Below are 461373 nucleotides of genomic sequence, written 5' to 3'. Positions count from 1 at the left end.
ACCCACGCCGGGCAGCCGCCTGTTCGACGAGGGCCTGTACGGTCCGGCCACCGAAACTGTGCCGGCTTTCGTCGAGGGTCTGCTGGCGGACTGATCCCACACCCGCTCATCCCGGCGAAAGTCGGGATGAGCGGATGAAAGGCTAGCCTTCCCCCGCCGCCTTCTCCGCCGCCAGCTTCGCCAGCACCCGGCCCCGCCCCTTCGACAGCGCCGTGATCACCCCCCGGAAGGTCGCGACCTCCTGTTCCGAGAACGCCGACCGCCCCAGCATCACCCGCAGGTTCTGCACCATCGACGGCCGCTTCTCCGGCGGATGGAAGAAGCCGCCGTCGTCCAGCTCCCGCTCCAGATGCTCGTACATCCCCAGCATCAGCGCCCCCGACGCCGGCGGATCGCCCTCGCGGAAGCGCGGCGGCGGCGCATCCAGCACGGTGGTGCGCCACTCATAGGCGTTGATCGCCACCGCCTGGGCCAGGTTCAGCGAATGGTGCCGCGGATCGATCGGAATGGTGACGATGCCCTGGGTCAGGGCGATGTCGCTGGTTTCCAGCCCGGCCCGCTCACCGCCGAACAGCAGGCCGATGTTCAGGCCCGAGGCGCGGTCGTCGAACAGGATGCGGGCGGTCTCGCGCGGCGTGCGCACGGCCATGCGCGTCTCGCGCGGCCGGGCCGTGGCGGCGAAGACGGTGTTCAGGTCGGCCACCGCATCGGCCACGCTGTCGAACACCTTCACCCCCTCCAGCACCCAGTCGGCGCCCGAGGCCGTGGCCCAGGCCCGCGCCTGCGGCCAGCCGTCGCGCGGCGCCACGAGGCGCAGCTCCGACAGGCCGAAATTGGCCATCACCCGCGCCACCGCGCCGATGTTCTCGGCCATCTGGGACTTGTCGAGGATGACGACCGGCGGTGTGGGTTCGTCGGCCAATCAGTCCTCGCCGTACATGGCCAGCCACGGATCGGCGGTCCCGGCCTCGACCTCGGCCACCTTGACCACCGGCCAGCCGATCGAGTCATCGGCCGAGTCACGCCAGGCCAGGACGTAAAGGTCGCGCAGCTCCGACGCCCCCGCCGCAAGCCGCGCCGTCACGAAGGCCGCGCCGCGGGCATCGCTTTCGGCAAACCCACCGGCCTTCTCCAGCCCATAGAAGGGCCGCACCTCGGCCAGCGTGGTCTTCAGATAGGCCGGCACCCGCGCGCGCAGGTCGAACCCGTCCAGCGCCGGCGCCGCCATGGCCGCCTCGATCGCGTCCAGCCGCGCCACCCGACCCGTGAAGGCGTTCTCGAACGCTCCATGGGTCTGGCGCGAGGTCGTGAAACCCTCGGGATTGGGCACGCTCTGCGACCAGCCATTGTAGTGGATCGTCGTGTGGTGCGGCTGCGAGCCGTCGCCGACATAGTGGCCCAGATAGCCCATGTCGCGCAGGATCAGGGCCTCGCGGCGCAGCCGGTCCTCGCGGTACCAGGCGCGCTTGCCCGGATCGCGCTCGCGCCCCTCGGCGGCGTTCAGCACCCGCCAGGTGGCGAAGTCGCGCACCAGCTGCTGATAGCCGTCCATGATGGCGTAGGGCAGATAGCCGGCGTCATCGACCTCGATCCCCGCCGCCAGAAGCGCCGCGTCATACTCCGACTTCAGCCGGGGCAAGGCGTCGATGGACAGGCCCTGCGCGTTCATGATCCGGCCGTCGTCGGTCATGTCGACGAAGTGAGCGGTGTCGCGCTCGCGGTCGTGCGGCTGCCCCCCGCCCTTGGTCCGATCCGGCTCGCGCGCCAGCTCGCCGACCTCGGCCGCCGCCCCGGGCGTGCGCAGGAAGGCCGGCATCTCGTCGGTTAGCCCGCGCACCGCCGCGACGCCGATCAGCCGGTGGCCGGTGTTGCCCCAGGCGTCGGCCTGCAGCGCCACGCCGCCGGCGGCGACGAGGACAAGGGCGGCGAGGGCGAGACGCTTCATGGCAGGCTCCGACGAATGACCGGACCGCCTTAGCGTATCCCGAAGGCGTCCTCCACCCGCGCGATCCATGCGACGATGGCGGGATAGGCCGAGAGGTCGAAATCCCCCTCGTGCGCCACCCGCGTATAGGCGACCAGCGCCAGGTCGGCCAGGGTCGGGCCCGCTCCGACCAGCCAGTCCGCCTGCGACAGCGCCGCCTCCATCCGGGCGAGGGCCGCATGGCCGCGCTCGACCAGCCGGGGCTCGATCTCGTCGGGCCGCTTGCCGGCCAGCAGCCGCTGGAACCGGACCACGGCGATATAGGGCTCGTGGCTGTACTGCTCCCAGAACAGCCATTCGTACATCCGGGCGCGATCATAGGCGTCGGCCGGGATGAAGGCCGTGCCCTCGCCGAAATAGCCGATGATGGCGTTGGACTGGGCCAGGACCCGGCCATCCTCCAGCACCACGGTCGGCGTCTGTCCGGCGGGATTGAGGGCGAGGAATTCCGGGCTGCGCGTCACGCCGGACATGACGTCGGTTTCGATCCACCGATAATCAAGCCCCAGCCGGTCGAGCAACCACTTGACCTTCAAACAGTTGCCGGACCGAATATCTCCATGGACAGTAAGCATCGGCCCTCAGCAAAGTGATGTTGATCTGCGAATACTGCTTACAGGTTTCGCGCGGTTGGCCAAACGAGATTCCACGTGACCGTGACAAGCTCCACTTATCCACCGGAGAACCGGGCGCGATGTCGCACCGCAGCGTGAATGTCGGGTTTTCGCCACATTTGGGAAGGACAAGCCGCCCACCGGACGCGTATGGGGCCGGCGTTTCCGTGAGTCCGCAACATGCTCGGCAAAGCCGCTGCGTTCGCCATTGTGATGGCGATGGCCCTTCCCGCCCAGGTTCAGGCGACAGGCGATCCGGTGTCCTACCAGGCTGCGACGAGCGCGGGCTGGGGTGCTGAATCAACCGTCCCGGCCACGGAAGGTTCCACGGACAGCGGCGTCGAGCGCGAGCTCACCCCCGACCAGCAGGACCTGATGCAGGGCGACGCCAACTGGAGCGCCCGCGCCAATCTCTACCATGCCGGCGGCGGCGGAGCGACGGGCAACGACAGCCTCGGCTGCCGTCCGATCGCCATGCGCACGGTCGCCACCGACCCCCGCTACATCCCCCGCCGCACCCGCCTGTTCATCCGCGAGACGGTGGGCATGCGCATGTCGGACGGTTCGATCCACGACGGCTACTGGTACGCCTCCGACACCGGCGGCGCGATCAAGGGCCAGAAGATCGACCTCTACACCGGCCACGGCCGCGGCTCGATGTCCCCGGCCATGCGCTTCAACCAGCGCCGCCTGACCATCGTCGACGCCGGCCGCTTCGAGGGCTGCCCCCCGTCGTGGGAGCGCCAGCCCAGCCAGGCCGCGATGATGGCCTCGGCCGCGACCCCCGCCGGGGCGAACTGACGGTTTCACCGACCGGCGTATTGCGAAGCTGATCGGGCCGGCGCAGTCTCTCCAGGCATCACTGGAGGGGACCATGAAGACCATCGTCGCCATCGCCGCCCTGTGCCTGGCGTCCGCCGCCGCCGCCCAGGACGCCGGCGCGCCGTTCAGGGACCGCACCGAGCGGGTGCAGCTGCAGGGCCGTCGCGGCCCCAGCCTGTTCCGCCCCGGCTTCGGCATCGCGGAATACGTCGGCTCGGCCAGCGCCCGGTCGTCGGGCATGGCCCTGCCCTTCCGGCGCAGCGCCCATGCGAAAACCTCGTTCAGCCTGACGATCCCCTCGCTCGCCGAAGAGGTGCGCGGCGAATGCGAGGGCGGCCAGGCCCGGGCGCAGTTCCTCTGGATCACCTTCGAGCGCGAGCCCCTGTCCTACAACTGCGTCTTCGCCGGCGCCGCCCCGCCGGACGCCGCCTTCACCCTGGCCCTCAGCCGCCACGGCAGCTGGCTGAACCGGCTGCAACAGCCGCAGAGGGCGGGCGAGCTGACCTGGAACGGGACGGTCTACCGCGCCGAGACCCGCTACGTCGAAGGCCTGCCGTGGAGCAGCGGCGGCGTGCTCGGCTATGTCTTCAGCCGCGACGGCGTTGACATCGGCGGCGTGGCCCTGAACGGCATGGCGCCGACCTTCTACCTGCCCCCCGCCGGCTCGCCCGACCGCGACGCCGCCGCCCTGCTGGGGGCCATACTGTTCACCTTCCAGGACCCCGGCCGGCCGCCGCTGTAGTCAGAATCTGCGCCGGCCGCTGACCGTCTCGAAGAACATCCGCCAGTCGCCCATCAGGCTCCACAGCGGGTACTTGAACGTCGCCGGCCGGTTCTTCTCGAAGAAGACATGCCCGACCCAGGCGAAGCCGTAGCCGACCAGCGGCGCCGCCACGAACCACCAGGCGCTGACCGTCAGCCCCAGCACCAGCGCCACGATCACCAGCGCCGTCCCCACCACATGGATCCGCCGGCACGTCCGGTTGGAGTGCTCGTGGATATAATACGGATAGAACTGGCTGAACGACCGATAGCGTTCGCCGGGCGCGGGCTGGCTGCTCATGGCGCCAGCCTCTCCCCGCGCCGCCCCACGGTCAAGCCGCCCCCGTTCACCATCCCCGTCAGCGATCGGGTAAGGCCGCCGGGCCCAGGGTCGGCCGTCGCCCCCGGAGTCCGTCCCATGCAGGCCACCGCCATCGCCGCCGCCGGCCTCGCCGACGCCGCCGCCCGTTTCGAGGCCAGCGCCGTCCGCACCGCCCGCGCCCCGCTGGACGATCTCGCGGGCGAGACCGTCGAACGGATGACCGCCGGCGTCGCCTTCAAGGCCAATGTCGCCGTGCTGAAGACCGCCGACGAGATGTACGGCGCCCTGCTCGACATCCTCGCCTGATCACGCCTCCGCCGCCGGCGAGCGGTGAAGGACGAGGGACGAGGACGCCGGAGACGGCCGTCGCCTGTTGCCTGCCGCCCCCCTTCGGGTGTTCCCTGCCCCCTCGTCTCTCGCCCCTCGCCCCCCTTCAAGCGGAGCGTCCGCCATGCCCTTCCTCGACATCACCGTCATCCCCGTGCGCACCGCCGACAAGGCGGCGTATCTGGCGCATTCCCGCAGGATGACGCCCCTCTTCCGGGAGGCCGGCGCCCTCGGCGTCACCGAGACCTGGGGCGAGGACGTCCCCGACGGCAAGGTCACCGACTTCAAGCGCGCCGTGGCCCGTCAGGACGGCGAGACCGTCGCCGTCGGCTGATCACCTGGCCCGACCGCGCGACCCGCGACAAGGCGTGGGAGGCGCTGATGCAGGACGACCGCATGATGGGCGGCGACGCGCCCCCCTTCGACGGCAAGCGCATGATCTTCGCCGGCTTCGAGGTGGTGCTGGAAGGCTGACCGCCCTTCTCCCGGACGCCGCAACAGCGGCGATCCGGGACGCTCGCCCTCCCCGAATCCCTCCACCCGCAAGCGGCGCAGCCGCTGTCCGGGAGACGGGCAGGCCAGGCGCGGCGGTCGCCTGTCCCCCGGACAATCGCGCCGCGATTTCCCGGGAGGCCCGGGCCGGCGGGCCCATGCCGTCCCGGATCGCCGCTGCGCGGCGTCCGGGATGACAAGGCCCCCTCCCCCTCACATCTCCCCCTCCCCCCGCTCCTTCAGCGCCCCGCTCTCGTCCCAGTACCGCGCCGCCCAGCCCTCCGCCTCCGCGGCCCGCCGGTCCGCCTCCGCCGCCTCCGTGCCATAGGTCTGGGCCCGCCAGCGCAGGGCGAAGCCGCCCCAGCGGACGCCGGGGCGGACGCCCTCGGCCAGCATCTGATGGGCCAGTTCGACGGCGCGGGCCTCGACGACGACGCCGATCTTGCAGCGCACCGCCTCGAAATCCTCTTCCGTCGGCTCCGGCGTCGCCCAGGCCTCGGCCGCGCCCAGCCGGGTCAGGGCCTCCGCCGCCTTGAGCTGGACCAGGGCCTCGGCCGCCCGGCCGTCGGCCAGAAGGGCGGCGGCGCGGTCGAGGGCGCGGCGGCGGATGACGGGGGCGGGGAGCGGATCGACCGCGCCCGTGTCCGCGCCCGGGTCCGCGCCGGAGACGGGGCCGGCGGCGGGCGGCGGCAGGTCGCGGTCGGACCGCTCGGCCTGATGCCGCCGCGACCAGCCCTCCAGCCGGCATTTCTTCCTCAGATTGGCCAGGCCGATGTCGAACCGCAACGCCACCGACGGCCCGCTCTCGCCGGCCTCATAGGCCTTGCGCACCCGCGCCCACACCTCGGGGCCGCGATATTTTCTCAGACGGAAATGGTCCATGCGGCGCAGCTGACCACGCCCCTGCGTCAAAAACGGACGCAGGCGTATCCGCGATCTTCCAAATCGCGCCGAACGTCTTCGAAGTCGCGCTCTTTACGTCGTCGAATTCCCACCCGGCCAAAGCCTGCCGACGCGAAGCGTCATTCCAGCCGACCGCGCCTTGGCGGCGCCCTGCCGAGGTTCTTCACAAAGGACACCAAGGGATCACGAAGAACACGAAGTCCGCACCGGCCCCGTCGTGTCCTTTGTGAGTCCTTTGTGCCCTTGGTGATGAACCTGCGCGCGCTGACGCGCCCGCCTCCGCCCGCCACTCCCCGCCCTACCGGCAGAATCGCGTATCCGTCGCCTCCAGATGCAGGTGGTCGGCGTGGACGGCGTTGTAGTCGGGGCTCAGGGTGGTGCCGAAGATGCGGCAGGCGTCGTCGCGGATCCGGCGCAGGAAGCGCGCCTCCGGCCCCTCTCCCGCCCAGTCGGCCGCCACGCTGATCCCCCGCCCGTCACGCAGCCGCACCCCGGCGAAATCCAGCGCCGCCGCCTGGGCATGGGCGCTGATGCGGCCGCTGACCCCGCCGTTGTTCACATTGCGGCAGGCGTAGGCGCCCATGTGATCGATCTGGACCACGTCCGATCCCAGGATTTCCCGCGCCGCCGGCTCCAGCGACTGCCGCCGCCAGACGCTCAGGGCCAGGGCCGTCCGGCAGGTCATCTCCACGTCTCCCGGCGACATCCGCGCCGTCGTGCCCAGATCGGGGCCCAGAACACCGCCGGCGGTCAGGCCGCACGTCTGCGTCGTCGACCGGTCGGGCACAGGGCGAAAGGTCACGCGCGCGGCCGTCAGCTGGGCCATGCATTGCTGCAGATCCGCGCTCTCGCGCAGCACCGCCGCCCGCGTGCCGCCGTCGACCGTCTGGTCGATCAACGCCCCCACCAGCGGCGCCTCGGTGCGCGACGGTACGGGATAGCGCGCCGGGCCGGGCCGCTCGGGCAGCATCGGGCTGCAACCGGCGAGCACCGCCAGCAACAGGACCGTGGCGAAGACCCGGGGACGCAGGCGGAGCGTGGTCATGGCGCGGACGCTAGCTGATTCCTGTCCGCGAGGTCCCGGCGAAAGCAGGTTCATCACCCGCTCGCCGGCGCCAGAAAAGAGGGCGGCCCTTTCGAGCCGCCCCTTGTTCGTATCAGCTGTCCAGGAAGCTCCGCAGCTTCCGCGACCGGCTCGGATGCTTGAGCTTGCGCAGCGCCTTGGCCTCGATCTGGCGGATGCGTTCGCGGGTGACCGAGAACTGCTGGCCGACCTCTTCCAGGGTGTGGTCGGTGTTCATGCCGATGCCGAAGCGCATGCGCAGCACCCGCTCCTCGCGCGGCGTCAGCGACGCCAGCACGCGGGTGGTGGTCTCGCGCAGGTTGGACTGGATGGCCGCGTCGATCGGCAGGATGGCGTTCTTGTCCTCGATGAAGTCGCCCAGGTGGGAGTCCTCCTCGTCGCCGATCGGGGTTTCCAGGGAGATGGGCTCCTTGGCGATCTTGAGGACCTTGCGGACCTTCTCCAGCGGCATGGCCAGTTTTTCGGCCAGTTCTTCCGGGGTCGGTTCGCGGCCGATCTCGTGCAGCATCTGGCGGCTGGTGCGGACGATCTTGTTGATCGTCTCGATCATGTGCACCGGGATGCGGATGGTGCGGGCCTGGTCGGCGATCGAGCGGGTGATGGCCTGACGGATCCACCAGGTCGCGTAGGTGCTGAATTTGTAGCCGCGGCGGTACTCGAACTTGTCGACCGCCTTCATCAGGCCGATGTTGCCTTCCTGAATGAGATCAAGGAATTGCAGCCCGCGGTTGGTGTATTTCTTGGCGATGGAGATGACCAGGCGCAGGTTGGCCTCGACCATTTCCTTCTTGGCCTGACGGGCCTCGCGCTCGCCCTTCTGCACCGTCTGGACGATGCGGCGGTAGTCGTCGATCGGCAGGCCGGCCTCGGTCGCTACGGCGGCGACGTCGCCGCGGATCTGGGCGATCTGGGCCTGTTCGTTGTCGCTGAACTTGGTCCAGCGGACGCCCATCTCCTTGACCCGGTCGGCCCAGGTCGGGTCCAGCTCGGCGCCGAAATACGACTTGAGGAATTCCGGGCGCGAGATGCCGTAGCTGTCGGCCAGGCGCAGCAGCCGGCCCTCGAGGCCCATCAGCCGCTTGTTGATGGCGTAGAGCTGCTCGACCAGCGCCTCGATGCGGTGGTTGTTGAGCTTCATCGTCTTCAGCCGGCCCGAGATGGCGGCCGTCAGCGTGTCATAGGCCTTCTGGTCCTTGGCGCTGAGCGTCTCTCCCTTCAGCCGGCTCTCCACCAGCTTGTCCTGCAGCTTGCGGAACGCCCCGAAGTCGCCCGCCACCGCGTCCAGCACCTCCATCACCCCGTCCCGCAGCTCCGCCTCCAGCGCCGAGATCGACATCCCGCCGCCATCATCAAAGTCCTCGTCCTCCTCATCCTCCTCCGTCTTCGGCTCAGCGCCTTCCTCGGGGGGGGCGGGCTCGACCACCGTGCCGGCGGGCGGCTGGTTGTGTGGCAGGGACGAGGGGTTCAGCACTCCGTACGTGGCATCCAGATCGATCACCTCGCGCAGCAGGATGCGGTTGTTGGCCAACTCGTCGCGCCACACCATGATGGCCTCGAACGTCAGGGCGCTCTCGCACAGCCCCGAGATCATGGCGTCGCGGCCGGCTTCGATCCGCTTCGCGATCGCGATCTCGCCTTCGCGGCTGAGAAGCTCGACCGAGCCCATCTCGCGCAGATACATCCGCACAGGATCGTCGGTGCGATCATAGGCGGCCTTGGCCGGCGCCTCTGCGACATTCGTCTCGGCGCGCTCGACGACCTCGCCGCCCTCCTTCTCGGTGGTCTCGGCCGCGTCTTCCTCGGCCTCCACGACGTTGACGCCCATCTCGGACAGCATCGCCAGCGTGTCCTCGATCGCGTCGGGGGTCACCTCTTCGGACGGCAGGACCTTGTTCAGGTCCTCCATGGTCACATAGCCCCGCGCCTTGGCCTGTTTGATGAATTTCTTCACCCCGGCGTCGGTGAGGTCGAGCAGCGGACCGTCACTCTGGGCTTCGGTTTCCTGCGTCTCGGTCTGGGCGCTCATACAGTCTCTTCTCCGGGCGGAGCGGCTGATCAGGCCGTCCGCCAATACAACGTGTGGCGGGGTCGTTGGTTACGAGCCCGCGCTGTCTTCCCAAATCTCTCCGGTTTTGATCGCGCGACGCAAAGCATCCCGCTCGGCTTTCAGCCGGCGAAACGCCTCGTCCTGCCCCGGCACGCCACGCGCCGAAGTCAGGGCATCCTCCAGCGCCGCCACGCGAATAAGCGCGTCGAACGCCTGCGACCATCGGATCCGCGCCTCGCCGAGGGGCTTGTCTGTGGCCAGGAAGGGCGCGCCGGACTTTGCCGCCGCCTTCTCGACCTCGTGCATTAAGACGCCGTGACCCGATTGCGCCAGATGGCGTCGGAGGGCGGCTGAGTCAAGGTCCTGACCCGAGAAGCGAAGCCGAACCATCTCCTGCGCCAGGCCGTCCAGGGCCCGATCGCCGAACCCATGGGCCGCAATGGCCTCGAGATGATCGTCCATCCGCTCGGGATCGTCGATCGCGCCGTGGGCCAGGGCCGCCGCAACCGGCTCGATCGACCGGGACAGCGACTGCATTGCCTGCGCTCCCTCGGCCGTCTGACCGAGCTTGGGCGGCGGGCCCGGACGCCACCGGCCGCCGGGACCGGCGGCGGGCGGGTTCGTGGACGCGCGGCGCGCCGGGAACAGGGCGTCGAAACGGTCGAACAGTTCGCGGCGATACTGTTCGGCCAGATCCTTGTCCTGAATGGCGGAGGCGGCCTGACGCAGACGGCCTTTCAGGCCCGCCCGGCGCTCGGGCGAATCCAGCGGCTCGACCTCGGCCTCCTTCTGGAACAGCACCTCGGCGAAGGGACGGGTCGCGGCCATGGCCTGACGCAGGGCCGGGGCCCCCTTGTCGCGCAGGATGTCGTCCGGGTCCTGCCCCCCCTCCAGCAATGCGAAGCGGAACGAGCGGCCCGACTTCAGCTGCGGCAGGGCCCTGTCGATGGCCCGATACGCCGCCCGGCGGCCGGCGGCGTCGCCGTCGAAGCACAGCACCGGCTCATGCGAGACCCGCCAGAGCCGCTCCATCTGCTCCTCGGTCAGGGCGGTGCCCATGGACGCGACGGCGGGGATGCCGGCGCGGTGGCAGGCGATCACGTCCATATAGCCCTCAACGACGACGATGGCCTGGTCGCTCCTGGACTCGGCGCCGAGGATGCGTCGCGCCTCGGGCAGGCCGTACAGGGTCGCGCCCTTGTGGAAGAGCGGGCTCTCCGGGCCGTTCAGATATTTTGCCCGGTCATCCGGATTCATGGCCCGGCCGCCGAAGCTGACGATCCGGCCCCGCGCGTCGAGGATGGGGAACATCAGCCGGTCGCGGAACCGGTCATAAGGCGCACCCCCTCCCTCCGGAGCGATCAGCATGCCCGCCTCGACCAGATCGCCGGGACGGGCCCCGCGCTGGACCAGGGCGTTCTTCAGCCCCTCGCGGTCATTGGGCGCATAGCCGAGACCGAACCGCTCCCAATGATCCTCGGGCAGGCCACGCTTCTCGAGGTACTCCCGCGCCGCCTTGCCGGGCGAACGGCGCAGGTTGGCCGCGAACCATTTCTGGGCCAGATCCATCCAGTCGGTCAGCCCCTGCTTCTTCGCCTCGCGCTCTGCCGCCTGCGGGTCTTCGGCCGGCAGGGCCATGCCCGCCTCCCCGGCCAGGCGCTGCACCGCCTCGACGAAACTCAGCCGCTCCGTCTCCTGCAGGAAGGAGATGACGTCGCCGTGCTTGCCGGACGAGAAGTCGTGGAAGAAGCCCTTGTCGTCATTGACGAAGAAGGACGGCGACTTCTCCTTGGTGAAGGGCGACAGGCCGACGTACTCGCGTCCCTGACGCTTGAGTTTCACCGTCCGTCCGATGATGTCGGACGGCCGAAGGCGGGCCTTCAGTTCTTCAAGGAAGCGGTCGTCGAAGCGCACCTGCGCCTTATAGCGCGCGACTCAACGCTTTGGGGCCCTTTACCTTTTGTTAACCAGAAAGGCCAAAGCGCGACCATAACCGCCTGAATATGCGCGCATTTTCCTGACCCTATCGGAACGATCCACAGACCTGTGGATTAACCATGGGACTGTCCGTGAAGAAGGATGGGCCTGGACGGGGTTGCGGCGAAGATCGCGGCCCGCCCGAGAATGAGAGAGACTATCCATGTTCCTGAGCATCGCCCGCCCGGCGGTCGAGCCCCAGGGTCCCGACCCCGTCGCCGTCCCCGGTTCGCCCGCCATCACCGACCTGTCTCCCCGCGCTCTTCACGCTCGCTTGCTGGAGAATGCGGCCCTGCGGCGCATGCGCGGCGCCGAGCGGCTGCGCTCGAACCGGTTGGAGGACGCCGACTACTGGCTGCACGCGGCCCCTGTGGCGGTGCGCAAGGCCAGCGCCCTGCGCGAAGAGAAGAGCTTCGCGCCTCTCCCCTGATCTCGGGTGACCGTCGCCGGCCCGTCGCGAACCCAACCGGTCACGGCGCGCCAGATTTCGGATTCAGCGGCGCATCGAATCCGCGAACCGCTGGAACAGATAGAGACTGTCGGTCGGGCCCGGCGAGGCCTCTGGATGGTGCTGGACGCTGAACACGGGCCGGTCCCTCATGGCGATGCCGCAGTTGGTGCCGTCGAACAGGCTGACATGGGTCTCGGTGACCGCGTCCGGCAGGCTGTCGCGATCGACGGTGAAGCCGTGGTTCATGGATACGATCTCGACCTTGCCGGTGGTCAGATCCTTGACAGGGTGGTTGGCCCCGTGGTGGCCCTGATCCATCTTGATGGTCTTGGCGCCCAGGGCCAGGGCCAGCATCTGATGGCCGAGGCAGATGCCGAACAGGGGCGTGCCGCTGTCGACCAGCTTCTTGATCTCGGGCACAGCATAGACGCCTGTCGCCGCCGGATCGCCCGGCCCGTTGGACAGGACCACGCCATCGGGCTTGCGCGCCAGAATCTCTTCGGCCGTCGTCGTGGCCGGCACCACGGTGATCCTCGCGCCGGTCGAGGCAAGGGCCCGCAGAATGTTGCGCTTCACCCCGTAGTCGACGACCACCACCGACCTGTCGACGGCGTCCACGCGGGGATGACCCTCGGGCCATTCCCACAGCCCCTCGTCCCATTCGAACGCCTGCAGCGTCGAGGCGGGCTTGGCGAGATCGAGGCCGACGAGACCGTTCCACGCCTTCGCTTCGGCCACCAGCGCCTCAAGATCGAACTTGCCGTCCGGATCATGGGCGATCACCGCATGGGGCGCGCCACCGTCGCGGATCAGGGCGGTCAGGGCCCGGGTGTCGACCCCGGCCAGGCCGACCACGCCCCGGCGCTTCATCCAGTCGTCGAACGAACTGTCGGCCCGCCAGTTGGCCGGATCGGTCGGCATGTCGCGGAAAACGGCCCCCCGCGCCGAGGTGTCTGACCCGCCGCCGATCTGCTCCAGATCCTCGACGTTGGTCCCGGTGTTGCCGACGTGCGGGAAGGTGAAGGCGAGGATCTGGCTCATGTAGGACGGATCGGTCAGGATTTCCTGATAGCCCGTCATGGCCGTGTTGAAGACGACCTCGCCGAGGGCCGATCCGGTCGCGCCGCAACCGAGGCCCTGCAGGATGGTACCGTCCGCGAGCGCGAGCACGCCGGTGACGCCGGGAAGAAGCTGGGTGGTCATGACAGGCTCCCTAGCACCGAATCCCGGCGAGCAAACGGCGGCGTTGCTAAAGAGGCGCCGCCCCGGGGTCAACGGGGGCCGAGGACTTGCGCATGAAGGCAAACCACACCCCCGTCGTCACCAGGAAAAAGATGGCCGTCGGAAGGACATAGCCGGGGGCCGCCGCGACAACCGCCGCCGATGTGAACAGCAGGCCCAGCGCCGCCACGCCGCGCGCCCGTGTCCAGCGCGCCAGCCGGAACAGCGAGGCTGAGCACAGACCGTAGACGACGAGACTGAGCACCGAGGTCACTCCGATCAGCATGCCGAACTGCCCCCCGAGGGTGGGCTGGCCGGAAATTACCGCCACCACGCTCATGATCGCGCCACCGAGCAGGGGGTTGGCGATCGGCGTGCGTTCGCCCGCCCCGAATCCTGCGGGCAGATACCCGCGCCGTGCCGCCGCCCGCGCCGTCTCGCCGCCCAGCATGACCCAGCCGCTCAGGGTGCCGACCGCCTTGACCACGGCCGCCGCCGCCACCGCCGCCCCGATCGAGGCCCCGAACACGCGCGCCGTCAGATCGGCATAGGGGCTGGAGGACTGGGCCAGCACCCCGGCAGGTATGACGCCGAACACCGCCACGCTGGCCGCGACATAGACGAGCGACGCCAGCAACACGCCGGCGATCGAGGCCCGGCCGACGTCGCGCGCGGGATGCCGGACCCTCGCCGAGAGCACCGCCGCGCTTTCGACCCCCAGGAAGGCCCAGAAGATGACCGCCAGCGAGGCGGGAACGCTTTCCGCCAGACTGTTTCCCGACGGACTCCAGGAGGCGGTGAAGGTCTCGCCGCTGAAGGCTGTAACCCCGGCGGCCACCGCGATGACGATGGGAACCAGGCCGATGGCCAGCGCCAGGGCCGCAAAACGCGAGGCGGTTCGCGCGCCGAGGATATAGGCGCCGGTCGTCAGCCAGATCAGGCCCAGATTGCAGAAGGTCGCCGCCACCGGCTCCTTCAGCACCGGGAAGAAAAAGCCCAGATAGCCGGTGGCCGCGACCGCGATGGCGACATTGCCGACGAGGCAGGCGGTCCAGAAGGCCAGCGCCGTCTGGAAGCCGAAGAAGCGCCCTAGGCCCCGCTCGGCGAAGCCCGAAAGGCCGTCGGCGTCCGGCTGCAAGCGTCCCAGCGCGGCGAACACCAGCGCCAGGGTGACCGCGCCCGCGCCGGCGACCAGCCAGCCCACGACGCTCGACGAGCCGACGGGGGCCAGGGTCGCGGGGAGCAGATAGACCCCTGAACCAATCATGTTTCCGGCCACGACCAGGGCTGCGAGGCCCCAGCCCAGCTTCTGCCGGTCCTCGATCGGCGTGTCGGTCATGGGTGAACCTCTGCGATACGGGCCTGGAACCAGGCCACGGCGGCCTCGTGGCGCGGACTCAGGACGCCGCGGTCATAAGCCCCGGCCGACAGATTGGCCTGCACCGCCTCACAGATGGCCGCGTCCTCCGCCGTCAGGCGATCGGAGGCCTCGAGCGCGTCGCCCAGCGCCGCCTCGCCGCCGTCGTTCAGGAATAGATAGTCCAGCCTTGTCCGCCCCGGGCCAACCGGGGTCATCCGCTCGATCATGGCGCCGTCCCTATAGACGTTGATCCCCAGGTTCGGCCACAGCCAGCCCCACACCCCCGCCTGCGGTCCGTCGTTGACGCCCACAGCCTCCTGGACGACCAGGTCGCCTTCGACCCGGATACGGTATTCGGCCGGCCCCAGCTCCTCCGCCAGCACGGGGTGGACAGTGCCGATGTGGTAACCCTCGAGATAGTTCTCGGCATAGGTCTTCCAGTCGCAGGCCAGGTCGTGGCTGCGGCGAAGGGCTGGCGCGGCTATGGCGAGGCCGCGCTCGGCCAGCAGGGCCTCCAGCGGCGCGACCAGATCCGCAAGCGCCGCGGCGTCCGGGTCGAGATTAGCGAAGACCAGCCCGCGCCAGGTCTCGAGCCGCAGGGCCAACAGGCCGAACTCGCGGGGGTCGAACCCGTCCGTCGCGCCAAAGCCGGCCGCGGACCGCAACCGCCCGTCCAGGGCGTAGCGCCAGCCGTGATAGGCGCACACCAGTTCGCCTTCGCAATGGCCCTGCCGCCCCGTCACAAGCGGTCCGGCACGGTGGCGACAGACATTGTGGAAGGCGCGCAGGACGCCGTCCTTGCCGCGCAGGGCCAGCAGACGATGGCCGGCCACGTCGGACGCGATCCAGTCGCCGGGCGAGGCCGCCTCGGCCTCATGACCCAGGAGCAGCCAGGCGCGCCCGAACACGGCGGATCGCTCGCGCGCCCATGCGTCGGGACAGCCGTAGAGTCGGGCGGGAAGCGTGGCCTGCATGACCGGGATCAAGGCCCCGGGGCGAAGGCGGCGTCAACTGGTTAGACAGTGATCGCTTCCATGCCTGCGAACACGGCATGGGTGGCGCCGGCGGCCTGGGCCGCAAGGCCGCGGTCGGGCCGCAGGTTCAGCAGCAGAACCTGGTTGCAGGTCTGGCGCGCGGCGGCGATCAGGTCCTGGGCCGACTGCCACTCGCGCGGTCCGTCGTGGGCGACGCCGGCGAAGTCGATCGCCAGGCAGCGGGCGCGGACCCCGGCCAGCCGACGCACCAGGCCAGGGTCGGGCGCGACGTGCAGGACCACGCCAAGCGCCGCCGTCTCGAAATGGCCGATGGACTCGTCGATCATTTCGGGCGGCGCCTGTTCGAGACCGCCCATGACTTCGACCAGCAGGTTGCCGGGAACAGAGCCGTGAAGCTCGCTGCAGAGCAGCGCGAACCGCCCGCGGCTGGACGCCACGGTCCGCCAGAAGGCGGGCAGCACGCCCGTGTCCTGCGGACCCAGATGCAGCAGGTCCAGGCCGTGATTCAGGGTCTGAAGGTCGATACGTTTGAGATCGACCGGTTCCAGCGTGCGCCGGCCCAGGGCCGCCAGGGCGGATTCTCCGCCGCGGTGCCGGACGCTCCGGCGAATCCGTCGACTCACCGGCGTCGACCGGTCCAGATCGAAGACGGGCTGGGCGGCCAGGGTCACGGTCAGTTCACGCCCGGCGCGGGTCACCAGGCCGAAGGTCAGGCTTTCGTAGGGCGCGGCGTAGGCGCGGCGCTCGCCGAGGCGTGAGTACGAGCCTTCGCCCGCGGGAGTCCCCCCGGGATCACCGACTGTCGGGTACGCTGGAACTTGTGTCATGACCGCCCCCTTTGGCTGGCCGGTGAAGTTCCCCCAGAGTCGTCAGGATAACCGTGAACCCAAGAACGTAACCCTGACAAACGTAGTCAAGAACTGTTGACCATAGCGACATCATCCGAGCGGTCCGCCCCCTCCCCCGCGCCCGGTTGCAGTGTTAGGGAGCGGCATGAACATCACCACGGTCGGCCTCGATGCCGACGATACGCTCTGGCACAATGAAACCATCTTCCGGCTGACGCACGACCGGTTCGTCGCCCTGCTGGCCGATCACGCCGACCGCCCGACGCTGGAAGCGCGGCTGGCCGAAACCGAGACGCGGAACCTTCGACTTTACGGCTATGGCGTGAAGGGTTTCACCCTGTCGATGATCGAGACGGCCATGGAACTGACGGGGGGCGAGGCTCCGGCGTCGGTGGTGCGCGAAATCCTCGCCGCGGGGCGCGAAATGCTGGCCCATCCGGTCGAGACCCTGCCCGGCGTCGACGAGGCGCTGGCCGCGCTGTCGGAATCGTATCGCCTGGTGCTGGTCACCAAGGGCGACCTGCTGGACCAGGAGCGCAAGCTCGCCGCCTCCGGGCTGGGCGACCTGTTCGCCGCGGTCGAGATCGTGTCCGAAAAGGACCGTCGGACCTACGACCGCGTCTTCGCCCGTCATGGCACCGGGGCCGATGAAGCCGTGATGGCCGGCAATTCGATGAAGTCGGATGTCTTGCCTGCACTGGCCGCAGGGGCGTGGGCGGTACACATTCCGTACGCCGTCACCTGGGCCCACGAAATCGCCGAAGCTCCCGAAGGTCACCCCCGCTACGGAGGACTGGTCAGCATCAGCGAACTGCCAGCCTGGATCGACTCCAACTGCTAACCCCGCTCCAATAACGATGTATTCTTAGCTTTCAGCACCGCCTTGATCTCTATGTGTCGGATTCGGAACATTTATATCAATAACGGCGGAATATAAGCATTTCTATTACAGCCCAGCTTGACCCGGATATATGTGTGGTGAGTTTGTGGCCGCCGTCGCGACAGGGAAGCCTGCGCCCGTCTTCTTAAACTCACCCCCCGAGAGTTCATATATGACTGTTATTCGTAATCGCCTGCTGGCGTCCACGGTGCTCGCCGGCGTCATGGCGATGTCCGCCGCCCCGGTCTGGGCGCAGACCGCGCCCGCCACGCCTCAGGACGCCAGCCCCCTGCCGGGCGTCACCGTGACCGAGGCGCAGGATGATGCGTCGACCCAACTCGATGAAGTCGTCGTCACCGGCTCGCGCATCCGTCGCGACCCTGTCAACGCCCCGACCCCGCTGATCCAGGTCACGCGCGAAGAACTGCTGACGACCGGCCAGTCGACGGTCATCGACTATCTCGCCACAATTCCCGCGCTGGCGAACTCGCAGGTTCCGTCCGACACCACGGGTGTCCTGGGCATCGGCGGCCTGTCCTTCGCCAACCTGCGCTCCCTCGGAGCGGGCCGCACCCTGACCCTGGTCGACGGTCGTCGCCACGTTGGCTCGCAGGGCGGTTCGCTGGCGGTTGACGTCGACACCATCCCGCGCCTCCTGATCCAGGACGTCGAGATCATCACCGGCGGCGCCTCGTCGGTCTACGGCGCCGACGCCGTTTCGGGCGTGCTGAACTTCGTGCTGCGCAAGGATTTCGAAGGTCTCGAGATCGACGCCAACTACGGCATGATCAACCAGGACGGCGAAGCATCGAAGCGTATCTCCGCCCTGCTTGGCCACAACTTCTTCGACGATCGTCTGAACCTGTACGCCTTCGCCGAGTACGAGCAGCTCGACCCCGTCAACTCGATGGACATCGACTGGCTTCGCGACTCGGCCGGCCTGATCGGCGTCGACGCGGATCCCGCGGCGGCTCGTATGGACGGTGTCCTGGATAACCAGATCTTCCGCAACTACGTCACGCTGCAGCGCCCGCGCTGGGGTCAGACGACGCTGGGCAACAATCAGCAGGCCAGCCCGCTGAACGATCCGGACGTGCCGTACCAGACCTGCAACATCGCTGGCTTCGTGACCAGCACGGTCTGCTATTCGGTCCAGCCGGGCAAAACCTTCGTGTTCGACGGCACGACCGCGCGTGCGGCCGACTTCGGCCAGCGCATCGGCGCGACCGGGGCGAACCGCCCGAACAACATCGGCGGCGACGGCGACAACCCCGCCGAGTTCAGCACCATCACCCGCGTGCCGGAGTCGGAGTCCCAGCGCTACCAGGTCGGCGCCAACTTCCGCCTGACCGAGAACGTCCGGGCCTTCGCCGAAGCCAAATATGTGAACGAAGACACCGTCTTCGCGTCGCAGCCTGACTTCTACGACTTCATCATCCGCGACGGCATCGTCGGCCCGAACGAAGTCCAGCCTGCTTATGGCTTCAACATCTTCGGCGTCAGCCTGGCGGACAACGCCTTCCTGCCCGCCAACCTGCGGACGGCGATCCAGACCAACACGATCACCATCTATGGCACGCCGACCGCCACCACGCCCGGCGCGGTCCTGGGAGTCGCCCCGGCGCCCTTCGCCCGTCACACCCTGTTCGGCGAAGATCGCAGCCAGATCAGCAACCGCGAACTGCAGCGCTACGTGGTCGGCCTCGAAGGCGATTTCGAACAGATCGGGTTCATCAAGAACATCGACTGGAGCCTGTCCTACACCTACGGCCAGGTCGATGTGACGGAGACGGAAACCGGCACCGACGTAGTGCGCGTGCAGCTGGCGTCCGACGCCGTGCGCGACACCGCCGGCCTTCTGGGCACTCCGGGCGCCATCGTCTGCCGCTCGCGCCTCATCGCCGCCACCCCCGGCGGCGTGGTCGACGACTACTGGTTCGGCAACGCCGATCTGCGCGACGGGGCGGTGGGCGCTGAAGCGGTCGCCGAATGCCGGCCGCTCAACATCTTCGGCCGCGGCAATCAGAGCCAGGAGGCGCGCGACTACATCAACGCCTCGATCACCTACACCGAGCGCAACGAGCAGGAAGACGCCATCGCGACCGTCGCCGGTCAGCTGTGGGACTTCTGGGGCGCAGGCCCGATCGGCGTCGCGCTGGGCCTTGAGCACCGCCGCGAATACACCGAGGCCATCGGCCGCGACGCCGGCGCCGCCGGTCGCGTCCTGTTCCTCAACGGCGGTCCGGACTTCCCGGGCGCCGAGTACAAGAGCGACGAAGGCTTCGCTGAACTGTCGCTGCCGCTGTTCCGCGACAGCTGGCTGGGCGAGTACGCCGAGCTGAGCGGCTCCTACCGGTACTTCGATTACACGACGGCCGGCCATGGCGACGTCTACGGCGTGAACCTGATCTACCGTCCGATCCAGGACATCACGTTCAAGACCAGCTTCAACACCTCGTTCCGCGCGCCGGACCTGGGCGAGAATTTCTCGCCCCTGGGCGAGACGTTCGCGAACGGCTTCGTTGATCCCTGCGCCACGGCGAACATCATCCTGCAGCCGGCCGACATCCGGGCCAACCGGGTCGCCAACTGCACGGCCCTCGCCGCCCAGCAGGGCCGGACGTTCGACTTCAACGGCAACACCGCGACCAACACCGACGACTTCAACCCGATCTATTCGGGCGGCGTCTCGGGCGTGACCGGCGGCAACCCGTTCCTGACGCCGGAACAGTCGGAATCGTTCACCTTCTCGACGGTGCTGCAGCCCCGGTTCATTCCGAACTTCAGCCTGGTGCTCGACTACTACGAGATCGAGATCACCGACGTGATCGCCTTCATCTCGGCCCAGACCGCGGCGAACAACTGCGTCAACGGAGCGGCGCTGAACGCCTCGGCCTGCTCGGTCATCTTCCGCAACAACCCGGGCATCCCGTTCGGTCTGGGCGCTCCGGCGAACGACCCGATCGGCGGCTTCATCGAGGGCGCCGGCAACTACGCCGCCCTGACCACCCGTGGTCTGGACTTCACCGCCCGCTACCGCCTCGATCTCGAAGAGATGACGGGCCGCGACTGGGGCCGTCTGGACTACAAGATCGCCGGCTCGTGGCTGATCGAGCAGGAGAACTTCCTCGACCCGGCCAACCCGAACGCCTTCACCAGCAGCCGCGGCAACCTGTTCTATCCGAACGTCCGCTTCACCTCCTCGCTGACCTACACGCCGAACGACGTGTGGAGCGTGAACTGGACCGCGGACTGGCAGTCGGCCAACAACATCGCGCGCAACCGCGATCAGGTGGTCAACATCGAGAACCGTGAGAGCCAGTACTACGACACCGGCAACTTCACCCGTCACGACTTCACGCTCCGCTATAACGTCAACGACACCCTGTCGATGCGTGCGGGCGTCGTGAACGCCTTCGATGCGGAACAGTCCCCGGCCCTGGGCCAGACGCTGTATTCCAACTTCGACCCCTATGGCCGTCGCTTCTTCATCGGCCTGAACTACCGCCCGTTCTAAAGACGGTCCGGAACAAGACGAAGGGGGCGGCTCGCGAGGGCCGCCCCCTTTTTCATGCCGGCGACGGCCCCGCGGCCTTGCCACCGCCTCCCCCCGTCTTTAGACGGGCCGCTTGACCGACAACCCGACCGACCCGCGCCGGCGCCCCGCCGCCGCCTGAGGCCGCGCGCGCAAGGAGCCCGCCCCCCGTGTCAGACTCCGCCGTCCCCCACGAAGACCGCGACGCCATGGTGCGCGCCTCGCTGGCGGCCCATGGCGACAGCGGGATCACGCCGCGGCACACGCTGTTTTACTTCTACGGCGAAGGGGACCACGACGATCTGAACGAGGTCGCGCGGCGGGCCGGCTTTCTGACCCGGGGTCAGGACGACGCCACCATCCTCGAGACGACGATGGCCGTGGACGAGGCGTCCTTCGCCCCGGTCTCGGCCATGATGCAATCCTGGGCCGCGGCCTTCCAGCTGGATTACGACGGCTGGGAGTGCGCGGTCGTGACGAACTGAACGGAGGCTGAGATGCCCAAACGTACGGACATCCAGTCGATCCTCATTATCGGCGCCGGGCCGATCGTGATCGGTCAGGCGTGCGAGTTCGACTATTCCGGCGTCCAGGCGTGCAAGGCGCTGAAGGCCGAGGGCTACCGGGTCATCCTGGTCAACTCCAACCCCGCCACCATCATGACCGACCCGGAGGTGGCCGACGCCACCTATATCGAGCCGATCACGCCGGAGTTCGTCGAGCGCATCATCGCCAAGGAGCGGCCCGACGCCCTGCTGCCGACCATGGGCGGCCAGACGGCGCTGAACACGGCGCTGGCGCTGGACGCCTCGGGCGCGCTGAAGAAATGGGGCGTGGAGATGATCGGGGCGAAAGCCGACGTCATCGACAAGGCCGAGGACCGCCAGAAATTCCGCGACGCCATGGACAAGCTGGGTCTCGAAAGCCCCCGTTCCAAGGCCATCCACCACATCGACGAAGCCGAGGACGCCCTGGCCTTCGTCGGCCTGCCAGCCATCGTCCGCCCGTCCTTCACCCTGGCCGGCACCGGCGGCGGCATCGCCTACAATGTCGAGGAATACCGCGAGATCGTCGAGCGCGGTCTGGACCTGTCGCCGACCACCGAGGTGCTGGTCGAGGAAAGCGTGCTGGGCTGGAAGGAGTATGAGATGGAGGTCGTCCGCGACAAGGCGGACAACTGCATCATCATCTGCTCCATCGAGAACATCGACCCGATGGGGGTGCACACCGGCGACTCCATCACCGTCGCCCCCGCCCTGACGCTGACCGATAAAGAGTACCAGCGCATGCGCACGGGCTCGATCAACGTCCTGCGCGAGATCGGCGTCGAGACGGGCGGATCGAACGTCCAGTGGGCGATCAATCCCGCGGACGGCCGCATGGTCGTGATCGAGATGAACCCGCGCGTGTCGCGGTCCTCGGCGCTGGCGTCCAAGGCCACCGGCTTCCCGATCGCCAAGGTCGCGGCCCGTCTGGCCGTCGGCTACACGCTCGACGAACTGACCAACGACATCACCATGGTCACGCCGGCGTCGTTCGAGCCGAGCATCGACTATGTCGTCACCAAGATCCCGCGCTTCGCCTTCGAGAAATACCCCGGCGCCGAGGCGACCCTGTCGACCTCGATGAAGTCGGTCGGCGAGGTCATGGCCATCGGCCGGACCTTCCAGGAGTCGATGCAGAAGGCCTTGCGCGGGCTCGAGACCGGCCTGACCGGCTTCAACGAGATCGAGATCGACGGCGTCGTCGACGTCGACGACGAGGCCTCGGCCCGCGCCGCCGTGGTGCGGGCGCTGGGCCAGCCGACGCCGGACCGCATTCTCGTCATCGCCCAGGCCTTCCGCCACGGCCTGTCGGTCGAGGAGGTCAACGCCGCCTGCTCGTACGAGCCCTGGTTCCTGCGCCAGATCGCCGACATCGTGCGGGAAGAAGGGCATATTCGGGTCAAGGGGTTGCCGACTGAACCCACCGACTTCCGCAAGCTGAAGTCCAAGGGCTTCTCGGACGCCCGCCTGGCCCAGCTGACGGATACGACCGAGGCCGCCGTGCGCAAGGCTCGCCGCGGCCTCAACGTCCGCCCGGTGTTCAAGCGCATCGACACCTGCGCGGCCGAGTTCGCCAGCGCCACCGCCTATATGTATTCGACCTATGAGACCGGCGCCCTGGGTCAGGTCCCGCAGTGCGAGTCCCATCCGACCGACCGCAAGAAGGCCATCATCCTCGGCGGCGGGCCGAACCGCATCGGGCAAGGCATCGAGTTCGATTACTGCTGCTGTCACGCGGCGTTCGCCTTCGCCGACATCGGCGTCGAGTCGATCATGGTCAACTGCAACCCCGAGACGGTCTCGACCGACTACGACACCTCGGACCGGCTGTATTTCGAGCCCCTGACGGCCGAGGACGTGCTGGAGCTGATCGAGGTCGAGCGCTCGACCGGAAACCTGATCGGCGTCGTCGTCCAGTTCGGCGGCCAGACGCCGCTGAAGCTGGCCCATGCGCTGCACGAGGACGGGGTGCCGATCCTCGGCACCAGCCTCGACTCCATCGACCTGGCCGAGGACCGCGAGCGGTTCCAGGTCATGCTGCACGACATCGGCCTGATGCAGCCGCCCAACGGCCTCGCCCGCTCGGCCCAGGAGGCCGCCGACAAGGCGGACGAGGTCGGCTACCCCGTCGTGCTGCGCCCCTCATACGTGCTGGGCGGGCGCGGCATGGTCATCGTCCACGACCGCGAACAGCTGGACCGCTACGTCGGCGAGGCCATGCGGGTGTCGGGCGACGATCCGGTGCTGATCGACCACTATCTCAACCGCGCCACCGAGGTCGACGTCGACGCCCTGTGCGACGACGAGACGGTCTTCGTCGCCGGGGTGCTGGAGCACATCGAGGAAGCCGGCGTCCACTCGGGCGACAGCGCCTGCTCCATGCCGCCCTTTTCCCTGTCGGCGGAGATCGTCGCCGAGCTGAAGCGCCAGACCGAGGCCATGGCCCGCGCCCTGAAGGTGCGCGGCCTGATGAACGTCCAGTTCGCCATCGAGGAGCCGCACAGCGCTAACCCGCGCATCTTCGTGCTGGAGGTGAACCCCCGCGCCAGCCGCACGGCGCCCTTCGTGGCCAAGACCATCGGCCAGCCCATCGCCGCCATCGCCGCCAAGGTCATGGCCGGCGTGCCGCTGAAATCCTTCGGTCTGAAGGACGTCCCGTACGACCATATCGCGGTCAAGGAAGCCGTCTTCCCGTTCGCCCGCTTCGCCGGGGTCGACACCATCCTGGGCCCCGAGATGCGCTCGACCGGCGAGGTCATGGGTCTGGACTGGAAGCGCGACGGCGAGGCCGACATGGCCCCCGCCTTCGCCCGCGCCTTCGCCAAGAGCCAGATCGGCGGCGGCACCACCCTGCCCACGGCCGGCTGCGCCTTCGTCAGCGTCAAGGACGGCGACAAGCCCTTCATCGTCGAGGCGGTGAAGACGCTGCTGGCCGAGGGCTTCAGCATCGTCGCCACCGGCGGGACGCATGCGTATCTGACCGAACAGGGCCTGCCCGTCGGTCATGTGAAGAAGGTGCTGGAGGGCCGTCCCAACATCGTCGACGCGATGAAGAACGGCGAGGTCCAGCTGGTCTTCAACACCACCGAGGGCAAGCAGGCGCTGCTGGACAGCTTCAGCCTGCGGCGCACGGCCCTGATGATGAAGATGCCCTATTACACGACGACGGCGGGGGCGCTGGCGGCGGCCCAGGCCATCGGGGCGATCAAGGCCGGCGAGCTGGATGTGCGGCCGATCCAGGACTACGCCCACTGAACGGCGTGACCGGCGTCTCGCTGATCCTGCTGGCCGCTGAACTGGTGGCCTTCGGCCTGTTCTGGTTCGACAAGACCCGGGCCCGCGACCATGGCTGCGGGTTCGGGAGAGCACCCTTTTGCTGGTCGCCCTGTTCGGCGGCGTGGGCGCGTGGGCGGGGCAGCATCTCCTGCGTCACAAGACGCGCAAGGAGCCGTTCCGGACCCTTCTGGGCGCCGTGATCGTCGCGCATCTGTTCGGCGTCGCAGCCGTGTTCTGGCTGCTTCTGCCCTAGATCCCCGACGCCGCCTCCGGATCTGCGATCGCGTCCCGGCCCTCGACGATCCGCGCCGCCGTGAGGTCGGCGGTGACGTTGCCGATGGTGCGGAAGATGTCGGGCACGACCTCGACCGCAAGCAGCAGGGGCAGGACATCCAGCGGCAGGCCCATGGCCAGGGCGATGGGGGCGATGGAGGCGAAGAAGGAAACCTGGCCCGGCAGGCCCACGGTGCCGACGCTGATCGCCAGGGCCGCGACGGCGCCCGCGAACAGCACGCCGGGGGTCAGGGCGATGCCGTACAGGTGGGCGACGTAGATGCAGACGGCCAGATTGGCGACCGTCGAGGTGATGCGGAACACCGCAACCGCCAGCGGCAGAACCAGACCGGCCGTCGCCGCGGAGACGCCGAGCCGGTCGATCGCCCGCTCGACCATCACCGGCAGACAGGCCAGCGACGACTGGGTCGAGAAGGCCACGACCTGGGCCGGCGCGGCCGCGCGGGCGAAGCGGCCGAGCGTGACCCGGCCGAAGACGACGGCCACCACATAGGTCAGCAGGATCAGGCCGATCAGGGCCAGCGACACGATGGCGATGTAGTGGCCCAGCACCCCGGCGGCCCCCAGTCCCGCCCTCAGGCCCACGCCCAGCGACAGGGCGAAGACCCCGAACGGGGCGGCGCGCAGCACCCAGTGGACGATGACGATCATCGTCTCCGAGACGGCCTCGAAGAAGACGGTCAGCGGCTGGCGCAGGCGCGCGCTCAGCCGGGTGGTGGCGAAGCCGAAGACGATGGCGAACACCACGATGCCGAGGATGGCGTCGTCGGCGGCCGCGCGGATCGGATTGGCCGGAGCCAGGCTGGTCAGGAAGGCGGAAAACCCGCCGCCGCCGAGGTTCTGGCGCACGGCCTCGTCGCCTACGGCGCCCGCCAGCAGCAGCCGGCCGCCCTCGGGATCGATCGGCCAGATCGCGTGCAGGCCCAGGGAGGCGAGGACGCCGTAGACCGTCGCGCCCAGCAGCAGCAGGGCGAAGACGATCATGGTCCTGAGCGCCAGCCGCCCGGTCGCGGCCGCGTCGGCGATGGAGGCGATCCCGGTCACCAGCAGGCTGAAGACCAGGGGTATGATGGTCATCCGCAGGGCGTTGAGCCACAGCTGGCCCAGGCCCTCGACGAGGGCGACCGTGCCGGTTCCACCGGGAATGCCGTACGTCTGGGCGGCGGCGCCGGCGGCCAGTCCCCCGACAAGGGCGGCCAGCACCCACAGGCTCAGCGAGGAGAAGAGGGCGGCGGTGCGCGAACGGGTCATCCGGAGAAGCTAGGGCGGCCCGCGTCAGGCGTCGAGGGCCGTCATGATGCGCCGCGCCGTATCCGCCAGTCCGTCCGGCGTCAGATCCGTCATCGCGATCCGTTCCAGCACCGCCCGGTTCCGGGTCTGCGTCGTGCGCTGATAGGCGGGATCGTAGTGGGCCTCGATCAGGGCCGCAGCCAGTTCGTCGATCTCGCCACGCGCCGCCATCCCGCGCCATTCCGCGATCGCCGCTTTCGCGTGGTGGCGAGGCAGGCGGGTCAGGGCCTGGTCGAGGGCGGCGGGATCGGCGGCGATGCCGGCGTAGTGTTCGACGATGTGGGCGATGCGCGCGGACAGGGGCGCGGCCAGTTCGAAGACGGGGGCGGGGGACATCGCGGCCCATAGCGACGGCGGAATGACGCGCGCGCCGATCTTGCTGCTCTCGGCCTCGGCGACGACCGGTCGGGCGGGATCGAGGCGATCGAGGGCGTCGTGCAGCCGGGTCTCGAAGGCCTTCTGCGACGGCTGGCCGCCGGGCATGGCGCCGAACAGCGAGCCCCGGTGGGCGGCGAGGGCCTCCAGATCCAGGGTTTGCGCGCCCCGTTCGGCCAGCGCCGTCAGCAGCGCCGTCTTGCCCGAGCCGGTGGGGCCGTCCAGCAGCACCAGCCGATGCGGGACGGGCTGGTCGTACAGGGCCGCCGTCACCTGCCGCCGCCAGGCCTGATAGCCGTCGTGCACGACCGCGACCGGCCAGCCGACCTGATCCATCACCGTGGCCATGGCGTGGGACCTCTGCCCGCCGCGCCAGCAGTAGACCAGCGGCTGGAAGCTTCCGGTGCGGTCGGCCAGCGCGCCCTCAAGATGCGCGGCGATGTTGCGGGCCACCATGGCCGCGCCGGCGCGGCGGGCGAGGAATTTGGAGCCTTGGACGTATTCCGTGCCGACCGCGGCGCGCTGTTCGTCGTCCAGCACCGGCAGGTTGATGGCCCCGGGGATGTGGTCGAGGGCGAACTCGGCCGGGCTGCGCACGTCGATGATGGCGTCGAAGGCGTCGCGCGACCGGTGACACAGCTCGACGGTGCGCCGGATCATGCGACGACCTGCACCCGGGCCGGGCCGTCGACGACGCGGCCGACAGGGAGGGCGCCGCAGCCGTTTATCCGGGCGAGGGCCTGCAGGGCGGAAACCTCAGCCTCGGCGACGGCGATCAGCAGGCCGCCCGAGGTTTGCGGATCGGTCAGGAGGTCGCGGACCACGCCGGCTTCGAGCCCGTCGACCTCGTGGCCGTAGGCGGCCCAGTTGCGGGCCGAGGCTCCGGTGCGCACGCCCTCCTCCAGCAGCCGTAGCGCGTCGCCGAGGACAGGCGGGCGGGACGTCAGCTCGACCGTCGCCCCCGCGCCGCGCGCCATCTCGAGCGCATGGCCGAGCAGGCCGAAGCCGGTGACGTCGGTGACCGCGTGAACCCCGGCGCGCCCGGCGAGCTCGGCGCCGAAGCTGTTCAGCCGGGTGGTCGTCTCCTTGAGGAGGCGATAGCCCTCCTTGTCCAGCCGGTCCTGTTTGAAGGCGGCGCTGAGGACCCCGACACCGAGGGATTTGGTCAGCAGCAGGACGTCGCCGGGACGCGCGCCGCGGTTGGTCAGGACCTGATCGGGGCGGACGAGGCCGATGACCGCCAGTCCGTAGATCGGCTCGACGCTGTCGATCGAGTGGCCGCCGGCGACGGGAATGCCCGCCGCGGCGCAGGCGGCGGCGCCGCCCTGGAGCACGCGGCCGATGGTCCGGGGCGACAGCACATTCACCGGCATGCCGAGGATGGCCAGGGCGAGGATCGGACGCCCGCCCATGGCGTAGACGTCGGACAGGGCGTTGGTCGCGGCGATCTGCCCGAAGTGGAACGGGTCGTCGACCATGGGCATGAAGAAGTCGGTGGTGGCGACCAGAGCCTGATCGTCGTTCAGCCGCCAGACGGCCGCGTCGTCGCTGGTCTCGTTCCCGACCATCAGGTCGGCGAAGGGGGCCGTCTGAGGGACGCCCTTGAGGATATCCTGCAGCACCGTCGGAGCCAGCTTGCAGCCGCAGCCGCCTCCGTGGGCCAGAGAGGTCAGGCGGGGCTCGGGCGTGTCCATGCGTCGGGTTTGGGCGAAACCGCTGGCGAACTCAACAGTCGCGCGGCGGCGCGCCCGCCCCTTTTGCGTTGCCAACCTCCGATGCGCGGACCAAGCTCCGGTCGTTCATGACGGGGCAAATGATGCGACTTCCTGCAACAACGGCCGCGCTGGCCCTGCTGGCGTTCGGCCCGGCCCATGCGCAACAGGACGACGACCTCCGGCTGGCCGTGGCGCGCGACTATGACGCCAACCTCGGCGCCCTGTTCGACGACTTCCACCGCAATCCCGAACTGTCGGGGATGGAGGTCCGCACCTCCGGCATCATGGCCGCCCAGCTGACCGCGCTCGGCTATGACGTCACCACCGGCGTCGGCGGCACGGGCGTGGTCGCGGTGCTGCGCAACGGCGACGGCCCCACGGTCATGATCCGCGCCGACATGGACGGCCTGCCGCTGAGCGAACAGTCGGGCCTGGCCAACGCCTCCACCGTCAAACAGGTCGACAGCGACGGCGTCGAGAAGCCGGTCATGCACGCCTGCGGCCACGATGTTCACATCACCGCCCTGATCGGCACGGCCCGCCAGATGATGGCGCGGCGCGCGGACTGGTCCGGCACCCTGGTCCTGATCGCCCAGCCGGCCGAGGAACGCATCTTCGGCGCCCGGGCCATGGTCCAGGACGGCCTCTATTCCCGTTTCCCCAAGCCCGATTACGCCCTGGCCTTCCACGTGTCGGCGGATCTGGCCAACGGCCTGATCGACCTGCCGCTGGGCATCACCTCGTCAAGCTCGGACAGCGTCGACATCGCCGTCCACGGGGTGGGCACGCACGGGGCCTATCCGCACATGGGGATCGACCCGATCGTGGTGGCCTCGGCCATCGTGATGAACCTGCAGACCCTGCCCAGCCGCAGCATCAACCCTCTGGAAGGCGCGATCGTCACCGTCGGGGCCATCCACGGCGGCATCAAGCACAACATCATCTCCGACCGGGTCGACATGCAGCTGACCGTCCGCGCCGACAATCCGGAGACGCGCCTGGCCCTGCTGGACGGGATCGACCGCGTCGCGCGCGGCACGGCCCTGGCGCTGGGCGTGCCCGAGGACAGGCTCCCCACCGTGGTTCGCTCGACCACCGAAACCACGCCCGCGACCATCAACGACGCCGCCACCGCCGCCCGCCTGCGAGCCGCCGTCGGCGCGGCCATGGGGGCCGACCGCGTGGTGGATGTCGACCGCACCGGCATGGGGGCCGAGGATTTCGCCTGGTTCGTCACCCCCGAAACTGGCGTGAAGGGGGTGTATTTCAGCGTCGGCGGCACGCCCGCCGATCAGGTGGACGCCGCGCCGGGCCATCACTCGCCCCTGTTCCGCATCGATCCCCGCCCGTCGGTCACGACCGGAGTCGAGGCCATGGTGGTCTCGGCCCGGGCCCTGATGCCGAAAGGCTGAGCCGGGCCTGAACCGTTCCCGACGCTGTCCGTTTCACCTCCGAACCGGAGAGCCTCATGCCCATTCCCAAGCTCGCGACCCTGATCGGCGGCCTGCTGCTCAGCAAGGGCGGACGGCGCATGGCTGGCCGCCACGCCGGCAAGCTGGCCCTCGCCACACTGGCCTTCCAGCTGTGGGAACAGCGGCAGGCGGGGAAACATCCGGAGCGTCCGCAGGCCGGAAAGGCCCACCCTCGCCAGCGCTGGAGCGGTCGGCGCGTCTGAATCCGCTGGACCGACGCGGCGTCAACCGCGTTCACTGCGCCGGCCAAACGGAGCCGACGCCATGATCACCGTCCATCACCTCAACGATTCCCGGTCCCAGCGCGTGCTGTGGCTGCTGGAGGAGCTGGGCCTTCCCTATGAGGTCAAGCGGTACCAGCGCGACCCGAAGACCATGCTGGCCCCGCCGGAGCTGAAGGCCATCCACCCCTTGGGCAAGTCGCCGGTGCTGGACGACGGCGACGCCCGCTTGGCCGAAACCGGGGCGATCATCGAATATCTGCTGGAGACCCATCCCGAGTCCGGCCTGCGCCCGGCGCCCGGTACGGAGGCCGCGCGGCGCTTCACCTACTGGCTGCACTATGCCGAGGGCTCGGCGATGACACCCCTGCTGCTGAAGCTGATTTTCAGCGCCATTCCGAAACGCGCGCCCTTCCTGGCGCGCGGCGTGGCCCGGGGGATCAGCAAGGCCATGAACGCCAATATGATCGACCCGCAGCTGGCGGCGCACACCGCGTACTGGGAGGCCGAGCTGACGCGGTCAGCCTGGTTCGCGGGCGACGCCTTCTCGGCGGCCGACATCATGATGAGCTTCCCGGTCGAAGCGGCGGGGTCGCGAATGGGCTACGGCGCCGACAAGCCCCGGCTGAAGGCCTTCCTCCAAGCCATCCACGCGCGGCCGGCGTACCAGCGGGCGCTCGAACGGGGCGGGCCGTACAGCTACACGTGAGACGATGGCATGGGCGCCACAACCGCTCCTGAACCGGGCGGGAGGCTGGAAAGGGCGCAACCCTCGTTCCGCACAAACGTTAATCGCTCCATGCGCCCGAGAACCGTTCAAGTCATCGCCGCCCTTGTGGCCGCCGTCGCCTTCATCCTCGCCTTCATGGCGGCGGGCGTCGTTCTGCTGTCCAGCCTGTTCATGGCCCTGGGCCTGGCCGCCGTCGCCTGGCTGGCCTGGAGCCTCGTCGGCAGGGTGAAACTGTGGGGCAGCATCCAGCAGATTCGCGAGCGTCGCCGCAAGGCTGTCACATAACGACAATCTGTCGGAAACGTCTTGCCTCTTGAACCTTGAGGCCGGGCGCCCTACCCTCTTGGGCCGGTCGCGAGCGCCCAGCGACCCTTGGCGTCACCAACCTCTAGTCGGGCGATAGCTCAGAAATTCACGACATATGGAAAAAGTGCCGATGACGGCCGAGGGCTACCGTGTCCTCGACGATCAGCTGAAGCAATTGAAGTCCGTGGAGCGGCCGAGCGTGATCTCGGCCATCTCGGAAGCGCGCGAGCATGGCGATCTGTCTGAAAACGCCGAGTATCATGCGGCCAAGGAGCGGCAGGGCTGGATCGAAGGCCAGATCGCCGACATCGAGGACAAGATCAGCCGCGCCCAGGTCATCGACGTCTCCAAGCTGAACGGCGACCAGGTCATGTTCGGCGCCACGGTCACCGTGGTCGACGAGGACACCGAGGAGGAGAGCCGCTACCAGATCGTCGGCGAGCACGAAGCCGATGTGAAGGCGGGCAAGGTTTCCGTCGCCTCGCCGATCGCCCGTTCGCTGATCTCCAAGGAAGTCGGCGACGTGGTCGAGGTGAACACCCCCGGCGGCGTCAAGGCCTACGAAATCCTCAAGGTCGAGTGGAAGTAGGGGCAGACCAGCCCCCGCTCTCCGTCTGGGTCGTCTCCGACGGCCGCGCCGGCATGGAAAATCAGGCGCTGGGTCTGGCGGAAGCCGTCCAGCGCCTTTTTCCATCCGACATCACCGTCAAACGCATCCGCTGGCGGGCCGCTTTCGACAAGCTGCCCTCGGCCATGAAGACGTCGTGGATGCTGGACCTGTCCTCCGATCCCACGGAACCGGCCGCGGGCGAGGCCTGGCCTGACCTGTGGATCGCCACCGGGCGCGCCACCCTGCCGATATCCGCCCGCGTCCGGGCGGCCTCGGGAGGGCGGACCTTCGTGGTCCAGACCCAGGACCCCCGCTGGCGCAACGCCGCCTATGACCTGATCGTCGCCCCCGCCCATGACCCGGTCGAAGGCCCGAACGTGCTGTCGATCACCGGATCGCCGCATCGCGTCACGCCCGACCGGCTCGCCGAGGGCTCGGCCACCTTCGCGGACCAGCTGGCCGCCCTGCCCCATCCCCGTGTCGCGGCGCTGATCGGGGGGCGTTCCAGGGCCTTCGACCTCACCGACGCCCATGCCGCCGATCTCGCCGACCGGATCGCCAGGGCGGTCGAGGCGACGGACGGCTCATTGATGCTGACCTTCTCGCGCCGCACCCCCGGGACGGCGAAGGCGGCGATGATGGAACGGCTGGCCCGTCTGCCGGGCCTGATCTGGGACGGCGCGGGCGCGAACCCCTATTTCGCCTTCCTCGACCAGGCCGACCATGTGCTGGTCACAGAGGACAGCGCCAATATGGCGGCCGAGGCGGCCTCGACCGGCAAGCCGGTGCACATCCTGCCGATGATCCCGCTGAAGCCGGCGGACAAGTTCGCTCGCCTGCACGCCGACCTGCATGCGCACGGCGCGGCTCGGCCGTTCGACGGGACGCTGGAAGCCTGGACCTATGCGCCGTTGGACGAGACCGCGCGCGCGGCGCGAACCGTGCTCGAGCGGATGAAGCGCGCCTAGTCGCCTCCCCCGCCGCCGTCTCCGCCGCCCCCGTCCGAGCCGCCGTCGGAGCCGTTCCCGTCCGAACCGTCATCCTTGCTGCGCCCGCCGTCCGAGCCATAGACACCGGCGTTCGAGCCGTCATTCCGGCGATCGCGCTCCGCGCCCCCGGCCTTCTTCTGCTGGGCGGCGTCCAGGGCCACGCCCAGCCCCATCCCGATGGCCACGCCCATACCGATGCCGATCGCCAGATTGTCCATGGCTATGCCGATGGCTGTGCCCACGGCGATGCCGATCGCCAATCCCACCCCGATGAAACTGCGGCCTTCCATATCGTCCCCTCCATCACACCTGTGAACAGTCGGAACCTACCATCGCGCGAGACGGAATCAGCGCCTAAATAGGGGCATGAGCACCTTGAGAACCGTCCGCGTCGCCATCATCGGCTCCGGCCCCGCCGGCTGGACCGCGGCCATCTACGCCGCGCGCGCCATGCTGAAGCCCGTCGTCATCGCCGGCCTGCAGCCCGGCGGGCAGCTGACCATCACGACCGATGTCGAAAACTATCCCGGCTTCGCCGACGTCATCCAGGGCCCCTGGCTGATGGAGCAGATGCGCGCCCAGGCCGAACACGTCGGGACCGAGATCATCGAGGACATCGTGGTCAAGGCGGACCTGTCGCAACGGCCCTTCCGCCTGACGCTGGATTCCGGGACGGAGATGCTGGCCGAAACGGTGATCATCTCCACCGGCGCCCAGGCCAAATGGCTGGGGCTGGAGAGCGAGGCCAGATACCAGGGCTTCGGCGTCTCCGCCTGCGCCACCTGCGACGGCTTCTTCTACCGCGGCAAGGACGTGATCGTGGTCGGCGGCGGCAACACCGCGGTCGAGGAGGCGCTGTTCCTGACCAATTTCGCCTCGAAGGTCACCGTCGTGCACCGCCGCGACGAGTTCCGGGCCGAGCGCATCCTGCAGGACCGGCTGTTCTCGAACCCGAAGGTCGAGGTCGTCTGGGACAACGCCATCGACGAGATTCTGGGCGAGACCAACGCCATGGGCGGGGTCAACGTCACCGGGGCCCGGCTCAAGAACGTCAGGACGGGGGAAACCCGCGACCTGTCGGCGGACGGGGTCTTCATCGCCATCGGTCATGCGCCGTCGTCGGAACTGTTCGCCGGCCAGCTGGAAACCAAGCAGGGCGGCTATCTGGTAGTGAAACCTGGCACGACGGCCACGGCCATCGAAGGCGTCTGGGCCGCGGGCGACGTGACCGACGACATCTACCGCCAGGCCGTCACCGCCGCCGGCATGGGATGCATGGCGGCTCTGGAAGCCGTCCGCTTCCTCGCCGAGGAAGACCACGCGAAGGCGCACCAGCCCATTTCGCACAAACAGGCGGAAAAGATCGGCGTCTGGTAGCCGGCGTCAGCCGAACAACTGCAGTTCAGGCGGCGCGTATTCGACCGGCCGTCCGGCCCGGCGGCGCAGGGCGTAGTCGACCGCCGTCTGCACGGCGCGCTCGTCGGTCGGCTTGGACAGCACGCCGATCGTGCCGGCCACGCCGCTGCGCACCATGCCGGGGTTGGCGGTCATGAACAGAACGGTCACGCCCAATTTCTGTCCGAGCTCGCGACCCAGTTCGATTCCGGTCGGACCGTCGGACAGATGGATGTCAACGAGGGCGAGATCGACGTCAGTCTCGTGAACCAGGCGGAGCGCGGTCTGCGCGTCGGCCGCGGTCCCGACCACTTCATGGCCGAGATCTTCCAGGACGAAGCGCAGCTCCATGGCCACCAAGGCTTCGTCTTCAATGACAAGGATACGCGCACTCATCGGTGTTCAGACGTTTCAATCTCGTTCGGCCGTCCGTAACCGTACGGACTAACTGGTTAAATCAACGCGACCCGCCGATGGCGGTTGCGACGAATCGCGGTTATGCGACAATTTGTGCAGCGCGGCGTCGTGACAGGGCGGTGGCCGGCAGGTCGGCGGTCACGCGCAGTCCCTCCGGCGCCCATACGCGTTCCAGACGCCCGCCGAGCTGGTTTTCGACCGACAGGGTGGCCAGCGAGGAGCCGAACCCCACCCGCGTCGGCTCGCCCCCGACCGGCGGCCCGCCCCGCTCTTCCCACACCAGGATGAACCGGTCCCCCTCGGTGCGCGTGTCCAGGGTGACCGTCCCGTCCTCGGCGGACAGGGCCCCGTATTTCGCGGCGTTGGTGGCCAGTTCGTGGAACAGCAGGGCCACCGAGGTGGCGGCCTGGTCGTCGAACACGGCGTCGTTGCCGGTCACCGACACCCGCATCCGGCCATCAAGCGCCGCATAGGGCTTGAACAGGTCGTTGAGGAAGGCATGCAGCGTCATCGTCCCCACGGTGGGACGCGAGGCGTCCGTATGCGGCCGGACGAACTCATGCGCCCGGGCGAGGGCGTTGATGCGCGTCCGCACCGCCGCCGCGAACGCCTTCGCCTCGGGGAACTGGCGCGCGGACAGGGCGATCAGGGCCGAGACGACGGCGAAGATGTTCTTGATGCGATGGCTCAGCTCCTGGCTCAGCAGGTCCTTGGAATCGACCATCCGCTTGAGATCCTCGATGTCCGTGCAGGTGCCGAACCAGCGCGTGATCTCGCCCTTGTCGTTGCGGATCGGCGAGGCGCGGCCCAGCGTCCAGCGATAGACGCCGTCGGCGCGCCGCAACCGGTATTCGATCTCGTAAGGTTCGCCGGTTTCCAGCGAATGGCTCCACCGGGCCCAGGCCCGCGCCTGATCGTCGGGATGGAACATGCCGTTCCAGCCCTCGCCGTCAGTCGATCCCGCGGGCACGCCGGTGAATTCGTACCAGCGCGCATTGTAGTAGTCGTGGAAGCCGTCCGGCTGCGTTGACCAGACCATCTGCGGCATGGAGTCGGCGATGGCGCGGAACCGGGCCTCGCTTTCCGCGAGGGCGGCGGCGGTCGTCACCAGATCCGCGTCGGCGCGACGGCCCGCCGCCAGCGCCTTGCGCAGGTTCAGCAGATTCATCACCTGGCGGGCCAGCACCTCCAGCGCCTCGGTCTGGAGCGGCGTCAACCCCTCGGGCCGTGGCCGGGCGTCCAGCACGCACAGCGTGCCGAGCGGCAGGCCGGACTCGTCCTTCAGCAGGACGCCGGCGTAGAATTTCAGGCCCTGGGGCGCCGTCACCAAGGGATTGCAGGCGAACCGCGGGTCCTGCGTCGCGTCCGGGACGACCAGCCGGTCCTGTTCCAACAGGGCGTGGCGACAGAAGGAGGTTTCCAGCGGCGTCTCGCGCACGCCCAGGCCGACCTCGGACTTGAACCATTGCCGGTCGGCGTCGATCAGGTTGACCACGGCGATCGGGGCGTCGCACAGCCGGGCCACCAGGGCCGTGATGTCGTCAAACGCGGGCTCACGTTCTGAATCGAGGATGTCATAGGATTTGAGGGCCGCTAGGCGATCCGTCTCGGTCCAGGCGGTCGTGGTCATCCGCAGGTAATGCCCAAATGCCGTCGCCGTTGCAAAGCTTGAAGGCGTGGCGGACGTCAGGCGCCCGGGCGACCGACTTCCTCGACCGCCATGGGCGTCACGCCTGGAGCAACCGCACCCGGCGTCTCGGGTGAGGGTGCGGCCGGGGCTTCGAAGGCTGCCAGCCGCTCGTTGATGGCCGCGATGTCGGACGCCGAGGCCTGACGGCGTCCGCCCAGGGAGGCGACGCCGACGACGCGGGTCTGGCCGTCGATCTCGACGGTCCGCATCGCGGTTTCCCCATTGGCGGCGGCCTCGGCCAGCGCCTTTTCGGCTTCCGCGGCGGTGGCGAGCTGGATGCGCGGCCGCGAGAAGCGGGCTTCGTCGATCAGGGGCTCGCGGCCGGAATAACGCTGGCTGAAGGCGGCGGGTTCTCCGTAGACGCCCTTCCAGCGGTAGAAGATGTGCGCGCCGATCTGGGTCAGCTTGTTCAGCGTCGGCGACCACCACGGATGCACATAGTCGGCGTGATAGTGGGTCGCCGTGCCGACCGCGGCCGACACATGACCGGCCAGGGCCTGTTCCGCGACCCGTTTCGCGCGCTGCCACGCCCAGCCGACCGGGGCCTGGCCCAGGGCGCCGTCGCAGGTGAAGCTGAACTGACAACCCGTCGTCCGCTCAGCCCCCTCGAACACCACGCCGCAGATGGTGTTGGCGTAGTTCGGGTCACGCACGCGGTTCAGGATGACCTGGGCCACGGCCTCCTGGCCCGCGGTGGGTTCCAGCGCCGCCTCGTAATAGACGCCCTGGGTCAGGCAGCGCAGGGCCCGGCGGCGATCCTCGGCCGTGGCGGGCTTGAAGATGAAGGGGGCGGCCACGCGCAGATACTGCGAGGCGTTCGGCGTCGCGGCGTTCAGCTTCATGGCGTCCAGGCCCGTGGCGCCGAACTCCAGCGTCGGCCGGCCCGCCAGGGTCAGGCTTTCCCAGCCCGGCGTCAGGCCGTACAGCGCGGGCTGGCGCTCACCCGGATCGTGACGCAGCGCCACGGCCAGTTGCGACGGATCCATGCGGCCCGTGATGGCCGCCATGCCGTGGGCCCCCAGGTCGCCCCTTGTCAGGGCCCGGACGACCTCGGCGCGGCGGTCGATTTCGGGTCGGGGAGTCGAGCTGGCGGCCATGGCCACGCCGAAGGCGGCCACCACCACGGGCGCGCCGGCGGCCAGCCGTCGCGTGCCTTTCAGCATCGATCTCCAGTCGATTGCGGCCAAATCCAGCTCCAGAGGCGGCCTGGGCCACCCAATGTCTTCCATGCCCGGCAAGCGGGGCGCTTTTCAGGCGGAAAAGCGCCGTTAGGTCAAGCCTCAACGTCCCCCGAGGGTGGACCGCAGCATCCAGGCGAACTTCTCATGCGCCGCCAGCCGCTGCGTCATCAGGTCGGCCGACGCCTCGTCGCCGGCTTCGTCGGCGACCTCAAGCGCCTTGCGCGTGGTGGCGATCAGGGTTTCGTGGTCCTGCATCAGCTCCTTGAGCATGGCGGTCGCCTCCTTCTCGGGGTCTCCATCCTTGATCGAGGTCAGGTTGCCGAATCCCGAAAAGCTTTGCGGCGCCAGGACGCCCAAGGCGCGGATGCGTTCGGCGAGGTCGTCGAGCGCGGCCCAGATGTCGCGGTACTGCTGCTCCAGCAGATTGTGGAAGCTGAAGAACTCGGGCCCGCGGACGTTCCAGTGATAGCCGTGGGTCTTCAGATAGACGGCGAAACTGTCGGCCAGCACCTTGGTCAGTTCCTGGGCGACGTCGGCGCGCTCGGTCTTTGTCAGGCCGGTGTCGATCGTGGCGGTCATGCGGGCTCCTCGGGGGATTGAAACGGTCAGTACGCAGGTGGGCATGGCGGGGGCATTCGCCAAGACCGGGCGTTCGTGCGACAGCGGGGCGAATGGCGACGCTTGAGGGAACGTGATGCTTCCCAATACGTTGCAGCGGATCGCGCAGGGCGCGAGCGGGGGCTGTTGAGTGAGCGGGGCCGGGTTTCCCAAACATTTGTCGAGTGCTGACGCCGCCCTGAGCGGACTGGCGCGGATTCCGCCCCGGCCGTGGTGGATCAACATCCTGATCGGCCTGGCCTTCGCGGCCCTGGTTCTGGCGCTGCGCTGGGCGCTGTCCGGCTTCTATGGCCAGATAAGCGGCTTCATCATTCTTCTGCCCGGCGTGGTTCTGGCGGCTCTGGCGGCGGGCCGGCTGGCGGGCGCGACCACGGTCGTCGCCGCGCTGCTCGGCGGCTGGGCGATCGCGGGGCCGGGCGCCCAGGGTGTGGGCATCTCGACGCCGATGGGCGTGATCGCGACGACGAATTTCATCGTCGTAGGGCTGTTCGTCGCCGTCGTCGCCGCCTCCCTGCGCAAGACGGTGGCGCAGCTGAACCAGTCGGTCGCCGAGCTGTCCGCCGCGGACGTCCGCGTCGGCGAGAGCGACGCCCGCTTCCGCCTGATGGCCGATACGGCGCCCTCTCCGGTGTGGATGACCAATGCGAACGCCGAGGTCGAATTCGTCAACACGGCCCTGGTGGAATATTACGGCCGGCCCGCCGAAGAGATACTGGGCCACGTCTGGAAACAGACCGTCCATCCGGACGATCAGGCCGCGGTCGAGGCGGTGATGGCGGCCCATCGGCCGCAGCATCTGCCCTATGGCTTCGAGGCCCGGTTCCAGCACGCGAACGGCAAGTGGCGCTGGATGCGCGTCTCCGTCAATCCGCGGTTCGGCTCCGACGGGACCTTCCTCGGCTATGTCGGCATGGCCTTCGACGTCAGCGAGACACGCGAGGCGCTGGATACGCTGGCGGCGCTGGAACGGCGCCAGAGCTTCCTGCTGGAGTTGGCCGACAGGCTGCGCGACCTCGTTTCCCCCGAAGAGATCATGGTCGAGGTCGGGCGAGCGGTGGGCGCCGAACTGGGCGCCGACCGCGTCGGCTACGGCGAGGTGGATGAGGAACGCGGCGTGGTCTCCATGACCCGCGACTGGACCGCGGGCGTCGTCAGCGCCCAAGGGAAATTCCGCCTCGAGGATCTCGGCGGGGACCTGATCGCGGACCTTGCCGAAGGCCGGCTGATTCGCATTCCCGACGTTCAGATGGATGAGCGGACGAGGGACGCCCTGGACGTCTTCCGGCGGCTGGAAACGCGGGCTCTGCTGCGTGCGCCGGTTATTCGGGCTGGACGCCTGCGGGCCTTCATGTACGCCCACCATGCCAGCGTGCGCGAATGGAGCGAGGCGGAAGCCAGCCTTCTGCAGGAGGTCGCGGTCCGCACCTGGACCGAGATCGAACGGGCCCGCGCCGAGGCCGAGGTCCGCGAAAGCGAGGCGCGTTTTCGCGCCATCGCCGACACCGCGCCCGTTCTCATCTGGGTCACCCAGCAGGACCGCACGCGCGCCTTCGTCAACCAGGCCTATGTCGCCTTCAATGGCGGGACCTATGAGGAGGCGCGGCTGGCCGACTGGCGCAGCATCGTCCATCCCGACGACCAGGACCGGATCATCGCCGAGTCGCTCGCCGGCGAGTCGACGGGTCAGCCCTTTTCGATGGAAGCGCGCTACCTGCGTCACGACGGCCAGTATCGCTGGCTGAAGTCCTTCTCCAGACCGCGGCTGGGCGCGGGGGGCGCGGTTCTCGGCTTCGTCGGCGTCGCGTTCGACGTGACGGACATCCGGGAAACCAGCGACCGGCTGGTGGAGTCCGAGACCCGGTTCCGCACCGTGGCCGACAGCGCGCCCGCCCTGATCTGGATGCTCGACGCCGAGGGCAAGCCCAGCTTCATCAACCGCCGCTACCGCACCTTCTTCGGCATCGAGTCGGAACTGGACGTCGCCGAGGGCTGGCGCCGTCTCGTTCACCCCGACGATATCGAAGCCTTCACCGCCGCCTTCGCCGACGCGGTCGACCGGCACGACCGCTTCGAGAGCCTGATCCGCACGCAACACCCGGTCATGGGCGAACGCTGGCTGCGCTGCGAGGCCCTGCCCCGGTTCGACGGCGCCGGAAAATTCCAGGGGTATGTCGGCGCCAACGTGGACGTCACCGAAGCCAAGCGCGCCGAGGACGATCTGAAGCGCATCAACGAACTGCTGGAGGAGCGGGTCGGCGAGGCGATGGCGGAGAAGGCCAAGGCCGAGGCCGACCTGATGCACGCCCAGCGCATGGAGGCCGTGGGCCGCCTGACCGGAGGCGTGGCGCACGACTTCAACAACCTGCTGACGGTCGTCATCGGGGCGCTGGACATCATGTTGCGCTCGCCCAACGACGCCGCCAAGCGCCAGAAGCTCGGCGAGGCCGCCCTGGCCGCCGCCCGACGCGGCGAGGGCCTGACCCACCAGCTGCTCGCCTTCTCGCGCCGGCAGGCCCTGCGTCCCGAGCCCGTCGACCTGAACGCCCAGATTCGCGAGAGCGAGCCGCTGCTGCGCCGGGCCGTCGGCGAGGCGGTCGAGTTCAAGCTCAAGCTGCGCCGCGGCGGGGCCCGGGTCAGCGTCGACCCGTCCCAGTTCGAGGCCGCCCTGCTGAACCTGGTCGTCAACGCCCGCGACGCGGTCGGGGACAAGGGCCGGATCACGGTCCGGACCATGTCCTGCCCCGTTGCGGCCGGGGAGGTCGCCGACCTCCCTCCGGGCGACTATGTCTGCGTGACCGTGTCGGACAACGGGACCGGCATGCCGCCCGACGTCATCGCCCGGGTGTTCGAACCCTTCTTCACCACCAAGGCGGTGGGCAAGGGCACCGGCCTGGGTCTGAGCCAGGTCTACGGCTTCGCCCGCCAGAGCGGCGGGGCCGCCCACATCGCCTCGACCGTCGGGCGCGGAACCGAAATCAAGCTGTATCTGCCGCCGCTGGCGGACGGCGCGACGCCGGCGATCGAACCCGGGCCCGCCGCCGCCCAGGCGATGACGGCGGGGCGCCGTCTCCTGCTGGTCGAGGACGACGTCAGCGTCGCCGTGGTCGTGCTCGAACTGCTGGAGGGGCTGGGACTGGAGGTCCGCGCCGTCGAAACCGCGCCCCAGGCGCTGGATCTGCTCAAGCGCGAACGGTTCGACATCATGCTGAGCGATGTGGTCATGCCCGGCGGCATGACCGGGATCGAACTGGCGCGCCGGTGCGAGCGCGACTATCCGGGCATGCGCATCGTCCTGACGTCCGGCTACGCGGGAGACGACGTCGACGCGGCTCTGTCGAACGCACCCTGGCCGTTCCTGCGCAAGCCCTATTCGGGTGAACAGCTGGCGCACATCCTGGGCGATCTCGCTCCCGGGGATGCGCCGGCCGGCGAATAAATCAGCGGGTGCGGGCCTTGCGGGCGGCGTACCGCGCGTCGCGGGCGGCCTTTTGTTCTTCCTTGGTGAGCGCCTTACGCTCCTTGCGGGCGGCGCGCTTCTCGGCCTCGATGGCTTCCTGGGCCTCGGCGTCGGCCGCCATGCGCGCGGCTTCCTTGTCGGCCTTTTCGCGACGGGCTTCCGCCTTGGCCAATTCGTGCTGCTGGCGCAGGGCTTCCTTCTCGGCGGCGCGCTTCAGCGCCAGCTTCTCGAATTCGGGGTCGGGAGCGGCGGGCTTGGCCTTGAAGCGGGCGAGCAGGGCCTTCTTGGCCTCCTGCTGGGTGGTGAGGCGGTCGGCGAAGCCGGTTTGTTTCAGATCTCTCATGCGGAGGTCGTCGATGTCCTTGATCGGTTGTCGGAGTACGCGGAACGGCCTCGGGGCGAGCATCACCCGGCCCCGGGCCGTCGGCTAACCCTATATAGGCGGCGAAATCAAGGTTGCGAGGCGGGATCCGACCCGCCTCGCTCACTCGACGAGGAAGTGTGTCAGTTCGGCTTCTCGGCCTGGCCGACGGCCGCGCCCGCCGCTCCGCCCACTGCGGCGCCGACGGGACCGGCGACCAGTGCGCCGGCGATCGCGCCTGTGGCGGCCTTCTGTTCAATGGTCTGCCCGCAGGCGGCGGCGGAGACCGCGGCGAGGGCGAGGACGAGGGTGACAGCCATGCGTTTCATACGAAATTCTCCCGGTAGTGCAGGCGGAACGCGGTTGCCGCTCCGCCGGTTCCGGCTCCGAGAGCAAAGTTAAAATCGTCAACGAAACCATAACGACGACAATAGATGCTAGTCCTGTTAATCGTCATTATGCAGATTCATCGGATGATCATGTTGTTTCTGTGTTCCGCAATACAGATCACGTGAGATAGATTATCAACCTCATACATAGCCAGCTCATCAGAAACACTGGACGTTGCACATTGCGTCCCTCGCGATGTTGCGTCGCACGCGAATCTTGCGAATCAACCACATTGGCGCCACAAACGGCTGGCTTAAGGCGCGTCCTCGACGGCCGGCCCCATTCGCCGACCGCCGATTTACCGCAAACGGATCGCGACGCCGATCTCCACGAGATTGGAGAGGGTCGCCCGGTTGCGAGACTACCCGGGGGCGGCATTGCGCCCTGCCGAACAGGACTGAGCCCTTGCCGAACGCCCCGCACACGTGCGCGAAGACCCCTGTCGAACGTCTGGCCCGTATCCGGCCCGGCTCGGCGGCTGCGGCTTTCGGCGTTGTGATGGGGCTGGCCGTGGGCTGCGCCTACCTGGGCGGCACGGCGGCGAAGGCCACAACCGTGCGGAATCAGGCGGAACGGATCGAGGGCGCCACGGCGGCCGGATTTACCGAGGAAGCCTTGGCCGCGGCGGCCGGCGGTCTCGACGAAAGCGCCCTGGCCATCGCCCGGCGCCACGATCCCTACACCGTCGCCGGCGGCGCCCAGCGCGACCGCCAGGCCGAACTGATGACCGCGCGCCTCGAACAGCTGCGCGCCCAGCCCGGCAACGCCGCCCTGCGCCAGGTCAGCCTGACCGGCCCCGTCGCGGCCCAGCCCTTCCGCCTCGGCGGCGCCCTGGACGCCTCGCGCGATCTCGAGTGCCTGACCCAGGCCGCCTATTACGAAGCCCGCGGCGAGGGCCGCGATGGCATGCGCGCCGTGACCCAGGTGGTCCTGAACCGCGTCCGTCACCCCGCCTTTCCCAAGAGCGTCTGCGGCGTCGTCTTCCAAGGCGCCGGCCGCCGCACGGGTTGCCAGTTCAGCTTCACCTGCGACGGCTCGATGCGCGGCGCCGTCAATCGCGCCGCTTGGAACCGGGCCCGCGAGGTCGCCTCCAGCGCCCTGTCGGGCGGCGTCTTCGCGCCCGTCGGCAACGCCACCTTCTTCCACACCACCGGCGTCTCGCCCGGCTGGCGTCATGCCATGGTGCGGGTCAACCAGGTCGGCGACCACCTGTTCTACCGCTTCGGCGGCCGGACGGGCTCGCGCGGAGCCTTCACCTACGCCGCCCGTCCCTCAGCCCCCGTCGAAGGTCCGCGCCTGATCCAGGCCAGCATGGACCCGACCGGCACGGTCCGCGAGGCCGGCGCCGTGGCCTACAATCTGCTGGTGTCGCAGGACAGCCGCAGCGCCCCGGCCGAGGCGCCGCCCGCCCCCACGTCGTCCCCGGCCCCCGCTCCGGCCGAATCCGCGGTCGTCACGGTCGAAGCCGCCGCACCTTCGTCTCCCGCCTGATCCGTCAGGCGTCCCGGTCGCCCTTCGACGAGCGATGCGCGTCGTCGTGACTGTGTTTCAAATCCCGCTCGCCGCCGCCGCCGGAGACCTTGCTGTTGCGCGGATTGGTAGGACCGCCCTGTCGCGGGTCGCTGAACGTCGGCGGCTCCCTGTCGGCGTTCTGATGGCTTGAGCCGGGACCGCCCCAGCGCTTTTCATCGACCGGTTCGGGTGTGTGCTGGTTGTTGGCCATGATCAGCGATCCTGCACCTTCCACTGGTTGGTCAGGTTCTGCTTCAGATTGCCGAACCGTCCCTGCTCATCGAGATTGACGTCCGAGTCGCCGGGCTGGCCCGTCTGGATTTCGGTCTCGAGATCGCGGCGGTCGCTGTCGCCGGCGTCCGGGGCCGCATTGGCGCCCTTGTCGGCGTAGCTGCGCTGTTCCTTGGGAATTCGGGGGGCGTGGGTCATCGAAGTCTCCTTCTGTCCCCGGATAAACCCCGTGCCGAACGCGCCGTTCCGTAGCGGCGTTCGCCGTCCGGTCAGATGTCCAGACCGATATCCAGCGACGGGGCCGAATGGGTCAGGGCGCCGACCGAGATCACGTCCACGCCCGTCTCCGCGATTCCGCGCACCGTTTCCAGATTGACCCCCCCCGACGCCTCAAGCACCGGCCGGCCGAAGGGCGAGACCTTGGCCCGCTCCACGGCCTCGCGCAGCATGGGCAGGGTGAAATTGTCCAGCATGATCACGTCGGGCCGCTCAGCCAGCGCCTCGTCCAGCTGATCCAGCCCGTCGACCTCGATCTCGACCTTCATCAGATGGCCCGCCGCGGCCCGGGCCCGGCGGATCGCCTCGCCGACGCCGCCGCAGACCGCGACGTGGTTGTCCTTGATCAGGATCGCGTCATCCAGGCCGAAGCGGTGGTTGACGCCGCCGCCGCACAGGACGGCGTGCTTCTCCAGCGCGCGCAGGCCGGGCGTGGTCTTGCGCGTATCGGCGATGCGCGCCTTCGTCCCCGCCACGGCCTCGACATAGGCCCGCGTCAGGGTGGCCACCCCGCACAGACGTCCCAGAAGATTCAACGCTGTCCGCTCGGCGGCGAGGAAGGCCCGCGCGTTGGCCTCGACTTCGGCCAGCACGGCCCCTGCCTCGAAGGCGTCGCCGTCCCGACGTTTCAGCTCGATCGTCGCCTCGGGATCCATGGCCAGCACGGTCAGGCGGACGCAGTCGATCCCGGCCAGAACGCCCGGCTTGCGCGCGACGAAGGCCGCCCGCATGTCGGCGCCTTCCGGGATACAGGCCTGGGCCGTCACATCGCCGGCGCGGCCCAGATCCTCGGTCAGGGACATCAGGATCACCGGCTCGATCAGCAGGTCGGGCAGTTGTCGGATCATGGCTCTATCCTGCGGCGGCCAGAACGCCGGACTCCACAGCGGAGTCGGGCGCGTGAGTCAGGCGGGTATGCCGCGCCGCCGCGACCGGCGCCGGATGGTCGCGGCGGAAATGCCCGCCCCGGCTTTCGCGCCTGGCCAGCGCCGCCCCGGCGATCAACCGCGCCGTGACCAGAGGCAGGGCGGGCCCCGCGATCCGCTCAAGGTCGGCGATGAGCCTCAGCGCCCGCGTCAGCCCGGCCGCATCGCGCACCACGCCGACGTCGGCGCTCATGGCCGCGCGCAGACGCTGCAAGCCGGATTCGGACAGGTCAGGCGCCGGCGCGACCGCAATCGGCGCGCCGGCTGCGCCATGTTCAGCCGCCGCGGCCCGGCCGGTGCGCCGGCCGAAGGCCGCCGCCTCCAGCAGCGAGTTGGACGCCAGACGGTTGGCCCCGTGCACACCCGTCGCGGCGCATTCGCCGACCGCGAACAGCCCGGGCAGCGTCGTACGGCCGTCCGGCCCGGCGACGATTCCGCCCATGTGATAGTGGGCCGCCGCCGCCACCGGAATCGGCGTCTCGCGCGGGTCCAGCCCGGCGCGCATGCAGGCGGCGAAAACGCCCGGGAAGGCTTCGGGGAATTCGTGGCCGACGGCTGTACGGGCATCGAGGAAGGCGCCGCGGCCCTCGGCGCAGGCCGCGTGGACGGCCCGGGCCACGATGTCGCGCGGCTGCAGGTCGGCGTCCGCCGCCGGGCCCAGCAGGAAGCGGCCCTCGCGGTCGATCAGCCGCGCCCCCTCGCCGCGGAGGGCCTCGGTCGCCAGCGGCATGGGGTCCAGCCCAACATCGATGGCCGTTGGGTGGAATTGCACGAACTCGGGATCGAGAATCTCGGCGCCTGCCGCCCAGGCCAGGGCCATGCCTTCGCCCAGCAGGGCCGCCGGGGTGGTGGTCTGCGCATACAGACCGCCCGCTCCGCCGGTGGCCAGCACCACGGCGGGGGCCGTGACCTCGACCATGCGACCGGCCCGCCGTTCGATCAGGGCGCCGCAGACCCGGCCCGAGGCGTCCTGGATCAGGCCGCGCAGGCGCGCGTCTTCCCACACCTCGATGTGCGGCGCGGCGCGCACCGCCGTCACCAGCGCCGACAATATGGCCCGCCCTGCCCCGTCGCCGCCGACGCGGGCGACCCGGGCCTGGGAATGAGCCGCTTCCAGACTGACGGCGAAACCACCGGCGGCGTCGCGGTCGAAGGGCGCGCCAAGCGCGGCCAGCCATTCCACCGTCTCGCGCCCGTCGCCGGTCAGGGCGCGCGTGGCCTCGATCTCGACCAGGCCGGCGCCGGCCGCTGCGGTGTCGGCCGCATGCAGGGCCGGCGCGTCGTCCGCCGACAGGGCCGCCGCCACTCCGCCCTGGGCCCAGGCCGAGGAACAGGCCTCAAGCAACGGCGCGGGCGTGACCAGCAGCACCTTGCGCGGCGCCGCTTCCAGCGCCGCCGACAGGCCCGCCAGACCGCCGCCGATGATCAGCGGTCCGTCATGACGGATGCGGTTCACCGGCCGAACTCGAAATAGCTGGCGCCCAGCGCCAGCGCCTGCTGCAACGATCCGGCGCCCGGCATCAGCCCGGCCAGGGCGACGCCGGCGCAGGCCGCGGCGACCAGCAGGAACAGGCCCACGCTGCGCCCCGCCTCGGGCCAGGTCAGCGGACGCCCGTCGGGACGCCATGCCCCACGCCGCAGATGGCCGATCAGGGCCAGGGCCAGGAAGGCCGCGAAGATATAGCTGCCGTTGGTCACGCCCCAGATCACCACCACCGCGCCGACGACGACCATCGCCGCCTTCTCGACCATGGGATGGATGAGCGCCAGCACGGGTCCCAGCGCCTTGGAGCCATCAAGCGGCGGCGCGGGCGCGAGGTTCACCAGATTGATGATGGCGATGATGAACACCCCTTGCAGCCACAGCCCCTGTCCCGTCGCGATGTACAGGCCGAAGAAGGGAATGGCGGCCAGCAGGCCGAACGCGGGACCGGCCAGCGAGACCAGCACGCCGTGCCATTCGCTGACCGGCAGGCGCTGGCTCTTCGCCACGCCGCCGAGGAACGGGATGATGTAGATTTTCGCGGGGCCCATGCCGAGCGCGTTCATCGCCAGCACATGGCCGTACTCATGCACCAGCAGGCCCCAGATCGCCGCGACGGCGATGACCCAGCTGCCCGAGACCCACCAGATGAAGCCGCCCAGAAGCAGGGTCGAAACCACCGCCCAGACGGGATGCTGACCCTTGTCCAGAGGCGGTTCGCCAGCCTGCGGACGCGCGATTTCCCGCTCGGCCGGCGCGGCCGGGGGCAGGTTTTCCCAGGGACCGGGGCGGCGCGTCTGATCCGAATCTGTCATCGCGAAGACGTGGCCTTCTCCGTCCTCAGCCACAAGGCCAGGAGGGCGAGAAGCCGCAGGCTCTTCGGATCGACATTGGCGACCATCCGCACGGGCGCGACGTAGTGCATCAGATCAGCTCCACCGCGACGTGGTGTTTCGCCTTGAACAGGTCGTAGCGGGCCGGGACCGCCGGCGGCGGCAGGTCGATCATCCGCTGCACGGCCAGACGCGCGCGCTCGGCCATCTCTTCCGGCACGGTCACCTCGAACTTCATGTCCCGCAGACAGTCGCGGATGTTCTCCAGCGTGATCCGCTTCATGTAGGGGCACAGGTTGCACGGGCCGATGAAGCTGACCTCGGGCACGTCGCCCTGGATGTTGGCGGCCATCGAGCATTCGGTGAGCAGCACCACCTGCTTCGGCTTGTGACGGGTGATGTAGTCCGTCAACGCCGCGGTCGAGCCGGCGAAATCGGCGGCCGACAGAACCTCCTCGGGACATTCCGGGTGGGCCAGGATTTCCGCGCCCGGATAGGCCTCGCGCATCTCGGCGATGTCCGCGGCGGTGAACCGCTCGTGGACGATGCAGCGGCCCTTCCAGGCGATGATGCCGACATTGGTCTGGGCCGCCACATTGCGCGCCAGGAACTCGTCGGGGATCAGGATGACCCGGTCGACGCCCCATTCCTTCGCCGCCCATTCCACCACCTGGACCGCGTTGGCGGATGTGCAGCAGATGTCGGTCTCGGCCTTCACATCGGCCGTGGTGTTCACATAGGTCACCACCGGCAGGCCGGGATAGCGCTGCTTGATCAGCCGCACGTCCGCGCCAGTGATCGACTCGGCCAGCGAACAACCGGCCTTCAGGTCGGGGATCAGCACCGTCTTGTCGGGCGATAGGATCTTCGAGGTCTCGGCCATGAAATGCACGCCGGCCTGGACGATCACCTTCGCCGGCGACCGCGCCGCCTCCTTGGCCAGGCCCAGGCTGTCGCCGACATAGTCGCCGACGCCATGGAAGATTTCCGGCGTCATGTAGTTGTGGGCCAGGATGACGGCGTCACGCGACTTCTTCAGCGCGTTGATCTCGCTGATCAGCGCGGCCTGCGCCGGCCACTCCATCGGGGTGACGTGATCCTTGACCTTGGCCCAGACCGGCGCGGTCTCCCGCTCCAGTTCCTTCGACAAGCCAAACATGCCGTCCGCCATCGCTCGTTTCCTCCACTTATGCTCAAAGTTAGCATAAGTCGGGATGAATGTAGGCGGCTGGCCGGAAAACGCAAGCGCGATGCCGGGTATGCCGATTATGGGAAACGCGATCTTAACCGGAACCGGCTGCAAGGGATGAAACTGCCTGAGAAACCCCCATGCGCCTGATCCCCGTCGTCGCCGTCGTCCTGCTTCTGTCCGCCGGATCGGCGATGGCGCAATCGTCCGAGCCCGGCATCGCGGTCGGGGCCACGGCGGGAACCACCGGTCTCGGCGTCGAGGTCCAGGTCAAGGTCGGTCCCATCTTCACGCTTCGCGGATCCATCGACCGCCTCACCCACAGCGCCGACGAAAGCTATGACGGGGTCGACTACAACGCCGACCTGGCCTTCGACACCATCGGCGGCTTCATCGACATGCACCCGATGGCCAACGGCCTGCTGATCTCGGGCGGCGCCTATATGGGCGACCGCGACATCGACCTGGCCGCGACACCGACCGGGCCTGTGGAGATCGGGGGCCAGACCTATACGCCGTCCCAGGTCGGAACCCTGAACGGCGCGGTCAAGCTGCGCGACGTCGCCCCCTTCGTCGGCATCGGCTGGGACGACACCTTCTACCGCCGCGGCCGCTGGGGCTTCCGCGCCGTCGCCGGCGTCGCCTGGAGCGACGAGCCCGAGGTCGCCCTGACCTCGACCGGCGGCAGCCTGTCCAACGACGCGGCCTTCCAGGCCCGGCTGCGCGACGAAAGCCAGCGCATCACCGAGGAAACCGAAGGCTACGGCCTGTTCCCGGTCGTCCAGGTCGGCCTGAACTACAAATTCTAGACGGCGGCGCGGGCGCTGGCCCGCTCGTGCTCCAGCAGCCAGCGCTTGCGCTCGATTCCGCCGGCATAGCCGGTCAGCGTTCCGTTGGCCCCGATCACCCGGTGGCAGGGGACGATCACCGCGACGGGGTTCTGGCCGTTGGCCAGGCCCGCAGCCCGCACCGCCTTCGGCGAGCCGATCGCCGCCGCAAGCTGGCCGTAGGTCCGCGTCTCGCCCGCCGGAATGGCGCGCAGGGCGTCCCAGACGGCGCGCTGGAAAACGGTGCCGCCGGTCTTGACCGCCAGTCGGTCCAGGGCGGTCAGATCGCCGCCGAAATACGCCTCGACCGCCGCCCGCACCCTCGCCGGCGCCCGGCCCTCAACCAGCGCCGCCTCGCCCCAGTGGCGGCGCAGCAGCCGCATCATCCGCTCCTCGTAGCCGGCGAAGTCCAGCGCCCTCACGACGCCCTCCGCATCGGTGACCAGCAGCACCTCTCCGGTCGGCGTGGCGACCCGGTCGAGCGTCAGGGTTTCAGGCTGCGCGTTTCGCATCGTCTCTCTCCATCAACTGGGCGCCGTTGATCCCCGCCATCGCGAGATACAGCGCGCCATAGGCCCGCCACGGACGCCAGGCTTCGGCGCGGGCGGTCAAGGTTTCGTCCTTCAACCGGTCGCTCGGCGCCTCGACTCCGTCATCGATCCACTGGCCCGGCAGCCTCAGCCCCGGCCGCGCCTCGACCAGCGGCTTCAGCACCGCATCGGCGGACAGGTCGCGGGCGATGGCCTCCGGGTCGGCCGACAGGTCGAACACCCGCCGCACCCGCGCCAGCACCCCCGGCAAGGCCTTCAGATCGGTCGCCTCGATACAGATCGAGACCTTGCCGGCCTCGGCCGGTTCGACCGTGACCGAGCCGTCGGCTCCCTCCCCATCGAGCGTCAGCCGCCGCGACCAGCGCGTCCCCGCGACCATGTCGCCGCGCCCGGTCAGGGCCGCGAACATGGCGTCCCAGTCATAGGGCGGGCGGTAGGACAGGCTCAGCTTGACCCCGCCCTCATGCACCCGCTCGCCGCGCCGGCGCAGGGCCGAGGGCGGGCGGTCGTAGAGGGCCTGGAACGTCTCGTTGAACCGCCGTACGCTGCCGAAGCCCGAGGCCAGGGCCACCTGCGCCATGCTCAGGTCCGTCTGGTGGATCAGCGCCTTGGCCAGCAGCACCCGCCGCGTCTGGGCCACGCTGACCGGCGCGGCGCCCAGATGCTGGCGGAACAACCGCCGCAGGTGCCGCTCGCCCACCCCCAACCGCGCGGCCAGACCGTCGACGTCGCCCTCATCCAGCGCCCCCGCCTCGATCAGGGCCAGGGCCCGGCTGACCGTGTTCGAGGTTCCCCGCCAGGCCCCCATGTCGGGCGCCGTCTCGGGCCGGCAGCGCAGGCAGGCGCGGAAGCCCGCCTCCTCGGCCGCCGCGGCGGTGACGACGAAAAACATGTTCTCCCGGTTGGGCGTCCGCGCCGGGCAGACCGGGCGGCAGTAGATGCCCGTGGTCTTGACGCAGCCGAAGAAGCGCCCGTCGAACCGCGCGTCCCGCGTCAGCACCGCGCGGTAACAGGCCTCCTGATCGAGCTCGCCAGCGTTTTCCATGCCCGCAGAATGAGCCCGAGCAGGCCGGATGTCTCGCGGTTTTCGGACATTTGAGTGGGATCACCCCCGCGCCAGCCGCCACAGATTGGCGAAGAGGCTGAAGATCAGGCTGATCGCCGAGAAGGCCAGGGCCCAGACCATCACCACCGAAAGGGTGTCCGCCACCCCGGCCAGATCGCGGGCGCCGTCGCCCAGCGTTCTCAGGCGCTCCGCGTCCAGCATGCCCCAGTCGCCGGCCACGCGCGCGGTCTCGCCGTCGTCGGCGGTCAGGGTGAACCAGTGTCCGGCCTGCAGGATCATCCACGTCAGCCACAGGCCGCCGGCCGCGATCCCCAGTCGCGCCGCGGCCCGCAGCCGCACCGCATGGGGACGGAACAGGCTGTTCAGGTCGACCGTCATCTGCATCAGGGCGTAGATCAGGATCGGCGCGAACAGGGTGGTCCAGACCGGCGCGGGCGTCACGGTCGCATCGGCGCCGAGCAGTTCGACATGCACCAGGCCCGGGAAGTGCAGCAGACCGACCCACCACAGGCAGAACATGCCCACGGCGATGAACGAGAAGGCGTATTCCGCGCCAGGCCAGGCCTTGGCGGGCCGGAGCCTCCACGTCTGTTTCGCCGTCTCGGTCCCCGCCACCGAAGCGCCCCAGGCGGCCGGATCCGACAGACCGAAGGCCCCCAGATCCTTGACCCGCCACTGCGTCATCCATTTCGGCCGGATATCGTAGTGTTCGAACACCGCGGCGGCGACCGTCGCCACGCCGATCAGGGTCAGGCCCGAGCCGAAGAAGCCGTGGAAGGCCTGCGCGATCGCCTGACCCGAATCCGCCGTCCCGCTGATCAGATGGATGAACAGGCCGATCGCCTGCACCGCCAGCAACACCAGCAGTCCCGCCTTCACTCCGAACAGCCAGTAGGGAAACAGTTCGGGCCCCACCAGATGGTCCGGCCCCTTGCGATATCGCGCCGCCACGACCAGCGGATGGCCGATCTCCCTCAGGATGGCCTCCTGCTCGTCCTCGGTCAGCGGCCGGCCCAGTTCCTCCTCCTTCGCCTCGAAGCGGCTCAGGATCAGATCGCGCAGCTCGGCGACGATGTCGGCCCGTTCGTCCTGCGGCAGTTGCGCGGCGACGGCGTTCAGATAGCGGTCGATCATGTCCATGGCTTTTCCCCTTCAGCCCGGTTTCAGAGAATCTTGTCGAGCGAGGCGTTGATGCCCCGCCATTCGTCGGTCAGGGCGGCCAGCATCGAGACGCCGCCCGGCGACAGGACGTAGAAGCGCTTCTTCCGCTTCTCCTCCTCGCGCCATTCGCTGTTCAGCAGGCCTTGGCTCTCGAGCCTTCGCAGCAGCGGATAGAGGGTCGATTCCTCCATCTCCAGCCCGTCGGCGGCCAGGGCCTGACGCAGGGTGTAGCCGTACCGCTCGGTCCTGAGGCAGGCGAGCACCGCCAGCACCAGCGACCCGCGCCGCAGCTCCAGCCGCATGGATTCATAAAGGTCCGGATCGAGGCTCATGCCGATTCCCTGCATCTCACATAGTGTGTCACGCACAGTGTATGCCGCATACTGTGTGAGCGAGTCAAGAGCTCCCGCTGTCCGTTATCCTCGGGCTTGACCCGAGGATGACGGCCGGACCCGCACCTCACTCGGGAATGCGCGCGCCGTCCCAGGCGAAGACGCCGCCGCTGTCGGCGGCCGTCAAACCGTCGATCACCGCCAGCAACCGCTCCGCGGAATAGTCCGCGGTGAACAGCGTCTCCGGCTTGACGCCGCGCTGGAACGGCTGGCTCAGCGCCGTGTCCACCGTCCCCGGATGCAGCCCCGCGACCACCGCCTGCGGATGGGTGCGCCCCAGCTCGACCGCCAGATTGCGCAGCACCATGTTCAGCGCCGCCTTTGACGCGCGATAGCTGTGCCACCCGCCCAGCCGGTTGTCCCCGATCGACCCGACCCGCGCCGACAGGGCCGCAAACACCGCCCGCCGGTCGCGCGGCAGCAGCGGAAGGAAATGTCTGGCGACCAGCGCCGGCCCCACCGTGTTGATGCGATAGTCGCGCATCATGTGGTCCGCCGTCAGGGCACGATAGCCGCGTTCGGGCTCGAATCCGTGGTGAAGCACGCCGGTGGCGACAAAGACCAGGGTCGGCGGCGCCCCCTCCGCGACCCGCCCGGCGGCCTCCGCGATCGACGCCTCGGCCTCCAGGTCGAGGCCGGTCTCCGATCGCGACAGGGCGTGCACGACGGCGAACCGCCCGGACGCCCGCAGCAACCCGGCGACGGCCGCGCCGATGCCGCCCGAGGCGCCGATGACCACCGCCGCCTGATCCTGTGTATCCGTCATGGCGCGATCAGCGACCCGCACCGCCGAATGGTCAAGCGGCGCAGGACGGCGAGGCGTTATGCCGCCTTCGTCTTCGCAGCGGGCTTCTTCGCCGCCGCCTTCTTCGCCGGGGCGGCCTTGCCTCCCGCCGAGCCCTTCAGGCTGGCCCGCAGCGCCGCCATCAGGTCCACCACATTGGTGTCGTCGGGCTCCGGCGCCTCGACCAGGCCCTTGCCGCCCTTCTGCTTGGCCTTGATCATCTCCTTCAGGGCGTCGTCGTAGCGGTCGGTGAATTTCGACGGATCGAACGCCGCCTCCTTCTGGCCGATGATCCGGGTGGCGATCTCGACCATGTCCTGATCGGCCTTCACCGCCGGGATGTCGTCGAAATACTCGCCGGCGTCGCGCACCTCGTCGTGGGGCCGCAGGCTGTAGGCGACCAGTCCCTTGCCTCGCACCTCCAGCGCGATCTGCCGTTCGCGACCGCGCAGCACCAGACAGCCGATGGCGATCTTGCCGGCGGCCTTCATGGCGTCGCGGATGACGGCGAAGGCCTCGGCCCCCACCCCCTTCTCGGGCACCACATAGAAGGGGTCGTCCCAGTACAGCCGGTCGATCTCGTCCTCGTCGACGAACTGGTTGATGTCGATGGTGCGGGTCGACTCCAGCTTGACCTTGTCGAAGTCGGCGTCGTCGAACAGGACGTATTCGTCCTTGGACACCTCGAACCCCTTGACCAGGTCCGAGCGCTCGACCGGCCCGGTCTCGGGATCGGTCGGCACCATGCGGATGCGGTTGTTGGTGTCGGGGTTGATCAGGTGGAAGCTGACGTGGCTGGCGCTCGACGTCGCTGTGTAGAGGGCGACCGGACAGGTCACCAGCGACAGCTTCAGATGTCCCTGCCAGGTGGGTCGGGCGGCCATGGTGCAGACTCCGTGTTGCGGCGGCAGAACGCAGGTGGGCGGGAGGGGTTCAGCGGGCTCGTCTCCTCACTGTCGGCGAAGCCGATGGGGAGGGGGACCGCGAAGCGGTGGAAGGGTAGAAGCAGGAACGCGGTTGGCGCCCCTCCACCCCTCCCCATTCGCTGCGCGAACAGGGAGGAGACAACCTCAAGCCCTCTGGACAGCGAGTCGCAACAGGTGTGTCCTGCAGAGTCCGGCCCAAGAAAAACAACAAGCCGGCATCGAGTGAGGAACCATGTCCAACCGACCGAGCCACATCCGGCTCAACTCCCACCCCGGCGCGGGGACCGTCAGCCGCTTTCCCCTGAACTGGGGCGCGGCGACCGCGAAGGAACGCGGGCCCGTCATCGGCACCGTCAACTCGGGCAGCGACCGCAACGCCATCGGCGCCCACGGCGGGGCCTATTCGGTCTACCGCGCGCTCGCCGTCTCTTCGGGCGCCATGAGCGCTGACAACCGGCCCGACCTGACCAATACCTCGCCGACCACGCCCATGGGCCCGTTCCCACAGTGGACCGACGCGTCGAAGATCGTCTCGCTCGACCCCTGGGGCGCCCGCGTCGCCGAGGATTTCGCCGACGAAATTCGCGACGGCGTCGACATCCGCCCCACCATCGCCGTCACCCGCGCCCGCCTGCAGCTTGGTGAGATCGGCGAGGCCCTCGCCGCCGGCCGGCTCAAGGCCGACGGCCAGATCGTGCATGAGAGCGGCGACGTCGCCGTCACCAAGGCCGCCATCGACCCCGTCTGGTACCTGCCCGGCATCGCCGAACGCTTCGGCGTCACCGAGACCGCCCTGCGCCGCACCCTGTTCGAACAGACCGGCGGCATGTACGCCGACCTCGTCACCCGGCCCGACATCAAGGTCTTCCTGCCCCCGATCGGCGGCATCACCCTCTACGTCTTCGGCGACCCAGCCGCGATCGCCGACCCGCACCGCCGCCTGACCTGCCGCGTCCATGACGAGTGCAACGGTTCGGACGTCTTCGGCTCGGACATCTGCACCTGCCGCCCCTATCTGACCCACGGGATCGAGGAGTGCATCCGCGAGGCCCAGGACGGCGGCGCCGGCCTGATCGCCTATAACCGCAAGGAGGGCCGCGCCCTCGGGGAAGTGACCAAATTCCTCGTCTACAACGCCCGCAAGCGCCAGCCGGGCGGCGACCAGGCCGCCACCTATTTCGAGCGCACCGAATGCGTCGCCGGGGTGCAGGACGCGCGCTTCCAGCAACTGATGCCCGACATCCTGCACTGGCTGGGGATCACCCGGATCGACCGCTTCGTCTCCATGTCCAACATGAAGCACGACGCCCTGACCGCCTCGGGCATCGAGATCGGCGAGCGGGTGCCGATCCCCGACTATCTGGTGCCGCCCGACGCCTCGGTGGAGATGGAGGCCAAGAAGGCGGCCGGCTATTTCACCCCCGACGCGCCGCCCTCGGCCGAGGACCTGACCCGCGTGGTGGGCCGCGACCTTGAGCAGTTCTGAAACCGCGCAGGCGCACAGCCTGCTCAGCGCCGCCGCCGTCCGCGAACGGGCGCACGAGATGCTGGAGATCGGGGTCGCCGGCGGCCTCGATCACTGGACCGTCGACCTCGACCGCCTGCCCGAGGTCGCCCGCTACGTCGCCGCCGTGATCCGCGACCAGTATCCGACCCTGGCCGTCCCCTTCCACGCCCGCTGGCGGCATTTCGCCGTGGACGGCGTCGATCTCTGGGGGCCGGCGGCCGAGGCCCGCGACTGGCTCGACCCGGCCTCGCGCGCCCGGGCCGAGTTCGACCTGGCCATTGTCTCGGTCCTGCTCGACGCGGGCTCCGGCCCGGACTGGTCGTACAAGGACAAGCAGACCGGCCGCGTCCTGACCCGGTCAGAGGGTCTGGCCATCGCCTCCCTGCGCATGTTCGAGGCCGGCGCCTTCTCCATCACCGAGGGCGATCCCTGGCGCGTCGACGCCGTGGCCCTGACCTTCCTCACCGCCGCCGATCTGGCGAAGGGTTTTCAGGTCACGGCCGACAATCCGCTGGTCGGCCTCGAGGGCCGCGCCGCGCTGCTGCGCCGCCTCGGTCAGGCCTGCCTCGCCGAGCCCGACCTGTTCGCGCTCGAGGACGAGCCCCGTCCCGGCGGCCTGTTCGACGCCATGGTCGACCGGGCCGACGATCAGGACCGCCTGCCCGCCCCCGTCATTCTCGAGGTCCTGCTGGAAGCCCTCGGCCCCGTCTGGCGCGACCGCCTGACGCTCGGCGGCGTCGACCTCGGCGACTGCTGGGCGCATCCGGCCCTGAAGCGCGGCGACGCCACCGACGCCCTCGTGCCGATCCACAAACTGTCGCAGTGGCTCAGCTATTCGCTGGTCGAGCCGCTGCAGACGGCGGGCGTCCAGGTCACCGACCTCAACGGCCTGACCGGACTGGCCGAATACCGCAACGGCGGCCTGTTCATGGACCTCGGCGTGCTGACGTTGAAGGACCCCGCCGACGCCGCGAAACCGTGGCCCGTGTCCGATCCGCTGGTGGTCGGCTGGCGCGCCATGACCGTGGCCTTGCTGGACAAGCTCGCGCCTCTGGTTCGCGCCGAGCTCGGCGTCGGCGTCCCGGCCATGCCGCTGGCCAGCGTGCTGGAGGGCGGCACCTGGGCCGCCGGCCGCCGCGCCGCCGCCGAACGCAGACCGGGCGGCGGACCGCCCCTGATCATCCTCTCCGACGGGACCGTATTCTGATGCCGGGCAAGACCTTCAAGATGGACGGCGTCACCGTCGTCGCCCACCCGCTGGTGGCCCACAAGCTCAGCATCATGCGTTCGAAGGACACCTCCACCGCCCGTTTCCGCCAGCTGCTGCGCGAGATCTCGACCCTGCTCTGCTACGAGGTCACCCGCGATCTGCCGCTGGAAGATTACCCCGTCGAGACCCCGGTCGGCCCGACCACCGGCCAGCGCATCGCCGGCAAGAAGATGGTCTTCGTCCCCATCCTGCGCGCCGGCCTCGGCCTGGTCGACGGCATGCTGGAGCTGGTCCCCTCGGCCCGGGTCGGTCACATCGGCCTGTACCGCGAGCCGGTGACGCTCGACGCCGTCGAATACTATTTCCGCGCGCCCGACGACGTGGCCGAGCGCCTGTGCGTGGTCATCGACCCGATGCTGGCCACCGGCAACACCGCCGTCGCCGCCCTTGAACGGCTCAAGGAGCGCGGCGTCACCAACCTGCGCTTCGTCTGCCTGGTCGCCTCTCCCGAAGGCCTGGAACGGCTGCGCGGCTGGCACCCGGACGTGCCGATCTGGACCGCCGCGGTCGATGAACGCCTGAACGAGCACGGCTACATCGTGCCCGGCCTCGGCGACGCCGGCGACCGGCTGTTCGGGACCCGCTAGATCAGCCGGCCAGCCGTTCGCGCGGCGCGGCCTCCGCGGTCTCCGTCGCACATGCGGTCGCTTCGGCGATGACGGTCAGCAGGACCGCCGGCGATATCGGCTTGGTCAGGTGCCGGTCCGCGCCGGCCGCCCGCCCCGCCGCCACATGCTCGGGCCCGGCGTTGGCGGTCAGCATGATGATCGGCGTCCGGCGCCCGCCCGCGGCGGCTTCGGCGGCGCGGATCGTCGCCACGGCCGTCAAGCCGTCCATCACGGGCATCTGCATGTCCATCAGGATCAGGTCAAAGGTATGCAGGGCATGGGCCTCCACCGCCTGGAGGCCATCCGTCACGGCGGTCACCGCCACCCCGCTCTGGGCCAGGATGATCTCCACGACCTTCAGATTGGTCGGGTGATCGTCGGCGACCAGCAGGTTGAGCTGATCCGTTTGCGCCGGTTCCGGGACCACCTCGGCAGGGGCCGCCGCGGCCGGCTCGGCCGCGCCGCTCCGGGGCAGTGGCAGATCGAACCAGAATCGGGATCCGAGGCCGGGCGTGCTGTCACAATCCAGCGATCCGCCCATCATCTCCACCAGACTGCGCGAAATCGCGAGACCCAGACCGCTGCCGCCGAACCGGCGCGTGATCGATCCGTCCGCCTGTTCGAAACGTTCGAACAGGCGCGCCTTCATCACCGGATCAAACCCGACCCCGGTGTCCGAAACGGTGAAACGCAGGGTCCCGCCCGGATTGACCCCCAGCCGGACGCGAACCTCGCCCCGGCTGGTGAATTTCACCGCATTGGCCAGCAGGTTGCTCAGCACCTGCCGGACTCGCACGGTGTCGCCCAGATAGTGACCCTCGGCGGCGGGGTCGATTTCGACATTCATGTCGACCTGATTTTCTTCGGCCCGCGTCCGGCACAAGGCCACGACGCTGCGGGTCAGATCGGCCGCGTCGAAGGGCGCGGCCTCGATGGCCATCTGGCCCGCTTCGACCTTGGCGAGGTCGAGCACGTCGGACAACAGCCGCTCCAGCATCTCCCCCGATGCGCAGATGACGCCGGCGGCCTCCTTTTCCCTGGGCGGCAGGTCGGCGCGGTACAGCACATGGGCCATGGCGAGGACCCCGTTCAGCGGGGTGCGGATCTCGTGGCTCATATTGGCCAGGAACTCGCTCTTGGCGACGCTGGCCGCTTCGGCCTCCTGCTGCTTCTGGACCAGGGCCAGGGTCGTCAGCTGCAGCCGGCGGTAGCCGCGCCAGGCGTTGACGCCGGAACTGACGGCGTAGGTCACCAGCAGCGCAAGCGCGGTGAAAAGACCGATCTTGGCCGTGGTCACGCCGCCGACGAACGGAAGGGTGACAAGGGCGATGACCGGAGGCAGGCCCGAGACCAGCATCTGGGCCAACGACCGGTGGCACCCTCTCACGACGTACAACAGCACGCCCGCGATCAGCCCGACCCCGGCCGCCTTGGCGTAGTCCCCGGGCGACATCCACCACAGCGCGCCGATGGTGACCCACGCGCACGTCGAGAGCAGGGTCGCGGCCAGTCTCAGCGTCCGGAAAAGCAGCGGCCGCCGCAACTGGTTCGCCGGATTCGTCGCGATCCACAGGGTCAGATCGCCGGTGACATACATGGCCGCCCAGATCAGCAGGGCGGACAGGGGAATGGCCGTCAGCCCCGACAGGAACACAGCCACCCCGATGGCGGCGCGGGCGCCAGCCTGACTCCGCGTCTCGACCGCCGTGCGGTCGAACGCTTCGTCAAAGCCCAGCAAATCCTGACGCATGGCCTACGCCCCCTCAGGCGCAGCAAACGCCACAAGCCATGAAGTCAACGTTAAGCTGCGGATCCCGGGCCAGACAAGCGGGGCGTCAACCCGCCTGTTCCACTGCCCGCAGATTGTCGTCCGAGTTGCGGTCGATCCACTTGTTGTAGGGATCGACGCCGCCGAAGCTGGGCGCCCGCGTCGTCACGAACCTCAGCGTCTGAACGCCCGACCGGATCGGCCGCCGCTCCAGGAGCACGACGTTGCGCGCGTTGAACGCGCCCTTGCCGGGCTCTGCGGTGAACAGGCCGATGTCGAAGGTCTCGTTCAGCGGAGCTTCGGTCTCGACCCCCTTGCCGTCGACATAGAGCTTGCGCGCATCGACGGTGACCGTGACGTCCCACCGGCCGTCGGCCCTTTTCGTCGAGGTCATCCCCGTCGTCTTGACGTCATACACGGTGATCTTCTCGAACAGATCGGTGATCAGGGCCTGCTTGTCCGCCGGCGCCTCGGCGCGGATGGCCGCCACCAGATCCAGCGACCGCGGATAGGGCGCGCCCTTGAAGGCGTACTGCGCCAGCACCCGGCGCAGGGCGCGGTTGACGGCGTCCTCGCCGATCTGGTCGCGCAGCAGATACATGACCAGCCCGCCCTTCTGGTAGTGGATATACTGCTGGTTCTCGACCCGCATCAGGGGCAGTTCCTCCAGCCGTTCGGTCCCGCGCGATCGGAGATAGCGGTCCAGCTCCTGTTTCAGGAAGCGACGGATCTGGTCCTTGCCGTACGTCTTCTCCATGACCATCAGGGCCGAGTACTGGGCCAGCGTCTCGGACAGGGACGTGGCGCCCTGCTGGTTCGAGCCGACGATCTGGTGCGCCCACCATTGGTGAGCGAATTCGTGCGCGGCGACATAGGTGACGTAGTCGATCTTCTCCGGATCGCGCAGGTCGGCGATGAAGCCGAGCCCTTCCGACCAGGCGAAGGTGTTGGGATAGGACTGGGCGAAACTGGCGTAGTCCGGGAATTCGACGATCCGCGCCTGGGTGAACTGGTACGGGCTGAAGTTGGCCTGGAAATAGTCCAGCGAGGCCGACAGGGCGTCCAGCATCCGCGGCACGTTGCGATCGTGGCCGGGGTCGTGGAAGACCACCAGCTCGACGCCATTGTGCATGCGCCGGGTCTGCTCGTAACGAGCGGACTGGATCGAGAAGAAGTTCAGCACCGGGGACTCGGTGACGAACCGGCTGGTGCGGCGGCCGTCGCGCACCACGTCCGACACCATCCGGCCGGGCGCGACCAGGGTCTGGTCGGCGTCGGTCGAGACGGTGATGTCGGCGGTGACCCAGTCGGCGCCGATGTAGTTGCGCGCCTGGGCCGCGGTGTCTTCCAGCTTCGCCGGACGCAGTTCAGCCGGCAGTCCCGCCTTGCGGCGTTTGGTGCGGTCGGTCAGCAGGCCCTGGCGGTCCATGCCGATCATCGGTGCGAACTCCATGTTGTTCACGAAGCTTCCGTTGTCGACCAGCCGGGTGGTGTTGCCACGGGCCTTGAAGCCCCGCTGTTCCAGCACCGTCTCGAAGGTTACGTTGCGCCGCTCGCCCGGCTGCATCGGCGTGGCGAAGCGGTAGATGCGGTACTCGAAATCCTCCCACTCGCGGGCCACCGAGGCGCCCTCGACGGTCAGACCGACCATGTCCAGATCGTCCTGCCAGCGCAGGTGAACCTCGGTCAGCGGCGCATCGGTGTTGTTCACCAGCACATAGGCGCCGCGCGTCGTCAGCTTCGGCTGATGCGGCCGCAGGTCCATGACCAGCCGCACGTCGGCGACCGAAGGCTGGGGCGTGGCCTCATAGCGCAGCAGCGCCTTCTCATAGGCCGCCTGTTCCTTCTCCTGCGCGCTCTGCGTGCGATACTCGTTCCAGACGTTGGTGTTGGTGTAGATGAAGACCCCCAGGCCGATGAAGACCGCCAGGGCCGCGCCGCCGATGACGCCCGCGGGCCCCATCAGTCGATGCGGCAGCCGCTTCAGGCGGGGCCATAGCCGCTGCTCGGTTCCCCGACGCCACAGGCCGTAGGCAAGGACCAGCAGGATGATGGCGAAGGCGGTCCAGTAGGCGTCGAGCCAGCCCGAGAAGACGACAAAATCGCCCTGGCCGTTCATGTCGGACAACGGCACGCCGATGCCCGCGCCATAGCGGTACAGGACGTGGTCAAAGCCCAGGTTCGACAGCACGATGGTCGAGATCAGATAGACCACCATGATGGCCCAGCCGATGAATTTGTTGGGCGACAGGGCTTGGATGAAAATGGCCAGCACGGCCAGAAGCCCGAAGCTGACGGCCTGCGGGAAGACGTACCAGAGCAGGTATTTCTCCAGCTCATAGTCGGTGTAGCCCTTGATCGTCTGGGTCACGACGCCGGCCAGCACCCCGGCGAGGGCGGTCGAGACCAGCACAAGGGCCAGGGCCAGGGTCTTGGGCACGAGGAAGGTCCAGTCCGGCGTCGCCGAGGCGTCGACGATCTCGTGCACCTTGCGGTCGCGGTCGCGCCAGACCAGTTCGCCGGCGTAGTAGATGGCGATGACGATGGAGATCAGGCCGAAGGCGCCGGTCAGGCCCGTGATCACCACCCGGGTCACCAGCAGGATCGGGGCTCCATAGATTTCCCCGGTGAAGAACAGCGTCGCCATGGCGAAGGCGAAGCCCAGCAGGATCAGCACGACATAGGCCGGGCTCTTGAAGATCAGGACCGTCTCGAAGACGGTGCGCGACCACAGCTGGGTGAGGGCGCTCGACAGACCATAGGTCGGGCGCGGCAGGGCGCCGACGGGCGTGACGGCGACGTCCTTCTCGACCAGCGCCTTGAGCCGCTCCTGCTTCCTCAATTTCGCGCCGCGCGGGGACGGCCGGTACAGCACGTAGGACGCGGCCAGCAGCAAGGCGCCGACGGCGGTCCAGATGACCCGGTTCCACAGCAGCACGCCTTCCAACGGCGCGTTCAGCGTGTTTCGCTCGGCTGCGGTCCAGTATTTGGTGACCAGGGCGTAGGCGCCGGAACCGAAGGGCTCGGCCCAGGCCATGGCGGTCTCGAACTCGGGCCGCTGGCCGAGCACGCCGGTCGAGGCCAGGTAGGCGATCAGCACGGCGACGACGCCGATATAGGTGGCCATCATCGACCGGGTGACGGTCGCCAGCATGAAGAACAGGGCCGAGGTCAGGAACAGACCCGTCAGGCCGAAGACGCCATAGGCATAGGCGTAGTCGCCGACGCGCAGCGGCCCGATGGTCTCCGGATCGACCCACGGCATGAAGGTGCCGATCAGTGTGCCCAGCGCGATGCTGAGATAGCAGAGCGCCACCGCGGCGAAGGCGCCGAAGAAGCGGCCGTAGAGGTAGGCCCCCTTGGTGATCCGCGTCGACAGGATCATCGGCCCGAACCCGGTCTGGGTGTCGCGGGCCACGACGTTGGCGACGATCGCGGTCGTGGCCAGCATGAAGAACACGTTGAAGACGATGTGGGCCCCGGCCAGGGCGTAGGGCGCGTTCTTGAGGACGTTGCCCCCCGAGCCCAGCGAGACGTTGTCGCTGGCCACGGCGCCGAAGGCCAGCAGGCCGAAGACGATGGCGATGACCCAGAAGGCCGGCTGGCGCAGCTGGTAGCGGAATTCGAAACTGGCGATCTTGGCGAACATGATCCGTCCCTCAGGCCGCGCGGCGCGAGGCGTTGACGGTCGCCAGATAGACATCTTCCAGACCGCCCGGCGCCCGCTCGAACCCGTCGCCGGGGTTGGCGTCGGACAGGACGTGAATCACGGTCCGGCCCGCGAACAGGCGGGTCGAGATGACATTGTAGCGCGTCTGGTGGTCGGCCAGCTCGGCCTTGTCGATGGTCTTGCGCCACACCCGGCCTTCGAGCGCATGGGTCAGTTCGAGAGGCGAGCCCTCCAGCTGGATCTTGCCGCCGGCCAGCACCGCCATGCGGGGGCACAGGTCGGTGACGTCCTCGACGATATGGGTCGACAGGATGACGACGACATTCTCGCCCACCTCGGCCAGCAGGTTCAGGAAGCGGTTGCGTTCTTCCGGATCGAGGCCCGCTGTCGGCTCGTCGACGATGATCAGTTCGGGGTTGCCGATCAGCGCCTGGGCGATGCCGAAGCGCTGGCGCATGCCGCCCGAGAAGCCGGCCAGCGCCTTGCCGCGCACCGGCCACAGATTGACCTGGTTCAGCAGGGCCTCGACCGTCTGCTTGCGGTCCCTGCCGTTGGAGACGCCCTTCAGCACCGCCATGTGGTCCAGCATGTCGTAGGCCGAGACGCGCGGATAGACGCCGAAGTCCTGGGGCAGGTAGCCCAGCACGCGGCGCAGCTGCTCGGGGTCCTTGATCACGTCGATGTCGCCGAAGCGGATCGAGCCCGAGGTCGGCGTCTGCAGGGTGGCGATCGAGCGCATCAGGGTCGACTTGCCCGCGCCGTTCGGACCCAGCAGGCCGAACATGCCCTTCGGGATCGTCAGACTGACGTTGTCCAGGGCTCGCACGCCGTTGCCATAGACATGGGTCAGGTTTTCGATCGTCAGCATGGAAGCCCCCTCGTGAAGTAAAGGAACCTTGTCATCGCGGCCTGCCACCCGCAAGTTACGGTTCTGTCAGGTTGGCGTCCGGCCCGATCAGCCGGCGTCCTTGGCCATCCGCCGGAACTGATGAAGCAGCGGCTCGGTGTAGCCGTTCGGCTGGGCGACGCCGTCGAACACCAGGGCTCTCGCGGCGCGGAAGGCCAGACTGCCCGCGGGGTCCGGCGCCATCGGGCGGTACAGCGGATCGCCCGCGTTCTGGGCGTCGACCTTCGCCGCCATCCGCAGCAGCGCCGCATCGACCTGTTCGGCGGTGCAGACGCCGTGCAGCAGCCAGTTGGCCATGTGCTGGGACGAGATGCGCAGGGTCGCCCGATCCTCCATCAAGCCGACATCGTGGATGTCCGGCACCTTGGAACAGCCGACGCCCTGATCGATCCAGCGCACGACATAGCCGAGCAGCCCCTGGGCGTTGTTGTCCAGCTCCTCGGCGATCTCGGCCTCCGACCAGTTGCGGCCCGCGGCCAGCGAGGGGGTCAGCAGGTCCTCCAGACCCGGGATCGGGCGCGCGGCGATCGCGTCCCTCAGGGCGAAGACGTCGGTCTGGTGATAGTGCAGGGCGTGCAGGGTCGCCGCCGTCGGACTGGGAACCCAGGCGGTGTTGGCGCCGGTCTTCGGGTGCGCCGCCTTCTGCTCCAGCATCCCGGCCATCCGGTCCGGCGCGGCCCACATGCCCTTGCCGATCTGGGCCCGGCCCGACAGACCGCACTTCAACCCGATGGCGACGTTGCGGGCCTCATAGGCGGCGATCCAGGCGGACGACTTGATCTCGCCCTTGCGCACCACCGGCCCGGCCTGCATGGCGGTGTGGATCTCGTCGCCGGTGCGGTCGAGGAAGCCGGTGTTGATGAAGACGATCCGGTCCTTCACCGCACGGATGCAGGCCGCCAGATTGGCCGAGGTGCGGCGCTCCTCGTCCATCACCCCGACCTTGATCGTATGGCGGGCCAGTCCCAGCAGGTCCTCGACCGCGTCGAACAGGGCGTCCGTGAAGGCGCACTCCTCGGGTCCATGCATCTTGGGTTTGACGATATAGATCGAGCCGGCCCTGCTGTTGCGGAACCGCCCCTGCCCCTTCAGATCGTGCATGGCGATCAACGAGGTGACGATGGCGTCCAGCACGCCCTCGGGCGCGTCCGACCCGTCGGCCAGCCGAACCGCCGGCGTGGTCATCAGATGGCCGACGTTGCGCACGAACAGCAGCGACCGCCCCGGCAGGGTCACCGTTGATCCGTCCGGCGCGGTGAACGCCCGATCGGGCGCCAGGGCCCGCGTCATCGACCGCCCGCCCTTGTCGAAGGTCTCTCTGAGATCGCCCTTCATCAGGCCCAGCCAGTTGCGATACGCCGCCGTCTTGTCGGCGGCGTCCACCGCCGCAACCGAATCCTCCAGATCGACGATGGTGCTCAACGCCGACTCCAGCACGACGTCCGAGATGCCCGCCGGGTCGGTCGCGCCGATCGGATGGTCCGGATCGAACACGACCTCGATATGCAGTCCGTTGTGCCGGAACAGCCGCGACCGTTCGCTGCGGCCCACATACTGACCGGGGTCGCGGATCGCGATGCCTCGGTGCGGATCGGTCAGGTCGGCCCAGCGGCCCTCGGCCAGCGGAACAGCCTCGTCGAGTAAGGCCTTGGCCCGCGCCACCACCCTGGCCCCGCGCGCCGGGTCGAACCGCCCGGGCGGCGGCAGGTCGCCCAGCGCATCCGTCCCGTAGAGGGCGTCATACAGACTGCCCCATCGCGCGTTGGCGGCGTTGAGCACGAAGCGGGCGTTCAGGCTCGGCACGACCAACTGCGGCCCGGCCAAGGTCGCCACCTCTGCGTCGACGTTGCGCGTGCCGATGGCGAAGTCGCCGGGCTCGTCGGCCAGATAGCCGATCTCCCGCAGGAAGGCGGTCGCGGCGGGAAGGTCATAGGGCTGGCCGCGGCGCTGAACATGCCAGGCGTCGATCCGCGCCTGCAGGTCGTCGCGAACCGCCAGCAGCCTTCTGTTCTCTGGCGCGAACCGGGCGAAGACGGCGGCGACGCCGGTCCAGAAAGCCTCCGGCTCGACGCCGGTCCCGGGCAGCGCCTCGGCTTCGATGAAGGCGGCCAGTTCGTCAGCGACCCGCAATCCGGCGCGCGGCGTCATCGCCATGGAGCACTCCCTCGGAACAAGCCTGAAACATTCCGTGATGACCCGGGGGAAGTCGAGCGCTTTTCGCAGGCGCGAAGAACACGACGCTTGCCGAGGCCGGGAACAGGCGCAACATCGCCCCATGAAAGCATACGCCTGGCTGCGCCTGCACTAGCCGCTGATCCTCCTCCTGCTTATCGCCCTGTCGAGTCTGGCCTGGCCCATCGGCGGCGGCGGGCTGTCGCGGCTGGCGCTGGGCTGGGACGTGGGCGTCGGCCTGTTTCTGGTCGAGTGCGTCTTCAAGCTGATGCGCGAGCGATCCGCCGACGACATCCGCCAGCGCGCGGCGGCGCTGGACGAGGCTGGCGGAGCCGTCCTGCCGCTGGCGCTGCTGGCTGCCCTCGCCAGCATCGCCGTCGTCGTGGGCGAGGCCGTCCAGGTCGCCGGCGACAGGGATCGGGCGGGCCGCGCGGCCGTTCTGGCCCTGGCGACCGTGGCCCTGTCCTGGACCTTCGTCCACGCCATCTTCGCCTTCCACTACGCCCACATATTCTATGCGCCGGCTGCCGCCGGCGGCAGCCGCGCCAGGGGCGCGACGCGGGATCGGGGCGGCCTGATCTTCCCCGGCGGCGAAGCGCCGGACTACTGGGACTTCGTCCACTTCTCCCTGATCATCGGCGTCGCCCAGCAGACCGCGGACATCCAGATTTCGGACAAGGGGCTGCGCCGCACCGCGACGGTTCACAGCGTCACGGCCTTCCTCTTCAACACCGTGATCGTGGCCCTGACGGTGAACATGGCGGTCAGCCTGCTGGGCGGCGGTTAACCTCCGCGCCTTGACTTGGCCGCATTGGAAGCCCATTTGCGCTGCGTCGCACAATTGCGATGTCCGGCGCCTCCAGCGCGTGTGGGTCTTGTCCAACGACGAAGACCTGACTGTAGCAGTCGCCGGCTCCTCAAGATTCATTCGCTGCCCGGACACGCGGGGCGGCGCCCGATCCACCCCGTCGCGGCTCCCTTTCCGGAGCCAAATCGGGACTGGCGGTGCGCGGCCTTATCGGCGTTGAGCCATGGCTGATGCGCGTCGCCGCATACGCGAAAGACATCCGCTCCCATGAGCAAGACATTCGACTCCTTCGGCCTGAACCCGGCCCTGCTGCAGGCGCTGGCCTCCGAAGGCTACACCACCCCGACCCCGATCCAGGCCCAGGCCATCCCTGACGTCATGGCCGGCAAGGACCTGCTGGGCATCGCCCAGACCGGCACCGGCAAGACGGCGGCCTTCGCCCTGCCGATCCTGCACCGCCTGGCCGCCAACCGCATTCCGCCCGTGCCCCGCACCACGCGCGTGCTCATCCTGTCGCCGACCCGCGAACTGGCCAGCCAGATCGCCGAGAGCTTCAAGAGCTACGGCAAACACCTCGGCTTCCGCGTCGCGGTGATCTTCGGCGGCGTGAAGTACGGGCCGCAGGAACGCGCCCTGCAACAGGGCCTCGACGTCCTGGTCGCCACCCCGGGCCGCCTGCTGGACCACATGCAGCAGAAGACGCTGGACCTGAGCCAGACGGAAATCTTCGTCCTCGACGAGGCCGACCAGATGCTGGACCTCGGCTTCGTCAAGCCGATCCGCCAGATCGTCAGCCGCATCCCGGCCAAACGCCAGAACCTGTTCTTCTCGGCCACCATGCCGACCGAGATCGGCAAGCTCGCCGGCGAACTGCTCAAGGATCCGGTCAAGGTGTCGGTGACGCCCCAGGCCACCACGGTCCAGCGCATCAGCCAGTCGATCATCCACATCGAACAGGGCCGCAAGCGCGCCCTGCTGACCGAGATGTTCGCCGATCCGCACTACACTCGCTGCCTGGTCTTCACCAAGACCAAACACGGCGCCGACAAGGTCGCGGCCTATCTGGAAGCGGGCGGCGTCGAAGCCGGCGCCATCCACGGCAACAAGAGCCAGCCCCAGCGTGAACGCACCTTGGCCGCCTTCAAGGCCGGCAAGCTGCGCGTTCTGGTCGCCACCGACATCGCCGCCCGCGGCATCGACGTCGACGGCGTCTCGCACGTCCTGAACTTCGAGCTGCCCTATGTGCCGGAAGCCTATGTGCACCGCATCGGCCGCACGGCCCGCGCGGGCGCCGACGGCACCGCCATCAGCTTCGTCGCCGGCGACGAGATGAAACTGCTGCGCGACATCGAAAAGGTCACGCGCCAGAAGATCCCGTCGACCGACCGCCGCAACGACAAGTCGCTGGCCCTGCTGGACCAGTCGATCATGGCCTCGGGGGTCAAGTCCAAGGCGACGATGCCGGACGACGGTCGCGGCGACCGCCAGCAGCAGCGCGGCCCGCGCAACCCGCGCCGCGACGGCGTCAAGCTGGAAGGCGGCGGGCAACCGCACCGCGTCCGCAAGCCCGGTCCGGGCCGCGACGCGCGTCCGATGCCGGAACGCGCCTTCGACCCGCTGGCGCGCGAGCGTCCGCGGACCAGCAACAACGACCCGCGCCACAGCTCGGCCCCGGCCGAAGCCAAGCCGGCCGGCGAGATCAAGCGCCGTCCCCGCAGCCGCCGCCCGTCCAACGGCGGCAAGGGCTACGTCGCCAAGGGCTGAGCCTCCGCTGACGTGAATACAGAAGCGCCCGCCGGAGCGATCCGGCGGGCGTTGTCGTGTTCCTGGATCGGAGCGAGGGTCCGCTTCCCACCCATTGCGGACAATGCCGGGCCGCAGCACTTCTAACGGTCTAACCGATGCCCAAGGCCTGATTACGCAATGCTCCGAGCCGCTCTTGTCTCTACGCTGGCCATTCTGTTTTCCGCCTGCTCGCCGGCACCAAAATCCGATGTGCTTCCTGCAAGCGCAGATGTTTCCGCCGTGGAAAGCTGTGCTTGCAAGGAGCGAGGAAACTGCATCCAGCTTGAGCAGGTCGCCGGCCGGGTGGAGGTTCGCGCTCTCAGATGTGAATGGCAGCGGACGGGCTATCGGGCGACTTGCCGGTTCGAGACGCGGTTCATCACCACCTATCCCGATTTCTAAGAAGAAATTGGACCGTGGTCGGACCAGCGGCTGATTTTGCGTCCATCCTCCGAGGGCGGCTGGTGTTCAATTGGCAGGCCCGAGGCGCGATAAGGCGTTCTCTCCGAAAGGTAGCGCGGCCAGCAAGCACCCCCCGATTGACGCGAGCGCGGTCACGAGCAGTCCACGCGAAATCTCTTGGACAGCATTAATCCCCATTGTCGGACAGTCTCATCCTGATCTTGGCCCAGCAAGGGCAGTCCCTTCGTTCCGGATCGTCCCCTGTGCTGGAGGGCCGCTTCCCACCAATAGCGGACATTCGCGATCTCGAGCGACCGCTCCCGCAGGTGAGCCAAGGCGCTAGGTATCTCAGACTAAACTGGGCGTTAGGTTCTCGCTGGTATCCTGTCTCCGGTTAGGCATCTCGCCGGCTCCGCCAACGTTGGATGCGACTTGCCGCCTCCAGAGGGGCTGGGCGCGAGGGGGCAAGTGACTGGAGAGACGAGCTTGACCGCTGACTCGGCTGGGAGCGTGCGGACGTCCAAGGCTCGGCGGCCCATCGCTCGCCGCGTGGTCTTCTATCTGCTGTTTGCGCTCGTGACGGCCATCACCATGAGTCGGGAGGCCTTCACTCTCGGCCTTTATCTACTGGTCATTCCCGCCTTGGCCATGGTCGCGATCCAGTGGGCGTTCTTGGTCCTGCCGCTTGTTGATTGGCCGCTGACGGCTTGGCGACGGACGCGGAGTCCAAAGTGGGTCGGAGCCTGGTTCGGGGCGGCCCTGGTCTGGCCGTTGGGCTTTCCGACCGCCGCCAACCTATGGCAGGAAGCTCGCGCTGCCGCCGGCAGAGTTGGGGATCAGCCCCCCGCCCGGCTCGCCGCGTTCGACGGGCCCATACTTATCTCGGGAGATTGCGGCGCCGAGTGCACGCGCCTCGTGACCGGCGGAACGGTGGAGCGGGTGTTGCGTGCCGAGCACTACGGCATGGGTGAACGCTATAACTACGACTGGCGTGACGGCAGCCATCCAAGCGCGCGGCTCAGCTACGCCTCGACCTATTGCGACGAGGACCGGCGGGAGAAGCTCTCCGCGCTGCCAGACCAGCCAGGCTGGTGCCTGGTGGAGCGCGTGATCGAGGCGCCTGTCTTCGGTGCGGTGATCCACTTCGAGGGCTACTACGGCACTGGCCGCAATCATGGGCGCAGGCGGATCGAGGTATGGAAGTGCGAGCCGCAATGTCACCTGGTGGCCCGCCAGACCGAGTTCAAGCTGCGCCGCTTCGCCGTGCCTCTGCGCATCGCCTATTCGGGCGATGGGATGTACATCGATCCGGATTTTGAACGTGTCCCTATCCGGCGCGGCGACGCCGATCCGGCGCGCGTCGTTGCAGGGGCGCTGGGACTGCACCAGCGGCAAGGACCGCCACGGCTCGGCGAGGATCCGGTCGTGGCGGCGCGCGAGGAGGCCGCTTTTCGGACGGCGGAGGCGAACCGAAAGGCGCGGGAGGAGGTCGAACGGCTGGCGCGGCTCGCGCAGTCTAACCGCGAGCGTGCGGCCGAGTTGGCCAGAATGGCTCGCGAACGGGAGAGCCTTCAGCAGAGCCGCGCCTCTCGCCGCGGCGACTGCGTGATGACAGAGGACGCCGGCATCTTCAGCACAGCTTGCAAGATGCCCTAATTGGGCGGAGCCGACGGAGAGTCGCGTACGGGAAGGTCTCCGACGAATGCGAACGGGACGAGCACAGCGGCAAGTTCGCCGCGGGCTCCCTGACTGAACTGCTTGGCGATGTCCGCTTCCCACCTTAGGCGACCATCCGCTCCCGACCCGTTGCGAACGCCAGCGCTCGATGCGACGACATGGTATCTCGAAAGCGAGTGAGGAGATCAGGGGCATGATGATCCGGCTGGCTCTCACAGTGCTTGCGCTCGGCTTGGCGTGCGCGGGGTGCGCAGACAATACCGGCTACGTGATCACGCCGAGCCTGCCCTCGCCGGGATGCGCAGATGGCCGAACACCTGGCCCTGCCGGAGAGTGCCTCTCGGCAGCAGCAGTCAGCGAGCTGAAAGAGGCGAAGCTCGTTCCCGCGGTAGAGGATGTGCCCCGCTTGTATCTGGACTTTATCGCGCGGGAGCGGTGCCCTGATCAGGCCTACTGCGGAGTGCCGCCTGTGCGAACTGTGAGCCGTGTGTCGTGTCAGCGTTCTGATGAGGAGCTCCCCGCTGAGGCTCAGTGCGCCTTCCGCGTCGAGATCAGTTATCGGCGCATCCGCGGCTTGGCGCTGACGGGCCAGGAATACGATTGCATAGGGCTGTTCGCTCAGCACCCGGAGGGCTGGCGCATGTATGGGTTCGCCGACGCGTGCCGAGAGTCTCATCGCGGTACACCAGCGCTCTATCCCGAGGGCCATCGACAGGACTATCGCGGCAGCCGAAGCCGAAGCCGAAGCCAAGGCCGCCTGCGGCGGGCCGGTCGCACTGGACGTTGCGCGGATAGACGGCGACCCTGCGAATTATGGGTCCGATCCATTGGACTATGAGTGCCTGCCCCGCTGAATGTCTGCTTTCCCCCCCGTAGCGGACGTCGCAAACGGCTGCTCTCGGCAAGCGACCACGAAAAAGCCCGCCGGAGCGAACCGGCGGGCTTTTCATATTCGTTTGTCGGTCGATCAGGCCGCGGCGCTGACCGGGGCGGGAGCGGCGGTTTCCGACGGGTCGCGCAGCACATAGCCGCGGCCCCAGACGGTCTCGATGTAATGCTTGCCGCCCGCCGCCGTCGCCAGCTTCTTGCGCAGCTTGCAGATGAAGACGTCGATGATCTTCAGCTCGGGCTCGTCCATGCCGCCGTACAGGTGGTTCAGGAACATTTCCTTGGTCAGGGTGGTGCCCTTGCGGAGCGAGAGCAGCTCCAGCATCTGGTATTCCTTGCCCGTCAGATGGACGCGGTGGCCGTGCACCTCGACCGTCTTGCCGTCCAGGTTCACGGCGATCTCGCCGGTGTGGATGATGGCCTGGGCGTGGCCCTTCGAACGGCGGACCACGGCGTGGGTGCGCGCGATCAGCTCGTCCTTGTGGAAGGGCTTGGTCATGTAGTCGTCGGCGCCGCCGCCGAAGGTCTTGACCTTGGTCTCGATTTCCGAGGTTCCGGACAGGATCATCACCGGGGTGTTGACCTTGCCGACGCGCAGCTGACGCAGAACCTCAAGGCCGTTCATGTCGGGCAGATTGAGGTCGAGCAGGATCAGGTCGTAGTCATAGATCTTGCCGAGATCGATGCCCTCTTCGCCGAGGTCGGTCGTGTAGACGTTGAAGCCTTCCGACTTCAGCATCAACTCGATGCTCTGCGCGGTCGCGTGATCGTCTTCGATAAGCAGAACGCGCATTGATGCCCCTCCAGGCAAAGCTTGACAGTAGTTCCCGACATCCACTGCCGGGTAACCTTGTTCGAGAGTTAACCGAGTAAAAACTTAAGAAAGGTTAACGCCATCCCATTGAGGCGAATCGTAGGCTGATTTGCGAATCGGCGTCGAGAGTCCTGAGTCAAGCGGACGCATTTTCCTCCGGAACGGGCGATCTTCGCCTCCCTTTCCCTGTACGTCCGGATTCGACGCAGGTCCGGATTATATTCCTATCCGACGCGGCATGCCTTTGAACCGCGGACGTCATGGATGATGGGAGATTTCGGATGAATGAGACGTATCGCGTGCCCGTCGCGGACGGGGACCGTATTCGCGCGGGTCTGGCGATCCAGCTCGTGGCCGCCGCGACGGGGGTGACGGCCGAGCGGATGCGGGCCCAGGTCCGCCTGGGCGGGACGGAGTGCCGTGCGCGCTGGCTGGCGATGTACCTGGCCTATATCGCCTTCGGCTGGCCCCTGGAACGGGTTGGCCACGCCTTCGGATTGAATCGGGCGACGGCGGCGGCGGCCTGCCGATGGGCCGAGGAGGAGCGCGACCGTCCGACCCTCGACGCCATGCTGGACCGGCTGGAGCGCTGCGTGCGCGACGTCCTGGACGCGCCGGTGTGCGAGGTGCCGGCGTGACCCCCGCGGGGCGGGATGCGCCCGCCGGGACCGCGGGACAGGCCCGTCGCCTGCTGGCGCGGCGCGGCGGCTGGATCGAGACCGCGCCCGGCGGCTACGCCCTGAGGGTGGGCCGTGACCGGCGAACCCGCATCCTTCTGGCGGTCGACGAGAGGGTCTTTCGGGAGCTGGCGGAGGAGCCGGGACTGAAAACCCGGCCAGGGGGAGGCTGGGTGGCGCGCCCCGGCGCGACGAGGACTGTGACCGCGCCGGAGGCCGGCCGGCCCGGCGTGATCGAGGGGGTCCGCGCGCTGGCGGAAGGCGACGGCCGGATCACCACGCGTCGCGCCAACCTGGGCCAGTCGGCGATCGCCTGGCTGGCGCGCCGCACGGACGCGAACGGGCGCGCCTGGTTGGCCCCGGCCGAGATCGCCGCCGCCGATCGCCTTGCCCGGGACGCGGAGGCGGCCTTGCGCGGGCCGTCGCTCACCATGCGGTGGGACGCGCTGCCGCGGTCCGGCGCCGGCGGCGGCCTGTCGGGGCGGGACGGACCCGGCGCCGCGGCCCTGGCCGCGGCCCGTCGGGTCGAGACGGCGCTCGCGGCCTGCGGACCCGCGCGCGGAATCGTCGAGGCTATCTGTATCCGCGCCTCGGCGCTGCAGGCGGCCGAACGCGACCTCGGCCTTGGCCGCCGGCGCGGCAAGGCCTTGCTGAAAACAGGACTGGCCGCCCTGGCGGCCCAATACCGCATCGGCTGACCGACGGAGCCGGCCCCGGCTGACGTTACAGGCTCGTAACTGTCGCCGCGGGGCCTTCAGCCCTAGAGTGAACGGCCGCGCATCAGCGCGCGGCGTCTCAAATAGCTCAGCGGACTGCGTTCAACAGTCGGCGAACGGGGATCACCTTGAAGTTTGTTGTTTGTGTCGCGGCGGCGAGTCTGTGCCTGATCAACGCCCCGGCCGTCGCACAGGACCTGTTGGTGGCTCGCATGCTGACAGACGTTTGCCTGCCCTACGCCGCCCGGGCCCGGAGTTTCGAGAAGGCGATCAAGGCGGCTCGGGACCTGAACTTCCGGCGGCCCATCGACGACGTCCAACCCCTGGATGAATGGGCGGCGGAGATCGATCTGGTTTCGGACGACGGCAACTGGCGGCTCCGGATCGAGGAGGGCACGCTCGAACACGGCGACGCCCAGGTCTATGCGGCGAGTTGCACCATCTCGTCGCGGCACGCCAGCGCGCGGGAACTGGCTGACCTGGGCCGCCGCGCCTTCGGCGACCCCGAGCGCTGGACCACTTCGCCGGACCATCCCCGGCGCTGGGAACGCCGGACGCGTCGTCCCGCGGAGCATCGCCTCGCCGTCGAAGTCGCCGAGCCGGCGGAACGACGGCCGACGATGACGGTGACGGGCTACTACTTCTAGGCGGCGGCCTTCGCGGCGTCGCGAATTCGCCCGACCATCGCATTCAGGCCGTTGGCGCGCTGGCGCGTCAGGGCGGACGGCAGGCCGAGACGGTCGAGGGCCGCGCGGGCGTCGAAGGCCAGGATTTCCTCGGGCCGGCGATCCGAATAGAGCTTGAGCAGCAGGGCGATATTGCCCTTCGACAGCGCGCTGTCGCTGTCGGCGAGGAAGCTCAGACGGTCCCCCCGGGGACGGACGGCCAGCCAGACCTGGGCGGCGCAGCCCGGCACCTTGTTGGCCTCGATCCGGTCCGCGTCCGGCAGGGCCGCCAACCCCTTGCCCAGTTCGATGACGTATTCGATCCGGCCCTCCCAGTCGCCCAGCAGGTCGAACTCGTCCACCAGCTCGGCCAGGGCGTCGTCAATGGAGGGATCAGCGGTCATGCGGGCCAGATAGGCCGGGCCGGCGTTAACGACAACCTCTCGACCTGTCCCCGGAAAAGCGCCGACCCGGGCTGCGGCCAGTCGCCTGGAACGCGTGCGTGCTTTGGACGACTCATCCGCAAGGCTAGGCTGGACGGCCGCCGGCGTCCCCGGCTTCTCGCGTCGCGCCCTTGATCCAGTCCGCCCGCCCCGATCCCGGACCTGCCGCGCCCCCTGACCCGGGCGATCGCCCCGCGCTGGCCGCGTGGCATGCCGGCTGGGCCGTGGCCGCCGCCCTGCTCGCGCTGGGCGGACGATGGATCGGCGGGGTCGACGGCCCGGTCTTCTACGGCGTGCTCGCCATGGTGATACCCGGCCTGACGGGCCTGGGCCTGCTGCGGCGCGACGGCGCGGGCGAACGGATGATGCTGCTGGGCGTATGGGGGCTGGCGGCCTTCCTGTCGGCCGCCCTGTCCGGCGGCCTGACCGGCCCCCTGACCGGCTTTGTCTTCCTGCCGCTGGCGGCGGGCATCGCCCTGGGAGGTCCCCGGCCGGTCCAGGCCGGCGCGCTGGCCGTCGGCCTCGCCGCCGTGGCCGGATTGCTGTCGGCCTGGTGGGGCGGACCGGGCCCTCATCTGCCCGCGCTGGCGGCCATTTCGGCCCTGCTGACGGCGGGCGCCGCGGCGCTGGCCGTGCGCCTGTCCTGGCGGCAGCGCGAGCGACGGCTGGAGACGGCCGAGGCCGACGCCGCCCGGATCGAAACCCTGCTGGCGGCCCAGCCCGGCCTGATGCTGATCCTCGAGCCGTCGGGCCGGGTCGTCGCCGCCTATGGCGCGCCGCCCGTCTATCTGCCGGTGGATCCGCTGTTCGAGAGCGGCCTGGTCGCGGCGGTGCACGCGCCCGATCGCCCCCGCCTGCTCGGGGCCATGGAACGGGCCATGGGCGGGCAGGAGGGCGTGGTCGTGTTCGCGCCTCGTCTGGCCCTTGATCGCCGCGCGCAGATGATCGTCCGCCGGCTCGACGACGCCGCGGGCGCGCGGCTCGTGGCCCAGGTGTTCGACGCCACCGCCCAGTACGCCCGTGAACTGGGTCTGGAGACCGCCCGTAACGAGGCCGAGGCGCGCGAGGCCGGCAAGACCCGCTTCCTGGCCAATATGAGCCACGAACTGCGCACGCCGCTGAACGCCGTGCTGGGCTTCTCGGACATCATGCGCCAGCGCATCTTCGGTCCCCTGCCCGACCGCTACGGGGAGTACGCCGACAATATCCACCAGGCCGGCGGTCACCTGCTGGACCTGATCAACGACCTGCTGGACGTCGCCAAGATCGAGGCCGAACGCTACACCCTGACGCTGGAGCGGTTCGACGCCCGCGAGACGGTGTCCGCGGCCATGGCCCTGGTCCGGGTCAATGCCGACGACAAGGGCGTCAGCCTGTCCAGCGTCCTGCCCGGCGATCCTGTCGAGGTCTCGGCCGACCGGCGGGCGCTGAAACAGATCACGCTGAACCTGCTGTCCAATGCGGTGAAATTCACCCCTCCAGGCGGGACGATCACGGTCACGGTCGAGGCCATCGGCCCCTATCTCGAGGTCGTGGTGGCCGACACGGGCGTGGGCATCGCGCCCGAGGACGTGCGCCGTCTGGGCCGCCCGTTCGAACAGGCCGGCGAGATCGAGCAGCGCCGTCAGGGCACCGGCCTGGGTCTGGCGCTGGTCCGCGCCTTCGCCGAACTGCACGGCGGTCGGATGAGCATCGACAGCACCCTGGGCGAAGGCACGGCGGTGACGGTCCGTTTGCCTGTGGCGCTTGTCGCCCGCGCACCCGCTCCGGAAGGCGGGGCCGAGATCATCCCGATGCCGATGAAAAACGGGGTGTGACCCTAGATCAGACCCATCGCCAGAAAGGCCCGGCCGGCGGCGAAATCGCCGGCCTCGAATTTCGCCGTCGCGACGCTGCCGTCCCGGAAGTGGAATTCAATGGCGAACGTCTCGCGGGGATCCAGCCGTTCCAGTGCGGCGGCGGTCGAGGCGGGGAAGCGCCAGACCTCGCCGGCGCGGCGGCCTTCAGCCAGCAGTTCGCGCTCGGCCGGCGCGACGCCCGCCGCCCACAGGCTGGCGCGTGAGGACGCAGGGACAAGCCCCTCTCCGGCCAGCCAGGCGCGCGGAACCCTCGTCGGGTCGCGCAGCACGATCCGCGCGGCGTTGGGGCGTGAGCGACCGACGAAGCTGACCACGGCGACCATATCCTGGGCGTCCCCCTGCCCGGCATAGCCGAAGGCGACGGGAGAGGCGCCGACCACCGAGGTCTGTTTCAGTCGCCAGCCGGGGCCGGCGGAACGCATTCGGTTGGCGGTCCAGTCGCCACGCTCACCGGGGAAGCTCATGCGCGGCGTCCGAAGCCAGCCCGAGAAGGCGTCGTCGACGCGGCTCCGCGCCGTCGCCAGTTGCGGGTCCTGACAGGATACGGCGTGGGCCCGTGACCGGGCGCGGGCCGCGGTGGCGCTGAGGTCGGCCTCGGCCGCGCCCGACCGCAGGGCCGCGCCCCGGGCCTGGGCCGCCGCAGCCCCGAGCGCGGCGTCGATGCGCGCCTCGAAGAGGCCGCAGCGCTGGTCGGCGGCGACCATGAAGGCCCGTTCGTAATAGGTGTCGGCCGGTCCCGCCCGCGCCGGGTCGGGCAGGCACAGGACGGCCGCCGCGAGCAGGGCGGCTTTGGTCTTCAGGGCGGTCTGGCCTATCCTCATGAGGCGCAGTCTACGCGCCATGCGTTCCGGTACGGTTTCCGGGCACGGTTATCAAAATGCTTCTGTCCAGCGACCTGTGGGTGTCCGCCCTGATCCGCCGCGCCGAACTGGCGGGGGCCTTCGCCACGGTCGCGCGCAAGGGCGACGCGCGGGCGGGGACGGTCATCGTCAAGGCGTTCGACACCTCCACCCGCCGCGCCAGACTCTATAGTGAGGCTTTCGGCCCCGACGGCGAACGTCTGTGGATGCAGCCGGTGGAGAGCGAGTTCGAAAGCGAGCTCGACGCCTACATCCAGCGCCAGGCCGGCTACGATCCCGACATCTGGGTGGTCGAGATCGAGGACCGCGAGGGGCGCCACTTCATCACCGAGAAGGTGGCGGTCTGATCCGGACGTCGGCATGGAAACCGCGAGGTTAACGCCGCCGCCGCCGGTGCGAAATACTTAACCGCGTTCGGGAACGGAACCGCAAGCGCCCTGGCCTAGGGTCATCTTCAACGGGCCGGGAAACGAGCCCGGCGATGGTGGGTGTTGTCGATGCTCTTTCTTCTCAACGACGTCGTGTTCGATCTGGACGAGGCCTCCCCGGTCACGCCCGGCGACGCGCGCCGGTTCGAGAACCTGGGTCTGGACTATGTTCTGGAGCTGGGCTGCGAACTGTTCGCCGAGGATCCTCTGATGCATCAGAACGATCCGCAGCGCGCCCGCCGTCTGGCCTGGCTGATCCACGACCGGTCGCCCGAGGTCAACGCCGCCCTGTTCGCGGCGCCGGCCGCCGGTTGTGATCCCGCGCTGGTCGAGCCGCAGTTCTGCGCCCTGCCCGCCGCCATCATGCGCCAGCTCAAGACACGCGCCTCGAAGGGCAAGCTGGACGCCGTCGCCGCCGACAAGGCCGTGTGGATGCGCCTCGCCGCCTGATCGAGAATTATCCCCGCACAACCTTGGACAGCATCGGCGGGGCTGGATAGTGTGACCGTTCCAGTCGGGGAGTCGGCATGCGCTTCATGAATCGGGTCGGGGCGATGGTCCTGGCCGCCTTTGCACTGACTCTGATCGGCGTCTCGCCGGCCCGGGCCGAATGGCTGAAGGCCGAGAGCGAGCGCTTCATCGTCTATGGCGACGGCAACCCGCGCCAGTTGATCGCCTATACCGAAAAGCTGGAGACGTTCGACCGGCTGCTGCGCTGGAAGATGGGTCTGCCCATCGACGACGTTCCGCCGCGCAAGCTGCCGATCTATCTGGTCGATTCCGCCGGCCTGCGTCGGGTGTCGCCCGCGATCGGCGACACGGTCGCGGGCTTCTACGCCGCGCGCGAAGAGGACATCTTCGCCGTGGCCCTCCGCGGCGGCATGGGCGACGACGTGCTGCTGCACGAGTACGCGCACCATTTCATGATGCAGAACGTGCCGTTCGCCTATCCGGCGTGGTTCATCGAAGGTTTCGCGGAATATTTCATGACCGCGGACATCAACGAGACGCGGATCCTGATCGGAAAACCCAACGCGGCCCGCGGATCGTGGCTTCGGGGCGCCACCTGGATCTCGATGAACGACCTGCTGGCCAAGCGCTCCGGCGAGGTCCGGCGGCGGAACGCGACCTACTATCCGCTCGCCTGGCTGATGACCCACTGGTTCATGGGCAATGACGCGCGCTTCAATCAGCTGCGGGCCTATCTTCTGGACGTCGGCGCCGGCGGAAACGCGATCGAGGCCATGCCCCGGGCGACCGGCATGACAAACGCCGAGCTGCGTAGGGAACTGCGCGACTACATGGGTCGGATACCCTACGTCGAAATCCAGAACTTCTTTCCGCGCGCCCAGGTGACGGTGACTCCGCTTCCGGCCTCGTCGGGCGATTTTCTGCTCATGACCCAACGACTGACCGGCGTGCCGACGTCGCACAGCGACTCGACCCTTGCCGAGGTTCGCCGTCTGTCGGCGCGTCATCCCGGCGACGCCGCCGCCATGCTGGCCCTCGGGCACGCCGAAATGCATCTGGGCGACCGCGACGCCGGCGAAGCGGTGCTCAGGCGGCTGATCGCCGCCCACCCCGACCACGTCGAGGGTCACCAGTATCTGGCCAGGTCGCTGCTCGAACGCGCCGCCCAGGACGGGGCGGAGGTCCGCCCCCTGAAGGCCGAGGCGCAGAGATTGCTGGGCCGGGCGTTCGAACTGGACGACGCCGACTACCGCACCTTCATGCTGCTGGCCGAGACGCGCGAAGGCAGCCCCGGCTACCCCAGCGAAAACGACATCCTGACCCGCGAATTGGCGCTGCAGCTGGCCCCCCAGCTGGACAAGGCGCGCATCGACATGGCCCGCACCTATCTGGCCGCCGGACGCCGGGAGGACGCCATCCGGACCATCGAGGTCCTGGCCAACGACCCGCACGGGGGCGATGACGCCAAGGCGGCCCAGACGTTGCTGAACGAGGCGCGCGGCCTCAGCGAGGCCGAAGCCCGGGCGGAAGACGCGGCGGCGGATTCGGTCGATGAGGACCCTGCGCCGCAAGGCAGTTGAGACGACGCGCCTGCCGTCAGACCAGCACGTTGAAGACGATGTGCACGAGGGTCGCGCCCAGGACGATCACGCCGAAGCCGACAATCAGTGAAAGGGCGGGATGCGGTCCGTCGTGGTGCGGCGGCGGATCCACGGAGGGGTTCGGGGCCATGGCCGTTCCTTCGTTTCCAAAGGCGGCGCCCGATTGCGTGACCGGGTCGTCTCGCCGGAACGGACGATGACTCCAAAAGCCCTGTCCGGCGAGGGGTTATTCGCCGGCGAGTGACTTTCGGCCCGGTCCGCGCTACGTCCCGCCGCCCAACGGATCGAACATGTCGAAACTCCCTCTCGAACAGGAGGCCCTGCGCCGCAGGACCTTCGCCATCATCGCGCACCCCGACGCCGGCAAGACCACGCTGACCGAGCACATCCTGCTGGCCGGCGGGGCCATCCGCGCGGCCGGGGCCGTGCGCGCGCGCGGCGAGAACCGGCGCACCCAGTCCGACTGGATGAAGATCGAGAAGGAACGCGGCATCTCCGTCTCGGCCTCGGTCATGACGTTCGAGCACGACGGCAAGATGTTCAACCTGCTCGATACGCCCGGGCACGAGGACTTCTCGGAAGACACCTACCGCACCCTGACTGCGGCCGACTGCGCCATCATGGTGCTGGACGCCGCCAAGGGCATCGAGCCGCAGACGCTGAAGCTGTTCGAGGTCTGCCGCCTGCGCGACATCCCGATCATCACCTTCATCAACAAGCTGGACCGGGAGGCCCAGGACCCGATGGCCCTGCTGGACGAGATCGCCTCGCGCCTGCAACTCGATCCGGCGCCGATCTGGTGGCCGGCGCAGAGCGGAAACCGCCTGCGCGGCATGGTCGAGATGGGCACCGGAAAGTTCCAGCCCTACGCCCGCAAGCCCGCCGGCTCGGCTGAGGACGTGCCCCACCCAGACGCCCTGCCGCTGGCCGAAGCCGCGCAATATTTCGAGGCTGGCGAGCATGAGGCCCTGCTGGAGGCGCAGGAGCTGGTCGAGGGCGGCTATCCGGCCTTCGACCGCCAGTCCTTCCTCGAAGGGCATATGACGCCGGTGCTGTGGGGCTCGGCCCTGCGCCATTTCGGCATCGACGAACTGCTGGCCGCCATCGGCGAATGGGCCCCGCCGCCCAAGGTGATGAAGGCGCACAAGGCCGCCCCGGCCGGAACCCGCAACGCCGCCGAACCGGTCCCCCTGACGGTCGCGCCCGGCGAGCCCGAGGTCACCGGCTTCGTCTTCAAGGTCCAGGCCAACATGGACCCCAACCACCGCGACCGCATCGCCATGTTCCGCATGGCCTCGGGCAGGTTCCAGCGCGGCATGAAGCTGAAGGTCCAGAACACCGGCAAGCAGCTGAGCGTGAACGCCCCCATCATGTTCTTCGCCTCGGACCGCGAGCTGGCCGAGGACGCCTATGCCGGCGACGTCATCGGCATCCCCAACCACGGCGTCCTGCGCGTCGGCGACAGCCTGTCCGAGAGCGGCCTGATCCGCTTCGCCGGCCTGCCGAACTTCGCCCCCGAAATCCTCCAGCGCGTGCGGGTCAAGGATCCGCTCAAGGCCAAACACCTGAAGAAGGCGCTGGACGGCCTGGCCGAGGAGGGCGTGACCCAGCTGTTCCGGCCCGAGATGGGCTCCGACTTCATCGTCGGCGCCGTCGGCCAGCTGCAGTTCGAGGTCATGGCCGACCGGCTGGGCGAGGAATACGGGCTCGAAGTCATCTTCGAGCCCTCGCCCTGGGCCGAGGCCCGCTGGATCGGCGGGACCAAGGCCGACGTCGAGGACTTCATGGGCAAATACCGCGGCCAGATGGCCCGCGACATCGACGACGACCCGGTCTTCCTGGCCAAGTCGAGCTGGGAGACCGGCTACGTCATGGAACGCTTCCCCGTCGTGGCCTTCACCAAGACGAAGGAACGCGGCTAGGCCCGCAGGCTCACGCGCCTGTGGGTTCAGTCAAGCTGAGGCTGGACCGCATGCCCCAAAACAGGCTTGGGTGACGGACGTTCCGGGGGGAGTTCCGTTTTGCGTCCAGTTGTCCGTTGCCTTCTGCTCGCCCTGTCGCTGAGCGCCCTGGCGCCGACGACCGCCCTCGCCGAATGGCGTCGCGCCCAAAGCGAGCATTTCGTCGTCTACAGCGACGGCTCGGAACGGTCGCTGCGCGACTACACGGCCAGGCTCGAGCGGTTCGATGCGCTCCTGACGGCCCGCTTCGGCGCCGGGCGCGCGACCGAGGCTCGCAGGCTGCCGGTCTATCTGGTGGGCGACGGCCGGGCGCTTCGCGTGGCCGTTCCGGGCCTTCCGCCCGGGATCGCCGGCTACTATTCCTCCAGCGACATCGACGTCTTCGCCGTGCTGGTGCGCGGCGAAAGCGACGACATCCTGCTCCACGAATACAGCCATCACGTCATGGCGAGGGCCGGCGACGCCCGGTATCCGGGATGGTTCCGCGAGGGCTTCGCCGAGTATTTCGCCACCGCGACGGTCACCGAGGGCGGCGAGGCGTCCTTCGGCCTGCCTGACCGGGGGCGGCTGTACGCCCTGCAGCAGAACCGCTGGCTGCCGATGGACGCCGTGCTGCGGGCCGACAGCCCTCTCGCGATCGACAGCCAGACGGGCATGAACATGTACTACGCCCAGTCCTGGGCCCTGACCCACTGGCTGCTGTCCGACACGGGGCGGATACGAAACCTCTCCGCCTATGTCGCCGCGGTGAACGGCGGCCGGGACCCCGTCGAGGCCTGGCAGGCGATCTACGCCATGACGCCCGAGCAGCTGACGGCCCAGCTTCGGGCCCATGTGCGCGGGCGTCTTTCCTACACAAAGCTGGACATCCCCCCGATCAGTCCCGTCATCACGGTGACGACCCTGTCGCCCGCGGCCGATGCGGTCATTCTGCCGGCGATCAACGCCCGCTCGTGGGATCCCGAACAGCTCGACGGCCCCGCGCTTCTGGGAACACTCCAGGCGGCCGCGGCCCGTTTCCCTGACGATCCCCTGGCCCTGGTCGCCCTGGGCCGCGCGGAAAAGCGCTGGGGAGACGAGGCCGCCGCCGAAACAGCCCTGACTCGCGCGCTCGAACGCCAGGCGGACAACGTCGAGGGCCTTCTCCTGATGGCGGATCTCGCCACGGAGCGCGGGGAGGCCGCGGCGAACGAGGCCGAGCGGACGCGGCAGCGGGATCTGGCGCGGGATTTCCTGCGCCGCGCGTTGGAGGCCGACCCCACCGACCATCGGGTCTACACGGCCCAGGCGCGGTTCCGCCGGTATGGGCGCGACTGACCAGCGGTCAGCCCGGCCACCGGTCCGGGAGGCATGGCTTGATCGGGCAGATCGAACAGACGGCGACCGTTCGGACAGACTTTCAGCGCACGGTCGAACTCCCGGCGCGGCGCTGCGTTTGCACCCTGCAGCCCCGGGACGCCTGTTTGGTCCCGAAGCGGGACGACGGAGCGTCTGAACCCATGTTCGAATTCGGCCGGGATTTGAGAAAGCTGTTCGAAAATGCGCGCGAGAGCGACGACCTCGGCTGGCTGGAGCTGATCGGCGCGGACCTGGTCGAGGCCGAGGCCCGACGCGAGACCATCGACGCCGGCCGGGTCTCCAGCGCCCGTCCCTTCGCCGGCTGGATGCGCGCCTCGGCCCTGTGGCGCGAGCACGCGCGCCGCACCGGTCGCAAGAGCAGCCTCGACCGCGCGGCCTCCGCCGCTTCCGACGCCGCACGGCATACGACGACGCCGGACCAGACGGCGGCCGCGGCCGTCGAATCGGGCGAAATTCACCTGTTGCGCTTCGACCTGTTCGGCGGGCCGGAGAAGCTGACGGCGGCGCTGGCGGATGTTCAGTCCCTGGCCGCGGAACGCCCCGCCACCCAATCGGCGGCGGCCGCGCTGCACGCCCGTCTGACCGCGCGCCGGGCGCGGCTGTCGGGACAGCCCTCGGTCATGCTGGACGCCGCGGCCCTGCTGGACGCCGCGGTGCACGGCTCCCGCGGGCTGCCCCGGACCATGGGCGACGAACTGAGGCTGGAGCGCGCGGCGCTGTCGCTGGAGGCCGGGGTGGCGCGACGCGACGGCCGGTTGCTGGATCAGGCCGGCCGCGACCTGCGGGTGCTGGTCGAGACCGCCTCGCCTGACTACCGCCCCCTGACCCGCGCCCGCGCCCTGGCGCTCGCCGGCGCCGGCCTGATGGCCCTGGCCCGGCTGGCCCGCAACGACGCCGCGGTCGAGCAGGGCCAGGCCCTGTTCCGGGCCGCCGCGGACCAGTTCACGCCGGACCACAGTCCGCTGGACTGGGTCGCCGTACAGCTGGTTCAGAGCCCGGGCGACACCCCGCTGCTGCCGCTCACACAGGCCGAGACCCTGACTCGCGAACCGGGTCTGGTCCTGGGCGCCCTGGCGCGCGAGCGACGGCTGGCGGCGGCGACCAACATGGCCGAGGACGCCGGCGACGTCGCCGCCCTGTTCGGGCTGGAGACGATCGTCCGCCAGCGCCTCGCCGCCCGGGAGTCTCAACCTCTCGACTGGGCCGCCGACCAGATCGGCATGGCGCGGCTGGCCATGGCCCGGGGCCGCCTGATGGGCGTCGAGCCGCGCGCGGTCGGCCTGATGCTGGCCGAGGCCATGGAGACGGCCCGCGAATGGGGCGCGCCGGCGCTGGTCGAGCGGGCCCTGCTGGCCGTGCCGGAGACGGTCGGTCTCTAGTTCGGCCTAGCCGCCGAGGGCCACGAACCCGCCGTTTGCAAAGCGGGGCTTGCCATAGCGCAGCGGCTGGCCGTCCTCGGCCATGACCCGGCCGCCGGCCGCTTCCAGCACCGCCTGCCCCGCCGCCGTGTCCCATTCCGAGGTCGGCCCGGTGCGCGGATAGGCGTCGAACCGCCCCTCGGCGATCAGGCAGAATTTCAGCGACGAATCCGTGCCCTGCCAATGGACGCAGCCGTGGCGCGAAGCGAGGCGCTGGGCCTCCGCGTCGGTCATGCTGTGGCTCATCACCGCCATGGGCGAGGCGGGCCGGTTGCGCACCTTGATGGCCTGCCAGCCCTCGCCGAAACGGCGGCGGAAGGCGCCCCCGCCCGGCGCGCCGCTGCGCCAGGTCGTGGCCGTGGCCGGCGCCGTCACCACGCCCGCGACCGGCGCGCCCTTGTGGATCAGGGCGATGTTGACGGTGAAGCTCTCGCGCCCCTCGACGAAGCCCCGCGTGCCGTCCAGCGGATCGATCAGCCAGAACCAGTCCGCGGCGTGGTCGGGGGCTCCGTGGACCTCGACGGCCTCTTCGGCGACGGTCTGGACGCCGGGATACAGCGCCTCGAGCCGGGCGAGGATCAGGGCCTCGGCCTCGCGATCGGCCCCGGTGACGGGGCTGTCGTCGGCCTTGGCGTCGGCCACCACGCCGTTGCGCCACCAGGGCAGGATGACGCGCGCCGCGTCCTCGGCGATGTCGGCCAGGGACTCGGCCAGGGCGCCGGACGCGAGGTCGGCGGTCAGTCGTTTGATCATGGCGCGGGATTAGAGCATCGGACCGGTTTCGCGAACCGGCAAATCAGGTCAGCGTCCGGCCTGTTGTCCGACTGTTGCTCCGGGGCCCTATGACCGACACCTCCACCGCCCGGCCCGACGGCCCGGCCCTTCCCGACGGCCAGGCCTTGGCCGCGCTGATCGCCGGCAAGCTGTGCCATGACTTCATCAGTCCGGCGGGCGCGATCAGCTCCGGCCTGGACCTGCTCAAGGATCCCTCGGCCCAGGATATGCGCGACGACGCCATGAGCCTGATCGAGGCCAGCGCGAAGAAGATGGTCGCCCTCGTTTCGTTCGCCCGGGTGGCCTTCGGCGCCGCGACATCGGCCGAGCGGTTCTCGGCCGCCGAGCTGGGCGATCTGGTGGCCGGCCTGACCGAAGGCGGCCGCGCGACTCTCGACTGGAAGGTCGGGGACGGCAGCTATTCCAAGGCCCAGTCGCGGGCGCTGGTGAATCTGGCGTATCTGACCATGGCGGCCCTGCCGTCCGGCGGAAACGCCGTCATCGTCACCCGGCGGGACGGGGACGACCTGATCGTCGAGGGGCTGGCCGAGGGAAACCGCGCCCGCCTGAAGGCCGAGGCCGTCGCGGGTCTGGCGGGACAGGCCCTGGGCGAGGGCCTGCCGGGCCAGTGGATACAACCCTACTGGCTGTGGCTGACCGCGCACGACGCCGGCGGCTCGCTCGACGTCCAGTGCGAGGAAGGCCGCGTCGTCCTCTCCGCCCGCATGCCTAACTGAGACTTAAGCCGGTTTCCCAAGGACTCATTAACCGGCTCGGGGCGACTATGGAGATGTCGCACACCGGGCGTTGTGAGACGCAGTATTGGAACACGGACCTTGACCCCCAGAACCTGTCTGATCGTCGACGACAGCCGGATCATCCGCAAGGTCGCCCGGCGCATCGTCGAAGGACTCGGCTTCGAGGTCGATGAAGCCGCCGACGGCGCCGAGGCCCTGGCCTTCTGCGTCGGCGTGATCCCCGAGGTCGTTCTGCTGGACTGGTCGATGCCCGTCATGGACGGCATGACCTTCCTGCGCCGCCTGCGCGCCCTGCCCGGCGGCCTCGCCCCCAAGGTTCTGTTCTGCACCATCGAGACCCGCGCCGAGCGGATCGCCGAGGCCCTGTCCGCCGGCGCCGACGACTATGTGATGAAGCCGTTCGACGGCGAGATCCTGACCTCGAAATTCGCCGAAGTGGGGGCCGTCTGACCCCATGACGCCGGACGATTTCGATCGCCTCCAGAACCTGATGGCCTCGCGCGCGGGGTTCAGGCTGACGCGCGACCGGATGAAGCTGGCCGAACATCGTCTGGGCCCCGTGGCCCGGCGCGAGGGGTTCGAGACGGTCGACGCCATGCTGGCCTCGCTGTGGGCCAAACCCGTCGCCTCCCTGGGCTGGGCGGTGATCGAGGCCCTGCTGAATCCCGAAACCTGGTTCCGCCGCGACCGCACGAGTTTCGACACCCTGGCCGGGGAGCTCCTGCCGGCGCTGGGCAAGGCGCGGGGCGGTCAACCGGTCAGGATCTGGTCCGCCGGCTGCTCGACCGGCCAGGAAGCCTGGTCCCTGGCCATCGCGGCCCAGGAAGCCGGCGTCGCCGTCGAGATCGTCGCCACCGACCTGTCGCAACGCGCGCTCGAAAAGGCCCGGTCCGGCGCCTACACCGGGTTCGAAATCCAGCGCGGGCTCAAGGCCGAAACCATGCTGCGCTGGTTCGATCAGGCCGAGGACGCCTGGATCGCCAGGGCCGAGCTGCGCGCCATGGTCCATTTCGCCCGCGCCAATCTGACCGACGCCCCGACGGACGATCACCGTTTCGACGTCATCTTCTGCCGCCACGTGCTGGGCGACGCCGATCCCGCGCGCCGGCGCGACATGTTCGACAATCTGGAACGCCGCCTCGTCGATGACGGCTGCCTGTTCCTCGGCCCCGACGAACAGCCGGACGGCGACAGCATCGCCTTCCGCGCGGTCGCCGGCCGCAAGGGCCTGTTCGTGAAATCGACGGCGGCGCTGCGCCGCGCGGCCTGACGCAGCGGACATTCGCCATTCGGCGATGCCTGTACCGGGTGCGGATATAGCGGCCGTCACGCCTCCGGTGTCGCGCATGTGTCGTCAGAAATGTCCCGGCGGCGGCATCGCATTTTGTGTCTGGGCCGGGCGGAGTGTCCCCTTTGGAGGACAGCGGCGCCTTGGCGGGGCCATCGCCTCCGGACGGCGGATTTGGGGCCAGCCCCTCATGTTGCGCCTGCCGAATTTCGCGCGTATTTCTATTTCGCCAACCGCGGCTATTCCGCCGCCCCAACAGAAACGGTCGATCATCATTTCCCCAGCCTGAGGCGTTAAAATGCCGGACTATCGCATCTACCTGCACGACGGACCCGACACTCCGCCTGCCGCCGAGATCGTGACGGCGAACGACCATGTAGAGGCGCTTGTTCTTGGGGAGATTCGATTGCTGTTGAGCTCGGCGTTCACCCATGCCGTCGTCTCGCTTGACGGCCAGATGGTTGGCTCTCTCAAGCGCGACAGCCAGCCGAGCCTGGACGAGTTGGCGGCGGGCTCGGCCAGACCGGAACCACCCGTCCTGCCGTTGTAGCCGTGGAAATCGCGTCGCGATCCCGTCCCGGCGTCTGCTTCAATCTCCGCAACGGGTCGGAACCCGTCCTCGCTCCGGCTGCCGAAGGATGACGAACCCGACATAGCCCGCTAGCGTGGCCGTTCATCGGGGAGGATGGGTCATGCGGCTGCTCTGGCTGGTCGGATCATTGGCGCTGGGGTTGCTGATCGCGGCGCTGACCCTGCAGAGTCCCCGCCCCGTCCCGGCCAGCGCACCCGCGACGGCCTTCTCCGCCGGACGGGCCATGGCGGACGTGCGCGAGATCGCGCGACGCCCCCATCCCGTCGGCTCGACGGACCACATCCGGGTCCAGACCCTGCTGTTGCAGCGCATGGCCGCCCTCGGCCTGCAGACCTCGACCCAGACCGGCCCCCTCTCGCCCGAGGCGGTGCAGCGGATCGAGCGCGACGGACGGTCGGCCTCCGGTCTCGAGCTGACCAATCTGATCGGCGTCCTGCCCGGACGCGACCCGCGCCTACCCGCCGTCGCCCTGATGGCGCACTACGACACCGTGCCGGACTCCGCCGGCGCCGCGGACGACACGGCGGGCGTCGCCGCCATTCTCGAGACCGTCCGCGCCCTCCGCGCCCGCGGCGCCGCCGACCGCACCCTCGTCGTTCTGCTGACCGACGGCGAGGAGCTGAACCTCGACGGCGCGCGCGTCTTCTGGGGCGGACATCCCCTGCGCGACCGCATCGGCGCGGTGGTCAATCTCGAGGCGCGCGGTGGCGGCGGCCGGGCCATGATGTTCGAGACGGGCCGTGGCAACGCCCCGACCATCGCCCTGTTCGCCCGCGCGGCCGTCAAGGCGACCGGCGGCGTCTCGTCCAATTCTCTGGCGGTGTTCGTCTATGAGCTGATGCCCAACGGCACCGACTTCACCATCCCCAAGGACCGCGGCGTCCAGGGGATCAACCTCGCCTTCATCGGCCGCCCCGCCCAGTATCACGCCGACGCCTCGACGCCGGACGCGCTCGACCAGGGCAGCGTCCAGCACATCGGCTCCCAGGCGCTGGAGACCGCGGACGCCCTGTTGCGCGCGCCCGCCCTGCCCGCCGCGACGCAGAACCTCGTCTACGCCGACCTGTTCGGACGCTTGATCGTCGGCCACGCGCCGGCGACCGGCTGGCTGCTGCTGGGCCTGGCCTTCCTCGCTCTGGGCGCCGCGATGTGGCGGGCGCGGTCGCGCGCCGGCCTGACCTTCGCCGACCTCGGGCGTGGCATGGTCGACGGCCTGTGGTTCCTGTCGACGGGTCTGGTCCTGACCCAGGCCGTGCGGCTGCTGGCCGGACCGCTGTCGGCCCGCGCCGACAGCGCCGAGGCCTACTACACCCTGCTGGCCCGCCTGCCGTGGATGGAGGCCGGAGTCGCGCTGACGGTCCTCGCCCTCGCGCTCGCCCTACTGGGCGGGCGGACCCGGCCCGACCGCCGCGTCGTCGCTGTGGGGGTCGCCGCCTCCGCCTTGCTTGCGGTGGCGCTGGGCGGATTGAACCTCATCGTCATCGGCGCCGCCGTCGTCGCCGTCGGACTGTCCCTCACGCCGACCCTCGCGGCCCGCACGACCTGGGGCGGATGGACAGGATCGATCGGCCTGATCCTGATCGTCGCGGCAGCCGCCCAGGCCTCCGCGCCCGAGGCCGCCTTCCTGTTCGTCTGGACCGGCCTGCTCGCCGCCCTGACCGCCGCGCTCGCCGCCTTCCTCGATCCGGGCCTGACCGGCGCGCGGTCGCTGGCCCCCATCGCGGCCGCCGCCGTCCTGGGCGCCGGCTGGATCGCCGGACTGGCCCACACCGTCTTCCTCGGCATCGGCATGGACCTGCCCGGCGTGCTGGTCCTGCTCGGCTTGCTGGTCCTGATGTTCGTCCGGCCGCTGAGCCCGGAGCGGGCCATGGCGCGGCCCCTGCTGATGACGGCCCTGGCCGTTCTGTTGCTGGGCGCCGCCCTGTCCGGCACGGCCCGGTTCGCCGAGCCCCGGCCGGCCCCCGCGACGGTCGCCTCGGCATGACCGCGCCGACGCCCCTGTATCTGGAAGACCTCCACGTCGGCCAGACCTTCGTCACCCCCTCGGTCACGGTCACGACCGAGGACATCAAGGCCTTCGCCCGCCAGTTCGACCCCCAGCCCTTCCACCTCGACGAGGATGCCGCGCAAGACAGCCTGTTCGCCGGCCTGGCCGCCAGCGGCTGGCACACGGCGGCGCTGAGCATGCGGCTGCTGGTCGACGGCCTGCCCATCGCCGGCGGCCTGATCGGCGTCGGCGGCGAGACCACCTGGCCCCGCCCCACCCGGCCGGGGGATACGCTGACGGTTCACGTCGAGGTGCTGGAGATCACCCCCTCGAAGTCGCGTCCCGACCGCGGCATGGTCCGCACCCGCAACGAGACCCGCAACCAGCACGGCGAGCCGGTGCAGATCTCCCGCCTCGGCATCGTCGCCTGGCGCCGCCCCGCCTAGTGACGGCGGAGGCCGGCAGGTTCTTCACCAAGGGCACGAAGGAAGGCACGAAGGGCACAACGGGACCGGGGATTGCGTCAAGCGAGCGCTTTCTTCCGCCGGTCATGAGATCGCGGGTTCGCCGCATTCAATTATCTGCGGCGAACCCGGCCCCATCCTTCACCCCGGCCGCTTCGTGTCCTTCGTGACCCTTCGTGCCCCTGGTGATGAACCAGCTACCGCGCGAGCAAGGGCCCAAGCCGCCTCAGCCTCCGTCGGTCCACACCGTCTTGTACAGGTCGAACCGCCGGTCGCGCAGATTGCGCACCGTCCCCTGCGACTTGGCCCAGGCCAGGTCCGACAGATCCAGGTCCGCCACCGTCACCGTCTCGACGTTCTCCGACGCCTCCGCCGCCACCCCGTCCCGCGCGAACGGGAAGTCGCACGGCGTCAGGATGCACGATTGCGCATACTGGACATCCATGTTCTCGACGTTGGGCAGATTGCCGACATTGCCCGACAGGATGACGTAGCACTGGTTCTCGATGGCCCGCGCCTGCGAGCAGTAGCGCACCCGCAGATAGCCCTGCCGGTTGTCGGTGCAGAACGGCACGAACAGCAGCCGCGCCCCCTCGTCGACCAGCCGCCGCGCCAGTTCCGGAAACTCGGAGTCGTAGCAGATCAGCACCCCGATCGGGCCGCAGTCGGTGGGGATGGCGTGCACCCGGTCGCCGCCCTTGATGTTCCACCAGTGGCGCTCGTTCGGCGTCGGGTGGATCTTCTCCTGCTCGTGCACCGAGCCGTCCCTCAGGAAGACATAGGCCACGTTCTGGATGTCGCCGTCGTCGGTCTGCGTCGGGTGCGAGCCGCCGATGATGTTGATATTGTACTCGACCGCCATCTTGCGCATCGCCTCGACGAAGCGCGGCGTGTAGCGGGTCAGGGCCTCTATCGATTCCACCGGCGTCAGCTTCTTCTTCTCCAGCGACAGCAGTTGCAGGGTGAACAGCTCGGGGAAGACCACGAAGTCCGAGCGATAGTCCGAGGTCACGTCGACGAAATATTCGATGTTGGCGATGAACTCCTCGAAGCTGGCGACCTTGCGGGCCTGCAGCTGCACCGTCGCCACCCGCACCGTCTCCTTGACCGCGAAGGCCGCGCCCCGGCCGTGCGTCTCGGTGTAATAGGGATTGCGCCACACCATGTGCGCGGCATGGCCCATCGAGGCCGTGTCCGAGGTCAGATAGTTCTCCAGCACCCCGATCGGCTCGAAGCCCGAACGCATGTGGAAGCCGATCACCGGATCGTTGAGCTTCCTGGCCGTGACCGCGTCCAGATATTCGCGCGCGTCCGGATAGGCCGCCTTGCGCCGCGCCAGCCCCGGCATCCGCCCGCCGAAGACGATGCCGCGCAGGTTCTCGGCCTCGCACAGGTCGCGCCGCGCGTCATACAGCCGCTGGCCGATGCGCAGCCGCCGCCGGTCGGGATCGACGCACACCTCCATGCCGTAGAACCAGTCCCCGACCGGATCATGCCGCGCCGCATAGCCGCCGCCGGTGATCTGGGTCCAGGTGTGCGGCGACATCGCCGTCTTCTCGTCGATGCGGAAGCCGGCGGCGTAGCCGACGATCTCGTCGGCGTATTCGACCACGAACTGACCATCCGGAAAGGCGGCGATCTGCCCCCGCAGCATCCCCGGCGTATAGGCCGGCATGTCCTTGTAGACCTTGGCCACCAGCGCCGAGATGGCCCCGACATCGGCCAGCTTGGCGTTGCGGATGGAAAGGACGGCGGGCTTGGAGGGTTTTGTCATCCGCCCTGAACGCATGGCGAAGCTTGGAGATCAATCCCTGGGGGGGGAGAGGCAGCACGAATGCAGCCTGTGACTCCTCGCAAACCTGAAGGGGTCCGCTGTGCGGGTCAGCAATCGCGCGCGTCCACACAGGACGTTTCACCGTTGGCAGTCGTCCCGTGATGACCGACTGCCAGCCCGGTCTCACAGGCCGCCGATCACCTGTTTCAGGATCTCAGCCGCCGGCCGGTCACGCGGCGAAGGCGGAGCCTGGGCGTCCTGGACCAGCGACAGCACCAGCGGCAGCCAGCCGTCCCGGAGATCGGCGTTCAGGAGCGCCAGCGACGGCCGGGCCTCAAGGACCACCTTCTCGATCCCCGGAGCCAGGGCGGCGCACAGGTCCGGCGGCGAGGTGACCAGATATTCGCGGCATGACAGCGGACGGTCGGCGTGGATCGAACACGCCTCGTCCTCCAGGAAGGGACAGGCGACGCCGGCGGCGAAATAGTCCCGCGCGATCACCTGGCGGTCATCGTGGTTCTGATCGAGGCGCTCCATCAGGCCCAGCGGCTCCAGGGTGTCGAGGGCCGCGTCGAAACGGCGGCGCACCCGTTCGCGCCGGGGTTCGGGCATGGCCTCGACCAGCCGGGCCAGGGCGCGGGCCTCGGCGGGGGCGACCGGCACCAGTTGGCGGCAGCAGGCGCCGCAGCCGGCGCGGCAGGAAATCTCGCGCCCATCCGCTTCGGCCCGCGCCGTCGCCCGCGTCGCGAACAGGCTGCTGAGGCCATGCAGGATCGGCAGCACGTCCTCGACCGCGACGGAGCCGGCGGGCACGGTCATCTCGACCGGAATCCGCTCTCCCCCTACCTCCAGCACCACCCGGCCGGTCGCGGTCGTCCCCCCGTCGCACGGAGCCGCCGACAGGCGCACGACCGCGTCTTCGTCCGGCTCGACCCGTTGCGGCGGCGTCCTCGCGGCGTACGCCGGCGCGCCTGGAACGCGTTTCATCGGCCACTATCGCCGGCGGGGACTCGCACCGCTGTTTCCGGGTTCGGCCGGCAGGGCGCACTGCTGAACGCCATCCCGTGTGACGACCTCGCCCCGCCGGGCGATGCAGGCGCGAGCCGTGTAGTCGATGTCGATCTTCGTAAAGTTCAACGCGACACCCTGTTTGTGGATGTCGAGGTCACCCGGCGCCGGCAGGCGGCACTGCTGGACGCCTTCATGCCTGACGACCTCGCCGCGCCGGGCCGTGCAGGCCTGGACGCTGTTCACCCGGTCGATCTTGAGGAACATGTCGACGGATCTCGTCTGACCGGCAGGGCCCGATGACTCCGGCGGGGCGGCCCGACATGCGCTCAGTGGGGCCTCCGGAATATGTTTGCCGGTGGCGCAGGCCGTGAGCTGGGCGTCCTGATCGATGTGATCCCGGTTCGAGGTCGTTCCGGGCGCCGTGCCGACGGTCCCTGGAGACGGACGCAGGCCTTCCTGGGCCTGGACCGATACGACGACGAGGCCGAGGTCGAATATGGCCGCGCCGGCCAGGATGATCGCTGCTTTCCTCATGGTGTTCAGTTCCTTGTTACGGTCATTGGGACGGGCGAACCGTCGGCGGGGCTCGGTCGTGTCTATCGCGTGGTCGACACTGCCCCCAGGGCCGAACCGCCCTCCTCGCGGCGGGCCGTCGCCGGCAGGCGGCACTGCAGGACGCCCTCATGCATGACGACAACCCCCCGTCGCGCCGTGCATGCCTGGGCTGGATTCACCCGATCGATCCGCCCCCATGACCACGACTCGATGTCGATGGGTCCGCCGGATGGGTTGGCGGTCGCCCGCGCGTCTTCGGTCTCTGAACCCGATTGGCCGCCGGTTGATAGGCTGGTGACGATGGTGCGCGGGTCGGCCTCTGTGACGGTGACGCGGACGCGACCGCCGCCGCGGGCAACCACGGTCATCAGCCGACGGCCTGCAGGATCGACGGCGTAGACCCTCCCCCGGCCGGGCCTGATCGGCGCGGAGGTCATCGACGGCGCGTCATTGACGGGCGTGACGGTCACGACCGCCGGCGCCGTGGGATTGGTCAGGAAGACTGAATAGCGGCCGGGTCCGACGGAGAAGATGACCTCACCCCGGGCGTCGGTCTGGACGGGGGCGGCGAGCCACTCGGGCTCGCCCTCTAGGCCGATGGGTATGCCCTGGATCGGCGTGCCCGGCGTGGCTTGCCCGAACCCCGCGAGGAACAGGCCGATGGCGGCGATGGCGACAGGTCTGACGGTCATGGTCATCTCTCGAGGCTGTTAATCCGCTTTCAGCACGTCGCCGCGGATCGGCGGCTCGCCATCGACGACGCTGGCGGTCGACAGTCGGGGGCGCACTGTCTCGACCCGAACCCGTCCGATGCGGGCCATTTCGACGTCCAGCACCTCGCCGGTGCCGGGATCGGTCAGGGTGCGGCCAGGTCGCCAGACGCTCAGCGTCAGGCCGGACTGGACGTTGCGGTCGGCGCCGGCGTTCAGATAGACGCCGTTCTCGGCGGCATCGACCACCAGCGCCGACCATTCCACATCGCGCATTCCCCCGGCGATCTGATCCACGGCCTTCATGATGGCGTCCTGGCCCGCCTGGCCGATGGGGGTGGCGCGGAAGATCTCGCCGCCCAGGCGCGCGCCGCCCCAGTTGTCGACCAATCCAGCCTCCGAGGTGCGCGACGAGGCGCGGCCCTGGGCGCTGGAGGTCGAGACGACCTGGCCCGTGGCGGCGTCGATCAGGCGCAGCGCGATCTCCATCACCGCGGTCTGGCTGCGGGTGCTCGCCCGGCCGCCCAGCAGGCCGCCCAACGGGCCGCCGCTGATGCTCATGCCGCCGCCGCCCGCCGCCGCTTCATACTTGGTCACGGTCGCACGCACGATGGCGCTTGGCGCGATCCCCTCGCCGGACCCCTCCACCACCAGGAAACGCCCGTCCTCGACCAGGGCCTGGGTCAGCATGGCGGTCATGCCGACGGCGGTGACCGAACCGCCGACGGACTCTGTGGCCTGAAACAGGTCGACCGCGATGGTCTTTCTCAACCCGTCAAAGGTCGCGCGGTTCTGGGACCGGGCCTCCACCGGAGCGGCGGCGCCGGCGACCAGGACCAGGGTCGCGCTTGTCAGCATCCGTCGGCGGTTCAGGGTCAGGTCGGTCATGCTCATCGCACCAGGCGGATCGAGCCGGTGATGGCCACGGTCGGGAGGGGGGCGGCGCGCGCCGGGGCCGCCCGGGCGTCCGGCGGCGGAATCCGCGGATCGACCCGGCGGTCCGGGCGGCCGTCGCCGTTCATATCGCCGGGCTCCACGTGAACCCCGGCGCGCGCGCTGTCGACCGGACCGGCGGTGTAGGGGAAGCACAGGTCGCGAGCGGCCGGCGACGGGCCGCGGCCCCCGTCCCGTCCCGGCCCCGGGGCGGCGCCGCCAAGAGTCAGTTGTCGCTCAGCCTGTGCGGTCTGGACCGCCGGCAGCAGCAGTCCGATCAGGACCCCGATGATGTGATTCTCATCCTGACCGCCGCCAGAGCGGCCGATCGCCGACCTGAGGCCGGGTCCGTCGAGACAGATGTCGTAGTCGCCCGCGGGCATTTCGAACCGGAAGCCGCCCTGCCCGTCGGTGCGGGTGGTGGCGACTGTGCGCCCCCCGCGCATGGAGGAAATCACGATGTCCGTGAAGATATAGCCGCCGGCGCCTCGCGTCGTTTGAGCGCTGGCGGATGTCGACAACGCCAGGCCCACCAGACTGGCCAGCCCGATCAGACCCACTCGCGATGTCATGATGGCAGTTCCGACAGCCGCTTGAATATCGGCGGTTTCTCAGGCTGGTCACGGTTGAGCTTGGCTGTCAATGCGACTTGAATTTGTCAGGACCCGGAGCACGGTTTCAGCGACAGTCGTCGTCTGGAGATCCGGGCGGAACGCTGATCCAGGCCTGGGGACGGCGCTCGTCGAGTCTGACCTGAAGGCCCGCCGGCTCAGGGAGCTCGCGCATGGATCACAGGCCGCATTGACAGCGAGGCCTCTCGGTGACCAGCGTTGTCTGACCGCGAACGGCGGCCGACATGGCCTTGCGGGAAACCCGGCATGACATCGAAACTCAGACTTGTCGCCCTCATCGGCCTCGCCTTGGCGACCTCGGGGGCGGCGATCAACCCGGGCGAACCGATCGACGGAGTCGATGTCAAACTGGGGAAGAATCCCGGTGGCTCGGCATCGGTGGTCGCGACCACGGATCGTGAAGGCCGTTTCTCGGCGCGGGTGAGGGTCGAGCGGGGTGAATACACGGTTTCGACAGCCTGCTCTCCCCGACAGACCTGCCCGCCAGACAGGCAGTTGACGCTCGCTGTTGATGGGCGGCGTGTCAGGCCCGACGCCCGAGGCGTCTATCTGTTTCCGGTCGGCGCGAGCCTGGGCACGGTGATGCTCCGCGGACGAGTTGAGATCTTCGACAGATGGGGACGTCAGAACGAGACCCGCCGGTAGAACGTCGTGGTTCCGGCCAGCCAAGCGAATATGACCGGGCGCACCGTCAGGCCCGCCCCGATACGTCAAATTTGGACGTACCTCTCCGCCATTCCAAAAAGAACATATTGGCAACCGGAACAAACCGTGCACATATTGCCGCTCACAGGGAGTGGGTCACGGTCATCGGACCGAAGGCGGGCCTCTCCCCCGGGTACCAGTTGGGAATCATGGCAAGGGAGAGCGGCAAGGTGGCGGCACAGGCGAATCTGAAATTGGTGACCCGGGACGACGGCGACAAGCAAAGGGCCCTGGAGGCGGCGATCGCCCAGATCGACCGCGCCTTCGGCAAGGGCTCGGTGATGAAGCTCGGCAAGGGCGGGGTGGTGGCGGAGATTCCGTCCGTCTCGACCGGCTCGCTGGGCCTCGACATGGCGTTGGGCATCGGCGGCCTGCCGCGCGGCCGGGTGATCGAGGTGTTCGGGCCGGAAAGCTCGGGCAAGACGACGCTCGCCCTGCACACCGTGGCCGAGATCCAGAAGGCCGGCGGCACCGCCGCCTTCGTCGACGCCGAACACGCGCTCGATCCGGGCTACGCCCAGAAGCTGGGCGTCAATCTCGACGACCTGCTGGTGTCCCAGCCCGACACCGGCGAACAGGCGCTCGAGATCGTCGACACCCTGGTGCGCTCGGGCGCCGTGGACATCGTGGTCGTCGACTCCGTCGCCGCCCTGACCCCGCGCGCAGAGATCGAGGGCGAGATGGGCGACAGCCTGCCCGGCCTGCAGGCCCGTCTGATGAGCCAGGCGCTGCGCAAGCTGACCGCCTCGATCAACAAGTCGCAGTGCATCGTCCTGTTCATCAACCAGATCCGCCACAAGATCGGCGTCATGTACGGCTCGCCGGAGACGACGACGGGCGGCAATGCGCTGAAATTCTACGCCTCGGTACGCCTCGACATCCGCCGCACCGGCGCGATCAAGGACCGCGACGAGGTCGTCGGCAACACCACCCGGGTGAAGGTGGTCAAGAACAAGGTCGCCCCGCCGTTCCGCGAGGTCATCTTCGACATCATGTACGGCGAGGGCATCTCCAAGCTGGGCGAGATCATCGACCTGGGCGTCAAGGCCGGGATCGTCGAGAAGTCGGGCAGCTGGTTCTCCTACGACAGCCAGCGCATCGGCCAGGGCCGCGAGAATGTGCGCGCCTTCCTCAAGGCCAATCCCGACATCGCCGACTCGATCGAAAAGGCCGTGCGCGCCTCGACCACCAAGATCGCCGAGGAGCTGCTGGGCACGCCCGAACCCGACGAGGGCCAGGACCTCGAGGGCTGATCCTGGCGAGACTCATGAGACTCATGAGACGCCTTTTTTTTGAAGTCCATGGAGTCTCATCCGAACCTTCTCCGGCCGGGTCCGCCGACCCGCCACCGACCCCGCCGGGCCGGGCCGGACGGAGCGGCCGCTCGACCCCCACCCGGGTCGGGCGGCCTTTTTTCTTGCGGGCCCGCCGGCCAGGCGTAACCATACGCGCCGGGAGGACCGCGCATCATGACCACCAGACCGGGTGCCCTGGCGCGCGCCGTCCTCCTTGCCGGCTTGGCCGGCGGCGCGGCCGACATCCTGACGGCCTTCGTCATCTACCGCCCCGCCCCGCCGATGCGGATCCTGCAGTCGGTGGCCAGCGGCCTGCTCGGCGCGGAGGCCTTCAGCGGGGGCCGGACCACCGCGGCCATCGGCCTCGCCGCCCACTTCGTCCTCGCCGTCATCTTCGCCGCCATCTTCGTCGCCGCCGCCCTCCAGGCCCCGGTGGCCCTGCGCCGGCCCGTGCTGTCAGGCCTGCTGTTCGGCGTGACCGTCTACGGGGTGATGGATGCCATCGTCGTGCCCCTGTCGCTGTCGCCCCCGCGCCCGGCCCCGCCGCCCGCCGACATCATCGCCCTCGGCCTGATGGCGCACGCCTTCTTCGGCGTGGCCATGTCGCTCACGGCCGCCCGGCTGCTGCGCGGCCCGCCGGCCTGAGCAGGCCTCGCGCGTGGTCACGCGCGGGTGATGCATTGGGGCCGAAACCCCTATATGACGCGCCTTCCCTCCGCCTCCCCGATTGACCGCGCACGCCCATGACCCGTTCGTCCAGCCTCAACCAGATCCGCTCGACCTTCCTCGACTATTTCGCGGCCGACGGTCACGAGAAGGTCGCCTCCGCGCCCCTGGTGCCGCAGAACGACCCGACCCTGCTGTTCGTCAACGCGGGCATGGTGCCGTTCAAGGACTTCTTCACCGGCGCGGCCACGCCCCCGTACAAGCGCGCCGCCAGCTCGCAGAAATGCGTTCGCGCCGGCGGCAAGCACAACGATCTGGACAACGTCGGCTACACCGCCCGCCACCACACCTTCTTCGAAATGCTGGGGAATTTCTCCTTCGGCGACTATTTCAAGGAACACGCCATCGAGATGGCGTGGAACCTGTGCACGAAGGAATTCGGCCTCGACGCCGACCGCCTGATGGTCACCGTCTACATCGACGACGACGAGGCCTTCGACCTGTGGAAGAAGATCGCCGGCCTGCCGGAATCGAAGATCGTCCGCATCGCCGGCTCCGACAATTTCTGGTCCATGGGCGACACCGGCCCCTGCGGCCCCTGCACCGAAATCTTCTGGGACCACGGCGACCACATCCCCGGCGGCCCTCCCGGCTCGCCGGACGAGGACGGGGACCGGTTCGTCGAGATCTGGAACAACGTCTTCATGCAGTTCGAACAGGCCGCCGACGGCAGCCGCACCCTGCTGCCCAAGCCGTCCATCGACACCGGCATGGGCCTCGAGCGCATCGCCGCCGTGCTGCAGGGCGTCCATTCCAACTACGAGACCGACCTGTTCCGCACCCTGATCGCGGCTTCCGAAGATGCCACCAACACCCGGGCCGAGGGCGACCGCACCCCCAGCCACCGCGTCATCGCCGACCACCTGCGCAGCTCGTCCTTCCTGATCGCCGACGGCGTCACGCCCTCGAACGAGGGCCGCGGCTACGTCCTGCGCCGGATCATGCGCCGCGCCATGCGCCACGCCCACCTGCTGGGCGCCGCCGATCCCCTGATGCACCGCCTCGTGCCGACCCTCGTCGCCGAGATGGGCGAGGCCTATCCCGAGCTGCGCCGAGCCGAGGCCTTCATCACCGACACCCTGAAGCAGGAAGAGATCCGCTTCCGCACCACCCTGGGCCGCGGCATGGGCCTGCTGGAGGACGCGTCGCGCGACCTCGGCGAGGGCGGCGTCCTGTCGGGCCAGACGGCCTTCACCCTGTACGACACCTACGGCTTTCCGCTCGACCTGACCCAGGACGAGGCGCGCCGCCGCGGCTTCACCGTCGACACCGACGCCTTCGACGCGGCCATGAACGAGCAGCGCAGCCGCTCGCGCGAACACTGGACCGGCTCGGGCCAGACCGCCTCGACCGGCGAATGGCTGGCCCTGCGCGATCGCCTCGGGCCCACCGTCTTCACCGGCTATGACGCCGTCGAGGGTTCGGGCGAGGTCCTGGCCATCGTGCGCGACGGCGCCTCGGTCGACGAACTGGCGGCCGGCGAAACCGCCGAGGTCCTGTTCGACCAGACCCCCTTCTATGGCGAGGGCGGCGGCCAGGCCGGCGATCGTGGCGAGATCGAATGGACCGACGCCCACGGCCAGCAGGCCTCGGCCACGGTGCTGGACGTCCAGAAGCACGCCGGCGACCTGTTCGCCCACCGCATCGAGGTGACCTCCGGCACGCTGGCCGTCGGCGCCCGGGCCCGGCTCCGCGCCGCGCCGGACGCCCGCCTGACCACCCGCGCCAACCACTCGGCCGCCCACCTGCTGCACAAGGCCCTGGCCAATGTTCTGGGCGGCCACGTGGCCCAGAAGGGCCAGATGGTCGATGCCGAACGCCTGCGCTTCGACTTCAGCCACAACGCCCCGGTCACCGAGGACGAGCTGGCCCGGATGGAGGATGAGGTGAACGCGGTCATCCGCCAGAACCTGCCCGCCGAAACGAAGATGATGGGTCCGCAGGAAGCCATCGCCGCCGGCGCGGTGGCCCTGTTCGGCGAGAAATACGGCGACGAGGTCCGCGTCCTGACCCTCGGCCGCGACCTTGTCGAGGCTGACAAACCGTATTCGGTCGAGCTGTGCGGCGGCACCCACGTGGCCCGCACCGGCGATATCGCCCTGTTCAAGATCACCTCCGAGACCGGCATCGCCGCCGGCGTGCGCCGCATCGAGGCCCTGACCGGCGAGGCCGCCCGCCAGTATCTGCTGGGCCAGGCCGGCGTCGCGAAGTCGCTCGCCCAGTCGTTCAAGGTCCAGGTCGCCGACGTCCCGGCCCGGGTCGAGGCCCTGACCGCCGACCGCCGCGCTCTGGAGAAGCAGGTCGCGGACCTGAAGAAGCAGCTGGCCCTCGGCGGCGGCGGCGCCGCCGCCAACGCCGCGCCGGAAGAGATCAACGGCGTCAAGCTGATCGCCCGGGTCCTGGACGGCGTCGATGGCAAGGGTCTGCGCGGCGTGGCCGAGGACTTCCGCAAACAGGTGGGTTCGGGCGTCGTCGCACTGATCGGGCTCACCGACGGCAAGGCGGCGGTCACCGTCGCCGTGACCTCGGACATGACGGGCACGGTCAACGCCGCCGATCTGGCGCGGGCCGCGGTCATCGCCATGGGAGGACAGGGCGCGGGCGGAAAGGCCGACTTCGCCCAGGGCGGCGCGCCCGACGGATCGAAGGCCGAGGCCGGCCTGGCGGCGGTGCGGGCGGCGCTGGCCCCCTAGGCCGGCGCGCTCTGCAGGTCCACCGCGGCCAGCTTCCAGTCGAACAGGCCGCGCCGCTGCAGGATCAGCGCCAGATGGTCGTCGGGCCGGTCGCGGTCGGTCAGGGTGACGGCGAATTCATTCAGGCTGCGATAGCCCCAGGACTGGTGGATGTCGTTGCCATCCCGCTCGTCGGCGGGGTTCGGGTCGCCCGGCTTCGTCGGATCGGGCGCCTCGGCCGTCATGACCATGTCCGCCACCACCTCGGGCGTGACCAGGGTGTCCACCGCGCCTGACAGCAGCATGGGCGCCAGCATCATGCCCAGCCCGCCCAGCCCGCTTTCCACCACCCGCGGGTCGCGTCGCATGCGCGCGATCAGCTCATCGTTCAGCTCATCCTTCAGGCTGGCGCGCAGCGAGGGGAAGTCGACCAGTTGTTCGATCTTGCGCGAGTCTCCGGCCTTGGCCGCATTGATCAGGGCCTTGGCCGCCAGAATGGGCGACGCGGCCCAGGCGAGCACGAATGCGCAGAGGGCCGCCACGGCGACGCCGACGATGATCTTTCTGGTCATGCTTCCCTCTGGCGCCGAAACGCCTTCCCGCCGTCACGGTACCCGGGAATCGGCCGGCGGCGCCAGCCCGCGATCAGCCGCCCTTGCCGCCGCTGTGGCCCACGGTCGGGGGCGCCGGGCCCGGAGCGGGGGCCACCCCCTCGGGCAGGCCGATGTGAACCAGCTTCCATTCGAACGGGCCGCGGCGCTCGAAGGTGAAGATGGTCCGGGACCCGCCCTCGTCGGTCACCGCCATCCGGGCGCGGTTGATGCTCCAGAACACCGGGCCGGGCATGGGATTGGTGCGTTCGGTCTCGGGCGCCGCGCCGGTGCGCTGCGAGGCGTAACGACCCTCGCCGCGCGTCAGGGCCCCGAGTGCGGCGGGCGTCAGATAGACATCGACGTCGGGCGCCGCGGCGGGTGAGGCCTGCTCCAGCTGACGCCGCACCGCGCCGATCGGGTCTTCCATGAAGGACGGCGCGGGGGCCATGGCCGCCGGATTGCCGCTCAGTTGCGGCCGCAGCGACTGTCGCACCGCCGCGAAGTCGATCAGGCGGGACAGGCCCGCCACGTCGTTCGCGTCGGCCGCCGAGCGGATGGCGAAGAAGCCCACGGCCGGGGCCAGAAAGAAGCTGACCACGCCGGCGATGACGGCCAGCAGCAGCAGATTGCCGAAAAGCTTCTTCATCGCAGCCCCCGAAGTTCGCCATCACAATGCATGAACGCCGGTTCCGCTCAAACGAAAGGCTCGCCGGACGCGAGTCCGGCGAGCCTTGGTTGGTCTGACGCGGTCCCAACTCAAGCAGCGAGCGACCGCGTCGCGAGCGATAGCGCCCCTTCTAGGAAGCCTTCGCCGTGGTCAGGTTCTCGGCCACCTTGTCGAGGAAGCCCTCGGTGGTCAGCCAGCCCTGCTGGTCGCCGACCAGCAGCGCCAGATCCTTGGTCATGTGGCCGGCCTCGACGGTCTCGACGACGACGCGCTCCAGCGTGTCGGCGAAGGTCGCCAGTTCGGCGTTGCCGTCCAGCTTGGCCCGGTGCGAGAAGCCGCGGGTCCAGGCGTAGATCGAGGCGATCGAGTTGGTCGAGGTGGCCTCGCCCTTCTGGTGCTGGCGATAGTGGCGCGTGACGGTGCCGTGGGCGGCTTCCGATTCCAGGATCTTGCCGTCCGGTGTCATCAGCACCGAGGTCATCAGGCCCAGCGAACCGAAGCCCTGCGCCACCACGTCGGACTGCACGTCGCCGTCGTAGTTCTTGCAGGCCCAGACGAAGCCGCCCGACCATTTGATGGCCGCGGCCACCATGTCGTCGATCAGGCGGTGCTCATAGGTCAGGCCCTTGGCCTTGAAGTCGGCGGCGAATTCCTCGTCGAACACCTTCTGGAAGATGTCCTTGAAGCGGCCGTCGTAGGCTTTCAGGATCGTGTTCTTGGTCGACAGATAGACCGGGAAGTTGCGGCCCAGACCGAAGGCGAAGCTGGCGCGGGCGAACTCCGTGATCGAGTCATCGAGGTTGTACATGCCCATGGCGATGCCGGCCGAGGGGAAGTCGAACACCTCGTGCTCGATCTCCTGCCCGTCGTTGCCCACGAATTTGATCGTCAGCTTGCCGGGGCCCGGGATCAGGAAGTCGGTGGCCTTGTACTGGTCGCCGAAGGCGTGACGGCCGACGACGATCGGCTGGGTCCAGCCGGGCACCAGACGCGGCACGTTCGAGCAGATGATCGGCTCGCGGAAGACCACGCCGCCGAGGATGTTGCGGATGGTGCCGTTGGGCGACTTCCACATCTTCTTCAGGCCGAACTCCTTCACCCGCGCCTCGTCGGGGGTGATGGTGGCGCATTTCACGCCCACGCCGTGCTTCTGGATGGCCTTGGCGGCGTCGATCGTCACCTGATCGTCGGTGGCGTCGCGGTTCTCCATGCCGAGGTCGTAGTAGTCGAGCTCGAGGTCCAGGAAGGGGAAGACCAGCTTGTCCTTGATCATCTGCCAGATGATCCGGGTCATCTCGTCGCCGTCGATGTCCACGATGGGGTTGGCGACCTTGATCTTGGCCATGCGGGTGTTCGCCTTTGACTGGGGATGGGGGAGTGAGCGCGCGGTATAGCGGCGCGCGCGGGCCGGTGCAAAGGGCGCGGACGGACATGACTTCCGCGACGAAAAATGATCGTCGCACCGGGACTCGATAAAGAGGAGACCTCACTCGCGGATTCCGGTTATCGTTCCGAAAGGCGCAGGGCCTGGCGAGACGGGGGATGAATGATGCGGCATCTTGGGGGAGCTTGCCTGGCGGCCATGGCGCTGGCGGCGTGTGGGCCGGCGGATGAGACGGCGGCGGCCTCTGCGCCCTCGCAGACGGCGTCCGCCGAGAACGCCGCGGCGGCCTCGGGCGCGCGCAGCGAGAGCCGCAAATTCCGCGACTGGCTGGCCGTCTGCGACAACACCAATGACTGCGTCGCCTTCGGGCCTGCCAGCGAGGGCACAGGCTGGGTGCGGGTCGGCTCGGCGCCGGGTCCGAATGGCGCGCGCACCGTTTCGGTCGGCTTCTGGCCTACCAGCGGCGAGGGGTTGACCGGCCCGATGACCCTCACCCTCGACGGTAGGAACCATGTCGCGGCGCCCGTCGCCGGGGATCACGAACCCGTCGGCGTGGCGCAGGTTCGCGCGGCCGACGCGGCCGCCGTCGCTTCCGGTCTGGCGGCTGGCGAGACCCTGACGCTGGCGGCGGGCGGCGAGACCGTTACGATGTCCCTGTCGGGAGCATCGGCGGCCATGCTCTGGATCGACGAACGTCAGGGACGGCTGAACACCCCCGCCGCCCTCGTCCGCAAGGGAACGGGCGCGCCGTCGCCCGTCCCCGGCCCGGAGTCCGCGCCGCATGTGATCGCCGCTCCGCCGATCGCCCAGACCGGTTTCGGCGACAGCGGCCAGACCCTTCCCCCGGCGCTGGAGGCCGTGGCCGCGGTCAAGGCCTGCCGGGCCGAGACCGCGGACACTGCGGTAAGCAACGAGGTCATGTCCGCGCGGCTCGACGCCTCGACCGAACTCTGGGCCGTGCCCTGCTTCGCCGGGGCCTACAACGTCGGTCACGACTGGTATCTGACCGGGCCGGGCGGGCGGGACCCGCGCGCCGTCAGCCTGGCGTCGGCGGGGGGCGAAACCGGCGCGGGCACCATCAACGGCGGCTATGATGCCGGAACCCGGACCCTGTCCGCCTTCTCCAAGGGGCGAGGCATCGGCGATTGCGGCACAGCCTCGACCTGGACATGGACGGGCCGGAGTTTCGTCCTGAGTGCGGAGTCCGAAATGACGGAATGCTGGGGCGTCCCGGCCGATTTCTGGCCGACGACCTGGCGCACGCGGTGAACGAAGCCGAGGTCCTGATCGTCGGCGCCGGTCCGGCGGGCCTCACCGCGGCCACCTATCTGGCGCGGTTCCGGCGGCGCGTGCTTGTGGCTGACGGGGGCGCGCCGCGCGCCTGCTGGATACCGCTCAGCCACAACATGCCGGGCTTTCCCAGCGGCATCACCGGCGACGCCATCCTGAGACGGATGACCGAACAGGCCGGGGAATACGGCGCCGTCATCGAGGCCGGACGCGTCGAGCATCTGGCGCGCGACGGCGACGGCTTCGTCGCCCGCCTGAACGGACGTAACCTCCGCGTCCGCGCGGTGCTGCTGGCCACCGGCGTGGTCGATCATCATCCCGACCTGCCCGGCGTCGAGCGCGCCATCGAACGGGCCCTGGTCCGCATCTGCCCGATCTGCGACGGCTATGAAGCCATCGACAAGGCGGTGGCGGTGATCGGCGACGACGACAAGGGCGTGCGCGAGGCGGCCTTCCTGCGCACCTATTCCGATCGGGTGACGCTGATCCATGTCGGGCCCGCCGAGGCCCTGACCGAGCATGGAGAAATGGCGCGCATGGGGATCGAACTGATCCGCGCCCCGATCGACAACGTCCGGCTGGAGGGCGATCGGGTCACCGCCCTGAGCTGGGGCGGGACCTTCCGCAGCTTCGACCTCGTCTATTCAGCGCTGGGGACCTCGCCCAATGCGAACCTTGCCGAAGGGCTGGGGGCGCGGGTCGGCGAGGACGGCCGCCTGTTCGTCGATGCCCACCAGGCCACCAGCGTGAAGGGCCTCTATGCCGCGGGCGACGTCGTCCGCGGCCTGAACCAGATCGCGGTCGCGGGGGCCGAGGCCGCCGTCGCCGCCACCGCCATCCACAACGCCCTGCGCGAGGCCGACGGCTGGACGGTGCGCGACTAGGTTCACAAGCCTGCATCCAAAAACGACGCAGGCGCATGCTTTGCTGATCCAGACCCGTCGGGTCGACCGAGCCGCCGGAATATTGAGGCCCGGACACGGCTCGGCCCGGACCCCGGGAGCAGGAGACTCCAGGATCCGGGCCTCGACCCATCAATCGGGCCGACGGTCATGCGTGGGAGAAGGGAAGTTCGCCTGCGGCAGACCGGATCGGAAAACCTGCCTCAGCGGCTCCAGGGCGTGACGATACGGTCCGGGGTCCGCAGGCGCTGACGGGTCCGGCTGCGGCGCCAGTCCTGCAGGACGGTGACCCAGCCCCATGCAGGCTCCTTATGGGTGTGATGCATCTCTTCCATCGTGGCCTCCTCTGGCCTTGCCTTGCTGATATGACCAAGATGGGCTTGACAGCAGAGCCTTTCAAACCAGATTGTGGCTGCCTCACATAAGGTTCGCTTATGGCCGATCCCCTTGCCGGCATCCCCCTCGCCTCGATCCGCGTGTTCGAGGCCGCCGCCCGCCTGAAGAGCTTCACCCGCGCCGCCGAGGAACTGGGCATGACCCAGGCCGCCGTCAGCTGGCAGATCAAGGCCCTGGAAGGCCGGCTGGGACAGAGCCTGTTCCGTCGCCTGCCGCGCGAGGTCCAGCCGACCGAGGGCGGCGAGCGGCTGTCCCGCGCCGCGACCGAGGCCATGACCCTGCTGCGCCGCGCGGTCAGCGACCTGACCGAGGCCGACGAGCACATCCTGTCGATCACCACCCTGGCCTCGCTGGCGGCCCAGTGGCTTGCCCCGCGGCTGGGGGCCTTCCAGGTCGCCAACCCCGGGCTGGCGGTGCGGCTGGACACCAATCCCAACCTGCTCGACCTGTCGCGCGAAGGGTTCGACGTCGGCATCCGGTCCGGCTCCGGCGACTGGCCGGGCATGGAGAGCCAGTTGCTGATGCCCAGCGTGTTCACGCCGGTTTGCAGCCCGGCCATGGCGGAGCGGCTGAAGCTGACCGACCCCGCCGACCTGCTGAACGCGCCGCGCATAGGCATGGAGAAGGAGTGGGCCGCCTGGTTCGCCGCGGCGGGGATCAGCGGCGGCGCCCAGCCCATGAGCCGACTGACCGCCGACTATCAGGTTCTGGAAGTCGCCGCCGCGCTGGGCGACCAGGGGGTGGCCCTCGCCTCCCCGATCCTGTTCGCGCGCGAGCTGCTCAACGGCCTGCTGGTGCGGCCCTTCGCCCAGACGGTGTCGTTCCACACCGGCTACTATCTGGTCTGGCCCGAAGGCCGCAGGCGCTCGCCCAAGATCGCCCGCTTCCGCGAATGGCTGGCCGTCCAGGCCGACGCCGATCCGACGATCGTCGCGGCCCGGGAAGCGCTCGGCGGGACCGCCTAGGCCCGCATCAGCCCTTCCAGCACCGCCAGCGGCACCGAGCCGTTCAGCAGCACCCGGTCGTGGAACGCCTTCAGATCGAAGCCCGGACGGGCCTCGGCCTCGGCGCGCAGACGCGCGATGACCGTCTGGCCGAGCTTGTAGGAGCAGGCCTGGCCGATGGAGACGCAGTAGCGGTCGATCTCCTTCTCGGCCGACTCGGGCGGCTCGCCGCATTCGTCGATCATGTAGCGTATGGCCTGATCCCGGCTCCACCGCTTGTGGTGCAGACCGGTGTCGACGACCAGACGCACGGCGCGGAACAGGTAGGACTGCAGGTATCCCACCCGGCCCAGCGGATTGCCGGCGTAGACGTCGAGGTCGTCGGCGGCGACCCGCTCAGCGTACAGGGCCCAGCCTTCATTATAGGCCGAGTTGCCGGCGACGCGGCGATAGATGGGCAGACTGCCCGCCTCCCGCGCGACGGTGATCTGGAAATGGTGGCCCGGCGAAGCCTCGTGATAGGTCAGGGTCGGCAGGCCCCATTTGGGCCAGTTCGCCGTATTCGACAGGTTGATGTAGTAGGCGCCCGGCCGCGAGCCATCCAGCGATGCGGCCTGATAGTAGCCGCCCGGCGCGCCGAGCTCGATGGCCGGCGGCACGCGCCGGATCTCGACGGCGGCCGTGGGCAGGGTGTTGAACACGCGCGGCAGCAGCGGCGCCAGCGCCGCCATCTGCTCGTTCAGCGAACCGATCAGCTCGACCTTGGCCTCGTCCGTGTTGGGCCACAGGTGTTGCGGATCCTCGCTGAGCGTCTTGATCCGCTCGCCGACCGAGCCCTCGGCCATGCCCATGCCCTTCAGGATCGTGTCGATCTCGGCCTGGATGGAGGCGACCTGTTCGAGGCCGATGTCGTGGATGGCCTGGGCGTCGTAGTCGGTGGTGGTGTAGGCGCGCAGGGCCAGGGCGTAAGCCTTGTCGCCCTGCGGCAGCTTCCAGGCGCCCGCATCGTCCGTGGCGCTGGGGCGCAGGGCCTCGAAGACCGAGATCTGGCGAGCGAGGGCCGGCTTGATTTCGGTCTCGACCACGCTGGCCGCCTGGGCGCCCCAGTCGCCGATCATGTCGCGCTCGTCCGTCTTGCGGATCAGCGCCTGGACCATGGCCATGTCGTAGGCCGGGGTTTCCCGCAGCGTCCGAAGCTGGGTCAGGGTCTTGTCCATCAGGAAGCCGGGCAACATCACGCCCAGGGCCGCGTCGGCCGTGATCCGCTCGCTCTCCTGATCCAGGACCCGGGCAAAGGCGGACAGACGGGAGATGAAGGCCTCGGCGTCCGCTTCGGTCTCTAGCCGGTGCTGGTTGGCCATGAAGTCCGGAACCGAGAAATAGGCCCCCGACCGCTGGGTCACGACATACGGACCGATGCCCCCGCCATAGGGAATGTCAGCCGCCCGGGCCGCCCCCTCGGCTGTGAAGCGATAGACGGCCAGCGACACCTTCGCCTGGTCCGACAGGCCTTCCTCCGACACCGTCTGGATCTCGGCCCAGCGGGCGCGGGCGCGAACGCGGTCGGCCTCGGCGTCGGCCAGACCGACCTGCCGAAGCTTCCCTGACAGGGGCGCGCGGGCGTCGCGGTCGAGGCCCAGGTTGGTGGCATATTCCGGCGCCAGGTCGACGTTCTCGTTGAACCAGCGGGTCAGCATGGCGTCCAGCCGCGCGTCGGCTTCGGACAGGGCCGGGGCTTGGGCGGCGGCGGGCAGGGCCGCCATCAGGCCGAGGCCGGCGGTGGACAGCAGCAGGCGGCGGCGGTCGATCATGGGGAGTCCTCAGGCGAAAGGGGCCATCGATCCGGGCCGCCGTGGCGCGCCCGGATCGACGCTTGTCAGGGTCAGGCGCGCCGGGCGGCGATCCAGTCGCTCATGATCTTGTCCAGCACCGTCAGCGGCACGCCGCCGGCGTTCATTCCCGCGTCGTGGAAGGCGCGGATGTCGAAGCGGTCGCCAAGCGCGGCCTGGGCCCGGGCGCGCAGCTCGACCCACTTGTTGTGGCCGACCTTGTAGCTGGAGGCCTGACCCGGCCAGACGCAGTAGCGCTCGACCTCGGTGGTGACCGCCGTCTCGGAATCGCCGAGGGTCTCGACCATGTAGCGGATGGTCTGTTCGCGGCTCCAGCGCTTGTGGTGCAGGCCGGAATCCGCGACCAGCCGGGTGGCGCGGAACAGCAGCGACTGCAGATAGCCGATCTTGCCGATGGGGTTGTCGGCATAGACCCCCATCTCGTCGGCCAGCTGTTCGGAATAGAGCGCCCAGCCCTCCGAATAGGCCGAGAAGCCCAGCACCTTCATCAGCAACGGCCGGTCGGCCTGTTCCTGCTGCAGGGCGATCTGGTGGTGATGTCCCGGGGACGCCTCGTGATAGGTCAGGGTCGGCAGCTGCATGCGCGGCCATTCCGACGTGTCGCGCAGGTTGATGTAGTAGGCGCCGGGCCGGGAGCCGTCGAGCGCCGGCGAGTTGTAGTAGCCGCCGGGCGCGCCCGCTTCGATGAAGGTCGGGACGCGGCGGATCTCGACCGCCGCGGCGGGGATGCGGCCGAAATACTCGGGCAGGCGTTTGGCCATGTCGACCATCTGGGCGTTGAGGTCGGCCAGCAGCTGGGCCTTGCCCGCGTCGGTGTTGGGATAGAGCTGGGCCGGGTCCTTGCCGAGGGCGGAGATGCGTTCGCCCACCGAGCCCTGGGTCAGGCCCTGGGCCTTGAGCAGCACGTCGGCGCGGGCTGAAAGCTCGGCCACCTGTTCCAGGCCGAGGGCGTGGATCTCGGCGCCCGACAAGGTCGAGGTGGTGTAGCTGCGGATGCCCCAGTCGTAATAGGCCTCGCCGTCGGGCAGGCGCCAGACGCCGGCGTCATGGACGGCGTCGGCGCGGCGGGCGCGCATGGCGTCGGCTTGGCGGCGCAGGGCCGGATAGACCTCGCCCTCGACGATCCGCCGGGCGCGGTCGCCCCAGTCGCCGGCGAGGTTCTTCTCGCCGGTCCGGCGCACGACGGATGTGGTCAGGACCGACTGGTCGGGCGGGGTGTCATAGAGGTTGGCGAGCTGGAGCAGGGTCTTGTCGATGACGAAGTCCGGCGGCACGGCGCCGGCGGCGAAATCAGCCTGCATCCGCGCCGTCTCCTGATCCAGGGCGGTCGGGAAGGCGGCGACGCGCGCCAGATAGGCCTCGGCGTCCTCGGCGGTCTCGATCGCGTGCTGGGTGTCGAGGAAGTCCGGCAGGTTCTGATACGAGCCGGTCAGCTGGGAGACGGTGTAGGGCGCCGGGCCGAAGCCGCCGCCGCCATAGGGGAAGCGGTCGCCCATCATCTGGGTCTCGCCGAAGAAGGTCAGGGTGTCGTGATAGACGCCTTCGGTTTCGGGCAGGGCCGAGCGGTCGATGGCCTTGAGCTGGTTCATCTGGCCCCTGAACACCACCCGGTCGGCGTCGATCTTGGCCTGGGACCGGTCGTCGAGCCGGGACTTCATCGCCGCCATCGGCCCCTTGTCCATGCCCAGCGAGGTCAGGGTCTCGGGCGACTGCAGCAGGAAGGTCTGGACGATCCCGTCCATCAGGGCGCTCAGCGCCGCCGAGGCCGAGGCGGCGGCGGCGGGCGTCTGGGCCAGGACCTGGCCGCAGGCGGCGAGGCCCGCACCGGCGGCGGCGGTGAACAGCAGGCGGCGGCGATCGATCATCATGGCGGGGGGGCTCCGTGGCGCGAGGCGCCAGAGGATGGCGCCGGACGAAGATTGGCAAGTTACCGATGGTTCAGCCGGCGTGCAGTTCCTGCTTCACGCGTTCGGCCAGGGTCTTGATGTCCAGCGGCTTGGGCAGGAAGGAGACGCCGACCTCGTCCTGCAGCAGGTCCGAGAAGTCGCTTTCGGCATAGCCCGAGATGAACAGGACCGGCGCGTCGCCCAGGAACGGCCGCGCCTTCTTCAGCAGGGCGGGGCCGTCGAGGCCGGGCATGATGACGTCCGAGATCATCATGTCGATGGTCCCGGCGTGCTGCTCGGCCAGCTCGAGGGCCTCCTCGCCGTCGGCGGCCTCGATGACCTCATAGCCGCGCTGGCGCAGCAGGCGGGCGGCGATGCCGCGCACCGCGGCCTCGTCCTCGACGAACAGGATGCGGCCGGCGCCCGACAGGTCGCGCGGCGTCTTCATCTTGATCTCGACCGGCGCTATCTCGGCCAGTTCGGCCTCGGCCGCCTCCGGCAGGAAGATGCGGAACACCGCCCCGCCTGCCGCCGCGTTCGACACATTGATGTGGCCGCCGGCCTGTTCGACGATGCCATAGACCGTGGCCAGGCCCATGCCCGTGCCCTCGTTCACCGCCTTGGTGGTGAAGAAGGGTTCGAAGATCTTGTCGAGGATTTCGGGCGGGACGCCGGGACCGCTGTCCGCCACCTCGATCAGGGCGACGGCGTCGGTGGCGGGGCTGGTCCAGCCGAGCGCGCGCGCCTCGTCGGCGGTCAGGCGGGCGGTGCGGATGGTGACCACGCCCGCGCCGGGCTCGACCACGCCGCGCATGGCGTCGCGGGCGTTGACGGCGAGGTTCATGACGGCGGTTTCGAGCTGGCTCTTGTCGGCGAGGACGACCGGCAGGTCGCGGCCGTAGTCGGTTTCCAAGCGCACGTCCTCGCGCAGCAGGCGGCGCAGCAGGACGGCGAACTCGCCGACCAGTTCGCCGAGGTCGAGGCGCTCGCGGCGGACGGTCGACTTGCGCGAGAAGGCCAGCAGCTTGCGCACCAGGTCGGCGGCGCGGATGGCGGTCTGGCGGATTTCGTTGAGGCCCTCGTAGGAGGGGTCGCCGACGGGATGGCGCTCCAGCAGGCCGGACAGTTGCAGCTGGATGGCGGTCAGCAGGTTGTTGAAGTCATGGGCCACGCCCCCGGCCAGCTGGCCCACGGCCTGCATCTTCTGGGCCTGCGACAGCTGCAGCTCCATCGACTTCTGGGCCGAGACGTCGAACAGCCAGATGCGCCGCTTGTCGCCCTCGGGGGCGACGTAGAGGTGCAGCATCTTGTCGGGGAAGGCGCGGGCGATCAGCTCGATGGGGCCCGAGGAGCCGTCGTCGAGCCGGGCGCGGGCCTCGGTGACAAGGGCGGGGTCGAACAGGTGGCCGAAGGCGGCGTCGCGCGCGGCGGCGGGGCCGGTCAGGACGGACAGGGCGGCGTTGGCCTCCTCGACCTTGCCGGCGAACAGGTCTTCGGCGGCGATGACGGCCGAGCCGAACGGCGCGCCGGCGGCCATGGCGCGGCTCTCGATCGCGTTCGAGATGGTCGCCGGCCGGTGGCTGGCCATGGCGCCGACCGGCAGCACGGACTCGGGCGCGGCGCGGACGAGGAAGCGGCCTTCGCCGGCGGCCCCGATCAGGACTTCCTGCTCACGGTCGCCGATGACGACGATGGCGCGGCCCTGTTCGCCGGCGCGGGCCTGGGCGAAGGCCATGTAGAGGGCCGAGGCCGACTTGCCCTTGGGCAGGGACGTGGTCGCGCCGTTGGCCTCGGCCCAGGCGCCGTTGAAGGCCAGCACCTGGCCGGTCGCCCAGACCAGGGCGGCGGGTTCGGCCATGGCGTCCAGCAGATCGACGGCGGCGTCGCCCATCGGCTGGCGCTTCTCGCCGCGGGTGTGGGAGAACAGGCCGATCAGGGCCACGGCCCCGACGGTGAAGATCAGCACCAGGCCGGGGGCGCTCATCGGGTCCGAGCGGAAGGCGGGATAGGCCAGCGCCCCGACGGCCACGACAAAGCCGACCGCCATCAGGAGCAGCAGCGGGTCGAAGGCCCGGGTCGGCGGTGCGGTCCTGGAGGTTGCGGTCATGGCGCCTCGGCCCGAATCAGAAGGGCGGTTCCGGCGATAGTGGTCCGTATGCCCCCGGCGCGCGAATCCGGGGGCGCCGAAGCCAAAAACACCGTCTCATGAGTCTCATGAGTCTCATGAGCGCACGTCGACCGGCCGGGGCGGCGGCGATCCCCGCAGATTAGGCGACCGGTACGTCAGATCGGGACGTAGGCCGGCCCGTCAGCCTGGAATCGCCATCGGGGCGCCCCGGCCTTCACCGGGGCGCCCCGATGGAGCAGGGCTAGGCCGCCTTGCGCTGCTCGGCCTTTTCGTCGCGGGCGGTGTTGATGCGCGCCTCGGCGATGGCGTCGGCGATCTCGTGGGTCGGGCGCTTCTCGACGGCCGAGCGGTCCAGGACCTCTTCCAGCGTGTCCATCAGGCGCGACAGCTTGGTCTCGACCCAGGCCGGATCGTAGGCGCCGCCGCTCTGGCGGGCGCGCAGTTCCGAGGCGACGTTGATGATGCCGCCGCCGTTGACGACATAGTCGGGGGCGTAGAGCACGCCGCGCTCGAACAGGGTCTGGCCGATGTCAGGCGTGGCCAGCTGGTTGTTGGCGGCGCCGACGACGGCCTTGACCGTCAGGCGGTCCAGCGTCTGCGGGTTCAGCGTCGCGCCCAGGGCGCAGGGCGCATAGATGTCGGCCTTGACGTCATAGATGGCGTCGGGAGCCACGATCTCGGCGTTGGTGCGCGCGGCGACCTCGGCCAGCAGGGCCGTGTTGACGTCGGTCATGATCAGCTTCGCGCCGGCGGCGTACAGTTTGTCGGCCAGATAGCCGCCGACATGGCCGATGCCCTGGACCGAGACGGTCAGGCCGCTCAGGTCGTCCTGGTTCCACAGGCGTTTCGCGGCCAGCAGGGTGGAGCGGTAGACGCCCTCGGCGGTGACGGGGCTGGGATCGCCCGAGGCCTCGGGACCGTCGCTCAGGCCCAGCACATAGGGGGTGACCTTGCGGGCTTCGGCGATGTCGGCGACCGACACGCCGACGTCTTCCGCCGCATAGTAGATGCCGCCGAGGGTGTGGACCGCCCGTCCGAAGGCGCGGAACAGCTCGGGGGATTTCTGGGTCTTGCTGTCGCCGATGATGACCGACTTGCCGCCGCCCATCTCCAGATCCGCGACGGCGTTCTTGTAGCTCATGCCGCGCGAGAGACGCAGGACGTCCTCGAGCGCCTCGGCGCTGGAGGCGTAGTTCCACATCCGGGTCCCGCCGACGGCCGGGCCGCGCGCGGTTGAGTGAACAGCGATAATGGCGCGCAGGCCGGTCTTTTCGTCAAAGACCGCGTGAACGCCCTCGTGGTTCGCGAAGGACGGGGAATCAAACAGCGTCATGCTCACTTGAGCGTCTCCCGGGGTGTTTTTTTGTTGGCGGGCGTTTACGCCTCGACGGGTAATACCGCAAGCATGGCGGTTTCACGTCAGCGTGGGCGGGCCATATCCGTGAGCGCCGGCAGGACCGGCCCCGCCCCGGACGGCAGCGGCGCGGACGCGTCCCTGAGCCAGGCCTCGACATCGCGGTACACGGTCTCGGCCTGGAGGTCGCGGTTCAGGATGTGCCAGCCGTCAGGATAGAAGCAGGTGCGGAAACCCGGCCTCTCGCCCGCCCGCTCCAGCGCCCGCCGCATCGGGTCCCTCTGGATGACGTTGTCGTGGGCGCCGTAGAGCAGCAGGGTCGGGGCGCGCACGTCGCCGAGCCGCACCGAGGCGGTCTCCATCAGGTCGACGAGGCCGTAAAGGGTGTCGAACCGCGTCGGCAGGATGCTGTTCGGATCGCGGCCGTTGCGGATCAGCTCCAACCGGTTGTCCGAGGCGGGCAGGTCCCGCACCGCCCATTCGGGAGCGCCGACGGCGCGGTCGCCCATGGCGCGGGCCGCGATCCACAGCCCGATGGCGTTGACCGGCCCCTGCGCCGTCCAGCCCCAGACCGCCGGGGCGAGAAGGATGACGCGATCCGCCGCGGGCGGGTGGTTCGAACCGAAGGCGGCGACGGCGACCGCGCCGCCCATGCTCTCGCCGGCGACGGCGATCAGCGCGCGCGGATGACGGGCCCGGGCCAGGGCGACGGCGGTGCGCAGGTCCTCGCTCATCCGCGCCTCGCCGGCCCAGACGCCGCGGCCGGGCGCACGGCCGAAGCCACGCTGGTCGAAGGCCCAGGTCTCGATTCCGCGCTCGGCCCACCACGGCCCGGCGAGACGGAAGGCGGCCCGGCTGTCGTTCATCCCGTGCAGGGCGACGATGACGGCCCAGGGCTCGCCCCCCTCCGGCGTCCAGCGGGCCAGCGGCAGGCGCGCGCCGTCGTCCATGACCAGCGTCCGGGATTCGATTGCGGGTCCTGCGAAACCGGGCGGCGGAGTCAGGGGCGGCTGGACCGCGGGCGTAGCGCAGGCGGAGAGGGTGAGTGACAGCGCCAACGGCAAGACGCGGCGGGTGCGCCCTTCTCCCCTCGGGGGATAAGGTGGGCGGCGAAGGCGGTCGGATGAGGGGGCTTTGTCTCCTCGCACATCGGTCGGGAGCCAGCCCGCGGCCAAGAGCCCCCTCATCCGTCTCGCTGCGCGAGCCACCTTCTCCCCCGAGGGGAGAAGGATGCGGGATAACGGCGAGGAGCGGGAGCGCATCAGGCGAGAATAGTCGCGACCCGTCCCCTTAGGTAGGGCAGCACCTCATCCTCGAACCACGGGTTCTTCCGCAGCCAGGCGGTGTTTCGCCACGACGGATGCGGCAGGGGCAGGATGGCGGGCGCGTAGTCGCGCCACGCCCGCACGGTTTCGGTCATGTTGACCTTCGCCCGGTCGCCGAGGGCCCAGACCTGGGCGTAGCCGCCGACCAGCAGGGTCAGTTCGACGTCCGGCAGTTCGGCCAGCAATCGCGGCCGCCACAGTTCGGCGCAGCGGCGCGGCGGCGGATAGTCGCCGCCCTTCGGGGCCGTGCCGGGATAGCAGAAGGCCTGGGCCGCCACGCCCAGCCGGCGATCGGCGTAGAAGGTCCCGTAGTCGACGCCCAGCCACTGGCGCAGCCGGTCGCCCGACGGGTCGGTGAACGGCAGGCCGCTCTCATGCACCCGCCGCCCCGGCGCCTGGCCGCAGATCAGCAGACGGGTTTCGGGAAAGACGCGGACCACCGGACGCGGCGTATGGGGAAGCTGGCCGAGACAGGCCCGGCAGGCGCGGATGTCGGTGAGGAGGGTGTCGAGGGTCATGACCGGCGTTCTCCCTCCCCCTTGTGGGGAGGGTGGCCGCGAAGCGGACGGGTGGGGAACCGCCGCAAGGGCGGGCGCCGCCCTGCCGTACCCCACCCTGTCGTCGCTACGCGCCGACATCCCTCCCCATGAAGGGGAGGGAGAACGGAATGATCAGCCGAAGTCGTCATCGTCCTCGACGACGGGCGGCAACGCCGCGAGGGCCGCGGCGGTCTCGGCCTCGGTCGGCAGGCGCAGGCGGATCACGCCCTTGAAGGCGTTCGGATCGATGGCCTTGCCCTTCTTGGTGATGGTCAGCCTGCCCTGACGCATCAGGCCGAGGGCGCAATGCCGCACCTTGGGCAGCATCCGCTGCCACTGTTCGGGCTGCAGGTCCTTGGCCACATCGGCCGGTTCAATGCTCTTGCCGCCGACGCCCTTGGGGTCGGCCTTCGCCAGTTTTTCGAAGATGGCGGTTTCGATGGGGTCGCTCATCGCGCCTATATGCTGCATTGCGAGAGCGATAGTAAGGCGGAGCGCGAACGATGGTTCAGAAGGTCACGGTGACGGAGGGCGAGTTCGCCGGCTGGCAGATGTACGACCTGCACGGCACCTTCGATCAGGTGGTGGGCCCCTTCTACTTCCGGCCGGACCCCGACGGCGGCATGCGCTGCGCCTTCAGGGCCGAGCCCAAGCACATGAACGCCGGCGACCGGATGCACGGCGGCTGCCTGATGACCTTCGCCGACATCGCCCTGTTCCAGATGGCCTACCAGGAGATGGAGGGCGCCTCGGGCGTCACCGTGTCGCTGGATTCTACCTTCATCGACGGCGCCTATGTCGGCGAACTGGTCGAGGCGACGGGCGAGGTGGTGCGCGCCGGCAAGAGCCTGATCTTCGTGCGCGGGCAGATCACCTCGGGCGCGCGGGTGCTGATGACCTTCTCGGGCGTGATCCGGAAATTCCGGCCCCGCGACTGAACCGTCAGCCGTCGACGATGTCCTGCAGGATCGCGGCCATGCGGTCGCGCATCTGGGCGCACTGTTCCGGCGTCAGGCCGAAGCCGCCGGTGATCTCGCGGCTGACCGCCATGCCCATGATGAAGGCTGCGGCCAGCCGGGCGCGGACGGCGCCGTCCGGACCGCCGACCCATTCGGCGAAGGGGTTGAAGAAGCGCTCGTTGCCGGTGCGCTGGACCAGCTCCATGGCCTTGGTCGAACCGACCGAGCGCAGCAGGACCAGCAGGCCCTTCAGCTTGCTTTCGCTCTTGCCCTCGTAGATCGCCTCATGCGCGATGCGGCGGCCGAAGCCGGCGCGATCGCCTTCCATCAGTTCGGCGCCGTTCTCGCAGCTGTCGAGCACAGCGACGAACAGGTCTTCCTTGGAGCCGAAATAGCGGGACACCAGGGCGGCGTCGACGCCGACGTCCCCGGCGATGTCGCGCATGCCGACGTCGTCATAGCTTTCACGCGCGAAGCGTTCGCGAGCAGCGGTCAGGATGGCGGCGCGTGTCGCCTCGGCGTTCCGGGGCCGGGGCGCGACATGGCAAAACAATTCGTGATCTCCGCAAAGCCCCAAAATCCATATGGCTTTGTCATCCGGCGTTGACAAGCGAAACCACGATCACCATTAAGTCACCGGGCGTTGACTACCGGCTTCCTCCCCGTTCGCCGCGTCGACAGAGACAGGGATCTACCTCTCATGCGAACCGCGAAGATCGTGGCCGCGGCCGTCCTGATGACGACCGTGCTCCATGGCTGCTCCCAGCGAAGCGAAGCCCAGGCGCCGCCGGCGCCGAGCGTGACCGTCGCCACGCCGCTGGTGCGCGCCGTGCAGGACTGGGATGAATTCACCGGCCGGTTCGAGGCGACCCAGTCGGTCGAGGTGCGCGCCCGTGTCGGCGGCTATGTCTCGGGCGTCCATTTCCGCGACGGCGACTATGTGCGGCGCGGCCAGCTGCTGTTCAGCCTCGACCCGCGCCCGGCCCAGGCGGCCCTGGCCTCGGCCCGCGCGCAACTGTCGCAGGCCCAGGCGCAGCTGGCGCTGGCCACGAGCGAGCTGGCGCGGTCCGAAACCCTGCTGGAGTCGCAGGCCGTGTCCCAGGCCGAGGTCGACACCCGGCGCGGCGCCCTGCAGACCGCCCGGGCGGCCATCGCCGCGGCCAACGCCAATGTCCGCGCCCGCCAGCTGGACCTTGAATTCACCCGCGTCACCGCCCCGATCTCGGGCCGGGTGTCCGATCGTCGCGTCGATGCGGGCAACCTCGTCGCGGGCGGGTCGTCGGCCGCCGACGTCCTGACCACGGTGGTGTCCAGCGCGCCGATCCATTTCGTCTTCGACGGCTCCGAGGCCGTGCTGCTGAAATACCAGCGTCAGGCCCGCCGCGGCGCCGCCCCGATCCAGGTGCGGCTGCAGGACGAGACCGACTTCACCCGCGCGGGCACGCTCGATTTCACCGACAATGCGGTGGACACGTCTTCGGGCGTGATCCGGCTGCGGTCCCTGATCCCCAACGCCGACGGCTTCCTGAAGCCCGGCATGTTCGGCCAGGCCCGGCTGGCGGGAGCGGGCACCTACAACGCCATGCTGGTGCCCGACGCCGCCATCGCCACCGATCAGGCCCGGCGCATCGTCTATGTCGTCGCCCGCGACGGCTCGGTGGCGCCGCGTCCGGTGCAGCCGGGGCCGCTGGTCGATGGTCTGAGGGTTATCCGCTCGGGCCTGCAGCCCACCGACCGCGTCATCATCAACGGGGTCCAGCGCATCCAGCAGCCCGGCATGAAGGTCCAGGCCAGACTGGGCCAGATCCGGCCCGCCGCGGCGCAGGCCTCGCAGGCCCCGGTGACGCAGGCGGCGCCCGCCTCAAGCGCCACCTTCGCCAACAGCCTGTCGTCGGTCGACTGATCCGGTCATGAACATTTCCCGCTTCTTCATCGACCGGCCGATCTTCGCGGCCGTGATCTCGGTGTTCATCACCCTTCTGGGCGTGTTCGCCTATCCGCTGCTGCCGCTGTCGCAGTATCCGGAGATCGCGCCGCCGACGATCGCGGTCACCGCCGTCTATCCGGGCGCCTCGGCCGAGACCATGGCCGAAACCGTGGCCGCGCCGATCGAGCAGGAGATCAACGGCGTCGAGCGCATGCTCTACATCTCGTCGTCCTCGACCTCGGACGGGGTGGCGACGATCACCGTCACCTTCGAGCCGGGCACCGACCTGGACGCGGCCCAGGTGCTGGTCCAGAACCGCGTCTCCCTGGCCGAGCCGCGCCTGCCCGAGCCCGTGCGCCAGATCGGCGTGACGGTGAACAAGCAGCAGCAGGACTTCCTGCTGATCATCGGCCTGACATCGCCCGACCGCAGCCTGGCCAACGACTATATCGGCAACTACGCCAACTCGGTCATCCGCGACCGGATGCTGCGTCTCGACGGCGTCGGCGCGGTGCAGGTGTTCGGCGGCGGCAACTATTCGATGCGGGTCTGGATCGACCCGGGCAAGGCCGCCGCGCGCAATCTGACGGCCCAGGAAATCGTCGGCGCCCTGCGCGGCCAGAACAGCTCGGCCGCCGCCGGAGCCATCGGCCAGCCGCCCTTCCCGACCAACGCCGCGGCCTTCCAGCTGCCGGTGCAGGTGCAGTCGCGCCTGAGCGATCCGGACGAGTTCGGCGACATCGTCATCAAGACGGACGCCGAGGGCCGCACCACGCGCGTGCGCGACGTGGCCCGGGTCGAGCTGGGGTCGCAGGACTACGGCATCCGCGGCTATTTCGACGGCCAGCCGGGCGTCGCCCTGGCGATCCAGCAGCAGCCCGGCGCCAATGCGCTGGAAACCGCCGAGCTGGTCCAGGCCGAGATCGAGGCCGTGCGCGCCGAACTCCCCCAGGGCATGGCGATCTCCGTCCCCTACAATCCGACCGAATTCGTCGCCGAATCCGTCGAGGCGGTGCAGCACACGGTGTTCGAGGCCATGCTGCTGGTGGTGCTGGTGGTGATCGTCTTCCTGCAGACGTGGCGGGCGGCGATCATCCCGATCGTGGCCATTCCCGTGTCGCTGGTGGGCACCTTCGCCGTGCTTCTGGCGCTGGGCTATTCGATCAACTCGCTGTCGCTGTTCGGCCTGGTGCTGGCCATCGGCATCGTCGTCGACGACGCCATCGTCGTGGTCGAGAACGTCGAGCGATACATCCGCATGGGTTTGACGCCCAAGGAGGCCGCCTACCGGTCGATGAAGGAAGTGTCCGGGGCCCTGATCGCCATCGGCCTGGTGCTGGTCGCGGTGTTCGTGCCCACCGCCTTCGTGCCCGGCATCCCCGGCATCTTCTACCAGCAGTTCGCCGTGACCATCGCCTCGGCCTCGGTCATCTCGCTGCTGGTGTCCCTGACGCTGTCCCCGGCCATGGCGGCGGTGCTGCTGAAGCCGCACGACATGCACGGCGAACCCGCGCGCAAGCCGGGCCTTCTCGGGACCGCCACCTACTATGGCGGCTGGGCCGGACGGCGCTTCAACGAGGGCTTCGACTGGCTGTCCGACAAATACGGCCGCCTGACCGCGCGGCTGGTGCGGACGGTGGGCGTGGTGCTGGCCGTCTATGTCGGCCTGCTGGCCCTGACCGCCTGGCGCGTCGTGGACACGCCCACGGGCTTCATCCCCGACCAGGACCAGGGCTATCTAATCGGCGTCATCCAGCTGCCCCCCGGCTCGTCGCTGGAACGCACCGAGGCGGTGATGAGCCAGGCCCGGAACATCATCGAAAAGACCGAGGGCGTGGACGGCACGGTGGCCTTCGCCGGCCTCGACGGCGCCAGCTTCTCGTTCGGCTCCAACGCCGCGACCATCTTCGTGCGGCTGGACGAGTTCGACCACCGCAACGCCGAGCAGTCGGCGGTCGCCCTGGCCGGCGCCATCACCGGCGCCACCTTCGGCATCGAGGACGCCAACATCTTCGTCATCGCCCCGCCCGCGGTCCAGGGTCTGGGCAACGGCAACGGCTTCCAGATGATGGTCCAGGACCGCGGCGGCGCCGGCTATCGCGGACTGGAGGGCGCGACCTTCGCCATGATGGGCGCGGCGGCCCAGGCGCCGACGCAGGTGCAGCAGGTGTTCTCGACCTACAACACCGGCTCGCCCCGCATCTCGGCCGACATCGACCGCGACAAGACCCTGATGATGGGAATCCAGCCGGCCGATGTGTTCGAGACGCTCGGCATCTATCTGGGCTCGTCCTACATCAACGACTTCAACTTCCTCGGCCGCACCTTCCGGGTGACGGCGCAGGCGGAGCCGACCTCGCGCGACGACGTCGCCGACATCGCCAATCTGAAGGTTCGAACCGCCTCGGGGGCGATGGCGCCGATCGGCTCGGTGGCGACGCTGAGGGACGACTCCGGCCCGGCGCGGGTGGTGCGCTACAACCTGTTCCCGGCCTCCGAGCTTCAGGGACAGGCCGCGCCGGGCGTGTCGTCCGGCCAGGCGCTGGACGCCATGGAAGGCCTGGCCGCCCAGGCCCTGCCGGCCGGCTTCTCGTACGAATGGACCGGCCTGGCGCTGCAGGAGAAGTCGTCCTCGGGCGGGACCACCCTGGTCTTCCTGATGGCCGTGGTCTTCGTCTTCCTGGTGCTGGCGGCCCAGTACGAGGCCTTCACCCTGCCCATGGCCGTGGTGCTGATCGTGCCGATGTGCGTTCTGGCGGCCATGGTTGGCATCGGCCTGCGGGGGCTGGACAACAACATCCTGGTCCAGATCGGGCTGGTGGTGCTGATCGCGCTCGCGGCCAAGAACGCCATCCTGATCGTGGAGTTCGCCAAACAGGCCGAGGAGGACGAGGGGCTGAGCCGCTGGGACGCGGCCATCAAGGCGGCGCGGATTCGTCTGCGTCCCATCCTGATGACCTCGTTCGCCTTCATCTTCGGCGTCGTGCCGCTGATGCTGGCGACGGGTCCGGGGGCCGAGATGCGTCAGTCGCTCGGCACCGCCGTCTTCTCCGGCATGCTCGGCGTGACCCTGTTCGGCCTGGTCTTCACCCCGGTCTTCTATGTGGTCAGCCGCTGGGCCGCCTCGAAGATCCCGCAGCGGCCCGAAAAGCCGCGAAATGCGCCCACCACCCATGGCCTGCCGCCGCACGACGCCGATCCGGCGCCGGCGACGCTCCGGCCGGGAGACGCCTGATGACGACCCGACTTCCCCTTCGGTTCCTGACCGCAACCGCCTTCGCCAGTCTTGCGCTGGCGTCGTGCGCGGTCGGGCCGGGGGTGCCCGACGCGACCCTTCCCCCCTCCGCGTCGGGCGCCTTCGTCGGCGCCGCTACGCCCGCCGTGACCGCCGTGACCGCCGTGACCGCCGAGGCGGTGCGCGACGACTGGTGGCGGCTTTATGACGACCCGACCCTGGACAGCCTGATCCGTCAGGCCCTGAGCGAGAACAACGAGCTGGAGGCCGCGGCGGCCAATCTGCGCCGCGTCCGCGCGGCCTTGGGCGAGGCGCGGGTCGGACGGCTGCCGTCCACCACCGTCGGGGCCAGCGGCCAGTACGGCCGCGCCTCGGCCGCCACGGTCCCCGGCGGCAACGGGGGCCAGCCGCTGGATGAGGGCGAGCAATACGACGTCGGCCTGGACGTCTCCTACGAGATCGACCTGTTCGGCCGTGTCGGCAGCGCGATCCGGGCGGCGCGGGCCGACGCCGATGCCGCGGCCGCCGCGCTCGACGTGGCGCGGGTTTCGGTCGCCGCCGAGACCGCCCGGGCCTATGCCGACGCCTGTTCCGCCAACGCACAGATCGCCGTCGCCGAACGGACCATCGAGCTGCAGTCGAACACCGCCGACCTGACCCAGCGCCTGCTGGCCGGCGGCGCCGGCAACGGGCTCGACACCGCCCGCGCCCGCGCCGCCCTGGAAAGCACCCGCGCCACCCTGCCGCCGCTGCGCGCCCAGCGCGACGGCGCCCTGTTCCGGCTGGCGACCCTGACCGGACGCACGCCCGCCGAGGCTTCGGAAGCGGCCCGCGCCTGCGCCCGTCCGCCGCAGCTGACCCGGCCCATTCCGGTCGGCGACGGCGCCCGACTGCTGGCGCGCCGGCCCGACGTGCGCCGGGCCGAGCGCGCTCTCGCGGCCGCCGCGGCGCGCGTGAACGTAGCGACCGCCGACCTCTATCCCCGGATCAGTCTCGGCGGATCGGTCGGATCGACGGCGCTCGACGCGGGCGATCTGTCCAGAGACTCCGGTTTCCGGTTCGGCGTGGGGCCGCTGATCAGTTGGTCCTTCCCCAATGTCTTCGCCGCCCGGGCGCGGATCGAGCAGGCCAGCGCCGGCTCCGACGCCGCCCTGGCGACCTTCGACCAGACCGTGCTGGTGGCCCTGCAGGAAACCGAGACGGCGCTGGCCAACTACGCCAACGAGCTGGACCGCCGTGCGGCCCTGCAGGCGGCGAGGGGTCAGGCCGCCACCGCCGCCCGCCTGTCGCGCCTGCGCTTCGACGCCGGCGCCGACAGCTTCCTGACCGTGCTGGACGCCGAGCGAACCCTGGCCTCTGCCGACGCCCAGCTGGCGGCCTCGGAAGCCCTGGTCACCACCTACCAGATCGCCCTGTTCAAGGCGCTGGCGGGGGGCTGGAGCGAGGCGACAACCTAGTCCGTGCATTCCCGCCAAGGCGGGGACCGGGGCTTTGTCCCTCGGCCGGTGCTGGATTGAGCGCCGGTTCGTTCAACAGTTTCGCTGTCGTTCAAACCCGGGTCCTCGGCTTGGCGGGGACGCACGGATATCTGGCTCGACTCCGCCGGTTTCGCCGTTCAGGCTCCCCGCACCCTGGGGAGGCCGCATGACCGACGACGCCGAACACACCGTCGACCGCAACGACCGCCTGGTTATTCTCGCCTCGTCGGTCGGGACGGTGATCGAATGGTACGACTTCTATCTGTACGGGTCGCTGGCGGCGATCATCACCAGCCAGTTCTTCTCGGGGGTCAACGAGACCACCGGCTATATCTTCGCCCTGATGGCCTTCGCGGCGGGGTTCGCGGTGCGGCCGTTCGGGGCCGTCTTCTTCGGTCGGCTGGGCGACCTGTGGGGGCGCAAGAACACCTTTCTGGTCACCATGCTGCTGATGGGACTGTCGACCTTCGTCGTCGGCCTTCTGCCGTCCTATGCGGCCATCGGCGTCGCGGCTCCGGCCATCCTGATCGCCATGCGGCTGGTGCAGGGCCTTGCCCTGGGCGGCGAGTACGGCGGGGCGGCCACCTATGTCGCCGAGCACGCGCCGCCCGGGAAGCGCGGCTTCTACACCTCCTTCATCCAGATCACCGCCACCGCAGGGTTGCTGCTGAGCCTGCTGGTCATCCTCGGCGTGCGCACCGCCCTCGGCGAGGAGACCTTCAAGGCGTGGGGCTGGCGCATCCCCTTCCTCGTCTCGATCCTGCTTCTGGGCGTGTCGCTGTGGATCCGGCTGAAGCTGGCCGAGAGCCCGGCCTTCGCCCGCATGAAGGCCGAGGGGCGCGGATCGCGCACTCCGCTGAAGGACAGCTTCGCCCGCTGGCCGAACCTGAAGCTGGTGCTGCTGGCGCTGGTCGGCCTGACGGCGGGTCAGGCCGTGGTCTGGTACACGGGCCAGTTCTACGCCCTGTTCTTCCTCGAGAAGACGCTGAAGCTCGACGGCCCGCTGGCCAATATTCTCGTGGCGATCGCCCTGCTGCTGGCCACGCCCTTCTTCGTCTTCTGGGGCTGGCTGTCGGACAAGGTCGGCCGCAAGCCGATCATCCTGACCGGCTGCCTGCTGGCGGCCCTGACCTATTTCCCGCTGTTCCACGCCCTGACCCAGGCGGCCAATCCGCAGCTGGCCGCGGCCACGGCCACGGCGCCCGTCAGCGTATACGCCGACCCCGCCGATTGCGCCCTGCAGTTCGATCCGGTCGGCAAGACCGTGTTCGACAGCTCCTGCGACCTGGCCAAGTCGTATCTGGCCAAGGCCGGCGTCACCTATGTCAACGTCGCCGCGCCCGCGGGCTCGACGGCCGAGGTCCGCATCGGCGAAGTCAGGGTTCCCAGCTTCGACGGCGCCGCCCTGCCTCGCCCGGACTTCGCCGTCCGCAAGACGGAATGGGAAGCCGGCCTCGGCGCCGCCCTGACCGTCGCCGGCTATCCGGCCAAGGCCGACAGCGGCCTGGTGAACAGGCCGATGGTCGTCGGCATCCTGTTCCTGCTCGTCCTCTATGTGACCATGGTCTACGGGCCGATCGCGGCGGCCCTGGTGGAGATGTTCCCGACCAGCATCCGCTACACCTCCATGTCCCTGCCCTATCATATCGGCAACGGCTGGTTCGGCGGCTTCCTGCCGACCACGGCCTTCGCCATGGTCGCGGCCACGGGCAACATCTACTACGGCCTGTGGTACCCGGTGGTCGTGGCGCTGGTCACCGTCGTGGTCGGCTTCCTGTTCGTCCGCGACCGGAAGGACGTCGATCTGCATGCGTGAAGGCCCGTCGCTCATGACGCCGACGGCCGTACATCTCGCTCGTTGACAGCCACCCCGTCCCAGCACCCAATAGTCCCGGCCGTGGCCGCCAGCGAGAGAGTCGACATTCATGGGCGCCGTCAGATTTATCCGCCGGCACTTTGGCCTTCTTGTGCTTGTCGCCGCCTGTCTTTCATTCGGCGCTGCGGCCGGCGGATACGTGGCGGCCGGCTTGCTCAGCGCTCGGGCGCAGGCCGAAGCTCGGGAACAGAGGCGAAACCCCCGTCAGACGTATCCCGTAAACCGGGCGAAAGTGCAGGCAGCCATGAATCGCGCACGCGACAACGGGCCCGCCCTGCGCCAGGCGATGATCGACGAAATCGTCCTGAAGAACGTCCAGGTCCAGCGGACGGAAGAAGGCTTTCTGGCGAGCTACTACGGGTTTCGGGTCAGAGGATTGCTCTCCCCCGGCGGTGGACGCTGTCTTGTCGTGTACGTGCAGGGCCACACCGGCAGTCCGAACGATTTTGACTACTACCGCGAGATCGCGCGTGCCGCACATGCTCGCGGTTGCGACGTCCTGGGTTTTTCACTCGTGGGAATCGGTCTGAATGCGGGCCCGGTCAGTTTCCCGTCCGCGCGATTGGGGCAGACGGTTCATCTGTCGGCATCCGAAGCGGCCAACCATGAGACTTACCGGCTGTTTGCGGACGAATTGCACCCACAAGCGACGCCGCTAAGCCTGTTTCTCTCGGGCCACTACGCCATTCTCCGCGAAGCGGTAAGGGGCTATGAAGACGTGTCGATCATCGGGATTTCCGGGGGAGGTTGGGCGACGACAATGCTTGCGGCGATGACGCCGGAGATCGACCGCTCGATTTCATGGGCAGGAAGCCTGCCAAGGGAATACCGGTTGTTCGGCCTCGATATCGGAGATTTCGAGCAGGACGGGCCGTTCTTCGACCGCTTCGATTACTGGACCCTCTACATGATGGGCGAGATTGACGCCGCTGGCCGTTCAACCCGCTCGGTTGTGCTTGTCTACAATGACCAAGACGATTGCTGCTTTGCTGACCCCGCAGCCTCAGCTTTCCGACAGGACATGCTCGGATTCGGCTGGCCGAACGTGATAGTCGTCAAATCCACCAGCCATGTGATCGAGCCCGAACTGGCCAAGCAACTGCTGTTTCCTCGCTCCTGACCGAACCCGCCGGCCCCACTCTCTGGCGCCGAGTAAGGGAACTTCCGGCACGGTTGGCAAAGTCCTCTTCACGGCGACCTGCCGAGGGTCCGGTCTCCGGGAGATTGTAGGGACGGCCTCAGCGACGAGCGTCGTCCTGCCTCGGTCACAGCCCTCCGACCCGGCTGGGCACACTGAAGATCGGAGGCTGATGGAGACGCGATCGCTCCGTTTCATGGCAAGGTCGGCGGATCCCCGTCTCGGACGTCCAGGGTCGCAGTCCCGTAAAACACCGCGCGAGGGAGCAGACCGGCCTGCGATCGAGCGCTTGCCAAAATGGCCGTGGCCAAGGCGGCGCCTGCTCGTTATCCCGGGGCCCTGTTAAACGGAGACTTCCATGCGCGTGGCGATGATCGGTACCGGCTATGTGGGGCTGGTTTCAGGGGCGTGTTTCGCGGACTTCGGCCACGARGTCGTGTGTGTGGACAAGGACCGCTCCAAGATCGAGCGGCTGAAGCGCGGCGAGATCCCGATCTTCGAGCCCGGCCTGGACGATCTGGTCGCGGCCAATGTGCGCAGCGGGCGACTGTCGTTCGCCCTGGACGGCGCCGACGCGATCCGGGCGGCGGACGCGGTCTTCATCGCCGTGGGSACGCCGTCGCGACGCGGAGACGGCCACGCCGACCTTTCCTATGTATACGCCGCGGCCGAGGAGATCGCCGGCCTGATCGAGGGCTTCACCGTGGTGGTGACCAAGTCCACCGTGCCGGTGGGCACGGGCGACGAGATCGAACGCATCATCCGCGCGCGTCGGCCGGACGCCGACTTCGCGGTCGTGTCCAACCCGGAGTTCCTGCGCGTGATCAAATACGCGGCCAACGCCTTCCTGGCGATGAAGATCACCTTCATCAACGAAATGGCGGACCTGTGCGAGGCGGTCGGGGCGGACGTGCAGCAGGTGGCGCGCGGCATCGGACTGGACAAGCGGATCGGCGCGAAATTCCTTCACGCCGGGCCCGGCTATGGCGGATCGTGCTTCCCCAAGGACACCCTGGCCCTGGTGCGGACGGCCACCGACGCCGGCGCCCCGGTCCGGCTGATCGAGACGACGGTCCAGATCAACGACGCGCGCAAGAAGGCCATGGCCGGAAAGGTGGCGGCGGCGATGGGCGGCGACCTGAAGGGCAAGACGGTGGCCCTGCTGGGCCTGACCTTCAAGCCGAACACCGACGACATGCGCGACGCGCCGTCGCTGGACGTCGCCCCCGCCCTGATCGCCATGGGCGCGACGGTTCAGGCCTTCGATCCCGAGGGCATGGACGAGGCCGCCAGACTGCTGGACGGGGTGGTGTTCAAGGACGGGCCCTACGACGCCGTGGAAGGGGCCCATGCGGTCGTCATCCTGACCGAATGGGACCAGTTCCGCGCCCTCGACCTGGACCGGGTCAAGCTGCTGCTGCGCGAACCCGTCATGGTCGACCTGAGNCCATGCGGTCGTCATCCTGACCGAATGGGACCAGTTCCGCGCCCTCGACCTGGACCGGGTCAAGCTGCTGCTGCGCGAACCCGTCATGGTCGACCTGAGRAACGTCTACCGGCCCGAGGACATGCGCGCCCGCGGCTTCCGCTACGTCTCGATCGGACGAAACTAGCTACTCGCCAGGCTGCCGAGAGTGCATCATGCCCATGTTCCCGAGTGAGGAAGCATGACTGATTCCCACCTCTATCCCGTCCCCACCGGCTGGGCCGAGCGCGCCCATATGGATGCCCCGGCCCATGCGGCGGCCCGGATCGCCGCCCGCGAGGAGCCGGACGCCTACTGGGGCGAGTGCGCGCGTCGGCTCGACTGGATCACCCCGCCGACCGTGATCAAGGACGTGTCCTTCAACAAGGCCGATTTCCGCATCCGCTGGTTCGGGGACGGGGTCCTCAACGTCGCCTGGAACTGCCTCGACCGGCACCTGGCCGAGCGCGGCGACCAGACGGCCATCATCTGGGAGGGCGACGAACCGACCCGGTCCGGCGGTCTGACGTACCGCGAACTGCACGCCGAAGTCTGCCGCATGGCCAATGTGCTGAAGGGCCTCGGCGTGGCGAAGGGCGACCGGGTGACCCTCTACATGCCGATGATCCCGGCCGCGGCGGTCGCCATGCTGGCCTGCGCCCGCATCGGCGCGGTGCACTCGGTCGTCTTCGGCGGCTTCTCGCCCGACAGCCTGGCCGGCCGGATCGAGGACTGCGGCTCGAAGGTCGTCATCACCGCCGACGAGGGCCTGCGCGGCGGCAAGCGGGTGCCGCTGAAGGCCAATGTCGACGCGGCCCTGGAGAAGCTTCCGCCGGGAAGCGAGGTCCAGCACGTCCTGATCGTCTCGCACACCAACGCCGCCATCCCGATCGTCGCCGGCCGCGACGTCCGCTATGGCGAGGCCGGGCGCGGCGTCTCCGACGACTGCCCGTGCGAGCCGATGAACGCCGAGGACCCGCTGTTCATCCTCTACACCTCGGGTTCGACCGGAAAGCCCAAGGGGGTGCTGCACACCACCGGCGGCTATCTGTTCTGGGCGGCGTGGACGCATGAGCTGGTGTTCGACTACCGCCCCGGCGAGGTCTTCTGGTGCACCGCCGACGTCGGCTGGGTCACCGGCCACAGCTATTGCGTCTACGGCCCGCTGGCCAATGGCGCCACGACCCTGATGTTCGAGGGCGTGCCCAACTATCCCGACTACAGCCGCTTCTGGCAGGTGATCGACAAGCACCAGGTCGAGATCTTCTACACCGCCCCCACGGCGCTGCGGGCCCTCATGCGCGAGGGCGACGGACCGGTGAAGGCGACCAGCCGCAAATCGCTGCGCCTGCTCGGCAGCGTCGGCGAGCCGATCAATCCCGAGGCCTGGCGCTGGTATCACGAGGTCGTCGGCGACGGCCGCTGCCCGATCGTCGACACCTGGTGGCAGACCGAGACCGGCGGAATTCTGGTCTCGCCCCTGCCCGGCGCCACCGATCTCAAGCCGGGCTCGGCGACCAAACCCCTGCCGGGGGTCGAGCTGGAGCTGGTCGATGCCGAGGGCCGGGTGCTGGAGGGCCCCGCCTCGGGCAACCTGTGCATCACCGACAGCTGGCCCGGCCAGATGCGCACCGTCTGGGGCGACCACCAGCGCTTCTTCGACACCTATTTCAGCGCCTATCCGGGCAAGTATTTCACCGGCGACGGCTGCCGTCGGGACGAGGACGGCTACTACTGGATCACCGGCCGGGTCGACGACGTGATCAACGTCTCGGGCCACCGCATGGGCACGGCCGAGGTCGAGAGCGCCCTGGTCCTGCACGACGACGTGGCCGAGGCGGCGGTGGTCGGCTTCCCCCACGACATCAAGGGTCAGGGCATCTACGCCTATGTAACGCTGAACGCGGGGGTGGAGCCGACCGACGACCTCAAGAAGGCGCTGGTCGTCCATGTGAGGAAGGAGATCGGGCCGATCGCGGCGCCCGACGTGATCCACTGGGCGCCGGGGTTGCCCAAGACCCGGTCGGGCAAGATCATGCGGCGGATCTTGCGGAAGATCGCCGAGGGGGACGTGGGGAACCTGGGCGATACGTCGACGCTGGCCGATCCGGGGGTGGTGGGGGAACTGCTGCGCGACGCACCCTCGTGAGGCTCCCAGGCGCGACGCTGCCCGGTGGGTGATCATCCTGCGGTATCAGTCTGTCCTGAGGCGAAGCGCCGGAGGCCGCTTCCGATCCTCCTCGGTCTCCCGCCGCGGCGACGTTATGGGCCCGCCGGGATCGGGGGTCGGGTCGCGGAGTTATATGGCAGCCCGAACGATCATCAGTGAAATTTGTGTCCCGGCAGGAGGACTTACATGGCCCATACCGACGGCGATCGGCTGAACCGGCGAACCCTCGTCTCTCTGGGCGCGGCCGGCCTCGCAGGGGCGCTTACAAGCTCCGCGGACGCGAAACCAACCGCGCCGGACACCCTGGCGAAGGACGGGCGCCAGACCGTCACCCCCGCCTTGCCGGCGCCCAACGTTTCCGATCTGTCCCGGAAGGTCGATCGAACCGCGAATCTCTCGGATCTGGCGGACAGCGAGGAAGCGTTTGGGAACCTGGGCTTCGTTCAATCGGGAGCCGGCGCCGTCCGCCGCACGGCCAGGGCAAAGGCTCAGGAACTCGTCAGCGTGGCAGACTTCGGGGCGACGGGCGAGGGAACCGGAGATGACACGGCAGCCTTTGTCGCGGCGGCGGCGGCGCATCCCGGCAAGATTATCCATGTACCCGCGGGAACCTACCGACTCGGCCAGGTCGGCAATCTGAACGAGGCCGGCACGAGCTTCCGGGGGGCCGGCCGCTATGCTTCGATCATAAAACCGGCTGCATCCATGCGGTCAGGCCAAGCGATATTCTACAATGGATCGGCGACCGAGGGGACCTCCGCCTATGGGCTGATCGAGGACATCGGGTTCGACCTGTCGGGCCAGGACTGCATTTGCATCGACCTGTCCTCATGCAACAATTTCAACGTCAACCGTTGCCATTTTCGAGGTGGGAGCAACCGGAGATCTGCACTCGGAACCGGCGTCCGATTCGGATCCCCCAGAAACCAGGGGGCCTACACCAACACCGTCACCAACTGTTCCGGGCACGCTCTCTCCAAGGGGCTTGAGTTTGGCAGGGGCGCCAACTCCTGCATGGTCGTCGGGGGTGAATACCTGAACTGCACGGTGGGGGCCGATGCGGGCCCGGACGACTATCTGGACACACCCCGCATTATCGGGACGCGCTTCGAGGGTTGCGGCGTCTCGGTCAGGATCAGGGCCTTGGGGGCCCAGCTCCACGCTGTCCGCTTCGAGGACAGCGCTGTAGCTGACGTGGAATTCCTGAAGGGGTCCGATCGCTGTGAGATCATGGGTGGCTATTCGGCGTCGTCCCGGGTCACCCTGCTGGCGCCGGAAAACTGTACAAACCTTGTCTGCATCGCCGGCGATCTGGGTTGGTTCGAGACCCACGACGGCGCGAAATACATGCAGGGCGTACATGTTTTCTCCGGAGTAGGTCAGGCCGCAGCGCCCGCCTTGCCGGCTGGAGTGAACGCGACGGCCTTCTTCACGCAGACAGCCGTGCTGTTCAACGACGTTAGCCTGGAGGCTGTGAATACCAGCAACGACGACACCCTTCTCATGCTCCGAGGGAACACGAGCAACGAACTCGAGATTCTGGGGTTCGACAGAAAACTTCGAGCCTATCGCGACGTCAACATCGGAGGGGGAGAATCGATCAATCCGCTGGGAACCGGCGTAACGAGTCTGGGCAAGGACTCGCGAAGATTCAGGACGGCGAACCTCAGCGAAGGCGTTCGGGTGGCAGGCAAGCAGGTGGTGGGAGCGCAACATCCTGCCATCGACGACGCGACAGACGCCGCCAGCACGGTCAGGCAGCTGAATGCTGTTCTTGAATGCCTGCGCGCGCACGGCCTAATCGCGAAGTGACTGCGGTCATGCCGACACGCCCCGCGCGCCACAAGCCGTTGATGTTTCTTAGCCAGCTGGAAATATAGAGCCGTTTCCACGTAGGTAACGGCAGGCGCTTGTTGATGAACAGAACGTCCTTATTGTTGGGCGTGAACCGTATCATATGGAAACCGATGTCCTTGAGACGTTGCTTGGCTTCCTCAGTTCGATCCCTGAGTTCGGGATACCAGAAATCGTGAAATTCGACGGTGATCTGATCGATACTCCGCAAGGTGTCCGCGTTTGCTTCCAGAATCATATCGAGTTCCGCGCCTTCGATATCCACTTTCAGCAGACTAACCGGGCCGGTCCTCTTGAGGATCGACTCCAGCGACGCCGCTGCGACCATGGTTGTGGTTCTTGAGCCGGTAGCTTCAAGGAGACCGCCCACCACGGCGAGATCCATCACCGAACCTGTCAACTCCTTGTCCATGTCGTAGGTAAGGGCGACTTCGCCGTCGTAGGCCGTGATCGCGGCCTGGATAACATCGATGCCGCGCGCCTCGAGGTCTCGGGCGAGCTGGGGAACCGGCTCCACCGCGGTCACCAGACAGCCATAGCGAAGCGCCATCGGAACAGTGAACTCGCCCCGGTTGCCGCCAAGGTCCAGCACTCGGGCACCCGCCGGGAGAAATTCCGGCAAGAAGCTGTGCTGGCTTATGCGTTCGAGTGTCTTCGTCATATCTGCTCCCCTGCGGGTCATACCGCAGGTCCGGCACAGGGACCACACTGAGCCCGGCCTAATGTTGCGTTCATCGATTGGGATCTGGTGCCTCTGGATTCGGGGCCTGGCCGAGCCAGCTAGGTATGAAGAAATCGCTCGAGAATACGGAGGCCCAGAGGTCCGCTCTTCTCGGGATGGCATTGAAATGCCGTGATGTTGTCCTGTTGGACAGCCGCGCAAACGGGATAGTTGGCGTAGTCGACATTCGCCAGGCGTCGATCATCATCCTCCGGGATGCAGCTATAGGAGTGCACGAAATAGGCGGAGGAGGCCCCGGGCTCAACGCCGTCAAGAAGGGTGCCGTCCCAGGTCCGCGTCTCTGGCTTCAGGAGCGGGCTCCAGCCGATATGAGGAACCTTTCGCACCCCCGCCTGGTCCGCCGGCGGAATGGGCGCGACGTGCCCGGCGACCAGTCCCAACCCCTCGTGCCGTCCGAACTCGAGACTGTAGTCGAACAGCAGCTGCATGCCCACGCAGATGCCGAGGAACGGTCTCCCGCTCGCGGCGAACGCCCGAACCTCGTCGGTCAGCCCGCTGTCTGAGAGCGTGCGGATACAGGGTTCGAAGGCTCCGACTCCGGGCAGGACAAGCCGGTCAGCAGCCCTTATCCCGGCCGCTGATGACACCAGACGAGCCTCCCCGCCAGCGCGCTCGATGGCGCGCGCCACGCTGTAAAGATTGCCGATTCCATAATCGACTACATGGACAATCGCCGTCACGGCCGAACCTCCGCATCGCGCCGGACGCGCAGGCCCGCCGCGACCGCCGCCTCCCGGATGTCGGACAGGTTTGACCGGTTGTAGTGAAGGATGTCCGCCATTGCGACCGCGTCGGCGCCATGGGCGACAGCGCTGATCATATGGGCCGCCGATCCCATCCCGCCGCTGGCGATTACCGGGATCGGCACAACGCGCGTAACCGCCTCGATCAATTCAGTGTCGAACCCCTTGCGCGTTCCTTCCTGATCGACAGACGTCAGAAGAATTTCGCCAGCGCCCCGCTCGTAGCCGAGCCGACACCAATCGACCACATCGACACCCGTGGATTCTCGGCCGTTGTCCGTGAACGCCTCCCACCGGCCGGGGCCGCTCCGCTTGGCCTCGATTCCCAGAACCATGCATTGGGAACCGAACCGTTGAGCGATCTCGGTCACCAGTTCGGGGCGACGAAGAGCCGCTGTGTTTATCGCCACCTTGTCGGCGCCGGCCCTGAGCATGGCGCGGACATCATCGATAGAACGCAGTCCGCCCCCCACCGTCAGTGGCACGAAGACATCCCGTGCGGTCCGCGAGACGATGTCGCCCAAGCTGTTGCGACCGTAAAGACTGGCCACGATGTCGATGTAGATCAGTTCGTCGGCGCCCTGCTCATAGTATCGCCGGGCATAGTCCTGCGGATCGCCGATGACCCGCAGCCCTTCGAGATGGATCCCCTTGATGAGATTGGGACCTTTGACGTCCAGCCTTGCGATCAACCGGGTATTTCTCATGCACGCTGATCCGTTCGCCCCCAGGGCGTGTGGCGCAACTTCCATTCCCCGTCCTGCACGGACCAGAGATGAGGGGAACGGAACCGGTCGCAGACGGCAAGAAACTCCTCGCGCGACATTCCGATGTAATCGAGGAACTCGGCCTCATAACGAGCAGGGTATTCGCCCTCATATCGCTCCATCAGCGAGAGGCCTTCTTCGCGCGTGATATGGTGGTTACGAATTTCCTGTGCGGAATCCATCATGGCGCGCCCGACGCCGAATTTGATCCAGCGAGTAAAGTAGAAGAACCCGTCAACCTTGTCATCCAGGCTATTGTACTTCGAATAGGTCCCCTCGGTACGCACCGGATTGGCCTCAAACCCGGTGTGTTCAACGGCGTAGTAATAGGCCTCTTGGGGCACCCACTTCTTGTAATAACCCAGATACTTCCAGTCGATGCCCTTCTGTGTGAGCACATCCGGATCCAGAGGTAGATAGCTCTTGAGATCAACAAGAGCGACACCTTCATCGAGATATTCCCCGATCGGTTTTCCACCCAGCAATATATCTCTCAGATCACGATCACCGAAATAATCGAGCTTGAAGCCCTCGCTTTCGGCTTTTTCGCCGGCGGCCGCATAACTGGACGTCTTGTGACTGATCTGTTCCCCATACTCGCCAGGCATTTCACCATAGAATATCAACGGGATATTCATCTGGGCGGCCATTTTGGCCACGAATGTTTTCTGGCCGAGAATGAACGGTTGGAAGGGATGCAAAAGATTGATTGTTGCATTCCGCGTCAACAATCGATGGATCTTTCCGTTTGGCGTGTAGAGATAGTTGTCAAACCCTCCCACGTGCAGCCACTGCTGGAAGTTCTTCCACCCAATGTCAGTGTAGAGATGCGGTGACCAGGTCACCGTGAGCGGGTTCATTCCGTATTTGTATTTGAGCAGGTGCGACTGCATGGCGCTGTCCTTGCCTCCGCTCCCGCCCACGATGCAGTCGTAGCCGCCGTCGGTACGACGATATTTGTTGCAGAGCTCGATCAGTTCGCGCTCGCGCTCGTCCCAGTCGATTTCGCCATCGTCCTTCATCGCATTGAAGCGACATGCGTGACATACGCCGTCTTCGTCGAAGCTGATCGTCGTCTTGGTTGAGCCGTGCCCGTGCGTGTATTCGTTCGCTGACATCGGCTGCTGATTGGACATGTTGCATTGCACGCAGAAGCGGACTTCACGCGGCAGGCCGTAATAGACCTCCAGCTCCGGCTCTGGCCGGTTGAAGCGCGAGATATCGACGCTGGGACTGGGACCGATCTTCATGGCGAGGCCTTCTCAGAACTTGGTGAACGGCGCCTTCAGGCGTCCGTATGGGCGGTGCGCGCCTGCTCGAGGTCAGTCGGTCGACCAACATCGAGCCAAGGTTCGTGCATGGGGTAGACAATAGTGCGCCGTCCGGCCGCCTGCAGGCGCTCGAAAAGGGCGGGCATGTCGCAGTGCTTGTTGTATTCCAGACAGTCGAGCGCGTCCGGATTGAGAGCGTAAACACCTGCGTTCACATGGCTCTTGAATATGGGCTTTTCCTCAAATCCGACAATGTCGACTCCCTCCGTACGGACGACGCCGAAAGGGTGCTGCCATTCATGCGACTGCACCGCCATCGTTGCTGCGGCGGCGTTCCGGTCATGGAAGCTGAGGATATCGCTGTACCGCACGTCAGTCAGGACGTCGCCGTTGGTCACCAGGAACGGACTGTCCGGCCGCTCCAGCAAGCTCAGCGCCCCTCCCGTGCCGAGTGGCGTATCCTCGCGCACGTAGTCGATGTGGACATTCCAGGCGGAGCCGTCACCGAAATGGTCCTCGATCATATGGCCGAGGTAATGTACCGCGATCACGAACCGGTCGAAGCCGTCCGCCGACGCGCGCTCGATGATATGCTCCAGCATCGGCTTGCCTCCGACGGCCAGCAAGGGCTTGGGGCAGTTCTCGGTATGCGGGCGCAGCCGCACGCCCCGCCCACCGGCCATGACCACCATGAGATTGGGCCGCTTCGCCAAGGCGATCAGCGTGTCCCAAACGTGGAGCCCGATGACGCGGTTGGTCTCGTCGACCACCGGCAGCTGATGCACCTTGTTGGCGTACATGATCTTGTTGATCGCGTCGGCCGACAGGCCAGGCGGCGCCACCAGGGGCGAGGTGTTCAGGATGAGGGAGGCCGGACTATCCAGCCCGAGACCGCGCAACAGCCCGCGACGAATGTCACCGTCAGTGATAGTTCCGACCAGCCGTTCCCTTTCGTCAACCGCGATGACGATCTGCAAGCCGGCAACATCCAGCTGCTGGATCGCCTGCTGCAGGGTCGACCCCGCGGGCAGCAGGCAAGCGCGCCACTGATTGGAAACCATCGACCTATTCCCTGACGCCATTCCCGACGTGCGGGAAGGCGCCGTACACCGCTACGTCGCGGAAGCGCTTTTTTAAAAGCCCCCGAAGCGGATGCTCTTGCAGGACCCGCACGATGGCCTCCGAAGCCCCCCCTTCGCCGTAAGGATTGGCGGCGGTCGCCGTCTGCTTCCGGAATTCTGGAGAGTGAGCACGGGCCAAGGCAGCCTCTATCGCGTCTCGTTGCGGCGCACAATCGATTACGCTGGCCGCCTTCAACCGTCCAGCCTGACGGTCTCCGATGTTGACTGTGGGGATGCCGAACGACGGCGCCTCCAGCAGGGCGCTGGAGGAGTTGCCGACCACCGCGTCCACCTGGGCCATGCAGGAAAGATAACGCAGCTGCCCGAGCGACGGATAGGCCACGGCGTTCGGACGCGCGGCGGCGTAGTCTTCGATCTGCCGCGCCAGGGCGCGACCGCCCGTGTCGGCGTTCGGCAAGGTGAATATCAGTCCGGTGTCCGGCCCCATAGAGTCCAAGGCATCGAACAAGGCCTGCACCTGCGCATCGGCGTCATCGTCGTCCAGCGTAACTGGGTGGAAGGTGATCAGCAGATTCCGGGATCGGAACCGGACGCCGGGATCGGCCTCCAGCGCCGATCGATCCATCAACGTCAGCCGATTGATGGCGTCCACGCCCAGACCGCCGACGAGAAACACCCGGTCAGGATCCTCCCCCAGCTGAATGACGCGATCACGGTACGGGGCCGCTGCAACAAAGTGCAGGTGAGACATCTTCGTAATTGAATGGCGGATCGATTCATCGAACGCGCCCTCCGTTGTTTCCCCGCCGTGAATGTGGGCGAGCGGCACGCCGGCCACCATCGCAGCCGCGGCTGCGGCGAAGATTTCGAACCTGTCGCCCAGCACCACGACGACGTCGGGCTTGAGCCGCGCGAACACGTCGCTGAAGCCGATCAGTCCCAGCCCCATGGCCTTGCCGACGCCGACCGCGGTGTCGGAGCTCAGCAGCATTTCGACGCGATCGTCGATGACGACGCCATCGGCCTCGATCTCACCCACCGTCATGCCGAACTCGGGGGACAGGTGCGTGCCGGTGACCACGGTCTGCAGGATCAGGTCCGGAGCCTCGGCTACCCCTTCAACCACGCCTCTCAGCAAGCCATATTCGGCGCGCGTGCCCGTGACGATGCAAACCCTCCGGCTCATAGGACGATGAGTTCATCAGCCGCGAAGTCGCGCGACGCCGTGCGGCCCATGACCTCGTCCCACCGCATCGGGGAGATGCCGGTGCCGGGCCTCTTGGCGGTCACGTTGCCGGCCGTGAACTGTTCACCCGCGCTGATGGGCGTCTGGGCGACCAGAGATTTGCGAGCGATATCGCGGTTCTTGATCTCGCTCGGACTGGGCCGCTTGACGCCGTCGCCCTCCATGGCCTTTTCGATGTTGCGAATGGCCGAAACCATAGCCTTCAATTCAGCCGGCTCCAGGCTGGCGCGATGATCTGGGCCGGCGCGGTTTCGGTCCAGGGTGAAATGCTTCTCGATCACGGTCGCCCCCAAGGCCACAGCCGCAACCGGCAACTCAATGCCAAGCGTATGATCAGAATAGCCCACGGCGATGTTGAAGGCCGACGCGATGTTGCCCATCGCGCGCAGGTTCACATCCCCCATCGGCGTCGGGTATTCGGTGTTGCAGTGGAGCACAGTCAAATCGGAGCGCCGCACTCCACCCTCCTCCATGACCATGATCGCGTCCTCAATTTCCCCCAAGGTCGCCATGCCTGTCGAGAGGATGACAGGAACTCCCTTGGTGGCCACGTGGCGCAGGTATGGAAGATTTGTCAGTTCGCCGGATGGCACCTTGATGCGGTCGATCCCGAGTTCGATCAGCATGTCGAGGCTTTCGAGATCAAACCCGGTTGAAAAGAACCGGACTCCGAGCTTCTCGCATTCCCTGATCAAGGCCTCGTGATCGGAACGCGACAGTTCCAACCGGCTGATCATCTCCCGCTGACTTTCGGCAGCATCGGTCGTGGCGACCTGATAGCCGGCCTTTGGCGCGTGATGCGCGACCATTCGATCGGCCACGAAAGTCTGGAACTTGACCATGTCGACGCCCGCATCCGCCGCGACCCGGACAAGTTGCAGCGCGACATCCAGATCGCCGTCGTGGTTCACGCCCGCCTCGGCGATAATGAGGGTGTTCATCTTATTCTTCTCGCTGGAACGCCTGCATATACTGCATCAGCCTGACAGTCCCGGATCACGACTGCTCCAGCGCCAATCACGGTGTTGTCTCCAATGGAAAGGGGGCGATCCGCCGTGCCGTTGCTCACGACGGCCCCGACACCGATCCAGACGCCAGCCCCCATGTGCACGGAGCCGGCCACAGAGGCTCCGGGAGAAAGAGTGCTGAAAGCGCCGATCCTGCAATCATGGGAAACGGTGGCGTTCAGATTGAAATTACAGAAGTCGCCGACCGCGACGTTGGTTGTTATTCGCACACCGGCCTGAACGACGACCCCCCGGCAAGCGCTCAGGAATTCCCGTTGGCCCAAGCCGAAACTGGCGTCCGGGTGCAACAGGGATGGAAAGGTCAGACGGTCCTGGTATCGAGCCGCGACACGGGCGCGGGCGATATTGTCCCCGATGCCGATTGCGAATGCGGAACCGTCGAGAAGGACCGCCTCCGCCTCTTCGATAACTTCCAGGTCCGACGTTATCGACGGAGCCTTGTCTGCCGATTGCGACAGCAGAACCGGCACATAGCCCAGAGCAGCGGCTACACCCGCCAACTCCCGGGCCTGCCCTCCCACACCGAAGATGAACAGTCGTTCCAAGCCAACCTCTCAGGCGCTGCGGGTCATCAGCAGAATTTCGGCGAGCCGCAGATCGAAGGGGGTGTCGATATCCAGCGAGCGATCGTCCGGCATGACATATCCCAACGTGCCGGACCCCGTGAGCGCACGGTGAGACATCAGCCAATCCCGCTGCGCGTAATACATCGCCCCGTTCAGGACGTAGAGCGGCTCGAGATCCTGCCGCCGCGCCGCCGACGGACTCTCCAGAAACGGCGTCAGACGGCCTTCCATGGAGCGCGCGAACATCCATGCAGGATGCTCCGCCACCGCACATACCGATACGACGCTCTCCGACTTCGTCGCTTCGACCATCGCCAACAGACCCTCGATATCCGAGGTCCCGCGAAGCGGCGAGGTCGGCTGCAACAGGAGCAGGCTCGTCGCATCCGGCAACATTTCCAGCGCGTGCATGACAGGAGCGATCCCGGGCGCCCCGTCGGTGGCCAGATTCCCGGGCCGCAGGAACGGAACTTCCGCGCCCGCAGCGCGTGCAATCTCCGCAATCTCCTCGTCGTCGGTCGTGACCACCACCGAGTCGATCCCACGCGCTGCAAGCGCCGCTTCAATCGTCCAGACGATCAGGGGTTTTCCCGCGAGATCGCGGATGTTCTTGCGCGGTATGCCCTTCGACTGACCCCGGGCGGGAATGAGGGCGAGCACCCCGCTCATGACCCGGCCCGGTTCACCAGGCGAGGGCTGCTGGGCACGTTAATCACCCGTGTCGCCATGTCCTCGGCCACCGTCAGGTCCGCCCGCGGACAGGCCGCGTACATCGGAAGCCGGTGCATGAGCGTCCACACGGGTCGGGACATGTAACCTGCGGCGTTCAACCCCTCCAGCACGTGTTCCTGCGCGGCTGCCTCCCCCGGGGCCAGGACGATCGTGTTGAGCCAATAGTTGCTGGTGGACCCCTCAGGTTCCGCCAGAAAGTCCGCGCTGACGATCGGCCGGAACGCTTCGGCATAACGGGCGGCCAGCGCCCGCTTGCGAACCAGCATGTCCGGAAGTTGTTCGAGCTGAGCGCAACCCAGGGCGGCGTTCAGGTTGGGCATCCTGTAATTGTATCCCACCTCGTCATGCACAAAGTTCCAGCGATCATGGACCCGAGCAGTGGTCGACAGGTGCTTGGCGCGGCGCGCCAGCCCTGCATCGTTGGTCAGGACGGCTCCGCCCCCACCCGTCGTCAGCACCTTGTTTCCGTTAAAACTCAGAGCAGAAACGGCGCCGACATTGCCCGTGTGGACGCCGCGATGAAGTGAACCGAGCGACTCCGCCGCATCCTCGATCAAGACCAGCTTCCAGCGCTCCGCGAGGGCGGACAGCGCGTCAAGATCACAGGGATGGCCAAAGGCGTGCATCACGACCAGGGCCCGGATCGTCGCCCCGGTCGAGCGGTTGACGCATCGTTCACCTTCGACACGCGCCGTGGAGGCCAGATGGTCCTCAAGGCGATCAGCATCGACGCCCAGGGTCCGGCTCTCCGAATCGACGAAATGGGGGATCGCTCCAGCGTAGGACACCGCGTTGGCGGTGGCCACAAAGGTCAAGGCGGGCACCAGCACCTCGTCCCCGGGCTCGACGCCGGCGACCAGCAGACAGATGTGCAGGGCTGCCGTACCGTTCGCTGTCACGACAGCGTGCGAGATCCCCGTATAGGCCGCCAGGTCGCGCTCGAGCCGATCGACGTAGGCGCCGACCGACGACACCCAGCCCGTATCAAGACAGTCCTTCACGAAGGCCCACTCGTTGCCGGCGAATTCCGGCTCGTGGAGCGGTATCTGGGCCTGGGTCTCGCCGAGAACGGACCGCACGGCCAGCAGGATTTCCGTCGTCACCGTCGCGGGGGGAGCCAGCCTTCGAGCAAGCACGTCGTTCTCCTCAGATATTGTACACATCGGCCTTGTAGCGACGCAGGTTGGCCGGGTCGGTGAACCAGGCGATGGTTTCGTCGAGGCCGCGTCTAAAGCCGTCCCGGCCGGCGTAGTCGGGTGTCCACCCGGTCAGGCGGGCGGCTTTCTCATTGTCCGCCCAGAGCCGCTCCACCTCGCTCCCGGTGGGCCGCATACGCTGATCGTCCGCAACGATCGAAACTTCCCGGCCCATGCGTTCAGCGATGAGCGACGCCGTGTCGCCAATCGAGATTTCAAAGTTGCTGCCGATATTCACAACCTCGCCCACAGCGGCGTCGGCCTCCGCGACGGCGACGAAACCGCGCACAGTATCTCTCACATGGTTGAAATCCCGGGTCGGATGAACGGCGCCGAGCTGAATCTTCTCGGCTCCGCCTGCGATCTGGGTAATGATCGTCGGGATGACGGCACGGGCGGACTGTCGCGGACCATAGGTATTGAATGGCCGGATGGTCGCCACAGGCGTCTCGAACGACAGGAAGAAGCTTTGCGCGATCTGGTCAGCGCCGATCTTGCTGGCCGAATAGGGCGACTGGCCCTGCAGGGGATGTTCCTCGGTGATCGGCACGAAACGAGCCGTTCCGTAGACCTCGCTGGTGGAGGTGTGAACGACGCGCTCGACCCCGAGGTCGCGCGCCGCCTGCACGACGTTGAGCGTCCCCTTGACGTTTGTGTCAACGTAGGTGTCAGGGGAATGATAGGAATAAGGGATGGCGATCAGGGCCGCCAGATGCAGGACCACATCGCATCCCTTCATCGCGGTCCGGACGCCATTGGGATCGCGGATGTCCCCCGCGAACACCTCGAAACGATCACGATGCTGAGCATCGACATCATCCAGCCAGCCCCATGAGTTGAAGCTGTTGTAGTAGACGAACGCCCGAACGTCCGCGCCGATGTCAACAAGGTGTTCGGTCAGATGAGACCCGATAAAACCGTCGGCACCGGTAACCAGAACCCGTTTTCCGGCAAGCTTCACGGCCAATCCCCTTATATCCAGTCCCGACGCCGGCGGAGACGCTTCTCAAGCCGCGGCCAGCATCATTTCGCTATTGGCGATGTCCAGTCGCGCCGGTGGTCTGTAACGGCAAGGGGCACGCGAGCGCAACGGTAGATGGCGCATGTTGCGTCCAGGGCCTCATTGTGCCGCTCCGTTGTGTCCGGTAAAGCCCCGCATCCGCCATGGAGCGCGCTGAATGACCATCCTCGTGACCGGCGCCGCCGGCTTTGTCGGAATGCATGTCGCGGAGCGTTTGGCCCGCCGGGGCGAGACAGTCATTGGTCTGGACAACTTCAACGCCTACTACGATCCGCGCTTGAAGATCGCGCGGGAGCAACGGCTGGCTGCCCTACCCGGCTTCACGATGGTGCGCGGCGATATCGCCGAGGAAGGGCTTGTGACGGATATCGTCAGGCAGCGAGGGGTGCGGCGTGTGGTTCACCTCGCCGCGCAGGCCGGGGTTCGCTACTCGCTCGAGAACCCCTTTGCCTATGAACGCTCGAATCTGGCCGGCCACCTTGCGGTGCTTGAGGCCTGTCGCCATGGCCAGGTGGAAAAACTGGTCTACGCATCGTCCAGTTCCGTCTACGGCGACCGACCGATCGGCAATCAGGGGTTTCGTGAAGATGAGCCGTCGGTGCAGCCTGTTTCGCTCTATGCGGCGACCAAGCGCTCGTGCGAACTCATGAGCCACTGCTACTCCAGCCTGTACGGCATACCCCAGGCGGGATTGCGCTTCTTTACCGTGTATGGTCCATGGGGTCGGCCGGACATGGCCTATTTCAGCTTCACCCGGAAAATCGAGCGCGGCGAACCCATCGAAGTGTTCGCAGAGGGCCGCATGGCCCGGGACCTCACCTACATTGACGATATCGTCGACGGCGTGATCGGGGTGCTGGACGCACCGGCGGGGCCGGGATTGCACGAAGTCTACAACATCGGTGACAGCAGTCCCGTGGGCCTCATGGACATGATCCGCTCGCTGGAGCGGGTGCTCGGCCGTGAAGCGGTGAAGATCATGCGCCCGCCGCAAGCCGGCGATGTCACCTCCACCTTCGCCGATATCTCCAAGATCAAGGCGTTGACGGGATACTCTCCGCGGATCGGGTTTGACGAGGGCGCACAGCGCTTTGTCGACTGGTGGCGCCAGGAGGGTCGCGCCATCCTCCAATAATGAAGGCCCGGGGTTGTGATTTGTCTGGCGCCCTCTGATCCTATCCGACATTGACGTTGGGCGCCTGCCACACTCCGACGCCAGTCTGGCGCAACAACTCACCTGCAAAGTCGCACCCGTGATACTCACCGCCGCTTCGATCGCCATTTCGCTCCTGGCGCTGCTCGCCAGCCTGATTCGCACGCCACGTTTCGAGTTCGTGCGGCACTGGCTGGTGTTCTTTGCCCTTGGCGCCGGCAACATCCACATTGCCGTGGTGTCCCTGGCGGTGCTGCTGTTTGTGAACAGCGGCTACCGGCTACCGATACGTCGGCTGGGGCGAACTGAACTGATCGTCCTCGGGATGGTGGGATTGATCGCCCTGATCTCCCTGTTCTCGCCGATAACCGGGCGGACGATCACCAAGCTCCTTCACCTCGGACTCTTCGTGTTCATCGCCTTCCAGCTCATGCACGAATTCGCATCAGCCGAACGGATCCGCTTCTATCTCCGCTGCATGGTGTACGGCGCCACCGCCATGGCGCTCTTGGCCATCGCCCTCTCGTTCGTGGGTCTGACCGAGACCCCGCACATCTATCTGGCGCGAGGGTCGAACGAAGGCTCGATCTTTGTGACCTTCATGGGAGTGCTGCCGGCGTTGACCCTGATGCTCTGGGAGCGTCGTCCGCACTATTTGGCCCTCGCCGCCATGCTGGCGATCGCCCCGCTGCTCGCGGTCAGCCGAAGCAACACCGCCGTGTCCGCGGTCATGCTCGCCGGCACTTTCTACTTCCTGTTCAACCGACCGCTCATTAAGGCCACAATGCTGGTCGCCGCGGGCGCCATCATCTACCACAGCCGCGACCTGCTCAGTCTCCAGATCGGCGGTCAGATCAACTACTCTGCGCTGCAACGCATCGAACTGACCCGATATGGCTGGGATTTGTGGACAGAACGGCCCTTGACCGGATGGGGGTGGGGATCGACCAGCAATCTGGTGCCGCAGGCAATGCTGGTGGACATCGAGTACCCGCATTTTCACAATACTTGGGTCCAGATCCTGGCTGAAACAGGCGCGGTTGGGTGGTTGATAATCGCTCTGTTCGCATGGTTCGGCATACGTTGCGTCTGGATCAGCATCGTTCGTCTGCGGAGCCCCGCCATTTCAGCATACGTCTGCTTCGCCTTGGTCGGAATCGTCTGGCTCGGCTTTTTCGAGGCGTTGACCTTTGGCGCAGACCGGATGGTTCAGCTGGTGCTGATGCTGCCGATCATGGGCAACATGATCTCCCTCGGCCTGGAGGCTCAACGTGAAGCGCGAGCCGTCAGCGCCACGGCTGCCCGGGATGTCTCGACAAATTATTCGGGTTCGACGGCGGCGCCGTAGCGGGCGGCGCCAGGACCGGCGATCGTGGCGGTCGTCACACGCCTGATCGCCGCAGCACCTTTCCCACGGTTCCCACCACGGCGTGAATATAGGCTCTGAAGGTGGGATCACGCAGCCAAAGGCGCTCCAGACGGGTACGTTCGTCAAGACTTGAAACATTGTACAACTGGGCTGGCCCGGTGATGCCCGGACGCAGACTATGGCGTTCGATCCAGTAGGCTGGCGCATAGTCGGCCTCTTGGGCAGGGGTGTCGGGCCGCACTCCGACAACCGACATATGTCCCGCGAGCACGTTGATCACCTGGGGCAACTCGTCCAGATGCATGGCCCTCAGAGGGCCGCCGATCCGTGTGATGCGGGGGTCGTTGGCGGTGGTGGTCTGAAATCGGCTGCGGGCCTCCGCCAACGCGGCTGGTCCGCTGCCCTCGACCCGTCCCGAACCGCTCACCGGGTTCACCCGCATGGTTCGAAACTTGAGGATTTCAAACGCCCTGCCGCCCTTGCCGACCCGGCGCTGGACGAACAGCGCCGGGCCCCGATCCTCGGCCCGGATCATCAGGGCGATGACCCCCATGGGAATGGCCAGAACAATCAGGAGGCCCAATGCGAACAGCAGGTCGACGGACCGGATCAACAGGGGGTCGAGACGTCTCATGGTCTGGGACATTTGTTCGATTCACGGAGGACGGGACAGGCTTGCCGCGATGTAGCCTAATGAGATCGAGTATTGTAGGGACCTTGGTCTCACCCGGCTGCCCCCCCCTGTAAGCATGAGGCCCCGTGCTCGATTGTATCGACGCTGACCAGCGGACAGACGTCGGACCGGCTTTCGTCCCGAGTACCGACCTCGAGTGTTTGCAGCAAGCCGGAGGTCCCCCTCTCGGAGAGCCGTTGGGCACGGTGACCGAGCGCGTTCAAAGTTGCAGCAAGGCTTCAATCTGATGTGTGGCATTTTCGGAACCTTCCATTTCGGGCGGGGCGCAACAGATCGCGCCACGCTCGATGCGATGGCTCGATCAATCGGCCACCGTGGCCCCGACGCCACCGGCTGCTTCTCCAATGACGACACCGCCTTGGGCAACTGTCGGCTTTCAATTCTCGACCTCAGCGAGGCGAGCAATCAGCCGCTGCTGTCCGACGACGGCGAAGTGGTCATCGTCCAGAACGGCGAAATCTATAACTTCATCGAACTGCGTGAGGAGCTTCAACAGACGGGAGCCCGGTTCAATACGTCCGGTGACACGGAAGTCTTGCTGCGCGCCTACGAGCACTGGGGTCCGGAGTTCGTCAGACGCCTGAACGGGATGTTCGCCATTGCGGTTTACGACGGGCGACAAAGGACCTTGCGCCTGTATCGAGACCGCTTGGGCGTGAAGCCGCTGTATCTGGCGGGTGGAGACGGTGACCGTCTCTGGTTCGCTTCGGAGATCAAGGCGATCCTCACGACGGGGTATGAGGTCAGGCCCGATCTCGCAGCGTTCGCTCAATACTTTGCCCTGAACTACGTCCCTCAGCCGCGCACGGTCTTCGAGGGCATCAGGCATCTCCCGCCGGGCTGCATGGCCGAGATCAGCGCCCTGGGCGGCCTGAAGATCAGCCGCTACTGGGACCTCGCGACCATCCAGCCCCGAGCCGGCATGTCGGAAGGCGAGGCGAAAGAGGGGATCCTGGCGCTGTTGGACGACGCCACCCGGATTCGCATGCGCTCGGATGCTCCCTTCGGAGCCTTCCTGTCCGGCGGGCTCGACAGCAGTACGGTCGTGGGCTTCATGAGCCGACACGCGCGTGAACCCGTGCGAAGCTATTCCATCGGCTTCGACGATCCGCGGTTCGACGAAACCGAGTACGCAGTCGAGGCCGCCCGTCTTTTTGGCGCCGATCACCGGACCGAGCAGATGTCGAACGACGGCGTCGATCGGTGGCCCCGCTTTATCTGGCACTGCGACCAGCCTCACGGCGACGTGTCATTCATTCCGACCGACCAGGTCTCCAGCCTTGCCGCGCGGGACGTGAAGATGGTCCTGACCGGCGATGGCGGCGACGAGCTGTTCGCTGGCTATGAGAAGTATCTCAACATCTTCCCGAACGGACAGACAGACCACCTCGGCCCTGGGTGGGAGGAGGGTTTTGCGCGCGATTCGGGTCTTCTACTGCCTGGTCAGGATGAGGGGCTGCTGATCGGCGCATTGCACGAAGCCTTCCGGGATACCCGTCCTCATCAGGCTTTGACCGATGAGATTCGTCGCGCCGACCATCAGGATCCGATCAATCGTGTGTTGATGGCGGAAACGCTGACCCTGCTGCCAGGCAACAACCTGGTGAAGCCCGACCGGATGGCGATGGCCAACTCGCTGGAGGTCAGATCCCCGTTCCTTGACTACCGGCTGGCCGAGTTCGCCTTCTCCATTCCCGGCCACATGAAGTTGGCGGGGGGCCAGACGAAGGCGATCCTGAAGGACGCTGTGGAGCCTATGTTGGGTCGCGCCCTCACCCGCCGCTCCAAACAGATGTTCACGGTGCCGGTGGGCGAGTGGTTCCGCCAGAAGCTCGCCGGATACTGCAGGGAAATGCTGTTGGACGGGCGGTTGGGAGCACGGGGCCTCGTCGCAGAGAGCGCGGTTCACGACATGCTGAATGCGCATCTTTCAGGCGTCGCCAACCATACCCGGCAGTTGCGGGCGCTGATTTCCCTCGAGATCTGGTTCCGCCTGTTCGTCGATCGCGATCCCCAATCGCTCGCGCAGGCGACCGCGACCCCGCCAGGGGGGGCGACGTGACCCGCACGAGCTCGAAGCCGGAGCCCGGGCCGCTTCAATTTCTGATGATCGTGAACGACCCGGACATCGCGCGCTACGTCTTCGGGCATGGCGTGACGCGCCTGTTCATCGACCTTGAGCATCTGGGGAAAGACCAGAGACAGGGTCACCTGGACACCTGGAAGAGTCGCCAGACCCCCAATGATCTCAGTCGAATTCGGGATGCCGCGCCTGACGCTCATCTGTTGGTCCGTATCAACCCGCTGAACGCCGGCAGCCGCGCAGAGATCGATGACGTCCTGGCGCGCGGGGCGGACAGCGTCATGCTGCCCATGTTTCGAAGTCGGGACGAACTGGCGCGATTCGTGGACTTGCTTGCGGGCCGGGTCGAAGCCCTGCCGCTGGTCGAGACGGCCGGGGCGCTGTCGGCGGTCCCCGAAATTCTGCGGACCGTTCCACTCACCGCACTGCACATCGGCCTCAATGACCTTCACCTCGATCTCGGCATGGACTTCATGTTCGAACCGCTGGCCCAGGGCCTCCTTGAGGAGCCGTGCGCGGCGCTGCGTCAGGCCGGCGTGCCATTTGGGCTGGGTGGGATCGCCCGCGCCGGGGAGGGCCTGGTTCCGCCAGAACAGATCTTGGGTGAGCATGTTCGTCTTGGCTCGACGGCGACGATCCTGTCGCGCGGCTTCCATAACGGCGCCGCCAATCTGGCGGAACTGCTCGCGGCGAACTTCGATTCCGAGGTCGCCAAGCTGCAGGCGATCTATGCCGGGTTCAACACAGCAAGCGCCGCTGAGCTGGAGCGGAACCGGGTCGATTCGGCCAGGGCGATAGAAGCGGTGGCGGCCGAGCGGCGGCATCGCCGGTCGGCGTCGTGACCGTTCGACCGCCGCGCATCCTTATGGCCGCCTATGGTGGGGGGCATGCGGCGATGATCGCGCCCGTCGCCAGGGGCCTTCGAGCGCTCGGCGCGGATGTCGATCTGGTCGGATTCACAACCGCGCGCGCCGCCTTTGAACGCGCCGATCTTGAAGCGGGGTCGGTAATCAAAATGCTCGACCCGGATCCTGCCGCCGACGCACCCTACCGGGAAGCGGCGCTGACGCTTCTGACAGGCGACGGCCACGCCGATGTCACGCGTGAAGAAACCGAGGCCTATTTCACGATCGGCCTGAGAGACCTGGCCGAACAACTGGGTCTCGACGAGGCTATGCGCCGGGTGCGGATAGAAGGTCGCAAGGCCTTTTTGCCTGTCTCGGCGATGGAACGCTATCTTCTGCAAACGAAGCCCGATCTGGTGATCTCGACCACCAGTCCGCGGTTCGAACTCGCTCTCCTCCGGGCCGCTCGCCGCCAGGGCATCCCTTCTGTAGCGATGGGGGACCTTTTCCTGGTCGATGAGCGCGAGTGGATCCTGTCAGGCGATTACGCCGACCACCTGACGGTGATCAGTCCGGTCGTTGCGGAAGAGCTGGCGCGCGACGGCCTGGTCGGAACCCAAACCCACGTAACCGGAAATCCGGCGTTCGACACAATGAGGCCGCGACCGGACGACGGCGCGCGCCGCGACGCGCTTCGTCTTCGGCTGGGACTGTCGGATCGCACTGTCATTCTCTGGCCCGCTGCGCAGCTGGGAGCAGTGGCGAGCGATCAGCGCCCCTACGCCCGGCCCGACGAGGTCGTTGCCGCGATGGAGCGCATCTGCGAGCGGGATCCGGGTTTCGCCTACCTGCTGCGACCCCACCCGAATGCACCGTTTGAAATGCCGGAAGGGGCCCGGAACGGGGTGCTGGACCTTGGAATTCTGACCCCGGAGGAAGCCTTGCTGACGGCAGACCTTGTCTGCGTCGAGGTCAGCACGATGGGACTTCAGGCCGCTCTCCTCGGAAAACCTGTTGTCTGCGTCACCTTCGCCCACGAAGCGGGTTTTCCGCGGTATGGCCTGGCGCAAGTCGTCGAGTCGCTCGATGGGGCCGTAGACCTGATCGCCGGGCGGCGCTTTGCATTGCCCTCGAAGGACTTTTCAATGCCGCCGTTAGGCTCCGCGACCTCGAACGTCATCCGGTTGCTGCAGCGCCTTGCAGCCTCGATCGACGGCCTCCACTAGCATCAGAGGACTATCATGCACATTCTCGTCATCCGGTCGAACCTGCCGGATATGGGGCCAGGCACCCAGGCCCTGACCGTGGCCAAACAGATGCGCGCCAGAGGCCACACGGTGTCGTTCGCGACCAGCGGCGGCGTTCTCATGCCGCTGGTGATCGAGGCCGGCTTTGCCGTACACGTCATCCCCGAGCTGGCTCATGACCGGCATGATCCGGTGAGCGTGGCCAAGGGCATCGCAGCCTTGGCCCGAATCATCCACCGGGAACGACCAGACGTGATTCATGGTCACAACGCCGCAGCAACCATCTGCGGTTGGCTCGCGGGATTGACTGTGGGGACCAGACTACCCTGTGTGACGAGCGTGCGCGGCGTGGAGGAGCGAGCGTCACACAACTGGCGGAACCAGGTCTGGCAGCGGGTTCCCGGCATCCTCCTGGGCGTCTGTGAGAAGACCCGTCAACGGCTCATCAGTTTCGGAGTGCCATCCGAGAAGATCGTGGTCACCTACAATGGGGTGGACACCACTCGTTTCGTGCCCAGTACGCGGCAACGCGCCGATCAGCGAAAGTCGCTCGGCCTGACCGACGAGGTGGTCGTGGGGTCGGTCGGCGCAATGGTCGCCTTCCCTGGGGAGGAAGGGGCGGGCAAGGGTCAACACCTGCTGGTACGCGCGGCGGCAAAGCTCAAGGACAAGCACCCCCGCCTTCGGGTTCTCCTCGTCGGCGACGGCAGCGGACGCCCTTCGGTCGAGGCCGTTACGCGGGAAGTCGGGATGGAGGATCGGGTGATCTTCGTCGGGCAACGCTTCGACACGCCCCAGCTGCTCGACGCCATGGACATCTATGCGTTGGCCTCCACGCAGGGAGAGTTCTTTCCGAACTCCATCGTAGAAGCCATGTGCATGAGCCTTCCGTGGATCGGCAGCGACATAGCCGGCCTCGGCGAGCTTACTGCGGAAGGGGAAGCCGGGTGGGTGACCCCGATCGGCGACGTCGATGCCCTCGCCGTCAATCTGGACAGGCTGGTCTCCGATCCCGAGCTACGGCGCTCAAGGGGAGAGCGAGCACGACGCGAAGTCATGGAACGACTAACGATCGAGAAGGTCACAGACCGAATTCTGGGTGCGTTCCGGGCGGCAGGAGCCAAGCCGGAGGTCGTCGGCGGCTGACGCAGTCAGATGGCCTATTTCAACCCGTGACGGTCCATCCAGGTGTGCAGCGCCAGAAGGCTCCATATCTGGCTGGAGTGTTCGGCGGCGCCCGACATGTGCTGGTCGACCAGGCGCTGCACGGCGGACACGGGCAACAGTCCCGCTGCGGGGCGATCTGTTGACAGCAACCGTTCGTGAACCAGGCTCGAGAGCTCGCCCCGAAACCAGCTTGTGAGGGGAACACGGAACCCGTGCTTGGGTCGCTCGGCGATACTTGCGGGCAGGCGCCGGCCCAACAGTTCGCGGAGCGGCAGCTTGCCCCGAGCTCCTCGCCGCTTCTGCGAGAGCGACATGGCCCTGGCGATCGAGACGACCTCAAGGTCGAGCAGAGGCACCCTGCATTCCAGGCTGGCCGACATGGAAACGTGATCGGTTTTCGGCAACATTTGCCCGACCAACTCTCCCGCGAAGTCCGCCTCCAGCATCTTGTCGCCGTCGTAAGCGACGTTACGGGCCCAGTCCGGCAACTCAGGTTGCGGATCGAGCTCTCGCCCCCGCAATCCCGAAAACGGCCCCGAGAAGTAGTTTTCGTCATCGATCAGATCGAAACCCACTCGCGCCCGGCGAAGAAATTCCGCAACGCCGCTGGCGGGGGCCTGCGGCAGAAACGCCGAAGCCGCTCGCAACGGGCTACGGATTGCGCCCGGCAATCCTCTCCATTGCTGCTTCCAGCCGGTCCACTGATGCCTCGGATAGCCGGCGAACAGTTCGTCACCCCCGTCTCCTGACAGGCAAACAGTCACTTGCTCGCGGGCGAAACGCGATAACAGCAGCAGGGGAAGGCAGGCCGGGTCGGCGATCGGCTGGTCCATTGCCGACAGGGCGTCGTCCAGGCTCTCCGTCAGCACCGTGCCGGTGACTTCGCACTCGTGATGTCGTGTCGAGAAATGAGAGGCGACGGCACGCGCGACATCGGCTTCATTCGCGGCCGCGACGCCATGACCCTCGCCAGAAAAACGAACGGTGAAGGTCAACGGCTCGAGACCCATCTCGGCAGCCAGCGCCACCAGCAAACTCGAGTCCACGCCTCCTGACAGGAAGAAGCCGAGCGGTACATCGGAGATCATCTGGCGCCGGACGGCCGCCCGAAGCGCGGCCTCGAGGTCTTCGACCGTCGCCGACTCCGCCTTCGCGGGCAGTGGCTGGGGCTCGAGAACATCGATTGCGCCGGTTGCCGAATGTATCCGCAATCGCCCGCCGCGAGGAATCTTGCGCACGCCCCTGAGCAGGGTGCGCGGCGCGGGGGTCCAGCCCAGGGCCAGATACTGGGCAACAGCCTGCTCATCCAGTTCGGGGGTTTCGCCAAGTGTCTCAAGCGCCGCGATTATGCCCCGGAGTTCCGACGCGAACACGATGGCCGACCCGGTTTCAGCTACGTAAAGCGGCTTGATCCCTATGGGGTCGATCGCCAGGGTCACGACCTCGGACCCGCCTGTCTGTTCCAGACGGGCATAGGCATACATTCCGTTAAGACGCCGGTCCGCCGCGTCACCCTCCAGCACATGGCCGGCCAACACGACCTCGGTGTCAGACCGGGTCTGGAAGTTCCAGCCTCGCGCTGCCAGATCGGGCCTGAGATCCTGAAAGTTGTAGATTTCGCCGTTGAATATCAACGTCGTCCGGCCATCCGGAGCCGACATCGGCTGAGCGCCGCTTTCGACGTCAATGACCGCCAGCCGAAGGTGGCCCAAGGCGACGCGCTGGCCGAGGTGCACACCCTCCCCGTCGGGGCCACGATGCTTCATGGCTGCCATCATTACCCGCGTGACACGTTCCGACGCGCCGGCTTCGATCTTCTGATCCGGCCGCCACACGACGCCGCATATCCCGCACATCAGTGTCTTCCCAGAAGCTTCGCCAGCCGGGACCGCCAACCGGCGGACGACAACAGGCTCCTAACAGCGCCGGAATAGGCGAAACTGAGCCCGACGCCCACCGCAATGTTCAACAATGCGATCCCCCCCCATGCCATGACGACGAGCACCGGGTGTGTCAGACCGAGCGCGGCCACGCTCCCCGCGGCAATGAATACCGCCGCGAACACGGCGATCAATCGAAGCGTCCTCGGCGTCACGCCGGAGACGCTGAACCCAAGCCCGGACCGGACGAGGATCACGGCATAGGCGGCGACCTGCAATGTCAGCCCGCCGATCGTCGCCCAGGCCAGGCCGTTCAGCCCGAAACGGGGGGCCAGCACCATGCTGAAACCGATCTTGATCGGAAGCACGGCCAGACTGGTCCAGACGATCCAGCGGGTCTGTCTGTGAAGAACGAGAATACGTGCGAGTATTAAGGCGGCGCTGATGGTGAGGACAGAAAAGCCATAGATCTGGGTCAGTTGGTTAAGCGCTGCTGCATCCGCCGGAGCCATCGAGCCGGTTCGGTAAATGAGGGCGGTGGCTTGAGGCGCGAAGAAGACCAGGACCGCCACCGGTGCGGCAAGCAGGCTCAGCAAGGCCGCGGCGTCAGGGGCGACCGCCTTGCGCCATGCGCCGGACCCATCCTCGGCCAAGGCGCGCGCCCAGCGGGGTTCGAGAATGATGAATGCTGACGAAACGAGCAGCATGTTGGTCAGATTGGCCAATCGGCTCGCATAGCTGATCAAACCGATTCCGCCCGGGCGGACCGTCGAAGCGAAGTAGAAATCTATGTAAACGTACAACTCCCCGACCAGGACTGACAGGACCAGCGCCAGGACTGCGCCCCAGTAGGCCTTTCCGTGGGGCAGGGTGATCGGCCTTGAAGCCTTCCCCTTGAGAAATCTCCACAAGCTCGAGACCGCATCGCGCGGCATGACCGAAACTTGCAGCCCCACCACTGCCATCGCGCCGACCGACAGGCCCGCGATCATTCCTTGCGCCGCTCCGGTGGGGCCGTGCCAACGGAATCCCAGAACCAGGCCCGCCAAAGCCGTCAGATTAGTGACCAGCTGGGGCACCGAATACCACACGCCGTTTCCAGTCAGCCTGTTCACCAGGCTGGAAAATTCTGAAAGCGTCAAAAACAGGGGGGCAACCACACTGAGGGCGAGGAGATCCCGAAACAGCTGCCGGGCCTGACTGTCGAAGCCTGGCGCGGCGAGGGCGATGATCTGATCGGCGAACAGCCACAATCCCACCCCGTATGCAGCTGTCGCGGACGTGGCCCACAGGGCAGCATGCAGAAACAGGCGGGCAGCCGCCTCGGCCGTTTCCTCTGACTCCACCCGATAGATTCGCGCCACCAGCGCCGGGACGACGGCCCCGGCGACCAACACCGTTTCCAGCAGCCATATCAGTTGGAAGGTCAGCAGCAGGGCGTCGGCGTAGATGGTAGCGCCGAGCAGAGCCGCGATCTGCTGGACCCGAACGAAGCCCAGCAGCTTTGCCACCAGCGAGACAACAAGGGTCAGCACCACCAGGACGCGGGTACGATCGGTGCCCGGGCGGATGAAGAGGGATGCATCAGACATCGGTCCCCCTTCAAGCCAAGGGCGGAGAGGCGAGCGCTGTTCCGTGGGCGGAGCCGGTCAGGACCGGCTTGCCCGGGTATCGGGAACAATGCTCATCGGGCGAGGTTTTCTGGGCCGCCTGACATCGACACCGCGGATGGCCTCAATGGCGCCGGCGATCGCTTCGCGAGTGCGAGGCTCGTCGCGACGCTTGGCCACCGCTATCAGATCCCTGACGTCGGCTTCGGTCAGATCGGGGGCGCTGGCAGTGCGAATCTCCATGATGCCTGGAACGCACTCCGTTACGCTTTCTCCTTCATCAAAAAGGATCTCCGACAACTTTTCGCCCGGCTTGAGACCGGTGAACTCGATCTCGATGTCGATGTCGGGCACCTTGCCGCTCAGTTCAATCATCTGCCGCGCGAGGTCCGCAATCTTCACGGGCTGTCCCATCTCGAGCAGGAATTTGCTTGGCTCACGCCCGGATTGACTGGCCTTGATCGCACTGCTGTGCAGCACCAGTTGGACGGCTTCCGGAATGGTCATAAAGTAGCGGTCGACATCGGGATGGGTCACGGTGACCGGACCGCCGCGCGCGATCTGGTCACGGAAGATCGGCACGACCGACCCGGCTGATCCGAGGACGTTGCCGAAGCGGACAGCCGACAATCGGGTCTTCCCCGATGCGGTTAGGTCAAGAAGTGTTTCCGCAATACGTTTGGTCGCGCCCATCGTGTTGCTGGGGGCCACGGCCTTGTCGGTCGAGATCAGCACAAACTGGGCAGCCCCGGCCTTGATCGCCGTCGTCATCACGTTCGAGGTGCCCAGCACATTGGTCAGTACGCCCTCGGCGGGATTGCCCTCAACAAGGGCGACATGTTTGAGGGCGGCGGCGTGAAACACAATGTCCGGCCGTTCCTGGTGCATGATTTCGGTAACTCGATCCTCGTCCCGCACGTTTGCAAGAAGGGCGCGCCGCGAGCCGGAAGGATAACGCTCGGCCAACTCGCGATTGATCTCGAAAAGCAGAAACTCCGAATGATCAACCAGACTGAGATGAGCGCAGCGTAACGCCGTCAGCTGACGCGCCAGTTCCGAACCAATGCTTCCGCCCGCCCCGGTCACCATCACGCGGCGGTTCTCGATGAGTGCGGTGATGGGCCCTGGGTCCAGACGAACGGGCTCGCGCGGGAGAAATTCCTCGAGGGAAATTTCCCGCAACCTGTTTGATCCGCCGCCGTCCACCTCATTCAGGCCGATCAGCGATTGCGGACGCAGCAACGCGTGCCCGGCGGCCCGGAGACGGCCGATCCGTTCAGCGGTGAACCCCATCTCTGCGACCGGTTCCGCGAGAAAGAGAATAGAGGGCGGGCGCTGGGATTCCTTCCCGCGCATAGCCAGGACCTTTTCGAGATTCGCGTACCCCGCGACACAGGGTACGTCGTGCAGCTTCAGACCCTGCTCCTGGAGGTTCGGCGTCAGAACGATCTCGGGCCAGTAGCCCCGGTCCGCGTCAGATCTCAAATGTCGAACATGTCTTTCGGCTGCGGCGAGCGGTCCTACGATCACAAGGGCCTTGCCATGCGGAGCCTTGCCCCGCCACCAGGACGGCAGGATGTTTGCGGCCAGGTTTCGGTCGTACACGAGCCGCCAGGACAAGCGCAGTCCGACGAGAAATGCGAAGCTCAATCCCCAGGCCAACGGCAGCACGGATCGAGGCAGATCCACCCCTCGATCGAGGATGAAAATCAGAAGAACAAACACCAGCGCCGTGACGATGGTGTTCCGTAGCAGAACGACTACCTCCCGCGCCGAGGCAAAACGCCAGGCTCCGCGCTCGGTTTGGGAAACCAGCTCAATAGCGCCCGCGATGAGGGCGTAGAGAGCCGCCCAGCCGATGACACGCTGTGCGTCGTCGTTCGTCAGCCACCAGTCAAGATCAAGCGCGCGCCGCATTTGATACGCAAGCAGAAAGGCGCCCATCACCACAAGAAGATGGGTGGTGAACTTCAAAACTCGAAACATCGCGGCCTCTCTTCTGAAACCCCGGTTTGGCTGTGACCGGCTTTCGGAACCAGCGGTCACTACATGTTGAATGTTCTGACCGCCACCCCTCGAGGCCTGACGGGTCATCAGATCGGTCGCCAGCGCAATCGAGCGTGACTGGACAGCCCGAAGCCGCCGCGGACGCATCACCCGCCATAACGCTGAACCAGCCTTTGCCTTCAGAGCGTCCGTGTCGTAGACCGCTGGGGTCGTCGGTGAGACCGGTGGCTATCATATTGTAACCCCTCAGTCTCAAGCTGGATTATCTTGATGCGTCTTCCCTTCATGGCTCTTTTGGCGGTGCTGGTTGTCGGTTGCGCTGGCGCGCCCCGCCAGGCTTCGCCCGAGGTGGCGACGACGGTGAACGCCGACGCGCTGCAGGTCAGCGCCGCAACGGCCTCGGACCCGGAATACCGTATCGGACCGTCGGACAAACTGAATGTCGCGGTGTTCCAGATTGAGGACCTCAGCTTCGAGGAAATCTTTGTAGACGCCTCCGGCAACCTGCAGATGCCGATGATCGGAACGATAAAGGCTGCCGGACTCACGCCTGAGGACCTGTCCCGCGAGATGGAGCGACTCCTCCGGGAACGCTATCTGCGGAATCCCCAAGTGAGCGTCACGGTCATAGAAGCGGCCAACCAGAAGGTGACGATCGACGGAGCGGTGACCAAGCCCGGCGTCTATCAGATGCGGGGCCGCACAACCCTGCTGCAGGCCGTCGCAATGGCGGAGGGACCTACCCGCGTCGCAAATCTTTCCAGCGTCGCGGTTTTCCGGACTGTAGAGGGACGGCGAATGGTCGCCTTGTTTGATCTTGGCCAGATCCGGGGTGGTCAGATGACAGATCCCTATCTTCAGGGCGACGATATCGTCATTGTCGATACCTCCCGTCTCAGCGTCACCCTGCGAGAGATTCTCGCAGCGCTTCCGGGGCTGGCTGTCTTCAGCTATCTGTAGGGTCAGCGGAATGGCGGCGAGGCTGCCAACGTGACGCGTGTTCATCGGGCCGGCGGGAAAACTCGCGCTCACTACGTCCATACGCTAGAGGCGTGTAGGGCATCGTATCCAAGTCAAAACTAGGTAATCAAGAATGTTCGGCGAAGGCGACGCTGCGAAACAGGGCGGAATTTTCAGGGGTGCCGCTGCCCCCGGGCCGTTTGGCCCGGTCGATACACACCGCGCCCCGATGTTCGGCGGAAACGAGGCGACATTCGATATCGCGGAGTATTGGCGACTCGCGGTCAAGCACCGCTTCCTGATCCTCGGCTCCCTGATCGCGGCCCTGGTTCTGGGCGCGGTGGCGACACTCCTCATGACGCCAATCTACCGGGCGTCGGCGACACTGCAGATCGATCGGGAATCGGCGCGGGTCCTGAATGTCGACGAAGTGCAGCCCCGGGAATCCATGGTCCAGGGCGAAGAGTTCTTTCAGACACAATACGGCTTGTTGCGCAGTCGTTCGCTCGCCGAGCGTGTGGTCGATTCTCTGGGCCTGGCGAACTCGGACGCCTTTCTGGAGCAGATGAAGGTCGAGCCGCCGGCCGAAGAGGGCACGGCGGCCGCCCGGGCGGCCCTTCGCCGTGAGGTAGTGGTCCAGACCCTGCTCGGCAATCTCGACGTGGCGCCTGTGAGGGGGTCGCGGCTGGTCGTCGTCTCGTTCGAAAGCGCCGACCCCCGTCTGGCCGCTCGTGTAGCGAACGCATATGGCGAGAATTTCATCCAGGCCAATCTCGATCGCCGGTACGAATCCTCGGCCTACGCCCGCACTTTCCTGGAAGACCTGATCGCCCAGACAAAGACGAAACTCGAAGCCGCTGAACGGCAATTGGTCGCCTACGCCGCCGCCCAGCAAATCATCAACGTCCGCGAAGCGGATAGCGCCACCGGCGCCGAATCCCAGTCCCTGGCCTCGGCGAACCTTTCCAGCCTCAACAACGCCCTCGGCGTTGCCCGGGCAGCGCGCCTTGCGGCCGAAGCAAAATGGCGGCAGGCATCCGGCGCGCCCTTGATGAGCCTCCCCGAGGTGCTTCAGAATCCGGCCATCCAGCGTCTGGCGGAAGAGCGGGCGAAAGTGGACGCCGAGTATCAGCAAAAGCTGCAAGTCTATCAGCCTGCCTGGCCGGAAATGGTCCAGCTCAACGCGCGGCGCGAAGAGCTGGATAGCCAGATCAATACGATTGCCGGGTCGATCCGGAACTCCATCCGCGGTCAGTATGTCGTGGCTGTCGGCGAGGAGCGCGGCCTGCAGAACCAGGTGGAGGGGCTGAAAGGCCAGGTTCTCGACCTGCGGGACCGAAGCGTTCAGTACAACATCCTTCAGCGCGAACTGGACACCAGCCGGACGCTCTATGACGGGCTTCTGCAGCGATACAAGGAAGTCGGCGTGACCGGCGGCATCGCTTCCAACAACATTTCGATCATCGATCAGGCAGAAATTCCGGGAAGTCCTTCCGAGCCCCGTCTGTTGCTCAACCTCCTCCTCGCGGCCCTGTTCGGCATGGGGCTTGGCGTCGCCGCCGCCTTCATTCTGGAAGCACTGGACGAGACGTTGGCGTCGCCCGACGACGTGGAATCCAAGTTGGGCCTCCCCACCCTCGGCGTCATCCCGCTGCTGGACCGAGGCGAGACTCCGGCCACGGCCCTGAACGACGTAAGGTCCAATTTCTCCGAGGCCTATTATTCGTTGAGAACTGCATTGCAGTTCTCAACGCCGAACGGCGCGCCTTCGACAATACTGGTCACCAGTTCCAAACCCGCTGAAGGCAAGTCCACCACCGCCTACGCCATGGCGGTCAATCTGGCTCGTCTCGGCCGGCGCGTGCTGCTTGCCGACGGGGATCTCCGGAACCCGTCTATGCACCGCGTGATGGGCGTCGAGAACGACGTGGGGATGAGCAATCTGCTGTCGGGCTCTGCCGACCTGCAGACGCTCGCCAAGCCCACTTCCCAGCCGAACCTGGACTTCATCCCCTGCGGCCCGCTCCCGCCAAACCCCGCGGAACTGTGGGGCGGGGATCGCTTGAAGCTGGTGCTCGCGGAGGCCGAAGGCGTCTACGACCACATCGTAATCGATGGTCCGCCCGTCCTGGGTTTCGCAGATGCGCCGCTGCTCTCTTCGGCCGTCAGAGGAACGCTGTTCGTTCTGGAATCCAAAGGCACCCGACGGGCCCAGGCTCGCGGCGCCCTTCGCCGGCTGTCGATCGGGGGCGGTCGGATTCTCGGGGCCGTTCTGACCAAGTTCAATACCAAAACGGTCCAGTACGGCGGCTATGAGTACGCCTACGACTATAATTACGGCCCTGGCTCCGAAGGGAAGGACAAGAGCCGTAAGGCCAAAAAGCGGTGATTAAGGAGGTCGCCAACCGCCGGGGGCCGGGGAGGTTCCCGGGCGAGAGGCTGCTTTGGTATGGCTGCGTGGTTGCCGCCGTGTGGCTGGGCTGGGAGATCGTCAAGGTTCCGGTTGCAGACCGTGCGGCGCCAGCTCTGGCGGTGAGGCTTTCGCCCGCCTCCCCCGAAGTTCTTCGCAAGGCGGCCGAGAGCGAGTTCGCCCAGAAGCGCTTTGAAAACGCCAAGGCGCTGGCGGACGAATCCCTGTCGCGAGCGCCCTTCAACGCCCGCGCCTTGCGGGTCAGGGGTTTGGTCGAAGCTCAAGACGCTGGTGAACAGCGCGCCGATGATATCCTCACCTTGGCGGGAAACTGGAGCTTGCGCGACGATCCCGCACACGCCTGGTTGATGGAAAACCGCCTGCGCCGGGGGGACTATGGTTCGTCCTTCGCGCACGCCGATACCTTGGTCAGGCGCAGGGAAGACCTGCAACCGCAGGTGTTTAACCTGTTCACGACGGCCGCCCTGTCGGATCCCCGGTCGACGCCGCACCTTACCCGCCTTCTGGCGGCCGGCCCGTCCTGGCGTCCCGCGTACCTGAACTCCCTTCATGCGCGAGAGGACGGCGATCCGGTCCTCGCGTCGCTGGCGATCGCCCTTCAGCCCTCCGCCCGGCCCTTTACCGATTCCGAGCTGGGCCATCTTTATCGAATGTGGGCCTCGGAAGGCCGTTATCCGGGCATTCGTTTCCTGCGGGGTCAACTCAACCGTCCTGCGGTGGGACAGGCATTGCAGAACGGCGACTTTAGCCAGGAAGCAATTCCCGATTTTCTGCCATTCGGATGGCGCCTGGGAACCGCGGCGGGGATTTCGGTCCAGATTACCGAGGACGACGTGCGACAGGACGATAATGCTCTCCGCGTGGAGTATGACGGGCGCCGCAACGATGTCTTCGCCGAGCAACTCCTGGTTCTGGACGCCGGCCCGCACGTCCTGACCGGACAACTTCGCGTGGAGACGGCGACCCAGGACGTTCGCATGCAATGGCGAGTGCTGTGTGCAGAATCCAGCGTGGTAATCGGAGAAGCCGGCGTGGATGCCTCGCGGGCCGTCGGTGGAACCTGGCGAGCCTTCAGTATCCCTATCGCCGTGCCGGGCGAGAATTGCTCAGCCCAATGGCTGCGCCTTGAGGCCGTTCCGGGTGACCGCCGGACACAAAGCGTTGTGTGGTTTGATCGTTTGCGGATCAGCGCCGGTCGCCGGCCCTGATCCCGCCTGACCGGGAACAGAACCGCCCGAACCAACCTTTTAGTGGCGGACGGGCACTTTTCCGCCTTGCCGCTCCGATTGATTGAACATATAGAATACAGCCGAATGATTGGCTCCAGGGCCAAATTCACCACAGAAGGGGATTGAGATGCGTAAGACTATTGCTGCCGTTACGGCGGGTCTGTTGCTCGTTGCCGGCCAGGCCGCCGCGGCTGGTTCCAGCGATGTTGGCGCTCGCGTTGGCGATCGCGTCGGCGCCTCGGCCGGAGAAGCAAGTGAATTTGCCGGCATTCCGCTGCCGGTTCTGCTGATCGGCACTGCCGTTCTGATCGCCACGATCGTGGTCGCGACCGACGACGACAGCGAAAGCGACTAAGACTGTTCTGGACGCATAGAAAAGCCTGTAACTTTTCGTGCGCTACAGATTGAGGTTAAAGGACCAGCAAAGTCTCGCCGCTATCGCGGCGATGGTTTTGCTGGTTTTTGCTGTGCTGTTTGGCGGAGCCAGCCGGGCTCACGAGCTCCGTCTGGCGCTTGTTGAACTGGCCTCCTTACCGCTTCTCGTTTTTGCTTTTGGCCAAATGTCCCAATCGGATGGATGGCGCATCCATCGATTCAGCCTGGCTCTTCTGGGTGGTCTGGCGGCCCTTCCCCTGATCCAGATCCTGCCCTTGCCACCGGGCCTGTGGACCTCGCTCCCGAACCGCGAGCAATTGGTCCTGGCGCTCGATCTCGCGGGCCTCCCTGCTGGATGGTCTCCTTGGTCTCTGACCCCGGACAAGACTTGGCGGTCCTTCCTGGCGCTCCTTCCGCCCGTCAGCATGTTCCTCGGCGTCCTTGTCGTGACGGCGGAGTCCCGACGTCGGCTCGTCTATGCGATACTGGCGGCTACGACGGCGGCGATCATGCTCGGTACGGCGCAACTCGCCAGCGGGGGGGAGCAACTCTATCCCTGGCGCACGACCGACGCGGGAGCCGTCGTGGGCTTCTTCGCGAACCGCAATCATCTGGCCACCCTCTGTCTCATCGCACTGCCCTTCGCGGCGGTTCTCGGAGCGCGGGTCATGCGGCGCGGCCGCGGCTCCAACCCCTGGGCTCTCTGGCTATCCTTGTTGCTGATGGGCCTGATCGTTGTTGCGCTCGGGGTCATCCGGTCGCGGACGGGGATTCTGTTGCTGGCCCCGGTACTCATCGCCAGCCTGCTCGCCGCATGGACCGCCGCAGGCCGTGGACGGCCTCACGCGTTTCTATGGGGCGCAGCGGGCGTTTCCGCCGCGGCAATCACGGCCGTTGGCGTTCTCGCCCTGGGACCGATCCTGGACCGCTTTGACCGTTTGAGCGCAACGGAAGGGCGGCTGGAGAACTGGCCAATCGTCACCGCCGCTGCGGAGGCGCATCTGCCGTTTGGCTCGGGCATCGGATCGTTTGACGCGGTGTTCCGCTCGGTTGAGCCGCTCGCCCAACTTGATCCGACCTTCTTTAACCAGGCGCACAACGACTATTTGGAGACATGGCTCGAAACCGGCTGGTTCGGACTCGCGTTGATGGTCGGTTTTCTTGCATGGTTTGCACGACGGGCCTTCAGTGCGTGGCGGGGCGAAGTCGGAACCGATCGGGACCTGCAGCGCGCTTCGACCATCGCCATAGTCGCGGTGCTGGCTCACTCCGTGGTCGATTATCCCCTGCGGACCGTGACAATCGCCACCATCTTCGCCGTGTGTTGCGCGATTCTTGAGCTGGCCGGGCGAACGGACGGGGACGGAGCTGCACGCCGGACCGAGCGGGGGCGGGTCTGACTCCGCCGGTCTTGTCTGCAGCCGGCGTCAGACGGCGCTGAGGCACGAACCGTTTACCGAGACCGAGTCTCCTTCCGGGTCTTTCGTGGCCTGGATCAGCCAACGACTTTCGCCGGAGAAACGAACTGCGGACAGGACGCCAGAAGCGTAGGCCTTGGTGTCGAGTCCTATTCTTCTGTGGTCCGAGTGAACGAACCGCGTTGGCGTATGCCCGTGAACGACGACGCGCTCGAAGGCCGTTTCGCTGTCGAGAAATGAATTCCTGATCCACATGAGGTCCCGGGAGGTTTGGCGGTCCAGGGGCTGTCCCGGCCGAGCGCCCGCGTGAACGAAGAAGTAGTCCCCCACCGTGATGGAGAGTTCGAGGCTCTCGAGAAAATGGCGTTCAGGCTCGGCAAGCATGTGATCCAGGTCGGCGCTGACGCGTGCCCAAGCCTCGGGCTTGTGTCTGAGGTGAGGCAGTTTCAGGCCATAGGAGGCCAGGGTCGCTTCTCCGCCAAACTCGCACCACTGGACGCCGACGGATGGGTCCTGCAGAAAATCCAGCATCGTCCTCTCATGGTTCCCCATCAGAAAACGCCACTCGATCCCCTCCCCCCCGTCCAGCTCGGTCAGAAACCGGATCACGCCGCGGGAGTCTGGCCCGCGGTCGATATAGTCGCCCAGGAAAATTACCATTTTGCGACCGCGCGCCGCGCGCGCCTCGTCACGGATCGCGCTCACGAGAGCATCCAGGAGATCCAGCCGACCATGGACGTCGCCGATTGCCCATATGGTCTCGCCAGCCGGGACCGCCGGCCTGGTGGGGGAACCTGACGGGACTTTACGCTTCAGAAATCGTGAGATCATGCTTCACAAAAGCTCGCGCTCGGCGCGTGTCCGGTAGCATACGTCATGGGACCAGCTCTTATCGCCTTCTTGTGTCGGTAACGTGGTCCGCCGCCAGCCACGGATAGACGCCGGGGCCCCGCATGTCCATTGTGTCTTGAACGTCTGCAAGACGTCGGCCATGACGGGCAAATGGGTTTCGCGCTCTCTTCTGCTGAGCAATACCGTCGGTCCTCCAAGCGGATGCTTGTGATCGCGATGGCGGCCGTTGCGGCGGCCTGCAGTCCTGCGCGCGTGGGGGAAGCCCTGGACTCCCGGCCTGGCGACAATGGTCCCCAGGCCCGGCTGATGGCGTTGACGGGGCTTGACCAGAGGGTTGCTGATGCTGCGTGGCGACTGAGTCTGGCTAATGCGGCCTTGTGCCCACTGACGCGCCAGTCTGCGGGGTGGATGCTGCATTCCGCCAACCAGTACAGCCGGGAACTTAGACCTTTTGCCGAAGCCACGTTCGGCCTGACCGGCGACTTGCCGGGCATTCTCGCCGTGCCCGATGGTTCCCCCGCAGCGGCTGCGGGGCTCGGCGTCGGCGATCTGATCATGGCCGTAAACGGCCGTAGCCTCGGCCAGGGCGTGATTGGCGGCGGGCCCTCCATCACCGGTCTCGATCATCACCAACAGCAAATCGACCGGGCTTTGGCAGAGGGGCCCGTGGTGCTCTCCGTCAGCAGGGACGGCGAGAGCCGGATAGTCAGGCTCGAGCCTCGGACCGCATGTGGCTACGACGTTCAGGTCAATCCATCGGACGAACTGAACGCTCGCGCCGACGGTCGGCGATTGTACATAACCAGCGCCATGGCAGCCTATGCGGCCAGCAGGGAGGACCTGGCCCTGGTGCTCGGTCACGAGCTTGCCCATCACGTGCTCGGGCACCGCGTGTGGCACGAAGCGGGGGAGTACGGACGTCAGACCGGCCGCCCAAGCATCACCAGCGAAGGTGGCTCGGAACGCGCCGCCGACCGGGCGGGGCTGTATCTGATGGCACGCGCGGGCTTTGATACTTCGGGCGCTGCGGCTTTCTGGCGTGCCTTCGGGCGGGCGAACTGGCGTGTCCGGTTTCCACAGCTGAATCATCCGACGGCTGAAACTCGTGCATCGGCGCTGGAGGCCGTTCACCGCGAGATCGAACTCAAGCGGGCGACTGGCGGCGAACTCCAGCCCTGACTCTGCCGCACCGCTGAACAGACTCACGCCGGCATGGACAGCCCGGATTCGGGCAGAACCCCCGCCGACGCCCTCGCCTGCTCCCACGCGACCATGATGTGGTACAGTGAACTGGCCGGTGCGGGCTCGTCGACGAAGCCGCCGTCGGCCCGCATCTTGTCGCGCCACAGGCCCGACGGCTCGAGATAGCGCTGCAGCCCCGCCATCGCCTTGCGCGCGTCGTCCAGCAGCAGAATCCGGCGACCGCCTTCGGCCGTCTCCGCCAGGATCAGCGCCGCCTTCAGCCGCTCGGTCTGTGGCCACAGCCGAGCCTGATCCGAGCGCACCGAAAGGTCGTCGTTCAGGGCGTCCATGGCCACGCCGCGCCCCTGATCCACGCCGCGCGCGCCGATGTCGTAAAGTCGAACCGCCGCCTCCCGAGCCCATGTGTCGCCGCGCAGCCGGCTCCAGCGCGTCAGCAGCCAGGCCCACTCGAACTGATGCCCCGGCTCGATCAGCCGGCCGTCGTCGGCCGGCGCCGGCCGCCATTCGGCGTCGAAGAACTCGCGCAGGAAGCCGGCCTTCGCGTCGATGAAGGCGCGCCGGGCCAGGGCGACGATCTCGTCGGCCATCTCCCCCCATCCGCCCTCGGGCTCGATCGCCTCCCACGCCAGACAGGCTTCGAGCAAGTGCATGTGGGCGTTGGCCTGATACGGATGATCGCCCGTCTCACGCCATCCACCCGCGGGAGCCCGCAGGGCCGCGAGGGCGTCGCGCAGGGCCTCGGCCCGCTCGGCCATCATGTCGGCAGCGATGCCCGCCCTGGCCGCGGCGGCGAAGGCGAACAGGGCGAAGGCCTGGTCATAGAGGGTGGCGCTGTCGTCCAGCACCGCGCCGTCCGCCGACACCCTGGTCCGGTACAGACCGTCGGCGCGCCGGTTGGTCGCCTCGAACCGTTCGAGGCCCCGGGTCACCAGCGTCCGCCATGGCCCCGCCCAGCCGGCCGCGCCCGCGACCGCATAGACATAGGCCTGGCGCCCCTGCACCCGCGCCCTGCGGAAGTCGCCGACGGGCTGGCCGGAAAGGTCGATCGCCTCCCGGAAGCCGCCGTCCTCGTCCACGCCCAGGGCCGCCCAGACCGGCAGGGCGTTCAACCGCATCCAGCTGTCGAAATAGCGTGCGCGCTCCGCCAGCGTCCCGCCCGCCTCCCACCGGCCGTGCGCATGCGCCGGAGACACCTCGCGGAGCCGCTCGACCAGCGCCTTCACCTCCTGCGCCCGGTCCAGGCTGCAGACCAGGACGGCGTCGCGCTCGGCGATGATGGCCAGGTTGGTCGCGCCGACGGTGGCGACGACCATGCCTTCCGCCGCGCGCACCAGGCCGCTGTCGCCGTCCGCCGCGATCCAGACGCCGCGGCCGCCCGAGCCGGCCTGCGCGACCGCGTCCCAAGCCCCCAGGTCAGACCAGCGATAATCGACCGGCAGAACCGAGATCCGGCGGCTGTGCTCCATGACCGCATAGTCGATGGAGATCTTCGGCGCGGTCCGGAAGGCCGGCGACAGCAGGACGACACGGCCCGCGTCCCGGGGAACCGCCACGCGGGCGACACGGGCGACCTCGGGCGCGAAGGCGTCCAGCTCGTCGAGCAGGTCCGCGGCGCGCACCATGAAGTTGCCGCTGTTCCACAGATAGCCGTCGCGAACATGGCTTTCCGCCAGCGTCCGGTCCGGCTTCTCGACGAAGGCGGCCACGGGCGAGAGGCCGGGCCGCTCCGGCCGGATATAGCCATAGGCCGACGACGGCCCGGTCGGCCGGATGCCGAAGGTGACGATCCGCCCCGCCTCGGCCGTCGGCAGCGCCTCAAGCACCGCCCGCCGGAAGGCTTCGGCGTCGGGAATGTGATGATCCGACGCCACGAACAGCGCCACGCCGTCCGGCGCCTCGCGCGCGATCCAGGCGGCCGCGGCGGCCATGGCCGGGGCCGACTCCCGGCCCTCGGGCTCCAGCAGCACGGTGGCGTCCAGCCCGAGCGCCGCCAACTGATCATCGACGAAACCGCGGTGGGCCTGGCCCGATACGACCAGCAGCCGCCCGCCCCCTTGCGTCAGGGGCGCGGTCCGTCGGGCGGTTTCCTGAAACAGCGACAGGTCGCTGGCCAGGTCGATGAACTGCTTCGGCCGGGCCGGACGCGACGCGGGCCACAGCCGCGTGCCCGCTCCGCCGCACAGGATGACTGGAAATATCGCCACGCTCGCCCCCTCTCAGGAGCCATAGACGCGGGATTGGCCGACGGCAAACCCGCCCCGGCCCGCCGACCCGCGCCCTAGAACGTCTTCCCCCAGCTTCCCATCAGCGTCCAGGTCGTCGGCGACGACCGGACGTTCTGATCGTCCCGGGTGACCAGCGCCCGCAGATTCAGGGCCGACCCGTCGCCGAGCCGATGCACGCTGCCCAGCGACATGTCGATCTGGCGTCCGCTCGGCGTCGCCGAGAAGGTCCGTTCCGAGAAGGCCGGCGTATCGAAATAGCTCGCCGGCGCATCGGCCAGATAGGCGCTGAAGACCCCGCTTTCGGTGCGCAGCGGCTGGGCGATGGACCAGGTAAGGCTTTCGCAGGCGAAGCCGAGCCGGTGGCAGAAGGTGGTCAGGCCGAGCGCCCAGGTCGAACTCAGCGCCGTCTCGGACAGGCTCAGGAACCGGCCCTCCAGATCGGTGCGCGCCCAGCCCATCTCGGCGTTCAGGAACAGGTTGGAGCGCAGGGCGAACTGGCCCGACACCGAGCCGAAGGTGGTGTTGCTGGGCAGGGCGAAACCCGAGTCCAGCGGCGCATAGGAGCCCAGCGGCCCCATCTTCTCGTCCAGCCCGCCGACGGCGAAGCGCAGGCGGCTGGTCGGCGAGGCCTGCCAGTCGGCCACGAACCGCGCATAGCGGGAGACGTCCTCCTCGCGGGTCTGGAACGGCATGGCCCGGTCGCCGACGCCGGTGTCCGCGGTCAGCGTCACGGCGCCCAGCCGCACCGCGCCCAGCCAGGCCCGGTCGACCTGGGCCAGGGAGGCGAAATTGTCCGCCGCGCCGAGGGAGAAGGGCGAGCGCGCGCCGTTGCGGCCCTGCCAGACGGCGACCAGTCCGGGGCCGGCCGAGAACTCCATCATCACGTCCTCGCGCCGGCGTTCGTCCAGCCACGGGGTGATGACGCCGGTCGAGGTGACGAGGTCGTAGGCGCTGTCCTCGACGGCGGCGCTGGTCGTCAGCGACAGCGTCGATCCCATCGGGCCGGCGGTGGTCAGACGCGCCTGCTCGCGCGGCGCCTGGGGCAGCATGTTGGCGACGCCGCGCGGGGCGAGGCCGTAGCTGGCCGCCAGATTGACCCGGAACAGGCGGTCGAAGTCGTCGTGGCCCACGGTCTGCAGGCCCGGAGCGGAGCGGATCGCGTCGCCGAAGGCCCCGCCCGTGTAGGCGTAGCGTTGCGAGGTGACCGAGACGGTCTCGCCGCTCCTCATCGCCACCGCGGTCGAACCGATCGGCTGGAAGGCGCGCGCCAGATCCAGCAGGCCGCGCCCGTAGATCGGATCGACGCCGGCGTCGCCCGTGTCGCGCGCCGAGGTCAGCAGAATCTGGAGCGCCTGACGGCCCGTCAGGTTGGGGAAGGCGTCCAGCAGCAGGGCCAGGGCCCCCGCGACGGCGGGCGCGGAGAAGGAGGTGCCGTTGATCCGGTAGCAGACGGTCCCGTCGCAGTTGGTGATGACGTCCACGCCCGGCGCGCTGATGAATTCGTTGGCCGAGACGCCGGCCCGGTTCGAGAACCCGGCGATCTGGTTGGCGCTGTCGTGCGCGCCGACGACGATGATGTTGCCGAGGAACCGCGGATCGGTGGCGTAGCGGCCCGGCCATTCGGGGCTGGGGCCGGATTCGTTGCCGGCCGCGATGGCGAAGACCAGCCCGGCGTTCACCGCCCGCTGCATCGCCGCCTCGAACACGCCCCCGAGCGGTGTGTCGCCGCCCAGCGACATGTTGATGATGCGGACGTTGTTGGCGATCGCATAGTCGATGGCGCGCGCCAGGTCGGAAGACCGGAAACAGACCGTATCGTCCGGATCGGTGCAGTCGCTGATGTCCGAACGGATGGAAATGACGGTGGCCTCATAGGCCACGCCGATGGTGCCGAAGCCGTTGAAATTGGAGGCGACCACGCCGGACACCATCGTGCCGTGGGCAGGTGCTCCGTTGGTTCCGACCGTCCCCGTGGGGGTGTTGCGGCCGGGAACAACGTCGGTCGACAGAGGCGATATCCTTCCCACGAGATCGGCCTGATTAAAGTCGATCCCCGAGTCGATGACCCCCACATTTATGCCCAGACCGGTCGCGCCCGTGTCCCAGGCGGCGATCGCATTGATGTTTGCGACCCCATAGTTCCGCAGATATTCCGCCGAAGTCGCGGACGGTCCCGGCGCGGGCGGCGGCGGAGGGGGCGGCGGCGGCGGAGGGGGAGGAGGCGGCGGGGGGGGCGGAGGAGGCGGCGTAACGATTCCGCCCCCTCCGCCGCCGCCGCCCCCGCCGCCACAGGCGGCGAGCGGCGTCAGAACCGCGGCGAGGAAGAGGGCCCGGGACACCAGTCCCACTGCAAATCGGTTGCGCATTGAAATACCCGACCAGGCCCCACCGCGACCCTGGACCGGGGTCGCCGTTTAGGCAATGGCTACAATGGCTTTGGTCCCGGTAAACAAATCGCGAACCCGCGGGCCGCTCTTGGAACGCCGGCGTGACTGGGGCACATCTGGAGCAGACGGGGAGCCCATCATGTCCGAACCCATCCGCTCCATTCTGATCGTCGGCGGCGGCACGGCGGGCTGGATGGCGGCGGCCGCCCTGCAGCGCACCCTGGGGCCGCACGCGAAGGTGTCGCTGGTCGAATCCGACGACATCGGCATCGTCGGCGTCGGCGAGGCCACCGTGCCGCCCATCCGCGACTTCAACGCCCTGATCGGCCTCGACGAGGCCGAGTTCATGCGCGAGACCAGGGCCACGCTGAAGGTCGCCATCGTCTTCAAGGACTGGGGCCATATCGGAAATCGCTACGTTCACCCGTTCGGCACCTTCGGCCGCGGGCCGACCCTGGCCGATTTCCAGCAGACGTATTTCTCGCTCAAGGCCCGCGGCCTGGCCGGCGACCTGGGCGACTATTCCGTGTGCTGGCGCGCCGCCGACGCCGGCAAGGTCGGAGATCGCGATCCCGATCCGCGCTCGCCGAGGAACAGCCTGTTCAGCGCCTATCATTTCGACGCCGGCCTCTACGCCAGATACCTGCGCAAGGTCTGCGAGGGCCGCGGCGTCGAGCGGATCGAAGGCAAGATCGTCGACGTCGTCCAGCGCGGCGAGGACGGCTTCATCGACGGCGTCACCCTGGAAGACGGCCGGGTCCTGAAGGCCGACCTGTTCATCGACTGCACCGGTTTCCGCGCCCTGCTGATCGAGGGCGCGCTCAAGGCCGGCTACGAGGACTGGTCCCACTGGCTGCCGGTCGACCGCGCCGTGGCCGTGCCCTGCGCCGGCGTGAAACCCCTCACGCCCTACACCCTGTCGACCGCGCGCGAGGCGGGATGGCAGTGGCGCATCGCCCTGCAGCACCGCACCGGCAACGGCTATGTCTATTGCTCGGACCATCTGTCCGACGACGCGGCGCGCGAGACCTTGCTGGCCAATCTCGACGGCGAGCCGCTGGCCGAACCGCGGCTGCTTCGCTTCGCCACCGGTCGGCGCAGGAAATACTGGGACCGCAACGTCGTCAGCCTGGGCCTGTCCAGCGGCTTCATCGAGCCTCTGGAATCGACCAGCATCCACCTGGTCCAGGCGGGCATCTACCGCCTGCTGCAGCATTTCCCGGACATGGACTTCAGCCCGGTCAACATCGACGGCTACAACCGCCGCCTCGGCCGCGAGGTCGAACTGATCCGCGATTTCGTCATCCTGCACTACCACGCCAGCCGGAGGGACGATTCTCCGTTCTGGCGCCAGGTAGCCGTCATGCCGATCCCCGACAGCCTTTCCGAACGGGTCGAGGCCTTTCGCGACCGGGCCCTGCTGTATCAGGTCTGGGCCGACGAGTATTTCAGCCAGGGGTCGTGGCTGGCGGTCATGTACGGCCAGGGGATCACCCCGCGCGGGCCCAGCCCGCTCTATGCGTACCAGGACGCCGACAAGGCCGCCGCCGGCCTGCGCAACATCTCCGAGGTGCTGGCGCGGACGGTCGACGGCCTGCCGGAACACGAGGCCTATCTGAGGGCCAACGCCATGTGGGCGGAGGACGCCTAGGGCGCGGGATCGGCGATCGCGCCGGGACTGTCGGCCGCGACGACAACCGGCGTCTCGCGCCATGCCGCGGCGGGGTTCAGGGCCGCCGTCGCCTCCAGGAAGGTCCCCGGCTTCATCGACGGCTCCTTCGCCGTCTGCAGCCCGGCGACCCGCGCGAGGTCGGCGATGAAGCTGATGCAGTTGCGGCGCCGCAGATCGTACAGCGATCCCTCCGGCCCGTGCCACCAGTCGGCGCGGGCCCGGACCGCGCGATAGACCGAGTCGCTGACCGTCATCCGCAGATAGGGCTTGCCCTCCCCCACATAGCGGGCCTCGGGCGTGGCGACGACGCCGGGGCCCGTGGCCAGAAGCAGGTGCGGACCGGGATATTTCGCCGTGAAACCCGCCGCCCAGTCGACCGCGTCGCCGGTGTCGTCCAGCGTTCCCGAGGCATGGACATAGGCGTGGGGGAACAGCAGATCGCCGCCGCGGATGCGCGCGCCGGGATGGGCGTAGAAGGTCAGGGTCACCGCGGCCCAGGCCGGGGCGGCGATCAGGGCCAGCGCCAGCCCCAGGAGTCCGGCGCGTCTCATCATGGCGATCATTCAACTCTCCGCGCCCCGCCCTATCCTGGGCGACAGGGAGCCAAACGCGCAAGGGCCGCCGACGATGCCGTCGGCGGCCCTGCCGTTTGGTCCGGTGGATCAGTGCGGCGCGGGAGCCGCCGCGCCGTCGCCGTTGCGCACCCGCGTCCGCGCCGCCGCGATGGCGAACACCGTCAGGGCGGCATAGCCCAGCATCGGCACATAGAAGGCCGGGGTCAGCACCCCGCCTGCGGCGTCGGCGATCTGCCCCGCGATCAGCGGCAGGATGGCGCCGCCGATGATGCCGAACACCAGCAGGCCCGACGTCGCCGCGGCCGGTGCGCTGGACCGCTCCAGCGTCAGGGTGAAGATGGTCGGGAACATGATCGAGTTGAATAGCCCGATCGACAGGGCCGCATAGGCCGCCGTCGTTCCACCCGTCTGGGTCACGACCGCACAGAGCAGGCCGGCGCAGACCGTGCAGACCGCCAGCAGGACCCCGGCGGGCACCCGCGTCAGCAGGGCGCTGCCCGCGAACCGGCCGATCATGGCGCCGCCCCAGTAGAAGGCGACCATCTTTCCGGCCTCTTCCAGCGGGATGTTCAGGATGCCCTCGCTGTTCAGGAAGTTGGTCAGCATCGAGCCGATGGCCACTTCGGAACCGACGTAGATGAAGATCGCCAGGGCGCCGAACAGGGCCCAGGGCGAACCGAAGGCCGCCAGGGGCGAGGCGCCCGCCACGGCGGCCGGGGCGGCGGCGTTGATCTTCTTGCGCGCCGTGAAGATGAAGGCGGCGAGCAGGGCGAAGAAGGCGCCCATGGCCAGGAAGCCGGTGTCGATGCTGCGCAGGGACTCGTTGCGCGTCGCCACGGTGACCACCGCCCCGGCGGCGAAGACGCCGCCGGTCAGCAGCACATGCGACCCCAGCCAGGGCCCGATCGTCGTGCCCAGGGAATTGAAGGCCTGCGAGAAGTTGAGCCGGAAATGCGAGCTCTTCCGGGCGCCCAGTTCGGCCACCAGCGGATTGGCCGCGACCTGCAGCAGGGTGACGCCCGAGGCGATGACGAACAGGGCCAGCAGCACGCCGGCGTACTGATCCATCATCGTCGCCACCGGCACGATCAGGCACCCCAGCACCATGGTCGCGAGGGCGGCGATGATCGCCCGGCTGTAGCCCAGCCGCGCCAGCACATAGGAGGCCGGGATCGACGCCACGCCATAGGCGATGAACCAGGCCGAGGTGGTGAAGAAGGCCTCGGTGTAGCTGAGGTCGAAGACGCGCCGCACCGCCGCGATCAGCGGGTCGATCAGCGAGGTGGCGAAGCCCCATGCGAAGAACAGGGTCGTCACATAGGCGAAGGCCACGCCGGTCTTCTGGGTGGCCGGAACTTGGGTGTCGGTCATTTCACTCCCCTGATCGCCGCGGCGTCCCCACGCGCGGCTGTTGGCGTCTTTGGTTTCATCCGTGGGCGGTTGCGTCCAGCGCTTTGAGGGAAATCGTAACCAAAAGTGGCCGGACGCCGCCGCCGGAAACGAAAAGGCCGCCCCGGTTTCCCGCGGCGGCCCCTTCCTGACCGGGTTGGGACGGTCAGTAGCGGTAGTTCAGTCCGAACAGGAAGGTCCGGCCGTAGGACTGGTAGTCGATGATCCGGCGCTCGTCGCCGCCCTCGTAGGTGTAGAATGGTTCGTCGGTCAGATTGTTGACCTGGAACAGGGCCGACAGGCCTTCCAGCGGTCCGGCCTGGAATTCGTAGCCGATCTGGGCGTCCACGATGTTCTCGGCGGCGACCCGGCGGAAGGTGCGGCCGTTGCCGAAGCCGGCGACCTCCCCCACAAACTCGGACCGGTAGCGGTTCGAGACGCGGGCCTGAACGCCGTCCTTCTCGTAGTAGAGCGTCAGGTTGGCGACCGTTTCCGACAGACCGGGGATCGGCTCGGCGGGATTCCCCAGGTCCGGCTGGATCTTGCTTTCGGTCTGCGAAACCGACAGCTGACCCCCGAACCCTTCCAGCCAGGGAGAGATGAAGTCGAACGGGGTCGAGACCGCAAGCTCGATGCCGTAGATCTCGCCGCCCTCGCCGTTCTCCGGCTGGGTGTAGGTGCCCTGGCGGTAGACCCCGGTCGCCGGCGGGAAGCCGGTGTAGTCGAAGGGCGTCGTCCGGTCGTAGACGTAGGTCTCGAGGTCCTTGTAGTAGGCCGCGACCGAGAAGTAGGCCGAGCGGCCGAAATACTGCTCGAACGAGATGTCGAAGACGTTGGCGATCCAGGGACGAAGCTGCGGGTTGCCGCCGCCGCCGGTGAAGGGCGGGTTCAGCGGATCGTAGGCCGGGAGGTTCGCGCCGGGCGCGGCGGGGTCGTCGCGGCTGGCGTTGTAGCTGAAGGTCCGGCTGGCGCGCATCTGGTCCATGCGGGCGCGCGACAGGGTCCGGGCGGCCGCCAGGCGCAGGAAGCGCGACTCCGCCAGTTCGAAGATCAGGTTGGCGCTCGGCAGGATCTCCCAGTAGTCGTCGCCGCCGGAAATCGCGATGGATTCAGACACGCCGGTGCCGATCTGACGCGCGGCGAAGCCGTCGGAACTCTGCTCGGTATACTGCCCCTGGATGCCGAAATTGCCGGTCAGGGGGAAGGGCCCCACCGTCGTGTTGATGTCGAACTTGACGAACGGGGTGGTGACCCGCTCCTCCACGAACCAGTTGCCCGCGCGCACATCGGCGTTGGGGTTGCGGATCATGTTGTAGAAGCCGCTCCGCACCAGGCCGAGGGCGTCGTAGCTGATCATCCGGGGAATGCCGAGATAGGCCAGCGACGTCGGATCGAGGCGGAAGGCCGTCGGTACGACGGCCGAGGCGCCCCCGGGGACGCCGAGGTAGAACTGGTCGTTGATGAATTCCTTCTCGCGCTTCGACGCATAGACGCCGACCTCGACGCCGCTGATGAAGGACCAGTCGACATCGCCTTCCAGCGAGAAGCGGGCGCCGGTCAGTTCGTCATTGACGGTCGGCGAATTCAGATAGCCGTCCTGGCCGCCGGGGATCACGTCCCCGCCCCAGCCCTGCGGACTGGTCAGGCGGATCAGGTTGAAATCGCCGTAATCTAGGCCCGCCGAGAAACGGGTGATGTCGTCGCTGGTCCGGAAGCCGATCGTGTCGGTCGCGCCCACGGGGCCCCGGCCGGTGCCCGCATAGGTTTCCAGGATCTGGTCGGTGCGCTCGACCGACGAGTAGTTGACGTCGGCGTTCAGCGACCAGACGTCATTGAGCCGGAACTCGCCATTCCAGCCCAGCGAGGTCAGGGTGCTCTCACGCTCGTTGACGTCGTTGCGGACCACGCCCTTGACGCCGGTGTAGGTGCCGGCGACCACCAGCCCGTCCTCGACGGTGAAGCCCGGCTGCAGCTGGGCCGCCGACCAGAACAGCGGCAGTTCGATGCCGCGCAGGATCTGGGTGTTGTCGAACTCGGAATAGAAGGCGTCGAACGTCATGTGGACGCGATCGTTCGGCTTCAGCTCCAGCACGCCGATGTAGCCGTTCCGCTCCAGGTTGGCGGACATGACATAGGGTTTGGAGCCGCCGATCACCCGCGGCCCGCCGCCGGTGACCTCGGGATAGCCCCAGGCGTTGAAGCGTTCGGACTGATAGGGGCTTTCGATGTGCGCATAGCCCAGCACGACGCCGATCGTGTCGTCGGCGAACTGGTCGATGTAGGACACGCTGTAGCGCCAGCCGCTGTCGTCGCTCCCCGCGTTCAGGGCGCCGATGTCGTTGAGCTCGTAGCGCAGGTTCGCCGCGATGGCCTGACGGCCGTACTCCAGCGGGCGAATGACGCGCAGATCGGCGGTGCCGGCCAGGCCCTGGCCGATCAGGGCGGCGTCAGGCGTCTTGTAGACGACGACGCTGCCCAGCAGTTCGGACGGATACTGGTCGAACTCGACGCCGCGGTTGTCGCTGGTCGTCACCTGCTCGCGCCCGTTCAGCAGGGCCGTGGTGAAGTCGGGACCCAGGCCGCGGATCGAGATGTTCTGGCCCCGGCCGTCCAGGCGCTGCAGCGCCAGACCCGGGAGGCGGCCCAGCGATTCGGCGATCGACACGTCCGGCAGCTTGCCAATGTCCTCGGCGGTGACGACCTCGACGATCGAGGTCTCATTGCGCTTGGCCGCGATCGAATTCTGGATCGAGGCCCGGATGCCGGTGACGATGACCTCGTCGATCTCGGTCGCATCGGGGTCCTGGACGGGCTCCTGCGCCGCGGCGGATCCCGCAACGGCCATGAAGCCGACGGCGCCGATCGCGGCGCCCGCAAGCAGACGGGCGCGTCGCGTGATGGGGGTTCTCATCGTCATTCTCTCCCTGGCGCCGGCGCATTTCTGACGAAGCGTCCGGTCTGTCATCGCAAAGTTATGCAAACTTATGGGAACGTTGCAAGCCGGTAATCTTCGGGACAGGCATGGACGTGGCCGAAATGTGACGCGCGGCGACGCCATATTGCACTGCACAAGGCGACTTTCCCTTGCAGCGCCGCATTTCGGACGCCAAGGCTGGACGGATTGACAGACGGCTCCGACGCTGCAAAATCTTGCAAACCGATCCGCCGGGCCACGACGTCCACGGACATTGAGGAACGCCAGACATGACAGGACACGCCAGCCGGTGGACTCGCGCCTGCGTCGCCGCCCTGGCGGCCGGCATCGCCTCGACCGCCTGGGCCCAGCCCTCTCCCGACAGTCTCGAGGCGCTGCGCCAGCGCCCGGCCGAGGACGAGGTGGTCTATTTCCTGCTGCCCGACCGGTTCGAGAACGGCGATCCCGCCAACGACCGCGGCGGCGCCCGCGGCGACCGCCTGGCCACCGGCCATGATCCGGCCGATCCCGGCTTCTATCACGGCGGCGACCTCAAGGGCCTGACCGCGCGGCTCGACTATATCCAGGGCATGGGCGCCACCGCCCTGTGGATCGCGCCGCCCTTCGTCAACAAGCCGGTCCAGGGTCCCCCGGGCCAGGAAAGCGCCGCCTACCACGGCTACTGGATCACCGACTTCACCCGGATCGATCCGCATTTCGGGACCAACGCCGACTTCCGCGTCCTGGTCGACGCCGCCCATGCGCGGGGGATGAAGGTCTATCTCGACATCGTCATCAACCACACCGCCGACGTCATCCGCTACCGGGAATGCCCGGCCAACGACTGCGGCTACCGCTGGAAGGGCGACTATCCGTACCAGCGTCGCGGCGGCCTGACGGGCGAACCGATCAACCCCGGCTTCACGGGCGCCCCGGGCGGCGACTTCTCGAGCCTGACCCGGCCCGACTATGCGTACACCCCGTACGTCCCCGCGGGCGAGGAGACGGTCAAGGTCCCGGCCTGGCTCAACGACGTCGGCCTCTATCACAACCGCGGCAACAGCGCCTGGTACAGCGAAGCCCGCATGGACGGCGACTTCTCCGGCCTCGACGATCTGTTCACGGAACATCCGCGCGTCGTCGAGGGCTTCATCGACGTCTACGGCGGCTGGATCGACGACTACGGCGTCGACGGCTTCCGCATCGACACGGCCCGTCATGTGAACCCCGAGTTCTGGCGGGCCTTCGTCCCCGCCATCCTCGAACGCGCCCGCGCCAGGGGCATCCCGAACTTCCACATCTTCGGCGAGACCTACGACTTCCAGTCCGGCACGGCGGCCATGCACACCGTGGTCGACGGCCTGCCGACGGTGCTGGACTTCGCCTATCAGCGCGTCGTCCAGAACATGGTCACCGGCGTCCAGCACCCCGACGCCATGGGCTATCTGCTGATGGAGGACGCCATCTACGCCGGCGGGGCGGAGACGGCGCTGCGCCTGCCGACCTTCACCGGCAACCATGACATGGGCCGGATCGGCCATCTGATCCTGACCGCGAAGCCCGACATCTCCGACGCCGAGCTGCTGGACCGGTCGGCCCTCGCCCATGCCCTGGTGCTGCTGGGCCGCGGCGTGCCGGTCATCTACTACGGCGACGAACAGGGCTTCACCGGCGACGGCGACGACCGCCGGTCGCGTCAGGACATGTTCGAGACCCGCGTCCCCTCCTATGCCGACGACCGCCGCATCGGCGCGGCCGTCGGCCCGTTCGACGCGGACGCCGACATGTACCGCCGTATCGCCGAAATGACCCGCGCCCGGGCCGCCGACGTCCGCCTGCGCCGCGGGCGCGTCGTGGTCCGCACCGCCGACCAGACCCCGGGCGTTCTCGCCCTCTCCCGTCTCGATGATGACGGCGAGACGCTGGTGGTGTTCAACACCTCGACGGAAGCGCGCGAGGTCAATGTCGCGGTCGAGACGGGGTCCGCCGACTGGCGCGCCCTGATCGGCTCCTGCCCCGCCCGCAGCGCCGCTCCGGGCGCCGTCTCTGTTTCCGTGCCCGCCCTGGGCTATCTTGTCTGCGTATCCGAAAGACCAGCGTGACCGCCCAGATTCTCGAACATCCGACCGCCCTGCCCGACGCCGCCGAATGGTGGCGCGGCGCTGTCATCTATCAGGTCTATCCGCGCAGTTTCGCCGACACCAACGGCGACGGCGTCGGCGATCTGGCCGGTGTCGCCGAACACCTCGACCACATCGCCTCCCTGGGCGTGGACGGGGTCTGGCTCAGCCCCTTCTTCACCTCGCCGATGAAGGATTTCGGCTATGACGTCGCCGACTATTGCGATGTCGATCCGATCTTCGGAAGCCTGGCCGACTTCGACCGCCTGATCGAGAAGGCGCACCGCCTCGGCTTGAAGATCATCACCGACCTCGTCTTCGCCCACACCTCGGACCAGCACGCCTGGTTCGGGGAAAGCCGCCAGTCGCGCACCAATCCGAAGGCGGACTGGTTCGTCTGGGCCGACGCCAGACCCGACGGCTCGCCGCCGTCCAACTGGCAGTCGGTGTTCGGCGGCCCGGCCTGGACCTGGGACGCGCGGCGCGGCCAGTACTACATGCACAATTTCCTGCCGGAGCAGCCGCAGCTGAACCTGCACAATCCCGACGTCCAGGACGCCCTGCTGGACGCCGCCCGCTTCTGGCTCGACCGGGGCGTCGACGGCTTCCGCTTCGACGCCATCAACTTCTCGATGCACGACCCGAAGCTGACCGACAATCCGCCCCTGCCGCCCGGCGGCAAGCGCACCCGGCCGTTCGACTTCCAGGACAAGGTCCACAACCAGTCCCAGCCCGGCATCGTCGACTTCCTCGCCCGCATCCGCGCCCTGACCGACAGCTACGGCGGTCGCTTCAGCGTGGCCGAGGTCGGCGGCGATCACGCCGAACGCGAGATGCAGGCCTTCACCCAGGGCGACGACCATCTGAACAGCGCTTATGGCTTCCTCTACCTCTACGCCCCGACGCTCGGAGCGGCGCTGGTGCGCGAGGGGGCCGAGGCCTGGCACGGCCGCGACGGTCAGGGCTGGCCGTCCTGGACCTTCTCCAACCACGACGCCCCGCGCGCCATCTCCCGCTGGGCCGGGGACCGCGATCTGCGGGCCTACGCCGAGATGGCGATGCTGCTGCTGATGACCCTGCGCGGCAACGTCTTCATCTACCAGGGCGAGGAACTGGCCCTGCCCCAGGCCGAGGTCCCGTTCGACCGGCTGGTCGATCCCGAGGCCATCGCCAACTGGCCCCAGACTCTCGGCCGGGACGGCGCCCGCACCCCCATTCCGTGGACCGCCGACAAGCCGCAGGCCGGCTTCTCGACCGTCGAGCCGTGGCTGCCGGTCGATCCGCGCCATGTGCCCCTGTCCGTCGACCGCCAGGAACGCGATCCCTCATCCATGCTGCACGCCACGCGTCGGCTGGTCGCCTTCCGCAAGGCGCATCCCGCCCTGACGCTGGGCGAGATGACCCTGCTGGAGTCCGGCGACGACCTTCTGGCGTTCGAACGCGTCCATGGCGGCGAGCGACTGGTCTGCGTCTTCAACCTCGGCCGTCAGCCGGCGGTCTGGACCCTGCCGGCAGGCCATCGGATCATCGAGGCCGTCAATCTGGATTCACCGCCGACGGGGACCCTGCCCCCCATGGCGGGACTGGTTCTGGCGGCCGGATGACCTCAGCCGCCGCAACTCTCGCGCACGATCAGGTCGGTGGGGATTCGTTCCGACCGGCCGACGGAGTCGCCGGGGTTGTCGAGCAGCTTGGACACCAGCAGCCGGCCCGCCTTCATCGTGTCCTGGGCGATGGTCGACAGGGCCGGGCGGGCGTAGCGGCTGAACGGCACATTGTCGAAGCCGATCACGGACACGTCCTCGGGCACGCGCAGGTTGGCGTGCAGCAGGGCCCGCACGGCGCCCAGGGCGATCTGGTCCGAGGCGCAGACGACGCCGTCGAACTTCACCCCGCGCCGGATCAGGCTGTCGACCGAGGCCTCGGCCGACTCGACCTCGAAATGGGCCTCCATGATCAGGTCGGGATCGACCTCGATCCCCGACCTGGCCAGGGCTTCCAGATAGCCGCGGTGGCGCTGCATGGCCTCGGGCGGCTCGAGATCGCCCAGGAAGACGATGCGTTTGCGCCCCAGCCGCGCCAGATGCAGGGTCGCGCGCCGGCCGCCCGCGAGATTGTCCGACCCGACCGAGCAATAGGCCTGGTCCGGCATCTGGGCGCCCCAGACCACGAAACGGCCCTCGGTCTCGGCCAGCCGGTTCAGGCTCTGGTGCAGGGCGCTTTGGCCGAGGAAGATCACGCCGTCGGCCCGGCTGGTGTTCATCGCCGCCGACAGGTCGTCGTAACTGGTGGGCGAGAAATGGCTCATGATCACGTCGCAGCCGCGCTCCCGCGCCGCCTCGCCGACGCCGGCCAGAAGCTCGAGGAAGAAGGGGTCGCTCAGCCGGCCCTCGCGGCCCTGCGGCCGGGGCGTCACCAGGGCGATGACGCCGTCGGCGCCGATCGGCCCGGCGGGCATGTAGCGGCGGAACGGATAGTCGTGCTCGCGCGCCAGCTTCCAGATCAGCTGTTTGGTGCGCGCATTGACCGCCGGGCTGTCGTTCAGCGCCCGCGACGCCGTGGAGATCGACACGCCCGCCAGCTTGGCCAGGTCTTCCAGACGGGTGTTGCGGCGGCTCAAGCGCGGACTCCGGTCGATATCATGTCTGCAAATTTTGCTGCAAACCTTGCTTGTTCTGCGCCGTTACGGCCGCGCTTGGCAAGTGCCCTCACCTGGAGCGCCCCTGCATGCTGACCCGCCGGTTCCTGATCTCGACCACCGCCCTTCTGGCGACCCTGCCCGCCGCCGCGAAGGCGCAGGAGCCTGCGACGGCGGTCGGGGCCGCATCGCCCGAGGGCGTCCTGTCCGTGTCGGTGACGGTCACCGGCGAGGGCCGTCCGGAATACAGCGTCAGCCGCCTGGGCCGCCCCGTCATCGCCCCCTCCCGCCTCGGTTTCCTGTTGACCGACGCGGCCAAGCTGGAGCGCAATTTCGCCGTCACGGCCGACGCCCCGACGTCCCACGACGACACCTGGGAGCAGCCGTGGGGCGAGCGCCGTTTCATCCGCAACCGCTACACCCAGCTGCGCGTCCATCTGACCGAGAAGGGGGGCCTGGAGCGGCGGATCGACGTGGTCTTCCGCCTGTATGACGACGGCCTCGGCTTCCGCTACGAATTCCCCGACCAGCCCAATCTGAAGACCGTCAGCATCGGCGACGAGCTGACCGAGTTCGCCGTCGTCGATTCCGGCACGGCCTGGTGGATTCCCGCCTTCGAGTGGAACCGCGAGGAATATCTCTACAACCGCACCCGCATCGACTCGGTCGGCGTGGCCCAGACCCCGCTCACCCTCCGCACCGACGACGGCCTGCACGTCTCCATCCACGAGGCCGCCCTGATCGACTATTCCGGCATGAACCTGCGCCGGGTCGAGGGCGGGCGGTTCAAGGCGGCCCTGACGCCGGGCCTGACCAATGCGGCGGTCGAGCTGACCACCCCCTTCACCACCCCCTGGCGCACCCTGCAGATCGCCGACCGCGCCGGCGACCTGGTCGAATCCAGCCTGATCCTGAACCTGAACGAGGCGAACAGGCTCGGCGACGTCAGCTGGTTCAAGCCGATGAAATACGTCGGCATCTGGTGGGAAATGCACCTCGACCTGAAGACCTGGAACTCGGGTCCGAAGCACGGCGCCACCACCGAAAACGCCATCAAGCATATCGACTTCGCGGCCGAGCACGGCTTCGGCGGCGTCCTGATCGAGGGCTGGAACGTCGGCTGGGACGGCGAATGGTTCGGCACGGGCTGGAACTACAGCTTCACCCAGAGCTATCCCGATTTCGACATCGAACGCGTCGCCGCCTACGCCCGCGCCAGGGGCGTCGAGATCATCGGCCACCACGAAACCGGCGGCAACGCCTTCCACTACGAGCAACAGCTCGACGCCGCCTTCGCCCAGATGCAGCGGTTCGGCTGGCACTCGGTCAAGACCGGCTATGTCGCCGACGCCGCCGGCGCCCGGGTGCGCGGCCCCGACGGCCAGCCCCGGCTGGCCTGGCACGAAAGCCAGCCGATGGCGCAGCACCATCTCCGCGTCGTCCAGACCGCCGCCAAATACCAGGTCGCCGTCAACGCCCACGAGCCCTTCAAGGACACGGGCCTGCGCCGGACATATCCCAACATGATCTCCCGCGAGGGCGCCCGCGGCACGGAGTTCAGCGCCTGGGGCCAGCCCGGCAATCCGCCCGAGCACGAGGTGAACCTGGTCTTCACCCGCCTGCTGGCCGGGCCCATGGACTACACCCCGGGCGTCTTCGGCATGCAGACCCGCGCGCCCGACGGCATCGCCACCACCTGGGCCAAACAGCTGGCCCTGTATGTGACCATCTACAGCCCGATCCAGATGGCCGCCGACCTGCTGGCGAACTACGAGGCCAACCCCGGCCCGTTCCAGTTCATCAAGGACGTCGCCGTCGACTGGTCCGACACCCGCGTGCTGAACGGCGAGATCGGGGACTTCGTCACCATCGCCCGCAAGGACCGCAACTCCGACCAGTGGTTCCTCGGCGCCATCACCGACGAGCATCCGCGCGCGCTGGACGCGTCCCTGTCCTTCCTCGACCCGGGCCGCCGCTACCGCGCCGAAATCTACCGCGACGCCCCCGACGCCCACTGGCGAACCAACCGCGAAGCCATCGTCATCGAGCAGCGCGAGGTCACCGGCGCCGACACCCTCAGCCTGCGCCTCGCCCCCGGCGGCGGCCAGGCCATCCGCTTCGTTCCGCTGGGCCGGGGACGCCGCGCATGACCGCCGCCGACCACGTCTGGCGGACGCGGCCGCGCCTCAGCCAGCTCGCCATCTGGAACATGTGCGTCGGCTTCTTCGGCATCCAGATCGGCTTCGCCCTGCAGAACGGCAACGCCAGCCGCATCTTCCAGACCCTGGGCGCCGAGGTCGACAACCTCGCCATCCTGTGGATCGCCGCGCCCCTGACCGGCCTGCTGGTCCAGCCGATCATCGGCCATTTCAGCGACAGGACCTGGGGCCCTCTCGGCCGCCGCCGGCCCTATTTCCTGGTGGGGGCGATCCTGACCTCGGCGGCCATGATCTACATGCCCAACGCCCCGAGCCTGTGGCTGGCGGCGGCGACCCTGTGGGTCATGGACGCGGCCATCAATGTCACCATGGAGCCGTTCCGCGCCTTCGTCGGCGACAACCTGCCGGACGAGCAGCGCACCCGCGGCTACGCCATGCAGACCTTCTTCATCGGCGCCGGGGCCGTGCTGGCCTCCTGCCTGCCCTGGCTCCTGACCAACGTCTTCCACGTGGTCTCGACCGCGCCCGAGGGGGTGACGCCGGACTCGGTCAAACTGTCCTTCTACATCGGCGCCGCCGGCCTGCTTCTGGCCGTGCTCTGGACCGTCGTCTCGACGCGCGAATACAGCCCCGAACAGATCGACGCCTTCGAGACCGCCCGCACCGCACGGGGTCCCGACGACCGTCAGGCCCCCGCCCGCTCGCACCGCGCATATTACATCGGCGGCGTCGTCTGGGGCTTCATCGGCGCCGTCGGCATCGGCGTGGTGTCATGGGCCGGGCTCGAGAAGGAGCTCTACGTCCTGTTCGGCTTCCTCGTCGGCTTCGGCCTGCTCCAGCTGGCCGTCGGCGCCCTGCACGCCGCCCGCCGCTCGAACAGCCTGACCGAGATCATCGACGACGTCTTCCGCATGCCGAAGACGATGCGCGGCCTTGCCGTAGTCCAGTTTTTCAGCTGGTTCGCCCTGTTCGCCATGTGGATCTACACCACCGCCGCCGTCACCGCCGTCCACTACGGGACCAGCGACCCCACCTCGACGGCGTACAATGAGGGGGCCAACTGGGTCGGCGTCCTGTTCGGCGTCTACAACGGCGTCGCCGCCCTGACCGCCTTCGCCATCCCGGTCGTCGCCCGCCGCACGGGCCGCAAGGCCGCCCACGCCATCAATCTCGCCCTCGGCGGCCTCGGCCTGGTCGGCGTCTTCCTGATCCGCGATCCCCAGCTGCTGTGGCTGCCCATGATCGGCGTCGGCGTCGCCTGGGCCTCGATCCTGTCCATGCCCTACGCCATCCTCGCGGGCGCCGTCCCGGGCCGGAAAATGGGCGTCTACATGGGCATCTTCAACATTTTCATCGTCGTGCCCCAGCTGCTTGCCGCCACCATCCTGGGCCTGATCCTCAAGGGCCTGTTCGACGGCCAGGCCATCTGGGCCCTCGTCCTCGGCGGCGTCAGCTTCTTCATCGCCGCCGCCTGCAGCCTCAAGGTCACCGAGCCGAAGACGGAGACCGCGGCGTGATCGGGCGCCGCACGCTTCTGACCGGCCTCGCCGCCCTTCCCATGGCGGCGCACGCGTCCCGCGCCCGCGCCGACGCCCCGACCGAAGGCCGCCTCTTCGAACACCAGCAGATGGCCTCGGCCCACGTCCAGCCGCGCGACGTCACCGTCTGGCTGCCCCCGGGCTACGACGGCTCGGAAGCCCGCTACCCCGTCCTCTACATGCACGACGGCCAGAACCTGTTCGACGGCGCGCGGGCGTCCTACGGCAAGGAATGGGGCGTCGACGAGCACGTCGCCCGCCTGTCCGCCAACGGCCAGATCCGCACGCCCATCGTCGTCGGCATCGGCAACACGCCGCTGCGGCTGCGCGAATACATCCCCGCCGACCTGATCCGCGCCCTGCCCGACGACATGCGCGCCGACATCCAGTCCATCTACGGCGGCGAGCCCCTGTCCGACGGCTATCTGCGCTTCATGGTCGAGGAGCTGAAACCCTTCATCGACCGCACATACCGGACCCGCGCGGGCCGCGACGACACCGTGGTCATGGGCTCCAGCATGGGCGGGCTGATCTCGCTCTACGCCCTGATGAAATACCCCGGCGTCTTCGGCGCCGCCGGCTGCGTCTCGACCCACTGGCCCCTCCGCATCGAACAGATCACGGACGAGGCGGCGCTGGCGGCCTGGCGCGAACGGCTGGTCTCGGCCTGGACCCGCGTCGTCCTCGACGGCCTGCCGAACCGGCGCAATCACCGCCTCTATTTCGATCGCGGCGACGAGACCCTGGACGCCTTCTACGCCGTCTTCCAGTCGCGCATCGACCAGACCATCCGCGACGAAGGCTGGGGCCCCGACCGCTTCCGCAGCCTCGTCTTCCCCGGGGCCGAACACAACGAAGCCTCGTGGAACCAGCGCCTCGACGTGCCCCTCGCCTTCCTGCTTCCCCCTGCCTGACGAGTCCTCCCATGCGCATCATCTCCCGCCTCGCATCCGGCGTCGCCCTTGCCGCCCTCGCCGGCTGCGCCACCTTGGACGCCGCCCCGGTCGCGGACGCGCCCGCGCCTGTCATTTCCGCCGTCGCCCCCGGCGCGCCGGGTGACCGCCCCACCTGGTCCAACGCCGCCAAGACCGGCGCGGGCGCCTCGTACGAAGCCTATGTCGACGGCCAGTACCGCGACGGCGGCCGCACCGGCGACGTCAGCCGCGTCTGGTTCTCCCTCGCCGACGGCGTCCTGACCGAGACCATGTACGGCCTGATCCACCAAGCCCAGATCAAGCAGCTGCGCTTCGCCGTCGTCACCGACACCGGCCTGTCGGTCGAGGGGACCGACACCACCAGCCGCACCGAATATCTGCACACGGACGATCACGGCCGCCCGCTGTCGCCGGCCTACCGGGTCATCACCACGGACAAGCAGGGCCGGTACGAGATCGAGAAGCGGATCTTCACCGATCCGGACAATCAGGCGCTCGTGGTCCGCGCGACGATCCGGGCCCTGAAGGGCCAGGTCACACCCTATGTCCTGCTCGAACCCCACATGGCCAATACCGGCGTCGGTGATTCCGGCGAGGCCCAGCGCGGCGCGCTCCATGCCTCGGAAGGCGATGTCCATCTGACGTTCCGGCCGACCTTGCCATTCGAGACCGCCAGCGTCGGCTTCGTCGGCGCGTCGGACGGCCTGACCGATCTGGCCGACGGTCGCCTGGACAACGTCCATGAGACCACCGGAAACCAGCCGGGCGCCATCATGCTGACGGGCGGCTTGCCGCGGCTCGGGCCGAATCAGTCGTTGAGCCGCGACTTCGTCATCGGCTTCGGCTCGACCCGGACGGCCGCCAGCAGCGCCGCGAACCGGACCGTTGCGACCGGCCTCGACGAGGTCCTCGCCCGCTTCAACGGCGAGGGCGACCGCGTCGGCTGGGAGGACTACATCGCCTCCCTGACCGACCTCCCCCGCATCGCCGAACAGTCCACCGACGGCGGCAAACTCGCCTGGGCCTCGGCCCTGATGCTGAAGGTGCAGGAGGACCGCACCTACGCCGGGGCCCTGATCGCGTCGCTGTCCAACCCGTGGGGCGACACCGTCGACGCCACCGAATCCTCGACCGGCTACAAGGCCGTCTGGCCGCGCGACTTCTATCAGGTCGCCATGGCCCTGATGGCCCTGGGGGACGCCGAGACGCCCGTCGCCGCCTTCCGCTACCTGCCCCGGGTCCAGGTTCGCGCCGACACGCCCGGCAATACCGGCGCGACCGGCTGGTTCCTGCAGAAGACCCACGTCGACGGCGAGATCGAATGGGTCGGGGTCCAGCTCGACCAGACCGCCATGCCCATCATGCTGGGCTGGAAGCTGTGGAAGGCGGGCCGCATCGGCGACGCCGAACTGGCCGCCATCTACGCCCGGATGATCAAGCCGGCCGCCGACTTCCTCGTCGACGGCGGCACGGCCGGCATCCTGTGGAACGACCGCCGGATCACCCCGCCCTGGACCCAGCAGGAACGGTGGGAGGAGCAGGAGGGCTATTCTCCTTCCACCACCGCCGCCGTCATCACCGGCCTGACCGTCGCCGCCGACATCGCCCGCGCCTCGGGCGATCCCGCCTCGGCCGCCCGCTATCTGGCCGCCGCCGACGACTATGCCTCCAAGGTCGAGGCGCGCATGTTCACCACCGCCGGCGAATACGGCGACGGCCGCTACTTCCTGCGCCTCAGCCGCAATGAAAACCCCAACGACAAGCTGCCGCTGGGCGAGAACAACGGCCAGCCCGCCATGCCCGAGGACCGCATCATCGACGGCGGCTTCCTCGAGCTGGTCCGCTACGGCGTGCGCGCCGCCGACGCCCCCTCGATCGTCGCCAGCCTGCCCGAATATGACGACCAGACGCGCGAGGCCCGCTTCCGCGTCCGCTACGACCTGAACGGCGTCCCGGGCTTCCGCCGCTACGGCAACGACGGCTATGGCGAGAACGCCGACACCGGCGGAAACTACGGCGTCGGCGGCATGACCCCGGGCCAGCGCGGCCGGGTCTGGCCCATCTTCACCGGCGAACGCGGCCACTACGAACTGGCCGCCCTGCTGGCCAACCCGTCCGCCGATCAGGACTGGAACCGGGCGCAGCTGAACCTCATCCGCCAGACTTACGTGCGCGGCATGGAGTCCTTCGGCAACGACGGTCTGCTGCTGCCGGAACAGGTCTGGGACGGCGTCGGCGACGCCACGCCGCACGGCTACCGGCCCGGCCAGGGCACCAACTCCGCCACCCCCCTGGCCTGGACCCACGCCGAATACATCAAGCTGCTGCGCTCCCTCGCCGACCGGGCGGTCTGGGATCGCTATGCGCCGGTGGAGGCGCGATACGCCCGATAGGCCATGTCCCCAGGCGGCCCAGGGACGTGAAAAGGCGGGACCGTCGCCGGTCCCGCCTTCCCCGTCGTCCGACGCCCGGCCCCTACTGGACCGGACGGCCGTGGATATCGACCACCTGGACGTCGGCGAAACCGAGCGCCCGGATCTTCGGCTCGATCGAGGCCCGGTCGCCGACCACCACCCAGGTCGTCGGCCCGGAGCCGACCACGGCCTGCGCCGCCACGGCGGCCTGGGCCGCGGTCATGGACCCCACCCTCTGGGCATAGGTGTCATAGTAGTTTTCCGGCACGCCCCAGACGACCATGTTCTGCAGTTCGCCGGCGATGGCCGCATTGGTCTCCCAGTTGCCGGCCAGACCCTGGACCATATTGGCGCGAGCGGCCTGGATTTCCGCATCGGTCAGCGGACGCGATCCGACGACCTCGGTCAGTTCGCGGCGCAGTTCGGCCAGGCTCTCGGCCGTCTTGTCCGACTGCACCCCGGCGCTGACCGAATAGATCCGGTCGCCGCGGCCGAACGGCACGCCGCCGCCGGCGCCGTAGGACCAGCCCTTGTCCTCGCGCAGGTTCATGTTGATCCGGCTGGTGAAGGCGCCGCCCAGGGCGGTGTTCATGGTCTCGATGGACGCCTCGGTCGCGGGGTCGAAGGCCGGGGCGACGCGGCCGGCCAGGATGGTCGACTGCGGCCCGGCGCGGTCCACGATCAGGATGCGCGGCTGGCCCGAAGGCTCGGGCGCGTCCGCCGGACCCGGTCGCGCCGGCATGGGCGTCGAGGGCGCCCGCCATTCGGCGAAGGCCCGCTCCAGCTTCGGCGTCAGCTCGGCCAGGGTGGTGTCGCCGACCACGACCAGGGTCGCGTTGTCGGGCCGGAACCAGGTCTGGTGCCAGGCCTCGGCGTCGGCCGGGGTCAGGCTCGCCACCGTCTGCTCGGTGCCCGAACCGGGACGGCCGTAGGGGCTTTCCGGACCGTACATCTCGCGGCTCAGAACCCGCGAGGCGATGGCGCCGGGGTTGCGGTTCGATTGCTGGATGCCCGCGATCTGAAGCGTGCGCGTGCGCTGGAAATCCTCCTGCCGGAAGGCCGGATTCAGGACCACGTCGGCGAACAGATCCAGTGACGGCTCGAGCCGGGCCGACAGGGCCGTCATCGTCACATTGGTCGAGTTCGTCCCCGAACCCGCGCCCAGGGTCGCGCCCAGCAGCTGCAGCCGGTCGCTGATCTCGATCGCCGTCAGGTCGTCAGTGCCGTTGGTCATCACCTGCGGCGTCAGCTGGGCCAGGCCCGCCTTGTCGTCGCTATCGACCACGGCCCCTGCGTCGAGGATCAGGTTCATGCTGACGGTCGGCACGCTCTCGCGCCGCACGAACATGACCTTCATCCCGTTGGACAGCTGGGCGCGTTCGATGGTCGGGAACACCGCTTCCGGAGCCGGACCGACCGCCGGCACGCCGGCCGTACGGTCCACGCCCGCCGAGACCGAATAGTCGGGGAAGGGCAGGACCTCCAGCGAATAGCTGCCGTCGGACAGCCAGCGGCGGCCCGCTTCGGTGAGGTTGTCGGGTCGGGCCTCCACGATCCGCTGATAGCTGGTCCGCCATGCCGCCGGATCACCGAAGAAGACCTCGGACTGGGCCAGCAGATCGGACTTGCCGCCGAACCCGCCGATCCGCTCCAGTCCGCGAATGGTGGCGGCCGCCGTCTGCGTGCGGACGCGTTCCAGCTCCTCGGAGGTCGGCCCGTCGCGCAACAGCCGAGCCATTTCCTCGTCGACGATGGCCTCGATGCGGTTCAGGTCGCCGCCAGCCTTGGCCGTGGCCGTGACGATGAACTGGCCGGCGATCTGCCGCCCCCCGGCCCCGGCCGAGACCGCCGTCGCCAGCTGCTCGTCGATCACCAGCCGCTTGTACAGCCTCGACGACCGGCCCGAGGCCAGAACCTGGCCCACCATGGCCAGATAGTCGGTGTCGGCCTCGCCCTGCGGCGTGGTGTTCCAGACCTTGTAGAGGCGCGGCTGGCCGACGCGGTCATACATGACCTCCCGCTGCGCCCCGACCAGCGGCGCGACCATGCGGCGCGGCTGGGTCACCGGCGGGCCCGAGGGGATATCGCCGAAATAGCGCTCGACCTTCTCGCGCGCCTCTTCGGGGCTGATGTCGCCGGCCAGGACGATGACGGCGTTGGCCGCGCCATAGTAGTCGCGGAACCACTGCTGCACCGTCGGCAGGTCGGCGGCGTTCAGGTCGTCCATCGAGCCGATGACGGTGTGGCCATAAGGGTGTTCGTCGGGCCAGGTCGCGGCCGTGATGGCGTTGAAGACCCGGCCATAGGGCTGGTTCTCGCCCTGGCGCTTCTCGTTCTGCACCACGCCGCGCTGCTCATCCAGGCGCGCCTGGTCGATGGCGCCCAGCAGATGGCCCATGCGGTCGCTCTCGAGCCACAGCATGGCGTCCAGCGCCGAGGTCGGCACGTTCTGGAAATAGTTGGTGCGATCCGTGTTGGTGGTGCCGTTCTGGTCCGTGGCGCCCAGCAGCTCGGTGCCCTTGAAGAAGTCGGTGTTGTAGTTCTCCGATCCGTTGAACATCAGGTGTTCGAACAGATGGGCGAAGCCGGACCGGCCCTCGGGCTCGTTCTTGGAGCCGACGCCGTACCAGATGTTGACCGCCACGATCGGGGCCTTGCGGTCCTCGTGCACGATCAGGGTCAGGCCGTTGTTGAGGACGAATTTGGTGAAGGGGATGTCCACCGCCGGCAGGGGCGCCAGGCGTTCCTGGGCGGCCGCGGCCGCGGCGGCGACGGGCGGCCGGGGCGCGGCGACGCTTTCGGCATGGGCGGAAGCGGCGATGAGCAGGGTCGTGGCGACCCCTCCGAGCAAGGCGAGACGACGGGCGGTATGCATGGAATTCCCCCTGGAACTGCGTCAGCGGCGGTTGGCCTGGCCGAAGTGACACCCGGACAGCCCCCGCGCGCAATATGTGAATCATTGCAACGCTGTAATGAATGTGCGGACGCGAGACCCGGCGGTGACTTCGTGCCGTACGGCAGTGTGCATGTCTGAATCTCGCAGCTTCACCGCGCAATATTGCACCGCACACGAAATGAATTGCCTTGTGCGCTGCAATGCCGTCCAATCCGTTTCCGCGGCGTCGAACGCGGTTCGGGCCGAGCCATACAGACCTCCGGACCGGACCCGCGCATGACCGTTCGCCTTCCCGCCTTCATCCCCGCGGCGCTTGCGGCCCTCGGCGCCGCGCCGGCCCTCGCCGCCGCGCCCCGGCCCGCGCTGCTGGAGCATCAGACGTCGCTGGTGCTGAACGAGGCCTCGACCGCCTGGATCCTGACCTCGACCGCCCTCGTCCTGCTGATGACCCTGCCGGGGCTGGCCCTGTTCTACGGCGGCATGGTGCGGCGCAAGAACGTCATCGCCACCATCGCCCATTCCACCGCCGCCCTGGCCATCGTCACCGTGCTGTGGTTCGCCGTCGGCTACAGCCTGTCGTTCGGCTCCAGCGGCGGGGCTGCCAACGGCTTCATCGGCGGCTTCCAGGCCGCCTTCCTCGACGGCGTCACCCCGGCCACCGCCCACAGCCTCGCCCCCGGCCTGCCCGAATTCCTGTGGATCGCCTACCAGCTGACCTTCGCCATCATCACCCCCGCCCTGATCGCCGGCGCCTTCGCCGAGCGGATCAAATTCCCGGCCGCGATCCTGTTCTTCTTCCTCTGGCACCTGATCGTCTACGTCCCGATCTGCCATCAGGTCTGGGGCGGCGGATGGATGGGGTCGCTGGGCGTGCTCGACTTCGCCGGCGGCTCGGTGGTCCATGTCAATGCGGGCGTCGCGGGCCTCGTCTGCGCCCTGGTGCTGGGGCCGCGCCACGGCCACGGGCGGGACAATATGGCCCCGCACAACCTCGCCTTCACCGCCATGGGCACGGGCCTGCTGCTGGTCGGCTGGCTGGGCTTCAACGCCGGCTCGGCCTGGGCCGCCGACGGCATAGCCGCCGTGGCCGCCTTCAACACCATCCTGGCCGCCGCCGCCGCCGCCATCGGCTGGACCGCCGTCGAGTGGATCGACCACAGGCGCCCGACCCTGCTGGGCCTGCTGTCCGGCATTGTCGCCGGCCTCGTCGGCGTCACCCCCGCCGCCGGCCTCGTCGACCCGAAGGGCGCCTTCATCATCGGCATTCTCTCGGGCCCCGCCTGCTACGCCGGCGCCGTCTGGCTCAAGCGCGCCTTCCGATATGACGACAGCCTCGACGCCTTCGGCGTCCACGGCGTCGGCGGCGTCGTCGGCGCCCTGCTGACCGGCGTCCTCGCGACCGCCGCCATCAACCCCGCCGGCGAGAACGCCAACCTCCTCAACCAGGCCATCGGCCTCGCCGCCGTCATCGCCTGGAGCGGGATCGGCACCTTCGTCATCCTGATGATCTGCCAATTCACCACCGGCCTGCGCGTCGACAGGGAGTCCGAGATCGAGGGCCTCGACTACACGCAGCACGGGGAGACGATCCACCCGTAGGGCGAGGCAGCGGGGGTCAGGCAGCAGGCAGCAGGGTCGACGGAGTCCCGGCCCCGCCTGCGTTCCTCGTGCTGCCTGCTGCCTGCTGCCTCCCCCGCAACGCTCCCCGCCGACCCGCGTTCACCCCCCATGGCAGCCCAGGGCGAACTCAGGACCTACAAGGCGAAACGCAATTTCGCCGACACGCCCGAGCCGTCCGGCCGCAAGGGCAAGGCGAAGACCACCGCCCTCACCTATCTGATCCAGCGCCACGCCGCGACGCGCCTGCACTACGACTTCCGCATCGAGGTCGACGGCGTGCTCAAGTCCTGGGCCGTGACCAAGGCTCCGTCGCGCGACACCCTGGTCAAACGCCTGGCCGTCGAGGTCGAGGACCACCCGCTCGACTACGGCTCGTTCGAGGGGACCATCCCCGCCGGCAACTACGGCGCCGGCACGGTGCAGATGTGGGACCGCGGCACATGGGAGCCGCAGGAGCCCGACCTCGATGCGGCGTTCAAAAAGGGTCAGATCAAGATGGTCCTGCACGGCGAACGGCTGAAGGGAAAATGGTCCCTGATCCGGCTGCGCGCCGATCGCGGCAAGCCCTCCAAACGCAACAACTGGCTGCTGATCAAGGAGCGCGACGAATACACCGTCGAGGGCGAGGGCGACGCCAATATGGAGATCGACGCCTCCATCGTCTCGGGCCGGACCCTCGCCGAGATCGCGGGCGGTTCGAAGGAATGGAAATCCTTGAAGGCGACCACCCGCAAGGCCCCGCCCAAACCCCAACCCACGAAGGCGGCCGCGAGCACATCGAAAAAACCGCCCGCCTTCGTCCCAATCCAGCTGTGCAAGATCGCCGACTACCCCCCGCGCGGCGCCGGCTGGGCCCATGAAATCAAGTTCGACGGCTACCGCATCCAGATCGGCGTCGGCGGCGGCAAGGCGACGCTGCGCACCCGCAAGGGCCTCGACTGGTCGGCCAAATTCCAGGCCCACGCCGACGACGCGGCGCACTGGCCCGACGGCGTCGTCGACGGCGAGCTCTGCGCCCTGGCCGAAGACCACATGCCCGACTTCTCGGCGCTTCAGGCCGCCATCTCGGACGGCGACACCGGCGACCTGATCTATTTCGCCTTCGACCTTCTGTTCGAGGGCGACGAGGATCTGCGCGGCCTGCCCCTGTCGCACCGCAAGGCGCGGCTGCAGGCGTACATCGACCGCATCCCCAAGACGGCCCGAAAGCGCATCCGCTACGTCGACCATTTCGCCACCACGGGTCAGGCGGTGCTGGACAGCGCCTGCCGCATGGATCTGGAAGGCGTCATCTCCAAGTCGCTCGACGCCCCCTACACCCCCGGCCGCTCGACCACCTGGCTGAAATCCAAATGCCGCGGCCGCGACGAGGTCGTCATCGGCGGCTGGACCTCGGAGGGCGACCGCTTCCGCTCCCTGATCGTCGGGGTGCAAGACGTCGATGCGAAGGACGGAAAGGGCCTGCGCCACCTCGGCCGCGTCGGCACCGGCTACGCTCAACCATTGCTCAAGACCCTGCTGCCCGCCCTGAAGAAGGCGAAGACCGACCACAGTCCCTTCGTCGGCAAGGGTGCCCCGCGCCGCTCATCGGCCGCCGGCCAGACCATCCACTGGGTCACGCCCACCCTCGTCGCCGAGATCGAACACGGCGGCTACACCGACACCGGCTCCCTGCGGCAGGCGTCGTTCAAGGGCCTGCGCGAGGACAAGACCGCGCCCGAAGTGACCGAGAAACCGCAGGCCCCGTCGAAGCCGTCAAAGGAGACCGGCAAGGTCTCCGCCCCGCCCCAGCTGTCCATTCCCGGCGAGCCGCGCGGCAAGTCGAAGCTGGTCGTCGCCGGCGTGACCATCTCCAGTCCCGACAGGATCCTGTGGCCCGCCGCCGACGGCAAACCGGCCCTGACCAAGGCCGACCTCGTCCGCTATTACGAAATGGCGGCCGAACGCATCCTGCCCCACGTCGCCGACCGCCCCGTCTCCATCATCCGCGCGCCCGAGGGCATCGGCGGCGAGAGATTCTTCCAGCGTCACGCCATGCCCGGCTCCAATCCGCGGCTGAAGCTGATCGATGTGAAGGAGCGCAAACCCTACATCGGCGTCGTCGACGTCGGCGGTCTGGTGGCCATCGGCCAGTCGGGCGGGCTGGAACTCCACCCCTGGGGCTGCAAGCCGAACGATCCCGAGACGCCCGACCAGATCACCTTCGACCTCGACCCGGACGAGGGTCTGAATTTCGCCGACGTCATCGCCGCCGCGAAGACGGTGAAAAAGGAGCTTGAGAGCCTCGGCCTCAACCCCTTCGTCAAGACCACCGGCGGCAAGGGCCTGCACGTCGTCGTGCCCATCCTCGCCGACGCCCGCAGCCGCATCGAATGGGACCAGTGCAAGGCGTTCGCCAAGGCCGTCAGCGAACGCGTCCGCGTCGCCGACCCCGACCATTTCACCACCACCCTGGCCAAGAAGGCGCGCGGCGGAAAGATCTTCCTCGACTATCTGCGCAACGGCCGCATGGCCACCGCCGTCGCCCCCTGGTCCCCCCGCGCCCGCCCGGGCGCCGGTCTCGCCTTCCCCCTGTCATGGACCCAGGTGAAGACCGGCCTCGACCCCCGCGCCTTCACCCTCCACGACGCCCGCGCCCTGCTGAAGAAGCCCGACCCCTGGAAGGATTTCCGCGCCGGCGCGGTCAACCTGCGGCCGGTGCTGAAGACGGTGCTGTGACTCCCGTCTCCTCCTTGTCGCCGAAGGCGATGGGGAGGAGACAATCCCCTATCCGTGCATCCCCGCGAAGGCGGGGACCGCCCCTCCAACCGTGCGATCGCGTGACGCTGCTCGCCGGATATATAGTCGGGTTGGCGGGAAAATATCCCGCCTGTTCAACACCTTCCGCTTTTCTCAAACTCTATTGTCAGCACGGGGTCCCGGCAGCCGTATGCTTTTGCCATCCCGTCGCGGGGGAGGGCGTCTGGCGCCAGGGCCAACCACGTGCGGCGGGGTGTGATCGTTGCGGGACGTCGCGCGTCGCCTTTTCGGCCATCCCGTCGCGGGGGAGGGCGTCTGGCGCCAGGGCCAACCACGTGCGGCGGGGTGTGATCGTTGCGGGACGTCGCGCGTCGCCTTTTCGGCGGCGGGCGGCGGAACCGGACCATCCTGGAGGACGGGTTGCTCCCCCCTCCGGCGTGCGAAGGGACTGTCCTCCGGTTTGAAACGGAGGAGCCCGGGAGCCTGGCCGCTCCCGCCCGTCCGGGCTTCGTTTCGAAAGGGCCTAAATGGCGAGAGGTCGGGGGCCGAAAACAGGCAAACCCCGGCNGAAACGGAGGAGCCCGGGAGCCTGGCCGCTCCCGCCCGTCCGGGCTTCGTTTCGAAAGGGCCTAAATGGCGAGAGGTCGGGGGCCGAAAACAGGCAAACCCCGGCYGGCCATGCGATGCCCGCCCCGAAGCGCTCGGAAGCCGCGATCACGCGGAGCACAGGCGGCGACGCCGAAAACACATCSGGTCCCCGTAACGCGAAAGCAGGGGGCCACATATCGGTTCCGGGCTAGCCGCCCGCGCTCCGCGACCTCCCCGTCCCTTTCCGGCGGAAACGCCGGCGAGCGCTTCAGCCTGCCCGNGCGAAAGCAGGGGGCCACATATCGGTTCCGGGCTAGCCGCCCGCGCTCCGCGACCTCCCCGTCCCTTTCCGGCGGAAACGCCGGCGAGCGCTTCAGCCTGCCCGGTCTTTGAAAATGGCGATGGATTCCGTGCATCCCGGCGAAAGCCGGGACCCGGTTCTTTCGCGGCGCACGCTGCATGGGACTGGCGGACGAAGATCACCGGAGCCGCCGGATCACCCAAAGCACTGGGTCCCGGCTTTCGCCGGGATGAGCGGACTGGAAGCTGGCCCGCCGACATCCCCCACTTCGGGGGAGGACACCGAACCCTTCTCCCCCCTCCTCCGACAGGCTATCTCCAACCGATGATCTCCGCCCCGCTTCCCGACGCCGGTTCGAACTGGGTGGACCGCCACGCGCCGGAGCCCCTCAAACCGTGGCTCAAGCTCGGCCGCTTCGACCGCCCCGTCGGCATCTGGCTGCTGCTCATTCCCGGCTGGCAGGGCATCGCCCTTGGGCTGGCGTCGAACCCGGAGCTTTTCGCGACCCCGCGCATGGCGGTCGAACACGCCCTTGTCCTCGCCGTCCTGTTCGGTCTCGGCGCCTGCCTGATGCGCGCCGCCGGCTGCGCCTTCAACGACATCATCGATCGCAAGATCGACCGGCAGGTGGCCCGCACCGCATCCCGCCCCGTCGCCTCCGGCCAGATCAGCGCCAGCCACGCCGGCATCTTCGTCGTCGTCTGCAGCTTCATCAGCCTGCAGATCCTGCTGGCGATGAACTGGACCACCGTCATGCTCGGGATCGGGTCGCTGGCCCTGGTGGCCGCCTACCCCTTCATGAAGCGCATCACCTGGTGGCCCCAGGCCTGGCTCGGCCTGACCTTCAACTGGGGCGCCCTGATGGGCTTCGCCGCCTTCACCAGCGCCTTCCCCTGGTCCGGCATGCCCGCCTTCTGGCGCACCGGCGTCGCGGTGTTCCACGCCCACGCCGGCCTGCCTGGTCACCTGACCTGGGCCGCCCTCCTGCTCTACCTCGGCGGAGTCTTCTGGACCCTCGGCTACGACACCATCTACGCCCTGCAGGACATCGAGGACGACGCCATGGTCGGGGTGAAATCCTCGGCCCGCCGCCTCGGTGAGAAGGTGCCGCGCGGCGTCGCCGTCTTCTACGCCCTCGCCGTCGCCTGCGCCGCCGCCGCCGGCTGGATGGCCCACCTCGGCCCGCTGTTCTGGCTTGGCCTCGCCGGCTACGCCCTGCATCTCGCCCGGCAGGCCCGCCGGGTCCGCACCGACGACCCCGCCCTCGCCCTGCGCCTGTTCAAGTCCAACCGCGACGCCGGCCTGATCCTGCTGGCCGCCATCGGTCTCGGAGCCCTGACCCTGTGACCGCCCCGTCCGCTCTTCCCCGCATCCTGATGGCGGCGGTGTGGCTGCTGGCCACCGCCTGCGCCTCCGCACCCCAGACCGCGAGCCCCGAACCCCAGCCCGTCGCCTACAGGCTGCAGGACGGGCGAATGACCACCGCCCTCACCCTCGACCCGGCCCTGCGCGCCCATCCCGAACTCCGGGCCCGCCTTTACGACGACGGCATGACCGCCATCCGCGAGTTTGAGGCCGAGGTCCGCGACGCTCGCGTCGAGCAAGGCGGCGAGCTCGACGCCAACATGGACCTGACCCTGCGCTGGGACGCGCCGGTCGAGACCGCCCGGCTGGTCAGCTCGGACGGACTGTTCTGGTCCTTCACCGGCGGCGCCCACGGCAATCCGGGCTTCCACGCCATCCTTTGGGACCGCGCCGCCCTTCGCGAGGTCGCCCCCGCCGACCTGTTCCGCGCCGACGCCGATCTTTCGAAACTCGACCACGCCCTGTGCGATGCGATCAACGCCGCCAAGGCCGCGCGCGGCGGCGACCAGGCCTGGGACCCCGCGCCGTATCGCGGCGAACAGGGCGAAGACCTCTGGGCCTGCCCGGCGGCGCTGGAGACACCCTTCTCCCTCGCCCCCGGCGACACGGCGGGCAAGGCCGGGGGCCTGGTCTTCCTGATCGGCCCCTACATCGTCGGCCCCTATGCCGAAGGCGTCTACACCGCCGTGGTGCCGGCGGCCGCCTTCTCCGCCCTGCTCTCGCCCGAATGGGCCGATCAGTTCGGGGGCGCGCCGGCGCCGGAATTCCTTGACCGGCTTCGCGCCGAAACAGCACGATGACCGCGACGCATCAGGAGACGCCCATGCCCTCGATCGCCCCGCCTTGCCTTCGCGCCCTGCTCCTGACCGCCGTCGCCGCCGCGGCCCTGTCCGCCTGTAACCGCGACCGCGAACCGGCCGCGCCCGAGCCGGCCGCCCCCGGCGCCGCCGCCGTCGTGACTCCGGCCGACGCCGCCGCGCCCATGAGCTTCGAGAGCAAGACCCCCTGGGCCGACGTCCGCCTGACCCTGCCCGACGGCCTCAAGGCCCAGACCGACCTGCACGCCCGTCTCTACGCCGAGGAGGTGCGCCGCCTGCGCCAGTTCACCGAGGGCGCACAGGGCGAACTGACCGAGGCCGGGGCCGACACCGACCGGCCCAAATACGAAAAGACCATCGCCATCACCGTCGCCGCCGAGACCGCCAAACTGCTCAGCCTCAAGCGCGTCGATTTCGACTATTCCGGCGGCGCCCACCCCAACACCCTCACCGACGGCCTGCTGTGGGACAAGGCCTTGAAGCGCCGGGTCGGGATCGCCGACCTGTTCGGCAAGGGCGTGGACCTGACGATCCTGGACCAGGCCCTGTGCTCCGCGGTCAACGCCGCCAAACGCGCCCGCGTGCCCGACGGCGCCAGCGTCACCCTCGGCGGCAAGGACTTCTCCTGTCCCCGCGCCGTCGACACGCCTTTCATCCTGACGCCGGGCGACACGCCGGGCAAGGCGGCGGGCCTGACCTTCCTGATCGGGCCGTATCAGGTCGGACCCTACGCCGAGGGCGCCTATGAGATCGCCGTCCCGGCCGCGGTCTTCCGCTCCCTGCTGGCCGTCGCCTACAGCGGCGAGTTCGGGGGCCGGCTGGTGAAGGTCGGAGATGTCACGCCGGCGGCTGCGCCTGCGGCGGTGGCGCAGTGACCCGGACATTCGCAACCCTGTTCGCCGCCGGCGTGGTGCTGGCTTCTCCGGCTGCGGCCCAGGAGGGTAACACCGGCGATCCGGGCGACTCCACCATCCACGCGCCGGGAGATATCGGCGCCGTGGCCGTGACGCCCAGCCGTCTCGAGCGCTCGCGGATCGAGATGAACCGTGGCCGGCCTCCGCTCGGCGCTTCGGCGAGTCCGGGCCGGAGCGCCGCCCTCGGCCGCGCCGCCTCCCTCGTCGCCCGGGCGGGCCTCGTCTGCGACGTGATCGACGCCGCCGTGGTCGGCCGGAGCCGGACCGGCGAGGCGGTCATCGAGATCGACTGCGTCCAGGGCGGCGGCGTCATCGCCGTCGAGGGCGACCCGGTCCAGGTGACGGACTGTCTCGACCTCGCGCCGGACACCGGCCAGGGCGGGCGCGGCCGCCGGGTCATCGCCGGCTGCGCCCTGCCCGGCAACACGGGCCTGTCTCAGTCCGCCCGGGCCAGGAACTGATCGACGATCCCGGCCAGCCGCTCCGGCTGGTCGGCCATGATGAAGTGGCGGCTGTCGTCGATCCGGATCAGCCGCGCGCCCGGCAGGGCCGCGTACTCGCGCGTCCACAGGGCGTCGGCCATCGCCGGCGGCGTCCCGCCGTTCGGATCGGCCGCATAGACGGCGGTCACGGGGATGCTCATGCCCGCCAGGCCGGGCCGGGCGTCGGTCAGCATCACGTCGCGGAACGCCGCCGCCGTTCCGCGACGGTCCGAGGCGACCGACCAGGCGACGATGGCCGCCTGCACCTCGGGCGAGCGGGTCGAGGCCGAAGCGATCTGGGCCTGTCCGGCGGCGAAGGCGGCGTCGTCCATGGCCGCCATGGCCGCGGCGGCCTGCTCGGCCATCGGACGCACGCTCTCCGCCGTCGTCGTCGGCCCGTACAGCACGCTGAAGAACGGCAGGCTGTCGACGCTCAGCAACCGGCCGACGGACCCCGGCCGGTCCTGCGCCAGCTTCAGACCGACCAACGCGCCCATCGAGTGGCCGATCACCGCCGGACGGTCCAGCCCGGTCTCGGCGATATAGCGGCCCAGCGCCTCGACCGCCGGGGCCACGAAGGGCCCGTCGCCATGGCTCCAGGGCTCGCCGGCGAATCCGGCCAGCTGCACCAGATGCACCCGGTGCGTCGCCGCCAGCCGCTCCGCCAGCGGCCGCCACACTTCGCGGGACGACAGCAGGCCGGGGATCAGAATGACGTCGGGGCCGGACCCGATCACCTCGACCGACAGCCGGTCGGAGGCGAACCCGGCCTGGACGGCGGCGGGGACCGGCTCCGCCCGGACGTCGAAGGCGACCGCTCCGGCCCCCAGGGCGACGGCGGAGGCGATGGCGAAGGCGCGCAGCCGGCGGCCGCCGCCGTGGCGGGACATGAACATCATGGCGATCTTCCTGTAAGGTTCGTCTGACTTTGTCAGGCGTGGGGGTTGTCGAAAATCTCTTCCACGGGCCGGGCGAACAGCACGGCGATACGATAGGCCAGGTCCAGCGAGGGGTCGTGCTTCTCGGTCTCCAGGGCATTGACCGCCTGGCGCGACACGCCCAGCGCCTGCCCCAGCCGCTCCTGGGTCCAGCCGCGCTCGACGCGCAGGAGTTTGAGGCGGTTCTTCATCAGTTCGAGGACTTCACGAACGGCGCGATCAGGCCGAGGGCGCCCCAGAACAGCGGATAGATCAGCCAGCCTTCGGCATGGGGCGCATCAGCGAAGGATTCGGCGAATCCCCAGCCGGTGAAAAGGGCCATGGCCACCCCTGCGGCGAGGATGAACTGCTTGGCCATCACCGCCCGCACGAACTCGTCCGAGTCCCGCATCACCGCCAGGGTGGTCCAGATCTGCCCGACGACGGGGGCCGTGACCGCCGCCGCCAGCAGCCAGGCCGCAGGCCTCCCCTGGATGTCGTCGAAGGCGCCGAAGATCACCGCCATCATGATGGCCGCGTAGCCGCCCATGAAGGCCACCGTCCGGAGCACGTATTTTCGCTGCGCCGCTGTCGTCGGCCGGCCGATGATGAGCATGGGTTTCTCCCTGTTTGTAAGGCGAACCTTACAGAATCATTTTGTCATGTCAACCTGACTTTAAGTCAGGAGCGCCTGACGAGGTCGAAGACCGTCGGCATTCGCGTCGCGGCCCGTGAGGCGCTATAGTGCCGCCATGCCCGCCGCGCCCCGCATCCGGCCCTCAGACCTGTTCACGCCCGAGGCCTGGGCTCCCTTCCAGTCGCGCTCGCGCTGGCCCGGCCCGCTGCTCGTGCTGCACTGCTGGGCCGTCATCGCCGCCGCCGTGGCGGCGGGTGTCCTCTGGCCCATCCTGATCCCGCTCAGCGTCGCCGTCATCGGCACGCGGCAGCTGGGTCTGGCCATACTGATGCACGAGGCGGCGCACGGCGGCCTGTCACCGGATCGCCGGCTGAACGATTTTCTCGGCCACTGGCTGTGCGCGGTTCCGGTCGGCGCGTCGCTGACCGCTTACCGTCCCTACCACCTGGCCCACCACAAATACGCCCAGCAGGGCGAGGACCCCGATCTCGTCCTGTCCGCGCCCTTCCCGGTCACCCGCGCCTCCCTGCGCCGCAAGATCGTCCGTGACCTGACCGGCCAGACCTTCTTCAAGCAGCGCGTGCTCTTCCTGTTCAGGTCGTTCGCCAGTCACCGCGACGAGGACATCGCCGAGGGCGCGGTTGTCACCGGCCGCTCGGTCGTCCCCTTCCTGCTGCTCAACGCCGCCCTGCTGTTGGGCCTGACGCTGGCCGGCGTCTGGTGGGCCTGGTTCGTCCTGTGGCTGCTGCCGATGGCGACCTGGTTCCCCATGGTCACCCGCCTGCGCAACATCGCCGAGCACGCCTGCGTCGAGGGATCGGCGGTCGATCCGTTCCGGGCCGCCCGCACCACGCGCGCTTCCTGGTGGGAGCGCGCCTTCATCGCCCCCTACTGGGTCAATTTCCACGCCGAGCACCACCTGTTCATGCATGTCCCCTGCTGGAAATTGCCCGCTCTGCACCGCGCGGTGCACGCACGGCCGCAGGGCGAGGGGATGGAGCTGGCCGGGGGCTACCTGGAGGTGCTCAGGACGGCCAGCGCCAGGAACGCCGCATGACCGGTCGAACGCAGGCTTCGTCCTGACCCGCATCGCCGATCCGGCCGCCTTCATCGCCGCCAATACACGCCTGCAGTCCGTGCCGCACGCGCCGGAAATCTCGCTTTGGCTGGCGGACGAGGTCACGCCCATCTGGCGCCTGACCGAGGAGGAACTGGGCGAACTGGGCCTGCCCCCGCCATTCTGGGCCTTCGCCTGGGCCGGCGGTCAGGGGCTGGCGCGCTGGCTGCTGGATCATCCGGCCGAGGTCGTCGGCAAGCGGGTGCTGGATTTCGCCGCCGGCTCAGGCCTGGTCGGCGTCGCGGCGATGAAGGCGGGCGCGGCCTCGACCCTGTGCGCCGACATCGATCCGTTCTGCGGCGCGGCGGTCGCGCGGAACGCCGCCGCCAACGGCGTGAGCCTGGACTTCAGCGCGGTCGACCTGCTGGATGCCCCGGCGCCCGCCGTCGAGGTCATCTGCGCCGGCGACGTCTTCTACGAACAACCGATGTCCGGGCGGGTTCTGGCGTGGCTGCAAGCCGCCGCGAACCGCGGAACGCGCGTCCTCGTCGGCGATCCCCTGCGCACCTATTTCCCGAAGGAGGGCTTCGATCTGCTGGCCGAATACGCCGTGCCCACCACCCGGGAGCTCGAGGACGCCTGCGTCAAACGCACCCGCGTCTGGGCCCTCTCCGCCACGGCTTGAGCGAACCGCTCAAGGCCACGCTTGGCCAGGCGCGCGTCCGGCGCCATCATCCTTGCATGATCGCCCTTCGCGCCCTCGCCGCCGTCCTGCTGCTCGTGGCCGCCCCGGTCCACGCCCAGGTTCCGCAGACGTGGCAGCCGCGCCCGGGTGCGCCCGCCTTCGACCAGAACCGCTATCAGGCCGATCAGCACCGGCTTGAAATGGAGCGGCTGCGCCTACAGGCCGACCAGCGCGAAGCCTTCGCCCGCCAGCAGGAAACGGAATCCCGCCTCGCCCGCCTGCGTCTCGAGGCCGCGCGCCAGCCCGAACCCCTCCAGCCCTCTTCGCCCCGGGCCCTGCGCGCCCCGGAGGCGGAACGGGCGCTGCGCCGCTCGGCGGAACAGCGCCGGCGCGCCCTGGTGAGCGGGGTCGGCCAGATCGACGCCTGGCTGGACGGCCCGGTCAACTAGCGTCACGGCCGCTGCATCCCTTCCCCTCCGTCCGCGTTCCGGCCAGGGTTGGATCAGGACGGGAGAACGATATGCGGTGGCAGGGCGGACGGCGCGGCGGAAATATCGAGGATCGGCGCGGCATGGGCGGCGGCGCCATCGCGGGCGGGGGCGTCGGCGCCCTGGTTCTCGCGGCCATTGGCTATTTCGTCTTCGGCATCGACCCGTCCACCACGACGCAACTGGCCAGCCAGTTCGGCGGCGTTGGCGCGTCCGAGCAGGGCAAGCAGGGCAGCCCGACCGACCAGGCCGGAGCCTTCGTCGACGTGATCGGCTCCAATGTCGACGACGTCTGGAAGACGAAACTCCAGGGCTACCAGCCGCCGACCGTCACCCTTTACGACCAGGGTACTTCGACCGGCTGCGGCTTCGGCCAGTCGGCCATGGGGCCCTTCTACTGCCCCAACGATCGCAAGGTGTATCTGGACCTCTCGTTCTGGCAGCAGCTGGAGACCCAGTTGGGCGCCTCCAGCGCCGACTTCGCCCGGGCCTATGTGATCGCCCATGAATATGGCCACCACGTCCAGACCCTGACCGGCGCCTCGCAGCAGGTGCAGCAGGCCCAGCAACGCGCCTCGGGACAGGCGGAGGCCAACCGCTATTCGGTGGCGCTGGAGCTTCAGGCCGACTGCTACGCCGGGGTCTGGGCCGCCAACGCCGCCAGCGTGTCGAACGGCGAGGTGGCGCTGGACGCCGGCGATCTGGAAGCCGGCATGCAGACCGCCTCGGCCATCGGCGACGACACCCTGCAGCGCCGCCAGGGCGGGCGGGTCCAGCCCGACGGCTTCACCCACGGCTCGTCGGCCCAGCGGGTCGAGTGGCTGCGCCGCGGCTATGAATCGGGCGATCCTGCCGCCTGCGACACCTTCGCGTCGCTCTAGCCCACCGTCAGGTCCAGCGGCCGGGACACATGCAGCGTCCCGGCCCCCAGATCCATCGCCACCCGACGGCCGGCGAAGGCCTCCATACCGACCAGCCCGCCCGGGAAGTTGGGCAGGGGCGGCTGGTCGAACACGCCGACCGGCACGCGGCGGTACAGATGATCGGCGAAGGTCACCGTCCGCGCCTCGACGATGGCCGTGCGGGTTGCGCCGCCCAGCACCAGGTTCACCCCGCTGCTCTGGGGGCGTCCGTCCAACAGGCCCGCCGCGGTCGCTGTCTCGCGGTTCAATCCGAGCAGGGACGAGGCGCCGGTATCAACCACAGCCTCGACCAGCGCGCCCTCGATCGTGACCTGGGCGGTCAGGGCCCGGCCGGCGCGCCGCACCGGAACCTCGGCCAGGTCGGGCGGGCGCAGGAAGGCGTCGCGCGAGACCAGCCGCGTGTGCCGCCGCCCCGGATCCAGCGCCAGCACGGCCTCGCCCAGCAGATCCTGGCCGAGGATCAACGGCGTCCTCAGGCCCTGAACGGACGCCAGCGGCCCCAGATCGAGGATCGCGGCTCTCAGCCCGCCGACCTTCAGGCCCGCGAGTTCGATATCCAGCGCCGTGCCTCGCCCCACCTGGGCTCCGCCGCCCACGCCATAGGCGACCAGCGGCATGTCGAACAGCGACCGGCCCGAGTCTGGCAGTGCGGCGAACAGGGCGCGGTCGATGACAGAATACTGGGCCCCGCTGTCAATCAGGGCGACGACCTGCCGTCCACCCAGCCGCACCGCGACGGTCGGCGCCGGACCCGGCCGCGCATAGGGCATCCACGGCGTCGCCCCGCCGCTCGCAAAGGCAAGCGTCGGCCTGGGCCACAACAGATGGTCGCGGGCCCACCACGCGCCGCCGAGGACGGACGCCAGACCGGCCGTGCGGATCAGGAGGGAGCGGCGGTTCATACCCGTTGAAGATGGCGTGCGGTCCGCCCGGACGCCAGCGGCGCCGTTGTCGCGGCGGTGGGAGACGGCCCGGCCCACGCCCCCCGACGCAGACCGGACCGCCACCGCGCGCCCATCCCCCAAGGACGCGGTGCTGGCGGGGTCCGAAAGGACGCGCCCGCTCGCTGACCGCATCTGGCCTTCGGATTTCACCGGTGTCGATACGGTTCCCCGCCCGCGCGAAACGAAGGCCGGCTACCTGTGGCCGAAGGGAACCACCTTGTTCTCGCGGTCGTGACCGATGTCGGCGGGGCCCAGATACGGAATTCCCGACCGTTGGCACCAGTAGCGGACGATCTCCTCGGGGGTCAGGCCGAAGTCCGGATCGTTGGCGACGATGTCCGAAATCCGCCCCAGCCGGATGCCCGCCACGCGCCGGATCGAGGCCTGGCTGGTCAGGTGGAACATCATCCGGTCGACCCGGTAGAGGGGTTCGGATACGTCCTCCAGCATCAGGACATGGCCGGTCAGGTCGGGTTCCAGCGCGGTGCCGACCAGGGCGTCCAATATGCTGAGATTGAAGGCCGCGGCCGGGCGCGGGTCGTCCGCCAGCGAGGGCTCCCACGACGCCGGATCGCCCGACTTCAGCCAGTTGATCGCCCGCCATGCCGTGGCGTCGTTGCGCACCGCGTCGGAGGCCATCGGCCCGTGCGCCAGATGCGGGAAGCCGGCCTTGTACAGCAGGGCCAGAATGCTGCCGGCGTCGGAATAGCCCAGATACCGCTTCTTGCGCGCGACCGGCTCCAGCCGCGGCAGCACCGCCTCGGCGATGCGGCACGAGCCGTAGCCGCCGCGCGCGAACCACACCGCGTCCAGCCGCGGATCATTGGCGTATTCGACGAAGGCCGCCGCCCGGCTGGCGTCGTCGCCGCCGAAATGGCCATGTTTGCCGAAGCTGGCGGGGTGGAACGCCACCTTGACCGAGCCGTCGGGGATGTTGGCGGCGAACCATGCCTCCACGGCGTCGGCGCGGGCGCGGTTGAAGCGCGAACTGGCGTTGACGATGCCGATCTTCATGGACGTGTCTGGCCTCAGGCGTCGCCCGTGCTAGTCAGGCCGCCGGACATTCCCCGGTTTCGCCCTCATGAATCAAGACGACTATTTCTTCTGCGGCATCGGCGGGTCCGGAATGCTGCCCCTGGCCCTGATCGTCCAGGCGCAAGGCAGGCGAATCGAGGGCTCCGACCGGTCCCGCGACCAGGGCCGAACGCCCGAGAAATTCGCCTGGCTGGAAGCGCATGGCGTCGCGCTGCATCCGCAGGACGGCTCCGGCGTCACCCGCGCCGAGCAGATCGTAGTCGCCACCGGCGCGATCGAGGAGTCGGTGCCCGACATCGGCGCGGCCCGGCGCGCCGGCGCCCGCATCGTCACCCGGCCCGAACTGCTGTCGCAGTTGTTCAACGCCGCCCCGGCCTCGATCGGCGTCGCCGGGACCAGCGGCAAGTCGACCATCACCGGCATGATCGCCTGGATCCTGCACAGCGCCGGCCGGGCGCCCACGGTCATGAACGGCGCGGTGATGAAGAATTTCGCCGACGCCGACCATCCCTTCGCCAGCGCCCTGATCGGCGGCCCCGACCTGTTCGTGTCCGAGGTCGACGAGTCCGACGGCTCCATCGCCCGTTATGACCCCACGGTCGCCGTGGTCTCCAACATCTCGCTGGACCACAAGTCGATGGAGGAGCTGCGCGAGCTGTTCGGCGGCTTCACCGGCCGGGCGGCCAAGGCCGTGCTGAACCTCGACAATGTCGAGACCCAGGCCCTGGCCCAGCGGCTCCCGTCGGACAAGGTCATCACCTTCGCCCTGGGTGAAGAACCCGCGACTCTCAACGCCCACGACCTCGAACCGCTGCCGACGGGCATGCGCTTTGGCGTCACGGAATCGGGCGGGGAAATGCGCCTGCTTGAACTGCAAGTGCCCGGCGCACACAACGCCGCCAACGCACTTGCCGCCATCGGCGCTGTCCGCGCCATCGGCGTGCCGCTGACCGAGGCGATCGCCGCGCTCGAATCCTTCACCGGCATCCGCCGCCGCATGGAAGTGGTCGGGACCGCGAACGGCGTCACCGTCATCGACGACTTCGCCCACAACCCGGACAAGATCGCCGCCACGCTCAAGACCCTTCACGCCTTCGACGGCCGCCTGCTGATCCTGTTCCAGCCGCACGGCTTCGGCCCGCTGCGGCTGATGAAGAACGAGTTCATCGATGGTTTCGCCGGTCTGCTGCGCGCCGAGGACGTCCTGCTGATGCCCGAGCCCGTCTATTTCGGCGGAACCACCGACCGCAGCGTGGGCTCCGAGGACATCGCCTCGGGCGTCCGCGCCGCAGGCCGCGAGGCCCAGGCCCTGCCGACCCGCGAGGCCTGCGGCGACCGGTTGGTGGAACTGGCTCGCCCCGGCGACCGCATCATCATCATGGGCGCCCGGGACGACACTCTGTCGACCTTCGCCGCAGCCCTCCTCGACCGCCTGGGTCATCAGGTTACTGATTGATTTTCAAGACAATCTCGCAAAACATTCACATACGGCAAAGCTCGCGTTAAGGGCTGCCCCCTAATCCATCCGGCCAGGCAGGAGTTGCATATGGCCCGGATCGGAGACTTCGCGAGCGCCCCGGACCCCATAGGTCCGGACACGCCCGGCGCCGCCGTTTTCGACCGTTTCCAGCGCGAGCCCGACACCCTCGTCATCGCCGTCGTCGACGCCGACCGGCGCCCGGTCGGGCTGATCGAGCGCAACACCTTCACCCTGCGGATGGCCGCGGAGTTTGGCCGCGCCCTCTACGCCAAACGGCCGGCGGCGACCTTCATGGATGCGGCGCCACGCGTGCTGGACGCCGACGCGGACGCCGACATCCTGTTCCACAGCATGGACGCCGCCAATCTGGGCGCCCTGCTGAACGGCTTCGTCGTCACCTCGGGCGGGCGCTATGTCGGCGTCGGCGCAGGCGTGCACGTGCTGCAGGCCGGCAGCGCCATTCACCGCCGCCGCGCCGAGGAGATGGGCGCCCTGATCCGCGACCTGGCCCGGGCCGAGGCCGAGGCCCGCGCCTCCAGCCGGGCCAAGTCCGAATTCCTCGCGGTGATGAGCCACGAAATCCGCACGCCGCTGAACGGTGTGCTGGGGGTCGCCGCCCTGATGGAGCGCGAACTGACCCAGAAGGCGATGAAGCCTTATGTCCGCACCATCCTGGACTCGGGCCGGAACCTGCTGCGGTTGCTCACCGACGCGCTCGACATGTCACGCGCCGAGGCCGGGCAGATGGGGCTGGAGCCCGCCCCCGTCCATCTGGATACGCTCGCCGCCGACCTGGTGGCTCTCTGGAGCCCCCGCGCCCAGGAGAAGGCCCTCGACCTGACCGTTGTGCACCAGTCCGACGGCGCCGACTGGGTCGTGGCCGACGAGATGCGGCTCAAGCAGTTGCTCAACAACCTGATCGGCAATGCACTGAAATTCACCCCCTCCGGCGGGGTGAGCGTCGTGATCTCCAGCCGCTGGCAGGACGGCGCCGTCGCCGTCACGGGCAGGGTCGACGACAGCGGTCCGGGCATAGCCGAAGACGTCGCCGAGGCCGTTTTCCAGCCGTTCAACACCGGCCGTCCGGGCCGCGAGGGCGCCGGCGCCGGCCTGGGTCTGGCGATCTGCCGTCAGATCGTCGAGAGAATGGACGGAGACATCGGCGTCGAGCGTTCCCCCAGGGGCGGGGCCCGGTTCCAGTTCACCCTCTGCCTGCCCGGCGCCGGGCCCGAAGTGCTCGCGGCCTCGGCCAGGGCGGCCGAACCTACGCCGCACGAGACCCTGCATGTCCTGATCGTCGACGACAATGCGACCAACCGCTTCGTCGCGGGGCGGGTCCTGACGCTGTTCGGCTGCACCTCCGACACCGCCGAAAACGGGCTCGAGGCGGTGCGCAAGGTCCAGGCCAAGCCGTACGACCTGGTGCTGATGGACATCAAGATGCCGGTGATGGACGGGCTCGAGGCGACCCGGGCGATTCGGGCCTTGCAGGGCTCCGTCAGCCGTATTCCGATCCTGGCCCTGACCGCCAACGCCGATCCCAGGGACGAGATCGAATATCTCGCCGCCGGCATGGACGGCGTGTCGCAAAAGCCGATCCAGCCCGACGCCCTTCTCAACGCCATCCGTCTGGTGTTCAGCGATGTCGCGGCTCGGGCCCTGGTGTCGGAAGCCGCTTGAACCCGGTCGAGCCGTCTGGCCTAGGTGAAGGTCGATGCAGATTCCCCCGCCGTCCCCGCTTCCCGATATCGTCGTCACCGGCGCCCGCCTGCCTCGGGCGGCCGGAGAGGCGGCCTTTTCGGTCATCCGCCTCGACGCCGATGACCTGCGGCGCCAGCGGAGGCTGGACGAGGCCCTGGCCGCCGTGCCGGCGGTTTCCCTGTTCCGCCGCAACTCCAGCCTGGCGGCGAATCCGACGACCCAGGGGATCAGCCTGCGCGCCATCGCCCCTTCGGGCGCGGGCCGCACCCTGGTCACGCTCGACGGCGCGCCGCTGAACGATCCGTTCGGCGGCTGGGTGATCTGGTCCCAGGTCCCCACCGAAAGCCTGTCGGGCCTCGACATCGTCCGGGGCTCGGGCGCGGGTCCCTACGGCGCCGGCGCCCTGACGGGCGTGATCGCCCTGCGCGAGCGGGATGCGGGCGCGGTGCTGGACGCCTCGGTCGCGGAGCGGGGCGGCGCCCGCGTCGCCGGCTCCGGCGCGACGGCGCTGGGCCCGGTGCGAATCGTCGCCTCGGGCCTGTACGAGACCAGCGACGGCTACGTCCCCGTGCGCGGTTCCGCGGCCGGCGCGGCCGATACGCCGCTGGACCTTGAGGTCCGCAGCGCCGCCCTGCGCGCCGACCTGCCTCTCGCGGAGGCCGTGGTCTCCCTTCGCGCCGCCGCCTTCGAGGAGGACCGCGGCTCCGGTCTTGGTGGCGCCCGCGCCACCGCCAGCGGGAACAGCCTGTCGGCCACCGCCGCCCTGCGGCCCCGCGCCGACCGCCCCGGCTGGCGGCTTCAGGCCTGGCGGCGCGAAAGCGATCTGGCCAACACCTCCGTCGCCGTCTCCGCCGATCGCACATCGACCACGCCCGCCAACGACCAGTATGAGACGCCCGCCGCCGGGTGGGGCGTCAACGCCGCCCTGCGCCGCATCGCCGTCAGCGGCGTGGCCCGGGTCGAATGGGAGCTGGGCGCCGACGCCCGGTTCAACGAGGGCGAGACGCGGGAGCGCTTCCGCTACATGGCCGGCGCCTTCACCCGCGACCGGGTCGCGGGCGGCGAGACCTCGGTCGCCGGCGTCTATGCCGAGGGCTCGTGGGACAGCGGCCCGTGGCTGGCCGCCGGCGGTCTGCGCTATGACGGCTGGCGCAACGAGAACGGCCGGCGCCTCGAGCGCGACCTCGCCACCGGCCTGCCGACGCTGGACGAAGGCGATCCCGACCGTTCCGGCGAGGTGGTCAGCGCCCGTCTCGCCGTGCGCAGGGACATGGGAGGCGGACAGTCTGTCCGTCTCGCGGGCTACACAGGCTTCCGTCCCGCCACCCTGAACGAGCTGCACCGCCCCTTCCGGGTCGGCAACGACCTGACCGAGGCCAACGCCGCGCTGGCGCCCGAACGGCTAACCGGCGTCGAAACGGGCTGGGCCTGGGCCGGCGAGCGCGTCTCCCTCACCGCCACCGCCTTCTGGACGCGGATCGAGGACGCCATCGTCAACGTCACCATCGGCGCCGGCCCCGGGACCTTCCCCCGCGCCGGCTTCGTGCCGGCGGGCGGGGTCCTGCGCCAGCGCCGGAACGCGGGAACGATCGAGGCGACCGGCGTCGAACTGGACGGCCGCTTCGAGCTGAGCGACGCCCTGTCCCTGCACGCCGCCCTGTCCGCCACCGACGCCCGCCTCGACGGCGGCGCCCCGGCGCCTCAACTGACCGGCCTGCGTCCGGCCCAGGCCCCGATCTGGAGCGCCGTCGCCGCCCTCGACTGGCGGCCCGTCGAACAGCTGACCCTCGCCGCCGACCTGCGCTGGGAAAGCCGCCGGTTCGAGGATGACCTGAACAGCCGCGTCCTCGACGCCGCCGTCACGGTGAACATGCGCGCCGAATGGGGGGTTTCACCGTCGGCCACCCTCTGGCTCGCCGCCGACAACCTGTTGGACGCCGACGTCGAGACCGGCGAAACCGGAACCGGCGTCAGCAGCTTCGGGCCGCCGCGCACCCTCTCCGTCGGCGTCAGACTGTCGCGCTGAACCGTTCGGCCGGAGCCATTGCAAATCGTTCGCAACTTCGGCACAAGCCACGGGTGACCGAACCCGCCGCCCCTGCCAAGCCAAAGCCGGCCCTGAACGCCAGGCGCTCGTTCTGGCTGAAACAACTGCACCAGTGGCACTGGATCTCGGCGGCTCTCAGCCTGATCGGCCTGCTGCTGTTCGCGATCACGGGCGTCACCCTGAATCACGCGGCCCAGATTCCCGCGACGCCGGCCACGGTCGAGCAGACGGGCCAGCTGCCCGCCCCCCTGCTGGCCCGCCTGTCCGCCCTGCCAGAGGACACCACCGACCCCGTGCCCGAGGCCGTCGCGCGCTGGGCCTCGGAGACCTTCAAGGTCCAGATCGCCGACCGTCCCACCGAAACCACGGCCGACGAGGTCTATGTCGCCCTGCCCGAGCCCGGCGGAGACGGCTGGCTGACCATCGACCGCGCCACCGGCGAAGCCCTGCGCGAACGCACCACGCGCGGCGCGATCGCGTGGCTGAACGATCTGCACAAGGGGCGGAACACGGGCGTGGTCTGGTACTGGTTCATCGATGTCTTCGCCGCCGCCTGCATCGTCTTCGCCATCACCGGTTTCGGCCTGACCTTCCTGCACGCCCGCCAGCGCCCTTCGACCTGGCCGCTGGTCGGCCTCGGTCTGCTGATCCCCGCCGTCATCGCCCTTCTGTTCATTCACTGAGTTCTCCGATGCGCCAGCTTCCCCTGATCCTGACCACCGCCGCGGCGGCCGCCGTCGCCGGCCCCGCCCTGGCGGGCGACATCACCGTATCGGTCGAGATTCCGCGCCTGTCCGTGGCCGCCTATCACCGCCCCTATGTCTCGGTCTGGATCGAGCGCCCCGACAACACGGCCGTGCGCACGCTGGCCGTCTGGTACGAGGTCTCCAACGTCGCCGAGGGCAGGGACTGGCTCAAGGACATGCGCACCTGGTGGCGCCGCGGCGGCCGCTCCCTGACCCTGCCCATGGATGGCGTTTCCAGCGCCACCAAGGCGCCCGGTCGTCACGCCGTCAGCGTGCCGGGCGCCCGCCTGCGCGACATGCCCGCCGGCGACTACGTGATGGTCGTCGAGGCCGCCCGCGAACTGGGGGGACGCGAAGCCGTCCGCGTGCCCTTCCGCTGGGGCGCCGCCAACACCGCCCGCGCCTCGGGCACCACAGAACTGGGCGCCGTCAGCGTCACCGTCACCCGCTAAGGAACCTGCACCATGAAGAAGCGCATCGCCCTCCTCGCCGCTCTCGCCGCCTTCGCCCTGCCGATGTCCGCCCAGGCCCACCGCGCCTGGCTGGCCCCGACCTCCACCGTCCTGTCGGGCGCCGAGGCCTGGGTCGGCTTTGACGCCGGCATGTCGAACGGCGTCTTCATCGCCGACCACGCCGCGATGAACATGGCCGGCCTGGTCATCACCGCCCCTGACGGCTCGACCGCATCTCCCGTCAACGCCATGACCGGCAAATACCGTTCGACCTTCGACCTGCACCTGACCCAGGCCGGGACTTACCGGATCGCCAATGTCTCGGGCGGCGTCATGGTCACCTACAAGCAGGGCGGCGAGGCGAAGCGCTGGCGCGGCGCCGAGGCTGACATGGCCGCCGCCATTCCGGCCGACGCGACCGAGGTGGTCGCGACCCGTTCGAACAGCCGCACCGAAACCTTCGTCACCTTGGGCGAGCCCTCGGCCATCACCCCGACCGGTGAAGGCGTCGAACTGGTCCCCGTCACCCACCCCAATGACCTCGTCGCAGGCGAGCCGGCCACCTTCAAGCTGGTCCGGGACGGCCGGCCGGCCGCCGACCTGGACGTGACCATCGCCCGCGGCGGAACCCGCTATCGCAACAGTCCCGAAGAGATGACGGTCCGCACCGGGGCCGATGGATCCTTCACCGTCACCTGGCCCGAAGCGGGGATGTACTGGATGAACGCCTCGATCCGCACGCCCGCCTCGGGTTCGCAGATGGCCTACAACGCCGCTTACAACGGCGTCGTGGAAGTCCTGCCCTGACCGGAGCTCCTCCGCGCCCGCACGGCGCGCCGCCGCCGATCACCCTCGGCGAGCCGGCGGCGCAGCCGGAGAACCGCGTCCTGATTCCGACCCATGGCCGGACGCCGGCGCTGCCGACCTCCGACCGGATCTGGGACTTCGCGGGCGAGACCATGGGCACGACCTGGGCGGTGCGGCTGGTCCCGCCCGCGGGTCTGGACCGCGCCGGCTTCCAGACCGCGATCGAGGAGGAGCTGGCGGCGATCATCGCCCTGTTCAGCCACTGGGACGCGACGTCTGAACTGGCCCGGTTCAATGCCGCGCCGCCCGGATTCTGGGCCGTGTCCGAACCCTTCTGGGACCTTCTGAACCGCGCGCTGGACCTGGCGGACGACACCAACGGCTCGGTCGATCCAACCCTGGGGGCCCTGGTCGACCTGTGGGGCTTCGGCCCTCAGGGCCCGCGCCCGGACGTTCCGTCAGACGATGAGATTACGGCGGCCCTGTCCGTCAGCGGCTGGGGCGCCCTGCGTCTCAACCGCGAGGCCCGCGCCGTCCAGCAGCCGGGCGGCCTCAAACTGGACCTGTCCGGCATCGCCAAGGGCCACGCCGTCGACCGCGTCTCCGAACGCCTGACCGCCCTGGGCGCCGTCCAGCATCTGGTGGAGATCGGCGGCGAGCTGCGCGGCGCCGGCGTCAAGCCGGGCGGCCATCCGTGGTGGGTCGAGCTGCAGCAGGCGCCGGGAACGCCGGCCCCGCGCACCGCCGCCGCCCTGTTCGACATGGCGGTCGCCACCTCGGGCGACTGGGTCCGCCGGTTCGAAAGCGGCGGCCGGATCTACAGCCACACCATCGACGGCGGCACGGGCCGACCGGTCGACAACGGCGTCGCCTCGGTGACTGTCCTGGCCGAGACCGCCCTGTACGCCGACGCCATGGCCACGGCCCTGACCGTCATGGGGCGTTATGACGGCCCGGCCTACGCGGACGCGCTGAACATCGCCGCCGCCTTCGTGGTGCGGACGGAAACCGGGCTGATCGAGATCGTCTCGCCGGCCTTCGCCGCCATGGCCGCCGAGGGCGCGTGACCGGCGATCCGGTTCGCTGGCTGTGGACGGCCGTCGCTGTCGGCCTCTGGCTGCTGGTCGTCGCCGCCGTCGCCTGGAGCCGCGCCCGCACCCGCCGGGCCGCCGCCGCCCGTACGCACGCGCTCGCCTCGGGCGGCGACGCCGTCACCGTCGCCTTCGCCAGCCAGACCGGCCTCGCCGAGGAATTGGCGTGGATGACGGCCCGCAGCCTGTCTGAGGCCGGGACAAGCGCCCGCGTCACGCCTCTGGGCGAGATGAACGCCGCCGCGCTCAGGGCCGCGACCCGGTTGCTGATCGTCGCCTCCACCACCGGCGAGGGCGACGCCCCGGACGGCGTGTCGCGCTTCGTGCGCCAGACCATGGATGCTCCCGTCGACCTGTCCGGCCTCGCTTACGGCCTCCTGGCGCTCGGCGACCGCACCTATGCCGACTTCTGCGGCTTCGGCCGCGCCCTGGACGGCTGGCTGCAGCGGTCCGGGGCCGAACCCCTGTTCGACCGCGTCGAGGTCGACGACGGCGACGCGGGCGCCGTTCGGCACTGGCAACATCAGTTGGGCCTGCTGACCGGAGCCACGATCCACCCCGACTGGACGCCGCCCGCCTACGACCGCTGGACCCTGGTCGAGCGCCGCCACCTCAATCCCGGCAGCCCGGGCGGCGAAGCCTGGTTGCTGGCTTTCGCCCCCGACGGGCACACGCCGGCCTGGGTCGCGGGCGACATCGCCGAAATCGGCCTGCCCGCCCGCGCCGACGGAACCGACCCCGGCAGCCGTGAATACTCCGTCGCCTCCCTGCCGGACGACGGCCGGGCGGAATTCATCGTCCGGCGGATGATCCGCCCCGACGGCTCCCCGGGCCTCGCCTCGGGATGGCTGACGCATGATCTCGCGGTGGGCGATGCCGTCGACATGCGCATCCGCCCCAACCGGAGCTTCCACGGCCCCGCGCCGGGGACTCCCCTGATCCTGATCGGCAACGGCACGGGTCTGGCGGGTCTGCGCGCCCACTGGAAGGCCCGCGGGGGTCAGCCGCACGGCGGCGTCTGGCTGCTCTTCGGCGAGCGCACCCGCGCCCATGACGCCTTCCTAGACGAGGAGCTTCAGGCGGCCGTCATGGCCGGCGACCTGACCCGCCTCGACCGCGCCTTTTCGCGCGACGCCGGGGATGGCCGCTATGTCCAGGCGCTGATCGCCGAGCATGGCGACACGCTCAGGGACTGGGTGGACCGCGGCGCGGCCATCCATGTCTGCGGCAGCCTCGAAGGCATGTCGAAAGGGGTGCAGACCGCGCTCGCGGACGTCCTCGGCGCCGGGCGGCTAACCGAACTGACCGAAGCCGGGCGTTACCGCCGCGACGTCTACTGAGGCTCAGGCCTCGGCCCAGCGTCGCAGCAGGTTGTGATAGACGGCCGTCAGTTCCAGCACCGCCGGGTCCTGCGGCCCCCTGTCAGTGCTGACCCGCTGGATGGCCACATCCAGCCGGAACAGGGTCTCGCGGTCCGCATCGTCGCGCACCAGACTCTGGATCCAGAAGAAGCTGGAAACACGCGCGCCTCGCGTCACCGGCGTGACCTCATGCAGGCTCTTCGACGGATACAGCACCAGATCGCCCGCCGGCAGTTTGACGCTCTGCGGGCCATACATCTCCTCGATCACCAGTTCGCCGCCGTCGTAGTCGTCCGGCTCCGACAGGAACAGGGTCGCCGACAGGTCGCTGCGGATGCGGATCGCGCCCCGCTGGCGGATGGCGTTGTCGACATGCAGGCCGAACCGCTCTCCGCCCTCATAGCGGTTGAACAGCGGCGGGAAGACCGTGTGCGGCAAGGCGGCCGAGACGAACATCGGATTGGCGTTCAGCGCCTGCTGGATCACCGCCCCGACCTCGCGCGCCTCGGCGCTGTCCTCGGGCAGTTGCCGGTTGACCTTGGCCCCCGCCGACTGGTGGCCCGAGGTGACGTTGCCGTCTACCCACGGCCCGGCGTCGAGGCGCGACCGCAGGGTCGCGACCTCGTCCCTGGTGAAGACGCCGGGGATGTGGAGCAGCATGGTTCGTTCAGTACCTCAGATTCAGCGTCAGGATAGCCTGCCGCGCCGGCGCCACGTCGGCGTGGTGCACGCCGTTGGTGCGCAGGATGTACGCTTCATCGGTCGCGTTCTGGACGTTGAGCTGCAGCGAGGCTGCGTCGGTCAGGTCGTATGAAGCGAACAGGTCGAACCGGGCGTAGGCCGGCGCATGGATGCGATTGGCGCCGCCGCCGGCCCCGCCCTGGTTGCCGCCGAAGCTGTCCGACACATAGTAGGCGCCGCCGCCCAGGCTGAGCGCAGGAGTCACCCGCCAGGTCGTGAACAGGCTGAAGGCATGCTCCGGGGTATTGGCCAGCGGGTCGCCGACATTGACGTTGTTGTAGGCGCCGGAGACCAGTTCGCTGTCCATCCAGGTGTAGCCGCCGAACACCTGCCACTGGCGGGTGATATTGCCCGAGACGCCGAGCTCGATCCCCTTCACCTCGGCCTCGCCCGCCTGTTCGAACACACCGGGCGACACCTGGATCTGGGCGTTTTCGCGCTTCAGCATGAAGGCCGCCGCCGACACCGCCAGACGGTCGTTGAACAGATTGGCCTTGGCGCCGACTTCGAAATTGGTCGTTTCTTCCGGCTCCAGAACGGTGCTCAGCAGGTTGCCCGTTCCCGTGCCGCCCGAGGCGTTCTGGTCGCCGGCCGAGATCGTCGGCGGCGTCGAGGCGGTGGCCCAGGACACATAGACGCTGGAGTTCGCGCTCGGCTTGAACACCAGCCCGACCTGGTAGTTGACGAAGTCCCACGCCCGTTCCGGCAGGACCACGATCCCCGGCGTCGCCGCATTCTGCGCGTTCAGGGTCCAGACGCCGTTCGCCTGGGTCCCGGTCAGATTGGCGCCGTTGACGGTGTACTGGTCCCAGCGCACGCCAAGGTTCAGGATCAGAGTCGAGGTCAGGCTGACGCTGTCCAGCGCATAGACGCCGACGGTGTCGGTCGTGTTCCGGCTGATCGGGCCGCGGTTGATCACGCCGGCCCAGGCGTCGTCCGTGTTCGGCGCATACACCCGCGTGCAGTCGCCGGCGCCCAGATTGGCCAGGTTGGCGGCCGACATCACAAAACCGGTCGGGCAGGCCGAACCCGCGGTGGTGAAGGTCGAATACGACGCGTTTCGGTTTCTCTCGGTGGCCAGTTCCAGCCCCAGGTCGAACTCATGACCGACGCCGCCGGTCCGGAATGACCCGCGCAGGTCGGTGACATTGGCCACCGTGGTCACCGGATTCCAGCGCGACTTGGTCGCGCGCTTCATCCAGTACTCGCCGTTGATCCGCTGGGCCGGACCGCCGTCGCCGGGGTTGGTGACGATGTAGTCGTTCAGCGTCTCGGAGTAGCGGCTGACGTTCCGGAGGGTCAGATTGTCGTTGAACGCGTGCTCGAAATCGAAGGTGAAGGTGTCGACCGTATTGGTCAGATAGTCCCGGTCGTCGAGCCCGTAGAAGCTGCTGTAGGGCACATCCAGAATGCCGCTGTCGGTCGTCCGCACGCCGATCTTTGTGAACAGCGGGATGCCGTAGTCGGGCATCTGGTGCGCGGTCAGGTGATAGTAGCTGAACGTCCCGGTCGTGGCCGTTCCCAGACCCGCCGCCACCGACAGTCCGAGGCCCCATTTGTCATAGTCGACCGTATCGCGGCCCGGCACGTCGCCCTGCGACCCCATCAGGTTGATCCGCAGGCCGGCCGTTTCGCCGAGGCTCCAGTTCTGGTCGATGGTCGCCCGCACATAGCCGTCCGTCCCGACGCCGAGTCCCAGACGGGTGAAGTCGGTCAGCCGCGGGGCCTTGGAGCCCAGGTTGATGCTGCCGCCGCCCGAGCCGCGCCCCGCATAGACCGAGTCCGGCCCCTTGATGACCTCGACCTGTTCGAGGTTGAACACCTCCCGCTGCTGGCCGCCGCTGTCGCGGATGCCGTCGACGAAGACGTTGTTGCCCGACGACTGGCCGCGGATGAAGGGCCGGTCCGCCAGCGGCTGGCCCCCTTCGCCCGCGCCGAAGGTGATGCCCGGCGAGGTGCGCAGGATGTCCTGCAGCGAGGTGGCCGCGGTCTGTTCGATGATCTGTTGCGGAATGATGGTGATGGAGCGCGGGGTGTCGACCAGGGGGGCCACGAATTCAGAGCCTGTCGGCTCACGCTTCACCGGTTGGCCGTCGACCGTGATGGTCTCCAGGGTCGTCGCCTCCTGGGGTTCCCCTTCGGGGTCCGGGCCGGCCAGCGCGGGACCCGCCATCAGCATCCCGGCGGCGCTGGAGGCGAACAGAAGGGCGCGAAGGGCGTCGGCGCGGGAGGTCATGGGGCGTTCCGGAAGGCTTAAATGCGATCCGCTCGCATTATCAGCTTCACTGACCCGCGCAATGAGAATTGCGAATAAGTCGCAATATTGTTGATTCTCCCGGAGGCTCGAACGTCTTCCTGACCGGTTCGCAATCTTCGGGTGCTCGCCCTCGGTCGTTCACCTCGCCCGGCGGTGATTTACCTCGGTTTCATCTTGATTTCCTACAAGCGTGAGGATGCGTGTCCCGCTCGCCCTTTCAGTTGCGTCCGTATACGCCCGTCCGACGGCCGCCGGAGGCCCCGCCGCGAGACCGCGCCGCATGATGTCCGGCGATGTCCGGGCAGCGGCGCCCGCGCCATGACGCTGTCCGGAGCGACCCACGGCCGTCTGACCTTCCGCAATCTGCGGACCCGTCTGACCGTGCTCTACATGGGTTTGTTCGGTCTCGCCCTGAGCCTCAGCGCTGTCGCGGTGGTCACCGCCGTGACCAGCAGCGCGCGTCATACGGCACGTGAGGAAATGGCCGCCGCCGGCGCGGTCTATGGCCGGCTGTGGGACAATCGCTCGGACCTGCTCCGTCAAGCCGCGGACGGGCTGGCCGGGGACGACGGCTTCCGCCAAGCCGTCGCCGCCGCCGACACGCGGGCGGTGCGTCAGGCCCTGGAAGACCTGCGGGCCCGCCAGGGCGTCGACGGGGTCCTGGTCCTGGGGGCCGACGGCCATGTCGTCACAGCCGGAATTCATCCCGACGCCGCCGCTCTCGACGCCCTGTTCAGGGGCCTGGAGTCGGGGACGATCGAGACAGGCGTCCTGACCATCGGCGGCGCGCCGTTCCAGGTCGTCGCCGCGCCCGTCGATACGGCGGCGCCGAACGGCTGGATCGTGTCCGCGGAGCGGCTGGATGCGGCTCAGATGCGCAATCTCGAACGCCTCTCCGCCATCGCGCTCTCGGCCGCCGTCGTCGTGACGCCGGCGCGGTCCGCTCCGGAGGGACAGCCGGCGAGGGTCCAGACCGGCGAAGGGCCTTCCCTGCAACTGGCCCACCCCCTGCCCGGCTTCGATCCCGGGGCGAGGGCGGCCCTCCTGCTGACCTATCCCCTGCATCGGGTCATGGAGCCCTATGAATCGCTGTTCCTCTGGCTGTTGTGCATCGGCAGCGCCGGCCTGGCCCTGCTCATGGGCGGCGCCTGGGCCCTGTCGCGCGGACTGACCCGGCCGATCACGGCGCTGGACGAGGCCGTCCATCGCCTGCAGCAGGGCGAATACGTCGAGGCGCCGGTCACCTCCGACGACGAAATCGGCCGTCTGGCCGCCAGCTTCAACGCCATGATCGGCGATCTGAAGGACCGGGAGGCCCGGCTGACCCACATGGCCCTGCATGATCAGGAGACGGGTCTTCCCAACCGCCTGTCCCTCGAACGTCAGGCCGGCGCCCATGCCGACGCCTGGGTGATCCTGTTCGGGGTCGACCGGTTCGAGGTCGTCCGCAACGCCATTGGCTACGACTCAATGGCGCGGCTTCTGGCCGCCCTCGGCGCGCGGCTTTCGGCCCTGGCCGACGGAGCGCCCATGGCCCGCGTCGGCGCCGGCGCGCTGGGCCTGATTGTCGTCGCGACGGGCAAGGTGCAGGCGCTGGAGATGGCCGAGCGTCTGGCAGGCGCGGCCCAGGCTCCGATCAACGTCAATGGCGCGCCGGTCGATATCGCCCTGACCGCCGGCGTCGCCGGGCACGGCGCGGCCGGTTCCGACCTGATCTCGCCCGTCGATCGCGCCGCCATCGCCCTGGACCAGGCCCGCGCGGCCCGGCGCACGGCCGCGGCCTTCGACGAGGCCGCCTATGGCGATCCGGGCGGCAACCTGTCGCTGATCTCCGAACTGATGACCGCGCTCAGCGACGGCGAGGTCGCCCTCGCCTATCAGCCGAAATACGATTTCCGCGCCGAGGACGTCACCGGCGTCGAGGCCCTGATGCGCTGGACCCACCCGCGCCGCGGCGTCGTCTCGCCCGACCTGTTCATCGGCATGGCCGAGGAGACGGGCCACATCCGCCCCCTCACCGAATGGGCCATCCGCCGCGCCATCGAGGACCAGAAGATCCTGGCCGCGTCCGGCCATGTCCTGACCGTCTCGGTCAACATCTCGGGCCGCCTGCTCTCGGACGAGAATTTCGCGGACTTCGCCGTCAACGAGGTGGCGGCCTCGGGCGCCGACCTCTGTTTCGAGATCACCGAGACGGCGGTCATGGACAACCCCGAAATGGCCCTGCGCATCGTCGACCGGTTCGCCGACGCGGGCATCTCGGTCTCGCTGGACGACTATGGCTCGGGCCTGTCGTCCCTGACCTATCTGAAGCGCATCCGCGCCGACGAACTGAAGATCGACAAGAGCTTCATCCTCGGACTCGACGAGTCGGCGCGCGACGGCCTGCTGGTCAAGTCGACCATCGACCTGGCGCACGGCCTCGGCCTGAAGGTGACCGCCGAGGGGGTCGAGACGCCGACCGCCCTGGCCCTGTTGCGCGGCATGGGCTGCGACATGGCCCAGGGCTATCTTATCGGCCGCCCCGTGCCGATGGGCGCCCTTCTGGACCGCTTGGCGGCCTCGGCCGAGGGGGCCCGGGCCGCCGTCCGCTAGTCCGCCGCCACCGACTTCATCGACACCGAGGGATCGGCCAGCTTCGCCGCGTCGACGGGCGTCGCCTTGCCGATCATCATCCGCCCGGCCATGAATTCGGCCGGCGCATTGACGGCCTCGACGCACAGGATCCGGTCGCCCGCGAGGTGGAAGACGGCGAACGACGCCCCCGCTCCGGTCACGCCCGGATCGCCGCGGACGATCTGTCGATCGGCCCCGTCGGGCAGGCCTGCGATCTGAAGCTTGAGGTCGTACTGGTCCGACCAGAACCACGGAACCTCCGGCGTCGGCCCTGGCCGGCCGACGATGGCCGAGGCCGCCTGTTTGGCCTGCTCCAGGGCGTTCGGCACGCTCTCCAGACGATGCCGCCGGCCGCCGTGCACCGGAACGGGCCGGAAGGTCATGTCGCCGACGGCCCAGATGGCCGGGTCCGACGTTCGCGCCTGCTCATCCACCACGACGCCGTTGTCGCAGGCCAGACCCGCCGCGCGGGCCAGCGCGTCGCGGGCCAGGGCGCCGACCCCGACCAGCACCGCATCGGCCTCGATCAGCCGCCCGTCCGCCAGTCGAACGCCCCCGTCCTCGAAGGCCGTGACCTCCGCCCCGGTCAGGATCCCGACGCCCTCCGCGCGATGGCGGGCGGTGAAGAAGGCCGACAGGGTCGCCGACGCCACCCGCGCCAGCACCCGGTCCAGCAGTTCGATCACCACGGCCTCGGCTCCCAGCGCCCGCGCCGAGGCCGCGGCCTCGAGCCCGACATAGCCGCCGCCGACGATGGCCAGCCGCCGTCCGGGTCCCAGCGCCGCCTTCAGCCGTTCCGCATCGGCGAGGGTCCGCAGCTCCAGCAGGTCAGGCCGGTCCGCGCCCGGAATCGCCAGCCGCCGCGCCGTCGATCCGGTGGCCAGGATCAGGGCGTCATACGGTTCGACGGTCCCGTCGGCGAAACTGACGGTCCGCGCCGCCGGATCGATCGCCGTCGCGGTCACGCCGGTCCGCAGCTCGATCCCGTGTTCCGCATAGAAGACTTCGGGCCTCAGCAGCAGCGCCTCGAGATCGGCCTCGCCCTTCAGCCACGCCTTGGACAGCGGCGGCCGCTGATACGGCGCCGCCGGCTCCTCGCCCGCCAGGACGATGGGACCCTCGTGACCATACTGACGCAGCAGCGCCGCCGCCGTCCCGCCCGCGTGTCCCGCGCCGATGATGAGCACCCTGTTCGCCATTCAGGTCCTGTAGCCGGTTTTCCGGGCGGGCCGCAGCCGCCTCGCTGACCGGGTTAGGGGAAACCCGCGCGCCGGAAAACCCCGACTCTCCGGGAAACCAACAGGCGGGTCCGCTGTTATGATCGGTACCCGACAGATCGGGCAGTATTCAGTTCAGTTCCGATGAAGATCCCTCCCGAGTCCCCCTCATTTTCCAGCGAAGAGATGGAGGCCGCGGCCGAAGCCCTGAAATGGCAGGCCGCCTCCGCCCGCGCGGCCGGCGCCAAGCACCGGGCCCGCCTTGTCGATCAGCTCACGTCCCAGGCGCTCGACACCGCCTCGGACGACGACGTCCAGACGCCCGCCTGAGCCGCTTGACTGTTCCACTGTTACAGCTTAGTGGAACGCAATGAACGACAAACCCTCCAGCCAGGCGCTCGACGCGGCCGCCGACGATCGCATCGCCCTTTATGACGCCCTGCTGTCCCTGCGTTCGCGGGAAGAGCTGGACGCGTTTCTGGCCGATCTCTGCACCCCGTCGGAACTGCGCGCCTTCGCCGAGCGCTGGGCCGTCGCGCGCCTGCTCGACGCCGGCGGCAAATCCTATCGCGAGATCGCCGCAGAGGCCCAGGCCAGCCCCACCACCGTCGTCCGGGTCGCCCGGTTCCTGAAAGAGATGCCGCACCAGGGCTATCGCCTCGTCCTCGACCGCATCAAAGCCTGAGTAGAAAACCATGAGCACCGTCCAGGGCCGGCTTCGCATCGCCGTCCAGAAATCCGGCCGCCTGTCCGACCGCAGTCTCGACCTCGTCCGCGACGCGGGCCTGCGCGTGGTCAAGGGCAACAACGACCTTCTGTACCGGGTCGAGAACTATCCCATCGACCTGCTGCGCGTCCGTGACGACGACATCCCGACCTTTGTCGCGGACGGCGTCTGCGATCTCGGCATCGTCGGAGAGAATGTGCTGGAGGAGGTCCGCAACGGCGGCCCGGTCGCCGAGGTCCTGATGCCGCTCGGCTTCGGCCGCTGCACCCTGAAGATCGCCACGCCCCCGACCCTGGCCTACGACGGCCCGGCGTCGCTGGACGGCCTGCGCATCGCCACCTCCTATCCGAAGATCCTGCGCCGCTGGCTCGACGCCCGGGGGGTCCAGGCCGACATCGTCACCATGCGCGGCGCCGTCGAGGTCGCCCCGCGGCTGAAACTGGCCTCGGCTATCTGCGATCTCGTCTCCACCGGCGCGACGCTCGAGGCCAACGGCCTCTCGGCAAAGGAAACGGTGCTGGACAGCCAGGCGGTCCTGATCAAATCGCCGGTCGCCCCCGAACCCGGCCTGCAGCACCTGCTGGACAGCATCGTCGAGCGCATGGCCGGCGTGGTCTCCTCCCAGGGCGCCAAATACGTGATGCTGAACGCGCCCCGCTCGGCCCTCGACGAGATCACCGCCATCCTGCCGGGGGCGGGCGCTCCCACCGTCATGCCCCTTTCCGGCCGCGACGACGCCGTGGCCGTGCATGCGGTCTGTCAGGAGGCCGTCTTCTGGGAAACCCTGGAACGGCTGAAGGCCGCCGGGGCCTCGGCCATCCTCGTCCTCCCCATCGAGAAGATGATGTGATGAAGCGTTTCGACTGGAATGCGCTCGACGCCGCCGGCCGCGCCGCCGCCCTGGCCCGCCCGCAGCAACGCGCCGAGGCTCGCGTCGTCGACACGGTGCGCGAGATCCTCGAGGATGTCGCCGCGCGCGGCGGTCAGGCCGTCACCGACTGGAGCGTCAGGCTGGACGGCGCCCCGCCCCGCCGCATCGCCCTGACGTCCGACGTCGTCGCAGCCGCGCGCGACCGGCTGCGCCCCGCCGACACCCGTTCCATCCGCATCGCCGCCGAGAACGTCCGCATCTTCCACGAGGCCACGCGCCCGGAGGACTCGAACTGGGTCGAGATCACCCCCGGCGTCCGCTCGCGTCTGGTCTGGCGGCCGCTGCAATCGGCCGGCCTCTATGTGCCCGGCGGTTCGGCTCCCCTGTTCTCGTCCCTGCTGATGATGGCCATCCCCGCCGTCGTCGCCGGTGTCGGCCGCCGCGTTGTGGTGACCCCGCCGTCGAAGTCCGGCGAGCCGCACCCGGCCATGATCTACGCCGCCGCCGAGGCCGGTCTGGATTCGCTCTGGCTGATCGGCGGGGCCCAGGCCATCGCCGCCCTGACCTTCGGCGCCGAACTGGAAGACGGAACCATCGAACCCTGCGACAAGCTGTTCGGCCCCGGCAACGCCTGGGTGGCCGAGGCCAAGAAACAGGCGGCCTCCCGCCCCGGCGGCCCCGCCGTCGACATGCCCGCCGGCCCCTCCGAACTGCTGGTCATCGCCGACCGCCGCGCCGATCCGGTCCTCGCCGCCGCCGACCTGCTCAGCCAGGCCGAGCACGACGCCGACGCCCAGGTGGTTCTGGTCTGCGACAGCGAGCGGATGATCGACGAAATCCTCGCCGAGGTGGAAGAACAGCTGCCGTCCCTGCCGCGCGCCGACATCGCCCGCGCCTCCCTCGCCGAGGGCCGGGCCATCCGCGTCGCCGACCTCGACACGGCCTGCGCCGTCGCCAACGCCTACGCCCCCGAACACCTCGCCCTCCAGACCGAGGACGCCGACCACCGCGTGGCGCAGATCACCGCCGCCGGCGCCGTCTTCCTCGGCGCCTGGGCGGCCGAGACCCTGGGCGACTACGCCGCCGGTCCCAGCCACGTCCTGCCCACCGACGGCGCCGCTCGCACCCTCGGCGGCCTGACGACCGCCAGCTTCATGACCTCCATGTCGGTACAGAGCGTCACCGAGGCCGGGGCCGCCGAGCTGGCTCCGATCGCCGCCCGGCTGGCCCGGCTGGAGGGTCTCGAGGCCCACGCCCGCGCCGCCGATCTGAGGACCGGCGAATGAACAACCTCCCCGCTCCCTTCGCCCCTCTGGTCGCCGGCGGCGACGGCCTCGACCGCTATCCGGCCGAACCCCGCGCCCTCGCCGCGCGCATGGCCGAGGTCTATGGCGTCCCCGCCGACAGCGTCCTGCCCGTGCGCGGCCTGACCCACGGCCTCGAACTGGTCTTCCGCCTCGCCGCCCGCGACGATCAGGCGGTCGAAGCCCCCGACGCCGAGCCGTACCGCACCCTCTCCGGCCTGTACGCCGCGCCGCCCGCGAGCGCGCCCGTAGCCGCCGTCATCGTGCGCGCCCTCGGCTCGCCCGAGGCCGTGGCCGAAATGGCTGAACGCGTCGCCCCCGCCCTGCTGGTGGTCGACGAAGGTCTGGCGGAGTTCGCGGACGCCGCCTCCGCCGCGACCGTCGTCGCCGACCACGCCAACCTGATCGTCCTGCGCAGCCTGTCGCTGGCCTACGGTCTCGCCGGCGCCCGCGTCGGCGCCGCCCTGGCCCAGCCCGAAACTCTCGCCCGCCTCGCGTCTGTGCTGGAACCCTGGGCCGTGCCCGAGGTCTCGGTGCGCCTCGCCCTTCAGGCCCTCGACCCGTCGCGGATGATGGAGAGCGGCGAACGCCTCGCCGCCGTCCGCCGCGAGCGCGAGCGGCTGGTCAAGACGCTGGGCCGCGAGATGGCCGTCGAGCCCGGCTTCGGTCCCGTCATCATGGCGCGGCCCGCCGACCCTGACGCCGTCGTCGCCGCCCTCGCCCGGCTGGGCGTCGCCGCCGACAGGGCCGGCGAGCGCGTCCGCCTGCCGGTTTCCGCCAGGGTCGAGATCAACGACCGGCTTCTGACCGCCCTGGGTCTCGGCGCCGTCTCCGGTCGCCCGCACCGCACCGGCCAGGCCGTGCGCGACACGAAGGAGACCCGCATCGTCTGCGCCGTCGATCTCGACGCGACGGCCCCCATCTCCATCGCGACCGGCGTCGGCTTCTTCGATCACATGCTGGAACAGGTGGCGACCCACGGCGGCTTCTCCCTGCGCCTCGCCTGCGAGGGTGATCTGCACACCGATCCCCACCACACCATCGAGGACTCCGCCATCGCCCTGGGGCAGGCGTTGAAACAGGCGCTGGGCGATCGCCGGGGCATCGCCCGCTACGGATTCACCGTGCCGATGGACGAGGCCAACGCCTCGGTCTCCATCGACCTGTCGGGGCGGCCCTATCCGGTGTTCGAAGGGACGTTCTCGACGCCCTTCATCGGCGACTACCGCACCGACCTGACCGCCCACGTCTTCCGCTCGCTCGCCGAGGCCATGGGGGCGGCGGTCCACGTCTCGGTCACCGGCGTCGACGACCACCACAAGACCGAGGCCGTCTACAAGGCCTTCGGCCGCGCCCTGCGCCAGGCCATCCGCATCGAGGGCGACGCCGTGCCCTCGACCAAGGGCGTGCTGTGAGCGAAGTCGCCATTCTCGCCTATGGCGCGGGCAACGTCGCCTCGGTGCAGTTCGCGCTGGAGCGTCTGGGCGCGACCGTGCGCCTGACCGCGGACCCCGCCGCCGTCGCGGACGCCGAACGGCTCATCCTGCCCGGCGTCGGCGCCGCCGGCTACGCCATGTCCCGGCTCCGAGACCTGTCGCTGATCGAGCCGATACGGGCGTTTCCCCGGCCTCTGCTGGGCGTCTGCCTCGGTCAGCAACTGCTCTTCGAAACAAGCGACGAAGGCGGTTCGGTGGATCTGCTCGGCCTCATCCCGGGTCAGGTCCGGCCCCTGACCCCCGGCCGTGGTCTACCTGTCCCACATATGGGATGGTCGCGACTGTCCCGGCTCAGGGACGACCCGCTTCTGGACGGCGTCGAGGACGGCGCCTGGGCCTATTTCGTGCACGGTTTCGTTTGCCCGGACGGGCCGGCGACTCTCGCCCGCGCCGACTACGGCGGCCCGGTTCCGGCGGTGGTCCGCGCCGGGAACCGCTGGGGCTGCCAGTTCCACCCCGAGCGCTCGGCGGCGGCCGGAGCCCGCATCCTGAACAATTTCCTGGAGCTTCCCGCGTGATCGTCTACCCCGCCATCGACCTGCGTGAAGGCGTCTGCGTCCGGCTGATGCACGGGCGGTTTGACGCCGTAACCCGCTATGACGACGCCCCGGCGGCGCGCCTCGCCGGCTTCGCCGCCTCGGGCGCGCGGTGGGCGCACATCGTCGACCTCGACGGCGCCGAGGCCGGCCGCGCCATGCAGCACGCCCTGATCGGCGAGCTGGCCGGCGCGGTCGATATCCGCATCCAGTCGGGCGGCGGCGTCCGCTCCGCCGACGATGTCCAGGCCCTGCTGGACGCGGGGGTCGCCCGGGTGGTGGTCGGGTCGCTGGCGGTGTCGCAGCCCTGGACCGTCGCCGACTGGCTGACCCGGTTCGGCCCGGACCGCATCACCCTGGCCATCGATGTGAAGGCGGACGGCGACCGCTGGGCGCCCGCGCTCAAGGGCTGGACCGAGGCTGCGGAGGTGGACCTGTGGGCCGCCCTGGACCGCTACCCTCCCGGTCTGTCGCGTCACCTTCTGGTCACCGACGTCGGCCGCGACGGCGCCCTGACCGGTCCCAATATCGATCTGCTGGGCGAGATCGCCCGCCGCCGGCCGGACCTGAAGGTCCAGGCCTCGGGCGGGGTGTCGCAACTCTCCGACCTGGCCGCCGCCCGCAACGCCGGCTGCGACGGCGTCATCGTCGGCCGCGCCCTCTACGAAGGGCGCTTCACGGTCTCCGAGGCCGTGGCGGCGACGGCATGACAGCTCGCCGCATCATTCCCTGTCTCGACGTCAAGGACGGGCGCGTGGTCAAGGGCGTCCGCTTCCACGGCCACACGGACATGGGCGACGCCGCCGAACTCGCCGCCCGCTACCGCGACCAGGGAGCCGACGAACTGGTCTTCTACGACATCACCGCCAGCCCCGAGGGCCGCACCCTCGACTACGGCTGGGTCCGCGACATCGCCCGCCTGCTGGACATCCCCTTCAGCGTCGCCGGCGGCATCCGCTCGGTCGATCAGGCCGCCCGCTGCCTCGACCACGGCGCCGACAAGGTCTCGATCAACTCCCCCGCCCTCGAACGCCCGGAGCTGATCGGCGAGATGGCCCAACGGCTGGGCGGCCAGTGCGTCGTCGTCGGCGTGGATTCGAAGCGCGCCGGCGACGACTGGTTCGTACATCAGTACACCGGCGACCCCGAGGCCAGCCGCGGCGCCGGTCGCCGCACCCTGGACTGGATCGTCGAGGCCCAGACCCTCGGCGCCGGCGAGATCGTCCTCAACTGCATGGACGAGGACGGCGTCCGCCGCGGCTACGACATCCCCCAGCTGGCCGCCGCTCGCGCCTGTCTGACCGTTCCGCTGGTCGCATCCGGCGGCGCCGGCGCCCCGGTCCATTTCCTCGACGTGTTCGAACAGGCCGACGTCTCCGGCGCCCTCGCCGCCAGCGTCTTCCACACCGGGACCCTGGCCATTCCCGACCTCAAGGCGTTCCTCTCGGACGCCGGGCAGGAGATAAGACTGTGATCGACCCTGCGACCCTCGATTTCGACAAGTCCGGCGGCCTGATCCCCGTCGTCGTCCAGGACGCCGCCACCCTGCAGGTGCTGACGCTCGCCTGGATGGACCGCGCCGCCCTCGAGGAAACCCTCGCCTCCGGCGAAGCGACCTTCTTCTCCCGCTCGCGCGGCGGCCGCTGGCGCAAGGGCGAGACCTCGGGCGACCGGCTGCACGTCGTGTCGATCACGCCCGACTGCGACGCGGACTCCCTGGTCCTCAAGGTCCGCCCCGTGGGCAACGCCTGCCACCTGAACCGCATCAGCTGCTTCGGCGACGAGGACGCGCCCGGTCTCGGCCGCATCGCCCGGCTCGAGGCGACCATCGCCGCCCGCGCCGCGGCCGACCCCGCCGAAAGCTGGACCGCCCGCCTGCTGTCCGAAGGTCCCAGGCGCGCCGCGCAGAAGGTCGGCGAGGAGGGCGTCGAGACCGCCCTGGCCGGCGCCGCCGGGCCGGATTCGGAACTCGCATCCGAGGCCGCGGATTTGGTCTATCACCTGCTGGTGCTTCTTCGCGCCCGTAACATGGTGTTTCAGGACGTCCTCGACGTCTTGGCTCAACGGGCGGAAGCGGCCAGACAAAAGCCCGGTCCAGCCGGGACCTGAACGAAGGAGAGCGCATGGCGGCCCTGGTGCTGTTCGGCGGCGGCGGCGACCTCGCCATGCGGATGCTGCTGCCCTCGCTCTATTTCCTCGAGCACGACGGGCTGCTGCCCGACGGCCTGAAGATCATCGGCGCGGCCCGTTCGGACGAAAGCCGTGACGAATACGTCGCCAGGGTCCGGGCCGCGGTCGAGGGCAAGGCCCAGGCCGACGACGCCTGGTCGGACGCGGCCTGGACGCGCATGGAGGCCCGCCTCGACTATCTGGCCGTCGACGCCACCAGCGCGGAAAGCCTGAAGCCGCTCAAGGACAAGGTCGGCGACGGCGCCTGCACCAGCTTCCTCGCCGTCTCGCCCTCGCTCTACGCCCGCATCGTCACCGCCATGCGCGCCGCCGGCCTGGCCGAATCCGACGACCGGGTGGTTCTGGAAAAGCCGGTGGGCCACGACCTCGAGAGTTTCCGCGAGATCGACGACGCGGTGGCCGACGCCTTCTCGGAACAGCAGGTGTTCCGCATCGACCACTATCTCGGCAAGGAGACGGTCCAGAACCTCATCGCCCTGCGCTTCGGCAACACCATCTTCGAGCCGCTGTGGAACAACCTCTCGATCGACCATGTCCAGATCACGGTCGGCGAGACCGTCGGCGTCGGCGACCGCTGGCCCTATTACGACGAGTACGGAGCATTGCGCGACATGCTCCAGAACCACATGCTCCAGCTGCTCTGCCTCGTGGCCATGGAGCCGCCTTCCGACCTCGACCCGGACTCGGTGCGCAACGAGAAGGTCAAGGTTCTGCGCTCGCTGCGCCGGATCAGTCCCGAGGAGGCCGAGCGCGTCACCGTGCGCGGCCAGTACGTCGCCGGAACCGTCGAGGGCAACCCGGTCAAGGGCTATGACGAGGAACGCGGCGCGGCCTCCGACACCGAGACCTTCGTCGCCATCCGCGCCGACATCGACAACTGGCGCTGGGCCGGCGTCCCCTTCTTCATGCGCACCGGCAAGCGCCTGCCCGAGAAGCGCACCGAGATCGTCATCCAGTTCAAGCCGCTGCCGCATTCGATCTTCGACAACGACCGCGGCCAGGTGCAGGCCAACCGCCTCGTCATCGCCCTGCAGCCCGAGGAAGACATCTCCCTGTCGGTGATGAACAAGAAGCCCGGACTGGATCAGCGCATGCAGCTGCAGCCGATCCAGATGTCCCTGTCCTGGGGGCAGAACGACAAGGACGCCAGGCCGCCGCGCCGCCGCATCGCCTATGAGCGGCTGCTCCTCGACGCCCTGAACGGCGACTCCACCCTGTTCGTCCGCCGCGACGAGGCCGAGCAGGCCTGGAAATGGGTCGACGAGGTCTCCGAGGCCTGGCAGGGCGCGGCCTTCAAGCCGAAGGACTATGCGGCTGGAACCTGGGGCCCTCAGGAGGCGGAGTATCTCCTCTCCCGCACGGGCCGCCAGTGGAACACGGGCGATGCGTGACGTTTTCCTTTTTTGTCCGTCATGCTCGGGCCTGGCCCGAGGATCAGAGGCGACGGCGAGAGCGTTGTCTGCCGGTCAGGCGCGGAGCGACGGATCATCCGATCCTCGGCTCAAGCCCGCGGATGACGGCTTTAGAAGCGACGCGCGATGACGGCTCCCACGATCCAGACCTTCCCTGACGGTTCGAGCTGGGCCGCCGCCTGCGCCGCACGCCTGACCGACACCCTCGCCGCCGCCCTCGCCGAAACCGGCAAGGCGGTGTTCGCCGGCGCGGGCGGTTCGACTCCCGCGCCGATCTATCGCCGCATGGCGCAGGCGAATCTCGACTGGTCCCGCGTCGCCGTCACCCTGGTCGACGAGCGCTACGTCCCCGAGACCTCGCCCGAGTCCAACGCCGCCCTGATCAAACAGGCCCTGCTGACCGGCCTGGCCGAGGCCGCCCGGTTCGTGCCGCTGTACCATTCCGAGGTCACCGTCGACCGCGCCGCAGCCTTCGCCGCCCACGCCCTCGCCGCCGAGGGGGGACGTCTCGACGCGGTCCTTCTCGGCATGGGGGAGGATGGCCATATCTGCTCCATGTTCCCGAACAGCCCGACCCTGAAGACCCTGCTCTCCCCCACCCTGCCGCCGACCGTTCTGGGCGTGCCCCCGGGGCGCGACGGCGCGGCGCCCAGCCTCGAGCGGCTGTCGATCAACCTGCCCTATCTCATGGGCGCCCGCTGCGTCGTGCTGGCCCTGACCGGCGCCGCCAAGCGCGCCGTGTTCCAGCGCGAGGCCGCCGGCGACCCCCGCGTCCAGCCCATCGCCGCGCTTGTCGCGGCAAACGTCCCGCTCGACGTTCTGTGGACGGAGAAAGCGTGATGCCGAAACTGCACCCCGTCGTGGCCGAGGTCACCGCCCGCATCGTGGAGCGTTCGAGGTCGACCCGCGCCGACTACCTGCGCCGCATGGACGCAGCCCGCGACTCCGGCGCCGGCCGCGCCAAGCTTTCCTGCGCCAACTGGGCCCACGCCTTCGCCGGCGCCCCGGTCAGGGACAAGCTCACCGCCATGTCGGGGACCCAGCCCAACGTCGGCGTCATCACGGCGTACAACGACATGCTGTCGGCGCATCAGCCGTTCGAGCGCTTCCCGCAGATCATCCGCGACGCCGTGCGCGCGGTGAACGCCACCGCCCAGGTCGCCGGCGCCACGCCCGCCATGTGCGACGGCGTCACCCAGGGGCGGCCGGGCATGGAGCTGTCGCTGTTCAGCCGTGACGTCATCGCCATGTCGACCGGCGTCGGCCTGACCCACGACGCCTTCGACGCCGTCGTCGCCCTGGGCGTATGCGACAAGATCGTGCCCGGCCTGTTCATGGGGTCGCTGGCCTTCGGCCACCTGCCGGTGGTCTTCGCCCCGGCCGGCCCCATGCCCTCGGGCATCGCCAATGCCGAAAAGGCCCGCGTCCGCGCCCTCTACGCCCAGAACAAGGTGAGCCGGTCCGAGCTGCTGGAAAGCGAGATCGGCAGCTACCATTCACCGGGCACCTGCACCTTCTACGGCACCGCCAACTCCAACCAGATGATGATGGAGCTGGGCGGCCTGCACCTGCCCTCGACCGCCTTCGTCCACCCCGAGACCGGCCTGCGCGACGCCCTGACGGCGGCGGCGGCGAAACGGGCCGTCGAGCTGGCCCGCAGCGGCCAGGGCCGGATGGCCGACGTCATCTCCGAGAAGTCGATCGTCAACATGATCGTCGCCCTGCTGGCCACCGGCGGCTCGACCAACCACGCCATCCACCTGGTCGCCATGGCCCGGTCGGCCGGGGTGCTGATCGACTGGACCGACATGGACCAGCTCAGTTCGGTCACCCCGCTTCTGGCCCGGGTCTATCCCAACGGCTCCGCCGACGTGAACGCCTTCCAGGCCGCCGGGGGCGTCGCCTTCGTGACGCGCGAACTGGCTGAAGCCGGCCACATCCACTCCGACGTCACGACCGTCATGGGCGAGGGCATCCATCCCTATTTCCGGGAGCCGGTCATGATCGACGGCGAGCTGGTGTGGAAGGACGGCATCACGGAAAGTCTGGACACGGACATTCTTCGCCCCGCCTCCAACCCGTTCGACACCGAGGGCGGCCTGCGGCTCGTCCAGGGCGACCTCGGCCGGGCCGTGATCAAGGTCTCGGCGGTCAAGCCCGAAAACCGCATCGTCGAGGCCCCCGCCGCCGTGTTCGAGACCCAGGAGGACGCGCTCCAGGCCTTCAAGGACGGGAAGCTGGATCGCGACGTCGTGGTGGTCCTGCGCTTCCAGGGCCCGAAGGCCAACGGCATGCCCGAACTGCACAGCCTGTCGCCCGCCCTGTCCGTGCTTCAGGACAAGGGCTTCAAGGTCGCCTTCGTCACCGACGGCCGCATGTCCGGCGCCTCGGGCAAGACGCCCGCCGCCATCCACGTCTCGCCCGAAGCCCTCGCCGGCGGACCGCTGGCCCATGTCCGGGACGGCGACATCATCCGCCTCGACGCCGACGCGGGCGTGCTGACCACCATCGGCGCGCCCGACCTGACCGCCCGACCGCCCGTCCCCCGCTCGACGGTTCACGCCGAGGGTTCGGGCTGGGGCTATGGCCGCGAACTCTTCGCCGCCTTCCGCCACGTCGTCTCGACCGCGGAAGAGGGCGCCTCGGTCTGTTTCGCCCCGCCCGTCGGCGCCCCGGCCCAGATCGACACGCCGCCCGACAACAACCTCGTCGACCGCGCGGTCGACGCATGACCCGCCCTCAAACAGAGAGCCGCCGCGCGGCGAACGATAGGGACCAAGGATGACCATCGCCTGGGACAAGACCCTGCTCGTCGGCGACGTCGGCGGCACCAACGCCCGCTTCGCCCTCGCCCATATGGTCGAGGGAAGGCCGGTGCTCGAACACCACCAAAGCTTCCCCGCCGAGACCTATCCCACCTTCCTCAAGGGGGTGGCCGCCTTCATCGAGGGCTGCGAGATCAAGCCGACCGGCGGCGTCATCGCCGTGGCCGGGCCGGTCACCGACGGCGAGATCGACCTGACCAACTCGCCATGGCGCGTGTCCGAGTCCGAGCTCCAGACGCTGGGCCTGAATCCTGTCCGGCTGATCAACGACTTCGAGGCCCTCGCCTGGGGCGCGCCGGTGGTGCCCGACGACATGCTGGCCTCGCTGGGCGGCCCCGCCGAGGGAGAGCCCCACGCCGCCATCGCCGTGCTCGGCCCCGGCACCGGCTTCGGCGTGTCCGCCCTGGTGCGCGACGGTCGGGGCGGCGAGATGGCCATGCCGTCCGAGGGCGGACACGCCTGTTTCGCGCCGGGCGACGCGGTCGAGGACGAGATCCTGCGCATCCTGCGCCGCCGCTACGACCGCGTCTCGATCGAGCGGCTGATCTGCGGTCCCGGCCTGCTGAACATGCACCGGGCCCTGGCCGAGATCGACGGGCGCGAGAGCCATATCGACGACCCCGCCCAGATCACCACCGAGGCGCTGGAGAACGCCGACAGTCCGTGCGGCGCCACCCTCGCCCGCTTCTGCGCCATCCTCGGGGCCGTGGCCGGCGACATCGCCCTTACCACGGGGGCGCGCGGCGGCGTCTACATCGCCGGCGGCATCGCCCCGCGCATCCTGCCCTTCCTCAAGGCCAGCCCCTTCCGCGAGCGGTTCGAGCGCAAGGGCCGGTTCCAGGACTATATGGCGGCCATCCCGACGAAGGTGATCCTGCACAAGCACGCCGCCCTGCTGGGGGCCGCCCGCGTGGCCTTCGCCGAAGAAAATTGACGTTCCAACACTTTTTTCTCACGGGACCGTGAACCGAAGCGTCGCGGCTGAGTTATCCGGTTTCCACTCTGGAAGGATATCCTCATGCGTAAACTGATCATCGCCTCCGCCGCCATCTTCGCCCTGGCCGGCGTCGCCGCCTGCGAAAGCCAGGCCGACAAGACCGCCGAAGTCCAGGCCGACGCCCTGGAAGAACAAGCTGCTGCGGCTCCGACCGAAGCCGCTGAAACGGCCCTGAACGAAAAAGCCGACATGATCGAGCAACAGGCCGGCAACGCTGACGGCGGCGCCACCACCGCCAACACGCCGAACACCTCGCCGTCGACGGCGAACCCGGGCCAGTAAGACCCGGACAGCCGGGGCCTTCATGACCCCCGGTTTTTTCTTCGGAAAGTCAGCCCCCGTCGCGCAAGCGGCGGGGGTTTTTCGTTTGGGAGAGGGCGGTGAGACAAGCTCCAGGCGGAGCGCGCTACATCAGGCGTTCGTAGGTCACCACAATCAGGGGCTGGCCCTCCGCGTTCGGATAATAGACCCGGCCCTCATTCGCGGTCGCGCCGACCTGTTCGAGTTTCATCTCGCTCAAGAAGCGAAGTCGCCGCTCGGCCTCCGTCGTGGAACCCGCAAGCGTGTGGTCAAAACGACAGTCGGACAATCCCCCTTCACGGACCACGCAGCTGAGATCGGCAGGCGCGGGCGGCGGGGGCGCGGGAGGTGCTGTGTCGCGACCTCGCGCTCCACCGCTAACACTGCGGCTACGCCTTTGTCGCCGCGGCCCGCGCGCAATCTCCTCGGCATTGTCAACCTGCCACTGGCTCTTCAGATCGTCGCCGGCCCGGGGAAGCAGGTCTCGTTCGTCGCTCGCCGCGTATCCACATGCGGTCAGCACCCGATCGAGATTCCCGTTCTGGGTCGGCAGGTCGAAGATTGCATGAACCGGAGCGGCGCTCCCGGCCCGCGACCTCAGCTCAAATACGCCCCCTCCCCGCAGGAAACGAGCGTCGCGCCCGCTCACCGAAGCGGTGAAGGCCGTTGTTCCGGGCTCCGCGAACCATGTCTGGGTATCTTGCCGCCCATCAGCTCGCGACGCCGCCAGGATGCGGGTTCGTTCCGTTGACGCCGGCAGACCCACAAGGACCACCCGCAAGCCGGCCGGCGCGCACTGGACCACGACTGCTTGGCCGTCCTCATAGCGCACGGTGGCCGCCGACAGGTTTCGTGCGGCATCGGCGGCGAACTCCCAGTCGTCGTCCTGCGGCATAACCGGGTTCGTCGCGAGACCGGTCGGCGCCAGCATCGACAAGGCCGACCACAGTCCGGCCCAGATCAATCCATTCATTCGAGGTCCCCGCTCCCAGTGAACGAGAACACACATCTTGGCCGGAGCGGTCAAGCAAGCGACAGTTCAGGCGCCCCGCTTTTCGACAGACCGTGGCCAGGCCAGGGGCTGGTGCGGAATGGCGGTCAAACCTTCTTCGGCGGCCACGGAATGAAGGCGCTGGTGCGCCGCACATAATCCTCGTAGCCGGGCTTCGACTTCGCCGTCGCCTTCTCGGTGATGCCGATGCCGGACCAGCGCGTCAGGGTGAAGGTCAGGAAGATCGGGCCGGCGATCGCCCAGACCCCCGGCCCCGTCTCGGCCGCGATCAGATACAGTCCCCACCAGACGCAGGCGTCGCCGAAATAGTTGGGATGCCGGGTCCAGCGCCACAGGCCCGTGTCCAGCACCTTGCCCCTGTTCGTCGGGTCCTTCTTGAACGCCGCCAGCTGGGCGTCGCCGATGCTCTCGAAGCCGATGCCGATGACCGCCAGCACCGCCCCCGTCCAGCCGATCCAGCCGACCGTCGGCGCATAGGCCACCTGCCCCAGCTGCACCGGCAGCGATGTCAGCCAGGCCAGCACCGCCTGCGGCAGGAAGACGAACAACAGGGCCGTCTTGCCGAAGGCCCAGCCCCTGGTCTTCTCCTGGGTCTCGACCAGTTCGACATAGCGTGCGTCCGCGCCGTTGCGCCGCCACCGACTCAAAAGGTGCCAGCCCAGCCGGATCGCCCACACCCCGACCAGCCAGACCAGCAGCCATTTGCGCGTCGGATCGCCATCGGTGCGCGGAAAGGTGGCCAGCGCCAGCATCAGCATGCCGAGCGGCCAGACGCCGTCGATGAAGCTGACGTCCTTCAGCCGCAGGGCGACCCGCCACAGCCCCAGCATCACCGCGACGATCAGGGCCAGGTTCAGGCCCAGCAGGGCGGCGATCTCGATCAGGCTCATGGCTCAGGAACGGCGCCGCGAGAGGTTCGGATGCACGGTCAGTCGACGCACAGGGTGGCCTCGGCCTTGCCGTCCTCGACGCGGGTGAAACAGCCGAAGCGGTTGCTGTCGGCCTGACAGATACCCGCCACCGCCGCGCCTTCCGCCGGACGCGCCGCGACGTCCGCGACGCGGCACTCGCCCGCGCACTGGTCGCTGTCGGTGCAGCGTTTGCCGGCGTCGGCGTAACGCACCACGCACTGCATCGTCTGCATCCGGCCGACCGGCTGCATCCGCCCGCCGCGCGCCAGACAGTCCGCCGCCGCCGCGCTCTCCGGGACGGCCACCGGCGCCGGCTCGTTGCCGAAGCCGAGGTCGCCCTTCTCCGGAACCGGCTGGCAGGCGGCCAGCAGAACGGCCGCGATCATGGCAAGGCGCTTCATTCCACTTGTCCCTTCTGGAACCCGGTCCAGACGTCGTCGTAGTCCAGCTGCATCGTCGGGCTGGTTTGCGCCCATTCCGTGGTCCGGATCGGCAGCCGTGTCTCGAACATGAAGGCCAGGGTGTCGGCGATCTTCACCGGCTTCAGATCCGCGGCCACCGCCTTGTCATAGGACGCCTGATCCGGCCCGTGCCCGCTCATGCAATTGTGCAGCGAGGCCCCGCCGGGGGCGAAGCCGCCCTCCTTGGCGTCGTATTCGCCGGTCACCAGCCCCATGAACTCGCTCATGACGTTGCGGTGGAACCACGGCGGACGGAAGGTGTCCTCGGCCACCATCCAGCGCGGCGGGAAGATGACGAAGTCGCAATTGGCCGTTCCCGGCGTATCGCTGGGCGAGGTCAGGACCGTGAAGATCGACGGATCCGGATGGTCGAAACTGACGGTGCCGATCGTATTGAACCGTGCGGTGTCGTATTTGTAGGGCGCCAGGTTGCCGTGCCAGGCGACGACATCCATCGGGCTGTGGTCGAAGGTCGTGACGTACAGCCGGCCGCCGAACTTCTGTATGCACTCGGTCGGGCGATCGACATCCTCGAAGGCCGCGACGGGCGTCAGGAAATCGCGCGGATTGGCCAGGCCGTTCGAACCGATCGGCCCCAGGTCCGGCAGGCGGAAGGCGGCGCCGTAATTCTCGCAGACATAGCCCCGGATCGCTCCCGAACACTCCACCCGGAACCGCACCCCGCGGGGAATGACCACGACCTCGCCGGGCCTCGCGTCGATCCGCCCCATCTCGGTGACGAAGGCCTGGTCGCCCAGTTGCGGCACGATCAAAAGCTCGCCGTCGGCGCAGTAGAAGACCCGGTCCGTCATCGACCGGTTGGCGGCGTACAGGTGGATGCCGATCCCCGACAGCGCCTCGGGATCGCCGGTCCCGCCATAGGTCGTCAGCCCCTCGACCCAGTCGGTCGGCTCTGTCGGCATCGGCAGCGGGTCCCAACGCATCCGGTTGGGCGACGGCGGCGCCTCATGGAACGGCCCCGACCGCACACGCGCCTGCGGAAACGGCTGATAGGCCGGATGCTGGGCGCTGGGCCGCAGCCGGTACAGCCACGACCGCCGGTTCTCGCTGCGCGGCGCGGTGAAGGCCGTCCCCGACAGCTGTTCGGCGTACAGCCCCATCGGCGCCCGTTGCGGTGAATTCCGCCCTTCGGGCAGGGCGCCGGCCACGGCCTCCGTGGCGAAATGATTGCCGAAGCCGGTCAGGTATCGAGGCGCGTTGGTTCGCGTCGTCATGGCGAGTGTCTCCCTGTCCATCGATCTAGGACAGGCCGGACCGATTGGCCACTCCGGCGTGATCCGGAGGCGCGGGCGCCGACTAGAACCCCTGGCTTCGCGCCATCCGCTCCTGATGGAATCCGGCGTCGCCGAGCAGTTCGTTGAGCACACGCACCCGTTTCATGAACAGGCCGACGTCGAATTCGTCGGTCATGCCGACGCCGCCGTGCATCTGCACCGCTTCCTGCACCGCCAGTTCGGCCACCCGCCCGGCCTTGGCCTTGGCCACGGACACCACCAGTCCCGCGTCCTCGCGCCCGACGTCCAGCGCGTTGAGCGCCCCCGCCGTCGCCGCCCGGGCGATCTCGATCTCCGAAAACAGATGCGCCGCCCGATGCTGCAGGGCCTGGAATTCGCCGATCAGCTTGCCGAACTGTTTGCGCGTCCGCAGATAGGCCATCGTCGTCTGGAAGGCTTGGTCCCCCGCCCCGTTCAGCGACGCCGCCGCGCACGCCCGGCCCAGATTCAGCGCGCCCTCCAGCAGGGCCTCGCCGCCGTCGACCGCGCCGATCACGGCGTCCGCATCGACCTCGACATCGGTCAGGGTCACCCGCGCCGCATTGTGCGCATCGACCATGACGGTGCGCTCGATCTCCACGCCCGCCGTCGTCGGATCGACCAGGAACAGCGTCAGCCCCGCATCCGTCCGCGCCGCCACGATCACGGCGTCGGCCACATGGCCGTCGAGCACGAAGCCCTTGGCCCCGTTCAGCCTGAATCCGTTGCCCGACCGCTGGGCCGTCGTCGCGATCCGCGCCGGCGCATGCTTGGGGCCTTCGTCCACGGCCAGCGACACGATCGCCTCGCCCGCCGCGATCCGGGGCAGCCACGCCGCCTGCTGCTCCGCCGATCCGCCCTTGAGCACCGTCGCCGACAGCACGCCGGTCCCCAGGAAGGGCGACGGCGTCAGCGTCCGCCCCAGGGCCTCGGCCAGCACCCCGGCCTCGACCGCGCCCAGCCCCGAACCGCCGTGGTCCTCCGAAATGAGAACCCCTGCGAACCCCATCTCCCCGAACGCCCGCCACAGGTCGCGCGACACGCCGTCCGCGTCCCTGCTGTCACGCAGCTTGCGCAGATGGGCGATCGGCGCGTGCTCGTTGAGGAAGCCGTCGGCCGCCGCCTTCAGCATCGCCTGCTCTTCGGTCAGGATCAGGGGCATTTTCGGCCGCGTCTTTCTCGTCGTCATCCTCGGGCTTGACCCGAGGATCAGATGTTCCGTCGCTCGTTCATGAGGGATGGTCCGACGGTCCCGTCCGCCCCTCAGCCACTCGTCGCCCCGACGTCTGGCCCTCGGGTCAAGCCCGGGGGTGACGGCGGCATGGGGCGCTACGCCCCCGGCAGTTGCAGCAGGTGTTTGGCGATGATGTTGAGCTGGATCTCGCTCGTCCCGCCCTCGATGGAATTGGCCTTGGTGCGCAGCCAGTCGCGCGCCGCCGCCCCGTGGCGCGAGCGCTCGCCCTCCCATTCCAGCGCGTCCGACCCGCCCGCCGCCATCAGCAGCTCATGCCGTCGCTTGTTCAGCTCGGACCCATAGTATTTCAGCATCGAGGCGATCGCCGGGTGCGCCTGCCCCGCCTTCACCTGATCGCCCGTCCGCTCCATGGCCAGACGGAAGGCGGCGGCGTCCACTTCCAGCTCGGCGATCCGCGCCCGGAGCATAGGCGCGTCCAGCCGCCCGTCGTCGTCCAGGCCGATCGATCCGGTCGCCACCTGACCGAGCGGCCGCCCGCCGCCGACCTCGCCCATGGCCCCGATCATGGTCCGCTCATGCGCCAGCAGGTGCTTGGCCACGTCCCAGCCGCGGTTCAGCGTGCCGACGAGGTTCGCCTTCTCCACCCGCACGTCGTCGAAGAAGGTCTCGCAGAACGGGCTCTTGCCGCTGATCAGGGTGATCGGCCGCGTGCTTACGCCCTTCGTCGCCATGTCGAACAGGACGAAGGAGATGCCCAGATGCTTGGGCGCCTCCGCATCGGTCCGCACCAGGCAGAAGATCCAGTCCGCCTTGTCGGCGTAGGAGGTCCAGACCTTCTGGCCGTTGACGATCCAGTGGTCTCCCCGGTCCTCCGCCCGGGTCTGGATCGCCGCCAGATCGGACCCGGCCCCCGGCTCGGAATAGCCCTGGCACCAGCGGATTTCGCCGCGCACGATCTCGGGCAGGAAACGCTGCTTCTGTTCCTCGGTCCCGAAGGCCAGCAGCGCCGGCCCCAGCATCCAGACCCCGAAACTGGCCAGCGGCGCCTGGGCGTCGATGCGGCGCATCTCCGACGCCAGAACCTTGGCCTGTTCCCGGCTCAGCCCGCCGCCCCCGTATTCGGCCGGCCATTCCGGCGCGGTCCAGCCGCGCGCGCCCATCCGCTCCAGCCAGGTCCTGTGCGCCGGCGTCGGGAAGACGGCGTTGCGCCCGCCCCAGACCCGGTCGTCGTCGCTCTCCACCGGCCCGCGGCACTCCGCGGGACAGTTGGCCTCGAGCCAGGCGCGGGTCTCCGCGCGGAACGCATCAAGATCGGTCATGCTGAACCCTTGTCATCCCGGCGAAAGCCGGAACATTAGCAGCGATTCACGAGTGACGTAGCGTCAGCCCCCGCCCGGCAGGAAGGGCGAGAAGGTGATGACCGTGAAGGTGTCGCGGATATTGGCCCGCGTCTGCACCGACTTGGTCACGAAGGTGCCGATGTCCATCTCCTTCGGCAGCTGGAATTTGGCCAGCAGGTCATACTGGCCCGACGTCGAATAGACCTCCGAGACGAATTCGACATTGTCCACCATGTCGGCGGCCACGTCGTTGGCGTGACCCAGCTCGCATTTGATGAAGACGAAGATGGCGGTCATCATGGCGGCGGTCCTCCGGTGCGTGGAGGTTCATCTAGCGGATGGTTGCGTGACGGGTAAGAGCGAAGCGGTCATCGACCTCGAGGCCGAATACAACAACCGCGCCCGCGTGCCCGACCATCCCGCCGTCATGGCCATGTGGCGCGAAACCGCCGAAGCGGCCCGCACCGCCCATCCGCCCGTCGAGATCGCCTACGGCAAGGGCGAACGCGAGGTCATGGACCTGTTCGAGGCCGACCCGGACGCCCCGGTCGCCGTCTTTCTGCACGGCGGCTACTGGCAGGCGCTGGACAAGGGCTGGTTCAGCGGCCTCGCCCCCGCCTTCCTCGCCCACGGCGTCAGCCTCGCCGTCCCCTCCTATGACCTGGCCCCTGCCGTCCGCCTCGGCCGCATCCTCGGTCAGGCGCGCGAGGCGGTGGCGATTATCCGCGCCCGCACGGGGACCCGCCCCGTGGTGTTCGGCCACTCCGCCGGCGGGCATATGGCGGCCTGCATGCTGTCCGAGGGCCGCGCCTCGGCCGCCGTCGCCATCAGCGGCGTCTTCGACCTGCGCCGGCTCGTCCCCACCTCCCTGAACAAGGCGCTCGATCTGGATGAGCGCGAGGCCGCCGCCCTGTCGCCCCTCTTCTGGCCCGTGCCCAACGGTTCGACGCCCGGGGGCACGATCCTGGACTGCGTCGTGGGCGGGGAAGAGAGCCCGGAGTTCCTGCGCCAGTCGCGGCTGATGGCCGACCACTGGGCCGCCAACGGCGTCGAGACCCGCTACGAGGCCCTGCCCGGCCTGAACCATTTCACCGTGCTGGACCCGCTGTTCGACGCGGACAGCCCGCTGGTGAAGCGGATCGTCGGCCTGGCGAAGGCCGCCTGATCCGCTTCCTGTCGGCTTAACGGCGCGTCGCGTCGCCCGCGACCTGCCCCACCGTGCCGACGGTGTTATCGACCACACCGCCCGGCTGCAGGGTCGTATTGGCCACGCCGCCGACCGTGTTGACCGTATTGTCCACCGTGGTGAGCAGCCGCTCGAGGATTTCCGGATTCCGGTCGATGGTCGTCAGGGTTCGGTCGATGATGGCCTGGACATTGTCCAGCCGCACCTTCAGCAGCACCTGGGCGCTGACGCCCTTGATGCTTATCTTGACGTTGTCGACCGAGACGTCGGCGCCGGCGCTCAGGTGCAGCAGATTGGCCAGCCGCGCTTCCAGAGCGATCTTGGCCTGGAGGTTTTCCACCTCGATCGTGATCTCCTCGACCGACAGGTTCGGGATATCCAGCAGCACATCCGGCTCGGCCGAGGGGCTGGAGGGCGGCGTCGCGCTCTGCGCGGACAGGGGCTGAACCGGCTGGACCTGCATGCCTCCGGCCGGGGACTGGGCCGCGGCGTGGCCTGCGGCGGCCAGAAGAATTACGGCTGCGCCGCTCGCCAGTAGATGCTTCATCGAGGGTCTCCTTGGGGTGGGTCAGGCGCGTCGCTCGGACGCACATCGGCTTGGGGGGACGCCGGGGCGGCGTCGGGGACGGCGATCGTCGCGGCCGCTGTCAGGTTCCACTGGACGTTCCGGAATGTCCTTTGACCGGGAATCGGTCGCGGCAGGCCGGTCGACAGGTTTTCCTCGATCACGGATCCCGACGGCTCGGCCCAGGCCCGGACTCTCACCGTCCCGACCTGCCGCCATCGAATCTGGTCGGCATGGGCCGATATCGACAGGCTTATATCCGGCTCAGCGGCAGACGGCGGCGGGATTGCGACCGGCGACGCCTGCCCTGCGGCGGCGAGAAAAAATGACGAGAATGCGGCGATCATGGGATGGAAAAGTCGTCAGCGGGATTCCGGTTCCGGCATCCTGGCCGGGGCTGCGGAGCCCAGGGCTCTATCGGCCTGCGCTCCTCGATTCATCGCTTGACCGAAGCGAAGAATGGTCGTGTCTGCGCGCGGTCGGCCGCCTCTCCTCGCGGTCGGTTGCGTACTCGGGGATTCATGTTTCGCCTTCTTCGAAAGTTCCTCCGCCGCCTTCGCTGCCGACGCCATCGCTGGCGTCCGGACCGCCGCGTCTCGGGGCGTGAGTTCTGCGACCTCTGCGGCGCCAGGCGACGGGTGAACTGAGCGTCCGGACCGGGTTTCGAAACACAAAGTTCCCCGCTCCCCGCGCCGGCGCTTTCCCGCGATGCGGCGGGTGGGATAAGCATGGCGCATCGCCGGACCGATCGGCGGGGGAAGAACCATGCGCCACGACCGCCTCTCCGTCCTGACCGCCCTCGAGTCCCAGGGCGTGGCCCCGGTCTTCTATCATCCGGATCCGCAGGTCTGCCTGAACGTGATCCGCGCCTGCGCCCGCGGCGGGGCGCCCGTGATCGAATTCACCAACCGCGGCGACTTCGCCTGCGACCTGTTCGGCGACATCGCCCGCGAACTGCAGAAGACCGACCCGGACATCATCCTCGGCATCGGCTCGGTGGTCGATGCGGGCACGGCGAGCCTCTACCTCAACCGCGGCGCCCGTTTCGTGGTCAGCCCCTGCCTGGTCCCGGATGTCGCCCGCGTCTGCAACCGGCGCATGACGGCCTATTTCCCGGGCTGCGGCTCAGTCACCGAGATCGGCCAGGCGCATGAACTGGGCTGCGAGATCGTCAAGCTGTTCCCGGGCGCCAGCGTCGGCGGCCCGGACTTCGTCAAGGCGGTGCTGGGCCCCATGCCCTGGACGAAGATCATGCCGACGGGCGGCGTCGACCCCGACGAGGCCAGCATCGCCAGATGGTTCGGCAGCGGCATCGTCGCCGCCGGCATGGGTTCGAAACTGATCACCGACGCGGCGGTCAAGGCCGGCGACTGGGCCGGCGTCGAGGCGAATGTGCGCAGGACGGTGGACGCGATCGCGAGCTTCCGGGGACGCTGAACCGTCTCCTCCCTGTCGCGCAGCGATGGGGAGGAGACGGAGCTCCCCTACAGCCCCAGCGTCGCGCTGTTCAGATCCAGCTCCGCCGCCGGGATCACCACCACGTCGGGATGGGCCGCCCGCAGGGCGTCGATGAACATCGCCGACTGGCCCACGACCACGACATAGGCCTGATCCGACCCGACCCCTTGCGCCGCCGCCATCACGCCCTCGGGCGTGGTGGCGTTGATCCTGGCGGGATAGGTCTCGACCTCGGTCAGCGGCAGGCCATAGGTGACCAGGTCCGCCAGCACCCCGCCCAGACCGCCCGTGGTCTCGACCGCGCGCGAGAAGCCGCCGGTGATGAAGGCCTCGCGGTCGGTCACGGCCTGGTCGGTCACCGCCTCGGTCTTCAGCCGGTCGAACTCGGCCAGCACCAGGGCGACGACCTCGGCGGCGCTTTCGTTCTTGGTCTGGGTCGCGGCGGACAGCAGGCCGCCGTCCACCCGCGCGCCCAGGGTCGAGCTGGCGCCGTAGGACAGGCCGCGTTTGGCCCGCACCTCCTGGAACAGGTGACCGTTCTGGCCGCCGCCGATGACGCTGTTGACCACCGCCAGCGGATAGAAGGCTTCGTCCGACCGGCGCGGTCCACGCACGGCCGCCGCGACCGCCGCCTGTCCGGCGCCGGGCAGGTCGACCACGACGATGCGCGGCGCCGGTCGTCCACCCGCCCGGTTCGGGACGGTCGGAACCGGGTCCGACGGCCGTTCCCAGCCGCCCAGGGTGCGCTCGGCGAAGGCGAAGGCCTGCTCCGGCTCCATGCCGCCCGTGATGATCAGGGCCGCGTTGTCGGGCCGCCACCAGCGGTCATGGAAGTCGACGACCTGGTCGCGCGTCAGGGTCGCGACCGAGGTCGGCGTCCCCGCGGCCGGCGCTCCATAGGCCGCGCCCCCGAAGGCCAGCCGGTTCAGCACCTGCGACGCCAGGTTTCCAGGATCGCGCAGGGCGACGGTCAGGCCCGTGACCGTCTGGGTCCGGCTGCGCTCCAGCTCCGCCGCGGCGAAGGTCGGCCGCATCACCACGTCGGCGAACACCGATCCCGCCTGGTCCGCGGACGCAATGGGAGCGGACAGGGACACCGAGCTGGAATCCGCGCCCGCGCCGCTGTTCAGGTCGGCGCCCAGCGCCTCCAGCGCCCGCGCGATCTCGGGGGCCGACCGTTCGCCCGCGCCCCGCGTCGCCAGATTGGCGGTCATCGAGGCCAGACCCGGCTGGCCGGCGGGATCCCCGGCCGCGCCTCCCGCCATCCTCAGCTGGACGTTCATGATCGGCAGGTTGGTCGACTTGGCCGCGATGACGCGCAGGCCGTTGGACAGGGTCCGCTCCACCACGCGCGGCGTGGCCATGGCCCGGACCGGCCCCGGCGCCGGCGGGGCCATCCGCTGGCCCTCGGGCAGCAGTTCATTGGCCGGCAGGATGGCCGGCGGCACGGTCAGATAGGTCGGCACGGGCGCCGGATTGCGCCAGCTGTCCTCGGGCGCGCCGGCGGGCCGGGCGCTCTCGTCCTGATAGCGCACCGCCACCCGGGCCTGGTCGTCGAGATACGTCCGCGCCACCCGCTGCACGTCCGCCGCGGTCACGGCCTGCACCGCGGCCAGCCGTGCGTCGGGCGCCCCGGGATCATTCTCCGAAACGATGGCCTGACCGAGGATGAAGGCCCGGCCCGAGGCCGTCTCGCGCTGGCGCAGCTCGGCGGCGATGATCTCTGTCTTGGCCTCGGCCAGTTCGGCCGCGGTCACCGGCTCGTCGCGCACCCGCGCCAGTTCGATGTCCAGCGCCGCCTCGAGGTCGGTCATCGACTTGCCGCGCGCCACCGTGCTGGTCACGCCGATCGAGCCGTCCTCCTCCATGCTGTTGGCGCCGAAATTGGCGGTCGAGGCCAGCTGCTTGCCGTAGACGAGGGCCTGATACAGGCGCGAGCTGTCACCGCGCGACATGATGGCCTGCAGCACGTCCAGGGCGGCGGCGTCGGGGTGGTTCGCCGCAATGCCGGGATAGAGGACGCCCACCGCCGGCATCGGCACATTGGGGGCATAGGCCTCGACCCTGCGCGGCGCGGTGCGCGGCGTTTCGACGGGCCGCTGGAACACCGGCACGGGACGTTCCGGGTTCGGAATGCCGGCGAAATACTGGTCGACCCAGCGGTCCAGCTGCGCCGGATCGAAATTGCCCGACACGATCATCGTCGCCGTGGCGGGGCGGTAGTAGGCCTCGTGGAAGGCCCGGGCGTCGTCGATGACGGCTGAATCCAGTTCCTCGATCGAGCCGATCACGCTGCGGCGGTAGATGCTTTCGTCGAAGCTGTTGTCGCCGATCACGAACCGCTGGAAGCGGCCATAGGGCGGGGCCAGCACCCGCTGGCGCAGCTCTTCCTTGACGATCGAACGCTCTGCCTGGAACACGGCGTCATCGACCACCGGCCGCGCCATCCGCTCGGCGTGGGTCCACAGCATCGTCTCCAGGTACTGCGGCGGCACGGTCTCGTAATAGTTGGTGAAATCCTGCCCCGTGGAGGCGTTGCGCGAGCCGCCCGCGTTTTCGACCAGGGTCGAGATCTGGCCATAGGGCAGGTTGACCGTCTTGCGGCTCAGGATGTGTTCGAACAGGTGGGCGAAGCCGCTGCGGCCCTGCGGATCGTCCTTGCCGCCGACGTCGTACCAGAGGGTCACCGTCACCGTGCCGGCCGTGGCGTCCGGCATGGCGTAGACGTCGAGCCCGTTGGCCAGCTCGCGGTGGGTGTATTCCAGCGGCGGCACGCTGATCGGCGCGGGCGCTGTCTGGGCGAAACCCGGTCCGGCGGCGAGCGTAGAAAGCGTCAGGAGCGAAGCCCCCAGAAGGGCGGCGGTGCGTGTCATGTCGGCGATCCCCGGAGCGGCGTCTGAACGGATGCGGGACCCTATCAGCCGATCTCGCGGGCCATAGTTACGTCGCGGTAATGATCGCCTCGACCTCGGCCCGCGTCGGCAGCGAGGGCTGCGCCCCGGCCCGCGTCGCCGCCACCGCCCCCGCCGCGCAGGCGAACCGCAACGCCGGCTCGGCCGCCATCCCCTCCAGCAGGGCCACGCAGATCGCCCCGACGAAGGCGTCGCCCGCCCCGGTCGCGTCCAGCGGCCGGATCCTGGGCGGCGTCGCCCGGGCGACCTCGGCCCCGCGCTGGTACATGACCGCGCCCCGCGCCCCGAGCGTCACCACCACCCGACCGCCGCCGTGATGCAGCAGGTCGCCGTAGAATTCGGCCTCGGTCTCATTGACCACCAGCAGGTCGGCGCGGCGCAGCAGCTGGTCCGACACCGGCGCCGCCGGGGCCAGGTTGACGCAGACGAACTCGGTCGCCCGCCCCACCGCCGCCTCGACCGTCTCGACCGGCAGCTCCAGCTGCAGGATCAGCGGGGTTTCGATCCGCGCCGGCAGCTGTTCGGGCATGACGCTGTGATTGGCCCCCGCCGCGACCACGATCTGGTTCTCGCCCTGGGGATCGACGGCGATCAGGGCCACGCCCGTCGGCGCCGCGGCGTCCGTGATCACCCCGGCGACATCGACGTCCTCGGCCAGCAGCAGGCCCATGGCCTCCTCGGCCATGCCGTCGCGCCCCACCCGGCCGATCAGACAGACCTCGGCGCCGAGCCGCTGCGCCGCCAGCGCCTGGTTGGCGCCCTTGCCGCCCGGATGCCGCGCCAGGGTCGCCCCGGTCACGGTCTCGCCCGCGCGCGGCAGACGCGGCGCCGAGGCGACGAAATCCAGATTGATCGAACCGATGACGGTCAGCCTCACCTCACCGCCTCCGCGATCAGGTCGAAGACCCCGTCCGCGTCCGCCGCCGCCGCCCAGCGGTGCGGCAGCGGTCCCGCCACCGCCTCGCGGAACTCGACCGCCGTATGGCCGCGCGTCAGGTCGCTGTGCGTCTCCACCGCGATCCGGCAGGCCTTCAGCTCGAACAGCCCGGGCCGCAGCAGCCAGGCCACCGGACACGGATCATGCACCGGCGGCGCGTCCCAGCCGACGATCCTGCGCTCGACCCTCTGCGAGAACCGCATCATCGCCGCCGCCGCATCCGCCATGGGAGTCCCGACCGCCTCCAGCGCCGCGATCCGCGCGTCGGTCGCCCGCACCTGATGCGTCGCGTCCAGCCCGAACATCACCAGGTCGCAGCCGGTCGCCAGCACCTCGGCCGCCGCCTCGGGATCGGCCCAGATGTTGAACTCGGCCGAGGCGGTGATGTTGCCGCCCTCGGATCTCGCCCCGCCCATGACCGCCACCGTCCCCAACCGGTCCGCCAGCCCGGGCGCCTTGCGCAGGGCCAGGGCCAGATTGGTCATCGGCCCCAGCACCGCCATCGCGACCGACTTCTCCGGCCGGCCCATGACCAGGTCGATGATGGCGTCCGCCGCATGGCCATCCGCGCACGGAGCATCCGGCTCGAACGGCGTCAGGTCGCCCAGCCCCTCGGCGCCGTGGAACTCGCCCGCCCCGGCCGGCTCGCGCCGCAACGGCCGCTCCGCCCCCATGAAGACGGGCACGTCCTCGCGCCGGGCGATCTGGCGCAGGATGCGGGCGTTTCGCGCCGTCTTCTCCACCGGCACATTGCCGCCCACGGCGGTGACGGCCAGCAGCTCCAGCTCGCCCGACCCGAAGGCGAGCATCAGCGCCACGGCGTCGTCCACGCCGGGATCGCAATCGATGATGAGGGACAGGGTTTTCACCGGATCAGGTTTGAAGCGGGTCGCCCCGATAGGCAACTCTCAGCCGGTCACTTGCACCGGTTCACGCACGCCTGCGCCAGCACCTCGGCCGAATCCACCAGCGGCACGGACACGTCCTCGCTCCCCAGCAGCAGCGGCACCTCGGTGCATCCCGCGATCACCGCCTCGGCCCCGGCCGCGACCAGGGTCGCCGCCAGACGCCGCATCTCGGCGCGCGGCGCCTCGCCCAGGTCGCCGCGCTTGACCGCATAGACGCAGGCCATGAAGGCCTCGCGCGCGGGGCCGCTCAGGCGCACGATCTTCACGCCCTTGCCCTGCAGGGCGCGCGCGTACAGGGCCTCGCCGCCGGGCGTGGCCAGGACGCCGATCTTCTTCGCCCCGCCCGCCGCCGCGGCCTCGGTCGTTTCGGCGATCATGTCGACGAAGGGCAGGCCGACCTTCTTGATCCCCGCCGCCTGGGCGTGGGCGGTGTTGCACGGCATGCACAGGACCTGGGCCCCGGCGTCGCGCAGCCGCATCGCCATCTGCCCCAGGGTCGCCTCGGCGGCGTCGGACTGGCGGTTGCGGTCCGGCACCTGCGGGTTGATGTCGGCGATGATGCGGATGTGATCCTGATCGCCCTGCGCCGGCGTCAGCGCCTGCACCCGCGCCAGAAACGCCACCGTCGCCGCCGGCCCCATGCCGCCCAGCACTCCAAGAACCTTGCCCATCAGAGCGAACCCTCAATCTCGGCCTGGTACCCGAACAGGCCTTGCGCCCCTCCGGTGTGCAGGAAAACCACCGTCTCGTTCTCGAACCGGCCCGCCTTCGCCAGGGCGATCAGCCCCTTCATCGCCTTGCCGGTATAGACCGGATCCAGCACGATCGCGTCGGTCCGGGCCGCCAGTTTCAGCGCCTCGATCACGGCGCCGTCGATGAGGCCGTATCCCTCGCCCACATAGTCGCAGTCGGCGACCACCATCCGGTCCTCGACCGCGTCCGGCCGTCCCAGCAGGGCCGCCGTCTCGCGCGCCAGCTTGAGCACATTCTCTTCCTGCCTGGCCTTCGGCGCCCGCACCCCGATGCCCAGCACCGGAATGTCGGCCCCCATGACCGCCAGCCCGGCCACCAGGCCGGCGTGGGTCCCGGCGCTGCCCGTCGCCGTCACGATCCGGTCGATCTGCATATCCAGCTCGTCCGCCTGGACCACGATCTCGCGGGCGCAGTCGACATAGCCCAGGGCTCCGACCGGGTTCGAGCCGCCGCCGGGGATGATGTAGGGCTTGCCGCCCCGGGCCCGGACCTCGGCCGCCGTCTTCTCCAGTTCGGCCGGCATGTCGCTGCCGCCGGCCACGGTGCGGATGCCCGCCCCGAACAGCCGGTCCATCAGCACATTGCCGTTGCGGGTGTAGTCGATGGCTTTCGACCCCGTCCGCTCTTCCAGGATGACCTCGCAGGCGAAGCCGTGCGCCGCCGCCGCCGCCGCCGTCTGGCGCACATGGTTCGACTGCACCGCGCCCTGGGTGACCAGGGTGTCGGCCCCCTGCTCCATCGCGTCGCCCAGCAGGAATTCCAGCTTGCGGGTCTTGTTGCCGCCCCCGGCGAGGCCGGTGCAGTCGTCGCGCTTGATCCAGATCTCGACGCCCAGCGCCTCGCTCAGCCGCGGCAGCGGCTCCAGCGGGGTCGGCAGATGGGCGAGACGGACGCGGGGAAAGCGGGCGAGATGCATGGTGGAGCTCCGATGTGGGCCCCTTCTAGACGCCTCCGCCCGATTTGCCGAACCGCTTCGCCGTTGTCCCGGGCTGAGGGCCCGCCAGCCCCGGCGCGCCGTGGGTCCGGATGGGATCCGCGGCTGTCGCCGGCTGATCAGGCCGGCGCGGAGGCTCTGGCCGCGTCGGCCTTTTGCAGCGCGTCCAGCAGAATCGCGACCACCTCGCGCGGCGTCAGCTCGTCATGGTCGGTCAGACTGTCCAGGGCCGCGCCGTGAACCGGCGTGATCCGCGCGTTGGCCATGGACCAGCGGCTGAACAGCCGCTCGGAGATCGGCTCGCGACCGATCAGGGTGACGTCGCGGTGACGGGGGTCGTTTTCCAGCCGCCGCAGCAGGGCGTCCAGCGCCTGCCCGGATCCCTCGACGACCTGGATATAGCGGTCCCGGTGCGCGGCCAGCACGCCCGTCAGGCCGTCCCGGTCGTTGTTGCGCTGCGACTCGGCCAGAATGACCGCCAGGTTGCCAAACGAGGCGGTGGTGCCCGTCGCGGTGCTTTCATAGACCAGCCGTTCCAGACCCAGACTCATGTTCACCCTCTTTGCGTCGAGCCTTAATGCGGGGCCGCCGTCCCGGTTGCAGGCCGCTAAAGATTTGCCCCTGAACGGAAATGTCCGTTTCCCGACATCCGCTCGTCCGGCGCGCCGGCGCGAGCCCGGGAAAATTTTTAACCGGCGCGGAACGGTTTTTGAAGACCGCAGTTTCCCCATCGGACCTTGCGGCGATGCGCGCTCGACAGAGTCCTCCGCGGCCCGGTCTTTGCCACGCCCCCCGACGCAGACCGGGCCGCATCTTCCTCTTAACCCGGCCCCGCTTGCCGACTCAGGTCGCGCGGACCGATGCTGTGCGCATGGCCGAATCGCCCGCCCCCGTCCTCGCGAGACTGCGTGACCGAAACGCCACCGAGACCGCCATCGTCGCGGCCGGCGAGCGCATCCTGTTGCGCGACGGCTTTCCCGGCCTGAACGTCCAGACCCTGGCCGCCGAAGCGGGCTGCGATCGCAAGCTGGTGTACCGCTATTTCGACGGCGCCGACGGGGTGGTGACGCGCATCGCCGACCGCGCCCACGCGGCCCTCGCCGCCAGCCTCGCCTCCATTCCGCAGGTCGAAACCGCCTCCTTGCGGACCTTCGCCCGCATCAGCCTGCTGACCTGGCTGGCCGCCCTGCGCGCCAGCCCCCTGAGCCTGCGGTTGATGGCCTGGGCCCTGGTCGAGGATTCCGACCGCTTGCGCCGGATAGAGGCGGACCGCGCCGCCGTGCTGCAAAACTGGATGCGCGAGCGGCGTCCCCGTCTGCGCGTCCCGCCCGAGGGTGATCCGACCGCCCTGAACGCCGTCCTCCTGGCCGCCGTCCAGCACCTGGCCCTTTCGGCCGAACGCCGCGGCGGCGTCGCCGGTCTGGCCCTCGACGCGGAAGGCTGGCCCCGCGCCGAGGCCGCGCTGGACCGCCTGTTGCTCGCCTTCCCGGACTGATCGGGAGCTTCGGCGCTCCGGAGGCGTTGGGGACCCGATGATCGCCAGGCTCGCCATCAACCCCGGCCGGGAGCGCACCTATGCCGCGGGCCTGGGGCGCGCCTTCGGCGGAGCCCTGATCTTCGCCTTCCCCCTGTTGATGACGATGGAGATGTGGGCGTTCGGCGTCGCCATCCCGCCCGCACGCCTGATCGCCCTCGTCCTGCTCGGTCTGCCGCTGCTGTACGGCCTGTCCGACTACGCCGGCTTCGACGCCCGGCGCGGCTGGCGCAACGACCTGTTCAACACCCTGTCCGCCCTGGCCGTCGGCTTCGCCACCGCTGCGGCCTTCCTCGCCCTGTTCGGCCTGCTGGGTCCCGACGTCACGGCGGCGGAGGCCATGGGCCGGATAACCCTGCAGGGCGTGCCCGCCGCCATCGGCGCGACCCTCGCCCGCCGCCAGCTCAGCGCCGGCGCCGAGGAGGGCGCCGAGGACACCGCGCCCTATTATGGCGAGCTCTTCCTGATGGCCGCCGGCGCCCTGGTGCTGGCCTTCAATGTCGCCCCGACGGAAGAGGTCATACTGATCGCCTGGCAGATGGCCGGCTGGCAGATCCTGCTGCTGGCCCTGCTCTCGATCGTCCTGCTGCACCTGCTGGTGTTTTCGGTGGGCTTCGCGGGTCAGGAGTCCGCCAGCCACCCCGGCGCGGCCCTGTTCCTTTTCACCATCGTCGGCTACGCCATCGCCCTGCTGGTCAGCCTGTTCGTGCTGTGGGTGTTCGGGCGGCTGGACGGCCAGGCGCCGGCGATGATCGTCTCAACCACCGCGGTGCTCGCCTTCCCCGCCGCCCTCGGAGCCGCCGTCGCGCGGCTGCTGGTCTGATCCCATGGCCCGAAAGCCCGCCTCCGCCCGCCCGTCCCCCGCCGGCAGGCCCCCTGCGTCGCGGCCCCTGCTCGAATGGGCCGTCGCCGGCCTCGGCCTGGTCGTGACCGTCGGGGTGCTGATCGTGCTGGCCCTCGCCGCCCTGGCGCCCGCCTCGCCGCCGGAGCTTTCGGCGCGCGCGGCCTCGGTCACCCCGGTCGCCGCCGGCTTCCGGGTCGAGGTCGAGGTCAGCAACAGCGGCCGCGAGACCGCCGCCGCCGTCGAGGTCGAGGGCGTCCTGACCCCGCCCGCCGGCGCCCCCGAGACCGCATCCGCCACCCTCGACTACGCCCCCGGGGGCGGCAGCGAGACCCTGACCCTGCTGTTCCGCGAGGACCCGCATCAGGGCCGGCTCGAGCTGACGGTGCGCGGCTGGTCCGAGCCCTGAGCCTTGCCGATTGAAGCGCGCGCCGGTCGGGCGTAGGGTCGCGCCGTTCTCCGGGGGGTCGCATCCGAGCGGCTGAGATTGGCGTGATCGCCTGACCCGTCGAACCTGATCCGGGTCATGCCGGCGAAGGGATGGGAAACGCTCGGTCCACACGACAGGACCACCATGCCGACGTCGGCGCCCTCAACACCGAGGCCGCCATGAACATCGCCGTCACCCCGCCCGTCACGCCCGCCGAGCCCAATGTGGATCTGGCCCTCAAGGACGCCCGCGAGGCGGTGATGAAGGAGACCGGCACCATCCCGACCGGCGAACGCGCCGGGTCGCGCAAGGTCTATGTCGCCGGCGAACTCTATCCCGACATCCGCGTCCCCTTCCGCGAGGTCGCCGTCCACCCCAGCGCCAATGAGCCGCCGGTGACCATCTATGACTCCTCGGGCCCCTATACCGACCCGACCGTGACCATCGACATCAAGCGCGGCCTGCCGCTGGTGAAGTCGTCGTGGCAGCTCGACCGCGGCGACATCGCCCCGGTCCTCAACCCCCGCGAGGTCAGGCCCGAGGACAACGGCCACGCCTCGGGCAAGAACCTCGCCCCCCGTTTCGACACCTCGAACCACAAGGTCTTCAAGGGCGTCGAGGGCCGCCCGGTGACCCAGTACGAATACGCCAAGGCGGGGATCATCACCCCCGAGATGGAATACGTCGCCATCCGCGAGAACCTGCGCCGCGAACAGTCCGCCCCCTGCATCCGCGACGGCGAGGACTTCGGCGCCAGCATCCCCGACTTCGTCACGCCGGAGTTCGTGCGTCAGGAGATCGCCCGCGGCCGCGCCATCATCCCGCACAACATCAACCACCCCGAGGTCGAGCCGATGATCATCGGCCGCAACTTCCTGGTGAAGATCAACGCCAACATCGGCAACTCGGCCGTCCTCTCCAGCGTCGACGACGAGGTCGACAAGCTGGTCTGGGCCACCCGCTGGGGCGCCGACAACGTCATGGACCTGTCGACCGGCCGCAACATCCACAACATCCGCGACTGGATCATCCGCAACTCCAGCGTCCCCATCGGCACCGTGCCGATCTACCAGGCGCTGGAGAAGGTCAACGGCGTCGCCGAGGACCTGACCTGGGAGGTCTATCGCGACACCCTGATCGAACAGGCCGAACAGGGCGTCGACTATTTCACCATCCACGCCGGCGTCCGCCTGCCCTTCGTGCCGATGACCGCCAGACGCGTCACCGGCATCGTCTCACGCGGCGGCTCCATCATGGCGAAATGGTGCCTGTCGCATCACCGCGAGAGCTTCCTCTACGAGCATTTCGAGGACATCTGCGACATCATGCGGGCCTATGACGTCTCGTTCAGCCTCGGCGACGGCCTGCGCCCCGGCTCCATCGCCGACGCCAATGACGAGGCCCAGTTCGCCGAGCTGCGCACCCTCGGCGAACTGACCAAGATCGCCTGGGCCAGGGGCTGCCAGGTCATGATCGAGGGCCCCGGCCATGTGCCGATGCACAAGATCAAGGCCAATATGGATGAGCAGCTGAAGCACTGCCACGAGGCGCCCTTCTACACGCTCGGGCCCCTGACCACCGACATCGCCCCCGGCTACGACCACATCACCAGCGCCATCGGCGCGGCCATGATCGGCTGGTTCGGCACGGCCATGCTCTGCTACGTCACGCCCAAGGAGCACCTCGGCCTGCCCGACCGTCAGGACGTCAAGGACGGCGTCATCACCTACAAGATCGCCGCCCACGCCGCCGACCTGGCCAAGGGCCACCCGGCCGCGAGGCTGCACGACGACGCCCTCAGCCGCGCCCGGTTCGAGTTCCGCTGGGAAGACCAGTTCAACCTCGGCCTCGACCCCGAGACGGCCCGCAAATACCACGACGCCACCCTCCCGAAAGAGGCCCACAAGACCGCCCATTTCTGCAGCATGTGCGGCCCGAAATTCTGCTCGATGAAGATCAGCCAGGACATCCGGCGGGATGCGGCGGCGCAGAACGACGCGGGCGGCTCGCTGGCCGAGGCGGAGGCCGGGATGGCGGAGATGAGCGCGAAATTCAGGGCCGGCGGCGGGGTGGTGGAGGTGAAGGTGTGAGGCCCGCCTTACTCTGTGGTTTTGTGATCCAAAAGGGTGCCGGCAACGTGGTCCTCATTTCTGGCCGCAGCCAAATGTCTTCCCAACCTTCAGTTATTCGGTTGAGATGAAGCAGACCGCCGCCCCTTGGACGTTGGGCTTTGAAGGTTGCGGACCGAGGAGCGGTAATGAACGGCGATAAGCTAAACCAGATCGCGAAAACCCTTAAAGGCAAGGGTGAGGCTCCGGTCGTTTCCACCCGCCAATTTCTCTGGTGGTTCGGTGCTCAGCGTCGAGGATATGTCGTCGTTTGGAAGATTCGGAAGGCGTTGAAAGATGCGGGATTGGTTACGGTCCCGGATTTTGAGTCAGCCTATATAGATGCGCTCATCTCCTTCGAACTACACGATTACAATAAGAAGAAGCCCATCGATGCCGCCGCCACCGAGCTTCCGCCAGCCGAGCCTTCGGGGGCGGTTTCAGCAGAGAACGAACTGGTCCGCCAAGACCCGACCTATCGCGTCAGCAAGCTCGCTGCGGCTAACCAAGGGGTTATAAGCGTCAAGCCAGACTCGACTATTGAGCAAGTCGTGACCGTTATGCTCGAACGTGATTTCTCCCAAATCCCGGTTATGACTAGCGAACGCGAAGTTAAGGGTATAATTTCGTGGGGCTCGATAGGTGCCAAAATTGCTTTATCTACCAAAGCGCCGTTTGCTCGCGACTACATGGAGAAGGCCTACGAGGTTCGGCACTCTGATTCCATGTTTGATGTTATACAGACTATAGTTGCTCGAGACTGCGTGCTTGTCCGCTCTGAAGAGAACCGTATTTCTGGCATCATCACAGCTAGTGATTTAAGCGTTCAGTTTCGGCAACTATCGGAACCATTTCTACTGCTTAGTGAGATCGAGAATCTCCTACGTATAATGATCGATCGCCGTTTTGACGTTGAAGAGCTCCGCGGATGTGTCGATGAAGAGGACGCAGAGCGACAAGTGATCGGTGTCGCGGATCTAACCTTCGGAGAATATATTCGCCTCTTAGAGAACCCAGAGCGGTGGGCGAAATTTGGAATTGCAATCGACAGAACGATATTCTGCAAGGGCCTTGATGACGTCCGCCGGATAAGAAACGACGTTATGCATTTCGACCCTGACGGGGTGCCACCGTCTGATTTGGAGCGCCTTCGCGACTACACAAGATTTCTTAGCCGGCTCCAGCTTCTAGTCGGGTAAGTACGCCTCAACCTCGACCACATCATAGCCTTCGCCTATGAGCCAGACGGTGGGCGGCACCAACTAGGTGCCGCCCACCCGCTCCTTATTCCCTATCGGGGAATAAGAATCGGCCACGCCCTAAGACCGAAGTCCTTGGCGTAGAGCACGTCCCCAGTCGACCGGCACTTCCGCGAAGCGCGGAAGATGTACCGGTAACCGGGGGGCGCCGGAGGGAGCTTGCGCGCCATCCTGTGCCCTCCCGGGGCGCTGTGAACCTTGAATTTACCGCCGTCGTGGCATAAGAAGAACTTGCGACAGACCTTCTTTGGTGCATCCAAGGCTTCCTTACCGGCGAGCCCCGTTGTGCCCGATAAGGAAATGGATCAGCCCGGGTGTCCGCCCGGGCTTTTCTAATTCTACGGCATGGCCATGGCCCTCACGATGGCGGCGATCTTCTCGGCCTCGGCGGTCGTAAGGTCGAACGGCATGCCGTGGATGCGGACAACCACATCGGGACGGATGGGGATCGGGAATACGTTCGTCGGAGAGACGTGGGTCGTGTCGAAACGCGGCACCGGGTCCTGAACCTTGGTCTGAACATGCGCCTTCGGCGGAGAAGGCTTCTTGCCTCCCTCTGATTTCGGCTTCTTGCTGGAACCACCAGGCTTGAAGGCGGCCGGATTGTCCAGATAGGCCACAAAGTCATTAATCGAGGCATTCACCCGGCTCCGATAAACGGTCAGGCTATCCGGCGTGTAGTTCTTGCCCTCAAGGTTCACGAACCGCGTCATGACCTGGTCGAGGTTCAGGGCGGTCACGTCCCCGGTCTCTTCCGGATCAAGGACACCAAGCATCTTCGACACCGCAGCGCGGCGCCCCCCGACCGTGTTCCGGGGCATCAGGCCTTTAGAGCCGAGGTATTCCAAGAAACTCAGCAGGGCGGAAAGAGAGCGATCAGACATGGGAATTCTCCGTCATGCTCACATTATGCATGAACGAGATCGTCTTGTCAATCCAATAAACATAAACAGGCTTCGCCGTATGGGGCGGAATCACCACTCCCCCGCCATCCCCCTCAACGCCTCCTCGAACACCCCCGCCGGCTGCCCGCCCGAGATCAGTCCCTTCCCCTCCACCACCACGGCGGGCACCCCGTTGATCCCGCGCGAGACCCACAGCGCCTCCGCCGCCCGCACCTCACCGGTCCCTTGTCATCCCGGAAGCCGCGCAGCGGCTATCCGGGACGGCACAGCATCCACCCCCCGCCCGCCCGGAAGGCGCACCGCGCCTGTCCGGGCGACAGGTCAGGGCCGCGCCGCATGGCTCCCGGCTCAGCCCTGACGGGCTGTCCGGGAGGGCGGACGGGGAAACCCCCGTCGTCCCGGCTCTGCGCCGCTGCGCGGCTGGGCCGGGATGACAAGGCAGGCGCTGGCCCGCCCCCGTCCAAATCTGACGTACCCCGGGTCTATCCTCCCTCCTGATCACAAGGGAGGACCCCATGCCCGACGGCGCCCCCGCCACATCCACCAACGGCCATCGCAGCGCGCCCGATGAGGTCTGGGCCCAGGTGCGCCAGGACTATCTGGCCGGGATTTCCGCCCCCGAATGCTGCCGGCGTCACGGAGTCGGGCTGACCGCGTTGCGCAAGCGGGCGGCCGGCGAGGGCTGGCGGCGGGCCGACCAGCCGTGGACGCCGCCGGTCCGGCTGGACCCGTGGGACGAGGGCGTGCTGCTGGAGGACCGGGTCGCCGGCGACCTCGACAAGGTCGAACTGCACGAACTCGAATGGATCGCCGACCGGCGGATGATGCGGGCCGTCCTGCGCGGCGACGCCGTCGAGGCCCTGCGCTGGCGCCGGGTACGCGCCGTGATCGAGTCCGACGCCCGGGAGCTGGCGCGGCGGATCCACGCCGACGAGGTCCTGCGCTGCGCCTTCGAGGAGAGCGGCCCCCCGCGCGAGGCGCACGATGTGAACGATGTGAACGGTGTGAACGATGTTTCCGGACCCGGCGCGTGAGCGCCGACTCAGCCCCCGGCGGCCATCTGTCTGAGGGCCTCCTCGAACACCCCCGCCGGCTGCCCGCCCGAGATCAGCCACTTCCCCTCCACCACCACGGCGGGCACGCCGGTGATCCCGCGCGAGACCCACAGCGCCTCCGCCGCCCGCACCTCGGCCGCATAGAGGTCGTCGGCCAGCACCTCGACCGCCTTGTCCCGGTCCAGCCCCGCCGCCGCCGCCGCTTCGGCGAGCACCACCGCGTCCGTCATCGTCCGGCCCTCGGTGAAATGGGCCGTGAACAGCGCCGCCTTCAGCGCCCTCTGTTCCGCCATCCCCACCGTCCCCGCCCAGTGCAGCAGCCGGTGGGCGTCGAAGGTGTTCCAGATGCGCCCAGCCGGCCCCATCCGCATCTCGAACCCCGGCCAGGCTTCCGCCGCCCGCTGGGTGATCATGGCCCGGTTGGCCGCCGACTGTTCGGGGGTCGAGCCGTATTTGCGGCCGATGTGGTCGACGATGTTCTCGCCCTCGGGCGGCATCTGCGGGTTCAGCTCGAACGGCTGGAAATGCACCTCCGCCTCGATCCCCTCGGCCTTCAGCGTCGCCAGCGCCGTCTCCAGCCCGCCCAGCCCCACCACGCACCAGGGGCAGACGATGTCGGAGACGAAGTCGATGTGGAGGGTCTTGGGCATGGGGCGGTCTCCGTGTCCGCCGCATATGGCCCTTCCCCCATTTCGGGGGAAGGTGGCAGGCGAAGCCTGACGGATGGGGGCTGTCGGCGGCGAACGCTGCTCGCTGACGGCGAACCGGACAGAGCCCCCATCCGAGCCGCTGCGCGGCCCACCTTCCCCCGAAATGGGGGAAGGACGACGACCTCCAATCCGCAAATCCGGCCTCATGACCGACCCTGTCCCGCCTTGCTCAAATACCGCTGATCGCCTACCCATTGAGGACCATCCCGGGGAGGATCCCATGTTCAAACGCGTCCTGGCTATCGCAACGCTCGCCCTGGCGCTCGCGGGCTGTGTGCCGGCCGGCGGCATTCCCGGCGCCGGCTTCCTCGGCACCTTCGGCCAGCCGGCGGGCGATCACCCCTCGCAGGTCGACGCCGTCATCACCCGGGTCGAGGCCGGCGCCGGCGCGGCCCAGGCCGCCGGCTGCAGCGCCGCCCCGACCGGCGTCTGCGGCGGCTGCACCGCCGTCTGCCCCGCCGGACAACCGGCCCGGTGCGCCACCGGCGTGACCCGCTACGCCGCCCCGGGGTCCGGCCGCGCCTCGACCTGCGTCCGGGAGGCCGTCTGCGCCTGCGGCTAGGCCACGTCGGCTCCACCCTCGCCGAACTCCGCGCCGCCTGCCCCGCGCCGCCTGCCCCCGGAGGCCTGTCCGCCCGCGCTTCGTGAACGCACGCCCGCCGCCGTTCGCGAACGGCCGCCTGCAAATCCCGCAATCCTGAGGACGGGGGCCCCGGCCCCGCCCCAGGGTCGGTCCATCGAAACGGCCCGGTCGTCGGGCCCCGTTCAAGGACCGCCCCATGCTCTTCCTCGCCGCCGCCCTGCTGCTCCTGACCACCCAGGCCGCCCCCGCCGACTCCAGCGTCGTCGTCACCTTCGAGACCGGGGCCCGCACCGGCTCGGTCATGGTCGCCCTCTATGACTCCGAGGCCGCGTACAACGGCGGCCCCGCCGTCGCCCGCCTGGCCGTCCCCGCCGACGGCCCCGTCGTCGCCCGCTTCGACCACCTGCCCGCCGGCGACTACGCCGTGAAGGCGTTCCACGACGTCAACGGCGACGGCCGGATGAACGCCAACCCCTTCGGCATCCCGATCGAGCCCTACGCCTTCTCCAACAACGCCGTGGGCAATATGGGCCCCGCCCGCTGGGCCGCCGCCCGCTTCCCCGTCTCGGGCCAAACCGCCCAGACGATCAGCATCCGCTAGGGGCCCCCTGATGCAAGCCTCCCGCCGGAACTTCCTCATGGGCGCCGCCGCCCTCTCCGCCGCCGTGGTGACGCCGGAAACGGTCCGCGCCATGGCCGCCATGCAGGCCTCGGCCGACTGGGCCCTGGCCACCGCCGACCTCGAGGCCGACGTCGCGCCGCGGGTCCTGCGCCTCGTCCACGGCCGCGCCCCGGCGGGCCTGACGGGGACGCTGTTCCGCAACGGCCCGGGCAAGTTCCGCCGCCCCGGCGGCTCGGCCACCCACTGGTTCGACGGCGACGGCCTGATGCGGGCCTTCCGCATCAACGACGGCCAGGTGACCCTCGACGCCCGCTTCGCCGACACCCCCAAGCGGCGCTGGGAGAGCGAGATCGGGGCCGTGGTCTCGCCCGGCTTCGGCACCGCCGGCGACGCCCGCGCCCGGGTCGGCTCCAACGACGACGTCAACGCCGCCAACACCGCCGTCATGCTGGCCGGCGACGAGGTCTGGGCCCTATGGGAAGGCGGCTCGCCCCTGGCCATGTCCGCCGCTGACCTGTCGACCCGGCGCTTCGTCAGCCTGCGCGACGACCTCAAGGGCATGCCCTTCCAGGCCCACCCGCGCTACGACCCCGACGGCACGATCTGGAACATCGGCCTGAACGGCGACAAGGCCATCGTCTGGCGCCTCAACGCCGACCGCAGCCTTAACACGGCCCAGCTGATCGACCTGCCGCGCGCCAGCTTCATGCATGACTTCACCGCCACGGCCCGCCACCTGATCCTGGTGCTCCAGCCCTGGGTCTTCGACCACCGCGGCATGCCCTACGCCAGCCAGTTCGCCTGGAAGCCCGAGCTGGGCACCCAGATCCTCGTCGTCGACAAGGCCGACCTGTCGCGCCGCCGCCTCTTCGACCTGCCCGCCTTCAGCTATTTCCATCTCGGCGACGCCTGGGAGGATAGGTCCGGCACGATCCGCTTCGACGTCGCCGCCGGCAAGGACGTCGCCTTCGCCATCGACGGCGCCCGCGTCCTGGTCGAGCAGCGCGGCTCGGTCCCCGGCGAGCATGCGGTGCTCAAGCTGGTCACCCTCCACGCCGACGGCCGCGCCGAACTGGCTTCCTCGGGCGTCACCGCCGAGTTCCCGAAGAACGACCCGCGCCGCGCCGGCCTGCCCCGCCGCCTGACCGTCCACGTCGCCGGCGAGCGCCCCGACCGCCCCCTGCCCACCGGTCTGGCGACCTGGAACTGGGACAGCGGCGTATCCGACTACTTCAACTTCGGGGTCACCCAGATCGTCGAGGAGGCCGTCTTCGTCCCCCGCGGCCCGGACGAAACCGACGCCTGGCTGATCGCCCCGTCGATCAATCTGCGCGAGGGGGTCACCGAGCTGCACGCCTTCGACGCCGCCTGCGTCGCCGACGGCCCGGTCGCCACCTGGCGCGCCGACGTCGCCCTGCCGGCCGGCTTCCATGGCGTCTGGGCGGGGTAGGAAATGGCCTCAGGCAGCGCGAGGCGCGGCAGGCCAGGGAAGGAGCTCAGTACCAGCCGGCCTCGCGCAGGGCCCTGGCGTAGCGGCGGCTCACCGGCGCCTCGAGCCCGCCCTCGAGCGTCAGGGTGGCCCGGCCGTCGCGCCGGCTCACCCCGCGCACCGCGTCCTTCGCCACCCACCAGCTGCGGTGCGTCTGGGCGCCCTCCAGCCCCTCCAGCTCGGCCAGGGCGTCGGACAGCCGCATCAGGATCAGGTCCGAACCGCGGTCGGTATGGAGGCGCAGATAATGGTCCTCGGACTGGACCGCCCGGATGACCGCGCCCCTCAGCCTGAACGGCACCCGGTCGAGGAACCGCGCCGGCTTCGCCCCCGCCGCCGCCGCATGCGTCTGGACCGGCGTCCGCCCCAGAAAGACGTTCAGGGCGCTCAGCGTCCCGGTCACCACCAGCACCGGCCCGAGGAAGTCCGGCAGCCGCGCCAGCGTCACCGACCGGTCGTCGTCGAAGAACCAGCCCGTGACGGCCCAGACCATCACCGCCAGCGGCCCGGAGATGACCACCGTCAGGGCCGCCACCGCCAGCCATGGCCGCGCGTCGATGTCCACGCGCCGCTCGACCAGCCGCGAGCACAGATGCCCCCACAGGGCCCCCATCAGCATCACCGGCAGCCAGTATGTCAGCCGGAACCCCAGCGACACGTCGTGCATGCCGAAGGCCCCGGTCAGGGCCAGCAGCACGCCGCCGGCCAGGGCCACGGCGATCCCGCGCAACAGCCGCCTGTCGATGGCGATGCGCACGACATCCGGCCCGGTCTCGCTCGCGCTCATGCTGGACGGCCTCCTCCAGGCGTGGTCTGTGGATCCGCCCTTGAGACCACGAAACGGACCCGGAATGAAGCGCGCATCGCTGTTCGCCGCCGCCCTTGTGCTGGCCGCCGCCCCGGCCGCGGCGGCCGAGCTGACGCTGGCCCTGTCGACCCGCGCGTCCGGGGGGCGGATCGCCATCGCGGTCTACCGCGACGCCGACGCAATGCGCCGCGGCGAGGGCGCCGTGCGCACCGCCCTGATCCCCCGCACCGGCCGGGTGACGACGACCACGCTCGCCGGCCTGACGCCCGGCCGTTACGCCGTCGCCGCCTTCCATGACACCGACGGAAACGGCCGCCTCAGCACCTGGCCGATCGGCCTGCCGAAGGAGGCCTACGGCTTTTCCCGCAACGCCCGCGGCCGCTTCGGTCCGCCGGCCTTCGACGCCGCCGCCTTCGACCTGCCCGCCGCCGGCGCCCGCCAGGAGATCAGTCTTCGCTAGGCAGGCACACCGCCCGGAACCCCGCCGCCGCGAACCGCACCATATAGTCGCAGGCGCTCTCCAGATCGCCCGAGCGGCACAGGCCGCCCGACAGCCGGTCCAGCCTCCCCGTCTCGCCCAGGGTCAGGGTGAGGGCCCCGGACAGGTTGTGATAGGCCCAGTACAGATCGACCTCCCGCGCCTCGGGCATGATCTGTTTGATCAGCTCGATCAGCCGCCGGATCGCCGGATCGAAATAGCGGGCCATGGTCTCGCCGCCGAAGGTCGGGTTGGCGTTGGTCTGGGCCACCAGGGCGGAATAGTGCTTCCACCCGGGGCCGCCCTTCAGCGACCACTGGAACGGCGGGCGCAGGAAGGCCTCCAGCAGCCCCTCCAGCGTCATCCCGCCCGGCCCGGCCTCGCGGGCATAGCGGTTGACCGCATCGACCCGCTCGTTGTTCCAGACCTCGGCCCGGCGCAGGAAGACGGCGTCGAACAGCCCCCGCTTGGCCCCGAAATAATAGTGCACCAGCGCCGTATCGACCCCGGCCTCGCGCGCTACCTCCCGGATCGTGACCCCATAGAAGCCGTGCTTCGAGAACAGGTCCTCCGCCGCGTCCAGGATCAGGTCGCGAGTGTCGGCCGAACCGGCCGCCTTGGCTTTCGGGGGACGTCCGCGTCTGGCGGCCGGCGCATCGAGCTTGGTCATGAGCCAAGCTAGGCTGCATTCCCCCGGCTGTGCAACGGCGCCACAGGTCGGGACGCTGCTGACTTCGGGGAAGCTGCGCTGTTTGACAGGCGGCCGAAAACGATTACGTTCCGCGAAAATCATTGAACGCTGAATAAAAGCGTCTCGGGCTGGAAATCATTGGATTGGGGCTACACATGAATCGCTACGTAAAGACCGCCTTGCTTGCGGGGGCCGCCTGGAGCGCGCTCTCGACCTTCGCCGTGGCCCAGAATGTCGGACCGCAGGACCAGGCGTCCGCGCTGGACGACGTGGTCGTCACCGCCCGCCGCCGCGACGAACTGCTGAAGGACGTGCCGATTTCGGTTTCGGCCCTCGGCGAGGAGCGGCTGGAGCAGACCGGCGCTTCCGACATCACCGCCCTGCAGCAGCAGACGCCGAACGCGACCGTACAGGTCGCCCGCGGCTCCAACTCCACCCTGATCTCCTTCATCCGCGGCGTCGGCCAGCAGGATCCCCTGTGGGGCTTCGAGCCCGGCGTGGGCCTCTACGTCGACGACGTCTACGTCGCCCGCCCGCAGGGCGCCGTGCTGGACATCTACGACGTCCAGCGCATAGAGGTGCTGCGCGGTCCGCAAGGCTCACTCTACGGGCGCAACACGGTCGGCGGCGCGATCAAATACGTCACCAACCGCCTGTCGCATGACCCCGAACTGACGCTGCGCGGCGCCTACGGCAGCTATAACCAGGTCGACCTGATGGCCTCGGGCAGCCTGCCGCTGGCCGACACTTTCCGCGTCGGCGCCGCCATCGCCAGCTATCAGCGCGACGGCTACGGCGAGAACATCAACACCGGCGCCGAGCACTATAACAAGGACGTTCTGGCCGGCCGCCTGAGCGCCGAATGGGAACCCCGCGAGGAGATGTCGATCCGCCTGGCCTATGACCGGGTCCAGGACGACTCCAACCCCCGCCACGGCCACCGTCTGGTCGCCGGCGCCACCCCGGCCGGCGCGGTTCTGCCCAGCGTCTATGACACCAACGCCGGCCTCGGCGACGACAACTCGGTGATGAGCCAGGGCGCTTCCGCCACCGTCCAGATCGACCTGAACGACCACTGGACCTTCAAGTCGATCACGGCCTGGCGCGAAGGCGAAACCACGACGGTGATCGACTTCGACAACACCCCGGCGGCGACGCTGGACATCCCGGGCTTCTATGCCGACGATCAGCTGACGCAGGAGTTCCAGTTCCTGTTCGACTACGACCGGATCCAGGGCGTGGCCGGCTTCTTCTATCTGGATGGCCATGCGGAGGGCGCTTTCGACACCGTCCTGGGCAATGCGGGCTTCGTTATCGGCACCAACGGCCAGGTGAACACCGAGAGCTGGGCGGGCTTCGCCGACGTCAACCTCGACCTGACCGACCGCCTGCACCTTGGCCTTGGCCTCCGCTATACGCTGGACGACAAGGAGGGAACCGTGTTCCGCGCCAACTACGCCACGGCCACCCGCAGCCCGTTGCTCGGCGGCACGCCGCGCGCGCCGACCCTGCTCCGGACCAGCTACACCCGCTCCAAGGACTTCAGCCAGTTTACACCGCGCATCGCCCTGTCCTTCGATCTGACGGACGACATGACGACCTACGCCTCGTACTCACAGGGCTTCAAGTCGGGCGGTTTCGACATGCGGGGCGACGCGATCCTCACGCCCAACACCGTCAACGGCTATGATCCCGAAACGGTCAACTCCTATGAGATGGGCCTGAAGGGCGCGCTCGACCGCCTGACGTTCGCCGCCTCGATCTTCTACAACGAATACAAGGACCAGCAGGTCACCACCCAGGTTCCGGCTGTCGCCGGCATCGCCAGCTTCGTCGACAACGTCGGGTCCTCGACCTTCTACGGCGCCGAGTTCGAAGGCCAGCTGCGTATCCTCGACAGCCTGTCGGCCAACTTCGCGGTCGGCTATCTGAACTCCGATTTCGAGGAGTTCCTGCGCTACAACCTGACCACCCTGGCGTTCGAGGACATCTCGGATCAGGTCGTGCTGCAGAACGCCCCGGAGTGGACCGGCTACCTCGGCCTGACCTGGATCGGCGACGTGGCCGGCGGCAGCCTGGCGGTCACACCCTCGGTCAGCTACCGCGGCGACTCCAGCATGTTCGAGTTCCCGAACCCGATCCTCGATCAGCAGGCCTACACCCTGGTCGATCTGGCGATCGTCTGGACCGACCCGAGCGACCGCTACACCCTCGGCCTCTACGGCAAGAACCTGACCGACGAGGAGTACCGCGTCGGCGGCTACAACTTCCCGGGCGCGCTCTTCGACAACTCGATCATCGGCTACTACGGCCCGCCGCAGACGGTCACCGCCTCGCTGCAGGTCAAGTTCTGATCACCACGACTCCTGAAACCTGATCCATCTGATCATGGGCGGCGGTTCTCCTGAGCCGCCGCCCTTTTTCTTTGGCGCTGCTGAAAAGCGCCGCTACCGTTCGGCCCAACCAGAAGACCAAATCGAGGGAAACGCCATGACCGCCACGGACGCCGCCGCGCCCGCCGTTCGGCCCGGATATCGCTTCTACGTCCTGGCGATCCTGATCCTCGTCTATATGCTGAACTTCCTGGATCGGCAGATCATCGGCATCCTGGCGGCGCCGCTGAAAGCGGAGTTCGGCCTGTCCGACAGCCAGTTCGGCCTGCTGGGCGGGATCGCCTTCGCCTCGGTCTATTCGACCCTCGCCATTCCCCTGGCCTGGCTGGCCGACCGTTACAGCCGCGTCTGGATCATGACCGGCGCCCTGGCGGTGTGGAGCGGCTTCACCGCCCTGTGCGGCGTGGCCGGATCCTTCACCCAGCTGTTCCTGTTCCGCATGGGCGTTGGCGTCGGCGAGGCGGGGGGCGTGGCCCCGGCCTATTCCCTCGTCGCCGACTATTTCCCGCCGCATCAGCGGGCGCGGGCCCTGGCGGCCTTCGCCTTCGGCATTCCGCTGGGCACGGCGGCAGGGACGCTCGTCGGCGGCCTGCTGGCCGCGACCTACGGCTGGCGCACGGCCTTCATCGCCGTCGGCCTGCTCGGCGTGGTGCTGGCGCCGGTGCTTCTGTTCACGGTGCGCAATCCCACGCGCGGCGGAACCGACACGGCCAAGACCGAGGCCGAGCTGGCGGTCATCGCCGCCGCGCCGGTGGTCGGCTCCGGCCGGGCGGGCGCGATCGCGGCCCTGATCATGCTGGGCATCGGAGCCGGCGCCCTGACCCTCGCGGCCCTGATCCATTTCGCCGGCCTGGCCCTCGGCAATCCGCTGGTGTTCGCCTTCGGCGGGCTGCTGGCCATGGTGATCGGCATCTCCCTGACCATCGCGCGCCGCACCGCCTCGGCGGTCATTCCCAAGCCGAGCTTCTGGCTTCTGGCCCTGGGCGCGGCCTCGTCCTCGGTGTGCGGCTACGGCGTCGCCGGCTGGCTGCCGCTGTTCTTCATGCGCAGCTTCGGCCTGACCCTGTCTCAGACCAGCTGGTACTACGCCGGCATCGCCCTGATCGGCGGGACCCTGGGAATCTGGGCCGGCGGCGCCATCGCCGACAAGCTGTCGAAGCGCGGCAAGGGGGCCTATCCCCTGACCCCCGCCATCGCCTTCCTGATCTCGGCGCCCATGTTCATCCTGGCCATGAACTCGCCGTGGCTGATCGGCCTGGTGATCCCGGGCGGCGGCACCAACGCCCAGCAGCTGATCCTGGCCTTCCTGATCTTCATCATCCCGACCGGATTGAACCTGGCCTGGCTGGGGCCGATCACCGCCTCGATCCAGCACCTGGTTCCGGCGCCGATGCGCTCGACCGCCTCGGCCCTGTTCCTGCTGATCAACAATCTGCTCGGGATCGCCGTCGGCTTCTACTATTTCGGCTGGATGAGCGACCTGCTGGCGCCCCGCTTCGGCGAGGAGAGCCTGCGCTGGGCCATCTACACCGGCATGGGCTTCTATCTGCTGGCGGCGGTGCTGCTGATCGGCGCCTCGCGGACGCTGAAGAGGGACTGGGTCGACTAGAAGGTTCCAGGTTTTAGGTTCCAGGTTCCAGGGATCAGGTTTTGGCGCTGCGACCGCGGCGGAGCTCCGATCCTCCCTGGCCCCTATCCCCTGGAACCTGTTCCCTCGCCTGTTGCGCCTGCGAAGGCGCAGCCCCTATAAGCGCCGCAACTCCTCCCAGCAGTCCGGCGGCGCCTCCCCATGAACATTCACGAATACCAGGCCAAACAGGTCCTGAAGGGCTTCGGCGCACCGGTCGCGGCCGGCGTGGCCATCACCTCGGCCGACCAGGCCGAGGCCGCCGCGCGACAGCTGCCCGGCCCGCTCTATGTGGTGAAGTCGCAGATCCACGCGGGCGGCCGCGGCAAGGGCAGGTTCAAGGAACTGGGGCCCGACGCCAAGGGCGGCGTGCGCCTGGCCTTCTCGATCGAGGACGTGGTCAAGAATGCGAAAGAGATGCTGGGCAATACGCTCGTCACCGCCCAGACCGGCCCGGCCGGGAAACAGGTCAACCGCCTCTATATCGAGGACGGCGCCGACATCGACCGCGAACTGTACTGCTCCCTGCTGGTCGACCGCTCGACCGGGCGGGTGTCCTTCGTGGTCTCGACCGAGGGCGGCATGGACATCGAGGCGGTCGCCCACGACACGCCCGAGAAGATCCTCACCATCGACATCGATCCGGAAGCCGGCGTGACCCCTGCCAATGTCGCCGAGATCAACACCGCCTACGGCCTGACGGGCGCGGCGGCCGAGGACGGCAAGACCCTGTTCCCGATCCTCTACAAGGCCTTCGTCGACAAGGACATGGCCATGCTGGAGGTCAATCCGCTGATCGTCATGAAGGACGGCCGTCTGCGGGTGCTGGACGCCAAGGTCAGCTTTGACGGCAACGCCCTGTTCCGCCACGAGGACATGAAGGCGCTGCGCGACGAGACCGAGGAAGACGCCAAGGAGATCGAGGCCTCGAAGTGGGACCTCGCCTATATCTCGCTGGACGGCAACATCGGCTGCATGGTCAACGGCGCCGGCCTGGCCATGGCGACGATGGACATCATCAAGCTGTACGGGGCCGAGCCCGCCAACTTCTGCGACGTCGGCGGCGGCGCCGGCAAGGAGAAGGTCGCGGCGGCCTTCAAGATCATCACCGCCGACCCGGCCGTGAAGGGCATCCTGGTCAACATCTTCGGCGGCATCATGAAGTGCGACGTCATCGCCGAGGGCGTGGTCGCCGCGGTCAAGGAAGTGGGGCTGAAGGTGCCGCTGGTCGTCCGCCTCGAAGGCACCAACGCCGAGCTGGGCAAGAAAATCCTCAAGGAGTCGGGCCTCGACATCACCCCCGCCGACGACCTCGACGACGCCGCCCAGAAGATCGTCGCGGCGGTCGGCTGAAGCTTCGGCTTCGCCACCGACCGTCCCGCTGACCGAATAATCAGAGAATATCCATGTCCATCCTCGTCGACCGCAACACCAGGATCATCGTCCAGGGCCTGACCGGCAAGACCGGCGGCTTCCACACCGAACAGGCGCTGGCCTATCACGGCACCAGGATGGTCGGCGGCGTGCACCCGACCAAGGGCGGCCAGACCTGGACCGGCTCGGGCGGCGAGACCCTGCCGATCTACGCCTCGGTGGCCGAGGCGCGAGACGCCACCGGCGCCGACGCCTCGGTCATCTATGTCCCGCCGGCGGGCGCCGCCGACGCCATCATCGAGGCCATCGAGGCCGAGATCCCCTTCATCACCTGCATCACCGAGGGCATCCCGGTGCTGGACATGGTGCGGGTCAAGGCGCGGCTGGATCGGTCGAAGTCCCGCCTGCTTGGCCCCAACTGCCCCGGCATCCTGACCCCGGACGAGTGCAAGATCGGCATCATGCCGGGCTCGATCTTCAAGAAGGGCAACGTCGGCATCGTCTCGCGCTCGGGCACCCTGACCTATGAGGCGGTGTTCCAGACCACCAACGAGGGCCTCGGCCAGACCACGGCCGTCGGCATCGGCGGGGACCCGGTCAAGGGCACCGAATTCATCGACGTGCTGGAGCTGTTCCTGGCCGACGACGAGACGCAATCCATCGTCATGATCGGCGAGATCGGCGGCGGGGCCGAGGAGGACGCGGCCCAGTTCCTGATCGACGAGGCGAAGAAGGGCCGCAAGAAGCCGATGGTCGGCTTCATCGCCGGCCGCACCGCGCCCAAGGGCCGCACCATGGGCCACGCCGGGGCCGTCGTCTCGGGCGGCAAGGGCGACGCGGAGTCCAAGATCGCGGCCATGGAGGCGGCAGGCATCCGCGTCTCGCCGTCGCCCGCGCGTCTCGGCACGACGCTGGTGGAAGTCCTCAAGGGCTAGGCGCACCGCCTCCCTTCCCGACCGTGATCCTCGGGCTTGACCCGAGGATCACGGTCTGAGAGTGCAGCCCGACTTGTCCCGGCGCCGGGACAAGAGACGTACGAATTTCACCCGAATTAGGCGAATTTCGACCCTTTGGCCCCCATTCGGTCATGACCGATAAGGAAACAGCGCCTATATCAGCGGCGCCGGTTGTACGCAGGCGTGCGCGCACCGATCCAAGGGACGTGACGATACGATGGCGGACGATGCCGGTCGGCTGAACCAGGTCTTTGCCGAGACCAGCTTCCTGTATGGCTCGAACGCCTCGTTCATCGAGGACCTGCACGGGAAATGGGCCGCCGATCCGGCCTCGGTCTCGGCCGAGTGGCGCGCCTTCTTCGACCAGCTGCGCGACACCGCCGACACCGTGCGCGCCTCGGGCGCCGCGGGCGCGTGGGGCCGTTCGGCCGCTGATGAGCCGACCGAAGCCGCCGCTGTGTTCGACGGCCGCTGGCCCGCTCCGAAACCTGACCCGAAGAAGCCCGCCGCCGCCGCTGCTGCGCCCGCGGCGACGCCGGCCGTTTCCGCCGAGGCCGTCCGCGCCGCCGCCCATGACTCGATCCGCGCCCTGATGCTGATCCGCAGCTACCGCGTGCGCGGCCACCTGCAGGCGACGCTGGACCCGCTGGGCATAGAACAGGCCACCCACAACCCTGAACTGACCCCCGAATTCTACGGCTTCACCGAGGCCGACCTCGACCGACCCATCTATCTGGACGGCGTGCTGGGGCTGCAGACCGGCAGCATCCGCGAGGTGCTGGCCATCCTCAAGCGCACCTACTGCGGCCATATCGGCATCCAGTTCATGCACATCGCCGAGCCGGAGGAGAAATCCTGGCTGCAGGCGCGCTTCGAAGGCCCGGACAAGTTCGAGCAGAACGCCTTCACCAGGGAAGGCAAGCTGGCCATCCTCAACAAGCTGATCGAGGCCGAGGGCTTCGAACGCTTCCTGCACAAACGCTTCCCCGGCACCAAGCGGTTCGGTCTGGACGGCGGCGAGGCCATGGTCCCGGCGCTGGAGCAGATCATCAAGCGCGGCGGCGCCCTCGGCGTCGACGAGGTCGTCTTCGGCATGGCCCACCGGGGCCGCCTGAACACCCTGGCCGCCGTGATGGGCAAGCCCTATCGCGCCATCTTCCACGAGTTCCAGGGCGGCTCGACCGTGCCTTCGGACATCGAGGGCTCCGGCGACGTCAAATATCACATGGGCGCATCGTCGGACCGCGAGTTCGACGGCAACACCGTCCACCTGTCCCTGACCGCCAATCCGTCGCACCTCGAGATCGTCAATCCCGTGGTGCTGGGCAAGGCGCGGGCGAAACAGGCGTTCGACATCCGCGAGGCCAATGCCGCGCGGTCTGGGGACCCCGACGAGCAACTCGCGCTGGACCGCTCCAGGGTCATGCCCCTGCTGATCCACGGCGACGCGGCCTTCGCCGGCCAGGGCGTGGTGGCCGAATGCTTCGCCCTGATGGGGCTGAAGGGCTACCGCACCGGCGGGACGATGCATTTCGTCGTCAACAACCAGATCGGCTTCACGACGAGCCCGCGCAACTCGCGCAGTTCGCCCTATCCGTCCGACGTGGCCCTGATGGTCCAGGCGCCGATCTTCCACGTCAACGGCGACGATCCGGAAGCCGTGGTCTTCGCCGCCAAGGTGGCGACCGAGTTCCGGCAGAAATTCCACAAGGACGTGGTGGTGGACATGTTCTGCTACCGCCGCTTCGGCCACAACGAGGGCGACGATCCGACCTTCACCCAGCCGCTGATGTATTCGAAGATCCGCGCCCTGCCCTCGACGCGCGAGATCTACGCCGAGCGCCTGATCAAGGAAGGCGTCATCAGCCAGGCCGATGTCGACGCCGAGGTCGCTCGCTTCGAGGCCTTCCTCGACGCCGAGTTCGAGGCCGGCAAGGCGTTCGAGGCCAAGAAGGCCGACTGGATGGACGGCCAGTGGCAGGGCATCGGCCTGCCCGAGGGCGACGAGCGCCGCGGCGAGACCTCGGTCCCGGCGGCGAAACTGGCCGATCTCGGACACCGGCTGACGGCCATCCCCAACGACGTCGACATGCACAAGACGCTGAAACGCGTCATGGACGGCCGGCGCGAGATGATCACCTCGGGCCAGAACATCGACTGGGCCACGGCCGAGAGCCTGGCCTTCGGCTCGCTGCTGGACGAGGGCTTCCCCGTCCGCCTGTCGGGCCAGGATTCGGTGCGCGGCACCTTCTCCCAGCGCCACTCGGGCATCGTGGACCAGACCACCGAGGCCCGCTACGTTCCGCTCAACAACCTGCGCGAGGGCCAGGCCGAGTTCGAGGTCATCGATTCGGCCCTGTCGGAGGAAGCCGTCCTCGGCTTCGAATACGGCTACGCCCTGACCGACCCGAACACCCTCGTCATGTGGGAAGCCCAGTTCGGCGACTTCGTGAACGGGGCCCAGGTGGTGATCGACCAGTTCATCACCTCGGGCGAACGCAAATGGCTGCGCATGTGCGGCCTGACGATGCTGCTGCCGCACGGCTACGAGGGCCAGGGGCCCGAGCACTCCTCGGCCCGTCTCGAACGCTTCCTGCAGCAGTGCGCCGAGGACAATATCCAGGTCGCCAACTGCTCGACCCCGGCCAACTATTTCCACATCCTGCGCCGCCAGATGCACCGGCCCTTCCGCAAGCCGCTGATCATCATGACGCCCAAGAGCCTGCTGCGGCACAAGAAGGCGGTCTCGACCCTCGCCGACATGGCCGAGGGATCAAGCTTCCATCGCGTGCTGCACGACGACGCCCAGACGCGGCCCGAGGTCGCGGGGATCAAAATCAAGGCCGACAAGGACATCCGTCGCGTCGTCCTGTGCTCGGGCAAGGTCTATTACGACCTGCTGGAGCGGCGCGAACGCGACCAGATCGACGACGTCTATCTGATGCGGCTGGAGCAATTCTATCCGTGGCCGATGAAGTCCCTGCTGACCGAACTGGGCCGCTTCCCCAACGCCGAGCTGGTCTGGTGCCAGGAAGAGCCCAAGAACATGGGCGGCTGGACCTTCGTCGATCCATGGATCGAACTGACGCTGGAGAAGCTGTCCGTGAAGTCGAAGCGCGCGCGCTATGTGGGCCGCCCGGCCTCGGCCTCGACCGCCGCCGGATTGATGAGCCGGCACCTGAAAGAACTCGACGCCTTCCTGACCGACGCCTTCGCCTGATCCCGTCCCGGACAACGGCTGGGCCGTTTCCGGGATGACAAACGAACGAACCTGAGAGAGCCCGTCCCATGGCCGACATCCTGACCCCCGCCCTCGGCGAATCCGTCACCGAAGCCACCATCGGCAAGTGGACGAAGAAGGCCGGCGACGCCGTGAAGAAGGACGAGGTCCTGGTCGAGCTGGAAACCGACAAGGTGTCGCTGGAAGTCGTGTCGCCCGCCGACGGCGTCCTGTCCGAGATCAAGGCGCCCGACGGCGAGACCGTGACCCCCGGCGCCGTCCTGGGCGTGGTCACCGAGGGCGCCGCCGCCGCGCCGTCCGCCGAAGCGCCGAAGGCCGAGGCGAAAGCTGCTCCGGCGCCGAAGGCTGAGGCCGCTCCGGCCCCCGCCGCCGCGGCACCTGCCCCCGCGCCCGCCGCCGCCTCGGGCGGCTCGGTCGCCATCATGACCCCGACCATGGGCGAGAGCGTCGCCGAGGGCACGATGGGAACCTGGCTGAAGAAGGCCGGCGATGTCGTCGCCAAGGACGAAATGCTGGTCGAGATCGAGACCGACAAGGTCGCGGTCGAGGTGTCGGCTCCCGCCGCCGGGGTCCTGACCATCGCCGCCGAGGCCGGTTCGACGGTCACGCCCGGCCAGCAGATCGGTTCGATCGCCGCCTCCGGTGAAGGCGCGGCGCCCGCCGCAGCCGCGCCGGCTCCGGCCGCCGCCAGCCCGGCCAGGGCCGCAGGCGGGGACGCCCCGCACCTGTCGCCCGCCGTCCAGCGCGTGGTCACCGAGAACAACCTTGATCCGAAGGCGCTGGCCGCCACCGGGCCCAAGGGCAACATCACCAAGGCGGACGCCATCGCGGCCATTGGCGCCGCCGCTCCGGCTCCGGCCGCCGCGGCTCCAGCAGCCCCCGCCGCGCCGCGCGCCGACCAGCCGCGCGAGGAGCGGGTCAAGATGACCCGGCTGCGCCAGACCATCGCGCGCCGCCTCAAGGAATCGCAGAACACCGCCGCCCAGCTGACCACCTTCAACGAGGTGGACATGACCAACGTCATGGCCCTGCGGACGCAGTACAAGGAGGTGTTCGAGAAGCGCCACGGCGTGAAGCTGGGCTTCATGTCCTTCTTCACCAAGGCAGTGGTCGCCGCCCTGAAGGAGATTCCGGCGGTCAACGCCGAGATCGACGGCACGGACATCATCTACAAGAACCACTATGACATCGGCGTCGCCGTCGGCACCGAGAAGGGGCTGGTCGTGCCGGTCCTGCGCGACGCGGATGCGCTGTCGCTGGCGGGCATCGAGAAGGGCATCGCGGCCCTCGGCAAGGCGGCCCGCGACGGCGCCCTGACCCTCGATCAACTGCAGGGCGGCACCTTCACCATCACCAACGGCGGCACCTACGGCTCGCTGATGTCGACGCCGATCCTGAACGCGCCGCAGTCGGGCATCCTGGGCATGCACAACATCGTCCAGCGCCCCATGGCGGTGAACGGCGAGGTAGTGATCCGGCCGATGATGTACCTGGCCCTGAGCTACGATCACCGCATCGTCGACGGCAAGGAGGCCGTGACCTTCCTCGTCCGGGTCAAGGAACTGCTGGAAGACCCGGCCCGGGCGCTGCTGGACCTGTGATGGGCGGCTGGGGGGCGCCGCTTCGGCCGGGCGTCGGCGCGGCCCCGCCGCCCTTTGCTCGGTGGTTGGTGATCCTGTGGCTCGCGGCGAGCGTCCTTGGCCTGTTGTTCCTTGGCGGCAGCCTTGTCTGGCTCGGCTGGTTCGACCGGCCGGTCTCGCAGCCTCCATTCGATCTGCCGCTCCCGTGGCTGCCGATCCTTGATGTCCCCATACTCGTTGCGATCGGCGGATACGGAGTGGCCGCGGTCGCTTGCTGGCGCCGCCGCCCGGCGCTTCAGCCCTGGCTGATCGGCGCTGCGGGCCATTTCGTCTTCTTGCTCGCCGGCGCCCTGGTCTCGGGCGGGATCGACCCGGCGGCGATGATCTCGTTTGACGTCCTAGTCGACTGGGTCCGGTTTTTCCTGCCGGGCATGCTCATCCTGACCCTGGACCGGGCGCTGCTTGAGGCCCTGCCACAGCCGTTCCGCTCGGCCTGAAGTCCCGCAGGGGCAGTCGGGCGAGCAATCGTCCGGTTCGTGACTACCTGAGACGCATGACGATGATCGAGATCGCCCGGTTCGCCGACGTCTACGAAGCCGAGATCGCTGCGTCGCGCCTGCGGGCCGACGGCTATGACGCCGTGCTGGGCGGAGCCGAGCATGTGAAGGTCAATCCGCTGGTCCTCCAGGCCCTGGGCGGCGTGAACCTGTCGGTGCCGAATGCTCAGGCGATCGCCGCGCGGACGCTGCTTGAAAGCCTTCGGGGCGGCGCCGAGCGGCTTGAGGACGCGGACCCCGTCACCGCCGATCCCGTGCGCAAGGCAGGTCCGCTGGCGCTCCTCGCGGCGATCGGACCTGGATTTCTGGTCGGCTCGTGAACGGCTACGTCCAGATTTGACGCATGCGCATGCTGTGATGGCTGAAAACCCCGCAGGGTCTGGTCTTTGACAACTGAGTTCGGCGTGGTCGCGCGAGACCCCGGGTGGACGGAGTGGACTCTTCGGACGCTTCGGACGGTGTTTTTCAGGGGACGGATGAGACTCATGAGACTCATGAGACTCATGAGACTGCGTTTTCCGCCCGTCTCGAGAGGGGTCGGCTTCAGGTCCCGAGGCTGCCCAGCACCTCTTGCGTATCCGCGCCCAGCGCGGGCGGCGCCCGGTCATAGGCGACCGGCGTCAGCGACATCCGGATCGGCGAGGCCACCGTCCGCACCGTCCCCGACAGGTCCGCCCGCGACTGCGTCACCTCCAGCCCACGGTGCTTCGCCTGCGGCTCGGCGAAGACCTGGTCGATCGTGTTGACCGGCCCGCAGGGCACGCCCGCCGCCTCCAGCGCCGCCATCAGCCCGTGCATGGTCTGCCACGCCGTCAGGGCCGACAGCTCGGCCGTCAGGACCGCGCGGTGCTCGATGCGCAGGGCGTTGGTCAGGAAGCGCGGATCGGCGCCCATCCCCTCCGCCCCCAGCGCCCCGCACAGGGCCCGGAACTGGCCGTCATTACCCACGGCGATCACTACCATGCCGTCGGTGCAGGGGAAGGGCTGGTAGGGGGCCAGATTGGGATGCGCATTGCCCATCCGCGTCGGCGCCTTGCCCGAGACGAAGAAGTTCGTCGCCTGATTGGCCAGCATGGCCGCCTGGACGTCGAACAGGGCGATATCGACATGCTGCCCCTGCCCTGTCGCCCGCGCATGCATCAGGGCCGCCAGGATGGCGTTCGAGGCGTAGAGGCCGGTGAACAGGTCCACGACCGCCACCCCGACCTTCATCGGCTCGGCCCCGGCTGAGCCGTCGGGCTGGCCGGTGATCGACATCAGCCCACCCATGGCCTGGATCATGTAGTCGTAGCCGGCGCGGTGGGCGTCCGGCCCGTCCTGGCCGAAGCCGGTGATCGAGCAATAGACCAGTTTCGGATTGATCGCCGACAGGGCCACGTGGTCGAGGCCGTACTTCTTCAGCCCGCCGGTCTTGAAATTCTCGACCACGACATCGCAGGTCTTCGCCAGCTCGCGGATGACCGCCGCCCCCTCGGGCGTGGCGAGGTCCAGCTCGACCGACTTCTTGCCCCGGTTGGCGCACAGGAAATAGGCGGCGTCGCCCTTCGACCCGTCCGTCTTCATCGTAAAGGGCGGACCCCAGTGTCGGGTGTCGTCGCCGACGCCGGGCCGCTCGATCTTGATCACCTCGGCCCCGAGGTCGGCCAGCATCTGCGTCGCCCACGGCCCCGCCAGCACGCGGCTGAGGTCGAGGACGCGAACGCCGGAGAGCGGGCCTTTCGGAGTGACTGTCAGAGCCCCGGATCCCACACGCCGGCGTCGCGCATACGGCATTCGCGGGCCTCGCGCGCCCGGCCGTCCATCTCCTCGGCCATGCAGCAGACGGCCCTGGACACCGTGGCCTTGTGAACCCCGGGCACCAGGGCGTGGGTGAAGGCGCAGGCCGCCAGCTTGAGCAGGCGCAGGCCGAACCGTGACGAGGCGGCCATATGTTCGAAATAGCCCTCTTCGACCTGGCGCGGGTGTTCGACGAAGAGTCGATGGAAGGTGCGGATCATGGCGACAGCCTAGCCTGCGTCGGGCCGTCCCTCTACCCGACCGATGTATTTTGGCCTAAACCGCGCGCCAGAACAGGGGGAGGCCGGATCGCGGGACGATTCCGCCGCGCGCCCCCGACACGCTCAGGAAAGACCCCCATGGCCGACGGCGCCCCCGCTTCCCACAAGACCTTCCGCTGGGACGACCCGCTGGACCTGTCGGGCCGGCTGACCGACGACGAGCGGATGATCCAGGACGCGGCCCGGTCCTACGCCCGCGAGAAGCTGCTGCCCCGCGTGGTCGAGGCCTTCCGCGACGAGACCTTCGACCGCGCCATCATGACCGAACTGGGCGAGATGGGCTTCCTCGGCGCCATGCTGCCGGAACAGTACGGCGGCTCCTCGGTCAGCCACGTCGCCTACGGCCTTATCGCGCGCGAGATCGAGGCGGTCGACAGCGGCTATCGCTCGGCCATGTCGGTCCAGTCGTCCCTGGCCATGTACCCCATCTACGCCTTCGGCTCCGAAGAGCAGAAGATGCGCTTCCTGCCGCGCATGGCCGCCGGCGAACTGGTCGGCTGCTTCGGCCTGACCGAGGCCGACGGCGGCTCCGACCCGGCCTCCATGAAGACCAAGGCCGTCGCCGTCGACGGCGGCTACAGGCTCAACGGCGCCAAATACTGGATCACCAATTCGCCGATCAGCGACCTGGCCGTCGTCTGGGCCAAGCTGGACGACGTGATCCGCGGCTTCATCGTCGAGCGCGGCATGGACGGCTTCACCACCGACAAGATCGGCGACAAGCTGTCCCTGCGGGCCTCCATCACCGGCGACATCGGCCTCAACGACGTGTTCGTGCCGGAAGAGAACCTGCTGCCCGGCGTCAAGGGCCTGCGCGGTCCCTTCTCCTGCCTCAACAAGGCCCGCTACGGCATCGCCTGGGGGGCCATGGGCGCCGCCGAGGCCTGTTTCCACCTGACCCGCGACTATGTCGGCGAGCGCATGCTGTTCGGCCGCCCCCTGTCCTCGCGCCAGCTGGTGCAGAAGAAGCTGGCCGACATGCAGACCGAGATCTTCCTCGGCTTCGAGGGTGCCCTGGCGCTGGGCCGGCTGCTGGATCAGGGGGCCTGGGTCCCCGAGGCCATCTCGATGATGAAGCGCAACAACTGCGGCAAGGCCCTGGCCATCGCCCGCGAGGCCCGCGACATGCACGGCGGCGCCGGCATCACCGGCGAGATGCACGTCATGCGCCACGCCATGAACCTCGAGACGGTCAACACCTATGAGGGCGCCCACGACGTCCACGCCCTGATCCTGGGCCGGGCCATCACCGGGGAAAGCGCCTTCTAGGCCTCGCTTCATCACCCTGTCGTCATCGCCGCTTTCCCGCGCTAGGGTCAGCGTGATCACGGGGGGACCAGCGATGCGGCGTTTCAATCTTCGGGCCGGCGGCCTTTCCCTGCTGGCGCTCGCTGCGGCGGTTCCGCTGCTGGCGGCCGGGCCTGTCGCGGCCCAGCAGTCGCCGGTGCCGTTCGACGCCCAGCGCGGAGTGTTCACCTTCGCCACCGGACTGGAGCGTGCCCTGCCGGCCGTCGTCCAGGTCACGACCCTGGGCCAGTCCGAGGGTCCCAGCTCCGGCGAGAACGAGCCGCGCCCGATCTCCAGCGGCTCGGGCGCCATTATCGACGCCCGCGAGGGCATCGTCGTGACCAACAACCACGTGGTTGAGGGGGGGCGGAAATTCACCGTCGACCTGACCGACGGCCGTATCTTCGACGCCGTCCTGATCGGCACCGACAAGGCCACGGACCTGGCCGTGCTGAAAATCGAGGCGGCCTCCTCGACGGGTCTCGGCCTGTCGCAGATCGAGGTCGTCAATTCCGATTCCCTGCGGACCGGCGACCTTGCCTTCGCCGTCGGTTATCCGCTGGGACTGGACCAGACCCTGACCATGGGCGTGATCTCGGGCCTGGGCCGGTCCGGCATGGGCGACCGGATCGAGGACTATATCCAGACCGACGCGGCCGTGAACTCGGGCAATTCAGGCGGCCCGCTGCTGGACAGCCGCGGTCGGCTGATCGGGGTCAACACCTCCATCCTGTCCGGCGGCGGCGGCGGCAATGACGGCATCGCCTTCGCCGTGCCCAGCCGGATCATGATGTATGTCGTGGCCCAGCTGCGCGAGACCGGCCAGGTCAAGCGCGGGACGACGGGCGTCATCCTAGGATCGCTGAACGCCGAGCGGTCCCGCACCTTCGGCCTCGGCATCGTTCGCGGCGCGGTGGTCGAGGACGTGGCGCCGGGCTCCTCGGCCGAGGCGGGCGGCCTGCGCCGGGGCGACGTCATCACCCGAATCCAGAACCGCCCGGTGTCGAACGCCGGCACGGTCGCCGCGACCGTCGGCATCGCCGCGCCGGGAACCGAGGTCGCCGTGGTCTATCTGCGCGAGGGACACGAGGCCCGCACCACCCTGACCGTGGAGGCGCCGAGCGACCGCCCGGTCATCTCCGGGGCGGACGCGGTGATCGCGCGCGGGGCGGCGGTGCGTCTGGCCAGCGACGGCCTGCAGGTCTTCGCTGTCGAAGGCGGATCACCCGCCGCCGCCGCCGGACTGCAGGCCGGCGACATGATTCGCTCGGTCGATGGTCAGGCGACGGTGGACCTCGCGGGCCTCACGCGGGCGCTGGACAAGACCGGGGAGGCGGCGCTGTCGGTTACGCGAGGCGAAGCGACGGTGGATATCCGCCTGCCCTGACCCCTGTCGACGCCAGACAGCAAAACGCCCGCTCTGCCGGAGGGGGGAGGGTGGCGGAGCGGGCGTCTCGCTTTGGAGGAAGCATCGGCCCGTCGGAGCCCTTGGTGGAGAAATCCAGGAGGGGCTGGGGGGGCTGTTCAGATCCGGAACTGCTCCGAACTCCAGCGGGCCGATACCGAGACTTCACCCCGTAACGCGGCGGGCGATGGGCCGAAGCGAGGCGATTTCATGTTCGGCGCGATTTTCGCGGGGAGCTGTTCTTGCCGACACAGTGTTCGGTGGAGACGCTCCTGGAGACGGCGCGGGAGCGCTGGCGTTTCGCGAATGTCGGCGTAACCTGATGCTGATGAGCGACGCCGCCGATCTGCAGTCACAGCCCGGTCCGGTCTTTTTCGACCGCAAGGAGCTGGACCTGATTCTCAGGGTCTACGGACGGATGGTCGCCGCCGCCGAATGGCGCGACTACGCCATGGTCGGGCACAGGGACGTCGCCGAATTCGCCGTCTTCCGCCGTTCGGGCGACGCGCCCCTGTACCGGATCGAGAAACGCCCCGCCCTGCGCCTGAAGCAGGGCCAGTGGGCCGTCATCGGCGAAGGCGGCCATGTGCTGCGCCGGGGCCGCGAACTGGCCCAGGTGCTGCGGGTGTTCGACAGCCGCCGGTTCTCCATTGTCGAATAAAAAGCCCCGGCGTTTCCGCCGGGGCCTTTCCGATCTTGAGTTGCCGGCCCGCCTAGTCCCGGCTGCCGCCCATGAACATCAGCAGGAACTGGAACAGGTTCACGAAATTGATGAACAGCGACAGAGCGCCGAAACCGGTCGCCACGCCCATGGCCGCCTTGTCGCCGCCCAGGGCGTAATAGGTCATCTTCAGCCGCTGGGTGTCGAAGGCGATCAGGCCCGAGAAGATCAGCACGCCGAGGCCGCTGATGATCAGGGCCAGCATGCCGGACTGCAGGAACATGTTGACCACCATGGCGATGATCAGGCCGATCACGCCCATGATCAGGAAGCTGCCCATCGCGGTCAGGTCCTTCTTGGTCGTATAGCCGAACAGGCTGAGCCCCCCGAACGCGGCGGCCGTGACGAAGAAGGTCGAGGCGACCGATTCGCCCGTGTAGCGCAGGAACACGATGCCCAGCCCGGCGCCGATGGTCGCGACCACGGCCCAGTAGAGGAGGTTCACGCCGCCCGCCGTCGGGTTCTTCATAAAGAACATGGAGCCGAACAGCATCACCAGCGGCGAGAACTGGACGATCATGCCGAGCATGGTCAGGCCGATGCGGCCGTCCGGTCCCACCGCAAACAGCAGCTGCTGCACGGCGGGGACGTTGCCGGTCAGGTAGGCCAGGGCGCCGGCGACCACCAGGCCCAGGGCCAGCTTGTTGTAGACGCCCAGCATGAAGCTGCGCAGGCCCGCGTCCGTCGACATATCGGCCGTCGCAGGCGCGGTGTTGTAGCCGTTTCTGAAATCGCTCATGGCGAGATCGGTCCTCCATTGGGCCGGCAGTCCCGGCCTTTGCACAAATATCGGGCCGCTTGGCCCCTTCCGCAAGGAAAACCGGACTTGGGCCCGCCGTTCCCAACCGCTACCAAGGGTCGCATGGTCCGGCTCTTCACCGCCCTGTCCGTTCCCGACGACGTGGCCGAAACGCTGGCGCGCCGCCAGACCGGCCTGCCCGGCGCGAAATGGCGCAACCGGGACCAGTTGCACATCACCCTGACCTTCTATGGCGAGGTCGACGGACGCCGCGCCGACGATCTGGCCGTTGAACTGGAGCGGGCGGCGGCGGGCGGGCCATTCGAGGTCGCCCTGACGGGCGTCGGTTCGTTCGGCGACGACCACCAATCGCGGACCCTGTGGGCCGGGGTCGAGCCGAGCGAGCGGCTGTCGGTCCTGGCCGGCCGCTGTCGCAGCGCCGCCGATCGGGCCGGGATTGCGGTAGAACGCCGCGACTACCGCCCGCACCTGACGCTGGCCTATCTCAAGCCGCACGCCAATCCGGATCGGATCGGCGCCTGGATCGCCGGCCACAACCTGCTGCATTCGCCGCCGATACGGATTGACCGCTTCGGCCTCTTTTCCAGCGTCCTGACCCACGACGGCAGCCATTACGAACTCGAGCGGGAGTATCTGCTTTGACCGGACCGGTCCTTCAAACCGAACGCCTGATCCTTCGCCCCATCGCGATCGAGGACTTCCCCCGCTGGGCGGAGATGATGGGCGATCCCGAGGCGGCGAAATTCCTTGGCGGCGCCCAGCCGGCGGCGGTGGCCTGGCGCGGCTTCATGACCATGGCCGGGGCCTGGAGCCTGACCGGGATTTCCATGTTCTCGCTGATCGAGCGCGAGACCGGCCAGTGGCTGGGCCGGATCGGGCCATGGCGGCCCGAGGGCTGGCCGGGAACCGAGGTCGGCTGGGGCCTGCACCCCGACGCCCAGGGCAGGGGCTACGGCGTCGAGGCCGCCACCGCGGCGATCGACTACGCATTCGACACCCTGGGCTGGACCGAGGTCATCCACTGCATCGATCCGGACAATGTCCCGTCGCAGCGGCTGGCCGAGCGGATCGGCTCACGCAATCTGGGACCGACCCGCCTTCCCCCGCCGTTCCACGAGCTCACGATTGACCGCTGGGGTCAGAGCCGGGACGAGTGGCGGGCGCGCAGGCCGGGCTGAGCCCGACCGGTCGTTTCGCGCGTTACAAGGTCAAGCTTTGACCCCGCGTCGCCATCCGGTACGCAAGGTCGGCGCAAATCACGAAGGATGGTCGGATGCGGGTTCTTGTTCTGGGCGGCGACGGTTTCTGCGGCTGGCCGACAGCCCTGCATCTGTCGGCGCGGGGCTGGGACGTCTGCGTCGTCGACAATCTGAGCCGCCGCAACATCGACAATGAGCTGGAGGTCCAGTCCCTGACCCCGATCCGGACCATGGGCGAGCGCATCGCCGCCTGGAAGGACGTCAGCGGCCGGACCATCGACTTCGTCAACATGACGGTCGGCAAGGAGTTCGACCGGCTGGTCGCCCTGATCCGCGAGTGGAAGCCCGACAGTGTCGTGCATTTCGCCGAGCAGCGGGCCGCGCCCTATTCGATGAAGTCGGCGCGGCACAAATTGTACACGGTCGACAACAACCTTAATGCGACGAACCACCTGCTGGCGGCCATCGTCGAGAGCGGGCTGGACGTACACCTGGCGCACCTGGGCACCATGGGTGTCTATGGCTACACCACGGCGGGCCTGCGCATCCCGGAAGGCTATCTGAAGGTCACGGTCGACACCGACTTCGGCCCGGCCGAGCAGGAGATCCTGTTCCCGCCGAACCCCGGCTCGATCTATCACATGACCAAGACGCAGGACGCCCTGCTGTTCCAGTTCTACGCCCGCAACGACGGCCTGCGGATCACCGACCTGCACCAGGGCATCGTCTGGGGCACCCAGACCGAAGAAACGCGCCGGGACGAGCGGCTGATCAACCGCTTCGACTACGACGGCGACTACGGCACGGTGCTGAACCGGTTTCTGATGCAGGCGGCGGTGGGCTATCCGCTCACGGTGCACGGCACGGGCGGCCAGACGCGCGCCTTCATCCACATTCAGGACACGGTGCGCTGTGTCGAACTGGCGCTCGCCAATCCGCCGAAGTCCGGCGAGCGGGTCAAGATCCTGAACCAGATGACCGAGAGCCGCCGGGTCCGCGATCTGGCCGCCATGATCTCCGACATGACGGGCGCCGAAGTGCACAATGTGCCGAACCCCCGCCAGGAAGCCGACGAGAACGAACTGATCGTGGCCAATGACCAGTTCCGCGACCTGGGCCTGAAGCCGATCACCCTGGCCCAGGGCCTGCTGGACGAGGTCACCGACATCGCCCGCCATTACGCCGGCCGGGCCGATCTGTCGAAGGTGCCTTGCGTCTCGACCTGGAACAGCAAGCGGGCGCTGGCGGTGCAGACCGAGCCCACATTGACCGCGCCGCCGAAGACTCCGGTCCACGCGCGATCGGCCTGAGACACCTGCGTGCCGGACGCTCCCGCATCCCTGCTGGTCTTCGGCGGCGGCTGGCTGGGCCGTGCCGCCGCCCGAGAGGCGATTCGGCGCGGCGGCCGGGCCGTCCTGACCAGTCGTGACGCCGGACGGCGCGCCGCCCTGGCCGCGGACGGTTTCGTCGCCGTCGATCCAGCGGACCCGGCAGCGCTGGCGGCTGCGGTCGCCGACGCCTCCGCCATCCTGATCACCGCGCCCCCGGAGGCGACCGGCTGTCCCGGCGTGAAGGCGTTGCTGCCCGCGATCACGGCGTCGGGATCCTGGCCCGACTGGATCGGCTACGTCTCGTCCACGGCCGTCTATGGCGACCGCGCCGGCGGCTGGGCGCTCGAGGACAGCGAGCTGAACGCCGCCAGCCTCGAGGGGGCGCGGCGCGTCAGGGCGGAACGCGACTGGCTGGACGCGGGACAGGGCATGGGACTGACCGTGCAGCTGTTCCGGCTTCCCGCCCTCTACGGTCCCGGCCGCTCGCCTCTGGACCGTCTGCGCGACGGCACGGCGCGGCTGGTCAGGAAGCCGGGCCAGGTTTTCAATCGCGTCCACGTCGACGACGCGGTGTCGGGCCTTTTCGCCTCCATGGCGCGGCCGCGGCCCGGCGCGGCCTACATCCTGTGCGACGACGAGCCCGCGCCCGCCGATGTGGTGATGGAAGGCGCGGCCCGGCGGCTGGGCCTGCCCCTGCCGCCCGAAGTCGACTGGCGCGACCCCTCGGTCAGCGAGGCGATGCGGCGCTTCTATCTCGACTCCAAACGCCTCTCGAACGCCCGCGCCAAGGCCGAGCTCGGCTGGCGGCCGACCTATCCGACCTGGCGCGACGGGCTGGAGGCGATGGTCCGGGACACCGCGACATAGGCCACATCGGTACAGGACAATCGGGCGACGACATCCGCGACATCGCGGGCGCGACATCATCGATATCCGGCACAAGGACGACAACCACCTCGCCGCCATCATACCCGGGACGAGTCCGGGATGACGGATGGAAGGTGAAGCCGTTCTAGAACGGCAGCAGGTTGCGCTGACGGCTGTAGGCCATGGTGCCGACGTTGGCGCCCAACCGCAGGCCGACGCCGGTGCGGATCGGGGCCAGGACGATGCCGTCGGCGCGCTGGTAGTTCACGCCCAGACCGCCGACCAGATAGGCCGAGCCCTCCACGCCGGGGTAGCGGCGGTAGATCATGTCGGGGTGGAACAGGCCGTAGACCAGGGTGAAGACCCGGCTGGCGTTGCCGCCGACGTCCCAGCCGATGGAAATGCCCTGCCAGAACACCTCCTGCGAGGCGGACAGGTCCTTCATGTGCAGCGCGCCGCGGCCGTAGCGCAGGCCGATGCCGGCCGCGCCCGAGCCCTCCTCGCCGGCGATGTAGGCCGTCGGGCGGTCTCCCTGTTCAGCGAAGATGCGCTCGATGGCGCCGCCGATGGCCTCGGCGGCGATGCCCAGCTCGCGCGAGCCGGCGGCGACCAGTTCGTCGGCCGTATAGGCCTGGGCCTGCTGATCGGAGGCGATCGGATAGTTGGGATCGCCGGCCTGGCCGTTGGTCGCGCAGGCGGACAGGCCCGCGGCGCCGGCGGTGGCGGCGAGACCGGACAGGATCAGTTGGCGACGGTGCATGGCGAATCTCTCAGCGCGGACGGGACAAGGCAAGGTCGCCGTCTTTTGCGTCAGCCTTGCGGCGGCAAGGTTAACGGAACCTTGCCGAAAAGGCCGTTCAGCCCCGCAGGGCCGCGCCCAGCTTGCCCGCCGCGGCGACGATTTTCGCCGACAACGTCTCGATCTCCGCCTCGGTCAGGGTCGCCTCGACGGGCTGGATCACGACCTCCAGCGCCACCGACTTCATGCCCTCGGCCACGCCCGCGCCGCGATAGACGTCGAACACCCGCACGTCGGCGATCAGGGCCTTGTCGGCCCCGGCCACAGCGCGCGTCAGGTCACCGACCGCCTTGCCGTCCTCGACCACGAAGGCGAAGTCCCGGGTCAACGGCATGAGATTGGCCAGATTGGCCGCGCCCCGCGCCTTGGATTTTGCCCCGCGTGGCTCGGGAACCGCGTCCAGCACGATTTCGAACCCGAGCATCGGCCCGTCTGCGTCCAGCGCCCTGAGCACCCGGGGGTGCAAGGATCCGAACTCGACCATGACGGTCTTCGGACCCAGCTGCAGGCGGGCCGAGCGGCCCGGATGCCACCAGTCCCGGTTCTGGCCCTGGACCAGTTGCAGCGAACCCACGGGCGCGCCCAGTTCCTCCAGCAGCGCCATCAGGTCGCCCTTGAGGCCGAACAGGGCGTCCTCGGCCGCTCCGCCCCAGTGCCGCGCCGAGCGCGGCGCGATCAGGCCGGCGACGACGGTGCGCTGGCCGGTCGGGCTGTCGTCCAGATAGATGGGCCCGATCTCGAACAGGGCGGCGTCGGCGTGACCGCGCGCGGCGTTGCGGGCGGCGGCCTGGATCAGGTTCGGCAGGACCGAGGGCCGCATGCAGTCCAGATCGACCGCGATGGGGTTCTCGACCAGCAGACGTTCGTCGCCGCCGCCAAAGAGCGCCGCGGTCGACTGCCTGGTGAAGGACCAGGTGACGGCCTCGGCATAGCCCATGGCCGCCAGAGCCCGGCGCGCGCGGCGGACGCGAGCCTGACGCGGGTTCAGCACGCCGCGCGACGGCGCGCCCTGGTCGGGCAACGGGGTCGACGGCAGGGCGGCGTAGCCCTCGATGCGAGCGACCTCTTCCACCAGATCGGCGGGCCCCTCAACGTCGCGGCGCCAGGATGGCGGCGTCACCGTCCATGGCGCGCCCCGGGCGACCTCGAAACCGAGGCGGGTCAGGATTTCGGCGATCCTGTCGTCGTCCAGAGACAGGCCCGTCAGCTGACCGACGCGGGCCGGATCGAAGGCGAAGGGCGCGGGATCGGCCAGGGCCTGCCCCGCCAGGACGACCTCGGACGGCTCGCCGCCGCACAGGTCGAGGATCAGACGTGTCGCCAGCTCAAGACCCGGCGCCATGAAGGCCGGATCGACGCCGCGCGCGAACCGGTACTGGGCGTCGGAACTGATCCCCAGCGCCCGGCCCGTCTGGGCCGTCACCAGGGGGTCGAACCAGGCGCTCTCGAGAAAGACGTCCACGGTCTCGTCCGAACAGCCGGTCGACTCGCCCCCCATCACCCCGCCGAGGCCGATGGGACGCTCGCCGGCGGCGTCGGATATGACGCAGATGCTCGGGTCGACGGCGTAGGTCTTGCCGTCCAGGGCGATGAGGTGCTCGGGCTGGCCGCCCTCGTGGCCCGGCGTGGCGGAAGCGATCTGCCCGCCACGTACGACGATCTCGGTCCCGACCAGCTTGGCCGCGTCATAGACGTGCAGGGGGCGGCAGCGGTCATAGGCGACCAGATTGGTCACATCGACCAGCCGGTTGATCGGGCGCAGGCCGATGGCGATCAGCCGGTGCTGCAGCCAGTCCGGCGACGGACCATTGCTGACCCCCCGGATAAGGCGACCGGCGAACGCCGCACACATCTCCGGCGCCTCGATCCGTACCGTGATGGGCGACGCAAAGGCGCCCGCCACCGGCTCCACGGACGGGGTCGTCAACTGGCCGAGACCCGCCGCCGCGAGGTCGCGCGCGACGCCCGCCACGCCCAGCCAGTCGGGCCGGTTCGGAGTGACCTCGAAATCGATCACCGGCTCGGCCCCGAACACGCCCGCCGCCGGGGTCCCGACCGTCAGGTCGTCGGGCAGGTCGAGGATGCCGTCGCTTTCGCCGGCGAGCTGCAGTTCCGCCGCCGAGCACAGCATGCCGTGCGAGACCACGCCGCGCACCGGCTTCTCGACCAGGGTGACGTCCAGTCCGGGCACATAGGCGCCGATCGGCGCATAGATGGTGGTCAGCCCCGCGCGGGCGTTGGGCGCGCCGCAGACGATCTCCTTGCGGCCATCGACGGTGTCGACCTGGCAGACCTGCAGCCGGTCGGCGTTGGGATGGCGTTCGGCCGAGACGATCCGGGCCACCGTGAACGGCGCGAGCGCCGCGATCGGGTCGTGGACATCCTCGACCTCCAGCCCCGCCATCGTCATGGCGTCGGCCACGGCCGCCGCTTCGGCGTCCGTGTCGAGATGTTCCTTCAGCCAGGAGAGGGTGAATTTCACGCGAGGGTTCCGGAAGGTGTCGCGACGTCGGACATGGATTTGACGCCGCCCCGAAGCTGTTCCAGCAGATCGTCCGATCCGGTGAAGCCCACCTGCGCGAACCGGCAGCGGACAAAACGGCAGTTCGACATGCCGACGACCCCGGCCAGCTTGGTGGTGCTGAGGGGCCGGTACAGAAGATTGCGGACATCCGACGTCGTGCCCATGGCGCAGTTGTCGAACGTCGTCCCGTTCATGACGGCCACCACCGCCGGCCCCTCGATCACGCAGTCGGTGAAGGTCTTGCCGTCGATCGCCATCTGGCCGGCGTTCCAGTGCTGAACGGCCAGGGACGGAAGCCAGACGGCCTCCTTCTCGAAACTGGTGCGCGCCACCAGGGCGCGGCCGGCGGCCTCTTCCGGGGACAGGGTCGGGATCTGGTCGGTCATGCCTGGGGTCTCTCGATTTCGGTTCTGGCCATCAGCCGACGGGGACCTGTTCGATCAGCATCTTGAGCAGGGTTTCGTTGCCGGTGATCCCAAGGGTCTGGAACTGACACCGCGTGAAGGTGCAGTTGTGCACCGGAATGGCGCCGATCCCCATACTGCCCATAGGCTGGAACAGCATGTTGCGCAGGTCGCCGCTGGTCGGGCCGAAATGGGTGCTCTCGAAGTGGACGCCGTCGAGGACCAGCATCAGCGCCGGCCCCTCGATGACGCAATCCGTGAAGCTCCGGCCCTCGATCATCACCCCGCCGCCCGCCTGGACGCTGGCGCGGTAGAGGTCGAACAGGCAGAAGCTCGCGCCGGTGAACTCCCTGGCGAGCGGGTCCAGGGTGCGGGACGGCGCCGTGGGGGAGAAGGGCTGGTCGGTCATCAGGACAGTCCGCTTGCGGGATTGGGGGCGGCGAAGGGCGAGAAGCCGTAGTGGGCCAGCCATCGGGTGTCGGCCTCGAACATCGGGCGCAGGTCGGGAATGCCGTACTTCAGCATCGCCAGCCGATCCACGCCCATGCCGAAGGCGAAGCCCTGGTATTCATCCGGGTCGATGCCGCAGTTTCGCAGCACATTGGGATGCACCATCCCGCAGCCCAGAATCTCCATCCAGCTGTCGCCGGTGTTGAGCTTCAGCTCGCCGCCGGAGCGGTCGCAGCGGATGTCCATCTCGGCCGACGGCTCGGTGAAGGGGAAATGGTGCGGGCGGAAGCGGGCGTCGACGCCGTCCACCTCGAAGAAGCGGGCGACGAAGGTCTCCAGGGTCCACTTCAGGTGGCCCATGTGGATGCCGCGGTCGATGACCAGCCCCTCGACCTGATGGAACATCGGCGTGTGGGTGGCGTCGCTGTCCTTACGGAAGGTCCGGCCGGGCGCGATGATCCGGATCGGCGGCTTCTGCGTCATCATGGTGCGCACCTGCACCGGGCTGGTGTGGGTGCGCAGGACCTTGCGGTCGCCGGTTTCGGGGTCAGGCCTGAGGAAGAAGGTGTCGTGCATCTCCCGCGCCGGATGTTTCGGCGGAAAGTTCAGGGCCGTGAAATTGTGGAAGTCGTCCTCGATGTCGGGGCCTTCGGCGACCGCGAAGCCCATGTCGGCGAACAGGGCGATCATCTCATCCATCACCTGCATGGTGGGATGGACCGAACCCTTGCGGCGCGGGCGCGCCGGCAGGGTCAGATCGACATGTTCGGCCCGCAGCCGCGCGTCGAGCTCGGCGCCCTCCAGCTCGGCCTTGCGGGTCGCCAGGGCGGACGACACCCGGTCGCGCAGGCCGTTGATCATCGGCCCCTGTTCGCGGCGCTCGTCCGGCGACAGGGCGCCCATGCCCTTGAGCAGGCCGGAGATCGAGCCGGACTTGCCGAGGGCGGCGACGCGCAGCGCCTCGACCGCCGCGGCGGTCTCCGCCGCGCCGATGGCGTTGATCAGGTCGAGTTCGAGTTGGGCGAGATCGGTCATTGCGACCGTCGTCTAGCGGGCGCGGACGGTTTCGTCACCCCGCCCGCCGGACGGAAGCGCGGCGGGTCAGTCCTCGAGGACGAAGGAGACCTTCATATTGACGCGGTATTCGACGATCTCGCCGCCCTTGACCACGACCTTCTGCTCCTGGACCCAGGCGCCCGCGACATTGTTGAGGGTCTTGTCGGCCCGGGCGATGCCGCGTTTCAGCGCGTCCTCGAAGCTGACGGTGGACGAGGCGGTGACTTCGGTGACCTTGGCGATGGACATGGGATTCCCCGGGATTGAAGGCGCGCCGGATCGTGCGGCGCTGTCGTCTCAACGGGACGGGGCGGCGGGGGTTGCGTGGGAGCCCCTCACGACGACGCCCGCCCCGGAGACCGGAGCGGGCGTTCATCAGTCCTGCGGTTCAGCCTAGGCCTTCAGCGCGTCGCGGACCTTGTCGGCCACGGCCTTGAAGGCGGCCTCGTCGGCGGCCATCGCGGCCAGGACCTTGCGGTCCAGCTCGATGCCGGCCTCGCCGAGGCCGTGCATGAACTGCGAATAGGTGAAGCCTTCCAGACGCGCGGCGGCGTTGATGCGCTGGATCCACAGGGCGCGGAACGAGCGCTTCTTGTTGCGGCGGTCGCGGTAGGCGTATTGCCCGGCGCGGTCGACCGCGGCCTTGGCGGTGCGGATGGTGTTCTTGCGGCGGCCGTAGAAACCCTTGGCCTGCTTGAGAACCTTCTTGTGTCTGGCGTGGGAAACTACGCCGCGTTTGACGCGAGCCATGTCGCTATCCTTTCAAATTCTGTGTGGAGATCAGGTCGGGATGTCGCGCGCCGATCAGGCGTACGGCATGTAGGACTTGATCTTCTTGGCGTCGGCGTCGGCCATGACCGAGGTGCCGCGGTTCTGGCGGATGTATTTGCTGTTGTGGCTGATCAAGCGGTGCCGCTTGCCTGCCACGCCGGCTTTCACCTTGCCCGTCGCCGTGAATTTGAAGCGCTTCTTGGCGCCAGACTTCGTCTTCAGTTTCGGCATTTTCACTCTCTCTAAGTGGGCCTGCGCCGCCCGGACCAAAGTCCGGACGAGAGGCCTGATGAAAACCGCCCAGGCATGCCTGTTAGCCCGGCGGTTCGTACGCGAAGGCGCGGCTTCTAGTCCACGCGGCGCATAAAGGCAAGGTGCAGGCTCAACGCGGCGGGTTGTGTTGCTCCAGGAACCGGACGGTTTCGGCAAGCATCCACTGCCGGGTGGCGGCGCGGGACAGCCAGTGGTCCTCGCTGGGCAGCTCGACCAGTTCGAACGGCTTGCCCGCCCGGCGAAGGGCCTCGGCGAGAATCCGGCTCTGTTCGAACGGCACCACCGTGTCGTCGCGGCCATGCAGCATCAGGATGGGCGCGTCGGCGCGCGCGGCCTGGGCCGCCGGCGATATCTGGTCCAGGTCGCGGTCGCCCAGCCGGTCGGCGCCCATGAAGCGGTTCCAGTAGCGCACCACCGGCGAGTCGCGCCGTCCGCCCTGGTCCGCCTCCCACAGCACCATCTGCCGCGGGTCCGAGACGCCGGAGACGGCAACGGCGCAGCGGTAGACGCCGGGATCGAGCGTCGGCCCGGCCATCGCCGCATAGCCGCCATAGCTGGCGCCGACGATGCACACCCGGGCCGGATCGATGAGTCCCTCCGACGCCAGCCAGCGCACGCCGTCCGAGAGATCGGTCTGCATCTTGCGGCCCCACTCGCCATAGCCGGCCTCCAGATGCGCCGTGCCGAGGCCGTCGGAGCCACGGAAATTCGGTTGCAGCACCGCATATCCGCGCGAGGCCATCGCCTGGGCCCACCAGTCAAACGTCTTGTAGTCCCGGGCGGCCGGCCCTCCGTGCGGGAACACCACCAGCGGCAGACCCTTCGGATCGGTGACGCCGGGCGGCAGCGTCAGATAGCCCGGGATGCGCATCCCGTCGGCGGCCAGGTAGCTGATCGACCGCACCTCGCCGACGCGGGCGCCGGTGATGGTCGGGTAGGCCTCGCCCACGATCTCGGCCAGGCCGCGGTCCAGATCCACCAGTTGATAGGTGCCGGCGTCGCCCGTCCCCTGGGTGAAGACGATGATCTGGCGCATATCCTCCGACCAGGAGGTCAGGCTCACCTGCTTGCCCCGGAACGCCGCCTGCACCGACCGCCAGGCCCGGTCGGCGTCGGGATCGAGGAACCGCCACCTCACCTGGTCGTCTTCGCCGACGGTCCGCGCGCCGATCAGCAGCCTGGTCTTCGGATGGTGGATCAGACTGGTGGGCCGGCCTTCGAACGGCAGATCGGAAATGGCTCCGGTTGCGAGATCGAGGGCGTAGAATCCCTCATCACGGCCATCGATCCGACCGTGCAGGACGACGCTGTCTGTGGTCTGTCCGAATCCGGCCAGCCCGGGCGTGTCGATCTTCGCGTCCGTCTGCCACATCGTGCGCCAGAAGCCCCCGCGCCGGGCCTGGACCTCCCAGGTCTCGCCGTCATAGGTGACCCGCGCGACGGGCTCGCCATTGACGTCCAGCAGGGACGGCGGGCCTTTCCGGTCCGGCTCGACATGCTCCTCGCCCCTGCCGGTCGAAAGGTCGATGCGAAACAGGCCCCCGCCCTCGCGTCCCTGGCCGACCACGATCAGCGAAGGCTCGCCGTCGATCGTGCGCACGATCGGCGAACCGAACACCTTGGCGAAGACGCCGGGCGTGTGATTCAGCGCCAGCGCCACCCGTCGCGTGGGGATTTCGTAGATCGACGCATCGGCCAGCTCGGATCGCCTCAGGCCGATGGAGGCTCCGACCTGGGTGGCGGTGCTGTAGACATAGACGTGGTCTTCACCCACCCAGCCGATGTCACGAACCTTGACCGGCCCGGCGCGGACGCCGCCGATCAGGCTCATGTCGTTCAGGTCGTGGATGACCAGCGCGCGCTCCTCGCCAACGACCGTGACATAGGCGAGGCGGTCGCCGCTCGGCGAGACCTCGACCAGTTCATGCGCGGGCAGGGCGCCATAGGCGTCGAGCGGCGCGACGTCCTGGGCCCGGACTGCACCGGCCGTCAGGATCACGCCCGCTGCGGCAAGCGCAGACGCTGTGTATCGGATAGTCATACGCGGCCCCCGCCCCTTTGTGTCCGCGACCATAAGAGCGGGGGCGACGCGGCTGCAAGCGACGCCTTATTCAGCCGGCGCGGCGACCACCCCGGCCTGCCGTTTGCGAAACGCGCGTCCGGCATTGATGGCCATGACAGCCGCCGGAACGGTCAGGGCGGCGCCGATCAGGAAGGGCCAGTCATGGCCGAGGCCCGAGAACAGGGCGCCGGCCGCGATCGGGCCGAAGATGCGGGCGCTGGAGCTGGCTGCCATGTTCAGTCCCAGCATCGCGCCCTGGCGGTCCGGATCGACCGAGCGCGAGATCAGGGCCGAGATGTTGGGCATGGTCATCGCCATGCCGAAGGCTCCTGCGGCCATGATCACCGGGACCAGGGCCTCGGCGTCCGGCAGGAGGCGGCTGGCGGCCACCTGCCCCACCAGGCCGGCTCCGAAGATGAGACAGCCGACCGCCAGAACCCGCGCCTCGCCGAAGCGCCGGGCCAAGCGCCCGGCGATCAGGCCCTGGCAGATGGTCGAGACGATGCCGACCGCCATGAAGCTGAGCCCCACTTCGCGCGCGCCCCAGCCGTAGCGGGCCTCGGTCCAGAAGCCGAAGGTCGACTCCATGCCGGAGAAGCCCGCCATGTAGATCAGGGTGACCAGCAACACCCGGGACACCACCGGATTGGCGACGGCGTCGTGCACCCCGCTGAGGAACGGCGCACGCGGGGCGGCGGGATCGACCCTGGCTCGACTCTCCTTCAGCAGCACCGCAATGCCCACTGCGGCCAGCACGCACAGGCCGGCGGCGACGAAGATCGGCAGTTGATATCCGAGTGTCCCCATATCCGGGCGGGTCAGAAGGCCGCCCAGCCCCGGACCGACGATGAAGCCGAGACCGAAGGCCGCGCCGATCAGGCCCATGCGGCCGGCTCTCCGCTCCGGGGGCGTGACGTCGGCGACATAGCCCTGGACGGTCGAGATATTGCCGGCTCCCAAGCCGGTGAACAGCCGAATGCCGATGGCCAGCCAGATGTTGGGGGCGAAAGCCAGCATCAGATAGCCAAGGGCGTTGGCGATCACGGTGATCAGCAGCACGGGCTTGCGCCCGATCCGGTCCGACAGCCGGCCCCAGAATGGCTCGGCGAAGAACTGGCCAAGCGAATAGGCCGAGAACATCAGCGCCACCTGCCACGGCGGCGCGTCCAGCGTCTGGCCGTAGAAGGGCAACAGCGGCACGACGATGCCGAAGCCGACCAGATTGATGAAGACCACGCCGAAGAGGACGAACAGGGCGGAGCGGGAGGCGGCGGGGGCCGGGCCGGGTGCTGTCATGGCCCGACCATATCCCGCGCCTCGCGGCCGACAAACGAAAACGCCCCGGCCGTTTCCGGCCGGGGCGTTCTGCATCCTGAAAACCCTTCGGCCTATTTCGGCGCGAGGATCATGATCATCTGACGGCCTTCCATACGCGGCGCGTATTCGACCTTGGCGATCTCGTCGAAATCGGCCTGGACCTTGTTCAGCAGCTTCATGCCGAGCTCGGGGTGGGCCATCTCGCGGCCGCGGAAGCGCAGGGTCACCTTGACCTTGTCGCCCTCGTCGAAGAAGCGGTGCATGGCCTTGGCCTTCACCTCGTAGTCGTGGACGTCGATGTTGGGGCGGAGCTTGATCTCTTTCAGCTCGACGACCTTCTGGCGCTTGCGCGCCTCGGCCTTCTTCTTCTGCTCCTGGAAGCGGAATTTGCCGTAGTCGAGGATCTTGCAGACCGGCGGCTCCGACGTCGAGACGATCTGAACCAGGTCCATGCCGGCCTCTTCGGCGGCTTCCAGCGCGGCGGACGTCGGCATGACGCCTTGTTTCTCGCCGTTCTGATCAATCAACAGAACGCGCGGCGCGCGGATATCCTGGTTCATGGGGGGCCCGTCCTTGACGGGCGGCTGGTTCATCGGACGGCGAATGAGCGTCGGTTCCTTGCGTGGAAGAAGAAGTAGAGTTCTGACAGGCCGGAGCGCGCGACGGTTCGCCGCGTTCCCCTCCAGCGGCCTATATGACCGCGAACGCCCGTCTCTTCAAGGTTTGGCGGGGCCGCCCCCGCCGATGAACGCAGTATGCAGGTCGATCACGGCGTCGAAGACACGCTCCGTGGTCAGCGCCTCGATGGGGGCGAACGCGCCGCGGGTCTCGTTGGAAGCCGCAGTGCGGGTCTTTGGCCCCCAGGGCCCGTACAGCCACCATTCGGTCGGACCGAACAGTCCCAGCGTCGGCCGGCCCGCGGCGGCCGCCACGTGCATCAGCCCGGAATCATTGCCGACGAACAGGGCGGCGCGGTCGATCGCGGCCGCGGAGGCCAGGATGTCGCCCTTGCCGACAAAGTCGATCCCCCGAAGGCCCGCCGCCGCCAGGGCCGGCGCCGCCGGAGGATGGTCGCCCGGGCCGCCGACCAGCATGAAACGCCAGCCGTCGAACCGGGCATCGGCCTTCAGTCTCTCGACAAGCCCGCCCCAGCGATCCGCCGGCCAGCTCTTGCCGGGCTGGTGCGCGATGGGGGCAAGGGCGATGATCGGCCCCGGAGCGGTCGCCAGCTGGGGGTCGATGACGGCGGCGGCTTCGGTCCGCGCCTGATCGTCGAGAAAGATTTCCGGGTCCAGCGGCGCCGCGGCGCCCATCAGGCGCGACACCATCTCCACCTTGCGGACTCCGGTCTCCCACGACCGGTTGTAGACCACGCGCCGTTTCGCCGGGACCAGATAGCTGAGGGCCGAACCCCGGATGTCGATCACGAGGTCCCAGCGGACGCCGACCGCCTGCTTCCACAGGTCGACCCAGTGTCCGGCGAACTTCTTCTTGTCGAGGATGACGACCCGCTCGACGCCGGGCGCCGCGCGGAACAGCGGCGCGGGCGGGCGGCCGCTGGCGACGGTGATCCGCGCGCCCGGAAGCTGACGCCCGATCTCGCGGATCACGCCCGACGAGATGACGCAGTCGCCGATGCGGTTGGAGGTGACGAACAGAACCTTCGGGGCGGTCTGGGGATCGGGCACGCGCTTTGGCCTTCGCTTCATTACGCGGGGTTCGCTATCAGTCCGCGACGGTTTTCGCGAGAGGCGGCTCATGAGCGACGGCATTCAGCGGCTGCGGCGGCCGGACGGCGAGACCCTCGCCTTCCGGCGGATCGAGGGCGACGGTCCGACCGTCGTCTGGATCGGCGGTTTCCGCTCCGACATGGAAGGGACAAAGGCCCTGGTGCTGGACGCGGCGGCCCGCGAGCGGGGCTGGAACTATGTCCGCTACGATCATTTCGCCCACGGCCAGTCGACCGGGGACTGGCGCCAGGCCACCGTCGGCCGCTGGCGCGAGGACGCCATCGGCCTGATCGACAGTCTGGACGGGCCGGTCATTCCGGTCGGGTCGTCGATGGGGGGATGGGTGGCCCTGTTGCTGGCGCTGGCGCGGCCGGACCGAATGGCGGGGCTCGCGCTGGTCAATCCCGCCCACGACTTCACCGAGCGGCTGATGTGGCCCGGCCTTGCCGATCACGAGCGGCAGGCCATCCTGCGCGATGGAGAGACGCTGATCACCGAGGAAGGGCTCGGCGAATATGTCCTGACCCTCGCCATGTTCGAAGAGGCCCGTGACTGGTTGATGCTGGACGCGGCCATTCCGGTCGCCGCGCCCGTGCATATCCTGCAGGGGCGGGCCGACGACGTGGTGCCCTGGGGCCATGCGGTCCGTCTGGTCGAGCGCCTGACCGGAGGCGACATCCGGCTGGACCTGATCGAGGGCGGCGACCATCGCCTGTCCAGCCCGGCGGACCTGGAGCGCCTGATCGAGGCGATTGAACGGATGCGTCGTTGAGCGCTTAAATACAGACCGCATCGCAAGGAGATTCCCTCATGCGCGTCCTGACTTTCGCCCCCGCCCTGCTTCTGCTGGCCGCCGCCGGCTGCGCCCCGACCGCCGGCGTCGACCGCTACGCCTCCGAGCTTCAGCGTCTGTCTGACGACTGCGCCGCCCGGGGCGGCATTCTGTCCCCGACCGGCCAGCAATCGGGCCGACCCCAGACCGACAACGTCTGCAGGATCACCGGCGGCGCCTCGCGGCTGACCAGCGGCGGTTGAGCCTCGTCAGAGCAGGGCGGTGATCGCCGCCCTTGCCGCCTCGCCCAGGTCGGGACGTTTCAGCGCCAGGGCCACATTCGCCCTCAGCAGCCCGATCTTGTCGCCGCAGTCGTGGGTGACGCCCTCATACTCGACGGCCGTGAAGGTCTGTTCCTTCATCAGCCGGGCCATGCCGTCGGTCAGCTGGATCTCGCCGCCCGCGCCGCGCGGCTGATTTTGCAGAATGTCGAAGACTTCCGGCTGCAGGATATAGCGTCCCGAGATCGACAGGTTCGACGGCGCCTCGCCCCGGGGCGGCTTTTCGATCATCCCCTTCATGCGGATGTGGCGGCCGTCCCGATTCTCTGGATCGACGATGCCGTATTTGTGGGTTTCGCTCTCGGGCACAGCCTCCACGCCGATGACGTTGCCGCCGACCTGGGCGTAGACATCGGCCAGCTGTTTCAGCGCACCCGGCTGGGAGTCCACGATGACGTCGGGTAGCAGGACGGCGAACGGTTCATTGCCGATGATATCGCGGGCGCACCAGACGGCGTGGCCGAGGCCCAGCGGCTGCATCTGCCGTGTGAAACTCATTTCGCCGGCCGTCGCCAGTTCGGCGATCATGGCGTCGAGGATGTCGGTCTTGCCCTTGGCCAGAAGCTGGGCCTCGAGTTCGATCTGGTGATCGAAATAGTCCTCGATCGCGCCCTTTGACCGACCGGTGACGAAGACGATGTGCTCGATCCCGGCCTCGCGCGCCTCTTCCACGATGTAGCTGAGGATCGGCCGGTCGACGACGTTCAGCAGTTCCTTGGGCGTGGTCTTGGTGCCGGGCAGAACCCGCGTGCCGAGGCCGGCGACGGGCAGGACGGCCTTGCGAAGGCGGCGGCTGTGAGCGGTCATGCGGAATCCTGAACGGCGGGGTCGGACAGCCTAAACGCATCCGCGCCCGGATGCGATCACTCGACGGTGACGGACTTGGCCAGATTGCGGGGCTGGTCGACGTCCGTGCCCTTCTGGACGGCGGTGTAATAGGCCAGCAGCTGCACCGGGATGGCGTAGACCAGCGGCGCGATCAGCGAGTGGCACGCGGGCGCGTCGACGCGGCGGATGCCGGCGCCGTGCGGATCAGGCGCGGATTTCGGCGCGATCATGATCACCGGCCCGCCGCGCGCGGCCACCTCCTGCAGGTTGGAGGCGGTCTTCTCGAACACTTCGTCCAGCGGGGCGAGGGCGATGATCGGGGTGAATTCGTCGACCAGGGCGATGGGGCCGTGTTTCAACTCGCCGGCGGCATATCCCTCGGCGTGGATATAGCTGATCTCCTTCAGCTTCAGCGCGCCCTCCATGGCCAGGGGGAACATCGCCCCACGACCGAGGAACAGGACGTCTGTGGCCTTGGCGATGTCTTGGGCGACGGCCTTCAGGTCGTCCTCCATCGCCATGGCCTCGGCGATCAGGCGCGGCGCCTCGAACAGGGCCTTGACCAGTGCGACCTCGCGCAAGGGGTCGATATGGCCGCGCTGGACGCCGGCCGCGACGGCGAGCGCCAGCAGGGCGGCGACCTGGGCCGTGAAGGCCTTGGTCGAGGCGACGCCGATCTCGGGGCCCGCGTGGGTGGGCCACAGGTGGCCCGCCTCACGCGCCATCGAGGACGAGTGGACATTGACCAGGGCGGCGGTCTTCAGCCCCTTGGCCTTGCACCAGGACAGGCTGGCCAGGGTGTCGGCGGTTTCACCCGACTGGCTGACCGCGACGGCCAGCGTTCCGGGCGTCAGGGCCGGTTGACGATAACGGAATTCCGAGGCGATCTCGACGTCGCAGGGAAGACCCGCCAGCTTCTCGAACGCATAGCGACCGATCTGGCCGGCGTAGAAGGCGGTGCCGCAAGCCACGATCTGGATCCGGTCGATGGCGGCGAAGTCTGCGGAGTCTGTCTTGGCCTTGCCGTTCACGAAATCGAGGTAGTGCGACAGGGTGTGCTGAACGCTGTCGGGCTGCTCATGGATCTCCTTCTCCATGAAATGCCGGTACTCGCCCTTTTCGACCAGGGCCGACGAGGCCGAGACCTGCACGATCGGCCGCTCGACCGCGGCGCCGTCCACGTCGAACATGCGCGCGCCGTTCCGGTCGACGCCGACATAGTCGCCCTCTTCCAGATAGGAGATCTTCTGGGTGAAGGGGCCGACCGCCAGGGCGTCGGAGCCCAGGTACATCTCGCCCTCTCCCCAGCCGACCACCAGCGGACTGCCGCGTCGGGCGCCCATGATCAACCCGTCCTCGCCCTCGACCAGCACCGCCAGGGCATAGGCCCCGGTCAGCCGGTCCAGCACGGTCTTGAAGGCGACCAGCGGATCGTTGTCGGTCCCCAGCGCACGGTCGATCAAATGGGCCACGACCTCGGTGTCGGTCTGGCTTTCGAAGACATGGCCCTCGGCGGCCAGCTCGGCCTTCAGCTCGGCGAAATTCTCGATGATGCCGTTGTGGACCAGCACCACCCGCCCCGCATGGTGGGGGTGGGCGTTGGCCGTGGTCGGGGCGCCGTGCGTGGCCCAACGGGTGTGGCCGATGCCGATGGTGGCGTTCAGGGGTTCGGCGAGCAGGACCGCTTCCAGCTCGCGGATCTTGCCCTTGGCGCGACGGCGTTCGATGCGGCCATCGACCAGGGCCGCGACGCCGGCGGAGTCATAGCCCCGGTATTCCAGCCGCTTCAGACTGTCGATCAAACGGGGAACCGCCGGGCCGACGCCCGTCACGCCAATGATGCCGCACATAGATAAATCCCTCGGAAATCTGCCTTTCCGTGCTTTGCGCACGGACGGGTAACGGTCTAAGCCGAGCCCGGCTGTCTGGCGCCGATGTAGGCGACAGGCGCCCCGGTTTGCACCTAAAAAGCGGTTTCGCAAGGTTTCTGCGACCGCGACGAGAGGAAGACGACGCTTGGGCGAGAGACGCTATTTCGGCACGGACGGCATCCGCGGACGCGCCAATACCCATCCGATGACTCCCGAGGTGGCGCTGCGGGTCGGGCTGGCGGCCGGGCGGCTGTTCATGTCGTCCGACGACCGTCGCCATCTGGTGGTGATCGGCAAGGACACGCGGTTGTCCGGCTACATGATCGAGCCGGCGCTGGTCGCGGGCTTCGCCTCGGCGGGCATGGACGTTCTGACCTTCGGGCCCCTGCCGACCCCCGGCGTGGCGATGATGACCCGCTCGATGCGGGCCGACATCGGGGTGATGATCTCCGCTTCGCACAACGCCTATCTGGACAATGGCATCAAGCTGTTCGGGCCCGACGGCTACAAGCTGTCGGATGAAGTCGAGTTGAAGATCGAGTCCATGATGGACCAGGCCCTCGACGCGGGCCTCGCGCCCCCGGACAAGCTGGGACGGGTCAAGCGCGTCGACGACGCCCAGGCCCGCTATATCGAGATCGCCAAGGCCAGCTTCCCCAAGGGTCGGAGCCTTCAGGGCCTGCGGATCGCCGTCGATTGCGCCAACGGGGCCGGCTACAAGGTCGCGCCCACGACGCTGTACGAACTCGGCGCCGAGGTCTTCCCGATCGGCGTCGATCCCAACGGGCTGAACATCAACGCGAACTGCGGTTCGACCTATCCCCAGGCCCTGGCCGAGGCGGTCAAGGCCCATCGCGCCGACATCGGCATCGCCCTGGACGGGGATGCGGACCGCGTCATCATCTGCGATGAGAAAGGTCAGGTCGTCGACGGCGATCAGATCATGGCCATGGTGGCCCTGGACTGGGCCAGGCGAGGTCTGCTGGTCGGCGGCGGCGTGGTGGCGACCGTCATGTCCAACCTCGGGATGGAGCGCGCGCTGAACGCGGCCGGACTGACGCTGGAGCGGACCCAGGTCGGCGACCGCTATGTCATGGAGCGGATGCGCCAGGGCGGCTTCAACATGGGCGGCGAACAGTCCGGCCACATCATCCTGCACGACTACGCCACCACCGGCGACGGCCTGCTGTCGGCCCTGCAGGTGCTGGCGGTGATGGTCGAAAGCGGCCGCGCCATGAGCGACCTCGCCCGCCAGTTCGAACCGGTGCCGCAACTGCTCGAGAACGTCCGCTTCACGGCGGGCAAGCCGCTGCAGGACGCCGCGGTCAAGGCGGCCATCGCCGCCGCCGAAGCGCGTCTGGCCGGAGTCGGGCGCCTGCTGGTCCGGCCCTCGGGCACCGAGAAACTGATCCGTGTCATGGCCGAGGGCGATGACGCGGCGCTGGTGAAATCGGTCGTGGCCGACGTGGTCGCGGCGGTGAAGGCGGCGGGGTAGCGGCTCCGAACTGAACGGTGGATCACGACGCCTCCCCGGCGCAGTCTCGCATGATGATTCCCGCACGCCTTCGGGGCGCCCTGTCCTTGATACCAGGCGTGATCGCCTGCGCGGCGGTCACCCTGGCGGCCGTTGGCGCCCAGGCGCTTGAGCTGCGGCTCCTCGGCCGGGGATGGATCGAGGCCATTGTGCTGGCCATTCTGATCGGGGCCGCCGTGCGATCCGTGTGGACTCCGCCCGCCGGCCTGCGGCCCGGGATCGAGTTCAGCGCCCGAACCCTGCTGGAGATCGCGGTGGTGCTGCTGGGCGCCTCGATCAGCGCCGCCACGGTCATGGCCATCGGTCCCGGACTGCTGGCGGGGACCGTCCTGATCGTCGTGCTCGCCCTCGCCGTCAGCTATGGGCTCGGGCGGTTGTTGCATCTGCCGCACCGGATGGCGGTGCTGATCGCGTGCGGCAACGCCATCTGCGGCAACTCGGCCATAGCCGCGGTGGCCCCGGTGATCGACGCCGACGCCGAGGACGTATCCGCCGCCATCGCCTTCACCGCCGTCCTCGGAGTCGGCGTGGTGCTCGTCCTCCCGCTGCTCGGCGTGGCGTTGGGGATGACGGACCTGAACTACGGCGTCCTCGCCGGCCTGACCGTCTATGCCGTGCCCCAGGTGCTGGCCGCCACCATGCCCACGGGCGCGGTGGCGACCCAGGCCGGGACGCTGATCAAGCTGGTCCGCGTGCTGATGCTGGGTCCGGTCTGCCTGTTCCTGGCCGTCGCCACCGCCCTCGGCCGCAGGTCCGACCGCGACGTTCCCGTCCAGGGCGATATGGGAGCGGCCCGGCCGCGCCGGATCTCGGTCGGCCAGCTGGTTCCGTGGTTCATCGTCGGCTTCCTGCTGATGATGGCGGCGCGGTCGCTCGACCTGATCCCCGCCCCTGCCCTGCCGGTGATGGCCGAGGTCGCCACCGCCCTGACACTGATCTCGATGGCCGGCCTGGGGCTGAGCACCGACGCCCGCGCCGTCGCCCGCTCGGGCGTCCGCATCGCCGCCGTCGTCACCCTGTCGCTGCTGTCGCTGATCGGCCTGGCCCTCGGCCTGATCGGGTTGCTCGGGGTCTTCTGAGGTTCGGCGCGGTCGCTGGATTCAGAGCCGCGCACCCGCCAGCGTTCCGACCAGGCCTTCGATCCGCTTGCGGATATCAGGCACGGCGACGGTCTCCCAGAAGGCCGCGCGAGCCGGCGGACCCAGGACGAACAGCGAGCGGTCGGGCGCGCCCGTCGCATCGAGGACCCGGCCCTCCGCATCGAGATCCAGCCCGAGTCCCAGGGGGTCCAGCCGGGCCCGGCCCGATCCGATCAGCGGACCCGTCAGGGGCGCGGTCGCGGGATCGTGCCCCGGCCCGGTGCAGTCGATCAGCCAGCGGCCCGTCAGCGGGGCGGGCGACCCGCCCCGCCGCGGCGTCCACGCCAGCGTGATCCCTTCGCCGGTCTGTTCGGCGCGGCGGACGCGACCGGCGAGGATGACCAGCCGGCCGTCGGCTTCCAGCCTCTCCATCGTGCCCGCGACGCTGTCGGCGATGCGGTGCCGGTGAACGTCCCACCAAGGGCGCAGGTGACGGAGGAAGCGGGCGCGGGTCGCGGGGTCGGCGGCGACCCACACGGCGGCTGTGATCGGGCGCAGCCCCTCCATGACGCCGCGCCAGTCGTCCCCGGCCGAAAGCCGCCGGGCCTCGGCCACCCGTCGCGAAAGGGGCCCCGATGTCAGCGCGTCGCCCGGCGAGACCGGAGGGTCGTGGCGCCCTCCGTGGGCGCGGGGCGTCAGCCCGCGTCGCGACAGCGCCGTCGCCCGGCCGCGCCAGCCGCGAGCCTGCAGCCACAGCATGATATCGACCATGGTCAGGCCGGTGCCGAGAATGATCACATCGTCCTCCGGACCGATAATATCCAGGGCGTCGGGCCGCCACGGATCGCCGATCACCTGGTCCGGGCCGTCCGCGCGGAGCGTATCCGCGGTTCCCGGGGCCGGGTTGCCGGTGGCCAGGACCACGGCGTCGGCCTCGATCCGCCGTCCGTCCGAGAGGCGCACGGCCGTTCCCGCAACGGCGACGGCCTCGCCGACGACCCGCGTGATCAGGCCCGGTTGGGCGGCCTCGGCCCGCGCGAGCCGGTCCTCGACATAGAGGCCGTACAGCCGGCGCGGCGTGAAGCCTTCCGGATCGGCGTGGTCGGGATGGTGCGCCTCCAGCCAGCGCACGAAGTCGTCGGGCCGTCCCTCGACCGCGCTCATCCGGTTCGAGCGCACATTCAGCACATGGCCGTCGAACCCGGTCGAATAGGCGACGCCCGGACCGAAGACGCCGGTCCGGTCGATCAGGACCGAGGCGACGCTCCGCTCGGCCAGCCGCGCGGCCAGCATGGCGCCGGAGAAGCCGCCGCCGACGATGGCGACGCGCTGGATGGTTCCAGCCTCGCGCGCCGGGGCGGTCATCGCCGGTTCAGTCCCGCTCGATGCACATGGCCACGCCCATGCCGCCGCCGATGCACAGCGTCGCCAGACCCTTCTTCGCATCGCGCCGCTTCATCTCGTGCAGCAGGGTGGTCAGGATGCGGGCGCCGGAGGCGCCGATGGGGTGGCCGATGGCGATGGCGCCGCCGTTGACGTTGACCTTGTCAGGATCGAGCCCGAGTTCGCGCAGGACGCACAGGCTCTGGGCGGCGAAGGCCTCGTTGGACTCGACCAGGTCGAGATCGGCGACGGTCCAGCCCGCCTTCTCCAGCGCCTTCCTCGAGGCCGGGATCGGGCCCGTGCCCATGACCGCCGGATCGACGCCGGCCGTGGCGGAGGAGACGATCCGGGCGAGGACTTCAAGGCCGCGCGCCTTCGCCTCGTCGGCGCTCATCAGCACCAGGGCGGCGGCGCCGTCGTTGAGGCCCGAGGCGTTGGCGGCGGTGACCGAGCCTTCCTTGGTGAAGGCCGGGCGCAGCTTCTCCATGGCTTCAAGGGTTGCGCCGTGGCGAATGAACTCGTCCTTGTCGACGACCACGTCGCCCTTCCTCGAGGCGATGGTCACGGGGACGATCTCGTCGTCGAAGCGGCCGGCCTTCTGGGCCGCCTCGGCCTTGTGCTGGCTGGCGACGGCGAAGGCGTCCTGGTCGGCGCGGCTGATCCGGAACTGTTCGGCGACGTTCTCGGCCGTCTGGCCCATGTGATAGCCGTTGAAGGCGTCCCACAGCCCGTCCCGGATCATGGTGTCGATCAGCGACAGGTCGCCCATCTTCTGGCCGGTGCGCAGGTGCTGGGCGTGGGGCGCCTGGCTCATGCTCTCCTGGCCGCCGGCGACGACGATCCTGGCGTCGCCGAGGGCGATCTGCTGCGCGCCGATGGCGACGGCGCGCAGGCCCGAGCCGCAGATCTGGTTCAGACTCCAGGCCGCCGTCTCCTTCGGGATGCCCGCGCCCATGGCCGCCTGCCGCGCCGGTCCCTGACCCGCCGCCGCCTGAAGCACGTGGCCGAGGATGACCTCGTCCACGTCGGCCGCATCCACTCCGGCCCGCTCCAGCGCGGCGCGGATGGCGATCTCGCCCAGTTTCGACGCCGGCAGGCTGGACAGGCCGCCGAGGAAGGCGCCGACCGGCGTGCGGGCGGCGGAGACGATGACGACGTCGATGGACATGCAGCAACCTCGGAACGGGGCCGCGGGGCGGGGGAGCGCCGGGCCATGGAAAACGAAACCTCTACGCCCGTCGGGGGCGTTAGGTCGCGGGAAACAAGTCGTGGCGTTTCTGCCGCATCGCAACGCCTTCGTCACGCCTGACAGCGCCGTTCACCGCATGGTCACCGGGTCCGCTCCATGTTCGCGGGAACGAATAGAGCGACAAAGGCTTGATGGTGGCCATGCTCACGCGATTGAAGAATGTGTTCGTCCAGGTCTGCGTGCCGGACGAACTGGATATGGTCGAGCACTACCGCTCGCCCGCCGAAAAGACGGCCGACCTCGTCGTGCACGTCGTCGGCCTGACGCTGGCCGCCGTGGGCGGGATCGTGCTGGCGGTGCTGGCCGCCCTCTACGTCGGCCTCGGCGCCGTCGCCGCCACGGCCATCTATGCGCTGTGCCTGATCGCCATGCTGGCCGCCTCGACCGTCTACAACCAGACGCGTCCCTGCGCCGCGCGGCCGATCCTGCGCCGCATGGACGAGGCGGCGATCTTTCTGATGATCGCCGGCAGCTACACCCCCTTCACCACCCAGCGCTTCGAGGGCGCCTGGTCGATCGGCTTCACCCTGCTGGTCTGGGCCATCGCCATCGCCGGGGTCGGGGCCAAGCTGGTCGCGCCGCGGATTTCCGACGCCTTCTGGGCCGGGGTCTACGCCCTGTTCGGCTGGCTGGCCGTGATCGCCCTGAAGCCCATGATCGACACCGTTCACCCGATCGCGCTCGGCCTGCTGGTGCTGGGGGGGTTGATCTACACCGCCGGCGTGTTCGTCTTCATCAGCCCGAGGGTGAAATTCCGCCGCGCCATCTGGCACGGCTTCGTCGTCACCGGCGCGACCGTCCACTGGGCCGCGGTGCTGGTCGGCGTCGTCCTGGCCCCCGCCGCCGCCGGCGTCGGCTAGACATTCCCGTGCGCAGCGCAGCATAGTGCGGCGTTGCAACAGGAACGAGGATCGCGCGTGGCTGACAGGAAGTCCGGAGCCGGCGAAACCGTCGTCATCAAGAAATACGCCAACCGCCGCCTCTACAATACGGCGACCTCGGCCTATGTGACGCTGGAAGATCTGGCGAAAATGGTGCGCGAGGGGACGGAATTCGTCGTCTATGACGCCAAGACCAACGACGACCTGACGCGCCAGATCCTGACCCAGATCATCTTCGAGGAAGAGAGCCGGGGCGAGGCCCTGCTGCCGGTGCAGTTCCTGCGCCAGCTGATCGGCTTCTACGGCGGCCAGATGCAGGGCGTCCTGCCCAGCTATCTGGAGATGTCGCTCGACAATTTCAGCCGCCAGCAGGAGCAGATCCGCGGCCAGTTCTCCAAGGCCTTCGGCGCCGCGCCGGGGGCGGGTCTGATCGACGAGGCGGTCAAGCGCAACATGGCCATGTTCAGCGACGCCATGAAGATGTGGCCGGGCTTCGGCGCCCTGACGCCCGGCGCGATGGCGGCGGCCTCGGCCGCGACCGAGCCCAGGGCCGCGCCGGCCGCCGATCCGCTGGAGGAGATGCGCCGCCAGATGGACGAGATGCGCAGCCAGCTGGACAAACTGGCCAAGCCTCCCGGCAAGGGCGACTGACATGGGCGACGAGATCCGCGCCGTGGGTCCCGTCGAACGCCGCGACGAGCGCCGCTCGGCCGAACGGCGCGCAGCCGAACGCCGGGCCGCGGCCGGGTCGCGCGCCCTGACCGTCGCCGAATTCGTCGCCGAGCCCGCCCCGCCCCCGGCAAGACCTGCCCCGGCCCCGGCGTCCGACGCCTCGGCGGCCGCCTTCGCCGCCCAGATGATCGGACAGACCGGACAACGGCGCGGCCTCAAGGGCGGCCCGCCCGTGCTCGACGCGGCCCGCTCCGCCTACCTCGGGACCGAACACTCCGGCGCCAACGAGCGGCGTCCCCGGCCCGGCAAGGCGGAAGACACCGACATCTGAGCCCGCGGCACGGTCCTTGCTGAACGACGGGTGTTCAAGCCTCGTTCGGGACCGCCGCCATGCTGACCTTCATCGCCCGCACCGTCGACGTCGCCGTCGTCGCCCTGATTTTCGTGGCGTTTTCGTAAGGCCGGATCGGCGAGCTCCAGGAGCTTGATCTTCAAATTCATCGTCCTCGGGCTTGTCCCGAGGACCACCGCGCAGGGTGAAGCGCTCGCCGGCATCGCTGCCGGAAAGTGCGGGGAGGTCGCGGAGCGCGGGCGGCTAGCCCGGAACCGGAGATGGCCCCCTGCTTTCGCTTTGCGGGGACCGGGATGTGTTTTCGGCGTCGCCGCCTTCGCTCCGCGCGACCGGTTCACACAGGCAGGACGCTGAGGGCTTCTGCACGGCCTGCCGGGGGTCTTCAGTCCCCTGCGCTTTTCACCGTTTACTCCCTGGACGTCCCGAGGCCCGCGACGGGCGGAGAGCGGCCAGGCTCCCCGGGCTCCGCGGTTTCGGTTTCCCCCGCAGACAGTCCCGCACCCTCCCGTGGGCCGGAGCCGGAGCCCCCACCTCGATACGGATGCGGTTTCCCGCTCGATCGCACCCCGCCGCACGTTGATGGCCCTGGCGCCAGACGCCCTCCCCCGCGACGGGATGCAGATATTATGGGGTCGCCGGGGGGCGGTGCTGACAATAGAGTTTGGGAAAATCGTAAGGTGTTGAGAAGGCAGGATGTTTTCCCGCCAACCCGACTATATATCCGGCCGGCAGCGTCACGCCTTCGCGCTCCCCATCACCGTGCATCCCCGCCTCGCGGGGGCGCACGGGTCATGTGTCGGGCGGTCACCGCCGGGATGGGCGGATCAAGGGCGCTCAGCCGCCGCTGGCGAAGTCGAGGTCCTTGCGGGCGGAGATGATGGTGACGATGAAGCCGGCGAGGACGTCCAGCATGACCATCGTCACGATCAGGAAGAAGGTCGAGGTGGCGAAGCCCTTGATCAGCAGGAATTCGACCAGGCAGATCACGAACAGGATCATCGACAGGGCGTGATTGACGATCGCGACCTTCTGGCTGGAGGTCGACTTCAGCAGTTCGAAGAACAGCAGGATCAGCGACAGGAACAGGATCATGTCGCCCACGCCGACATTCCAGACCGAGCCTGAGGTCATGGGGATGGAGAACAGAACGTCCCGGAGACTGCCGTCCGCCGCCACGGCGCCGGCGCCGCCGACCGCGCCGGTCAGGACGACGATGTTGTACAGGATCACCGGGATCATCAGCAGCGGGATGGCGATCAGCATGGCGGGCTCCATCATCGGTCAGCGCGCATAACGGCCGCGCTTGTTAACCCTGCATACCCCGGTTCGATCCGTTCAGCCATGCCGGTTCGCCGCGCCCGGAGAGCCGCTCAGAACTCGCTGATCGCGCCGGGCCGCCGCGACCGGGTTTTCAGCCACATGACGCCCATCAGATCCGACAGCGACGCCATCAGCCGCCCCCAGTTGGTGTATTTCGACTGGCCCGTCTCGCGATGGCGGTGATCGACGTCGAGATAGAGGTTCTGATAGCCCTCGCGGATCATCAGGGCCGGCAGGTAGCGGTGGATGTGATCGAAATAGGGCAGGCGCAGGAAGGCGTCGCGCCGGAAGGCCTTGAGCCCGCAGCCGGTGTCGTCGGCGTCGTCGCCCAGCAGCGTCTTGCGGATGCGGTTGGCCCAGATCGAGGCCTGACGCTTGGCCGCGGAATCCTGCCGTTTGGCCCGGCGACCGCCGACAAGAGCCACCGACGACGGCGACGAGGCGAGCAGATCGGCGAGCTTCGGCGCGTCCGCCGGCGGGTTCTGGCCGTCGCCGTCGAGGGTCACCACGATCGGCGCCCGGGCGGCCAGGACGCCAGTGCGCACGGCCCGGCTCTGGCCCGCATTCGATCCGTGGCTGAGCACCCGCAGGGCCGGCAGTTCGGCCATCAGGCCGCGCAGTTCGGCCAGGGTGGCGTCCCGCGAGGCGTCGTCCACGAACACCATCTCGTACGAGCGTCCGGCGAAGGCCTCGGCGATCTCGCGGGCCAGGGGACCGGCGGCGCCCTCCTCGTTATGGACCGGGACGACGACGGAGATGTCGGGGATGGCTGCGTTCATCCTGGCTCTCTAGCCGGTTTCGGCGGGATGCGGGAGATGGCGCCCGCCTCCGCATCCGCGGCCGGCGCTCTAACAATGTGACGGGCGGAAAGGCCGTGATAGGAAGATGGGCATGATCGCCTCCGACCTTGACCGATACATCGCCGGCTGGCGCGGGCCCCTGCTCGCGGCCCTGATCGCCCTGTTCGCGGGTCTGCCGGTGCTGATGCTGCTGCCGCCGCTGGACCGCGACGAGAGCCGCTACGCCCAGGCCACCTCGCAGATGCTGGAGAGCGGCGACTTCATCGACATCCGCTACCAGGACGAGCCGCGCTGGAAGAAGCCGGTCGGCATCTACTGGATGCAGGCCGTGGCGGTGGCGATGACCTCGAAGGTCGAGAACCGCGACATCGCCCCCTATCGCATCCCGTCGCTGCTGGGGGCCATGCTGGCCGCCGCCGCCTGCGCCTGGGCCGGCGCGGCCATGTTCGGCCAGAGGGCCGGCTTCCTCGCCGGCGCGATTCTCGGGGCCAGTTTCCTGCTATCGACCGAGGCGGGCATCGCCAAGACCGACGCCATGCTGTGCGGCGCGGTGACCCTGGCCATGGCGGGGCTGGCGCGCATCTATCTGGCGGCGCGGGCGGGCGAGGCGCCGCGAAGGCCGTGGAAGCTGGCCTTCTGGCTCGGGCTGGGCCTGTCCATCCTCATCAAGGGTCCGATCGGCCTGCTGGTCATCGCGCCCGCCATACTGGCCCTGTCGATCTGGGACCGGGACGGCTCGTGGCTGAGGCGGCTGGGCTGGGGCTGGGGCCTGCCGCTGGTGGCCCTGATCGTCGGACCGTGGGCCATCGCCATCACCATCGCCACCGACGGCGGCTTCTGGCGCGAGGCCATCGGCGGCGATCTGGCGCCCAAGGTGGCGGGCGGCGATGAGGGCCACGGCGTCCTGCCCGGCTTCTATCTGCTGATCGCCCCGCTGCTGTTCTTCCCGGCCACCCTGCTGCTGCCCGCCGCCGTCTCGACCGGCTGGAGCCGGCGGGCCGAGCCGGCGGTCCGCTTCCTGGTCTGCTGGGTGGTTCCGGCCTGGCTGATCTTCGAGCTGACCCCGACCAAACTGGCCCACTACACCCTGCCGACCTTCGGCGGACTGGCCCTGCTGGCCGCCGCCGCCGTGATGCGGCCGGTCGGACGGATATCGCGCTACGCCGGGGTGGGGCTGACCCTGTTCGTGGGCGGCCTGCTCGTCGTCGGCGCGGTCTGGCTGCTGACCGAGTATGGCAAGTCCACCGCCCAGACCTGGGCGACCCTGACCATCGTCTTCGCCATCCTGGCCAGTCTGGTCGGGGCCTTTCTGATGCTGCACCGGGCGGCGGTGACGGCCCTGCTGGTGTCGCTGACCCTCGGCCTTCTCGCCCACGCCGCCCTGGCCGGGACCCTGCGCCAGCTGCGCCCCCTGGCGGTGGCGCCGCAGCTCGAGAAGGTGCTCGAACGGGCCGACCTGCATCCGCGCCAGGGCCGCGCCGGGCCGGTGGCGATCACCAGCTTCCATGAACCCAGCTTCGTCTTCCTGATCGGCAAGGACACTGAACTGACCGACGCCGAAGGGGCCGCCCGCGCCCTGGCCGAGGGACGGCCCGCCATCGTCGAGGAAGGCGACGCCGACGCCTTCCGCGACGCCGCCGCCCGGCTGGGGGTGACCGGCCGCGCCGTGGGCGTGGTCGACGGCCACAACTATTCCAAGGGCGATGACGTCAGCCTGACCGTCTACGCCCCGCCCGGGATCGCGCCTGCGTCGGCGCCGGCCCCATGAGCCGCCCGATCACCATCGTCGAGGTCGGTCCGCGCGACGGCCTGCAGAACGAAAAGGCGATCCTCGAACCCGCCGTCCGCGCCGATCTGGTCCGGCGACTGGAGGCGGCGGGGGCGCGGCGGATCGAGGCGGTCAGCTTCGTCCATCCCAAATACGTGCCGCAGATGGCCGGGGCCGAAGAGGTCATGGCCGCCCTGCCGCAGGAGGCGGGACGCAGCCGCATCGGCCTGGTGCTGAACGGCAAGGGCTATGACCGGGCCCTGGGCACGGCGGTGGACGAGGTCAATGTGGCGATGTCGGTCACCGACGGCTTCGGGCTGAAGAACCAGGGTCTGACGGTGGACCAGCAGGTCGGGATGCTGGCCGACATCGTCGCCGGACGACAGAACGCGGAAGGGGCGCCGGGGGCGACGCCCTCGCTGTCGGCCACCCTGTCCTGCGTCTGGGGCTGTCCGTTCGACGGCGAGGTGTCGACGGACCGGGTCGCCGATCTGGTCGGACGGATCGCGGCCCTGGGCGTGGCTGAGATCGCCCTGGCCGACACCATCGGCGTCGGCGATCCGTGGAGCGTGACGAAGACGGTCGAGGCCGCCCGCAAGGCCGCGCCCGAGGCGACCCTGCGGCTGCATTTCCACGACACGCGCAACACCGGCCTGGCCAACGCCTATGCCGGCGTCGAGGCCGGGGTGGACGTGCTGGACGCCTCGGTCGGGGGCATCGGCGGCTGTCCGTTCGCGCCGGGCGCCACGGGCAATATCGCCACCGAGGACCTGGTCTATATGCTGGAGCGGGCGGGGTTCGACACCGGCTACGATCTCGACGCCCTGATCGGCACCGCCCGCTGGATCGGCGGGAAGATCGGTCGGCCGGCGCCGAGCGCGCTGAGCCGGGCGGGCGGCTGGCCGAAGGGCTGACGGCCGCTTTTCAGCAACTGCTCAGATTTCGCTCATGCCGCTCAGGCGGGACTCCGGCATCGTCCCGTCATCGGTAACCGAGGGACGGCGACATGAACGTGACCAACCAGGATCTGGACCAGCTGTGGAAGGCCCTGCGGATGTTGGGCTGGGGGGCGGTGGCCCTGATCATGACGGCGCCTCTGGTCGCCATGCAGTTCACCAGCGAGGTCAACTGGACCCTCAGCGACTTCGTCTTCGCCGGCGTGCTGCTGATCGGCGGCGGGGCCGTGATCGAGCTGGTCGCCTGGCGTGTCCGCAATCCGGTCATCCGGATCGGGTTCTCGCTGTTCGTCATCGCCATCGTCGCCCTGGTCTGGATCGAGGGCGCGGTGGGGATTTTCCACTAGGGGTCAGAGGTTCAGCAGCGCCGGGTCGCCGCCCTGGGCGGAGATGTTGTTGCTGATGGCCTTCTCCGACGCATAGCGGATCAGGCTGTAGGGGCCGCCGGCCTTGGGTCCCGTGCCGGACAGGCCCTCGCCGCCGAAGGGCTGGACGCCGACCACCGCGCCGATGATCGAGCGGTTGATGTAGACGTTGCCGGCCGGGACCAGGCGGGTGACCTCCTCGGCGAAGGCCTCGATGCGGCTGTGAACGCCGAGGGTCAGGCCGTAGCCGCGTTGGGCCAGTTTCGAGGCCGTCTGCTTCAGTTCGGACGGGTGATAGCGGCAGACGTGCAGGATGGGGCCGAAGACCTCGCGCTCCAGATAGTCGGGGGTCGGGATCTCGGCGATGGTCGGGGCGAACAGGTGTCCCTTGTCCGAGCCCGCCGGCAGTTCGGCGCGGGCGACGATCTTCGCGTCGCCTTCGAGACGCTTGAGGTGGGCGTCGAGCATGCCCTTCGCATCCGCGTCGATGACGGGGCCGATGTCGGTGGCGGGGTCGGCGGGGTCGCCCACAACCTGGGCGGCCAGGGCGCCCTTGAGGCCCTCGATCAGGGCGTCGGCGGCGTCGTGCGGGACATAGAGCAGACGCAGGGCCGAGCAGCGCTGGCCCGAGGAGCCGAAGGCCGACAGGATGACGTCGTCGATGACCTGTTCCTTCAGCGCCGTGGTGTCGACGAACATGCCGTTCAGGCCGCCGGTCTCGGCGATGAAGGGGATGATGGCGCCGGGGCGGGCGGCGATGGACTTGTTGATCAGCGTCGCCGTGTCGGTGCCGCCGGTGAAGGCGACGCCGTCGATGCCGGGGTGCGAAACCAGCGCCGCGCCGACGGTCTCGCCGCGTCCGGGGACGAGGGCCAGCAGGTTCGGGTCCAGACCGGCCCTGACGTAGAGGCGCACGGCCTCGGCGGCGATCAACGGTGTCTGTTCGGCGGGCTTGGCCAGCACGGCGTTGCCGGCGGCCAGGGCGGCGACGATCTGGCCGGTGAAGATGGCCAGGGGGAAGTTCCACGGGCTGATGCAGGCGAAGACGCCGCGGCCGTGCAGGACCAGCTGGTTGATCTCGCCGACCGGGCCCTTCAGCTCGGTGCGGCCGCCGAAGTCGCGTTCGGCCAGCATGGCGTAGTAGCGGCAGAAGTCGGCGGCCTCGCGAATCTCGGCGACGGCGTCGTTCAGCGTCTTGCCCGCTTCGCGCGACAGCAGGGCGACCAGACGATCCATGTCGGCCTCCAGCGCGTCGGCCATGGCGCGCAGGACGGGGGCGCGGCCCGCGCCGCCCTTGCGGTCCCAGGCGACCTGGGCCTTGGCCGCGGCGTTCACGGCCGTGTCAATGTCGGCCGTGCTCGCTTCCGAGACGTGGCCCAGCACCTGGGTCGTGTCGAACGGATTGGTCACGGGCTGGGGGTTGGTCCCGGCCTTCAGCTTGCCGCCGATGATCGGGCCCGAGGTCAGCTTCTCGGCGTCGACCTTTTCGAGGGCGGCGGCGTGCCGGTCGCGGTCGGCGGCCTGGGAATAGTCGCGGCCCAGCGAGTTCTGGCGGTCCATGTACATGTCCTTGGGGGTCGGAATCTTGGCGTGGCGGTCGGGGTGGGCCTCGACGGCGGAGATGGGGTCGGCGGCGACGGCGGCGGCGGGCACCCGCTCGTCCAGCAGGGCGTGGACGAAGGAGGAGTTGGCCCCGTTCTCGAGCAGGCGGCGGACCAGATAGGGCAGCAGGTCCTCATGCCCGCCGACGGGCGCATAGGCGCGCACCGTGACGGGGCCGAAGGCGTCGCGGGCGGCGTCGTAGAGCGCCTCGCCCATGCCGTGCAGGCGCTGGAATTCGATCTTCACGCCGCGCTCGGACGCCATCTGGCGGACGGCGGCCAGCGAGTGGGCGTTGTGGGTGGCGAACTGGCTGTAGATGTGGGGCGCGGCCTCGATCATCGCCTTGGCGCAGACGAGGTAATTCAGGTCGGTCGCGGCCTTGGTGGTGAAGACCGGATAGTCGGTGCGGCCGAAGACCTGGGCGCGCTTGATCTCGGTGTCCCAGTAGGCGCCCTTGACCAGACGGACCATCAGGCGGCGGCCCGAGGTCCGCGCCAGGTCGGCGACGCGGCGGATCACCTCGGGGCAACGCTTCTGATAGGCCTGGACCGCGAGGCCGAGGCCGGTCCAGCCGCCGAGGTCCGGTTCGCGGGCGAGGCGGTCCAGCAACTTCAGCGACAGGGCGAGGCGGTCGGCCTCTTCCGCGTCCATGGTGAAGTTGATGTCGTGCTTCGCGGCGATGCGGGCCAGCCGCAGGATGCGCGGATAGAGTTCGTCCCAGACGCGCGCCTCGTGCGTGGCCTCGTAGCGCGGCGACAGGGCCGAGAGCTTGACCGAGACGCCGTGGCCGGCCTCGGGGCCCTGGCCTTTCGCGGTCTTGCCGACGGCCTCGATGGCGTCGGCGTAGATCTTTTCATAGCGCTCGGCGTCGTGGGCGGTGCGGGCGCCCTCGCCCAGCATGTCGAAGCTGCACAGCCAGCCCTCGCGGTTGGCGCGTTTCAGGGCGGCCTCGATGGTGCGGCCGACGACGAACTGCTCGCCCATGATGCGCACCGCGGCGGCGACGGCCTCGCGGATCACCGGCTCCCCCAGACGGCCGACGATGCGCTTGAGGAAGCCGGGCAGGTCGGTGCGGGCCTCCTCGTCGACGTCGACCAGCTTGCCGGTCAGCATCAGGCCCCAGGTCGAGGCGTTGACGAACAGGCTGTCGGACTGGCCGAGGTGGGACGACCAGTCGGCCGAGCCGATCTTTTCGGCGATCAGGCGATCGCGGGTGTCCTCGTCGGGGGTGCGCAACAGGGCCTCGGCCAGACACATCAGGGCCAGGCCTTCGCGGGTGCCGAGCGAGAATTCCTGCAGGAAGCTTTCGACCACCCCCTGCTTCTTGACGCTGCGGCGGGCGTGTTCGACCAGGCCGACGGCGGCGGACAGGACGGCGGCGCGCTCGGCCCCGTCGAGCGGCATATTGGCCAGCAGGCCCCGCACCGTGGCGGTTTCGTCGGCGAACTTGCCCTGATCCAGCGTATCCCAGTCCTGGGAGAGGGCGACCGGCGGCGAGACGTGTGCGTTCATGGCGGGCGTCCTAGACGCTTTTGCGACGGAACGGGAGGGGGATGCGGCGTCTCGCCAACGGCCGCATCAGGCGCTAGAGGTTGCGACCGATCAACGGCGGAGCCACCCGGCCCATATGCGCATCGTTCTGGCCACCGACGCCTGGGAGCCCCAGGTCAACGGCGTCGTCCGCACCCTGACCCGCACCGTGGCGGAATGCCGGGGCATGGACCATGAGGTCGACGTCATCGAACCCAGCCAGTTCAAGACCATCCCCTGCCCCACCTATCCGGAAATCCGGCTGGCCCTGGGGGCCGAGGAAGAGATTCGCGAACGGCTGCGCGCCTTCGAGCCCGAGGCCGTGCACATCGCCACCGAAGGCCCGATCGGCATCGCCACGCGTCGCATCTGCGTGGAGTGGAAGCTGCCCTTCACGACCAGCTATCACACCAAATTCCCCGAATATGTCTCGGCGCGGTTCCCGATCCCGGTGCAGGTCGGCTACGCCTATATGAAGTGGTTCCACAAGCCGTCGGGCCGGCTGATGGTGGCCACGCCGACGCTGCGCGACGAGCTGGTGGCGCACGGATTCAAGAACGTCTCGCCGTGGACGCGCGGCGTCGACACCGAACAGTTCAACCCCGACCTGCCGCGCATCTACGAGGAGCTGGGCGGCAAGGACTGGCCGCGTCCCTTCTTCCTCAATGTCGGCCGCGTGGCCGTCGAGAAGAATATCGAGGCCTTCCTCGAGACCGACCTGCCGGGGACCAAGATCGTCGTCGGCGACGGGCCGGCGCGGGCCGAGCTGGAAGAGAAATATCCGGAGGCGAAATTCCTCGGCGCCCGCTTCGGCGAGGCGCTGGCGCGGTGTTTCCGCGACGCCGACGTCTTCGTCTTCCCCAGCTGGACCGACACCTTCGGCCTGGTGATCCTCGAAGCCATGGCCACGGGCACGCCGGTCGCGGCCTATCCGGCGCATGGGCCGATCGACATCATCCCGGGCTCCAACGCGGGGGCCATCGACAAGGACCTGCGCACGGCCTGTCTGAAGGCGCTGGAATGCGACCGCGCCGCCGTGCGCGCCTATGCCGAAAAATTCAGCTGGCGCGCCTCGGCGGAGGAGTTCGTCGAGAACCTGCAGCCCTATCCGGAGCCCGAGCGCGGCCGCTTCTGGCGACGTCTGCGCCGGATCGCGCGGTTGCGGCGGAAGGCGGCGGCCTAAACGCGCCTCTCCCTCCCCTTCATGGGGAGGGTGGTCGCGCAGCGACCGGGTGGGGAATTCCAGACGCACCCCCACCCTGTCGCCGCTTCGCGTCGACATCCCTCCCCATGAAGGGGAGGGAGAGGCGAATGCCTACTTCGCCGGCGCGGTCATCGGCGTCATGGCCGCGGCCACGGCGCGCTGGGCGGCCAGTTGGTCGGCGGGCAGCGGCACCAGGCCGCGGTCCTGCAGATAGCCGCCGCGGCCGGCCGAGGCCTCGGACATGAATTCGGCGACGAACTGCTCCAGCCCCGGGGTCACGCCGACGTGCTGCTTCTTGACGTAGATGTAGAGGCTGCGGGCCAGCGGATAGGTGCCGTCGGCGATGGTTTCGGCCGTCGGGGCGACGCCGTCGATGGTCTCGGGCTTCACCGTGTCGAGGTTCTGCTCGAGGAAGGAGAAGCCGAACACGCCCAGCGAGCCGGGAGTGCGGCTGAGGGTCTGGACGATGGCGTTGTCGTTCTCGCCCGAGTCGATCCAGGCGTTGTCCTCGCGCAGGGTGTGGGCGAGGGTCTCGAAGCGGTCCTTGTCAGCGTCCTTGATCGCCTTCAGGGCCGGGATCAATTCGGCGCCCGGGGCCATGCCGAGTTCGAGGAAGGCGTCGCGGGTGCCCGAGGTGGGGGGCGGGCCGTAGACCTGGATGCGCTGGTTCGGCAGAGCCGGATTGACCTGGTTCCAGCTCGTGGCCGGGTTGGCGACAAAGGCGCCGCCGGCGCCCGGAACTTCCTTGGCCAGACCGGTGTAGAGGTCCTGCAGACGGAAGTTGAAGCTGTTCCCCGTGCGGGCCGTGGCGATGACGATGCCGTCGAAGCCGATCTTGATCTCGACGATGTCGGTGACGCCGTTTGTCCGGCACAGCTCGAACTCGGACGCCTTCATCGGCCGCGAGGCGTTGGCGATGTCAGGCGTGTTCGGGCCGACGCCCTGGCAGAAGGCCTGGATGCCGCCGCCGGTGCCCAGCGATTCGACGCGCGGCGCGGCGCCGCCCGAGGTGCGGGCGAAATTCTCGGCCACGCGGGTGGCGAAGGGGAAGACAGTCGAGGAGCCGGCGGCCCAGATGCCGGCGCGGGCGGTCTGGTCGCCCGCGGACTGGTCGTTGCTGCAGGCGCCGAGGGCGAGCAGGGCGATCGTCGAGGCGGCGGCGAGAAGGGTGCGGGTCATCGTCAGTCTCCGGACAAAGGCGGTGTCGAGCCGCTTGGAGCACAGGTTTGTGACGGTCGGGTGGATGCTAACGTGACGGTTCGGCGACGGGAGACGCCCGCGTCGGCGAGGCCGGACCGGTCGCGCCGCGGGCGGGAATGCGCCAGTCGTCGACGACATAACCCTCTTCCGCCAGACAGGTGGTCATCGCGGTCTTGATCTCGCGCTCCTTGTTGGCGCGCTGGACGTACGACACGCCGACGATCGCCAGCGGGGCGAAGACCACCAGGCCGATGGCCAGTCCGGCCCCCGCGGCCGCACCGGCCATCATCCCGGCCCCGGAGGCCGCAGAGGCCCCCGTGGCGAGGGCGGCCGCGCCGCCGATGGCCATGCCGCCCGCCGCCGAGCCGCCGCGGCCCGAGCGGAAGCTGTCCCGGCGGCCCGCCGCGACCTCGGCGCTGCAGACGTTGAAGGCCGTCTCGAAGGCCGCCTGATCCGCCGGGGCGATCGCCATCACCGGCGAGAAGCCGCGCGGGTGGGAGGCGCAGCCGGTCAGGCTGGCGGCCGCGACCACTGCGACGATACGTGTGGATGCCTTCATTGTCCCCTCCCCAGTGGATGACAGGAGAATACCCAGATCACGAACAATGTCGAACCCGGTTATATGTGGATGGCGTGCCCCAGGGCCCGGAGCGACGCTTCGTGGAAGGCCTCGCCGAGGGTCGGGTGGACGTGGATCACGCCCGCGACATCCTCCAGCACCGCGCCCATCTCCAGCATCTGGGCGAAGCTGTTGGACATTTCGGCGACGTGCTGGCCGACGGCCTGGACGCCGAGCAGGCGGTGGTCGCCCTTCGACGCCAGCACGCGGACGAAGCCGCCGTCCTCGCCCGCCTCGATGGCCAGGGCGCGGCCGATGGCGGCGAGGGGGAAGACGGCGGTGATGACGTCGTCGCGGCCCTCGACGTCCAGCGGACCGAGGCCGGCGGATACGATCTCGGGCTCGGTGAAACAGACGGCGGCGATGGTCACGGGGTCGAAGCGGCGGTCATGGCCGGCGATGATCTCGGCGACGACCTCGCCCTGGGCCGAGCCCTTGTGGGCCAGCATGGGTTCGCCGGTCAGGTCGCCGACAGCCCAGACGTTCTTCATCGAGGTGGCGCAGCGGTCGTCGATCTTCACGAACGGGCCGGCCATGGCGACGCCCATGTTCTCCAGACCCCAGCCCTGGGTGCGTGGACGGCGGCCGACGGTGACGAGGACCTTGTCGGCCTTGAGCTGGATAGCGGCGCCGTCCCTGGTGGTGACGTTGAGCTGGCCCTTTTCGAACGAGCCGGCCCTGGCGCCGAGATGCAGTTCGACGCCGTGCTTCTCCAGCCATTTGGCGACCGGATCGGTCAGGGCCTTGTCGTAGAGCGGCAGCAGGCGGTCGGCCATTTCGACGATGGCGACCTCGGCCCCCAGCTTGCGGAAGGCGATGCCCAGCTCCAGCCCGATATAGCCGCCGCCGACCACGACCAGCTTGTTCGGCACCGCCGAAAGGGACAGGGCCTCGGTCGAGGAGATGACGTCGCCGCCGAATTTCAGGAACGGCAGTTCGACCGGCTCCGAGCCGGTGGCGAGGATGACGTGTTCAGCGCTGATGACGATGTCGCCCTCGGCGGTATTCACCGTGCAGGTCTTGGCGTCGGAGAAGGTCGCCCAGCCCTTGATGACCTTGACCTTCGACTTCTTCAGCAGGGCGGCGACGCCGGCGTTCAGCTTTTTGACGATGCCGTCCTTCCACGCCACCGTCTGCGACAGGTCGATGGCGGGTTTGGCGGCGGTGATGCCCAGGGTGCCGCCGTCGGCGGCCTTGGACACCGTCTCAAATTTCGAGGCGGCGTGGATGATGGCCTTGGAGGGGATGCAGCCGACGTTGAGGCAGGTGCCGCCGAGGCCGTCTCCGCCGTCCACCAGCACGGTGTCGAGCCCCAGCTGGCCGCAGCGGATGCCCGCGACATAACCGCCGGTGCCGGCGCCGATGATCAGGACCTTGGTTTTGATGGATTCAGCCATGGTTCTCAGTTCATCCAGAGGGTCGCGGGGTGCTCCAGCAGGCCCTTGATGCGCTGGACGAAGACCGCCGCGTCGTGGCCGTCGACGATGCGGTGATCGAAGCTGGAGGACAGGTTCATCATCTTGCGCACGACCATCTGGCCGTCCTTGACCACCACGCGTTCGGCGATCTTGTTGGGGCCGACGATGGCCACCTCGGGGTGGTTGATGATCGGGGTGTGGACGACGCCGCCGAGGGTGCCCAGCGAGGTGATGGTGATGGTCGAGCCGCTGAGTTCATCGCGTTTGGCCGAGCCGTCCTTGGCCGCGCCCGAGACGCGGGCGATTTCCAGGGCGGTGTCCCAGGGATCGCGCGCCTCGGCGTTGCGGACCACTGGGACCATCAGGCCGTTCGGGGTCTGAGCGGCGATGCCCAGATGGACGGCGTTGTGGGTGGTCAGGACGCCGGCCTCGTCGTCGTAGTGCGAGTTGATGGTCGGCTGGTCGCGCAGGGCCACGACGATGGCGCGGGCGATGAAGGGCAGGACGTTGAGCTTGGGCTGGTCCTTCTTCTTCGTCGCGTTCAGGTGGGCGCGGAGCTCCTCGAGGGCGGTGACGTCGATCTCCTCCACATAGGTGATGTGGGGGATGCGGCGGACGCTCTCGGCCATCTTCTCCGCGATCTTGCGGCGCAGGCCGATGATGCGGGTTTCGGTGGTTCCTTCGGCCCTGGCGTAGGTCGAGGATGCCGATGCTCCGGGTGCGGACGATCCGCGACCGCCCGAGGCGACATAGCCGTCGAGGTCGGAATGTTCGATGCGGCCGGCGGGGCCCGAGCCGGGCACGAACTGGAGCTCGATCCCGAGATCGCGGGCGCGGTTGCGCACGGCGGGCGAGGCCAGCGGGCGCTGGCCGGCGGCGCGGGTGGTGAAGGCTTCGGCGACGGCCTTCACGGGCGCTGTCGTCGAAGTCTTCGAAGCCGTCTTCGAAGTCTCCGCCTTCACAGGCGCAGGCGTAGCCGAAATCTCGGTCGCTTTCGCGGGGGCCGGCGCGCGCGCGGACGCCTGATTGCCCTTGCCCTCGACATTGAACGACACCAGCGGGCCGCCGACGGCGAGTTGCTGGCCCGCTTCGCCATGCAGGGCGACCACGGTCCCGGCGACCGGCGAGGTCAGTTCGACCGTAGCCTTGTCCGTCATGACCTCGGCCAGCAACTGGTCCTCGGCGACGGTGTCGCCGACCTTGACGTGCCAGCCGACCAGCTCGGCCTCGGCCGTGCCTTCGCCCACGTCGGGCAGTTTGAAGACGAAGTTGCCGCCGGCGGCGGCCGGGGCGACCGGCGCGGCCTCAACCTTGGGCGCTTCAGCTTTCGGAGCGGGAGCCGGTTCAGCCTTGGCAGGAGCCGGGGCGGCCTCGGCCGACGCATTTCCCGCGCCCTCGACCTCGAACTCCACCAGCGGCGAGCCCACGGCCAGCTGCTGGCCGGGTTCGCCGTGGGCGGCCAGGACCTTGCCGGCGACCGGCGAGGTCAGTTCGACCGTGGCCTTGTCGGTCATGATGTCGGCGATGATCTGGTCCTCGGCGACGGTGTCGCCGACCGTGACGTGCCAGGCGACCAGTTCGGCCTCGGCGGTGCCTTCGCCCACGTCGGGCAGTTTGAAGACGTAGCGGCCCATCCTAGCGCCCTCCGGTCATGACGGCCTTCAGGGCCAGGGCGACCCGCTCGGGTCCCGGGAAATATTCCCACTCGAAGGCGTGCGGATAGGGGGTGTCCCAGCCGGTCACCCGCGCGATCGGCGCCTCCAGATGATAGAAGCAGCGCTCCTGCACCAGGGCCGACAGCTCGCCGCCGAAGCCCGAGGTTTTCGGGGCCTCGTGGACGATGACGCAGCGGCCCGTCTTCTTCACGCTGGCCTCGATGGTCTCGATGTCCAGCGGCACGAGGGTGCGCAGGTCGATGACCTCGGCGTCGACGCCGGCGTGTTCGGCGCCCGCGAGGCTGACCCAGACCATGGTGCCGTAGCAGAGGATGGTGACGTCGGCGCCCTCGCGCATGATGCGCGCCTTGCCGATCGGCTCGACGTATTTGCCGGTCGGGACCTGGGCCAGCTCCTGGGCCTTCCACGGCGAGACCGGCTTCTGGTGCCAGCCGTCGAAGGGCCCATTGTAGAGGCGTTTGGGCTCGAAGAAGATGACCGGATCGTCGTCCTCGATGGCCGCGGTCAGCAGGCCCTTGGCGTCATAGGGGTTGGACGGGATGACGACCTTCAGCCCCGCGATGTGGGTGAACAGGCTCTCGGGGCTCTGTGAGTGCGTCTGGCCGCCGAAGATGCCCCCGCCGTAGGGCGAGCGCACGGTGATCGGGCTGGTGAACTGGCCGCCCGAGCGGTAGCGCAGCTTGGCCGCTTCCGAGACGATCTGGTCGTAGGCCGGATAGATGTAGTCGGCGAACTGGATCTCGACGACCGGGCGCAGGCCGTAGGCGCCCATGCCGATGGCGGCGGCGACGATGCCGCATTCGCTGATCGGGGCGTCGAAGCTGCGGGTGAGGCCGTGCTTCTTCTGCAGATGGTCGGTGACGCGGAAGACGCCGCCGAAATAGCCGGCGTCCTCGCCGAAGCTGAGGACGTTCGGATCCTCGGTCATCTTGATGTCGATGGCCGAGTTCAGGGCCTGGATCATGTTCATCGGCTGGACGCCGTTACCGGGCGCCTCCGACTTCGGGGCGTGGTTCTGGTCGACCATGTCCGGCTCGATGCCGTCCTGGCGGTCTGCGTCGGTGAAGGTGGTTTGCTCGCTCATGATCAGACCCCCACCTCGCGGCGCTGTTCGGTGATGCGCCAGTCCTCGGTGGCATAGACCTCTTCGAACATGGTCTTCACCGAGGGGCGCGACTGGCCGAGCGTGCCGATGGCCTCGGACTCCTTGCCGGCGGCGCGGACCTGTTCGACGGCCTCGGCCTCGGCGGCCGTCTGCTGGTCGTCGGACCATTCGCCGAGGGCGATGAGGTGCTGCTTCAGGCGGGCGATCGGGTCGCCGAGCGGCCATTTGTCGTGCTCGTCGGCGGGGCGGTAGCGGCTGGGGTCGTCCGAGGTCGAGTGCGGGGCGCCGCGGTAGGTGAACAGCTCGATGACGGTCGCGCCCTGGTTCGAGCGGGCGCGTTCCTCGGCCCACTGGGTCGCGGCCCAGACGGCGAGGAAGTCGTTGCCGTCGACGCGAAGGGCCGGAAGGCCGTAGCCGATAGCCTTGGAGGCGAAGGTGGTCTCCAGCCCGCCGGCGATGCCCTGGAAGGAGCTGATGGCCCACTGGTTGTTGACGATGTTGAGGATGACCGGGGCGCGGTAGACGCTGGCGAAGGTCAGGGCGTTGTGGAAGTCCCCCTCGGCCGTGGCGCCGTCGCCGATCCAGCTGATGGCGATCTTGTCGTCGCCCTTGTAGGCGCTGGCCATGGCCCAGCCGACGGCCTGCGGCACCTGGGTGCCGAGGTTGCCGCTGATGGTGAAGAACCCATAGTCCTTGGCCGAATACATGATCGGCAGCTGGCGGCCCTTGATCGGGTCTTCAGCGTTCGAATAGATCTGGTTCATCATGGTCGCGAGCGGATAGCCGCGCGCGATCAGCAGGCCCTGCTGGCGGTAGGTGGGGAAGCCCATGTCCTCGCGGGACAGGATCATGCCCTGGGCCACCGCGATGGCCTCCTCGCCCGTGCATTTCATGTAGAAGCTGGTCTTGCCCTGGCGGTGGGCGCGATGCATCCGGTCGTCGAAGGCGCGCGTCAGGATCATGGCCTTGAGGCCGCGCCGCATCGTCTCGGCGTCGAGCTTCGGATTCCACGGCCCGACGGCCTTGCCGTCGTCGTCGAGCACACGGATCAGCCGGAAGGCGTGGTCGCGCATGTCGAACGGCGTGGTCGAGACCTCGGGGCGCTCGACGACGCCCGCCGGGTCCATCAGCAGATGGCTGAAGTCCGTGGGGTCGCCCGGCCGGCCCGAAGGCTCCGGCACGCGCAAAGACAAGGCTTGGCTATTGGGCTTCTTCATTCCGTCCTGCCGTCCGGTTGATCCGACCGCGTTTCCTGCGGCGCAATTAGCACGAGGCGCCAGACAAGGCTCGCTCGATTTCGACCTTGCCTTAGCGGGTTTAGCGGTATTTTATTGCGCGAGAACACACTCAGGAGAAACGCCTTGGCTGACGATCTGGATCCCGTCGACGCCCGAATTCTGGACATCCTGCAGCAGGACGCCGGACTGTCGGTGGCCGAGGTGGCGGACCGGGTCGGCCTGTCGGCCTCGCCGTGCTGGCGCCGGATCAAGAGACTGGAGGATACGGGCTTCATCCGCAAGCGGGTGACCCTGCTCGACGCGACCAAGCTGGGCCTGGATTTCGAGGTCTACGCCATCGTCAAGCTCAGCCTGCCCTCGACCGAAAACCTCGACGTCTTCGAGGCCGCCGTGGCCGCCTGGCCCGAGGTGGTGCAGTGCGCCACCATCACCGGGCGCGAGGACTATGTGCTGCGGATCATCACCTCGGACATGCACGCCTTCGACCAGTTCCTGCGCCACAAGCTGCTGAGCCTCGGCATCGTCTCGGACTGCGAGAGCCACATCGTCACCCGAGGGGTGAAGAATGTGACCGCCCTGCCCCTTGGCATCATCACCCCGCACGTCGGATAGTCCGGTTCGGCGCCCGGGCGGAGGCCTGGGCCGGAGGACAAGACATGATCGAGATGGTGATCGACGCCCGCCGCAAGGACCTCGGCGGATTCGAGGTCGGGCGGGTGCTGCCCTTCCATGCGCGGCGGATGGTCGGACCCTTCATCTTCCTCGACCAGATGGGCCCGGCCGAGTTCGCGCCGGGGGCGGAGGCGATCAATGTCCGTCCGCATCCGCACATCGGCCTGTCGACCCTCAGCTATCTGTTCGAGGGCGAGATCATGCACCGGGACAACACCGGCGCGACCCAGGCCATCCGCCCCGGGGAGGTCAACTGGATGACAGCCGGCAAGGGCATCGTCCACTCCGAGCGCACCGACCCGCTGAAGCGGTCCACGGGCGGCCCGATGCACGGCATGCAGGCCTGGATCGCCCTGCCCGAAGAGGCCGAGGAGACCGACCCGCGCTTCCATCATCATGGCGAGGCCGACCAGCCGGCCTATGAAAACGGCGGCCTGTTCGCGCGGCTGGTGGCGGGCGAGGCCTATGGCGCCAGGGCCGCCGTGCCGGTGTCGTCGCCGCTGTTCTACGTTCACTGGGAGCTGGCCGAGGGGGTGCGCACCGCGCCGCCCCCGGGACGGGGGGCGGGCGGCTATTCCGAACGCGCCCTGTATGTGGCGAAGGGCGAGATCGAGGTCGGCGACCGGGCCTTCCACGAGGGCCAGATGATCGTGCTGGAGCCGACGGCCGAGCCGACCATCAAGGCGCTGAAGCCCTCGACCGTGATGGTTCTGGGCGGCGAGCCGGTCGGGCCGCGCATCATCTGGTGGAATTTCGTCCATTCGAAACAGGAGCGGATCGACCAGGCCAAGGCCGACTGGAAGGCGGGGCGGATGGCCCTGCCGAGCGAGGATTCGGTCGAGTTCATCCCCCTGCCGGACGTGCCGTCGACGCCGGAGCCGGCGCCCGTCAAGCCGGAACCGACGCACCCGGTCTGAAGGCCTACTGCGGCGGCAGACCCGAACGCGACGCCACCCAGTCGACGACCGTCCTCAGGGCCTCGGGAGCGATGGTTTCCTCGATCGTTCCGTATTCGGAAGGCGCGCCGGTTCGGGCGGTCTGCATGAGATGGTTCAGGTCCGGCAGGACGACGATCTCGGCCGCCGGCAGAATCCGGGCCAGGGCCGGCGCGTTCTGGTCGGCGGGCACCTGAAGGTCCTTGCCGCCGTAGACCGCCAGCAGGGGCATGCGCACCGCGGCGAGGGCCGGGGCCGGATCGTGGGCGACGAACCAGCGGTACCAGGCCGAGACGATGGGGCGCACCGCCTCCTTCGCCTGGGCCTCCGTCATGCCCTCCGCCGTCAGAAGCGCCACCGTCTCCCGTTCCACGGCCGCGCCGTCGTCCTTGTTGCGGGCCACGGCGTCCATCAGGGCGCGTTGGCGGGCATTGCCGCTCTCGACCTGGGCCGGGGACGCGCCGGCCGCCGTGGCCAGCCGCCGCTGCTGTTCCACCAGGATGTCGCCGCCGGTCACCGAGGTTCCGGCCAGCATGACGATCCAGGCCGGCTCGCCGCCGTTCTGCGCCACCAGGGGGGCGATCAGGCCGCCCTCGCTGTGGCCGATCAGGCCGATCCGGTCGCCGTCGATCCCGGGGCGGGTCCTGAGGTAGCTCATGGCCGCCGCCGCGTCGGTGGCGAAGTCGGCGGTGGTTTCCGCGGGCGTGCCGCCGCCCGAGCCGCCGACGCCCCGGTCGTCATAGCGCAGGACGGCGACGCCGCGCCGGGTCAGGGCGTCGGCCCAGACCAGGAAGGGCTTGTGATTGAAGATGGTTTCGTCGCGGTCCTGGGCGCCCGAACCGGTGATCAGGATCGCCGCGGGGAAGGGCCCGTCGCCCGGCGGCAGCGTCAGGGTTCCCGCGAGGGTGATCCCGGCCCCGGCGTTGGGGAAGGTGACGTCCTCGCTGCGATAGGGGAAAGGCGCGACCGGCGTCTGCGGCCGCGAGGGCCCGGCGATCGAGACGGCGTCGGCGGTGCGGGTCAGGACCACGGGTATGGCCGCCGCGCCCTGGGTCAGGGCCCCGGTGATGGTTCGTCCGTCGCCGGACAGGGCGCCCTCGAAGGCGGCGTGCACGGCCGGGACCGAGAAGCGGACCACGCCGCCCTCGAGGGTCGGACCGACCGCGGGAATGCCGCTGGCGCCCTGATCCGGGCTGTCGACGACGGCGGCGCCCGCGGCGTCGACGCGCAAAACGATGCGCAGGCTCTGTCCGCCGACGGAGAGCAGGCCGTCCCATTGTCCGGCCAGTTGGGGCGCGGCTGTCGCCTGCAACGCCGCCACGGCGATCATCGATGCCAGGATCATGGTCAGGGCCCTCCGCCTTCAGAATAGGCCGGGCGAGAGGACGGGCCAAGCAGGTGGGTCTTGAATCGCAACCTGCGAACCCGATCTAGCGGGCATGACCGCATTCTCCGTTCTCGACCTGTCGCCCATCGTCGAGGGCGGCGACGCCCGCCGCGCCCTGCTGGAGACCACGGCCTTCGCCCAGGCCGCCGACCGGCTGGGGTTCAAACGATTCTGGGTCGCCGAGCATCACAACATGCCGGGCATCGCCAGCGCCGCGACCGCCGTGGTGATCGGCCAGATCGCCGGGGCGACGGAGCGTATCCGCGTCGGCTCCGGCGGGGTCATGCTGCCCAACCACGCGCCGCTGGTGATCGCCGAGCAGTTCGGGACGCTGGAGGCGTTGTATCCGGGCCGGATCGATCTGGGCCTCGGCCGGGCGCCCGGCACCGACGGCGAGACGGCCCGGGCCCTGCGCCGCTATTTCGAGGCCGCCGACCAGTTCCCGCGCGACGTGATGGAGCTTCAGCGTTTCCTCGACGATCCGGTCGAGGGGCAGCGGGTCACGGCCTGGCCCGGGGCGGGGGCGAAGGTGCCGATCTGGCTGCTGGGCTCCAGTCTGTTCAGCGCCGAACTGGCCGCGCATCTGGGCCTGCCCTTCGCCTTCGCCAGCCATTTCGCGCCCGAGTTGCTGATGCAGGCGCTGCAGACCTATCGCGCCGGTTTCCGGCCGTCCCAGGCGTTGGCCGGACCCTATGCGATGGCGGCGATCAATGTCTTCGCGGCGGAGACGGACGGGGCGGCGCAGCGGCTGTCGACCTCCATGCAGCAGGCCTTCGCCGCGGTGGTGACCGGCAAGCCGGGCAAGGTGAAGCCGCCGGTGGACGACATCACGGCCGTGCTGGATGCGCGCCAGCTGGCGGCGGTGCAGAGCCGTCTGACCTATGCCGCCATCGGCGGGCGCGAGACGGTGCGCGCCAAGCTGGCGGCCTTCGCGGAGCAGACGGGGGTCGACGAGGTCATGGTCACGGGCATGGTGTTCGACATCGACGACCGCATCCGCAGCCTCGAGATCACGGCGGAAGCGGTGGCGGGACTGTAATTTCCATCGCGGGGATGAGCGGAATCAGGAGATCGGAACAAGCCCCGCCAGAAACGCGACCAACAGCCGGTTCACCTCGTCGGCCCGCTCCTGCTGGATCCAGTGGCCGGCGCCCGGGACCACGACCTGCAGGCGCAGGTCCGGGATCCACGCCTTCAACCCCGCCTCATGCTGCCCCGCATAGTGGCGCACAGGATCGCGCTCGCCGACCACGAAGGCGGCGGGCACGGTGATGCGGGCGTCCTGCAGATGCGCTGTCAGCGACCAGTTGCGGTCGAGGTTGCGATACCAGTCGAGCGGTCCCTTAAACCCCCCGCCTGAGAAGGCGTCGACGTATTCGGCGAAATGCTCCGGACTCATCCACGGCGGCAGGGTCGCGTCGTCGGGGACGGTCGAGATGAAGCTCTGTCCCTCGGGGATGAAGCCGGTCGACCGCCGGCCGTCGGGGGTCGCGCCGTCGTAGGCGAAGAACATCTTGCGCAGGGCTGTCGCCGGATCGGCGTCGAACACCGCATGGGCGTCGTCAGCCTGGAAGCGGCTGATGTACAGGTCGCCGAGGCCGAGGCGTTTGGAGATCGCCGCCATGGCCGCGGTCGGCGGACCCTTCGACCGACGCGGCTGGAATGGCACAGACAGGCCGAAGACGGCGCGGAACAGGTCGGGCCGGGTCAGGGCGCAGTGCCAGGCGACCGGCGCGCCCCAGTCGTGGCCGACGACGACGCATGGCGTCTCGCCCAGGGCCCGGACCAGATCGACCATGTCGCCGACGAGATGGAGGATGGAATAGTCCGTGGCGTCGGCCGGCTTGTCCGTCCCGCCGTAGCCGCGCATGTCCGGGGCGACGGCGTGGAAGCCGGCGGCGGCGAGGGCCTGGACCTGGGCCCGCCAGCTGATCCCGAGTTCGGGAAAGCCGTGGATCAGCAGGACGAGCGGGCCTGAGCCGGCTTCGAGGATCTGCTGCTTCAGGCCGTCGGTCTGGATCAGGCGTTGACGCATGGCTCAACCCTCGCTCGCCCGGCGAATGCCGGAAGGTTCTTCGCAAAGAACACGAAGGAATCACGAAGGCCACCAAGGGGGATCGATCGCCGCTCCCTTAGTGTTCCTTGCGATTCCTTTGCGGCCTTGGTGATGAACCAGCCTTCCTTGAATTCGCCTTCGGCGCGCTTCGTGGATTGGCGCCTAAAGCGTCACGCCCGTGGTGCGCATGATCTCGGCGCGGAGCCCGGGCATGCCGTCGCCCTTTTCGGCCGAGGTGACGATCACCGCCGGATAGGCGGCGCCGCGTTTGGACACGGCCTTCAGCGTTGCGGCCTGGACCTTCTCGGCCTCGCCCTTCTTGAGCTTGTCGGCCTTGGTCAGGATGATCTGATAGCTGACGGCGGCGAGGTCCAGCGCGTCCAGCGCCTCGTCATCGACCTTCTTGAGGCCGTGGCGGGCGTCGATCAGCAGATAGACCCGCTTCAACGTCACCCGCCCGCGCAGATAGTCGCGGCCCAGGTCCTGGAATTTCTTCACCGTCGACTTCGACGCCTTGGCCCAGCCGTAGCCGGGCAGGTCGACGAGCCGCATCTTGCCGTCGAGGTCGAAGAAATTGACCTCGCGCGTGCGGCCCGGCTCGTTCGAGGCGCGGGCCAGTTTGTGCATACCGACGAGGCCGTTGATCAGGCTGGACTTGCCGACGTTCGACCGGCCCGCGAAGGCGACCTCCGGCAGGTCCGGATCAGGCAGCTGCTCGATCTTGGCGCACCCCATGACGAAGGTGGCGGGACGCGCGAACAGGATGCGGCCCTGCTCCAGTTCTTCCTCGGTGAAATCGTCCAACTCAGGCCTTCTTGAATCTGAGCAGGAAGGTGTCGATCGGGTTCTCGGCCTTCAGGCGGTGCATGATCACATACTGCTGGATGATGGTCAGGATGTTGGACCAGGCCCAGTAGATCAGCAGGCCGGCCGGGAAGGTGGCCATGATGAAGGTGAAGACGATCGGCATGAACTGGAAGATGCGGCGCTGCATCGGGTCCGGCGCCGGCGGGCTCATCGCCATCTGCAGCCACATGGTCAGGCCGTAGAAGATGGCCAGGATGCTGAGCGCGAAGGTCCCGCCCAGATAGGCGCCGATCAGCGGGGCCGACGACGGGTCCCACGGGATCAGGCCGAACAGGTTCCAGATGGTCGAGGGGTCGGCCGCCGACAGGTCGCGGATCCAGCCAAAGAACGGCGCGTGCCGCATCTCGATGGTCACGAACAGCATCTTGTAGACGGCGTAGAAGACCGGGATCTGCAGCAGCAGGGGCAGACAGCCCGCCAGCGGATTGATCTTTTCCTTCTGATACAGCGCCATCAGCTCCTTCTGCTGGGCGGCCGGATCGTCGGGGTGCTTCTTCTTCAGCTCCTCCATCTTCGGCTGGAGGGTCCGCATCTTGGACATGCTCTCGTAGGACTTGTTGGCCAGCGGGAACATGATCAGGCGCACGGTCAGGGTCAGACCGAGGATGGCCAGGCCGAAGTTTCCGAACCAGCCGTAGAACAGCTCGACCAGCAGGAAGATCGGCCGCGTGAGGAAGAACAGGAAGCCCCAGTCGATCGCATAGATGAAGCGCGGAAGGTTCAGCTGCTTCTCGTAGGCGGAGAGGATTTCGTTGCGCTTGGCGCCGGCGAACAGGCGCTGGGTCTCGGTGATCTGGCGGCCCGGGGCGATGGTGTGCGTTTCGCCCAGCATGGTGGCCGAGTGGATGTCGGCGTGCGCCGCGTCGGTGACGCGGAAGGCGGCCTGGATGCGCTCGTCCTGCTGCGGGATCAGGGCGGCCAGCCAGTATTTGTCGGTGATGCCCATCCAGCCGCCGGTCGAAGTGTGCTCCTGCACCGGCTTCTTGGCCCAGGCCTTGTACTTCAGCTGCTGGGTGGCGTAGTCGCCCGGCGTGCCGAAGGTGCCGATGCCGCCCTCGTGCAGGACCTGCTGGCGGCCCAGTTCGTCGGGCACGCCCTGCCGTTCGATCCGGCCCCAGGGCGCGATGGCGATCGGCTGGGCGCTGAAGTTGGCGACGGTGTCGGTGATGGTGAACAGATACTGGTCGTCAACGGCGATGCGGCGGGTGAAGCGCAGACCGGCGCCGTTGTCCCAGGTCAGGGTGACCGGCGTGGCCGTCGTCAGGGTCGCGCCCTCGGTCAGGCGCCACGGCGTCTGCGGACCGGGCACGCCGCCGGGCACATTGGGGCCGTTCCAGCCGAACTGGGCCTGATAGGCGTGACGCATGCCCTCGGGACGGAACAGTTCGACGGCGGGCGAGCCCTCTTCGATCGTCTCCTGGTATTTGGTCAGGAACAGGTCGTCGATCCGCGCGCCGCGCAGGGACAGCGAGCCTGTGACCGTGCCGGTCTGGATCGGCACGCGCGCCCCGCCACGCCCCAGGGCGACCGTGCGGTCCTCGGTGAAGACGACGACGCCCGGCGACGGTGCGGCGGTCGCGGCGGCCGTGGTCTGCTCGGCGGCGGCCTGCTGCGCGGCCTTCCGGCGCTCGGCCTGGGGCGCCATCACGAAGACGTTGTAGGCGAGCAGCATGATGACCGCGATCACGACGAAGATGATCGTGTTTCGGCTGTTGTCTTGAGGAGGCATGGAGATCAGGAATCCTGGCCGGCGGTTGCGGGCGTCGTGGGCGCCGTCTTTGGCGCCGGCCGCGGGGTCGCGAGCCTTGTAAGCGCCGATTTCACATCGTCAAGCAAACGGTCCCAGGGACGGTCGGCCGTGCCCGCGCGGGCGATGAAGACATAGTCGCTGCCGGGGACCGCCAACAGGGGCGCCATGGCGCGGGCGGCTTCCCTCAGGCGGCGTTTGGCGCGGTTGCGGATGACGGCGTTGCCGACCTTGCGCGTGGCGGTGAAACCCAGCCGCACGACGGGCCGTTCGTCGCCGCGGTCCAGCCGCTGCACGACCACGGCGCCGCGGGCCTCTGAAACGCCCTTCGCGGCCGCCAGGAACTGGGGCCGCGAAGTCATGCGTTCGATTTTGAAGAGTTCGGCCATGCGCCCGAGCACAGGCGCCGGACGACTTAGGCCGTCAGGCGCTTGCGGCCCTTGGCGCGACGACGCGCAACGATCTTCTGTCCGTTCTTGGTGGCCATCCGCGAACGGAAGCCGTGACGGCGCTTGCGCACGAGTCGCGACGGCTGATAGGTCCGCTTCACGTTCGGCTCCTGGGACTGAATACAGAGGGGCGACGGAAAGACGTCCGTCGCGGGAAGGGCGGGCGTATAAGCGGCAGGGCCTGAACTGTCAACGCCAACAGCCCTTCGGCGGAGAGAGAATGAACCGGTTCAAACGCTTTGCGCCTCTGATCGTACTGGCCGGCGTCATCGCCCTGATCTTCGCCATGGGCTGGAACCGCTATCTGTCCCTCGACACCATACGCGACCACGGGGCCGGGTTTCACGCCTTCAAGGACGCCAACTACATCCTGAGCCTGCTGATCCTGATGGCCGTGTTCGCCGTCCTGACGGCCAGCGTGGTGCCCGGCGTCTTCTTCGTCACCATCACGGCCGGTTATCTGTTCGGCCCCTGGGTCGGCGGCGTCTCCACCTCCATCGCCGCCACCGTCGGCGCCCTGATCGTCTATGCCGTGGCCCGGTCGGCGCTGGGCGAGGCGCTGAGGAAGAAGGCCGAACGCGACAGGGGCCTGATGCAGAAAGTCTGCGACGCCATCGACCGGGACACCTTCTGGTACGTCCTGGCCTCGCGCCTGGCCGTGGTGGTGCCGTTTCACATGATCAATGTCGCCGCTGGGATCATGGCCGTGCGGCTGACCCCCTATACCGTCGCCACGGTCGTCGGCCTGCTGCCGGCCCACATCATCTACTGCTGGATCGGATCGCGGCTGAACGAGCTGTTGATGACCAACCCGGACCCGGACTTCCAGGCCCTGTTCGGCCAGTTCTGGGCCCCGATGGCGGGCGTCTTCGTGCTGGCGGTGGTCCTTCCGTTCGGTCTCAAGGGACTGCAGAGGGCCCTGGGCCGGAAGGCGGCGACATGAACGGCGCAGCTTTTGGCCCGAGCTTTGCGTTAAGCGGCGCATGAACCGCTTCCGGCCCCTGCTGAGCGACCTGCGGCGGACCCTGCGCGTGCCCGCCGACTGGCGCGAGCGGCTGAAGTTTCACGCGCCGGACGCCCTGGCCTGGCGGCTGCTGCTGCTGACCTTCGTCTTCACCGTGGTCGTGGAGATCCTGATCATCGCCCCCAGCGCCGCGAGCTTCCATGAGCGCTGGCTGCTGGACCGGCTGCAGTCGGCCGAACTGGCCTCGGTCGGGGTCGAGGCCCTGCCCTATTCGGCGGTCGAGGACGAGACGGCGGAACAGCTGCTGGCCATCGGCGGGGTGCAGGCCGTGGTCGTCGGCGACCAGGGCGTGCGGCGGCTGTTGCTGCAGGCGCCCAATCTGCCGCGCACGCCCGACCTGATCGATCTGCGCCAGAGCCGGCCCGTGGCCCGCACCCTGGACCCGTGGCGCACCCTGTTCGGCCATCCGGACCGGTCCATTCGTGTTCAGGCCCGGCCGCGATACCGCTCGGGCGACTTCATCGAGATCCTGGCCCCGGCCCAGCCGCTGAAGCAGGAACTGCGGGCCTTCCTGCTGAACAGCCTGCTGATGTCGCTGCTGATCTCGCTGGTGGCGGGCGGGCTGCTGTACGGCGGCCTGGCCTTCCTGGTGCTGCAGCCGCTGCGGCGGGTGACCCGCTCCATCGAGCATTTCGCTCTCGATCCGGAGGCGGAAGGCGATCCGCCCAGCGACCGGCACGACGAGATCGGGCGGGTCGAGCGCGAACTGGCGCGGATGCAGGAGGAGGTGCGCGTCTCCCTGCGCTCCCGCGCGCGGCTGGTGGCGCTGGGCGAGGCTGTGGCCAAGATCAATCACGACCTGCGCAACATGCTGACCTCGGCCCAGCTCGCCTCCGAGAGACTGGCCGATTCTCCCGATCCCGAAGTCGCGAAGGTCCTGCCCCGGCTGGAGCGCGCCCTGGGACGCGCCGCCGCCCTGTCGCGCAATGTGCTGGAGTACGGCAAGAGCGAGGAGCCCGCGCCCCAGCGGGTCCGCATCCCCCTCGGCGCCGCCATCGCCGCCGCCGCGGAAGACGCGGGCCTGACGCCGGAGGGCGTGCGCCTGACCCGGGCCATTCCCGCCCGCTTCGCCGTCCAGGCGGATCCCGATCAGCTGCACCGCATCCTCGTCAACCTGATGCGCAACGCGCGGCAGGCGATCGAGGGCGACGCCACCCGGCGCACCGGCCGCAAGGGCGCGGTCCGGGTCACCGTCTCGGGCGACGACGGCGACTGCATCATCCGCATCGCCGACGACGGACCGGGGATTCCGCCGCGCCTGTCCGGAAGCCTGTTCGAGCCCTTCGTCAGCGGCCGCGCCTCGGACGGGGCCGGCCTGGGTCTGGCCATTTCGCGCGAACTGGCGGCCAGTCACGGCGGAGCGCTGACGCTGGTCGAGACCGGACCGGCGGGCACCACCTTTGAATTGCGCCTTCCGCACTGACGCCCGGGCCGGCTCCAAATCGCTTGAACGGCGTTATGGCTGGCGGACCGCCGCGAAACCGCCCAGCTTCACGGCGACGCTTTTTCGCCTGAAGGAGGCTTTCATGATCCGCTTCACCCTCGCCGCCGGCGCCGCGCTCGTGCTGGCCGCCACGCCTGTGCTGGCCCAGACCACTCCGCCGCAGGCGACCGTCTCGGGCAAGCCCGGGCCCGTGAACACGGCGCCCGGCTCGGAGGAATGGCTGCGCCAGCGCGGCGAGAGCTACAGATCGGCGCCGGACGCCGAGCAGAACCCGGCCGAGGTCGCCGAGACTATCCGGCTGAACGCGGAGATCGCGGCCCGGAACGCCGCCGCCGAACGGGCCGAGGCCGAGGCCGCCGCGACGTTCGAGCGCCAGAGCGCCCGGTGGCGCGAAGAGACCGCCCGGCTGGAAACACAGCGCGCCCAGTATGAAGCGGACCTCGCGGCTTCCAACTCTGCCCGCGCGGCCTATGAGCGGGCCCGCGCCGCCTGGGAAGCCGAGGTCGCCGCCTGCGAGCGCGAGCGCCGCGTCTGCGTGACGACCCCGCCCGCAAAATACTGACGTCGGCCGGTAACCTTTCGGCCCGCTTCGTCGTAGCTTCGACGCAGGCGTCGATCTGCGCCGGAGCGACCATGACCGACACCGCCGCGGACCCGCCTGTGGACGACGCTGAAAGCCGCCGCGCCGGGCGCTCCGGCCGGCGCGCTGACCGTTCTCTGCGGGGCGGCCGGACGGATACCTATCGCCATCCGCCGCCGGTGCGGATCGGCCACTGGCTGAACGCTGTCGCCGTCGTGGTGCTGATCATGAGCGGGCTGAACATCCTGCTGGCCCATCCCCACCTCTACTGGGGCGTTCGCTCGACCTTCGCCGATCCGTGGGTCAGCATCCCCCCGCTGCCGAACTGGCTGCTGATCCCGCAGGGCCGCAACCTTGCGGAGGCGCGGAATTATCACTTCCTGTTCGCCTGGATCTTCGTGGCCAACGGGCTGGTCTATCTGGCGTACAGCGTCCTGACAGGGCGGCTCGGCCGCCGCATCTGGCCGACCGCGACGGAGCTGAAGGGGTTGGGCGCATCGATGGCGGAACACGCCCGCTTTCACTTTCCGACCGACGATCACGCCCGCGCCTATAATGTGATCCAGAAGCTGGCCTATGCGGCGATGATCCTGATCATCCTGCCGATGATGCTGATCACGGGCCTGTCGATGTCGCCCGGCTTCAACGCCGTGGGCGGTGTGCTGCTGGAGATCATGGGCGGGCGGCAGTCGGCGCGGACGCTGCATTTCATCTCGGCCGGCCTGATCGTCGGCTTCATCGTCATCCACGTCGGCCTGGTGATCTGGACGGGCCCGTTAAACAACATGCGGTCGATGATCACCGGCTGGTTCGTGATCCAGCCGCCCGGCTCGACCGCCGGGCCGAAGCTCCGGCGCCGGGTCGATGAGGGAGACGGATCATGAACCGCCGCCGCTGGCTGACCGGCGCTGTCGCCACCGCCGCGACCGCCCTGCTGTCCGCCTGCGGGCAGGCGGGGACCAGTCTGGCGGAGCAGGCGCGGCGCATGGGCGAGGGACTGACGCGGCGGGCGCAACGCCTGCTGATCCCGCGCGACGCCCTGGCCCCGACCTACAGCCGGGCCGAGATTTCACCGGACTTCCGGACCAATGGCTCGATCGATCCGGCGGCCGCCGACTATGCGGCGCTCAAGGCCGGCGGCTTCGCCGACTACCGGCTGATCATCGACGGTCTGGTGGAGCGGCCGCTGTCGCTGAGCCTGGCCGAACTGCGCGCCCGTCCGGCGCAGAGCCAGATCACCAAGCACGACTGCGTCGAGGGCTGGACCTCGATCGGCGAATGGACCGGCGTGCGGCTGGAGACCCTGCTGGACGAGGCGGGCCTGAAGCCCGAGGCCCGCTACATCGTCTTCCACTGTTTCGACGCCCTGGATCAGCGCGAGGACGGCGAGCGGTACTATGAGAGCATCGACCTGATCGACGCCCGGCACCCCCAGACCATCTTGGCGTACGGCATGAACGGCGAGACCCTGCCGGTCCCGCACGGCGCCCCGCTGCGGCTGAGGGTCGAGCGGCAGATCGGCTACAAGCACGCCAAATACATCCGGCGCATCGAGGCGGTGGAGCGCTTCGACCACATCGGCGGCGGCAAGGGCGGCTATTGGGAAGACCGTGGCTACGAGTGGTTCGCCGGGATCTGAATTCCGCCGTTCAGGCCTCCGCGCCCTCGGCCCGCTTCTTCATCATGGCGTCGAAGCTGCCCCAGACGCCCTCGGCGCCGTGCCAGGCGCCGGTGGTGGCGGCCTTGGAGTATTCGGTGGCGCGGGCCTCGAAGAAGTTGGCGTGCTCGACGCCGGACAACATCGACTGCAGCCACGGCAGCGGGTTCTCCTTGACCCCGAACACTTCCGGCAGATGCAGCTGGCGCAGGCGCCAGTCGGCGATGAAGCGGATGTACTGCTTGATGTCCTCGGGGACCATGCCGTTGACCGGCCCCATCTCGAAGGCCAGGTCGATGAAGCGGTCCTCCATCTCGACCACCGTCCTGCAGCATTCGACGATGTCGGCGGCCACGGCCGGGGTGACCGCGCCGGTCTCCTTGTTGAAGGCGTGGTACAGCTTGATGATGCCCTCGCAGTGCAGGCTCTCGTCGCGCACCGACCAGCTGACGATCTGGCCCATGCCCTTCATCTTGTTCTGGCGCGGGAAATTCATCAGCATCGCGAAGGAAGCGAACAGCTGCAGTCCCTCGGAGAAACCGCCGAACATGGCCAGGGTGCGGGCGATGTCGCCGTTGGTCTCGACCCCGAACCTGCCCATGAAGTCATGCTTGTCGCGCATGGCCTCGTATTCCATGAAGGCGCCGAACTCGCTCTCGGGCATGCCGATGGTCTCGAGCAGCAGGGCGTAGGCGGCGATGTGGATGGTCTCCATGTTGGCGAAGCTCGCCAGCATCATCTTGACCTCGGTCGGTTTGAACACCCGGCCGTAGCGCTCCATGTAGTTGTCCTGGACCTCGATGTCGGCCTGGGTGAAGAAGCGGAAGATCTGGGTCAGCAGGTTGCGTTCCGACGGCGTCAGATTGGCCGCCCAGTCCTTGCAGTCCTCGCCCAGCGGCACCTCTTCAGGCATCCAGTGGACCTGCTGCTGTTTCTTCCACATGTCGAAGGCCCACGGGTAGCGGAACGGCTTGTAGGCCGCAGACGGGGTCAGCAGGCCGGCGGTCGGGGGGGTGATCGAGACGTGCGCGTTCATCGGGGTACTGGCTCTGTCGGCGAATCCGAGGGTGGGTTCACCATGCGGTCGGACAGGCCCGGCGCCAAGCCGAAATGCGGCTATATTGCGATCACTTTTTCCGCGACCGCTACATATGGTGTCCCGATGCCGGACAACTGGGGACGCGGCTGGGGACAAGCCCAAGCCTGGCCTATGGCGGGGGCGGGAACTCTCGGGCGCGCCGGGGGCCCCCCGCGTCTACCTTGGGTGATCGAAGGAGAGTCCCGATGACCTACACCGTCTATGGCGCGGCCGGTTCCGGCTCGGTCCCGGTCGAGGCCGCCCTGACCCTGATCGGCGCGCCCTATCGCGTGGTCGAGGCCGTGACCTGGGAGGGCGACGCGGAGCGCGACAAGGTCGCGGTCGTCAATCCGATGCGGCAGATCCCGGCGCTGATCACGCCGGCCGGCGAAACGATCACCGAAAGCGCGGCGATCCTGATCTGGCTGGCCGAACAGCATCCGGAGGCGGCGCTGGGGCCCGAGCCCTGCGATCCGCGGAGGGCGCAGTTCCTGCGCTGGATGTGTTTCGTCCCGGCCGCCGTCTACTCGATGTACTGGGTTCGCGACGATCCGGCCCGGCTGGCCGGCGCCGATCCGGCCGCCCAGGCGCTGATCAGGACCCGCACCGCCGAACGGATCGCGGACTGCTGGGCGAAGATGGAGAGCCAGATCGTCCCCGACCGGTTCCTGCTCGGCCCCGAGCCGACGGTGCTGGACCTCTATGTCGCCGTGGCCAGCCGCTGGACCCCGCACCGCAGGCGCTTTCACGAGGTCGCGCCGCGGATGGGCGCGGTCATGCGGCGCGTCGACGCCCTGCCGGAGCTCGAGGCCTTCTGGGCCGAACGCTTCCCGTTGACGGGAAGGTACGGGGGCTAGGCGGCCTCGGCGGCGGGAGTGACCCGGGCCTCCGGAAGCTCGCCGGCCAGGGCCCGGTTGACCACGGCCAGAAGGCCGGCCTGGTTTATGGGCTTGGCCATGTGGGCGTTCATGCCCGAGGCCAGGCACCGGACCACGTCCTCGGGCATGGCGTCGGCGGTCATGGCCACGATCGCGAGGCCGCTCTCGGGCCCCGGCAGGGCGCGGATGCGGCGCGTCGCCTCCAGCCCGTCCATGTGGGGCATGCGCACATCCATCAGCACCAGATCGAACGGCTGGCCGGCGACGGCGTCGATCGCCTGCTGGCCGTCGCAGACCTCGACCACGTCGCAGCCGAAGGCTTCCAGCATGATGCGGGCGACCTCGCGGTTGACCGGATGGTCGTCGACCACCAGCACGCGCGGCGTGCGGTCGCCAGCGTCCTCGCCCGCATCCTCGCCGCCGGCTTCAGGCTCGGGGCGGGCGGGCTCCGCCATGGCGTCTGGCGCACGCGGCAGGGGCAGGTTGATGATGAAGGTCGCTCCCTCGCCCGGCCGGCTGTCGACGTCGATGCTTCCGTTCAGACGGCGGACATGCCGGGCGACCAGCGCAAGACCCAGACCCATGCCGCAGTGGCTTCGGCGAATCGAGGCGTCGCCCTGGGCGAAGGCCTCGAACAGTTCCGGCAACAGCGCGGGCTCGATGCCCGCGCCTGTGTCCGAAACGCGGATGCAGACGCCGTCCGGCGACCGGTCCAGACGGACCGTGACCTCGCCCCGTTCGGTGAATTTGACCGCATTGGCGACCATGGGGTGCAGCGCCTGGCGCAGCGCTCGCCGGTCGCACATGAAGCGCGCGTTTTCGGGCAGACGGTCGTCGATGGTCAGAGCCAGTCCCCGGGCTTCGGCCGCGGTCCGGCTGGGAGCGACGGCCTCGCGCGCCACGGTGGCCAGGTCCAGGGCCTCCGGGGAGACGGTGTCGTCGCCGCGCGCGAAGTCCAGAATATCCTCGACCAGCATCAGCAGGCCGTCGCTGGATTCGCGGATCTGGCGGGCCTGGCGCAAGGCCGTGGCGTCAAGGCCGGGCCGGCTGGCCAGCACGTCGGCGAAACCGGCGACGCCGTTCAGCGGCGTGCGCATCTCGTGGCTCATCATGGCCAGGAAACGGGAACGGGCGGCGGCGGCGTCCTCGGCCTTGCGGCGGGCCTCCTGGGCGGCGACCGTCCGGGCGCGCAAGCGGGACTCGAGCCGACGGCGCTCGGTCATGACGGTCGAGACCGGCAGCACGGTGATCACCATGGCGAGGAGATAAAGGTTGTAGACGCCGAGCCGGCGCAGCATCGGGCTCACGCCCTCCAGCCCCGGAATGTCCAGCAGCCGGGTCAGGTGCACCGGGCCGTGGCCGGTCAGGGTCAGAACCCCGCTGACGGTCGCAAGGCCGATCAGGGCGATCGCCGCCGTCGTCGGCGACAGCCGCAGGGCGATCAGCAGCATGGGCGGGAAGCACAGGAAGGCCAGCGGGGCGTCGTCCTGCCAGAAGACGACGCCGGTGACGGCCAGCATCAGCGCCAGCAGGGCGGTCGCCTCGGGCCAGCGGGCCCGCGTCGTGCCGTGGAAACGATGCGCCCGCGCCATCAGCAGCAGCACCGGCGTCACCAGCAGGAGGCCGAGCAGTTCGACGATGACGAAGGAATAGATGCCGAAAACGCCGGCCACGGTGAGCGGCGTGTGGCGGATCAGCATGGTCAGGCCGAAACCCGCGAGAGCCGTCGCGGCCACCGCGGGCGCCGCGGCGAGCAGGCCGAAGGCGAACAGCCGGCGCGGCCGTCGCATGTCCAGCGCGGCGCCGCAGAACCGCCGGGCCAGCAGGGCCGCAAGGACGGCCTCGCCGACGTTCATCACCGCGTTGAGCCACATCAGCATGCCCGGGTCGCCCCGGACGGCGTTGCTGAGGAGGTTGATCAGGAAGCTGACGCACAGGACGCCAATCGCCGGCCGGCGATGCAACTGCAGCAGCGCCGCAGCCATGATGCCGTTGGAAAGCCAGATCAGGACCGTGCCGTAGGTGGCCACGTTCCAGTGGCCGATCAGCTGCGAGGCCGCGAACAGCAGCACATAGGCCCAGGCCGGCGGGCCCGCCGCGCGGCCCGCTTCATGCCTGAACAGACGCCAACGACCCTTCAACCCGAGCCTCCCCGGCCCACACTGCACAATCAGAGCGATAGGGCGAATACGTAAACAAATCCGTCACATCCGTGACCGCGATCATGGCCGCAGGAACCCTCGTCCGACCGCAACCGTTTTCAGGCCCGCGCCGTCACCGGCCGGGAATGGAGAGCCGGACAATGTCAGACACCGTCGCCGACCCCAGCTTCCATCCGCCCGCAGAGGCCGTCGCCTTCTACCAGGAATCGCTGCGGCTTCTGAAGGAGAGCGGCATCCCCTTCCTGCTGTCCGGCACCTATGCGGTCACCGCCTATACCGGCATCCGCCGCCCCACCAAGGATCTGGATATCTTCTGCAAGCCCGGGGACTATCCCCGCATCCTCGCCTTCTTCCAGGCGCGCGGCTATCGCACCGACGTCGAGGACGAGCGCTGGATCGCCAAGGTGTGGAAGGACGACCACTATTTCTTCGACGTGATCTTCGCCATGTCGAACGGCACGATCGCGGTGAACGACGCCTGGTTCGGACCGGACACGATCGAGGTCTATGGCCACACGGTTTCGATCACCCCGCCGACGGCCCTGATCCTGTCCAAGGTCTTCATCCAGGACCGGTACCGGTACGACGGGGCCGATGTGAATCACATCATCCTCAAACAGTCCGACGCCATCGACTGGAAGAGCCTGCTGGACCAGATGGACCTGTATTGGGAGGTGCTGATGTCGCACCTGCTGAACTTCCGGTTCGCCTATCCGACCGAACGGGACAACATCCCTGCCTGGCTGATGCACGAACTGACCGAGCGGCTTCGGGCCCAGGTCGATCTGCCGGCGCCGCGGGTCAAGGTGTGCCGCGGCCGGCTGTTCAGCGCCCGCGACTATATCTCGGACATCTCGGAATGGGGCTTCGGAGACATCGTCGGCAAGGGCCTGGAGGAACGTCATGACCCCATCCACTGATCCCGCGACGGCCGTGGGCGCCAGCGCCGAAGGCGACCCGCAAACGCCGCAGCCGGGGATGGAGGCGGGGCCGACGAGGAAGCTGCGCGTGGCGGCCGTGGGCGACCTGCACGTCGGCGAGACCCACGACCGACCGCATCGCGAGCTGTTCGACCGGGTGCACGAGGACGCCGACGTCCTGTGCCTGTGCGGGGACCTGACCAATTTCGGCAAGACCCGCGAGGTGGAGATCCTGCTCGAGGACCTGCGTGGCTGCCAGATTCCCATGGTCGGCGTGCTGGGCAATCACGAGCATGAGTGCGGCCAGCCCGATCATGTGACGAAGCTGCTGTGCGACGCCGGGGTCATGATGCTGACCGGCCAGGCCTATGAGATCGAGGGCGTCGGCTTCGCCGGCGGCAAGGGCTTCATCGGCGGCTTCGGGCGCTACATGCTCAGCCCGTTCGGCGAGGCCTCGATCAAGGCCTTCGTGCAGGAGGCGGTGGAGGACGCCAATCACATCGAGAATTCGATCCGCATGCTGCGCACCGAGCGCAGCGTGGTGTTGCTGCACTATTCACCCGTGGTCGACACCGTGATGGGCGAACCGCCCGAAATCCACGCCTTCCTCGGCTCGTCGCGGCTGGGCGAGACCATCGACCGCTACGACAACATCAGCCTGGTGGTGCATGGCCACGCCCACCGCGGCCAGCCCGAGGGCCGGACCACCAAGGGGGTGCCGGTCTACAATGTCGCCCTGCCCGTGCTGCGGACGCTGGGCGAGACGCCCTACCGGGTGTTCGAGGTCTGAAACGCCGTTCGCGGCTCGAACCGCCGCCAGACCGCCCACATCAGCAGGGCCGTTAGTATGCCCAGGCCGTCTGCGAGCAGATCGCCCCAGCTGGCGTCGCGGCCGACCATACCCTGTATCAGCTCGACCGCGCCGCCCAGCGCGAGCGCGGACAGCGCCGCCAGGGTGCGCGGCAGGCGGCGGAACAGCACGCCGATGCTCCACAGGATCAGGCCAAAGGCGATGAAGTGGAGCGCCTTGTCCCAGAGGTTGGCGGCGGCCTCGACGTTCTGGAAAGGGCCGACCATGGAACCGATGATAACGACCAGCAGGACGAGCGCCGTGAGACGCGTGGGGAACTTCATCTGGGCGACACTCGGCGACGGGAGGAAGGGCTTCTATCAGCGCGCGAGCAGAACCCACACCCCGGTCGCGGCGAAACCTAGCGCCGCGGCGAGGCGAATCCACGTCAGCGGCAGCTTGCGCGCGGCCGCCTCGCCCAGCAGCACCGCCGGCCCGTTGACCAGCATCATGCCCAGGGTCGAGCCCGCGACGACCGGCAGCAGATCCTGAAACCGGGCCGCCAGCATGGCGGTGGCGACCTGGGTCTTGTCGCCCATCTCGATCAGGAAGAAGGCCGCGGTGGTGGTCCAGAACACGCCGGCGAAGGTCTTCTCGGTCATGTCGGGCTTCTCGTCGAACCGGTCGGGGACGAGGGCCCAGGCGGCGAAGCCGAGGAAGGCCAGGCCCACGCCCCAGCGCAGCCACTCTCCGTCCATGAAGCGCGCCAGCAGGGAGCCCGCCAGGGCCGCGAAGGCGTGGTTGGCGACCGTGGCCGCCAGGATGCCGAGGATGATCGGCAGCGGACGCCGCCAGGTCGCCGCCAGCATGATGGCCAGCAGCATGGTCTTGTCCCCGATCTCCGCGATGGAGACGAGGCCGGTCGATATCAGGAAGGCTTCCAACTCAACGTCATGCGCGGGGGTTCGGCGGACAGACCAGTGGCATCCGCAGCCGGCCCCCGCGTGGAAGCACCCTGCGAAGCCAGCGGTCTTGCCAGGGCCCTGACGGGCCAGAACGCGCCATCCTCTCCGGGCGAGAGGAAGTGTGTTGACGCGAACCCCGCTGATCGGCGCGGGCGGCTACTCCCCGATGACGGCGGGCGGTGTATCCGTCACGGGCTCCGGGGGCAAGACCTCGTCGTGCAGACCCTTGTCGCGAACGGCCTGCCGGCGCCCGATGGCGTAGGCGACCAGCCAGAGCGCCATGGCCCAGGCGGCGCCGGCGCACCAGCCGGCGAAAACGTCCGAAGCCCAGTGAGCGCCCAGATAGACCCGGGTCAGTCCGATCAGCAGGGCGATCAGGATGGAGGCGCCCAGGACGAAGGCCTTCAGGTGCGCGCGCGGAAAGGCCCGGGTCAGCATCACCCCGAGGGTCAGATAAAAGACGGTCGCCAGCAGGGCGTGGCCCGAGGGGAAGCTGGCGTTCAGCGTGTCGACGGCCTGAAAGTCCGACGGGGGGCGCTGACGGCCGAACAGCTCCTTGAGGCCTTCGCTCAGGGCGACGCCGCCGGCGAGACCCAGCACCAGCAGCAGGGCCGACAGTCGCTTTTTCTGAATCAGCAGGAAGGCGATGGCGATGACGGCGAACAGGGCCAGTACGGATATGCCGCCCAGGGAGGTCAGGTCGGCGGCCGCCTCCTTGAGCCACCACGGCCCGCGGGGGTCTCCGGCGGCCGGCTGCATCCAGGTCAGCACAGCCTGATCGAAGGCCTGGCCGTCGGTCTCGGTCATGTCGTCGGCGACCTCGACGAAGGTCATGATGCCGAGGGCGACGACGAACAGGGCGGAGACCGCCGCGATTTCGGTCCGTGCGATGCGCAGCATTCGGCGCAAAAAGGTGAGGGTATGCTGCGATGTCATCGGCTGCTAACGGTCCCGCTTGTGGGACCGTTCCACTCACGCGTTCGTGATCGAATACGGCAAGGCTCGTCACGCCCTCGTCGCGGCCTGTCCACAGGCTCATCCCCCGCCATGATGCCGATTCGGGCAGAAAGTGATCGTCAACCCCGTTGACGGTTGGTTAGCCATCTGCGCCCCATATGTGGGCTTGGGGAGCGCTTCAGCCACTAGGTCTTGTGGTTTGGAGCGCGGGGACACCCATTCGATTTTGTTCAGGGCGGCGAATACCATGGCTGGCGGCGAAGCGTTGAAGACGGTTGATTTCGTGTCCCCGACGGACGGTGATGCGACGGCGCGTCCCCATCTGTCCGTGGTGAAATCCCTGCAGCTCGACCGGTCCCGCGACGACCTGCTGACCGACTTCGGCAAGAAGACGCTGGAGGACCGCTATCTGCTGCCCGGCGAGAGCTATCAGGACATGTTTGCGCGCGTCGCCACCGCCTATGCCGACGACCACGACCACGCCCAGCGCGTCTATGACTATATGTCCAAGCTGTGGTTCATGCCCTCGACGCCGGTGCTGTCGAACGGCGGCGCCGACCGCGGCCTGCCGATCAGCTGCTTCCTCAACGCCGTGGCCGACAGCCTGGACGGCATCCAGTCGGTTTGGAACGAGAATGTCGCCCTGGCCTCGAACGGCGGCGGCATCGGCACCTACTGGGGCGGGGTCCGGTCGATCGGCGAGAAGGTCAAGGGCGCGGGCCAGACCTCGGGCATCATCCCCTTCATCCGCGTGATGGACTCCCTGACCCTGGCGATCAGCCAGGGTTCGCTGCGCCGCGGTTCGGCCGCCGTCTATCTGGACGTCCACCACCCCGAGATCGAGGAGTTCCTCGAGATCCGCAAACCCTCGGGCGACTTCAACCGCAAGTCCCTGAACCTGCACCACGGCATCAACATCTCGGACGCCTTCATGGAGGCTGTCCGCGACGGCCGGACCTTTGACCTGCTGTCACCCAAGGACAAGGCGGTGGTGAAGACCGTCGACGCCCGCGCCCTATGGCAGAAGATCCTCGAGATCCGCCTGCAGACCGGCGAGCCCTATCTGATCTTCTCGGACACGGTGAACCGCCAGATGGCGCCGCACCAGCGCGAGCTGGGCCTGTCGGTCAAACAGTCCAACCTGTGCGCCGAGATCATGCTGCACACCGGCCGCGACCACCTCGGCGTCGATCGCACCGCCGTCTGCTGCCTGTCCTCGGTCAACGCCGAGATGTTCCTGGAGTGGCGCGAGGAGCCGAAATTCGTCGAGGACGTGATGCGCTTCCTCGACAATGTGCTCGAGGACTTCATCCGCCGCGCCCCGCCGGCCATGGCTGCGGCCGTCTATTCGGCCAAGCGCGAGCGTTCGGTCGGCCTCGGTCTGATGGGCTTCCACTCCTTCCTGCAGTCCCAGGGCGTGGCCTTCGAAAGCGCCATGGCCAAGTCGTGGAACATGCGGCTGTTCAAACACCTGCGCCGCGAGGCCGACAAGGCCAGCCGCGTCCTGGCCGAAGAGAAGGGCGCCTGCGAGGACGCCGCCGAGCGCGGCGTCATGGAGCGGTTCAGCCACAAGCTGGCCATCGCCCCGACCGCCTCGATCTCGATCATCTGCGGCGGCACCTCGGCCGGCATCGAGCCGATCCCGGCCAACATCTACACCCACAAGACCCTGTCGGGCTCGTTCGCGGTCAAGAACCCCTATCTGGAGAAGGTTCTCGGCGCGAAGGGCATCGACACCACCGAGGTCTGGTCCTCCATCCTCGAGCACGAGGGTTCGGTGCAGCACCTCGAAGGCCTGGACGAGGACGAGAAGGCCATCTTCAAGACCGCCTTCGAGCTGGACCAGCGCTGGATCGTCGAACTGTCGGCCGACCGCGCTCCGGAAATCTGCCAGGCGCAGTCGATCAACCTGTTCATCCCCGGCGACGTGAACAAGTGGGACCTGCACATGCTGCACTGGTCGGCCTGGGAGAAGGGCGTCAAGTCGCTCTACTACCTGCGCTCCAAATCGGTTCAGCGGGCCGCCTTCGCCGGGGCCGAGAACAAGGTCGAGGCCGAGATCGACCCGAACCAGCCGGACCTCTTCTCGGCGGCGCGCACCGACTACGACGAATGCCTGGCCTGCCAGTAGGCCGGTAACCACGCCGACAGCCTCTCCGCCGGAACCTGCCTGTCGGGGCCGACGTTCCGGGACACGAAGCGAAAGTCTGTTGGCGTAACGGCCTGCATCGTGCAGGGTCGCATTCGTTAACGGATCGGGGAGGGACCGTTGATGCGTATGGCGGCGATTCTGGCCGGAGTGTTGGCGACTGTGGCGCTTGCGGCCCCGGCGCTCGCAACCGAATCGCAGGACACCCCGACCGCCCGGTCCGATCTTTCCGACCCGTGGAAAGTCGCCGTCGAGCGCCCGACCAATGTCGCCGATCTCCTGACCCGTCTCGACCGTGACGCCCGGTATGCCGCCGACCGTGCATGGGAAGCCGCCGATGGCTGGGCCGGCTATGCGCCCGACCGCGACCGGTCTTCGCAATGGGCGGCGTCCAGCCGGGACGTCTGGTTCGAAACGGAGCGCTTCGACGACCGGTTGCGCCTGCGCACCGAGGGGCCGTTGCGCCGCCTCGACGGCTCGCCCCTGCCGCCCGGACCGCTGGACCCGGCGACCCTCGACGCCGAACACTACGATCTGACCTACATCCGCGGCTGGACCGAAACCCTGGGCCAGACGGCCTCGGGGCTGGACGTCACCCTGACGCCGCACCTGGGGGTCGGGGTGGGATCGCGCGGCGGCACGACAGAGGCGGGCGCCACCCTGCGCATCGGCCGCGGCCTCGAAAAGCTGGTCCCGGACGGCGGCGACGCCTTCGGCGAACGTCCCCGCTGGTATCTGTACGCGGCGGGCTCGGGCCGGGCCGTCGGCTATAATTTCGCCCGCAACCGGGACGGCGACTTCGCCCGCTCGGGCGTGAGCCAGGACTCGGGCAATTTCCTCGGCGACGCCTCGCTGGGCGTGGCGATGCGCCGGGGCCCGGTGCACAGCTCCCTGAGCGTCGTCTATCGCGAGATCGAGACCGAGGGCCTGCGCGCCGGCCACGGCGTCGATACGGACGTGTCCGAGGGCCTGATCGCCTTCCAGCTGAGCATCAAGCCGGAATAGCCGCGCCCGCTACTGCGTCCGCGCCACACCTTCCCGACGATCGTCGGCGCCCCCGTCCCAGGCCCAGCCCCCCGCACCCTGCCGCCACATCGCGCCATGCAGGCCCGAGTTTTCACTGGCGTTGGGCTGGAGCGCGACGCCCCGCGCGGCCAGCCCCGTGCGCAGGGCCTCGGAGAAGCGTTCCGTGTCCGCTCCGAAGCCGTCGCCCCTGGCCACCAGATTGGGCAGGTCGAACGCCGCCTGCACCGGCAGGCCCCAGTCCAGGATCGCGATCAGGGCCCTCGCGTTATAGGCCAGGATCGACGGCCCGCCCGGCGAGCCCAGGGCCCCCAGCAGGCGCCCGTCGCGGTCGAGGATCAACACCGGCGACATCGACGACCGGGGCCGTTTACCGGCCGCCACGGCGTTGGCCGCCGGCGCGCCGTCGGGCCGCACGGGCGTGAACGAGAAGTCGGTCAGCTGATTGTTGATGAAGAAGCCGGCCGCCATCCGGCCCGAACCGAACACGCTTTCCACCGTGGTGGTCATGCTGACCGCATTGCCCCGGGCGTCGACGACCACGAAATGCGAGGTCCCTGCCGGTTCGCGCGTCGCGTCGGGGCCGGGGAAGGCGCCGCCCGGCGGCGTGCCGGATTCGGCGGCGCCGGTCAGGCCGGGCGCCAGCGCGGCGCGGGCGGCGACATAGTCGGGGTCCAGCAGGCCCTGCACCGGCACGCCCACGAACCCGGGATCGCCGACATAGCGGTCGCGGTCGGCGTACATGAGCCGCTGCAGTTGGGCGAAGGCGGTCCAGGCCGCCACGCTGCCGGGCCCCTCGTGGACGTCCGGCGTCCGCTCGGCCATGGCCAGCAGCTGAAGCACGGCCACGCCGCTGGACGGCGGCGGCGGCACGCAGACGACATAGATCCTGTACGGCCGGCACAGGGCCCCGCGCTCGACCGGCGCATAGGCGGCGATGTCGGCGGTCGTCAGCGCGCCGGGCCGCGGCTCCTGCGCCACGGCGGCGGCGATCTCGCGCGCGATGCGGCCGTTGTAGAAGGCGTCGGCGCCCCCCGCCGCCAGCTCGGCCACGGTCTCGGCGTAGGCGGGGTTCCTGAGCACGTCGCCGGCGGCGTAGCGCGCCCCGTCCGGCCTGGTGAAATAGGCATTGGCCCAGCGGCTTCTCGCCTGGCCCCGCGGGGCCGCGATCATGCCCGCCAGCCGAGGGCTGACCACAAAGCCGTCGCGCGCCAGACGCTCCGCGTCGCCGAACAGGGCGCTCCACGGCAGCCGTCCGTGCGCCCTCTGCGCCATCGCCAGCATGGCCACGGCGCCCGGCGCGCCGGTCGAGCGGCCGCTCAGGATCGCCTCGCCCACGCCGAGCGGCCGTCCGTCTTCGTAGAACAGTTCAGGCGTCGCCGCCGCCGGCGCCGTCTCGCGTCCGTCATAGCTGGTGACCTCGCCGGTGGCGGCGTCGAACACCATCATGAAGGCGCCGCCCCCCAGTCCCGACGACTGCGGCTCGACCAGGCCCAGCACCGCCTGGATGGCCACGGCGGCGTCCACCGCCGAACCGCCCTCGCGCAGCACCTTCAGACCCGCCTCGACCGCCAGCGGATTGGCGGCGGCCACGAAGGGGCCGCGCGCGGCCGGCGCCGGGGCCGGGACCGGCGCCGCGCCGGCTGATCCGCCCGTCCCGCCCGCACACCCCGCCAGCGCCAGCGCCGTCGCCACGACAGCCGTCAGCACTCGGAAGGACCGGGTCGGGAGGAGGTTCATGGCTGACTCGTGCGAGGGCGGATGCGCGGAGAAGCCTCTACTTGGCCCGGCGGCCGCCCGAACGAAACCCCCCGCCGTTTCGCCCGTGCGGATCGGCGCCGGAATTCATCGTTGAAAACCCGTCGCGTGGCTCTTGCCCCCCGCCCCCCCGTCCGCTAGATACCCGCCTCGCCGTTCGCGGCCAAGCGCGCCCGTAGCTCAGCTGGATAGAGCATCAGACTACGAATCTGAGGGTCGGACGTTCGAATCGTTCCGGGCGCGCCATTTCTTCCAGAATATGTTGAGCTTTCGGGCGGCGAGTAGCGCTTCTATACCGAGGGCAACAGTAATGGTCGCCAGATTGTCCACCGCCTGGACTGGTTCCAGTCCGAAGGCGTCTGAGGGCTTCTGAGGCCTCACTCGACCGGGAACCGCTGGTTACATAACCTAGAACGGCTCGGACGCCGGCGTTGCCCGGACACACCGTTTTTGGGCTTGTCCCCCGGACTCGTGAACTGCTCCTCTGTCCCCCCGGGATTGTCGGGGGACATCGCCATGCGGCGGTTTGGAAGGTTAATTCCCGAATCTGAAACGCAAATTCGCGCTTGCAGTCCAACAAATCCGGCTCGCGACCCGGCGTCTTGGGCGTTACTTGAGCGGGGAAAACGATCTTTAGATCAAGATCTTCTCAAGTTTCAACTGTCCACCCGGGGGACAAAAGGGTCGGTTTTCGTGACCAGCCATTGTTCACCCGAATCGCGGTCCCTTTTTCAGCCAGAGAGACCGCCGGGCGCACAGTCCCCGTGATCGGCCCTCGTGATCGACCAGCTATCACAAGCCAAAAACGCCGTGATGTGCCGCCCCATCGCGAACTTTCCTGGCTGGTCCGGCAACCGCGACCCGTGTCGGGGCGCCAAATCCGCAAAACTGCGGGCCGGCCACCCTCGCCGCCCGAGGCGTCGCAATAGCGGGCTGGCACATCACGGTCTCCGGGGCCTGATGTGCCAGCCATCATCCGGACTCACGGTGGCCGTCGGATGGAAGAGAACGCTGGCGTTGACGAGCTCTTGGCCTACGTCTCCCAGTCTCCTGCGACTGGCCTGTCGCCGATAGATTTGCGCAGACCGGTCGGTGGTATGGCCGAGCTGGGCCATGATGATGGCGTCGGAGCATCCGGCTTCGGCGAGCTCTACGCCGCGCGTGTGTCTCAGGCCGTGCCAAGTCAGCCCGGACCTTACCTTGCCCTTCCCCTCCAGTCGCCCAAGAACGCGGGCCAACGCCTGACTGAGCTGCCTCGGGCGCCAAGCGCCGCCGCGACGATTGTAGGCGATGGTGGGCGCAGCGGAGGTCGTGCGCTCATCGAGGAGCTCGGTCAGCCGCGGGTCTTCGAGATGTTCGATGCCGATCAGGCTCTTTCCCGATCGCCACCTGTATCGGACCCGCGCCCCTTCCCGGACGCGAGCCGTTGTGGGCAGGCGGCACAGATCGTCGCGCCGAAAGCCGCCGTATCTGGCAAGGCCGACCGCTCTCACCAGACCTGGCATATGCGCACAGGCGGCCAAGACGTCCGCCACCTCCGCCGGCGTCCACACCGGGTGCGGTTCGGCGCACCGCCCTCGTCCCTTCACGCGGTTAACACCGAAGAAGAGATTCAGCGGAAGAACCTCATCATCGATCAGCGGCCGACATGCGTTCTTCAGAAGCTGTAGTCGCAGGGTGGCTGCCCGGTGTCCGTCGAGGGCCCAGCGATCCCGCAAGCTGCGGAGGAATGGACGTCGCACCTGATCCAGTGCGACGTGCCCGATGTGGTCATGCAAATGGCCGGCGACGCGGCGATACTCCTGCCGCGTGCTGGCCGAGAGCCGGAGGAAATCCGGACTGGCGAGATAATCGTCGAGCAGGTCCCAAACCCGCTTGTCGGCATGGTCTGTCAGAAGCGCCTCCAACTGGAGCGCCGTTCCGACCGTCGGAACGGCCGCAGAAATGAGTTTCATGGGAGAGCCGTGTTATGCGGCCGCAATCTGTCTAGGCTAATCAGCAAATCCCGGCAACCCGGATTCACGGGGATCCAGGTCGTGACGAAATGATGGGGCTCCAGAAACAGGAAGCTCACCATGCCGACCACGAAATATCCAGCAGTCGACGCTGCAATCCGGAAAGAGCTCAGGAGGCAGTCCGATCCGGACTGGAGGCCGATCCGCGCGACCTTCCCAAGTGTGCCCAAGAGCTCGTTCTATAATCGGATCAAGGCCGTCGAACGGGCCCTGCAGGAGGAACGCAGGGCGAAGAGGCTCCGGCTGGCCGAGCCGTTGAGTCCGCGCGCAGGGCGCCGGGATCCCTTTGCTCTAATGGCGGAATGCGATCTGAGAGCGGAACTTGTGTTCGTACTCGACCTGTCCCTGCGGCTTCGCGCCGCCTCATTGGAGGGTGATCGAATCAAGAATCCCGTGGCGCATGATCAATCGATCCAGCTTCGGAATCGGATCGTACGACGGATGTTGTTGGTGCGAAAAGATCGTGAGCGGTTCGACCTGTGGCATGTCTCCTGGTCAGCCGCCGCAAGGACGATGGGGCGGTCGACATCAGTCCAGCTCTCCCACTTTCGAAAGCAGATGCTCCTCCCGGAGCAGTGGTCTGCGCTGCAGATCGCGATCGGGGCGCTCAGGGACGCCAAGCTGCTCGACACTGGTCCCAACATGTCCTCAAGGGAACTCTACGAGGCAGCGCGATCACGTCTCTACGTCCTTGAGCGTCTTGAAGTCTGGCGGAACAGGCAAATGGATTATCGAATGATGGGACGCCAAGTGGCCTGGATCCTTGAGCGCGTTCAGGATCGGCAAGATCTTTCTTTGGAGGTTGTTGAGCCGCTGCGCCAAATGGCCCGGCTGTGGGTGTATCATGTTGCAGAGCGTTGCGCGGAACGGCGGGGCATCCCCGCGGAAGGGCCGCGACATGCCGTCGCTGTCCTCCATCATAGCCAAAAGGACTCAGTACCGGGGCTTCGGGCGGCCATGACCTTTGCTCGAATGGGATAGCACGTCGGGCACGCGGAACGCCTTAAAGGAGCCAAGCACGAAGAGCCATGAGTGGTAACCGTTGCAAAGGCGGAGGCCGTGATCGTCTCGTCGACTATGGTTCCTTCTTCTGGCGCTCCGCCTTTTTCCCGACCCCCGCTGCGGGCTTCTTTATCCACGCGAATGCGACTTTGTAGCCGAGTTCGTCAGCGATCCGGCGGCCGGCATGGCGGAAGGTGATCAGGCTGAAGAAGGGCAGCCTCGGTTCCTTCTTCGGCGAGCCGTTCACGAGGACGCCGAACACAACGGTGTAGTCGGCGGGCACCAGGTGAGTGCCGGCGGCGGGCACGAGGTCGACGTAATCCGCGCCTCCCGGCTGTTCGGCGATCTTGGTGCGAACGCGATCACGGAATGGCCCGTCCCGCTTTAGCGCGATCGCCGACACGAGGCCTTGGTTGAAGAGGTGGCTGAGCCGCGAAGACTCGGACTTGTCCTTGATGTGGATGAGCCGCTTGTCCTTGCCGAGGAAGTCGCAGACCTCAATCGAAGTAGAGGAATCGCTCGGCTTCACCAGTTTAACGTCCAAGGACAGCAAGTCCCCTCCGCTTGCCTCCACACGGGCATTATATCGCTTTTCGTTGTCACCGGCGTGGGCATCCGGAAGCGCCACCTTATCGGTGTTGGCGAAGTACGCTGCGACCTCCTTCGCCAAGTCGGCGTCGATCCGATACCACCGGCCACCGGACAGAGTGAAGGTTTCACCGTCGAGGACGGTTTCGAAGACGAGGCAGTCCTTCACCGGCCACGCTTGGCCGTTTACTTGGCCCTTCTCGTCGCACTCCTGGACCGAGTGTCGAGAGAGGAAGTCCTTATCGTAGACGCTTAAGCTCTTAGCCTTCAGGTCTGACAGATAGTGGACGATTTCCAGATCAGGAAAAACCGACTGTGACGAGAAGCCCCGAAAGCGAACCCAGTCGGTCTTGTCGGGGTCGTAGATGACCGGGTAAGCCAGCCCTATGTCATCAACCTCCGATGGGTTGTTCGCCAACGCGTCAGTCAGGGCGCTTGCGAGGGCCCCGTCCAGCCTTTCGAGCACCTTAGCGTCTCGAACGTGCTTGATTTGGTCGATCCACCCGAACTCGGTTTTGTAGTCGTCGAGGCCGTGCAACGCCAAGGCCCGAGAGCAGATGCTTGGCAGATCGTCCAGCTTGACCTTACGTCGGATCGTGAGCGCATCGCTTCCACTGATCCGAGTCGCGAATGTCTTGTCCTTAGGCTCGCCAAGCAGCCCCCGGACAATGTCGCGCTCCGGATCAATCTCGAACGCCGTCCGCTCCGATCCCCGGCTGGTCTGGGACCTACGGCTTAGTGTGTTGGAGTCGGGCGTCCGCAGGTCCGCACTGCGCAGCTTGGTGTGGTCCACAGCGTTCAGAACAACGCGCAGGCCGAAGTCCTGCTCGAACGCCGTCTGGTCCAGTTTGGAGTGCCCCATGCCGAAAGAGACGGCAAACCACCTTGCGTCAGCCTTCAGAAACGCGAGCCCGTAGGCGGACCTCTGGATCAGATTGTTCTTGGTGGCAGCCGGCAAATCCAGGAAGTCTGTCCACCCTGGATATCCGCCGCCCAAGGCGCCGGTTGCGACTTGGGAGCCTTCGAACGCAGCCCACGGTTCTAAGGTCACGCCAGCCCGAATGGCACCGGCCGGTTCGACGTCCTCTCGCAGGAGTCGCAGGTTAATGTTCTGAGTTTTCTCGGTCATTCCGGCCCCTTCTTCAGGGTATCGTGGTTCGCGGAACCGAAGATCGCAAGAAGCTAGGCGTTACGCCGGACTGAGGGCCTCATGGAGCATCGCCGGCAGCAGGCCGCTTAGATGGCCGGATGCTTGTCCTTGAGCTACGCAGGCAGCATTTGCCTTAACTTGCAGGTCGTCGAACCAGCATTGGTCATCCAACGTGGGGACGGGGATTGCGATTTTCTCCAGCGCCTTAATGCCCAAGGTGCGGTTGCGGCCAGCCCCGCCGGGCGATGCTTGCGAGAGGGCCAGAAGCCCTTCTTCGCTAAGGAACCAGTATCGCAAGAATTTCGATGTGGCGCGTTCGGGACAGGGGACGCAGGTGAGAAAGCGATGAGAGCCCACCCTACCCGTGTCTTCGGGTTGGGCTACCGCGACAGCGCCCTCCCAAGCGAACACGATATTGAAGAGCAGATCACCGTTTTCGATGCGGAACAGCTTTTTCGAACCAACCTCGATGCCGGGCAGGGCAGGCTTGTGAAAGGTGCCTCTGCCGAACGAACGGACACCAAGTTCCGGGTAGGCCGCGTCGAGGTCGATGACTACAGGACGGCGAACGAGCGGCGCGACCTCGGCCATTGCGACGCGCGGGGCATCGGCCGCGATGCGTGTGAAAGCGGCGCGCAAGACCGCAGCGGTCTCTGCCCCTACTGCGTCAGCGGCATGGGCGCGTGAGGCTACCGCCTCCGCGGCCGCGTCCAGTCGCGCCACGATGGATCTTTGATCAGCAAGGGGCGGGAGAGGTATCTCTTGCGCAAGGAACCGCGCCTCTTTTAGTCGCACGCGATTGGTGCTTCCCTCGCTGGCGCGCCTGCAAAGGGCAACGAACCAGTCGGTTTTGCTTACCCACGCGACGTAGGCCGGGACCGCCCGCCGATCGTCGACGTCAAACGATGGGAAGTCATTCGAGACCACCGCCCCGTCCAGTTCGGGCGGCACAATTCCGAACGCGCCGTGGCGCGCGTCGATCTTGGAGATCACAAACTGCCCGGTCTTCACTTCATTCTGCTGGGTTGCTGAAATCTCAGCACCCTTAAGTTGCCCACGAAGCTTGAGACCCTTGCCCCAGAGACGAGCAGTTACCTGCGAGTAAGTCGATTCAGGATCAAGGACGATACGGTTAGAGGCAGAAGTGAGCACTTCGCCAAGCGGCACCTTGGGCCAACTGGTCATACCGCACCGCGTTTCGCGAGCAGCACGCGCAATTCCTCCAGCGCCGCCACCACCTCGCGCTCCTTGGCTAGGGCCGCGTCGACGATCTCTGTGGGTGCGCGATGGTCCGCGGTGCTCTTTGAGCGGGGATTCTTTAGGTCGAGATTTACGGCGCGAACCAAGCCCGCCTCGTCTCGCTCGATGAGCCCTGGACCGTGCACGGTCCAGGCGCAAGGGTCTTCGCCTCTTGTGTCCCACCAGTTCGCAAGGTCGGCCAAGTCAGCCGACTGCAAAGGCGCGGTCTTGGAGTACTTGCGACGCCCCTCGGGCGCCGGTTGCTCCCAGTATGCGATGTCGCTGGTGGGTCCGGTCGTGTCGAAGAAAATGATATTGGTAGCGATGTCGGTGTAAGGCGCGAACACGCCCTCCGGCAGGCGAACGATCGTATGCAGGTTGAATCGCTCCAACAGGTCGGCCTTGATCCGAGCCGCTACCCCGTCGCCGAACAGCACGCCGTGTGGCACGACCACCGCCGCTCGCCCGTGGCCCCCACGCTTGAGGCGCCGCATGATGAGTTGGAGGAACAGCAGCGCTGTCTCGGCCGTGCGTCGATCGTCGGGGAAGTTGGACAGGATGCCCGCCTCTTCCTCGCCACCGAAGGGCGGGTTGGTCAGGATGACCTCCACTCTCTCCCGCTCGCCGATGTCTGTCAGGCGGTGGCGCAGGGCGTTGCCGGGATCGATTTCCGGCGCCTCCAGCCCATGCAGGAGAAGGTTCATCTGGGCCAGCAGGAAGGGCAGCGACTTTGGCTCGACACCCTTGAGCGATCCCGCCTGAAGTTGTTCACGCTTCTTCACGGTATCAGCCTGACGCACCATGTGGCCGTAGGCTTCGGTCAGAAAGCCTCCAGTGCCGCAAGCCGGATCAAGCACGGTCTCGCCAATCCGTGGATCGACGCGTTCCACCATGAACCGCACAACGGCGCGCGGAGTGTAGAACTCACCGCTGTCGCCAGCCGCGTCGCGCATCTCGCGCAGAAGCGTTTCATAAAGACGGCCGAGAGTATGAATTTCCTCGGAACTATCGAAGTGGATGCCGTCGATCAGGTTGATCACGTCCCTTAGCAGATAGCCGCTCTCCATTCGGTTGGTGACACCACGAAAGACTGTCGCGACTACGTCTCGCCGATCCCGGCCGCCGTTCTGTCCCCGCAAAGAACGAAGATAAGCGAACAGGCCAGGGCCCCGCGTGCCGTCGGGCCGGGTGGTTTCATCACCGGTGATGAACAAGAGGAGGTCGGGGCCGGTGATACCGTCCTTGTCGGCCGCCCAGTCGCGCCAGCGATAAGGCGGCTCGATCGCGGCGTGGAAGGGCTCGTCAGCCAGTTCAGCCTCGTCTTGGTGAACGCGCTCAAGATCGTCGAGGAATTTGAGAAACATGATCCAAGTCAGCACAGGCAACCGGTCGAGGTCTCCGTTCAGACCTTTGTCCTTCCGCATGATCTTGCGGGCCGACTTCACAATGGAATCCAGGCGCTGGGCGGTAGCTTGGGGAGCGGCGGTCTTCTTGGCGCGGGCCATGTGATTCCCTAGTCGGCGGTCAGGCGGCATAGAGCGCTTGGGTCAACTCCGCCACCGCCTTACGCATCGCCTGCGGCCCACCAAAGCGACGCGCGATCTCGCTCGGGTTGCCAAAATCGGATACGGGCTGGACCTTGAGCGCCTGCGGTAAGGCAAGCTGGTCCGGACCGCTGCCAGCGTATTTGTCGAGGAGCGCGTCCAGCACGGCGCGCGCGTCCTCCCCGTAGCGGGTGAACAGGTCCGACTTCGCGACTCGCAGCCGCTGTGCTCGCTCTGCCCGCGTTAGGAGCGGCGCATTCCAGGCCAGATGACAGAGGAGATCGAAGGGGTCATCGTCCGGCCGTTCAGCGTCCGCCTGGAGGGCATGGAGGTCAATCCCACGATCGGCCAGCGCCTCGATAACGGAAGCGCGCTTATCGGGCAGCGCCCATTCCGCACGGAACGCGGCCGGCGTGGCGAACAGAGTGCGAACTTTCTCGCCCGTCCAGTCTGTCAGCCTGCGGCAGGTGAGCCGTTTACCCTCGGTGTCGAGATCATAGACCAAGTGCGCCACCACCTCGACCTGGCCACCGTCGATGTAGAGTTTGCGCGGGAGAACGTCGTTATCATCAGGCGGCAGTTCAGTCGGCCCGTTCGCCTCTTCCTGCTCCTCCGCCTGTTCATGGTCCTCGGTCTCTGACGTTACGACTTCGCCACTCGGGTCGATCTCGATTCGCACCTCCGCGACCGGATCGCCATCGAAGGCGGGGTCGGCGAACTTCTCGGTAGCGGTCCCGGTGTAGTCGATGATGTTGAACCACAGCTTGCCGTAGTCCTCGCGCAGACGGGTGCCTCGTCCAATGATCTGTTTGAACTCGGCCATCGATCCGACTACGCGCGCCAAAACCACGTTCTTGCACGTCGGCGCATCGACACCGGTCGTGAGCAGTTGAGAGGTAGTCAGGATCACCGGCGTCTCCGCTTCTAGGTCCTGGAAACGGGACAACTTTCCTTTACCGATGTCGCCTTCGTCGGCAGTGACGCGCGCGACATAGTCGGGATAGCGCGCCACCAAATCTGAGTTCAGGTTCACCAACGCTTGACGCATTTCGCTGGCGTGATCCTGGTCGACGCAGAAGATAATCGTCTTGGCGAAGCGGTCGGTATTCTTCAGGAAGTCGGTCAGATGACGCGCGATGGCGTCGGTTCGCGCTCGTAGCGCCACAACGCGCTCGAAATCCTTGGTTTGATACTCCTCGTCGGGGACGGCGCGGCCGTAGCGATCCAGTTCCCCAGCGGTCGGACGCCAGCCGGCCGCATCAAGGTCTGTGACGATGCGGTGCACGCGGTAGGGCGCCAAGAACCCATCAGCAATGCCTTGGGCAAGTGAGTACGTGTAGAGCGCCTCCCCGAAGTATGCGTAGGTGTCCCGGCTCTCCTCACGGAGAGGCGTGGCGGTCATGCCGAGTTGGTAGGCCGGCTCGAACCACTCGAGGATTTCGCGCCAAGAGCCATCCGCGCGCGAACTGCCTCGGTGGCATTCGTCGATAATGATCAGGTCGAAGAAGTCGCGGGTGTATTCACGGTAAAGCCCAGCACGGCGTTCATCTTCGGCGATCGCCTGATAAGTCGAGAAGTAGATGTCCCGACTATGGATCGCCTGTCCCGCCCCAATCTTCCAACGGGCGTCGCCGAAAGGCGCGAAGGTCTTGTCCTTCGGGTCATCCACCAAGATGTTGCGGTCGGCGAGAAACAGTATCTTTGGCTTCCGGTGGTCGCCCCGCTTGTTCCAGCCAGCAGCCCACAGCCGCCAAGACAGTTGGAATGCGACCGCCGTCTTGCCCGCACCTGTGCAAAGGTTGAGCAGCGCGCGTTGCCGACCAGCCAATATGGCCTCCAGCGCGCGATTGACGGCGATTTCTTGATAGTAGCGCAGTGGTCGTTCGGCATCGGGATAACCGGACGTCAGCAGCTTGGTTTCGGTTTCGGCGTTAGGGAGACCAAGCGCTTCGCGGTGGCGCTGCCATAGTTCGGCCGGAGTGGGGAAGTCCTCCCGCCCGACCTCGACGCCGGCCACAAGGTCAATTTCAATAATCTCTCGCCCATTGCTCGCGTAGGCGAAACGTAGCCCCAGCACTTCGGCATAATCGCGCGCTTGCTGCACGCCGTCCTGGGCTGACTGATATTCGGCTTTCGCTTCGACAACGGCGATCGGGTAGTCCGGTCGATAGCGAAGGATGTAGTCGGCGCGCTTCCGCTTGCCTCGTTTCGCTACGCCGCCCACGAACAGAACACGACCGTCCGTAAAGCTACGCTGCTCATTGATGGCGCAAGGGGCGGTGTCCCACCCAGCGGTCTGGAGCCTGGGTACAATGAACTTGCGGCAAGTGTCTGCTTCATTGCTCACTGAAGCCCGCCCCGATCTCTCAATCCCAAACCTCCAGAATGGTCTCGCTTTCGCTTAACCTATCCGAAAATCGAGACTATTCCAGAACTCGATTGGACACCCGTCTCTCCAGACAGGCGACGGCACCCACTATCAATTAAGACCGCCTCCACGCGCACCCCGGCCTTGCTGATCGCAAACCTAGAGACTAGGCGCATGGTCAGGTACCGGAAGGAGGGAAGGTCATCTCCGGTGGGGCGGCGCGTTTACAGCTGATCAGCTCGCTTGGCGGATCGTAAACTTCAGATCATCGATCACCCACTCGCTTGGCGGCTCGTTATGGTGCTCCTGCCTCCCACCGGGCTCTTGGCTGGCCTGCAGCGTGTCGAAGACGCGGGCGAGAGATGTTCCCTCGTTTCTTATCCTGACGAGCTCGACGGCATTGTAGAATTGCAGCCAGTTTCCGAACGCAACATCCTGCTGGTCGGGAAGTCCGCGAAGGGGATAGCTGAAGTGACGGGCGACGATCATCCGATAGATCGTGGGATCGGGCACAGTCTTCTCAAGCCGGAAGGCCGAGCGGAGGCCACGATCGCCGACCTCGGCCATCCATTGCGAGGTGGCGGTAAGCCATGCCTGCGACTGCTGCTTCAGACGCCTTGACCGGCTCTCGCGCGTCGCGATGTCCATCCCGAACGGATCTTGGTGCTTCAGCTGGACGAGAATCATCTGCCCGGAGGCTCCGTCGATCGCGACAAGGTCCACATCGGTGATCAGCCTTCCCCCGAGGCGTAGCTTGACGTTTTCTAGGTATGTGAAGTCTTGTCCTAGCTCGTCGAGGACGCGCCGCATGGCTGCCTGCATCGACTGTTCGCGCCGTGCCTGGTTCCTGTCGTAGTCTGTCGGAAAATGAAACCGAAGGGAGTCCAGCAGGAAGAGCACTGGGCGATTCAGGGATCCGGTCTGACATCTGATCACCCCCCCTTCCGACGTTCTGATCAGTGGCGGCAGGGAGCACCCAGGCCGGTCCAGAAGCGCAGTATTTTCCCGACCAACCGAGAGCACACGGAAGATGGTTTCAGCGTCCTCCGTGGTGATTCCCCCGAACTCTTCGAGTTGCGCTCCAAAGTGTGAAAGCGCCTCTCGGATCGTATCGACAAAGGCGGCGGGGTCAGCTGAGATCGTGAGGACGTTCTCAATGCGCACCTTGCTGTCCTTGGCGCACAGGGCTTCTGCAAACCTCTCGTGACGCAGCGACAGTGACTGCAGGAACGTGATCGCGAGAATGAATTTCTGGAAACTGACCCCGCCGAACTCGACCGCGTAGTTGAAGGTGTCGTACCCATCCTCGAGAGCAACACGCTGAAAGGCTAGCGCGTAGAAGTACTCATCTAGCAGCGGGTCTCCACCGTAACCGATGAAGTGGGTCTTGAACGGATAAACAAGTTCATCGAGCAGTCGGTCGACCTCCTCGCGCGCGCTTGAGAACGCCTCTCCATGAAGGGCTTCCTCGACCATCCTCGTGTGGGCGCTGGTGTAGTGCTCAGCGATTGATCGTTCGTAGTACTGGTCGTCAAACAGCTTGGCGGGCAGCGTGATCATGAACTCTTTGCTGCCGACATGTTCGATCTCGCCCGTGCCGGCCATGGCCGTCTGCGCGACCCGTCGGCCATGCTCGATCATGCCCATTCCGGATACGATTTGAAGCACAGGCCGCGCGATCCTGCTGTCCCTGCGATAGGTGAGCGTGGGAACATCGAAACCCGGACGAGCCTCCAGCGCCAGCTTTACGAGCCTCGTGGCCCCCAAGTGCATGATGTAGAACTGCTCACTGTCCTCGTCCGTGCGATTGGCGCGTGTCCTCCGTACGTATTCGGCCAGATCCAGCTCGTTGACCGTGGCCCTCAGGTAGAGGCCAAGTCGGTCCTTCCTGAGCACCGGCACAAATTTCGCCTCCTGTCTGTCCAAGGCAGAGAAGAAGGCTCGCACGGCGTCTGAAGACTCGGTCAGTATCTGGTCCCTCTCCGTGACGGCGCGGCAGCGCTAACCATTCCAATCGAACTGCGTGAGGATCATCAAATCAGCAGCTCAATCCTCCCTCACTGATCTTATGGATCTCCGGATTATCGGCGAGAATGACGGGCGTCTCAGCCAAGTCGTACACGAGCGACCTGCCTAAAAACACAGCCCCGCTGCCTTCGTCTATCCACTGCTCACCTGCAAAAACAGATCGCTGGACACTATTTCTCCAATCGTACCGAAATCTCACGGTCTCCTAACCGATCCAAGACGACCACGTCGCCTTCCCGGGCCGCCGCACCCTCGAAGAACGCGCGCGTTGCTTTCCGATCCCGCAAGATCATTTTGGCCGCGTCAACGTCTGTCAAGACTGTGGGTCCGGGCTCAAACCTGACGGTGAAGGGGACGCCGAGGTCGGCCTTGTTCTTGCCGCCCAAGCCACCTTCCGGAATGATCTGTGAACATCCGCGGAGGTAGAAGTGGTGATTGCGAACGTTACCTGCGGTCAGGATGATCCGTGCGGTTTCCATGATTAATCGATACTCCAAAACATAAACATTACAGATACTTGATCTCAGTTTGCGTAGGCGAGAGACGGCTGGACTCCCGAACTCACCAGAGACCTCAGCCGCTCATCCAAGCCGGCAAAATCGGCCAAGCCAACCGTTGCGATCGCAAGGCGGGCATCATCGGTCCCCCTGATTAGGTGCCCTGTCTGTCGCCCCTCGAGACTGCCTGCCTTCTCATGATGCGGGTAGAGCAGCATCAGTCGGTCACAGCCATAGACATGCGCATATGCCATCATCTGATAGACGTCGGCCTGGCCGACGCCGCGCTTCTGGTCTTCGACCGGGCCGGTCAGCCGCTTCCACTTGGTATCAATGATTAGCCGGACCCGATTTCCATCAGAGATTACGATGTCAGGCTTGGTCGCGAACCGTAAGGCGTTGTCGTCGGACAGCAGAGCATGGTCTCGCGGGCCCTGAAGCCGAACCGTCAAACCGCTGCCTGCCAGAGCCCGTTGAAGACTCCGACCAATGAACTCCTCAAACAGGGTGTTCATTTCAAACAACAGGCTGAAGCCTTCGCCTGCGCCCAGGCTCGTAGTCTGGAATTTTTCTCCGAGCAGGAGGCGCGCCAAGGCTAGCAAGGACGCCCAAGTCGCGTTGGTGCGATCAAGGATGACCTCGTTCCACGGCAGGCTGCGAACAGGGACGCTGCTGACGTCCGCAAACACAAGCGCCAGCTCAGACAACCGACGCTGGGTTTCCGAGGCTTTGGCGATCCGGCGCAGCCGCGTCACCGCAGCCTTCATGATCTGATTGAGGGCGATATCAGCGCTAAGGTCATCGTAGCGGCAGGCGAGGCGCTGGGGACTCGCTGCGAGAACGGTGAACTGGCGCGGCACATTCAGCCGGCCACGAAGCGCCGGCAAATCATCCTCTTTGGGCACGTATCGCCGCGGCAGGCCGCGGTGAACCACCGTGAAGAGCTGATCGCAGAAGAGCCGGATCAAAACCTCCAGAAGGTCGTGGTGCTGCCAACCCAGCCGCGTCAGAGCGCCACTGGCGATGTCGAGATCCAACACGCGCGCCAACATGTGGATGAGCCGTTGGCGAGTGGAGCCATCATCCAGTCCGTCGATCTTGGGCAGGATCTCCAAGGTCGCGTCAGGCGTAACCAGAACCCCTACCGTCTGCTGGGCGCGCAGCCGGGCGTGCCCGTTGACCAGGATGGTCTCACCGTCTGCGCCGCCCAGCTCAGACTGCCTTGCGGCAGCCACCAACCGATCAGCTGCCTTGCGCGTGATCTCACCACCGGCGGCACCGTCGCCGATGGTGAGATACTCCCATTCGCGGAGCGTATGGCGGCTCAAGGCTTCAGCTGATCGTAAGCAGCCAATGCAATTTTCGATCGAACTGCATACCGCCAACGGCCCTCCCCGCTCTCGTAGGCATCACCGCCCGCTGGCGGTTTCAGCCGCGTGCGGGTGACGAAGCCGCCTTCGTCCTCAACCTCACCAAGGACCTGGCGGACCTTCTCCCAGTTCTCGTAGAAGTACTCCGTCAGAAGGGGGATGACGCGTGTGCGCATTACTTGGGCCACATCGTCCGGCGTCTGGCAGGGCATGAAGAAGGCGTGACCAATCTGGTGGTCGCGGTCGAAGAGGTATTCGATACGGCTGTTCAGGCCTTTCAGGACGCTGACCAGATCAATCCCCGTCCGTGCGCTCGCTTCAGCAAGAGATTCTGGATCGGGGAGGAGCTCTTCAAACTCGAACCGACGCCGCAGAGCGGTGTCCAATAGGGCGATCGAACGGTCCGCGGTGTTCATGGTGCCGATGATGTGCAGGTTGGCAGGCACGCTGAAGGTCTCGCCCGAGTACGGCAGCGTGACGGAAAGGGCGTTGGTGCAGCCGGTCCGCTTGTCTGGCTCGATCAAAGTGATGAGTTCGCCAAAGACCTTCGAAATGTTGGCCCGGTTGATCTCGTCGATGATCAGGACATAGGGTTCGGGCGCGGCTCCCACGGCTGCAGCCTCCCCGGCTCCTGCAATAATCTGCTCGAGAGCCGGCCAGGCGATCTGCTCGGAATCCAGATTATAAATAGAGACCTGGCTGAAACCGCGACCGTAGATCAGCTCGCGCGGCAGAGGTTCAGCGCTGTGCCAAAGCCAGCGTACCGAGCGCCGATGGTTGTAGTCCGAGTGTTCGCCGGCGACGTATTCGTATCGCCCGGTGACCTCGCCGATCGCCCGAAACGCCTTGTTGCCGTCGGAGACTACAACCAGGTCGCCAACCTTCATCCACGAGCGCAGGGCATAGAGCTGCTGGACGTTGGGATCTTGGCCGGTAGCGTCAGGATGGTCCTGCCGCCAACGCGCCTTGACGGCGTCAAACGCCTCAAACCTAGGGTCGGACCAGTCAATATCGCCGCCCCATCCCAGCGCCACGTACTCACCTTCCAGCGCGTCGCGAAAAATGCGCGCGCCCTCATCCTGGCCGCTTCGACCGAGCGACATTTTGAAGACCTGACGCTCCCGGTAGGACGTCGGCTCGGAAAGCGGCCGACCTCGGTTGGCTTGGGCCAGGTCCGCGATCTTGCGGAACACGCCGGGTTGAGACCGCAGTGAGAAGCCGGTGCTGCCCCCTTCGGCGCCCTCACCATCCGAACCGGTTTCGGGACGCAAACCCTCGACAAAATCCTCATAGGCATAGGACTGGTGGAAGGTGACGAAGCCGATGCGCTTGCGCGCCACGAGCTCGCGATAACGAGCCATCAGCGCCGACCGAGTTTCGGGGGCATCGCCATCGCACAGCTCGACGGCGCGCCTGGCCGTCGTCCACGTCTTCCCCGTCCCTGGCGGACCATAAAGGATCAGATTGGTTGGGGCGACCGCCGCGGCTGGTTCGGATGTCATCGGCGCTGCAGCCTTCTCTAGATCGGTATCGTTGGATGCGACATCGGTCGTCACCCACAGGAAGCTCTGGACGTCCCAGAAGTCTCGCGGCGACCAGCCCCAGTCGTCTCGCATGATGGTGAATACGCCTTGGACCAGAGACAGGAGCTCGCCGTACTCTACCTCCGTCATGACGTTCGACTTGAAAGGTCCCCGACCCGTCAGACGCTTGGCGGCTCGCTGCAAATACTGTGTCTTGACCGCTATCGCATCCTGCGGACGCGTCAGCGCCTGCGCTGTCGTCACCAGGGTTCGAAGCGCCCCTCCAGTGAACGTGGGGTGGATCCGACTTGCGCATCGCGCCGCGCTGGCCGATGCCGCACCTGAATCGGCCAACATCTCGTCCAATGCATCGGTGACGGCCTGACGGTCCGTTTGGGATAGGCTGTCGAGGTGGGCAAGCGCGCGCCAATCGACGAAATTAGCGGGGGGTTGCCACATCAGCTTCAGAAGTCTGGCGCCTGCTGATTCATCGGCGTCGGCAGACGACAGAGCCTGCTCCACACGATCCAGCACGACATCCTTGTAGGCGCGTTCGTCGTCCCAATAGGCGCCGTGCCTGGCTTGAAATCCGAGCTCTCGGAAGTCGGGATATCGCTCAAGGAACTGGGTCTTCATTTCCTGGAGTACGGCCAGGTTCAGGGGAGCGGGGGCAAGGACTTCCCCACCGGCTTCGGCCGTTCGAAATTGCGAGTAGTAGGTTAGCGTCGCGCGATATCCGGCAAGGTTGGCGTAGACATCGCCATCGATCTGGAAGGGAGCCGGATTGGGCCGCCCGTTCCGTTCGTCCTGTTTCGAGTAGGTGAGCGTGGTGCGGATAGCCGCCAACGCGTCAAGGTCATAGGCCGCGTCCAGATCTCCAAACGCAGTCTCCAAGCGGTTGCCTTGGGACCATTGAACCGACTGGGTTTTGGCAGTGAACCCGCGCTGACCAAGCCACTCTCTGAAAGCTTCTCTCATCGTTCCGTCTTTTTCGGCTGACTGCTCGGAGCAGATTCGAACACCGCGCTGACGCCGAGGCTCGGATCACCCCTGGGGCGTTTGCCCGCGGCAGGTCCAGGAGTTTTGTGCTTCGGCTTGGCGCGAATGGGGAGGGGTTACGGCTGCGAGGCCAATACGCCGGCTCGTTGCAAGCCTTCGCGCGCTTCGGCCTTCAGCCGGTAGCTGACGCTCGGTCCCGAACGTTCCTTGACCAGCAGGATGCTGGAAAGGTCCTGCCCATCGATGACGAACCGTCGGAAACACCCGAACCGGTCGTATACGAGATGACCAATCAACAGGCCGACGTCGCCTTTGCCGCGAACCTTGAGCGCCTCCTGGTAGGTGCCGCCCGGGTTTACGGCGACCCACTGGAGGAACTGCAGCTCTTCCTCGTTCGGCGGTTTCACCTTGCTGAACGCCACTGCAATCGTGTCGACCAGATCGAGGTCATTGACCTCGTCCGCCATGCGGGCATGAGCCTCGGCGTCAACAGCCGACAGCTCGATCGGCCGCAGAGCGAGTTCTCGTTCGCAAGCGTCCAGAAGGCTTCCAAGCTCTTGCCGCTCGGCTCGATCCCGTAGGTCTCTGATCTCGCGCGTCCCCATGGTCGGCAACCGTTCGATCGCGCGGGTGATGTGCTTTTCGTCAAACGCCCCCAAGTCGCCCTCCCTGGCAATTCGGCTGTCATGTCCGGAGTATCCGACGCTAGAACTCGTCAGCGTCTATAATCAACGATTGTCGGAAGTCCGGCTCCGAAAACGTCGTCAGCTCGGAGCACGTCGCCCCCATGTCATGCAGAAAGATCCGCAGCTCCTCCGGCGTGACCGGCACGCGAACCCAGCAGTTGTCCACGTAATAGATGTCGATCGCGCGTTTTCTGGCCCAGACTGAGACTTCACTCGGCCCGAACCGGTAGGGCAAGCCAGCCAAACTGACGTGACGCGCGTTTGGTAGCGCGGAGTTTTCGAGGGTTTGCAGGTCCGCAATCGGATCAACGACGAGCAAGCTGCACGAGAACATTGTCATGGCCGGCTCCCCGCCCCGATCCTCGATCGGTTCACGAGCGAAGGCCCGCGAAAGCCGCGAGCGTCCATACTGTTCCGTCCGATTGGGCGATGATCTTCACTTCCGCCTCGCCGTCAAAAGCGAGTTGACGGGCGATGTCCAAGGCGACGGGTCGGGAGGTCGGATGGAACTGCGCGATTTCCCCGGTCGGCCGATGCAAATATTGCGCCCGATACAGATGGCGTCCACCGGACTGTTCAACCGAGTTGGTCATTGAGACGGCCCCTATGCGCGGTGATAGCGACGGGCACGTGCGCCATGTTCATGCAACAGCGTCACGATCGACCCGTCGCTTGCATTGCAGACGACGGCCAGATTGCGCAGACGGTCGAGGTCTCGCCCCATGCTGCGACGCACGTCCCGGTCCGCCAGGCGCCGACGGCTGACGCTCAGCGCCACGCATCCTCCGCCGACGCGGGTCTCGATGTCTGCGTGTGCGAGAAGTTGTTCGATCAGTCCGTGCGGAATGCCGCGTTGGTTAGCGCGGACGGATGCGTGGTTGGTCAGTTGAAGTCCCATGATTTCCTCCCTTGTTGGCTACGATCCACACGCTAGAGTCCTTTTCCGACAAGTTCGGTCGTAAATCGGAGGGGGCTCGATGCGACATGAAAAGGTGACCCTGGTCCTGGAGCTCGCCCGCCGGCTGGCTGCGAGCGCCGAAGGGATGAGCACCGAGGAGATGGCCGAGGAACTGGGTGTGTGCCGCAGGACCGCCGAGCGCATGCGCGATGCGATCGCTCATGTGTTTCCGCAGATGGAGGTGCTGCAGGAAGGCGTCAGCAAGCGTTTCCGGATTCCCAGGGGGCTCGACGGCTTCTTCCAATCACCCACCATCGACGAGCTGGTGGAGCTGTCGCGCGCCATCGACACCCTGCGCGATGGCGGACACCGGAACCGGGCGGCGACGCTCGAGGGCCTGGACCACAAGGTGAAGTCCGCGCTGAAGGCGGAGCATCGTCGGCGCATCTCGCCCGACGTCGAGGCCCTTTCGCGTGCGGAGCTGACAGGGATCCGCGCAGGCCCCCAACCCGTGGAGGATCCGCGGCTTCTGACAGGGATCCGCCAAGCCCTGATGGGCATGTATCAGGTCCGGTTCTCTTATCTGGGCGGGTCAAACCCAGGATCGGTTCGCACCCTTGTGCCCTACGGCCTGTTCTTCGAGCGTATGAACTATCTGGTCGGCGCAGAGATAGGCTCGGATCAGCCGCGGAACTGGCGGCTCGACCGGATCCAGAACTTCGAGGTCCTGGAAGCGACCGGCGCCGCGCCTGATACCTTCTCGATTGCTGACTACACGGCGCGTTCGTTTGGCGTATTCCATGACCGCGTCGAGCAGGTGAAGCTGCGCTTTACAGGCGACGCAGCCGCCGAAGCGAAGCGCTGGAGGTTCCATCCCGGCCAGGTGGTTACGGCTCAGGGCGATGGTTCCCTGCTGGTGGAGTTTGAGACCGGCGGCATGCTCGAGCTTGCCTGGCACCTGTTCACCTGGCGCACGGAGGTGGAGATCCTTTCTCCTGCCGGCTTGCGCGAGATCATGGTCGCAGAGCTCAACTCAGCCCTCGCGCGGCACAGTTCCTCTATTCCGACCGAAGCTGTCGCAGATCTGGTCCAGAGTTAGACCATGACCAGATTACTCTCCGCCTCGCGCCTCAACGCCTTTCAGGCTTGCCGTCACCAGACCGCTCTTTGGCTCCAGGGCGTCAAACCGCCGGAGCGCGCCGATGACGCCATCACCCTGATCCGAGCAAAAGGCTTCGAGCATGAAGCGCGCGTGGTTGAACAGCTGAGAGCCAAGTACGGCGCGGTGGTCGAGATTCCTGGCGAAGGGTCTCTGGAGCACCGCGTGCAGCTCACCGTCCAGGCGATGAACGACGGCGCTCCGGTGATCTACCAGGCCGCGCTCACGGACGGTCGGTGGGTCGGCTATCCGGACTTTCTGGTGCGTAGCGACACTCAGGAAGACGGCACTTGGCGATACGCGCCCGAGGACGCCAAGCTGGCCAAGAAGGCCAAGGCCGAACACCTGCTGCAGCTAGGCGTCTACGCCGCCCTGTTGGAGCACGTGAGCGGTCATCGGCCGCCACAAGGCGCCATCCACGGCTCGGGAGGCCCGCCCGAGCGGTTCCGGCTCGAAGACACGCGACACATCACCCGGCGCATGATGGGCCAGTTCGAAGCCTTCATCGACGCACCAGTGGAGACCCAAGCCGTCAAAAACGGGGCCTGCGGTCAGTGCGATTTTCTCGACCGCTGCACGAGCGAATGGCGGACGGCCGACAGCCCCGTGTTCGTAGCCGGCATGCGCGGCGATCAGATCATCAAGCTGGCCAAGGCCGGCGTTCGCACGCTGACCGATGTGGCTGCGCTTCCCACTGGATCCAAGGTTCCCGGCATCGGCGAAGATACCTTGGCCAAGCTGGCGAACCAGGCGCGGCTCCAGATGCGAGGCGCGGCGGGCGGCCAGCACCTAGCTGAGACCCTGCCGAGCGAGCCGCTGCGCGGGTTTGCGATCCTTCCGCCGCCCCAGCCGGGCGACCTGTTCTACGACATTGAAGGAGACCCGCTGTACCCCGAAGGCTTGGAGTACCTCCACGGCCTGTGGGGACCTCTAGGCGACGACGGCACTGATCGCTTCGTAGCCCTCTGGGCTCATGACCACGTCGCGGAGAAGGCGTCCTTCGAGCGCTTGATGGATCTGTTCAAGAAGCACCTGGAGCGTTTTCCGAGGGCGCGGATCTATCACTACGCCCCCTACGAAAGGACGGCGCTGAAGCGGCTGTCCGCGAAATACGCGACTCGCGAGGCCGAGCTTGACCAGCTGCAGCGCGACCACCGCTTCGTGGATCTCTACGCCGTGGTTCGTCAGGGCATCAGGGCCTCGACCGAGAGCTATTCGCTCAAGGATCTGGAGAAGATCTACTGGGGCAAGCGCGTCGGCGAAGTAACCAACGCCGGAGATAGTATTGTGGAGTACGAGCGCTGGCGGGAGCTGTCGGATCCGGCGATCCTGGAAGCCATTGAGCGCTACAACGAGGATGACTGCGTCTCCACCGCCAAACTGCGCGATTGGCTTGAGGCACTGCGGCCGGCCGATGCGCCGTTTGGCCTCGCAGTTCCGGAGCCAGACGAACTCAAACCGGAACCGAGCGCCAAGGCTGAGGCGCGCGCCGAGTTCGAACGCGATCGTATCGCGGTCGCCGAGGCCCTTCGCGGACAGGAGGGCCTGGAGCCTGAACTGCGCGAGCTGCTGGCGGAGCTTCTCTGGTTCCACCAGCGCTCGCAGAAGCCCCAATGGTGGGCGCTGTTCGATCGCCAGACCTGGACCGATGAAGAGCTCATCGAAGACGCTGAGAGCCTTGGCGGCCTGCAGCTCATAAACCAGGAGCCGGAAGCAAAATCTCTGGTCGCCACCTATCGCTTCCCCGAGCAGGATACGAAGGTGAAGGAGGGTGACCGCCCGCGTATCGCACTCACGCTCGACCCCGCCGGCTCGATCGTGAAGCTCGATATGGAGCGACAGATCGTGGTCCTGCGCCGCCAGGCCAAGAGCGGAGACTTCCCCGAGCGGGCATCACTTTCGCCCGGTCAGCTGATCGACCAATCAGTCCTGGAAGCGGGGCTTCTGGAAGTCGCCAGGCGCGTGTCGAAGGGCGACTTCGAATCCGACCGGGCCCTGCTCGACATGCTGCGCCGCCTCTCCCCTCGGCTCGCGGGACGCGCGCAGGGCAAGGCAGTGGTCGCTGCCGGCGAAGATCTGGTGGAAGGTGCCATCCGCGCGGCTCGCGACCTGGATGAAAGCAGCTTGATCATCCAGGGGCCGCCGGGCACCGGCAAGACCTACACCACCGCCCGCGCCATCACCGCCCTGCTGCAGGACGGTAAACGGGTGGCGGTTTCGTCGAACTCTCACAAGGCGATCAACAACCTGCTCAAGGGCGTCTCGAAACGCTGCGAGGACGTCGGGTTTGAGCTCGACGGTGTGAAGAAGGCCTCGCCGGGCGACCCTGAGACGGTTTTCGAGGGCTATGGCATCATCAGTGTGGGTGCATCCAAGGACGTCGAACTCAGCCATCAGCTGGTCGGCGCCACCGCTTTCGAGTTCGCCAAGCACGACGTGAACTCGTTCGACTACCTGTTCGTGGATGAGGCAGGTCAGGTGTCTCTCGGCAACATCATGGCCATGGCCGGCTGCGCCAGAAACCTGGTGCTCGTCGGCGATCAGATGCAGCTCCCCCAGCCCGTACAAGGCGTACATCCGGGCGAGACCGGCCTGTCATCCATGGACTACGCAATGCAGGAGCATCCGACCGTGCCGCCAGAGCGCGGTATTCTCCTCAACGTGTCATGGCGAATGCACCCGGATGTCTGCAGCTTCATCTCAGACGCCGTCTACGAAGGTCGCCTTCAGGCCGAAGCCTCGACCGCTGTCCAGCGGCTTGTCCTCGGCGACGGCCTGCACCCCGCGCTGCAGCCTACTGGCATCAGTACGGTGGATGTTGACCACCAGGGCTGCACCCAGAGTTCCGGGGAAGAGGCCACCGTAATCGGCCACCTCATCGAACAGCTGCTCGGTCAATCCTGGGTCAACACGGCCGGCGTCGCCGCGCCCATCACCCTCAGCGACATCATCGTCGTCAGTCCCTTCAACATGCAGGTGACCCTGCTCAAGAAGCGGCTTCCTCAGGGCGCGCGCATCGGGACGGTCGACAAATTCCAGGGTCAGGAAGCGCCGGTGGTGCTGGTGTCCATGGCCACTTCCTTTGGAGGCGATGCCCCTCGTGGGACGGAATTCCTCTTCAATCGCAATCGTCTCAACGTCGCCATCAGTCGAGCGAAGTGCCTGGCCGTCATGATCAAGGGGCAGCGATTGTTGGAACTGTCTTCGCCGGGCCTTGCGGACCTTCCGCGGTTGGATCTGCTCGCACGAGCCGAAGCAGCGGCATGCCGTTAGCTGTCATGGGGGCTGACACTGCCAGCGCCTTTAAGTAGAAGTGTTCTTTACGCCGAGGGGGCTAGCGGTGGTTATTCCGCCGCGAATATTGGGCAATTTTTCAAATCTTTCTGATCCTTGGGATAGGGTTGGATTGCGAAGCGGCCGCGGACTTCACGCAACCATTGTGATGCGCTGCTTCAAACGGGGGGTACATGAATAGCGTTCTCGACTTCATCCTGATTGGGCTGGAACTTATCTTCGGCGTCCCTTGGGTAGCCCCCTTGGTGATCGCGCCCCTGATGCTTGCATGGACAGGCTGGCTATCGTTCCAGGCACGCACGCGGACCCTTCCCTATCTGAATGCCGCGTCAAAGCGCGTCGAGGTTCTCCAAGGCGCGATTGGGTCTGAAAGCGATCCCGTTGCGGAACGGGCCGCATTCAGCGCGAACTATGGAGACGTCGCTGCCGCCATGGCCGCTCCTGCACCGGGCGCAGACCCTCTCATTCTGGCTTGGCGCGAGTTCCAGGAATCGATCGTCGACGAAACCGAAGCCCCGGTCAGAAATACGAACCGACCTGCGGCCTTCTTCAACCGCGCCGCGCCGCGGCAAAGCCTTCTCATCTTCTGGTCCAACATCATGGTTGGACTGGGACTGATCCTGACTTTCCTCGGGCTCATCGTGGCGCTGCACAAAGCCAGCCAAGGCATGGCGACGGGCGACCAGACGGCTATGCAGCAGTCGCTGATTGACCTGCTCACCGTCGCGGGCGCCAAGTTCTTCACCTCTGTCGCAGGTGTCGGGACATCACTCGTTCTGCGATTCGTCGAGCACGGGCTGCAGAAGCGCACCAACCGAGTGACGGATGCCCTTTGTTCGCTGCTGGAGCGGGGCATGTTGTACGTGCCACCCCAGCGCCTGGCGGTCGAGCAGCTCGATGTCCTTCGCGAGCAGCGCGATCAACTCAAGGCCTTCAATACCGACTTCGCTCTCCAGCTCAGTGAGCGCATGGGGGTGGAATTCCAACAAGCCATCGCACCCGTAACCGCCTCGCTCGGCCTGCTCAATGACAACATGACGTCGATGGGTCAGGGGCTCGGCCAAGGAGCCGCCAAGGCGATCGAGGAGGCGTCAGGCGGTGAGCTGCGAGCACTGGGTCAGACGCTTTCCACCTTGGGCGAACGCCTGGACGATTTGAGCTCGTCGGTGGGCTCCTCTGGAGAGGACGCCGCCCGCCAGATCCGCGCCGCCGGCGCAGATTTCGCTCAGGCTGCGACTGACATTCGCGAGGCCTTCGACCGGCTCACTGGCCAGGTCGACGGTATGGGTGAGCGCTTCTCGACCCAGGGCGAGGAAATGGCTCGGGCTCAGTCCGACACGCTCGAGCGCATGCTGAGCGGCCTCGAGAGCGCCCAGACCAAGTCGGCTGACGCCATCACCGAAGCAGTCAATCGATTGCAGGGAGCCGGCCTCAACGCTGCAGAGACGATGCAGAAGGAGGTCTCGAACGCGATGACGGCGGGTGTGGCCGCGAGCCAGGAAACGTTCCGCGTGGCGCTCGAGGAGTCGGGGGAAGGCCTTAGAGGCGTGGCCGCAGGCCTCGCCAAAGCGGTTGGCGAAGCGGCGGAGCAGATTGACCGCGCCGGTCAGGGCTTCACCCGGAGCGGCGAAAGCGCCGTGCGAACGGCTGAGGCGATGGAAGGCGTGACGGGGCATGCCAAGACCGTCGCAATCTCCATCGGCGACGCTTCCAAGGGATTTGCGGCGGCGGCAGCGCCGGTCGCCCAAGCAGTTCAAGCCGTCAACGAAGCTGCAGGTCGGATCGCGCGTTCGCTGGAAGCCAATCAGCAAATGGACGCGGAGGCGGTGCAGTCGCTGCAGAAACTCGCCGATGGGATTCGCGAGACGCAGGAGGCCGCAGAAACCGCTTGGGCCGACTACCGCGCACGCTTCGAGAATGTCGACAAGGCGCTCGAGCAAACCACCGTTCGTCTCGGAGAGACGCTCGAGGGTACCTTCAGCGAGTTCAAGCGCTTCGCTGCCGATACCGATCGCGAGCTGGCGTCCGCAGTGGGCAAGCTCTCCGGCGCGCTGACATCCATCGAGGAATACGCAGAATCCCTCAACGACTATGTCGAGGCCAAAAAGCTGTCTGAGGCTGCCTGATGATCCTCGATGACGCGCACGAGCATGCCATCGAGGAAGAGAACTATTTTGTCTCGATGACGGACATGATGGTGGGGCTCGTCTTCATCTTCATCATTTTGCTGATGTATTACGCCCTGCAATTTCGCCAGGTCACTGACGAACTGACTGGCGCGGACACCACGCGTGCGGAAATACTGGCGCAGATACAAGCGTCCCTCAAGCAAAAGGGCGTGGAGGTATCTATAGATACGCAGAATGGCGTGCTTCGACTGCCCGACAAGATCCTGTTCGACAGCGGCGACGATCAGCTGAAGGTCGAAGGGCAGGAGAATGTAGGCAAGCTGGCCGAAGCGCTGGAAGAAGTGCTTCCCTGCTACACGCGCCACCAGTCGGGACGCGCGGTACCCCCGACATGCCCTGCCACCGAGCACGCGATCGAGTCCGTCTACATCGAGGGGCACACCGATCGCGACGCGTTTTCCGGCGGCGGTCGAGACAACTGGGACCTGTCAGTCGTCCGAGCGACAAATACTTATCGAACGCTTGTTGGTTCCCGAGCCGATCTCTCAGAGCTTTGCGCCATGAAGGGCAAGCTGTGCGAGCCTGTTCTCAGCGTCAGCGGCTATGGTCCTCAACGGCCAATTGACCCGAGCGACACCATCGATGCCAAAGCCCGCAACCGGCGCATCGATCTTCGCATCATCATGGTCGCGCCCGACTCCGGGCAAACGGTTCGCCGGGTCGAGCGGGCGCTGGACGCTCGATGACCCGCCTGGCCTCTCTGCTGGACCACCCAGAACGCCTCCTCGACGCCTTGCGAGTCCGTGCCCCCGAGCTGGTCTTGCTCCCTAGAGCTGTCGCCCAGATCAGTGGAGAGGCAAGGGCCATCAACCTCGAGGCGACCGAAGCGCTCCAGCAGCGAGTGGCCGGTCTGATATCTGAGGGTCAGGTCGCATCGCTTTCGCGGCGGGACCTGCGGGAGAGTTGCAGAACATTTCTGCACCCGCCGCACCCACCGGCCAAAGACACCACCATCGCGAACCCCATTTGCGACCAGGTCGAAACGCTGCGTCGCCGTTCAGCCTTGTTCGCTCTCCTTGACGCCTACCTCGACGGCTTTGATCAAGATGATGCGGACGTCGCGTGGCTCGCCAAGCGACTGACCACCGCGTCGAAGTCCTGGCCATGGCGGGGAACCGATCCCTGGCCGGCTCGGATCAAGGCTTTTGAGTTGCTCACGCCCTCAAAGGCGCCCGGCCGCCTGGCGGCAGCGGTGCTCGGCGGTAAAGGCGACTTTCGGTCCATCCTCGACGAAGCTGGGCTGACGACGGAAGGCCGTCGCATCGGTGGCCTGGGGCTGGCCGGCTTTACAGCGGCCTGCGAGACGGTGCGCAAGCTCAAGGCGGCCCAGGCGGTCGCAGCCCAGGAACGACTTATTGAATGGTCGGGCGGTTCAGGCACCCTCGCCTATCCCAAGGCCTGGCCGCAATTTGCGGGCGCTCTGTTTGAGCCTTGGGGCGCAAGCGAGCCCGCCCGAGCCCACAAGACACTGATCGTCGACAAGGCGGTCGCGCACGCAGGCGACCCCCGCATCAACCGCGCACGATGGCGGCCGGTAGAAGAGGTCGCAGGCGATGCATACGCCATCATTCTGCGCTGGCTAACCGAGGCTTCGGTCCGACAGTTTTTCGACATCGTCAACGAAACCATGACTGATCGCCCTGACATGTGGGCAGACCGGCGCAAATTCTGGACCCGGTACCTGGACGCCGACATGATCTCGGCGGCCTGGGTTGCCTTCGGCTCGGACGGTGCGGCCCGTGCCGATCGCGCCGCCCAACGAACGGGCGACAAGAGTCTTTCGATGTTCGGACGACTGGCCTCGGGCTCCGGTCGTTCCTCACAACACGCCGCGCTCATAATGAAGATTGGCGACCTGACCATCGCTGAGTGGAGCCACAACGGAAAATGGAACATCTGGGGTCGCAACGACCCGAAGCACCCCGTCCTGTTCCGGCACAATAGTCGGCGATTGCCCGACTACGATTCTTCCGAACTCATGCGCGCGCCGACCTCCGGTTCCCATACGACGTGGTGGCAATCGAGAGTGGCTGACATCATCAAGAACGAAACCGGCCTGCGGCCATGATCAACCCATTCCGGCGCAAGGCCCGCACGGCGGAAGAGGCATCATTCTCGGTCAGAGAAGACGGTGAGATGCTCCACTTGGCGCTCGCGCAAAGCGGCGTGATCGTCCCAACTGCCGAATGGGCCAATCGACGCCCGGACGCTGCCACGGCCCTGGGGGGTCTGTTCGCCAAAGCCGAGGACGCGCTCGAAGCCGGACAACAGCCTTCAGTCGTGGTGCTCGACAACGAGATTGTTCTCAGTCCTCGCTGCGTGGCCGAGTTCGACGCTGCGACGGCGCTGGTGCTCACGGTCCCTCCCGCGACGCCCTTGGCGCTCGACCTCAAGCCTGTCGGCCGGATCGATGAGGACGATTTCCGGCTGGATGTTCGATGGGTGAAGCCGGGCGGCCAGCCCTGTCGCGTCTCGATCAATGGCGCGATCATTTCCTGCGAAGGTTCGCAGCGCCGGATCCCCGAACCCCTCTGGTCCATCCTCAGTATCGCCCGGTCACTCACCGTGCCTGTCGACAAGGCCGAGCGGTTTCGGCTCCTGGCGCTCCTGCGCCGTCACTGGCCCGAGGATGCGTCATCAGGGGTCACGTCTGAACCTTACCTGCGAGACATGCGCGTACATTACGCCTCCTCGCTATCTCTGACACTGCGCACGCTCACACCAGACCGGACCGACTTCGATCCCGTGCTGTTTGGTCTGGGCGTTGCGGACGAGGCCCAATCGGACGGTCGCGCGCTGGACGAGGCGTTTGACAATGTCCTGACGCCCAGCGCCCAAAAGCTCTTCTCCGAAGATCGGTTCAGGCGCGAGGCCGACGTACGGCCAGTCTACGTCCTGAGGGACGGCGAATACGTCTTCATCGACCCCTCGCTTCGCCCGGCTCTCGGTGCGGTGCGTAGATTGCAAGACCGGCCAGAGAGCGAACGCCGAGCCTTCGTCCTAAACCCGCGCAAGGTGCTCAAGGAGACCTTGGGCGAGGAGGTCGCTGAACGGATCGCACTCGACGAGCTCTTCGTCGAGACCGAGCAGTTTTCCAGCCGGGTCGCCGGCGTGGATGTCTGGCGCACGCCCGTGCTGCCTTGGATCGTGCCTGCCGGAAAGAACAGTTGGTTGCCGGAGCGGTTCGGGCTTCGAGTGGGCGATGATTATTTCGAGATCCCAGCCGAGAACGTCGCGGCCGTAATCGACCAGGTGGCCGCGGCCGCTGAAGCTGGCAAGGCCACCGCCGGGGTCGAGGGCCTGTTGCAGTCGACCGGGCCAGATGGTCCTCCTCCGCCGTCAAGCCTGCCGGTCAATGATCAGCTGATACAGTCGCTCGAGAGCCTGCGCCCATTTGGCCGCTCCAAGGGTGGCGAGGATGCGCCCGCCGTCGACGAGGACACGCCGCCGGCCGGGTGGGACGCAGCCCTTCAGGGAAAACTCTTCCTGGTCGTGCGCGAGAATTTCGAGGAGGTCGAATTCGCGCCCTTCCGGTCGGAAGAGGCGACGCCGCCGCCCTCGCCGCTCCGCATACCCGAGCGCCTGTCCAGCACACTCAAGCCCCACCAGACGCAAGGCCTCCGCTGGCTTGTCCGATCCATTGAAACCCTTCATCCCGGCGCCCTGCTCGCGGATGACATGGGGCTGGGAAAGACCCTGCAAGCCATCGCCTTCATGGCCTGGCTCCAGGAAGAGGCGGAAGCCGGCCGTCGTCCCAAAGAGCCCTTCCTGATCGTCGCGCCCACAGGGCTGCTGGGCACCTGGCGGGGCGAGATCAAGAAGCATCTCTCCGGCACGCAGCTGGGGTTACTGGTGCCCGCCTTCGGCTCTGACCTGAAGCAGCTTCGTGAGCAGGACAGTTTCGGCCAGCGCGACATCGAGACTGGCAGGGCGGCGCTGAAAGCCGAGGCCTGGCGCGATGCCGGGGTCGTGCTCACGACCTACGAGACGCTCCGGGATTATCACTTCTCGTTTGCGAGGACCCGCTTCGGCTTGATCGTCTATGACGAAATCCAGAAGCTCAAGAACCCGGTCAGTCAGATGACCCGGGCGGCGAAGACCCTCAACGGCGCATTCACGCTCGGCATGACCGGCACGCCGGTCGAGAATAGGCTCCAGGACCTGTGGTCCATCATGGACGTGATCGCGCCGGGCCTGCTCGGCGCCAGCCGCGACTTTGAGCGGCGTCATCCCGCCAGTGACACTGCGGCGCTCTCTCGGCTCAAGACACAACTGACCGAGGCGCCGACCGATCAAGCTCCCTACATGCTTCGTCGCCTGAAGAGCGATGCGCTGAAGGATATGCCGTCCAAGTCGGTTCACCCCTTCGAGGGTGAAATGCCCGCGACGCAGGCAGATGCCTACAAGGATCTCGTGGTCCGCGCGGCTGCCGCCAGCGCCAACGGGGCCGTCGGCAAGGGCGGTATGCTCACCACGCTCGCGGGACTTCGCGGCGTTTCCCTTCACCCGCTCAACCCCCGTCATGCACCTGCGGATCTCGACGCCTATGCCCAGGATTCCGCCCGCCTGTCGCGAACCTTGGACATCCTCAAGGATATCGCGGCAAAGGGGGAAAAGGCCCTGATCTTCGTAGAAGATCTGGCCATGCAAGAACGTCTTGCCGGACTGATCCAAGGGCGATTCCACCTTCCTCGCATGCCCATGCGCATCAACGGGTCCGTCCCTGGGCCCAAGCGCCAGGAGATGGTGGACGTCTTCCAGAAGTCCCCTGGCAGTTTCGATGTGTTGATCCTGTCGCCGAAGGCAGGCGGCGTGGGCCTCACGATCACCGAAGCCAATCACGTGATCCACCTGTCGCGGTGGTGGAACCCGGCGGTGGAGGACCAGGCAACAGATCGCGTGTTCCGGATTGGCCAAAAGCGCGACGTGCACGTCCACCTGCCAATGGCGGTCCATCCCGATCCAGCGATCCGGTCGTCCAGCTTTGACCTGCGCCTGAACGCGCTCATCGACCGCAAACGCAAGCTCACCCGCGACCTCTTTCTGCCGCCGGATGCCAGCGACGGCGAGTTGGCGAACCTGTTCCGTGAGGTGTCGCTCGGAGAGGCGTCCAACGACGTCGAAGAGGCCTACGAAACCGAAGAAACTGCGGCTCCGAGTGCGATCTCGGAATCTGTTGCCCCCCACGAGCCATCGGTCATCGTTCCACCCGCGGCTCCGCCTGTCCGAACCACGCTCACCCTGCCAACCGCACTGACCAATTCCGGGATCCGTCAGTGGCGCGTGGCCGCCGGGGGTATCAGGCCTACGGATGAAATCCTGGCGCTGTTCGCGGGCAAGGACCTCGTCGATATTTCCATCCGCGATCCTTACGCGCTGGCGCGTCGCTCAAACCGTGAGGCCCAAGTCCAGTTCATCGCAGATCTCAAAGCTGTCGCGCGCTCTGTCGAGAGCGTGACGATCGAGTACGCAGAAGAGGTCGAAGGCGACGCCTCTGATACGCAGAGCCGACGCGAGATGGGAGACATGCTGACCCGGCGGCTGACACCGATGCCGCGCCTGGCGCTGACGCGTCGACGCAAGCGGTCCAGAGACGATGATTTCCACGATCGATTCGTGGACATCGCGGTGCGCCACGCCGGCGGCGCCGTCCGAATTCATGAGCTGACTTTGGGTCGAGGCGTCGAGGCATTCTACGACGAGCGAAAGCAGTGCACGGTGACATATGCGCCGCCTGGCTCGAATGGCTGAGCGAAACAGGCGAGTGGCGGCTCCGTCCCGTATCCTGCTGGTGGGCGCCTTGATTCCCGTATACCGCTGGTCGACATCATGATTCCCGTAGAGAAATGCGATTGCCCATGACGACGCCCCTCTCGACACCGATAGACCTTGCCCGCCTGCCCGGTTTCGCCGCAGCCTCGCTGAAGACGGCCCTCGAGGCGTTGGAAGTTTGCCCTGAGCCGGAGATCCGGAGGCTCACGATCCATCCGCAGGCGCTGACCCCAGCGGGCGCCAAGAACTTCCTCGATGTTGAGCTAGCCAAACTCCCGGCCAAAAGCCCGACGCTCTATCGCATCGGCGTTCCAGCTGACCTGAATCCAGAACTGGTCCTGCAGGCATTTGACGCTGGAAAGACCAAGTCCGCCGAGAGAAGCTTTTCTCGCCGGCACGGACCTCGATCGAGGTTTCTCTACGTGGGGCGTTCGTCCAGTATCCGGAAGCGGATCTATGAGCATCTCGGCTTCGGCGCGCGGGGGACATATGCGCTCAATCTCGCCTGCTGGGCGCAGTCGCTCGGCGTCCCACTAGATCTGGAATGCGCCAGCTACGGCGATGGGATCTCGCCCCTCGCGCTTCCGCATCTGGAGGACGCCCTTTGGACGTCCTCGATGCCTATGTTTGGCCGCCAAGGGTCAGTCTAGGACCACGGCCTTCGGCGAGCCTTTGGGTGACGTCACAGTCTCGGCGACCGCGTCAAAGACGTCGAGCGGCCCGACCCAGGTCCAGGGAAGGTGCTCGAACCCCCAACGAGCGCCAAACAGCTGGCCGGCGATCGACGCGGTGGAATCGCTATCGCCGTCATGGTTCGCCGCGACGCGCATCGTGTCTTCGAAGCTGGAGCCGACGAGGCAGCTGTAGATCGCAATCGCGAGAGCCTCCTCGCCGACCCAACCCTCCCCAAGCGCCCGGCGAGCCACGTCTTGACCGTCAGAACTCTGTCGGGCGAGCGAGACGGCTCGCTCCATCGCAATCTGGGTTTCCTTGGCCTCGGGATGCTCTGAGAGCAAATGCGAAGCCCGGTCGACCGCGACCGTGAGATCAGCGCCGTCCAGCAGGTTTCGAACGATCGCTGACATCGCTGCGGCGCTGAAGAACCCGCTCGGATGGCCATGTGTCAGGGCAGCGGCGGCCGCTCCGAGCTCGAAGGCCGTCCGCTCATCCCAGTGACGCACCAGCCCGATCGGCGCGACCCGCATGACCCCGCCGCAGCCTTTGGAATCGTTGATGCGGCGCTCAGCGCTTCCCGTGCCGCCTTGGGCGAGAGCCGACATGCAGGTGTTACCCGGAGCCCGTCGCTTCCAGAGCGGCGCATGGGCCAGGAGACCGTCGCGGCCTTCGCCTGGGCGGCCGGTCTGGGTTTCGTACCAGCGCAGATAGGCCGCCCGACACTCGTCGATGAACCCTTCCGGTGAGCCGGACCGGTTCACGGCCTCGGCTGTAAACAACGTCATCTGGGTGTCGTCGCTGACGATGAATTTGCCCGCCTGGAGCTGGGGCTCTGTCAATCCGTCGGGACCGTGGCGGCGCAGGATCTCCTGCAGTCGATCGAACTCGACGGCGTAGCCAAATGCGTCACCGACCGCGCCTCCGAAAAGGCAGCCGAGAACCCGATCTTCGCGCTCACGATCGGGTTGGACCTGCACCGATTTGACGTGGGCTTCCTGAGCCGCGGTTTCGATGGTGTCGGATCGAGCTTGCCGCACGCTCTGGATCGCCTCGGCCGGGCTTTCGCCGAACTCTACGAGGAGCCGAGCGGCGATCATGCCGGCCCTCCCTCTTCCACCGCGGCAGTGGATCAGGACGCGGTTACCGCGCCGGAGCTCGGCGCGGACCTTGTGGCCGACCACCGTCCACCGTCGCTCGAAGGTTTCATCCGGAACATCCACATCTCGGATCGGCGCATGAAGCCAGGTCATCCCGGTTTCGCGCACTGCCGCCGGCAGATCGCGGACATCCAGAAGGTCGAACTCGTGATCCTCGATCAGGGTGAGAACCGTGGTCGCGGCCCAACCCCGAATGACCCCGATGTCGGCCGACAGATCTCGATCCCACGGCGCGCCGAAGACGCTGCCCCCCTTCTTCCCGGGACACAGCGTCAGTCCAATCACGCCCCCGGCGCACAGCACCTCGTTGATCTGAAGAGGGTCGGTCTTGCTGGTTCGGATCATTGTGTACCCCGTCATTTCGATTTTGTGTACTTGTCACATTTATTATTTCGTGTCAAGCTCACTACAAATGACCAGCTATCGTTACAGCCACCCCCGCCCGTCAGTCGCGACCGATGTCGTAGTGCTCCGGAACGGCCACAACGGACTCGAAGTGCTTCTCATCGATCGCAAGGAGGAGCCGAAGGGCCTGGCCTTGCCCGGCGGGTTTTTACGAGTTGGCCCGCCCGAGGTTGAACATGCGGTCGCTCGCGGCAGCGCGATCCCTGAAGACGTCGATCCATCTCTCGAGGCTTGCGCGCTTCGCGAGCTTGAGGAGGAAACTGGCGTTCACCCGCTGCGCATTCATCAGCTGGGCGCTTACGGAGACGCCGCGCGCGACCCGCGCGGGCGCTACATCTCAGCGGCCTACTGGACGTTCGTTCACGACAGCCGCTGCGAGCCCCGAGCCGGTTCAGACGCCGGCGCTGTGCACTGGGCGGCGCTCTCCGAAATCGGCCGCCTGGAGTTCGATCACAACCGCATCCTGGACGACGCGAAAGCCCGCATTCGCCAACGCCACGACGAGCTCGACCTCTTCCTTGAACTGATGCCGGAGGTCTTCACCTATCCAGACTTCCACGCCGCCTATCAGCGCGCCATCGGCCGGGTTGTGGACCGCTCAAATCTCTACAAGCGCGCCGCGGGACTGCTCGCTCCTGGCGAACTGTCGGAGCCGCCTGCAGCGACCCCGCGCGGCCGCGGACACCCCCCTAAACACTACAACCTCCGCCGCGTGCTTGCGGCTCTGGGAGAGACCGCGTGAGCGACGAGTTCCAAGCCTCAGTCCGGCGGACCCAACGCGTAATCCGCATGGTCAGCGACCTGCATCGGCTGGGCTATCAGCGTCTGCGGGTCATGCCCTACATCTATCCGTTGGCGTGGCGGGTGGCGATCGGACCGGCGGATCTGTTCTCCGAACGCAACGGCGCCTGGATGGAGCACACCACCGACGACGTCTGTGCCGCCTACTCCAGCGCCAGTTCGAATCGCTACTTCGGCTGGACCGATGCCCGCAGCGACAACGCCCGACAGCTTGCCGACAAGTTCATCAAGCGCTTTCCAGGTGTGTGCGCCGCTGGATACGGCCGGGACTGGGCCTACGCCGGCTGGCTCTGTGAGCTGCTCGGGGCACTTGAGAGGGAGAACGCCCTTCCTTTCGTGATGGAGGAATACGCTGCGGTCCCCCCGGAACAACTCGACCACCTGCCGCTGAGGCGTATGGGGGACATGCGGGATCTGGAGTTTCCGCTGCCGCCGGCCCCGAACCTCTCCGGAGCCGTTCTGATCACGCCCGCGCTCATCGAATAGGGCCAGTCCGTACGCCGTCGCGCTATCTGCCCTGCGACAGACGATCAGCCCCTTGTGCCCCCTTCAAACGATCGCCAAGGGCTCGCCGTCGCGCAGCCGCACGACGTTCTCGAACCCGTCGCGGTCGGTATCCCAGGCCACTCCATGGATCGGCACCAGGGCCTTTGGACCGATTGCCGTGGCAAAGGCCATCAGGTCGGCCGTGGAAGCGTGTCCGGAGGTGTGCAGGTGGCGGGGCCGTGAACCTCCCTCATCGAACCAAGCCTTCAAAGCTACCCCATCCGGCTGCTCGAGATATCCTTGCCACTGAGAGTAGCTCCACGCGTCCGCCTCTGTCGGGACAACGCCTTTCGCGGCGAAATCGCGGATGAGCGACGGGCGGATCATGACCACCCATTTGTTGGGCGTCTGGGCCAGGGCGGCGGCCGAAATGCCGTTCGCCGCCATGCGCTCGACGAACTCCTTGCGCCCCTTCATCTCGTAGAGGCGGGCAAATGAGCGGGTAATGACGACCTTGACGTTGTTCCAGCCCGCCCTCGGCAATTTGCCGGCATCGGCGAGCAGTTCGAGAACCTCGGCGGTGTAGAGGTCGATCACGAGGGTGCGGCCTGACTTCACCGCCGCGCGGTAGAGGGTGACCGTCCGATCGATGTTCTGGGCGGACCAGCAGGTGAATACGCGACCCGGTGTTTCCCTGAACAGGGCCACGAAATCCTCTTCCAGATCGCGCTCGCTCTTGGTCGGCTTGTCACTCCCCAGGTTCGTGCCTTCCATCAGCAGAACGTCCACGTCGCGCGGCGGTGCAGACATCATCTGCCGGACCAGCGCAGCCTTTCGCCCGTGATTTCGAAAATCACCGGAGTACAGGACACGCTTCCCGGCGGCCTCGATCAGCAACATATAGGCGTCGAATGCGGAGTGATCCGTCAGGAAAGGCGTAACCCGGAAGGGACCGATCTCGACCGACGTCCCGCCTTCCCAGTGCCGATAGTCCCGGATCGGCGCGGTGCCGAATATGCTCGCCGTCAGGTGCATGAGCTTGCCTGCCGATACACCCGAATAGACCGGCCATGTCGCCGGCAGTTCATCCAGCAGACCGTAGTGGTCCTGGTGAGGGTGTGAAATCAGCACGCCATCGACCGCCCGATCGAGACAGAGCGTCTCGGGCAGAAGACCAGTCGCATCCTTCGGTGCGTCCAGGGGGCGACCAACGTCGAGCAGGACGCGGCCCGTCTCTGTCGCCAACTCGATGCAGTTGCCGCCGATCTGGTCTGTCGCTCTGTGAACCGTCAGTGTGAGGCTCAAGCAGCAACATCCTTGATAACCCGACCGTCTGTGATTGTGGCCGCCCGAAACTCCACTGTAACGGCCCCTCCGGCGTTCCATCTGGCCTGAACGGCGTCGTTCAGCATCTTGAGCAGGTCCACGTCGCTCAGCAGCGGATGGAGTTTGTCGCCGAGCATGACAGCGACGATCGACTTGGCGCTCACCACATCATCGCCGGTCACATCGTTTCCAGGTGCCCGCATCGGTGCGAACCGGAAATGGCCCAATGCCGCATCGCGAATGACACTGGCGTAGAAGATCAGCTCGCTGATCGTGCCGACAGGAATATTGTCTCCGGCTTTCAGCTCGAAAAGCCAGAACCGGTCCCCGTCAGCGCAGACCAGATCGATCGCCCCCTTGCCGCCGGGGAAGATGCGCGTTCCGTCTTTCGGCGCCTCTGATGCGAACAGTCCAACCGGAAACTGCTGGTCGGTTCGGTACCCGGGACGGAAGCCGAAGTGTTCGGCGAAGGCCGCGTCCTTACGGAAGAAACACTCCATCTCGTTTTCGTTCATCCACTTGCCCGGTTCACAGACCTGCTTGCCGGTCAGGTGGCTGCGATCGCCCGCCACGTTGAGAACACGCTCGCCGATGTTGCCGAGAGCGGCCGAAGCCGATGTATCGCCGTCCAACCAGAACCAGTCTGGGAACAAGTCAGCGAACCGTCGAGCCCGGTAGAGGAACCGCTCGTAGTGAGGCGGAAACCTGCCATCCACGGGCTCGACCGCTGGCCAGAACAGCCCGACCTTCTTCGCGCCGGCCCAGCGTTTAAGGGCCAAGGCCCAACCCTCGAACGCTGCAGCGTTAGTCTGCATGTTCTCCTGGATGGCTGCGGACGTGAGGTGAATCTCGGCGGTGTCGTTGTCACCGATGACCTCCATCAGGCCGGGGATCATCTCGCCAGTTTGTGTTTCCCGATCCTTTGCAGGCAACCGCACATTCCGGTTGGTGGCATAGCCGTCCCGAAGTCGCTGGCTCCACATCGCATGCTGGCGACCAGACGCGGTGTTCAGGAGCCTTGCCCGAATGTCCTCAGAGAGATCGGGCTGTTCCGAGTCCTCGACAAAATCCTGGAGGTGGTCATCGCTATTGGAGTTCATACTGTCCCATTGGTTGTTGATCGCAGTGACAGCGTAATGAGCCTCTGCGTCAGAATCGGTCGTAGATATTTTTGGGTCAGGAGAACGGGCTGATGAGCGAGGTCAGGACGTTTCCTTTGGCCACCATCCTGTTGCTGGCGTCCCGTGTGTCGTTCGTACGCGGGTCGTAGGTGCCCAGGAGATGATTGGAAGAGTCTCGGATTTCGTGTTTGCCCGACGACTTGATCTCGATGGTCGCCATGAGCCGGTTTGACCGGTCTCTGATATGTTGTTTGGACATAATCTTCCCCCTAGGCAGAGACAACGTTAGGCAGAGCCGCCGGAAAGAATCAACTTCCGACTCAAACGGCTTGGCTCGTCAGATCGCGGCTCGCGTAAATCGCCCTGCACACCAAGAGAGTCGCCCGACGGAGTGGCCATTCACTCGCCTAGCCGCGACGGTGCTCGGCGCAGCTACTTGAGGCCGCAGAGCCTCTCCCCCGACACCCTCTCCAATGCGGTCTGCCGACACACTTGCGTTGGCGAGGGACTCGGAAAAGAGCGACGCCTGAAGTCAGCCTTCAAAACCATTCACACGTATGCATAAGCTTGCATACGCTTGTGATCTCGCGCATAGCTTCGGTTGACTGCAACTGGGGTGGGGGTTTCGATGACCGACTGGGCGTTTGACAACGAGGATCAGCGCGCTGCGATGGAGGAGGAGATTACCGCCGAAAATTGCGGTAAAAAATTATCTCTGATCCGACAAGTGTCTGGAATATCGCGCCGCGAACTTGCGAAGATTCTTGGCTGTTCCGAGTCAACGATTTCTCGCCTCGAGTCAGGGATCCACCAGCCGACAATTGATTTCATGAACAAGCTGAGGGCGCTCCAGATCATTGGATACCATCGGTTCAAGAAATTGAATTCGACGGACAGGAGTGCTCTGACTGAAACGATGGTTGCGGCAGGAAGTGGCGCGGGCGGCGTTGTCGCCAGCATAGGCGCCATTGGAGCAACGGGCACCGTGGCTGGATTCTCTGCCGCAGGGATCACATCTGGCCTGGCGGCACTCGGCGGAAGCCTTCTTGGTGGCGTTGCCGTCGTGGCGGTGCTCCCGGTGGCAGTGGGCGCGGCGGGCTATGGAGTCGTCAAAGGGATCAAGGCCATCTGCGAGCACAACAACCTGTCGTGCAAGGAAGTCGACGGGCGGTTTGAAATCGTGCCGGAACCGCTCACTCCGCTCTGAATCGGCCCCGCCAACCTGAGGCCTGGCGTCGAACTCAGGCAGTCGCATGTGCCCTGTTCGCCATCGGAGGTTTGAGCGGGTGGCTGTCACAACGTTGCCAGTCAGCCTGACCCACCGCTGGCAGGCCACGTTCGGCCAGCTAACGCCGCGATATTGCGGGCACCGTTAGCCGGGCTCCGGAATAACCGGCGGGCCGACCGGCGGGCCGTGTCGGGAGAGGCGATCCTCGGTCAGGCGTCTCCGTTCAACATCAGAAGCACTCTGAGGACAGAGAGAGGGATGCCCATCCAGAGCACTCCCGCTGCGATCGCGTGGAACACCCGCTTCTTCCGGCCTGTGGATGTCCAAGCCAGCACCTTCATGATCAGGAACGCGATCAGAACTATTCCGAAGATCTTCCAGATCACGAGGAGCAGGAGCTTCATTCATTACTCACGGTGTTGAAGCGAAGCTTCCGCCGCTACCGGTTGTAGCGCCGCAGGGGACGCGTTAGCTGTGCCCCAAGTCCTTACGATTTTGAGAGTCGCCAATGCCAGGCCCCATGGAAGTCGAGCCCCTCATCGATCGACGCGAGATCGTAAGGCGCATCGAGAGACTGCATGTCTCGGCGGACTTGAAAGCCCTGCTTTCAACCCTGATCGAAACCACGGTCGTGGTGGGTGGCAAGATTGTCCAGATTGGCTGCCGAGTGCTGGCGTACATCTTCGATCTCGCCAAATCATACCCCAAAGTCACCTTCGGCGTCGTCGCAGCCTTGGTCCTCTCGTTCCTGATCAGCTCAATTCCTCTCCTCGGCCCTCTCCTCTCGCCGGTCCTCACGCCCATTCTGCTGATCATCGGGCTCGGGTGGGGTGCGCTTCAGGACATGATCGATGGACCGATGCGGAACAGGCTGTCGGGCCTGGAAGCGCAGTTCAAAGACCTGGGTGTAGCGTGACGACGATCGGAGACGGCACGAAAGAAGATCCAGCGCTTTCGCTGCTCAACAATGTCGAGTGCGTCATTGCGGACTCGCTGAAGTTCAAGCTGAAACTGCGCATCGGCGAAGACGCCTATGCCGTTTTGCGCGCAAAGAACGGCTTGCAGAGCCTTTGGGACGTCGGAGGGGTCGCCGCGACCGGAGCGTCCATCGCGGCATCTCAGGTCGTCGTGTCCACGTTTTTTGCCTCAACGGGCGGGATGTTGTCTGCGATTGGCATCGGCGCAGTGGCGGCCACACCGATTGGATGGGTGCTTGCCGCCGCTGCGGCCACGGGTGGGGCGTACTACGGTGTCACCCGACTCGTACGCCAACAATCGGGTTCGCTGGTCGACACAATCCCGCGCTTCATCAACACGCCGATCGACCTGCTCGGCATGCAGCTGTTCGACCTCGTGGCGGCGCTGGTTCTGCGCGTCGCCAAGATCGACGGCGCGATCGCCCCGGTGGAGCGCGCCGCGATTGAACGGCATTTCGTTGAAGAATGGGGTTACAACGGCGCGTACGGCGCGCGGGCGCTCGACGTGCTCTCAGAGACAGCTGATGAGACGCGGGTGAAAGCCGTCGCGAAATCGCTCGCCGAATTCCACGCAGCCAGCCCCGACTGCAACGGCGAGGCCATGCAAGCCGAACTGCTTGCCTTTCTGCGCGAGGTGATCGAGGCCGATGGAGTCCTCGACGAGCGAGAAGATCATGCAATTGACGCCATCGCAGCGACGTTTCGGGCGGAGCGTGCGATCAGCTTGGCCAAGGTCGGAAAATCGCTAGCCGACCTAGGCGGCAAGACCGGAACGACGATGGCAGATCTCGGCGGGAAGACTGGTTCCGCCATGGCGGATTTTGGCGGAAAGGCTGGTTCAGCGATCGGGTCGCTGACCAATCGTTTTGGTAATTTGAAGCCTGGGAGGCCGGGAGCCTAGCGCGTCTCATCCCCGTCCGGGGCATGCACCTATTCGATGAGGATCGCTTTCCAACCCCAGGTTTGACGCTTCTTGTTATGGCTCAGGACAGCCGTCCCCGAGACGAAGTCTTCGTCGCCCAAGCCATGAGCGGACACGAGATCAGGAGGGATAAACACACCGTCGGGCGTGAAGCCCATCCCTTTGTCCACGCGGACCTTGTCCTTGAATGACCTGCAGACGTTTGGCCCCGCCGGCTCAGCGGAAGGGCCAACGGTCAAGGCGCGAAGAAATGCCCCTCGCTTCGAATGATAGGTGGCGAGCCTTATGGCGACGCTGCCTCCGAGGGACGCCGTTCCCGAGTACTCCGCCAGGGAAAAAGTCCCGTGCGCGTCGACACCGGCCATGAAATGCAAAAGCCCCTTGTCGGCGTTGATAGAGTCAATCACGCCGATCGTTTCAGGGAAGATGTCAAAATCCGACCCGTCCTCTCTGAGAGCTGCTGCGTAAAGCGTGAATCGTCGGCCCTCGCCGGGCTCAAGTTCCGCCTTCACCTTGATCGGCAGGCCGACCGCCAGGTTTTTAAGGCGCAGCTTGGAAGCGTGAACGCTCACTTCGGTCGGGAAAGGCGTCCCCTGAAGATAGAGCTTGCGGCGCGGCTTGGATTCCTGGCCTTCGATCGTGAAGCTCTCCCCCACACAGGCGTCAATCCAAGGCACGGCGCTGAGGAGCAAGTCGTCGGCTTGAGACGCGAAGCGCGCGTAAAAGGCCGCCTTGGGCTCTAGAGCAGAGACCTCGGAGAACCACGAGCCCTGCATCAGATCGTGCGCCTCGGCCGGAATCCTGTGACCCGCGCGCGTCTTGTGCTCAATCACGCGCAACACTTCGCCTTTGGCTTCCGGAAATTCACCGGCGCCGACCAAGGCGCGGGCCAGCTTCAAGCGCACACCGCTTACAAAGTTATCGTCCTGCGAACAGATCAGAGCCTTGCAATAACAACCCCTTCGCTGCTCCGGATCCGTTACAAGATCGCCAAGGAGCTCCCAGGCCCAGTATTCACCTACCTTCGATTTGGCGAAATCAATCGCCACGGCGAGAGCTTCGTCCTGCCGGCCCAGCGCGCGCAGGATCTTTGCCTTGTTCAGCCTCAGCCAAGCATTGTCCGGAAAGCGCGCCATGGCGAGGTCGACGAAGGGCTGAACATACTCGAGGTTGCCGGCCTGACCGTCTAAAACGGCTTCCTTCGCAGCGTGCTGCACAGCGGTTTCAGCCAGTGATGACCGCGCTTTTCCGTCCTCAGCCACGTAACGCTCGAAATCCTCCGCGCGCAGGTGCTCCAAGCCCCACATACGAACGAACGCCATGACCTTGAGATGACCGCTCGGCGCGAGGCGCAGAGCCTGCTGCAGGATGCAACTGTGCAGGAGTGATGGCCGCTCGACGTCTAGCTTCAGATAGATGCCGAGGTAACGTCTCGCCTCCGCCACCGGGCTGCCAGACCACTGATCTTGCGGTTCCTGCTGCAAAGCATCGCGCGTCGCCTTGAAGAGGTCCCAGCCATAGTTGGTGTGGTTCGAGCGATCGAGCGTGCCTCCGTTGAAAAGCACCGCATAGATGCCTACTGCCTCGCGAAACTTGCCGGCCTTGCTAAGCCGCTTCGCCTCTTGCAGTTCCGTCGCGCCCGCCTGCAGAAGGCTCAGGGCGTAGTCCCGCTGCTTCGTCAACACCTCGTCGTCCGGCGGCACGATCAGATCATTGAGCTCTGCTGCGTATCGTTCCAGTTCCGGGCTTGGTCGGTCCCCAGCGAACTTCTTGACGAGATCGACCAGGCACCAACCCAAGGCGCGAACATCCCATGCGTCCCGGTCGGTCGCGGCCATACGCTCCAACGCCAGCGCATAGGCCGCATCAAGGTCACCATCCCTGCGCTTCTGGAACACGTCCTTGGAGGAAATCACGCGACGATCTCAGTCTTCAGCTCGTCCGAGATTTCGGGAGGGGGTGCGACCCTTGGGCAGCCGGCGCCGAGTGGCTGCCAGCTCTCGAGAACGCGCCTCGCATTGCGCCGGACGCCTATTGCGGTGACGTCTCCATTCCTCGGGGGCAAAACAGCGCACAAATGTGCAAACCACTCCCCCCGCCCAGCGACCGGAAGCGGTTTCACGGGGCGAGCTCCATCGTCAAGATTTCCATCACTTGGGGCAACAACGGCGGAGGTGGCGCCGCTGACTTCGGCCTCAAGGGCATGCAACTCCTGATCCGGTTCCTGCCGTCATAGAAGATATCTATTCTTGCGACCTCGTCTCCACGAGAGAAGGTATAGCGCTGGCACCACTGGAGCTCTTCCAACGAAGTCACAATGATCCCCTGCGCCGTAAGCAACGGCACCAGACGATCATGCAGTTCCTTCAAGAAGGGCGCGGTGGGACCGAGGTTCGGTACGCTGTCGGCGCGTGGCAGCCCCAGGCTGCCGTGGTTGAGCAACGGCGCAAAAAGTTGACGTAACTCGTCTTCAAAATTTCCAGTCCTGGGGGTCGTGATGGACCTGATCCTGTACTTGCCATCGTAGCCGATGTTGACGCGCCCGGAGTCGACGCCCCGACTGAGGTAATAAGCCTCCTGGTAGCTGTGATGGGCGACATCATCGATAGCGACCTGCGTGTCGACAAGTAACGACCGAACCTTGGCGAGGACGCCGGCGCGAAACTGCTCCTGCGGCGATGATCCGGTGAGCTCCTCAAGCCCTTCCGTTATCGTCATTGAAAGCGGCGGGCCGCTATTGTTGGTTTGTCTCCACCAAGGCTCGCCTACTGACTTGATCCTTACTTCCGGCGGATTGACGAGATGCAGGGTTTGGCTCGATCGGGTCATCGCGGTGTACAGCCAACGGAAATAGCCGGCCGTCCGCGGGTCTTGACCGGTCGGGCAGGATACGACGACATCCGTCCACTCCCCGCCCTGGGCCTTGTGACAGGTCACGGCGTAACCAAACTTGGCCCGCAGGGCGTTGAAATACGGATCCTGGCGCAGGACCAGGCTCCGGCGAACCCGCTCCTTATCCGCACGCAGGTCCGGATGGCGCTTCAGGAAGTCGATGTAGAGCGCGCGCTGTTCTATCGACGACAGCCCGGGCTCGTTGCGATGCAGGTGATCATCCAATAGCTTGACGTTGATACCGGATTTGGTCCCGTCGGGTAGAGTGATCGCCACGTCGACATCCCGGAACGTCAGCGAGATTTCCATTTCCTCAACGGCATTGGTGTCCGGATTTCGCTGCTTCAGGGTCAGCGTCCGACGATCTACGACCGGTTCAGCGTGGATGACCTCGACGAACTCGCCATTTGCAAGGAATCGGCCGCCAACGACCGCATTGGCCGTGACGATCAGGGTGTCACCTGCGGTCACGAACTCCTTCTGGGGATGCAGTTGTTCGCGCACCGCCCGGTTGAAGGCCGCGGCCTCGGCGTTCGGGTGCGTAATGATGATTGGTTGCCGCCCGGCCCCTCGAGCCGCCATGTACAGCGGGATGACTTCATCGGTGTGCGCACGCGCAACGTCCTCGCCAAATTCAAAGGTGAGGCTGCTGAAACTTGCCTTGGACAGACTTTCTCGCAGCGGCATGACATTGCGGATCAACCCGCTGTCTGCCTTCTGGCGCACCACCTCCTTGAGCTCGTACTGGATTGGGCTGAGATTGAAGTGCTTGCGGAGATATTCCGGGTCGAGCGCGGGTGAACTGGCCATCCCGACAGGCGGAAGTTGAGCGGGATCACCGACGAAAATGATCTTTCTGTCGTTCTCGCTATGGTCGAAGCACATGTACGTCATCAGATCTTGGAGCAGATACCCCGTTCCCGACCTGTAGAAATCACTTTCCGCATAGACATCGGCTAGCAACGACGCCTCGTCTACGATGTAAACGGTATTAGCCTGATCTCGATTTGACCTGATTGATGCAATGATCTTGAACGTCTCGAGCGCATCGGCGTCTCCGTCGCGATACTCCTGCAGATCGGAATAATCGTATATCGACCCGTGCAGAGTGCGTGCCTCGCGTCCCGTCTTCTCCCGCATAACGTTGGCTGCGCGGCCGGTCGGAGCCAGAAGCTGGAAGTCACGACCCTGAGCCGCGAGGTACTCCGTGATCCCTTTCACCAGGAAGGTTTTCCCAGTCCCGGCGTAGCCCTTCAAAAGGAACAGACGTTGTTCGCGATCACCGAGGAAGTCGGACAGCGCTGACAGACAGCCACGCTGATCAACATTCAAGTCTTCCGAAAACGCATCCTGCATGCTGATCCGCGTGCGCAGGGAACGCGCCCGGGGATCGATCTGCGCCATCGCTTTGGCGACCTCCTCACGAACGCGTCGGATGCGGTCGACCGGGAATGGCACGATACTGCTCGGCGGCCCCGAAGCGGTTGACTGCCTATCGGCGCTTTCGGGGGCTTCGTCCTGCTGGATCCCCACTCCAATGGACGCATGTGGAGTTCGCGTCGGTGTAAACCACTCAATGTCCGGACGCATGAACCGACAGAACCAACAGCCGAGCGACCAGGCATCCTCGAGCATGGTCTCGACCTGCGCCGGTGTAACCGGGTGATTATGAGCAGCGTTGTTGCCCAGGCGGCGGATGGAATGAAACTTGGCCAGCAGTCGCCGATCGAGCAGATCCCCCTTCTCAAGGAGGACTAGCCGATCGAACTGAGAAGTCTGCTGCGGTGGAAGATCCAGATGACCCCATAGGTGCGCAACCATCGACTCGGTGAAGGCGCGCAGGCGGATCGCGGCCAGGTCAGGTGCTTGCGGTCCAGCCTGCTCGGCCTTTCGGGATGTCTCGTGCAGATCCGGCCAGAATGGCTCCAGAAACCTGAACCCTTCCGCGTCGATCACTCCCTCCACACTACCCCCATCACTCTTCCACAATCGGACACCCTAGGGTTTTAGGAGGATGCGGTCGACCCGCTAACCCATATTGCAGAGACCATCCCCTAATGTTCCGGCCTCAACAAACAGTTGCACGAGCCCGCCGCACAGGGAGTTGGCGACAGGCTGGGGGTGGTTTTCGAAGAGACGACCGGGAGAAAACCAGCACTACAGGCTTTGCTCATATTCATACTGGGGCCTCTCAGGTGGCACCTTGTCTTCGGCTAGATGATGCCGGCCCGCAGCATCTTTTCGACGACGTCCTTCACCGTGACCGGCTCTGACTCGGACGGCTCAGGGGAAAGGACAGGCTGCTTGCTTGAAACGCTGATTTCGTAGCGGCGGACGTGCAACTTCACCCAATCTCCCCTTGGCTCATTAGACCGCCCGAGAGCCGCGATTGGTGAATCGAACACCTTGTCCAGGTAGGCGTAGTAGCCGTCGCCAAAGAGGGTCTCATAAGTATCCTCCCTCAGTGTCGCCCAAACCGTCACGGGTTGTTGCGCGGCCCGGTTCAGGAAGGTACCGATCACGTCCGCGAGCCGATCTATATTTGCGTCCGACATGCTTTCTCCTGGAGCGGCCTCGGTCATCCCACACGCTGTGCGCGCCCTAATGGACGGCCACGAACTTGTCGGCCGCCAGCTCCGCCTCGCCATCAAACCGATAGGCCACCAGCGGCCCTCCCTTCGCCACGCTGTAATCGACGCAGGCGACCCGTTGCGTAAGGGGCGCCAATGCCTCTCGCGGATTCAGCCAATAGTGTCCGATGAACGTTGGCCGGTCAGGTTCAGGAATCTTCTCGGTCATCGGGATTGGAAGGTCAGGCATCTCCACGCCCGGCGGACCAATGTAGGCTGACCGGTAGGTGGTGAGGCTCGCGTCCCACCATCGTGTTCTGATCGCGCTGCGGCTGTGGCCGTCCTTGTCTGTAAAGCCGTGGCCGGGAGGCAGTTCCACCTCCGCGCCCTTGAGAAGTGTCTCGACAGCTTCGTAGGCAACCGACCCTTTCCGACTCGAAGCTTCGGCGATCTCAGGCGTCAATCTCTCCTCGCTCAGCAGCGGCCTCAGAGCCGCGACGTGGCGAGGGCTCCAGCAGGCATGGACGATCCGAAATCCTGGTTCCTCGATCCACAGCGGCAAGTCCAGGAACCACTCGATCCAGGATCGATGATCGTCAGTGTCCTCCCCGACTTCAGCGAGAAAGGCCTCATGCTGTTGGCGGTTCTTCACCCCCTTCGCGCCCAGACGGGGACGAAGGTGGTGACCGTCACTGACTGGATCCGGCGTGGCCCACGAGATGGCGTTGAACTCGTGATTTCCCATCACGGCGCGGGCCGATCCGGCGTCAGTCATCGCCCTGACGAGTTCGAGAGTCCGAAGCTGACCTGGGCCGCGATCCACGAAGTCACCGACAAAGATCGCCGTGCGGCTGGGATGTCGCCAAGCCCCGGACCGATGGCGGTAACCGAGCTCGGTCAATAGGGCCTCAAGCTGGTCGGCATGGCCGTGGATGTCGCCGATGATGTCGTGGTTCATTCCGATGCCTGAATGCCGCTCGGGCTTGGCCCGAGCACCTCTGCGGCCACCTTGGCTGCCCCGCGAGGGCGCTCGGCGCGATGATCTGTCAGACCCATCTCAGTCGTCCAGCACGCCGGAAGACCAGGCCATGGCGTGGGAGCGCCCGGCCTCATCCCAGACAACGCCCTTGGCGTCGCGCTCGGCCTTCAGCCGCAGCACAAACCGTTCCGGGTCCGAGTTCCCACCCTGGAAAGGCTCGGCGTCGAGGACATGTCCACCGAAGTAGGACGGCTCCGCCTTGGTCTGATGGAAATAGACGCGCCCGCCGGCAAGCTTGGCGACCTCGGCCGACGTCAGCGCCCAGGCCTCGCTGCGGTAGATCGCGCCCTTGGGGTCGAGGCACACCAGACCTTTGGCGTCACGACAGATGAGATGAAGCCGAGCGCTCATCGGTCACCCGTGGCCATGGCTTCCGAGACCCGGCCGTCGCGACGCGCCAACTCTGTCTCGGCCAGTTTGCACTTATGCATATCCATTCCTTCCTCCCCTGCGATCCATCGCAGATAGTCTGACGGCACCTCACCCCACGCCTTGCCGCGATGGCGGCCGAACGTGACTACCGCTGGCTGAGTCGTCCATTCAATCAGATCGCCCACCGTCTCGGTCTGAAGCAGCTGAACCAGAATATGAGCGGTGACGAAGGCGTCGGGTCCTGCCCTGTGTGCTGGCAATGCGAAGCGCGGGTCGAGAGGCAACTCAAGCCAGTAGCGCAACACCTGATTGGCGTGACCCGGCGCCTGCGGCCAGGCTTTTCGAGCGGCCTTGACCGTGCAAACCCACGACGCGAGAGCCAGGTCGCCGAGGAAACTTCGCTCGAAATCGCAATGGTGAGCTACGAGGACGTCCGGCGGTCCATCAGCCTTGATGAAGCGCTCGACGGCCTCGACGGAAAACGTTGAAGCCATCGCGAGCTCATCATCACTGATGTGATGGACAGCTCGGGCGTGAGGCGAGACGGGCTCGGTCGGCTTCAGGAGAAGCGTCCGCGGCGCTCCGACCCTCCAGTCGCGCCCGTTGCCCGTGACGTCGACGGTGCCGACCTCAATGACCTGACTGCCCTCGCCGCCTGTTGTCTCAAAGTCCACTACGCGCAGCAGCATTGTCATCCCCACCCAAGTTCCAGTGATGCTTGGGCACAAATGCGACAACCGCGGTCGCAAACAGTCTTTCAAGTGTGACGCTCCACCTAACCCGAGATAAGCTCGACCAGATCCCGAGACAGTCCAGAACCACTGCGGAGCCCGCTCGTGATGCGCGACCGCTTCTGTCGCTAAAGGCCGCCATGGTGGTCGGCATGAAAACAGACACATTGCTACACGCTCTCGCGGGGGGCCTCGAAGGTTGGGCGATCGCGTTCTGGGGTGGTCGTGAAGAGGCGCACAGGGCGCTCGTCCACGAGCCAGACAAACGCCGACACGTCTGGCTCTGCATCTGGGCGCAGATGTCGATGCGCGCGGACCGACTCGACGAACCCGCTGACTTCACCCTGTGGCGCGAACGCTTCCTGTCGGAAACCTCGGCATGTCTGCTGCGGCTGGCAGGCTTCGGCGAAGCCCGCGGACTGCTGGGGAGCTTGGGCAAACTGCCGTGGACGGGATTGGAAGACGCTGCGCAATATTTGAAGCTGGCGGACCTCCTCGAGGAAGGCGGCTTGGGCGCGCAGACTATCCGCCATCGCAAGCGCATCGCTGCCTCCACCATTGAGACCCTTCATGCCCTGCCCGCGGACCTGCGGCATGCCGGCCTGGCGAAATCACTGAAGGTCGGGGAGCGGCTTGGGTCGCCTCAACGCAGGGTCCGGCGCTGGGTGTGGCGCCTGGAGAGGTTGAGGGCCGTCGCACCTCAACTTGACGGAGCCATCCGCAAGAAACTTCTCGGCGGTGGCGACGTAACCGAGCTCTGGGCCGGCCTGCCCTTGCCGCCCGCGCCATGGGGTGGAACCGAAGGGTTGCGGCCGCTCGATAGCCCTGCCGCCATGAGAAGCGCTGCGAAGCGCTTCCAGAACTGCCTGGCTTCTCAGGTCGATTTTGTCCGTCGCGGATATTCTTACTTCTACGAACTCGAAGGCCGAGCAGTCATTGAATTCGAACAGGTGCCGGGTCTCGGTTGGGAAGTCGAGGACGTCAACGGACCGCGCAACAAACGTCCGCCTGCCCCTGTTCTCCATGAAATTGAGCGGCTCTTGAGCGGCGCTCCCGGCCACATCAGCCCTTACCTACCGAGCAGGACCTACTGGAATGGCTAAATCGACCTTCCTGAGAGTTGTCGTCAGAGGCGACACAACTTGCCGTGACGCCCAGTGTCCCTAGTGGATCAGGGTCTAGATGGGGGCAGCCCAAATTCTCGTGCTCCATCGGCCCGATCCCGCCGTCATTGCGGGCGCCCGGTTCGCGACTTGCGCCGACTTCACGAGCGCCCAAGGGCGCTCCGGACAAGAGGGGAAGGATCAGCTGCGGCGGAATTCCATGCAGCAACGCTAGGGTGCGTCATCGTAACCACCTGGAGGCCGTCCCGCCCAATGTGAGTGCGGCTGGTCCACCCGCGCTCGTTCTGCTCGGACCAGCTTTCCACGAGCTCATGCGCCCCGACCATCTCCCTTGTCCACGCTCCTGCGGTTACACCCATGCAGGCGATAACCCTGACGCCAAGCCCTCGGATTACAGCTTCGTGTAAGGGCCAGCAGTCCCGCAACAACTCGGCTTTTCTCGCCAGCAATCCTTCCCGCTTTGATCGGACGAAAACTACATTCGAGGCTGGGACCGCGCGGGGTTCAAGGTCGAGGTTTCGAAGGAGATGCAGGACCCTCGGTTGGAGCGTTGCCGTTCCCGGGGGGCGACCTTGCCAAGATTCGTCAGCATAAGCGGACCAGTCGTTCCGGCTCCTCGCAGTTGCACTGCGAATAGATCGACCAATAGTCTCATCGGCTTGCGCAGCGGGATCCCCTCCGGGGTTTAGTCCAAGCAGGTAAAGCGGTCTGGGCCCACGAAATGCTGAGCGGCCCGAATATAAAACGCCGCCAGAGCGCGCGTGCAACTCGGCGGGCACTAGCTCGAGAAGGTCGTCGTGCATTCCCTCAAACCTGATGCCAACTTCCCGCGGCTGCATTCCCAATTGAGAGCCGCCTTACCCGATATGCAGGTTGGCGATGGTCTGCGCGGCTGCACACAGGTTGCAGGAAATCGCGCCCGCAGCAAGTCAGCCAGCGCTTGCACAACTGCACGAGCTATGGCGAGCCTTGGCCTTCGCACCAGACCAACGTATCTGCCCTCGGCCGCCAACCTCGAAGGTCTGAGCATCGGTCAAAGATCGGCTGCGGAGTGGGGAATGGTCAGGCCTCCACCCGGTCGCCGCTGTCGTTGAAGAACCGTGAGTTTAGATCCAGCCAGACACAAGACCTCTTGTTTCCGGTATGGCGACGCTTTCCTGCTTCATCCAGAAAACCGACGCAAACATTGAGCCAAAAGCGGAACTGTCCCACGTCGAACCACCAGACGTTATTGCGGATGTGATCGCCTCCCGATTCGTGAACCCGACCGAGCCTGCAGACCGTAGCGACTACCATTACAGGTGCATTGTTCGTTCGGTCCCAGATCGCATCATCGGCGAGGAATGCGTCAAAATCGCCGTCTGAGAATTCGTAGCCTTTGATCATTTGGACCTCCGCGAGATCTCTATAGGGGTGCGAATGGAAGTCCCCCAACAAGAGCTGATCCGGTGCCAACCGCTCCATGACCTCCGCCATTAGGCTGATCGCGCCGGCGTTTGGCATGACAGAGCCGGCTTCTCGTTCGGCGGACAGCGACACCGCAAGCCGATCTAGAAAGATGACCGTTTCCTCCGCTCGAGTTCGACAGTGCCCCCACACCAGGCCAAGCGTTTCGATCTCTTTGCGCTTCTTGCGGCCGTCTCCATGACTATAGGCTTCAACGGCGGCCAGGGTAGCCGTCTCCAAGAACCGGTCGGAGACCCGAACGCGATACTCCCTCACGATGGCTCCCCGCCTAGGAGAGTTGCGCCTAACGGCTCGCCGCTAGGTTCCCCACGTATCAAACGGAGGAAGTACGCGGGCGCTGCCCGTCCCGGCTCCCACAGCGCCGCATTCAGCGGCGGCTTCACCTCTACCGTGTCGAGCATGCCGCCATCTTCTTCGCTCCGTCGATTAGTCGAGACCGGCCTCCGTCCGCTTCCGCGACCGCACGCCTCGACCTTTGAGTAGAGCTCTTCGCCCGTCACTGCCAACCCGGCCTGATGCCCGCATGGAAGCTGCCCGGCTCGTCGGCTCGGAAATGTTGACGTGACAAACGATGCAGACCTCGGTGCCGCATGGCCTGGATGTGACGTCCGACGCGAGCATCGTTCAGAGGGGTCACTTGGTGGTTGCAAGCTCGGCGCGTGTTGGCGAAGACTGACCGCCCACAAGGACCAGTTGATTTGCCCTCCCCCCAGACTCTTTCGCTCATGGCCCAGATCCGCAACGCTCTCCCGGGCCACGACGGGATCGACCAAGCGACCGACTGGCTACGTTCCAGCCTGGGGTCGGTGATCGATTTTTCCGGGCCCTTGGGGGACGATCTCGAGGAGGCCCGGACGCTGCTCCACAAGGAGCACGAGATCACCATCCTGCGGCGCTCGTCGATTTTCGCGAAGCGACCCGACTGGTACCACGGGCCACAACCGGGCGATCGTCACTGGCCCGCGCTCAAATCCTACTTCCTGGGCCCCAAGCACTGGGACAGCGAGACCATCGAGAGCATCGACGAGGGCTCAAACGAGATCGTCTCGCTCCTCGCTGATCCCGCTCAAGATCAGTTTTCCTGCCGTGGTTTGGTGGTGGGCTATGTCCAGTCGGGCAAGACCGCGAACATGACGGCCGTCATCTCCAAGGCCGTCGATCGCGGTTACAACCTGATTCTGGTTTTCGCCGGTCTGACGGACAAGCTCCGGCAACAAACACAGCGGCGGCTAGAATCGGACATCGTCGTTCGTCACCCGACTCTCTGGCACAAGCTGACCACCACCGACATCCATGGCGAATTCCGGATCCCGGCCCATGGCCATATCTCGGCGCTGAACCGGGCCCAACTCGCGGTGATGAAGAAGAACGTGGCGCCGTTGCAGCGGCTGCTGGACGTCATCGAGGACACGCCTGCCGCGGAAATGCGCAAGCTGAAAATCCTGCTGATCGACGATGAGTGTGATCAAGCCAGCGTCAACTCCGCCAGCAACGAAATGGACATCAGCAAGATCAACGAAAAGATCCGGCTCATCCTGAAGAAATTGCCGGCGGTGTCCTACGTCGGATACACCGCCACGCCATTCGCCAATGTCCTGATCAACCCCTACGCCGAGCAGACCGACACGCTCGACGATCTCTATCCGAAGGACTTCATCACCTCGCTCGCGCTGCCCAAGGGCTATTTCGGAACCCAGAGGCTGTTCGGCCGCACGCCGCAGGACGCTGCGAACCCCTTGCCGGAGGAAGAAGGCCTCGACGTCATCCGAGAAGTGGATGAAGCAGATGAGGCGGCGCTTCAGCCACGCGGTCGAGCGGCTCAGGCGGGATTCGTGCCTCGCATGACCCCAAGTCTCCAGGACGCGATCCTCTACTACATCGCCACTTGCGCAGTGCGCCGGGCCCGGGGCCATGCGGGCGAGCACATGTCGATGCTTGTGCACACGTCGCCGGCGATCCGGATGCACCAGAGCATTGCGCATCTGATCGAGAACTGGATCGACAAGGAACGGGCCGGAATTGAGCAACAGACTGGTCCAGCATTCGAAGCCCTGAGATCCGTCTGGGAGGCCGAACAGGCGGCCGGCCTCGACGACCTCACCTCCGCGCGCCCAGTGTCGTTTGACGAGCTGTGCGACCACCTGCCGGCTGTGCTGCAGGCCCTTTCCGTCGTCATCGAAAACGGGGCGAGCGACGACCGCATCGACTACACCGGCGGCGCCAAGACCTACATCATCGTCGGCGGCAGCATCCTTGCACGCGGTCTGACCTTGGAGGGCCTCGCGGTCAGCTACTTCCTGCGTACCTCGAACCAGTACGACACCCTGCTGCAGATGGGCCGCTGGTTCGGCTATCGGCACGGCTATGAGGATCTGCCTCGTCTCTGGATGCCGACAGAACTCAAGTCGCGCTTCCGCGCTCTTGCCGCCATCGAGGCGGAAATTCGGGACGACATCTCGAACTACAGCAGATCGCCCTCTGTCACGCCGATGGATTTCGCGATCCGCATCCGGAGCGTACCTGGCATGGCAATCGTCGCCCGCAACAAGATGCGACACGCCCATCAGTGCAGCATCGGTTACTGGGGCCGCCACGTTCAGACCCTGCGGTTCAAGCGAAAGGACGAGCGCCTGCTGCAGAACAACTGGCAGGCCGGAGCCGAGCTTGTTTCCTTCGCGGACCAGCAAGGGAAATCTGGAGGCATCCCAGGTCGCCGCCTCTTCACAGACGTTCCGCGAAAGCTGATCGCGCAGTTTCTTCGCAGCTACCGCATCGATGACAGCCACCAGGATCTGAAGGACGACCTCCTGCTTCAGTTCGTCCAGCTGGATGATCCCGCTTTGACGACGTGGAACGTCGGCGTGATTCAATCGGCCGACGGCGAGCCATCCGGCCAGCCCCTGGGCGTGCTGGGTTCGGTGAAAATGGTTCAGCGCTCGCGGCTCAAGGACAAGGGTGAGATCGCTGACATCAAGGCGCTGATGTCGAAGGCGGATGCGGCGTTCGATTGCCCCTCCGGTACAGTCTCGACGGATGATGACTGGGAAGCGATCAAGGCGAAGCGCCGAACGCAGGTGGGTGAGCGACCGCTCCTCCTTCTCTATCCGATTGATCGGGCATCCCGGGCGCGAACGGGAAGCACGACACGCATCGACCTCGACGCCGAGCATGACATCCTGGGCTTCGGGATTGTCATGCCCGGCTCCCGCGAAGCGGGCGGCAGGTATGTCAGCGTTCACCTCGCCCCACCGACGCCCGAGGAGCTCGCGCAGATCGAAGCCGACGAAATGGATGCTCTGGAGGCCGCCGGTGTCCAGAACCACGTCTGACATTCATACCCGCTGGGCCACGCTTCGAACCGGCTCCACGCAAGAGGACCCCGCTTCGGTCGCGGCCTCCGATCTCGGGGTGACGACCGGCTATGGCAACGCAATGCTCAGCATCTCGCCAGAGGGCTGGACTCAGTTGCTGCTGCCGGTCGCGCCGGGAACCAAACGACCAGTATTCGCCGATCTCCCCGTCATCGAGGTCGGGGCCAACCAGCTGTCCGATGCGTCAGGATCGCGACCCTATCTGATCGTGAGTTGCAGAGAGGCGTCGCTGGATCGCGCATTTGCCGATCTGGTTCTGGCGGTTCTTTCGCGGATTGAGGATGGGGAATCGCCATCCACCGCGCTGACCGAAGCCGTGCGCGATCTGCGAGCCCTGTTTGTCCAGGCGGAAGACGAAAGCATCGGCATCGAACAGGTGCAGGGACTGGTGGCTGAGCTCCTCGTCCTGCTCCGGCTCGCGAACCGGCATGCACGCGCACCGGAGGTATGGTTCGGACCTGACAAGGATCGCCACGACTTTCGGGGCGGCGTGCACGCCATCGAAGTCAAATCCAGTCGCCGGCGCTCCGGCACGGTTACGATCTCGTCGATCGACCAGCTCGACATCCCGATGGGCGGCTCACTCGAGCTCTGGCGCGTTGTTCTGGACCGGACCTCCAATGGGGCGGTTACGGTCGCGCGGCTTGTCGAGGATATCGAAGCACGCACCGGCTCGTCGAAGGTGTTGCGGGAACGCCTCAAGGGAATGGGATGTCCTGATCCGTCTGCGGGCGCCTGGAACAATCAGTCCTTCAACTGCGAGGCGATCGACGCCTTCGCCGTGGAGCCCGGCTTTCCGCGCATTGTCGCCGAGACCTTCGGGCCGGCCGGCAAGCCTGCGGGCATCGGAGCGTTGAAGTACGAGATCGATCTGGCCCAGGCGGGCCCATTCGCCTTGACCGAGGCCGACATGAAACTCACCGAAGATCGGGTACTCGCGTGCCTGAAATGACGGCGTGGAGGCTCTATTCCGAGCCCTATGCGGCCACCGGCAACATCGGCGATGGCGGCTTCCGTCGGCTGTTGGGAGCTCCCTCCCTGGAAGGCCTGCAGCTCGTCCTTCGGGAAGCGATTCAGAACAGCTGTGATGCCGCCAAGCTGGGAATCGGTCCTTCGATCCTGATCCGCCTTCGGACGCTCACGCCGGAGCAGGTCGAGTTCCTGCGTGCGAGCGTGTTCGGAGACCTGCCGTTCGTCGAAGAATCGCGCCACGACCTGCTTCGGTTTCTGGAGTCCGAAACGCCGCGCGTTCTGGAGATCTGCGATTTCAATACGACCGGGCTCGGCGGCCCGACCCGGGCCGACCGGATCCCGGATGGCGTCGACCGCACCGATTTCATCGACTTCCTGCGCAACGTCGGCACCCAGCGCAATACTGCGCTCGGCGGCGGCACCTACGGCTTTGGCAAGGCGTCCCTGTACATGGCCAGCCGGTGCTCGACGATTATCGTCGATACGCTCGCCGTGGGTCCGGCCGACCCCGAGCGCCGGATCATGGCCTGTCATCTCGGCGCATCAGGCGCCCGATCATCCGGCGATGGCTATTCCCGCAAATATACCGGTCGACACTGGTGGGGCGTCTCGTCGGGCGCCGAGGAACCGACCGACCCGGCCACCGGCGAGATGGCGGCCTGGATCGCCGCGGCCATGGGCTCGCCCGAACGCGGCCCCTTGGAGACGGGCACCTCGATCATCATCCTTGACCCTGACCTCGCCGGCGAAACCGTTGAGACCGCAGGTATCGAGATTGTCGAGGCGCTACTGTGGAATTTCTGGCCCCGCATGATGGAGAATGCGGAGCCGGCCAAACGCATCGTGGCGCGGGTCGAAGTCGAGGGAGAGGAGATCGAGGTTCCCCTGCCCGAGGTCTGCCCGCCACTCGATCTCTATGCGCGGGCGATGACCATGATCCGCGAGAAACACGCCGATGTGGTGCCAGTAAGCTGTCAGCGCCCGCAGAAGCTTCTCGGCCACCTGGCCATCGTGAAGGGGCTCCGATCGGACCGTCTCCCCATCTTCCAGCGTGAGGACAGTCTGTTCCCGGAACCCGCCAGCCACATCGCCCTGATGCGGCCGGCCGAGCTTGTCGTCACCAATATCGAGGGCGGGGCACTGCCCGACGACCGCGCCGAATGGGCGGGAGTGTTCGTGGCCAGCGCCGAGCCTGAAGTTGAGAGAGCCTTCGCCCTGTCGGAACCGGCGGCCCATGACACTTGGGACCCCTCGGCCTTTCCGAAGGGCCGGGACAAGACCTATGTGGCGGTCGCGCTCAAACGCCTGAACGCCGCGGCCCACGAGGTCGCAAGCCCGGTCATGTCCAGTGCGGGCCAGAGCGACAACAGCCACCCGCTGGCTGCGGTTTCCGGCCTCCTGGGGTCTTTCCTCGACGCGGGGGGCCATGGCGGACCGAGCCGCGATCGGGGAAACGGCGGTGGCGGCGCACGCTCTGCACGGCGGCGCGCATCGCGACCAGTCTTCGAGCGACTGGAGCTCCATCATGACGAACGAACGGCGCTGTTCAGTTTCGAAGTGACCGGCACCGGTCGCGAAGACCAGTTGCTCCTGGAACCGGTGGTCGCGATGGATGGCGGCCACGTGCCGCTTTCGCGACTCGAGCAGGGCCCCTGTCCCGAGATCGTCTCGGTGACCGGTCCAGACGGCGACGTCCTGGCTCCGGGAAGCCTCATTCGGATCGGCCAGGTCGAGGGCTCCTTTACCGTTCGGGTGACGGTCCCCGACAATTGCGCCGTCGGGCTGCAGGCGATGGTTGGTGAAGGCGGTCGGGCATGAAGCGTCGGACAGCCGCTCCCTTTCTTCAGCTGTCCGAGGCCGCACGCCTCGACGGATGGGTCTACGAACTGAACCACGGCAGCCCGTTGCCGCTCGGCGACACGATGCCGGACTGGGACTATGGAGCCGCCCTGAAGGTCAGCCGCCGGGTTCGCCTGGATCATGCCGCCGCCGCCGAAGAGCTCGGTCTTGCCGCCGACGGCTTTGCGCTCGCCCTGGTGGTCGAGGCCGGCTCCGGCTCCGGCGCCCTGCCTCGCGAAATCATCCACCGCGTACGCGAACCGCTGTTGCGCGATGCGGCCGACCACAGGGTCGAGTTCGAACTGCCGAGCCGCTGGATGTCGAGCCAGCTCAGCCTGCGCACCACGATAGTGCTTGCGGCGGACGCTGACGCTTTCAATCGACTGGCTCCGACCCTGCAGGGGTCTCGGCTCTGGTCAGATCGGATCGTATCCCGACTGGAAGGTCATGATCCCCGTTTCCCGATGGAGGTCGTCAGTTTCAACGGACTATTCCGGGGTCGTCCGCATCAGCATGCGCCGTGGCACCTTCGCTGGAATGCCGCGGACCTGGAGCGGGACTTCTACAGCGCCGTACGGCTGTACCTCAACGAAGACCAGCCGCTGTTCGTGGATCGCGTTCAGGAACAGGACCCGCTGACCCTGCAGGCGCTGATGGGAGATGTCGTGTCCCAGATGTGTGAGAGCGCACTTCGATCGCCGGATGGTGCGGACCGACTGCAGAGTGCGGAAGAGACCACCTTGGGCGGTCAGATCCGGCACTGGCTGCTGCGGCCCTTCAGCTCCGTGCCCGAGGCCGGCTCCACGCTCGAACAGCGCCCTGGCGATTTCCGCGCCGCTATTATCGCCAGTGTAGGATTCGACGCATGAGCGACCCGGTTATCCTGCTGCCACGGCTGAGCGAGGCCGCCGCGGACCAGATGCTCGCCGAACAACGCGAGACGCATGGCTTGCCGGGAAACGGCCCGACCTCAGACGTGCTGCCGGACGCGATCACCTTCGGCCCGGTGGGAGGAAGCCCGATACCGCCGGAGCAGCTGGTGCGCTTTCGTGACGATGTCACCCGCGTCGCCCGGGAGGCCGGCTTTCCGACGGATAACACCATCGCGGCTCGCGCGCGTTTCGACGTCGCCTGCGCGAAGCTGCTCGCGGGTCACCCCCTTCTGCAGTCGGGCGAAGCCCTGCGAGACGACGTCTGGACATTCATTGCGACGGCTCTACTACGGCCGGTGACGATCTGGCGGTACGAGTTGTCCGAAGACCGCCACCATGGCGGCGTTCGCAATACCTTCCAGCGCCTGTGGATGCGGGCCAGGGCACTCGATCGAGGGGAGGACGCACCCAATCGCTGGGCCCTGCTCGAGACCCTGACCGAGGACGCTTTCGTCGCCATCACAGAACGGCCTTCCATCGGCGGCGATCGCCGCCTCGCCTGTGCGCTCGCAGAGGGCTGGGTACGCGCCGCTCTTCGACATGGCCGACCAGCGATGCAGGCGATCATGCGCCGGGCCACAATCGGCTTGCGGCTGAGAAACGAGATCATCTTCCTTGGCGAGATGGGTGCCGAAGCGCTGGCTGATCTGATCGACGAAATCTTCGACGAAAGCGCGCGGATCGTGGCGGCGGAGCAGACGGCGGCCTGAGGCCGGCGTCAACGGGCTCCGATCATTGCCGCTCGCCCCTCACCCGAGGCGACTAGCGGGGGTTCTCACGCAACAAGGGCGCCCAGTCGCACGGACATCAGGTTTCCCGACAGCCGCAATTCAGTCTTGCGAAGACAGCGCGCAGTGCAGAACCTCGGCAATCTGCCGTGCAAGAAACGGCGGGACAGCGTTTCCGACCTGGACGTATTGCTCGGTGCGGTTGCCGAGGAAGAGGTAGTTGTCGGGGAAGGTCTGAAGCCTCGCCGCTTCACGCACGGTCAGCGAGCGGCATTGAACTGGATCCGGATGGATGAAGTAGTGGCCATCCTTCGAGATGTGGCTGGTCACCGTGGTGGACGACTGGTCCCAGCCTTGGGTCCGGAAACGGTCAGCGAACTTGCCGGATCCCCAGTTGGCATGATCGGGCGCAAGCGCCGTCGGGAAGTCGCCTGCCTTGGGCGCACGACCGCGGACGCTGGTGAAAACCGAGCTGAAGAAATATCGGCCGAGGTCCTCCACCATGTGGCCCCTGCTCGAATGGTTCAAAGTCACCTCGAGGCGGGGGTCAACAAGCCAGCCTGCGAGAACGTCAGGGCAATCGGACGAAACCGAAGGCGGCGCCTTAGATGACCGGGGCGGCAGGTCATTCACGGCCATGAACATCTGTCGGAAACGGCGCGCTGCCGTCAGCAGGTCCGAAGCAGTCTCCGGCACTTCCTCGAGCGCGGTGATGACAGTGTCCATCTGACCAGTGACGACATCACGCCAGGCTGCCGCATCGTCTCCACGGCTCAATCCGCTGCGGAGGACTGAAAGTCCGGAGATCACATCGCGCACAGTGGCTGGTTCGCCAACGAACTTGCCGGCTGTCTCACTGGCAGACGAAATTGCCCCGGCAACATCGCGGCGGAGACCCACGACGATGACGCGATGGCGAGCCTGCGGCACGCCAAAATCTTCACTTCGGACGATGAAGTCCTGGTGACGTGATGTCCGGCGAAGGACTGTGTGTCCCTCATCATCCAGGGCTACTGCGAACAGTTCGTAAGCGTCGGGAGAGCCGTCGGCAGCCCGAAGGTCTGCTAGCACCTGTTCGAAGATGAAACGCCCCTCGACCGACGACGAAAGGATTCCCTTCACGTTTTCCATGACGAACGCGACGGGCCGCAGTCCCTTCAGGATCCGGATATATTCGCGATAGAGAAAGTGTCGCTTGTCGTCCTCAGGGACATAGCCCTCTGTGCCCTGATTACGTGACCTTCCGACGAGGGAATATGCCTGACATGGCGGCCCTCCGATCACGACAGTCGGCACGTCCAGCTCGACCAGCTCTGCGATCCGACTGTCCAGAACGCGGGCCGCGTGCGGTGTGCCGAGCTCTAGCCGCAGCGCTTCTTCGAGGGCGGTCTCCCACTCGCCCGGATGCGTCACGGACCAGTCCGGCTCCGCACCACCATTGTTCAGCCAATCATAATACTCGTCCGGAAACTCATCGAACTGGCGAAGGAACGCCCGGAGCTGGAGGGTTTTGTGTGCGGACGCCTCCTTCTCGACGGAGATCGTTACCTGGAATGGGTTCGTTCCGTCCCTGTCAGTGAACGAGGAAAAGCCCTCCGCAAGACCGCCCGGTCCTGCGAACAGATCGACGACCTGATACGTTAAAGCCATGCCCCAGAAGTTCTCGCGCCTTGAATTAGATCGGTATCTACCAGGGACGCGCGAAACCGCCACGCGAAAAGGACAGAATGGCTGACGTTGTCGACAAGGCGACCCGGTCTCGGATGATGTCCGGCATCAAGGGGAAGAACACGAAGCCGGAAATGGTGGTGCGGCAAGGTCTTCATCGCGCGGGATTTCGTTTTCGGCTCCACGCGCCCGGATTGCCCGGCAAGCCCGATCTGCTTCTCCCCAAGTGGCGCGCTGCGATCTTCGTTCATGGCTGTTTCTGGCATCGGCATGAAGGCTGCCGCTTCACCACGACACCGGCGACACGACCAGCGTTCTGGGACCAGAAGTTTGGCGCCAATGTCCTCCGCGATGAGCGCGCGTTTGTGGCGTTGCAAAAGGCAGGCTGGCGGGTTGCGACCGTCTGGGAATGTGCGGTTCGCCGCGATGCTCGGGGCGCTACAGAGCGACTTGCCCGATGGATCACTTCAGATTCGGGTTCGGCAACGATCGACTAACGGATTGACCCTGAAAACCCTTGCCTCGCACCAGACGTCGCCGGTTCGCTCAGGGGTTCTTTTCTCGCCAGCGACGCTGCGCTATTGCGTCCGAGCCAAGGAGGCTCGCCTTCGGAATGACTGAGGCGGCCGTCTCATTCAGCCAGCCGGCGGCGTCAGCAACCTGTCGATCAGGGCCTGATCGGCGTCGTGGACCCAGCACTCGGCCAGCAGGCCGTCCTCGATCCGGTAGACGAGAACCCGATCCACATCCCGGGCGTCGCCTCCATGGCCGAGACGCTCGCGCGCCAGGATGACGCCTCGGGTCGCGCCGGCCATGATGTCGACGACGCCCAGGAGCTGGCGTCCGGTCAGGCGGCCGAATTCGGCCAGGGTCGTCAGCGCCGCCCGCTTGCCGACGTGAACTCCCGACAGCGGGTTGGAGCCGAAATAGTGGAGGGTGAACCGGTCATGGTAGCAGGCGACGATGGCCGGAAGGTCGTTGGCCAGCCAGGCCGTCGCATACCGCTCCAGCGCGGCCCGAATGCCCGGATCGCCCTGCCGGTCCGTCTCGGCCGGGGCGACGGATGCGGCCAGCATCGCCAGCGCGTCACGACGGTCGATCATCACAGGCATGGCGCTCCACGAGACGTCTCCGACGCGCCGTGCGCCGACTGACCCCTTGCGGAGAGGCTAACTCCGGCCGGGGCGGCGGGCTTTCAGGAAGCGGCTGCGCTTCGACTGTTGGATCGCGCGCCCTCAAGGACAAGGCCCCCGCGGGTCAGTCGTGAGGGCTCCATCCCGAACATCTCCCGGAAGGCCGTGCTGAAATGGGCGGAAGAGGCGAAGCCCGCGTCGAGCGCGGCGGTGGTGATGCTGGCTCCGCGCGACAGGGCCTGAAGCGCCACCCGCATCGCCACCCAAATCCGGTAGCGCCTCAACGGGACCCCTGTCGTCGCCTTGAAGAGGTGTCGCAGGCGGGATTCCGAGAGACCGGCCCGGGATGCGAGCGCCGACAGCGAGGGGCGATCGTCGGGGCTGCCGTGAAGCAGCGACAGGGCGCCGGCGACGCGCCGGTCGACGGGCGCATGGTCGGGTCCGAGCAGAATCCGTTCCAGCACGACCCGCGCCGTCGGCCAGTCGATCGCTGCGGACGCCAGTCCCCGCAGCGTCCCGATCAAGGCCGCTTCGTCGGCGAGATCGAAGGCGGCGTGGGACAGGCGCGCTGCCGCGGTCTCACCCAGATGGTGCAGGTCACGGCTCAGGGCGTCGACATAGATGAACGCCATCAGGCCCTGGGTGTCGGCGAAATGATGAAGCGTGTTGGGCGGGATGATCGCGCTGCGGCACAGGCGATATCGGCCGGACGAGGCCGCGGGCGGTTCCGCCACGCCGAACGGCTCGTCGAGCCCGAGGGCGATCACGCCCACCGCATTCCTGTGGGCCGACAGATTGAAGGCCGGGCCGAGGTAGATCGCCCGCGCGCCCCACGCGAACAGGCGCGTTCCCGAGGCGTCGGGCGAAGCCGGCTGAACGACGCCGGAATCCAGGGAGGCCATGCGAATTTCAATCCCGGAAGGTTGCGGCCGTTGCGCCGCATCGGCGGCGGCCGAGGACAAAATCTATCATGGAAGCGCGGAACCGCCACCTCGCCGGCCATCCCGGCGAGCCCGTGAAACTTAGCCGAAACATGGAAGCGCGAGGGCGGTTTCCCGGTTCAAGAACAGGCGGTTTTGGCGCGCCGGCCGGTTCAGCGGCGCAGCAGGAAAGTCCGATGCTGGAGATGCGGCCCAATTGCGAATGCTGTGACCGGGACCTCGCGAACGGGGACCCGGAGGCGCGGATCTGCACGTTCGAATGCACCTTCTGCGCGGCCTGCGCCGAGGTCGCGTTCGCTGGCGCCTGCCCGAACTGCGGCGGCGATCTGGTCCTGCGGCCCACGCGGCCGGCGGCGGCCCTGCTCAAGGTCCCCGTGTCGCTCAAACGCGTCCTGCGGGACGACCGGCGCTGCGCGCCGGGCGCTGCGGGAGCGGCCTGATGAAGCCTCCGCACGCGACATGGGCGGTCCAGCCCGACAGGCGCCAGTGGATGAACGGCGCCGCGGCCATGCTCATGATCGGCGCTGTGAAGCCGGGCGCTGTCAGCGCGGCGACCCGGGACGCCGCGCTGACGTTTGAACACTGCCAGGCGGTCGTCGACGGCTATGTCACCGCCCGTCGGCTCCCGGGCGCGACGGTCGGACTGCGGCACGGAACCTCCGGTCCCGCCTATGTCCGCGCAGGGGCCCTCGCCTTCGACGATCCGACGCCGGTCGACGATCGGACGATCTTCAGAATCTACTCCCTGACCAAGCTGATCACTGGGGCGGCGTGCGCGCTTCTGATCGAGGACGGACGCCTGCATCTGGATCAACCGGTCGTCGAGATCATTCCGGAATTCCGGGCCCTCAAGGTCGCGGTCAATCCGGGCGAAGGACTGGAGGGGACGGCCCTCGAACGGCCGATGACGATCCGTCACCTGCTCACCCACACCTCCGGACTGACCTATCATTTCTCGGGCGCGGGCCCGGTTCACATGGCCTATCGCCGGGCCGGGATCTTCCCGTCGACGGGCGCCACCATCGATCCGCGGCCCGCGATCGACGGTCCCAAGGCCGCGGATCTGGAGCAGATGGTCGCGCGGCTGGCGGACATCCCCCGGCTGTTCCAGCCCGGGACCGCCTACGAATACGGCGTCTCGCTCGACGTGCTCGGTCTGGTGATCCAGCGCGTCAGCGGAATGAGTTTCGAAGCCTTCGTCCGGACGCGCCTGCTGGACCCGATCGGCATGCCCGACACCGACTGGCGGCTGCCTGCGGACAAGGCCGACCGCTTCGCGTCCTTCTACGCCTTCACCGCCTCCGGGCCGATCCGCATCGACAGCCCGGCGACCACCGCCTATGCGCAGCCCGTAACCCTGTTCGCGGGGGGCGCGGGGCTGCTATCCAGCACGCGCGACTATCTCCGGTTCCTGACCATGCTGCTCGACGAGGGGCGCGTCGGAGACCGGCGGGTCATGCGCCCCGAGACCGCGCGGCTGATCCACACCAACATCCTGCCCGAGGCGGTCACCGGCTTCGACGGCCAGGGTCATGGCTTCGGCGGCTATGTGCGGCTGCGCGACGATCCGGCGCCCGGCGGGTTGCGGGCGGGCTCGTATGGCCACTACGGCGCGGCCGGGACGACCGCCTGGATCGATCCCGAGTCCGGCCTGGCCGCCGTCGTCATGGTCCAGCAGTTTCCCACCGATCACACGCCCATCGTCAACGACGTCCGCCGGGCGATCGCAGAGGACCTTGGTTCAACATCCCCGGCCCGAGCCTCGGTCGGCGGGTGACCGAATGCTTGGCCATCGAAGGCGGCCCGGCCCGGCGCGCCCTTCATCCGGATCTGATCCAGACGGTGCAGGGCAAGGGCTACGCCCTCGCCGCCGACTGCCTGTGGGCCCCGGCATAAGGACGTCGCACCTGTAGAAGACTGCGGGCCGCGTGACCTTTGGGCATGCGGAAAAATGATCAACCATACGGTTGACTGTTCGGAATCCCCCGCGTAATCTCAACCACATGGTTGAACATCAGCAGACACCGCTGGATCACGTCTTCCACGCCCTGGGCGACGGCACGAGACGGCAGATGATCCGCGCCCTCGCCGACGGCGAGCGCACGGTCGGCCAGTTAGCCGACCCCTTCTCGATGTCCCTGAACGCCGCGTCCAAACACATCAAGGTTCTGGAGAGAGCCGGGCTGGTTCGGCGCGAAATACGGGGACGACAGCACGTCTGCAGCCTGAACCCGGGACCGCTGGCCAGCGCCAATGAATGGCTGGGCTTCTACGAGCGGTTCTGGACCGACCGACTGTCCGTGCTGGACGGGCTGCTTCGACAGGAGCGCGCGGCAACTTCCAAACCCCGACAAGGAGACGATCAATGAGCCGGCTCGCGAGCAAGGACGCCTATGGCGTCGTGACAGAACCCATGACCCTGACCATCCAGCGGCTGCTCCCGGGACCGATCGAGCGGGTGTGGGACTATCTCACCGAGGCCGACCTGCGCCGGCAATGGCTGGCGGCGGGCGCGATGGACCTGACCATGGGCGGGAGCTTCCAGTTCATCTGGCGCAATGACGAACTGACCGACCCCTCCGGCGCCCGGCCGGCCGGCGCGCCCGAGGAACACCGTCTGGAAGGAACGATCACCGAACTTCAGGCTCCGACCCGGCTGGCCATCACCTGGGGCTCGACGGGCGGCGTGACCTTCGACCTGGAAGCCAGCGGCGACGACGTAATCCTGACGCTGACCCATCACCGCCTGACCGACCGGGCGACGCTGTTGAACATCGGCGCGGGATGGCACGCCCATCTCGACCTGCTGGGGATTCGCCTCAGGGGCGGGCAGGCCGATCCCTTCTGGGATCGATGGCACAGCCTGAAGGCCGAATACGCGGACCGCATCTCCGCCTGACCCGAGAATCCGGGTTGCTGAGCGGCCGGACCAGACGACGGAGGCCATTTTGGCGCACGCTTCGAGAACCATGATCGCGGCCCTTCAAGTCTCGCTGGACGGCTACACCCGGGGGCCGGAAGGCGAGCAGGACTGGGTCAGCAGCTGGGCGGACGCCCTTGGCCTGATCGACGATGTCGACGTCTTCGTCATCGGCGCCGGCATGTATCCCGGCTACGGCATGTTCTGGGAGGCGATCCACCGGGATCCCAAGGCCCTCGCGCCCTTCATGGAGCGCCCTCCCACTCCGCCCGAGATCGCCTATGCCGAGCAGGCCAGCAGGACGCCTCATGTGGTGATGTCCCGCACACTTCAGGAAGCGCCATGGCCCAATGCGCGGATCGTGCGAGACCTGAAGACCCTCGCCGCCATCAAGGCTGAGCCGGGGAAAAACATCTACGTCGCTGGCGGAGCCACCCTGGTCCGCAATCTCCTCAATGAGGGCCTGATCGACGAGCTGCGGCTGATCGTTCATCCGATCGCGCTGGGCGGAGGCCAGTCCCTTTTCGGCGGACTGAAGAAGCCCCTCGAGCTGACGCTGGCCGGCAGCCGGGCGACGCAGGAGGGCCGGGTGGTCCTGACCTACCGGACCTGACGCCCCGCAGCGGGCGCTTCGGCCATGGCCGGGGCGCCCAGCACCGCACGCAGGCGGCTGGCCAGTTCGGCGCACTGGTAGGGTTTGTCGATCAGCGGGAAGTCGTGCTGCATCTGGTTGCCGGTTTCGCCAAGGTAGCCGGAGGTCAGCAGCACCTTCAGATCGGGATGGCGCTGTTGCGCCTTCTGCGCCAGCTCGATGCCGTTCATCCCGCCGGGCATGATCACGTCGGAAAACAGCAGGTCGTAGTCCGGGTCGCTGTCCAGCCGATGCAGGGCCCCGCCCGCGTCCGACGCGACGTCGCAGCGGTAGCCGAGGCTGGTCAGCATATCCAGGCACAGGCTCAGCACCGCCGGATCGTCCTCGACGATCAGCACCCGTTCCGAGCCGGCCTCGACCTTGGCAGCCTCGATCTCGGCCGCCGCGGCGGCGGGCGCCTCATCGGTGAGGGGCAGCATCAGTTCGAAGACGGCGCCCTCTCCGGGCGTGGCCGACACGTCGATGCGGCCGCCGGACTGGCTGACGAAACCATAGACCTGCGACAGGCCCAGACCCGTTCCCCGGCCGACTTCCTTGGTGGTGTAGAAGGGCTCGAACACCCGCTGGGCGACGTCCTCCGCCATACCCGGACCGGTGTCGCCGACCAGGATGCGCGCCATGGGTTGCGCCTCGTCGTCCGTCACCGCCGAAGTGGCCACGACCAGCCGGCCGTCCCCCTCCATGGCGTCGCGGGCGTTGACCGCCAGGTTCAGCAGGGCGGTCTCCAGATGGGTGGGATCGATCGAGGCGTGCAGCGGATCGCCGTGCAGTTCCAGGGCGATGGTGATCCCCTCGCCCACCGCCTGCTGCATCAGCGGGGCGAAGCCGCGGATCAGGGCGTTCAGGTCGATGACCTGCGGGTTGAGCTGCTGCCGGCGCGAGAAGGCCAGCAGCTGGCGGGTCAGGGTCTGGCCGCGCTCGGCCGCAGAACGGATGGCGGACAGCTGGCGCGTGATCCGCGGCTCGTCGTCGCCGAGCCGGCGCAGCAGGATGTCGGCGTTGCCCAGCACCACCGTCAGCAGATTGTTGAAGTCGTGGGCGACCCCGCCCGTCAGCTGGCCCACCGCCTCCATCTTGCGCGCCTGGGCCAGATGCTCCTCGAGCTGTCGGCGGTCGGTGACGTCCAGCAGGGTGCCGAGAATCTCCCCCTCCCCGCCGTTGGCGTCGGGCACCCAGACGCCCTGGTCGAGGAAGGTGCGCCAAGTCCCGTCGGAACACTGCCAGCGGTATTCGCAGGCATAGGCCCCGCTTGTGGAGGCCTGCATCAGGCAGTTGATCACGCCCGCGACGTCGTCGGGGTGGATGCGGCCGAGACCGATTTCCGGCTCATCCACGAACCGGCTGGGGGCGAAGCCCGTCAGGGGCGCAATGCTGTCGCTGACGAACAGGGCGCCGAACGGATGGGCGCTGGCGCGCGAGGTGAAGACCACGGGCAGGGATTTCAGGATGGTGTCCTGCCGTTCCCGCGTCTCGCGCAGGGCCAGTTCCGCAGCCAGCTTTTCCTCGGTGATGCGGGCGTTGGCCTCCAGCAGGGCGTGCTGTTCCTCGGCCTGACGGCGCACCTCCAGCGTCTTGAGGTGCAACTCGACCAGGATCGCCACCTTGGAGCGCAGGATGAAGGGGTCGACCGGCTTGAACACCACATCGACGGCGCCGGCGGTATAGGCCTGGAAGATGTGGGCTTCGTCGCGGAACACGGCGGTGACGAAGACGATCGGCGTGTCGCGCGTGCGGGGGTGTTCGCGGATCAGTCTGGCGGTCTCGTAGCCGTCCATGCCGGGCATGTGCAGGTCCAGCAGGATGACCGCGAATTCCTGATGCAGCAGCAGCCGCAGCGCCTCCTCGCCCGAGCGGGCGATGACCAGTTCGTGGCCCAGCACCTCCAGCGCCTCCGAGGCGGCGAAGGCGTTGCGTTCGTCGTCGTCGACGATGAGGACGCGCGCCGTCAGCGGCTTCGGTTTCGTTCTGGTTTGACGGCCCATCAGATCGCCGCCGGGGCGGGAAGCGCGGACTGCTCGAAGGCCGACATGCGGCCGGCGTCGGCCCGCTGGATCGAGACCCGCATGACCGAGATCAGATAGTCGATGTCGACCGGCTTGGAGACATAGTCCGAGGCCCCGGCCTGGATGCATTTCTGCCGGTCGCCCTTCATCGCCTTGGCGGTCACCGCAATGATCGGGATGCGGGCGAAGTTCGAAAGCGAGCGGATCTCACGCATGGTCTCGTAGCCGTCCATGTCCGGCATCATGATGTCGACCAGGATGACGTCGGTCTCGGGATGCTGGGCCAGCAGGTCGAGGCCCGCGCGGCCGCTTTCGGCATAGAGCAGGTCGACGCCGAACTCCTCCAGGGCGCTGGCCATGGAGAAGATGTTGCGGATGTCGTCGTCGATGACCAGGGCCGTTCGGCCGGTCAGGATGGCGTCTTCCTTGCGCGTCTGGGCCAGGGTGATGCGGGCCGTTTCCGACAGGCGATCGGTGGGCTCGTGCAGCAGCAGGGTGGCCTGCTCCACCAGCTGTTCCGGCGTGCGGGCCAGGCGCGCATGGCCGGCGAAGACCGCCAGCCGCAGCCGGCGCTCGTCCAGGGACGACAGGCTGTCGCCGGCGTAGATCACCGCGGGACGGTCGGCCGCCTTCAGCCATTCCACCAATTCGGGGATCGGCGCGGCGGAGGCGTCGATGATCAGGCTGTCGGCGGGCTTGATCTTCGTCCTCGCCAGACCCTTGAGCGCCTCGACCCGGACGACGGAGCCGAAGGCGGATTTCAGCAGGGCCTGGGCCTCGCCGGCGGGCCCGACCAGGATGAGGCGCCGGTTGGCGGTCGAGACGAATTTCTTCACCTCGTCGAGGCTCGCGACCACGCCTTCGCGGTCGATCGGCTTGGCGGTGAAGCCGAAGGCGCCGATCGACAGGCCGAGGCCGGCATGGTCGTGGGCCGAGATGACATGGACCGGGATGTGGCGCGTCTCGGGAGTCCGCTTCAGTAGGTCCAGAAGGGCCAGGCCGTCCATGTCGGGAAGTCCGACATCCAGCATGATCGCCTGGGGTCCGTAGCGGCGGGCCAAGGCGGTCGCCGCAATGCCCTCATGGGTGATCACCCCCTTGAAGCCGCTGTCGCGGACGAGAGCCAGAAGGATGGCGCCGAAGCGGGGATCGTCCTCGACGATCAGGATCACCGGATCGCCGGGCGCAACCGTGTCGCGGTCATCCGCCACGGGCTCGATGGTTTCCACCACCTCCTCCTCGGACGCGGTCCGCACCATGACGGCGCGGGACGCCTCCCGGGCCGAGGGGCCGGCGGCGGCCGCCGTCGGGCTGAAGTTCAGCGGCAGGAACAGGGTGAAGGTGCTGCCCTGGCCGGGTTCGCTCTCGACCTTGAGTTCGCCGCCGAGGGTGCGGGTGATCTCCCGGCTGATCGACAGGCCCAGGCCCGTGCCGCCGTATTTGCGGCTGGTGGTGCCGTCGGCCTGCTGGAAGGCCTCGAAGATGATGCGCTGCTTGTCCTCGGGAATGCCGATGCCGCTGTCCTGCACCGAGAAGGCGAGGACCTGGCCGGCCTTGTTGAGGTGTTCGTTGCCGGGGCTCCAGCCCTCGGCCACCCGGTCGACGCGCAGGCGCACCGAACCGTTGGCGGTGAATTTGAAGGCGTTGGACAGCAGGTTCTTGATGATCTGCAGCAGCCGCTTGTCGTCGGTGTACATCGACGGCGGCAGGTCGGGGTCGATGTCGATCGAGAAGTCCAGCCGCTTGTCCTGGGCGATCTGGGCGAAGGTGCGGTGCATCTGGTCGCGCAGGGACTCCAGCGCCATCTCGCCGATGTCCAGGGTGACGGTGCCGGACTCGATCTTGGACAGGTCGAGGATGTCGTTGATCAGGCCCAGCAGATCCGAACCGGCGGCGTGGATGTTCCTCGAGAATTCCACCTGTTTGGGCGTCAGATTGCCCTGGGTGTTCTCGCTCAGCATCTTGGACAGGATCAGCAGGCTGTTCAGCGGCGTGCGCAGCTCGTGGCTCATATTGGCCAGGAATTCCGACTTGTATTTCGACGTCAGGGCCAGCTGTTCGGCCTTTTCCTCGAGCGCGAAACGGGCCTGCTCGACCTCGCGGTTCTTGGCTTCCACCTGCTGGTTCTGGGCCGACAGCAGGACCGCCTTGTCCTCCAGTTCGGCGTTGGATTGCTGCAGTTCCTCCTGTTTGGCGCGCAGCAGTTCCTCGGACTGGCGCAAGGAGGCCGCCTGCTGCTCCAGCCGGTCGTTGGTGGACTTCAGCTCGTCCTGCTGGGCCTGAAGCTCGGCGGTCAGCAGCTGGGACTGGGTCAGCAGCCCCTCGGTGCGCATGTTGGCGGCGATGGTGCTGAGCACGATGCCGACCGACTCCATCAGCTGGCTGAGGAAGGACTGGTGGGTCTCCGAGAACTCGCCGAAGGTCGCCAGCTCGATCACCGCCTTGACCTCGCCCTCGAACAGGGCCGGCAGGATGATGATGTTCAGCGGCGCCGAGGTTCCCAGACCCGAGCCGATCTGGACATAGTCCTGCGGCACGTTGGTCAGAAGGATGCGCTCCTTCTCCTTGGCGCACTGGCCGATCAGGCTCTGGCCGAGGCGGAAGGTCGGCGACAGCTGTTCGCGCTCGGTCGCGGCGTAGGCCGCGGCGAGGACCAGGATGGGTTCGTCGCCAGCGTCCCGGTCCGAGACGTAGAACACCGCGTGCTGGGCGTTGATCAGCGGGGCCAGCTCCGACAGCACCATGTTCGACACCGTGGCCAGGTCGCGTTCGCCCTGCAGCATGCGGGTGAAGCGGGCGAGGTTGGTCTTGAGCCAGTCCTGCTCGGTGTTCTTGAGGGTCTGATCCTTCAGGTTCCGGATCATCTCGTTGATGTTGTCCTTCAGCGCCGCGACCTCGCCGGAGGCCTCGACGGTGATGGAGCGGGTCAGCTCGCCCTTGGTCACCGCGGTCGAAACCTCGGCGATGGCGCGCACTTGGGTGGTCAGGTTGCCGGCCAGCTGGTTCACGTTGTCGGTTAGGTCGCGCCACAGGCCGGCGGCGCCGGGCACCCGGGCCTGGCCGCCCAGCTTGCCCTCGATCCCCACCTCACGGGCCACGTTGGTGACCTGGTCGGCGAAGATGGCGAGGGTCTCGATCATGCCGTTGATGGTGTCGGCCAGGGAGGCGATCTCGCCCTTGGCGTCCACGGTCAATTTCCGCTTCAGGTCGCCGTTGGCCACCGCGGTGACGACGTCGGCGATTCCGCGCACCTGACCGGTCAGGTTGGCGGCCATGGAGTTCACATTGTCGGTCAGATCCTTCCAGGTGCCGCCGACGCCCTCCACGCGCGCCTGGCCGCCCAGCTTGCCCTCGGTGCCGACCTCCTTGGCCACGCGCGTGACTTCCGAGGCGAAGGCGTTGAGCTGGTCCACCATGGTGTTGATGGTGTTCTTGAGCTCGAGGATCTCGCCCTTCACATCGACGGTGATCTTCTTCGACAGGTCACCCTTGGCCACGGCGGTGGTCACCTCGGCGATGTTGCGCACCTGGCCGGTCAGGTTGCCGGCCATGAAGTTCACATTGTCGGTCAGATCCTTCCAGGTGCCGGTCACGCCCTTCACCTGGGCCTGACCGCCCAGCTTGCCCTCGGTGCCCACCTCGCGGGCCACGCGCGTCACTTCGGAAGCGAAGGCGTTGAGCTGGTCCACCATGGTGTTGATGGTCGACTTGAGCTCGAGGATTTCTCCCTTCACGTCGACGGTGATCTTCTTCGACAGGTCGCCGTTGGCCACGGCGGTGGTCACCTCGGCGATGTTGCGCACCTGGCCGGTCAGGTTGTCGGCCATCAGGTTGACGTTGTCGGTGAGATCCTTCCACGCGCCGGTCACGCCGGTGACCTGGGCCTGGCCGCCCAGATTGCCCTCCGTGCCCACCTCGCGAGCCACGCGCGTCACTTCCGAGGCGAAGGCGTTCAGCTGATCCACCATGACGTTTATGGTGGATTTGAGCTCGAGGATTTCGCCCTTCACGTCGACGGTGATCTTCTTGGACAGGTCGCCATTGGCCACGGCGGTGGTCACCTCGGCGATGTTGCGCACCTGGCCGGTCAGGTTGGCCGCCATGAAATTCACGTTGTCGGTCAGGTCCTTCCAGGCGCCGCCGACACCCTTCACGTTCGCCTGGCCGCCCAGCTTGCCCTCGGTGCCCACCTCGCGCGCCACGCGCGACACCTCCGAGGCGAAGGAATTCAGCTGGTCCACCATGACGTTGATGGTCGATTTGAGCTCGAGGATTTCGCCCTTCACGTCGACGGTGATCTTCTTGGACAGGTCGCCGTTGGCCACGGCGGTGGTCACCTCGGCGATGTTGCGCACCTGACCCGTCAGGTTGTCGGCCATCAGGTTCACATTGTCGGTCAGGTCCTTCCAGGCGCCGGTGACGCCCTCCACCTGGGCCTGGCCGCCGAGCTTGCCGTCGGTGCCCACTTCCTTGGCCACGCGCGTCACTTCCGAGGCGAAGGCGTTGAGCTGGTCCACCATGACGTTGATGGTGTCCTTGAGCTCGAGCACTTCGCCGCGGACCTGCACGGTGATCTTCTTGGACAGGTCGCCCTTGGCCACGGCGGTGGTCACTTCGGCGATGTTTCGAACCTGGCCGGTCAGGTTGTCGGCCATCAGGTTGACGTTGTCGGTGAGATCCTTCCAGGCGCCGGTGACGCCCGTGACCTGGGCCTGGCCGCCCAGCTTGCCCTCGGTGCCGACTTCGCGCGCCACGCGGGTCACCTCCGAGGCGAAGGCGTTGAGCTGGTCCACCATGGTGTTGATGGTCGACTTCAGTTCGAGAATCTCGCCCTTCACGTCGACGGTGATCTTCTTGGACAGGTCGCCCTTGGCCACCGCGGTGGTCACCTCGGCGATGTTGCGCACCTGACCGGTCAGGTTGGCCGCCATGAAGTTCACATTGTCGGTCAGGTCCTTCCAGGTGCCGGCCACACCCTTCACATTGGCCTGGCCGCCCAGCTTGCCCTCGGTGCCGACCTCGCGGGCCATCCGGGTCACTTCCGAGGCGAAGGAGTTCAGCTGGTCCACCATGGTGTTGATGGTGTTCTTCAGCTCCAGCACCTCGCCCTTCACGTCGACGGTGATCTTGCGGCTGAGGTCGCCGTTGGCCACGGCGGTGGTCACCTCGGCGATGTTGCGCACCTGACCGGTCAGGTTGGCGGCCATGAAGTTCACGTTGTCGGTCAGGTCCTTCCAGGTGCCGGCCACGCCCTTGACGTTGGCCTGCCCGCCCAGCTTGCCCTCGGTGCCGACCTCGCGGGCGACGCGCGTCACCTCCGAGGCGAACGAGCCCAGCTGGCCCACCATGGTGTTCACGACCCGGCCGATGCGCAGGAATTCGCCGCGCAGGGGCTGTTCCTCGTTCTCGAGGTCCATGGTCTGGCTCAGGTCGCCCTTGGCCACGGCGCCGATCACCCGGGCCATTTCCGCCGTCGGGTGGACCATGTCGGCGATCAGGGTGTTGACGGCCTCGACGCTGTCGGCCCAGGCGCCGGTCGCCGCCGGGACCCGGGCGCGATTGTTGATCTTGCCCTGACGGCCGACAGCCTCGCCGAGACGGCTGAATTCGCGGCTCATCCGGTCGTTCAGTTCGACGACGTCGTTGAAGGCCTCCGCCAGGTCGCCGTCCATCCCGGTCAGTCCCCCGGGCAGGCGGACCGAGAAGTCACCCCTCCGGAACGCTCTCAGGGCTGTCAGCAGCTGTCGATTGTCGAGGTTCGGCTCTACGGCGGCGGCAAGCGACATCTTTCACCTTCAGCTCAGGGGCAACCGTCCGAAGGCTCCGTCGGCCGTCTGGCGGCAAGAAGGCGGTCCCGCTTTCGCGATCGCCGCGCCCCCGCCCACCTTCCGTCCGCTTCCCCCGAACCAACTGCAAAAAACCGCGAGGAACCGGAACGGTTCCGACAGACGGAACATATTTTGACGCGCCAATCGGGCCCGGGACGCCAGCGTCGCGCGCGAGGCGTACGCACCGCTGGCGCAGGACCGGAGACGGTCTCCTCCTGGCCTTCGCCGCCGCGTTTCTTCTGATGGGCGTGGCGCCCCTGCTGATCAACCTGATGCCGGCGCCGCGCGGGGAAGCCCGGATCGCCCCGATGACAGGCGGGCGATGCCGCCCTTCCGGTGGACTTCGGGACGCCGGGGCGTCAGCGTCGGATCATGAGCGAATCGCGCCCTGAAACGCCGGCCGACGGTCGCCCCGGATTCTATGAGTTCTTCGCAGGCGGCGGCATGGTCCGGGCCGGGCTGGGCGAGGGCTGGCGCTGCCTGTTCGCCAACGACATCGACGCCGGGAAGGGTCAGGCCTATCGCGCCAACTGGGGCGACGGCGATTTCCACCTCGGCGACATCGGCGCCGTGGCCGCGAGCGATCTGCCGGGCGCGGCCGATCTGATGTGGGGCTCGTTTCCGTGCCAGGACCTGTCGCTGGCCGGTGCGGGAGCCGGCCTGGGCGGACGGCGCTCGGGCACCTTCCACGCCTTCTGGGACGTGGTCCGGGGGCTGGCGGCCGACGGACGGGCGCCGGCGATCGTGGCGGTCGAGAATGTGTGCGGCACGCTGACCTCGCGGGGCGGCCGGGATTTCGAGGCGGTTTGCCGGACCTATGTCGAGGCGGGCTACCGCTGGGGCGCCCTGATCATCAATGCCGACCGGTTCCTGCCCCAGTCGCGGCCGCGGCTGTTCGTGGTCGGCGTGCGGGGCGATCTGCCGGCGCCGTCCGGCCTGACCGCGCTGGCGCCGCTCGCGCCGTTTCATCCGGCCGCCCTGCGCCGCGCCGTCGACCGGCTGCCCGAGAGCCTGCGCGGCCGGATGGTCTGGTGGCGGCTGCCCGAGCCGGGTGCGCGGCCGGCCGACCTGGCGGCGCTGATCGAGGACGATCCGGCTGATATGCCCTGGAGTCCGCCCGAACGGACCGCGCGGCTGCTGGCCCTGATGTCGCCGGTCAATCTGGCCAAGGTCGAGCAGGCCCGCGGCGACGGCGGTCGGCGCGTCGGGGCGCTGTACCGGCGGACCCGCCGGGGCGCCGACGGCGGCAAGCTGCAGCGGGCGGAAGTGCGCTTCGACATCGCCGGCTGCCTGCGCACCCCGGCGGGCGGGTCAAGTCGCCAGACGGTGCTGGTCATCGATCGGGGCGAGATTCGCTCGCGCCTGATGTCGCCGCGCGAGACGGCGCGACTGATGGGGCTGGCCGACCGCTACCGCCTGCCGGAGTCCGGCAGCGCCGCATACCGGCTGACCGGAGACGGGGTCGCCGTTCCCGTCGTGCGGCATCTGGCGGAATGGCTGTTCGAACCGATCCTCGATGCCGCGGGGGGCGCGCGCCGCGCGGCCTGATCCACGCCCACAGCCTCTTGCCAAAGCCGCGCAGCGGAGCATCATGCGGTGCAGGGGTCTGGGGAGATCATCGTGAAATATCTTGCACTAAGCCTTGCGGTTCTGGCGGCGGGAGCGGCCACGCCGGCGGCGGCCGAGAATTGGCATCCCTTCTCGCGCAGCCAGAACAACGTCTTCATGGCCGACGTCGACAGCATCGTGGCCAATGGCGACATCACCACCGTTCACGTGGCCACGGCGCCGAGGACCGGGACGCCGGGCGACTACAGCCATTCGGTGGAGACCTATGAAATCCAGTGCGCCACCGGCAAATGGCGCACCGCCGGCGTGATCGAATACGGTCCCGACGGCGCGGAAGCGGACCGCTATCCCGAGGAGGGGGCGGCCTGGGAGGACGTTCGTCCCAACACCTCGCCCCAGTTCCTCAACGATATCGTCTGCAAGGGTACGCGCGCCCAGCCGCCGACCTGGCCCAACATCAAGGCGTTCGTCGACGCCGGACGGAACTGAATCCTAGGCGTCGACGGCGGCGTCCAGGGCGTTGGCCTGGATGAACTCGCGGCGCGGCTCGACCACGTCGCCCATCAGCTTGGCGAACAGATCCGACGCATCCTCCTGATGCTCGACCTGCACCTTCAGCAGGGTGCGGGCGTTGACGTCCAGGGTGGTCTCCCACAGCTGTTCCGGGTTCATCTCGCCCAGGCCCTTGTAGCGCTGGATGGCGATGCCCTTCTTGCCGGCGTCGAGGACAGCTTCCAGCAGGTCCAGCGGACCGCGGACGGTGACCACCTTGTCCTTGCGGCGGAAGATGGCCGGCTTGTCGAACAGACCCTCGAAGGCGGCCGAGCGTTCGGCCAGACGGCGGGCGTCCAGCGAGCGGATCAGGGCCTCTTCCAGCACGATGCGTTCGGTCACGGCGCGGCGCACGCGCTCGAAGGCCACGGCCCCCTGCGCTCCGGGCTCGCCGGTCCAGTCGCCGTCGCCTTCCTCGGCATAGAGGTTCAGGCGGGCGGCGGCCTTCGCCGGATCGGACGCGTCTTCATCGAACAGGCCGGCCAGGGCGGACTGTTCGATAGCGAAGGCCGGGGCGCGCTGAGACAGACGGTCGACGCCGGCCTTGAAGGCCTTGGCCTCGCGCACCAGGGACTGCAGGTCCAGGCCGGTGCGGCGCTCGCCGGTCGGCAGGTCCAGTTCGGCCTCGGACGACCCCTCCTCAATGAGGTAGGAGTCCATCTCGGACTGGTCCTTGAGGTAGCGGGACTGCTTGCCCTTGGCGACCTTGTAGAGCGGCGGCTGGGCGATATAGACGTGCCCGCGCTCGATCAACTCGGGCATCTGGCGATAGAAAAAGGTCAGCAGCAGGGTCCGGATGTGGGCGCCGTCGACGTCGGCGTCGGCCATCAGGATGATCTTGTGATAGCGCAGCTTGTCGGCGTTGAAGTCGTCGCGGCCGATGCCGGTGCCCAGCGCCATGATCAGGGTGCCGATCAGCTCCGACGACAGCATGCGGTCGAAGCGCGCGCGCTCGACGTTCAGGATCTTGCCGCGCAAGGGCAGGACGGCCTGGTTCTCGCGGTTGCGGGCCTGTTTGGCCGAGCCGCCGGCGCTGTCGCCCTCGACGATGAACAGTTCGGACTTGGCGGGATCGCGTTCCTGACAGTCGGCCAGCTTGCCGGGCAGGGAGGCCATGTCCATCGAGGTCTTGCGCCGGGTCAGGTCGCGGGCCTTGCGCGCGGCCTCGCGGGCGGCGGCGGCCTCGATGATCTTGGCGACCACGGCCTTGGCCTCGACGGGGTGTTCCTCGAACCAGGTCGACAGGCCTTCGGAGCACAGCCCTTCCACCGCCGGGCGCACCTCTGACGAGACCAGCTTGTCCTTGGTCTGGGAGGAGAATTTCGGATCCGGAACCTTGACCGACAGGACGCAGGTCAGGCCTTCGCGGGCGTCCTCGCCCGAAACCGAGACCTTCTCGCGCTTGGCCGCGCCGGCGGCGTCGATATAGCCGCCCATGACCCGCGTCAGGCTGGCGCGGAAGGCCGAGAGGTGGGTGCCTCCATCCCGCTGGGGGATGTTGTTGGTGAAGCACAGCATGGTCTCGTGGTAGCTGTCGTTCCACCACAGGGCGAGATCGATCTCGATCCCTTCCTTCTTGCCGCGGATGACGATGACGTCCTTGAGGATGGGCGACTTGGACTTGTCCAGGTGGCGCACGAAGGCCTCGACCCCGCCCTCGTAGTGCAGGATTTCCTCGAACGGATCGGCCCCGCGATGGTCCTGCAGCTTGATGACCACGCCCGAGTTGAGGAAGGCCAGCTCGCGCAGGCGGTGCTCCAGCGTCTTCAGATCGAAGTCGATGTGGGCGAAGGTCGTCACCGACGGATAGAAGGTGACCTCTGTGCCCGACAGGACCTTGCCGTTGTCGCGCAACGGGGCGTCGCCGGTGACACGCAGGCTCTCGACCGTGTCGCCGCGCTCGAAGCGCATCTCGTGGCGTTTGCCGTTGCGGTAGATGACCAGCTTCAGCCAGTCGCTGAGGGCGTTGACGACCGAGACGCCGACGCCGTGCAGGCCGCCCGAGACCTTGTAGGAATTCTGGTCGAATTTCCCGCCCGCGTGCAGCTGGGTCATGATGACCTCCGCCGCCGAGACGCCCTCCTCGCCGTGGATGTCGGTGGGGATGCCGCGGCCGTTGTCGGTCACGGTGACCGAGCCGTCGGCGTTGAGGATGACCTGGACCAGGTCGGCGTGGCCGGCGAGGGCCTCGTCGATGGCGTTGTCGACCACCTCATAGACCATGTGGTGCAGGCCCGAGCCGTCGTCGGTGTCGCCGATATACATGCCGGGGCGTTTGCGCACCGCGTCCAGGCCCTTGAGGACCTTGATGGAATCGGCGCCGTAGGCGGCCTCTTCGGCGGTGTCGACGTTGCGCGCGGTCTCGGTGTTGTCGGTCATATATTCGGTCGGTGAAACGCCCTCGCGGAGGGCTTCGGAAGGCGGCGGTTCGGCCGCCTTGAACGGACGGTTTTCAGGACGCGAATCCGATCCGCGCCGATGCCCGCAACATATAGGAAATCCGGGCGGAATTGCGAGGAAAAGCGACGCTGGAAAGGGCCGCGCGCGGAGGGTTTCAGCCTTCCGCCGCGAACCCGCCGTCCGCCACCCGCACGAACTGCGCCCGGCCGCGCAACGGGGCGAACAATTCGGCCTCGGTGCCGGTCATGAAGGCCTGCAGACCCAAGGCCTCGATCTCGTCGAACAGGGCGGCGCGGCGGGCCGTGTCGAGGTGGGCCGGCGCTTCGTCGAGCAACAGCACAGGCGGCGCGGGCTGGTCCGCCAGACGGGCGATCTGGGCGAGGATCAGGTTCAGCACCAGGGCCTTCTGCTCGCCCGAGGAGCCCTCGGCGGCGGGGCGGTTCTTCTCGCGGTGCAGGGCGGTCAGGTCGGAGCGGTGCGGGCCGTACAGCGAGCGGCCGGCGGCGGCGTCGCGGGCGCGGGAACGGACCATGCCGTCGCGGATGACGGCGGCGATGGCGGCTTCGTCGGCGCCTTCGGCCGCCTGCATCTCGGCCTCGCCAGTCAGGCCCAGGTCGGCCTGAGGGAAGGGCCGGTCGGAGCGGGCGTCGATGGCCGACTGGAGGGTGGTCAGGGCGGCGGCGCGGGCGTGGGCGGCGGCGGCCCCGGCCTCGCCCAGCCGGATTTCCAGCGCGTCGAGCCACAGCGGGTCGGCGGCGCGGTTCATCCCGCTTTCGTTGGGGGCCCCCTCGGTCAGCAGGCGCAGCCGCTCGCGCAGGGCCTTCTCATAGGCCGAGACCGAGGCGGCGTGGGCAGGGTCGGCGGCGAAGACCAGCCGGTCGAAGAAGCGCAGGCGCGCGGCGCGGGCGTCAGAGAACAGCCGGTCCTGTTCGGGCGTGGCCCAGACGGGGCGCAGATGGTCCAGCAGGCGGCCGGGCTGGGCCGTCTCGCCGTCGATGCGGACGATGCGGCGGGCGGCGCCGGCGGACTGGACGCCGGTGCCCAGCTTCGTCTCGCCCTCGCCGTCGGTCAGGACGGCGGCGACGGCCCAGGCGCGGCCGGTCGCCTCGCCGGGTTCGCGCCGGCCCATCTCGGGCGCCGTGGCCCCACGCAGCCCCTTGCCGGGGGTGAACAGGCTGAGCGCCTCCAGTAGATTGGTCTTGCCGGCGCCGTTGGGGCCGTGGAGCACCACCGACCCCGCCGCGATCGGCAGGGTGGCCGCTGCGTAGGAGCGGAAATCGGTGAGGGTGAGGGAGGTGATCATTGGCGCTCGTGCGCCACACCTCTGATCCGCGAAGCCTCCAGATCGCGCATCACCTCGGCCAATGCCGGCCCGTAGATATCGGGCACATACACCGCGCGATTCTTGCCGCCTTCGAGTCGCTCAAATCGAATCATGGGCATGAACAACCACCAGGCTGGTCGGACCAGACGTGCCGGGCTCATTTCGCGCCAAGGGAAGATTTTCCTTCGGCCGGGATCAGCGAGCCCATCAGCCGTGAGAAGAAGGGACGGCGGCACCATGGTGCGCCAAACGACCAAGCCGATCGACAACGCCAATACACATATCAAGAAGAGAGCTTGGAACGGAGCCAACGGTCGACCGAGAGCATCAGATCCCCTCAGGAGAAACGTCGCGGCGAACACTACCGGGATGAACATCACCGCCCCGGTCAAGACAGCTTGCTTCAGGCCTGACCCCGGAATGAAACGCTCCGGCCATGGATCCCGTAGCGTCACACCCGCAGCGGCATCAGCACATACTGCACGCCCGGATCGCCCGGATCGAGGACGAGCGTGGGCGAGGCCGGGTCGGCGAATTTGAAGTGGGCGGTCTCGCCGGTGATCTGGCCGGCGACGTCGAGCAGATAGCGGGCGTTGAAGCCGATCTCGAAGGGCTCTTCGGAATAGCCGATCTCGACCTCTTCCACCCCCTGCCCGGCCTCCATGTTGCGCACCGTCAGGGTGACGCGGTCGAGGTCGAAGGCCAGTTTCACCGACCGGCTCTTTTCAGCGGAGATGGTGGCGACGCGGTCGACAGCCTGGGCGAACAGGGCGTTGTCGATGTCGGCCTGTTTGTCGTTCCCCTTGGGAATGACGCGCATGTAGTCGGGGAAGGCGCCGTCGATGACCTTGGAGGTCAGGCTGGCCTGGCCGAATTCGAAGCGGATCTTCTGCGGGCTGACCATGACCTCGACCGGGCCGGAGCCGTCGTCGAGCAGGCGGCGGACCTGGTCGATGGTCTTGCGCGGGACGATGACGCCGGGGCCGCCGGCGGCGCCTTCGGGCGCGGGCGTCTCGGCCAGGGCCAGGCGGTGGCCGTCGGTGGCGACGGCGCGCAGCAGCGGGATGCCGGCCTCGGCCACGGTGTGGAGGTAGAGGCCGTTCAGATAGTAGCGGGTCTCTTCCGTCGAGACGGCGAAGCGGGTCTTGTCGATCAGCCGGGCCAGGTCTTCCTTGGGCAGGGTGAAGCGCGTGCCCGAGGTGTCGGTCGACATGACCGGGAAATCGCCCGCCGGCAGGACCGGCAGGTTGAATTTCGAACGGCCGGCCTGGACCACCAGGCGGGGGTCGTCGCCGTTGTAGGACAGGGAGACCTCGGCGCCGTCGGGCAGCTTGCGCACGATCTCGTACAGGGTGTGGGCCGGGGCGGTGATCTGGCCCTCGACATTCACCTGGGCCTCGGCCTCGTCGACCATCTCCATGTCCAGATCGGTGGCGGCGAAGGCCAGCTTGTCGCGTCCGGCGCTGAGCAGGACGTTGGACAGGATGGGGATGGTGTTCCTGCGCTCGACGACGCTCTGCACGTGCCCGAGGGCCTTGAGGAGCGCGGATCGTTCGATGGTCAGTTGCATGTCGTCTCGCCCGCCGTCGACGACTCACAAGCCGCCGCAAAGAGATAGGGCCACCGACACTAGCGGATTGGCCGGGCGGGGCAACGGTCTGGAACGCGGTCCACAGACTTCTCCCTCCCCTTCATGGGGAGGGATGTCGGCGCGAAGCGGCGACAGGGTGGGGTACGTCTGGAATTCCCCACCCGGTCGCTGCGCGACCACCTCCCACTTCGGGGGGGGGAGAGCCGTGCGGCGTCAGCCCCGCAGCTTGCGCGTCAGCGTCTCGACGTCCCGGGCGATCTGGTCGTCGAGCCCCATCAGCTCCTCGATCTTGCGCACGCCGTGCAGGACCGTGGTGTGGTCGCGTCCGCCGAAGCGGCGGCCGATGTCGGGATAGGAGCGGGTCGTGTGCTGCTTGCACAGCCACATGGCGATCTGGCGCGGACGCGCGACCGCGCGGGTGCGGCGCTCGCTGAGCAGGTCGGCCTGTTTGAGGCTGAAGTGATCGGCGACGGTCTTCTGGATCTCGTCGACGGTGATGCGGCGCTCGGGCCCGCCGCGCAGGGCCGAACCGAGCAGGGCCTGGGTCTCGTCGATGCTGAGCGAGGACAGGCGGGCGCCGGCGACGGCGGCCAGGGTGTTCACGGCGCCCTCCAGCTCGCGCATCGAGCCGGGCGTGCGGTCGACCAGATGCTCCAGCACCTCGGCCTGGGCCTCGCCCGAGACGACGCCGAGCGCCGCCAGGGTCTGCATGCGGTTGCGGGCCACGGCCAGTTTCAGGGCGCGGTCGGCGGGCTCGACCGGGCAGGTCAGGCCCGAAGCCAGGTGGCTGCGCAGGCGCGGCTCGACCTCGGTCAGGGCCATGGGCGGACGGTCGGCCGAAATGACGATCTTCTTTCCGTCCTCGATCAGGGCGGTCAGCGTCGACAGCAGCTCCTCCTGGGTCGAGGTCTTGCCGCCGACGAACTGGACGTCGTCGATCAGCAGCATGTCGGCGCTGCGCAGGCTGTCCTTGAAGGCCGCGGTCGAGCGATCCTGCATGGCGCGCACGAAGGTCGACAGGAAGCGTTCGGCGGTCAGATAGACGACCTTCGCATCCGGTCGAAGCCGCTGGGCCTCCCAGGCGATGGCGTTGAGCAGGTGGGTCTTGCCGTAGCCATAGGGGCCGCAGAAGAAGATCGGGTTGAAATGGCCGTCGGCCCAGGCCGCGGCCTGGCGGGCGATGGCCAGGGCGAAGGCGTTGCCCTGGCCTTCCACGAAGCTGTCGAAGGTCAGCCGCTCCTGCAGGCCGGCGGCGCGCACGGCGCGGGCGCCGTCGGCGACCGGCGGCACGGTGGCCATGGGCATGGCCATGGGGCGGGGCTGGGCCAGCGGGATGACGTTGGCGCCCTCGGCGCGACCGGCGGCGACCTGGGACGCCGAGGGGGTCGAGCCCATCTCGGCGCGGCAGCGCACGTCGAGACGGCGGGACAGGCCGTCGAGGCCCAGCCACAGCTCATTCATGCGGCGCAGGGCGTTCTTGCGCACCCAGTCGCGGGCATAGGCGGTCGGGGTGACCAGGATCAGCTGGCCCGAACCGTCGGCGCGGACGGCCGACGGCGCGATATAGGAGCTGAACGGCCCCTCGCCGATTTCCGAGCGAAGACGGCCCGCCGCCTCGGTCCAGATGCGATCCGGATCCGTCATCCCCGCCATGCCCGCGCTCCCCGTAACCATCAGCCACCCACTCAAGCCATCACCGCTGACGTCCTTCGAGCGCGCCTGAAACGGGGACGACTTCTCCTGTCCCGCGTGGCGATGGCGCCGCGCAGGTGGGGTCGAACTCTCGAACAGACGTCTCACGCCGACACGAAAACCAGTTCCGCGCCGTCTTCATCCGTGTGGGGATGGAAGTGCGTCAGCGCCCCAAACTTACGCCCGGCGAGGGGGGCGTCAACGCTGATTCGCGACTCGATTTGCACTTAAAATTGTTGACTCCGCTAAAGCCAAACACAGTCAACGAAAAACCGTATTTCGCCACAGACGAGAGCGCCAATTCCAGCCAGGGAGGTTAGCCGCACGCGTGCAAACGGCGAGGAAGCGTCTGCTCCCTCGCCGTTGAAATCGTTGGTATTAACTATGACAGGCCGATGAAAGGCCGTCCGTAACCCGCTGTGTCAGGCAGCCGACATTTTCTTCAGCTGGGCGGCCAGGCGTCCGACCTTGCGCGAGCCCGTGTTCTTGTGAACCACGCCCTTGGAGACGGCGCGCATCAGCTCGGACTGAGCCTCGACGAAGGCCGTCTTGGCCGCGCCGGCGTCGCCGCCCGTGACGGCTTCCTGGAACTTGCGCAGGAAGGTGCGGACACGCGTACGGCGCGCCTTGTTCACTTCGGTGCGGGCAGCGATCTTGCGGATCGCTTTCTTGGCGCCGGCATTGTTGGCCATCAGTCAAACCTTACGAACGGAAACGCCGCGGAGCACGGTCCACGGCGGGGAAATCTCGAAGAGCGCGCGGCTATAGCGGAAAGGGGTTGGGGGGTCAACGCGAGTCTGGCCGGACGTTTCGGTCACGCCGGCGGAGCCGTCAGCGGCGGCGCGCCTGTCGACTCGCCCACGCCTGTGCAGATCCCGCGATTGGTGTCGATGCTCCCGCCTGCCTCACGGCAGGCGTCGGCGTTGCGGTAACTGCGCAGGGTCCAGCCGCCGCCGAAGCCGATGGCCAGAACGAGAATGACGCCGAGAAGCTTGAGCATGACAGATCTCCCTGTCAGCCCAACGCTCAGCGCCCCGTGAAGTTCGGCTTCCGCTTCTCCACGAAGGCCGCCATCCCTTCCTTCTGGTCCTCGAAGGCGAACAGGGAGTGGAACAGGCGGCGTTCGAACTGAACGCCCTGGGTCAGGGTGGTCTCGAGGGCGGCGTTGACCATCTCCTTGTTGGCCATGACGGCCAGGGGGCTCTGCGAGGCGATCTTCGCGGCGATCTTGCGCGCCTCGTCCAGCAAGGTCTCGTGCGGGACGACGCGGCTGGCGAGGCCCGCGCGCTCGGCCTCGGCGGCGTCCATCATCCGGGCGGTCAGGACCATGTCCATGGCCTTGGACTTGCCGACAAGACGGGTCAGGCGCTGGGAGCCGCCGATGCCGGGGGCGACGCCGAGGTTGATCTCGGGCTGGCCGAATTTGGCTTTCTCCGACGCCACGATGAAGTCGCACAGCATGGCCAGTTCGCAGCCGCCGCCGAGGGCGAAGCCGTTGACCGCGGCGATGACCGGCTTGCGGAAGCGGGTGATGCGGTCGTGGCCGAGGGCGAAGAAATTGGCCTTGTACATGTCGGCATAGGACTGGTCCGACATCTCCTTGATGTCGGCGCCGGCGGCGAAGGCCTTGTCGCCCGAGCCGGTCAGGATCAGGCAGCGCACCGTGTCGTCATGCTCCACCGCGTCGAGGAAGTCCGACAGGTCCCTGAAGAGGGCCGAGTTCAGCGCGTTCAGCGCCTCGGGGCGGTTCAGGGTCACCACCGCATAGCCGTCGGCGTGGCGTTCGATGAGCAGGGTGGAATAGCTGTCGGACATGGGGCGCTCCCGAAGTGGCTGGTGGCTAGTGGCTAGTGGCTCGTGAGCGGTGCGTCCAGATTTGGCGGAGATTTGGGCGCCGCCAGAGCCTGCCGGCGACCCGCTGAACACGGGCCACTGGCCACTCGCCACTCTAGCGGCGCGGGATCAGCGCCAGCGTCAGGGCCGCGCGCAGCAGTTCGGCGACAACCACCATGGCCAGAAGGGCGTTGGCGGCGACGACCTGGCCGCGCGGGCCCGAGAGATTCAGCGTCCAGCCGAACAGGGAGGCGAGGGCGAGGACGGCGGCGGCGGTCAGGGCCAGGAGGATCAGCAGCATCAGGGCGACATGGCTGGCCTTGAGCGCCGCCTGCAGCGTGGGACCCTCGTCGAGAGGGCGGGCGCGGCGGCGGAACAGCCAGGCGATCAGGCTGGTCGCCACGGTCTCGGCGAGAACGATCACCGCCAGGGCGCCGAGGAACCACAGGGCCAGGCCACCCGTCTCTCCGCGACGCATCTGCTGCAGGAAGTGCGCGAAATAGGCGCCCCAGACGGCGAGGCCGACGACGAGACTGATCCAGAGGTGGGTCCGGCGATGGGTCATGCGCGGTCCTTACCCCTTCAGTCCGGCCCTGTCCGCTTCAGTCCGATGTCGGCGGGCCTGGCCGTCGCCGGCTCACGCCTGCAGAAGTCGGGGCGGCCGCCAAGACCGCCCCGTTTCGGCGACTAGAGGACGCTGCGGGGCGACTCGTCGCGGCGAACGTCGTCGTGGCGGCCGTCCACGGCCCGGTCGATCCAGCGATGGTTCCGGCCGCCGTAGAGGCCGCCGAAGATCGCGGCGATGGCGCCGATCAGCATGGTCAGGAAGCCCCACAGGGCCAGCATGGCGGTGGTGTCGGCGACTTCCTCGGCGGCGACCGGGGCCGGCAGCGGAGCCGGGGCGACCAGCTCGCCCTCGATCACGCGGCTGCCGGGGGTAACGTCCGTCACCACCGTGTCGCCGATCTCGCCGTCCCGGGCGTCGCCGCCGACCAGGGCCGCGGCCCCGCCGGCGCCGGCCGCGCTGGCGATGGTGATGGCCAGCAGGAAGGCAAGGGCCCAGACGGCGAGGCCGTGCAGGGCGCCCTTGTGGTGATCGGCGTATTTGGCCGCGCGCGACGCGACCGCGCCGCCGACGAACAGGGCGATGGCGTTGGCGAAGGCCATCCACATGCCGGCCGCGGCAGTGAAGCCGGACGAGTCGCCGCCGTCGAAATCATAGGGATTGAAGGCCGAGGCTCCGAGGGCCACGCCGAGCAGGTTCAGCATCGCGCCCACGGCGACGGCCACGATGGCGCCGGCGATGACGGCCGGCCACGAGATCAGGGTGTGAAGCGGGTGGCGAATGGGGTCGGAGATATAGGCGTCGGTCATGGTGTCCCTCCAAGGCAATGACTTGGGGCCACAACCGCTGCACGGCCTCGCGGTTCCGTCCGTCAGGTCGCGGGGTCCGCCTTCGCCTCGCTGATCCAGACGGTGAGGCGCCGGACCATCGGCTCATACGGGAACTGGCCCATCGATTCATAGTGCTGGTCGTCGATGCGCCACTGGCCGTCCTCGAGGACGAGGTTGTAGGTCTTGCGGTGGACCGCATTGCCCGGTTCGGCGAACCCCTGGACGACGGCCACGTCCGCGCTGTCCGGCCCGGTCGAGGTTGCGGTGACCGACTGCAGCACCGGCGTGCCGTCCTGACAGTCGCAGATCGGGTGGGCCTCGAAGAAGCCGACGTCGCCCTCGTGCGTCAGCCGGTCGCTCTCGGCGAGCAGGGCCCGGGTGCGCGCGGACCAGATCGTGCGCTCCTCAATGCGTTCGGCGGGGCCGCCCGGCATGTCGCCCTCCCCGTAGAGGGACCGCACGAAGGCCTCGGGCGTCGCGGGGGCCGGGGCCGCCGTAGCGGACGCTCCGGGCGCCCCCGACGGCTCCGGAGCGGGAGAACAGGCGGCCAGCGCCAGGGCGGCGACTGCAGGCATCAAGATCTTGCGCATGGGCTTCCTGTCCGGGTCATTGATCCGGGCCGCGGTGCGCCTTTCGACCGTGGCCGGCGTTCAGGCCTTCAGCTCTACCATATCCGCCAGCTTGAGCACCGTGTTCCAGTTGCGGCCCGTGCCCATGCCCAGCATGCGGGGCGTCCCCTTCCTGAAGATCGCGGACTCGCCCTGTCCCTTGGGGAACCAGAAATAGAGAACGCCGTCGACGGCCTGGACCGCCTCGCCGTCCTCCGCCAGGGCCCGGCAGGCCTCCAGCGCGCCGTCCCTGATCCCGTCCTTCATGACCATCGCCTGCACCCTGGCCGGATGAGCCCTCGCTTCGGCGGGGAAGGGGTTGGCGGCGATCAGCCTGGCCCACTGTTCCGGGGTGCGGACCATGGCGGCGACCTTGAGGCCGAAGGTCCTGTCCATGGCGGCTTCGATATCGGCCTCAAGGGCGGCGGCCGCCTTGCCGCTTTCGACGACCAGATTGCCGCTGGCCTGAAGCGTGCGCGGATTCTTCAGCCCCATGGCCTCGGCCATCGCCCGCTGCTCGCCGGCCGGCGCGCGGACGCCGCCGGTGTTCATGCCCCGGAACAGGATGATGCGGTGGGTCATGGCGTCACCGCTTCTGGCAGGACGGGCAGAAGAAGGTCGAACGTCCACCCTGGACGATGCGTTTGACCACGCCGGAGCAGCCGTCTCCGGGGCAGGGCTTTCCTTCGCGGCCGTAGACGTCGAAGCGGTGCTGGAAATAGCCCTGTCCGCCGTCGGCGTTGGCGAAATCCTTCAGCGTCGAACCGCCGGCGGCGATGGCGTCGTTGAGGACATCGCGGACCACCGCGGTCAGGGTTTCGAGGCGCGGTTTCGACACCTTGCCGGCCGGGGTCAGGGGCGAGATGCGGGCGCGGTACAGGGCCTCGCAGACATAGATGTTGCCCAGTCCGGCGACGATGCGCTGGTCCAGCAGGCTGACCTTGATGGTCTGCTTCTTGCCCGTGAAGGCCTCGGCCAGCCGGGCGCCCGAGAAGCCGTTGCCCAGCGGCTCGGGGCCAAGACCGGCGAACCAAGGATGGGCCTCGACCTCGCCGGTCGGGATCAGGCCCATGAAGCCGAAGCGGCGGGCGTCGGCGAAGCCGAGGCGGGTGGTCGCTCCGCCCTTCACCGCGCACAGGCTGACGTGCTCGTGCTTGCCGGCGATGGGGGCCGGCTCCTCGAACTCGCCCAGCTGTTCGCCGTCGAGGGTGAAGCGGCCGGTCATGCCGAGGTGGGTGACCCAGGTCTCGCCGGTCGACAGCGGCATCAGCAGATATTTGGCCCGGCGGTCGATGCGTTCGACCGTCGCCCCCTCCAGCCGGTCGACGAACCGGTCGGGGAAGGGGAAGCGCAGGTCGGGCCGGTTCTGGCGCACGCGCGTCAGCCGCGCCCCGGTCAGGACCGGCTCGAGGCCGCGGCGGACGGTTTCGACCTCGGGGAGTTCGGGCATGGACTACGGCAGCAGGTCCGCGGGCAGAATCTGGCTGGCCAGCAGGGTCTCCATGCCGTCCCAGCGGTTCGGCCCCTGCCGTTCGACCCAGGCCTGGACCACGTCGCGACCGAGGCCGTAGTTGATGACGTAGCTGCGGTAGGTGTCGATGAAACGCAGGCGCTGGGCGGCCTTGGCCGGGTCGGCGAGGCTGTATTTCGACAGCCGGGCGATGGTCTCGTCGCGTCCGACCCGCCCGGCCAGATAATCGTCGGCGATGGTGTATTCAGCCCGCGCCAGACGGCGCTGCAGCGCGCCGAGTTGCGCCTTCTTCTCCGCCATCGACGGGTCGAGACCGGCGAGAGGAAACAGGACGTCGCGCTCGAACGCGGTGGCCTCGTCGCCGGGGAAGGCCAGGTCGATGCCGTAGTTGGCGCTGCCCTCGGCCACGAAGGACATGGGGCTGAACAGCGGATAGACGCTCATCTCGACCCAGTTGCGGTCGCGCACGAAGGTCTTTTCCAGCAGGGCGTTGTAGACGTGGTGGCCGGGGTAGCCCTCGTGGCAGCCGAGGTCGATCGCCCGCTCGGTATAGATGGGGAAGTCGGCGTTGATCTCGATCCGGCTGGCCGCGTCGCCGAGGTAGTAGTTGTACCCCGACCACGGCTTGTCGCCGACGAAGCTGAGGGTGAACCGCTCATTGGCCGGCAGGTCGATGTGCCGGACGGTGCGGCGGCGGCACTCGGCGATGGCGGCCTCCATCACCGGCTGCAGCCGATCCTTCGGAATGACATAGTGGGCCTTGAAGGCCGTGACCCGGTCGGTCAGCGAGCCGGGACCCGGGATCAGGGCGTCGATCTCGGCCAGGATGGGGTCATAGGTCGACAGCGGCAGGAGGTCGGGGCGGATGCCGAACAGGGCCTCGGCCTCGTCAGCGAAGCCCATCTTCTCGCCCGACAGCATGCGCAGTCGCGCCGAGGCGGCGGAGACGTGGGCCAGCAGATATTTACGGCGCTGGGCGACGACGGGCTCGACCCCGCGGGTCGCGACAGCGTTCAGCCGTTCGGTCAGGGATGCGGCGCCCTGGATCAGCTGCGGGACGGTGCGCGGGTTCGCCTTCGCGGCCTCCTGCCATTCGGCGGGGCCGTAATAGGCGTCGACATAGCCGGGCTCGCGTTCGCCGATCTCGAGGATCAGGGCGACATAGTCGCGGGCGATGGCGTCCAGATTGTCCCCGGACGGATCGGGCGCCGGCGTCGGCGCGGTGGCGCAGGCGCCCACCAGCATCAGCAGTCCAAGCAGAAAGGCGCGCATCGGGGACCTCCATCGGCGAAGCGGGCGCACGCTAGATCACGATGCGCCGGGCCGGAACCGTGTAAATCGTCCCGGGCGGCTTTGGTTCGAGGGGCGCGCATTCGGGATTGAGGGCGGCGCGGTCCTGCTGTAAGGCCCTTCGTCCGGCGCTTTCGCCGCCGACGCACCCGTAGCTCAGCTGGATAGAGTACTGCCCTCCGAAGGCAGGGGTCAGAGGTTCGAATCCTCTCGGGTGCGCCATTCTTCTCCTGCCCTCCGGCCCGGAGCTCCCCGTGACCGACGCCCTGCCGACCCAGCCGACCGGCCAGCCCGTCGGGCGGGTCATCGCCATGCCGGCGGACACCAATCCCGAGGGCGACATCTTCGGCGGCTGGCTGCTGGCGCACATGGATCTGGCGGGCGCGACGCCGGCTTTCGAACTGGCCCAGGGCCGCTGCGTGACCATCGCCCTGGACGGCATGGTCTTCCACCAGCCCGTCTCGGTGGGCGACGAGGTGTCGCTGTACGCCCAGGTGATCAAGGTCGGCCGGACCTCTGTCCGCGTCCATGTCGAATGCTGGAAACGGCCCCGCGACAAGGGCTCGGCCGCCTCGGTGCGCGTGACCGAGGGCGTCTTCACCTATGTGGCCATCGATCAGGACCGCAAGCCGCGGCCCCTGCCGCATCTGTCGGCATAAAACCCAGCGCGACACTGGGAAATCTTGATCTTTCGGCCCGCTCCGCCTATCTCGCGGGCATGTCCATTCGCCGCATCCTCACCATCGACAACGCCGCCGACCTGGCCGTGCTGAAGCAGGTCTCCACCCCCGTCGAAGGGCCGGTGACCGACGACCTGCGCCGTCTGATGGACGACATGCTGGAGACGATGTACGACGCGCCCGGCATCGGCTTGGCCGCCGTCCAGATCGGCGACACGCGCCGCGTCATCGTCATGGACCTGGGCGACAGGGGGGGCGCCGCCGACGACCTCGACCCCGCCGAAATGAGCGATGAGGACCGCGCGAAGTGGGACGCCGAACGCCGCAACCCGCGCTTCCTCGTCAATCCCGAGATCGTCTGGGCCTCCGACGAGATGTTCACCTATGAGGAAGGCTGCCTGTCGGTGCCCGAGTATTTCGACTCGGTCGAACGCCCCGCGCGCGTGCGCCTGAAATACCTGAACTACGACGGTCATACCGTCGAGGAAGAGGCCGCAGGGCTTTATGCGGTCTGTATCCAGCACGAGATGGACCACCTCGAGGGCGTGCTGTTCATCGACCACCTGTCGCGGCTGAAGCGCGACCGCGCCGTGGCCAGGGTGAAGAAGAACGCAAGGCTGGCCGCCTGATGGCCCGTCTCAAGCGCGCACGCGACCGCATCATCGACCCGGCCGGCCGCCGCCGCCTGACCCGCAACGAGAAGGTCGGCGTCGCCAGCGTCGCGACCCTGATCGGCGTCGCCGCCCTGGGCGTCATCGCCGGGGTCATCCTGGACCGGCTGCTCGATTTCGACGACGCGCTGGACGCGGGCGGCGAATGGGATGAGGGCGGCGGCGTCTCGACCCGCTGGCAGTAAGCGGCGCCAACCTCTAAAGGCCCTCCCATGCGCCTCGCCTTCATGGGTACCCCCGATTTCGCCGTGCCGTCGCTGGCCGAGCTCATCGCCTCGGGCCATGAGATCGTGGCCGTCTATTCCCAGCCGCCCCGACCGAAGGGCCGGGGCCAGAAGCTGACGCCGTCGCCGGTCCACGCCTTCGCCGAAACCATGGGCCTGCCGGTGTTCACGCCGGAGTCGATGAAATCCCCCGAAGCCATCGCCACCTTCCGGAGCCTGGATGTCGACGCGGCCTGCGTGGTCGCCTACGGCCAGATCCTCAAGCGTGAGGTGCTGGACGCGCCGCGTCTGGGATGTTTCAACCTGCACGGCTCCTTGCTGCCGCGCTGGCGCGGGGCCGCCCCGATACAGCGCGCCATCATGGCCGGCGACCGCCAGACCGGGGTGCAGATCATGCGCATGTCCGAGGGTCTGGACGAGGGGCCGATCCTGCTTTCGGAGGTGATGGATATCCGGCCTGACGACACCGCGGCGACCCTGTCGGAGCGCATGTCGCACACGGGGGCCAGCCTGTGGCCGCGCGCCCTGGCCGCGATCGAGCGCGGCGGGGTGGAGGGGACCGGACAGGCCGGAGAACCGACCTATGCGAAAAAGATCACACCGGCCGAGGCGCGCATCGACTGGACCCGCCCGGCGACCGAGGTCGACGCCCATATCCGGGGCCTGTCGCCCTTCCCCGGCGCATGGTTCGAGGCGCCGGGCCCGGAGGGTCCGGTGCGGATCAAGGCCCTGATGTCGCGTCTGTCGCTGCGCGGATCAGGCGCGCCGGGCGAGGTGCTGGACGGCGAGCTGCGCATCGCCACGGGCGATGGCGCGGTTCGGCTGTTGCGGGTGCAGCGCGCCGGCAAGGCGGTCCAGACGCCGGATGAAATGCTGCGCGGCTTCCCCCTGCCCGCCGGAACGCGGCTGGTCTGATGGCCCGCTACCGGCTGACCCTGGAATACGACGGCTCGGACTATAACGGCTTTCAGGCCCAGCCCGACCAGCCGACGGTGCAGGGCGCCGTCGAGACGGCCATCACCGCCTTCAGCGGTCAGACCGTGCGCATCGCCGCCGCGGGGCGGACGGACACCGGGGTTCACGCCACCGGTCAGGTGATCAGCTTCGACCTCGACAAGGCCTGGCCCGAGCGGACGGTGATGAACGCCCTGAACGCCCATCTGGTCGGCGAGGCGGTGTCGGTGCTGGACTGCGCCGCGGTGGACGACGAATTCCACGCCCGTTTCTCGGCGACAGGGCGGCGCTATCTGTATCGCATCCTCAACCGTCGCGGTCCGCCGGCGCTGGACAAGGGCAAGGTCTGGCACGTCCGCAAGCGGATGGACGAAGAGGCCATGCATGAAGCGGCGCAGGCCCTCGTGGGTCTGCATGACTTCACCACCTTCCGCGATGTGAACTGCCAGTCGAAATCGCCGGAGAAGACGCTGGACGTCGCCCGCGTCTTCCGCAACGGGGACGAGATCTATCTGCAGTTCGAGGCGCGCAGCTTCCTGCACCGGCAGGTGCGCTCCATGACTGGCACCCTGGCCGAGGTGGGTCAGGGCCGCTGGGCGGTCAAGGATGTCGCGGCGGCGCTGGCGGCGCGCGACCGCGCGGCCTGCGGGCCCGTGGCGCCGTCCGACGGGCTGTATCTGACGTGCGTGGACTACTGATGTGAAAAGGCCCGCCGGACGTCGGCGGGCCCCTCGTTCGCTCTGCGGCGTCCCGGAGCGCCGCGCCGCGGCGTCCGGGATGACAACCTAGTTCTTGGCGTCTTCAGCCGTCGTGGCGACGGCGTTGCCGACGGCCGAGACGTCGCGTCCGGCGCCGGCGACGGTGTTGCAGGCCGAGACAGCCAGGGCGGCGGCGACGAGGGTCAGGGCGATGATCTTCTTCATGGGAGTTTCCTTTGGGGGAGTTGAACCTTCACCGTTAAACGCAAGCGTGGCGGCGGGGTTGCATGGCCAAGCCGGGGGTCGATCTGCTAACCCGCCCCCTATGACCCAGCCCGCGAACACCGCCGCCCGCCGCCTTGTCGAAACCCTCGTCATGAACGGGATCGACCGCGTCTTCTGCGTCCCGGGCGAGAGCTATCTGGCCGTGCTGGACGCGCTGGCGGACGTGCGGGACAGGATCCAGGTGATCGCCTGCCGGCATGAGGCGGGGGCCGCCAACATGGCCGAGGCCTGGGGCAAACTGACCGGCAGGCCCGGCGTCTGCATGGTCACGCGGGGGCCCGGCGCCACCCACGCCTCGATCGGGGTGCACACGGCGCACCAGGACTCCACGCCGATGCTCCTGTTCGTCGGCCAGATCGCCCTCACCGACCGGGGCCGCGGCGCCTTCCAGGAGGTCGACTACCGCGAGGTGTTCGGCGGCCTGGCCAAATGGGCGACCGAGATCGAGAGCCCGGAACGCACCGTCGAGGTGGTCGAGCGCGCTTTCGCCACCGCGCTTCAGGGGCGGATGGGGCCGGTGGTCATCGCCCTGCCCGAAGACATCCTGCACGCCGACGGGGGGCCGGCGCCGATCCGGCCGGTCACGCCCGCGCAGGCGGCGCTGGATCCGGCCTTCGTCGAACAGGTCCGCGCCCGTCTGGCCAAGGCGGAACGCCCGCTGCTGGTGCTGGGCGGCTCGGGCTGGAGCGAGGAAGCCGCCGCCGCCATCGGCGACTGGGCCGAACGGCTGGGCCTCCCCGTCAGCCTGTCCTTCCGGCGCAAGGACATCCTGTCCAACGACCGGCCCAACTACGCCGGCGACCTGGGCCTCGGCTGCAATCCGAAGCTGACGGCCCGGGCGAAGGCCGCCGACCTCGTCGTCGCCATCGGCGCCCGGCTGGGCGAGAATCCGACGCAGGGCTACACCCTGTTCGACCGCGCCCGGACGGCCGAGACCCTGGTTCACATCCATCCCGGCGCGGAGGAGCTGGGCCGGGTCTGGACCCCGCTGATGAGCGCCACCGCCGACAATTCCCTGGCCGCCCTAGCGCTCTCGGCCATCGATCCGGGCCGGACCTGGCATGACGAGGCCGCCGCCGCGCACGCCGACTATCAGGCCTTCTCGACGCCCGTGCCCGTGACCGGGGCGGTGAACATGAGCGAATGCATGGCCCATCTCGGCGAGAGCCTGCCGCCGACCGCCATCGTCACCAACGGCGCGGGCAATTTCGCCGCCTGGCTGCACCGCTTCTATCGCCACCGCGCCTGCCGCACCCAGCTGGCCCCGACATCCGGCGCCATGGGCTACGGCTATCCCGCCGCCATCGCGGCCAAGAGCGTGCATCCCGACCGCGACGTCGTCTGCATCGCCGGCGACGGCGACTACCTGATGACCGGCCAGGAGATCGCCACGGCGGTCCAGTACGGCATCAACGTCGTGGTCGTGGTCGTCGACAACGGCACCTACGGCACTATCCGCATGCACCAGGAAGGCCACTATCCGGGCCCCGACCGGGTCATTGCCACCGATCTGAGGAACCCCGATTTCGTCAAATACGCCGAGGCCTTCGGCGCCTTCGGCGTCCGCTGCGAGCGGACCGAAGACTTCCCCGCCGCCCTGGCCGCGGCGCGGAACGCCGGCCGCCCCGCCCTCGTTCACCTGATCACCTCGGCCGAGGATATCGCGCCCAACCGCACGATCACCGGCCTGCGCTCGTAACAGGAGCCGTCATGCGCCCTGCCCTCGCCCTGACCGCCGCCGCCCTGCTGGCGGCCTGCGCCACCCCCGCCGCGCCGCCGCCCCAGGGACCGCCTGAGGTCGTTATCGGCGAGGACTGCGCCGTGATCGCCGCCGTGGCGAAGGATCACTATCGCTTCAACACCACCGACAACCGGCCGCCGCCGCTCCGCTTCGAGGGCGATTACGCGCCGCGCTGCGACTGGAGCCGCTACGGTCTGGCCTTCGAAGCCTGGGATCCCAACGCGACCGGCGATCCACGCCGGCGGGTGCGCTGGGTCAGCTTCGCCCGGCCGGTCTACGACGGACGCGGCGCCCTGGTGGCGACCGGCATCATGCACGGCCCCCTCGCCGGCATGGGCTACGAATGCCGGGTTCATTCCGGCTTCAACGGCTGGACCGTCGGCGAATGCCGCAGGACCTGGGTCTCCTGACGCTCAGCCGGTGACGGCGGGGCCGCGCCCGCCTATGTTCCGCCGATGACCGACACCGCCGCCGACTCCGCCGACCGCCCCCTCACCCAGGACGGCCCCGCCGTGCGGCTGTGGATGATCGACGCCTCGGCCTACATCTTCCGCGCCTACCACGCCCTGCCGCCCCTGACGCGCAAGTCCGACGGCCTGCCCGTCGGCGCCGTTCAGGGCTACTGCAACATGCTGTGGAAGCTGATCCGCGACATGAAGGGCGACGACGGCCCGACCCATCTGGTCGCCGTCTTCGACCATTCGGAGAAGACCTTCCGCAACGCCATGTACGACCAGTACAAGGCCAACCGCTCGGCCCCGCCCGAGGACCTGATTCCCCAGTTCCCGCTGGTCCGCGAGGCCACGGCGGCCTTCGGCGTCCCCTGCGTCGAACTGCCCGGCTACGAGGCCGACGACCTGATCGCCACCTATGCCTGCAAGGCCCGCGACGCCGGCGGCGAGGCGGTGATCGTCTCCTCCGACAAGGACCTGATGCAGCTGATCGGCCCCTCGGTGGTCATGTGGGACCCGATGAAGGAGCGCCGCCTCGCCGAGGAGGCCGTGTTCGAGAAATTCGGCGTCACCCCCGACAAGGTGGTCGAGGTCCAGGCCCTGATCGGCGACAGCGTCGACAACGTCCCCGGCGCCCCCGGCATCGGCCCCAAGACGGCGGCCCAGCTGATCCTCGAATACGGCGACCTCGACACGCTGCTGGCCCGCGCCGGCGAGATCAAACAGCCCAAGCGGCGCGAGACCCTGATCGAATTCGCCGACCAGATCCGCCTCTCGCGCGAGCTCTGCCGCCTCGACTGCAGCGCCCCCGCCCCCGAACCGATCGACGACTTCATCGTCCGCGACCCCGACCCCGAAGCGCTCGCGGCCTTCCTCGACCGGATGGAGTTCCGCTCCCTGCGCAGCCGGGTCGGCGACGGCAAGGCCCCGGCGACCAACGGCACGGCCTTCGTCGCCCGGCCGAAAATCCCTTCCGCCCCGGTGGCTGCGCCCCGCTACGGCCAGGTCGCGACCGGCCCGGCCGAGGCCCAGGCCTTCGACGTCGAGGCCTATCGCTGCATCCAGACCCTGGAGGAGCTGGACGCCTGGATCGCCCGGGCGACGGAGGCGGGGGTGGTCGGGTTCGACACCGAGACGGACGCGCTGTCGGCGACGCATGCGGGGCTGTGCGGGGTGTCGCTGGCGATCGGGCCGAACGACGCCTGCTATGTGCCGCTGACGCATGCGCATGAGCCGGCGGCGAACGCGGGGGGGCTGGATTTCGGCGAGCAGACGGAGACGCGCGAGGCCATCACCCAGGTCGACAAGGCCGAGGCGCTGCAAAGGCTGAAGGGCCTGCTGGAGAACCCCGCCGTGCTCAAGGTGATGCAGAACGGCAAGTACGACATGGCCGTCATGGCCCAGCGGGGCGTCCGCGTCGCGCCGATCGACGACACCATGCTGATCTCATACGTCCTCGAGGGCGGGCTGCACGGGCACGGCATGGACGAGCTGGCGCGGCTGCATCTCGGCCACGACCCGATCCCGTTCAAACAGGTGGCGGGGACGGGCAAGTCACAGAAGTCGTTCAAACATGTCGAGCTGAAACCGGCCACCTGCTACGCCGCCGAGGACGCCGACGTGACCCTGCGCCTGTGGCGCCGGCTCAAGCCGCGGCTGGCCGAGGAACACCTGACCACCGTCTATGAGACGCTGGAGCGCGGCATGCCCGCCGTTCTCGCCGACATGGAGCGGGCCGGCGTCCGCGTCGATCCCGACCGGCTCAAACGCCTGTCGTCCGAGTTCGGCATGCGCATGGCCGAGCTGGAGGCCCAGGCCCACCAGATCGCCGGCCGTCCCTTCAACATCGGCTCGCCCAGACAGATCGGCGACATCCTGTTCGGCGAGATGAACCTGACCGGCGGCAAGAAGACCGCCAGCGGCCAGTGGGGCACCGACGCCAGCGTGCTGGAAGAACTGGCCCTGACCCACGACCTGCCGCGCGTCCTGCTGGACTGGCGCCAGCTGTCCAAGCTCAAGGGCACCTATACCGACGCCCTGATCGAGGCCGCCGACAAGACCACCGACCGCGTCCACACCAGCTACCAGCTGGCCGCCGCCACCACCGGCCGCCTGGCCAGCAGCGATCCCAACCTCCAGAACATCCCGATCCGCACCGAGACCGGCCGCCAGATCCGCCAGGCCTTCATCGCCGCCCCCGGCCATGTCCTGATCAGCGCCGACTACAGCCAGATCGAGCTGCGCCTGCTGGCCCACATCGGCGACATCCCGGAACTCAAACGCGCCTTCGCCGCCGGCATCGACATCCACACCGCCACGGCCAGCGAGATGTTCGGCGTCCCCGTCGACCAGATGGACCCCGAGACGCGCCGCCGCGCCAAGGCGATCAATTTCGGCATCGTCTACGGCATCTCGGCCTTCGGCCTGGCCAACCAGCTGAACATCGACCAGGGCGAGGCCGGGGCCTACATCAAGACCTATTTCGAGCGCTTCCCCGGCATCCGCGCCTATATGGACGCGATGAAGGCCCAGGTGCGCGAGACGGGCCGGGTCGAGACCGTCTTCGGCCGCCGCATCCACATTCCCGCCATCCACTCAAAGTCGGGGGCCGAGCGACAGTTCGGCGAGCGCGCCGCCATCAACGCCCCCATCCAGGGCGCCGCCGCCGACATCATCCGCCGCGCCATGATCCGCATGCCCGGGGCGCTGGCCGAGGCCGGGCTATCGACGCGCATGCTGCTGCAGGTCCACGACGAACTGGTCTTCGAGGCCCCGGAAGCCGAGGCGGAGCGGGCGATCGTGGTGATCAAGCGGACCATGCAGGGGGCGGCGGAACCGGCCGTGGCGCTGACGGTGCCGCTGGTGGTGGAGGCGCGGGCAGCGGGGAACTGGGACGAGGCGCACTGAGGGGGCAGCCTCGGGGCGGTCCATCTCTGATCGGAGCGCCATCCTCGCAGCGGCAGACGAAGCTGAGCCGTTGCCATAGTTCGACTAGCTGATAAGTTGCATCACCCGCTTATGGGGCGGTAACGCGGGCGGCCATTTGCATGAATATCGACGAACTTCATAGGCTAGCAATTTGGTTCAACGGCCAATTTCGCGACACGAACAAGCTTTACGCCGCGCTTCTTGAGCCCCTAAATCATAACGCGAGCCAAGCCGACAAACGGCCCTTGGAAGAACATCTTCAAGCGCTGATCAATTTCCTCAACGATCAGCGGTTTGATGAGCTGTCTATTCAGCAACTGAAAATGCTGACGGCGCTGGGCGCTGACGCCTACATGGGCCCCGCCGGCGCGGAATTCGTGAACGATGTAGTTCGCACTTCAAACTTCGATCCAGCGACCGCGGCTCAAAAGATCACCGAAGCAATGCAAACTCTTAGCAAGGCTCGTGCGTCTTTCACTGCCTATGCAGAAGCAGTGAAGAACCTTGGGTTCGAAGTTCGCGACATCGAAGACGACGAAGATCGCATAATCATCCGGATCGGTTTTCAGAATGACGTGTCCATCGACAACGTCACCGACTGGAAAGATGCCGGGAAGGAATGGTACGAAATCATTCGCGGCCTAGCCATGGCATGCGATGAAAAGCCCGAAGATGTCAAAGTTGTCGGCACCGCAACAGGCTCCATCATACTAATTCTGGCTGGCACTGTTGTTTTCACGACCCTTCTGGCGAGAATTTCAAAGAACATCACTAGCGTGGCCATGGACGTACTTGGTGTGCGCTCCGCCATGGAAGACCTTCGTCAAAAAGGTATTCTGACGAAGACGATGGAAAAAGAATTCAGAGACATAGAAAAATCCAAACGCGACTCTGCGGTAACCACTATTGAAGGTGTGCTTGCTGAGCAACTGAAGGGTAAGGACGGGGAAATTAATACCGCCCTCGTCAAATCTATAGAAAAACTACTGACCTTCAGCGAGAAGGGTGGAAGTGTCGACTTTGTCGCCCCTGAAGAAAACGAAGAGGAAGAGGAAGAAGAAGAGGGCGACGACGTTGCGAATATCAAGCTTAAGGCCGCGCTACTTGAAGCGCGAGAAGCGATCCACGAATACCAAGGCCAACGCCTTAGCCTGAAGCTTCTTTCGGACGGGACAAAGACGGTCTAACCGCAACCGGGAAGTGTCATTGTCAGTCATAAGACCGACGCTGACGATCGGACGTGGGCGTGTCGGGAAGCTCACCTGGAACGTCGACTTCCCTTACGGCGAGGCCACGCTCGGCTCTCCATTCAAGGAACTCATCGAGAGTTTTCGCTAGCTTGGCGCGATTGCAGGGCGTGCAGGCGAGCGTGAGGTTGCTGATCCCACTTGTTCCTCCCCGGGCCACCGGAGTGAGATGGTCCACCTCACCGCCCTTTCCGAGGGGTGCTCCACAGTAGCGGCAGGCATCGCCAAGAGGCCCGCGAAGGCGAACAGCGTGCGCCGCCATTTCCTGCGGACGGGCGGGTCCTGCTCGTTCGGCGCGACGACGCCCGCGCTCCGCCTTCTGCTCTGGATTTGCCATGGAATGGCGAGCGGATCGGGCGGCCATGCACTTCCGGCAACTTGATCGAAATCCGATCGTCACGCCGCCGTTGCGCACGTTTTTATACTGGCCAAAAAACTCGCGAGTAAGCGGTAGGCGCTCACCGCAATCCTTGCAGGTCTGTTCGGTCATGACGAACCCGCCAAAGCTATCGGGATGCCCGCCCCGCTAGTGAATATCGACCTTCTTGACTGCCATGAACCACGCAGCAACGCACGCCACGACCAGTTGCACGGTGGCGAGCACCGCCTGCCACACCCCATCATGATAGCCTTGGAAAATCGCCACGGTATTCAGTAGCCCAAGCACGACTAACAAAACGAACACCGGCCAGCCCGACCACGCCTTGAAGGCTTTGTCGCAGACCCATCGGCCCGCCCACACCCCTAAGACGGATGAGATTACGGTGGCGGTCAACTCGACAAAGCGAGGCACACCATCCGTGACGGAGCCCGCCATAAACGTGTGAACGACGTAGTAGACGACGGCGACGACAAGGAAGCTGACCAAGAAGAGCGGAACGGACAGAATCGTCCCGAGAACCAACGAGCCTCGGTCCTGCGTTTTGACGTCATTACTGGCGGTCATATAGCTCCCCCGAGCAGTCGTCTCAGATAGCACATCGGACGGTTGCGTGAAACCTACTTGCTACCTTCCGTCGCTCGCCACATTCCCCTCACGTCATCGCCACATCCCCGCTCGCCCCATGCGGCCGCACCCAGAAGGTGACCCGCCCCGGGCAGCCCATCCTGCGGCAGGTCGTGGCGCGGCCCCACAGGACGAAGCTGGAGCCGCGCTCGCGGGCGATGCGTTTCAGGTCGGCGCGGATGCGCAGCTCGCACAGGTCGCACTCGGTATAGACCAGCCAGCGGTTGGCGATGATCGCGCCGACCGTGGGGCCGGCGAACTTCCAGTCCTGGGCCGTGTAGCGGTCCGGATTACGCCGGGTCATCTTTGTTGGGCGCTATCGCTTGGCCCGCGGGGCCTCGCTGCCTGAGCGCGGGATGGAGCCAGCTAACGCCCGGCGTGTGGCGCCTCGCCTCCGCGCGACCCCGTCACCCCAGCGCCCGCAGCTCGATCCGGGCCGCCTGTTGGAGGACTGCGCCGGGGGCGAGGCGCTCGATCTCGGAGAGCAGGCTGCCGATGCCGGCGCGGCCGTCGGCGCTGGTCAGGTCGAGGCCCTGGAGGACGGCGAGGAGGCGGGTGGTCGGGTCTTCGGGCGTCATGGCTGGCTCTCTCTGACTGGCTGGATGTGAAGACCGACCCGGGGAGATGGAAAGCATTCCGGAAGGAGACTCGCAACGGGAATGTTGCTGGTTTGTTCTTTTTTGTGTGGAGGGTGCGCGGCCGTCCCCGCCCCGTCGGCGCGGGGCGCCGACGACCCTCCCCCGAGGGGGAGGGAGAGGGTCCGTGCGGTTGCTACCCCTCCACCCCTTCGGGGTCCCCCTCCCCATTCGCTGCGCGAACAGGGAGGAGACAGGAACGTGCGCGCCAGAACTTTTTTGCTGGCGCCGGGATTCCTGTCGGCGTTGGGGTTTGCGCGGCGCGTCGGGGCGTTTGCGCGCCGCAGGAAGGGGCGGGGTCATACTCCGCCAGATGGAAGAGAAGCATTTCAACGCCCGGTATGACGACAAGACGTGGCGGGCGCTGTTCCGGCGCTGGCATGCGGGGGAGACGTCGCGGTCGCTGAGGGCCGGGGCCGGGGTGGCGATGGACACCTGGCGGTACAACGCCCGGCGGCTGAAGATGCGGATCAAGGATCTGCCCGAGGACGATCCGCGACGGCGGCGCGTGCCGGCCTATGAAGAGCGGACGGGCGAGTTCCGGCATCCGAAAGGCAGTCTGGACGAGCGGGACTGGCTGAGGGTCATGGCGCTGAGGGCGGGCGGTGTGAAGGCCCCCCTGCTGGCCGAGGTGTTCGGGGTGAAGCCGAACACCATCTGGCAGCAGGCCAAGGCGCGGGGCCTGCCGCCGCCGCATCTTGCCAGGGCGGCGCCGCGACCGGAGATGATGTTCGATGTGGACCTGGACAAGCCGGTCAGGACCTTCCTGTCGCTGGCGGAGACGATCGGGCGGGCCATCGACGACGGGCGCCATGACGACGTCGACACCCTGTTCCGGCGGTGGAAGATGGTGGAGGAGATGTTCGTGGTGAAGCAGCGGATCGACGCCACCGACCGCGCGCGGGGCCGCTCGCCGCCCGGGCGGGGGGTGTGGTAGAGGCCGGCGATGCAGACTGTGGATGTCCTGATCGTCGGCGCCGGCGCGGCCGGGATGATGTGCGCCATAGAGGCGGGGCGGCGCGGGCGCAGCGTGCGCATCCTCGACCATGCGCGGGCGCCGGGCGAGAAGATCCGCATCTCGGGCGGGGGGCGGTGCAACTTCACCAACCTGGGGACCGGGCCCGGCAACTTCCTCGGCGAGAACCCGCGGTTCGCGACCTCGGCGCTGAAGCGGTTCACCCAGCATGATTTTGTGAAAAGGGTCGATCAGGCGGGGATCGCCTGGCACGAGAAGACCCTGGGCCAGCTGTTCTGCGACGACTCGGCGAAACAGATCATCCGCATGCTGACCGACGACATGCGGGCGGCGGGCGTGGTGCTGTCGCTGGGGACCTCGGTGGAGCGTGTCGAGCGCGGCGGCGACGGGTATGAGGCGGCGCTGTCGGACGGGTCGGTGGTGCGGGCGCGGTCGCTGGTGCTGGCGACCGGGGGCAAGTCGATCCCCAAGATGGGGGCGACGGGCTGGGCCTATGACGCCGCGCGGGGGTTCGGGCTGAGGGTCACGGAGACGCGGCCGGCGCTGGTTCCGCTGACGTTCGAGGCGGGGCTGCTGGAACAGCTGACGCCGCTGGCCGGGGTGGCGGTGGATGCGGTGGTGAAGGGCGGGGGGACGAGCTTTGCGGAGGCGATGTTGTTTACGCACCGGGGGCTGAGCGGGCCGGCGATCCTGCAGATCAGCTCCTACTGGCGCGAGGGCGAGGCGATCACCGTGGCCATGGCGCCCGGCGAGGACGTCTGGGCCCGGCTGAAGGCGGCCAAGGAGGAGAACGGGAAACAGATGGTGCACACAGCGCTGGGGCACATCGTGCCGCGACGGCTGGCCGAGAGCATCTGCGAGCGCGAGGGGGTGAAGGGCAAGCTGGCCGAGGTCGGGGACAAGACCCTGCGCCGGCTGGACGCGGCGGTGAACGGCTGGACGGTCAAGCCGGTGGGGTCCGAGGGCTATCGCACCGCCGAGGTGACCCTGGGCGGGATCGCGACGGACCAGCTGGACCAGCAGACCATGGCGGCGAAGGCGGTCCCGGGCCTGTACGTCATCGGCGAGGCCGCCGACGTCACGGGCTGGCTGGGCGGCTATAACTTCCAGTGGGCCTGGTCGTCGGGTTGGGCCGCCGGGCAGGTGTGCTAGGAGAGCCGCCATGCCCTTTACCGCCACCGTCCTGACCATGTTCCCCGAGGCGTTTCCGGGCCCGCTCGGCGTCTCGCTGATCGGCACGGCGTGGCGTGAGCGCGGGCTCTGGAGCCTTGAAACGGTTGACATTCGGGCCTTTTCCACAGATACGCGCGGCTTCCTGGACGACACCCCCGCGGGTGGCGGCCCGGGAGCCGTGCTCAAGGCGGACGTGGTGGCGAGGGCGCTCGACAGCGTATCCGGACCCTCTGACGCGTCTTTGGCGCGGCCGCTTTTGTACATGAGCGCCCGGGGTCGGCCCCTGACCCAGGCGCGCGTCAAGGAATGGGCGAAGGCGGACGGCATAGTCGTCCTCTGCGGCCGTTTCGAGGGGGTGGATCAGCGCGTGCTGGACGCGCGCGGGTTCGAGGAGGTCTCCGTCGGAGACGCGGTTCTCGCCGGCGGCGAGGCGGCGGCGATGGTGGTGATCGAGGCGTGCGTAAGGTTGCTGCCCGGCGTCCTCGGCCAGGCGGACAGTCTCAGTAGCGAGAGTTTCGAGGACGGCCTTCTGGAGCATCCGCAGTACACGCGACCGCGGACGTTCGAGGGGCTGGAGATACCCGAGGTGCTTCTGTCGGGCGACCACAAGAAGGTCGCACAATGGCGCGAAGAGCAGCGGCGAGAGACGACCCGGGAGCGGCGGCCAGACCTCTGGACGGCGCATCTGGACAAGACCCATGCGGGCCATGAGCCCGCCAAATCACAGGTAAAGAGCGCAAAAGCTCGAGGAGAATAGAATGAACATCCTTCAGACCATCGAGGCCGAAGAGAAGGCCCGCCTGATCGAAACCCGCAAGATCCCGGACTTCCAGCCCGGCGACACCCTGCGTGTCATGGTCAAGATCAAGGAAGGCGAGCGCGAACGCATCCAGGCCTTCGAGGGCGTCTGCATCGCCCGCGCCGGCGGCGGCGTGAACGAGAATTTCACCGTGCGGAAGATCTCCTTCGGCGAAGGCGTGGAGCGGGTCTTCCCGATCCTGTCGCCGAACATCGACGCCATCGAGGTCAAGCGCCGGGGCGTCGTGCGGCGCGCCAAGCTCTATTACCTGCGTGATCGTCGCGGCAAGTCGGCCCGGATCGCCGAGAAGCAGACCGTGCGTCCGGTCAAGGGCGTCGTCGTGCCGGAAACCGGCAAGGCCGAAACGGCCGCCGACACCGAAGCCTGAGCCGCTCAACGGCAGCCAGAATGACGAAGGCCCCGGCGGAAACGCCGGGGCCTTTTTCATTGTCGCCGGAGACGACGGTCAGTTCGGATACAGGCGTCCGCCGGCGTCCTTCTGGCCTTCCAGGCTGTGCTTGAGGTCGCGCATCTGATCGTGGCCGTCCTTCACCGTGGCCCAGGCGCGGCGGATGGTTTCGCGGGTGGTGGCCGAGACGCTGGAATCCTCGAGGGCGGTTTCGAACTTGCCCTTGATGAAGTCCTCGCCGTTCTCGACCGAATTCACCACCGCCTGTTCGTCGCGCAGCAGGGCGTGTTTGACGTCGAGGAAGGCGCGGTGGGCCTTGGCCAGGATGGAGCCGTCATCCTCGGGCTCGCCGCCGAGGGTGCGGACCGCGCCCTGGAGGTCGGTGACGACCTGCTGGCGCTCGAAGCTGCGGGCTTCGAACAGGGCCTTGAAGGTGGGCTTGTCGGTTTCCTTCGCGGCTTCGCGATAGCCGTCGGCGCTGTCGATGGTGGTCTCGATCAGGCTGTTCAGGACGTGGATGTCGTGGTGATTGGGGCTGCTCATGATGATCGGCCTTCTGTTGTGGGGAGGAGCCCACAAAGCGCCGACCGGGTTGAAAAGGTTTCAGCTTCGCCGTTCTACAATTTCGTGCGCAGCGACCAGAGCTCGGGGAAACAGCGCCGTTGCAGGGTCTCGGTCAGATAGGCGACGCCCTCGGTGCCGCCGGTGCCGCGGCGGCGACCGATGATGCGCTCGACGGTGACGACGTGCTTGTGCCGCCAGGTCAGCAGGGCGTCGTCCAGGTCCACCAGCTTTTCCGCCAGCTGGTAGAAGGGCCACCAGCGGGCGGTGTCGCGATAAACCTCCAGCCAGGCGGCCTCGACGCCTTCCGACGGCTCCCACGGCTGGCTGACGTCGCGGTTCAGCGCCTCGGCCGGAACCGGCAGGCCGGCGGCGGCCAGCTGATGCAGGGCGTCGTCATAGAGGCTGGGCGCGGCCAGGGCGGCGCGCAGGGCGGCGTGGGCGGCGGGGCGTTCCTCGTGGAAGCGCAGGAAGCGGTCGTCCTTGAGCCCCAGCATGTATTCGAAACGGCGGAACTGGTCGCTCTGGAAGCCCGAGGACGAACCGAGCACGCCGCGGAAGCGAAGATAGTCGGCGGGAGTCATGGTGGCCAGGATGTCCCAGCTCATCGTCATGACGGCCTGGATGCGGCTGACGCGGGCCAGGATCTTGTAGGCGGGAACCAGATCGCCGGCGCGGACCAGCGTCTGGGCCAGGGTGACCTCGTGCAGGATCTGCTTGAGCCACAGCTCCTTGGTCTGGTGGATGACGACGAACAGCATCTCGTCGTGTTCGTCCGAGATCGGATGCTGGGCGGCCAGCAGATCGTCCAGCGCCAGATAGCCGGCGTAGGTCATGTCGGAAGGATGGGCGGGGGCGTCGGTCATCCGCGACCTATCGCGCGGGCGGCGCATCGGCTCAAGGGCGGTCGGCGTCGTGGTCGGTTTCGGGGCGGCCCGGATCCAGGGTGTTGTCGACCCGGTCGTCCCAGCCCTCGCGGCTGGATTTGAAGGCCAGCCCCATCAGGACCCATGCGAGGACGACCGTGCCCAGCACGCCGAGCGACAGGGCGATCCAGCCGTGCAGCGGCAGGTCGCCGCCCCCGATCAGCTTCCAGACCAGGCTGATCAGGCCGGTGGCCACGGCCGAGACCCCGGCGGCGATGAAGAGATTGCGGAGGACGCGAAGCACCATGTGGACAGATGTAGACGCGAGGCGCGGCGGAGGCGAGCCGGGGCTCAGCCCCCGTGGCGCACCGACACCGTCATGCCCGGGCTGGGCGCCGTCGTCATGCGCGCATCCAGCTGCTTGACCAGGGCCTCGACGATGGCCGTTCCCAGGCCGCCGTGGGCGGAAGGGACCGCGTCCACGGCCCCGACGCCGTTGTCGTGGACGACCAGGGTCCAGCCGTCTCCCGCGCTCGCATAGGTCACCAGGACGAGGGCGTCCGCCCGGTCGGTGGGGAAGGCGTATTTGATGGCGTTGATGACCAGTTCGGTGACGATCAGCCCCATGCTGACGGCCTTGTCCGAACCGATGAAGCCATGGTCGGCCTCGACGAGGATGGCGATGGGCTGGGTCTCGCCGACCATGGAGGCCGCGAGGCTGGCGCACAGCTTGGTCAGATAGGGGCCGACCTCGATCTGATCGAGATCGCCCGAGGCATGGAGATGGGACTGGACCTCCGCCACCGAGAGCACGCGCTGATGCGCGTCCTTGAGGTGCAGGCGGGTCTCGTCGGAGGTCACGGCGCGGGCCTTGATCAGCAGGATGCTGGCGATGATCTGCAGGCTGTTGGCGACGCGGTGCTGCATCTCCTGCAGGAGGATCTGCTTCTGGCGCAGCAGCTCCTCGGTGTGTTCCAGCAGGTCGGCCAGCTGGCGTTCGACGGCGCGGCGGGCGGTGATGTCGGTGAAGGCCAGCAGGATGGTGCTGTTCTCGCTGGTTTCGTAGATCACCTTGCGCGCGTTCAGCAGCATGGTGCGGCGGCCGACGCCGGGGAAGTCGTGGTCGACCTCGAACCCGTCCATGGCGGTCTTTTCGGGGATGATCGTCTCGAGCAGCAGCCGCAGGGCCGGGATGTTCCACTGGCCGTCGCCGAGGTCATAGAGCAGCCGTCCCATGGTGCGGTCGGGATCGACCTTGAAGATTTCATAGAAGGCGCGGCTGGCGGCGAGCACCGTCAGGCCGCCATCGAGGACGATCAGCGGCTCATGGATGGTGTCGACGATCGCCTGAGCGAGCGTCTGGGCATCCTCAACCCCGGGGATCGTCGTCGGCATGCGGAGCGGGCGTCCAGAGCGAGCGCGCGGAAAGAGGCGGCCTGCGCCACAGCCTTACGCGCAAAAGCCGGGGCGTGGCAAAGGGGGTCGCGAGGCTGACCTAGGGATGTCGCGCCGTATAACGATCCTGCCAGTCGGCCTGATGCGCCAGATCCCGCCAATAGGCGGCCATGCCGACCCACTCGGCGCGTAGCCGGAGCGAGGAATCGCGCGCGGCGAGGCCGTCCATCCAGGCGGCCATGGCCCTGCATTCCGAGGCGGTTCGCATCGTGTTTCCCGTCAGGCCGGATCAACCGGCTGCACAGGGAACCCCCGCGGACTCCGAAGGGTCCGTACGGCGACGCTTAGCGCTGGACCCACTGGCCCTGGGCGTTGCGGTACCACTGGCCCGAGCTGATGCGCGGCAGCAACTGGCCTTCGAACATCCGGGCGCCGGCGACGTCGGGCGTGGTGCCGGCGGCCTGGGCGCTGCGGGCGTAGGCCGCGCGGCGGGCGCTGTTGGTCACCTGGACGGCCTGGGTCAGGGCGGGGTCGGACGCCGGAACGCGGAAGCCGAGATAGCCGTCGGCCTGTTCGCCCACGGTCCCTTGCGCCTTGGCGGCGTCGATCATCGACTTCTGGGCGGAGGTCTGGGCGAAGGCCGCGCCCGCGGCGACGCCGAGAGCCGCGACGGCCGCGGCGACGACGAAGAACTTGCGGAAAGACATCTGGGTCAACTTTCGCGTCAGAACAGGTTGGGGTTCGCGACGAGGAGGTCCTGAAGCTCCTTGTCGAGACGCACGCGGACGTCGGCGTCGAGTTTCGCGTAGATCTGGATCGGATCGACCTGCAGCCGGACCGTGGGCGTGCAGGCGCTCGCTCCGAGCGCGGCGACGAGGCCGAGGATGGCGAGGCGTGTGCGGGTCCGGTTCATGGTCTGTGGTCTCCGGTCTTCAATCCGCGGCGATCTAACGCCCGGGCGGGTGAACGGGTTCTGAACGGCGAAGGGGGCAGGATCACGGCGTCGTGGGCGGCGGCGGCGGGACCGGCGAGGCCTGGCCGTTGCGGGCGCGGTTGAGCTCCAGCAGGTCGCCGACAAGCTGGTTGAGATTGAGGGTGGTGTCCAGCGTCAGGTCGATGCCGGTGCCCGACGGCAGCGGCAGTTCGCGGTTCAGGAACTCACGGCTGATGAAGTCGGCGATCGAGATGCGGAGCTCTTGTCGTACGGGCGGATCGTGGCGGCCGCGGATGCGGAACAGGACGCCGATCCGGCCTTCGTCGAGGCTGTTCACCTCGGCCGAGAGCAGGTCGAAGGACAGGTTCTCCATCGCCTGATAGGCGAGGTCCTGAATGGTGTTGGGAGGCACGGCCTCGCCGCCGCCGCCGGCTTCCAGGCCGCTGAGAGCCTCGCGGGCGATGGACAGGCGTCCGGGCTGGACGGCGGCCAGGGTTCCGCCGGTGATGCGGACGCCCGCCTCGCGCGTCGAAGTGAAGGGCAGGCGGCCCGAGACGACGGCGTCCAGCCTCACCTTGTCGCCGAAGCCGGAACCGGCGATGACCTCGCCGAGCTGCACCTTGTCGAGAACGATGACGCCGGTGATCGGCTGGGTCGGGTCCAGCGGCACGGCGAAGGGCTCGATGCTGACGCGCCCCCCGGCGACGGCGAGGTCGCCGGCCTGGAGGGTCACCGCCGCCTTGTCGAGGCCGAAGGTCAGTTCGATGTCGGTCAGGGGCGTGACCGACTCGAGGCTGTCCGCGGTCAGGCGCTGGCCGGGGGCGGCGGTCAGGGGCGCCAGATTGATGAAGTCGACCGTTCCGCGAAGCCCCTTCACCGGACCGGCGGGGCTGACAAAGTCGAGCCCCGGGATAGTCAGGCGGCCCGAGCTGGTTCCTTCCGCGTCGGCGCGCCAGTCGACGCGGCCGGCGAAGCCGACCGAGCCGGTCGCGGGCGAACCAACGAAGTCGCCGGCCAGGGGGCTGAGGTCGCCGGGCTGCAGGCCGCCCTCGGCGAAGACGATGGACGGGGCGTCGATGACGACGCCGCCCGCGCCGGCGCCGCCGTCGTGGGCCAGGGTCAGGCGGCCGAGGGCCGCGCCGTTGCGGGTCAGGTCGAAGGCGCCGGTCCAGTCCTCGCCGGTCATGCGGGCCGAGCCGGAGGCGCCAAGCGGATTGAAGCGCAGGGGGCTGGTGGCGTCGGAAACCGTGGCGCCGGCGACGCGGGCGTCGAGATTGATACCGGCCCGGCCGCCGATGGCGGTGAAGCCGCCCTGAACGTCGCTGAAACGCAGGGCGAGGAAGGGGGCGTCGGCCGAGAGCCCCTGCACCGTCCCGTCCGAGCGCCAGCCGCCGTCGGCGACACTGGCCAGCGGGCGGGCCGCCGGGCAGAGCCGGCCAGCCAGGTCGGTGACGTCGCTCTCGCCCAGCTCCAGCCCTTCGACCGTGACGGGCGCGCAGCCGGCGGCGACATAGGTCACGCGGCCGTTGGACGAGGTCAGCCGGCCCCGGGTCTGGACGGCGATCCCCCTCGCGAGGCCGAAGTCGAGGGCGGCGCGGCCGTCCAGGGCGGCCGTGAAGCCGGTCGGTGTCAGGCGCCATGCCGGGATGGCGAAGACGGCCTCGGGCATGCCCCGCCCCCGGGTCGCGGTCAGGCTGAGCGCGCCGCCCCCGGCCTGGCCGCGCGCGGCGGCGAAGACCGGCGTGGCGGCGGGCCGCAAGGTCAGGACGCCCCCGTTGGCCGGGCGCAGGGTGGCGGGACGGGTCAGGACGACGCGCGTTCCCGCAGGCCCGGCGGTCACGCTGAAGGCGGGGACGTCGACGGCGAAGGCGGACAACGCCTGTTTCATCCCGGCCAGTTCAGGCGGGTCGTCGCGACCGACGGGGCCGAACAGGGGCCAGCTGCCGCGCGCGGCGGAGAGCGAGCTCGTCGCCGAGACGCGCAGACCCCCGTCGACGACGAGGTCCAGACGGCCGCCGCCGCGCACGCCGTTCAGGGCCAGGTCGTCCCGGACCAGACGCGCGGCGGACACGGTCATCGGCCCGCCGGCCTCCAGCGCCGCGTTTCGCCCGCCGAGGACGAGGCGGGAGGAGGTCAGGGTCAGGCCGCTTCCGTCCAGCCCGGCGCCCGAGGCGCGCGCGGCGGAGACGGCCGCGGGGCCTTCCAGCCGCCAGCCGAAGCCGCGCGCGTCGCGGGTGAAGACCGTCCGGGCCCGGTCGAGACGCAGGCGGGCGCCGGAGACGGCGGTTCCCGGTCCGTCGATACGGGCGGCGCGCACGTCGAGGTCGCCGGCGCCCGCGATGCGGAAGGTTTCGAGCCAGCCGGCGGTCTGGCCGTCGAAGGCCAGGCGCGCGTCGGCGGTCCGGGCGACCGTTCCGCCGGACGAAAGGCGGGCCGCTGTGAAGGCGGCGTTGAGGGCGGCCCGGCCGTCGCCCCTGCGGCCCTTGAGGTCGGGATAGGGCAG

Annotated in this window: 410 protein-coding genes, 2 tRNA genes, 1 pseudogene and 2 riboswitches (2 of these 415 only partly in view); of the genes and pseudogenes, 205 read left to right on the top strand and 208 right to left on the bottom strand. The window is 67.9% G+C overall.

The features are described from left to right. On the top strand, positions 1-94 hold the 3' portion of the coding sequence (locus tag ASD59_RS03110; RefSeq protein ID WP_055828146.1) for an NAD-dependent deacylase. 632 nt of this gene lie to the left of the window's left edge; only the last 94 of its 726 coding nucleotides appear in the window; the start codon falls outside the window, past its left edge; the stop codon is at positions 92-94. Between the two features lie 48 nt (positions 95-142). Here ASD59_RS03110 and ASD59_RS03105 read toward each other — a convergent pair whose 3' ends face one another. The 3 genes from ASD59_RS03105 to ASD59_RS03095 are packed head-to-tail and all read right to left on the bottom strand — an operon-like array spanning position 143 to position 2520. After that, positions 143-922 carry an RNA methyltransferase gene (locus ASD59_RS03105; RefSeq protein WP_055828141.1) on the bottom strand — a complete coding sequence of 260 codons (780 nt, stop codon included), beginning with the start codon at positions 920-922 and terminating at the stop codon, positions 143-145. Next, positions 923-1945 carry a hypothetical protein gene (locus tag ASD59_RS03100; protein ID WP_055828138.1) on the bottom strand — a complete coding sequence of 341 codons (1023 nt, stop codon included), beginning with the start codon at positions 1943-1945 and terminating at the stop codon, positions 923-925. It abuts the gene before it with no gap. 29 nt (positions 1946-1974) lie between these two features. Beyond that, positions 1975-2520, bottom strand: a complete 546-nt coding sequence (locus ASD59_RS03095) for a glutathione S-transferase family protein (protein ID WP_327019540.1) — start codon at positions 2518-2520, stop codon at positions 1975-1977. A 258-nt stretch (positions 2521-2778) separates the two neighbouring features. Between ASD59_RS03095 and ASD59_RS03090 the strand changes: the two genes are divergently transcribed. Beyond that, positions 2779-3399: a 3D domain-containing protein gene (locus ASD59_RS03090; RefSeq protein ID WP_055828132.1), complete on the top strand. Its 621-nt coding sequence runs from the start codon at positions 2779-2781 to the stop codon at positions 3397-3399. 73 nt (positions 3400-3472) lie between these two features. Next, complete coding sequence (locus ASD59_RS03085; RefSeq protein WP_055828128.1) at positions 3473-4162, top strand: hypothetical protein; 690 nt, start codon at positions 3473-3475, stop codon at positions 4160-4162. Here ASD59_RS03085 and ASD59_RS03080 read toward each other — a convergent pair whose 3' ends face one another. After that, entirely contained in the window at positions 4163-4483 is a 321-nt protein-coding gene (locus ASD59_RS03080; RefSeq protein ID WP_055828125.1) for an Mpo1-like protein, read from the bottom strand. 117 nt (positions 4484-4600) lie between these two features. On the opposite strand from ASD59_RS03080, the gene ASD59_RS03075 reads away from it, so the two are divergent. Together ASD59_RS03075 and ASD59_RS14505 are read left to right on the top strand one after the other, a co-directional pair. Beyond that, the gene (locus tag ASD59_RS03075; protein WP_055828123.1) at positions 4601-4810 is read left to right on the top strand and encodes a hypothetical protein; all 210 of its coding nucleotides are present in this window, start codon (positions 4601-4603) and stop codon (positions 4808-4810) included. A gap of 145 nt (positions 4811-4955) precedes the next feature. Beyond that, positions 4956-5165 carry a DUF1428 family protein gene (locus tag ASD59_RS14505; RefSeq protein WP_255356197.1) on the top strand — a complete coding sequence of 70 codons (210 nt, stop codon included), beginning with the start codon at positions 4956-4958 and terminating at the stop codon, positions 5163-5165. Positions 5166-5536: 371 nt separating this feature from the next. Here the strand turns inward: ASD59_RS14505 and ASD59_RS03065 are convergent, their stop codons facing one another. The 4 genes from ASD59_RS03065 to dnaG form a co-directional block, all read right to left on the bottom strand. Beyond that, complete coding sequence (locus ASD59_RS03065) at positions 5537-6205, bottom strand: hypothetical protein (RefSeq protein WP_055828120.1); 669 nt, start codon at positions 6203-6205, stop codon at positions 5537-5539. A 319-nt stretch (positions 6206-6524) separates the two neighbouring features. Beyond that, on the bottom strand, positions 6525-7271 hold the full coding sequence (locus ASD59_RS03060; RefSeq protein WP_055828117.1) for an extensin-like domain-containing protein: 747 nt from the start codon (positions 7269-7271) through the stop codon (positions 6525-6527). A 112-nt stretch (positions 7272-7383) separates the two neighbouring features. Further along, the gene (rpoD, locus tag ASD59_RS03055; protein WP_055828114.1) at positions 7384-9336 is read right to left on the bottom strand and encodes an RNA polymerase sigma factor RpoD; all 1953 of its coding nucleotides are present in this window, start codon (positions 9334-9336) and stop codon (positions 7384-7386) included. 69 nt (positions 9337-9405) lie between these two features. Beyond that, positions 9406-11271, bottom strand: a complete 1866-nt coding sequence (gene dnaG / locus ASD59_RS03050; protein ID WP_055828112.1) for a DNA primase — start codon at positions 11269-11271, stop codon at positions 9406-9408. Between the two features lie 226 nt (positions 11272-11497). Between dnaG and ASD59_RS03045 the strand changes: the two genes are divergently transcribed. Then, positions 11498-11764, top strand: a complete 267-nt coding sequence (locus tag ASD59_RS03045; RefSeq protein WP_055828109.1) for a hypothetical protein — start codon at positions 11498-11500, stop codon at positions 11762-11764. Positions 11765-11827: 63 nt separating this feature from the next. Here the strand turns inward: ASD59_RS03045 and carA are convergent, their stop codons facing one another. Genes carA through ASD59_RS03025 form a run of 4 tightly spaced genes read right to left on the bottom strand, consistent with a single transcriptional unit; the run spans position 11828 to position 16188 of the window. Then, a complete protein-coding gene (gene carA / locus ASD59_RS03040; protein WP_055828106.1) occupies positions 11828-12988 on the bottom strand; it encodes a glutamine-hydrolyzing carbamoyl-phosphate synthase small subunit in 1161 nt (386 codons plus the stop codon). A 46-nt stretch (positions 12989-13034) separates the two neighbouring features. Beyond that, on the bottom strand, positions 13035-14345 hold the full coding sequence (locus tag ASD59_RS03035; RefSeq protein WP_055828104.1) for an amino acid permease: 1311 nt from the start codon (positions 14343-14345) through the stop codon (positions 13035-13037). After that, complete coding sequence (locus tag ASD59_RS03030; RefSeq protein WP_055828101.1) at positions 14342-15340, bottom strand: aromatic ring-hydroxylating oxygenase subunit alpha; 999 nt, start codon at positions 15338-15340, stop codon at positions 14342-14344. Before ASD59_RS03030 ends, ASD59_RS03035 begins: the two co-directional genes overlap by 4 nt. Before the next feature lie 41 nt (positions 15341-15381). Beyond that, a complete protein-coding gene (locus tag ASD59_RS03025) occupies positions 15382-16188 on the bottom strand; it encodes a hypothetical protein (RefSeq protein ID WP_156376906.1) in 807 nt (268 codons plus the stop codon). A gap of 166 nt (positions 16189-16354) precedes the next feature. On the opposite strand from ASD59_RS03025, the gene ASD59_RS03020 reads away from it, so the two are divergent. From ASD59_RS03020 to ASD59_RS03000, 5 genes are all read left to right on the top strand, one after another. Continuing rightward, positions 16355-17050: an HAD family hydrolase gene (locus tag ASD59_RS03020; protein WP_055828096.1), complete on the top strand. Its 696-nt coding sequence runs from the start codon at positions 16355-16357 to the stop codon at positions 17048-17050. 211 nt (positions 17051-17261) lie between these two features. Continuing rightward, the gene (locus tag ASD59_RS03015) at positions 17262-20606 is read left to right on the top strand and encodes a TonB-dependent receptor domain-containing protein (protein WP_056621467.1); all 3345 of its coding nucleotides are present in this window, start codon (positions 17262-17264) and stop codon (positions 20604-20606) included. Positions 20607-20794: 188 nt separating this feature from the next. Then, the gene (locus ASD59_RS03010; RefSeq protein WP_235561705.1) at positions 20795-21109 is read left to right on the top strand and encodes a hypothetical protein; all 315 of its coding nucleotides are present in this window, start codon (positions 20795-20797) and stop codon (positions 21107-21109) included. A 12-nt stretch (positions 21110-21121) separates the two neighbouring features. Beyond that, positions 21122-24424 carry a carbamoyl-phosphate synthase large subunit gene (gene carB, locus ASD59_RS03005; protein ID WP_055828090.1) on the top strand — a complete coding sequence of 1101 codons (3303 nt, stop codon included), beginning with the start codon at positions 21122-21124 and terminating at the stop codon, positions 24422-24424. A gap of 118 nt (positions 24425-24542) precedes the next feature. Continuing rightward, the gene (locus ASD59_RS03000) at positions 24543-24698 is read left to right on the top strand and encodes a DUF1294 domain-containing protein (RefSeq protein ID WP_235561704.1); all 156 of its coding nucleotides are present in this window, start codon (positions 24543-24545) and stop codon (positions 24696-24698) included. Here ASD59_RS03000 and ASD59_RS02995 read toward each other — a convergent pair. From ASD59_RS02995 to selD, 3 genes are read right to left on the bottom strand one after another with little or no spacing between them, the layout of a single operon-like run. Then, the gene (locus tag ASD59_RS02995; RefSeq protein WP_055828087.1) at positions 24695-25990 is read right to left on the bottom strand and encodes a dicarboxylate/amino acid:cation symporter; all 1296 of its coding nucleotides are present in this window, start codon (positions 25988-25990) and stop codon (positions 24695-24697) included. The two genes, ASD59_RS03000 and ASD59_RS02995, sit on opposite strands and share 4 nt — an antisense overlap. Before the next feature lie 24 nt (positions 25991-26014). Then, positions 26015-27064, bottom strand: coding sequence for a tRNA 2-selenouridine(34) synthase MnmH (gene mnmH, locus ASD59_RS02990; protein WP_055828084.1), 1050 nt, complete (start codon positions 27062-27064; stop codon positions 26015-26017). Then, positions 27061-28098: a selenide, water dikinase SelD gene (gene selD / locus ASD59_RS02985; protein WP_055828081.1), complete on the bottom strand. Its 1038-nt coding sequence runs from the start codon at positions 28096-28098 to the stop codon at positions 27061-27063. The genes mnmH and selD overlap by 4 nt, the downstream gene beginning before the upstream one ends. Positions 28099-28220: 122 nt before the next feature. Between selD and ASD59_RS02980 the strand changes: the two genes are divergently transcribed. From ASD59_RS02980 to ASD59_RS02955, 6 genes are all read left to right on the top strand, one after another. Continuing rightward, entirely contained in the window at positions 28221-29531 is a 1311-nt protein-coding gene (locus ASD59_RS02980; RefSeq protein WP_235561703.1) for an amidohydrolase, read from the top strand. Between the two features lie 56 nt (positions 29532-29587). Beyond that, positions 29588-29794, top strand: coding sequence for a hypothetical protein (locus ASD59_RS02975; protein ID WP_055828075.1), 207 nt, complete (start codon positions 29588-29590; stop codon positions 29792-29794). A 61-nt stretch (positions 29795-29855) separates the two neighbouring features. Continuing rightward, positions 29856-30521 (top strand): glutathione S-transferase family protein, encoded by a 666-nt coding sequence (locus ASD59_RS02970; RefSeq protein WP_055828070.1) that lies wholly within the window; start codon positions 29856-29858, stop codon positions 30519-30521. A 90-nt stretch (positions 30522-30611) separates the two neighbouring features. Beyond that, positions 30612-30827 (top strand): hypothetical protein, encoded by a 216-nt coding sequence (locus tag ASD59_RS02965; protein WP_055828067.1) that lies wholly within the window; start codon positions 30612-30614, stop codon positions 30825-30827. Between the two features lie 136 nt (positions 30828-30963). After that, on the top strand, positions 30964-31437 hold the full coding sequence (gene greA / locus ASD59_RS02960) for a transcription elongation factor GreA (protein ID WP_055828064.1): 474 nt from the start codon (positions 30964-30966) through the stop codon (positions 31435-31437). Positions 31438-31490: 53 nt separating this feature from the next. Beyond that, the gene (locus ASD59_RS02955; protein ID WP_082572372.1) at positions 31491-32426 is read left to right on the top strand and encodes a mitochondrial fission ELM1 family protein; all 936 of its coding nucleotides are present in this window, start codon (positions 31491-31493) and stop codon (positions 32424-32426) included. On the opposite strand, the gene ASD59_RS14155 is transcribed toward ASD59_RS02955, so the two are convergent. Further along, positions 32423-32737, bottom strand: coding sequence for a hypothetical protein (locus tag ASD59_RS14155; RefSeq protein WP_055828058.1), 315 nt, complete (start codon positions 32735-32737; stop codon positions 32423-32425). The two genes, ASD59_RS02955 and ASD59_RS14155, sit on opposite strands and share 4 nt — an antisense overlap. A gap of 76 nt (positions 32738-32813) precedes the next feature. Here ASD59_RS14155 and trxB point away from each other — a divergent pair, with 76 nt between their 5' ends. Then, the gene (gene trxB / locus ASD59_RS02945) at positions 32814-33824 is read left to right on the top strand and encodes a thioredoxin-disulfide reductase (protein WP_055828055.1); all 1011 of its coding nucleotides are present in this window, start codon (positions 32814-32816) and stop codon (positions 33822-33824) included. Positions 33825-33830: 6 nt separating this feature from the next. Here trxB and ASD59_RS02940 read toward each other — a convergent pair whose 3' ends face one another. The 4 genes from ASD59_RS02940 to ASD59_RS02925 all read right to left on the bottom strand — a co-directional run bounded on the left by ASD59_RS02940 (position 33831) and on the right by ASD59_RS02925 (position 37709). Then, positions 33831-34238, bottom strand: a complete 408-nt coding sequence (locus tag ASD59_RS02940) for a response regulator (protein WP_055828052.1) — start codon at positions 34236-34238, stop codon at positions 33831-33833. 100 nt (positions 34239-34338) lie between these two features. Beyond that, positions 34339-35889: a PAS domain-containing protein gene (locus ASD59_RS02935; RefSeq protein WP_055828048.1), complete on the bottom strand. Its 1551-nt coding sequence runs from the start codon at positions 35887-35889 to the stop codon at positions 34339-34341. A gap of 56 nt (positions 35890-35945) precedes the next feature. Next, positions 35946-37112 carry a cell wall hydrolase gene (locus tag ASD59_RS02930; protein WP_055828044.1) on the bottom strand — a complete coding sequence of 389 codons (1167 nt, stop codon included), beginning with the start codon at positions 37110-37112 and terminating at the stop codon, positions 35946-35948. A 117-nt stretch (positions 37113-37229) separates the two neighbouring features. Further along, positions 37230-37709 carry a Dps family protein gene (locus ASD59_RS02925; protein ID WP_055828041.1) on the bottom strand — a complete coding sequence of 160 codons (480 nt, stop codon included), beginning with the start codon at positions 37707-37709 and terminating at the stop codon, positions 37230-37232. A 196-nt stretch (positions 37710-37905) separates the two neighbouring features. On the opposite strand from ASD59_RS02925, the gene ASD59_RS02920 reads away from it, so the two are divergent. After that, positions 37906-41184, top strand: a complete 3279-nt coding sequence (locus ASD59_RS02920; RefSeq protein WP_235561702.1) for a PAS domain S-box protein — start codon at positions 37906-37908, stop codon at positions 41182-41184. A 1-nt stretch (position 41185) separates the two neighbouring features. Here ASD59_RS02920 and ASD59_RS02915 read toward each other — a convergent pair whose 3' ends face one another. Together ASD59_RS02915 and ASD59_RS02910 are read right to left on the bottom strand one after the other, a co-directional pair. Beyond that, the gene (locus ASD59_RS02915; protein ID WP_055828033.1) at positions 41186-41548 is read right to left on the bottom strand and encodes a DUF6481 family protein; all 363 of its coding nucleotides are present in this window, start codon (positions 41546-41548) and stop codon (positions 41186-41188) included. 161 nt (positions 41549-41709) lie between these two features. Continuing rightward, positions 41710-41895: a hypothetical protein gene (locus ASD59_RS02910; protein ID WP_055828030.1), complete on the bottom strand. Its 186-nt coding sequence runs from the start codon at positions 41893-41895 to the stop codon at positions 41710-41712. A gap of 466 nt (positions 41896-42361) precedes the next feature. On the opposite strand from ASD59_RS02910, the gene ASD59_RS02905 reads away from it, so the two are divergent. Further along, positions 42362-43447 (top strand): cell wall hydrolase, encoded by a 1086-nt coding sequence (locus tag ASD59_RS02905; protein WP_235561701.1) that lies wholly within the window; start codon positions 42362-42364, stop codon positions 43445-43447. A gap of 4 nt (positions 43448-43451) precedes the next feature. On the opposite strand, the gene ASD59_RS02900 is transcribed toward ASD59_RS02905, so the two are convergent. The 6 genes from ASD59_RS02900 to nadA all read right to left on the bottom strand — a co-directional run bounded on the left by ASD59_RS02900 (position 43452) and on the right by nadA (position 48388). Continuing rightward, positions 43452-43679 carry a hypothetical protein gene (locus tag ASD59_RS02900; protein ID WP_055828028.1) on the bottom strand — a complete coding sequence of 76 codons (228 nt, stop codon included), beginning with the start codon at positions 43677-43679 and terminating at the stop codon, positions 43452-43454. 2 nt (positions 43680-43681) lie between these two features. Next, positions 43682-43897 carry a hypothetical protein gene (locus tag ASD59_RS02895; protein ID WP_055828025.1) on the bottom strand — a complete coding sequence of 72 codons (216 nt, stop codon included), beginning with the start codon at positions 43895-43897 and terminating at the stop codon, positions 43682-43684. 71 nt (positions 43898-43968) lie between these two features. Then, positions 43969-44823: a carboxylating nicotinate-nucleotide diphosphorylase gene (gene nadC / locus ASD59_RS02890; RefSeq protein ID WP_055828022.1), complete on the bottom strand. Its 855-nt coding sequence runs from the start codon at positions 44821-44823 to the stop codon at positions 43969-43971. 4 nt (positions 44824-44827) lie between these two features. Continuing rightward, positions 44828-46357: an L-aspartate oxidase gene (locus ASD59_RS02885; RefSeq protein ID WP_055828019.1), complete on the bottom strand. Its 1530-nt coding sequence runs from the start codon at positions 46355-46357 to the stop codon at positions 44828-44830. After that, positions 46354-47199 carry a metalloprotease gene (locus ASD59_RS02880; RefSeq protein WP_055828016.1) on the bottom strand — a complete coding sequence of 282 codons (846 nt, stop codon included), beginning with the start codon at positions 47197-47199 and terminating at the stop codon, positions 46354-46356. Before ASD59_RS02880 ends, ASD59_RS02885 begins: the two co-directional genes overlap by 4 nt. Before the next feature lie 109 nt (positions 47200-47308). Beyond that, on the bottom strand, positions 47309-48388 hold the full coding sequence (nadA, locus tag ASD59_RS02875) for a quinolinate synthase NadA (protein WP_055828013.1): 1080 nt from the start codon (positions 48386-48388) through the stop codon (positions 47309-47311). A gap of 158 nt (positions 48389-48546) precedes the next feature. Between nadA and ASD59_RS02870 the strand changes: the two genes are divergently transcribed. Further along, positions 48547-49215, top strand: coding sequence for a hypothetical protein (locus ASD59_RS02870; protein ID WP_055828009.1), 669 nt, complete (start codon positions 48547-48549; stop codon positions 49213-49215). On the opposite strand, the gene ASD59_RS02865 is transcribed toward ASD59_RS02870, so the two are convergent. From ASD59_RS02865 to ku, 6 genes are all read right to left on the bottom strand, one after another. Beyond that, entirely contained in the window at positions 49212-49745 is a 534-nt protein-coding gene (locus tag ASD59_RS02865) for a methylated-DNA--[protein]-cysteine S-methyltransferase (RefSeq protein ID WP_055828007.1), read from the bottom strand. The two genes, ASD59_RS02870 and ASD59_RS02865, sit on opposite strands and share 4 nt — an antisense overlap. After that, positions 49726-50829: a bifunctional transcriptional activator/DNA repair enzyme AdaA gene (locus ASD59_RS02860; RefSeq protein ID WP_055828004.1), complete on the bottom strand. Its 1104-nt coding sequence runs from the start codon at positions 50827-50829 to the stop codon at positions 49726-49728. The genes ASD59_RS02865 and ASD59_RS02860 overlap by 20 nt, the downstream gene beginning before the upstream one ends. Positions 50830-50889: 60 nt before the next feature. Next, positions 50890-51990 carry an HAAS signaling domain-containing protein gene (locus ASD59_RS02855; RefSeq protein WP_055828001.1) on the bottom strand — a complete coding sequence of 367 codons (1101 nt, stop codon included), beginning with the start codon at positions 51988-51990 and terminating at the stop codon, positions 50890-50892. Between the two features lie 23 nt (positions 51991-52013). Beyond that, positions 52014-52343: a PadR family transcriptional regulator gene (locus ASD59_RS02850; protein ID WP_055829658.1), complete on the bottom strand. Its 330-nt coding sequence runs from the start codon at positions 52341-52343 to the stop codon at positions 52014-52016. A 127-nt stretch (positions 52344-52470) separates the two neighbouring features. Further along, positions 52471-53169: an SDR family NAD(P)-dependent oxidoreductase gene (locus ASD59_RS02845; protein WP_055827998.1), complete on the bottom strand. Its 699-nt coding sequence runs from the start codon at positions 53167-53169 to the stop codon at positions 52471-52473. A gap of 56 nt (positions 53170-53225) precedes the next feature. After that, positions 53226-54071, bottom strand: coding sequence for a non-homologous end joining protein Ku (gene ku, locus ASD59_RS02840; RefSeq protein WP_055827995.1), 846 nt, complete (start codon positions 54069-54071; stop codon positions 53226-53228). 274 nt (positions 54072-54345) lie between these two features. Here ku and ASD59_RS02835 point away from each other — a divergent pair, with 274 nt between their 5' ends. Genes ASD59_RS02835 through upp form a run of 3 tightly spaced genes read left to right on the top strand, consistent with a single transcriptional unit; the run spans position 54346 to position 57477 of the window. After that, positions 54346-55599, top strand: coding sequence for a GTP cyclohydrolase II (locus tag ASD59_RS02835; protein WP_055827992.1), 1254 nt, complete (start codon positions 54346-54348; stop codon positions 55597-55599). Then, a complete protein-coding gene (locus ASD59_RS02830) occupies positions 55586-56827 on the top strand; it encodes a URC4/urg3 family protein (protein WP_055827989.1) in 1242 nt (413 codons plus the stop codon). Before ASD59_RS02835 ends, ASD59_RS02830 begins: the two co-directional genes overlap by 14 nt. A 20-nt stretch (positions 56828-56847) precedes the next feature. Beyond that, positions 56848-57477, top strand: coding sequence for a uracil phosphoribosyltransferase (gene upp, locus ASD59_RS02825; protein WP_055829656.1), 630 nt, complete (start codon positions 56848-56850; stop codon positions 57475-57477). A gap of 1 nt (position 57478) precedes the next feature. Here upp and ASD59_RS02820 read toward each other — a convergent pair whose 3' ends face one another. From ASD59_RS02820 to ASD59_RS02805, 4 genes are all read right to left on the bottom strand, one after another. Continuing rightward, on the bottom strand, positions 57479-59248 hold the full coding sequence (locus ASD59_RS02820; RefSeq protein WP_055827987.1) for an ATP-binding protein: 1770 nt from the start codon (positions 59246-59248) through the stop codon (positions 57479-57481). Positions 59249-59333: 85 nt separating this feature from the next. Beyond that, positions 59334-62915, bottom strand: a complete 3582-nt coding sequence (locus tag ASD59_RS02815) for a M1 family aminopeptidase (protein ID WP_055827983.1) — start codon at positions 62913-62915, stop codon at positions 59334-59336. Positions 62916-62925: 10 nt separating this feature from the next. Further along, complete coding sequence (locus ASD59_RS02810; RefSeq protein WP_055827980.1) at positions 62926-63804, bottom strand: ABC transporter ATP-binding protein; 879 nt, start codon at positions 63802-63804, stop codon at positions 62926-62928. An 87-nt stretch (positions 63805-63891) separates the two neighbouring features. Continuing rightward, on the bottom strand, positions 63892-65997 hold the full coding sequence (locus ASD59_RS02805; protein WP_055827977.1) for a malate synthase G: 2106 nt from the start codon (positions 65995-65997) through the stop codon (positions 63892-63894). 157 nt (positions 65998-66154) lie between these two features. On the opposite strand from ASD59_RS02805, the gene ASD59_RS02800 reads away from it, so the two are divergent. The 3 genes from ASD59_RS02800 (at position 66155) to ASD59_RS02790 (ending at position 70666) form a co-directional block, all read left to right on the top strand. After that, positions 66155-66802: a DUF1345 domain-containing protein gene (locus ASD59_RS02800; RefSeq protein ID WP_156376905.1), complete on the top strand. Its 648-nt coding sequence runs from the start codon at positions 66155-66157 to the stop codon at positions 66800-66802. Between the two features lie 288 nt (positions 66803-67090). After that, entirely contained in the window at positions 67091-68587 is a 1497-nt protein-coding gene (locus ASD59_RS02795) for a DEAD/DEAH box helicase (protein WP_055827972.1), read from the top strand. 909 nt (positions 68588-69496) lie between these two features. Beyond that, entirely contained in the window at positions 69497-70666 is a 1170-nt protein-coding gene (locus ASD59_RS02790; protein WP_055827968.1) for a hypothetical protein, read from the top strand. A 988-nt stretch (positions 70667-71654) separates the two neighbouring features. Here ASD59_RS02790 and ctrA read toward each other — a convergent pair. After that, a complete protein-coding gene (ctrA, locus tag ASD59_RS02785; RefSeq protein WP_055827964.1) occupies positions 71655-72368 on the bottom strand; it encodes a response regulator transcription factor CtrA in 714 nt (237 codons plus the stop codon). Positions 72369-72670: 302 nt separating this feature from the next. On the opposite strand from ctrA, the gene ASD59_RS02780 reads away from it, so the two are divergent. The 3 genes from ASD59_RS02780 (at position 72671) to ASD59_RS02770 (ending at position 74429) form a co-directional block, all read left to right on the top strand. Beyond that, entirely contained in the window at positions 72671-73027 is a 357-nt protein-coding gene (locus ASD59_RS02780) for a chromosomal replication initiator DnaA (RefSeq protein ID WP_055827961.1), read from the top strand. Beyond that, the gene (locus tag ASD59_RS02775) at positions 73024-73764 is read left to right on the top strand and encodes a DUF6456 domain-containing protein (protein ID WP_055827958.1); all 741 of its coding nucleotides are present in this window, start codon (positions 73024-73026) and stop codon (positions 73762-73764) included. The genes ASD59_RS02780 and ASD59_RS02775 overlap by 4 nt, the downstream gene beginning before the upstream one ends. 230 nt (positions 73765-73994) lie before the next feature. Further along, positions 73995-74429: a hypothetical protein gene (locus tag ASD59_RS02770; protein WP_055827956.1), complete on the top strand. Its 435-nt coding sequence runs from the start codon at positions 73995-73997 to the stop codon at positions 74427-74429. Here the strand turns inward: ASD59_RS02770 and ASD59_RS02765 are convergent. Further along, positions 74426-74851 (bottom strand): SufE family protein, encoded by a 426-nt coding sequence (locus tag ASD59_RS02765; RefSeq protein ID WP_055827953.1) that lies wholly within the window; start codon positions 74849-74851, stop codon positions 74426-74428. The genes ASD59_RS02770 and ASD59_RS02765 overlap by 4 nt on opposite strands. Positions 74852-75021: 170 nt before the next feature. On the opposite strand from ASD59_RS02765, the gene ASD59_RS02760 reads away from it, so the two are divergent. Further along, positions 75022-76707: a sensor histidine kinase gene (locus tag ASD59_RS02760; RefSeq protein ID WP_055827950.1), complete on the top strand. Its 1686-nt coding sequence runs from the start codon at positions 75022-75024 to the stop codon at positions 76705-76707. Between the two features lie 2 nt (positions 76708-76709). Here the strand turns inward: ASD59_RS02760 and ASD59_RS02755 are convergent, their stop codons facing one another. After that, entirely contained in the window at positions 76710-77570 is an 861-nt protein-coding gene (locus ASD59_RS02755) for a hypothetical protein (protein WP_156376904.1), read from the bottom strand. 56 nt (positions 77571-77626) lie between these two features. Between ASD59_RS02755 and ASD59_RS02750 the strand changes: the two genes are divergently transcribed. The 3 genes from ASD59_RS02750 (at position 77627) to ASD59_RS02740 (ending at position 80088) form a co-directional block, all read left to right on the top strand. Further along, positions 77627-77956 (top strand): DUF1491 family protein, encoded by a 330-nt coding sequence (locus tag ASD59_RS02750; RefSeq protein ID WP_055827948.1) that lies wholly within the window; start codon positions 77627-77629, stop codon positions 77954-77956. Positions 77957-78106: 150 nt separating this feature from the next. Continuing rightward, the gene (locus ASD59_RS02745; RefSeq protein WP_055827945.1) at positions 78107-78487 is read left to right on the top strand and encodes a hypothetical protein; all 381 of its coding nucleotides are present in this window, start codon (positions 78107-78109) and stop codon (positions 78485-78487) included. A gap of 77 nt (positions 78488-78564) precedes the next feature. Then, a complete protein-coding gene (locus ASD59_RS02740; RefSeq protein WP_055827942.1) occupies positions 78565-80088 on the top strand; it encodes a tetratricopeptide repeat protein in 1524 nt (507 codons plus the stop codon). A gap of 16 nt (positions 80089-80104) precedes the next feature. Here ASD59_RS02740 and ASD59_RS14665 read toward each other — a convergent pair whose 3' ends face one another. After that, positions 80105-80239 (bottom strand): hypothetical protein, encoded by a 135-nt coding sequence (locus ASD59_RS14665; RefSeq protein ID WP_255356160.1) that lies wholly within the window; start codon positions 80237-80239, stop codon positions 80105-80107. Between the two features lie 160 nt (positions 80240-80399). On the opposite strand from ASD59_RS14665, the gene ASD59_RS02735 reads away from it, so the two are divergent. The 3 genes from ASD59_RS02735 to ASD59_RS02725 all read left to right on the top strand — a co-directional run bounded on the left by ASD59_RS02735 (position 80400) and on the right by ASD59_RS02725 (position 84808). Beyond that, the gene (locus ASD59_RS02735; RefSeq protein ID WP_055827939.1) at positions 80400-82031 is read left to right on the top strand and encodes a peptide chain release factor 3; all 1632 of its coding nucleotides are present in this window, start codon (positions 80400-80402) and stop codon (positions 82029-82031) included. Between the two features lie 99 nt (positions 82032-82130). Further along, complete coding sequence (locus tag ASD59_RS02730; protein WP_055827936.1) at positions 82131-83387, top strand: DUF1570 domain-containing protein; 1257 nt, start codon at positions 82131-82133, stop codon at positions 83385-83387. A gap of 182 nt (positions 83388-83569) precedes the next feature. Then, positions 83570-84808 (top strand): hypothetical protein, encoded by a 1239-nt coding sequence (locus ASD59_RS02725; RefSeq protein ID WP_055827934.1) that lies wholly within the window; start codon positions 83570-83572, stop codon positions 84806-84808. A gap of 6 nt (positions 84809-84814) precedes the next feature. Here the strand turns inward: ASD59_RS02725 and cysQ are convergent, their stop codons facing one another. Further along, positions 84815-85600, bottom strand: coding sequence for a 3'(2'),5'-bisphosphate nucleotidase CysQ (gene cysQ / locus ASD59_RS02720; protein WP_055827931.1), 786 nt, complete (start codon positions 85598-85600; stop codon positions 84815-84817). An 89-nt stretch (positions 85601-85689) separates the two neighbouring features. On the opposite strand from cysQ, the gene chpT reads away from it, so the two are divergent. The 6 genes from chpT to ASD59_RS02690 all read left to right on the top strand — a co-directional run bounded on the left by chpT (position 85690) and on the right by ASD59_RS02690 (position 90692). Beyond that, the gene (chpT, locus tag ASD59_RS02715) at positions 85690-86358 is read left to right on the top strand and encodes a histidine phosphotransferase ChpT (protein ID WP_055827928.1); all 669 of its coding nucleotides are present in this window, start codon (positions 85690-85692) and stop codon (positions 86356-86358) included. Positions 86359-86457: 99 nt separating this feature from the next. Further along, entirely contained in the window at positions 86458-86829 is a 372-nt protein-coding gene (locus ASD59_RS02710; RefSeq protein ID WP_055827926.1) for a response regulator, read from the top strand. A gap of 4 nt (positions 86830-86833) precedes the next feature. Beyond that, a complete protein-coding gene (locus tag ASD59_RS02705; protein ID WP_055827924.1) occupies positions 86834-87649 on the top strand; it encodes a CheR family methyltransferase in 816 nt (271 codons plus the stop codon). A gap of 316 nt (positions 87650-87965) precedes the next feature. Next, complete coding sequence (locus tag ASD59_RS02700) at positions 87966-88217, top strand: hypothetical protein (RefSeq protein WP_055827919.1); 252 nt, start codon at positions 87966-87968, stop codon at positions 88215-88217. Positions 88218-88359: 142 nt separating this feature from the next. Continuing rightward, positions 88360-90243: a M20/M25/M40 family metallo-hydrolase gene (locus tag ASD59_RS02695; RefSeq protein ID WP_055827916.1), complete on the top strand. Its 1884-nt coding sequence runs from the start codon at positions 88360-88362 to the stop codon at positions 90241-90243. Next, positions 90240-90692: a MaoC family dehydratase gene (locus ASD59_RS02690; RefSeq protein WP_055827913.1), complete on the top strand. Its 453-nt coding sequence runs from the start codon at positions 90240-90242 to the stop codon at positions 90690-90692. Before ASD59_RS02695 ends, ASD59_RS02690 begins: the two co-directional genes overlap by 4 nt. A 244-nt stretch (positions 90693-90936) precedes the next feature. Here ASD59_RS02690 and ASD59_RS02685 read toward each other — a convergent pair whose 3' ends face one another. The 6 genes from ASD59_RS02685 to ASD59_RS02660 form a co-directional block, all read right to left on the bottom strand. Continuing rightward, complete coding sequence (locus ASD59_RS02685) at positions 90937-92484, bottom strand: bifunctional GNAT family N-acetyltransferase/carbon-nitrogen hydrolase family protein (protein ID WP_055827909.1); 1548 nt, start codon at positions 92482-92484, stop codon at positions 90937-90939. Positions 92485-92667: 183 nt separating this feature from the next. Next, positions 92668-93471, bottom strand: coding sequence for a YkgJ family cysteine cluster protein (locus ASD59_RS02680; protein ID WP_055827906.1), 804 nt, complete (start codon positions 93469-93471; stop codon positions 92668-92670). 6 nt (positions 93472-93477) lie between these two features. Then, a complete protein-coding gene (locus tag ASD59_RS02675) occupies positions 93478-94029 on the bottom strand; it encodes a hypothetical protein (protein WP_055827904.1) in 552 nt (183 codons plus the stop codon). A 62-nt stretch (positions 94030-94091) separates the two neighbouring features. Next, the gene (locus tag ASD59_RS02670; RefSeq protein ID WP_156376903.1) at positions 94092-94742 is read right to left on the bottom strand and encodes a hypothetical protein; all 651 of its coding nucleotides are present in this window, start codon (positions 94740-94742) and stop codon (positions 94092-94094) included. A gap of 18 nt (positions 94743-94760) precedes the next feature. Continuing rightward, positions 94761-95648, bottom strand: a complete 888-nt coding sequence (locus tag ASD59_RS02665) for a CsgG/HfaB family protein (RefSeq protein ID WP_055827898.1) — start codon at positions 95646-95648, stop codon at positions 94761-94763. A 2-nt stretch (positions 95649-95650) separates the two neighbouring features. Further along, the gene (locus ASD59_RS02660; RefSeq protein WP_156376902.1) at positions 95651-96265 is read right to left on the bottom strand and encodes a hypothetical protein; all 615 of its coding nucleotides are present in this window, start codon (positions 96263-96265) and stop codon (positions 95651-95653) included. A gap of 306 nt (positions 96266-96571) precedes the next feature. Between ASD59_RS02660 and ASD59_RS14150 the strand changes: the two genes are divergently transcribed. From ASD59_RS14150 to alaS, 4 genes are all read left to right on the top strand, one after another. After that, complete coding sequence (locus ASD59_RS14150) at positions 96572-96970, top strand: hypothetical protein (RefSeq protein WP_056617463.1); 399 nt, start codon at positions 96572-96574, stop codon at positions 96968-96970. Between the two features lie 230 nt (positions 96971-97200). After that, positions 97201-98283 (top strand): recombinase RecA, encoded by a 1083-nt coding sequence (gene recA, locus ASD59_RS02655; RefSeq protein ID WP_055827892.1) that lies wholly within the window; start codon positions 97201-97203, stop codon positions 98281-98283. Positions 98284-98499: 216 nt separating this feature from the next. Further along, positions 98500-98970 carry a hypothetical protein gene (locus ASD59_RS02650; RefSeq protein ID WP_055827889.1) on the top strand — a complete coding sequence of 157 codons (471 nt, stop codon included), beginning with the start codon at positions 98500-98502 and terminating at the stop codon, positions 98968-98970. 98 nt (positions 98971-99068) lie between these two features. Further along, positions 99069-101744, top strand: a complete 2676-nt coding sequence (alaS, locus tag ASD59_RS02645) for an alanine--tRNA ligase (protein WP_055827887.1) — start codon at positions 99069-99071, stop codon at positions 101742-101744. On the opposite strand, the gene ASD59_RS02640 is transcribed toward alaS, so the two are convergent. From ASD59_RS02640 to ASD59_RS02630, 3 genes are all read right to left on the bottom strand, one after another. Beyond that, complete coding sequence (locus ASD59_RS02640; RefSeq protein ID WP_055827877.1) at positions 101741-102295, bottom strand: DUF2939 domain-containing protein; 555 nt, start codon at positions 102293-102295, stop codon at positions 101741-101743. The genes alaS and ASD59_RS02640 overlap by 4 nt on opposite strands. 73 nt (positions 102296-102368) lie before the next feature. Further along, the gene (locus ASD59_RS02635) at positions 102369-102962 is read right to left on the bottom strand and encodes a DUF2939 domain-containing protein (RefSeq protein WP_055827874.1); all 594 of its coding nucleotides are present in this window, start codon (positions 102960-102962) and stop codon (positions 102369-102371) included. 151 nt (positions 102963-103113) lie between these two features. Then, positions 103114-104328 carry an NADP-dependent isocitrate dehydrogenase gene (locus ASD59_RS02630; protein ID WP_055827871.1) on the bottom strand — a complete coding sequence of 405 codons (1215 nt, stop codon included), beginning with the start codon at positions 104326-104328 and terminating at the stop codon, positions 103114-103116. Between the two features lie 201 nt (positions 104329-104529). Here ASD59_RS02630 and ASD59_RS02625 point away from each other — a divergent pair, with 201 nt between their 5' ends. Both ASD59_RS02625 and ASD59_RS02620 read left to right on the top strand, forming a co-directional pair. Further along, complete coding sequence (locus ASD59_RS02625) at positions 104530-105636, top strand: DUF1176 domain-containing protein (RefSeq protein ID WP_055827868.1); 1107 nt, start codon at positions 104530-104532, stop codon at positions 105634-105636. After that, the gene (locus ASD59_RS02620; protein ID WP_055827865.1) at positions 105585-106541 is read left to right on the top strand and encodes an NAD(P)/FAD-dependent oxidoreductase; all 957 of its coding nucleotides are present in this window, start codon (positions 105585-105587) and stop codon (positions 106539-106541) included. The genes ASD59_RS02625 and ASD59_RS02620 overlap by 52 nt, the downstream gene beginning before the upstream one ends. 221 nt (positions 106542-106762) lie before the next feature. On the opposite strand, the gene ASD59_RS14660 is transcribed toward ASD59_RS02620, so the two are convergent. Continuing rightward, entirely contained in the window at positions 106763-106894 is a 132-nt protein-coding gene (locus tag ASD59_RS14660) for a hypothetical protein (protein WP_255356182.1), read from the bottom strand. Positions 106895-106993: 99 nt separating this feature from the next. Between ASD59_RS14660 and ASD59_RS02615 the strand changes: the two genes are divergently transcribed. Further along, the gene (locus ASD59_RS02615; RefSeq protein WP_055827864.1) at positions 106994-107920 is read left to right on the top strand and encodes a LysR substrate-binding domain-containing protein; all 927 of its coding nucleotides are present in this window, start codon (positions 106994-106996) and stop codon (positions 107918-107920) included. Here ASD59_RS02615 and ASD59_RS02610 read toward each other — a convergent pair. From ASD59_RS02610 to ASD59_RS02580, 7 genes are all read right to left on the bottom strand, one after another. Beyond that, positions 107917-109710, bottom strand: a complete 1794-nt coding sequence (locus ASD59_RS02610; RefSeq protein WP_082560022.1) for a DUF885 domain-containing protein — start codon at positions 109708-109710, stop codon at positions 107917-107919. The genes ASD59_RS02615 and ASD59_RS02610 overlap by 4 nt on opposite strands. A gap of 71 nt (positions 109711-109781) precedes the next feature. Continuing rightward, positions 109782-111614: a DUF885 domain-containing protein gene (locus ASD59_RS02605; RefSeq protein ID WP_055829651.1), complete on the bottom strand. Its 1833-nt coding sequence runs from the start codon at positions 111612-111614 to the stop codon at positions 109782-109784. A 73-nt stretch (positions 111615-111687) separates the two neighbouring features. Next, on the bottom strand, positions 111688-113742 hold the full coding sequence (cckA, locus tag ASD59_RS02600; RefSeq protein ID WP_055827859.1) for a cell cycle histidine kinase CckA: 2055 nt from the start codon (positions 113740-113742) through the stop codon (positions 111688-111690). Positions 113743-114004: 262 nt separating this feature from the next. Continuing rightward, on the bottom strand, positions 114005-115096 hold the full coding sequence (locus ASD59_RS02595; protein WP_055829649.1) for a Glu/Leu/Phe/Val family dehydrogenase: 1092 nt from the start codon (positions 115094-115096) through the stop codon (positions 114005-114007). Positions 115097-115182: 86 nt separating this feature from the next. Further along, a complete protein-coding gene (locus tag ASD59_RS02590; protein WP_235561699.1) occupies positions 115183-116067 on the bottom strand; it encodes an alpha/beta fold hydrolase in 885 nt (294 codons plus the stop codon). A gap of 311 nt (positions 116068-116378) precedes the next feature. Then, positions 116379-116960 (bottom strand): uracil-DNA glycosylase family protein, encoded by a 582-nt coding sequence (locus ASD59_RS02585; RefSeq protein WP_055827854.1) that lies wholly within the window; start codon positions 116958-116960, stop codon positions 116379-116381. 153 nt (positions 116961-117113) lie between these two features. After that, positions 117114-117434 carry a DUF3253 domain-containing protein gene (locus ASD59_RS02580; RefSeq protein WP_055827852.1) on the bottom strand — a complete coding sequence of 107 codons (321 nt, stop codon included), beginning with the start codon at positions 117432-117434 and terminating at the stop codon, positions 117114-117116. Positions 117435-117484: 50 nt separating this feature from the next. Between ASD59_RS02580 and ASD59_RS02575 the strand changes: the two genes are divergently transcribed. Then, the gene (locus ASD59_RS02575) at positions 117485-117919 is read left to right on the top strand and encodes a PaaI family thioesterase (RefSeq protein ID WP_055827849.1); all 435 of its coding nucleotides are present in this window, start codon (positions 117485-117487) and stop codon (positions 117917-117919) included. Between the two features lie 4 nt (positions 117920-117923). On the opposite strand, the gene ASD59_RS02570 is transcribed toward ASD59_RS02575, so the two are convergent. After that, on the bottom strand, positions 117924-118493 hold the full coding sequence (locus ASD59_RS02570; protein WP_055827846.1) for a TetR/AcrR family transcriptional regulator: 570 nt from the start codon (positions 118491-118493) through the stop codon (positions 117924-117926). A 147-nt stretch (positions 118494-118640) separates the two neighbouring features. On the opposite strand from ASD59_RS02570, the gene ASD59_RS02565 reads away from it, so the two are divergent. The 9 genes and pseudogenes from ASD59_RS02565 (at position 118641) to ASD59_RS02530 (ending at position 133041) form a co-directional block, all read left to right on the top strand. After that, positions 118641-119843: an efflux RND transporter periplasmic adaptor subunit gene (locus ASD59_RS02565; RefSeq protein WP_055827843.1), complete on the top strand. Its 1203-nt coding sequence runs from the start codon at positions 118641-118643 to the stop codon at positions 119841-119843. 7 nt (positions 119844-119850) lie between these two features. Then, the gene (locus ASD59_RS02560) at positions 119851-123102 is read left to right on the top strand and encodes an efflux RND transporter permease subunit (RefSeq protein ID WP_055827840.1); all 3252 of its coding nucleotides are present in this window, start codon (positions 119851-119853) and stop codon (positions 123100-123102) included. Continuing rightward, the gene (locus ASD59_RS02555; RefSeq protein ID WP_055827837.1) at positions 123102-124559 is read left to right on the top strand and encodes an efflux transporter outer membrane subunit; all 1458 of its coding nucleotides are present in this window, start codon (positions 123102-123104) and stop codon (positions 124557-124559) included. Before ASD59_RS02560 ends, ASD59_RS02555 begins: the two co-directional genes overlap by 1 nt. Positions 124560-124746: 187 nt before the next feature. Further along, positions 124747-126396: an MFS transporter gene (locus ASD59_RS02550; RefSeq protein WP_055827834.1), complete on the top strand. Its 1650-nt coding sequence runs from the start codon at positions 124747-124749 to the stop codon at positions 126394-126396. 109 nt (positions 126397-126505) lie between these two features. Next, positions 126506-127576: a hypothetical protein gene (locus tag ASD59_RS02545; protein WP_156376901.1), complete on the top strand. Its 1071-nt coding sequence runs from the start codon at positions 126506-126508 to the stop codon at positions 127574-127576. A gap of 376 nt (positions 127577-127952) precedes the next feature. Then, a pseudogene (locus ASD59_RS02540) lies at positions 127953-129040 on the top strand (UDP-glucose dehydrogenase family protein); the annotation flags it as partial. Positions 129041-129054: 14 nt separating this feature from the next. Next, on the top strand, positions 129055-129207 hold the full coding sequence (locus ASD59_RS14500; protein WP_369816549.1) for a hypothetical protein: 153 nt from the start codon (positions 129055-129057) through the stop codon (positions 129205-129207). A gap of 54 nt (positions 129208-129261) precedes the next feature. Further along, on the top strand, positions 129262-131208 hold the full coding sequence (gene acs, locus ASD59_RS02535) for an acetate--CoA ligase (RefSeq protein WP_055827826.1): 1947 nt from the start codon (positions 129262-129264) through the stop codon (positions 131206-131208). Positions 131209-131415: 207 nt separating this feature from the next. Next, entirely contained in the window at positions 131416-133041 is a 1626-nt protein-coding gene (locus ASD59_RS02530; protein ID WP_055827823.1) for a glycosyl hydrolase family 28-related protein, read from the top strand. Here ASD59_RS02530 and ASD59_RS02525 read toward each other — a convergent pair. The 11 genes from ASD59_RS02525 to ASD59_RS02480 all read right to left on the bottom strand — a co-directional run bounded on the left by ASD59_RS02525 (position 132983) and on the right by ASD59_RS02480 (position 143417). After that, positions 132983-133744 (bottom strand): FkbM family methyltransferase, encoded by a 762-nt coding sequence (locus tag ASD59_RS02525; protein ID WP_055827820.1) that lies wholly within the window; start codon positions 133742-133744, stop codon positions 132983-132985. The genes ASD59_RS02530 and ASD59_RS02525 overlap by 59 nt on opposite strands. A 119-nt stretch (positions 133745-133863) precedes the next feature. After that, complete coding sequence (gene hisH, locus ASD59_RS02520; protein ID WP_200943550.1) at positions 133864-134505, bottom strand: imidazole glycerol phosphate synthase subunit HisH; 642 nt, start codon at positions 134503-134505, stop codon at positions 133864-133866. Next, the gene (gene hisF, locus ASD59_RS02515; protein ID WP_055827817.1) at positions 134502-135275 is read right to left on the bottom strand and encodes an imidazole glycerol phosphate synthase subunit HisF; all 774 of its coding nucleotides are present in this window, start codon (positions 135273-135275) and stop codon (positions 134502-134504) included. The genes hisH (ASD59_RS02520) and hisF (ASD59_RS02515) overlap by 4 nt, the downstream gene beginning before the upstream one ends. Next, positions 135272-136585 carry an N-acetyl sugar amidotransferase gene (locus ASD59_RS02510; protein ID WP_055827813.1) on the bottom strand — a complete coding sequence of 438 codons (1314 nt, stop codon included), beginning with the start codon at positions 136583-136585 and terminating at the stop codon, positions 135272-135274. Before ASD59_RS02510 ends, hisF (ASD59_RS02515) begins: the two co-directional genes overlap by 4 nt. 35 nt (positions 136586-136620) lie before the next feature. After that, on the bottom strand, positions 136621-137667 hold the full coding sequence (locus ASD59_RS02505) for a nucleotidyltransferase family protein (RefSeq protein WP_055827810.1): 1047 nt from the start codon (positions 137665-137667) through the stop codon (positions 136621-136623). A gap of 4 nt (positions 137668-137671) precedes the next feature. Beyond that, the gene (gene neuC, locus ASD59_RS02500) at positions 137672-138874 is read right to left on the bottom strand and encodes a UDP-N-acetylglucosamine 2-epimerase (protein WP_055827808.1); all 1203 of its coding nucleotides are present in this window, start codon (positions 138872-138874) and stop codon (positions 137672-137674) included. Further along, positions 138871-139875 (bottom strand): N-acetylneuraminate synthase, encoded by a 1005-nt coding sequence (neuB, locus tag ASD59_RS02495; protein WP_055827805.1) that lies wholly within the window; start codon positions 139873-139875, stop codon positions 138871-138873. The genes neuC and neuB overlap by 4 nt, the downstream gene beginning before the upstream one ends. Then, positions 139872-140507: a hypothetical protein gene (locus ASD59_RS14145; protein WP_056615068.1), complete on the bottom strand. Its 636-nt coding sequence runs from the start codon at positions 140505-140507 to the stop codon at positions 139872-139874. Before ASD59_RS14145 ends, neuB begins: the two co-directional genes overlap by 4 nt. A gap of 9 nt (positions 140508-140516) precedes the next feature. Continuing rightward, complete coding sequence (locus tag ASD59_RS02490; RefSeq protein ID WP_055827803.1) at positions 140517-141197, bottom strand: acylneuraminate cytidylyltransferase family protein; 681 nt, start codon at positions 141195-141197, stop codon at positions 140517-140519. Next, positions 141194-142396, bottom strand: a complete 1203-nt coding sequence (locus ASD59_RS02485; RefSeq protein ID WP_235561698.1) for a LegC family aminotransferase — start codon at positions 142394-142396, stop codon at positions 141194-141196. Before ASD59_RS02485 ends, ASD59_RS02490 begins: the two co-directional genes overlap by 4 nt. Before the next feature lie 10 nt (positions 142397-142406). Further along, positions 142407-143417 carry an NAD-dependent 4,6-dehydratase LegB gene (locus ASD59_RS02480; RefSeq protein ID WP_055829646.1) on the bottom strand — a complete coding sequence of 337 codons (1011 nt, stop codon included), beginning with the start codon at positions 143415-143417 and terminating at the stop codon, positions 142407-142409. Positions 143418-143634: 217 nt separating this feature from the next. Between ASD59_RS02480 and ASD59_RS02475 the strand changes: the two genes are divergently transcribed. Next, the gene (locus ASD59_RS02475) at positions 143635-144612 is read left to right on the top strand and encodes an NAD-dependent epimerase/dehydratase family protein (RefSeq protein WP_055827798.1); all 978 of its coding nucleotides are present in this window, start codon (positions 143635-143637) and stop codon (positions 144610-144612) included. Between the two features lie 118 nt (positions 144613-144730). Continuing rightward, a complete protein-coding gene (locus ASD59_RS02470) occupies positions 144731-145978 on the top strand; it encodes an O-antigen ligase family protein (RefSeq protein ID WP_055827795.1) in 1248 nt (415 codons plus the stop codon). A gap of 34 nt (positions 145979-146012) precedes the next feature. On the opposite strand, the gene ASD59_RS02465 is transcribed toward ASD59_RS02470, so the two are convergent. After that, the gene (locus ASD59_RS02465; RefSeq protein ID WP_055827792.1) at positions 146013-146645 is read right to left on the bottom strand and encodes a sugar transferase; all 633 of its coding nucleotides are present in this window, start codon (positions 146643-146645) and stop codon (positions 146013-146015) included. 253 nt (positions 146646-146898) lie between these two features. Between ASD59_RS02465 and asnB (ASD59_RS02460) the strand changes: the two genes are divergently transcribed. The 4 genes from asnB (ASD59_RS02460) to ASD59_RS02445 are packed head-to-tail and all read left to right on the top strand — an operon-like array spanning position 146899 to position 152014. After that, the gene (gene asnB, locus ASD59_RS02460) at positions 146899-148755 is read left to right on the top strand and encodes an asparagine synthase (glutamine-hydrolyzing) (protein ID WP_200943548.1); all 1857 of its coding nucleotides are present in this window, start codon (positions 146899-146901) and stop codon (positions 148753-148755) included. Further along, a complete protein-coding gene (locus ASD59_RS02455) occupies positions 148752-149618 on the top strand; it encodes an aldolase/citrate lyase family protein (protein ID WP_156376900.1) in 867 nt (288 codons plus the stop codon). The genes asnB (ASD59_RS02460) and ASD59_RS02455 overlap by 4 nt, the downstream gene beginning before the upstream one ends. Before the next feature lie 53 nt (positions 149619-149671). Continuing rightward, positions 149672-150847 carry a hypothetical protein gene (locus ASD59_RS02450; protein ID WP_156376899.1) on the top strand — a complete coding sequence of 392 codons (1176 nt, stop codon included), beginning with the start codon at positions 149672-149674 and terminating at the stop codon, positions 150845-150847. A 15-nt stretch (positions 150848-150862) separates the two neighbouring features. Beyond that, positions 150863-152014: a glycosyltransferase gene (locus tag ASD59_RS02445; RefSeq protein ID WP_055827781.1), complete on the top strand. Its 1152-nt coding sequence runs from the start codon at positions 150863-150865 to the stop codon at positions 152012-152014. A gap of 14 nt (positions 152015-152028) precedes the next feature. On the opposite strand, the gene asnB (ASD59_RS02440) is transcribed toward ASD59_RS02445, so the two are convergent. From asnB (ASD59_RS02440) to ASD59_RS02430, 3 genes are read right to left on the bottom strand one after another with little or no spacing between them, the layout of a single operon-like run. Continuing rightward, positions 152029-153891 carry an asparagine synthase (glutamine-hydrolyzing) gene (gene asnB / locus ASD59_RS02440; RefSeq protein WP_055827777.1) on the bottom strand — a complete coding sequence of 621 codons (1863 nt, stop codon included), beginning with the start codon at positions 153889-153891 and terminating at the stop codon, positions 152029-152031. Next, positions 153891-155507: a lipid II flippase MurJ gene (locus tag ASD59_RS02435; RefSeq protein WP_055827775.1), complete on the bottom strand. Its 1617-nt coding sequence runs from the start codon at positions 155505-155507 to the stop codon at positions 153891-153893. Before ASD59_RS02435 ends, asnB (ASD59_RS02440) begins: the two co-directional genes overlap by 1 nt. Positions 155508-155564: 57 nt before the next feature. Then, positions 155565-157511, bottom strand: coding sequence for a polysaccharide biosynthesis protein (locus ASD59_RS02430; protein WP_055827772.1), 1947 nt, complete (start codon positions 157509-157511; stop codon positions 155565-155567). Between the two features lie 291 nt (positions 157512-157802). Here ASD59_RS02430 and ASD59_RS02425 point away from each other — a divergent pair, with 291 nt between their 5' ends. From ASD59_RS02425 to ASD59_RS02405, 5 genes are all read left to right on the top strand, one after another. Then, positions 157803-158492 (top strand): polysaccharide biosynthesis/export family protein, encoded by a 690-nt coding sequence (locus ASD59_RS02425; RefSeq protein WP_055827770.1) that lies wholly within the window; start codon positions 157803-157805, stop codon positions 158490-158492. A 133-nt stretch (positions 158493-158625) separates the two neighbouring features. Next, on the top strand, positions 158626-160881 hold the full coding sequence (locus tag ASD59_RS02420) for a GumC family protein (RefSeq protein WP_082560017.1): 2256 nt from the start codon (positions 158626-158628) through the stop codon (positions 160879-160881). A gap of 68 nt (positions 160882-160949) precedes the next feature. Continuing rightward, complete coding sequence (locus ASD59_RS02415; RefSeq protein ID WP_156376898.1) at positions 160950-162131, top strand: hypothetical protein; 1182 nt, start codon at positions 160950-160952, stop codon at positions 162129-162131. 148 nt (positions 162132-162279) lie between these two features. Continuing rightward, positions 162280-162507 carry a hypothetical protein gene (locus ASD59_RS02410; RefSeq protein ID WP_156376897.1) on the top strand — a complete coding sequence of 76 codons (228 nt, stop codon included), beginning with the start codon at positions 162280-162282 and terminating at the stop codon, positions 162505-162507. 37 nt (positions 162508-162544) lie between these two features. Then, positions 162545-163927 carry an O-antigen ligase family protein gene (locus ASD59_RS02405; protein ID WP_156376896.1) on the top strand — a complete coding sequence of 461 codons (1383 nt, stop codon included), beginning with the start codon at positions 162545-162547 and terminating at the stop codon, positions 163925-163927. 27 nt (positions 163928-163954) lie between these two features. On the opposite strand, the gene ASD59_RS02400 is transcribed toward ASD59_RS02405, so the two are convergent. Then, entirely contained in the window at positions 163955-164776 is an 822-nt protein-coding gene (locus ASD59_RS02400) for a metallophosphoesterase family protein (protein ID WP_082560016.1), read from the bottom strand. A gap of 171 nt (positions 164777-164947) precedes the next feature. Here ASD59_RS02400 and ASD59_RS02395 point away from each other — a divergent pair, with 171 nt between their 5' ends. Beyond that, positions 164948-165976, top strand: a complete 1029-nt coding sequence (locus ASD59_RS02395; RefSeq protein WP_055827753.1) for a M48 family metalloprotease — start codon at positions 164948-164950, stop codon at positions 165974-165976. 23 nt (positions 165977-165999) lie between these two features. Here the strand turns inward: ASD59_RS02395 and ASD59_RS02390 are convergent, their stop codons facing one another. After that, positions 166000-168204, bottom strand: a complete 2205-nt coding sequence (locus tag ASD59_RS02390) for an AGE family epimerase/isomerase (RefSeq protein WP_055827749.1) — start codon at positions 168202-168204, stop codon at positions 166000-166002. 74 nt (positions 168205-168278) lie between these two features. Beyond that, positions 168279-170297 carry a S8 family peptidase gene (locus ASD59_RS02385; protein ID WP_235561697.1) on the bottom strand — a complete coding sequence of 673 codons (2019 nt, stop codon included), beginning with the start codon at positions 170295-170297 and terminating at the stop codon, positions 168279-168281. Between the two features lie 454 nt (positions 170298-170751). Between ASD59_RS02385 and ASD59_RS02380 the strand changes: the two genes are divergently transcribed. Beyond that, positions 170752-172263: a tryptophan halogenase family protein gene (locus ASD59_RS02380; protein ID WP_055827746.1), complete on the top strand. Its 1512-nt coding sequence runs from the start codon at positions 170752-170754 to the stop codon at positions 172261-172263. Here the strand turns inward: ASD59_RS02380 and ASD59_RS02375 are convergent. The 3 genes from ASD59_RS02375 to ASD59_RS02365 all read right to left on the bottom strand — a co-directional run bounded on the left by ASD59_RS02375 (position 172260) and on the right by ASD59_RS02365 (position 177159). Then, positions 172260-172847, bottom strand: coding sequence for a hypothetical protein (locus ASD59_RS02375; RefSeq protein ID WP_055827741.1), 588 nt, complete (start codon positions 172845-172847; stop codon positions 172260-172262). The two genes, ASD59_RS02380 and ASD59_RS02375, sit on opposite strands and share 4 nt — an antisense overlap. A gap of 99 nt (positions 172848-172946) precedes the next feature. Then, the gene (locus ASD59_RS02370; protein WP_055827737.1) at positions 172947-174230 is read right to left on the bottom strand and encodes a sugar MFS transporter; all 1284 of its coding nucleotides are present in this window, start codon (positions 174228-174230) and stop codon (positions 172947-172949) included. 184 nt (positions 174231-174414) lie between these two features. Next, entirely contained in the window at positions 174415-177159 is a 2745-nt protein-coding gene (locus tag ASD59_RS02365) for a TonB-dependent receptor (RefSeq protein WP_055827735.1), read from the bottom strand. A gap of 293 nt (positions 177160-177452) precedes the next feature. On the opposite strand from ASD59_RS02365, the gene ASD59_RS02360 reads away from it, so the two are divergent. Continuing rightward, positions 177453-179264: an alpha-amylase family glycosyl hydrolase gene (locus tag ASD59_RS02360; RefSeq protein ID WP_055827730.1), complete on the top strand. Its 1812-nt coding sequence runs from the start codon at positions 177453-177455 to the stop codon at positions 179262-179264. Continuing rightward, positions 179261-180886, top strand: coding sequence for an alpha-glucosidase family protein (locus tag ASD59_RS02355; protein WP_235561696.1), 1626 nt, complete (start codon positions 179261-179263; stop codon positions 180884-180886). Before ASD59_RS02360 ends, ASD59_RS02355 begins: the two co-directional genes overlap by 4 nt. Before the next feature lie 2 nt (positions 180887-180888). On the opposite strand, the gene ASD59_RS02350 is transcribed toward ASD59_RS02355, so the two are convergent. Then, positions 180889-181935, bottom strand: coding sequence for a LacI family DNA-binding transcriptional regulator (locus tag ASD59_RS02350; RefSeq protein WP_200943552.1), 1047 nt, complete (start codon positions 181933-181935; stop codon positions 180889-180891). Between the two features lie 74 nt (positions 181936-182009). On the opposite strand from ASD59_RS02350, the gene ASD59_RS02345 reads away from it, so the two are divergent. From ASD59_RS02345 to ASD59_RS02330, 4 genes are read left to right on the top strand one after another with little or no spacing between them, the layout of a single operon-like run. Further along, on the top strand, positions 182010-184070 hold the full coding sequence (locus ASD59_RS02345; protein WP_055827724.1) for a glycoside hydrolase family 97 protein: 2061 nt from the start codon (positions 182010-182012) through the stop codon (positions 184068-184070). Beyond that, positions 184067-185596 (top strand): MFS transporter, encoded by a 1530-nt coding sequence (locus ASD59_RS02340; RefSeq protein WP_055827721.1) that lies wholly within the window; start codon positions 184067-184069, stop codon positions 185594-185596. The genes ASD59_RS02345 and ASD59_RS02340 overlap by 4 nt, the downstream gene beginning before the upstream one ends. After that, positions 185593-186531, top strand: a complete 939-nt coding sequence (locus ASD59_RS02335) for an alpha/beta hydrolase (RefSeq protein ID WP_055827718.1) — start codon at positions 185593-185595, stop codon at positions 186529-186531. Before ASD59_RS02340 ends, ASD59_RS02335 begins: the two co-directional genes overlap by 4 nt. A gap of 11 nt (positions 186532-186542) precedes the next feature. Then, positions 186543-188945, top strand: a complete 2403-nt coding sequence (locus ASD59_RS02330) for a glucan 1,4-alpha-glucosidase (protein ID WP_082560014.1) — start codon at positions 186543-186545, stop codon at positions 188943-188945. A gap of 82 nt (positions 188946-189027) precedes the next feature. Here ASD59_RS02330 and ASD59_RS02325 read toward each other — a convergent pair whose 3' ends face one another. Next, entirely contained in the window at positions 189028-191841 is a 2814-nt protein-coding gene (locus tag ASD59_RS02325) for a M16 family metallopeptidase (protein WP_082560013.1), read from the bottom strand. A 297-nt stretch (positions 191842-192138) separates the two neighbouring features. Here ASD59_RS02325 and ASD59_RS02320 point away from each other — a divergent pair, with 297 nt between their 5' ends. From ASD59_RS02320 to ASD59_RS02295, 6 genes are all read left to right on the top strand, one after another. Then, the gene (locus tag ASD59_RS02320) at positions 192139-193461 is read left to right on the top strand and encodes an ammonium transporter (RefSeq protein WP_055827715.1); all 1323 of its coding nucleotides are present in this window, start codon (positions 192139-192141) and stop codon (positions 193459-193461) included. Between the two features lie 129 nt (positions 193462-193590). Beyond that, positions 193591-196200, top strand: coding sequence for a DNA ligase D (gene ligD, locus ASD59_RS02315; RefSeq protein WP_055827702.1), 2610 nt, complete (start codon positions 193591-193593; stop codon positions 196198-196200). Between the two features lie 1234 nt (positions 196201-197434). Beyond that, positions 197435-198457, top strand: coding sequence for a UbiA family prenyltransferase (locus tag ASD59_RS02310; RefSeq protein ID WP_055827701.1), 1023 nt, complete (start codon positions 197435-197437; stop codon positions 198455-198457). After that, on the top strand, positions 198454-199275 hold the full coding sequence (locus ASD59_RS02305) for an RsiV family protein (RefSeq protein WP_055827697.1): 822 nt from the start codon (positions 198454-198456) through the stop codon (positions 199273-199275). The genes ASD59_RS02310 and ASD59_RS02305 overlap by 4 nt, the downstream gene beginning before the upstream one ends. A 23-nt stretch (positions 199276-199298) precedes the next feature. Continuing rightward, a complete protein-coding gene (locus ASD59_RS02300; RefSeq protein ID WP_055829633.1) occupies positions 199299-200168 on the top strand; it encodes a DUF3298 and DUF4163 domain-containing protein in 870 nt (289 codons plus the stop codon). Then, positions 200165-200668 carry a hypothetical protein gene (locus tag ASD59_RS02295; RefSeq protein ID WP_055827693.1) on the top strand — a complete coding sequence of 168 codons (504 nt, stop codon included), beginning with the start codon at positions 200165-200167 and terminating at the stop codon, positions 200666-200668. The genes ASD59_RS02300 and ASD59_RS02295 overlap by 4 nt, the downstream gene beginning before the upstream one ends. Here the strand turns inward: ASD59_RS02295 and ASD59_RS02290 are convergent. The 3 genes from ASD59_RS02290 to ASD59_RS02280 are packed head-to-tail and all read right to left on the bottom strand — an operon-like array spanning position 200644 to position 202222. Continuing rightward, positions 200644-201588 carry an alpha/beta fold hydrolase gene (locus ASD59_RS02290; RefSeq protein ID WP_235561695.1) on the bottom strand — a complete coding sequence of 315 codons (945 nt, stop codon included), beginning with the start codon at positions 201586-201588 and terminating at the stop codon, positions 200644-200646. The genes ASD59_RS02295 and ASD59_RS02290 overlap by 25 nt on opposite strands. 32 nt (positions 201589-201620) lie before the next feature. Next, entirely contained in the window at positions 201621-201818 is a 198-nt protein-coding gene (locus tag ASD59_RS02285; RefSeq protein WP_055827690.1) for a helix-turn-helix transcriptional regulator, read from the bottom strand. Then, positions 201818-202222, bottom strand: a complete 405-nt coding sequence (locus tag ASD59_RS02280) for a hypothetical protein (protein ID WP_055827687.1) — start codon at positions 202220-202222, stop codon at positions 201818-201820. The genes ASD59_RS02285 and ASD59_RS02280 overlap by 1 nt, the downstream gene beginning before the upstream one ends. Positions 202223-202358: 136 nt before the next feature. Between ASD59_RS02280 and ASD59_RS02275 the strand changes: the two genes are divergently transcribed. From ASD59_RS02275 to ypfJ, 4 genes are all read left to right on the top strand, one after another. Continuing rightward, positions 202359-203300 (top strand): fatty acid desaturase family protein, encoded by a 942-nt coding sequence (locus ASD59_RS02275; RefSeq protein ID WP_055827685.1) that lies wholly within the window; start codon positions 202359-202361, stop codon positions 203298-203300. A 79-nt stretch (positions 203301-203379) separates the two neighbouring features. After that, the gene (locus ASD59_RS02270) at positions 203380-203985 is read left to right on the top strand and encodes a class I SAM-dependent methyltransferase (protein WP_235561694.1); all 606 of its coding nucleotides are present in this window, start codon (positions 203380-203382) and stop codon (positions 203983-203985) included. 56 nt (positions 203986-204041) lie between these two features. Then, entirely contained in the window at positions 204042-204434 is a 393-nt protein-coding gene (locus ASD59_RS02265; protein ID WP_055827682.1) for a hypothetical protein, read from the top strand. 71 nt (positions 204435-204505) lie between these two features. Then, positions 204506-205354 (top strand): KPN_02809 family neutral zinc metallopeptidase, encoded by an 849-nt coding sequence (ypfJ, locus tag ASD59_RS02260; RefSeq protein ID WP_055827678.1) that lies wholly within the window; start codon positions 204506-204508, stop codon positions 205352-205354. Here the strand turns inward: ypfJ and ASD59_RS02255 are convergent. Further along, positions 205351-206298 (bottom strand): aspartyl protease family protein, encoded by a 948-nt coding sequence (locus ASD59_RS02255; protein ID WP_055827675.1) that lies wholly within the window; start codon positions 206296-206298, stop codon positions 205351-205353. The genes ypfJ and ASD59_RS02255 overlap by 4 nt on opposite strands. A gap of 234 nt (positions 206299-206532) precedes the next feature. Continuing rightward, positions 206533-207354 carry an LD-carboxypeptidase gene (locus tag ASD59_RS02250; protein ID WP_055827671.1) on the bottom strand — a complete coding sequence of 274 codons (822 nt, stop codon included), beginning with the start codon at positions 207352-207354 and terminating at the stop codon, positions 206533-206535. A gap of 67 nt (positions 207355-207421) precedes the next feature. Here ASD59_RS02250 and ASD59_RS02245 point away from each other — a divergent pair, with 67 nt between their 5' ends. The 8 genes from ASD59_RS02245 (at position 207422) to ASD59_RS02210 (ending at position 217039) form a co-directional block, all read left to right on the top strand. Beyond that, complete coding sequence (locus tag ASD59_RS02245) at positions 207422-208831, top strand: glutamate ligase domain-containing protein (protein ID WP_055827669.1); 1410 nt, start codon at positions 207422-207424, stop codon at positions 208829-208831. A gap of 90 nt (positions 208832-208921) precedes the next feature. Continuing rightward, positions 208922-210535, top strand: coding sequence for a response regulator (locus tag ASD59_RS02240; RefSeq protein WP_055827666.1), 1614 nt, complete (start codon positions 208922-208924; stop codon positions 210533-210535). 34 nt (positions 210536-210569) lie between these two features. Continuing rightward, positions 210570-212582, top strand: a complete 2013-nt coding sequence (locus tag ASD59_RS02235; RefSeq protein WP_055827662.1) for a TonB-dependent receptor — start codon at positions 210570-210572, stop codon at positions 212580-212582. A 53-nt stretch (positions 212583-212635) separates the two neighbouring features. Next, a complete protein-coding gene (locus tag ASD59_RS02230) occupies positions 212636-213286 on the top strand; it encodes a PepSY-associated TM helix domain-containing protein (protein ID WP_055827659.1) in 651 nt (216 codons plus the stop codon). A gap of 8 nt (positions 213287-213294) precedes the next feature. After that, positions 213295-213801 carry a DUF2271 domain-containing protein gene (locus ASD59_RS02225; protein WP_055827656.1) on the top strand — a complete coding sequence of 169 codons (507 nt, stop codon included), beginning with the start codon at positions 213295-213297 and terminating at the stop codon, positions 213799-213801. Between the two features lie 12 nt (positions 213802-213813). Beyond that, a complete protein-coding gene (locus ASD59_RS02220; RefSeq protein ID WP_055827654.1) occupies positions 213814-214608 on the top strand; it encodes a DUF4198 domain-containing protein in 795 nt (264 codons plus the stop codon). Between the two features lie 152 nt (positions 214609-214760). After that, entirely contained in the window at positions 214761-215675 is a 915-nt protein-coding gene (locus ASD59_RS02215) for an FAD:protein FMN transferase (protein WP_235561693.1), read from the top strand. Further along, positions 215672-217039, top strand: a complete 1368-nt coding sequence (locus ASD59_RS02210) for a sulfite reductase subunit alpha (protein ID WP_055827648.1) — start codon at positions 215672-215674, stop codon at positions 217037-217039. Before ASD59_RS02215 ends, ASD59_RS02210 begins: the two co-directional genes overlap by 4 nt. A gap of 3 nt (positions 217040-217042) precedes the next feature. Here the strand turns inward: ASD59_RS02210 and ASD59_RS02205 are convergent, their stop codons facing one another. Next, complete coding sequence (locus tag ASD59_RS02205; protein ID WP_055827646.1) at positions 217043-217720, bottom strand: Fe2+-dependent dioxygenase; 678 nt, start codon at positions 217718-217720, stop codon at positions 217043-217045. Positions 217721-217727: 7 nt separating this feature from the next. Next, positions 217728-220037, bottom strand: a complete 2310-nt coding sequence (locus ASD59_RS02200) for a TonB-dependent receptor (RefSeq protein ID WP_055827641.1) — start codon at positions 220035-220037, stop codon at positions 217728-217730. Positions 220038-220376: 339 nt separating this feature from the next. Between ASD59_RS02200 and ASD59_RS02195 the strand changes: the two genes are divergently transcribed. Next, the gene (locus ASD59_RS02195; RefSeq protein ID WP_055827638.1) at positions 220377-222653 is read left to right on the top strand and encodes a putative bifunctional diguanylate cyclase/phosphodiesterase; all 2277 of its coding nucleotides are present in this window, start codon (positions 220377-220379) and stop codon (positions 222651-222653) included. Here the strand turns inward: ASD59_RS02195 and ASD59_RS02190 are convergent. Then, positions 222650-223873, bottom strand: a complete 1224-nt coding sequence (locus ASD59_RS02190; protein WP_055827634.1) for an NAD(P)/FAD-dependent oxidoreductase — start codon at positions 223871-223873, stop codon at positions 222650-222652. The genes ASD59_RS02195 and ASD59_RS02190 overlap by 4 nt on opposite strands. Positions 223874-224035: 162 nt before the next feature. Here ASD59_RS02190 and ASD59_RS14140 point away from each other — a divergent pair, with 162 nt between their 5' ends. The 14 genes from ASD59_RS14140 to ASD59_RS02125 all read left to right on the top strand — a co-directional run bounded on the left by ASD59_RS14140 (position 224036) and on the right by ASD59_RS02125 (position 236531). Next, positions 224036-224221, top strand: coding sequence for a hypothetical protein (locus ASD59_RS14140; RefSeq protein WP_156376894.1), 186 nt, complete (start codon positions 224036-224038; stop codon positions 224219-224221). Between the two features lie 40 nt (positions 224222-224261). Next, positions 224262-224576, top strand: coding sequence for a YerC/YecD family TrpR-related protein (locus ASD59_RS02185; protein ID WP_055827631.1), 315 nt, complete (start codon positions 224262-224264; stop codon positions 224574-224576). A gap of 10 nt (positions 224577-224586) precedes the next feature. Continuing rightward, positions 224587-225468 carry an ATP phosphoribosyltransferase gene (gene hisG / locus ASD59_RS02180; protein WP_055827628.1) on the top strand — a complete coding sequence of 294 codons (882 nt, stop codon included), beginning with the start codon at positions 224587-224589 and terminating at the stop codon, positions 225466-225468. Further along, positions 225468-226775, top strand: a complete 1308-nt coding sequence (gene hisD / locus ASD59_RS02175) for a histidinol dehydrogenase (RefSeq protein WP_055827625.1) — start codon at positions 225468-225470, stop codon at positions 226773-226775. Before hisG ends, hisD begins: the two co-directional genes overlap by 1 nt. Then, on the top strand, positions 226772-228208 hold the full coding sequence (gene hisB / locus ASD59_RS02170) for an imidazoleglycerol-phosphate dehydratase HisB (protein ID WP_055827622.1): 1437 nt from the start codon (positions 226772-226774) through the stop codon (positions 228206-228208). Before hisD ends, hisB begins: the two co-directional genes overlap by 4 nt. After that, positions 228205-228807: an imidazole glycerol phosphate synthase subunit HisH gene (gene hisH / locus ASD59_RS02165; protein ID WP_055827610.1), complete on the top strand. Its 603-nt coding sequence runs from the start codon at positions 228205-228207 to the stop codon at positions 228805-228807. The genes hisB and hisH (ASD59_RS02165) overlap by 4 nt, the downstream gene beginning before the upstream one ends. Then, the gene (hisA, locus tag ASD59_RS02160) at positions 228804-229535 is read left to right on the top strand and encodes a 1-(5-phosphoribosyl)-5-[(5-phosphoribosylamino)methylideneamino]imidazole-4-carboxamide isomerase (protein ID WP_055827606.1); all 732 of its coding nucleotides are present in this window, start codon (positions 228804-228806) and stop codon (positions 229533-229535) included. The genes hisH (ASD59_RS02165) and hisA overlap by 4 nt, the downstream gene beginning before the upstream one ends. Continuing rightward, positions 229532-230299, top strand: a complete 768-nt coding sequence (hisF, locus tag ASD59_RS02155; protein ID WP_055827602.1) for an imidazole glycerol phosphate synthase subunit HisF — start codon at positions 229532-229534, stop codon at positions 230297-230299. Before hisA ends, hisF (ASD59_RS02155) begins: the two co-directional genes overlap by 4 nt. Then, positions 230296-230934: a bifunctional phosphoribosyl-AMP cyclohydrolase/phosphoribosyl-ATP diphosphatase HisIE gene (gene hisIE / locus ASD59_RS02150; RefSeq protein ID WP_055827601.1), complete on the top strand. Its 639-nt coding sequence runs from the start codon at positions 230296-230298 to the stop codon at positions 230932-230934. Before hisF (ASD59_RS02155) ends, hisIE begins: the two co-directional genes overlap by 4 nt. A 14-nt stretch (positions 230935-230948) precedes the next feature. Then, entirely contained in the window at positions 230949-232406 is a 1458-nt protein-coding gene (zwf, locus tag ASD59_RS02145) for a glucose-6-phosphate dehydrogenase (RefSeq protein ID WP_055827596.1), read from the top strand. Between the two features lie 147 nt (positions 232407-232553). Next, positions 232554-233267 (top strand): 6-phosphogluconolactonase, encoded by a 714-nt coding sequence (gene pgl / locus ASD59_RS02140; protein ID WP_055827594.1) that lies wholly within the window; start codon positions 232554-232556, stop codon positions 233265-233267. Then, positions 233267-235159, top strand: a complete 1893-nt coding sequence (gene edd / locus ASD59_RS02135) for a phosphogluconate dehydratase (protein ID WP_055827590.1) — start codon at positions 233267-233269, stop codon at positions 235157-235159. Before pgl ends, edd begins: the two co-directional genes overlap by 1 nt. A 49-nt stretch (positions 235160-235208) precedes the next feature. Continuing rightward, positions 235209-236186 (top strand): glucokinase, encoded by a 978-nt coding sequence (gene glk / locus ASD59_RS02130; protein ID WP_055827587.1) that lies wholly within the window; start codon positions 235209-235211, stop codon positions 236184-236186. 84 nt (positions 236187-236270) lie between these two features. Beyond that, on the top strand, positions 236271-236531 hold the full coding sequence (locus tag ASD59_RS02125) for a hypothetical protein (RefSeq protein WP_055827584.1): 261 nt from the start codon (positions 236271-236273) through the stop codon (positions 236529-236531). A 124-nt stretch (positions 236532-236655) separates the two neighbouring features. Here ASD59_RS02125 and ASD59_RS14135 read toward each other — a convergent pair whose 3' ends face one another. From ASD59_RS14135 to ASD59_RS02095, 7 genes are all read right to left on the bottom strand, one after another. Then, positions 236656-237522, bottom strand: a complete 867-nt coding sequence (locus tag ASD59_RS14135; RefSeq protein WP_156376893.1) for a hypothetical protein — start codon at positions 237520-237522, stop codon at positions 236656-236658. A gap of 125 nt (positions 237523-237647) precedes the next feature. Next, entirely contained in the window at positions 237648-238451 is an 804-nt protein-coding gene (locus ASD59_RS02120; protein ID WP_055827579.1) for a DUF1295 domain-containing protein, read from the bottom strand. A 38-nt stretch (positions 238452-238489) separates the two neighbouring features. Further along, entirely contained in the window at positions 238490-238873 is a 384-nt protein-coding gene (locus ASD59_RS02115; RefSeq protein ID WP_055827571.1) for a hypothetical protein, read from the bottom strand. Further along, a complete protein-coding gene (gene hmgA / locus ASD59_RS02110; protein WP_200943596.1) occupies positions 238870-240168 on the bottom strand; it encodes a homogentisate 1,2-dioxygenase in 1299 nt (432 codons plus the stop codon). The genes ASD59_RS02115 and hmgA overlap by 4 nt, the downstream gene beginning before the upstream one ends. Positions 240169-240250: 82 nt before the next feature. Next, entirely contained in the window at positions 240251-241369 is a 1119-nt protein-coding gene (locus tag ASD59_RS02105; RefSeq protein WP_055827565.1) for an acyl-CoA dehydrogenase family protein, read from the bottom strand. Positions 241370-241536: 167 nt separating this feature from the next. After that, complete coding sequence (locus tag ASD59_RS02100; protein ID WP_055827563.1) at positions 241537-242721, bottom strand: acyl-CoA dehydrogenase family protein; 1185 nt, start codon at positions 242719-242721, stop codon at positions 241537-241539. A 63-nt stretch (positions 242722-242784) separates the two neighbouring features. Further along, positions 242785-243042, bottom strand: a complete 258-nt coding sequence (locus ASD59_RS02095; protein ID WP_055827560.1) for an Lrp/AsnC family transcriptional regulator — start codon at positions 243040-243042, stop codon at positions 242785-242787. Positions 243043-243088: 46 nt separating this feature from the next. Between ASD59_RS02095 and ASD59_RS02090 the strand changes: the two genes are divergently transcribed. Further along, positions 243089-243907: an alpha/beta hydrolase gene (locus tag ASD59_RS02090; RefSeq protein WP_055829628.1), complete on the top strand. Its 819-nt coding sequence runs from the start codon at positions 243089-243091 to the stop codon at positions 243905-243907. Between the two features lie 16 nt (positions 243908-243923). Here ASD59_RS02090 and ASD59_RS02085 read toward each other — a convergent pair whose 3' ends face one another. Continuing rightward, complete coding sequence (locus ASD59_RS02085; protein ID WP_200943597.1) at positions 243924-244475, bottom strand: hypothetical protein; 552 nt, start codon at positions 244473-244475, stop codon at positions 243924-243926. A 783-nt stretch (positions 244476-245258) separates the two neighbouring features. Here ASD59_RS02085 and ASD59_RS02080 point away from each other — a divergent pair. After that, complete coding sequence (locus ASD59_RS02080; RefSeq protein ID WP_055827558.1) at positions 245259-245930, top strand: bifunctional 4-hydroxy-2-oxoglutarate aldolase/2-dehydro-3-deoxy-phosphogluconate aldolase; 672 nt, start codon at positions 245259-245261, stop codon at positions 245928-245930. Positions 245931-245977: 47 nt separating this feature from the next. Here ASD59_RS02080 and ASD59_RS02075 read toward each other — a convergent pair whose 3' ends face one another. The 6 genes from ASD59_RS02075 to ASD59_RS02050 form a co-directional block, all read right to left on the bottom strand. Further along, the gene (locus tag ASD59_RS02075; protein ID WP_055827554.1) at positions 245978-248824 is read right to left on the bottom strand and encodes a M16 family metallopeptidase; all 2847 of its coding nucleotides are present in this window, start codon (positions 248822-248824) and stop codon (positions 245978-245980) included. A 67-nt stretch (positions 248825-248891) separates the two neighbouring features. Continuing rightward, a complete protein-coding gene (locus tag ASD59_RS02070) occupies positions 248892-249740 on the bottom strand; it encodes a ribokinase (protein WP_055827552.1) in 849 nt (282 codons plus the stop codon). Next, entirely contained in the window at positions 249737-250669 is a 933-nt protein-coding gene (locus ASD59_RS02065; protein ID WP_082560071.1) for a nucleoside hydrolase, read from the bottom strand. Before ASD59_RS02065 ends, ASD59_RS02070 begins: the two co-directional genes overlap by 4 nt. A gap of 47 nt (positions 250670-250716) precedes the next feature. After that, positions 250717-251379 carry an aspartate/glutamate racemase family protein gene (locus ASD59_RS02060; RefSeq protein WP_055827549.1) on the bottom strand — a complete coding sequence of 221 codons (663 nt, stop codon included), beginning with the start codon at positions 251377-251379 and terminating at the stop codon, positions 250717-250719. Next, positions 251379-252377 carry a D-cysteine desulfhydrase gene (locus tag ASD59_RS02055; protein ID WP_055827546.1) on the bottom strand — a complete coding sequence of 333 codons (999 nt, stop codon included), beginning with the start codon at positions 252375-252377 and terminating at the stop codon, positions 251379-251381. Before ASD59_RS02055 ends, ASD59_RS02060 begins: the two co-directional genes overlap by 1 nt. A gap of 137 nt (positions 252378-252514) precedes the next feature. Further along, positions 252515-252946, bottom strand: coding sequence for a BLUF domain-containing protein (locus tag ASD59_RS02050; protein ID WP_055827543.1), 432 nt, complete (start codon positions 252944-252946; stop codon positions 252515-252517). 320 nt (positions 252947-253266) lie between these two features. Between ASD59_RS02050 and ASD59_RS02045 the strand changes: the two genes are divergently transcribed. The 5 genes from ASD59_RS02045 (at position 253267) to ASD59_RS13800 (ending at position 258507) form a co-directional block, all read left to right on the top strand. Then, a complete protein-coding gene (locus ASD59_RS02045) occupies positions 253267-253890 on the top strand; it encodes a TetR/AcrR family transcriptional regulator (protein ID WP_055827540.1) in 624 nt (207 codons plus the stop codon). Positions 253891-253927: 37 nt separating this feature from the next. Beyond that, positions 253928-254752, top strand: a complete 825-nt coding sequence (locus tag ASD59_RS02040; protein ID WP_055827538.1) for a TIGR02587 family membrane protein — start codon at positions 253928-253930, stop codon at positions 254750-254752. 4 nt (positions 254753-254756) lie between these two features. Further along, positions 254757-255179, top strand: a complete 423-nt coding sequence (locus ASD59_RS02035; protein WP_055827535.1) for a hypothetical protein — start codon at positions 254757-254759, stop codon at positions 255177-255179. 41 nt (positions 255180-255220) lie between these two features. After that, a riboswitch (TPP riboswitch) is annotated at positions 255221-255329 on the top strand. A gap of 131 nt (positions 255330-255460) precedes the next feature. Continuing rightward, on the top strand, positions 255461-257290 hold the full coding sequence (gene thiC / locus ASD59_RS02030) for a phosphomethylpyrimidine synthase ThiC (protein WP_055829623.1): 1830 nt from the start codon (positions 255461-255463) through the stop codon (positions 257288-257290). Between the two features lie 167 nt (positions 257291-257457). Beyond that, positions 257458-258507, top strand: a complete 1050-nt coding sequence (locus ASD59_RS13800; protein WP_056617238.1) for a CBS domain-containing protein — start codon at positions 257458-257460, stop codon at positions 258505-258507. Between the two features lie 398 nt (positions 258508-258905). On the opposite strand, the gene ASD59_RS02025 is transcribed toward ASD59_RS13800, so the two are convergent. Together ASD59_RS02025 and ASD59_RS14720 are read right to left on the bottom strand one after the other, a co-directional pair. After that, on the bottom strand, positions 258906-259451 hold the full coding sequence (locus tag ASD59_RS02025) for a hypothetical protein (RefSeq protein WP_056617243.1): 546 nt from the start codon (positions 259449-259451) through the stop codon (positions 258906-258908). 90 nt (positions 259452-259541) lie between these two features. Then, a complete protein-coding gene (locus tag ASD59_RS14720; RefSeq protein ID WP_327019538.1) occupies positions 259542-259685 on the bottom strand; it encodes a hypothetical protein in 144 nt (47 codons plus the stop codon). A 302-nt stretch (positions 259686-259987) separates the two neighbouring features. On the opposite strand from ASD59_RS14720, the gene ASD59_RS02020 reads away from it, so the two are divergent. Beyond that, positions 259988-260506: a hypothetical protein gene (locus ASD59_RS02020; protein ID WP_055827530.1), complete on the top strand. Its 519-nt coding sequence runs from the start codon at positions 259988-259990 to the stop codon at positions 260504-260506. An 8-nt stretch (positions 260507-260514) separates the two neighbouring features. Here the strand turns inward: ASD59_RS02020 and ASD59_RS02015 are convergent, their stop codons facing one another. After that, complete coding sequence (locus ASD59_RS02015) at positions 260515-261177, bottom strand: DsbA family oxidoreductase (protein ID WP_055827527.1); 663 nt, start codon at positions 261175-261177, stop codon at positions 260515-260517. 280 nt (positions 261178-261457) lie between these two features. Between ASD59_RS02015 and ASD59_RS02010 the strand changes: the two genes are divergently transcribed. The 3 genes from ASD59_RS02010 (at position 261458) to ASD59_RS02000 (ending at position 263892) form a co-directional block, all read left to right on the top strand. After that, positions 261458-261799 carry a hypothetical protein gene (locus ASD59_RS02010; RefSeq protein WP_055827524.1) on the top strand — a complete coding sequence of 114 codons (342 nt, stop codon included), beginning with the start codon at positions 261458-261460 and terminating at the stop codon, positions 261797-261799. Between the two features lie 217 nt (positions 261800-262016). After that, positions 262017-262421: a DUF2141 domain-containing protein gene (locus ASD59_RS14655; protein WP_055827521.1), complete on the top strand. Its 405-nt coding sequence runs from the start codon at positions 262017-262019 to the stop codon at positions 262419-262421. A gap of 10 nt (positions 262422-262431) precedes the next feature. After that, positions 262432-263892, top strand: coding sequence for a carotenoid oxygenase family protein (locus ASD59_RS02000; RefSeq protein WP_055827518.1), 1461 nt, complete (start codon positions 262432-262434; stop codon positions 263890-263892). A gap of 46 nt (positions 263893-263938) precedes the next feature. On the opposite strand, the gene ASD59_RS01995 is transcribed toward ASD59_RS02000, so the two are convergent. Then, positions 263939-264718, bottom strand: a complete 780-nt coding sequence (locus tag ASD59_RS01995) for a LytTR family DNA-binding domain-containing protein (RefSeq protein ID WP_055827514.1) — start codon at positions 264716-264718, stop codon at positions 263939-263941. Between the two features lie 64 nt (positions 264719-264782). Here ASD59_RS01995 and ASD59_RS01990 point away from each other — a divergent pair, with 64 nt between their 5' ends. After that, complete coding sequence (locus tag ASD59_RS01990; RefSeq protein ID WP_055827512.1) at positions 264783-265199, top strand: DUF2141 domain-containing protein; 417 nt, start codon at positions 264783-264785, stop codon at positions 265197-265199. On the opposite strand, the gene ASD59_RS01985 is transcribed toward ASD59_RS01990, so the two are convergent. Continuing rightward, the gene (locus ASD59_RS01985; RefSeq protein WP_055827509.1) at positions 265186-265887 is read right to left on the bottom strand and encodes a TetR/AcrR family transcriptional regulator; all 702 of its coding nucleotides are present in this window, start codon (positions 265885-265887) and stop codon (positions 265186-265188) included. The two genes, ASD59_RS01990 and ASD59_RS01985, sit on opposite strands and share 14 nt — an antisense overlap. A 176-nt stretch (positions 265888-266063) precedes the next feature. On the opposite strand from ASD59_RS01985, the gene ASD59_RS01980 reads away from it, so the two are divergent. From ASD59_RS01980 to ASD59_RS01945, 8 genes are all read left to right on the top strand, one after another. Beyond that, positions 266064-268262, top strand: coding sequence for a TonB-dependent receptor (locus ASD59_RS01980; protein ID WP_055827506.1), 2199 nt, complete (start codon positions 266064-266066; stop codon positions 268260-268262). 136 nt (positions 268263-268398) lie between these two features. Then, complete coding sequence (locus ASD59_RS01975) at positions 268399-269910, top strand: spinster family MFS transporter (protein WP_055827503.1); 1512 nt, start codon at positions 268399-268401, stop codon at positions 269908-269910. 180 nt (positions 269911-270090) lie between these two features. Continuing rightward, positions 270091-271281, top strand: coding sequence for an ADP-forming succinate--CoA ligase subunit beta (sucC, locus tag ASD59_RS01970; RefSeq protein ID WP_055827500.1), 1191 nt, complete (start codon positions 270091-270093; stop codon positions 271279-271281). 53 nt (positions 271282-271334) lie between these two features. Next, positions 271335-272237, top strand: coding sequence for a succinate--CoA ligase subunit alpha (gene sucD / locus ASD59_RS01965; protein ID WP_055827497.1), 903 nt, complete (start codon positions 271335-271337; stop codon positions 272235-272237). Between the two features lie 238 nt (positions 272238-272475). Continuing rightward, positions 272476-275478: a 2-oxoglutarate dehydrogenase E1 component gene (locus ASD59_RS01960; protein WP_055827494.1), complete on the top strand. Its 3003-nt coding sequence runs from the start codon at positions 272476-272478 to the stop codon at positions 275476-275478. Positions 275479-275546: 68 nt separating this feature from the next. After that, positions 275547-277100, top strand: coding sequence for a 2-oxoglutarate dehydrogenase complex dihydrolipoyllysine-residue succinyltransferase (gene odhB, locus ASD59_RS01955; protein WP_055827491.1), 1554 nt, complete (start codon positions 275547-275549; stop codon positions 277098-277100). Positions 277101-277168: 68 nt separating this feature from the next. Next, the gene (locus tag ASD59_RS01950; RefSeq protein ID WP_156376890.1) at positions 277169-277576 is read left to right on the top strand and encodes a hypothetical protein; all 408 of its coding nucleotides are present in this window, start codon (positions 277169-277171) and stop codon (positions 277574-277576) included. 56 nt (positions 277577-277632) lie between these two features. Further along, a complete protein-coding gene (locus tag ASD59_RS01945) occupies positions 277633-277956 on the top strand; it encodes a hypothetical protein (RefSeq protein WP_055827485.1) in 324 nt (107 codons plus the stop codon). Positions 277957-278179: 223 nt separating this feature from the next. Here the strand turns inward: ASD59_RS01945 and ASD59_RS01940 are convergent, their stop codons facing one another. Both ASD59_RS01940 and ASD59_RS01935 read right to left on the bottom strand, forming a co-directional pair. Next, positions 278180-279409, bottom strand: coding sequence for a CaiB/BaiF CoA transferase family protein (locus ASD59_RS01940; protein WP_055827482.1), 1230 nt, complete (start codon positions 279407-279409; stop codon positions 278180-278182). Continuing rightward, complete coding sequence (locus tag ASD59_RS01935; RefSeq protein ID WP_055827478.1) at positions 279367-279633, bottom strand: DUF6356 family protein; 267 nt, start codon at positions 279631-279633, stop codon at positions 279367-279369. The genes ASD59_RS01940 and ASD59_RS01935 overlap by 43 nt, the downstream gene beginning before the upstream one ends. Before the next feature lie 138 nt (positions 279634-279771). On the opposite strand from ASD59_RS01935, the gene ASD59_RS01930 reads away from it, so the two are divergent. From ASD59_RS01930 to ASD59_RS01920, 3 genes are all read left to right on the top strand, one after another. Beyond that, a complete protein-coding gene (locus ASD59_RS01930; RefSeq protein ID WP_055827474.1) occupies positions 279772-280962 on the top strand; it encodes an acyl-CoA dehydrogenase in 1191 nt (396 codons plus the stop codon). A 73-nt stretch (positions 280963-281035) separates the two neighbouring features. Beyond that, positions 281036-282367 (top strand): trypsin-like peptidase domain-containing protein, encoded by a 1332-nt coding sequence (locus ASD59_RS01925; RefSeq protein ID WP_055827471.1) that lies wholly within the window; start codon positions 281036-281038, stop codon positions 282365-282367. 346 nt (positions 282368-282713) lie between these two features. Continuing rightward, entirely contained in the window at positions 282714-283046 is a 333-nt protein-coding gene (locus tag ASD59_RS01920; RefSeq protein WP_082560070.1) for a DUF2794 domain-containing protein, read from the top strand. Positions 283047-283098: 52 nt separating this feature from the next. Here the strand turns inward: ASD59_RS01920 and ASD59_RS01915 are convergent, their stop codons facing one another. Then, positions 283099-283845, bottom strand: a complete 747-nt coding sequence (locus ASD59_RS01915) for a Bax inhibitor-1/YccA family protein (RefSeq protein WP_055827468.1) — start codon at positions 283843-283845, stop codon at positions 283099-283101. A 123-nt stretch (positions 283846-283968) separates the two neighbouring features. On the opposite strand from ASD59_RS01915, the gene thpR reads away from it, so the two are divergent. The 4 genes from thpR to ASD59_RS01895 all read left to right on the top strand — a co-directional run bounded on the left by thpR (position 283969) and on the right by ASD59_RS01895 (position 287263). Continuing rightward, the gene (gene thpR, locus ASD59_RS01910; protein WP_055827466.1) at positions 283969-284508 is read left to right on the top strand and encodes an RNA 2',3'-cyclic phosphodiesterase; all 540 of its coding nucleotides are present in this window, start codon (positions 283969-283971) and stop codon (positions 284506-284508) included. Next, on the top strand, positions 284505-285044 hold the full coding sequence (locus ASD59_RS01905; protein WP_055827464.1) for a GNAT family N-acetyltransferase: 540 nt from the start codon (positions 284505-284507) through the stop codon (positions 285042-285044). Before thpR ends, ASD59_RS01905 begins: the two co-directional genes overlap by 4 nt. Before the next feature lie 95 nt (positions 285045-285139). Beyond that, positions 285140-286375 carry an NAD-dependent epimerase/dehydratase family protein gene (locus ASD59_RS01900; RefSeq protein ID WP_055827462.1) on the top strand — a complete coding sequence of 412 codons (1236 nt, stop codon included), beginning with the start codon at positions 285140-285142 and terminating at the stop codon, positions 286373-286375. A 9-nt stretch (positions 286376-286384) separates the two neighbouring features. Then, complete coding sequence (locus ASD59_RS01895; RefSeq protein WP_082560011.1) at positions 286385-287263, top strand: NAD-dependent epimerase/dehydratase family protein; 879 nt, start codon at positions 286385-286387, stop codon at positions 287261-287263. A 145-nt stretch (positions 287264-287408) separates the two neighbouring features. Here ASD59_RS01895 and ASD59_RS01890 read toward each other — a convergent pair whose 3' ends face one another. The 12 genes from ASD59_RS01890 to ASD59_RS01835 all read right to left on the bottom strand — a co-directional run bounded on the left by ASD59_RS01890 (position 287409) and on the right by ASD59_RS01835 (position 298607). Further along, positions 287409-288023 (bottom strand): DUF1134 domain-containing protein, encoded by a 615-nt coding sequence (locus ASD59_RS01890; protein ID WP_055827460.1) that lies wholly within the window; start codon positions 288021-288023, stop codon positions 287409-287411. A 97-nt stretch (positions 288024-288120) separates the two neighbouring features. Further along, on the bottom strand, positions 288121-290544 hold the full coding sequence (gene pheT, locus ASD59_RS01885) for a phenylalanine--tRNA ligase subunit beta (RefSeq protein WP_055827458.1): 2424 nt from the start codon (positions 290542-290544) through the stop codon (positions 288121-288123). Beyond that, entirely contained in the window at positions 290541-290972 is a 432-nt protein-coding gene (locus ASD59_RS01880) for a hypothetical protein (RefSeq protein WP_055827456.1), read from the bottom strand. The genes pheT and ASD59_RS01880 overlap by 4 nt, the downstream gene beginning before the upstream one ends. A gap of 31 nt (positions 290973-291003) precedes the next feature. Next, the gene (locus tag ASD59_RS01875) at positions 291004-291399 is read right to left on the bottom strand and encodes a hypothetical protein (protein WP_055827454.1); all 396 of its coding nucleotides are present in this window, start codon (positions 291397-291399) and stop codon (positions 291004-291006) included. After that, complete coding sequence (gene pheS, locus ASD59_RS01870; protein WP_055827451.1) at positions 291399-292475, bottom strand: phenylalanine--tRNA ligase subunit alpha; 1077 nt, start codon at positions 292473-292475, stop codon at positions 291399-291401. Before pheS ends, ASD59_RS01875 begins: the two co-directional genes overlap by 1 nt. Before the next feature lie 66 nt (positions 292476-292541). Next, on the bottom strand, positions 292542-292745 hold the full coding sequence (locus tag ASD59_RS01865; protein WP_055827449.1) for a dodecin family protein: 204 nt from the start codon (positions 292743-292745) through the stop codon (positions 292542-292544). Positions 292746-292889: 144 nt separating this feature from the next. Continuing rightward, positions 292890-293246: a 50S ribosomal protein L20 gene (rplT, locus tag ASD59_RS01860; protein WP_055827447.1), complete on the bottom strand. Its 357-nt coding sequence runs from the start codon at positions 293244-293246 to the stop codon at positions 292890-292892. A 54-nt stretch (positions 293247-293300) separates the two neighbouring features. Next, positions 293301-293498, bottom strand: coding sequence for a 50S ribosomal protein L35 (rpmI, locus tag ASD59_RS01855; protein WP_003166435.1), 198 nt, complete (start codon positions 293496-293498; stop codon positions 293301-293303). A gap of 151 nt (positions 293499-293649) precedes the next feature. After that, positions 293650-295581, bottom strand: coding sequence for an alpha/beta hydrolase family protein (locus ASD59_RS01850; protein ID WP_082560010.1), 1932 nt, complete (start codon positions 295579-295581; stop codon positions 293650-293652). 66 nt (positions 295582-295647) lie between these two features. Next, positions 295648-296898, bottom strand: a complete 1251-nt coding sequence (locus ASD59_RS01845; protein WP_055827444.1) for an MFS transporter — start codon at positions 296896-296898, stop codon at positions 295648-295650. Positions 296899-296990: 92 nt separating this feature from the next. Further along, positions 296991-297512, bottom strand: coding sequence for a translation initiation factor IF-3 (gene infC / locus ASD59_RS01840; RefSeq protein WP_055827440.1), 522 nt, complete (start codon positions 297510-297512; stop codon positions 296991-296993). A gap of 123 nt (positions 297513-297635) precedes the next feature. Next, positions 297636-298607, bottom strand: coding sequence for a glycosyltransferase family 9 protein (locus tag ASD59_RS01835; protein WP_235561691.1), 972 nt, complete (start codon positions 298605-298607; stop codon positions 297636-297638). A 70-nt stretch (positions 298608-298677) separates the two neighbouring features. Between ASD59_RS01835 and ASD59_RS01830 the strand changes: the two genes are divergently transcribed. After that, positions 298678-299421, top strand: a complete 744-nt coding sequence (locus ASD59_RS01830; protein WP_055827434.1) for an alpha/beta fold hydrolase — start codon at positions 298678-298680, stop codon at positions 299419-299421. A gap of 38 nt (positions 299422-299459) precedes the next feature. Continuing rightward, entirely contained in the window at positions 299460-299684 is a 225-nt protein-coding gene (locus ASD59_RS01825) for a hypothetical protein (RefSeq protein WP_055827431.1), read from the top strand. Positions 299685-299690: 6 nt separating this feature from the next. Here the strand turns inward: ASD59_RS01825 and galU are convergent, their stop codons facing one another. Next, entirely contained in the window at positions 299691-300569 is an 879-nt protein-coding gene (gene galU, locus ASD59_RS01820; protein ID WP_055827429.1) for a UTP--glucose-1-phosphate uridylyltransferase GalU, read from the bottom strand. A 56-nt stretch (positions 300570-300625) separates the two neighbouring features. Continuing rightward, entirely contained in the window at positions 300626-302440 is a 1815-nt protein-coding gene (glmS, locus tag ASD59_RS01815; RefSeq protein WP_055827426.1) for a glutamine--fructose-6-phosphate transaminase (isomerizing), read from the bottom strand. Positions 302441-302606: 166 nt separating this feature from the next. Between glmS and glmM the strand changes: the two genes are divergently transcribed. Further along, positions 302607-303956: a phosphoglucosamine mutase gene (glmM, locus tag ASD59_RS01810; RefSeq protein ID WP_055827423.1), complete on the top strand. Its 1350-nt coding sequence runs from the start codon at positions 302607-302609 to the stop codon at positions 303954-303956. 50 nt (positions 303957-304006) lie between these two features. Continuing rightward, positions 304007-305074: a YeiH family protein gene (locus ASD59_RS01805; RefSeq protein WP_082560009.1), complete on the top strand. Its 1068-nt coding sequence runs from the start codon at positions 304007-304009 to the stop codon at positions 305072-305074. A 21-nt stretch (positions 305075-305095) separates the two neighbouring features. On the opposite strand, the gene ASD59_RS01800 is transcribed toward ASD59_RS01805, so the two are convergent. Together ASD59_RS01800 and ASD59_RS01795 are read right to left on the bottom strand one after the other, a co-directional pair. Continuing rightward, positions 305096-306439: an FAD/NAD(P)-binding protein gene (locus ASD59_RS01800; protein ID WP_055827421.1), complete on the bottom strand. Its 1344-nt coding sequence runs from the start codon at positions 306437-306439 to the stop codon at positions 305096-305098. 7 nt (positions 306440-306446) lie between these two features. Further along, entirely contained in the window at positions 306447-307625 is a 1179-nt protein-coding gene (locus tag ASD59_RS01795; protein ID WP_055827418.1) for an acetyl-CoA C-acetyltransferase, read from the bottom strand. 221 nt (positions 307626-307846) lie between these two features. Between ASD59_RS01795 and trhA the strand changes: the two genes are divergently transcribed. The 3 genes from trhA to ASD59_RS01780 are packed head-to-tail and all read left to right on the top strand — an operon-like array spanning position 307847 to position 309590. After that, entirely contained in the window at positions 307847-308566 is a 720-nt protein-coding gene (gene trhA, locus ASD59_RS01790) for a PAQR family membrane homeostasis protein TrhA (protein ID WP_055829613.1), read from the top strand. Positions 308567-308623: 57 nt separating this feature from the next. After that, positions 308624-309238 carry a polyhydroxyalkanoate synthesis repressor PhaR gene (gene phaR, locus ASD59_RS01785; RefSeq protein ID WP_082560008.1) on the top strand — a complete coding sequence of 205 codons (615 nt, stop codon included), beginning with the start codon at positions 308624-308626 and terminating at the stop codon, positions 309236-309238. 1 nt (position 309239) lies between these two features. Further along, positions 309240-309590, top strand: coding sequence for a hypothetical protein (locus ASD59_RS01780; protein ID WP_055827414.1), 351 nt, complete (start codon positions 309240-309242; stop codon positions 309588-309590). An 855-nt stretch (positions 309591-310445) separates the two neighbouring features. Here ASD59_RS01780 and ASD59_RS01775 read toward each other — a convergent pair. Continuing rightward, entirely contained in the window at positions 310446-310874 is a 429-nt protein-coding gene (locus ASD59_RS01775; protein WP_082560007.1) for a hypothetical protein, read from the bottom strand. 107 nt (positions 310875-310981) lie between these two features. Beyond that, positions 310982-311710 (bottom strand): glycosyltransferase family 2 protein, encoded by a 729-nt coding sequence (locus ASD59_RS01770; RefSeq protein ID WP_055827408.1) that lies wholly within the window; start codon positions 311708-311710, stop codon positions 310982-310984. A gap of 112 nt (positions 311711-311822) precedes the next feature. Here ASD59_RS01770 and ASD59_RS01765 point away from each other — a divergent pair, with 112 nt between their 5' ends. The 3 genes from ASD59_RS01765 to ASD59_RS01755 all read left to right on the top strand — a co-directional run bounded on the left by ASD59_RS01765 (position 311823) and on the right by ASD59_RS01755 (position 314802). Further along, positions 311823-313499 carry an ArnT family glycosyltransferase gene (locus tag ASD59_RS01765; protein WP_055829611.1) on the top strand — a complete coding sequence of 559 codons (1677 nt, stop codon included), beginning with the start codon at positions 311823-311825 and terminating at the stop codon, positions 313497-313499. Next, complete coding sequence (locus ASD59_RS01760; RefSeq protein ID WP_055827404.1) at positions 313496-314413, top strand: hydroxymethylglutaryl-CoA lyase; 918 nt, start codon at positions 313496-313498, stop codon at positions 314411-314413. Before ASD59_RS01765 ends, ASD59_RS01760 begins: the two co-directional genes overlap by 4 nt. A gap of 92 nt (positions 314414-314505) precedes the next feature. Continuing rightward, positions 314506-314802 carry a hypothetical protein gene (locus ASD59_RS01755; RefSeq protein ID WP_200943598.1) on the top strand — a complete coding sequence of 99 codons (297 nt, stop codon included), beginning with the start codon at positions 314506-314508 and terminating at the stop codon, positions 314800-314802. 3 nt (positions 314803-314805) lie between these two features. Here the strand turns inward: ASD59_RS01755 and putA are convergent, their stop codons facing one another. Beyond that, complete coding sequence (gene putA / locus ASD59_RS01750) at positions 314806-317934, bottom strand: bifunctional proline dehydrogenase/L-glutamate gamma-semialdehyde dehydrogenase PutA (protein ID WP_055827399.1); 3129 nt, start codon at positions 317932-317934, stop codon at positions 314806-314808. Positions 317935-318049: 115 nt separating this feature from the next. On the opposite strand from putA, the gene ASD59_RS01745 reads away from it, so the two are divergent. Then, positions 318050-319135: a glycosyltransferase family 4 protein gene (locus tag ASD59_RS01745; RefSeq protein ID WP_055827396.1), complete on the top strand. Its 1086-nt coding sequence runs from the start codon at positions 318050-318052 to the stop codon at positions 319133-319135. Between the two features lie 132 nt (positions 319136-319267). Here the strand turns inward: ASD59_RS01745 and ASD59_RS01740 are convergent, their stop codons facing one another. The 6 genes from ASD59_RS01740 to ASD59_RS01715 all read right to left on the bottom strand — a co-directional run bounded on the left by ASD59_RS01740 (position 319268) and on the right by ASD59_RS01715 (position 326391). Continuing rightward, positions 319268-320335, bottom strand: a complete 1068-nt coding sequence (locus ASD59_RS01740) for a substrate-binding domain-containing protein (RefSeq protein WP_055827393.1) — start codon at positions 320333-320335, stop codon at positions 319268-319270. Positions 320336-320402: 67 nt separating this feature from the next. Beyond that, the gene (locus tag ASD59_RS01735; protein ID WP_156376889.1) at positions 320403-320915 is read right to left on the bottom strand and encodes a hypothetical protein; all 513 of its coding nucleotides are present in this window, start codon (positions 320913-320915) and stop codon (positions 320403-320405) included. A gap of 59 nt (positions 320916-320974) precedes the next feature. Then, a complete protein-coding gene (gene lpdA / locus ASD59_RS01730; protein WP_055827387.1) occupies positions 320975-322372 on the bottom strand; it encodes a dihydrolipoyl dehydrogenase in 1398 nt (465 codons plus the stop codon). A 5-nt stretch (positions 322373-322377) separates the two neighbouring features. Next, the gene (locus ASD59_RS01725; RefSeq protein ID WP_082560006.1) at positions 322378-324027 is read right to left on the bottom strand and encodes a 2-oxo acid dehydrogenase subunit E2; all 1650 of its coding nucleotides are present in this window, start codon (positions 324025-324027) and stop codon (positions 322378-322380) included. 1 nt (position 324028) lies between these two features. Next, a complete protein-coding gene (locus ASD59_RS01720) occupies positions 324029-325153 on the bottom strand; it encodes an alpha-ketoacid dehydrogenase subunit beta (RefSeq protein WP_200947900.1) in 1125 nt (374 codons plus the stop codon). 2 nt (positions 325154-325155) lie between these two features. Beyond that, the gene (locus ASD59_RS01715) at positions 325156-326391 is read right to left on the bottom strand and encodes a thiamine pyrophosphate-dependent enzyme (protein WP_055827383.1); all 1236 of its coding nucleotides are present in this window, start codon (positions 326389-326391) and stop codon (positions 325156-325158) included. Between the two features lie 144 nt (positions 326392-326535). Here ASD59_RS01715 and ASD59_RS01710 point away from each other — a divergent pair, with 144 nt between their 5' ends. Next, the gene (locus tag ASD59_RS01710) at positions 326536-327024 is read left to right on the top strand and encodes an Lrp/AsnC family transcriptional regulator (RefSeq protein WP_055827380.1); all 489 of its coding nucleotides are present in this window, start codon (positions 326536-326538) and stop codon (positions 327022-327024) included. A 44-nt stretch (positions 327025-327068) separates the two neighbouring features. Continuing rightward, complete coding sequence (locus ASD59_RS01705; protein WP_055827377.1) at positions 327069-328001, top strand: pirin family protein; 933 nt, start codon at positions 327069-327071, stop codon at positions 327999-328001. Positions 328002-328005: 4 nt separating this feature from the next. On the opposite strand, the gene ASD59_RS01700 is transcribed toward ASD59_RS01705, so the two are convergent. Continuing rightward, on the bottom strand, positions 328006-329364 hold the full coding sequence (locus ASD59_RS01700) for an alpha/beta hydrolase family protein (protein WP_055827374.1): 1359 nt from the start codon (positions 329362-329364) through the stop codon (positions 328006-328008). 94 nt (positions 329365-329458) lie between these two features. Between ASD59_RS01700 and ASD59_RS01695 the strand changes: the two genes are divergently transcribed. Further along, complete coding sequence (locus ASD59_RS01695) at positions 329459-330445, top strand: LLM class flavin-dependent oxidoreductase (RefSeq protein ID WP_055827371.1); 987 nt, start codon at positions 329459-329461, stop codon at positions 330443-330445. A gap of 24 nt (positions 330446-330469) precedes the next feature. Here ASD59_RS01695 and ASD59_RS01690 read toward each other — a convergent pair whose 3' ends face one another. The 5 genes from ASD59_RS01690 to rpmH all read right to left on the bottom strand — a co-directional run bounded on the left by ASD59_RS01690 (position 330470) and on the right by rpmH (position 334626). Next, positions 330470-331441 (bottom strand): alpha/beta fold hydrolase, encoded by a 972-nt coding sequence (locus ASD59_RS01690; RefSeq protein WP_055827369.1) that lies wholly within the window; start codon positions 331439-331441, stop codon positions 330470-330472. A 183-nt stretch (positions 331442-331624) separates the two neighbouring features. After that, positions 331625-332266: a ribosome biogenesis GTP-binding protein YihA/YsxC gene (gene yihA, locus ASD59_RS01685; RefSeq protein ID WP_055827367.1), complete on the bottom strand. Its 642-nt coding sequence runs from the start codon at positions 332264-332266 to the stop codon at positions 331625-331627. 1 nt (position 332267) lies between these two features. Beyond that, positions 332268-334058 (bottom strand): membrane protein insertase YidC, encoded by a 1791-nt coding sequence (gene yidC / locus ASD59_RS01680; protein WP_055827364.1) that lies wholly within the window; start codon positions 334056-334058, stop codon positions 332268-332270. 5 nt (positions 334059-334063) lie between these two features. Next, positions 334064-334465: a ribonuclease P protein component gene (gene rnpA / locus ASD59_RS01675; RefSeq protein ID WP_055827361.1), complete on the bottom strand. Its 402-nt coding sequence runs from the start codon at positions 334463-334465 to the stop codon at positions 334064-334066. Positions 334466-334491: 26 nt separating this feature from the next. Next, positions 334492-334626 (bottom strand): 50S ribosomal protein L34, encoded by a 135-nt coding sequence (gene rpmH, locus ASD59_RS01670; protein WP_003164000.1) that lies wholly within the window; start codon positions 334624-334626, stop codon positions 334492-334494. A 119-nt stretch (positions 334627-334745) separates the two neighbouring features. Between rpmH and ASD59_RS01665 the strand changes: the two genes are divergently transcribed. The 5 genes from ASD59_RS01665 (at position 334746) to ASD59_RS01645 (ending at position 339212) form a co-directional block, all read left to right on the top strand. Continuing rightward, complete coding sequence (locus ASD59_RS01665; RefSeq protein WP_055827358.1) at positions 334746-335468, top strand: TVP38/TMEM64 family protein; 723 nt, start codon at positions 334746-334748, stop codon at positions 335466-335468. Positions 335469-335508: 40 nt separating this feature from the next. Next, complete coding sequence (locus ASD59_RS01660) at positions 335509-336972, top strand: sensor histidine kinase (protein ID WP_055827355.1); 1464 nt, start codon at positions 335509-335511, stop codon at positions 336970-336972. Positions 336973-337075: 103 nt separating this feature from the next. Further along, positions 337076-337555 (top strand): hypothetical protein, encoded by a 480-nt coding sequence (locus ASD59_RS01655; protein ID WP_156376888.1) that lies wholly within the window; start codon positions 337076-337078, stop codon positions 337553-337555. Positions 337556-337626: 71 nt separating this feature from the next. Then, complete coding sequence (locus tag ASD59_RS01650; RefSeq protein ID WP_055827349.1) at positions 337627-338457, top strand: cytochrome b/b6 domain-containing protein; 831 nt, start codon at positions 337627-337629, stop codon at positions 338455-338457. Further along, a complete protein-coding gene (locus tag ASD59_RS01645) occupies positions 338454-339212 on the top strand; it encodes a molybdopterin-dependent oxidoreductase (protein ID WP_055827346.1) in 759 nt (252 codons plus the stop codon). The genes ASD59_RS01650 and ASD59_RS01645 overlap by 4 nt, the downstream gene beginning before the upstream one ends. A 10-nt stretch (positions 339213-339222) precedes the next feature. Here ASD59_RS01645 and ASD59_RS01640 read toward each other — a convergent pair whose 3' ends face one another. After that, positions 339223-340266, bottom strand: coding sequence for a ribonucleotide-diphosphate reductase subunit beta (locus ASD59_RS01640; RefSeq protein ID WP_055827343.1), 1044 nt, complete (start codon positions 340264-340266; stop codon positions 339223-339225). A gap of 248 nt (positions 340267-340514) precedes the next feature. Here ASD59_RS01640 and ASD59_RS01635 point away from each other — a divergent pair, with 248 nt between their 5' ends. Beyond that, positions 340515-341165, top strand: a complete 651-nt coding sequence (locus tag ASD59_RS01635) for a glutathione S-transferase family protein (protein WP_055827341.1) — start codon at positions 340515-340517, stop codon at positions 341163-341165. Here the strand turns inward: ASD59_RS01635 and ASD59_RS01630 are convergent. Further along, entirely contained in the window at positions 341162-343327 is a 2166-nt protein-coding gene (locus ASD59_RS01630; RefSeq protein ID WP_055827339.1) for a hybrid sensor histidine kinase/response regulator, read from the bottom strand. The genes ASD59_RS01635 and ASD59_RS01630 overlap by 4 nt on opposite strands. Positions 343328-343488: 161 nt before the next feature. Between ASD59_RS01630 and ASD59_RS01625 the strand changes: the two genes are divergently transcribed. After that, complete coding sequence (locus ASD59_RS01625; protein ID WP_055827336.1) at positions 343489-344268, top strand: nucleotidyltransferase family protein; 780 nt, start codon at positions 343489-343491, stop codon at positions 344266-344268. Beyond that, positions 344252-345058, top strand: a complete 807-nt coding sequence (locus ASD59_RS01620) for a metallophosphoesterase family protein (RefSeq protein ID WP_082560004.1) — start codon at positions 344252-344254, stop codon at positions 345056-345058. The genes ASD59_RS01625 and ASD59_RS01620 overlap by 17 nt, the downstream gene beginning before the upstream one ends. On the opposite strand, the gene ASD59_RS01615 is transcribed toward ASD59_RS01620, so the two are convergent. The 3 genes from ASD59_RS01615 to ASD59_RS01605 form a co-directional block, all read right to left on the bottom strand. Next, positions 345037-345402, bottom strand: a complete 366-nt coding sequence (locus ASD59_RS01615) for a VanZ family protein (RefSeq protein ID WP_055827333.1) — start codon at positions 345400-345402, stop codon at positions 345037-345039. The genes ASD59_RS01620 and ASD59_RS01615 overlap by 22 nt on opposite strands. Positions 345403-345438: 36 nt before the next feature. After that, positions 345439-346002, bottom strand: coding sequence for a TMEM165/GDT1 family protein (locus ASD59_RS01610; RefSeq protein WP_055827331.1), 564 nt, complete (start codon positions 346000-346002; stop codon positions 345439-345441). 76 nt (positions 346003-346078) lie between these two features. Next, positions 346079-346200, bottom strand: a riboswitch (yybP-ykoY riboswitch). Then, entirely contained in the window at positions 346180-346923 is a 744-nt protein-coding gene (locus ASD59_RS01605) for a phosphatase PAP2 family protein (RefSeq protein WP_235561690.1), read from the bottom strand. (Overlaps the previous riboswitch by 21 nt.) A 304-nt stretch (positions 346924-347227) precedes the next feature. On the opposite strand from ASD59_RS01605, the gene ASD59_RS01600 reads away from it, so the two are divergent. Both ASD59_RS01600 and ASD59_RS01595 read left to right on the top strand, forming a co-directional pair. Then, a complete protein-coding gene (locus ASD59_RS01600) occupies positions 347228-349111 on the top strand; it encodes a ribonucleoside-diphosphate reductase subunit alpha (protein ID WP_055827325.1) in 1884 nt (627 codons plus the stop codon). 141 nt (positions 349112-349252) lie between these two features. After that, complete coding sequence (locus ASD59_RS01595; protein WP_235561689.1) at positions 349253-350134, top strand: lipid A-modifier LpxR family protein; 882 nt, start codon at positions 349253-349255, stop codon at positions 350132-350134. A gap of 9 nt (positions 350135-350143) precedes the next feature. On the opposite strand, the gene ASD59_RS01590 is transcribed toward ASD59_RS01595, so the two are convergent. Beyond that, complete coding sequence (locus tag ASD59_RS01590) at positions 350144-351892, bottom strand: gamma-glutamyltransferase family protein (protein WP_055827319.1); 1749 nt, start codon at positions 351890-351892, stop codon at positions 350144-350146. Positions 351893-352079: 187 nt separating this feature from the next. Between ASD59_RS01590 and ASD59_RS01585 the strand changes: the two genes are divergently transcribed. Further along, positions 352080-352156, top strand: a tRNA-Arg gene (locus ASD59_RS01585). Positions 352157-352851: 695 nt separating this feature from the next. Here the strand turns inward: ASD59_RS01585 and ASD59_RS01580 are convergent. Continuing rightward, complete coding sequence (locus ASD59_RS01580; RefSeq protein ID WP_055827316.1) at positions 352852-353865, bottom strand: tyrosine-type recombinase/integrase; 1014 nt, start codon at positions 353863-353865, stop codon at positions 352852-352854. Between the two features lie 120 nt (positions 353866-353985). Between ASD59_RS01580 and ASD59_RS01575 the strand changes: the two genes are divergently transcribed. After that, positions 353986-354906: a hypothetical protein gene (locus tag ASD59_RS01575; RefSeq protein WP_055827309.1), complete on the top strand. Its 921-nt coding sequence runs from the start codon at positions 353986-353988 to the stop codon at positions 354904-354906. Positions 354907-355000: 94 nt separating this feature from the next. Here ASD59_RS01575 and ASD59_RS01570 read toward each other — a convergent pair whose 3' ends face one another. From ASD59_RS01570 to ASD59_RS14120, 12 genes are all read right to left on the bottom strand, one after another. Then, positions 355001-356644 carry a DUF6119 family protein gene (locus tag ASD59_RS01570; RefSeq protein ID WP_055827306.1) on the bottom strand — a complete coding sequence of 548 codons (1644 nt, stop codon included), beginning with the start codon at positions 356642-356644 and terminating at the stop codon, positions 355001-355003. A 60-nt stretch (positions 356645-356704) separates the two neighbouring features. Continuing rightward, positions 356705-357850, bottom strand: a complete 1146-nt coding sequence (locus ASD59_RS01565) for a restriction endonuclease subunit S (RefSeq protein WP_156376887.1) — start codon at positions 357848-357850, stop codon at positions 356705-356707. Then, the gene (locus ASD59_RS01560; protein ID WP_055827300.1) at positions 357847-359409 is read right to left on the bottom strand and encodes a class I SAM-dependent DNA methyltransferase; all 1563 of its coding nucleotides are present in this window, start codon (positions 359407-359409) and stop codon (positions 357847-357849) included. The genes ASD59_RS01565 and ASD59_RS01560 overlap by 4 nt, the downstream gene beginning before the upstream one ends. Before the next feature lie 19 nt (positions 359410-359428). Beyond that, positions 359429-361795, bottom strand: coding sequence for an EcoAI/FtnUII family type I restriction enzme subunit R (gene hsdR / locus ASD59_RS01555; protein WP_055827297.1), 2367 nt, complete (start codon positions 361793-361795; stop codon positions 359429-359431). Between the two features lie 255 nt (positions 361796-362050). Beyond that, a complete protein-coding gene (locus ASD59_RS01550; RefSeq protein WP_055827294.1) occupies positions 362051-363763 on the bottom strand; it encodes a hypothetical protein in 1713 nt (570 codons plus the stop codon). Positions 363764-364014: 251 nt separating this feature from the next. Continuing rightward, positions 364015-364323 carry a hypothetical protein gene (locus tag ASD59_RS01545; RefSeq protein ID WP_156376886.1) on the bottom strand — a complete coding sequence of 103 codons (309 nt, stop codon included), beginning with the start codon at positions 364321-364323 and terminating at the stop codon, positions 364015-364017. A 44-nt stretch (positions 364324-364367) separates the two neighbouring features. Next, positions 364368-365669, bottom strand: coding sequence for an McrC family protein (locus ASD59_RS01540; RefSeq protein WP_055827288.1), 1302 nt, complete (start codon positions 365667-365669; stop codon positions 364368-364370). Further along, positions 365666-368212, bottom strand: a complete 2547-nt coding sequence (locus ASD59_RS01535) for an AAA family ATPase (RefSeq protein WP_055827284.1) — start codon at positions 368210-368212, stop codon at positions 365666-365668. The genes ASD59_RS01540 and ASD59_RS01535 overlap by 4 nt, the downstream gene beginning before the upstream one ends. 137 nt (positions 368213-368349) lie before the next feature. Next, complete coding sequence (locus ASD59_RS14130; RefSeq protein ID WP_156376885.1) at positions 368350-368892, bottom strand: hypothetical protein; 543 nt, start codon at positions 368890-368892, stop codon at positions 368350-368352. A 46-nt stretch (positions 368893-368938) separates the two neighbouring features. Continuing rightward, positions 368939-369259 carry a hypothetical protein gene (locus ASD59_RS01525; RefSeq protein WP_055827278.1) on the bottom strand — a complete coding sequence of 107 codons (321 nt, stop codon included), beginning with the start codon at positions 369257-369259 and terminating at the stop codon, positions 368939-368941. A gap of 31 nt (positions 369260-369290) precedes the next feature. Continuing rightward, complete coding sequence (locus ASD59_RS14125) at positions 369291-369512, bottom strand: hypothetical protein (RefSeq protein WP_156376884.1); 222 nt, start codon at positions 369510-369512, stop codon at positions 369291-369293. 11 nt (positions 369513-369523) lie between these two features. Beyond that, entirely contained in the window at positions 369524-369817 is a 294-nt protein-coding gene (locus tag ASD59_RS14120) for a hypothetical protein (protein WP_056614994.1), read from the bottom strand. 79 nt (positions 369818-369896) lie between these two features. On the opposite strand from ASD59_RS14120, the gene ASD59_RS01515 reads away from it, so the two are divergent. The 7 genes from ASD59_RS01515 (at position 369897) to ASD59_RS01480 (ending at position 382881) form a co-directional block, all read left to right on the top strand. Further along, positions 369897-370916, top strand: coding sequence for a helix-turn-helix transcriptional regulator (locus tag ASD59_RS01515; RefSeq protein ID WP_055827272.1), 1020 nt, complete (start codon positions 369897-369899; stop codon positions 370914-370916). 3 nt (positions 370917-370919) lie between these two features. Next, positions 370920-374249, top strand: coding sequence for a TM0106 family RecB-like putative nuclease (locus ASD59_RS01505; RefSeq protein WP_056614991.1), 3330 nt, complete (start codon positions 370920-370922; stop codon positions 374247-374249). 194 nt (positions 374250-374443) lie between these two features. Next, on the top strand, positions 374444-376396 hold the full coding sequence (zorA, locus tag ASD59_RS01500; RefSeq protein ID WP_055827266.1) for an anti-phage ZorAB system protein ZorA: 1953 nt from the start codon (positions 374444-374446) through the stop codon (positions 376394-376396). Next, positions 376396-377145, top strand: a complete 750-nt coding sequence (locus ASD59_RS01495; protein ID WP_055827262.1) for an OmpA/MotB family protein — start codon at positions 376396-376398, stop codon at positions 377143-377145. Before zorA ends, ASD59_RS01495 begins: the two co-directional genes overlap by 1 nt. Beyond that, positions 377142-378527: an EH signature domain-containing protein gene (locus ASD59_RS01490; protein ID WP_055827259.1), complete on the top strand. Its 1386-nt coding sequence runs from the start codon at positions 377142-377144 to the stop codon at positions 378525-378527. The genes ASD59_RS01495 and ASD59_RS01490 overlap by 4 nt, the downstream gene beginning before the upstream one ends. Further along, the gene (locus ASD59_RS01485; RefSeq protein WP_055827256.1) at positions 378524-382210 is read left to right on the top strand and encodes a DEAD/DEAH box helicase; all 3687 of its coding nucleotides are present in this window, start codon (positions 378524-378526) and stop codon (positions 382208-382210) included. The genes ASD59_RS01490 and ASD59_RS01485 overlap by 4 nt, the downstream gene beginning before the upstream one ends. Before the next feature lie 107 nt (positions 382211-382317). After that, a complete protein-coding gene (locus tag ASD59_RS01480; protein ID WP_156376883.1) occupies positions 382318-382881 on the top strand; it encodes a hypothetical protein in 564 nt (187 codons plus the stop codon). Here the strand turns inward: ASD59_RS01480 and ASD59_RS01475 are convergent. Further along, complete coding sequence (locus ASD59_RS01475; protein WP_056614981.1) at positions 382873-384408, bottom strand: ADP-ribosylglycohydrolase family protein; 1536 nt, start codon at positions 384406-384408, stop codon at positions 382873-382875. The genes ASD59_RS01480 and ASD59_RS01475 overlap by 9 nt on opposite strands. On the opposite strand from ASD59_RS01475, the gene ASD59_RS14115 reads away from it, so the two are divergent. Further along, a complete protein-coding gene (locus ASD59_RS14115) occupies positions 384392-385210 on the top strand; it encodes an NUDIX domain-containing protein (RefSeq protein ID WP_235561688.1) in 819 nt (272 codons plus the stop codon). The genes ASD59_RS01475 and ASD59_RS14115 overlap by 17 nt on opposite strands. Then, positions 385207-385755 (top strand): hypothetical protein, encoded by a 549-nt coding sequence (locus tag ASD59_RS01465; RefSeq protein WP_156376881.1) that lies wholly within the window; start codon positions 385207-385209, stop codon positions 385753-385755. The genes ASD59_RS14115 and ASD59_RS01465 overlap by 4 nt, the downstream gene beginning before the upstream one ends. 63 nt (positions 385756-385818) lie before the next feature. Here ASD59_RS01465 and ASD59_RS01460 read toward each other — a convergent pair whose 3' ends face one another. The 3 genes from ASD59_RS01460 to ASD59_RS01450 form a co-directional block, all read right to left on the bottom strand. Further along, positions 385819-387060 (bottom strand): MBL fold metallo-hydrolase, encoded by a 1242-nt coding sequence (locus ASD59_RS01460; RefSeq protein ID WP_055827242.1) that lies wholly within the window; start codon positions 387058-387060, stop codon positions 385819-385821. Then, positions 387057-388181, bottom strand: a complete 1125-nt coding sequence (locus ASD59_RS01455) for a hypothetical protein (RefSeq protein ID WP_055827239.1) — start codon at positions 388179-388181, stop codon at positions 387057-387059. The genes ASD59_RS01460 and ASD59_RS01455 overlap by 4 nt, the downstream gene beginning before the upstream one ends. 76 nt (positions 388182-388257) lie before the next feature. Next, positions 388258-388422: a hypothetical protein gene (locus tag ASD59_RS01450; RefSeq protein WP_200943530.1), complete on the bottom strand. Its 165-nt coding sequence runs from the start codon at positions 388420-388422 to the stop codon at positions 388258-388260. 408 nt (positions 388423-388830) lie between these two features. Between ASD59_RS01450 and ASD59_RS13795 the strand changes: the two genes are divergently transcribed. Further along, positions 388831-389409: a helix-turn-helix domain-containing protein gene (locus ASD59_RS13795; protein WP_082560002.1), complete on the top strand. Its 579-nt coding sequence runs from the start codon at positions 388831-388833 to the stop codon at positions 389407-389409. Between the two features lie 230 nt (positions 389410-389639). Here the strand turns inward: ASD59_RS13795 and ASD59_RS01445 are convergent, their stop codons facing one another. After that, positions 389640-389834 (bottom strand): hypothetical protein, encoded by a 195-nt coding sequence (locus ASD59_RS01445; RefSeq protein ID WP_055827233.1) that lies wholly within the window; start codon positions 389832-389834, stop codon positions 389640-389642. 116 nt (positions 389835-389950) lie between these two features. Between ASD59_RS01445 and ASD59_RS01440 the strand changes: the two genes are divergently transcribed. Beyond that, a complete protein-coding gene (locus ASD59_RS01440; protein ID WP_156376880.1) occupies positions 389951-390346 on the top strand; it encodes a hypothetical protein in 396 nt (131 codons plus the stop codon). Then, complete coding sequence (locus ASD59_RS01435) at positions 390343-391308, top strand: TerB family tellurite resistance protein (protein ID WP_055827227.1); 966 nt, start codon at positions 390343-390345, stop codon at positions 391306-391308. The genes ASD59_RS01440 and ASD59_RS01435 overlap by 4 nt, the downstream gene beginning before the upstream one ends. Before the next feature lie 29 nt (positions 391309-391337). Here the strand turns inward: ASD59_RS01435 and ASD59_RS01430 are convergent, their stop codons facing one another. The 6 genes from ASD59_RS01430 to ASD59_RS01405 all read right to left on the bottom strand — a co-directional run bounded on the left by ASD59_RS01430 (position 391338) and on the right by ASD59_RS01405 (position 398891). Next, a complete protein-coding gene (locus ASD59_RS01430; RefSeq protein ID WP_055827224.1) occupies positions 391338-393245 on the bottom strand; it encodes a DUF7017 domain-containing protein in 1908 nt (635 codons plus the stop codon). A gap of 202 nt (positions 393246-393447) precedes the next feature. Then, positions 393448-396177, bottom strand: a complete 2730-nt coding sequence (locus tag ASD59_RS01425) for an ATP-dependent DNA helicase (RefSeq protein ID WP_055827220.1) — start codon at positions 396175-396177, stop codon at positions 393448-393450. 257 nt (positions 396178-396434) lie between these two features. Then, a complete protein-coding gene (locus tag ASD59_RS01420) occupies positions 396435-396776 on the bottom strand; it encodes a hypothetical protein (protein ID WP_055827215.1) in 342 nt (113 codons plus the stop codon). Positions 396777-396822: 46 nt separating this feature from the next. Then, the gene (locus ASD59_RS01415) at positions 396823-397749 is read right to left on the bottom strand and encodes a metallophosphoesterase (RefSeq protein ID WP_055827213.1); all 927 of its coding nucleotides are present in this window, start codon (positions 397747-397749) and stop codon (positions 396823-396825) included. Positions 397750-397848: 99 nt separating this feature from the next. Next, entirely contained in the window at positions 397849-398181 is a 333-nt protein-coding gene (locus tag ASD59_RS01410) for a hypothetical protein (RefSeq protein WP_055827210.1), read from the bottom strand. Continuing rightward, a complete protein-coding gene (locus ASD59_RS01405; protein WP_162246614.1) occupies positions 398178-398891 on the bottom strand; it encodes an exonuclease domain-containing protein in 714 nt (237 codons plus the stop codon). Before ASD59_RS01405 ends, ASD59_RS01410 begins: the two co-directional genes overlap by 4 nt. 182 nt (positions 398892-399073) lie before the next feature. On the opposite strand from ASD59_RS01405, the gene ASD59_RS01400 reads away from it, so the two are divergent. Then, positions 399074-400036 carry a hypothetical protein gene (locus ASD59_RS01400; protein WP_055827203.1) on the top strand — a complete coding sequence of 321 codons (963 nt, stop codon included), beginning with the start codon at positions 399074-399076 and terminating at the stop codon, positions 400034-400036. A 1083-nt stretch (positions 400037-401119) separates the two neighbouring features. On the opposite strand, the gene ASD59_RS01395 is transcribed toward ASD59_RS01400, so the two are convergent. Beyond that, positions 401120-401779, bottom strand: coding sequence for a hypothetical protein (locus tag ASD59_RS01395; RefSeq protein WP_055827200.1), 660 nt, complete (start codon positions 401777-401779; stop codon positions 401120-401122). Positions 401780-402249: 470 nt separating this feature from the next. On the opposite strand from ASD59_RS01395, the gene ASD59_RS01390 reads away from it, so the two are divergent. The 5 genes from ASD59_RS01390 to ASD59_RS01370 are packed head-to-tail and all read left to right on the top strand — an operon-like array spanning position 402250 to position 409348. Further along, positions 402250-404853, top strand: coding sequence for a Z1 domain-containing protein (locus ASD59_RS01390; RefSeq protein ID WP_200943528.1), 2604 nt, complete (start codon positions 402250-402252; stop codon positions 404851-404853). Further along, positions 404834-405847, top strand: a complete 1014-nt coding sequence (locus ASD59_RS01385; protein WP_162246613.1) for a PD-(D/E)XK motif protein — start codon at positions 404834-404836, stop codon at positions 405845-405847. The genes ASD59_RS01390 and ASD59_RS01385 overlap by 20 nt, the downstream gene beginning before the upstream one ends. Next, positions 405835-407685: a hypothetical protein gene (locus ASD59_RS01380; protein ID WP_200943526.1), complete on the top strand. Its 1851-nt coding sequence runs from the start codon at positions 405835-405837 to the stop codon at positions 407683-407685. The genes ASD59_RS01385 and ASD59_RS01380 overlap by 13 nt, the downstream gene beginning before the upstream one ends. Further along, positions 407682-408575, top strand: a complete 894-nt coding sequence (locus tag ASD59_RS01375; protein WP_055827189.1) for a hypothetical protein — start codon at positions 407682-407684, stop codon at positions 408573-408575. The genes ASD59_RS01380 and ASD59_RS01375 overlap by 4 nt, the downstream gene beginning before the upstream one ends. Then, positions 408572-409348: a hypothetical protein gene (locus tag ASD59_RS01370; protein WP_055827186.1), complete on the top strand. Its 777-nt coding sequence runs from the start codon at positions 408572-408574 to the stop codon at positions 409346-409348. The genes ASD59_RS01375 and ASD59_RS01370 overlap by 4 nt, the downstream gene beginning before the upstream one ends. A 120-nt stretch (positions 409349-409468) precedes the next feature. On the opposite strand, the gene ASD59_RS01365 is transcribed toward ASD59_RS01370, so the two are convergent. Next, entirely contained in the window at positions 409469-411016 is a 1548-nt protein-coding gene (locus tag ASD59_RS01365; protein WP_055827182.1) for a DNA cytosine methyltransferase, read from the bottom strand. A 77-nt stretch (positions 411017-411093) separates the two neighbouring features. Between ASD59_RS01365 and ASD59_RS13785 the strand changes: the two genes are divergently transcribed. Next, a complete protein-coding gene (locus tag ASD59_RS13785; RefSeq protein ID WP_082559997.1) occupies positions 411094-411531 on the top strand; it encodes a very short patch repair endonuclease in 438 nt (145 codons plus the stop codon). A gap of 138 nt (positions 411532-411669) precedes the next feature. Here the strand turns inward: ASD59_RS13785 and ASD59_RS01360 are convergent, their stop codons facing one another. Continuing rightward, positions 411670-412137, bottom strand: coding sequence for a nuclear transport factor 2 family protein (locus ASD59_RS01360; RefSeq protein WP_082560067.1), 468 nt, complete (start codon positions 412135-412137; stop codon positions 411670-411672). 92 nt (positions 412138-412229) lie between these two features. Next, on the bottom strand, positions 412230-413069 hold the full coding sequence (locus ASD59_RS01355) for a helix-turn-helix domain-containing protein (RefSeq protein ID WP_055827179.1): 840 nt from the start codon (positions 413067-413069) through the stop codon (positions 412230-412232). A 215-nt stretch (positions 413070-413284) separates the two neighbouring features. Between ASD59_RS01355 and ASD59_RS01350 the strand changes: the two genes are divergently transcribed. The 5 genes from ASD59_RS01350 to ASD59_RS01330 all read left to right on the top strand — a co-directional run bounded on the left by ASD59_RS01350 (position 413285) and on the right by ASD59_RS01330 (position 416641). Next, positions 413285-413548, top strand: coding sequence for a DUF1272 domain-containing protein (locus ASD59_RS01350; RefSeq protein ID WP_055827175.1), 264 nt, complete (start codon positions 413285-413287; stop codon positions 413546-413548). After that, on the top strand, positions 413548-414885 hold the full coding sequence (locus ASD59_RS01345) for a serine hydrolase domain-containing protein (RefSeq protein WP_055827172.1): 1338 nt from the start codon (positions 413548-413550) through the stop codon (positions 414883-414885). Before ASD59_RS01350 ends, ASD59_RS01345 begins: the two co-directional genes overlap by 1 nt. A gap of 226 nt (positions 414886-415111) precedes the next feature. Continuing rightward, positions 415112-415477 (top strand): ArsR/SmtB family transcription factor, encoded by a 366-nt coding sequence (locus tag ASD59_RS01340; protein WP_055827169.1) that lies wholly within the window; start codon positions 415112-415114, stop codon positions 415475-415477. Beyond that, positions 415474-416007 carry an SRPBCC family protein gene (locus ASD59_RS01335; RefSeq protein WP_055827167.1) on the top strand — a complete coding sequence of 178 codons (534 nt, stop codon included), beginning with the start codon at positions 415474-415476 and terminating at the stop codon, positions 416005-416007. The genes ASD59_RS01340 and ASD59_RS01335 overlap by 4 nt, the downstream gene beginning before the upstream one ends. Before the next feature lie 70 nt (positions 416008-416077). After that, the gene (locus ASD59_RS01330; protein WP_055827164.1) at positions 416078-416641 is read left to right on the top strand and encodes a dihydrofolate reductase family protein; all 564 of its coding nucleotides are present in this window, start codon (positions 416078-416080) and stop codon (positions 416639-416641) included. On the opposite strand, the gene ASD59_RS01325 is transcribed toward ASD59_RS01330, so the two are convergent. Together ASD59_RS01325 and ASD59_RS01320 are read right to left on the bottom strand one after the other, a co-directional pair. After that, complete coding sequence (locus ASD59_RS01325; protein ID WP_055827161.1) at positions 416629-418662, bottom strand: response regulator; 2034 nt, start codon at positions 418660-418662, stop codon at positions 416629-416631. The two genes, ASD59_RS01330 and ASD59_RS01325, sit on opposite strands and share 13 nt — an antisense overlap. After that, positions 418662-424469, bottom strand: coding sequence for a HAMP domain-containing protein (locus ASD59_RS01320; protein ID WP_055827157.1), 5808 nt, complete (start codon positions 424467-424469; stop codon positions 418662-418664). The genes ASD59_RS01325 and ASD59_RS01320 overlap by 1 nt, the downstream gene beginning before the upstream one ends. Before the next feature lie 414 nt (positions 424470-424883). Here ASD59_RS01320 and ASD59_RS01315 point away from each other — a divergent pair, with 414 nt between their 5' ends. Together ASD59_RS01315 and ASD59_RS01310 are read left to right on the top strand one after the other, a co-directional pair. Then, positions 424884-426059: a DNA cytosine methyltransferase gene (locus ASD59_RS01315; RefSeq protein WP_055827156.1), complete on the top strand. Its 1176-nt coding sequence runs from the start codon at positions 424884-424886 to the stop codon at positions 426057-426059. 72 nt (positions 426060-426131) lie between these two features. Next, positions 426132-426569, top strand: coding sequence for a surface-adhesin E family protein (locus ASD59_RS01310; protein WP_055827153.1), 438 nt, complete (start codon positions 426132-426134; stop codon positions 426567-426569). A 3-nt stretch (positions 426570-426572) separates the two neighbouring features. Here ASD59_RS01310 and gyrB read toward each other — a convergent pair whose 3' ends face one another. The 14 genes from gyrB to ASD59_RS01240 all read right to left on the bottom strand — a co-directional run bounded on the left by gyrB (position 426573) and on the right by ASD59_RS01240 (position 440218). Continuing rightward, complete coding sequence (gene gyrB, locus ASD59_RS01305; protein ID WP_055827150.1) at positions 426573-429011, bottom strand: DNA topoisomerase (ATP-hydrolyzing) subunit B; 2439 nt, start codon at positions 429009-429011, stop codon at positions 426573-426575. A 175-nt stretch (positions 429012-429186) separates the two neighbouring features. Then, entirely contained in the window at positions 429187-430335 is a 1149-nt protein-coding gene (recF, locus tag ASD59_RS01300) for a DNA replication/repair protein RecF (RefSeq protein WP_055827145.1), read from the bottom strand. Continuing rightward, entirely contained in the window at positions 430332-430631 is a 300-nt protein-coding gene (locus tag ASD59_RS01295) for a hypothetical protein (RefSeq protein ID WP_156376878.1), read from the bottom strand. Before ASD59_RS01295 ends, recF begins: the two co-directional genes overlap by 4 nt. A gap of 176 nt (positions 430632-430807) precedes the next feature. Next, positions 430808-431926, bottom strand: a complete 1119-nt coding sequence (gene dnaN, locus ASD59_RS01290; protein ID WP_055827139.1) for a DNA polymerase III subunit beta — start codon at positions 431924-431926, stop codon at positions 430808-430810. Between the two features lie 234 nt (positions 431927-432160). Further along, positions 432161-433621, bottom strand: a complete 1461-nt coding sequence (dnaA, locus tag ASD59_RS01285) for a chromosomal replication initiator protein DnaA (RefSeq protein ID WP_082559996.1) — start codon at positions 433619-433621, stop codon at positions 432161-432163. Positions 433622-434061: 440 nt separating this feature from the next. Next, the gene (gene rpsT, locus ASD59_RS01280; protein ID WP_055827132.1) at positions 434062-434331 is read right to left on the bottom strand and encodes a 30S ribosomal protein S20; all 270 of its coding nucleotides are present in this window, start codon (positions 434329-434331) and stop codon (positions 434062-434064) included. A gap of 122 nt (positions 434332-434453) precedes the next feature. Next, positions 434454-434639 (bottom strand): hypothetical protein, encoded by a 186-nt coding sequence (locus tag ASD59_RS01275; protein WP_055827130.1) that lies wholly within the window; start codon positions 434637-434639, stop codon positions 434454-434456. Positions 434640-434665: 26 nt separating this feature from the next. Next, positions 434666-435454 (bottom strand): enoyl-CoA hydratase-related protein, encoded by a 789-nt coding sequence (locus tag ASD59_RS01270; protein ID WP_055827128.1) that lies wholly within the window; start codon positions 435452-435454, stop codon positions 434666-434668. A 133-nt stretch (positions 435455-435587) separates the two neighbouring features. Next, a complete protein-coding gene (locus tag ASD59_RS01265; protein WP_055827125.1) occupies positions 435588-436037 on the bottom strand; it encodes a hypothetical protein in 450 nt (149 codons plus the stop codon). Positions 436038-436159: 122 nt separating this feature from the next. Continuing rightward, positions 436160-436846 (bottom strand): hypothetical protein, encoded by a 687-nt coding sequence (locus ASD59_RS01260; RefSeq protein ID WP_055827120.1) that lies wholly within the window; start codon positions 436844-436846, stop codon positions 436160-436162. A gap of 62 nt (positions 436847-436908) precedes the next feature. Beyond that, complete coding sequence (locus ASD59_RS01255; RefSeq protein ID WP_055827117.1) at positions 436909-437457, bottom strand: DUF3828 domain-containing protein; 549 nt, start codon at positions 437455-437457, stop codon at positions 436909-436911. A 60-nt stretch (positions 437458-437517) separates the two neighbouring features. Then, on the bottom strand, positions 437518-438057 hold the full coding sequence (locus ASD59_RS01250; RefSeq protein ID WP_055827116.1) for a DUF1697 domain-containing protein: 540 nt from the start codon (positions 438055-438057) through the stop codon (positions 437518-437520). Between the two features lie 4 nt (positions 438058-438061). Then, complete coding sequence (gene mutM, locus ASD59_RS01245; RefSeq protein WP_055827113.1) at positions 438062-438925, bottom strand: bifunctional DNA-formamidopyrimidine glycosylase/DNA-(apurinic or apyrimidinic site) lyase; 864 nt, start codon at positions 438923-438925, stop codon at positions 438062-438064. A 3-nt stretch (positions 438926-438928) separates the two neighbouring features. After that, positions 438929-440218 carry a hypothetical protein gene (locus tag ASD59_RS01240; RefSeq protein ID WP_055827110.1) on the bottom strand — a complete coding sequence of 430 codons (1290 nt, stop codon included), beginning with the start codon at positions 440216-440218 and terminating at the stop codon, positions 438929-438931. Positions 440219-440381: 163 nt separating this feature from the next. Here ASD59_RS01240 and ASD59_RS01235 point away from each other — a divergent pair. The 6 genes from ASD59_RS01235 (at position 440382) to truA (ending at position 443463) form a co-directional block, all read left to right on the top strand. Next, positions 440382-440458: transfer RNA gene (locus ASD59_RS01235), tRNA-Arg, on the top strand. Between the two features lie 89 nt (positions 440459-440547). Beyond that, positions 440548-440895, top strand: coding sequence for an acyl-CoA thioesterase (locus ASD59_RS01230; RefSeq protein ID WP_156376940.1), 348 nt, complete (start codon positions 440548-440550; stop codon positions 440893-440895). 59 nt (positions 440896-440954) lie between these two features. Beyond that, on the top strand, positions 440955-441545 hold the full coding sequence (locus ASD59_RS01225; protein WP_055827105.1) for a peptide deformylase: 591 nt from the start codon (positions 440955-440957) through the stop codon (positions 441543-441545). Further along, positions 441545-441772, top strand: coding sequence for a hypothetical protein (locus ASD59_RS01220; protein WP_055827102.1), 228 nt, complete (start codon positions 441545-441547; stop codon positions 441770-441772). Before ASD59_RS01225 ends, ASD59_RS01220 begins: the two co-directional genes overlap by 1 nt. A 27-nt stretch (positions 441773-441799) precedes the next feature. After that, positions 441800-442726 (top strand): methionyl-tRNA formyltransferase, encoded by a 927-nt coding sequence (gene fmt, locus ASD59_RS01215; protein WP_055827099.1) that lies wholly within the window; start codon positions 441800-441802, stop codon positions 442724-442726. Continuing rightward, a complete protein-coding gene (gene truA, locus ASD59_RS01210; RefSeq protein ID WP_055827095.1) occupies positions 442726-443463 on the top strand; it encodes a tRNA pseudouridine(38-40) synthase TruA in 738 nt (245 codons plus the stop codon). The genes fmt and truA overlap by 1 nt, the downstream gene beginning before the upstream one ends. Positions 443464-443550: 87 nt before the next feature. On the opposite strand, the gene ASD59_RS01205 is transcribed toward truA, so the two are convergent. Continuing rightward, positions 443551-443688 carry an entericidin A/B family lipoprotein gene (locus tag ASD59_RS01205; protein ID WP_055827092.1) on the bottom strand — a complete coding sequence of 46 codons (138 nt, stop codon included), beginning with the start codon at positions 443686-443688 and terminating at the stop codon, positions 443551-443553. 100 nt (positions 443689-443788) lie between these two features. Here ASD59_RS01205 and ASD59_RS01200 point away from each other — a divergent pair, with 100 nt between their 5' ends. The 4 genes from ASD59_RS01200 (at position 443789) to ASD59_RS01185 (ending at position 450056) form a co-directional block, all read left to right on the top strand. Next, the gene (locus ASD59_RS01200) at positions 443789-445447 is read left to right on the top strand and encodes a thiamine pyrophosphate-binding protein (RefSeq protein ID WP_055827089.1); all 1659 of its coding nucleotides are present in this window, start codon (positions 443789-443791) and stop codon (positions 445445-445447) included. A gap of 11 nt (positions 445448-445458) precedes the next feature. Beyond that, positions 445459-445899, top strand: coding sequence for a hypothetical protein (locus tag ASD59_RS01195; protein WP_055827086.1), 441 nt, complete (start codon positions 445459-445461; stop codon positions 445897-445899). 45 nt (positions 445900-445944) lie between these two features. Continuing rightward, complete coding sequence (gene polA, locus ASD59_RS01190) at positions 445945-448848, top strand: DNA polymerase I (protein ID WP_055827083.1); 2904 nt, start codon at positions 445945-445947, stop codon at positions 448846-448848. A gap of 140 nt (positions 448849-448988) precedes the next feature. After that, complete coding sequence (locus ASD59_RS01185; protein ID WP_156376877.1) at positions 448989-450056, top strand: hypothetical protein; 1068 nt, start codon at positions 448989-448991, stop codon at positions 450054-450056. 22 nt (positions 450057-450078) lie between these two features. On the opposite strand, the gene ASD59_RS14750 is transcribed toward ASD59_RS01185, so the two are convergent. The 4 genes from ASD59_RS14750 to ASD59_RS14110 form a co-directional block, all read right to left on the bottom strand. Next, entirely contained in the window at positions 450079-450378 is a 300-nt protein-coding gene (locus ASD59_RS14750) for an HNH endonuclease (RefSeq protein WP_442854274.1), read from the bottom strand. 264 nt (positions 450379-450642) lie between these two features. Continuing rightward, a complete protein-coding gene (locus ASD59_RS01180) occupies positions 450643-451062 on the bottom strand; it encodes a hypothetical protein (RefSeq protein WP_055827079.1) in 420 nt (139 codons plus the stop codon). 88 nt (positions 451063-451150) lie between these two features. Then, entirely contained in the window at positions 451151-451426 is a 276-nt protein-coding gene (locus ASD59_RS01175) for a hypothetical protein (protein ID WP_055827078.1), read from the bottom strand. 103 nt (positions 451427-451529) lie between these two features. Beyond that, positions 451530-451700: a hypothetical protein gene (locus ASD59_RS14110; RefSeq protein ID WP_156376876.1), complete on the bottom strand. Its 171-nt coding sequence runs from the start codon at positions 451698-451700 to the stop codon at positions 451530-451532. Positions 451701-452070: 370 nt separating this feature from the next. On the opposite strand from ASD59_RS14110, the gene ASD59_RS01170 reads away from it, so the two are divergent. The 4 genes from ASD59_RS01170 to rplS are packed head-to-tail and all read left to right on the top strand — an operon-like array spanning position 452071 to position 455093. Next, positions 452071-452694: a hypothetical protein gene (locus ASD59_RS01170; protein WP_055827077.1), complete on the top strand. Its 624-nt coding sequence runs from the start codon at positions 452071-452073 to the stop codon at positions 452692-452694. A 9-nt stretch (positions 452695-452703) separates the two neighbouring features. Further along, complete coding sequence (locus tag ASD59_RS01165) at positions 452704-453885, top strand: NAD(P)/FAD-dependent oxidoreductase (protein WP_055827074.1); 1182 nt, start codon at positions 452704-452706, stop codon at positions 453883-453885. A 10-nt stretch (positions 453886-453895) separates the two neighbouring features. Continuing rightward, positions 453896-454663 (top strand): tRNA (guanosine(37)-N1)-methyltransferase TrmD, encoded by a 768-nt coding sequence (gene trmD, locus ASD59_RS01160; protein WP_055827071.1) that lies wholly within the window; start codon positions 453896-453898, stop codon positions 454661-454663. 1 nt (position 454664) lies between these two features. Further along, entirely contained in the window at positions 454665-455093 is a 429-nt protein-coding gene (rplS, locus tag ASD59_RS01155; protein ID WP_055827069.1) for a 50S ribosomal protein L19, read from the top strand. A gap of 78 nt (positions 455094-455171) precedes the next feature. On the opposite strand, the gene ASD59_RS01150 is transcribed toward rplS, so the two are convergent. The 8 genes from ASD59_RS01150 to ASD59_RS01120 form a co-directional block, all read right to left on the bottom strand. Then, positions 455172-455657, bottom strand: a complete 486-nt coding sequence (locus tag ASD59_RS01150; RefSeq protein WP_055827065.1) for a PA2169 family four-helix-bundle protein — start codon at positions 455655-455657, stop codon at positions 455172-455174. 74 nt (positions 455658-455731) lie between these two features. Further along, positions 455732-456541: a tryptophan 2,3-dioxygenase gene (locus ASD59_RS01145; RefSeq protein ID WP_055827063.1), complete on the bottom strand. Its 810-nt coding sequence runs from the start codon at positions 456539-456541 to the stop codon at positions 455732-455734. Positions 456542-456572: 31 nt separating this feature from the next. Further along, positions 456573-456848: a hypothetical protein gene (locus ASD59_RS01140; protein WP_055827060.1), complete on the bottom strand. Its 276-nt coding sequence runs from the start codon at positions 456846-456848 to the stop codon at positions 456573-456575. Positions 456849-456892: 44 nt separating this feature from the next. Beyond that, positions 456893-457936, bottom strand: coding sequence for a sensor histidine kinase (locus ASD59_RS01135; protein WP_055827056.1), 1044 nt, complete (start codon positions 457934-457936; stop codon positions 456893-456895). Between the two features lie 100 nt (positions 457937-458036). Then, positions 458037-458204 (bottom strand): hypothetical protein, encoded by a 168-nt coding sequence (locus tag ASD59_RS14105; protein ID WP_156376875.1) that lies wholly within the window; start codon positions 458202-458204, stop codon positions 458037-458039. A gap of 76 nt (positions 458205-458280) precedes the next feature. Continuing rightward, on the bottom strand, positions 458281-458643 hold the full coding sequence (locus ASD59_RS01130) for a DUF1318 domain-containing protein (protein ID WP_055827053.1): 363 nt from the start codon (positions 458641-458643) through the stop codon (positions 458281-458283). A 17-nt stretch (positions 458644-458660) separates the two neighbouring features. Then, the gene (locus ASD59_RS01125; RefSeq protein ID WP_055827051.1) at positions 458661-458849 is read right to left on the bottom strand and encodes a YnbE family lipoprotein; all 189 of its coding nucleotides are present in this window, start codon (positions 458847-458849) and stop codon (positions 458661-458663) included. Between the two features lie 82 nt (positions 458850-458931). Then, positions 458932-461373 carry the 3' portion of an intermembrane phospholipid transport protein YdbH family protein gene (locus ASD59_RS01120; RefSeq protein WP_055827048.1) on the bottom strand. Its footprint extends 741 nt past the window's final position, so only the last 2442 of its 3183 coding nucleotides appear in the window; the start codon falls outside the window, past its right edge — the gene reads right to left on this strand; the stop codon is at positions 458932-458934.

This window comes from Brevundimonas sp. Root608 (assembly GCF_001427825.1).
In the GTDB taxonomy this organism is placed as follows: Bacteria; Pseudomonadota; Alphaproteobacteria; order Caulobacterales; family Caulobacteraceae; genus Brevundimonas.
This window is presented reverse-complemented; position numbering and strand designations above follow the sequence as displayed.

Coding starts and splice junctions, on each gene's coding strand:
- ASD59_RS02675 (WP_055827904.1), bottom strand. CDS start 94,029: ATGAGGAAAGCAGCGATCATCCTGGCCGGCGCGGCCATATTCGACCTC.
- sucD (WP_055827497.1), top strand. CDS start 271,335: ATGTCCATCCTCGTCGACCGCAACACCAGGATCATCGTCCAGGGCCTG.
- ASD59_RS02285 (WP_055827690.1), bottom strand. CDS start 201,818: ATGAAGAACCGCCTCAAACTCCTGCGCGTCGAGCGCGGCTGGACCCAG.
- ASD59_RS02100 (WP_055827563.1), bottom strand. CDS start 242,721: ATGACCGATCTTGATGCGTTCCGCGCGGAGACCCGCGCCTGGCTCGAG.
- ASD59_RS01330 (WP_055827164.1), top strand. CDS start 416,078: ATGATCGCGGCCCTTCAAGTCTCGCTGGACGGCTACACCCGGGGGCCG.
- thpR (WP_055827466.1), top strand. CDS start 283,969: ATGGTCCGGCTCTTCACCGCCCTGTCCGTTCCCGACGACGTGGCCGAA.
- ASD59_RS02320 (WP_055827715.1), top strand. CDS start 192,139: ATGACCGTTCGCCTTCCCGCCTTCATCCCCGCGGCGCTTGCGGCCCTC.
- ASD59_RS01355 (WP_055827179.1), bottom strand. CDS start 413,069: ATGGCCTCCCTGGATTCCGGCGTCGTTCAGCCGGCTTCGCCCGACGCC.
- asnB (WP_055827777.1), bottom strand. CDS start 153,891: ATGTGCGGGATATGCGGCGTCGTGTGGCGGCCGGATCAGAAGATCGAA.
- ASD59_RS02640 (WP_055827877.1), bottom strand. CDS start 102,295: ATGACCAGAAAGATCATCGTCGGCGTCGCCGTGGCGGCCCTCTGCGCA.
- ASD59_RS02245 (WP_055827669.1), top strand. CDS start 207,422: ATGAATCAAGACGACTATTTCTTCTGCGGCATCGGCGGGTCCGGAATG.
- ASD59_RS01275 (WP_055827130.1), bottom strand. CDS start 434,639: ATGCTCAAGCTTCTCGGCGTCATTCTCGTTCTGGCCATCGGCTTCGGC.
- ASD59_RS14660 (WP_255356182.1), bottom strand. CDS start 106,894: ATGGAAGAGATGCATCACACCCATAAGGAGCCTGCATGGGGCTGGGTC.
- ASD59_RS02055 (WP_055827546.1), bottom strand. CDS start 252,377: ATGCATCTCGCCCGCTTTCCCCGCGTCCGTCTCGCCCATCTGCCGACC.
- ASD59_RS02765 (WP_055827953.1), bottom strand. CDS start 74,851: ATGACCGCTGATCCCTCCATTGACGACGCCCTGGCCGAGCTGGTGGAC.
- ASD59_RS14105 (WP_156376875.1), bottom strand. CDS start 458,204: ATGCGAACCGCCTCGGAATGCAGGGCCATGGCCGCCTGGATGGACGGC.
- odhB (WP_055827491.1), top strand. CDS start 275,547: ATGGCCGACATCCTGACCCCCGCCCTCGGCGAATCCGTCACCGAAGCC.
- alaS (WP_055827887.1), top strand. CDS start 99,069: ATGACCCGTTCGTCCAGCCTCAACCAGATCCGCTCGACCTTCCTCGAC.
- ASD59_RS02580 (WP_055827852.1), bottom strand. CDS start 117,434: ATGAGCGACCCCATCGAAACCGCCATCTTCGAAAAACTGGCGAAGGCC.
- ASD59_RS01485 (WP_055827256.1), top strand. CDS start 378,524: ATGATCAACCCATTCCGGCGCAAGGCCCGCACGGCGGAAGAGGCATCA.
- glmS (WP_055827426.1), bottom strand. CDS start 302,440: ATGTGCGGCATCATTGGCGTGACGGGCGTCGGCCCGGCGGTTCCCCGT.
- ASD59_RS02420 (WP_082560017.1), top strand. CDS start 158,626: ATGTTCGGCGAAGGCGACGCTGCGAAACAGGGCGGAATTTTCAGGGGT.
- ASD59_RS01800 (WP_055827421.1), bottom strand. CDS start 306,439: ATGACCGCCCCGGCGCGCGAGGCTGGAACCATCCAGCGCGTCGCCATC.
- ASD59_RS01725 (WP_082560006.1), bottom strand. CDS start 324,027: ATGGGCCGCTACGTCTTCAAACTGCCCGACGTGGGCGAAGGCACCGCC.
- polA (WP_055827083.1), top strand. CDS start 445,945: ATGACCGACACCGCCGCCGACTCCGCCGACCGCCCCCTCACCCAGGAC.
- ASD59_RS01185 (WP_156376877.1), top strand. CDS start 448,989: ATGAATATCGACGAACTTCATAGGCTAGCAATTTGGTTCAACGGCCAA.
- ASD59_RS01135 (WP_055827056.1), bottom strand. CDS start 457,936: ATGCCGACGACGATCCCCGGGGTTGAGGATGCCCAGACGCTCGCTCAG.
- ASD59_RS01650 (WP_055827349.1), top strand. CDS start 337,627: ATGACCGACACCGCCGCGGACCCGCCTGTGGACGACGCTGAAAGCCGC.
- ASD59_RS02705 (WP_055827924.1), top strand. CDS start 86,834: ATGACGCCGGACGATTTCGATCGCCTCCAGAACCTGATGGCCTCGCGC.
- ASD59_RS01230 (WP_156376940.1), top strand. CDS start 440,548: ATGCCGGCGGACACCAATCCCGAGGGCGACATCTTCGGCGGCTGGCTG.
- ASD59_RS01565 (WP_156376887.1), bottom strand. CDS start 357,850: ATGACCAGTTGGCCCAAGGTGCCGCTTGGCGAAGTGCTCACTTCTGCC.
- ASD59_RS01545 (WP_156376886.1), bottom strand. CDS start 364,323: ATGGAAACCGCACGGATCATCCTGACCGCAGGTAACGTTCGCAATCAC.
- ASD59_RS02815 (WP_055827983.1), bottom strand. CDS start 62,915: ATGTTCGCCAAGATCGCCAGTTTCGAATTCCGCTACCAGCTGCGCCAG.
- ASD59_RS01570 (WP_055827306.1), bottom strand. CDS start 356,644: ATGACCGAGAAAACTCAGAACATTAACCTGCGACTCCTGCGAGAGGAC.
- ASD59_RS02565 (WP_055827843.1), top strand. CDS start 118,641: ATGCGAACCGCGAAGATCGTGGCCGCGGCCGTCCTGATGACGACCGTG.
- ASD59_RS14140 (WP_156376894.1), top strand. CDS start 224,036: ATGAAGATCCCTCCCGAGTCCCCCTCATTTTCCAGCGAAGAGATGGAG.
- ASD59_RS02915 (WP_055828033.1), bottom strand. CDS start 41,548: ATGAGAGATCTGAAACAAACCGGCTTCGCCGACCGCCTCACCACCCAG.
- ASD59_RS01985 (WP_055827509.1), bottom strand. CDS start 265,887: ATGACCAAGCTCGATGCGCCGGCCGCCAGACGCGGACGTCCCCCGAAA.
- ASD59_RS01260 (WP_055827120.1), bottom strand. CDS start 436,846: ATGACCGACGCCTATATCTCCGACCCCATTCGCCACCCGCTTCACACC.
- ASD59_RS01830 (WP_055827434.1), top strand. CDS start 298,678: ATGAGCGACGGCATTCAGCGGCTGCGGCGGCCGGACGGCGAGACCCTC.
- ASD59_RS01935 (WP_055827478.1), bottom strand. CDS start 279,633: ATGATCCGCACCTTCCATCGACTCTTCGTCGAACACCCGCGCCAGGTC.
- ASD59_RS02105 (WP_055827565.1), bottom strand. CDS start 241,369: ATGCCCCTGATCCTGACCGAAGAGCAGGCGATGCTGAAGGCGGCGGCC.
- ASD59_RS02290 (WP_235561695.1), bottom strand. CDS start 201,588: ATGATGTTCATGTCCCGCCACGGCGGCGGCCGCCGGCTGCGCGCCTTC.
- ASD59_RS01140 (WP_055827060.1), bottom strand. CDS start 456,848: ATGGTGCTTCGCGTCCTCCGCAATCTCTTCATCGCCGCCGGGGTCTCG.
- ASD59_RS02900 (WP_055828028.1), bottom strand. CDS start 43,679: ATGGCCAACAACCAGCACACACCCGAACCGGTCGATGAAAAGCGCTGG.
- ASD59_RS01940 (WP_055827482.1), bottom strand. CDS start 279,409: ATGCCGTATGCGCGACGCCGGCGTGTGGGATCCGGGGCTCTGACAGTC.
- ASD59_RS01225 (WP_055827105.1), top strand. CDS start 440,955: ATGTCCATTCGCCGCATCCTCACCATCGACAACGCCGCCGACCTGGCC.
- ASD59_RS02910 (WP_055828030.1), bottom strand. CDS start 41,895: ATGAAACGCATGGCTGTCACCCTCGTCCTCGCCCTCGCCGCGGTCTCC.
- ASD59_RS01525 (WP_055827278.1), bottom strand. CDS start 369,259: ATGACAATGTTCTCGTGCAGCTTGCTCGTCGTTGATCCGATTGCGGAC.
- ASD59_RS02745 (WP_055827945.1), top strand. CDS start 78,107: ATGCTCTTTCTTCTCAACGACGTCGTGTTCGATCTGGACGAGGCCTCC.
- ASD59_RS01665 (WP_055827358.1), top strand. CDS start 334,746: ATGAACCGGTTCAAACGCTTTGCGCCTCTGATCGTACTGGCCGGCGTC.
- ASD59_RS02310 (WP_055827701.1), top strand. CDS start 197,435: ATGATCTCCGCCCCGCTTCCCGACGCCGGTTCGAACTGGGTGGACCGC.
- ASD59_RS02955 (WP_082572372.1), top strand. CDS start 31,491: ATGGAAAATCAGGCGCTGGGTCTGGCGGAAGCCGTCCAGCGCCTTTTT.
- zwf (WP_055827596.1), top strand. CDS start 230,949: ATGGCGGCCCTGGTGCTGTTCGGCGGCGGCGGCGACCTCGCCATGCGG.
- ASD59_RS01370 (WP_055827186.1), top strand. CDS start 408,572: ATGAGCGACCCGGTTATCCTGCTGCCACGGCTGAGCGAGGCCGCCGCG.
- ASD59_RS02255 (WP_055827675.1), bottom strand. CDS start 206,298: ATGAACCGCCGCTCCCTCCTGATCCGCACGGCCGGTCTGGCGTCCGTC.
- acs (WP_055827826.1), top strand. CDS start 129,262: ATGACTGATTCCCACCTCTATCCCGTCCCCACCGGCTGGGCCGAGCGC.
- ASD59_RS02525 (WP_055827820.1), bottom strand. CDS start 133,744: ATGACGAAGACACTCGAACGCATAAGCCAGCACAGCTTCTTGCCGGAA.
- ASD59_RS03075 (WP_055828123.1), top strand. CDS start 4,601: ATGCAGGCCACCGCCATCGCCGCCGCCGGCCTCGCCGACGCCGCCGCC.
- ASD59_RS02725 (WP_055827934.1), top strand. CDS start 83,570: ATGTTCGAATTCGGCCGGGATTTGAGAAAGCTGTTCGAAAATGCGCGC.
- ASD59_RS02240 (WP_055827666.1), top strand. CDS start 208,922: ATGGCCCGGATCGGAGACTTCGCGAGCGCCCCGGACCCCATAGGTCCG.
- ASD59_RS02610 (WP_082560022.1), bottom strand. CDS start 109,710: ATGATCGACCGCCGCCGCCTGCTGCTGTCCACCGCCGGCCTCGGCCTG.
- dnaA (WP_082559996.1), bottom strand. CDS start 433,621: ATGGTTACGGGGAGCGCGGGCATGGCGGGGATGACGGATCCGGATCGC.
- ASD59_RS13795 (WP_082560002.1), top strand. CDS start 388,831: ATGACCGACTGGGCGTTTGACAACGAGGATCAGCGCGCTGCGATGGAG.
- ASD59_RS01495 (WP_055827262.1), top strand. CDS start 376,396: ATGATCCTCGATGACGCGCACGAGCATGCCATCGAGGAAGAGAACTAT.
- ASD59_RS02365 (WP_055827735.1), bottom strand. CDS start 177,159: ATGAGAACCCCCATCACGCGACGCGCCCGTCTGCTTGCGGGCGCCGCG.
- ASD59_RS03015 (WP_056621467.1), top strand. CDS start 17,262: ATGACTGTTATTCGTAATCGCCTGCTGGCGTCCACGGTGCTCGCCGGC.
- ASD59_RS02575 (WP_055827849.1), top strand. CDS start 117,485: ATGGTTCAGAAGGTCACGGTGACGGAGGGCGAGTTCGCCGGCTGGCAG.
- ASD59_RS01345 (WP_055827172.1), top strand. CDS start 413,548: ATGAAGCCTCCGCACGCGACATGGGCGGTCCAGCCCGACAGGCGCCAG.
- ASD59_RS01560 (WP_055827300.1), bottom strand. CDS start 359,409: ATGGCCCGCGCCAAGAAGACCGCCGCTCCCCAAGCTACCGCCCAGCGC.
- ASD59_RS02530 (WP_055827823.1), top strand. CDS start 131,416: ATGGCCCATACCGACGGCGATCGGCTGAACCGGCGAACCCTCGTCTCT.
- ASD59_RS02780 (WP_055827961.1), top strand. CDS start 72,671: ATGAATGAGACGTATCGCGTGCCCGTCGCGGACGGGGACCGTATTCGC.
- ASD59_RS01925 (WP_055827471.1), top strand. CDS start 281,036: ATGCGGCGTTTCAATCTTCGGGCCGGCGGCCTTTCCCTGCTGGCGCTC.
- ASD59_RS03025 (WP_156376906.1), bottom strand. CDS start 16,188: ATGACACAAGTTCCAGCGTACCCGACAGTCGGTGATCCCGGGGGGACT.
- ASD59_RS02585 (WP_055827854.1), bottom strand. CDS start 116,960: ATGACCCTCGACACCCTCCTCACCGACATCCGCGCCTGCCGGGCCTGT.
- ASD59_RS02865 (WP_055828007.1), bottom strand. CDS start 49,745: ATGCGAAACGCGCAGCCTGAAACCCTGACGCTCGACCGGGTCGCCACG.
- ASD59_RS02215 (WP_235561693.1), top strand. CDS start 214,761: ATGGGCACGACCTGGGCGGTGCGGCTGGTCCCGCCCGCGGGTCTGGAC.
- ASD59_RS02930 (WP_055828044.1), bottom strand. CDS start 37,112: ATGCTGAAAGGCACGCGACGGCTGGCCGCCGGCGCGCCCGTGGTGGTG.
- ASD59_RS02375 (WP_055827741.1), bottom strand. CDS start 172,847: ATGATCGCCATGATGAGACGCGCCGGACTCCTGGGGCTGGCGCTGGCC.
- ASD59_RS02685 (WP_055827909.1), bottom strand. CDS start 92,484: ATGACAAAACCCTCCAAGCCCGCCGTCCTTTCCATCCGCAACGCCAAG.
- ASD59_RS02095 (WP_055827560.1), bottom strand. CDS start 243,042: ATGATGACCGCCATCTTCGTCTTCATCAAATGCGAGCTGGGTCACGCC.
- ASD59_RS02810 (WP_055827980.1), bottom strand. CDS start 63,804: ATGCTGACGATCGAAAACCTGACCCATGTCTATGGCAACGGCGTGCGA.
- ASD59_RS02770 (WP_055827956.1), top strand. CDS start 73,995: ATGCTGACAGACGTTTGCCTGCCCTACGCCGCCCGGGCCCGGAGTTTC.
- ASD59_RS02010 (WP_055827524.1), top strand. CDS start 261,458: ATGTTCAAACGCGTCCTGGCTATCGCAACGCTCGCCCTGGCGCTCGCG.
- upp (WP_055829656.1), top strand. CDS start 56,848: ATGGACGGCGTCACCGTCGTCGCCCACCCGCTGGTGGCCCACAAGCTC.
- ASD59_RS02410 (WP_156376897.1), top strand. CDS start 162,280: ATGCGTAAGACTATTGCTGCCGTTACGGCGGGTCTGTTGCTCGTTGCC.
- ASD59_RS01220 (WP_055827102.1), top strand. CDS start 441,545: ATGGCCCGTCTCAAGCGCGCACGCGACCGCATCATCGACCCGGCCGGC.
- ASD59_RS02035 (WP_055827535.1), top strand. CDS start 254,757: ATGGCCCGAAAGCCCGCCTCCGCCCGCCCGTCCCCCGCCGGCAGGCCC.
- ASD59_RS02445 (WP_055827781.1), top strand. CDS start 150,863: ATGCACATTCTCGTCATCCGGTCGAACCTGCCGGATATGGGGCCAGGC.
- ASD59_RS02835 (WP_055827992.1), top strand. CDS start 54,346: ATGTCCAACCGACCGAGCCACATCCGGCTCAACTCCCACCCCGGCGCG.
- ASD59_RS02635 (WP_055827874.1), bottom strand. CDS start 102,962: ATGAAGAAGCTTTTCGGCAATCTGCTGCTGCTGGCCGTCATCGCCGGC.
- ASD59_RS02700 (WP_055827919.1), top strand. CDS start 87,966: ATGCCGGACTATCGCATCTACCTGCACGACGGACCCGACACTCCGCCT.
- ASD59_RS01775 (WP_082560007.1), bottom strand. CDS start 310,874: ATGCTGATCGCCATCCCGCTGCTGATGATCCCGGTGATCCTGTACAAC.
- ASD59_RS02505 (WP_055827810.1), bottom strand. CDS start 137,667: ATGGTTTCCAATCAGTGGCGCGCTTGCCTGCTGCCCGCGGGGTCGACC.
- ASD59_RS02205 (WP_055827646.1), bottom strand. CDS start 217,720: ATGCTGCTCCACATCCCCGGCGTCTTCACCAGGGACGAGGTCGCGACC.
- ASD59_RS01535 (WP_055827284.1), bottom strand. CDS start 368,212: ATGAGAGAAGCTTTCAGAGAGTGGCTTGGTCAGCGCGGGTTCACTGCC.
- ASD59_RS03035 (WP_055828104.1), bottom strand. CDS start 14,345: ATGACCGACACGCCGATCGAGGACCGGCAGAAGCTGGGCTGGGGCCTC.
- ASD59_RS02280 (WP_055827687.1), bottom strand. CDS start 202,222: ATGCTCATCATCGGCCGGCCGACGACAGCGGCGCAGCGAAAATACGTG.
- hisB (WP_055827622.1), top strand. CDS start 226,772: ATGAACAACCTCCCCGCTCCCTTCGCCCCTCTGGTCGCCGGCGGCGAC.
- rpmI (WP_003166435.1), bottom strand. CDS start 293,498: ATGCCGAAACTGAAGACGAAGTCTGGCGCCAAGAAGCGCTTCAAATTC.
- ASD59_RS02330 (WP_082560014.1), top strand. CDS start 186,543: ATGCGCATCATCTCCCGCCTCGCATCCGGCGTCGCCCTTGCCGCCCTC.
- ASD59_RS02880 (WP_055828016.1), bottom strand. CDS start 47,199: ATGACAGATTCGGATCAGACGCGCCGCCCCGGTCCCTGGGAAAACCTG.
- ASD59_RS03045 (WP_055828109.1), top strand. CDS start 11,498: ATGTTCCTGAGCATCGCCCGCCCGGCGGTCGAGCCCCAGGGTCCCGAC.
- ASD59_RS01255 (WP_055827117.1), bottom strand. CDS start 437,457: ATGCGCAAGATCTTGATGCCTGCAGTCGCCGCCCTGGCGCTGGCCGCC.
- ASD59_RS01760 (WP_055827404.1), top strand. CDS start 313,496: ATGAGCCGCCCGATCACCATCGTCGAGGTCGGTCCGCGCGACGGCCTG.
- mnmH (WP_055828084.1), bottom strand. CDS start 27,064: ATGATCCGGCGCACCGTCGAGCTGTGTCACCGGTCGCGCGACGCCTTC.
- ASD59_RS01700 (WP_055827374.1), bottom strand. CDS start 329,364: ATGATCCTGGCATCGATGATCGCCGTGGCGGCGTTGCAGGCGACAGCC.
- ASD59_RS02300 (WP_055829633.1), top strand. CDS start 199,299: ATGCCCTCGATCGCCCCGCCTTGCCTTCGCGCCCTGCTCCTGACCGCC.
- ASD59_RS01180 (WP_055827079.1), bottom strand. CDS start 451,062: ATGACCGCCAGTAATGACGTCAAAACGCAGGACCGAGGCTCGTTGGTT.
- ASD59_RS02750 (WP_055827948.1), top strand. CDS start 77,627: ATGCTTCTGTCCAGCGACCTGTGGGTGTCCGCCCTGATCCGCCGCGCC.
- ASD59_RS02465 (WP_055827792.1), bottom strand. CDS start 146,645: ATGTCCCAGACCATGAGACGTCTCGACCCCCTGTTGATCCGGTCCGTC.
- ASD59_RS01200 (WP_055827089.1), top strand. CDS start 443,789: ATGACCCAGCCCGCGAACACCGCCGCCCGCCGCCTTGTCGAAACCCTC.
- ku (WP_055827995.1), bottom strand. CDS start 54,071: ATGGCCGCCCGACCCACCTGGCAGGGACATCTGAAGCTGTCGCTGGTG.
- ASD59_RS01315 (WP_055827156.1), top strand. CDS start 424,884: ATGAGCGAATCGCGCCCTGAAACGCCGGCCGACGGTCGCCCCGGATTC.
- ASD59_RS02860 (WP_055828004.1), bottom strand. CDS start 50,829: ATGGAAAACGCTGGCGAGCTCGATCAGGAGGCCTGTTACCGCGCGGTG.
- ASD59_RS01740 (WP_055827393.1), bottom strand. CDS start 320,335: ATGACCCGCACCCTTCTCGCCGCCGCCTCGACGATCGCCCTGCTCGCC.
- ASD59_RS01365 (WP_055827182.1), bottom strand. CDS start 411,016: ATGGCTTTAACGTATCAGGTCGTCGATCTGTTCGCAGGACCGGGCGGT.
- ASD59_RS02550 (WP_055827834.1), top strand. CDS start 124,747: ATGACCGACGACGCCGAACACACCGTCGACCGCAACGACCGCCTGGTT.
- ASD59_RS01130 (WP_055827053.1), bottom strand. CDS start 458,643: ATGTCTTTCCGCAAGTTCTTCGTCGTCGCCGCGGCCGTCGCGGCTCTC.
- ASD59_RS02680 (WP_055827906.1), bottom strand. CDS start 93,471: ATGAAACGCGTTCCAGGCGCGCCGGCGTACGCCGCGAGGACGCCGCCG.
- ASD59_RS02660 (WP_156376902.1), bottom strand. CDS start 96,265: ATGACATCGCGAGTGGGTCTGATCGGGCTGGCCAGTCTGGTGGGCCTG.
- ASD59_RS02340 (WP_055827721.1), top strand. CDS start 184,067: ATGACCGCCGCCGACCACGTCTGGCGGACGCGGCCGCGCCTCAGCCAG.
- ASD59_RS01920 (WP_082560070.1), top strand. CDS start 282,714: ATGAGCGACGCCGCCGATCTGCAGTCACAGCCCGGTCCGGTCTTTTTC.
- pheS (WP_055827451.1), bottom strand. CDS start 292,475: ATGACCGATCTCGCCCAACTCGAACTCGACCTGATCAACGCCATCGGC.
- ASD59_RS01660 (WP_055827355.1), top strand. CDS start 335,509: ATGAACCGCTTCCGGCCCCTGCTGAGCGACCTGCGGCGGACCCTGCGC.
- ASD59_RS02870 (WP_055828009.1), top strand. CDS start 48,547: ATGCGCCTGATCCCCGTCGTCGCCGTCGTCCTGCTTCTGTCCGCCGGA.
- ASD59_RS01150 (WP_055827065.1), bottom strand. CDS start 455,657: ATGAGCAGCCCCAATCACCACGACATCCACGTCCTGAACAGCCTGATC.
- ASD59_RS01745 (WP_055827396.1), top strand. CDS start 318,050: ATGCGCATCGTTCTGGCCACCGACGCCTGGGAGCCCCAGGTCAACGGC.
- ASD59_RS02225 (WP_055827656.1), top strand. CDS start 213,295: ATGCGCCAGCTTCCCCTGATCCTGACCACCGCCGCGGCGGCCGCCGTC.
- infC (WP_055827440.1), bottom strand. CDS start 297,512: ATGAACCAGCCGCCCGTCAAGGACGGGCCCCCCATGAACCAGGATATC.
- ASD59_RS01340 (WP_055827169.1), top strand. CDS start 415,112: ATGGTTGAACATCAGCAGACACCGCTGGATCACGTCTTCCACGCCCTG.
- ASD59_RS01850 (WP_082560010.1), bottom strand. CDS start 295,581: ATGACTATCCGATACACAGCGTCTGCGCTTGCCGCAGCGGGCGTGATC.
- trmD (WP_055827071.1), top strand. CDS start 453,896: ATGCCCTTTACCGCCACCGTCCTGACCATGTTCCCCGAGGCGTTTCCG.
- hisF (WP_055827817.1), bottom strand. CDS start 135,275: ATGAGAAATACCCGGTTGATCGCAAGGCTGGACGTCAAAGGTCCCAAT.
- ASD59_RS01335 (WP_055827167.1), top strand. CDS start 415,474: ATGAGCCGGCTCGCGAGCAAGGACGCCTATGGCGTCGTGACAGAACCC.
- ligD (WP_055827702.1), top strand. CDS start 193,591: ATGGCAGCCCAGGGCGAACTCAGGACCTACAAGGCGAAACGCAATTTC.
- ASD59_RS02015 (WP_055827527.1), bottom strand. CDS start 261,177: ATGCCCAAGACCCTCCACATCGACTTCGTCTCCGACATCGTCTGCCCC.
- ASD59_RS02360 (WP_055827730.1), top strand. CDS start 177,453: ATGACAGGACACGCCAGCCGGTGGACTCGCGCCTGCGTCGCCGCCCTG.
- ASD59_RS01580 (WP_055827316.1), bottom strand. CDS start 353,865: ATGAAACTCATTTCTGCGGCCGTTCCGACGGTCGGAACGGCGCTCCAG.
- ASD59_RS02040 (WP_055827538.1), top strand. CDS start 253,928: ATGATCGCCAGGCTCGCCATCAACCCCGGCCGGGAGCGCACCTATGCC.
- ASD59_RS02855 (WP_055828001.1), bottom strand. CDS start 51,990: ATGGACATGATCGACCGCTATCTGAACGCCGTCGCCGCGCAACTGCCG.
- cysQ (WP_055827931.1), bottom strand. CDS start 85,600: ATGATCAAACGACTGACCGCCGACCTCGCGTCCGGCGCCCTGGCCGAG.
- ASD59_RS02615 (WP_055827864.1), top strand. CDS start 106,994: ATGGCCGATCCCCTTGCCGGCATCCCCCTCGCCTCGATCCGCGTGTTC.
- ASD59_RS14125 (WP_156376884.1), bottom strand. CDS start 369,512: ATGACCAACTCGGTTGAACAGTCCGGTGGACGCCATCTGTATCGGGCG.
- ASD59_RS01930 (WP_055827474.1), top strand. CDS start 279,772: ATGGCCGACGGCGCCCCCGCTTCCCACAAGACCTTCCGCTGGGACGAC.
- ASD59_RS01705 (WP_055827377.1), top strand. CDS start 327,069: ATGATCGAGATGGTGATCGACGCCCGCCGCAAGGACCTCGGCGGATTC.
- ASD59_RS02275 (WP_055827685.1), top strand. CDS start 202,359: ATGCCCGCCGCGCCCCGCATCCGGCCCTCAGACCTGTTCACGCCCGAG.
- ASD59_RS02980 (WP_235561703.1), top strand. CDS start 28,221: ATGCGACTTCCTGCAACAACGGCCGCGCTGGCCCTGCTGGCGTTCGGC.
- ASD59_RS02195 (WP_055827638.1), top strand. CDS start 220,377: ATGACGCTGTCCGGAGCGACCCACGGCCGTCTGACCTTCCGCAATCTG.
- ASD59_RS02620 (WP_055827865.1), top strand. CDS start 105,585: ATGCTGGGGCGTCCCGGCCGATTTCTGGCCGACGACCTGGCGCACGCG.
- ASD59_RS01770 (WP_055827408.1), bottom strand. CDS start 311,710: ATGAACGCAGCCATCCCCGACATCTCCGTCGTCGTCCCGGTCCATAAC.
- ASD59_RS02590 (WP_235561699.1), bottom strand. CDS start 116,067: ATGGACGACGGCGCGCGCCTGCCGCTGGCCCGCTGGACGCCGGAGGGG.
- ASD59_RS02895 (WP_055828025.1), bottom strand. CDS start 43,897: ATGACCCACGCCCCCCGAATTCCCAAGGAACAGCGCAGCTACGCCGAC.
- ASD59_RS02475 (WP_055827798.1), top strand. CDS start 143,635: ATGACCATCCTCGTGACCGGCGCCGCCGGCTTTGTCGGAATGCATGTC.
- ASD59_RS01450 (WP_200943530.1), bottom strand. CDS start 388,422: ATGGCGACCATCGAGATCAAGTCGTCGGGCAAACACGAAATCCGAGAC.
- ASD59_RS02115 (WP_055827571.1), bottom strand. CDS start 238,873: ATGAAGCGCCTTGCCATGATCGCGGCCGTTCTGCTGGCCGCCTGCCAG.
- ASD59_RS14155 (WP_055828058.1), bottom strand. CDS start 32,737: ATGGAAGGCCGCAGTTTCATCGGGGTGGGATTGGCGATCGGCATCGCC.
- ASD59_RS14750 (WP_442854274.1), bottom strand. CDS start 450,378: ATGGCGGCGCACGCTGTTCGCCTTCGCGGGCCTCTTGGCGATGCCTGC.
- ASD59_RS03030 (WP_055828101.1), bottom strand. CDS start 15,340: ATGCAGGCCACGCTTCCCGCCCGACTCTACGGCTGTCCCGACGCATGG.
- ASD59_RS01845 (WP_055827444.1), bottom strand. CDS start 296,898: ATGACAGCACCCGGCCCGGCCCCCGCCGCCTCCCGCTCCGCCCTGTTC.
- selD (WP_055828081.1), bottom strand. CDS start 28,098: ATGGACACGCCCGAGCCCCGCCTGACCTCTCTGGCCCACGGAGGCGGC.
- ASD59_RS01455 (WP_055827239.1), bottom strand. CDS start 388,181: ATGAACTCCAATAGCGATGACCACCTCCAGGATTTTGTCGAGGACTCG.
- ASD59_RS14655 (WP_055827521.1), top strand. CDS start 262,017: ATGCTCTTCCTCGCCGCCGCCCTGCTGCTCCTGACCACCCAGGCCGCC.
- ASD59_RS01375 (WP_055827189.1), top strand. CDS start 407,682: ATGAAGCGTCGGACAGCCGCTCCCTTTCTTCAGCTGTCCGAGGCCGCA.
- ASD59_RS02020 (WP_055827530.1), top strand. CDS start 259,988: ATGCCCGACGGCGCCCCCGCCACATCCACCAACGGCCATCGCAGCGCG.
- ASD59_RS01875 (WP_055827454.1), bottom strand. CDS start 291,399: ATGACCGACCAGCCCTTCTCCCCCACGGCGCCGTCCCGCACCCTGGAC.
- ASD59_RS03065 (WP_055828120.1), bottom strand. CDS start 6,205: ATGGACCATTTCCGTCTGAGAAAATATCGCGGCCCCGAGGTGTGGGCG.
- ASD59_RS01325 (WP_055827161.1), bottom strand. CDS start 418,662: ATGGGCCGTCAAACCAGAACGAAACCGAAGCCGCTGACGGCGCGCGTC.
- trxB (WP_055828055.1), top strand. CDS start 32,814: ATGAGCACCTTGAGAACCGTCCGCGTCGCCATCATCGGCTCCGGCCCC.
- ASD59_RS01605 (WP_235561690.1), bottom strand. CDS start 346,923: ATGCTGCGCATCGCACGGACCGAAATCGCGGCGGTCTCCGCCCTGTTC.
- ASD59_RS02370 (WP_055827737.1), bottom strand. CDS start 174,230: ATGACCGACACCCAAGTTCCGGCCACCCAGAAGACCGGCGTGGCCTTC.
- ASD59_RS01755 (WP_200943598.1), top strand. CDS start 314,506: ATGAACGTGACCAACCAGGATCTGGACCAGCTGTGGAAGGCCCTGCGG.
- ASD59_RS01265 (WP_055827125.1), bottom strand. CDS start 436,037: ATGACCCATCGCCGGACCCACCTCTGGATCAGTCTCGTCGTCGGCCTC.
- rpoD (WP_055828114.1), bottom strand. CDS start 9,336: ATGAGCGCCCAGACCGAGACGCAGGAAACCGAAGCCCAGAGTGACGGT.
- ASD59_RS01915 (WP_055827468.1), bottom strand. CDS start 283,845: ATGAGCGATTTCAGAAACGGCTACAACACCGCGCCTGCGACGGCCGAT.
- ASD59_RS02975 (WP_055828075.1), top strand. CDS start 29,588: ATGCCCATTCCCAAGCTCGCGACCCTGATCGGCGGCCTGCTGCTCAGC.
- hmgA (WP_200943596.1), bottom strand. CDS start 240,168: ATGACGACGCGAACCAACGCGCCTCGATACCTGACCGGCTTCGGCAAT.
- ASD59_RS01360 (WP_082560067.1), bottom strand. CDS start 412,137: ATGATCGACCGTCGTGACGCGCTGGCGATGCTGGCCGCATCCGTCGCC.
- ASD59_RS02560 (WP_055827840.1), top strand. CDS start 119,851: ATGAACATTTCCCGCTTCTTCATCGACCGGCCGATCTTCGCGGCCGTG.
- ypfJ (WP_055827678.1), top strand. CDS start 204,506: ATGCGGTGGCAGGGCGGACGGCGCGGCGGAAATATCGAGGATCGGCGC.
- ASD59_RS01415 (WP_055827213.1), bottom strand. CDS start 397,749: ATGAACCACGACATCATCGGCGACATCCACGGCCATGCCGACCAGCTT.
- ASD59_RS03090 (WP_055828132.1), top strand. CDS start 2,779: ATGCTCGGCAAAGCCGCTGCGTTCGCCATTGTGATGGCGATGGCCCTT.
- ASD59_RS02510 (WP_055827813.1), bottom strand. CDS start 136,585: ATGAAGATCGGTCCCAGTCCCAGCGTCGATATCTCGCGCTTCAACCGG.
- ASD59_RS01250 (WP_055827116.1), bottom strand. CDS start 438,057: ATGACCCACCGCATCATCCTGTTCCGGGGCATGAACACCGGCGGCGTC.
- ASD59_RS02190 (WP_055827634.1), bottom strand. CDS start 223,873: ATGGCGAACAGGGTGCTCATCATCGGCGCGGGACACGCGGGCGGGACG.
- ASD59_RS01320 (WP_055827157.1), bottom strand. CDS start 424,469: ATGTCGCTTGCCGCCGCCGTAGAGCCGAACCTCGACAATCGACAGCTG.
- ASD59_RS01890 (WP_055827460.1), bottom strand. CDS start 288,023: ATGCACCGTCGCCAACTGATCCTGTCCGGTCTCGCCGCCACCGCCGGC.
- ASD59_RS02050 (WP_055827543.1), bottom strand. CDS start 252,946: ATGAGTCTGGGTCTGGAACGGCTGGTCTATGAAAGCACCGCGACGGGC.
- ASD59_RS01445 (WP_055827233.1), bottom strand. CDS start 389,834: ATGAAGCTCCTGCTCCTCGTGATCTGGAAGATCTTCGGAATAGTTCTG.
- ASD59_RS02695 (WP_055827916.1), top strand. CDS start 88,360: ATGCGGCTGCTCTGGCTGGTCGGATCATTGGCGCTGGGGTTGCTGATC.
- ASD59_RS01165 (WP_055827074.1), top strand. CDS start 452,704: ATGCAGACTGTGGATGTCCTGATCGTCGGCGCCGGCGCGGCCGGGATG.
- ASD59_RS02080 (WP_055827558.1), top strand. CDS start 245,259: ATGCGCCACGACCGCCTCTCCGTCCTGACCGCCCTCGAGTCCCAGGGC.
- ASD59_RS01125 (WP_055827051.1), bottom strand. CDS start 458,849: ATGAACCGGACCCGCACACGCCTCGCCATCCTCGGCCTCGTCGCCGCG.
- edd (WP_055827590.1), top strand. CDS start 233,267: ATGCCGAAACTGCACCCCGTCGTGGCCGAGGTCACCGCCCGCATCGTG.
- ASD59_RS02545 (WP_156376901.1), top strand. CDS start 126,506: ATGGGCGCCGTCAGATTTATCCGCCGGCACTTTGGCCTTCTTGTGCTT.
- ASD59_RS01405 (WP_162246614.1), bottom strand. CDS start 398,891: ATGCTGCTGCGCGTAGTGGACTTTGAGACAACAGGCGGCGAGGGCAGT.
- ASD59_RS02395 (WP_055827753.1), top strand. CDS start 164,948: ATGGGTTTCGCGCTCTCTTCTGCTGAGCAATACCGTCGGTCCTCCAAG.
- ASD59_RS02200 (WP_055827641.1), bottom strand. CDS start 220,037: ATGACCTCCCGCGCCGACGCCCTTCGCGCCCTTCTGTTCGCCTCCAGC.
- nadA (WP_055828013.1), bottom strand. CDS start 48,388: ATGGCGGACGGCATGTTTGGCTTGTCGAAGGAACTGGAGCGGGAGACC.
- ASD59_RS02430 (WP_055827772.1), bottom strand. CDS start 157,511: ATGTTTCGAGTTTTGAAGTTCACCACCCATCTTCTTGTGGTGATGGGC.
- ASD59_RS01480 (WP_156376883.1), top strand. CDS start 382,318: ATGACGACGCCCCTCTCGACACCGATAGACCTTGCCCGCCTGCCCGGT.
- rnpA (WP_055827361.1), bottom strand. CDS start 334,465: ATGGCCGAACTCTTCAAAATCGAACGCATGACTTCGCGGCCCCAGTTC.
- ASD59_RS01490 (WP_055827259.1), top strand. CDS start 377,142: ATGACCCGCCTGGCCTCTCTGCTGGACCACCCAGAACGCCTCCTCGAC.
- dnaN (WP_055827139.1), bottom strand. CDS start 431,926: ATGCAACTGACCATCGAACGATCCGCGCTCCTCAAGGCCCTCGGGCAC.
- ASD59_RS01975 (WP_055827503.1), top strand. CDS start 268,399: ATGACCGCCACGGACGCCGCCGCGCCCGCCGTTCGGCCCGGATATCGC.
- ASD59_RS01600 (WP_055827325.1), top strand. CDS start 347,228: ATGGCTGGCGGCGAAGCGTTGAAGACGGTTGATTTCGTGTCCCCGACG.
- greA (WP_055828064.1), top strand. CDS start 30,964: ATGGAAAAAGTGCCGATGACGGCCGAGGGCTACCGTGTCCTCGACGAT.
- yidC (WP_055827364.1), bottom strand. CDS start 334,058: ATGCCTCCTCAAGACAACAGCCGAAACACGATCATCTTCGTCGTGATC.
- ASD59_RS14665 (WP_255356160.1), bottom strand. CDS start 80,239: ATGGCCCCGAACCCCTCCGTGGATCCGCCGCCGCACCACGACGGACCG.
- ASD59_RS02425 (WP_055827770.1), top strand. CDS start 157,803: ATGCGTCTTCCCTTCATGGCTCTTTTGGCGGTGCTGGTTGTCGGTTGC.
- ASD59_RS01805 (WP_082560009.1), top strand. CDS start 304,007: ATGATGATTCCCGCACGCCTTCGGGGCGCCCTGTCCTTGATACCAGGC.
- ASD59_RS01590 (WP_055827319.1), bottom strand. CDS start 351,892: ATGAACCTCCTCCCGACCCGGTCCTTCCGAGTGCTGACGGCTGTCGTG.
- mutM (WP_055827113.1), bottom strand. CDS start 438,925: ATGCCCGAACTCCCCGAGGTCGAAACCGTCCGCCGCGGCCTCGAGCCG.
- gyrB (WP_055827150.1), bottom strand. CDS start 429,011: ATGACCGACAACACCGAGACCGCGCGCAACGTCGACACCGCCGAAGAG.
- ctrA (WP_055827964.1), bottom strand. CDS start 72,368: ATGCGCGTTCTGCTTATCGAAGACGATCACGCGACCGCGCAGAGCATC.
- ASD59_RS03100 (WP_055828138.1), bottom strand. CDS start 1,945: ATGAAGCGTCTCGCCCTCGCCGCCCTTGTCCTCGTCGCCGCCGGCGGC.
- ASD59_RS01595 (WP_235561689.1), top strand. CDS start 349,253: ATGCGTATGGCGGCGATTCTGGCCGGAGTGTTGGCGACTGTGGCGCTT.
- ASD59_RS01695 (WP_055827371.1), top strand. CDS start 329,459: ATGACCGCATTCTCCGTTCTCGACCTGTCGCCCATCGTCGAGGGCGGC.
- putA (WP_055827399.1), bottom strand. CDS start 317,934: ATGAACGCACACGTCTCGCCGCCGGTCGCCCTCTCCCAGGACTGGGAT.
- ASD59_RS02185 (WP_055827631.1), top strand. CDS start 224,262: ATGAACGACAAACCCTCCAGCCAGGCGCTCGACGCGGCCGCCGACGAT.
- ASD59_RS01390 (WP_200943528.1), top strand. CDS start 402,250: ATGGCCCAGATCCGCAACGCTCTCCCGGGCCACGACGGGATCGACCAA.
- cckA (WP_055827859.1), bottom strand. CDS start 113,742: ATGACCGCAACCTCCAGGACCGCACCGCCGACCCGGGCCTTCGACCCG.
- ASD59_RS01240 (WP_055827110.1), bottom strand. CDS start 440,218: ATGCGCGCCTTTCTGCTTGGACTGCTGATGCTGGTGGGCGCCTGCGCC.
- ASD59_RS02490 (WP_055827803.1), bottom strand. CDS start 141,197: ATGAGCGGGGTGCTCGCCCTCATTCCCGCCCGGGGTCAGTCGAAGGGC.
- ASD59_RS14120 (WP_056614994.1), bottom strand. CDS start 369,817: ATGGGACTTCAACTGACCAACCACGCATCCGTCCGCGCTAACCAACGC.
- ASD59_RS01720 (WP_200947900.1), bottom strand. CDS start 325,153: ATGAGCGAGCAAACCACCTTCACCGACGCAGACCGCCAGGACGGCATC.
- rpsT (WP_055827132.1), bottom strand. CDS start 434,331: ATGGCCAACAATGCCGGCGCCAAGAAAGCGATCCGCAAGATCGCTGCC.
- ASD59_RS02075 (WP_055827554.1), bottom strand. CDS start 248,824: ATGACACGCACCGCCGCCCTTCTGGGGGCTTCGCTCCTGACGCTTTCT.
- ASD59_RS01350 (WP_055827175.1), top strand. CDS start 413,285: ATGCTGGAGATGCGGCCCAATTGCGAATGCTGTGACCGGGACCTCGCG.
- ASD59_RS01515 (WP_055827272.1), top strand. CDS start 369,897: ATGCGACATGAAAAGGTGACCCTGGTCCTGGAGCTCGCCCGCCGGCTG.
- ASD59_RS02265 (WP_055827682.1), top strand. CDS start 204,042: ATGATCGCCCTTCGCGCCCTCGCCGCCGTCCTGCTGCTCGTGGCCGCC.
- sucC (WP_055827500.1), top strand. CDS start 270,091: ATGAACATTCACGAATACCAGGCCAAACAGGTCCTGAAGGGCTTCGGC.
- ASD59_RS02435 (WP_055827775.1), bottom strand. CDS start 155,507: ATGTCTGATGCATCCCTCTTCATCCGCCCGGGCACCGATCGTACCCGC.
- ASD59_RS14505 (WP_255356197.1), top strand. CDS start 4,956: ATGCCCTTCCTCGACATCACCGTCATCCCCGTGCGCACCGCCGACAAG.
- ASD59_RS02325 (WP_082560013.1), bottom strand. CDS start 191,841: ATGCATACCGCCCGTCGTCTCGCCTTGCTCGGAGGGGTCGCCACGACC.
- ASD59_RS01575 (WP_055827309.1), top strand. CDS start 353,986: ATGCCGACCACGAAATATCCAGCAGTCGACGCTGCAATCCGGAAAGAG.
- ASD59_RS02845 (WP_055827998.1), bottom strand. CDS start 53,169: ATGACGGATACACAGGATCAGGCGGCGGTGGTCATCGGCGCCTCGGGC.
- ASD59_RS02805 (WP_055827977.1), bottom strand. CDS start 65,997: ATGGCGATGACGCCGCGCGCCGGATTGCGGGTCGCTGACGAACTGGCC.
- ASD59_RS02235 (WP_055827662.1), top strand. CDS start 210,570: ATGCAGATTCCCCCGCCGTCCCCGCTTCCCGATATCGTCGTCACCGGC.
- ASD59_RS01145 (WP_055827063.1), bottom strand. CDS start 456,541: ATGACCGACGCCCCCGCCCATCCTTCCGACATGACCTACGCCGGCTAT.
- ASD59_RS01765 (WP_055829611.1), top strand. CDS start 311,823: ATGATCGCCTCCGACCTTGACCGATACATCGCCGGCTGGCGCGGGCCC.
- ASD59_RS01400 (WP_055827203.1), top strand. CDS start 399,074: ATGGTGGTCGGCATGAAAACAGACACATTGCTACACGCTCTCGCGGGG.
- ASD59_RS01475 (WP_056614981.1), bottom strand. CDS start 384,408: ATGATCCGAACCAGCAAGACCGACCCTCTTCAGATCAACGAGGTGCTG.
- ASD59_RS01640 (WP_055827343.1), bottom strand. CDS start 340,266: ATGAACGCGCACGTCTCGATCACCCCCCCGACCGCCGGCCTGCTGACC.
- ASD59_RS02650 (WP_055827889.1), top strand. CDS start 98,500: ATGACCACCAGACCGGGTGCCCTGGCGCGCGCCGTCCTCCTTGCCGGC.
- ASD59_RS02965 (WP_055828067.1), top strand. CDS start 30,612: ATGCGCCCGAGAACCGTTCAAGTCATCGCCGCCCTTGTGGCCGCCGTC.
- ASD59_RS02795 (WP_055827972.1), top strand. CDS start 67,091: ATGAGCAAGACATTCGACTCCTTCGGCCTGAACCCGGCCCTGCTGCAG.
- thiC (WP_055829623.1), top strand. CDS start 255,461: ATGAAGGAGACCGGCACCATCCCGACCGGCGAACGCGCCGGGTCGCGC.
- ASD59_RS01655 (WP_156376888.1), top strand. CDS start 337,076: ATGATCCGCTTCACCCTCGCCGCCGGCGCCGCGCTCGTGCTGGCCGCC.
- ASD59_RS02665 (WP_055827898.1), bottom strand. CDS start 95,648: ATGACCGACCTGACCCTGAACCGCCGACGGATGCTGACAAGCGCGACC.
- truA (WP_055827095.1), top strand. CDS start 442,726: ATGGCCCGCTACCGGCTGACCCTGGAATACGACGGCTCGGACTATAAC.
- galU (WP_055827429.1), bottom strand. CDS start 300,569: ATGACCGCTCACAGCCGCCGCCTTCGCAAGGCCGTCCTGCCCGTCGCC.
- hisD (WP_055827625.1), top strand. CDS start 225,468: ATGAAGCGTTTCGACTGGAATGCGCTCGACGCCGCCGGCCGCGCCGCC.
- neuC (WP_055827808.1), bottom strand. CDS start 138,874: ATGAGCCGGAGGGTTTGCATCGTCACGGGCACGCGCGCCGAATATGGC.
- ASD59_RS01825 (WP_055827431.1), top strand. CDS start 299,460: ATGCGCGTCCTGACTTTCGCCCCCGCCCTGCTTCTGCTGGCCGCCGCC.
- fmt (WP_055827099.1), top strand. CDS start 441,800: ATGCGCCTCGCCTTCATGGGTACCCCCGATTTCGCCGTGCCGTCGCTG.
- ASD59_RS02625 (WP_055827868.1), top strand. CDS start 104,530: ATGATGCGGCATCTTGGGGGAGCTTGCCTGGCGGCCATGGCGCTGGCG.
- ASD59_RS02085 (WP_200943597.1), bottom strand. CDS start 244,475: ATGAAGCATCTACTGGCGAGCGGCGCAGCCGTAATTCTTCTGGCCGCC.
- ASD59_RS01945 (WP_055827485.1), top strand. CDS start 277,633: ATGACGATGATCGAGATCGCCCGGTTCGCCGACGTCTACGAAGCCGAG.
- ASD59_RS02740 (WP_055827942.1), top strand. CDS start 78,565: ATGCGCTTCATGAATCGGGTCGGGGCGATGGTCCTGGCCGCCTTTGCA.
- ASD59_RS02850 (WP_055829658.1), bottom strand. CDS start 52,343: ATGAGCCTCGATCCGGACCTTTATGAATCCATGCGGCTGGAGCTGCGG.
- ASD59_RS01795 (WP_055827418.1), bottom strand. CDS start 307,625: ATGTCCATCGACGTCGTCATCGTCTCCGCCGCCCGCACGCCGGTCGGC.
- ASD59_RS02925 (WP_055828041.1), bottom strand. CDS start 37,709: ATGACCGCCACGATCGACACCGGCCTGACAAAGACCGAGCGCGCCGAC.
- ASD59_RS02605 (WP_055829651.1), bottom strand. CDS start 111,614: ATGATCGATCGCCGCCGCCTGCTGTTCACCGCCGCCGCCGGTGCGGGC.
- ASD59_RS01205 (WP_055827092.1), bottom strand. CDS start 443,688: ATGAAGAAGATCATCGCCCTGACCCTCGTCGCCGCCGCCCTGGCTGTC.
- ASD59_RS01635 (WP_055827341.1), top strand. CDS start 340,515: ATGACCTACACCGTCTATGGCGCGGCCGGTTCCGGCTCGGTCCCGGTC.
- ASD59_RS02380 (WP_055827746.1), top strand. CDS start 170,752: ATGTCCGAACCCATCCGCTCCATTCTGATCGTCGGCGGCGGCACGGCG.
- ASD59_RS02735 (WP_055827939.1), top strand. CDS start 80,400: ATGTCGAAACTCCCTCTCGAACAGGAGGCCCTGCGCCGCAGGACCTTC.
- ASD59_RS02025 (WP_056617243.1), bottom strand. CDS start 259,451: ATGTCTGATCGCTCTCTTTCCGCCCTGCTGAGTTTCTTGGAATACCTC.
- pgl (WP_055827594.1), top strand. CDS start 232,554: ATGACGGCTCCCACGATCCAGACCTTCCCTGACGGTTCGAGCTGGGCC.
- ASD59_RS01645 (WP_055827346.1), top strand. CDS start 338,454: ATGAACCGCCGCCGCTGGCTGACCGGCGCTGTCGCCACCGCCGCGACC.
- ASD59_RS01880 (WP_055827456.1), bottom strand. CDS start 290,972: ATGACCGACCAGATCCCGACCCTGTCCCCGGAAGAGGCCGCCGGCCGC.
- ASD59_RS02555 (WP_055827837.1), top strand. CDS start 123,102: ATGACGACCCGACTTCCCCTTCGGTTCCTGACCGCAACCGCCTTCGCC.
- ASD59_RS02045 (WP_055827540.1), top strand. CDS start 253,267: ATGGCCGAATCGCCCGCCCCCGTCCTCGCGAGACTGCGTGACCGAAAC.
- ASD59_RS02995 (WP_055828087.1), bottom strand. CDS start 25,990: ATGACCCGTTCGCGCACCGCCGCCCTCTTCTCCTCGCTGAGCCTGTGG.
- ASD59_RS01175 (WP_055827078.1), bottom strand. CDS start 451,426: ATGACCCGGCGTAATCCGGACCGCTACACGGCCCAGGACTGGAAGTTC.
- ASD59_RS02120 (WP_055827579.1), bottom strand. CDS start 238,451: ATGAGCCTGATCGAGATCGCCGCCCTGCTGGGCCTGAACCTGGCCCTG.
- ASD59_RS01995 (WP_055827514.1), bottom strand. CDS start 264,718: ATGAGCGCGAGCGAGACCGGGCCGGATGTCGTGCGCATCGCCATCGAC.
- ASD59_RS01900 (WP_055827462.1), top strand. CDS start 285,140: ATGCGGGTTCTTGTTCTGGGCGGCGACGGTTTCTGCGGCTGGCCGACA.
- ASD59_RS01780 (WP_055827414.1), top strand. CDS start 309,240: ATGGGCGACGAGATCCGCGCCGTGGGTCCCGTCGAACGCCGCGACGAG.
- ASD59_RS01410 (WP_055827210.1), bottom strand. CDS start 398,181: ATGAGCGCTCGGCTTCATCTCATCTGTCGTGACGCCAAAGGTCTGGTG.
- ASD59_RS03060 (WP_055828117.1), bottom strand. CDS start 7,271: ATGACCACGCTCCGCCTGCGTCCCCGGGTCTTCGCCACGGTCCTGTTG.
- ASD59_RS02670 (WP_156376903.1), bottom strand. CDS start 94,742: ATGACCGTCAGACCTGTCGCCATCGCCGCCATCGGCCTGTTCCTCGCG.
- ASD59_RS02250 (WP_055827671.1), bottom strand. CDS start 207,354: ATGAAGATCGGCATCGTCAACGCCAGTTCGCGCTTCAACCGCGCCCGC.
- ASD59_RS01420 (WP_055827215.1), bottom strand. CDS start 396,776: ATGTCGGACGCAAATATAGATCGGCTCGCGGACGTGATCGGTACCTTC.
- zorA (WP_055827266.1), top strand. CDS start 374,444: ATGAATAGCGTTCTCGACTTCATCCTGATTGGGCTGGAACTTATCTTC.
- recF (WP_055827145.1), bottom strand. CDS start 430,335: ATGATCACCTCCCTCACCCTCACCGATTTCCGCTCCTACGCAGCGGCC.
- ASD59_RS02690 (WP_055827913.1), top strand. CDS start 90,240: ATGACCGCGCCGACGCCCCTGTATCTGGAAGACCTCCACGTCGGCCAG.
- hisF (WP_055827602.1), top strand. CDS start 229,532: ATGACAGCTCGCCGCATCATTCCCTGTCTCGACGTCAAGGACGGGCGC.
- ASD59_RS02630 (WP_055827871.1), bottom strand. CDS start 104,328: ATGGCCAAGATCAAGGTCGCCAACCCCATCGTGGACATCGACGGCGAC.
- nadC (WP_055828022.1), bottom strand. CDS start 44,823: ATGATCCGACAACTGCCCGACCTGCTGATCGAGCCGGTGATCCTGATG.
- ASD59_RS02125 (WP_055827584.1), top strand. CDS start 236,271: ATGCGTAAACTGATCATCGCCTCCGCCGCCATCTTCGCCCTGGCCGGC.
- ASD59_RS01690 (WP_055827369.1), bottom strand. CDS start 331,441: ATGCGTCAACGCCTGATCCAGACCGACGGCCTGAAGCAGCAGATCCTC.
- hisG (WP_055827628.1), top strand. CDS start 224,587: ATGAGCACCGTCCAGGGCCGGCTTCGCATCGCCGTCCAGAAATCCGGC.
- ASD59_RS01195 (WP_055827086.1), top strand. CDS start 445,459: ATGCGCCCTGCCCTCGCCCTGACCGCCGCCGCCCTGCTGGCGGCCTGC.
- ASD59_RS14150 (WP_056617463.1), top strand. CDS start 96,572: ATGACATCGAAACTCAGACTTGTCGCCCTCATCGGCCTCGCCTTGGCG.
- ASD59_RS03020 (WP_055828096.1), top strand. CDS start 16,355: ATGAACATCACCACGGTCGGCCTCGATGCCGACGATACGCTCTGGCAC.
- glk (WP_055827587.1), top strand. CDS start 235,209: ATGACCATCGCCTGGGACAAGACCCTGCTCGTCGGCGACGTCGGCGGC.
- rplT (WP_055827447.1), bottom strand. CDS start 293,246: ATGGCTCGCGTCAAACGCGGCGTAGTTTCCCACGCCAGACACAAGAAG.
- lpdA (WP_055827387.1), bottom strand. CDS start 322,372: ATGGCTGAATCCATCAAAACCAAGGTCCTGATCATCGGCGCCGGCACC.
- ASD59_RS01270 (WP_055827128.1), bottom strand. CDS start 435,454: ATGTCCGACAGCTATTCCACCCTGCTCATCGAACGCCACGCCGACGGC.
- ASD59_RS01735 (WP_156376889.1), bottom strand. CDS start 320,915: ATGAAGGCATCCACACGTATCGTCGCAGTGGTCGCGGCCGCCAGCCTG.
- chpT (WP_055827928.1), top strand. CDS start 85,690: ATGACCGACACCTCCACCGCCCGGCCCGACGGCCCGGCCCTTCCCGAC.
- ASD59_RS13785 (WP_082559997.1), top strand. CDS start 411,094: ATGGCTGACGTTGTCGACAAGGCGACCCGGTCTCGGATGATGTCCGGC.
- ASD59_RS13800 (WP_056617238.1), top strand. CDS start 257,458: ATGAACGGCGATAAGCTAAACCAGATCGCGAAAACCCTTAAAGGCAAG.
- carB (WP_055828090.1), top strand. CDS start 21,122: ATGCCCAAACGTACGGACATCCAGTCGATCCTCATTATCGGCGCCGGG.
- ASD59_RS02000 (WP_055827518.1), top strand. CDS start 262,432: ATGCAAGCCTCCCGCCGGAACTTCCTCATGGGCGCCGCCGCCCTCTCC.
- ASD59_RS02755 (WP_156376904.1), bottom strand. CDS start 77,570: ATGAGGATAGGCCAGACCGCCCTGAAGACCAAAGCCGCCCTGCTCGCG.
- ASD59_RS01170 (WP_055827077.1), top strand. CDS start 452,071: ATGGAAGAGAAGCATTTCAACGCCCGGTATGACGACAAGACGTGGCGG.
- ASD59_RS02450 (WP_156376899.1), top strand. CDS start 149,672: ATGATCGCGCCCGTCGCCAGGGGCCTTCGAGCGCTCGGCGCGGATGTC.
- ASD59_RS02820 (WP_055827987.1), bottom strand. CDS start 59,248: ATGCGTCAGGATTTGCTGGGCTTTGACGAAGCGTTCGACCGCACGGCG.
- ASD59_RS02345 (WP_055827724.1), top strand. CDS start 182,010: ATGCTGACCCGCCGGTTCCTGATCTCGACCACCGCCCTTCTGGCGACC.
- ASD59_RS02935 (WP_055828048.1), bottom strand. CDS start 35,889: ATGACCACGACCGCCTGGACCGAGACGGATCGCCTAGCGGCCCTCAAA.
- ASD59_RS01625 (WP_055827336.1), top strand. CDS start 343,489: ATGTCAGACACCGTCGCCGACCCCAGCTTCCATCCGCCCGCAGAGGCC.
- neuB (WP_055827805.1), bottom strand. CDS start 139,875: ATGAACACCCTCATTATCGCCGAGGCGGGCGTGAACCACGACGGCGAT.
- ASD59_RS02060 (WP_055827549.1), bottom strand. CDS start 251,379: ATGGGCAAGGTTCTTGGAGTGCTGGGCGGCATGGGGCCGGCGGCGACG.
- rplS (WP_055827069.1), top strand. CDS start 454,665: ATGAACATCCTTCAGACCATCGAGGCCGAAGAGAAGGCCCGCCTGATC.
- ASD59_RS02400 (WP_082560016.1), bottom strand. CDS start 164,776: ATGATCTCACGATTTCTGAAGCGTAAAGTCCCGTCAGGTTCCCCCACC.
- ASD59_RS01715 (WP_055827383.1), bottom strand. CDS start 326,391: ATGAAGAAGCCCAATAGCCAAGCCTTGTCTTTGCGCGTGCCGGAGCCT.
- trhA (WP_055829613.1), top strand. CDS start 307,847: ATGCTCACGCGATTGAAGAATGTGTTCGTCCAGGTCTGCGTGCCGGAC.
- ASD59_RS14110 (WP_156376876.1), bottom strand. CDS start 451,700: ATGACGCCCGAAGACCCGACCACCCGCCTCCTCGCCGTCCTCCAGGGC.
- ASD59_RS02940 (WP_055828052.1), bottom strand. CDS start 34,238: ATGAGTGCGCGTATCCTTGTCATTGAAGACGAAGCCTTGGTGGCCATG.
- ASD59_RS02220 (WP_055827654.1), top strand. CDS start 213,814: ATGAAGAAGCGCATCGCCCTCCTCGCCGCTCTCGCCGCCTTCGCCCTG.
- ASD59_RS03080 (WP_055828125.1), bottom strand. CDS start 4,483: ATGAGCAGCCAGCCCGCGCCCGGCGAACGCTATCGGTCGTTCAGCCAG.
- ASD59_RS01980 (WP_055827506.1), top strand. CDS start 266,064: ATGAATCGCTACGTAAAGACCGCCTTGCTTGCGGGGGCCGCCTGGAGC.
- ASD59_RS01620 (WP_082560004.1), top strand. CDS start 344,252: ATGACCCCATCCACTGATCCCGCGACGGCCGTGGGCGCCAGCGCCGAA.
- ASD59_RS03085 (WP_055828128.1), top strand. CDS start 3,473: ATGAAGACCATCGTCGCCATCGCCGCCCTGTGCCTGGCGTCCGCCGCC.
- ASD59_RS02595 (WP_055829649.1), bottom strand. CDS start 115,096: ATGACGCTGTTTGATTCCCCGTCCTTCGCGAACCACGAGGGCGTTCAC.
- carA (WP_055828106.1), bottom strand. CDS start 12,988: ATGACCACCCAGCTTCTTCCCGGCGTCACCGGCGTGCTCGCGCTCGCG.
- ASD59_RS01615 (WP_055827333.1), bottom strand. CDS start 345,402: ATGAAGTTCCCCACGCGTCTCACGGCGCTCGTCCTGCTGGTCGTTATC.
- ASD59_RS01960 (WP_055827494.1), top strand. CDS start 272,476: ATGGCGGACGATGCCGGTCGGCTGAACCAGGTCTTTGCCGAGACCAGC.
- ASD59_RS14135 (WP_156376893.1), bottom strand. CDS start 237,522: ATGAATGGATTGATCTGGGCCGGACTGTGGTCGGCCTTGTCGATGCTG.
- ASD59_RS01990 (WP_055827512.1), top strand. CDS start 264,783: ATGAAGCGCGCATCGCTGTTCGCCGCCGCCCTTGTGCTGGCCGCCGCC.
- ASD59_RS01505 (WP_056614991.1), top strand. CDS start 370,920: ATGACCAGATTACTCTCCGCCTCGCGCCTCAACGCCTTTCAGGCTTGC.
- ASD59_RS01865 (WP_055827449.1), bottom strand. CDS start 292,745: ATGTCCATCGCCAAGGTCACCGAAGTCACCGCCTCGTCCACCGTCAGC.
- ASD59_RS02970 (WP_055828070.1), top strand. CDS start 29,856: ATGATCACCGTCCATCACCTCAACGATTCCCGGTCCCAGCGCGTGCTG.
- ASD59_RS01440 (WP_156376880.1), top strand. CDS start 389,951: ATGGAAGTCGAGCCCCTCATCGATCGACGCGAGATCGTAAGGCGCATC.